Here is a 355,634-nt window from a genome sequence, read left to right as displayed (position 1 = left end):
GCGAAGCCTTCGTCGAAGGCGGTCAGGGTGTGGCCGTTGTTGCTCAGAAAATAGTCGAGCGACTCGCCCTGTGAGGTCAGCGAGGGCAGGCCATTGGTCGACCAGCTGAAGCCGCCGGGGCCGTCGTTGCCGAAGTCATAGCCCAGCGAACCGGTCACGCTGGTGGCCTCGCCGGGCACGTCGCCATCGCCGCCGGCGATGCCGCCGGGCAGGCCGTCTTCATCCACGGTGGCGGTGGGCGACTTGGTGGTCGGGTCGCCGTCGGTTTCCGGGGTGGTGGGCACGTCGCCGCCGTCCTCGACCTTGACCTTGAGCTTGCCGGTGACCGGGTCGCCATCGCCGTCGGTGACGGTGTAGGTGATCAGGGCATTGCCCGAGAAGTTCGGGTGGGGGGTGAAGGTCACCGTGCCATTGGGCTGGGTGGTGACCGTACCGACGTTGGATCCGCCCTGGACGCTGGCGTTGGTCAGGCTGCCGCCATCGGCGCCGAGCTGGTCGTTGTCGAGCACGTCGACGGTGACCGGGGTATCGCTATCGGTGGTGGCGAAGTCGGAGGCGGCGACCGGGGTGTCATCGTCGACCCGCATGTTGAGCTTGCCGTCGGCGCTGTCGCCATCGCTGTCGGTGATGGTGTAGCCGACGCTAAAGCGGATGTCGTCTTCGGTCGTGGGGTCTGAGTGGTCCAGCGGCTGGAACAAGGTCACCCGGTAGGCGCCGCTGGCCTGATTGGTCAGCTTAACGGAGAACACCGGGGCGAAGCCTTCGTCGAAGGCGGTCAGGGTGTGGCCGTTGTTGCTCAGAAAATAGTCGAGCGACTCGCCCTGTGAGGTCAGCGAGGGCAGGCCATTGGTCGACCAGCTGAAGCCGCCGGGGCCGTCGTCGCCGAAGTCATAGCCCAGCGAACCGGTCACGCTGGTGGCCTCGCCGGGCACATCGCCGTCGCCGCCGGCGATGCCGCCGGGCAGGCCATCTTCATCCACGGTGGCGGTGGGTGACTTGGTGGTCGGGTCGCCGTCGGTTTCCGGGGTGGTGGGCACGTCGCCGCCGTCCTCGACCTTGACCTTGAGCTTGCCGGTGACCGGGTCGCCATCGCCGTCGGTGACGGTGTAGGTGATCACGGCATTGCCCGAGAAGTTCGGGTGGGGGGTAAAGGTCACCGTGCCATTGGGCTGGGTGGTGACCGTACCGACGTTGGATCCGCCCTGGACGCTGGCGTTGGTCAGGCTGCCGCCATCGGCGCCGAGCTGGTCGTTGTCGAGCACGTCGACGGTGACCGGGGTATCGCTATCGGTGGTGGCGAAGTCGGAGGCGGCGACCGGGGTGTCATCGTCGATCACCACATTGAGCTTGCCGTCGGCGCTGTCGCCGTCGCTGTCGGTGATGGTGTAGCCGACGCTGAAGCGGATGTCGTCTTCGGTCGTGGGGTCTGAGTGGTCGAGCGGCTGGGCAATGGCCACCTTGTAGGTGCCTTTGGCGACGTCGGTCAACTGGATCGACAGCACCCGGTCGCCGTCGTCGTTGAACCCGACGATCGAGCGTCCGTTGCCGCTCAGGCTGTAGCTGATGTCCTGGCCCTTGGAGGTCAGCGCCGGCAGGCCGTCGGTGGACCAGCGAAAGGCGTTACTGGCTGCCGGGCCATCGTCGCCGAAGTCATAGCCGATCGTCCCGCTGACGGACGTGGCCTGGCCGGGCACGTCGCCGTTGCCGCCGGCGATGCCGCCGGGCAGTCCGTCTTCGTCGACGGTCGCTGTGGGCGCCACGGTAGCGGGATCGCCGTCGGTTTCCGGCGTGGTCGGGACGCCATCGCCGCCGTCGACGATGGGAATGCACACGTTGCTGTGGACCGTATCACCATCGCCATCGGTGGTAACGATGTCGAAGATCAGCTTGGGGTCTTGACTCGTGTCGAGGTCGTCATCGACGTTGAATGACCAAGTGCCGTTGTCCCTGACGATGAGAGTGCCAAGGCCGGTGTCGATGGGGGTGTTCAGAGGATACTGATTCGTGTTCCCGGGCAAGGAGACCACGGTGCTGGCCACACCATCGGCGCCGCCATCAACCGACCAGCTGCCGCTAATGCTGTCGCCGTCCTGGATGCTGGTCGGGAAAATGACGCTACTCTCCGGGGTGTCGTCGTCGACGACCACTACCATGCGGGCTTGCGCTTCGCCGCCTTGGCTGTCGGCAATGGCGTAGTCGAAGGAAAACACAAGATCATCTTCGGTGCCCGAGATAGGGTGATCCAGAGGCTTGGACAGCGTGATCTTGTAGCTTCCACTGGCGACGTCGGTCAGCACCAGGGTCAACACCGTGTCGCCGTTACCGGTAGTGCCAATCGCGGTACGTCCATCGTTGCTCAGGGTAAAGGTGACATCCTCGCCTGCTGAGGTCAGGGAAGGAGCGTCATCAAGCTTCCAGGTGAAGGCCCCACTGCTGGCGGGCCCATTATTGCCGAAGCTGTAGCCGAGATTCCCCGTGGCCGTGACCGCCGTGCCGGGTGCATCGCCATTGCCACCGGGGATGCCGCCAGGCAGGCCATCTTCATCAAGCTTCACCGTCGCAGTGACGGTACAGTTGCAGTCGTTGGCCAGCGTCGCCAGTACCGCTGCGTTGAGGTCGATGCCTTTCGTCATGTTCATTTCCTGCGCCTTTTTTTTAATGGTGTTGTTGAAGAGGTGTGTCGAAGTCGGTTGGTCGGTGTGAGGTGTTGATAAACCAACGATGCAGACATAAAACTATGCAATAAACGTCAGGCAATGAACTGTACTCAGGGACACTTCGTTTAGATTTTTTCAGGGTTCCGTTGAGCAGAAAATACAAGATATCTGCGCTGTATTTTTAGCCTTTGTCGTCATGTCTGATGGCGAAGTTCTTCATGTTTATCTAGTGGCGTGGGAATGTTGTCTTCAAGACAATGATTTGATTTGTTTTTGTTTTTTTTATTAATGATAAGGGGTGAGGTGTTGTGGTTTTATTGATAAAGAGTCCGGCTCTTTATTGGCACATGTTGTAAGATATTCATGTCGTCAAAAGGTCGTTGTTTGGGTAGATTTTTCGATCAGGGAGATGGAGCGAAGGTTGGCAGGGCAGATACGACAGACAGTACTGATAGTGGAGGCAGCACAAACAGCACAAACAGCACAAACAGCACAAACAGGGCTGAAACGACAGGAAGAACGGGTACGGCACGCCGCACAGACAGGGCCGATAGACCAAGCAGTACTGGAGCGCTACGGTGGGAGAGATAGTGGCGTTGTGTTCAGTGGCCGTTGTCGGTCACCCGAGGCCCCGAAGAGTGCACCTCCTGAACGCAGAGACGGCACCGGGAAGACAACCCCGGTGCCGCCGCGACTCTCTATCTGCTATCTATCTGCTACGTTCTGATGGGGGCCGGCCCTCTGACGGCTGCGCGGTCAATGGAGCCGCCCCCTTCCAAGGTTACTCCACGTCGAGCTGACCGTTGTTGATCAGGTTGTTGATGAAGTCCTCGCCGTTGCCGCCGAGATCCACCCCCGTCAGGGTGATGGTCTGGTCGGCATTGGCCCCATCGGCACTGATGCCTCCGCTGGACTTGACCGCGAGCACCACGTCGTTGCCTTCCTGGCTGGCGACCAGGTAGTCGGACACATCGGCCTCGGTGGCGCCATCGAGCAGGTCCGACAGGTCGAGCTTATCGGCGTTGGCATCGACGCCGACCTCGCCAAGAGTGAAGTCACGGATGGTGTCTGCGGCGGGTTGGTCGGACGCCCCCCCGTCGCCAGCAGACCAGGCGAAGGTGTCGCTGCCCGCATTACCCCACATCAGGTCATCGCCGGCACCGCCGTCGATCAGATCCAACCCTCCGCCTGCGATGATGACGTCGTCGCCCTGTCCTCCTCTTAAGGTATCATCGCCGCCGTCTTCGCTGGTCGTCTCCATCAGTGACTCATAGTTCTCACGAAGATACTCAAGCACCTGCTCATCGCTGGGAGCGACGCCATCGCCATGGTCGGCGGACCACTTGAGGAACTCAAAGAGCCCCTCATAGCCAAGCCCATCGTGATCGCCCGCCGCAAAGGTCTGGCCGCTATCCCCGTTGGTCCAGGTGAGGTCGTCGGTGTTGATGGCATCGCCGAAGATGATGTCGTCTCCGGCGCCGCCACTCAGCGTATCGTTACCCAACTCGCTTTCGCGAATACTCTCGGTAGTGCCATTCGCCAAGGCGATGGCGAGGTCTTCCACGTTGTTGACGATCGAGGCGTCACCGACGGCAGAGGTCCAGACGCGACCGTCCTCGAGGGTGATGGTGCGGTCGTTGTCGACCGTGTCCGTGTTATCGAAGATATCGAGGTAGTCCTTGCGTACCAGGTCTGCGGCAGTTTGTGGATTGGGCAACTGCTCGCCGATGCCTAGCACATGAACATCCGAGTACTCGAGTAGCTCAAGGTACTTGCCGTGGGCTTGGGACAGCGCGGTGATGTTACCGGGCGTGCCGACAATGTTCTGGCCCCTCGAGTTGGTGTACGTCGTGGGCAGGCCATCGGTGAGGAACATCGTGAAGCTGTCGAAGTCGTTGGCGGCGGCCATCGACTTCTGCCACGACAGAGCACTGGTCAAGGCCGCTTCGTAGTTTGTCCCGCCACCTCTTCTTGCGCGGCTCACGAAGCTCTGCAGGTCTGCAAGGTTGGACTCGGACAGGTCGTTGACGGAGGTGACTCCGGTGACTCCGGTGGTGAACCGCACAATCTGAATATTGATGGTGCCATTGTGGGTGGACAGGGTCTCCAGGTAGTTGTTGATGCCCTCGATCTGCAAGCGGAACCGGCTATAGTTGTCGGTACCCGACGGTTTACCCATGCTCGACGATTCGTCCATGATGATGGTGATGTTGTAGTCTTCACGAGAATTCACCAGGCCCGTTTGATCACCGACATCGCCGATCAGCACGTCGCCGCCTGCACCTGTTTCCTTGGTGTTGTCGACGTTGCCGCCAACATACAGCTGGTCGTCGCCGGGCAGCGTCAAGTCCAGAGAGCCTGTGGCAAGGTCTCCGTCGCCATCGGTGCCTTCGAGCTCATAGCTCAAGGTCACTTCGCTTGCGCTTCCGCCAACGCGGTAGCCGAAGTCACCGAGACTGAACGGGACTTCACTGGCGCCGGTCACTTGAACCGCTTCGAACGGCGTGTCGCTGACGAGCTCGTAGTTCCAGCCGTCGCGCAGACCGGACAGGATCACGCCGTCATCTGTCACCTCGAACTCGACTCGGTCCGTCACATCGACGCCGAACTTGTCCTGCACCACGAAGTTGCTGGCATCCAGCTTGAGCAGGGCGCCGCTGGAGTCATGGGGGTTGCCGCCGCTCAGTCCGCTATCAGGCGCGTACTCGACAGCGGCGACCTTGATGCTTGTCGCGCTGCCAGGCGTGGTCAAGCTCACCACCTGCTGGAACTGAGTCACCGCCTGGTGATCTGACCACACCGGGGTGTTGCTGCTGACGGACACCTGTTTGATGAAGTCGAAACGCAGGCGTTCATCGGTGGTGATGCCGCCATCGGTAACGCTCAGCGCATCGCCCGACTTGGACGGCGTCCCGCTGCCGCTGGAAGACACCAGGACGTCTGCGCTGGTGGCGCCTGTTGCACGGTTGTAGAAGATGAAGTCGCCGTCGGCGATGGGCGTTCCCGTGGCCGCGTTCTGGCTGACGGCCGTGCCGCTGGCGATGTCTCCGTTGGTTTCGATGCTGTAGCTGTTGCCGTCATCGGCAAGCGTCAGGGTGAAGGCGACGTCACCGCCGGCGGTCGTCGCGGTAATGACCTTGCCATCGGCACTGACGTCCTGGGTCAGCGCCTGGCCATCGAGCATCAGCGGATTGCCGTTGGCATCGAGTGCGGGTTCGCCATCGGCAGCGTCGGTGAAGATCACGTCCCCGACGCCGTCGGCGCCGGCATGATCGACGAAGCCGGTGGAGCCTTCGGCGCCGTCTTCCAGGGTCAGCGGCTCGGCGGCAAAGGCTGTCGGGCGGTCATCGTCGACGACTACCGTCAGCTTGCCGTCGGCCTGGTCGCCATCGCCATCGCGCACGCTATACCCGACGCTCAAGGTGATGTCGTCTTCGCTGGTCGGGTCGGAGTGATCCAGCGGTTGCAGCAGGGTCACCGCATAGGCGCCGGTTGCCAGGTTGGTCAGAGCGACCGTGAACACGGTGTTGTCGTCGCCATCGAGGCCACTGAGCGTCAGGCCGTCGGCGCTGACGCTGTAGCTGATCGGCTGGCCGCCGCTGGTCAGCTCCGGTAACCCGGTGGTGGTCCAGCTGAAGGCGTTGCTGCCCGCGGGGCCGTCATCGCCGTAGGCGTAACCCAGGGTGCCGGTGGCGGTGACCGCATCGCCGGCGACATCGCCGATGCCACCCGAGATACCGCCGGGCAGGCCATCCTCGTCGAGGGTCGCGGTGGGGGATTGGGTGTCGGGATTGCCATCCGTCTCGGGGGTGGTTGGCACACTGTCGTCGCCAACGCTGACGGTCAGGGTGCCGTTGAGCGGGTCGCCATCGCCATCCACGCCGGTGTAGTCGATGACCGCGTTGCCCTCGAACCCGGGGGTGGGGGTGAAGGTGAGCGTACTGTCGGGATTCAGCGTGACGGTGCCGACGCTATTACCGCCTTGAACGCTGGCGTCGTCGAGGTTGCCGCCGTCGGCACCGAAGGCATCGTTCTCCAGGACGTCGACGGTGATCGGCGTGTCCTCTGGCGTCACCACGCTGTCATTGCCGGCCACGGGGGTATCGTCGTCGATGACGATATTGAGCTTACCGGCGGCACTATCGCCATCGCTGTCGGTGACGGTATAGCCGACGGCGAAGGCAATATCGTCTTCGCTGGTCGGGTCGGAGTGATCCAGCGGCTGGGCCAGCACGACCTTGTAGGCACCGGTGGCCTGGTCGGTCAGTTGAACGGAGATCACGCGGTCGAAACTGCTATCGAGGCCGAGCAGCGTCTTGCCATTGTTGCTGACCGTGTAGGTGATCGGGCTGCCATTGGCGGTGAGGCTCGGCAGGCCGGAGGTGTCCCAGGCAAAGGCGCCGGTGGTGGCCGGACCGTCGTCGCCGAAGTCGTAGCCGAGGCTGCCGGTGACCATGACGGCTTCGCCAGGAACATCGCCGTTGCCGCCGGCGACGCCGCCGGGAAGGCCGTCTTCATCGACGATGGCCGTCGGCGCTTGGGTGGACGGATCATCGTCGGTCTCGGGGGTGGTCGGGACGTCGCCGCCTTCCTCCACCGCGACGCTGAGCGTGCCGTCGACCGGGTCACCGTCGCCGTCGGTGGCGGTGTAGTCGATCACCGCATCGCCAGAAAAGTCCGGGTTCGGCGTGAAGGTCAGTGAGCCATCGGGGGCGGTGGTGACTGTCCCCACGCTCGGTCCACCTTGCACGGTGGCGCCGGTCAGGCTGCCACCATCGGCACCGAGCTTGTCGTTGCCGAGGACGTCTACGGTGATCGGTGTGTCGCTGTCGGTGGAAGCGCTGTCATCGTTCGCCACCGGAGTGTCATCATCGATGACGACATTGAGCACGCCGCTGGCGGTGTCGCCATCGCTATCGGTGACGGTGTAGCCGACGCTGAAGGCGATGTCGTCCTCGATGTCGGCGCGGGCGTGATCCAGCGGCTTCATCAGGGTGACCTTGTAGGCACCGGTGTCGGGGTTGGTGAGCTGAATGGCGATGACGCGGTCACCGTTTCCATCGGTACCGATGAGCGAGCGGCCGTTGCCATTCAAGGTCCAGGTGACGGGGCTGCCGCCGCTGGTCAGGTCCGGCAGGTCATCGGTGGTCCAACGGACGGGATCAACAGCGGCGGGGCCGTCATCGCCGAAGTCGTAGCCCAGGGTGCCCTTGGCCACGATCGGCTCGCCGGCCACGTCGGCGATGCCGCCGGCAATACCACCGGGCAGGCCGTCTTCATCGACCACGGCCTTGGCCGGATTGGTCGCCGGGTCGCCATCGGTCTCGGGGGTCGTCGGACCGCTGTCGCCTTCCACCGTGACGGTGAGCTTGCCGTCGACGGGGTCGCCGTCACCATCGGTGGCGGTGTAGTCGATCACCGCATCGCCAGAGAAGTCCGGATTCGGGGTGAAGGTCAGGGTGCCGTCGGGGTTGACCTTGACGGTTCCCACATCTGTCCCATCCTGGACGGTGGCGTTGGTCAGCTTGCCGCCATCGGCGCCGAGCTGGTCGTTTTCGAGCACGTCGACCGTGATCGGTGAACCGGATTCGCCGGAGGCGACGTCATCGGAGGCCACCGGCGTGTCGTCGTCGATGATGATGTTCAGCTTGCCACTCGCGGTATCGCCGTCGCTATCGGTGACGGTGTAGCCGACGCTGAAGGCGATGTCGTCCTCGATGTCGGCGCGAGCATGATCCAGCGGCTTGAGCAGCGTGACCTTGTAGGCACCGGTGTCGAGGTTGGTCAGCTGAATGGCGATGACGCGTTCACCGTTGGCGTCGAAGCCATTCAACGAACGCCCGTTGCCGTTCAGCGTCCAGGTGACTTGACTGCCACCGCTGGTGAGGTCGGGCAGGCCATCGGTGGTCCAGCGTACCGAGTCGCTGGCCGCTGGGCCATCCTCGCCAAAGGCGTAGCCCAGGGTTCCGATGGCGACGGTCGGCTCGCCGGCAACGTCGGCGATACCGCCAGCAACGCCGCCGGGCAGGCCGTCTTCATCGACCACGGCCCTGGCCGGGTTGGTCGCGGGGTCGCCGTCTGTTTCCGGGGTCGTCGGCACGCTATCGCCGCCTTCGACGGTCACGGTCAGTTGACCTTCAACCGGATCGCCGTCGCCATCGGTCACGGTGTAGTCGATCACCGCGTCGCCGGAAAAGTCCGGGTCCGGGGTGAAGGTCAGGGTGCCGTCGGGGTTGACCTTGACGGTACCCACATCGGCCCCATCCTGGACGGTGGCGTTGGTCAGCTTGCCACCATCGGCGCCGAGCTGGTCGTTGGTCAGCACATCGACGGTGACCGGTGAGTCACTGTCGGTGGTGGCGGTGTCGGCGGCCGACACCGGGGTGTCGTCATCGACCACCACATTGAGCCTGCCTGCCGCCGAATCACCATCGCCGTCGGTGATGGTGTAGCGCACGCTGAAGGCGATATCGTCTTCACTGGTGGCATCGGCGTGATCCAGCGGCTGGGCCAGCACAACTTTGTAGGCACCGGTGGCGACGTTGGTCAGCTGTACCGACAGGACCCGGTCGCCGTTGCTGTCGAAACCGACCAGTGAGCGTCCATTGCCGCTCAGCGAGTAGGTGATGGCGTCGCCGCGGGAGGTCAGCGTCGGCAGGCCTTCGGTCGACCAGGAGAAGCCGCCCTGACCGTCGTCGCCGAAGTCGTAGCCCAGGGTGCCCGTGGCCACCACGCTCTCGCCGGGCACGTCATCGACCCCGCCGGCGATGCCGCCAGGCAGGCCGTCTTCATCGACCACGGCGGTGGCTGCCTTGGTGTTGGGGTCGCCGTCGGTTTCCGGAGTGGTCGGGACGCTATCGCCGCCTTCCACGGTGACGGTCAAGTGGCCATCGACGGTGTCGCCGTCGCCGTCGGTGACGGTGTAGTCGATCGAGGCGTTGCCCGAGAAGTCAGGATTGGGCACGAAGGTCAGGGTACCGTCGGGGTTGACCGTGACGGTCCCGACGCCGGGCCCACCCTGCACGCTGGCATCGGTCAGATCGCCACCGTCGGCCCCGAGCTTGTCGTTGTCGAGAACGTCCACGGTGACCGGGGTATCGCTATCGGTGGTGGCGGCATCGTCCACGACCACCGGCATATCGTCGTCGATCACGACATTGAGATTGCCCTGCGCCGTGTCCCCATCGCTGTCGGTGACGGTATAGCCGACGCTGAACGTAATGTCGTCTTCGCTGTTCGGATCGGCGTGATCCAGCGGCTTGAGCAGTGTGACCTTGTAGGCACCGGTGTCGAGGTTGGTCAGCTGGATGGCGATGACTCGTTCGCCGTTGGCGTCGAAGCCGTTCAATGAGCGGCCATTGCCGTTCAGCGTCCAGGTGACCTGACTGCCGCCGCTGGTGAGGTCGGGCAGGCCTTCGGTGCTCCAGCGTACCGAGTCGCTGGCCGCTGGGCCATCCTCGCCAAAGTCGTAGCCGAGAATGCCGGCGGCAGCCACGTGCTCGCCAGCCACGTCATCGACGCCCCCGGCGATACCACCCGGCAGGCCGTCTTCATCGACGATGGCGGTCGCCGCGCTGGTCGCGGGGTCGCCGTCGGTCTCCGGAGTGGTGGGGATGCCATCGGTACCGTCGACGATGGGAATACAGGCGAAGCAATCCGCGGTATCGCCATCGCCATCGGTGGTGGTGATGTTGAAGATCAGCTTCGGATCCTGGCTCAGGTCCAGGCCGTCCTCGGCGGTAAAGGTCCAGGTGCCATCGTCCTTGACGACCAGGGTGCCCAGGCCGGTGTCGATGGGCGTATTAAGGGCGTACTGGGTCGAATCATCGGGCAGGGTGACGGCGGTGTTGGCGATGCCATCGGCGCCACCTTCCACCGACCAGGTGCCGGTAATGCTATCGCCTTGCTCGACGCTGGAGGGCGCATCGACGCTGATGGTTGGAGTGTCGTCGTCCACATCGACCACCATGCGTGCCCGGGCCTGGTCGCCGTCGCTGTCGGTGATGGTGTAGTCGAAGGAGAAGATCAGGTTGTCTTCGGTGCCGGAAATCGGGTGGTCCAGGGGCTTGGACAGGGTCAGCTTGTAGTCGCCGTTGGCGACATCGGTTACTGCCAGGGTCAGTACCGTGGCGCCGTCATCGGTGCTGCCGACGAGCGTCTGGCCGTTGCTGCTGAGGGCGAAGCTGATGTCTTCGCCGCCTGATGTCAGGGTCGGTAGCCCGTTCAAGTTCCAGGCAAAGGCGCCACTGACAGCGGGACCATTGGCGCCGAAGCTGTAGCCGAGGTTGCCGGTCGCCATGATAGCCATGCCAGGTGCATCGCCTTTTCCTCCTGGGATCCCGTCGGGAAGACCGTCTTCATCCAGGTTGGCGACTGCGGTGATGGTGCAGTTACAGTCATCGGCCAGCGTTGAGGCCAGGAGGGTCGCGTCGAAATTGGAGTCAGGAGTCGTGTTCATTGCATACGCCTTGAGAAGAGGGAAATGACGAACAAGCAAATGCGCAATGGGTAACCTATGCAATGAGCCCTGTTCCCAATACTGTACTCCGGGACAGGTTAGGGGTGTCTGGGGTTTTGGTGTCTGGAATGGCACATGTCTATGGGAAAAGTATTCCGGTTTTAGCGGAGATTTCGGCGAGGGTGGTGTCGTGGTTCGTGGCTTTTTTTATGCTTTTTAATGGCTCATTTTTGTTCTTTTTGGTGTTCAGGTGGGTGTTGTTTTTCCGCGCGCAAGATGGCTGGCATCTGTAAGGGGGGTGAGGGTATTGTCGTCATTATGCTTAGTCGATACGAGGTGGTAGAGCAGCATACGACGACGGACCGTCAGCGCTGAGCCTGATGCTAAGCTACGGCGAGGATGGTGCCATTTCGATGGTTTTCGAGGAAGTTAGTCGGGGGGGGTATGGCAAGGGCAGCCGTTCGTGCACATTCAGTGCAAGGCGTGTGATTTTTTGGGCGCTGCGGAAACACTCGCTGGGGGAAATCGCCACGATGCGCAACGGCAGGGCCTCGAGGAAAGAGACCCCGGAAGACGGCGAGGATCAAAAATTTTCCATGGTCTCGCGGTAGCCTATGAAATCATCGCGCCGGCTTCTCACGCGTGCACGGGCGTTCATGTCACCCTCGCGGTTGGCGATGTCTTCGGCGACGTCGAGTTGACGAATGGCACGATCGATATCGCCGGTGAGCTGCATCTGCTCGGCGCGAGCCAGGTGCCCCCAGGCTTCATGTCCGCTGCGTCCAGCGGCTTCGGCCAGCAGGCCAAAGACGCTCGGGTCCTCCGGGCGGCGCTCGGCCAGATCCGAGAGTTCGCGAAAAGCCCTTCCCGGGTCGCGCTGCAACAGGGCTTCGCCAAGCATCTGCGCGGTAGGGGCGTAGCCGGGCATCAGCCTGAGCTGGGACTGGGCCCGGGCAATGGCATCGTCGACGCGACCGCCATCGAGGGCAACCTTGACGGCGCTGGCCGGGAGCATGGCCACATCGGGGTACTGGCGACTCAGCGCGTCGAGGCTGGTCAAGGCGGCTTCAATACGTCCGCTGCGGGCATCGAGCAGCGCCTGGAGGTAGCGTTGGGCGTCTTGCGGGGCATCGTCCTGACGCATGATGGTCAGGGCTTGACTCGGATCCCGCCCGTGGATGGCGAGCAGCGCACGGGAGCGGATTAGGTGATACTGCAGATCTTCCTCGCGGGGCTGATTGACATGGGTCTGATTGACCCGGGACTGCGTATCGCTGATACGCGACTCGGTGATCGGGTGGGTCAGCAGAAACTCTGGCGGCGTGCCGCCCTGCAGGCTCATCAGGCGCTGCATGGCGCGAAACATATCGACCATCGCCTGGGGGACATAGCCGGCGTTGGCCATGGCCCGCAAGCCGACGCGATCCGCTTCCTCTTCGTAGCGCCGCGAGTAGCGCAGTTGATCCTGAATCAACGCGGCCTGGCTGCCCGCGAGGGCTGCAATGCCGGCGTCGCCGGCGCCGCCAGCGGCGAGTATCAGCCCCGCCAGCATGGTCGCCATGGCGGGGATTTGCGTCTGCTCCATGCGGGCCTGGGCGCGGGCATAATGACGTTGGGACAGGTGCCCCAGCTCGTGGGCCACCACCGACGCCACCTCGGCCTCATCGTCGGCAAACGCGAACAGCCCGGCATTCACCCCGATGACGCCGCCGGGAACGGCGAAAGCGTTGAGGGAACGGTTGTCGACCAGCGTGACCGCCGTGTTGATGCCGCCCAGATCGCTGTAAGGTACCAGCCGGCCGACGAGGGTTTCCACGTAGTGCTGGGCGATGGGGTCGCGCCACTCCGGGACGTGGGCACGGAACTGGCGTAGCCAGGCGCGGCCCAGGCGCGACTCTTCTCCGCTGATGGCGTTGCTGCCGGTGGAGACCAGGGTCGGCAGCTTGAAGCGGTCTGGCGAATCATCGAGGTACTGGGCTTCGGCGAGGCCAGGAGTGGTGACACTCAGAGCCACGGCCAGGAAGCCTGCGGTAACGGGCAGCAAGGGGCGTTGACGCATCTTGGTCCTCGTGGACGGCGAAGGGTCGAGGTGCCTTTCTGGGACATTGCTTCGACCACAAAAGTGCCTTTAAATCGCAAGGGCTTGCCCGAATGGGCAGGGGTCGGCGGGCCTGAGCTCGCCGCGCCAGTAATCGCATTCTCTCGGGAGAGATCATGGCAGTGCAACCTGACGATAGACTAGATGCCCGCGGACTACCCTGTCCGCTGCCCCTGCTCAAGGCCAAGCAGTCGCTATCGCGGCTGGCCGCCGGGCAGGTGCTGGAAGTCAGGGCGACCGATGCGGGTTCCTGGCGCGACTTCGAAACCTTTACGGCGCAGAGTGAGCATGTGCTCGAGGCACGTGAGGTACGCGACGACATCTACTACTACTGGATTCGCAAGGCGGGGAAGAGCCGCTCATGAGTCTACGTACGGTGGTACGCGGCTGGATTGACCACTACTTCTCCGATGAGGAGGCGGTACTGCTGCTGGTGTTGCTGGTCGTTGGCTTCGCGGTGGTGATCTGGCTTGGCAAGATGCTTGCGCCGTTCTTGACCGCCCTGGTGATCGCCTTTCTGCTGCAGGGCGGCGTGAATGCCCTGACGCGTCGCAAGGTGCCCCACTTGATCGCGGTATTGACGGTGTTTCTCGCCTTCGTGGGCATCTTGCTGGCACTGGCCTTGATCCTGCTGCCGCTGATCTGGAACCAGCTGGCGAGCCTGATTCAGGAGACGCCGCGAATGTTCGCCAGCGGCCAGCGCATGCTTGATGAACTGCAGATGACTTACCCCAAACTGATCACGCCGGATCTGGTTCAGGACTGGATCAGCGTGCTCAGCCGAGAGGCGACCCAGATCAGCCAGCGCGCCTTGACCCTGTCCCTGGCGTCGCTTGGCAATGTGCTGGCGCTGATCGTGTATCTGGTGCTGGTCCCGATCCTGGTGTTCTTCATGCTCAAGGATCGCGATCGGCTCGTCGGATTTCTGGTCTCGCTACTGCCGGCCAGGCGCGATCTGATGACCCGGGTGTGGATAGAAATGGATCTGCAGATCGCCAACTATGTCCGCGGCAAGGCGACCGAGATCGTCATCGTCGGCACGGTGACCTTCTTCACCTTCGCCTTCTTCGGTCTGCCGTATTCGGCGCTGCTTGCCGTGCTGGTCGGTTTCTCGGTGCTGGTGCCCTATATCGGCGCAGCGGTGGCCACCCTGCCCGTCGCGGCGGTGGCTGGCTTTCATTTCGGGCTGGGGGACGACTTCCTTTACGTGCTGGTGGCCTACGGGGTGATCCAGGCGCTCGACGGCAACGTGCTGGTGCCGGTGCTGTTCTCGGAGGCGGTGAATCTGCATCCGGTATCGATCATTCTGGCGGTGCTGTTCTTCGGCGGAATCTGGGGGTTCTGGGGCATCTTCTTCGCCATCCCGCTGGCGACCTTGCTCAAGGCGTTGGTGTACGCCTGGCCGCGAGGAATCAAGCACAAGCAGCGCAGCATGGCGAAGCTGCCCGCCAACGGGTGAGCCCCTCGGTCGCGGCGGTCGCGTCCTGTGCCGGGGGCGGTCGCCTCGCCGCCGCGCGCCAGACGCGAACGCCCCCTGGGTGCATCCGGGACTAGACGTCTTGCTGGAGGCGCTCGGCCGCCGCCAGCACCTCCTCCACGTGGCCCTTGACCTTCACCTTGCGCCACTCCTGGGCGAGCTTGCCGTCGGCATCGATCAAGAAGGTGCTGCGTTCGATGCCGAGATGCTCCTTGCCGTAGAGCTTCTTCAACTTGATCACGCCAAACAACTGGCACACGGATTCGTCCTTGTCCGAGATCAGGGCGAAATTGAAGTCCTGCTTGGCCTTGAAGTTTTCCTGGGCGCGGAGACCGTCGCGAGAGACGCCTAGAATCACCGTATTGGCCGCATCGAAGGCGGGCTTGTTGTCACGAAAGTCCCCGCCTTCGGTGGTGCAGCCTGGCGTGCTGGCCTTGGGATAGAAGTAGATCACCACCTGCTGGCCGCGTAGCTCGGACAGCGTGATCGGCGTATCGCCGGTGGCAGGGGCGGTGAAATCCGGGGCGGTGTCGCCGATGGCCAGGACCATAACGTCTCTCCATTGATGTCGATGAAAGGCGTCGATTACACGGAATGCGTGGCGACATGTAAAGACGTGGCTGTACAGGTTATGGCCGCCTGAGTACCATTTGCCCTTTGGTCTCGGTCGCGAAAGGTGGCGGCTGGGCAGCCATGCTGGACACGTCAGCGCGCGGGCCGCCGATCTCGCCGCACCTGTGGGGACAACCGAGAGGAATAACGAGGATGATCACGGGCAGTATCGTCGCGCTGGCGACACCGATGAAGGCCAATGGTGATATCGACTGGGAAGCGCTGCGTCGACTGGTCAACTTTCATCTGGACAACGGGACCGATGGCATCGTGGCCGCCGGCACTACCGGTGAACCGACCACCATGACGTTTGCCGAGCACTTCGATGTGATTCGCAGCGTGGTGGAGGAGGTCAACGGTCGTATCCCGGTGATTGCCGGCACGGGCTCCAACAATACGACGGAAGCCGTCGAACTGACTCGCTACGCCAAGGAAGTGGGCGCAGACTATTGCTTGACCGTGGCTCCTTACTACAACAAGCCGACCCAGGAAGGCTTGTACCAGCACTTCAAGGCCGTCGCCACCACCAGTGACCTGCCGGTGATTCTCTACAACGTGCCGGGACGCACCTGCTCGGATATCTACAATGAGACGGTGCTGCGTCTGGCCGAGGTGGATAACATCATCGGTCTGAAGGATGCGACCGGCAATCTGGAGCGCGCCGAGGATCTGATTCAGCGCCTCAAGGGCAGCGACTTCATGCTCTATTCCGGCGATGACGCCACCGCTTGCGACTTCATGCTGATGGGCGGGCATGGTGATATCTCTGTCACTGCCAACGTCGCGCCCAAGGCCATGCACGAGTTGTGCGCGGCGGCGGTGGCCGGTGAGCAGGAAAAGGCGCACCAGATCAATACGCGGCTACTGCCGCTTCACACCAACCTGGGCATCGAGTCTAATCCGATCCCGGTGAAGTGGGCGTTGAATCGCATGGGTATCATCGACACCGGCATCCGTCTGCCGCTGACCTGGTTGTCGGAGAAGTACCACTCCACCATCAGTGAGGCTCTGCAGCTGGCCGGCCTGATCGAGGACTGAGTCCAGGCCCGTCGAAAACGATGTCTGGTGCCGGCGGGGTCGCTGACGCCGTCCTGGAACTATCAATCAAGCAAGGTGGAAGCATGAATTCTGCGCTGAAAGCACTGCCGCTGGTGGCGATCTCCGCTCTGGCTCTGGCAGGCTGCGCCCGGGAAGGGCACTACCACGACCGCAACGTGGACTATGTCGATGCCCGTCAGGCGCCGCCGCTCTCGCTTCCCGACAGCCGCGACCCGAGCCGCTATCGTGATGTCATGCCGGTGCCCCGGAGCAGCGGCGAATTCTACGCACGTCAGGATGGCTTCGAGGCACCGCTGCCCGAGACGTTGTCCGCCAGCACCGCCGTGGCGGCTGGCGACGTGGCCATTCGGGAAACGGGCAGCGACCGCTGGCTCGTGGTCGGCGCGGCACCGGCCGTGGTGTGGCCGGAGTTGGAGCGCTTCGCCGAACAGCGTGGGCTGGAAGTCACCCAGCGAGACAGTGCCCAGGGCCTGCTCTCCACCACCGATGGCAGCCTCTCGCTGCGTCAGGGGCTGCGTCCGGGGACCACTGAGGTCCGCTGCGAAAGCGGCGGGCAGCTCAACCTGCTGTGCCTGAACTCGTTGCAGCGCCATTTCGAAGCGCGTAGCGCTTCGGCCAGCATTGCCTCGGCGTCGGCCCAGCAGCAGCCGAGCAGCGAGGCGGTGAGCTACGAGCAGCAAGGCGATAACTGGGTCATGGTGTTACCGGCCGATATCGACCGCACATCGGCGGAATTGAGCTTCCAGCTCGAGAACAACTTCGCCATGGACGACCGCCGTGAGCTGGTCAGTGCCGATCCGGCCAATGGCAGCTTCGTGATCGACTACATCACCGAGAGCGAGCGCACTCGTGGCTTTATCGATTCGCTGACATCCATGGACCTGATGGAGTCGATGCAGCGTATCGAACTGCGCCTGTCGCCCCAGGGCCAGGGAACGGTAATGGCAGCGCGTAGCCTGGATGACGAGCCGCTGTCGCCGGACGATCAGCGTGAGCTGCTTGAGCGCATGGCGGGTTTGCTGCTCTGATGGATCGAGCGGCATCGGGCTCGGTGGATCGAGCGGCATCGGGCTCGGTGGATCGAGCGGCATCGGGCTCGGTGGATCGAGCGGCATCGGGCTCGGTGGATCGAGCGGCATCGGGCTCGGTAGATCGAGCGGCACCGGGCTCGGTAGATCGAGCAGCATCCGCACCCACCACGGGCTTGAGCTTCGCGTCACTGGGCAGTGGGAGCAAGGGCAATGCCACCGTGGTGTGCGACGGCGATACCCGAGTGCTGGTCGACTGCGGGTTCGGCCTGAAAGAGGCAGAGCGCCGTCTGGCCCGCCTGGGGCTGCACCCGCGCCAGCTCGATGCCGTCGTGGTGACCCATGAACATGGCGACCATGTCCGTGGGGTGGGGCCTTTGGCGCGTCGTTATCAGTTGCCGGTGTACCTCACGCCTGGCACCTGGTTGTCCGGCAGGCTCGGGCGCCTACCTCTGCGGCACTGGATAACGCCGCAGTCATGCTTTGCCGTGAAAGGGTTGACCATCGAGCCGGTCACGGTGCCTCACGATGCCCGTGAGCCGGTGCAGTTTCTGATTGCCAGCGGCGCGCGGCGACTGGGACTGTTGACCGATCTTGGCCATCCCAGCGAGCACGTCCGTCGGGCCTTCCGTGGTTGCGATGCCCTGGTGCTGGAGTGCAACCATGATGTCCAGATGCTGGCGGACGGGCCCTACCCGCCGAGTCTAAAGCGCCGCGTGGGCGGAAACTGGGGGCACTTGGCCAACGGTCAGGCGGCGGAACTTCTCGGGGCCCTGGGTCTTGAGCGTCTGCAGCGTATTGTTTGCTCCCACCTGTCCGAGCATAACAATCGCCCCGAGCTTGCCCTGGCGGCATTGATGCCGTTGCTCGACGGCGATGATACCCGTCTCGCCGTGGCGGCTCAGGATGATGGCCTGGGCTGGCAAGCTATCCATTGATCTTTTAACTGCTCCTCCTACTGTCTGTGGAGACTCCCATGGAAAAGCGTCAAGAACTCTATGCCGGCAAGGCCAAATCGGTTTTTGCCACCGACGATCCTGATCGTCTGATTCTGCACTTTCGTGATGACACCAGCGCTTTCGACGGCGAGCGAATGGAGTCGCTGGCACGCAAGGGCATGGTCAATAACCGCTTCAACGCCTTCATCATGGGCAAGCTGGAAGACGCCGGGATTCCTACCCACGTCGAGCAGCTGCTATCGGACACCGAGTGCGTGGTGAAGAAGCTCGACATGATTCCGGTCGAGTGTGTGGTGCGAAACATCGCCGCCGGCGGGCTGGTCAAGCGCCTCGGTGTCGAGGAAGGACAGGCGCTGTCGCCGCCCACGTTCGAACTGTTCCTGAAAAACGACAAGCTGCACGACCCGATGATCAACGAATCCCTGGCCGAGACCTTCGGTTGGGCGACACCGGAGCAGCTCGCCGAAATGAAGGCTCTGACCTTCAAGGTCAACGAGGTGCTCAAGACGCTGTTCGCCGACGGGGGCATGCTGCTGGTGGACTACAAGCTCGAGTTCGGGGTCTTCCAGGGCAAGATCGTCCTCGGCGACGAATTCTCGCCGGATGGCTGCCGTCTGTGGGATGCCAAGACGCGTGAAAAGCTCGACAAGGACCGTTTCCGCCAAGGCCTCGGCGGGGTGATCGAGGCCTACGAAGAGGTCGGCCGTCGTATCGGTGTCGATTTCGCCTGACGGTCGCCGTCGTGAGCTAACGTCGTTATGCCTTGCATCGCCCCGAATCGTGGCTGGATTCGGGGCGATGTCGTTGGGTAGCGGCGCGGGCGTCGGCACCGAGTGAGTCCGGCGGGAGACGACGAACGTGGGCGGTGGGCTGGGGCGTTCGCCGTCGGTGCGCCCCTTCAGCGCAGCCTCGAGGGGGGCATGGGGTCGAGAGCATCGACGATAAAGCGTGGGGTGCCCGGGTCGTTGAGACGACGAAAGCGGACGTTGACGTCGCGCAGCAAGACGCCGTAGTGGCGGTCATCGTGCTGCACGCTGCCACGATAGGCCGGACGCGGGTCCTGGGCCAGCACCTGAGTGATCAAGCGCCTGAGGCTATCGCCGTCGTGGCGGGCGGCCAGGGCCGCCTCGACGTCGGCGGTAAAGTCCACCCGGCAGGTGCTCGGCGCGTCGGGGGCGAAGCCGGTGCGTGCCTCGGGGCGAGCCTCGGCCCATGGCAGGTAGGGCTTGATGTCCACCACCGGGGTGCCATCGACAAGATCCGCGCCGCGCAAGATCAGCGTGACGCCCGCTCGGGTATCCACGCCCACCAACTCGACCAGCGACTGCCCCAGGCGGTTGGGGCGGTGAGTGCTACGGCTGGCGAATACCCCTATTCGAGCATTCCCACCCAGACGTGGCGGCCTGACCAACGCTTTCCAGCGCGGCGGACTAAGGTGAAAGATGAAGGTCAGCCACAGGTGGCTGAAGCCTTCCAGCCCCCTTACCGCCATCGGGTCGGCAAATGCAGGTGCGAGCACCAGGCGTGCCCTGGCCTCGTCGGCAAGCCCAGGTTGGCGCGGCACCCCGAACTTGTCGGGAAAGTCGCTGGCGATGGTGCCAATCGGGGTGAGGGTATAGGTCGCGTCGGCGGTAGGCTGATTCATGGGGCTCGTGACGGGCTGTCCTGATTGGCGGTGGAGGATGTCGGTCGTGCAGGTCGGACGTGAAGGGCGACCTCGCACGGGCGGTTTCGGCGTCGCACGGCGCTGCGAAGGCAGATCAATCGGCCCCGCGCCATGTGGCCGACGCCGTGGCCGGCGCTGCTGCCGCGAGAATACATGGGGAGTACGGCGATGGCACCCATCAAGCTTGCTCCGGTTATCTTGCGCTCCCGTGTCAACGGCTGGGCGGGATGGTTGGCGAAAGCCCTTCGACTGGGTAGGCTTGGGCGTTCGCGCCTGCCCGGCGCCACCCAATGGCCCGAGGCTTGCTCAGGGCCGGAACGCTCCAGGAGCCCTGGGAGCGGTTCCAGGCCACAGCGTTCGTTGGGGCCAGCACAGCGCAGCGTTTGCTCACTTACGGATTTCTCCATGCCTGACCGTCCAATGTCCGACAGCTTTATGTCCGCAGATCCCATGTCCATAGATCCCATGTCCACCAACGCCGAGTCGCAACACTCCCGGCCTGGGCGCTCGATGAGCTTTCACGCCAATCTGAGCGGCGGGGCCGACGCCGCCGATGGCGACGTGGAGGGTAACGTGGACCGAGGCGTGGCGGACGTGGAGAACGTCGCCGCTGGCGACGTGAGGGAGGGGGCGGAGGCCTCTCCGAGGCGTCATCGCCCCCGGGTGTTCTATCGCTCGGTGATGGCGAAGGATGCGGCGGATCAAGCCGAGGTCTTCCACCATGCGGTAATGCAGGGTGCCAGCAGGCACTACAGCCTCGAGCAGCGTCGCGCCTGGGCCTCGGCACTACCCCGCGAGGCCAGTGCCTGGTCGGCGCGCCAAGCGCTCTATACCACCCTGGTGGCCGATTGTGACGGACATTGCGTGGGTTTCGTCGAGCTCGACCTGGAGCGAGCCCGTATCGTCACGCTGTATGTCTGGCCTTCGCTGGCCGGACGTGGCATCGGCGGCAGGCTATTGGCTCTCGCCGAGCAACGCCTGGTCGAGGGTGGCGCCCGGCGGATGATTATCGAGGCGAGCCTGATGCTCGCCGAACGCCTGTCGGACAAGGGGTGGGAGTCCCATGGCGAAGAATGGGTCGAGCGCAACGGCGAGCGCCTGCCACGCCACTGCATGAGCAAGACCCTCCGCTCCCCTCCGGCGTGCTGACCTTGCTGCCCGACGTCTGGCCTGACGTTTGGTTATGCCGCTCCGCGGGGGCTGGACTATCCGTTCGGCATCATCCGCATCGACAGGTCGATGGCCTTGACGTCCTTGGTCAGAGCGCCGCTGGAGATGCAGTCGACGCCGGTCTCGGCGATCGCCTTGAGCGTCGAGTCATCGACATTGCCCGAGGCCTCGACGATCGCGCGGCCCGCCACACGGGATACTGCCTCGCGCATTTCCGCGAGGGAGAAATTGTCCAGCATGATGACGTCGGCGCCGGCAGCCAACGCCTGCTCGAGTTCGTCGAAGGTCTCGACCTCGACCTCGACGGTCAGGTCCTTGGCGATGCTGCGGGCTTCCTTGACGGCCGCAGCGATACCACCACAGGCTGAAATGTGGTTTTCCTTGATGAGGAAGGCGTCGTAGAGCCCGATACGGTGGTTGGTGCCGCCACCGCATGAGACGGCATACTTCTGCGCCACACGCAGTCCCGGCAGCGTCTTGCGGGTGTCCAGCAGCTTGACGCCAGTACCCTCGAGAAGGTCGACATAGTGACGCGTGCGGGTCGCGGTCGCCGACAGCGTCTGGAGCAGATTGAGTGCCGCACGCTCGCCGGTAAGCAGGCTGCGCGCCGGGCCTTCGAGCTCGAGAAAGGGCTGATCGGGAGGGAGACGGTCACCGTCGGCGGCATGCCAGGTCAGGGCCACGCGCGGATCCAGGCGGCGAAACAGTTCATCGACCCAGGCGACGCCGCATAACACGGCCGGTTCGCGGCTGATGACGCGGGCGCGGGCCTGATGCTTCTCGGGGATGAGCTGGGCGGTGATGTCGACCGGGCCGATATCTTCGGCCAGCAGGCGAGCGGCGCAATTGCGAATGTCTTCGGCGAGGGCGTCCTGAAAATGCATGGCAGTCTCTGTCCTACGGGGCGTTGAGGCGACATTATAGGCATTCCACACCCGCCACGTCAGTGGGGCACACGACCGACGGCGTCATGCGAGCGGAATCATCCACGCCGCGGGCCGAGGAGGGCAGTACATGCAGTGTCGACAAGGATGGTTGGATGGCGCCCGACGGGTGCCATCGCCGAATGCCAATGACCGGCCGGAGCGGGAGGTTTCGGCGGTGGTCCTGCATTCCATCAGCCTGCCGCCGGGCGTCTTTGGCGGCGACCATATCGAACAGCTGTTCACTAACCGGCTCAACCCGGATGAACACCCGTACTTCGCGACCATCGCCGGCCTGCGGGTCTCGGCCCACCTGTTGATTCGGCGCGATGGCGAGTGCGTCCAATTCGTTGGCTGCAATGAACGCGCCTGGCATGCGGGACGCTCGTGCTGGTTCGATGGCCGCGTGGAGCGCCGTGAGCTGAATGATTTCGCGGTGGGTATCGAGCTTGAGGGCGATGAGGTAACGGCCTATCGCCTGGCGCAGTATCGGACCCTGGCGCGGGTGCTGCGCGCGCTGTTTGCCGCTTACCCGACGATTACCCCGGATAGGGTAACTAGCCACGCGCGTATCGCGCCGCTGCGCAAGGCGGATCCCGGGCCATCGTTTGACTGGGCCTACATGCGTCAATATTTGACACAGCTCGTGGCCGAGCCGGCAAACAGCGATTCGGCATACCCAAAGTGAGGCAGTGCGGGTCAAACGGTAGTTTGTTTACAAGTGGCTGTCTTTAGGCGGGTTCGAGGTGTGAGCCTGTCGCTAACCCATTGTGTTGCAGTGCAATAAGGTGTTATTGAAAAATATTTCCACTTCTGCTTGAATTGGCACTGCTGGGCGATTGCGGTATCTTCAGCGTCATCTGAGCGCTTACAGACGCAAGAAAAATAGTAAACTTACTACATGCCTGACGCCGCCAGCGGTCTGGCCCCGTGCCCGGTTCCGCTCGCTCATTGGCCTCGATTGCGGGGCAATGGAACCCCCATCGTCATTCGGAGAGACGTTCTATGAGTCTTGGTTCAAGAGAAGATCTCGATCCGGTCGAAACCCAGGAATGGTTGGATTCCCTGGAATCGGTCCTGGATCGTGAGGGCGAGGATCGTGCCCGGTACCTGATGACGCGGCTCGCCGACCGCTACCGCCAGGATGGCATGCAGGTGCCCTTCTCGGTCACGACCCCGCATCGCAACACCATCCCGGTGCACTGTGAAGCACCGATGCCTGGTGACCTGTTCATGGAGCGGCGGATCCGCTCGCTGATTCGTTACAACGCCATCGCCCAGGTGATTCGCAACAATCGGGCGAATCCCGGTCTCGGTGGCCACATTGCCAGCTTCATGTCATCGGCCACGCTGTATGACGTCGGCTTCAACCACTTCTTCCGTGCGCCCAACGGCGACTTCGAAGGCGATCTGGTCTACATCCAGGGCCACGTGGCGCCGGGGATCTATTCCCGCGCCTACCTGGAAGGCCGTCTGACCGAAGATCAGATGGACAAGTATCGCCAGGAAGTGGATGGGGACGGCCTGTCGTCTTACCCGCACCCCTGGCTGATGCCGGATTTCTGGCAGTTCCCCACGGTGTCCATGGGCCTGGGGCCGATCCAGGCGATCTATCAGGCGCATGTCATGAAGTACCTGCATTCACGCGAGCTGCATGACATGCAGGATCGCAAGATCTGGTGCTTCATGGGTGATGGTGAGTGTGATGAGCCGGAATCTCTCGGTGCCATTCACCTGGCCAGCCGCGAGAAGCTCGATAACCTGATCTTCGTCATCAACTGCAACCTGCAGCGCCTCGACGGTCCGGTACGCGGTAACTCGCGGATCATCGACGAGCTGGAAGGCGTGTTCCGCGGCGCCGGCTGGGACGTCCTCAAGGTCGTCTGGGGACGCCACTGGGATCCGTTGTTCGAGAGAGACAAGAAGGGCGTCCTGCAAAAACGCATGGACGAGGCGGTCGACGGCGATTACCAGAACTACAAGGCCAATGGCGGCGCGTACACCAAGGAGCACTTCTTCGGCAAGTACCCCGAGACCGCCAAGATGGTCGAGGACATGTCCGATGAGGACGTGTGGAAGCTCAACCGCGGTGGCCACGACCCGTTCAAGGTCTACGCGGCCTATCACGAGGCGACCAACAAGGCCAACGGTCGTCCCACGGTCATCTTGGCGCACACCGTCAAGGGCTATGGCATGGGCGGCGGTGACGGTGAGGCTGCCAACGAGGCCCACCAGGTCAAGACCCTCGAGTACGAAGCGCTCAAGCGTTTCCGCGATCGTTTCGGCATTCCGCTGTCCGACGAGCAACTCAAGGAAGTGCCGTACTACAAGCCGGCCGATGATTCGCCGGAAATGAAGTACATGCACCTCCAGCGCGAGCGCCTGGGTGGTTACCTGCCGAGTCGTCGCTCGGACTTCGACGCCCTCGAGATTCCGTCGCTGGAGGACAAGACCTTCGCCTCCCAGACGGTTGGCTCGAAGGGGCGTGAAGTGTCCACGACCATGGCCTTCGTGCGTATTCTCAACGGCCTGGTCAAGGACAAGAAGCTCGGCAAGTACGTGGTGCCGATCATCCCCGACGAAGCGCGCACCTTCGGCATGGAGGGCATGTTCCGCCAGCTCGGCATCTATACCTCCGGCGGGCAGAAGTACGAGCCTGTCGACAAGGGTCAGATCATGTTCTACCGCGAGGATCAGAAGGGTCAGATCCTCGAGGAAGGCATCACCGAGGCCGGGGCGATGTCGGCCTGGATGGCCGCGGCGACCTCGTACTCGAACAACAACACCACGCTGCTGCCGTTTTACATCTACTACTCGATGTTTGGCTTCCAGCGTGTCGGTGACCTGGCTTGGGCGGCAGGCGATCTGCAGGCGCGTGGCTTCATGGTCGGCGGCACCGCCGGGCGGACCACGCTTAACGGCGAGGGGCTTCAGCACCAGGACGGCCACAGCCTGCTGCAGGCGGCGATGATCCCCAACTGCCGTACCTATGACCCGACCTACGCCCATGAGGTGGCGGTCATCGTCCAGGACGGCCTGAAGCGGATGTTCGCCGACAAGGAGAACTGCTTCTACTACCTGACGGTGATGAACGAGAACTACGAGCATCCGGCTCTCGATGACATCCCCGCCGATGACATCATCAAGGGCATGTACCTGCTGCGCGAGACCAAGGGCAAGAAGAAGGGCCACGTCCAGCTGCTCGGGTCTGGCACCATTCTGCGCGAGGTCGAGGCGGCCGCCGCGATGCTGGCCGACGAATGGGGCGTGGGCAGCGATATCTGGAGCGTTACCAGCTTCAACGAGCTGCGCCGCGAGGCGCTGACGTTGGATCGCGAGGCCTTCATCAACCCAGAGGCCAAGCCCGAGAAGCCGCACGTGACCAAGTGTCTGGACGGCCGCAAGGGGCCGGCGATCGCCTCCACCGACTACATGAAGTTGTACGCCGACCAGGTTCGTGCCTGGGTGCCGACGGACTACCATGTGTTGGGGACCGACGGCTATGGCCGCTCGGATACCCGCGAGAAGCTGCGTTCGTTCTTCGAGGTCGATCGCTACTTCGTTACCGTGGCCGCGCTGAAGGCGCTGGCCGATCGCGACGAGCTGGACCGCAAGGTCGTGGCCGAGGCCCTCAAGAAGTACGGCATCGACCCGTCCAAGCCGAATCCGCTTGAGGTGTGAGGCGCCGACCGATTGATCCGGTGGCATGGCGGGCCCTCCGGGCCCGCCCCCGTCAAGAGTTTGAAGGAGCGCGACCTTGAGTAGCGAAATCATCAAAGTGCCCGACATCGGTGGCGATACCGATGTGGAAATCATCGAGATCGGCGTGGCGGTCGGCGACGTTATCGAGCCGGAAGACACCCTGATCACCCTGGAATCCGACAAGGCCAGCATGGACGTACCGGCGCCCAAGGGCGGCAAGGTCGTCAAGGTGCTGGTCAAGGAAGGCGATACCGTTTCCGAAGGCGATGACATCGTCGAGCTGGAAGTCGAAGGCGGTGGCGATGCCGGCGACGACGCCGAGGCTGACGACGCCGAGGCCAGTAAGGACGATGAGCCGTCCAAGCAAGAGCAGGCGTCGGCATCCGAGGACAAGGCCCCGGCCAAGCCCAAGGCTTCCGGCGGTGGCAGCAAGACCGTCGAGATCAAGGTGCCGGACCTCGGTGGCTCCAGCGATGTCGAGATCATCGAGGTGCCGGTGTCCGAAGGCGACGAGGTCGCCGAAGAAGACACTCTGATTACCCTCGAATCCGATAAGGCGTCCATGGACGTGCCGAGTCCGCACGCCGGCAAGCTGGTCAGCCTGACGGTCAAGGAGGGCGATACCGTCTCCGAAGGCGATGTGATCGGCACCATGGAAGTCGCTGGTGAAGGCGGCGATGACAGCGACGCGGACGATGGCGCTGACGCCGAACAGGCCTCGCCTGCCCCCGAGCCGTCTGCTGATAGCGATGACAGTGGTGACGACGAGGGCGACGACGAGGCCGCCGCCGGTGGGCGCGAGGAAATCCGGGTGCCGGACATTTCCGGCTCCACCGATGTGCCGATCATCGAGATGGCGGTGGCCGTCGGTGATGAGGTCGACGTCGAGGATGCGCTGATCACCCTGGAATCCGACAAGGCATCCATGGACGTGCCGAGTCCGTTCAAGGGCAAGATCGTGGAGCTCTCCGTGAAGGAAGGCGACACCGTGTCCGAGGGCGACCTGATCGGTTACATCGAGGTTGCTGGTGCGGCCCCGAAGAAGAAGGCACCGAAGCAGGACGCTCCCAAGCAGGACGCGTCCAAGCAGGACGCTCCCAAGCAGCAGGCCAGCAAGCAGGAGTCGGCGAGCCCGGCGCCGCAAGCCGCGGCGGCCGAACCGCGTGATGCCAAGAACGTCCATGCCGGGCCCGCGGTACGCATGCTGGCACGTGAGCTGGGCGTGGATCTGGGGCTTGTGGCGCCGACCGGTCCCAAGGATCGGGTGCTGAAAGACGACGTGCACAGCTACGTCAAGCAAGTGATGTCGGGTCAGGCCAAGTCAGCCAAAGGGGCGGCCGCGCCGGCTGCGGGTGGTTCCGGTATTCCGCCGATTCCCGATCAGGACTTCACCCAGTTCGGCGAAGTGGAAGAGAAGCCGATGGGGCGCCTGATGAAGATGGGCGCCAACAACCTGCATCGCAGCTGGGTCAATATTCCCCATGTGACTCAGTTCGATGAGGCCGATATCACCGAGCTCGAGGCCTTCCGTAAGTCAATGAAGGCCGAGGCCGAGGCCCAGGGCGCCAAGTTGACGCCGCTGCCCTTCATGATCAAGGCCTGTGCCTTTGCGTTGCGCCAATACCCGCAGTTCAACGTTAGCCTGAAAGCCGATGGCGAGACGATCGTGCACAAGAAGTACGTGCACATCGGCGTAGCGGTAGACACGCCCGACGGCTTGATGGTCCCGGTGATTCGCGATGCCGACAAGAAGTCGCTGATCGACCTGGCCAAGGAGTCCGTGGAGTTGGCCAAGAAGGCCCAGACCAAGAAGCTCAAGCGCGACGAGATGACCGGTGGCTGTTTCACCATCTCGAGCCTGGGGTCGATTGGTGGTACCGCCTTCACGCCTATCGTCAATCCGCCGGAAGTCGCTATCCTTGGTGTGTCCAAGGCGACGATGAAGCCGGTGTGGGATGGCGCGGCCTTCCAGCCGCGGTTGATGATGCCGCTGTGCTTGTCCTACGACCACCGTGCGGTCAACGGGGCAGATGCGGCGCGCTTCACCGCCCTGCTGGGACAGTTGCTGACCGACATTCGTCGTCTGCTGCTGTAACGCCGAGCTCGCTGGATGAACGAACGGCGCCGCAAGGCGCCGTTCGTTTTTTTATCGGCAGCCGGCGATATCGCTCGGCGTTGTGCCTGGGCAAGCGAATCATGACGCGGACGTGTCAGCGTGACCAAAGTGCTATTTCCGCATCAACATTTTGATAGCAGTATGGTTTGCATCCTATTCTCCGGCGTTTCGTCGCTCCGCTTGGTTGTGTCGCCATCGCGGCCCGGGTATCGTTCGCCAATTCCGTTTTCCCCGTGAACCCTTTTCTCATCTTCAAGGAGCCACTTCGATGCGTTTGATCCTGTTGGGTGCCCCCGGCGCCGGCAAGGGCACTCAGGCCCAGTTCATCTGTAAGCGCTATGACATCCCGCAGATTTCCACCGGCGACATGCTGCGCACCGCGGTAAAAGAGGGCAGCGAGCTGGGACTTAAGGTCAAGGAAATCATGAACACGGGGGGGCTGGTGTCCGATGACATCATCATCGCACTGGTCAAGGAACGTATCGCTCAGCCGGATTGCGCCAACGGCTTCTTGTTCGATGGCTTTCCGCGCACCATCCCCCAGGCCGATGCCATGAAGGAAGGCGGGGTCAAGATCGACCACGTGCTAGAGATCGCCGTGGCCGACGAGGAAATCGTCAACCGCCTGGCGGGGCGCCGCGTGCACCCGGCCTCCGGTCGCGTCTATCACGTCGACCACAATCCGCCCAAGGAAGAGGGCAAGGACGATGTGACCGGCGAGGCCCTGATCCAACGGGAGGACGATCTCGAGAACACGGTGCGCAATCGCTTGTCGGTCTACCATGAGCAGACCGAGCCGCTGGTCGGCTACTATCAGGAGTGGGCCAGTCAGGATCCGCAGAAGGCGCCGAGCTACCATCGTGTCGAAGGTATCGGCAGCGTCGATGCGATCACCACCCAGGTGAAAAAGGCGCTGGAAGGCTAAGGCTTTACTGTTCGACGGAGTGCTCGGATCCGACGCTTGAGCCTGTCACGCTAGGCCTGCCAGGTTAAGCCCGTCACGCTAGGCCCGTTAAGGTAGGCCCGTCGCGCTAAGCCCGTCACGCTAGGCCCGTCACGCTAAGCCCGTCACGCTAAGCCCGTTAAGGTAAGCCCGTCGCGCTGGGCCACGCCACGCCCAAGCACCCACTGCTCGGGAGCCGGCAGCGTGCCTGCAGGCGCCGCTGTTAGTCCGTCAAGGAAAGGCCTGTCTGATGCTGTCGGTGGGCCTGATGACGTATCCCAAGGCGCTGCGTTCCAGTTTGTCGTTGACGGCCCGCCCACGGCGGGCCGTCGGCGTATTATACTGCGCGCACATTTTGCAAAGGCGTGTCCATCATGTCCCTTCTTCTGGCTCTGGATGCCTCCTCGAGCGCCTGTTCCGCCGCCCTGCTGAACCGTCAACCCGGTCGCGACGACGCCATCGTCGCGCGTTTCGCTCAGACCCCGCGTGAGCACACCCGGCGCCTGTTGCCGATGGTCGATGAGGTGCTGGCTGAGGCCGGCGTCTCGCCAGCGCAGCTGGACGCCGTGGCCTTCGGCCGTGGGCCGGGCTCGTTCACCGGCCTGCGCATCGCCGCCGGCGTCGCCCAGGGGCTGGCTTATGGCCTGGACCGGCCGTTGATCGGGGTCTCGACCCTCGAGGCGCTTGCCCTTGGGGGGCACCTGCGCTACCGCTATCGATACCTGCTCACCGCCCTGGATGCACGCATGGGGGAAATCTACGCGGGGGCCTGGCGCATCGAGAACGGCTGGCCGGTCGCGCTGATGTCCGAAGCGGTGCTAGCCCCGGAGCGGCTGGTATTGCCCCGTGAACACGAGGATCACGACTGGGTCGGGTTGGGCTCCGGCTGGTCGCTGTGGGACGCCATGCCGGCCCAGATCCAGGCCAGCCTCGGTCAGTGCGTCGAGGACGTCGATCCCGAGGCCGCCGATATGGTCAGGCTTGCGGCCAACGCCTTCGATCGCGGCGAGGCCCAGGCCCCCCAGGACGCGCAGCCGGTCTACCTGCGTGATCAAGTGGCGTGGAAGAAGGCGCGATGAGCGTTGCCGTCGCCCCTGATTTGGTGGAACTGGTGGAGCGCTTCGGCCTCGACGACGACCCCAGGGCGCCGCTTGCCCTGAGACGCGATGCCGACGGCCGCCTGGTACTCGGCGGTGATCAACGTGACTACGGTAAACCGCTGTGGGTGGATTTCGTCGCCGGCCGTGCGCGACATCGGCGGCGCTTCGGCGGCGGACGTGGCCAGCTGGTGGCCAGGGCCTGCGGCCTGGCCAAGGGCATCACGCCGTCCATCGTCGATGCCACGGCGGGGCTGGGGCGAGACGCCTTCGTGCTGGCAAGCTTAGGGGCGTCGGTGTTGTTGATCGAACGGGTAGGGGCGATCGCCGCGCTGTTGGAAGATGGCTTGCTGCGGGCATCGCAGGATCAAGACGTGGCGGAGGTCGCCGAGCGCATGGTGCTGAGCCATGGCGATAGTGCGCGGGAGTTGGCGCGGTTGATACACGGCGCCGGTGCGGTGCCGCAGGTCGTCCATCTGGATCCGATGTTCCCCCATCGCGACAAGTCGGCCCTGGTCAAGAAGGAAATGCGCGTCTTTCGCGAATTGGCCGGTGATGACGACGACGCCCCGCGACTGTTGGAAGCGGCCCTGGACGTGGCCAGTCACCGGGTGGTCGTCAAGCGGCCACGCAAGGCGCCACCCATCGCCGGCCCCGAGCCCCGCCACCGGCTCGAAGAGAAGACCAGTCGCTACGACATCTACGTTCACCGTAGGCTGACGGCTGACGGCTGAGCCGCCGCCACGCCTGCTGGGCGTTATCTCTCGCCAGAGAGAGGCGTGGGTTCGGGCCTATGCACGGGTATCGGCGTGGCGAGTGAGCATGGCCAGGCGCTGGCGCAGGGAGGGATCGAGCAGCCGTGACACTCGCCTCGCCGACTGGCGCAGGTGGTCATCGAAGGCCAGGACGTCGCCTTGCTGCCATACCCAACCTTCGGCGATCAGGCTATCCACCAGGGTCTCGAACAGCCGGCCATCGAAGAATTCCGGTGCCTCTCTGCCGGTCAGTAGCGCTAACCTCTCGGCCAGTCCCTTGGCTCGTGCACACAGCGATTCTCGCCCGAGGCTACCGGGTTCGGCACCGAGCAGCACATCCACCAGCAAGTAGTTGCGTTCAAGCGATGGCTGAATGATCTGGCCCAACAGGCGCAGGCGCTCTTCGGCCATCAGGCATTCTCTGGGCTGCCAGCCGCCGTTCGATGCTTCCAGCAGGTCGGCGGCGTCGAGTGCGTCCAGAATGCGTGCCAGGTCTTCGCGCAGATTCGTTGGCCTGGCAAGCGACAGCTCCCTGGCCAGGGTCGGCCAGAGTGGTGCGAGCTGCTCGTGGAGGCTATCGAGGTCGCGTTCGCGGGTCTGACGAAAGGCGAAGGCGACCAGCGCCGGCAGGGCGAACACGTGCAGGACGTTGTTGCGGTACCAGCCGAGCAGGGCGGCCTGGGTGCTGTCGGCCAGCACGATGTCCCCCAGTGCCTGGGGACGCCGCTGGATCATCTCCAGTTCGATCACCCGTTCGATCCAGCCCTGGGGGGAGCCTTGTGGGCGGGTGGGGTGCGGTCCCTCGGAGGATACGGAATCCGCGAGGCGAACCAGCAGGGCAAGCTGGGCCTTTAGGGTATCCTCCTCGAGTGCCCGGTGGGGGGTGGCGAGCAGCGCCAGAGCGACCAGGTTGACCGGGTTGAGCGCGGCGACCGCATTGATGCGTGAGGCCAACACATCGCCGAGTTGCGGCACCAGTGGCTTGAGCCAGGCATGTCCGGTATCGCCATTGTCATCGGATCTCGCCTGCCAATCGGGATGGTGGGCGTCGAGGAATTCAGCCACCGGCAAGGGCTCACCGAAGTTGAGCGACACGCGTCCGAAGGGATCGCGCAGCCGACCCAGCACCTTGACCAGGCCCAGCGGCGTCTCCTTGCGCTTGCGTCCGCCCTCCAGCTCGCGTTGGTAGCTCGCGTTCTCGAGGATCCGCTCGTAGCCGATATAGACCGGGACGAAGACCATGGGCTGGGTACCGGAGCGCTGCAGGCGCAGGAATGAGCGTAGCGTCATCGCCAGCATCCCCGGACGCGCCGGCAGCATTCGTCCGCTGCGCGAACGGCCGCCCTCGATGAAGTACTCCATCGGGTAGCCGCCGGCCAGCAGGCGGTGCAGGTATTCGTTGAACACCGCGCCATAGAGGCGGTTGTCGCGAAAGCTGCGGCGCAGGAAGAACGCGCCTCCTCGACGCAGCAAGGGCCCGATCACGGGCATGTCGAGATTGCGCCCGGCGGCGATGTGCGGGGGCATCAGGCCATCCCGATAGAGCACGTAGGACAGCAGCAGGTAGTCGATATGGCTGCGGTGGCAGGGGACGTACACCAGGGTGTGATCGCCCGCCAGGGCCTTGATGCGATCGAGCCCGGTGACGTCGACGCCGTCATAGAGGCGATTCCACAGGCGTTTCAGGGCACCGGCCAGAAATCGCTGCACCGGATAGGTCATGTTCGAGGCGATTTCATTGCCGTAGCGGCGTGCGCGCTGTTGCAGGCGATGGTCGCTGCGCCCCGCGGACCCGGCAGAGGCGCCACGGATATCGTGAATGACCCGGCGCACCTCGGGGCTTGCCACCACGCCTCGAATCAGGGTGCTGCGATGGGACAGGTCGGGACCCAACACCCGGGTGCGGACACGCCGAAAATGCACCCGCAGCAGGCGCGCCATCTTGCGATTGGTCAGCGCCGAGTCACGCCCGTCGATGAGCTCTGAAAGCCGCAGGGGCGCCCCCATGTGGAGCTCCACATCGCGGCCGTTGACCAGTACCGACAGCGCGCGGCGCAGGCGACCGGTGAGCTGCCAGCTATCCGCCGACAATAAGTGCCACAGGCCGAAGTCCTTGCCCGGAGCGCGCCCCCAGAACACACTGACGGGCACCAGCTGGACTTCTTCGCCGGCCGCGATCAGGTCGGTGAAGGGGGCGACCGGTAGTGGCCGCCCGGGCCACCAGCGAAAGCGACGAGCGGGTAGTGATAGGCAGCGGCGGGTGCCCTGCTCGCGCCCTTCGGCGCTCGGTAACGAGTGATGGCGGGTGTAGTTTTCCAGCAACAGGGCATCCGACAGCGCCGGGCGTGGCAGCACGTACAGGGTCGGTAGCCGAGGATCGAGGCCGAGGGCGTCGGGGGCGGGTTCGGCCAGGCGAACCTCGGTCCAGGCGGCAATCAGTCGCCGCAGAGGGGCGCGCAGTAGGCCTAGCATGGCGATGGGTCATCCTTGATGGCATGGGCGGTGGTGGCGCCGCTGGCAGTGATGGCGCAACGCGCGAGTGCCGCCAGTATACCGTTCGCTGGCGCTCAGGCCAGGCCGGCGCCGCTGGGGCGGCAGGCGCGACGCCGGGCTGCGGCATGGAGAGCCGGTGGCAGCAAGAGAACCGTAACGAGACAGGAGTCGAGTGATGTCCACGCCCTGGCGAGAGGGAAACCGGATCGTATTGCTGGCCGAATCGGAGCGCTTTCTGCCGGCCTTGTTCGAGGCGGTAGACGCGGCCCGGGAGAGCGTGCTTATCGAGCTCTACCTGATGGAGTCCGGCACGCTCGCCACGCGCATGATCGACACCATGGAGGCGGCGGTGGCGAGGGGCGTGAAGGTCTATCTCCTGCTCGATGGTTTCGGCTCCATGGGCCTGTCCAGCGGTGATAGTCAGCGCCTGATCGACGCCGGCGTGTGGCTGAGGCGCTTTAATCCGCTTGGTTGGCATTCCTTGGCGCGTAACGTCAGTCGCGATCATCGCAAGCTCGTGGTGGTCGACCGACGCGTCGCCTTTACCGGTGGTTTCGGCGCTGTGGACGAGTTTCTCGAGGCCTGGTTCGAGGTGGCGGTGCGGGTCGAAGGCCCCGTTGTCGGCGACTGGATCTCGCTCTTCGAGCGTGTCTGGGACTCGCCCTTGACGCGGGGTGCCCGCGACGCGCTCCCCCTGACGCCAGGAGGTGGCGCGGGGGATAGGGAGCGCCCGGAGCCGGCGGCAGGGGCCGAGCGCGACGATGGCTCGGCGCTGGTGCAGGGTCAGGTACAGGGTCAGGTGCAGAGGCCGGTGCGGGGTCGTGTGATCTGGGGCCGCGGATATCGGTTTCAGGCGATCCGCCACTCCTTGCAGCAGCGCGTCAGTCGTGCCGAACAACGCCTGTGGCTGTGCACGCCTTACTTTGTGCCGACGCTGGCCCTGCGCTGGCGCTTGCAGCGAGCCGCCCGGCGCGGCATCGATGTGCGTCTGCTGCTGCCGGGGCGCGATCACGATCATCCCGGGATTCGCTACGCCGGTCAGCGCTTCTATGGACGCCTGCTCGCCGCCGGAGTGCGCATCTACGAATTTCAGCCGAGCTTCATCCATGCCAAGTTCGTGCTGGCCGACGACTGGGTCAGCCTCGGCTCGTGCAACTTCGACCACTGGAGCCTGCAGTGGAACCTGGAAGCGAACCAGGAAGTCGAGGATGCTGCCTTCGCCGCCGAGGTCCGTGAACTGTTCGAGCGCAACTTCGCCCTCAGCGCCGAGATCACGCATCGGCACTGGCTCGCGCGCCCCTGGTGGAAGCGCGCTCGGGCTTGGCTGTTCGGCACCCTCAATGGTTGGATGACGCGCCTGCGCTAGTCGCGACGTTCGGCGCTCTCCCACAATAATGGCTGGATGGTGCGCCTGCGCTAGTCGTGACGTTCGGCGCTCTCCCACAATAATGGCTGGATGACGCGCCTGCGCTAGTCGTGACGTTCGGCGCTCTCCCACAATAATGGCTGGATGACGCGCCTGCGCTAGTCGTGACGTTCGGCGCTCTCCCACAATAATGGCTGGATGACGCGTCTGCGCTAGTCGTGACGTTCGGCGCTCTCCCACAATAATGGCTGGATGACGCGCCTGCGTTAGTCGTGACGTTCGGCGCTCTCCCACAATAATGGCTGGATGACGTGCCTGCGCTAGTCGTGACGTTCGGCGCTCTCCCACAATAATGGCTGGATGACGTGCCTGCGCTAGTCGTGACGTTCGGCGCTCTCCCACAATAATGGCTGGATGACGCGCCTGCGCTAGTCGGGGCGTGCGTCGTCAGCGCTTGGGTTTCTTGCTCGCTCCCTTGGCGCCGCTCTTGCCGCCTCGCCCGGCCGGACGCTTGGGGCGGGGCTTGGGCTTGGCGGTGTCGGGCGGCACCCGGTAGTGCAGGTACAAGTCGAGGACCAGCTCGGGCAGTTGCGCGACGAGGCCCTCGAGCCGCGCGGTGTCACCGGCCAGCTCATGCATGTCCGGCTCATCGGCGAACAGGCCGGAGAGCGCCATGAACGGTAGCAGCAGGGTCGCGGCGGTTTCCTCGTCGCCTTCGAACCAGGCCGGTTCGTCGAGGAAGACCCCTTCCATGAAGCCGGCACACCAGTCGCCGATCGGCGTCTCTTCGGGCGCCAGGCCGTCCAGGGTCGGCTCGAAGGGCAGCTCGGGAAGCCCTCCGCCTTCAAGGCAGGTGATGGCGTTGGATTTCAGCCGCTCGAGCAGGCCGAGGACCGTTTCGCGTTCGTTGTCGTCGGCAAACTGCGGCGTACCCTGAAACAGCTCGGCGATCCACGCCGTGGCCGGGACATCGCCTGGGGCGACCGCCAAGGCCACCAGAAACCCGTGGGCCCCGATCAGGTCGAGGGCGTCAGGCCCTGAGCGTTCGTCATCGAGGTAGTCGTCCAGCTGGTCCAGGGCGTCGTCTTCGAGCAGGGGATGTGGCAGCGGTGTTTCGGCGTCGGACATGGGAGTCTCGCTTGGCAACAATAGAGTGGCGAAAACGGGGTGTCGACGCGGCACAACAAAAGGTTCGCCGGGTCGGGCAGCAGCCCTTTACCGCATCGACATCAGACGGCATTCTACCATCCCGATTCGCCTGACTGCCCGGTTCGACATGTCTTCCAGGATACTTTTGCCCGTGCTGCCACCCGCCGATCCCGAGGCCTTGGCCGAGCTGGATGACCAAGAGCTGCGCTTAAGCGTGCGTCAACGCGCTGACCAGGCCCTGGCGCTCTGTCGTACCGTCCATCCGGATCTTCCGTCACCGGAGATTTGGTTCGATCTGCGCGGCAAGGGGGCGGGCCAGGCTCATTTCGGGCGGGGTGGGCTACGCTTCAATCCACAGCTGCTCAGCGAGAACCGCCAGGCATTCATCGACGAAGTCGTGCCCCACGAGATGGCCCACTGGCTGGTCTGGCATCTGCAAGATGGCCCCTCGGCCCGCCCCCACGGCCATGAGTGGCGCACGGTGATGCGTCGCTTATTCGGCCTGGCGCCGAGCGTGACCCATCGTTTCGACACCGCGCGGGCGAGTCCGGCGCCACATCTCTATCGCTGCGAGTGCCGAGAGCATGGGTTTTCTGCCCGTCGCCATGCCAATGCCCAGGCCGGGCGTGAGTATCGCTGTCGTGCCTGCCATGCCAGTCTTCGCCACGTGGGGTCGGCGTGAGCGCTTGTTTTTTGCGAAAAATTCAACCTAACCTATTGTAATTAATGGTTAATTTGCTCATACCAATGTCTAAGGGGAAGGTCGGCGCGGCATCTGTATGCTGGACTGCAGCGCAATGGTGCCGGTCGGGCGAGTTCAGGCGGCTGGCTCACACACTTCGACGGGGTATCCCCAAGGACAGAGGCAAGCATGAGCGATCATCAGCACGTATTCCCGGTTTCTGACGAGTTCGCCAAGACGGCTTGGGCCGACAAGGCCACCTACCAGCGTCTGTACCAGCAGTCGGTGGACGATCCCCAGGGTTTCTGGAAGGAGCAGGCCAAGCGCCTCGACTGGATCAAGGCCCCGAGCACCATCAAGAACACATCCTTCGCCAGCGATAACGTCGATATCCGCTGGTTCGAGGATGGCACGCTGAACGTCAGTGCCAACTGCCTGGACCGCCATCTGGAGCAGCGTGGTGACCAGCCGGCGATCATCTGGGAGGGCGACGATCCCAACACCGCCAAGACCCTGACCTACCGTGAGCTGCATGCAGAGACCTGCCGGCTAGCCAACGCCCTGAAGTCACTCGGTGTCGGCAAGGGCGACACCGTCACCCTGTACATGCCCATGATTCCCGAGGCCGCCATGGCGATGCTGGCCTGTGCCCGTATCGGCGCGGTGCACTCGGTGGTGTTCGGCGGGTTTTCCCCGGATGCACTGGCCCAGCGCGTCAAGGATGCCGCGACCAAGGTCATCATCACCGCCGATGAGTCGGTTCGCGGTGGCAAGCAGGTGCCGCTGAAGGACAACGTCGATGCCGCGCTGAGCCGTGATGGTACCGATGTGGCCGAGACCGTGCTGGTGGTCAAGCGCACCGGCGGCGATATCGACTGGAAGGAAGGCCGTGATGTCTGGTACCACGATGCCGTCAGCGGTCAGGACAGCGATTGCCCGGCCGAGGAGATGGGGGCCGAGGACCCGCTGTTCATCCTCTATACCTCCGGCTCCACCGGCACGCCCAAGGGCCTGGAGCACACCACCGGCGGCTACCTGATGCACGCCAGCCTCACCCACCAATACGTGTTCGATTACCAGGACGGTGAAGTCTACTGGTGCACCGCGGACGTCGGCTGGGTGACGGGCCATAGCTATATCGTCTATGGGCCCCTGGCCAACGGCGCCACCACCTTGATGTTCGAGGGCGTGCCGAGCTATCCGACCCATGGCCGCATGGGCGAGATCGTCGACAAGCACAACGTCAATATTCTCTACACGGCGCCGACCGCGGTGCGCGCTCTGATGGCTCACGGTGATAACGTCATGGAGTCCAGCAAGCGTGATAGCCTGCGCCTGCTGGGGTCGGTGGGGGAGCCGATCAATCCCGAGGCCTGGGAATGGTTCTATCGGGTTATCGGTAACAGCAAGTGTCCGATCGTCGACACCTGGTGGCAGACCGAGACGGGGGGCATCATGATTTCGCCGCTGGCCGGCGCCATCGATCTCAAGCCCGGATCGGCGACGCTGCCGTTCTTCGGTGTGCAGCCGGCCCTGGTCGATAACGAAGGCAATCTGCTCGAAGGTGCCGCCGACGGCAACCTGGTCATACTCGACGCCTGGCCCGGGCAGGCTCGTTCGATCTGGAACAACCACGAGCGCTTCGTCCAGACCTATTTTTCGACCTACGAGGGCATGTACTTCACCGGTGACGGCTGCCGTCGCGATGACGATGGCTATTACTGGATCACCGGCCGCGTCGACGATGTGCTCAACGTGTCGGGTCACCGCATGGGCACCGCCGAGATCGAATCGTCGCTGGTCGCGCATCAGGCAGTCGCCGAAGCGGCGGTGGTCGGGTATCCCCACGACATCAAGGGCCAGGGCATCTATATCTACGTGACCCTGAACGACGAGTCCGAACCCACCGATGAGCTGAAAAAGGAGCTCACCCAATGGGTACGCAAGGACATCGGCCCGATCGCATCACCCGATGTGATCCAGTGGGCGCCTAGCCTGCCCAAGACTCGCTCCGGCAAAATCATGCGCCGCATCCTGCGCAAGATTGCCGCCAATGAGTGCGATGGTCTCGGGGATACCAGTACCCTGGCCGATCCGTCGGTGGTCGAGGACCTGATCGAGCACCGCGCGAACCGCGGATAACCACGCCCTGTGCGGCAATTCCGACGCCGGCCCGAGGGCCGGCGTCGTCGTTTACGCAAGTCGTTGACGGCATGCGGTTGACCGGCCTTGGGAAAGCTACCGACCATGGGGTAACATGCTGGTCAAACTAGCGTCTCGCGTTGCGGCGGCCGGCCTGAATCGCTGCATCGGAATCCGGAGGAGAATCCATGGCCTTTGCCCAGAAATTCATCGTTGCCGATGATCATCCGTTGTTCCGTGCCGCCCTGACGCAGGCGCTGCGCCAGCTCGCGCCCCAGGCCGAGATCGTGGAATCCGACACCATGGAGGCCACCACCGAAGTGGTCACCCGTCATCCCGATGCGGACCTGATCCTGCTGGACCTTCATATGCCAGGGGCTCACGGTTTTTCTGGCCTGATCCAGCTTCGCGGCCAGACACCGGATATTCCGGTGGCCGTGGTGTCAGGCAGCGACGAGGTCCACGTGGTGCGGCGTGCCATCGACTACGGTGCCTCGGGCTTCATTCCCAAGTCATCGTCGCTGGCGCTGATCGCCGAAGCGGTGGGAGAGATCCTCGATGGCGAGGTGTGGCTGCCCGAGGAGATGGCGGACGCGCTTGGCGAGGCCGACGAGGACGAAGCGAAGTTCGCCCAGGCGATCGCCTCGCTCACTCCACAGCAGTTCCGCGTGCTCAACATGCTCACCGAGGGGCTGCTCAACAAGCAGATCGCCTACGAGTTGAACGTCTCCGAGGCCACCATCAAGGCCCATGTCACGGCGATTCTGCGCAAGCTCGGCGTGCACTCACGCACCCAGGCGGTCATCGCCGCGCAGAAGCTGGAAGTCGAGCCGCCCAAGGTCGAATCCTGAGCCTGAGCCTGAGTCGAGCTTCGGCTCGGCATTGAGGCGCGCCTCGGCATCCTGACGGGGCGGATCAGTGAGCGCTTTTTGACACCTCGCCGTTGGCGGGGTGTCGTCGTATCGGGCGAGCCGTCAGCGGTCGAGGATCTTCAGCGGTCCGTTGGATTTCAGCGTACCCAGTGCCACCTGGGTGGCGATGTCGCGGAGGCCTGGCAGCGAGCTGACTTCCCGTGAGAGAAAGTCTGACAGACACGCGAGGCTTGCCACCATCACCTTGAGGATGAAGTCATGATCGCCGGTCACCGAGTGGCAGTCGATGACCTCCTCGGCGGCCAACAGCGGTGCCACGGCGCCAAGTGGATCATCCATCCGCGTCTTGTCCATGGACAGGAAGACGAAGGCGGTGACGTCCAGTGACAGTGCCCGCGGGGCCAGGCGCAGATCATAGCCAAGAATGATGCCGTCTCGCTCGAGCCTGGCGATGCGCCTTGAACACTGGCTCGTTGATAGGTGAAGCCGCTCCGACAGTTGCCCCAGGGTGAGCCGGGCGTTGCGTTGCAGAAGCGTCAGGATCTTCATGTCATGGGCGTCGAGTGCAAGCATTTCCCGTTAAGTTGCCTTTTGTCGCGGTTTTGTTGTGTAACCATCCGCTCCGGCGATAAAGATCGCAAGCCCTTTTCATCCCGCGAGTCGTAGACTGAGACGCACAGCCCACGTCTGGAGACCGCCATGAGCGATGCCGCTTCCGCCGCTATCCCGCCGACCCTGAGCCGAGTGCGCCAGTGGGATCGCGACGACCCCTTGGGCGGTTTCAAGTCGCGCTTCGCACTGCCCGAAGAGGTGCTCTATCTGGATGGCAACTCGCTGGGGGCTCAGCCCATCGCCGCTCGCGAAGCGGTGGCGAAGGTCATGGATCAGTGGCGCGATGAACTGATCCAGGCCTGGAATCAGGGCTGGTTCGATGCGCCCGAGCGTCTCGGTGACCTGTTGGCCCCACTGATCGGGGCAAGACGTGGTGAGGTGCTCGTTAGCGATAACATCACGCTGAATCTGTACAAGCTGCTCGGCGAGGTGACCGCGGTGGCCAAGCCCGGGCAAGCGGTGTTGAGCGAAGGCGGCAACTTTCCCACCGATGGCTACATCGCTCAAGGGTTCTGTCGGTTTGCCGGGCTTGCGCATCGCTGGTGGCCCGAGGGCGAGGCGCTGGAGCAGCATCTGGAGGGCGTGAGTGTGGTCGTGCTGAGCCACGTCAACTATCGCACCGGGGCGGTGCGCGACATGGCCGATGTGACCCGCCGGGTTCATGCCGCGGGGGCCGAGGTGGTCTGGGACCTGGCGCATAGCGCCGGGGCGCTGCCGGTCGCGCTCAATGCCTGTGGGGTACGCTACGCCGTGGGGTGCACCTACAAGTATCTCAACGGTGGGCCGGGCGCTCCTGGTTTCGTGTACGTGGCCAGCGAGCGTCACGATAGCGCGGTCTGGCAGCCTCTGAGCGGCTGGCATGGGCACGCCGTGCCGTTTGCTTTCGATGACGACTATCGCCCGGCCGATGACATTCGACGCTTTCGCACCGGCACCCACTCGGCCGTGATCTACGCCGCTCTGGAGGCGTCGCTTACGCTGTGGCAGGCGGTGGATATGGCCAAGGTCAGGGCCAAGAGCCTGGCCTTGTCGGGCCTTTTCCAAGCGACTATTGCCGAGCATCTCAACGACTACGCTATCGTTGACATCACGCCGGCCGCCGCTTGCCGTGGCAGCCAGGTGGCGTTGATCGACGCAGAGCATGGCTATGCCATCGTTCAGGCGCTGATCGCCCGTGGGGTCATCGGCGACTATCGCGAACCGGGGCTGATGCGATTTGGCTTCACGCCGCTGTACCTGAGCCACGAGGACGTCTGGCGGGCGGGCCAAGCCTTCTGCGAGGTACTCGATAGCGGTGAGTACCTCGACCCACGCTTCGCCGCGCGCGGGAGCGTCACGTGATCGCTTGCCCGGTGACGTGCTCGGCGAACGGCTCGATGGGCGCTGCTGTGGTCGCGGTGCGTCGATGACGCCGCTCGACAGGGCCTGGTCGCCGAGTCAGTTCGCTCGCGCCCCCGAGACCACGCTGGCGGACCAACAGCGGCGGGGCAGGGCGCTGTGCCGGGAGCGGGCGCCACTGTCTCGGGCGCCACTGTCTCGGGCGTTAGCCCAGGTCGCGGATTCGGGATTCGATCTGTTTGTGCCTGAGGGCGACGGGCCCTGGCCGGTGGTGGCGTTCATCCATGGCGGCTACTGGCAACACCTCGATCGGTCGGCGGTGCACTTCATGGCACCTCCTTTCCTTGAGCGCGGCATCGCCTTCGCTTCGCTCGGCTACGGGCTGGCGCCGACCTCGACCCTGGCGGCGATGGAAGACCACTGCATTGCCTCGCTGGAGGTGCTTTCTCGTGAGGCGCCGGCGTTGGGGCTGGGGGCCTTGGCGCTCGGGGGGCACAGCGCCGGCGCGCAGCTCGCCTGTCGAGTGGCCATGCGGGCTGCCAAGGCGCCAGTCGGGCGACTCTCGATCGAGGAGTTGCACCTGGTCAGTGGAGTCTTCGATCTGAGGCCGCTCATTTCGACCTACGTCAACGATGCCCTGGGGCTCGATGAGGACGCGGCGAGGGCGGCATCGCCGCTGTTATCGCCACTCGGCGGTTTGCCGCCGGTGTTTCTCAGTGTGGCCGAGGAGGACCCGCCTGGGTTTCACGCCCAGGCCGAGGCTTTTTGCCGTGCCCTGGAAGCCCAGGGCGTGGCGGTATCGCTTGCGCGACGCCCCGACTGTGATCACTTCACCATTCTCGACCACCCAAGCCTCTTCTGCTGGCCCCGAAGCCGGTTTGCGATCCCGCGCTCGACGCGGCAGATCGACCACGACTGACCGCGGTGCAGGGCATGTTCATGACGCACGCTGCTGGCGACGACCGGGGGCTTGCGACCTCGTCGAGACCGGTCACGCTGGTGCGCGAGGCGGCGTCAGGTCTCAGGTCTCAGGTTTCAGGTTTCAGGTCTCAGGTCTCAGGTCTCAGGTTTCAGGTCGAGGCTACCGAGGAAGGTCCTGCGCCGTCGGACGGCAGCGTCAGGCTGTCGCCGGTTCCCATCAGAAAGTCGCGGTTGGCCTCGAGCGCCTCGCGCAGGAAGTCCCACAGCAGGCGCACCCGGGCGAGCTGGCGCTGCTCGCGACGGGCGGTGATCCAGAATTGGCGGACCACCTCGACCTCGCTGGCCAGGATCGGCTCTAGCTGCGGATTGTTCGCGGTCATGAAGCAGGGCAGCACGGCGAGTCCGGCGCCGCTTTGGGCGGCGCTCAATTGGGTCGAGACGCTGGTGCTGCGCAGCGCGAAATGAGGGCTGCCATGATTCGGATCGTCGCCGCTGAGCAGCGGGTCGAGATAGTTGAGCTGGTCACTGAAGATGAGATCGTCGACGTACCCGACCAGGCGGTGGCGGCTAAGCTCGGCCAGCTGCGTCGGGATGCCGTGTCGGACCCGGTAGCGCTGGCTGGCGTAGAGTCTCAGGCGGTAGTCGCACAGTTTCGAGGTCACCACGCCGGGACTGCGGGGGCGCTCCACGGTGATCGCGAGATCCGCCTCATGGCGGCTCAGGTTGACGACCCGGGGCAGGGCGAGCAGGTCCAGCGTTACGCCCGGATGACGCTGGCAGAAGTCGGCGAGCAGTGGCGCGATCACCCAGGTACCGAAGCCCTCGGTCACGCCGAGGCGAATCTGGCCGTCGATCTGCAGGTTCTTGTCGGCCAGGCTCTCGCTGGCCTCCACGGCGTGGCGCGCCATCTCCTCGGCGTGGGCCTTGAGCTGAGCGCCGGCCTGGGTAAGGCGATACCCCTGGGGGCCACGCTCGAATAACTGGGTATTGAGCGTCTGCTCGAAGCGTCGGGTGCGTCGCGACAGCGTCGAGTGGTCCAGGCCCAGCCGGCGGGCGGCATCGATGAGCCGCGTATGGCGTGCCACCTCGAGAAAAATCTGTATGTCCTGCCAGTCCAGCACCGGGCCTCCTCGTGCGCGCCACTGATGTGCAAAAATGCACGGCCAATGTGCCACCCTACGAGTTGTTTCGCCATCCCCTCTATGGCTAGACTCGATCCAACGCGCCTTCGTGTCAAAATGCACAATAGGGCCCCTCGCCCCCCCATCGTGGATGTGCCAAGCCGGCCTTGGACCACGACAGCCCTCGGGGCACCTCCCGACGCGGTGATGAACGGTGCGAAGGTCAACTGCACGACGGCCAGCATCACGACCCTACACCAGGTCCCTATAACGACAACGATTCAGGAGTACGCCCATGTCTGTTCGCGAAATCCCCATGATCATCGATGGCCAGGCCGTTCCCTCGCAGAGCAGCGAGTGGCGCGACGTGGTCAATCCCGCCACCCAGGAGGTCGTCGCCCGGGTGCCCTTCTGTACCCTCGATGAAGTCGACCGCGCGGTGGCCAGCGCCAAGACGGCCTTCGCCACCTGGCGCAAGGTCCCCTTGGCCAAGCGCATGCGCATCATGCTCAAGCTGCAGGCGCTGATCCGTGACAATACCGCCGAGATCGCCGCGTTGATCACCGAAGAGCACGGCAAGACCCTGCCGGACGCCGAAGGTGAAGTCGGACGTGGGCTGGAAGTCGTCGAGCATGCCTGCTCGATCACCTCACTGCAGCTCGGTGAGCTGGCCGAGAATGCCGCCAATGAAGTCGACGTCTACACCCTGAATCAGCCGCTGGGGGTCGGGGCCGGGATCACCGCCTTCAACTTCCCGATCATGCTGCCGTGCTTCATGTTCCCGATGGCCATCGCCACCGGAAATACCTTCGTGCTCAAGCCGTCCGAGCAGGACCCGAGTTCGACCATGCGCCTGGTCGAGCTGGCGCTGGAGGCGGGGGTGCCGGCTGGCGTTCTCAACGTCGTCCATGGCGGTCCGGATGTGGCCAATCATATCTGCGACCATCCCGACATCAAGGCCATGTCATTTATCGGCTCGACCCACGTCGGGACCCAGCTCTATCGCCGTGCCAGCGAAGCCGGCAAGCGTGCCCAGGCGATGATGGGGGCCAAGAACCACTGCGTGGTCATGCCGGATGCCAACCGTAGCCAGGCCATCAACAACCTGCTCGGTTCCGCCTTCGGTGCCGCCGGCCAGCGCTGCATGGCCAACTCCGTGGTGGTCCTGGTGGGGGAGGCGCGTGAGTGGCTGGAGGATATCGCCGAGGGCGCACGCAACATGAAGGTCGGCCCTGGCACCCAGCGCGACGCCGATCTTGGTCCTCTGGTATCGCCGGCGGCCAAGGCGCGTGTCGAGGAGCTGATCGCCACCGGCGAGCAGGAAGGCGCTCGACTGATGGTCGATGGCCGTGGCTGCCAGGTGGACGGCTATCCGGACGGTAACTTCGTCGGACCGACGCTGTTTGCCGACGTCAAGGCCGACATGGCCATCTATCGCGAGGAAATCTTCGGGCCGGTGCTATGCGTCGTCGGCGTGGAGACACTCGATGAGGCGATCGCCTTCATCAACGCCAACCCCAACGGCAATGGCACCTCGATCTTCACCAACTCCGGCTGGGTGGCACGGCGCTTCGAGAGTGATATCGACGTCGGCCAGGTCGGTATCAACGTGCCGATTCCTGTGCCGGTCGCCTACTTCAGCTTCACCGGCTCGCGGGCGTCCAAACTCGGTGATCTGGGACCCAACGGCAAGCAGGCCATCAGCTTCTGGACCCAGACCAAGACCGTCACCGCGCGCTGGTTCGAGCCGGAGAACGTCTCGAGCGGCATCAACAGCACCATCGCGCTGGGCTGACCGCTTCCCGCGATAACGTTGCCGCACTCAGCACAACGCCTCGCCCATTGGGCGAGGCGTTGTCGTTGGTACCGCACTGGGTGAGGTGGTCGTCAGGGATCTCGCCGATACACCGGGTTTCCGGCGATCCAGGTCGATAGCACCTGGGTGTCCGGTAGCGCGGCGGGGTCGTCTCGGACCACGTCGTGGTCCACCACGATGAAGTCGGCCCACTGTCCGGGCAACAGCGCACCGAGGCTCTCTTCCTGGTGGGCGGCGTAGGCGGCATCGACGGTGAAGCTACGCAGTGCCTCGGCCATGGTCAGCTTTTGACCAGGCAGCCAGCCGCCTGCTGGTTCGTCGTCACGGTCCTGACGGGTGACGGCGGCATGCAGGCCGAAGAACGGATTGGCCGGCTCCACCGGAAAGTCAGACCCCGAGGCGATGCGTGAGCCGCTATCGAGGAAGTAGCGCCAGGCATAGGCGCCCGCGAGTCGCTCGTCACCGATGCGATCGCCGGCCATGTTCTTGTCACTGGTGGCGTGGGTCGGCTGCATGGAGGGAATCACGCCGAGTTTGGCAAAGCGGGGAATGTCATCGACGCTGACGACCTGAGCGTGCTCGATGCGGTGGCGCATGTCGCGGCTGTCCGGAGCCTCCTCGAGGGATGCCGCGTAGATGTCCAGGGCAATGCGATTGGCGCGATCGCCGATCGCGTGCATGTTGGCCTGAAAGCCCTGGTCCCGGGTTCGCCTGACGAGGTCGGTGAGTTCCTCCTGGGACTGAATCATCAGGCCGCTGGAGTCGGGGCGGTCGTCGTAGGGGGCCAGAAGCGCGGCGCCACGGCTGCCGAGCGCGCCATCGGCATAGATCTTGACGCTGCGAATGTCGAGCCAGTCCGATGGATCATCGACGATGCCCTCTGCCAGCAAGGCGTCGAAGTCGGGGTCGCTCGACGAGATCATCGGGTACAGGCGCAAACCGAGGGTCCCTTGTTCTGCGCGGCGGCCAAAGTACTCCAGTTCGGCACGGCTCGAGCCGGCGATATGCACCTGGGTCAGGCCGAGTGCCTGGGTGTGGGCCACGGCGGCATCGTAGGCTTTTTCCATCTCTTCCGGGCTGCGGGCCGGGATCTGCTCGCTGATCAGAGACTCGGCGTTGTCGATGAAGACCCCGGTGGGGTTGCCGTCGGCGTCACGCAGGATCTCGCCGCCATCTGGCGCCTCGGTATCGGCATCGATGCCGGCGATCTCCATGGCCCTGGAATTGACCCAGATGGCGTGGCCGTCGACCCGGGACAGGACCACCGGACGGTCGGCGATGACGGCATCGAGCTCGGCGCTGGTGGGGAAGGCCTGGCCATCCCAAAGCACCTGGTTCCAGCCGCGGCCGCGGATCCAGGGCAGGCTGGGGTTGTCGGCCGCAAAGGCGGCGACCGTCTCGGCGCTGGCCTGGGCCGAGGCGAGGTCACGCAGATCGACTTCCAGCAGGCCGTAGCCGAGTCCCATCAGGTGGGTGTGGGCGTCGATGAGCCCGGGTAACAGCGTCTTGCCGCCGACGTCCAGCGTACGCTCGGCGTCGGCGTGGCGCTGAGCCAGGTCGGCTCCGCCGCGTTCGACCACCTTGCCATCCTCGATGTACAGGCTCTGAAAGCTGGTCAACTGGCGATGCTCACTGAAGGCGTAGCCGTTGGCGCCGGTCACCAGCAGCGAGTCGCCCACGGCCAGGCCGGGGGCGATCAGCAGTCCCGCGAGAATGGCGGGCGAATAAAGGTGAACGCGCTTGCTGTCCGCCTGGGGGGGGCGGGCGTGACGCTTGAGCATGTTGGAACGGGGGAGCTGGAGAGACTCGACTGACCGCCGAGGTAGGATAGTCCGTGCCATGAGTGCCTTCCTTGTCGCGGACGCCGCCGTTGGCGGCGTCTGTGCGATGAATAGACTAGGGCGGAATCATCATGATTACGTTAACGTAAAGGTCATATGATGACAGGGAGATGTTCCCTGGGTGCACTATAGTCATCCCTCTGCCCACCTGCCTGGAGCCTTGCCATGAGCACTATGCTGAGTCGCTTTCCTTTTCCCGACACCCTGGACGAGTTGCCGGAGGACCTGCGGGCCAGAATCCTGGCGGTGCAGGAGAAGGCCGGCTTCGTCCCCAATGTATTTTTGATGCTGGCCCACCGACCCGCGGAGTTTCGAGCCTTCTTCGACTATCACGATGCGCTGATGGAGCGGGAATCGGATACCCTGACCAAGGCCGAAAAAGAGATGATCGTGGTGGCCACCAGCGCGCGCAATCACTGTCTCTACTGCGTCGTCGCCCACGGTGCCCTGGTGCGCATCTACGCCAAGGACCCCTTGCTCGCCGACCAGGTGGCCATCAATCACCGTACCGCTCCCCTCAGCGAGCGACATCGGGTGATGCTCGACTTCGCGCTCTACTGCGCCATCGACGTGGGTGAGTTGACTGCGGCCTGGGAGGGGCGTCTGACGGAGGCCGGCTTCAGTCGTGACGATATCTGGGATATCGGTGCCATCTGCGCCTTCTTCGGCCTGTCCAATCGGCTGGTGACGCTGACCGCGACGCCACCGAATCCGGAGTTCTACTTGATGGGGCGTGTGCCGCGGGAAAGCTGACTGGCGGCGCTTTCCCCGGGGGACGTCGGCGATGAGGCTTACTTCTTGGAGGTGTCGCTCGTTTCTCGGGTGACAGCGGTCAAACGGGCGGCGCCGGTCGGGTCGGGTTTTTCTGCCGCCGGGGGTGAGCCCGAGGCATGATGGTCGGTGCCGGGGTGTACATCGGCGGGGGGCGTCGCCAAGGCACCGGACTCGCGCTGTTTACGGTCTTCCTTGTTGCGATACATCATGGTGTCGGCTGCCCGGAGTAGCGCTTCTTCGTCGAGGTACTCTCGCTCGCCGGTCTCGGCGACGCCCACGCTGATCGAGAAATCCGGATAGCGGGTCTGGAAGGCAAGCTCCACCTTGGATCCGATCATGCGGGCGCTCTTGACGTCGCAGTCGGGCAGAATGCAGCAGAACTCATCGCCGCCGAGGCGACAGCAGATATCGCTGTTGCGTACCGTCTCCTGCATCACTTCGCCGAAGGTGACCAGAATCTCGTCGCCCTTGTGGTGGCCGAAGGTATCGTTGATGGTCTTGAAGTTGTCGATATCACAGTAGATCAGGCTCAGCAGCGAGTGGCGGCGCTCGGCCATGCGAATCTCTCTGTTCAGCGCCTGGCTCATCCCGCGCTTGTTGAACAGACCGGTCAGGGGGTCCTTCTCGGCGTAGGTCGCAAGTTCCTTGGTCTTCTCTTCGAGGTTGCGGGCATAGAGCTCCATCCGCCGCTTGGCGCTGTGCACCTCGTTGAGCAGGGTGTCGATGTAAGTGTCGAACACCAAGGTGATATCGAAGTACATGAGCTTGTCGAGGCTGCTCTTGACGTCGTTGCTCTTGACGTCGTTGCTCTTGACGTCGTTGATGGTTTTGTTATGGCCGAGATTCTCGTCGATGACGCGAAACAGAATCGTCTTGAGGGTGCACATCGCCGACAGGAACAGCTTAGGCTCCACGCCGATGCGCTTGTGGACCAGGCCAATACGCAGACGACTATTGACGTATTCGGTGTCGTAGTAGCCGGTGAAGAGGTCGAGCACGTACTGGCGTTGGGCGGAGCGCAGCCGCTGCAGCGTTTCCGAATCGCCGATCAGCAGGCTGATTTCGTCGATTTCCGTCTGACGCTCGTAAAATTCCTCGACGATGATTTCGATATGCTCATTGATGATGGGTTTGAGCGCCGCGAGATCCGCGAGGTCAGCGTCACCGAGGTTGAGAAATTCCTTGCGACGCTTGATCTCGACCTCGCTGATATGCATTTGTTCCAGCAGGGATTTATCGATGGGTCTCATGGCGCTTCTCACAGTCAAATGGGGATGGCGCTCAGCCGACCATCACTGGCATGATGTGCCCCGGTTGTTCTGGATCAAGAATCGGGATGATTTTTCTTGATCATTACGTATATCGTGGTTCTGTGGTATTTGCACGACTGGGTAGTGCCGTAACAAGCTGTCCGCCCACGGACATTCCACGCTAAGACGATATTTAGTGCATTGATACGCAGTGTAACTCGATATTAACAATTTGTTACCTGTCGCCAGGGGAGTCCTCATTGGACTGAGAAAGCGCGTTGCTGACCCTGGAACCTGATCCGGTTGATACCGGCGGAGGAAGAGCGACCATGTCGACGATCACGATCGCCGCGATTGCCGCGGCGCTAGCCTGCTTCACCCTGCTGGGCCTCAAGGCTCGTCGCCGGGACGAGCGTCTCGATGACTATGTCACCGCGCGGAACTCCCAGTCGGGAATGGCGCTGGGGCTGTCCTTTCTTGCTTCGGGCATGGGCGCGTGGATCCTCTTCGCCCCGCCCGAGATCGGCGCCTTCGTCGGCCCCTTGGCGGTGGCAGGCTACGCCCTCGGCTCGGCGTTACCGTTTATCGTGCTGGGGTTGTTCGGGCCCGCCATCCGGCGCCGCCTGCCCGAGGGGCGCAGCATCGGTGAGTTCGCTCAGCACTGCCACGGCAGCCTGGTCCAGCGGGCGGTGGCGTTGGTGTCGGTACTTTACATGGGCTGCTTTCTGGCCGCCGAGTTGACCGCCATCGGCGCGATTACCGGCCTGTTGTCCGGTGGCTCGGGTCAGTGGGTGATCCTTGCCGTCGCGGTCACTACCCTCGTCTATACCGCCGCCGGCGGCCTGCGCGCGAGTCTTGCCACGGACCGCTGGCAGGCGTGGCTGTTGATGGCCTTGCTGGTGCTGGTGGCTGGGGTCACGTTGAGCCGGCTGCCGAGCCTGCCGCCGTTGTCCGCCTTGCCGTCGCTGCCGACAGGCGACGCGCTATCCGTGGCGCTGACTCTGATCATTGCGGTGACCGCAGCCAACCTGTTTCACCAGGGCTACTGGCAGCGGGTCTGGGCCGCCAGAGACGACACGGCCCTGGTGCGCGGGGCCTGGCTTGGGGGTGGCTTGACCGTGATCGTCGTGGCCGTGGTCGGCGGCCTCGGCATGCTCGCGGCGGCCAGCGGTGTGGCCTTGGGGCAGCCGCCGATTCCGTTCTTTGCACTGCTTGCCGATGCGCCAGCCTGGCTCGCGCTACCGGCCCTGGTACTGGCGGTCACGCTGGTGGCCTCGAGTGTCGATACCCTGCAGAACGCCTTGGCGTCGCTGGCAAGTGCCGCAGGAGGAGGGCGCCAGCGCTCCCTGAGAGAAGCCCGCTGGATCACCGTGGTCTTGATGGTCCCGGTCGTGCTCATCGCCCTGCAGGGGCTGTCAGTGCTGCGCTTGTTCTTGATCGCTGATCTGCTCTGCGCGGCCATCGTGGTGCCGGTGATGCTCGGCCTGTGGTCTAGAATGCGCCCCTTGGCCGCCATTGGTGGTGGCGTCGCGGGGTTGATCGCGACCCTGGTGCCCGGCTGGCTCGCCGGCGGCAGCCTTCAGGCGGGTCTGCTGGCCGCCAGTTTCCCCAACGGTGTACCGACTCTGGCGCCGTTTCTCTGGGCGCTGGTGATTTCCTCCCTGGTCAGTGTTGCGCTGGCGCTTGTCGCAGGAGGCCCTCGTCAGCTCGCCTGACCTTGCTGGCACCGTGGCGTGGACCCGCCTCGTTCGCTGGCGGCCGCGGGGCGGTCGTGTTGCAGCCGGGGCTTGAACCACGGCGGCGGAAACCGCCTGCTTCACCGTCACAACGCGACGGCGAAGCAGGCGGTGCAGCAGGTAGCCGATAGAGGTCACTGAATGACCGACTTGAGCAGGTTCTGCAGGCCGGTGTTCTGGTCCGGCAAGGCGAAGGCGGCGGCCGGGGGCGTGACGCTGGACAGCGATGAGACCTGGAAGCGATCGGAAAAGCGCAGGATACCGAGGCCACGCTCCTTGATCAGCGCCGCGACGGGGTCACGATTGCCGGTCAGCGTCTGCTGATAGCGATCGAAGACCGTCATGAGCTCCCGGGCCCGCGGATCCTCGGTGAGGACCAGCCGGTCCTGGCGCGCCTCGCCGTCCTGGTTGACCCAGTCCAGCACGTACACATCGCCTTCCACGCCGGCCACGGTTTCGTGCTCGCCGCTGGCGGTCAGCGAGTTCACGCTGCGTGCCTGGTAGCTGGCCAGGCCCGTGGCGCCCTGGCCGCCGAGCTGGCCGGCGATGGACTGAACATCGCGAATGCCGAGAACCACGGTCTGGCCGCTGATGTTGGTGATCACGTAGCCCTTGCCATCGCGCATCAGCAAGTAGCCCTTGGCGGCGTGGCGAGGGAAGTCGACCCGCAGCTGGTCGCCTGCCCAGCGCGCCTGAACCGCACTGTCTGCGGCGCCCTCGCCATCTACTAGGGTCGCCTGGCCATCGGCCAGTACGGGCAGGGCAAGTGCCATCAGCATGGCGGCGGTGAAGTAGCGCATGACAGACTCCTTGTTGTCGAAAACTTTTTAATGTCGAAAATCGTTCGCTGTCGAGAGCCGTCAGCTGCCGACAGCCGAGGCAACGACGGTTGTGACGTCGGGGTAAACGTCCTGCCGTCGATGGGGACCGGCGACAGGTTCCAGCATTGGATTCCAGGATCGGCGAGTCGTTCTAAAAGTGAGGTCGAATGCGGGAGATTGTACTGTGAAGGGGGCTCGGCGGCGGGGGGAAGGGCTCCAGGCGCCTTCTTCCAGCGCTGTCTTCTCTTCAGGCGCTGTCTTCAGGCGCATTCCGTACACCCCAGGCGCTTGGGAGCGATGGCGCCAGGCTGTCTGGGGGTGCCTCGTCGGGAGGCAGCGTCGGTGTGGACGCCCCAGGCGAAAACATGCGGTGCCCAAAACCGCTGAAGGCGCTCGGCCGTGAGCGCCTTCAACAGCTTGAGTCGCGAAACCGAGGCAATCGGTTCACGCTTATCTATACCTATACCTATACCTATCCCTATCCCTATGACAGTGATAGCTGACCATCGTCGATGATGCGACGGATGGCCTGGAGTTCATCGCAGGTAAAGTGTTCCAGACGGCCCGACAAGAGGTCACTGATCTTCTGCATCGGAAGTCCCGCGCGGCGCGCGATATCTCGACTGCCGAGATCGGAGACGGCGATAAGCCGCGTGACGATGCGCATCAGGCGAGTGCGCTGTTCCAGGTCCCTGACATCGAGGTCAGGGCATCGTCGAGGAGGCGGTTCCGAGGCGTCTGCTCGCGAGGCGGAAGGTGCGTTACTCATGGGGCTCCATTGGGCATTGGCGATGACTACAGGATGCAACCTTTTGCGGCGTTTCGCCAGTCCGAAATAGGCACTTTCTTACCCCACTTTCGTCGTCTCACGATGAGCCGCGGTAGAGCCCGCTGGGGAGCCAGTGCCCAGGGCATGGGGGCAGCGTCGGATCCGCCGGACGAGCGGAAAGCATGGACGCGATGCCCCATTCGAATGATAGTTTGACGAAGGACCTATAAGGACAACATCAAAGGAAGGATGGCTATGCAACATGACGCATCGCAAGGCGCGCAACTGAGCCGTGTGCTGGCGCGCAAGGACGTACTGGCGCTGGCTTTCGGCGCCATGATCGGTTGGGGCTGGATCGTACTGACCGGGGGCTGGATCACCGCGGCGGGAAGCCTCGGGGCGATCATCGCGTTTCTGCTCGGCGGCCTGATCATCGTGCTGGTCGGTCTGACCTATGCAGAGCTTGCCTCGGCGATGCCTCAGGTCGGCGGTGAGCACGTCTACAGCTATCGAGCCATGGGGCACTTCGCCTCTTTTCTGTGTACCTGGGCGATCATCCTGGGGTATCTCAGTGTGGTGGCCTTCGAGGCGGTGGCGCTACCCACGGTGATCGAGCATTTGTTTCCTTCCTACGCGGTAGGGCACCTGTGGACGCTGGCTGGCTGGGACGTCAAGGCCACCTGGGTGGCGGTCGGCATGGCCGGGTCGGTCGCGATGATGGCGATCAACTACGTCGGTGTGCGCACCGCGGCGCTGGTTCAGAAGGTGGTCACCTTGCTGATCCTGGTGGTCGGCGTGATGTTTATCACCGGGGCCTTGTTCGAGGGCCAGGTGGCGACGATGACGCCGCTGTTCGAGACCGCTAACGGCGTGGCGGGGGGCATCATGCTGGTGCTGATCATGGTGCCCTTCATGTTCGTTGGCTTCGATGTCATTCCCCAGGCCGCGGAGGAAATCAATCTGCCGTTTCGGGAAATCGGCCGCGTGCTGATGATCTCCGTGATCCTGGCGGTGTTCTGGTATGCCTTCATCATCCTTGGCACCGCATTGATGCTCCCGCCTGAGTCACTGGCCGACCGCTCACTGGCGGTACCGGACGCCATGCAGGCAGTGTTTCAAGCGCCCTGGGCGGGCAAACTGATGGTGCTGGCCGGCATCGCCGGCATTCTGACCAGCTGGAACGCCTTCTACGTCGGCGGCTCCCGGGCCATCTATGCGTTGGCCCACTGCGGCATGCTGCCGGCCTTCCTGGCCAGGCTCCATCCGCGCTACCGCACCCCGACCAACGCCATCCTACTGATGGGAATCTTGTCGAGCCTCGCCCCTCTGTTGGGGCGCCAGGCCATGGTCTGGCTGGTGGTGGCCGGGGGGCTCGGCATCGTCATCGCCTATTTGTTTGTGTCGCTCTCGTTTCTCATCCTGCGGCGCAAGGAGCCGCAGCTGGAGCGTCCCTTCCGGGTGCGACACCCGCGCCTGGTGGGCGGGCTGGCGGTCGCTCTGTCGCTCGGGCTGGTAGGCCTCTATCTGCCGGGCAGCCCCTCGGCCCTGTCGGCCATCGAGTGGGCGCTGTTTGCCGGCTGGATGGGCCTGGGCTTGGCGCTCTACGGCTGGTCACGGCTGCGCTACGGTACTGAATTCAGCGCGCGGCAGATGCGCCGGGAAATGACCGCTCAGACCGGGCAGAAAGACGGGTGAGCGGACGCTCGCCAGCGCGGCGTTATCCGCCCGGTCGCCGCGAGGGCGGCGGATAAGACCGAAGGGGGACGGGAGACACGAGCCCGGCCAGGGACATCGCCTGGCTGGGCATTTTGTTGACGAAAATAATAAATGTAGATATTTTTAAATAACGTCAAAAATAACCATCCCTTCCCCTGGAGTTCGTCATGACCGCCGTCGCCTCGTCTGTTGAATCCGCCGCAGCGTCTTCGTCATCAGGTGCCATCGCTACCCCCACCCCCTTGGGTTTTACCCTTGCGCCGTCCGCCGTTTCATCGAGGATGCTGAACCTGCGGGTGGATGCGGCAGTGGTGACGGCGTTTCTGGAAGCCACTGAGCACTGGCCGGTGCAGGCCCTGGAATACAAGTCGATGCTGCGCTTTCGCGTCGCCGCCATTCTGGACGAGCTGTGCGCCAATACCCTGCGCCCCCACCTGGTGGCGACGCTGCTGGACCGTGCCCACGGGGCAATGCAGGTGGTCCCCGAGGGCCTTGATCGGGTCGAGCAGGCCGATGCCATGGTCAAGTTTGCGACCGCCGTGGCTCACCTGGTGGGGCGCTCCAACTTCGATGCCATGAGCGGCCAGTACTACGCTCGCTTCGTGGTCGAGAACGTGGATGCGTCCGACAGTTACCTGCGCCAACCCCACCGGGTCATGGAGCTGCATAACGACGGGACCTTCGTCGAACAGGTGACCGACTACGTACTGATGATGAAGCTCGATGAGCGGAACATGGTCGGCGGCGACTCTCGGCTACTGCACCTGGACGATTGGGAAGACTTGGAGCGGTTCAGCCACCACCCGCTGGCCTTCGCCGAGATGCGCTGGTCGGCGCCAGCGAGCAAGAAGGTGACGGCCGATGTCTATCACCCGGTCTTCGACGTCGACCGCAATGGTCGGCCGGTGATGTCCTATATCGATCAGTTCGTGCAGCCTGGCGATCTCGAGCAGGGGCAGTGGCTCTGCCAACTGTCGGACTCCCTGGAAGGTAGCGAAGGTGTCCTGTCTGTCCCCAATCCCGTCGGTAGTTTCCTGCTGCTCAACAACCACTTCTGGTTGCACGGCCGTGATCGCTTCGCGTCCCACCCGAAGCTGCGGCGCGAGCTGATGCGCCAGCGTGGCGTGTTTACCGGTGGAGCGACCTTGCGCCGGTGAGCCGCGTGCCGCGACGGCTTTTGGTCGGCGAGGCGAGCGTTCGCCAGGCGACGGGGGTAGGCTAGACGCCGACAGCGAGTACGATGACTCCACTACCACTGCGTGGTGGAAGCGTTCAAGAACGACAACGAGACGGCGAATGTACGATTTCATCATCATCGGCGGCGGCATCCTGGGCATGTCCACCGCCATGCAGCTAAAGCGTTCCTACCCCGACCACCGCATGTTGCTGCTGGAGAAGGAAGACGGCCCCGCCCGTCATCAGTCTGGCCACAATAGCGGCGTGATTCATGCCGGTGTCTATTACACCCCGGGAAGCCTCAAGGCTCGCTTCTGCCTGGAAGGCAACCTCGCCACCAAGCGCTTCTGCGACGAACACGGCATCGCCTACGACAGCTGTGGCAAGTTGCTGGTGGCCACCAACGACACCGAAATGTCGCGCATGAAGGCACTGTGGGAGCGCACCGAGGCCAACGGCTTGGAGCGCGAGTGGCTCGGCGCCGAGGCACTGGCCGAGCGCGAGCCGAACATCACCGGGGTTGGCGCGATTTTCGTGCCGGCGAGTGGCATCGTCGACTATGCCAAGGTCACCCAGGCCATGGCCGAGGAGTTCGAGCGTCTGGGTGGTGTCATCCAGTATGGGCAGGAGGTCCGGGCGCTGGACGAGCGGCGTCAGGAGGTGGTGGTGACGACTCGCTCCCAGACCTTCAACAGCCGCTTTCTGGTGACCTGCTCGGGGCTGATGGCAGACCGCGTGGTGCGTATGCTGGGCCAGGACCCGGGGTTTACCATCTGTCCGTTTCGTGGCGAATATTTCCGCCTGCCGAGCCAGCACAACGCTATTGTCAATCACCTGATCTACCCGATTCCCGACCCGGCGATGCCCTTTCTCGGAGTCCACCTGACTCGGATGATCGACGGCAGTGTCACGGTAGGCCCCAATGCCGTGCTGGCACTGGCGCGAGAAGGCTATCGCCGGCGCGACATCTCGGCGATGGACCTGGCGGGCATGATCACCCACCCGGGTATTCTCAAGGTTCTCTGGCGCCATCTACGGCCGGGCATGCGCGAGATGAAGAACTCGTTGTCGCGGCGTGGCTACCTGGAGGAGGTGCGCAAGTACTGTCCTGGGCTGACGCTTGACGATCTCGAGCCCTATCCCGCCGGCGTGCGCGCCCAGGCGGTGTCCCGCGATGGCAAGCTGGTCGATGACTTCCTGTTCGTCAACACGCCCCGCACCATCAACGTGGGCAATGCGCCTTCGCCGGCCGCAACCTCGGCGATACCCATCGGGGCTCATATCGTGGACAAGGTCAAGGCACAGGTCGGCGCCTGTGCCGACCTGTGAAGCGTGGCGCGACACCCAGCGCTTGGCAGTGGCTAAGACTTTGGGAGAATTGCAGATAAAACAAAGAAATGTCGAGAATGTGCGGACCGTCGAATGGATGGTCTTGGCAATCGACATGGCCTGCTGCTAGGTTGCCGAGGGTGCACGTCGCGCACCCGAACAATTTCACAACAAGTTCCCACGAGGAACGGAGGACGGTCATGCGAGCTCTCAAGTACGCCCTGGCAGCATCTTTGCTGATGTCGGCCCAGGCCGCAGTTGCCCAGCAGCAGCTATCGGTCGCCACCGGCGGTACCGGCGGCACCTACTATCCCTACGGCGGTGGCCTGGCCGAGCTGATCAAGAAACACGTCGAAGGCTTTGACGCGGTGGCCGAAGTCACCGGCGCCTCGGTGGAAAACATGGGGCTCGTGTGGCGGGGGGATTCTGATCTGGCGCTGGCGCTGGCGGACACCGTCTACCAGGGGTATACCGGCACCGGTGACTTCGAGGGCCGCAAGCTCGAGAACATCCGCGCGATCGCCTCGATCTACCCCAATGCCGTTCAGATCGTGACGATGGCCGATTCCGACATCGATTCCCTCGATGACCTGGCCGGCAAGACCGTGTCTGTGGGCGCCCCGGGCAGTGGTACCGAGCTCAACGCCCGCGCCATTCTCGAAGCCAACGGCATCAGCTACGATGACTTCGACCCGCGGCGTTTGAATTTCAACGAAACAGCCGATGCGCTGCGTGACGGTGATATCGACGCTGGGTTCTGGAGCGTCGGACCGCCGACCAGTTCGATTCTCAATTTGGCCACCACCAGCGACGTGCGCCTGATCGGCCTGAGCGATGAGGAAATGGCCAAGGCCCGCGAGGCCGAGCCGGTGTTTGCGCCCTACGAGTTGCGTGCGGGCCTGTATGAGGGCATGGACGACGCGGTACAGACCGTGGGGGTGCCTAACGTGCTGATCGCCAGCAGCGAGATGGACGAGGACACCGCCTACGAAATCACCAAGGCATTGTTCGAGCACACCGATGAGTTGATCGCCATTCACCCGGCCGCCAACGACACCACGGTGGAATTCTCGACCGATTCCACGCCGATTGCCTTCCATCCGGGCGCCCTGCGCTACTACGAGGAAGTCGGCGCCGAGATCCAGGACCAGCAGCGTCCCTGATGGGGGCTGTCAAGCCTGGTAGCGTGACAGCAGGGCGGGCCCTTGGGCCCGCCCTGCTCGTGCTCGTGCTCGCGGGGCTGGGACTGGCGGCTCCGGCCTACGCCGAGATCGATTGTCTCGCCACGCCGAGGCTCGAAGTGCGCAGCGAAGCGGGCCAACCCCTGGTGACCGTGCCGATGCCGGAAGGGGCCGGTTGGTGTCTGGCCTGGAACCATTCCGTCGAGGGCTTCGAAGTGCTCGACTGCTATCGCAACGTCAGCGGCCGCATGGTGCTCGAGCGCAGCCACCTGCCGGACTTCGCCGCCGGGCTCGACCATGTGCTCGGACGCGGGCGCCAGACGTCCGACGGTCACGGAGGCTACTGGATCGAGGATATCGACGAGGCGGTGCCGGGCAATCGCTATCGGCTGCGGGTCGGCGCCAAGCGGGTCGACCATCGCCTGGTCAGCCGCGGCGATCCTGCACTCGAGAGCCTGGTGCGTTCGGCAAGGGCCTGCACCGGCGCCGGGTTTGAGGCCCTGCCCCAGGCACGCACACCGATCAGCCTGAGTGACCTGGCCGCCAATCGTGCGGTCAGCGTTGGACTCTACGTGCCGTGATCCCGGCTCGGGTCTGAGCCAGGCGCTAAGCTTTCAGCCACGCCTGCCTGACCAGGTCGTAACTCTCCATTCCGTCCGGCGCCGCGCCGGACATGCCCTGAGATAAGCACAATGAGCGAAACGGCAAACTCCCCTGTGATACCCGGCAGCCAGGCGAACCATTCTCGCCAGGTGCTGTGGTTGATCACCCTGGTGGCGGTGGCACTGTCACTCTTCCAGCTCTACTCCGCTGGCATCCAGCCGCTGGGGCTGTTCTACCAGCGCAGCATTCACTTGGCATTGATCATGATGCTGGCCTTTTTGATGTTTCCGTTGTGTGGTGCGAAGCACGACCGTGGGCCGATCAGCGGCCTCGTTGATCTGGTGTTCTTCGCCGGTGCGGTCGTGACCGGCGGCTATCTGGTCCTGTATCTGGATGAGATCATCAATCGCGCCGGGTTCTGGAGTCAGACCGATATCTGGGTCGGTATCATTGCCACCATCACGGTGCTGGAAGCGAGCCGCAGGGCGGTGGGGCTTGGCATGACCATCATTGGGCTCGTGGCGATTCTCTATGCCTTCGCCGGGCCACGGGGCGAGCTGCCCTGGCTCGGACAGTTCCTGCCCGGGATCCTCGAACACCGCGGTTATAATCTCGACCGCCTGGTGGGCCAGTTGTACCTGGGCCAAGAGGGCATCTTCGGCCTGCCGATGGGTGTCGCCGCCACCTACATCTTCATCTTCGTGCTGTTCGGGGCCTTTCTCGAGATCACCGGTGCCGGCAAGTTCTTCATCGACATGGCCTACGCCGCGACCGGGCGCCAGCGCGGCGGGCCGGCCAAGGCCGCCGTCATCGCCTCGGCAGGCATGGGGTCGATCTCCGGCAGCGCCATCGCCAACGTGGTCACCACCGGCGCCTTCACCATTCCATTGATGAAGAAGCTCGGCTACAAGCCGCACCAGGCCGGTGGCATCGAGGCCGCTGCCTCTACCGGTGGCCAGATCATGCCACCCTTGATGGGCGCTGGTGCCTTTTTGATCGCCGAATACACCCGAGTGCCGTATCTCGATGTGGTCAAGGTCAGCATCCTGCCGGCGTTCATGTACTTTTCGACGGTCTATCTCTTCGTTCACATCATCGCGCTCAAGGAAGGCATGCAGGGCATGGCCAAGAGCGAGTTGCCGCAGATGAGCGACGTGCTCAAGCATGGCTGGCACTTCCTGCTGCCGCTGGCGGTACTGGTGTGGCTGTTGATGATGAACATGTCGCCGATGCGGGTGGGGTATTACGCCATCGTCTGCATGCTGCTGGTGGCCGTGGCGCGATTCGCGGTGTGGTTCTTCTTCGTGGCGCCGGGGCAGGGGCAGCCGGTCACTGGGCAGACGCTGCGAACCGCCGTGCACAACGGTTTCCTCAAGCTGATCGAAGGCCTGGAACTCGGTGCCCGCAATGCCGTGGCGGTAACCATGGCCTGCGCCGTGGCCGGTATCATCGTCGGCGTGGTCGGCCTGACCGGGCTCGGCCTCAAGTTCTCGGCCATGATGCTGGCGTTCTCCGGCGGCAACCTGCTGCTGGCGCTGGTCCTGGTGCTGTTGGCGAGCCTGGTGCTCGGCATGGGCTTGCCGGTGACCGCCAGCTACATCGTGTTGATCGTGCTGGTGGGGCCGGCGCTGGCCAATGAATTTGGCGTACCGCTGCTGATCGCCCACCTGGTGGTGTTCTGGTACTCCCAGGACTCCAACGTGACGCCGCCGATAGCGCTGGCCGGCTTCGCCGGGGCCGCCATTGCCGGGGCCAAACCCATGGAAACCAGCTTCCAGTCGTGGAAGTTCGCCAAGGGCTTGTACTTGATTCCGCTGTTCATGGTCTACAACCCGGAGATCATCATCGGGGGGCCGGTGCATATTCTGATCTGGAAAGGCTTCACCGGACTGCTGGCGCTCGGGGCCTTCGCGGCGGCCCTGGAAGGCTATCTGTTCACCCGCATGCCGCATTGGCAGCGCGTCCTGTTGTTGCCCGCCATCGTCGGCGTCTTCCTGCCATCGTTGACCTATGACGTGGCCGGCGCCGCGGTGATGCTGGCGGTCATCGCCGCTAACTGGTGGACAGCGCGCCGCCAGGCCGAGTTGGCCTGAGTCCAAGGCGCCCGACCCAGCGCTATCCGCACCACCGAGTAGAACACAAGGGCCCCATGCTCGCATGGGGCCCTTTTGCGTGAGCGCAGGATGTGAGAACGAGAGGCGCCAAGGACAGGCTGCCCACTTCGCAACATTGCTGCATCGCACTACTCATCGTCGAGCAGATGGAGGTTGGGGTGAGGAAATTATCGTGAGAAATCGTCGTTTTGTGGCGTAAGCGGGTGGCGATACGAGAACGATGCATTTTTCCGCGCCGAGTGTTGAACCCCGCTGTGGCGGTCGCCATGCGGCGACATCGACGTGTTCTTGGCCGACGGAGCCGTTTTGTCCTGCTCTCGGTGTGTCTGCTGGTGGCGACGGTTTTCGGGCAATATCAGTAAATCACGAAGTGCAGCCTAGCCTTGCGCTGACACAGGGCCGTGGTACGGCGTCGGTGGACGCCTGAGAGGTGGCGTTGCCGTCCAAGGTGATCATCTGCGACAGCTGACTTGGACGCGCTGGGTAACATCACTCGTGCCTCGCCTTTTTTGCCACGTAGGCCAGGACCCAAGGAGCAAGACAAGGTCGGTGGCGGTAGCGTTCCGACCGACGGCAAAGGAAGCCGAACATGGCAGAGTCACCGTGGCTGAACACCCTCCTGGCCTCGTTCGAGGTCTCGCTGACCCAGGACGAACGCCTGCTCAAGCTCGATCTGGAGGCAGGTCGGGGAGCGGAACTGATTCCCCACCGCCTGGTGGGGGAGGAGCGCATCTCCCGGCCCTTCGCCTACACCCTCGACTGCATCTCTCAGCGTGGTGATATCGAGCTCAAGACGCTGATGGCCCAGCCGGCTGAATTGTCCATTCGCCAGGCCAGTGGCCAATACCGGCGGCTATCCGGGCTGGTCGAATCGGCCGCGCTTCTCGGTGAAGATGGCGGCGTCCATTATTACCAATTGGTGCTCGTGCCCTGGATCGCGATGCTCAAGCTCGGCCGCGACAGCCGCATCTTCCAGGACAAGAGCGCCGTCGAGGTGCTCGAGGCCGTATTCGAGCAGCAGGCCGCTTCCCTGGGCCCGAGTCAGTGCCAGTGGCGCTTCGATCTGCGCCGTGACTATCCGCCGCGCAGCTACTGCGTGCAGTATCGCGAAAGCGACTATCACTTTATTAGCCGGCTTTGTGAGCAAGAAGGCATCTGGTGGTACACCGAACACGCCGGTAGCCGCCAGGGCGGTGAAGAGCGCGACGTGGTTAGCAAAGAGCGCGGCATAGTTGGCGAAGAGAACGGCGAAGAAAACGGCGCGGCTGGCGAAGGGCGCGGTGACTTTATAGGCCACCGCATCGTCTTCACCGACGACCCACAGAGCTGCCAGGCGGTCACGCCCCAGAGAATTCGCTTTCACCGCCAGGATTCAACCGAAACCGAGGACGCCATCACCCAGTGGGGCGGGCGGCGCGAGCAGCAGCCGACCCGGGTTAGCCTGGGTACCTTCGACTACAAGCAGCCCCGGCTTGAAAAGCGCAGCCTGCAGGACACCGTTCGCGACCAGGGCAACCTGCCCGAGCAGGAAGTCTACGACACCCCCGGCGAGTACTACTTCGACGATCACTTTCGCGGCGAGCGCCTGACGCTTAATCGCCTGGAGGCGCTGGAATCCAAGGCCAAGCGCTTTCATGGCGCCGGCGGCGCCCGCCAGCTCGAAGTGGGGCGCTGGTTCGAGCTCAGCCAGCACGCTCGCCACGACGGTGGCGTCGCCAGCGAGCGCGAATTTCTTGTTCTGGGGCTAACCATTCACGCCGAAAACGCCCTGCCGGTATCGGCTCATCTCAATACCTTGCCGGGTAGCCTGCAGACGTCGCTCGATAACGCCCGCCGCGCCCATGGCCTGGATCTCTCTATTGAGGGCCACAGCCAACACCACGATGACTACCAGCGCGCCGGCACCGGCCACTATTTGGTCGACTTCGACACACAGCGCCTGAGCCAGCCCTACCGCAGTACCCTGGATCACCCGCGCCCGGTGGTGGGCGGCCCCCAGACCGCCATCGTGGTCGGCCCAGAGGGCGAAGAGATCCACACCGATCATCTCAACCGGGTCAAGGTGCAGTTTCACTGGGATCGGCTGGGGAACCGTGATGCCCAGTCGAGCTGCTGGCTGCGCGTCAGCGAGCCCAATGCCGGTGCCAGCTGGGGGGGCGTCTTCGTCCCGCGGGTCGGCCAGGAGGTGTTGATCACCTACCTGGAAGGCGACCCCGATCGGCCCTTGATCACCGGACGCGTCTACAACGGCGATCAGCGCCCCCAGTGGCACTCCAACGGCCTGCTGTCGGGCATCAAGACCAAGACCTATCGCGGCGGCAAGTACAACGAACTGGTGTTCGATGATGCCACCGACCAGGAGCGGGTGCGGCTCAACTCCGAGCACGCCAAGAGCCAGCTGAACCTTGGCTATCTGATTCACCAGAACGGCAATACCCGGGGCGCCTTTCGCGGCACCGGCTTCGAGCTGCGCACCGACGCCTACGGCGCCATTCGCGCCAACCAAGGGCTACTGCTGACCAGTTGGGGCCAGGTCGGCGCCGGCGGCGAGCAGCTAGCGCTGTCGCCGGCCTTCAGCGAGCTCGACAGCGCCTGGCAACTGGCGGATTCACTCAGCGACAGCGCCACCGAGCACAACGCCGCGGCGCTTGAGGCGCGCGGCGGCATCAAACAGGCCAGCGAGGACGCCAAGGCAACCTACGGTGACACCAGTGGAGGAGATCTCGGCGGCAATGCCGACCAGGCCACCGCTCAAGGGGCCAGCCAAGCGGGTCGCGGCGAGGCCGGGCGGCTCAAGCGCCCTTGGTTGCACCTGGCGTCCCCGGCGGGTATCGCCCTGAGCACCCCGCAGTCGACCCATCTGGCCCAGGACAAGTCCCTGAGTATCACCAGCGGTGAGGACATTAACCTGGCCACCGGCAGAAGCCTGATCGCGATCATGGGCCAGAAGCTCTCGCTGTTCGTCCAGCGCGCCGGCATCAAGCTATTCGCCGCCCAAGGCAAGGTCGAGATCCAGGCCCAGAGCGACGCCATGGAGCTGACCGCCGAGAAGGATCTGACAATCACCTCAACGGAACACAGCGTGCGCATCGATGCCAAGGACGAGATCCTGCTGACCAGCGGTGGCGGCTATATCCGCCTGAAAGGCGGCAATATCGAGATCCATGGCCCCGGCAAGATCGACATCAAGGGCGCGCTGCACAGCTTTGCGGGACCAGCGAGCCAGAGCGCGGATCTGCCCGATCTACCCGATTTCACCGACGTCATCTGCGAGCGCAGCAACGAGCAGGGTTCGGCGGGCGGCGACGGCCTCGTGGAGGGGTAGGACATGCACGAGAGCCAGCACGAGAACCTGCACAAGAGTCAGCACGAGAGCCTGAAGAACCACCTTCATCGCGATACGGGCCCTCACCACGAGTCGCCCGATCGCCTCGATACCAGCATCCGCCGGATGATCGAGGCGATTCAGACCCTGGACGCCGAGGACGGCGGGCGCCTGTATCGGCTGGTGGACCCCGCCGACAGCACAGATTGGGGGCTACCCGAGGCCGCTAGAAAGCACTGTGGGTTGATCAAGCACCCCTTCCTGGCCCATGGCCCCGAGCGGCGCCTCTACCTGCAGCCGCTCAGCCTCGCGAAGGAGGCGCTGTACGAGGGGCTTGCCAGTGAGATCAAGCGAGAAGTCGAACGCACTCCTGTCTCGCGCCGCGACGCGGTGCCCTTCTGCGGCTGGGTGTACAGCCGGGCCCCACTGGAGCACATCACCGCGCACCTCTACCAACAACGCGTCATTCGAACCGCCCGCCGCAAGCCCGCGCTGTTGCGTTATCAAGATCCCCGGGTATTCGAGCGCCTGACCGAGATTCTCTTGCCCGGCCAACTCAACCAGCTGCTCGGCCCGCTGGAAGGCTGGTGGTACATCGACCACCGCCGCCACATCACGGGCTGCGTGATGCCACCCCCCACCCATCTGCTGCCGTACACCCTCCTGAGTTCGTCCCAGCGCCAGGCGGTCATGCGTATCGGTAGGGGGAACGCCTGCATGGATCACTGGCGTCACCTTCAACGCGACGACCTCTGGGAGGTCTCGCCTACACAGATCGATGAGCGTCTGATGGAGGCGGAGCGGTACGGGCTGGTCGATGAGACGGACCAGATCGTCTTCGTCGTTCAGTCCCTGCTGATTCCTGGCTTTGATCGGCACCCGACCATACAGCGTCTGCTACCAAGTGGTGGCGAGCCCGAGCCTTTTTCCCAAGCGATCAAGCGGCTGAATGCCCGCGATTGGCACATGATTCAACACGACCTGGAGCACCGCTGACGATGAGAGAAGGTATGGAGAACGTTGCCGCTGCCATCGAAGCGCGGCAAGCACAAGCCGCAGCGTCCGGCAAACCCACTCGCTGCCCGGTCTGCGAGCGCAAGGGCTTGCCGATTCTGCCGGTGCGCTACGCCGTGTGCAAAAGGCTACGGAGCAACGTCGATATCCCTGAGCTGCCGGCCGGCAGGGTCAGCGATTTTACCGACATTACCCTGGACAAGGCGCTGGAGAATGGCGCCGAGGTCGCCAAGCAGACCAACGATAGCCTGATCGCACATATACATGGCGCCCAGGGTGGCAAGGTCACCAAGTACATCCTGCGTCAGCTGCGACCCGGCTACTTCTATGTCTTCGATGAAGGGAATGCGCCTTACTACTGGTACGCCTATGTGGTAACCACCGATGGCATGTTCTATCAGTATTCGGTGACACAAGGGCCTCCCGATCCGGAAAATGCTAAATTCGACTGCTTCCACAAACCCGAGGATGAAAAACGCTCCAAAGCGCTCAGCGGCTCCATCGTGACGTTGCCGACAATCGACAAGGGGTCGGTGTTCTATTACGCCTACGCAGAGCATCCCTGGTCACGAGAGCATCTTTCAATGATTCGCGACACGCCGGCATGGCGTGACGCCAACATGCAAAAATTCGAGGTATCGGCGGGAGGCAGCATTACTGGCCAGCCACATACCTTCGGTATCGATGAACTCACGCTGGTCGCCGAGTATAACGGTGACTCCGTACAGCGCTCGGATTTCTTCTGGCCGGCGGGTGGCGAACGGCGCTTATTCAGCCCCGAGGAGATGATCGAGAACATGCGCGACAGGTTGTCGCTGGCCCCATCCTGGCTACAGGGCCAGGAACTGATTCTGGCGGTCAACGACGAGGCCGGAATCATCGATGAGCTAAACGCTTACCGAATGGAACCGGTTTTCGACTTTAAAACGTTTCTAAACAGCAATAACAACCAGCGAAAATTGGTGTTTATGCAAACGCTGGAAGCGTTTCGGGAGAATTTCAGGAGAGCGCAGACAAAGGAAATCAATGAAGAATATGACGAGATTCGGGAGTTATTGGAGGGGCAGGAAGAGCGAGAAAGAGAAGAAATCGAAGAGTTAAAAAGGCGGCGGGAGGTGTCGAAAAATGAAGGTGAGATAAGAGAGCTTGACTACGAGATACAACGACGCACACGTAATCTCGAAAAACTCCGTGAAGATCTTGCTTGGGAGCAAGAGGATGACTTGGATGACGTCAATGTATTGATTGAAAAACGCGAAAAGCAAATTGTCGACTATTACGACGAAAACCAATACGAACTAGAGGATTTTAAACGACTTTACTACCAACAGGTTGAGTTGTCCGAATGGCTCGTTCACGCCTTTGACGCCGACTACGCCTTTTGGATCCGAGATCATCTCAAACCGCTGATGGACCGCTGCAGCGGTAATGAATTTCCCGCAGGGCTGGGGATCTCGGGTATCGTCACCTCGCTTCTCAGCGGTGGTATCCTCTCACCATCGTCATTTACTGCATGGAAATCACTGTCCCGGTCGCTTTCCTCCTCTGAGTCGGCTCTGACTCGGGCACTGTTCGCCAACCAAACCGAGTGGGCGACCTCGGCGACCAGTGACGTCACGAGTCTCGGTCCGAGTGAATTCGTCTCTCCCGAAACGCTGCAACAGTGGATCACGCGCTATAGCGAGACATTGGCTGCATATGATGAATCACAGCGTAGCGAACTGGAAAAACAGTGGCAGACGACGCTCCCAGCGTTGATCAATCAGGTGGGCAATGCCATCGCCGCCATCGCGATGCAAGAGTCGCCGTTCGATACGTCTGTGCTTACCATCTTTCAGCGGATGGCCCAGATACTGTATAGCTCAGATCCAGATGTCCGAGCCGGTCAGTTACCGCCGCTACGCATGGTACTGGTAGAGTGCAACGTCGACGCCCTTCAACGCTGGCTGACACAGCTCTCAAAAGACAATCAGGCCCTGCAGACACCACGGCCAAGGACCCCCATCATTGATAATGTGATGTACTTCCCTGATGAGCAAGGCGGAAATATCGCGGTGGAGCGAGGGGAAGATAGCGGCGCCTACGATATCGCTTTATCGTTACCGGTTGTGAATATCGACCTCTCGCGTATCGACGAAGTTGATCGAGAAAAAGTAGAAAAGTGGCAAAGCGACAATGCCTGGGGAAGCCTTGGTACGGCCAAGTCCGCAATCGGGTTTGTTACGATGAGGGAGGTATCCAGGGTTGAGTTGGTAGGTCATACGGGAAAGTCTGTAGTATCCGCGATTTCGATTGTCGAATCGGTCAAGACAATTCTGGAAAAAGGCATATTCGCCTCGGGCGACAGGGATAACGTCGATGATGCCAAGGTCCTTGCGGCTCTCGGGTCCCTCGTCAAATCCGGCGTGGAATTTAGAAATGCCATCAAGAAGATTCGTAACCATCCAGGCGGGTCATCGGCGGCTGCGCCAAGTTTCTGGTCGGTGCGGCCAGAAAAACTCAGGCTGCTCAACGTCATTGGCGCCGGAGGTGACGTGCTGTCGATTTACGACGGCTTCAAAAAGCTCAGCGAAGCCGCGCACGATAGCCGGTCAGGTTTGTCCCCTGAAATGGCCGCCATGCGCCGTCTTCAAGGTGGCCTTTCAATCACCAGCGGGGGGCTAGGCCTTGCCGGTCTGTTTATTGCCGGTGGGCCGTTGGCGGCGGCATCACTAGGGGTCGCCCTCATTGTGATTGCCCTGGCGTACCTGTTCGTGGAACTGGTAGCAAAAGCCGTCTATATGTGGATAGACCGCAGCCTGCTGGGTAACCACAGAGGGCAGGTTGAGCCGTTCAGAAGCGCAGAAGAAGAAACGGCGTCCCTGGATCTGGTATTCAAGGGGCTGACCGTGGATATTCAGTGGGAGAATGTGCATATATATGAAGGATGGGATGGAGAACTGGCGGCGAAAAAACCAACATCCGACCCCTATAGTGGCATAGTGCTCGCTAATGGGAAGAGGTTTTTCGTTAATATTTCTGTGCCGGACTTGAAAAACATGAGGATGTCGGTGGAATCCACAACAGGCAACGGGGCCTATTCAGATCGTTTGTTTAACTATGTTTATGAGAAAAAACGTGCCGAAGAAGATTTTTCGCTAAAAGAAACGAAAGGTGAATCATTGGGAAGTGATGCTGAAAAATGTCTACTGAAAGATGGGTTTTGGACGATTTCATTTTCCAGGTTTTATCCTGATGATATGCTCAGTAGGAATTTTAGTACTTTTGTAAAATTCTTCCCTGATAATGCTGGTAGGCGCTCTCCTCATTCCATGGGATATTTTTTATGTCAACTCGATTAAAGTGTGTTTTTTTTGTTTTTGCTGGCGCTGTTTTTTCGACGCTTCTCTATTTTCTGACATTAGAAGAGAAGCGAGGGCTGGGAGGGAGTGAAGTTGTTGAGATGGTTGGAAATGAAGTCGTGTGCGAGAAAGATCCTGAAAGATACTCCTTGGCGTTAGTTGATGCATTGGAAACAAAAACACCTTCAGAAATATTTCGGTTGTCCGAAAAAGGTGATGGGTGTAGCAACTATCTAGCCGGTTTGTTGAGCTATGGGCAGCTTAATGACGTGCCGATTGAATACAGTCCAAATGATGTAGTAAGGTATATGGAAGAGGCTTGGGGGGAAGGTGTAATTGATGCTGGCTTTAGGTTGTTTGAAATTTACTATTTTGGCCGTTCCGTTGAAGAAAATAAAGATAAAGCGCTTGTTTATTTGATGCTGTCTGGCGAGATGGGTTTTATACTGTCTCAAAGAACCTTGGGCACTGCGTACAGTGGTAGGGGGAAGTACGATATATTGGATGTCGACTTACCCAAGGCGAGGGAATGGTTTGAAAGATCTGCTAGTCAAGGAGATATTATTTCAGCTATCAACTTGGGGGGGATGTATCACCAAGGTGACGGTGGGGAGAAGAATGATCAGAAAGCACTTTACTGGATTTTGAAATCTAGAGAGCTTCCTTACGGAAATGAATTTTTAGCGTTCCGAGGATTGGCACGCTTCTATGAAAAAGGCATCGGCACCGATATAGACCTCATCCAAGCCTACAAGTACTACGACCTTCTCTCACCCGGTAGCGCTCCTGACAAGGCCCGTCTTGAAGAACAGATGACTCCAGAGCAGATTCAGGAAGCGATCCGCCTTTCCCGTCAGTGGCAGGAAGAACACAACACCTTTGTTCCCAGCTACTACGGCCTTGAATACCAGGAGGATGGGACCTTTCAGTGATGCGCTGACGTTACCCATTCGGTGGGGGAGGCGAAGCTACTAGGATCGGTAAACGAGTGCCGTTTGGTACTGCCGAGCCGTGTCGGCTGAACGGGTACGAAAAAATCCGGTACCGAATGGGAGATACCGGATGTTCCAGCCGCCACCTTGGGTTAGCAGGTCTTAACCCAAGGTGCTGAAAGCGTACCGGGCCTTATGCTGTCGGTTGGCCATGCGCCGTCGGTAGTTCCGCGCGTTACTGCGCTGTGCTTCCCTGCGCTGTGCTTCCCTGCGCTGCGTTGTCCTGCTCGGCGTTGACGGTGGTGTCGCTGGTGACGTTGGCGCCGGCTGTGTCGCTGTCGCCGCCGGCCTGACTCGGTTCCTGGGTCTCCGCCGCTTCTTCGCTTACCGCGTCTGGGGTCGCCTGGGCCGCCTGCTCTTCGGCGGCGGTAGGCTCATCGCCGCTGGACAGCAGATTTTCCTGGGTTTCCTGCATGCTTTCGCCGCTGGCGGCCCCCTGGGCACCGACCGGCTGCAGTACGACATTGACGGGTGGCTGGTCGGCATCCGGACCGACGTCGATCATGCTCGCTTCGGTGGAGGTCCACGTGAGCTTGCCTTCGGCGTCGTGGATAGTGGCACGCACGCTGTGCATGTGACGTGGATCGACGTCATTGCTGGCGTAGCTGAGGGTGAAGTCCAGCGGTGCCTGTTCGCCGACGGCGATGGCCTTCTCGGCGATCAGCTTGGCCGGTGCATCGGCCAGGGCCACGTCGAGCAGGCTGACGGTGACCTCGGCGTTCTCGGGCAGTGACTGTCCGCTCTCGGCAAAGCTCAGGGTGCCGGAAACGCTGATCTCCTGGGCGCTACTTTGGCTGCCGGTCTGCCCGCTGCTGCTCTCGGCTGCTTCGGCCTGGCTCTGGTTGGCATTGGTGCCGGTGTCATTGGTGTCGTCGCAGGCGGCAAGCAACAGGCCGGAACTCAAGGCAGCGATCGCTATCATGGCGCGTTTCATCGGGGACATTCTCCATAAGTCAGCTGAGCGGGATCATTGGGTCTCGTCGGTCGAGGTCGACCTGCCCGCCGAGGTGGAAATCTCGTCGCTTTGAGCCAAGCCTTAAGGGCTCGGTGAGCTAGCGTCGAATCCACCATCCGGCGTTATTCTAGCAAGCGCTCAGCACGGCATTTCGCAGCGAAGGTGGAGCCTGTTGTCTCCATCCGGCGACGTGGCTGGCCTCGGGTGAGGTAGACGATCCCTGGCTCTGCTAGACTATGCGCCTTCCAAAATGTTCCCTTGCCGCGACTATTGGTCGCGGTGGAGTCATCCCCGTTTCGAGGAGTTGCAGATGTCGTCACCCAGCCCGTCGCCCCGTGTGGGAGTGATCATGGGGTCCAAGTCCGACTGGCCGGTCATGGAGCATGCCGTGGCCATGCTCGAACGACTGGGCGTGTCCTATGAGACCAAGGTGGTGTCGGCCCATCGCACGCCGGACCTGTTGTTCGACTACGCCAAGTCGGCCGCCGAGCGCGGCCTGCAGGTGATCATCGCCGGCGCCGGCGGCGCCGCTCATCTGCCCGGCATGGTGGCCTCCCAGACCCCGCTTCCGGTGCTTGGTGTGCCGGTGGAATCGAAGTCGTTGAAGGGCCTCGATTCGCTGCTCTCCATCGTTCAGATGCCCGGTGGCATCGCCGTGGGAACCCTCGCCATCGGCAAGGCCGGTGCCACCAATGCCGGGCTGATGGCGGCCCAGATCGTCGGCCTTGGCGATAGCGATGTGCGTGCCGCTGTCGAAGGCTTTCGCGCCGAGCAGACCCAGACCGTGCTCGACAACCCCGATCCCCGTCAGGCCTGACGCCTAGCCAGAGGAGCTATTCGGATGAACATAGGTGTTCTCGGCGCCGGCCAACTCGGTCGCATGCTGGCGTTGGCGGGCTATCCGCTGGCCAACCGCTTCACCTTCCTCGATACCACCGGACACCCCAGTGCCGGTATCGGCGATGTGATGATCGATACCGACCACAAGCACCTGGAGGCCTTTCTCGCCAAGGTTGACCTTGTGACCTACGAGTTCGAGCACCTGCCGGTGCCGCTGGTCCAGGCCATCGAGGCAGAAAAGCCGGTCTATCCCTCCAGTGAGGCGATTCGAGTGTGTCAGAATCGCGCCGAAGAGAAGGCGCTGTTCGATCGCCTCGGCATTCCGACCCCGGCGTATCGCCTGGTGGACAGCGCCGAGGCGTTGGAGGCGGCGGCCAGGGAGCTCGGTTGCCCGGTCGTCGCCAAGTCGGTCACCGAAGGCTATGACGGCAAGGGCCAGGCGGTGCTGCGCGATCCTGGCGATGCCGGTGACGCCTGGCGATCGATCTCCCACCCTCGATTGATCGTTGAGGCCTTCGTCGACTTCGTACGCGAAGTGTCGATTATCGCCGTGCGCGGACGTGATGGCGACGTCGTGTTCTATCCCATGGCCGAGAATGTTCACGTCGATGGCATCCTGCGCTATTCCCTGGCGCCGATGCCGGATCTCGACACCGCGGTGCAGGACACCGCCGATGGCTACATTCGCGCCCTGCTCGATGAGCTTGATTATGTGGGCGTGCTGACGCTGGAGCTGTTTCAGGGCGCCGACGGTAGCCTGTTGGCCAACGAGATGGCGCCGCGGGTGCACAATTCCGGCCACTGGACCATGGATGGAGCCGTCACCAGCCAGTTCGAGAATCACCTGCGTGCGATTCAGGGCCTGCCGCTTGGCGATACCGGCGCCCGGGCGCCGACCTGCATGGTCAACGTCATCGGCCGAGAAGGCGATAACGCTGCCATTCTCAAGCTCGAGGACGCCCACCTGCATCGCTACGACAAGAGCGAAAGGGCGGGGCGCAAGTTGGCTCACATCAATCTGATCGCGCCGACCCATGAGGCCCTGCTCGACAAGGTACGGGCCTGCGCGGCCCTGGTGCCGGATGCGCCGGAGCCGCGTTTTAGCTTCGAGTGATGCGTCAAGGGCGCGCCCGAGCGGCTTGGTGGCCCCGAGCGGCTTGGTGGGCCCGAGCGGCTTGGTGAAAGAGCGTCGCCAGGCCGGGCTCGGATCCTAGGCTCTGAGCCGAACCCGTACCAGGACGTGACAAAAACGGCAGCCCTCGGGCTGCCGTTTTACGTGCCGTTTTGCGTGCCGATTTGCGTACCGTTTTGCGTAGTACGGCCTGGTGCCGGTGGGCCTCCTCGATCCAGCGCCGGGCTTGTGGGTTATCCCATCACCCAGATGCTGGCCAAACCGCCGCCGCCCAGCAGCAGAACAAACAGGATCAGTGCCAGCAGGAAGGGCTTGACGCCGAGGGCCTTGAGGCGCTCCAGACGGGTGTTCACCCCGAGCGCCGCCATGGCCATGGTCAGCGCCAGTTGACCGGCCAGCACCAGGCTCTGATGCAGGGGGGCGGGCAGGCTGACCAGGCTGTTGACCCCGACCATGACGATAAAGCCCACGGCGAACCACGGAATGACCAGCTTGGCCTTGGCGTTGCTGCTGTCGGGGGCGGCGTGATGCTTGAGCCACCATTGGCCGACGATCAGCAAGAAGGGCACCAGCAGCATGACGCGGACCAGCTTGACGATGACCGCGTTGGCCAGGGCGTCTGGGCCGACCGCATCACCGGCGGCCACCACCTGGGCGACTTCGTGTACGGTGGCGCCGATATAGACACCGAACAGCCCCTCGTCCATGCCGAGCCATGGATACATCAACGGATAGATCAGCATCGATAGCGAACCGAACAGCACAACGGTGGCCACCGCCATGGAGGCTGCTGCGGGCCGTGAACGAATCGTCGATTCGGTGGCGAGTACCGCGGCGGCGCCACAGATGGCGCTGCCGGCACTGGTTAGTAGGGTGGTCTCGCGGTCCATACCGAGGACTCGTGTGCCGATCAGGTAGCCGCTGATCAGCACCGCGGTGATGATCACGGTGTCCAGCACCAGCACCTTGGGGCCGAGACCGACAACCTGAGCGAAGGTCAACGACAGGCCAAACAGCACGATACCGCCGCGCAGTAGCCAGCGGGTCGCGAAGGCAAGGCCCGGCTGTGCCCTGTCATGGTGGCGACCGAGCGGCAGGTTGCCGACCACGATGCCGAGCAGCAGGGCGAAGACCAGCGGGCTGACGCCGCTGTCACTGATGCCGGGCAGCCGTGCAAGGCCCTGTCCTGCCAGGGTGAGGGCGGCGCATAGGATGAGTCCCTGCCACATGATCGGTGTCCTCCTGCGAGATAGTGAGGACAGTCTAGGGTCCCATATGCCAAATTATTATCAGCAAATAACGAATCCACTATTCGGTAGAACCGATATGCACCCTCACATCACCCTGCGTCAGCTCGAGGTCTTCGTCGCCGTGGCGCGGCTCGGTAGCGTCAGCGCGGCCGCACGCCACTTGAGCCTGTCCCAGTCCGCCACCAGTCAGGCGCTGTCCGATCTCGAACGCCAGCTCGGCGTCACCCTGTTCGAGCGGCCTGGGCGCAGACTGACGCTGAACGACATGGGGCATCGCCTGCTGCCCCGAGCCGAGCGCTTACAGGAAGACGTGGCCGAACTGGTGGCCGCCGCCGAGGAACCCGATGAGGGCCTGCGCGGCAGCCTGGCGATTTCCGCCAGTGCGACCATCGGCACCTATCTGCTGCCGCCATTGGCGGGTGAATTTGGCGGCGAGCATCCGGGCGTCGATCTGCGCCTGCGGCTGCGCAATACCGGTGAGGTGATCGCCGACGTTCAACGCTTCAATGCCGACCTCGGATTGATCGAGGGGCGCTGCCACGAGCCTGGCCTTGCCAGCGAATCCTGGTGTGACGACCGCATGGAGATCGTCTGCGCCCCCGGTCATGCGTTGGCCGGACAGGGCCACCTAGGGGACGATGACCTGGCACGGGAACACTGGATCCTGCGCGAACCGGGGTCCGGTTCCCGGGAGGTACTGGAGGCCGCCGTGCTGCCGCGGTTGCCGCGCCTGCGTGTGCGCATGGAGCTCGGCCAGCACGAAGCGATCAAGCAGGCGGTGGGCGCCGGCCTTGGCCTTGGCTGCCTGTCGCGGCTGAGTGTTCAGGGGGAGCTGGCCCGGGGAGAGCTGGTGGCGTTGCGCCACGATCTTCCCCTGACCCGCCACTTCTCGCTGGTGTGGCATCCCGACCGCTACAGAAGTCCGCTGTGGCAGGCGTTCAAGGTGTTTCTGGTCGAGAGTCGCGAGCGCTTTCAGCCGCCACCCGAGCCGCGTGGCGGCGACGTCGGGGAGGCGCAGGGCCCCCGATCCGAACGGTAGGCCCGGGCCGAGCGGGGAGTGCGGACCGTGGCAGCGCGCGGGCGTATCGTTTAGCGCAGCGCGGCCTGGCCGGTGGCCAGCAGGATTGCGGCGATCACGGCGAAGTGGGCCGGATACCAGGCCAGCCACATTCGGCGGGGCATCGTGATGGGACTAGGTGGCATCAGCCGGCAGGCACCGGCCGCCAGCAGCAGCACGACCAGGGTCGTGGCCACGGTGACCGACTTGGCCATATCGGAGCTGTTCATCAGGCCGGCGATCAACAGGATCGGCAAGCAGGCGCTGACCGCCTCGAGGCGTGCCATGAAGGCATCGCCACTGCGATGGAGCTGGCCGATGGCAAGCATGAAAAACGGCACCAGCAACAGGCCCTCGTGACCATACTCGACCCAGAAGCCGGCCACGTACCAGGCCGCGGCGATAGCCAAGGTCTCCAGCGCCAACCGGGCCTGGCCGAGCGCGCCTGATTCCATGCGGGTGGTCAGCCGGTCGAGCCAGGCGCCGGCCATCAGGCCCAGGCCCAGGGTGAAACAGATATTGAGCTGGAAGATCGCCTCGCGAGGCATCAGGTGATAGGGCAGTTGAGCGACCAGGCCGATGACCATGACACGGCGGGCGTAGCGCAGTGGGTCGCGGGTATTGAACAGGCCATGCCAGGCGACCATGCCGGCGAACAGCGGGAAGGCGATGCGACCGACGGAGGAGTCGACCCAGCCCATGCCCCAGGCGTCCGTGGCAAGATAGCGAGCGACATGGTCGAGCGTCATGGTGATGAGCGCGAGCCATTGGCCCCAGCTCGTCCAGGCGGACGAAGGGCGGGCGGGCCGTGAGGCGGCGGCGCTTGCTTGGGTCATGGAGGGTTCCCTGTCAGATCGACCAACTGGGTAGACTGAATTGGCACACACAAGTTCCGACGGGTCCCCTAAACGGCCCAAAAGGCGCCGCAAGCTGCAATCAGCGCCTGGTCCCGTAGCGATGCCCGACCCCACCACAATGACACCGCGGGAGGCGCGATGATGCGCAATGGTTTCGGCTTCGATCTGCGCAGCATGGAAATTTTCGTCGAGACCCTGGAGCGAGGAAGTCAAAGCGCCGCGGCCGACCATCTCGGCCTGACCCAGTCGTCGGTGTCCCACTGCCTGGCGACCCTGGAGGAGGGGCTTGGCCTGTCGCTATTCGAGCGCCGTTCGCGGCCGCTGGAGCCGACCAGCGCCGGACGTTTCTTCTATGACCGTGCACGACGCCTGCTGTCGGAGGCCCGCGATACCCGCCGTGAACTGATCTCCGGCGCCTTCGGCCAACTGCATCAGATGCGCCTGGCGCTGGTGGATTCACTGGCCACGGCGGTGGGACGGCCGCTGATCGAGGTCATCCGGCGCCATACTCGCGACTACACCCTGACCACTGGCCTTTCGCACATGCATGGCCACTCGCTGCTGACCCGCCATGTGGATGTGATCATCTCCGATGACCCCCTGGAAGACTACGATGGCCTCGAGCGCCACGCGATCCTGCGCGAGCCCTTCGTGCTGGTGTTGCCGGCAAGCTGGCAGGGCCCGGCCAACAACCTGCGCTGGCTGTCGCGCCAGCTCGACTTCGTGCGTTACGTCCCGCAGTCGCTGATCGGCCAGACCATCGAAAGACACCTGCGGCTTGAGGACATCGAGCTGCCGGCGAGACTGCATCTGGACAATACCTATGCGCTGCTGCGCGCAGTGAGCGACGGTGTCGGCTTTACCGTCACCACACCCTTGTGCCTGCACCAGGCAGGCCTCTCGCGACTGGCGCTCAGGGTGGAGCCGCTTCCGATGGCCGAGCTCGAGCGGGTGCTGACCCTGGTCGCCCGCCGCGACGAGCTGGGAGGGCTGCCGGCGCAGCTGGCGCGTGATGCCCGGCGCCTGCTCGGCGGTGACTTCCTGGGCGATATTCGCGCCCACCAGCCGTGGCTTGAGAATCATCTGATTCTATCGGCGCGCTGAGGTCCTCGGCAGTGCCGCGCTGTGTCGCGTCGGCATGGTGCAAGCGGCGCCAGGGAGTCCCCCAGCTCGGTGCAGTATCGAAAAAATCGATAGTCGTCTGGGCGTTGAATTCGATGCAACTGGCGTATCGACGCTTCCTGATCCAAGACTCAGGAGTCGTCATTCTTGCGTCAAGGGGCACCCATGCCGGGACCGATACGCCTGTACGTTCGCTACGTCGATCGCTTCAACCGCCGCGTCGGCCGCATCGTCATGTACCTGATCTTCGTGATGATCGGGGTATTGCTGTATGCCTCGCTGTCCAGAGCGGTGTTCGACCGGCCGCTGATCTGGGGCGTCGAGGTCTCGCAGTTTCTGATGGTGGCGTACTTTTTACTCGGAGGCGCCTACTCCATGCAGCTTGGCGATCACGTGCGCATGGACTTGTTCTACTGCCGCTGGTCGCCGCGTACCCAGGCTCTCGCGGATGTGCTGACCATGTTGCTGCTGCTGGTATTTCTGGGTGCACTGCTGGCCGGGGGAATCTCCAGTACCGGCTACGCGATACGCTACGGCGAGACCAACTATTCGTCCTGGGCGCCGCCCCTGGCGCCGATCAAGGCGATCATGACCTTCGGCATCCTGCTGATGCTGCTGCAGAGCATCTCGACCCTGTTCAAGGACATCGCGATCCTGCGTGGCAAGCCGCTGGTCGATGACACCCCGGCGGACGAGCCGCCGCCTGACGACCTGCCGCCCGGTCCCCCCGGCGCCAAGGCTCCAGGCCCCGATGCCGCAGGCTCGGCGCAGCTACCACCGAAAGCGCCCGGCTCGCGCCCGGGAAGCGGTGGGGGGGCGGCCTCATGAGCTACGAGATGATCGCCCTGACCATGTTCTCGTCGATGATGCTGCTGTTGCTGACCGGGCAGCGAGTATTCGGCGTGATCGGCTTCGTCGGCGCCGCTGCCGCGCTCGCGCTGTGGGGCGATGGCGGCATCGAGATGCCGTTCAGCGCCACCATCCAGCTGATGAACTGGTATCCGCTATTGACCCTGCCGCTGTTCATCTTCATGGGCTATATGCTGTCCGAGTCGGGCATCGCCTCCGAGCTCTACGAGATGTTTCACGTCTGGATGGGCGGGCTCAAGGGCGGCCTTGCCGTCGGCACCATCGGCCTGATGGTGGTGGTCTCGGCGATGAATGGGCTGAGCGTGGCCGGCATGGCGATCGGCGCCACCATCGCCCTGCCTGAGCTTTTACGCCGCGGCTACGACAAGGTCATGGTCACCGGTGTCATCCAGGCCGGCAGCTCGCTGGGCATCCTGGTGCCGCCGAGCGTGGTGCTGGTGCTGTACGGCATGATCGCCCGTCAGCCGGTCAGCCAGCTGTGGCTGGCGGGCGCCATTCCCGGGCTGATACTGGCCGCCATGTTTGTCGCCTACATCGTCATCCGCTGCCGCTTGCAGCCGGAGCTAGGCCCGACTCTGCCGCCGGAGGAGCGTAACGTTACCCTGGCCCAGAAGCTCAAGCTCGCCCGCGCCGGCATCATGCCGCTGGCGATCTTCTTCTTCATGACCGGGCTCTTCGTCATGGGCGTCACCAGCCTGGTCGAAAGCGCCGCGGTCGGGGCCCTGTCGGCGACTGTCGCCGCGGCGGCGAAGCGTCGCCTGACGCTTGCCGTGATCGAGACCACGGTGCGTAAGTCGCTCGGCATTACCTGCATGTTCATGTGGATCATCCTCGCGGCGCTGTGCTTCGGCGCGGTGTTCGACGGGCTCGGCGCGGTGCGGGCCATCGAGTCGGTGTTTCTCGATGAGATGGGGCTTACTCCCTGGCAGATCCTGGTCATGATGCAGCTGTCTTACATCCTGCTCGGCATGTTCCTCGATGACACCGCCATGCTGGTGATCGTGGCGCCGCTCTACGTGCCGCTGGTCATTACCCTGGGCTTCGACCCGATCTGGTACGGGGTGCTCTACACCATCACCGTGCAGATCGCCTACATGACCCCGCCGTTTGGCTACAACCTGTTCCTGATGCGCGCCATGGCTCCCCCGGAAGTGAGCCTCGGCGACATCTATAAAAGCGTCTGGCCGTTCGTCGCCATCATGCTGGTCGGACTGGCGCTGATCACCGTCTTCCCGCAGCTAGCGCTGTGGCTGCCCGAACTCTTCAGGGACTACTGACACGCTATTCAGGGACTACCGATTCATCCGTTCAGGGACGCGAAACCAGCAAGCACTACAACCACAACAAGCCACCACGTGCAGGAGAGACCCATGACCAACCGTCGTGATTTCCTAAAAAAGGCCGGGGTAGCCACCGCCGCTTCGGTCGGTGCCGCGTCGCTGTCGGCGCCCTATGTCCATGCCCAGTCGAAGACGCCAATTCGTTGGCGACTCCAGACCTACGCCGGCCCCGCCCTGGCCGAGCACGTCATCAAGCCTTCCATCGACGCCTTCAACAAGGCCGCCAATGGTGAAATGGAAATCGAACTCTATTTCTCCGATCAACTGGTGCCCACCGGCGAGCTATTTCGCGCCATGCAGCGGGGCACCATCGATGCGGTTCAGAGCGACGACGACTCGATCAATGCCCCGGTCGACGTCTCGGTGTTCGGCGGCTACTTCCCGTTTGCCTCGCGCTATAGCCTCGATGTGCCGACGCTGTTCAATCATTACGGGCTCAAGGAAATCTGGGAAGAGGCCTACGGCGAGATCGACGGCGTCACCTGGCTCGGCTCCGGTTCGTGGGATCCGTGCAACTTCGTCACCCGGGAGCCGATCCGCAGCATCGAGGACCTGAAGGGCAAGCGTGTCTTCACCTTTCCCACCGCCGGGCGCTTTCTCAGCCGCTTCGGCGTGGTGCCGGTGACGTTGCCCTGGGAAGACATCGAAGTCGCCATGCAGACCCGTGAACTCGACGGCATCGCCTGGGCCGGCATCACCGAGGCCTACACCGTAGGCTGGGCCGATGTGTCGAGCTATTACCTGACCAACAATATTTCCGGCGCCTGGGCCGGCTCCTACTTCGCCAACAGCGAGCGCTGGAACGAGCTTCCCGAGCATTTGAAGACGTTGTTCAAGATGTGCATGGACAGCTCTCACTACCATCGCCAGCACTGGTACTGGTGGGGCGAGGCGCACTACCGCACCAAGGGCGGCAAGCTTGAGCTGACCTCCATCCCCGAGGCCGAGTGGCAGACCATCGAGGACGAAGCGCTGTCGTTCTGGGACGAGATCGCCGAGCAGAGCGAGCGCAATGCCCGAGTCGTGCAGATCCTCAAGGACTACCGGACCACCATGCAGAACGCCGGCCCTCCGTACCGTTATTCGTAAGCTGATGTAAGCCACCCCCGGGCCCGTTTCGTCATGGTGGGGCCAGGGGGCGCAAGGCGGGCTAGCGACAACGGGCCGATGGGCGTGGGCCACCGCCGGCCGGTCGGCGGTGGCCGAAGAACAGGGAGACAAGTCTTCATGAGTCGAACCGATCCGCGCAAGGTGCGCAGCGCCGAGGATGCCCGGCGCATCGTCGAGGAGCGTGGCCTCACCCACATCAAGGTCGGATTGTTCGACCTCGACGGGGTGATGGTCGGCAAGTACATGCACCGCGACAAGTTTCTGGCCGCTCTCGACGGCGGCTTCGCCTTCTGTGACGTGGTGCTCGGCTGGGACAGCAAGGACGAGCTCTACGACAACACTCGCTTCACCGGCTGGCACAGCGGCTACCCCGACGCCACGCTACGGCTGTTGCCCGACAGCTGCCGCGAGGTGCCGTTCGAGGGCGACATGCTGCTGTTCATGGCCGAGTTCACCGAGCGGGCCGAGGCTATTTGCCCGCGCGGCCTGTTGCGCCGGGTACTCGAGCGTGCCGATGCCATGGGCTTCGCGGTCAGGGGCGCGCTGGAATATGAATTCTTCATGTTTCAGGAAACGCCGGAGTCGGTGCGCGAGAAGGGCTTTCGCAACCTGCGCCCGTTGACGCCTGACATGATGGGCTACTCGATGCTCAGAAGCTCGGTCCACGCCGAGCTGTACCACGAGCTTCTCGGCCTGTCCGAGGCCATGGACTTCCCGATCGAGGGGCTTCATACCGAGACCGGCCCAGGCGTGCTCGAGGCGGCGCTCGGCGTTGACGGGGCGCTCGCCGCCGGCGACAAGGCGGCGCTGTTCAAGACCTTCACCAAGGTTTGGGCCCAGCGCCGCGGCCTGATGGCCACCTTCATGGCCAAGTGGTCGCCGGACTATCCTGGCCAAAGCGGCCATATTCACCTGTCGCTCACTCACCGCGACAGTGGCGATTCGGCATTCTTCGACGCCGAGGCGGCTCACGGCATGAGCGCCCTCCAGCGCCACTTCGTCGCCGGTCAGCAGCGTCTGATGCCCGAACTGCTGGCCATGTTTGCGCCGACGGTCAATAGCTACACCCGTCTGATACCAGGGTTCTGGGCGCCGACCGATGCCACCTGGGGGGTAGAGAATCGCACCACAGCACTGCGCGTGATACCCGGCAGTGCCAAGTCTCAGCGCGTCGAGTATCGCCTCGGCAGCGCCGATGCCAACCCTTATCTTGCCCTGGCCGCCGCCATCGGGGCCGGCCTGCACGGCATCGAGCAGGGCTGGGAGCCGGACGAGGCGGTCACCGGCAATGCCTACGAGCTCGACCACCCGATCCACCAGGCCCTGCCGCGCACCCTGTGGGAGGCCGCTCAGCGGCTCAAGGCATCGAGCCCGGCCCGGGAGCTGTTCGGCGATGATTTCGTCGAGCACTTCGCCGCCACCCGTGAATGGGAGGAGCGTCAGTTTCGGCGCCATATTACCGATTGGGAGCTGGATCGGTACTTCGAGATCATCTAGCCGCCCAGGCAATGAAGCAGGCGTCTCGCCTGCCAGGCCAAACCAAGCCAAACCAAGCACAGTGATGAGTGACGAGAGGACAAGATGGCGACGCAGACAACGATATCGCCGGTGGACGGCTCGGTCTACGTACGGCGCGAACTGGCGGACCAGGAGCAGATCGAGGGGGCCCTGGAGCGTGCCACAGAAGCCCAGAGGCGATGGCGAGACACCCCGGTCGCCGAGCGCGCACGCTATTGCGCCGCCATGGTCGATGCCTTCGTCGCCCGTCGCGACGACCTGGCCCATGAGCTGACCTGGCAGATGGGACGACCGATCGCCCAGGCCGGCGGCGAAATAGGCGGCTTCGAGGAGCGCGCCCGGGGCATGATCGGCATGGCCGAGGAGGCCCTGGCGCCGATCCGGCTCGCCGACAAGCCTGGATTCACCCGCTACATCAGCCGCGAGCCGCTTGGCGTATCGCTGATCGTGGCGCCCTGGAACTTCCCCTTTATGACCGCGGTGAACGCCGTGGTGCCGGCGATTCTGGCCGGCAATGTGGTGATTCTGAAACACTCGGCCCAGACGCCGCTGTGTGCCGAACGGATCTTCGAGGCGTTCATGTCGGCGGGGCTGCCCGAGGGCGTCTTTCAGTTCCTGCACCTGAGCCATGACGCTACCGAAGCGCTGATCCGCGACCCCCGCATCAATCACGTCTCGTTTACCGGGTCGGTGGCCGGCGGCGAGATGGTCGAGCGCAACGCAAGGGGGCGCTTCATCGCCACGGCGCTGGAGCTTGGCGGCAAGGACCCGGCCTATATTCGTGCCGATGTGGACCTGGACGCGGCGGTCGCCGGGGTGATGGACGGGGCCTTCTTCAATTCCGGTCAGAGCTGCTGTGGCATCGAGCGCATCTACGTCAGTCGCGAGATATTCACGCCCTTCGTCGAGCGCGCGGTGGCCTGGCTCAAGCAGTTGACGCTCGGCGATCCGAGCGATCCGCGCACCACCCTGGGGCCCGTGGTAAAGCCCGCGGCCGCCGACTTCGTGCGTGGCCAGGTGGAAGATGCCGTGGCCGCCGGGGCCAAGGCCTGGATCGATCCCGGCGACTACCCGCTGTCGGTTCCGGGCAGCGCCTATCTGGCGCCGCAGCTGCTGACCGATGTCGATCACAGCATGCGGGTGATGAGCGAGGAGAGCTTCGGCCCGGTGGTGGGCGTGATGGCGGTGGATGGCGATGACGAGGCGGTGGCGCTGATGAACGATAGCGCCTTCGGCCTGACGGCGGCGATCTTTACCCGCGACCTGGCCGTGGGCGAGGCCCTGGCCCAGCGCCTCGAGGCCGGTACCGTCTTCACCAACCGCTGTGACTACCTGGACCCGGAGCTGGCTTGGACCGGGGTCAAGCAATCCGGGCGTGGCTGCTCGCTGTCGCGACTCGGCTTCGACACCCTGACGCGGCCCAAGTCTTTCCACCTGAAACATGCCTGAGGTGCCCATGAGCGACATGATCCGCTACACCACCGGCTGGAACTATCCGGCCTCGATCCTGACCGGCGTCGGGCGCATCGGCGAATTGCCGGCGGCCTGTCGTGAGCTCGGCATGCGCTCGCCGCTGCTGGTCACCGATCCAGGCCTTGCCGCCTTGCCGATGGTCGGTGAGGCGCTTGAGCACTGTCGCGCCGAGGGACTGAGCGCAGAGGTGTTCAGCCGTATCAAGGGCAATCCCACCGGGGCCAACGTGATCGAGGGCGTGGATGCCTTCCGCCAGGGCGGCCATGACGGCGTCATCGCCTTCGGTGGCGGCTCGGGGCTCGATGCCGCCAAGGCCATCGCGCTGATGGCCAACCAGCGCGAGAGCCTGTCGTTGTGGTCCCTCGAGGATAGCGGCGACAACTGGAAGAACGCCGATGCCGAGGCCATCGTGCCGGTGGTGGCGGTGCCCACCACCGCCGGCACCGGCTCCGAGGTCGGTCGCGCCTCGGTGATCACCGACGAGAGCGCCCAGGTCAAACGCATCATCTTCCATCCTGGCATGGTGCCGGCCCGGGTGATCCTCGATCCGGAGTTGACCACGGGCTTGCCGCCGGCGGTCACCGCCGCCACCGGCATGGATGCGTTGTCGCACTGCCTGGAGGCCTGGTGCGCGCCGGGCTATCACCCCATGGCTGAGGGTATCGCCGTCGAGGGCATGCGCCGGGTGCGTGACTACCTGCCCAGGGCCTACGCCCACGGTGACGATCTCGAGGCACGCCTCAATATGTTGGTCGCCTCGAGCATGGGGGCCACCGCCTTTCAGCGCGGACTGGGCGCCATGCACGCCCTGGCCCATCCACTTGGTGCCTTGTATGACGCCCATCACGGCACGCTCAATGCGGTGCTGATGCCCTATGTGCTCAAGGCCAATGAGCGCGCCATCGGCGAGCCCATGGTGCGCTTGGCGCGCTATCTGGACCTGCGCCAACCCGGCACCAGCGCGGTGATCGACTGGGTGCTGGAAATGCGCGAACGCCTGGCGATCCCCAAGAATCTGGCGAGCCTCGGCATCGACGAGGCCCAGGCCGAGAAGGTCGGGCAGATGGCCGTGGCCGATCCATCCTCCGCCGGCAACCCCATCGAGTTCGACGCCGAGGGCTATCGTCGGATCTTTCTCGCCGCACTGCACGGGCAAATGTAGCTCGGGCCGGCGGGGAGGTGCGCATGACGCGAATGACTGCGCGCCAGACGCAAGCACGAGGCCGGGGTCAGAACGCAAGCCCTGAGGCCAGGGGCAGAGGGTCGCAAGGCATCAACCGAGAGCGGCAGCGCGACCCGTGCGCAGCCGCCGTCGTTACCCGGGAGGGACGAGAGATGCTCATAGGCTTGCTTCAGTGTGACGATGTCGCGCCACAGCTGCAGCTGGATCACGGCAACTACCCGGCGATGTTCGCCGCCCTGCTCGGCGGGGCCGCGACGGAGCAGGGTGAGACGCTTCAATGGCAGGTATGGCGCTGCCTTGATGGCGACATTCCCGACGATCTTGAGGCGGTGGATGCGTGGCTCACTACCGGTTCGAAGTTCGGCGTCAACGATGGACTGGATTGGGTGGTGGCTCTCGAGGAGTTCGTTCGCGAGCTGTATGCCGCCGGTAAGCCCCTGGTCGGCATCTGTTTCGGTCACCAGCTGATCGGCAAGGCGCTCGGTGGCGAGGTGATCAAGAGTCCCAAGGGCTGGGGCGTCGGGCTCTCGTTTAACCAGATCACGAGTAGGGAGGCCTGGATGGAGCCTTGGCAGGACGAGCTCGACCTGCTGGTCAGCCACCAGGACCAGGTGGTGTCGCTGCCCCCGGGCGGCTGTGCGCTCGGAGGCAGCGGCTTCTGTTCGCACTACCTGATGCGGGTTGGCGGGTGTTTTCTTGGCGTCCAGGGGCACCCTGAATTCAGCCGGGAGTACTCGCGCGACCTGATGCGCCTGCGCCGAGAAATGGTCGGTGACGCGCGGGTCCGCGAAGGCACGGCGACATTGACCGCCAAGGTCGATGACAACCTGATGGCCCACTGGATGCTCAACTTCATGCGCCAGGCGATGGCGGCGCGAGTCCGCTAGCGTTTACCCTGGCCTTGATTCGGTGGCTCTCCTGGCCCACCGACGAGCCAGGAGCCAAGACGGTGAGCGAGGCCAAGAGCATCATGGTGGTGGGGGCGAGCGGCCTGGTGGGCGGTGAAGTGCTCAGGCAGGCGCTGATGGACGATCGCGTGGGTCGGATAGTGGCGCCGGTGCGGCGTGAGCTCGGGCGGCTCTCCGAGGCGCCCAATGCCCAGCACAAGCTCGAGACGCCGCGAGTGGATTTCGACAACTTGGCCGACGCCGCCCTCTGGTGGCAGGTCGACGCGGTGATCTGCACCCTGGGCACGACGCGCAAGGCTGCCGGGACCAAGGCCGCCTTTCGCCGCGTGGATCACGACTACCCGCTGGCGGTGGCCGACATCGCACGGCGCCACGGCGTCACCACGTACGTCTTGAACTCTGCCATGGGGGCGGACGCCTCCTCGCGCTGGTTCTACAACCGCGTGAAGGGCGACCTTGAAACCGCGCTGGCCGAGCGTGGCTTCACCTCCCTGACCCTGGTTCGTCCTGGCCTCATCGGTGGCAAGCGCGAGCAGAGCCGACCGCTGGAAGCGGCCGCGGGCGCGGTGCTCGGCGCTCTTGGTCCGATACTGCCCAGACACCTGCGTGTCTGCCCGGCGCCCAATATCGCCCAGGCCCTGCTGATGGCGGCGCTCGATGCGGCGCCGGGGCAGCACCGGGTGGGTGCCGAGCGACTGAGCTGAGGGCGGGACCTGCACCAGGGCGTGATGGGGCGGGCGCCAGGCGGGTGGCCGGCCGTGCCGCCTAATCGGCTCCCCTATCGCGCCCTTTGCCGTCGTGCCTGGCTCGTCAGGGGGGCCGAATGGCGTCGCTATTCGACTGACCTACGCTCGCAATACCCGCAAGCCGTTGGCGACCACCAGAAGGCTGGCGCCAAGATCGGCAAACACCGCCATCCACAGGGTGGCCTGACCGCCAAGGGCGAGCGTCAGAAACACGACCTTGATGCCGATGGCGAGCGCGATGTTCTGGATCAACAGTTGGCGGGTGCGGCGGGCCAGGGTGACGAAGCGCGGCAGCTTGGACAGCTTGCCGTCCATCAGCGCCACGTCGGCGGTCTCGATGGCGACATCGCTACCGGCGGCGCCCATGGCGATGCCGATATCGGCTCGCGCCAGTGCGGGCGCATCGTTGATACCATCGCCGACCATGGCGGTGATGCCGTGGCGAGACAGCTCATCGAGCCGGGCCAGCTTGTCTTCGGGGAGCAGGTCACCCCGGGCATCATCGATGCCGGCTTCCCGGCCGATGGCGCTCGCCGCCGCCTGGCCATCGCCACTGAGCATGCTGACGCGGATGCCAAGGTGTTTCAGCTGTGCGATGGCCGCGATGCTGTCGGGCTTCAAGGTATCGCGAACGCGGAAGGTCGCCAGCAGGGTGGCGTCCTGGCCGAGCCACACTTCTCCGGCGCTATCTGCGCCACTATCGGCGCCACTATCGGTGTCGCCGTCTGTGCCGTCCGTGTTCTGGCGGGCGGCATCGGCAAGCGCCTGGGCGCTGACTCCCATGGTGTCAGCCAGGCGACGATTGCCGAGCCACAGGGTGGTGCCTTCGTGGTCGGCGACCATGCCTTGGCCGGCGCGCTCTTCGACGTTGGACAGAACCGCGTCATCGGCCGCGAAAGACGATGGTGCTGTGTTGCCCTCTGCGCTGCTCTCTGCGCTGCTCTCTGCGCTGCTCTCGGTGCTGTTCTCTGCGCTGCTCTCGGTGCTGTTCTCGGTACTGTTATCTGCGGTGAGGCCGGCATGTACCGCCTTGGCGACGGGGTGGTTGGAGCGTCCGGCGAGGGCCTGGGCTAGCGCCCGAGTCCGGGCGGCGGCGGTGTCGGTAGCGACATCGATCGGGTGGCCGACGTGGGCGGCGAGTGCTTGCCAGCGCACAAGCTGCGGGCGGCCTTGGGTCAGGGTGCCGGTCTTGTCGAGCGCCACCGACGCGAGCTTGTGCCCCTGTTCGAGATAGGCGCCGCCCTTGATCAGAATGCCTTGGCGGGCGGCGGCGGCGAGGCCGCTGACCACGGTGACCGGGGTCGAGATGACCAGGGCACAGGGGCAGGCGATGACCAGCAGTACCAGGGCACGATAGACGCCCTCGGTCCAGGCCCCGAGTCCCAGCAGAGGCCACAGCACGGCGACGCCCAGCGCCAGGGCGAATACCGCCGGCGTATAGATCGCGGCGAAGCGATCGATGATGCGCTGGGTCGGGGCGCGGCTGGCCTGGGCCTGCTCCACGGCGTGGATGATACGGGCCAGGGTGGTGTCGTTGGCAGCCTTGGTCGCGCAATAGTCGAACTCGCCGGCCAGGTTGATGGTGCCGGCGAACACCGTCTCGCCGATGTCGCGGTCCCGCGGCAGGCTCTCGCCGGTGATCGCCGACTCATCGAGGCTCGGCTGGCCGCGCAGGATATCGCCGTCCAGCGCGATACGCTCGCCGGCACGCACGCGCAGCACGCTGCCGACCGTGACGGCTTCGGCCGCGATTTCCTGCCATTCGCCGTCTGGCTGCTGGACGCGGGCCTTGGCCGGCGCCAGATCCATCAGGCCGCGGATGGCATTGCGCGCGCGGTCGAGTGATCGCGCCTCGATGTGCTCGGCCAGGGTAAACAGCACCACGACCATGGCGGCTTCGGCCCAGTGGCCGATCAGCAAGGCGCCGGTCACGGCCACGCTCATCAAGGCATTGATGTTCAGGATGCGCTGGGACAGCGCGATCATGCCCTTCTTCCAGGTCGGAATCCCGACCAGGACGATGGCGACCAGCGCCATCACCGCCCCTAGCCAGGCGCCGGCGCTCCACGTCGTCCAGCCGACGATTTCGGCGCCGAGGGCCAGGACGCCGGCGATGGCGAGGCGTGCCCACGGCGGCTGCGGGACGCTGGCGGGCGGCGTGGACGCGGTGCTGGCGGTCTCGGTGTCATCCACCGCCCGGGGCGTCATGCCACTGCGGCGGATGCGCTTCATCAGTGCGTCGCGGTCGGCGTCGCGGTGGTGCACGATCAGGCGGCGCTGCATCAGGTCAAAGGACAGCGCCTCGACACCGGGAGCGCCGTCGAGGGTCTTGCGCAGCACGCGTTCTTCGGTGGGGCAGCACATCTCATCGATGACCAGCACCAGCTCTGCGGTGCCGGACGCCGCGCTGCGCTCGGCGGCGTGGCGGGTCGTGCTGCTGCAGCAGGTTGGCTCAGGAGCGGGAGGCGCATCGTCTGTCGCGGAGCCACAGCAGCCGGAGGCGCGGGGCTGGCCTGTTTCCGGTCCGGAAGCGGAATCCCGGCCACCGGCATCGCCGGGTTGACTCGTCCCCGGTCCGGAAGCGGAATCCCGGCCACCGGCATCGCCGGGTTGACTCGTCCCCGGTCCGGAAACGGAATCCCGGCCATCGGCATCGCCGGGTTGACTCGTCCCCGGTCCGGAAACGGAATCCCGGCCATCGGCATCGTGAGGCTGGCTCGTTCTCGCGCTGGTGCTGGAGGCGGAGCCGCAGCAGTCGGCGGCGCGAGGGGTAGACGATGGAAGGCTAGAAGCGCAGCAGCCACCGTCATCTGAAGTGCGCGTCTGGTGGTCAGGGACGGCGGCACTGCAGCTGCCCCCCGAGCGGGGCGTCGACGCCGGGGCGGCGGGCTTGCTCGCCAGCGTAGTGCAGCAGGCTGTATCGTTCATTGCGGCCTTGTCTCGGCGGGAATCAGCCATCCTGGAACTCCGGTAGGGTATCTGGGTCTGATCTAACACCCTGTATCCACTATAGGGTCAAGCATCAAGAAAGATGGCACCGTCCTGGGCGACCGAGCACGAGCACGAGCACGAAGACGAGAAGGCACAATGCTGATGACGAGGACCGTCGCATGAAGATTGGAGAACTGGCCAGGCGCAGCGGCTGCAAGGTCGAGACGCTGCGCTTCTACGAGCGTGAGGGCCTGCTGCCGGAGCCGGCCCGCAGTGAAGGTAACTATCGGCTCTATTCCCAGGCCCACGCCGAGCGTCTCGGTTTCATTCGTCATTGTCGTGCGCTGGACATGACCCTCGATGAAATTCGAGCGCTGCTTGCCTGCCACGACGACCCGAGCCAGCCCTGCGATCAGGCCGATGGCCTGATCGACGCGCATCTTGGACACGTGGCCGAGCGCATCGCCCAACTAGAGCGACTGAAGACCGAGCTTGAGAGCCTGCGGGAGCGCTGCGGGGGGCATCGCACCGCCGCCGAGTGCGGCATTCTCAATGAGCTCTCGCAGCCGCTGGAGGGGGCATCGTCGAATACCGAGGCCCATGTGCCGGGCACCCACTCGCTGCGATGACGAGGATCGGCACAGCCTGCGCCGGCGGCGCAGCACGGCGGCAGGGGCTTGGCGTCGTTAGAGGCTTGGCCTCGCTGGCGCCGAACCAATAGCCGAGGCACGAAGAACACGGGGCCCGACGTTGTCGGGCCCCGTGACGGTGGTGGAGCTAACGCCCCTCGGGTGGGATCTACGGCCTATGGCTCGCCGCCGCTTTAGGCTTCTGCCTTGCTGCGTGGCAGCACCCAGTCGTTGCGCGGGAAGTGGCAGGTATAGCCGTTGGGCAGCCGCTCCAGGTAGTCCTGGTGCTCGGGCTCGGCCTCCCAGAAGTCACCCACCGGTTCGACCTCGGTGACCACCTTGCCCGGCCATAGGCCCGAGGCGTTGACGTCTTCGATGGTGCGCAGAGCCTCTGCCTTTTGCGCGTCGTCGACGTAGTAGATCGCCGAGCGGTAGGACATGCCGCGATCATTGCCCTGACGGTTCGCGGTGGTCGGATCGTGGATCTGGAAGAAGTATTCCAGAATCTTGCGGTAGCTGATCGTATCGGCATCGAAGAGGATCTCGATGCCCTCTGCATGGGTGCCGTGGTGGCGATAGGTGGCATTCTCCACGTCGCCGCCGGTGTAACCGACACGGGTGCCTTCCACCCCAGGCAGCTTGCGGATCAGGTCCTGCATGCCCCAGAAGCAGCCACCGGCCAGGACCGCACGTTGAGTCGCCATCGTTACACCTCCTCTACTTGATCGAGATAGTCACCATACCCTTCGGCCTCCATTTCGTCGCGGTGGACAAACCGCAGCGAGGCCGAATTGATGCAGTAGCGCAGCCCGCCTTGATCCGGCGGTCCATCGGGGAAGACGTGGCCAAGGTGGCTGTCGCCGTGGCTCGAGCGTACCTCGGTGCGGATCATGCCATGGGAGCCGTCGCGCAGTTCGTTGACGTTGGCTGTCTCGATGGGCTTGGTAAAGCTTGGCCATCCACAGCCGGACTCGAACTTGGCCGATGACGCAAATAGCGGCTCTCCCGAGACAATATCGACATAGATGCCCGGCTCGTGGTTATGCAGATACTCGCCGGTCCCTGGACGTTCGGTGCCGCTCTCCTGAGTGACGCGGAATTGCTCAGGCGTCAGGCGGGCGATGGCGTCGGACGATTTCGTGTAGCTGGTCATGGCGTCTCCTCGCTGGCGACTTGGTGTTGGCGACCTTAGAAACGGGGCGGCAGCCACTCTTGGCGTGTCGTCTGGCGTGTCTCCTGATGGGGCACTTGGCTTGCCGTTGCCGTTGCTCCGGTAACAGGAGTGAGTCGTCGTTTCGACTGAATCCTTACACGACTAACGATCTCGTCGTAGGACACTAACGATCTCATCGTATGACTCAGGGGGCATCCGCAGACTCGGTGTTCGGTGGCGGGCCGGCATTCCCCTAGGCATCTGACGGACCGTCGAGTCTAACGACGTGAAGGCCACACTGTCTGCATCCCCTTTCCTTCTGGTAACAGGCGTTGAGTCACGGCCAGAAACGAATGCTTACACGCCGACCGGTCATTAGGATGATCGCGATGGTCTCGGCACAGCCAAGGTAGCGCATTTCCCTATTCGGAGCTGCGCCGGTGGATCTGACGCCCGAGCGACCAGACCTGATCGATCGCCCAACCCGTCTCGCCGAGCACCACCAGGTCGGCATCCTGGCCGACTGCGAGCCGTCCCTTGGCGGCGAGCCCCAGGGCATCGGCGGCGTGGGTGCTGGCGAGTGGCACGGCATGCTCCAAGGCGATGCCGTGGTCGTTTACGCACTCGCCGAGAGCCTCGAAAAGGCTGGCCAGTCGCCCGGGGGCAAGGCCCAGAAAGCGGCCCTCCTTATCGAAGTGGGGCAGGGAGGCATTGGCGTCGGATGACATGCTCAGGCGGGTCGGGTCGACGCGGGCATGCAGCGCTCGCGCCATGGCTTCCGATGCCGGCACTTCGCCAGCGGCCAGCAATTCTGGCGTGGTGCTGGTGGTGACGTCGATGCGTCCGCCTTCACGGGCGAAGCGCAGGCCGTCCTCGAACAGCCGCGTGGTGCGATTGATGTGGGTCGGCAGGAACTGAGCCAGGGGTAGCGCGGTGGTGCGGGCGACCTCGCGCAGGATCTCGAGGCCGCCGGGGGCGTCGCCGGTGTGAATGAAGACGATGCCGGACTTGCCGGCGATCATGCCGGCGGTGCGCGCCTCCGAGGCCAGGCGGGCGAGTTCCTGGACCGTCGGCTGAGAGCCACGGTGATCGCTGATGGCGATCTCGCCGACACCGATGAACTCCACGATGTGGACGATATCCGAGCCGACGGATCCGGTCAGCGTCACCGCGGGTAGCTGGTAGGAGCCGGTATAGGCGAGGCAGGTCAGACCGCCAGCGGCAAGTTCCCGCGCCTTGCCGAGCAGGTTGGCGGGGGTTCGTGTCAGGGCGTCGGTGCCGAGGGCGCCGACCAGGGTCGTGACGCCGGAGCCGACGGCGTCGGCGAGCGTCAGCTCCGGCGTGCGAGTGCCGAAGCCCCCTTCACCGCCGCCACCGGTCATATGCACCAGGGGGTCGACCAGGCCGGGAATGACCCGCCGTCCGCCCAGGTCCACGGTCGTAAGCCCGGGCCAGGCCATCGGCAACGGGTCGTCGGGTCCAAGAATCGCCGCGATCCGGGTATCGGCAATTAGCAGGTGACGCAGGCCCATGGGCTCCGGGGCGAACAGGGTCGCGTTCTTCAGCAGTGTCAGCATGCAGGCGTCCTCGAAAGTCGCCGCCGACACCGGGCCGGCGGCGTAGAAACGATGGGGCAATCGACTCAGAGCTTCACGTCGTAGCTGAAGTAGCGATTCATGATCTCATCGTAGCTGCCATCGGCCTTGAGCTCGGCGAGGGCCTGGTTGAACCGCTCGGCGAGTTCCCGGTCGCGCTTTCTCATGGCCACGCCGACGCCCTGGCCGAAGTAGGCCTGGGGCTCCTTGATGAAGTCGCTGATGCGCTCGAAGTCGCTGTCGTCGGTGTCGATGTCGATCATGGCCTCGGCGATGGGATAGTCCATGAAGGTCAGGTCGAGACGACCGGCACGCAGGTCGGCAACCACGTCATCGGCACTGCCGTAGCGGCGAACCTCGAGCACATCGCCATACAGGTCGGTCACGTAGCGGTCCTGCAGCGTGGCGCTCTGTACGCCTACGGTAAGGCCATCGAGGCTGGCCTTGTCGGTGATGTCGATGTGATTCCCGCGTGGGGTGATCCAGGCACTCGGCGTGGTGTAGTAAGGCTCGGAGAACAGGACTTGGCGAGAGCGTTCCTCGGTGATCGCCATGGACGACATGATGGCGTCAAACTTGCGTGCCTGCAGGGCGGGAATCATGCCATCCCAGGGCTGTTCGACCCAGGTGCACTCGATCTCCAGGTGGGCGCATACGGCGTTGCCCAGATCGACTTCGAAGCCGGTCAGGGTGCCATCGGGCAGCTTGTACTCGAACGGCTCGTAGGGGACGTCGACGGCGAGGCGAAGCGGTTCGTCGGCCTGGACGGAAAATGCCAGCGTGGCGACGAGAGGGAAGACGAAGAGGGTTAGCGGTGGCTGGCGCATGGGGGACTCCTGTTGATGGGTCTATCGATATGAGACTCGCGGCGGGGCTTGGGGCGGCCAAGGGAAGCACGACGAGCCGATGGGGCCTAGGCAAAACAACGGCGGCTTGGGGCAACTTGCCGGGCAGGGAACACGAGCGGTGGGGAGCGTGATCGCGTGCCGGTGCGCAAGCTGGCGGACGACGCCATTCCGACGCCATTCCGACGCCATTCCGACGCCATTCCGACGCCATTACGACGCGATAGCATTCGCTCGTGGAGTGGCGGTCGCGTGTCTGGCTGGGGCTATTCGTCGAACCATTCGCTCAGGGCGAAGCCGTCGAGCCGGGGAGGCGAGGCGATTGGTTGGGCGCAGGAGGGGGAGCGTGGCCATGCGGCCATGAGCCGCGAGGGCCAGGCGGGATGCTCGAGACGCTCGAGACGCCGCCGGCGGGGAGACCGCCGACGGCTGACTCGCTTGGTTGTCCCGCGCTGAGGCGCGGGACAACCGGTGCTACGGTTATGCAGGCGGAAGCGGTGCAAGACGATGATCACTCACCGAAGTAGGTGGTGTGGATCTCGTCGTAGGTGCCGTTTTCCTTGAGCGCAACCAAGGCTTCGTTGAAGGCATTGGCCAGGTCTTCGTCGCGCTGACGGAAGGCGATGCCGAAGCCATCACCGAAGTACTTCTTGGGCTCGCTGATCTTGTCGCCTACGACCTTGTAGTCGCCGGCGTCACTGTCGAGCAGGGTAGACTTGCCGACCGGGAAGTCGAGAAAGCCGATGTCGACGCGACCGGAGTCCATGTCGAGGACCAGGTCGTCGGCGGTGGAGTAGCGGTTCACATCGGCCACATCGCCGTACATGTCGGTGACGTAGTTGTCCTGCAGGGTGCCGCGCTGCACGCCGATGGTCTTGCCTTCGAGGGACTCGGTGTCGGGGTTGCCCATTTCCAGGTCGGCGGGAGCGAACCAGGCCGAGGGCGGGGTGAAGTAGGGCTCGGAGAACAGCACCTGCTCACGGCGTTCGTCGTTGATGGTCATGGAAGACATGATGGCGTCGTACTTGCGCGCCATGAGCCCCGGGATGATGCCGTCCCAGCCCTGCACTACCCATTCGCACTGAATGCCAATTTCTGCACAAAGAGCATTGCCGAGGTCGATATCGAAACCGGTCAACTCGCCCTCGGGAGTGCGAAACTCCATGGGCTCGTAGGGCACGTCGACGCCGATACGAATGTCGCGAACTTCCGCCTGGGCGGTGGAGGCCATCACGGCGGCACCGATCAGGCCGATGGAGAACATGCTGCGCAGTGTCATATGGGTAGACCCCTTGTTGTTGATTGAGCGTCTTGTGGACGCAACCCATCCACGATAGCGAATGGTCTGGCCGTCATGAAGAGGGGAAACGGAAAATAAAACGCTAGTTCCCAACGTTCGTTTGACGGTGAGTCCTGGATCACCCGCTCGCGGGCTTCAGGTGGGCCAGCAGGCGCTTCTCCAGGTAGCGAAACAAAAACAGGATCGCGAAGGTCAGGCACAGGTAGATGCCGGCGACGAACAAAAAGGCGTCGAAGGGGGCATAGAAGCGTGCGTAGACGAAACGTGCCGCCCCGGTCAGGTCCATGATCGTCACCACGCTGGCGATGGCACTGGCGTGAAGCATGAAGATGACCTCGTTGCCGTAGGCCGGCAAGGCGCGACGAAAGGCGCTCGGCAGCACGATGCGACGCATCATCAGCGAGTAGCGCATGCCGTAGGCCCTGGCCGCTTCGATCTCGCCGCGCCCGGTCGCCTTGATCGCGCCGTGGAAGATCTCGGTAGTATAGGCGGCGGTGTTCAGGGTGAAGGCCACCAGAGCGGGGAAGAACGGTTTCTCGAGCAGTACCCACAGCCAGGTGTCCTGAATGCCTTCGACGAAGACCACGCCGTAGTAGATCAGGTAGAGCTGCACCAGCAGCGGCGTGCCGCGAAACACGTAGGTGAAGAAGAAGATGGGCATCTTGATCCAGCGTCGCTTGGAGCCTCGGCCGATGGACAGCGGCACGGCGAAGATCAGGCCGATGATCAGCGACAGGAACACCAGTTGGACGGTGGTGGTCAGGCCCTGGCCATAGTAGGACAGGGTGTCGAGGGTGAAGATGCTGTTGTCGGCGAGCTGGGTCTCGAGCCAGGTGAGCAACGCTTCCATCAGTCATGCCCTCCGAAGCCGACGTCGTAGCGCTTTTGCAGGCGCGAGAAGAACCACTCCGAGACGCTGGCGATGAGCAGGTAGATGATCGCGACGATGATCATGAAGGTGAACGGCTCTCGGGTGGCCTTGGAGGCCTCGGCGGCGACGCGCACCATGTCCGAAAGCCCGATGACCGAGACCAGGGCCGTGGTCTTCAGCAGTACCATCCAGTTGTTCGACAGCCCCGGCAGGGCGTGGCGCATCATCTGCGGGAAGCGAATGCGGCGGAATACCAGCGCGTGGTTCATGCCGTAGGCGCGGCCGGCCTCGATCTGGCCGCTGTCCACGGCCAGGAAGGCGCCGCGGAAGGTCTCGCCCATGTAGGCACCGAAGATCAGGCCGATGGTCAGCACCCCGGCGATGAACTCGTTGACGTTGATGAAGATATCGATACCGAACTGGTCATAGAGCCAGTCGGTGAACATGTTGATGCCGATCTGACCGCCGAAGAACAGCAGCATCATCAGTACCAGGTCCGGCACGCCACGAATGATCGTGGTGTACAGGGTGCCAAGACGGTGGGGCAGCCAGTGGCGTGACATCTTGGCGCTGGCGGTGATCAGGCCGAGGATCACCGCCAATATCAGCGATAGTACCGCCAGTTCGATGGTGACCAGCGCGCCTTCCAGCAGCCGCGGGCCATAGCCTTGCAGGTCGATCATGGAGTCCTCCTCGGGTGCCGCTTAGTGCTTGGGCGCCAGGAATTGCTTGAGTCGCTCGGAACGTGGGTTGCCGAGTACTTCGTCGGGAGAACCGGCTTCTTCCACCTGGCCCTGGTGGAGATAGATCACCTGGGTGGAGACATCCCGGGCGAAGGCCATCTCGTGGGTCACCACGATCATGGTGCGGCCTTCCTCGGCCAGGTCGCGCATGACCTTGAGGACATCGCCGACCAGCTCCGGATCCAGCGCCGAGGTCGGCTCGTCGAACAGCATCACCTCGGGATCCATGGCCAGCGCTCGGGCGATGGCGCCACGCTGCTGCTGGCCGCCGGAGAGCTGGGCCGGGTAGTAGTCGGCGCGTTCGGCCAGGCCGACTCGATCGAGCAGGGCCTCGGCGTGGGCGATGGCCTCTTTCTTGGACTTGCCGAGGACGTGGACGGGCGCCTCGATGACATTCTCGAGCAAGGTCATGTGGGCCCACAGGTTGAAGCTCTGGAACACCATGGACAGCTTGGCGCGCATCTTGACGACCTGGTTCCAGTCCGCCGGCTCGCGCCCATGCTTGGTTTGCTTGAAGCGAATCGGCTCGCCGTGAACGATCAGCTCGCCCTCGTTGGGTTGCTCGAGCAGGTTCATGCAGCGCAGGAAGGTGCTCTTGCCAGAGCCGGAGGCGCCGATCAGGGTAATGACGTCTCCCTTGTGGGCCTGCAGAGACAGGCCCTTGAGCACTTCGGTGTCGCCGAAGCGCTTGGTGATATTGCGCACTTCCAGCGGAATCGGTGTATCAGCCATGAATCGGGCTCCAGATCAGGTCGGCGCTTCCGGGGGTAGGGGGAGGCCGTTTGGCGCGGGCTGGCGCGAAAAGGGGGGGATTCTAACAGGCTTGGGAAAGCACAACAGGCGCCGTCTTGGCGAGGAGCTTTATACCTTCGTCTAACAAAGTGCGATAGTTATTCATGGTGTTTTCTCCAACCTGTTGTTTTTACGTTCTTTCGGTGGATGGTTGACGAAGCGTCAATGGGCGTCGTCGGGCGCGAGCCGAGCTGGGCGCACCAACAGGGCGGCGCGAGCACCCAACTCTACCTGGGCGTTGGGAAAGACCACGCGCAGTGGTGTGTCGCCGACGCGGGTATCACCGCCGACGGCGTCTGTGGCGACCAGCTCTCCCGGGGCAAACTCGGTGAAGTTGGGGGTATCGTCGGGGAAGCACAGACTGAAGTCGTCGCTGTGCCGGAAGACTTCCACCGCGACGCGAAACCCTGCCATCGCGCTGATAGCGCCGTGTTCGGGGCGGCATCCTTGCATCAGCGCATCGAGCAACGCGCCCATGGGCGCCAGGGGAGCCAGATCATTGTGGCCGAAGGGCAGTGCCTTGCCGAGCTCCAGTGTAAACGCCTGGGCGCCGTGGTAGTGCTTGCTGTAGTGGGAGAACGTCCAGCTGTGCTGATGCTGTTGCAGCGCCGCCTGGATGCCGGCCCCGGCCATCCACGCCCATTGCTCGCTGTCGGTGGCGGTCTCGGCGAAGGGGTCGACGACGAAGCGGGCGAACTGACTGTCACGAATCGCCGTGTGCAGGTCGTAGTGCAGGCGCGGCAGCGCGGCGTCGCCTCGGTGGTTGTCCGCGTGTTCGGCGTAGAATGCGTCGACCGCCGCCATCAGTTCCCTGGCGCGGTCGGGCTCCGCTCCTTGCGCGTCGAGGTCGCGACGAAACAGCCGATTCAGGTTGGTGGTCACGAAGCGGCTGCCGCGGCGAATCGCCTCCAGGTTGCCGAGAACCACCAACACCGGCGCGCCGAGGTGAATGAGTCCGGCTTCGAGCCTCGCAAGGCTCTCTCCGAGCAGCTCGACCGGTGCGGTCTCGTTGCCGTGAATGGCGACGGAGAGCACGCAGGCCCTGGCGTCCTCGGCGACCCGGTCAGGCACCAGGGTCAGCACGCCCGGGGCATCCATACGATAGCGGCCACCCGCAAGCCGACCTTCACTGGCGGCAGATGGCGTGCCGGCCTCGAGGCTCTGGGTCAGCCAGTCAGCAAGCATGCCGGCCCCCGCTGTCGGGGGAACGTCGGGTGGCAGCAAGGGGCACGGCGGCCGGCTGTGCCGCGCGGGCAAGGAGAGTTGTCATCGAGTCGCCTGTGTTGTCGTGCCCCGGCCGTGTCTGGCCGGCGACTATTGTGGCGGGTGCGCCGCTCGACGGGGAGCTCGTCGGGCGGCACGGGAGTCTGGAAGCCACCTTCCCGGCCTCGATCGGTGCAGGCAAGTCGTCGGGTCGGCTAGGTGAAAAACCCCGGTGCGAGAATGAAAAGTCGTCGGCCATGGCGCCGCCGACGGAACGCCAGGAGGATGACTATCACTCCCGTGTGTTTGACGGCACGAGGGCGCCTCGCCGTTGGCCTGCTGAAGGACGCTGATAACCACCTTGGTCGGCCCGGGCATGGGCAAGGCGCCCGGGTTCCCGGGCGCCTCGATCGCGGTGGCCTTCAGGCACCCCGGGTGCCGGTATAGAGGGTGTAGATCGACTGGCTGGCCGTCATCAGCAGTCGGTTGCGATCATCGCCGACGAAGCACACGTTAGCGCAGACTTCGGGGAGCAGAATACGCCCGATCAGGGTGCCGTCCGGGGCGAAGACACTGACGCCGTCGACGCCTTCACCGCCAGACGTGCCGACCCACAAGTTGCCGTCCACATCGACGGTCATGCCGTCGTAGCCTTCGCTGTCGCTTTCGACCAGGCGCTGCATGGCATCGAGGCGCTTGCCCCCGTCGGCCAGGGTGAAGCGGGTAATGGTGGCGGGCTGGTCGGGATGATGAGACGGGGCGGTATCGGTCACATAGAGGCTCTTGCCATCCGGCGCCAGGGCGATGCCGTTGGGTTTGAACAGTTCCGTGGTCAGTACCAGAGGCTCCTGCATGCCGTCTTCCCAGTAGTAGACGGCGGTGTCGAGTTCCAGCTCGCGGCGATGTCCTTCGTAGTCGACGTGGGCGCCGTAGCCGGGGTCGGTAAAGATGATGCCGCCGCTGTCGAGGGCCACCAGGTCATTGGGGGCGTTAAGGCGCTTGCCGTTGTACTGGTCGACCAGCACGCTGAGGCTGCCATCCCACTCGTAGCGCACGACACGCGCCGGGGAGTGCTCGCAGGCGACCAGGCGCCCCTGGGCGTCGAAGGTGTTGCCGTTGGAGTGGCCGACTTCGTGGCGTAGCACGCTGACCTGCCCGCTGGCCTCATCCCAGCGCATCTGACGGGCGCGGGGAATGTCGCTGAACACCGCATAGCGTCCGATGGCATTCCAGGCCGGACCTTCGAGCCACAGGCCACCGCTCCACTGGCGCTCCAGCGGGGAATTGAACAGCACGTAACGGTCGAAGCGCTCGTCCAGCGAATGCCAGGCGGTGTCTGGATAGCGAGATGGCGGAGCGCCCGACAGGCCTCCGGCCAGCAGGGAAGGGGCCGTGACCGCGGCGCCGAGGGCGGCCGAGGCGGCGAGAAATTGACGTCGTCCAAGTGTCATGAGCGAATCCTTTGCTGAGAATGGACCGGGTGTGGCCGGTACCACTCCCCAGCATATGTAGGATTCACGTGTCCGTATGTTATACATTCTATCTAGTCGGGCCGGGGCTGGCGGTGCTGGCCTTCGCTGCTCTGGTCTTGGCTATTCTTGGCGTTAGGGCTCTTGGCGTTAGGGCTCTTGGAGATAGCGCTCGCAGGCCTCGCCCTGTTCGACCTCGATGAGGTTGGCGGTCGGGTAGTCGAGCGCGGTGAGGCGTTCGACCAGCGACCGGTAGGTCGCCGAATCGAGCCTGGGGGTGCGTGCAAGGATCCACAGATAGTCACGATCCGGCCCGGTGACCAAGGACCATTGGCCGTCGTCATCGAGGGCTAGAATGTTGTAGCTTGAATAGAAGGGACCGAAGAAGCTGACTTTCAGCCGGCCGACGTTGGGCTCCTCGAGCAGGTAGGCCTTGCCCTCGGCGGTGTCTGGTTTGCCTTCGGCTAGATTGACCCCGCGGTTGATGACCCGGAGGCCGCCGTCCTCGCGCGCCGAATAGTCGGCCGTGACACAGTCGAGGCCCTCTTCGAAACTGTGATCGAAGCGGGCGATCTCATACCAGCGGCCGAGGTAGTCCGGCGCCGAGAAGTCGGTGATGGCCCGGGTCCCCTCGGGAATGCCGGTGCAGGCGCTGAGGGCGAGTGGCGATGCCAGGGCGGTGACCAGGGCGAGTCCGCGCAGGGACGCAACCATGTGAACTCCTGAAGTCGTGAAGGGATGAGATATTCTATACAAAATATATACGTAAATTATACGCCGAGGCGAGAACGAGGGGACATCCGTCGCAAAGTCTCGGCGTCATCGCCGCGACGACAAGGAACGCCATGAGCGAGAGCGCAGCGGGAAACGGGGCGAGTATCGCCGTCAGCCATCACTATGGCGGGCGTCAGGACGAGCCGTTACGTTTACGCCTGAGGGCGGCCTATCGGGCGGCGGGGCGTGATCCCGACGACCTTGGGCCTGCGGAGATGGCGGGTATCGATCAACTGCACTTAGGGGGGCGACGCGCAAGCCTGGCACTGATGGCGATGGGCGGCATCGCCCCGGGGGATAAGGTTCTCGATGTCGGCTGCGGTACCGGCGGGGCCAGTCGCCTGCTGGCCGCAGAACTCGGCTGTTCGGTGGCTGGGGTGGACATCACCGCCAACTTCATCGCCGTGGCGCGCTGGTTGAGTGATGCCTGTGGCCTCGGTGGAGTGACGCACTTTGCCTGTGCCGATGCCGCGCGCCTGCCGCTGGCGGACGGAAGCGTCGACGTCGTCTGGTGCCAGCACGCCCTGCTCAACATGCCCGAGCCCGAGCGGGTGATGGCGCAGTGGCATCGGGTGCTGGTGCCGGGCGGCAAGTTGCTGCTGCATGAAGTGGTCAGCGGCGGCAATCCAGCCCCGCTGGCGCTACCGGTGCCCTGGGCGAGTGGCGAATCCCACAGTCACCTGGCCAGCCTGGACAGGCTCAATGAACGGCTGGCGGCGGCGGGCTTCCGCGCTCAACAGCAACACGACGTCAGCGCCGAGGCCCTGGCCTGGCGCGCCCATCACGGTCGCCGCGAAGGCGACGACCCGGTGGCCCGGGCGGCCGCTTCGACCGGTTCTGGCGCAGGCTTGCCGGGGCCGGAGGCGATCTTCGGCGAGGCCTTCAAGACCATGGGCCGCCACCTCAAGGCCAATCTCGCCGATGACCGCGTCAGGGTGATTCAGGGGCTGTGGCGGCGCTGATGGCCGGCCTGGACCGATGATGCCAGGCCGGCGGGTCGCCTAGCCCTGGGCGATGCGATCGGCGACCGTCTTGCCGATCTTGTAACAACCACTCTTGCCTACCGCCTACCGCCTACCGCCTACCGCCTACCGCCTACCGCCTACCGCCTACCGCCTACCGCCTACCGCCTACCGCCTACCGCCTACCGCTCATACTTAATTCCTCTTCCATCGTTGCTTGACGCCTTCGAGCCGATGTCCAGGCCGAACGTTCCTCGACCGGCCAGTGCTTGTGATCCATCCCGACGTGGGGCTCGTCGTGCCCTTTAATCCCTGTAAATGGTCGCCGAGGCGTGCGCCAACAAGCGGCTCGCGTGGCGCTGTTGCAATCATGTGTCTTGTTAATATATTTTATACAATCTACGTTTTGGTGGGGGTATCTGAATCTGGGCATGCCGGCCCACCACAACGTTGGAGCATGACGCATCTGGCGATGGGCGCTGGATTTACCGATGGAGTCAACACAATGAACAACAAGAACCTGAGCGCAGCAGCGATCGGAAGCCTGGTCATGGGACTGGCAGTGCCCGCCCTGGCGGCGGACGTCGAGTGGAAGGTGCCGACCTCGGTACCGGCTGGCTCTCCCTTTTACGAGAACTTCCTCGAACGGTTCGCCGACAACGCCGACACCCTTAGCCAGGGGCGAGTGGAGATCAAGCCCTTTGGCGCGGGGGTGATCGTACCAGCGTTGCAGGTGTACGAGGCGGTGCTGGAAGGCACCGTGGAAGCGGGGCACTCCACGCCAAGCTACCTGGTGAACCAGAAACCCATCAACGCCATCTTTGCCGGCTTCCCCGGGGGCATGGGCCCCGAGGCGTACATCAACTGGATCTATGAAGGGGGCGGTCAACAAGCCTTGCAGGAGCTGCGGGCCGGCGAGGGGCTGCACTCATTGATCGTCGGTATTGGCTCTACCGAGGTGTTCGCCCACGCCAATGTCAGGATCGATGGAGCGGAGGATCTCGAGGGCCTGAAGTATCGGACGTCGGGCCCCTGGGCGGAGGTGATGCGTGAGTATTACGGTGCGGTGCCGACCGTAGTGCCGCCTGGAGACACCTACACGCTGCTTCAGCGCAAGGGGGTCGATGCGGTGGAGTGGGCCACCCCATCAAGCAACCAGCCCGAAGGATTCCACGAAGCCGCAAAGTACATCGTGGTGCCCGGCGTGCATCAGCCCACCTTCCTGTGGGAGGTCGTCGTCACCGAGGACACCTGGGCGGCCGTTCCGGACGACCTTAAGCCTCTGATCGAGGCCGCGGCCAAGCTCACGACCTATGAGGGTCTGAGTCAGTTCTATCACCAGGACATGCTGGCCATGGAGGCTTTCCGTTCGGGGCCCAATGAAGTGGTGAGCCTGGCCCCCGACTTTGTCGAGGATCTGGCCCGAAGCGGCCGGGCATGGATGGAGGCTACGGCCGAGGAGTCGGGCGACCCCGCGATGCAGGAACTGCTGGAAGACTACCGTGCCTACCAGCAGCGCTGGAGCGAGCAGAACGACTACCTGATTCGCGATTGATCCCTCAACCGTCCGTCCCAACCGACCCCGGAGGAACGTCACCCTGCACCCTGGGGTGACGCCTATTCATGAATACACTGATGCTCCTTATCGACAGGGCCTCGACGCTGCTGGCGTGGGGCAGTCGCCTGGCGCTTGTCGCCCTGACCGGCGCCATGCTCTACGAAGTCATCGCACGCTACGCCTTCAATGCCTCGACGATCTGGGCCTTCGATCTGTCCTATATGGCCACGGGGGCCGCTTTTGTTCTCGGCATCGCCTGGACCGCCAAGGTGGATGGTCATGTCAGGGTTGACGCCTTCAGCCAGCTGCTGCCGCCGCGTCTGATCCAGCGGCTGCATGGCGCCGTCAATCTGTTGTTGATGGTGCCGGTGGTTGGGCTGATGGCTCATCACGGATGGCTGCGCACCTTGCGGGCCTGGCACACCAACGAGGTGGAAATGGTCAGCGTCTGGGCGCCCAGGATGTGGCCACTCTACTCACTCATCGCGATCGGGCTTTCCCTCTTCGCCTGCCAGCTCGCGGTGGATGGGTTGCGACAGCTATGCGGAATGCGTGCTACCCAGGAGAACCGCTGATGGATGCCCTTATTGCCAGCCTGATGTTTCCCGGGCTATTCCTGCTGATCTTTCTGGGCATTCCCATTGCGTATTCGTTGACGCTGATCTCGGTCGCCGCGGGCTGGTATGCCTTCGGACCGCTGATCTTCCAGCAGCTTTACGGCAGTGTCTACAGCGCCGCCACTCACTATGTGCTGTCTTCGATTCCGCTCTTTGTGTTGATGGGAGGAATCCTCGAGAAGTCTGGAATCGCACGACAACTGTTCGATGCGATTCAGCTATGGATCGGTCGACTCCCTGGTGGACTGGCGCTGACGACGATCGCCATGGCGGCCATCTTCGCCGCCGCGTCGGGGGTGGTCGGGGCCGTCGAGATCATGATCGGGCTAATGGCGATTCCCGCGATGCGCGCCTACGGTTATCGCAATAGTCTGATGAGCGGAACCATCTGTGCTGGCGGCTCCCTAGGCACGATCATTCCGCCGACCGTGATCGTGGTGGTCTATGCCGCCCTTGCTCAGCTATCCATCGGCGAACTCTTTGCCGCTATCATCCTGCCTGGCGGATTGATGGTCTCGCTGTTTGCCCTCTACATCCTGATACGCTGTGCCCTGCGCCCCCAGGATGGACCACCCGCCGTGGAGGCGACGCCTTTGCCGCTGGGCCAGAAACTGGCGATCACCGCCAAGGCCCTGGTGCCCCCTCTGCTGTTGATGTTTGCGGTGCTGGGTTCGCTGTTGATGGGCATCGCATCACCGACAGAGGCGGCGGCGGTCGGCGTGGGTGGGGCCTTGCTGCTGGCGTTGATGAACGGTGGCATCACTGTCAAGGCGTTGGCGGAATCGCTGTCCCTGACAGTGCGTATCACCTCCATGATCCTGCTGATCGTGGCGGGTGGCACCATGTTCACCGGCATCTTCGCGGTCAATGGTGGCGGCGAGATGGTCGCGGGTATCGCCGAGCAGCTTGGCGGCCCTACCGGTGTCGTGCTGTTCTTCCTCGGCGTCACTTTCCTGCTCGGGTTCGTGCTCGACTGGACTTCCATCGTGCTGATCTGTGTCCCGATCTTCACGCCTGTGATCAAGCAACTGGGCATCGACCCGGTGTGGTTTGCCACCCTGGTGCTGGTGACCATCCAAACCAGCTACCTCACGCCTCCGATGGCGTCGTCGATCTTCTACCTGAAGTCCATCGCCCCGTCTGACATCACCTACGCTCAGATGTGTCGAGGGGTGCTGCCCTTCATTGCCATCCAGCTGGTGACGCTGCTGGCTGTGGCGCTGGTGCCGGCGCTGGCGACATGGCTGCCGGAACAGGTCGTGGGGTTCTAATGGCCGGCCTGGACCGATGATGCCAGGCCGGCGGGTCGCCTAGCCCTGGGCGATGCGGTCGGCGACCGTCTTGCCGAGGCTCGCGGTGGAGCCCTGGCCGCCGACATCCGGCGTCAGCACGTTGGCGTCACCGTCGCTGAGCACCGACTCGATGGCGGCGAGGATGGCATCGCCGGCGTCCTTGTGGCCGAGGTGCTCGAGCATCATGGCCCCGGACCAGATCTGACCGATAGGGTTGGCGATGCCCTTGCCGGCGATGTCCGGAGCGCTGCCGTGGACCGGCTCGAACAGGCTCGGAAAGGTGCCTTCCGGGTTGATGTTGGCCGACGGGGCGACGCCGATGGTGCCGGTGCAGGCCGGGCCAAGGTCCGAGAGGATGTCGCCGAACAGGTTGCTGGCGACGACCACATCGAACCAGTCGGGGTGCATGACGAAGTTGGCGGTCAGGATGTCGATGTGGAACTTGTCGACGTCGACATCGGGATACCGCTCGGCCATGGCCGCCACGCGCTTGTCCCACCACGGCATGGTGATGGCGATGCCGTTGGACTTGGTCGCCGACGTCAGCTTCTTGCGCGGGCGCGTCTGCGCCAGGTCGAAGGCGTACTTCAGTATCCGATCGACGCCATGACGCGTCATGACGGTTTCCTGAATCACCACCTCACGCTCGGTACCCTCGAACATGGTGCCGCCGACGCTTGAGTACTCTCCCTCGGTATTCTCGCGTACGACGTAGAAGTCGATGTCGCCGGGCACTCGGCCGGCCAGCGGACTCTTGATGCCGGGCAACAGGCGGCACGGGCGCAGGTTCACGTACTGGTCGAATTCGCGGCGGAACTTGAGCAGCGACCCCCACAGCGAGATATGGTCCGGCACCTTCTCCGGCCAGCCGATGGCTCCATAGAAGATCGCATCGAAGCCGACCAGAGTCTGGTACCAATCATCCGGCAGCATCTGACCGTGTTCCAGATAGTAGTCGCAGCAGGCGAAATCGAAAGTCGTGAGCTCAAGCTCGATGCCGAAGCGCTTGGCGGCGGCCTCGAGGGCACGAACGCCTTCGGGCATGACTTCGGTGCCGATGCCGTCACCGGCGAGAACGGCGATGCGATGGGCCATGGGGAAACCTCCTGGGTGATGGACTCCCGTCCAGTCTAGTGGTTAACGCCAGGAGGATAATCAGGATATGATTCAATTCATTATTGAATTTGAGTAAAGAATGATGGCGTCTCTCGATGATCTGGCCTTCTTTCGTCAACTGGCCCGAGCCGGCAATCTGACGACCACCGCCCGGGAGCTGGGGCTCTCACTGTCGGCGGTGAGCAAGCGCCTCAAGCAGCTCGAGGCTCGGCTAGGCGTGGAGTTGGCTACCCGAACCACGCGTCGTCTAAGCCTGACCGCGGAAGGGGAGCGTTATCTGGCACGAGGCAGCGCCCTGCTGGATGAGCTCGATGAGCTGGAGGAGAGCCTTGGCAGGGACCGCGAGGCGCTGGCGGGGCCGCTTCGTATCAACGCCACCTTCGGCTTCGGGCGACGCCATATCGCACCGCTGCTGTCGACGTTCTGCACCCAGCACCCGGGCATAGAAGCGACGCTGGAGCTGTCGAATTTCCCGGCCCCGCTGGCCGAAGGCGTCGATCTGGGCATCCGGGTCGGCGACCCCCCGGACTCCCGTCTGGTGGCCCGACGCCTGCTGGTCAGCCGGCGCATCCCGTGTGCGGCCCCCGCCTATCTGGAGCGCCACCCGGCGCCACGGGTGCCTCAGGATCTGGCGCGCCATCGCTGCCTGGTGCTGCGCGAAAATGACAGCGACTTCACCCAGTGGCGCTTCGTTGCCCGCCACGCGGGCCAGACGCAGGCGGTCAAGGTCGCCGGCCCCATGAGCAGCAACGACGGGGAGGTGGTCAAGCGCCTGGCGCTCGATGGTCACGGCGTGCTGCTGCGTTCGTGGTGGGATGTGCACGAGGAGATCGGCGACGGAAAGCTGGTGGCCCTGCTCGATGGCTGGCATGGCGTCCGCGCCGACTTCCATGCGGTGTATCCTCAGCGTCGCCATGTGCCGGCCAGGTTGCGGGCCTTCGTCGATGCGCTGGTCGCGCAACTGGCCGAGCGGGTGCCGGCGCTGCCCGAGTAGGCCGTTGACACAGTGGCCGAACGCCTGGAGTGGGCGGTTGGCGCGGGGATCGCTCTGGTTCATCGGCGTTTGCTTGAGGGGCGGTGAACTCTTGGCTCTTGTGGGTATCGAAGGGCCGTCTACCGAGGTTTCAAGGGTGGGTAGAGCCGACCGGTGCAGGCGCCGTGGTGTAGGCAGGTAGTTCCTGCGCCCGTGGAGGTGGCCTGATGCGCAGGTAGCAGGGTGTGAGACCCAAGAGCCGGGGTGAGAGACTCAAGTGCCGGGGTGTGAGACCCAGATGCCGGCGTGTATGATCGTGCCGCGCGGCCAAGGCCTCTGCCGCGATGTGGCGGTGCTTTGTCGCCTCTCGGGGCAGTGCGGTGCCCTTGGCGCGGCCCTTACTCGTAGACCTTCGCGTAGACCTTTGTGTGGACCGGCGCGTGGATCTAGGCGCGCCACTGTCGCGTCAGTCGCTGGCGATGGGGGGCCGGCGCCCGCCTGACTCAGGCCCTCTATACTGAAACACAGGTCAAGGCGGTGTATGCAAGGCTGGGGGGCGGCCCAGGACGACGTCCACGTATCGGCGGGGCTTGATCGTACTGCGTGTGCTTCGCTCGATACCCATTTTACCGCCCACCTTACCCGCTCAGGAGGCCGTTCCCACCGTGAATGTGCTGATGTTCACCAACACCTACCTGCCCATCGTCGGCGGGGTGAGCGAGTCGGTGCAGCGCCTCAAGTGTCAGCTGCAGCGCGCTGGGCACCGGGTCCTGGTGGTGGCGCCGCGCCTCGAAGGCCAGCCCGAGCACGAAGCGGATGTGGTCAGGGTGGTGGCCTTGCAGCAATTCAATGGCAGCGACTTCTCGCTGCCGGTGCCCATGCCTGGTCAACTGTATGACGCCATCGAGGCCTTCGAGCCCGATATCGTCCACTCCCACCACCCCTTTCTGCTCGGCGATACCGCGGCGCGGGCCGCGGAGACCTACGGACTGCCACTGATTTTCACCCACCACACGTTGTATGAGCACTACACCCACTACGTGCCCGGTGACTCTTCGCGCATGCAGCGGTTTGCGGTGGCCTTGGCCACCCAATACACCTGGCTGTGCGATGAGGTCATCGCGCCGAGCGAGAGCATTCGCGACCTGTTGGTCAGCCGGGCGGCGAACCCTGACATCAATGTGGTGCCGAGCGGCGTGGATATGCAGCGCTTCCGTCAGGGGGATCCCGAGCACTGGCGCCGAACGCTGCAGATTCCGGCCGAGGCCACGGTGTTTGGCCACGTCGGGCGCCTGGCCCGGGAGAAGAACCTCGAGTTTCTTGCCGCGGCGGTGTGTGGCGCCCTGCTGAGCCATCCCCGGGCCTGGTGGCTGGTGGTGGGGGAGGGTGATGCCAGGAGCGCCATGGCGGAGACCGCCGAGCGGTTCGCGGTGTCGGACCGCGTCGTGTTTACCGGACGCCTGCAGGGGCAGGCATTGATCGACGCCTACCACGCCATGGATGTCTTCGCCTTTGCCTCCCATAGTGAAACCCAGGGCATGGTGATCGCCGAGGCCATGGCGACCGGGCTGCCGGTGGTCGCGCTCGACGCCGCTGGGGTGCGTGAGGTCGTCGACGATGGGCGCAATGGACGGCTCTTGTCACAGGCGAATAGCGATGCCTTCGCCGCAGCGCTGGGGGAGTGCGCGGATCCCGATCGGCGAGCCGCCTTCAAGCGCGAAGCGCTGATCACCGCGGCGAGCTATGACGAGGCGCGCTGCGCCCAGCGCTGTCTCAGGGTGTATCGCCTTGCCATCGCCCGCGGCGGCCCTTTCACCCATGCCGATGATGGCGGTTGGGAGCGAGTCCGCAGTCGTCTCGGCGCCGAATGGCACATGCTGCGCCATCGCGGTCGGCTGCTGCGCCACCTGGTCCAGGGTGAATGGCGCGAGGAGCGGCCTTCCTGGTGGCCTGGCGGGGACAGTGAGCGCGAGCCAAAACTGCCGACCAAATAATGGCGGTATCATCCATTTGGGTGATCTCTTTGGCTTGTTTTCTTGCTACTCAGAAATGGAAAAAGCCATTCTTTTGGTTGCTGCGCTTACTGGTGTTCAGTGGGTTAGGTGTCTCTTATCCGAAATGTACTGGTGATAATGACCTTAAGCTCTATAAATCACCCCCTATGGTGGATCACTGCGGTGATGAACGAGTGATGTGCTGATACCTCATTTAGGCGAGTGGGGGTTTGGAAAGTTCTATGTGAAAGTAGCGATGAGAGACGAATGCCTGTGTAAATGCCCTAGCAAACCGGCTTAGTTGGGCGCAGTCAGGAGGTGTAGTGGTGACTCACACTGAATCCGCTGATAGCGTTGGCTCCACCGACGGCGCCGTTGGTTTGACGATCGAATTGCCTGTTGAGTTTGTCGGTGACCTGTCCCGAGCCGAGTCGCTTAGCGATGTTCTGGACGTTGTGACGAAGTGGTTGTGGAGCGTCTTCAAGGCGGATCGTGTGTCCATTTTACTGGCTGAGTCCGACGCTTACCTGAGGATGATTGTCGTGCAGGGCACGGAGGTGGCATCTCTGGATACGCTGGTTCCCATAGAAGGGACCATGGTGGGGCAGGTATATCGGCGGCGTGAGTCGGTCTACGCTTCTTGTCTGGGGCAGTGCGAAGGCCTGGACTGTCACGTTCTCAAGCGCGAGGGGATGAACTGTTGCTTGAGCGTACCACTGCTGAGTGACATCCATTGCTGCGGGACCATGAATGCCGCCAGCGCCACCAGAGATGCCTTCGGCGACGCTGATCGACAGCGCTTTCAAGCCTTGGCCCTCTGGGTGGCAGCCAGCGTGCGTATCCATCATCAGATCGAAAAGATGGTTGTGTTGTCGGAAACTGACCCGCTGACCGGTGTTTTTAATCGCCGAGCCTTTTCTACACGTCTCGCATCCCTGGCCAATGTCCAAGAATATCGCAACATTTGTTTTGGCATCGCGATGGTGGATCTTGATCACTTCAAGGTCATCAACGACACCTATGGCCACGAGATCGGTGACAGGGTGTTGGTGGAGGTCAGTCGCGTTCTGACGGGATGTGGTCGCAAGTCTGATCTGGTGGCGCGGATGGGGGGCGAAGAGTTCTGTGTCGTGATGGCGGATACCGACGAAGCAGGCATGTTGGCGATGCTGAGGCGATTTTCCGCGGCGCTGGAAAACTTGGACGTCGAGTATGATGGCCAGCGTATCGTGGTGACGGCCAGCATCGGCGCCATCCTGATCGAAGGCGATAATCATGATCTGGAATTCATGATCGGCCAGGCCGACGAGGCCATGTACCGTGCCAAGGGCGCCGGGCGAAACTGCATCGAATTCGCCCATATTTGTGATTGAGCGTGTGGCAGTGCGGATACTGCTATCTCGGTTTGTCGCTAGCTGTTGCAGCCTGTTGGCACTTGTCCACCAAGGGTGGGAGAGTGTGTGGGAGAGGATTGGTGAGTCCGTTTTAGGGGACCCTAGGGTCGCTGTGTCTTGTTGTGATCCGCCCAGCGCTTCAAGCCGATCAGCAGGCCGACACCGACCAGCAGCCCTACGACGGCGTACAGGAGCTCGGTGTGGCTGTCGGCGGTGAGCAGCTGTCCGAGTTGGCTGCCGAGCAGCGTGACCCCGGCGAGCCCTGGCACGATGCCCAGCGTCGAGCCGATCATGTAATCGCGAAACGGCAGGTGAAAAGCTCCGGCCATCATGTTGGTCAGGGTGAAGGGCGCCAGCGGCAGCAGATTGACCAAGGTCATGGTGCGCACGCCGCGGCCGCACAAGTATCGCGATAGCCCGTGCAGGCGTTGACCACCGTAACGCAACAGGGCATCACGGCCGATTTTCCGGCCCACCCACCAGGTCAACATAGAGGCGCCAAGGGTTCCGGCCAGGGCATAGCCGAAGCCCCACCAGGGACCGAAGATCAGCCCGGTTACGGCCACCAGCAGGCTCAGCGGAAACATCACCAGCGAGAGTCCCGCGTAGACGGCGATCACCACCACGATGGCCCAGGGCGTATCGCGCCAGCCGACGCTGCCCCGGGCGACTTGCATCAAGGTGTCCACGGTCACGATGTCGTGCATCGCCAGCCATTGCCAGGTCAGACCGAAGCCCGTCAGCACCAGCAGCGCAATCAACGGCAGCAGCCAGCGACGCGTCATGGTTTCTCTCCGTCCGCTCCCGAGGCGTCGCCTGGGGCAAGGCTCTCCTCACCGGCGTCCTGGGCGCACCTGTCGGCGTGGCCTGGCCAGCGTCCGGGGTGCTGGCGGAAGTAGCGCGTCAGTAGCGCGTAGAGCCCAGGGTAGGCAGAGGCCAGGCGGCCGGGCGCGCTGAAGAAGGTTTCGCAGCAGACGGCGAAACACTCCCCTGGGTGGGTGGCGGCGTAGTCATCGATAGGCGGCGCTTGGCCGGCCGCCAGGCGCTGGTGAAGGTCGTTGTACACGGCCATGAACTCGCGGTACCAGTCGTGTGGCGACATGTCCGCGGGCAGCGGTGGAAAGCCATCGGCATCGAGGGAGTTGCCCATATCGAGCTTGTGGGCGAACTCGTGGATCACGACATTGAAGCCGTCGCAGCCGCCGCTTTGCATCAGCTCAGGGTAGGCCAGGATGACGGGGCCCTGGTGGGAGGTCTCGCCGGCGCGTTCGTCGGCGAAGGCATGCACCACGCCGGCCTCATCGACTTCTTCGACGTCGCGGCGAAAGGCGTCGGGCAGGATCACGATCTCGTGGACATTGGCCAGCGCATCGAGGTGATCGCGGTCACTCCAGCCAAGGGTCAGGAGACAGGCCTGGGCCGCGATGGCGAGGCGCTCGGGGCCGTCGAACAGGTCTCCGGCAAGCTCTGGATGCAGGCTCAGGCGTTTGTCATGCACGAACTGCCAGGCCCGCCTGCCCAGGCGCTCGGCCTGGTCGGCCGGCAGCGCTGCCAGCAGTGGCAGGCGTGAGCACGCCTCACGCCAGTCTGGCTCGGGAAAGGGGTGGCGGGCCTTGAAACGCTCGGCGCGCCACCTGCGCCAACGTGACAGCATCGTTCAGCTATCGTCGTTGTCGCGGGCGCCGGACTTCCACGACCAGTCACGCAAGCGCAGATCGAACAGGTCCTTGCGCCGGTCCTTGAGGTTGGTCACCGAGCCTTCATTGCGCACCACGGTCAGGCGTGACAGGTCCAGGTCCGAGAACATGACCATTTCGGTATTGGGCGTGGTCTCGGCCATGACGGCGTCATGGGGGAAGGCAAAGTCAGACGGTGAGAAGACCGAGGATTGAGCGTACTGAATGTCGAGGTTCTCGATCGAGGGTACGTTGCCGACGCTACCGCACAGGATGACATAGCATTCGTTTTCGATGGCCCGGGCCTGGGCGCAGTGTCGAACGCGCAGGTAGCCGTTCTTGGTGTCTGTCCAGAACGGCACGAACAGCAAGTCCATGTTCTGGTCGGCGAGTAGGCGGCCGAGTTCGGGGAACTCGACGTCATAGCAGATCAGGATGCCGATGCGTCCGGCGTCGGTTTCAAACACGCACAGATCATCGCCGCCTTCGATCACCCAGTCGCGACGCTCCTGTGGAGTGATGTGCAGTTTGGCCTGGCGCTCGACGCTGCCGTCGCGGTGGCACAGGTAGGCGACGTTGTAGAGACGCCCGTCCTCGCACTCCTCGATCATCGAACCGGCGATGATGTTGATGTTGTACGCCACCGCCATGCGCGACATCTCGGACTTGAAGCGTTCGGTGAAGCCGGCAAGAAAGCGGATCGCGGCCATCTGATCCTGCTGGGCGGCACGATCTTGCAAGCCCATCAGTGGCGCATTGAACAGCTCCGGGAAGACCGCGAAGTCACTCTGGTAATCCGACAGCGCATCGACGAAGTACTCGACCTGTTGCAGCACCGCTTCCACCGAGGCGAACTCACGCATTTGCCACTGTACGGCACCGACCCGCACCTGGGTCGGGCGGCTCTCGAGCATGCGCTCCGCCGGCTCGAAGAGAATATTGTTCCATTCGAGCAAGGTGGCGTAGCCCTGGGACTTCTCGTCTTCCGGCAGGTACTTGCGCAGCAGGCGCTTGACCTGGAAGTCATTGGCCAACTGGAAGGACAGAATCGGATCGTGGAGCTCGCGGCGGGCGACCTTCTCGATATAGTCGCTCGGCGACATCTCGTCGGAGACGCGGTGGTACTCCGGAATCCGGCCGCCGGCCAGGATCGCCTTCAGATTGAGCTGACGGCAGACCTCCTTGCGCGCCTCGTACAGACGGCGGCCGAGGCGATAACCGCGATAGGCAGGGTCGATCAGGACGTCGATTCCGTACATGGTATCGCCATTGGCGGCGTTCTGGATCGTCTCGCGCTTGCCGATCAGGTCATCGTAGCGATGGGGGTTGGAGAACTCGTCGTAGTCGACCAGGGCGGTCAGGGCGACACCGATCACCTGGCCGTCATCCTCGATGACGATCTGGCCATCGGGAAATTCGGTGACCAGCTTGTCGATGGTGAGCTTCGGCCAGGCGCCGCCGATGTCGTGATAGACCTGATCCATCAGCCGCTTGAGCTGGGGATAGTCGTCAGACGTCAGGTTGCGAAGATTAAGCTGAAGATCATCGAGGGACATGTCGCGTCTTCCTCCAATTGGGGACCGGGTAGTCTAGCACGAAGCTCGAGTCAAGGCCGAGCCGGCACAGTCCGTTTCGGCGGTGATGCAAAGTGGGGCCGGGGCGTCGCCATCAGACGCGAAGAACCCCGGCGTCGGCCGGGGTTCTTCGGTGGGACGCTTGGGAAGGCTTACTCGGTAGCGTTGCCTGAATCGACGCCGCCATCCTCGACGATGGGGTCGTCATCGAGACGGGCATCGGCCTTGGTGCTGGCATCGGCAACGTTGTTCGTGTCGGCGTCGGAGTCGACGCCGCTGTCGGTAACGATGTCGCCTTCGGCGAGGGCACCACCGTTGTCCGGAGCCTCGGAGACATCGTTGGCGCTATCGACACCGCTCTGTTGGGGCATTTCCTCTTCACCGTGGTGAGCGGCGAGGGCCAGGTTGGTGCCCAGCGCCAGGGCGCTGGCCAGGACGAGCAGAGACAGGGATTTCTTCATGATTCACTCCTTGGCGGCTTCGTTCGGGGCGAAGGGTCCTCGAGAGGGGGCTGGTGGTGGCTCAGCGGTGGCCCCCATGGCCTCTCTCGTTACGCAGCCGGCACGCTGGTGGATGCAGGCGACGCCACTGGATAGTGCAATCCGGCCCGATGTGGCGTCAGGATACGCCGCCGGATGCCGCGACGTTACGCAAAAAAACCCCGCTGTTTCGGGGTCTTGGGATGCCCCATTCAAGGGGCCTGGAGCCGGGGCCTGAGTCCGCTGTACGCGGCAGCGAGGAGGCGGTGCCAGCCTCCTCGCGTGCCCACCGGATTATTCGGTCTTGTCGGTCTCGTTGGCGGAATCGACGCCGCTGTCCTCGGCAACGTCGCCTTGCGGCTGTGCCTCGTCGCCAGCGTGGTCGTCGGCCTCCTCGGCGCTGTTGGCGGAATCCACGCCACCGTCCTTGACGATGGTTTCATCGCTCGTTTCGGCGTGGCTTTCCTGCTTCTCGGAGGCATCGTTGGCGGAGTCCACACCGCCGTTCTGAGACATCTCTTCTTCCTGAGTAGCGGCCAGGGCCATGGTCGAGAACAGAGCCATGGCGCTCATCAGTGCTGCGGCCTTGACGATATGTTTCATAGTGGAACCTCTCGTCGAGTGGATTGCCGTGGAGCGCTGGGGTATTTGTCCCTCAGTGCTTATACCGAAGTTATACAAGCAGTGCCGTATTTGCAAACCCGGGAGGGGCGCGCAGCTTAGTCTGCTTAGGGTCATCCGGCGACAGCGCTGGCCCTTCGCGCCCGGTGTCGGTCTCGGCCGTGTCGCTCCCGGCCGTGCCGCGGCCGCGGCCTGACGGAGTCAGCGACCGACCGGTCGCGGCGGATATCAACGGGCTCGCAGCGGGCGTGTGACCAGTTGCCCCATCAGCACACCGGCCAGCACCAGAGCGCCGCCGCTCAGGTGGTAGAGCGAGAGACGTTCGCCGAGCCAGGCCATGGCGATGATCGCGCTGAACAATGGCATCAGGTTGATGAAGATGCTGGCTCGGCTGGCACCGATCCGGCCAATGGCCAGCATCCAGAAGTAGGTGGTGATGATGGAGGCGGGGATGCCGGCATAGAGGATCAGCCCGACGTTGTCGGCGCCGACCGGCGTCATCGGTCCCAGCAGGTAGCCTGGCAGTAGTAGCGCCGTGGCGAAGACCGCTTGGACATACAACATGACCCACGGCGACAGTGCCATGGGCCAGCGCTTGAGCATGACGCCGTAGAGCGCATAGCAGGTCGCCGCCACCACCATCAAGGCATCGCCCGGGGAGACCTCGAGCTCGGCCAGCGCAGCGATGTTCCCCCGGCTCAGCAGCCACAGTACGCCAGTCAGCGCGATCACGCCCCCCACGACGCCACCGAGCGTCGGCGGCTCGCGCAGCACCAGGGCGCTGAGCAGGATGGTCAATAGCGGCACCATGGCGGCCAGAATGCCCATGTTGGTGGCGCTGGTCGTGGCGGCGGCGACGTAGGCGAGGCCTTGCCACAGGGCCATGCCGAGCAACCCCAGTAACGCCAGCCGGGGCCACTGGCGATAGACGCTCTCGCGCTGGCGCCACGCCAGCGGCAGCACGAAAGGCGTCAGCACGATTACCGCCAACAACCAGCGCAAGAAGGCGATGCTGGTCGGGGCGATGGCGTCCACCGCCAGCTGGTTGATGGTCATGTTGCCCGACCAGATAAGCACCGCACAGAGCGGCGCCAGGTAGGCGATGGCGGTCATGGCACGGGCCTTGCGGGACACGGAGAAGCGAGCAGGTGCTGGATGAACATGGCGTCTTCCTTGAACGGCGGGACCAACGGACACAACAAAGATGTCGGCGAGGTGGCGTGGCAAGCGCTGCCGCCAGGCGACGCCAGAACGCCGACACCCCGCACAAGGCGGGGTGTCAGGGTACGCGATTGCGCGACGTCGGTCAGGCGTTGGGGGGCACGACTTCACCGGTGTCGGCCTGCTGGGCCATGCCTGGCAGGGTCTCGAGCTGATCCTGTTGGCTGGTCAGGAACTTCAGGTGACGCTGGTACTCGTTGAGCACGTCGTGGAGCACCTCCTGGCGCGTGTAGCCGTTCAGGTCCTGGCCGATGCCTCCCTCGCTCAAGTGCACATCCAGGCGTAGGTAGTAGTCGTCGTCGGCCGGCAGAAAGCTCGGGGGACGCATGCGCAGCGGCCGCACCCCGTAGACGAACTCCGGGGCACCGGGAAACGTCACGCGAAGCGTGGGACAGGCCTCGTCCATGCCCTCGGGATGTTCGTGATCGAGGCGAGCCTCATGACCACGGGCGCGCATCTCGGTGACAAACTCGTCGAGGGCCGGGCGGATGGCATGGCGTAGTGTCGCCTCCGCACCGCTTCTGGTCGAGGCATCGAGGGTGCGCTCGAGGCGCTCGCGCCAGTCGCCCTTGGCGACCTGACTGGCGGCGATCATCTGGCGAGCCTCGGCCTTGTTGCCTTCGCTTCGCAGCGAACGCAGCAGGCTGAACATGGTCAGGAAGATCACCACCGAGAACGGCAAGGCGGTGATCACTACGGCGCTTTGCAGGGTGCGCAGGCCGCCGCTCATCAACAGGGCCAGGGTGATCAGGCCGATGATGGCGGACCAGAAGATGCGCAAGGGGATCGGGGCATCGTGGTTCACATCGCGCAATTGATAGGTGAAGTTGGACAGGACGAGGGCCCCTGAGTCGGCGGAGGTGACGAAGAACACGATACTCAGCAGCGTGACCAGGGTGGCCGTCAGGTTGACCCAGGGCAATTGCTCCAGAAAGGTGTAGATGGTCGCCTGGGGAGTGTTCAAGGCCTGCTCGCCAAGCTCGGTGAGACCGGCATCGACCATGCCGATGCCGCTGTTGCCGAACACGGACATCATGATCATGACGAATATCAGCGGGATGAACAGTGCCCCCGCGACAAACTCACGAATGGTACGCCCGCGAGAGATGCGCGCCAGAAACAACCCGACGAAGGGGGCCCAGGCGATCCACCAGCCCCAGAAGAACACCGTCCAGGCGCTGAACCAGCCGCCGGTGCCCTCGCTGTAGGCGTAGGTGTGAAAGCTCATGCCGATCAACTGCACCGTATAGTCGCCGATGTTCTGCACCAACTGGTTGAGTCCGAGCAGGGTCTCGCCCTCGAACAGCACGAACAGGATCAGGGCCGCGACCAGGTAGAGGTTGAACTCGGACAGCAGACGAATGCCGCGGTCGACGCCACTGACCACCGACAGGGTCGCCATGACCACCACCAGGATGATCAGCCCGGCCTGGGCCGCAGTGCTTTCGGGGATGCCGAACAGATACGTCAGGCCGTAGTTCATCTGAATCACGCCAATGCCCAGTGCCGTGGCGATGCCAAACACGGTGGCCAGCACCGCGGCGATGTCCACGGCGTTACCGATGGGGCCATAGATGCGCTGGCCAAGCAGCGGATAGAGCGTCGAGCGAATCGCCAGCGGCAGGCGATGGCGATAGCTGAAGTAGGCCAGGGCCATGCCCATCAGGACGTAGAGTCCCCAGCCGGAGATGCCCCAATGGAAGAAGGTCTGGACCACCGCATGCCGGCGAGCGACATCGGTACTGCCTTCGCCGACGGGGGGTTGCAGGTAGTGAGTCAGGGGCTCGGAGACGACGAAGAACAGGATGGCGCCGCCGAGCCCAGCCGCGAACAGCATGGCCGACCAGGACAACAGCGAGAACTCGGGACGAGAGTGGTCGGGGCCGAGGCGGATGCGGCCATAGCGTGACAGGCCGATGGCGATGACGAACACCAGATAGGCGACCACGGCGAGCATGTAGTACCAGCCGAAGGTGTCGCCGATCCAGGTGAGCCCGGCATTGAAGAAGGCGGTGGCGTGGTCGGTGAACACCATGGCGTAGATCAGAAACACCAGAATGCCGGCCACGGAACCATGGAAGACGGCCGGGTTGAGGCGATTTCCTGGCGCAGTGCTGGGGGATGTCGGGGGCGATGAATCGCTCATGATCGTGAACCTCGGCGCAGGGGCGTTGAAGGGGTTCGGGACAGGGCAAGGGACGGCAGACGCGAAGCGGCGCGGCCTAGTCCGCCGGGTCGACCTGTGGAAAACGAGCACGGCGTTCCAGATCGTCCAGATCGACGGTGTTACGCATGTATTGGGTGCTGGCATCGACGAAGGGCTGGTGATCCCAGGGCGTGACCTCTCCACGGCTCAAGGCGCGGGCGATCAGGCGTCGGCGGCGCTGGCTCTCGAGCACTTCGCCGTGCAGGGCGGAAAGGTCCCAGCGCTCGGTGACGTCGTCGCGAAAGCGCGTGAGGATCTCGGCATAGTCATCTCGCCCGGCCAGGTTGACAAGCTCCTGGGGGTCGCTCTCGAGATCGAAGAGCTGATCGGGGTCTGCCGGCGAGTGAACAAACTTGAGCCGGCCGCGACGGATCATCACCAAGGGCGCAATGGCGCCCTCGGCGAGGTATTCGCCGATGACCTCGTCATGCCCTCGCTGGCCGGTGAGGTGGGGCAGCAGGCTGTGACCGTCGATGGGCACCGGAAAGTCGGGCGGGCCATTCGGGTGGGTGAGGTCGACGAAGGTGGGCAACAGGTCCAGCGTCGATACCGCCTCGCGGACGCGGTGCGGTGAGAAGTGCTTGGGGGCATGAACGATCATCGGCACCCGGGCCGAGTCCTCGAACCAGCTCATCTTGTACCACAGCCCGCGCTCGCCGAGCATGTCGCCGTGATCGCCGGAGAACACCACGATGGTGTCATCGGCCAGCCCGCATTGCTCGAGGGTGTCGAGCACGGCGCCGAGCTGATCATCGACGTAGCTGATGGCGCCGTAATAGGCATGGCGGGCGTTGCGAATCTGCTCGTCGGTGAGCGTGTCCTCGTCCAGCTGATAGACCCGTCGCAGGCGCTCGGAATGGGCATCTGCCGGGACCTGAGTGTAGCTCAGGCTCGGCATGTCGATGGCGTCGTGATCGTAGCGATCCCAGTACCGGTGGGGAATGGTATAGGGGTCATGGGGATGGGTAAGTGACACCGTCAGGCAGAAGGGGCGGCTGTCTGTGCCTCGCGCGTAGTCGTACAGGAAGCGCTGCGCCTTGAAGGTGACTTCATCATCGAAGTCGAGCTGATTCGACCGCACGCAGGGGCCAGCCTGGGCCACCGACGCCATGTTGTGGTAGTAGCTCGGGCGCTCGTCGGGGTGGTCCCAGTCCACGTACCAGCCGTAGTCGGCGGGATAGATGTCGCTGGTCAGGCGTTGCTCGAACCCATGCAACTGATCCGGGCCACAGAAGTGCATCTTGCCCGATAGCGCGGTGACATAGCCTGCATCGCGCAGATAGTGGGCGAAGGTCGGCGTGTCTGCCGGCAGGTCCGAGGCGTTGTCGAAGCCCCCCGTGCGCGACGGCAGGCGTCCGGTCATCAGCGCGAAGCGTGACGGGGCGCACAGCGGACTGTTGCAGTAGGCCGAGTCGAAAACGACGCCTTCTTGGGCCAGGCGGGAAAGGTGCGGCGTCTGGACCAGTGGGTGGCCGTGAAAGGGCAGGCGTGAGGCGGCCATCTGGTCGGCCATCAGAAACAGGATATGGGGTCTTTTCGTCATCGGGTTCTCCCGGCCGACGGCGGTCGGCGCATTGTTGTTGGATAGCCAGCGGTCTGCTGAAGCCGGCGTACTGGATCGCTGGGCGAGAAAAGACGTATTCTGTTGACTTATTACGAGGCCTGTAAACCGGGTGATTTTTAATGCTATGTATAAGGTGATCTAATGTCGCTGATGCGCATGAGGCCGTCGCCGAATAGCCTCGTGGTGTTCGAGTCGGCGGCGCGTCACCGGAGTTTCACCGCCGCCGCCCGGGAGCTGCGCTCGACCCAGTCCGCGGTCAGCCAGCAGATCAAGGCGCTGGAGGAACATCTCGGTGTCGCGCTGTTCGAGCGGATCTACCGGGGCGTGTGCCTGACCGAGGCAGGGACGCTGCTGATGGGTGGCGTCGAAGAAGGGTTCGCCAGCATCGAGCGTGCGCTGGACCGGGTGCGACAGCATCGCGGCCATCCGCGTCTGACGCTGATGACGGACTTCTCCCTGGCGGCCTACTGGCTGTTGCCTCGGTTGACCCGCTTTCGTGCCCTGCACCCGGATATCGATGTCCAGCTGTTGACCAATCAAGGCGATATCGGCTGGCGCGATACCGAGGCCGATGTGGCGATCGTGTTTAGTGCAGACCCCGTGGCGCGCGACCATCCACGCCTGATCGAAGAGCGCGTGTGTCCGGTGTGCAGTCCAGGGTTTCTGGCCGGGTTCGGTGACGTGGGCGATCTGGCGCGCCTGCGCCAGGCGCCTCTGCTGGCACTGAGCGATGAGCGCGGCCAGCGTTGGCTCGATTGGTCGTCGTTGTTTCATCACTTCAGCGACGCCCGACTCGAGCCAACGCCGGCGTTGACCTTCGACAACTACACGCTGTTGATTCAGGCCGCCATCGCGGGGGAGGGGATCGCGCTTGGCTGGCGGGGACTGGTCGATGAGATGGTCGAGCGTGGGCTCCTGGTGACCCTCGACGATTTCGCGGTGCAGACGCCCCACGGTTATGATCTGGTGGATACCCACCGCGCGCGCCCGAGCCTGGTCAAGCAGCGTTTCCTCGACTGGATCCTGACCCAGGGGTGAGCCGACGCCGGTCGGTCAGTTGTCACAGGAGACGGCCATGCCCTACGAACTCGACTCAAGACTGGTCATTGGCCTTGCGTCCAGCGCGCTATTCGACCTGGAGGTGTCCGACCGGGTCTATCGGGACCAGGGCGAAAAGGCCTATCGCGAGTACCAACGCGAGCACGAGGATCTGGCGCTGGCCCCCGGCGTCGCCTTCGCGTTCATTCGCAAGCTATTGTCGCTCAATGACCTGAATCCCGACGACCCTCTCGTCGAGGTGGTGCTGCTGTCGCGTAACGATCCGGACACGGGGCTCAGGGTGATGCGCTCCATCGAACATCACGGGCTCGGTATCACCCGGGCCATCTTCTTGCAGGGGCGCTATCCGCATCGCTTCATCCCGGCGTTCAACATCAGCCTGTTCTTGTCCGCCAACCAGGAGGATGTTGATCGCGCCATTGCCGCCGGTTATCCCGCGGGGCGGGTGATGCCGGCTGGGGCCCTGTTGGCCGATGAGCGCGAGGAGCTGCATATCGCCTTCGACTTCGATGGTGTTCTGGCCAGCGTTGCCTCGGAGACGATCTTCCAGGACCAGGGCCTGACGGCCTTTCACGAACACGAGCGGCGCCACGCCGAGGAGCCTTCGGCGCCGGGGCTGCTGGCGGAGCTGGCGCGTTGCCTGGCGCGGATCCAGCAGCGCGAGCTCGCCGAGCAGGATGCCAGCGCTGGCGACTACCAGCCGCGCCTGCGGGTCTCCATCGTGACGGCGCGCAATGCCCCGGCCCATGAGCGGGTGATTCACACCCTGCGCGATTGGGGGATGACGGTGAACGAGGCCTATTTTCTTGGCGGTATCGCCAAGCATCACGTACTTGGCATCATTCGCCCGGACATCTTCTTCGACGATCAGTCGTCACACCTGGCCGATACCAGCGACATCCTGCCGTCGGTACACGTCCCGGTCGGGCGCTTGAATGTTCCCATGGCGCCGAGCCACGAGGTCGGGTCCACCCAGCGGTCGTCCACTCAAGGCCCGCCGGCGACGGCCCGTGAGCGATCGTCGGACCCCGACGACCCCGACGACCCGACCTAGTCGGGCGCTGTCGTCCGGCGAGGCCGGTGGCGGACGCGCTAGCGCATCCTGGCTCGTCTTCCCGTGGTTTACCCTCGGCGCCGGGCCATGCCTTTGATCATCGGGAAAACAAGACGCCCTTGCCGCGCGAGCGGCAAGGGCGTCTTCGTTTCGCCAGCGCGGGGGTCTCCGCGTTAGCTCAGAGGATGGCGGCACCGGCTTTCGCGACCTGGATATCCTGGTCGGGCTTGACGCCGGAGATGCCGACACTGCCGGCGACCTGGCCGTCGATGATCAGCGGAACACCGCCAGACATCAGGCCTTCCATGGGCGCCGACAGGAAGGCACTGCGGCCGCCGTTGATCATGTCCTCGAAGACCTGGGTCTCCTTGCGACCGATGGCCGCCGAGCGAGCCTTGGCCGCGGCGACGTCGGCGCTGAAGGGGGCCGCGCCGTCGAGACGACGCAGGCCGAGCAGGTAGCCGCCATCATCGGCGACGGCGATGGTCACGGCGAAGCCGTTGGCATCGGCCTCCTTCTGGCAAGCGTCGAGAACGGCAGCGACCTGGGACTGGTCGAGATAGGGCTTGCTGGGCATGTCAAGAACCTCTTGGGTCAGGGATGAGTGTTATTTTGGAAAATATTTTCGTAAGCGGATTCATTGTAGATCAGCTCGGCCGGTATGCGTCCAGCACCATCGTGGATTTTACCGCACCGGCAGGGGGCGATGGCCTGGATCGCGGTCTTCTCGATGGCGTGGGGCAGCGCCTGATTGACGGACTAGATCAATGCGTCATCGACGATCTCGATCCAATGGCGTACCGCGGTCCGGTTGGCACCCGCCAGGTGGGTCTGACAGCCGATGTTCGCCGTGACCACGACGTCCGGGTTACCCGCTTCCAGGGCATCCATCTTGTTGTCGCGTAGCTGCTTTGACAGCGCCGGCTGGGTCACCGAGTAGGTCCCGGCGGAGCCACAGCACAAGTGAGCGTCCTGCACGGGTGTCAGGGCAAAGCCGAGATTTTCGAGCACCTTTTCCACCGTCCCGTTGAGCTTCTGAGCGTGCTGCAGCGTGCAGGGGCAATGGAAGGCCAGGCGTTTGTCCGCCTTGACGGCAATGGTCTCCAGGGGCTCGTCGGCCAGCACCTCGACCAGGTCGCGAGTGGCGGCGCTGACGCGCTTGGCCTTGTCGGCGTAGTCCGGATCATCGGCCAGGATGTCGACGTACTCCTTGACGAAGGCGCCACAGCCACTGGCGGTCTGGATGATGGCTTCGCAGCCGGCGTCCAGATGCACTAGCCAGGCATCGATGTTGCGCCTGGCTCGTTCTCTGCCTGCCTCCAATGCGTTGAGGTGATAGTCGATGGCGCCACAGCAGCCCACTGCCGGTGCCGGCGTCAGGCCGATACCGAGGCGCGCCAGCACCCGGGCGGTGGCGGCGTTGGTGTTGGGCGATAGCGCCGGCTGCACGCAGCCTTCGAGGATCAGCATCTGGCGGGCCTGCTGGTGGCCCTCGGGCCGGTGGCCGGCGTCGACTGGCTTGGCCGGCATCTTGTCCTTGAGTGCGCCGGGCGCCAGGGGCCGGAAGGTCTGGCCGAGCGCCAGCAGCGTCTTGAACCTGGCCGGGTCCACCAGGGCCTTGCGCAGGCCCAGGCGCAGGGCCTTGTCGGGCAACGAGCGGGGGACTCGGCGCTCGATCTCGGCGCGACCAATATCGAGAAGTTTGTGGTACTCGACGCCGGACGGGCAGGTCGTCTCGCAGTTGCGGCAGGTCAGGCAGCGGTCCAGGTGCAGCCGTGTTTCCTCGGTAATGCGGTCGTCATCGTCGCGACTCTCGAGCAGCTCCTTCATCAGGTAGATGCGCCCGCGGGGGCCATCGCGTTCGTCGCCGAGAAGCTGGTAGGTAGGACAGGTGGCGTTGCAGAAGCCGCAATGCACGCAGCTGCGCAGCACGCGGTCAGCCTCGCGGATGTGGGGTTTCTGGAGATCTTGTTCGCTGAAGTGCGTCTGCATGGGGTGTTTCCGCTAGTCGGGGGCGGTGGCCCGAATCCGGTGGCGCCAGGGGCGCAGCGCTCGGGCTCTTGTTGTCGAACCGGGTGGCCTCGACCCGCGGGGAGGCGCAGTGGACAAGGCTCGACGCTGTCGATGGTGCTTGGCGCTACAGATCGGCGTAGAGCCTTCCCGGATTGAAGATGCCGTTGGGGTCCAGGCGTGCCTTGAGCTCGCGGTGATACTTGGCGAGCACCGGTTCGAGAGGCGTAAACGGCTCGCCGATGCCGGGTGTCAGGCAGGTGGCGTGGCCTCCGGCTCGGGCGCAGGACTCGCGCAGCCGCTCGCCATCGATCTCGCTCTTCAGCCAGCGCTGGCTGCCGGCCCAGTCGTGCAGGACATCGTTTTCGGCGCTGCCGGGCAGTTCGAGGGGCGGCGTATTGGTCGGCAGCGACAGGCGCCAGAGTGGGCGCGGATCGTCGCTGAAGAACGTCAGACGCAGTTCACGCAGGTCGGTCCAGAAGCCAGCGTCAAGCTCGTCACCACCGATCGACTGGCGGGTCGCCGTCACCGAACTCGGTCCTCCTTCGAGACGCAGGTGCAGCCCACCATCGAGCCAGGCCGCGGCGGTGATCGGCAGTGGCTTGCGGCCCCATTCGGCGAGGCGCGTCATGGCATCCTGGCGGGTCGTCTCCAGGCGCAGGCTGGCCTGGGAGCCGGGCTTTGGCAGTACCTTGAGCGATACCTCGGTGATGAGACCGAGGGTGCCCTGGGCAGCCACCATCAGCCGCGACAGATCGTAGCCGGCGACATTCTTCATCACTTCGCCGCCGAAGCGTTGCTCCTGGCCGCGGTGGTCCAGCACACGCATGCCGAGGACGAAGTCGCGCACTGCGCCGACCCAGGGGCGACGCGGGCCGGACAGGCCGGTGGCGATCATGCCACCGACCGTGGCCCGGGGGCCGAAGTGAGGGGGTTCGAAGGGCAACATCTGGCCCTGGGCGTCGAGGAGTGCCTCGAGCTCCGCGAGTGGGGTTCCGGTGCGCACCGAAACGATCAGCTCGACCGGGTCGTAGCTGGTGATGCCGCGGTGCTCGCTGACGTCAAGGGTTTCGCCCTGGACCTTGCGACCGTAAAACGTCTTGCTGGACCCGCCCTCGATGCGCAGCGGGGTGCCGGCGGCGTTCGCCGCGGCGATGCGGGTGGCGAGTGACGCCAGAGCATCGTGGCTGTGGATGGCGGTGGTATCGACCATGGGCATTCGTTCAGACCTCAGAAGCGTGGCAGTTCCGGGTGCGGCAGCTCGTTGTTGTGCACATGCATGGCGCCGAACTCGGCGCAGCGGGCGAGCGTGGGGATGTTCTTCCCCGGATTGAGCAGACCGTCGGGATCGAAGGCGGCCTTCACGGCGTGGAAGGCGCTGATCTCCACGCTGCCAAACTGGGCGCACATCTGGTTGATCTTCTCGCGGCCGACGCCGTGTTCGCCGGTGATCGAGCCGCCGGCCTCGACGCATAGCTCGAGGATCTTGCCGCCCAGCGCTTCTGCCGTCTCGAGCTCGCCTTCACGGTTGGCATCGAACAGGATCAGCGGATGCATATTGCCGTCACCGGCGTGAAAGACGTTGGCGACGCGCAGTCCGTAGTGCTCGGACAGGTCGCTGATGCCCTTGAGCACACGCGGCAGCTCACGGCGCGGGATGGTCCCGTCCATGCAGTAGTAGTCCGGCGACATGCGTCCGACGGCAGGGAAGGCGTTCTTGCGGCCGGCCCAGAACATGGCGCGCTCGGTTTCGTCACGGGCGAGCCGGATATCGGTGGCACCGGCGGTCTCGAGGACCCCGCGCACCGTGGCGATATCGTCATCGACGTCGGCCTCGACGCCGTCGAGTTCGCACAGCAGGATCGCTTCGGCCTCGACCGGGTAACCGGCATGAATGAAGTCCTCGGCGGCGCGGATCGCCAGGTTATCCATCATTTCCAGGCCACCGGGGATGATGCCGGCGGCGATGATATCGCCAACGGCGGCGCCGGCCTTCTCGACGTCGTCGAAGCTGGCCATCAACACCTTGGCGGTCTCGGGCTTTGGCAGCAGCTTGACGGTGACTTCGGTCACCACGCCGAGCATGCCTTCGGACCCGGTGAACAGCGCCAACAGGTCGAAGCCGGGACTATCGAAGGCCTCCGAGCCTAGCGTCATGCGCTCGCCCTCGATGGTCATCACCTCCACCTTAAGGACGTTGTGCACCGTCAGGCCGTACTTGAGGCAGTGCACGCCGCCGGCGTTCTCGGCGACGTTGCCGCCGATGGAGCAGGCGATCTGGGACGAGGGGTCCGGGGCATAGTAGAGCCCATAGGGCGAGACCGCTTCGGAGATCGCCAGGTTGCGCACCCCGGGCTGGACACGGGCGATGCGCGCGTCGGCATCGATGTCGAGGATGCGGTTGAAGCGGGACATTACCAGCAGGACGCCCTGTTCCAGCGGCAGGGCACCGCCGGAAAGACCGGTACCGGCACCGCGGGTGACCACGGGAACCTTTAACTCGCGGCAGCGTTTGAGGATTGCCTCGACCTGTTCGAGGGTCTGCGGCAGAGCCACCAGCATGGGCACGACGCGGTAGGCCGCGAGCCCGTCACATTCGAACGGGCGCAGGTCCTCCTCGCGATGCAGCAGGGTCAGCTCCGGCACGGCCCGGGTCAGGTCGGCGAGTACCTCGGCCTTGTCGCGGTGGGGCAAGGCGCCGTCCAGGCGTTCGTCGTAGAGGATGTTCATGGCTCTTCCTCGGCCTTCTAGTCTCGGCGTCGCGGTGTGCGACGTTGTCGGTGGAGCGTTGTTCTTGGCTCCGGTCTTGGCACCGGTCTTGTCGCCGGTCTCGTCATCGCCGATGTCGACCTCGAGCTGCTGTCCTCGAATTGCTGTCGACGCAGCGTCGGTGGCCACCTTCAGCGGGCAGTTACCGATCTGGTCGGCGTCGCGGTCTTTGCACCACGACATCGTCGGCGATTTTTCAGGCGTTCAATCTGTGACTTATTGACGTGCCTGTCCAGTCTTTGGTTTGCTGGTCTGACCAGTTATTTGTGTCGCGACACCTGGCCCGGTATCCCGGTACTCATGGCGTCGTTCCGTGCTACGCATCCGTTGGCGGATCACGGTGGTGGCGACGCTTGTCGCGACGGTTGTCGCGATAGTTGTCGCGATAGTTGTCGAGATGGGGGCTGAGCGAGATGGGGGCTGAGCGAGATTGGGGTTGAGATAGCCCCGCTCAAGGCGTCCCGGCTGGCCCCAACGCGTCTCGGCTTCGGGGCTCGGCTTGGACACTCGTACGCTCTGCCCGGGGTTCTGCTCGGGTGCTAGTGCGCTCTGCTCGGGGCCTTACAGAGTTTTACTCTAGTTCCCGGCGACGTTTGCTGCTCATGGAGAACCTCCCTATGCGCGATACAGAAGAACCCTTGAGACCTGCCAGCACGCCGGACGCCATCGCCGCACGGCTCGAGACGCTGATCCTCGATGGGGTCTTTCGTCCCGGTCAGTTGCTGCCGTCGGAGCGGCGCCTGTGCGAGCGGCTTGGCGTGGCACGTTCTTCGTTGCGTGAGGCGCTGGGGTCGCTGCGCAGCAAAGGCATCATCGTCACCCGACAGGGGCGCGGCTCCGAGGTGGCCCCGCTGGTCGAGGCTCCCCACGCCACGCCGTTGATGCACCTGTTTCGTGAGCACCCGCGCACCCTTTATGACCTGCTGGAAGTTCGGGCCTTGCTGGAGGGCGAGTCGGCGCACCTGGCCGCGAGTCGCGGGACCGCTTCGGATCGCGTGCTGATCACCCGCCGCTACCGCGAAATGGCCGATTACGTGGAGCACGCCGAGCAGATCGATGTCGAGCGCCTGGCGCGTCACGATCATGCCTTTCACCTGGCGGTGTGCCAGGCATCGCATAATCCGGTGCTGATGCACACCTTGCAGAGCCTGACCGACCTGCTGCTGAGTTCGGTGTTTGCCTCGGTCAAGCACCTCTACCATCGGCCCGACGCCCGGGACATGATCAATCGCCAGCACGCGCGATTGCACCGAGCGGTGGTGGAAGGCAAGCCGCAGTTGGCGCGCAAGGTCGCCCTGGAGCACCTGTCGACCATCGGCGCGATGCTGCGCGAGATTGACGCAGAGGGTGAGCGTCTCGAGCGCGCGGCCATGCGCCTGGAAGACTGGTGAGTCAGTGTGTCGTCACGCGGCCATGCGTCTGGACGACGGGTGAGTCAGTGTGTCGTCACGCGGCGATGCGCCTGGAAGACGGGTGAGTCAGTGTGTCGTCACGCGGCCATGCGTCTGGAAGACGGGTGAGTCAGTGTGTCGTCACGCGGCCATGCGTCTGGAAAACGGGTGAGTCAGTGTGTAGTCACGCGGCCATGCGTCTGGAAGACGGGTGAGTCAGGGTGTCGTCACGCGGCCATGCGCCTGGAAGACCGGTGAGTCGGTGTGTCGTCACGCGGCCATGCGGCGTGACTGGAGGAGCTGGCCGCCAAACGTCAACGACGAGCCGGCACCGGGAAACGTGGTCAGGGCAACAGGCAGGCGATCGAGCGTGGCGTCTCGATGGGGGAAGGCAAGAGGCCAGGGGCTTTCGCCCCTGGCCTCTTGGATTGGCGCTTTCACCAAGTTGCGTGATCAGGCGCGTGATTCCAGTGACGTAAGGCCAGGCGTGCTGCCGGTGAGCCGTTCCGGATACTCGGGCTCGTCGACGCCGAAGATGCCTCCGCTCAAACGGCGCACCCGCTTCATGAACAAGGCGATACACAGCACGGTGCCGAGCGCCGCCACCACGTAGCTGAGCTGCAGCGACAGGCCAAAGCCGATCGGCGCGTAGGCCAGGTAGGTGAAGGTCGCCATGGTCATGAACACGGCCGGAATCGAGGTGATCACGTGCGGCTTGCGTGAGAGCACGAGGTACATGGTTGCGACCCACAGGGCGATGACCGCGGTGGTCTGGTTGGCCCAGGAAAAATAGCGCCACAGCAGCGTGAAGTCGATCTTGGTCAGGGCGAAGGAGGCGACGAACAGCGGTGCGGCTATCCAAATCCGCCGCATCAGCGGACGCTGATCGACCTTGATGTAATCGGCGATGATCATGCGGGCACTGCGGAAGGCGGTATCACCCGAGGTGATTGGCAACACAATGACACCGAGCACCGCCAGGGTGCCACCGATGGCGCCCAGCATGGCGGTGGAGACCTCGCTGACCACGGCGGCCGGGCCGCCGGCGGCCAGCACGTCAGACAGGCTGTTGTCGCCGTGGAACATGCTCATCGCTGCGGCGGCCCAGATCATGGCGATGACGCCTTCGGCGATCATCATGCCGTAGAAGATCTTGCGCCCGTTGCCTTCGTTCTCCGTCGTGCGTGAGATGATCGGCGTCTGGGTGGCGTGAAACCCCGACAGGGCACCGCAGGAAATGGTCAGGAACAGCAGCGGGAAGATGGGAGCGCCTTCCGGATGCATGTTCTCGAACGACAGCTCTGGAATGGGGGCGCCGGTCACGACCAGGCCGATGCCGATACCCGCCGCGCTGATCAATAGCAAGGCGCCGAAATAGGGATAGATACGGCCGATGATCTTGTCGATGGGCAGCAGGGTCGCCAACAGGTAATAGGCGAAGATGGCGAGGATGATCGGTATCACCGGCAGGCTGGTCATGTTGGCCAGCAGCGCCGCGGGGGAGGTCACGAACACGGTGCCGACCAGCAGCAGCAGCAGGATGGCGAAGCCGTTGACCACGTGCTTCATCGTCTTGCCGAGAAACTTCCCGGCGAGCTGGGGCAGGTGGGCGCCATGGTTGCGAATCGAGATCATGCCGGTCAGGTAGTCGTGTACGGCGCCGGCGAAGATGCAGCCGATCACGATCCAGACGAAGGCCACCGGACCATAGAGCGCGCCGAGAATGGGCCCGAAAATAGGTCCGACACCGGCAATGTTCAACAATTGAATCAGCGAGTTGCGCGTGGTGTTCATCGGCAGATAGTCGATGTCGTCGCGCAGGGTGAAGGCCGGGGTCTGGCGTTTGCGGTTGGCGACGAAAACCCGTTCGACGAACTTGCCGTAGGTGAAGTACCCGACGATAAGCACAACGATGGAAAGAATGAACGTCAGCACTGTGACCTCCTTGTGGGCGGCTGGATCATTAGTGCAGCAGCAGTCAGGTGGCGCCCCAGGCGCGGGGACGACAGCGACCGACTGCGAGGTGGCAGGGGAGTTTTCCTCACGCCGTGGCGTGCCGAGGAGGCCAGGTTGGAGGAACCGGGCAAGCGGACGCCCCACGTACTGCGGGTGCGTTTTTCCCATATAGCAGGGAGGAACTCAAGCTGTCGTTAGTCGGAAGCGAACGCTAGGGCACGGAATTGGGAGTAGAGGGCACGGAATTGGGAGAGAGGGCACGGAATTGGGAGAGAGGGCACGGAATTGGGAGAGAGGGCACGGAATTGGGAGTAGAGGGCACGGAATTGGGAGTAGAGGGCACGGAACTGGGAGAGAGGGCACGGTATTGGGAGAGAGGGCACGGTATTGGGAGAGAGGGCACGGTATTGGGAGAGAGGGCACGGTATTGGGCGAGAGACACCGAGCAGGGAAGGGGGCCCCACCACCGCGGCGCCAAAGCCCTGGCCTCTTGCCTGGGGTGACCCCGAGAGTTGGGGGAGATGGCGTGAGACACGAGGCCGTGGCGGGGCGTCGTCATCGGTGGTGATCGATGCTGCCGGGCGTCTGCCCGGCAGCTCAGGAGCCCGAGGCGGTGGCGACGTCCTCGTCGATGATGCCGGAAACGGCGGCCACCTCGAGCTTGTGACTCAGGTGCGCGCGCAGAATGTCGCCCAAGCGCTTGCCATCGCGGGCATCGATGGCCTCGAGCATGGCCTCGTGATCGGCCACCGCCTTGGCCCAGTTGGCCTGGCCCATCTCGACACTGTAGCGGACGCGCTTCACTCGCTGGCTAAGGTTGTTGTACATCTCGATCAGCACCTCGTTGTCGGAGGCGGCGAGAATGCGTTCGTGGATCTGCTGGTTGACCTCGAAGTAGGGCGTGAGCTCCTTGCGCTGATAGTGCTGAAGCATGCGCGTGTGAAGGGCTCGAATCTCGGCCACGTCCTTGTCGCTGATGTTCTGACAGGCGAGTTCTCCGGACAGTCCTTCGAGAGCGCCCATCACGTCGTAGGTGTTCTTTACCCCGAGGCGAGTGAGGCGGACCACTCGTGAGCCCCGGTTGGGCAGGTTCTCGACCAGGCCTTCCGAGGTCAGCACCTTGAGCGCTTCGCGTAGCGGCGTGCGCGACACGCCAAAGCGTTCACACAGCGCCTTCTCGGCGATCTTTTCTCCTGGTAGCAGACTGCCCTGCTCGATCAGGTCCCGGACCCTGTCGGCCACTTCCAGGTACAGGCTGCGCGGCTGAATCTTTTCCATGTCAGGCTTCCTGAAATCATCATGATGCGCCACGTCACCGAGCCCGCCAGGGCCCCGTAGTCGACGGCTCAACCTTGCCCCAAGTCGCGGGGACGAACAAGTTGCGTCTTGACGTCTTCGGTTAGAAGGTATTATGAATTCATAATTATAGCAATCGGGCAGACCGCCTGATTGCCACGCTGCCGAGATCCTCCTCACTCGCGATCCGTCGGTCGTGGAGGTTGCCGGATACCCGCTCGACGCTTGAGTGTCGGTGCCGGGAAAACCTCGATTCACAGGCCCGCTGCGGTGATTCGGCAGAGGAGCCTGCAACGCTCATCATCACCTTTGCCACCAAGGAGCCACTCATGGCCGCTAATGTCTTTCTTGCCCAGTTCCTGATCACCCGTCAGCAGGCCAGAACCATGCTCGATGCCACCTTCGCCACCGCCCGCGAGCGAGACATGGCGCCGCTTACCGCGGTGGTACTCGATGGCGGAGGTCATCCCATTATCGTGGAACGTGAGGATGGCTGCAGCCCTTTGCGCTCGGCGGTGGCCACTGGCAAGGCCTATGCGGCACTTGGCATCGGTGTCTCCAGCGGCACCACCGGCGAGCGCAACGCCGAGCGTCCCGCCTTTCTGGCCGCGGTGGCCGATGCCGCCCAGGGCCGCTTCATTCCCGTGGCAGGGGGGGTGCTCATTCTCGATGACGAGCGGCGTGTCATTGGAGCGCTAGGGGTCAGCGGTGCCTCGTCTCAGGAGGACCAGGATGCCGCGATGGCCGGCATCGAGGCCGCAGGCTTCGCGGCGGGACTGCGTCCTTGAGCGCTTCCTGGGAATCGCCCTTGCCGAGAACTCTCGACAGCGCTCCGTGAGCGACCTTGGGTCTTCGCCAAGCCCTATCCTGGGACGCTCCAGCCATATGCACGCCAGGCGAGCTTTCGGGCTCGCTTTTTTGATGCGTCCGGCGTCGTACCCGGTGGAGTTTTGGCATGACGTTGGCGCCTGTAATGCCGGAGTCGAGGCATCAAATTTTCAGTAGGATTTTGAAAATAAAGAAATTTTATCGCGACGATGCGTGTGCTTGAACGACAAAAGTATAATACCTAATTTTGAATTATGTATCCATATTTCAAGACGACCGGATCGACGAGGCTTGGGCAGCGGTGAGTCATGACGCTGACAACCTCCGTGCCGTCCGCCTAGTCGCCACGTCGAGGCCTCGGGCGACCCGTGAGATAGATGCCCCGTCGGGGCAAGGGTGGCCAGGATCAGCGCCACCGATCGACGAGCGGTCTGGAGGGGGTAACGGGCCCAGTCGCCAGTCGCCAGCCGGATGGCGGCCGGAAAGAAGCCCGGTGCCGAGTCGTTCGACCAGGATCTACCACGAGCAACAACAACAATGTTGGAGAGAAGGTTATGAAACTGCTGAAGACCGTACTGGCCGTATCCGCACTCGCCATGGGCATCGGTAGCGCCCAGGCAGATGAGGTGCAGATCAAGTTCGGCCACGTGGGTGGCCCGGGCTCGCTGTTCGAGAAGACCGCCAACGAATTCGCTCGACTCGCCAATGAGCGGCTGGAAGGCGAGGCCGAGGTGGTGACCTATGGCTCTAGCCAGCTGGGCTCCGACGAGCAGATGCTCAACAAGCTCAAGCTCGGGACTCTCGATCTGGCGCTGCCGTCCTCGGTGATGAGCAGTGTGGCGCCGGAGTTCTCGCTATTCGAAATGCCCTACCTGATCGAGGACCGCGAACACCTGGTGCGGGTGCGCGACGAGGTGCTGCGTGACGTGCTCTATCGCGCCGCCGAGAACAAGAACTATCGCATCATCGGCATCTGGGAGAACGGCTTCCGCCAGATCACCAACAACGAGCATCCGATCGTGGTGCCTGACGACCTGGATGGCATCAAGCTGCGCACCCCCAATGGCGTGTGGCGGGTAGAAATGTTCAAGAGCTACGGCGCCTCGCCGGCCCCGATGGCCCTGTCCGAGGCCTTCGTTGCTCTGCAGACCGGGGCGATGGATGGCCAGGAAAACCCGCTGGTGCAGATCTATTCCCAGCGCTTCCAGGAAGTGCAGGACTATCTGTCGCTCTCTAATCACGTCTACACCCCGGCCTATGTGCTGGCGGGGGCCAGCTGGAATCGCCTGCCCGAGCACGTCCGTGAGGTGCTGACCGACACCGCCGAGGAAGTCGAGGCCTTTGCCCTGGCACAAGGCGCCGAGCTTGATGCCAGCCTGGTCGCCACTTTTGAGGAGGAGGGCATGGAGGTCAACGAGGTGGACACCGCAGCCTTCGTCGAGGGCTCACGTGGCATCTACGAGAAGTTCGCCGCCGAGGTCGAGGGAGGTGAGGAGCTGCTGTCCCGCGTCGATGCGCTGCGCGAGTAACGCTTACGTCAGTCACTCCTCAACAGCGGTCCTCGGCCGGCAATCGTCGGCCGGGGGCGGCTACCACCTCAGGGAGGTGCTTTCCGTGTCGCTCAACGCCTTTTCCTCGGCTTACCAGAAGTGTCTGGAGGTCATTGTCTTTCTCAATGTGCTGGCGCTGACCCTGGTGGTCACCGTGGGGTTCGTGTCACGCCTGGCCGGTTCGCCGTTCAGTTGGTACGACGAAGTGGCCTCCATCGGCCTGGCCTGGTTGACCTATTACGGGGCCGCGCTGGCCGCGCTCAAGGGTGCGCACATCGCCTGTCCCAGCGTTATCAACATGGTTCCGCCCAAGATTCGCCTGCCCATCGCGCTGCTCGCCGAGGCCATCACGATCGGCTTCTTCGTGCTGCTCGGCATCACCGGCTATCAGGTGGTGCAGATCCTCGAAGGCTCGACCCTGGTCAGCCTGCCGAGCGTCTCGGTGCAGCTGTCGCAGTCGGTGATTCCGATCGGTGCGGCGCTGTTCATTCTGGCCCAGCTGCTGCGTTTGCCTGAAGTGATCAAGAGCGCCAAAGGCGCTGGCTTCATTGATCACGAGTTGGAAGAGGCCGGCATCGTGGCCGATGACGTACGCACAGACGACGCCCCGACACCCCATCGGGCCGGCTAGCCAGGAGACGCTTCATGATCATTGCATCCATGTTCTTCGGTCTTATCGGGCTGATTCTGATCAACGTGCCCGTGGCCATTGCCCTTGGCCTCGTCGGCGCCTTGGCCACGGTGGCGAGTTACGGCACGCTCGCCCTGCCCAATGTGGGCATGGTGATGTTCGACGGCGCTACCAAGTTTCCGTTGATCGCCATTCCGCTGTTCATCCTGGCCGGCGCCATCATGAACGCATCGAGCATCTCGCGCCGCTTGATCGATCTGGCCTCTGCCATGGTCGGCTTCATCAAGGGCGGGCTCGCCATGGTCACCATCGGCGCCTCGATCTTCTTCGCCGAAATCTCTGGCTCGGCGGTGGCGGGCGTCTCGGCCATCGGCAGCATCCTGATTCCGGCCATGCGCAAGAAGGGCTACTCGAAGGAGTTCGCCGCGGCCATCTCTTCCTCGGCGGCGAGTCTCGCGATCATTCTGCCGCCGTCCATCCCGATGATCCTCTATGCCGTCATGTCGGGTGAGTCGGTGGTCAAGATGTTCGTCGCCGGCATCTTCCCGGGGCTGCTCGGCGCCTTCGGCCTGGCCTGCATGTGCTATTACCTGGCGCGCCGCCATAACCTGCCGGCCGAGGAAAGCTTCCAGGTATCGCGGCTGTGGAAGGCCTTCAAGGGCGCGATCTGGGCACTGCTGATCCCGGTCATCATCCTCGGTGGCATCTTCGGCGGCATCGTTACCGCTACCGAAGGCGCGGCACTGGCGGTGGTGGTGGCGATCTTCATCAGCGCGGTCGTCTATCGCGAATTCAGCCTGAAGATCTTCTACAAGGCCTGCCTCGATGCCGGGGTACAGACCGCGGTGGTGATGTTACTGGTGGCAAGCTCGGCGGTGGTGGGGCTCTACCTCACCGAGACGCAGATCCCCCAGCAGCTGGCCAACTCGATCGCCGCGATGACCGACAACAAGTACGTGGTGCTGGCGCTGCTCAACGTGATCTTCCTGGTGCTGGGGATCTTCCTGCACTCGGCCGCCGCGATCATCTTGGTGGTGCCCATCGTGCTGCCGCTGATCACCGCCGTCGGCATCGATCCCCTGCACTTCGGCCTGATCGTCACGCTGAACCTGGCCATCGGCCAACAGACCCCGCCGGTGGCGAGCGTACTGATCGCGTCCTGCTCCATCGCCAAGTCCGATATCTGGGCCACATCGCGCACCAACCTGTGGTTCCTGGCGGTGCTGTTCGTGATCCTGATCATCAATACCTATGTGCCGGCCGTCGCGCTTGCCCTGGTGAACCTGATCTACGGCGCCTGAGCGCCGTGAGCCTGAGGAGAGAGTCATGACCCAGTCAGATCCCGGCGCGGTGCATCTGAGCAAGCAGGCAGGCGTCGCCTGGCTGACCTTCGATCGCACGGCCAGCCGTAACGCCATGACCTGGGAGATGTACGACCAGCTCGAGGCGCACTGCGAGGCCCTGGAGCAGGACCCCGAGGTGGTAGCGGTCGTGATGCGCGGTGCCGGTGGTGAGGCGTTTGTGGCCGGCACCGACATCAAGCAGTTCGCGCGCTTTGAAAGCGGCGACGATGCCATCGATTACGAACGCCGCATCGATCGCGTGGTAGGCCGGGTGGAGCGCCTTCCCAAGCCGACCTTCGCCTTGCTTGAGGGCTTCTGCGTCGGCGGTGGGGCCGCCATCGCCCTGGCCTGCGATTTTCGCATCGCCACGCCGTCGCTGAAGTTCGGTATCCCCATCGCCAAGACCCTCGGCAACTGCCTGTCGGTGACCAATGTCGCGCGCCTCGTGGATTACGCGGGGCCGGCGAGGGCCAAGCAGGTGCTGATGGCTGGCGAGCTGGTGCGCGCCGATGAGGCACTGGCCACGGGGCTGGTCGGTGAACTGGTGGAGGCCGACGCCATCGAGGCGCGGGTCGCCGAGCAGGCCGCCGCCTTTCGTGAGCGGGCGCCGCTCACCGTGCGGGCCGCCAAGGAAGTCATCCAGCGGGTGCTCGACGAGCGCCGTCCGGCGAGCGACGCCAGCGATGACTGGATCGCCGCCTGCTACACCAGCGACGACTTCAAGGCTGCGGTCGACAAGTTCGTCAACAAGACGCCCTTTAGCTGGCGCGGACACTGAACGCGGATCAGGCACGTCGGTGGTCGATCAGCGGCCGCCGACACGCCAGGAGAACACGACGATGCTGCCATTAGAAGGAATCAAGGTACTGGATGTCTCGCAGATCATGGCGGGGCCCTATTGCACCATGGTGCTCGGCGACATGGGCGCCGAGGTGATCAAGGTCGAGAAGGCCAACGGTGGCGATGACAGCCGCCAGATGGGCCCCTACGTCAACGACGAGTCGACCTGTTTCGCCCAGATAAACCGCAACAAGAAGAGCATCTCGCTCAATCTCAAGCACGAAAAGGGCCGCGAGATCTTCTATCGACTGGCCCGCGAGGCCGACGTCATCGTCGAGAACTATCGCCCCGGGGTGACCCAGTCGCTTGCCATCGACTACCCGAGCATCAAGGCGATCAATCCGGGGATCATCTACTGCTCGATTTCGGGCTATGGCCAGACCGGTCCTTCGCGTCACAAGGGGGGCTTCGATCTGGTCGCCCAGGGCATGAGCGGACTGATGTCGATGACCGGGGAGAAGGGGCGGCGTCCGCTCAAGACCGGCGTCGCCGTCTACGACATCGGCGCCGGCATCACCGCCATCTACTCGATCCTGGCGGCCTACATCCATCGCCAGAACAGCGGTGAAGGCCAGCATCTGGACATCGCCATCGCCGAATGTGGGTTGCCCTGGTTCACCTGGGAGGCGGCGGCCTACTTCTCCGAGGGCCGCGTGCCCGAGGCCACTGGCTGGCGCCACCGCGTCTCGGCACCGTACCAGGCGATGAAGGTGCGCGACGGTTTCATGATGCTCGGCTGCGCCAATCAACGCACCTGGGAGCGCTTCTGCCAGGACGTGATCGCACGGCCTGAATTGATGGAAGACGAGCGTTTTCGCACCAACCTGGATCGCGGACGCAACGTCGAGGAACTCGAGGTCGTGCTCGAGGAGATTCTCGTCGGCGGCGACCGCGAACATTGGCTGGCGCTGTGCGATGAGGCGGGCGTTCCGGCGGGGCCGATCAATGACTTCGCCCAGGCCATGGACGATGAGCACTATCTGGCCAGGGGCATGGTCCAGGAGCTCGACCATCCCTCCATGGGGGCGATGAAGACGCTCGGCTTCCCGACCAAGTTTTCCGCCACGCCGCTTGAGATTCGTCGCCCGGCGCCGTTGTTTGCCCAGCACACCGATGAGGTGCTGGAAGGCTTCGGGCTCGGGGAAGGTGAGCGCGAGACGCTGCGCCGCGAGGGCGTGATCCGCTGAGCGGATCTTGACCGTATTTTCTACTATTCCCGCTTCGACGCCGCCCCAAACCGCCTGGCTGGGTGTGTCGCGGCGCCCCTTGAGGACTCGATATGCTGAATCTCGATTTTCACCCCACCGGCCGTCATTTCCTGCAGATTCCCGGCCCCTCGCCGGTGCCGGATCGCATCCTGCGCGCCATGAGCCTGCCCACCATCGACCACCGAGGCCCGGAGTTCGGGGCCCTGGGGCGAGAACTTTTGTCCAAGATCCAGCGGGTGTTCAAGACCGCTGCCCCCGTGATCATCTATCCGGCCTCCGGGACTGGTGCCTGGGAGGCGGCGCTGGCCAATACGCTGTCGCCGGGCGATGGCGTGCTGATGTTCGAGACCGGACACTTCGCCACCCTATGGCACAAGATGGCACTCAGGCTCGGCGTTAAGCCCGAGTTCATCGGCCTGCCAGGCGATGAGGGTTGGCGTCAGGGGGTGCAGGCGGACATGATCGAGGCGCGCCTGAAGGAAGACACCGAGCATCGCCTGAAGGCGGTGTGCGTGGTACACAACGAGACCTCCACCGGGGTGACCAGTGATATTGCCGCGGTGCGCCGGGCCATCGATGCGGCGGGGCATCCGGCATTGTTGATGGTGGATACCATCTCGGGGCTTGCCAGTGCCGATTATCGCCACGATGACTGGGGCGTGGACGTGACCATTTCCGGCTCCCAGAAGGGCCTGATGCTACCGCCTGGCATCAGCTTCAATGCGCTGTCCGACAAGGCCATTGCCGTCAGTCGCGAGGCGTGCTTGCCGAAGAGCTTTTGGGCCTGGGACGAGATTCTCGCTGCCAATACCAACGGCTACTGGCCCTATACCCCCAACACCAATCTGCTCTATGGCCTCAATGAAGCGTTGGACATGCTGCTCGAGGAAGGACTCGACAACGTCTTCGCCCGCCATCAGCGCTGGGCGGCCGGGGTACGCGCGGCCGTTGACGCCTGGGGGCTCGAGATCCAATGCCAGGATCCTGCCGTCTACTCGCCGGTGCTCACCGGGGTGGTGCTGCCCGATGGCGTCGATGCCGACGCCGTGCGCGAATTGATTTACCAGCGCTTCGATCTATCGCTGGGTATGGGCCTTGGCAAGGCCAAGGGGCGCATGTTTCGCATCGGACACCTCGGTGACTGCAACGACCTGACCCTGATGGCGACGCTGGCCGGCTGCGAGATGGGCCTCGAGCTTTGCGGGGTGTCGCTGAAGGCCAGCGGCGTCAAGGCCGCCATGGACTACTTCGCCGCTCATCCCCCCGCGCACCTGACTCGGTTGGCCGATGCCTGAACCGGCGTTGGCGTGCCTGTTCACGCCGCCGTTTCATACAGCCGCTTCACGCAGCCCCCGCGCATTGCTGATGCGCGGTCGTGGCGTCGATCGAGGATCTGGACTGTGACTGACACTGAGAGGAGTGGGCGATGACCTCCCTGACTCAACCTGGCCGGGACGCCCGTGTGCGACCGGTGACCGAACTGGCGACGCGGCTGCGTCGAGAACTCGAGGGCGAGGTGCTGTTCGATGAGGCCTCTCGCGGTCGTTACGCAACCGATGCCTCGATCTATCAGGTCACGCCGGTCGGTGTGGTGATTCCGCGCCATCAGGACGACCTGGCCCTGGCGCTGGATATTGCCCGCGACCAGGGGGTCGCGGTGCTGCCACGGGGCGGCGGCACCAGCCAGTGTGGCCAGACCGTGGGCGAGGCACTGGTCATCGACACCAGCCGTCATCTGAATGCCGTCGTCGAGTTCGACAAACAGGCCCGTACCGTGGTGGTGGAGCCCGGCATCGTGCTCGACCACCTGAATGCCTGGCTCAAGCCCCATGGGCTCTGGTACCCGGTGGATGTCTCGACCAGTGCCCAGTGCACTCTGGGGGGCATGGCCGGCAACAATTCCTGCGGTTCGCGCTCTATTGCCTACGGCAACATGGTGCATAACGTTGCCGCCATCGATGCGCTGCTGGCCGATGGCCGCGAGGCTCGCTTTGGTCGCATGGACGAGTTGACCACTGCCTCGCCGCTGTTCGAGCTGGCCGGCCGTGTGCGAGCCATTGCCGAGCGCGAGAACTCGCGTATTCGCGAGCACTTTCCCAAGGTCCTCAGGCGGGTGGCGGGCTATAACCTTGATCTCTTCGACTGTCAGAACCCACAGCCTTACGAGGCCGATGGCGTCGCCAATCTGGCCCACCTGCTGGTCGGCTCCGAGGGCTCGCTGGCGCTCACCCGGCGCCTGACCCTGAAGCTTTCCCCGCTGCCCGAGCACAAGGTGCTAGGGGTGGTGAACTTTCCCACTTTTTATCAGGCCATGGACCTGACCCAGCACATCGTAGCCTTGTCGCCCACGGCCGTGGAGCTTGTCGACCACACCATGATCGCCTTGTCGCTGGAAAACCCAGCGTTCGCCCCGGTCATCAAGAAGGCGCTGATCGGCAAGCCCGAAGCGGTGCTGCTGGTGGAGTTCGCCGGTCACGATCGTGACGCCTTGCTTAAGGACCTGGCTCGTCTCAACCAGTTGCTGGGAGATCTGGGGTTGCCCGACGCCGTGGTCGACATGCCCGACGCCAAGGCCCAGAAGGCGCTATGGGACGTACGCAAGGCCGGGCTCAATATCATGATGAGCATGAAGGGCGACGGTAAGCCGGTGTCCTTTATCGAGGACTGCGCGGTACCGCTCGAGCACTTGGCCGAGTACACCGACAAGTTGACCCAGATGTTCCATCACCATGGCACCGAGGGCACCTGGTATGCCCACGCCAGCGTCGGCACCCTGCACGTGCGACCTATCCTCGATATGCGGCGTGGGGGCGCCACCAAGATGCGGGCCATCGCCGAGGAGGCCGCAGCCCTGGTGCGTGAGTACAAGGGCGCCTATTCCGGCGAGCATGGCGACGGCATCTGTCGTGGCGAGTGGGTGGCCTGGCAGTTCGGGAGTGAACTCAATGATGCCTTCCGCGAGATCAAGGGACTCTTCGACCCGACGAATCTGATGAACCCGGGCAAGATCGTCGATACGCCGAAGATGGATGACGATCGGCTGTTCCGGTTCTCCAGCGACTACCAGCGTATTGCTCTGACGCCGGTACTCGACTGGTCGCCCTGGAACGTCGAGCGCGATCCCTTGAGCGGCGATCAGAGTCCCCCCGGTAGCGGCAGCGACGTGACCGGGGGCCTCGCCAGCGCGGTGGAGATGTGCAACAACAACGGCCATTGCCGCAAGTTTGATGCCGGCACCATGTGCCCGAGCTACCGCATCAGCGGCGATGAGAAGCACCTGACCCGGGGGCGGGCCAACACATTGCGCCTGGTACTTTCCGGGCAATTGGGCAGCGATGGCCTGGCCAGCGACGAGGTCAAGGAGACACTGGACCTTTGCGTCTCGTGCAAGGGCTGCAAGCGTGATTGCCCCACCGGCGTCGATATGGCGCGTATCAAGATCGAGGCCCGGGCGGCCCGTGTCGAGCGTGATGGCATCGCGCTGCGCGAGCGGCTGATCGCCGACATGCCGCGCATGGCCCCGGTATTGAAGCGTCTGGCGCCGCTGACCCGGACACTGGAGCGTGCGCCCTGGTTGGCGGGGCGGGTCAAGCGGGCGCTGGGCCTCGCCGAGGCCAGGTCGCTGCCTGTGTTCGGGGGCGACTATACCGCCTCGCAGCCGAGCCGCCTGTCCGCCGAGCACCGCGAGAACGCCGCTGACACCGGAGAGTTGGGCGAGGTGGTGCTGTTCGTCGATACCTTCAACAACTACATGGAGGCCGATAACGCCGAGGCGGCTCATCGAGTGCTGACCGCGGCGGGCTATCGCGTGGTGCTGTCACGGCCAGCGGGCGAGCGTCCCCTGTGTTGCGGTCGTACCTATCTCGCCGCAGGCCAGGTAGCGCGGGCCAAGGACGAGGCCCGCCGGACGCTTGATGCGCTGTTGCCCTATGTGGAGCGAGGCGCTGCCGTGGTCGGACTCGAGCCCTCGTGTCTATTGACCCTGCGCGATGAATTTCTGGGCTACGGTTTCGGCGAGTCCGCCACGCGACTGGCCGAGGCGAGCCTGCTGTTCGAGGAGTTCCTGGTGCGCGAGCACGATGCCGGACGCCTGAGGTTGCCCTTGAAGGCGTTGCCCCATTCACGAGCGTTGCTTCACGGTCATTGCCACCAGAAAGCCTTCGATGCGTTGACTCCGGTCCAGCGTGTGTTGGCGTGGATCCCTGATCTTGCGCTCGAGACGATTACCTCGTCGTGCTGTGGCATGGCCGGCAGCTTTGGCTATGAGCGAGAACACTTCGAGGCCTCCATGCAGATGGCAGAGCTTGCGCTGCTGCCCTCGGTTCGTGAGGCCGGTGACGCCCTGATCGTGGCCGATGGCACCAGCTGTCGCCACCAGATCAGGGATGGCGCCTCGCGGGAGGCGCAGCATGTGGCCCGTGTGCTGGCCGACGCCCTGGATACGTAACCTCCTCGCAAGCTGTTTGCCGAGCAGGACTGGCGCTGTGAAAGCCAAGGGTGGCCGTTGGGCACAAGCTGTGGTGGGATAATCCGAGACGTTGATTGGATCGACGTCCAAGGGTGGGGATACCTCGGCATGATGTCCCCATCGTCAGGAAGTCCGGTCGTTGGACGCCGGACGCTGGAGCGGGATAGTGGAAGAGGACTCAGCACATGATCGATTTGCGCAGCGACACCGTCACCCGTCCCACAGAGGCCATGCGCGAGGCCATGGCGATTGCTCCGGTGGGCGATGATGTCTGGGGCGATGACCCGAGCGTTGAGCGCTTCGAGGCCGAACTGGCGGACCGCGCCGGCTTCAGTGCGGCGGCGTTCTTTCCTTCGGGCACCCAGAGCAATCTCACCGCCATGCTGACCCACTGTGGTCGTGGCGACGAGGTGATCCTCGGGCAACGCAGCCACATGTATCGCGACGAGGGTGGCGGCGCCGCGGTGCTTGGCGCCATCCAGCCCCAGCCTCTTGAACAGGATGAGTTCGGACGCATGGCGGTGGAGGATATCGCCGCCGCCATCAAGGGCGATGACATTCATCACGCGCGCACTCGCCTGATCGCGCTGGAGAACACCTTCCAGGGACGCGTGCTGCCGGCGGACTATGTCGAGACGGTGACCGGCCTTGCCGCCGAGCGCGGTCTGGCCTGCCATTTGGATGGGGCACGGCTATTCAATGCCTCGGTGGCCTCGGGGCGCTCCCTGGCCGAGTTGTGCGCGGGGTTCGATTCGGCGTCGTTGTGCTTCTCGAAGGGGTTGGGCGCGCCGGTCGGCTCGTTGCTGGTGGGCGGCGATCGCTTCATCGAACGTGCCAGGCGTTGGCGCAAGACCCTCGGTGGTGGCATGCGTCAGTCCGGCATCCTCGCGGCAGGGTGTCGTCACGCCTTCCATCACCATGTCGAGCGTCTCGCCGATGATCATCGCCATGCCCGGCAGTTGGCCCAGTGGCTGGGCCAGGTCCCGAGCCTGCAGGTCGCCGGGCAGGCGACCAATATGGTGTTTCTCGATGTTCCTGCTCCGCACTGTGGACCGCTGGAGGCGCACCTGGCCGAGCGTGACATCCTGGTGGCGGTGCGGCCTCGCACACGAATGGTGACCCATCTGGATGTGGATGAAGACGCCGTGCGCCGAGTGGCCAGCGAGATCGCGAGCTACTTTCGATGTGTCGAACAGGCATAGCAAGGTCGACCGATCCCTCACAGCGCGCAGCGTGGACTGGGCGTGGCGAATTTGGTTAGGCAACTTTGCGTTTCAGCGTCCACGCTATAGGCAGGTGCCGAGTGCATCTTTGGGTCTGTATCGAGCTGGTCGAGTTTCGGCATCGACTCGGCGGATAACAAGGAACTCGAATTTTCAGGAGCGCGTCATGGCGATCTTCCGTCTGGGCAACCATTCGCCCCATATTCATCGTAGTGTCTTCGTCGCCGAGAGCGCCGAGGTTATCGGTCAGGTCAAGGTGCATGAAGATGCCAGCATCTGGTATCAGGCGGTGCTGCGTGGCGATACGGAATCTCTCTGTATCGGTGAAGGCAGCAATGTTCAGGATGGTGCGGTGTTGCATGCCGATCCCGGGTACCCGCTCCGTGTCGGGGCCGGTGTCACCGTCGGGCACCAGGCCATGCTCCACGGCTGCACGGTGGGGGATGGAACCCTGGTCGGCATTCAGGCGGTGATCCTCAACGGCGCCGTCATCGGCAAGAACTGCCTGGTAGGAGCGGGAGCCTTGGTCAAGGAAAACGCCGAATTCCCGGACAATAGCCTGATCATCGGCTCGCCGGCCAAGGTGATTCGACAGCTCGATGACAAGGCGATTGCCGGGCTCAAGGCAAATGCCGAGGGCTACGTCGATAAGGCCCGCCTGCACAAGACTAGACTCGCCAAGATCGGCTAGTCGGCGAGTTCTTGGCCTGCAGGAGAATAGCCTGCGAGAGAACAGCCAGGAGAGAACAGCCAGGAGAGAACAGCCAGGAGAGAACAGCCAGGAGAGAAAACGGCCGGCTGCATTATCGAGGGCGGCGAGACGATAGCGAGAAGGTGGCAAGCGTCCCGTCAGGCGTCACCAACGAAGGACATGGGTAAAATGCACAGAGGGCAGCATCCACGGATGCCGCCCTCTGTGCTTGTCAGTCGTAAACCCCCTGGCCGCGATACTCCTGACGGCAGCAGCTCCTGCCTTCGTCCGAGCCAGGCCGGCGCTTGGCCAAGAGCCATCGGCGGGGTCTTGACCAAGAGCCATCAGCGGGGTCTTGGCCAAGAGCCATCAGCGGGGTCTTAGCCAAGAGCCATCAGCGGGTCCGAGATGCCCACTACCTGCATCGCCACCAGGCCGATCAGGCCCGCCGCGATCACGTAGTAGAGCGTCGGCAGAATGGTCTTGCGGATGGTGATGCCCTCGCGACCCAGCAGGCCAACGGTTGCCGATGCTGCGACCACGTTGTGGATCGCGATCATGTTGCCGGCAGCGGCGCCGACGGCCTGGAGAGCGACCATCAGGGCCGTCGACACGCCGAGCTGTTGGGCGACGTTGAACTGGAAGTCCGACAGCATCAGGTTGGACACGGTATTGGAACCGGCGATGAAGGCCCCCAAGGCACCGACTGCGGGCGCGAACAGCGGGTAGATATCGCCGACGCCGTCGGCGACGAAGGTCGCCATTGCCACCGGCATGGACGCCAGGTCGGCGCCGTTGACGCCAGAGTTGATCAAGATGCGCACCATGGGAATGGTGAAGATCAGCACGAAGCCGGCGCCGAGCAGGGTGCGGGTGGACTCGCCGAAGGCGGCAGCCAGTTGAGCACCCTTCATGCGGTGCAGGACGGCGGTGATCAGCACCACCATCAGCAGGATGCCTCCGGGCAGGTACAACGGCTGCAGGCTGCCGGAAATACCGGCCTCGCCGAGAATGTCGGTGAAGCCCACACTGACCGACGTCAGGGCATTCTTGAACGGCTCGACGGTGCGTGACAACACCAGCAGCACGGCCAGCAGCACGTAGGGCAACCAGCCCATGAAGGTCGAGATAGAGGTGCGCCCGACGACGTCATCGACATTGATGCTGAGCTTGCCGATCCAGTGGTCGGGCCACTGTGCGGCAGCCGGGAAGTCCCAGCTTTGCTGGGGAATAAGGAAACCGCGACGGGCCGCGGGTACGACGATGGCCAGGCCCACCATGGCGCCGATCATCGATGGGAACTCCGGACCGAGGAAGACGCCGGCCAAGGCGTAGGGGACGACGAAGCAGATACCGGCGAACAGGGCGAACGGGGCGATCGCCAGGCCTTCCTTCCAGGAGCGGTTGGCGCCGAAGAAGCGCACCATGACCATCACCATGAGCAGCGGCATGACCACGCCGACCACTGCGTGGACCAGCGCGACTTCTCCGGCGATCAGGCGGAAGTATTCCATCCAGGTGGAACCGCCGGCTTCGAGTGTTTCGGTAATGCCGACGCGGTCCACGCCGCCGGCCACACCGACCACGATGGGCGTACCCACGGCGCCGAAGGATACCGGCGTGGATTGGATCATCATGCCCACCACGACAGCGGCCAGGGCCGGGAAGCCGAGTGCCACCATCAAGGGTGCGGCCACCGCGGCCGGGGTGCCGAAGCCGGAGGCGCCTTCGATGAAACAGCCGAACAGCCAAGCGACGATGATCGCCTGTACCCGGCGATCCGGACTGATGCCGGAGAAACCGTTGCGAATGGCCGTGATACCCCCAGAGTGCTTGAGCGTATTGAGCAGCAAAATCGCACCGAAGATGATCCACAGGATGGCCACGGTAAGGATCAGCCCCTGAAGGGTCGAGGCGATGACCCGGGTAAAGGTCATGTCCCAGGCGATCAGGGCGATCAGGGCGGTGACCACGAAGACGATCGGCATCGCCACCTTGGCTGCCATACGCAGCCCAATAAGTAGCACACCGGCCAGTATCAGGGGGACAAACGCCACCAGGGCGAGGGTCGTATCGTTCATCAGTCGAGGCTCTCTTGTTGTGTCTGGCTTGTCGTTTCTGACGTGTTGTCGAGGTTGGCGTCGGAGGCGTTGGTGGTGGTCCGAGCCAGCCCCACGCGATTGACGACGGTCGCCACCATAAGTCGAGTCGTGCATAGGCGCCATATCTGGGTTATTGGTCAGACCAATAAGAAATGCCCTGGCACTCTCGAAGAAGAGAGGCGACTGTTCGTAAAAACAATGGTTTGAGAAACCTCTAACCACCAGGGTGAACACGCGTTCGAGATAATTCATTAGACTAATGGACAGTTATGCGGTCGTTTGCTCGCTTATGGAAAACCATTGGCGGGGGCAAGCTTGGCTGGCACTATCGAGACTTGGCTTCGTCCCAACGTCCATCCCGAATAACGAGGAGATTGGCATGTCCCGAGTGTTGTATGACCTCTGTGGTATCGATGAGCGGCTGCGGTTCTCTCCCTTCTGCTGGCGCGCCAGGCTGGCCCTGGCCCACAAGGGGCTCGATGTCGAGACGCGTCCGTGGCACTTCATTGACAAGGAAGTGCTTGAATTTGCGGACTACGACAAGGTTCCTGTTCTGGTGGACGGTAGCGAGGTGATCACCGATAGCTATCAGATCATGGCTTACCTGGATCGCGCCTATCCTGATGCACCGGCGCTGCTTGGGGATGCCATGGCAGAGTCGCGCGCGCGGTTCTTCAAGCACTACGCCGAGCGGGCCGTGGCCCCGGCTATTCTGCGCACTATCGTCATGGATCTGCTTAACGCCATCCATCCCAAGGATCGCGACTATTTCCGCGAGACCCGGGAAAAGCGCTTCGGGCGTACCTTCGAGGAGTTTCATTCGCCGGCCAAGGGCCTGGCGCAGCTGGATGCTGCCCTGGAGCCGTTGCGCGGTCAGCTCACGGAGACGGACTTCATCGATGGTGATGCGCCTGCCGCGGCCGACTACCTGCTGTTTGGCAATTTCATGTGGGCACGCTGTGTGTCGACCGCCGATCTCGTTTCCAATGCCGACCCGGTCTATGCCTGGATCGAACGCATGTTGGACCAGCATGACGGCCTTGGGCGAAACGCCATGCGGATCACCGACATCGAAGGCGCCTATCGCTGAGTGACGGTCAGACGCGGCGTACCAAGACCACGCCGGCGAGGCGGCTCGCGGCGTGGTCCTTTGCGTTGCGTTATCGCGCCGGTGTGCGCTGGTGCTCAAGGGTTGGCTGGTGCCGCGGAGAAACAGTCTCCCCGGCTGGTCGTTGCAGCCGCCGATGGCGGGTCACTACCGTCGCTGAAGGCCGGTCATTACCATCGCTGAAGGCCGGTCACTACCGTCGCTGAAGGCTGGTCACTACCGTCGCTGAAGGCTGGTCACTACCATCGCTGAAGGCTGGTCACTACCATCGCTGAAGGCTGGTCACTACAACCGCTGAAGGCTGGTCACTACAACCGCTGAAGGCTCTTCCTCAGCATCTGGCGTCTCCTCACCCACTGGCGGCAACGTCGATAGCGATTGAACAGGAGGTTCTCCATGATCGATCTGTACTACTGGACCACGCCCAATGGCCACAAGATCACGCTGTTTCTGGAGGAAGCGGGGCTCAGGTACCGGCTTCATCCGGTCGACATCGGCAAGGGCGAGCAGTTTGCGCCGACCTTTCTCGATATCGCGCCGAACAACCGCATCCCGGCCATCGTCGATAACGCGCCGCGTGAAGAACGAGAGCCACTGGCGCTGTTCGAGTCCGGCGCGATTCTCGAATACCTGGCCGACAAGACCGGCAGGTACCTGCCGAAGAGTGGACGAGCGCGCTACGTGACCCTGCAGTGGCTCTACTGGCAGATGGGTGGGCTCGGCCCCATGGCCGGACAGAACCATCATTTCGGCACCCATGCCGAGGAAAAGATTCCGTACGCCATCGAACGCTACGTCAAGGAAACGGCCAGACTCTATGGCGTACTCGATCGCCAGCTGGCTGACAGTCCGTTTGTGGCAGGCGACGAATACAGCATTGCTGACATGGCGATCTACCCCTGGATCGCCTCCCACGCGAAGCAGCGCCAGAATCTCGACGACTTTTCCCACGTCAAGCGCTGGGCGGCGTCGCTGGCACAGCGAGAATCGGTCAAGCGAGCCTACGCGTTGGTCGAGGAGGTCAACCCGGCCAAGGGCGAGGAGAGGAGCGAAGACGCGCGTTAAGCGCCATTCGGCAAGCGCTGACGACAGAGGGGGCACGCGTGTCGACTCACGACTCCGGCGATGGGTGACGCCCATGGCCGGGTCGTACGACGAGAGCCGCTCCCGCATCCTGAGCCACGCTATGCACTGCCGCCATCATGGTGGCACCGCCTCTTCGAAAGTTCGTTGCCTGTTGCCTGTTGCCTGTTGCCCGTTGCCTGTTGCTCGTGCCATGGCGTGAGGCGATAACTCATCGCTCGTGACGTGTGTGATAAAGACCGCCGGCTCTCCCATCTCCCGGTTGAGCATGGCTGACGGTCGTTGGGCAGCGTGAGAGGAGGGGTTGGTTAGCGCGGCATACTCTCGGCGATTCCTCGGGGCCAAGTGTTAGCGGATTCGCCATATTATGCTCAAACGACTATTTTTTCCGCTTTTACGCAGTGCCCGAGTAGAGGTATGCCTGATGCGGCTAGGGGGCTGGCCGATTCCGCCGCGATGATATGCACTGAGATAGACATACGGTGGTGCGCCATCATTCTGTGGCACCGGCAGTGCCTGTACAGCGCCTGCCCCGATAGTTACCGGCGTTTCGCGCGGAAGCCGTGACTTTGGCATAGCGGAGTCATCGTCACCGGCGAGGTCCGTAAGCCGAGTCGACGTGATGGCTTTTAAGCACATTAAAGAACCGTATATGTCTTATAGCATGTTGCGACGCACAATTGTGCCGTCTAGTCTTTTCTGTGCCAGCGCGCCGCGCTAGGCGAATCTAGGGAGTAAGCGTTCATGAATACTAATACCACGCTGCCGTCAATGGACAAGATGCTGCCGTCAATGGACAAGATGCTCGATCCACTGCGGGAAGGCAGTCTACTGACACTCGAGTTCTCGCAGAAGTTGCTGGAAGCTCGCTTCAAGACCTTTGATATCGCCTTGAATACAGGGATGGCCCAGGCCCGGGCCTGGTGCGAGGTCTGCGACGCCGAGTCGTTTCACGCCGCCGGGGAGTCTCAGCAGAAGACGCTGTCGACGATGAGTGAGCGGCTCAAGGAGGAAGGGGAAACACTGCTGGCGCTCAGCAAGGAATACAATGAGAAGTGCCAAACCTTGGCAAAAGACGCTTTTGGTCCTGACAAGGAGTAGAACGCCAGATCCCGTTGGAGCTCATGGGCTAACACCTACCAGATGGCTCCTGCGGCGATGATCAAACGCCCGCTAGCCTATGGTTTCTGGCGTTGCGGCCCCAAGGGGGCATTAGCTGTTACACAAGTACGGTCAAGAGAATGATATTTGTGTGTTGCGTACGGCGCCGATGAGAGTGTCGGTGAGTGTCGCATTACGTTGGGAATTCTGCACGGCCAGTCATTGCGACTGGCCGTTTTGGCTTGTGTGCTGAATTAACTGGCGCGGTCTTCCAGACGAAACCGTGCGATGCGGATGATCTGAATCACCGCTTCACGGCGTTCCTGCTCGGGCGTGTTGTTCAGGCGTGTTTCGAACGCCGCCAGAATCGTATGCCGGTTGCCACCTTTGACCGCCATGATGAAGGGAAAGCGGAAGCGTTCCTGATACGCATCGTTAAGGCGGGTGAAGCGCTCCAACTCTTCCGGCGTGCACTGATCTAATCCGGCACCGGCCTGTTCACGGGTGGAGTCATCGGTTAGCTCGCCGGCGGCAGCGGCTTTCCCGGCGAGGTCCGGGTGGGCGCAGATGACTTGTAGCTGGCGCTCGGGATCCGCCTCCTCGAGCACCTGTCCCATGTGGTCGGCGAGAACATTGGGATCGTCGTGGGCGCCAGTCAGCCCGCGATCAAAAGCGAGTTCGGCCACCCAGGGAGAGTGCTCGAAGACGTCGCCATAGGTGGAGACGAAGGTCGACTTGTCCATCATGCTGGGGCGAGCGTTCAGAGTCGGTGTACTCATGGTGATCTCCGCGAAACGACAGTAGGGAAGATGGGTTGAGCTAACTGTATACAAAAAAGTAGTTGAAATGTACCCTTCTTTGGCTCAATGATGTTCTATATACCGACGATGCTACAACGCATGGCGCGCATGGCTAGCATAGTGCTTCTTGCCTGACGCTTCGGCCGGAGAGCCGGGGAGGTCACGCGTCGCCTGTTGGTATTCGTTCAACAAGGCGTTGTATATCAAGACGTTGTACATCAAGACCGTAGACGAGGAAGGAGGGCGACATGGGCCGCTTGACCACACACGTACTGGACACTTCTCTGGGCCGTCCCGGCCAGGGCATACGTATTGAGATATTTCGCATCGACGGCAACGACCGCGTGGCCCTCGGCGAGGTGGTCACCAATGATGATGGGCGCTGCGACAGGCCCATTCTGGAAGGTGAGGCCCTGACTCGCGGCGAGTACGAATTGCTGTTTCACGCCGGGGACTATCTGAGAGCCCAGGGTGTCCTCGCCGAGGAGCCGCGCTTTCTCGACCGAATTCCACTGCGCTTCGGTGTGGCCGATGTCGACCAGCACTATCACGTGCCGCTGCTGCTGTCGCCTTACAGCTACTCGACCTACCGCGGTAGCTGACGGCGTGTGCATCGCGGCTCGGGCCGGGGTTCATGAGCCGGGCATTGCACCAGGCTCCCCGGCCGGAGACGCCTTGGCACCCACCAGATTGCCGAATCACAATAACAGCCTTGAATCGGGATACCGTCATGTCCTCCTACCTTATTGATGTCAGCAACTTCCTGCTGCGTTGGCTGCACGTCATTGCGGCCATCGCCTGGATCGGCGAATCGATCTATTTCGTGATGCTGGATAACGGCTTAAAGAAACCCAAGGCCGAGGAAGACCGCCAGAAAGGCGTCTTCGGCGAGATGTGGGCCGTTCACGGCGGCGGTTTCTATCACAATCAGAAGTACGCGACCGCCCCGGACAAGCTACCGGACGATCTGCACTGGTCGTTCTGGAAGGCCTACACCACCTGGCTGTCCGGTTTCGCGCTGTTCATCATCCTGTACATGGCCAATCCGAGTTTCTACCTGGTCAATCCGAACAGCCCCTGGGAGTGGGCGGCGAACCTCAGCGGCTGGCAGGCCAATGTGGTGGCCCTGCTCTTCCTGCTTGGCGGCTGGGTGGTCTATAACGAGATGTGCAAGCGCCTGAGCCCGAACATGGAACGCGATGGCCTCTTGAGCGTCGGCGTCGCCGTGATGATGGTGCTGGTGGCCTATCTCAGCGTGCATATCTTCTCCGGACGCGCAGCCTTCCTGTTGACCGGGGCGGTGATGGCCACCGCCATGTCGGCCAACGTGTTCTTCTGGATCATCCCCGGCCAGCGGCGCATGGTGAAGGCGATGAAGGCCGGCGAAACGCCGAATCCGCTCGACGGCAAACGTGGCAAGCAGCGTTCGGTGCACAACACCTACTTTACCCTGCCGGTGGTGTTGCTGATGATCAGCAACCACTATTCGTTTGCCTATACCAACGACTGGGCCTGGGTGATCATGACGCTGCTGATCTTCGCCGGCGCCGTGATTCGCCAGTACTTCGTGCTGATGCATTCGGGGCAGCACAAGCCAGCGTACCCGGTGGCCGGCGTGGTGCTGATCCTGGCGGCCTTCGCGGTCGGCTCACCGGCGTTGGCTCCGGCGACATCCAGTGCCCCGGCACAGGCGGGTGGCGATACCGCCTCGCAGGAAAGCGGCACCTTGGCATCTGACGCGGTCCCGGCCTCTCCCTTGGCTCAGGTTCATGCCATCATGCAGACGCGCTGCGTGCAGTGCCATGCGGCTCAGCCTGCCCACGCGGGTTTCAGTGCACCGCCTGCCGGGGTCGTGCTCGAGACCGAGGCTCAGGTTGAACAGCAACAGGCGAGCATTCAGCAGGTGGTCGCGAGCGGCTATATGCCACTCGGCAACCTGACTCAGATGACCGACGACGAACGCGCAACTATCGCCACCTGGGGGAATTGATGCACTCAGGGTAACCGCTGCCGAGTCCTGGGCGCTCGCGTCATGCGCTGGTGGTAAGGCGTTGCCGCCAGGGCGTGAGCGTGTCGCTGGCGTTGACCCTGCCTTGGCCACCCATGTACCGGCCCCGGCCCCGATAGGGGCCGGGGCCGTTGTCGTGCTTCTTGTGCTGTTACGTATACAATGAGACCGATCGCACTATGACAGGAGAGCGTCGATGAATGAACGAGCGAAGGCGGCGGCGCCGAAGGCAATGTCACCTGGGCCTCGACAGGGCAAGAATGGCGACGGCGCCGAGCGCCACGAAGCCATTCATCGTTCTATCAGTGACGCCATCATCGAGCATCGCCTCAAGCCCGGCGCCAGGTTGCGGGAAGACGCCCTTGCCGAGGTGTTCGGGGTTAGCCGCACCGGTATCCGCAAGATCCTTCAGCGTCTCGCCCTCGAACAGCTGGTGACCCTTACACCACGTCGGGGGGCCAGCGTCACTCGCCCTACCGCCGATGAAGCCAAGGATGTCTTCGATGCCCGGCAGATGGTCGAGTGCGGGCTGATGGCTGAGATCGTTCGGCGCATCTCGTCGGGCGACGTTGCCACGTTACGCGACATGGCTCGGCGAGAGCGCGATGCGCTACGTGGTGGCGAGCAGAGCGTCGCGATCCGATTGTCGGCAGATTTTCATACCTATCTGGCCAGGATTTCCGGCAACCAGACCCTGGCCGACTTCGTTGAGCGCCTGTGCTCGCGTTCCTCGCTGATCCTCGCGGTCTACGGCAACGCCGGCAACCTGGGCTGCGAGTCTCATGATCATCAGGATCTGATCGGTTACCTGGAAGATGGCAAGGGGGAGCGTGCTGCGGCCTTCATGAGTCGTCACCTGAAGGCCATCGAAGCCTCGCTGTCGATTATCGAGGAAGACGCCGAGGCCCCGGATCTGTTCCAGATATTCTCGCGCTGATGCCGAAGGTCGCTCCCGTCGCGCGTCCGGTGTGGGTATCGCAACCGGCATCCTGCCTAACGTCATGCTGGAGGTCGTTGCAGTGGCACCCAGGAGGGGCGTAACGCACCGCTGGCGCTGTCAAGAGAACGATAGGGCCTGCCCCGTGCCTGACACGCGGGTGATGGTGGGTCGGGGTGAGGGGCGACTCCGTTGGATGCGTCACACTATTTTTTCGGATTCCGTCCTGTCCGGGTGTCGTCGATCGGAACCGAGCGGTTCTTTGGCGTGCAGGGCGGGCGGGTGCTGCTCAGCGAAATCCTGCGGATCTGGCGGCCGGCACTGGGGCTTGCGGGTCTTGCCGTTGCCTGCAGGCACCTTCTGCGGTCGAGCCGGGCGCGCTAACATGCCTTGCCGCCATGACGCTTGATGAGGCGAAGACAGGGGATTGTGATGGCATTTTCCGATCACGAAAGGCAGGCGCTGTTGGCGCTGAAGGGCGTAGGACCAACGGTGATCCAGCGCTTCGAAGAGGTGGGGGTCGAGACGTTTGCGGACCTCGCCGAGTACGAGGCCGCGGAGCTGGCTGAGCGAGTTGCTTCGATGCTTCGCACGAGCTGCTGGAAGAACAGCCCCCAGGCCCTGGGGGCCGTAAAGGCGGCCATCGAACGAGCGCGCCTCGGTCTCTAGCGGGTGTCGGTTCAATGAGGTTGGCTCCCCGCCAGTGCCAGCGGCGGCTGTTTCCCCTTTGTCCTTCACCCAGCCCTCAATCTGCCTCCAATCCGCTCTAGACCCGCTCTTAATCCACTCTTAATCCACCCTCAGTGTGAAGCGGATCGGTCTCTCCTGGAGGGCGCCGCCTCATCGTCTGAGACGGCGTCTCGCGTGCCTCTCTTGAACGGGCCTCCTAGACAGGCCTCCTGGACGGGCCCCCTAGACCGGCACATCATCGCGGCTCGAGGTCGTCGACGCCTGGGCATCGAGGCCGAGAAAGCCGCCGGATTGACGCCGCCACAGGCTAGCGTAGATGCCGTCTTCGGCTAGTAGCTCGTCGTGGCTGCCGATCTCGACGATGCGTCCCTGGTCCATGACCACCAGACGGTCGAGCATGGCGATGGTCGACAGGCGGTGGGCGATGGCGATCACCGTCTTGCCTTCCATCAGCGAGAAGAGCTGTTCCTGAATGGCCGCCTCGACCTCGGAATCCAGCGCCGAGGTGGCTTCATCGAGCACCAGAATCGGCGCGTCCTTGAGCAGGACCCGCGCGATGGCGATGCGTTGGCGCTGGCCTCCCGAGAGCTTGACGCCGCGTTCACCGACGTGGGCATCGTAGCCGGTCCGCCCGCTGGGATCGTGAGCCCCTTGAATAAAGGCATCGGCGTGGGCACGACGCGCCGCCTCGACGATTTCCTCGTCGCTGGCGTCCGGTCGACCGTAGCCGATGTTGTCGCGGATCGAGCGATGCAGCAACGAGGTATCCTGGGTCACCAGGCCGATCTGCTGGCGCAGGGACTGCTGGGTGACGCCGGCGATATCCTGACCGTCGATCAGGATGCGTCCGCTCTCCAGGTCATAGAACCGTAGCAGCAGGTTGACCAGCGTCGACTTGCCGGCGCCGGAGCGCCCGACCAGGCCGATGCGCTCACCGGGGCGAATGGTCAGTGATAGATCGTCGATGACCGCGCTGGGCGGCGTGGCGATGCCCGGCACCTGGCCGTAGTTGAAGCGAATGTGATCGAGGCGAATCTCGCTATGGCGGGTCACCAGGTCGGTGGCGTCAGGGGCGTCGGTAATGGCCTTGGGCTGCGCGAGGGTGTTGATGCCGTCCTGTACCGTACCGATGTTCTCGAACAGGCCGGCCACTTCCCACAGAATCCAGTCCGACATGCCGCGAATACGCATGACAAGACCGATGGCGACCGCAATAGCGCCCAGTGAAATCAGCGCCTGGTGCCAGGCGAGGATGGCGATGGCGCCGACCGAGACGAGCAGCAACGAGTTGAGTATCTGCAGGCTCACCGTCAGCTGGGTGACCAGCCGCATCTGACGGTAGACCGTCTGCATGAAGCCGTCCATGGCGTTGCGCGCGTAGTCGTGCTCGCGGCGGGTGTGGGCGAACAGCTTGATGGTCTGGATATTGGTGTAGCTGTCGACCACGCGCCCGGTCATCTGGGCCCGGGCGTCGGCCTGGGCCTTGGAGATGCCGCGAAGCCGCGGCACGAAGTGGATCAGCAGGCCGATGTAGCCGGCCAGCCACACCACCAAGGGGGCCATCAGCCACGGGTCTGCCTGTCCCATCAGGATCATGGCGCCGGTGAAATAGACCAGGATGTAGACGAACACATCCATCAGCTTCATTACCGTCTCGCGAATGGCCAGCGACGTCTGCATGACCTTCTGAGATACCCGTCCGGCGAACTCATCCTGGAAGAATGGCAGGCTCTGATCGAGCAGGTAGCGATGGGACAGCCAGCGCACGATCATCGGGTAATTGCCGAAGATGCTCTGATGCGTGATCAGCGAACTCGCCAGCACCAGCAAGGGGAATACCACGACGATGAGCACGGCCATGGCGGCGAGCTCCCAGCCGTATTCGGACAGGAAGGTGTCCCGAGAGGCGTTGCCGAGCCAGTCGACCAGATCCCCCATGTAGGCGAAGAACACCACCTCGGTGATGGACACCAGGGCGGTCAGCAACGACATCACCATCAACAGTGGCAGCATCGGCCGCGAATAGTGGTAGAGAAACGCCAGCAGATCGTTGGGCGGCGTGGTCGGCTCGCCGTCCGGGTAGGGATTGATCAACGACTCGAAGAAACGAAACATATAAGGTTGCCTTGCGCGATAGTGATGTCAGGAACCGTTCGGTATTGCCGTGGACGGCGGTGCGAAGACTACCGTAAGACCTCAATATAACTTGAGGTCAAGGCCAGAAGGGTACTCGATCTGGCTGACGCTGAAGGATGCTAGCGCAGGGCCTTACCGGCACCGGTGAGGTCGTCGCCTCGACCTTCGCCTCGACCTTCGCCAGGGCCGCAGGGCGTCCGTCACCATCTTCCTCGGCTTGCCTGATAAGTGCCAGAGGTCTATACCTGAAGCAATATTGAGGTTGGGTGGGGCCTGGGGACGAAATGGGTGCGGGAGCGGTGGAAAACGGAGGCGCATCGGTGAGCAAGACAGGCGGAAAGCGACAACGGCTCAGCGTAGGCGAGGTCGCTGCCCGTAGTGGCGTGGCCGTGTCCACGCTGCATTTCTACGAAGCCAAGGGGCTGATCTCGAGTGAACGCAATGCTGGCAATCAGCGGCGTTACTCTCGAGATGTGCTGCGCCGGGTTGCCATCATCAAGGTGGCGCAGCGCACCGGTATGCCGCTTTCGTCGATTCGCCGGGCCTTGCTGACCCTGCCCGAGGGACAGCGGGCCACGGCGGCGGACTGGGGCCGGTTGTCGGCGCACTGGCGTGACGAACTCGATGCGCGCATTGCGGGACTCGTTCAGTTGCGTGACCAGCTCGATCACTGCATCGGTTGTGGCTGCCTGTCGCTGGGCGACTGCCCTCTGCGTAACCCCGAGGACGCGCTTGGCGAGCAGGGGCCGGGCGCTCAGTTGCTGGAGCACTGACGGCCCCCTGGCGTTGCGACGTGCGGTAGACGACAACGGCGCCACGATCATCGCGGCGCCGCTGTCGTTGTCGTTGTCTTTGTCGTTGTCGTTGTCGTTGTCGTTGTCGTTGTCGTTATCGCTGTGTCGCTCGCGAGTGGCGCAAGCTTCAAGCCGTCGCGGCGGTAGCGGTCTGTCCGCGCATCAGCACAAGATAGATCACGCCGCCGAGCGCTGCGCCCATCATCCAGCCGAAACCGGCCAGGTCGGCCATGGCCGGCACCACCACCGTGCCCAGCGAGAACATGGCGGCCAGGGCGAAGGCGGCCAGGGCCCTCAGGTTCCAGCCGTTGGTGTAGGTGTAGGCGTCACCTTCCGCGGCCGAGAACAGCGCCTGGACATCGAGCTTGCCGCCCTTCACCACGTAGTAGTCGGCGACGATGATGCCGTAGAAGGGCGCGACGATGGCGCCGACGGCGTTGACGAACCCGGGCACACCGATCTGGCTGATCAGCGAGACCCACAGCGCGCCCACGACGAAGGCCACGCAGGCGGTGATCAGGCCACCGGTACGGAAGCTGATATGGCGCGGGAACAGGTTGGCCAGGTCATAGGCCGGCGGAATGAAGTTGGCCACCAGGTTGATGCCCACGGTGGCGGCGAAGAAGGTCAGCGCCGCAAGCAAGGTCAGCGGCAGGGCGTCGACCCGTTCGACGATATCGGTGGGGTTGGTCAGTGCCTCGCCGAACAGCACCATGGTGCCGGCGGTGATGATCAAGGCGATGAACGAGAAGAAGGCGACGTTCAGGGGCAGGCCGAGCAGATTGCCCAGCTTCATCTGGCGCTCGGTCTTCACGAAGCGGGTGAAGTCACCGAAGTTGATCACCACCGCGGCGAAGTAGGCCACCATGGTACCGACGATGGCCGCAAAGGCGCCGATGCCGCCGCGGCCTTCGCCCTCGGAAGAAAAGATGCTGCCGACCGCGGGCAGCAGTTGGTCGCCGGCCTGCCACCAGATGATCGCCATCAGTGCCACCATGACCACGTAGACCAACGGTCCCGCCCAGTTGAGGAAGTGCTTGATGCGCTCGATGCCGGCCCAGAAGATCGCCAGCTGGAACACCCATACCAGCACGAACGCCAGCCACGCCACCGGCGACAGGCCGAGAATCCCGGCGCCACCATCGGTACCGATCAGCGCGGTAATCATCAGGGTCACGGCGGTGGAGGCGAAGTACGTCTGCACGCCGTACCAGAAGATGCCGACGATGGCGCGCAGCAGTGCCGGCAGGTTGGAGCCGCGCACCCCCATGCTGGCGCGAACCATCACCGGAAAGGGAATGCCGTAGCGCACGCTCGGGCTACCGGTCAGATTGACCAGGAACATCACGATCACTCCGGACAGGATGATCGCGGCCATCACCGCCCAGCCGTTCAAGTTGTAGGACAGAAACATCGAGGCGGCCAAGGTGTAGCCGAACAGGCTCTGGATATCGTTGGACCAGACGTTGAAGATCTCGAACGCCCCCCAGGTGCGTTTGGCATGGGGGAGTGGGGCGAGATCCTTGTTGTACAGCGAGGGGTCGACCCGGGATGGGTCGAGGGCCAGTTCATCCTGGTGCATGGGGAATCCTGTTGTTGTTGGTCGTCAAAACGGGCGACTCGGAAGACGGTCGGGCCGTACCGGCGGCCTGACCGATGGATCACTCGGTGAAGCGACGGCAGCCCTGCCAGTAGCGCATCAAGAGCAGATAGGTGAGGCCAGCAGGGATGAGGCTGGCGTACCAGGACACCGTCGAGACGCTGAACGCCGCCACCACGCCGACTACGGTGGCGATCAACGCCGCCGGATTGACGCCGCGATAGGGGCCGTTCTCGTCATACAGCTTGGCCAGGTCCAGGGTGCGTCGACGCACCAGGTAGTAGTCCACCACCAGCACGGCAAAGATCGGGCCGAGGAATGCCGAGTAGGTCTGGACGAAGACCTGCAGGCCGGCCGCCGACTCGTCCTTGACCAACTCCCAGGGGAAGGTGGCGAAGGCCAGCAGGCCGACGATGATGGACGCCTTGCGATAGCCGAGCTTGAAGGTGTCCATCAGTACGTAGGTCGGCGGCACCACGTTGTTGAGGACGTTGGTGGTGACCTGGGCGAAGGCGATGAACAACAGCGTCGTCATCAGCAGCGGTGTGTTGTCCACCGCGTTGGCGAAGACCTTGATCGGGTCGGCAACACCAGTGGCCTCGGACACCATGTAGCCGATCAGGCCCATGAACAGGGTGCAGGGCAGAATCGACATGGCGTAGATGGTGGTCAGCAGGCCTGGGCCGGTACCTTCCTTGTGTTCACGAGAGTAGTCGCTGACATTGAGCATCATCGTCGAGTAGATGCCGAGAAACAGCATGGTGGCTCCCCAGAACGGCATGCCCCAGGAGCCTTCCATGGTCAGCAGGTTGGCCGAGAGCACATCGCCGTAGCGCACCACTGTGCTGTAGAACATGTATACCAGCGAGGCCAGGATGAAGGCGCTGCCGATGTTCTCGAGCCACTTGATGCCCTGAAAGCCCAGTACCGACAGGGCGATCTGCAAGAACTGAAAACCGATGAAGAACACGATCAGGTTGTCATAGCCAAACAGGGTGGCCGACACCAGATTGAGGGCACCCGCCCCGATCCAGCTTTGAAAGCCGTACCAGACAATGGCGGGCACGGCGCGTATCAAACCGGGCAGGCGAGTGCCCTGGAAGCCGAACGCCGAGCGCGCCTGCACCATGAAGGGGATGCCATACTTGTAGCCGGCGGCGCCGTTGACGGCGAGCGCGATACCGATGACGAAACAGCCGATGGCGATGGCTACGGTGGCCTGGATCAGGTTCAGGGTACCGACGACGCTCGAGCCCATGGTGAAGGTGCCGATGGAGACGCAGCCGCCGAACCAAGCGAGCAAGTAGGAGGTGCGACCCATGATGCGGGTCGACTGGGGGGCCAGGGATTCATCGCCCGCGTTCTTGGTCGCCGCCGCAATGGCGGCGTCGCTGGGCGGGGCGGAAGCCGGGTCTGGTCGAGTGGTGGAGGTTGTCATGATAAGCCTCTCGTAGCTTGTGCTTGTTGTTATGTCCGGGGGCAGCCATTGCCATCTGGCTGCGGTGCGGTCTGGGTGTCTTGCGTGTGAATCGCTGCCCGATGCCGTCGTCCAGGATGCTGTGGGTGCTGGCTGGGCACGTCTCGTTTGTCGCCTCTGGTGGTCTTGCGGTGGCCTTGATGACGCTCAGCGCTGACTGAGGTCTCGTCCGGACAGGTGGGCGAAATCGCCGGTGAAGGCCTTGGGTCGCGGGAAGGCCAGGTCGCCTACCTTGCAAGTAGCAAGTTTCAGGCCAACCAGCGCCTCGGCGAGCTTTACCGCCGCCGTGACGCCTTCGACCACGGGCAGTCCGACCTCACGGCTGATCGTCTCGGTCAGATTGGCCATGCCGCCGCAGCCGAGCACGATGGCGCCGACGCCATCTTCATCTCGGGCGCGCCGGCTTTCTTCGATGATCTTGGTCAGGGCACTGTCACTGTCTTCCTCCAGGTCCAGCACCGGAATCTCGGCGGCTCGTACCCGTCGGCAGTGGTGGCGGAAGCCATACTGGTCGAGCAGGTGTTCGGCAATGATGACCGTGCGCCCGAGGGTCGTGACCACCGAGAAACGTGTCGCGATCAGGGTCGCCATATGGAAGGCGGCTTCGGCGATGCCGATGACCGGCGCCCGCGTCGCTTCGCGGGCCGCCAGCAGGCCCGGGTCGCCAAAGCAGGCAATGATGTAGGCGTCGACCGGAGCCTCACTCGGCGCCTCTCGATCCAGGCGCATGACTTCCTCAACGACGCCGACGGCGCTGATCGCCTCGTCGAAGTGGCCTTCGATGGAGACCGGGCCGCTGGCGGGCTGTGACGCCGTGATGGTCGTGCCATTGGCGGCGATGGCCTTGCCGGCCTCGCCAATGGTCGCGGTCATGCCCGACGTGGTATTGGGGTTGATCAGATGGATGCGCATAGGAGATGGAGCCTTGTGGACGATGACGTATTCGTTTGTACACAAAATAGCCCTCCTTGAAATGCCCTGCAAGGCATCAGGTAACGTTGCGGAAAGAGTGTATTTTATTTTTTAAAAACAACCGCTTGAATGATATGCATATGAAGGGAAGACGTGTCTTTTTATACTGTGTTCTGTTGTTGTTGTTCATTTTTCCGTGGTGTAGTGGCGATTTTTTGATGATTTTTGTATACAGTTATGGTGGCTGTCGTCTCTAGCCGCCCGCCGGTGGTCGCGGTGTCTCGGTCTTGGGTCGCAAAGGCGGCGTTTGCAGCGGCCGAGCGGGGTGGTCAGATACGGTTGCCGTCTGGCACCGGTGCCGTACGACAAAGCGCTCGGTCGACGACGTGAGGCGCTTATAGTGAGGCGCTTAAGTGAGACGCTTAAGTGAGGCGTCAGCCAGCGCGGCGCTGGCGCCACACGCAGAGACGTCGCGATTCGTTCGATAGCGTGACGAGAGCCTTGAACTCTATTTGGGTACAGTTTAATTTGTCTTTGTATACATAAAGTTCATGGCTCAGCTGCGTGCCAGCCGAACGCCTATGATGACCAGTCGGCGGGTGGTGAACGGGCGACCATTGGGCTAGGTGAACTCACGCACGGCACCGATCGGTGAAAGCCCCCGAAAGCCGTATCCGCCGAGCCTCTGCGGCACGACAGCAACCCCAGCGATGGACGCGTCGAGTTGGCTGCTTGCACCCGGTGGCAACGCATAAGCCGTATCGCCGGTCGAATTGTATCGATGTCGTGGATCGATACCCTGGCCTGGAGAGTTCCCTGTCCCCCAGTCTGGACAGTCTCTAGCCAAGGTCGCGTGAGGCCCACGAGCGCACCGTTTGCCAGGTCATCGCCGGTACGCGACCGATAACAACAGCACGCCAGCGCACCTGTCCCACGGCGGGGCGCCGGTCCAGGAGTCCTTTATTATGAGCATGTCTTCGTCATCTCGAGATTCACGCCAGGGTTCACCGCACTATCCTCGCGACCTGGTCGGCTATGGTGCCAAGCCGCCCCACGCCAACTGGCCGGGCAAGGCCAAGATTGCCGTACAGTTCGTGCTGAACTATGAGGAAGGCGGTGAGAACAATGTGCTGCATGGTGATTCGGGGTCCGAGCAGTTTCTGTCAGAGATCATCGGTGCGGACAGCTATCCGGATCGCCATCTGAGCATGGAGTCGATCTACGAGTACGGGTCACGGGCGGGTGTCTGGCGCGTGCTGAGAGAGTTCGAACGACGCGGTCTCCCGCTGACGGTATTTGGCGTCGCCATGGCGCTTGAGCGCCACCCCGAAGTGGCCCATGCCTTCAAGGAGCTGGGCCACGAGATCGCCTGCCACGGCTATCGCTGGATTCACTATCAGCAGATGCCGGAGAAGATCGAGCGTGAGCACATGCGTCGGGCCCTCGAGATCTTCGATACGCTCTACGGCGAGAAGCCGCTTGGCTGGTACACCGGGCGTGACAGCCCCAATACCCGGCGCCTGGTGCTCGACGAGGGCAGCTTCCTGTACGACAGCGACTACTATGGCGATGACCTGCCGTTCTGGACCTGTGAGACAGACAGTGACGGCCAGCACAAGCCGCATCTGGTGGTGCCGTACACCCTCGATACCAATGACATGCGCTTCGCCGCTCCCCAGGGCTTCAACACCGCCGACCACTTCTTTACCTACCTGCGTGATGCCTTCGACGTGCTCTACGCCGAAGGCGAAGACTCGCCGAAGATGCTCTCGGTGGGATTGCACTGCCGCCTGATCGGTCGCCCTGGGCGCTTCCGTGCCCTGCAGCGCTTCCTTGATCATATCGAGTCCCATGATCGCGTCTGGGTCACCCGCCGAGTCGATATCGCCAGGCACTGGGCCGAGCACTTCCCCGCGCCGACGCCCGCGCCGCTGGGGTGATGATTTCTCCCGCTCAGCCCCGCCCCTTGAACAACCTGGGTCGTTGAACAAGGGGCGGCTGCGGTCAGACGATCTTCAAGGACACTTCTCATGCTGGAACTCATTGCACAACCGCTGACCAAAGAAGCCTTCGCGCCCTTCGGTGAGGTCATCGACTCGCGTACCTCGGACCATTTCCCGATCAATGCCGGGCGCACCCAGCGCCATCACGATCTGGCTCGGGTCGAGACGCTCGGCGACAACGCCCGCACTCTGATCAGCATCTTCGTCAGTCAGCCGATCGAACTGCCTCTGACGCTTTCCTTCCTCGAGCGCCACCCGCTGGGAAGCCAGGCCTTCATGCCGCTTCATGAAGAGCGCTTCGTGGTGGTCGTCGCTCCGGCGGGCGAGAGCTTCGATCCGCGCCAGGTCCGCGCCTTCGTCACCGACGGCCACCAGGGCGTCAACTATCACGCCGGGACCTGGCACGCGATTCAGTCGGTGCTCGAGCGCGAGGGCGAGTTCCTGGTGGTCGATCGCGGTGGCGACGGCGACAACTGTGAGGAACATCCTCTCGATGTTCGTGTCACCCTGGCGTGATGCCGTCAGCGTGATGCCAGCAATCATCATCATGAGGGCGCCTTGACGCGACGACACCGGGCGCGGCACTCACGAGCAACACCGTGCAGGAGCCAGAGCCTCGTCGTTTACGAGCATCGTGTCACGTGATCACTGCGCAACAGACAAAGGGTCAGCACCATGAATACCAGCCAGCCGCCACGTAGCTATTACGCGCCCCATGGGGGCCACCCCGACCAGAAGGTCATGACCACCGACCGGGCCATGTTTACCGAAGCCTTCGCGGTGATTCCCAAGGGGGTGTACCGCGATATCGTTACCAGCAAGCTGCCGCATTGGACCAACACCCGCCTGTGGGTGCTGTCGCGGCCCTTGTCCGGCTTCGCCGAGACGTTTTCCCAGTACATCATGGAAGTGGGGCCAGGCGGGGGCAGTGAGCGTCCGGAGCCCAACCCCGATGCCGAAGGGGTGCTGTTCGTGGTCGAGGGCGAGCTCGAGCTTGCGCTGGCCGGCCAGACCCATACCCTGACCCCGGGAGGCTACGCCTTCATTCCGCCGGGCAGCGACTGGCAGTTGCATAATCGAGGCGGCGAAGCGGTGCGCTTCCACTGGATTCGCAAGGCCTATGAGCGGGTCGATGGCATCGATCTGCCCGAGCCGATTGTCACCAACGAGAATGACGTCGCCCCGACGGTGATGCCGGACTGCAACGAGGTGTGGGCCACGACTCGCTTCGTTGATCCCGACGACATGCGCCACGATATGCATGTGACCGTGGTGACCTTCCAGCCTGGCGGTGTGATTCCCTTCGACGAGACACATGTCATGGAGCACGGTCTCTATGTGCTCGAGGGCAAGGCGGTCTACCACCTCAATCAGCAGTGGGTCGAGGTCGAGGCTGGCGACTACATGTGGCTTCGTGCCTTCTGCCCCCAGGCGTGCTACGCCGGCGGGCCGGGACCGTTCCGCTACCTGCTGTACAAGGACGTCAATCGGCACATGAAGCTGCCGACACTGAGCTGACGCGCCTTCCCGGCGAGTGCTAGGCTCCATGCAACCCCGTGCCACCCCAATGCCACCCCCGTGCCGAGACCTCGGCACGGGGGTGTTGTCGTTCAGGCCCGGGAAGGCGCGGCTCAGCGGCGCTGGTTCGGCGCGCTGATGGCGGTGCCGGTCGCCATGACGTGGTCGGTGACCAGGCGTAGTGCCAGGTGTGCAACGTAATGAGCAAGAAGCCGTGGCATTTCGATATGATGCTAGCGGTCGTGGCGTTGATCACCGCCTGGCCGGCACTGGTGCTGTGGCTGCCCACGTCATGGCAATGATAATGACAATTTCCAGAGGCTATTCATGCAATCCTTCGACACCCTGATCAAGAACGGCACCCTGATCACCGCGGCGGACCGCTTTCGTGCCGATATCGGTATTCGCGACGGGCGCATCGTTGCCTTGGGCGAGGGACTGGGCGATCTTCATGACGATTCACCTGACAACGCTCAGGTCGTGGCCAAGGAAGTCATCGATGCCACGGGCCTATGGGTGATGCCCGGCGGGATCGACGCCCACTGCCATCTCGATCAGCCGCTCGGCGACGGGGCGGTCATGGCCGATGGGTTCGTGACCGGCACGCGCTCCGCGGCGGCCGGCGGCACCACGACGGTGATTCCCTTCGCCGCCCAGTTCAAGGGCCAGAGCCTGCGTGCGGCGGTGGATGACTATCACCGGCGTAGCGATGGCCAGGCGATGATCGACTATGCCTTCCACATGATCGTCACCGATCCGACCGAGGCGGTGCTACGCGATGAACTGCCGGCGCTGATCGAGGAGGGCTACAGCTCGTTCAAGATCTACCTGACCTACGACGACCTGAAGCTCAATGATCGCGAGGTGCTCAAGGTCTTGGCCCTGGCCCGTCGGGAAGGCGCCATGGTGATGGTTCACGCCGAGAACGCCGATTGCATCGCTTACCTGACCGAGCTCCTCGAGTCACAAGGGCGAACGGCGCCGCACTATCATGCCGAGGCGCACTCGGCGATCGCCGAGCGCGAGGCGACCCACCGGGCCATCTCCCTGGCCGAGTTGATCGACGTGCCGCTGTTGATCGTGCACGTCTCGGGGCCCGAGGCCATCGAGCAGATCCGCTGGGCCCAGGGCCGTGGTCTACGCGTCTATGGCGAGACCTGTCCTCAATACCTGATGCTGACCGCCGCGGATCTGGAGGCCGACGGCTTCGAGGGAGCCAAGTGCCTGTGCAGTCCGCCACCTCGTAACAAGGCTGCCCAGGAAGCGGTGTGGCAAGCCTTGGAGAATGGTGTCTTCCAGGTCTTTTCCTCGGATCACGCCCCCTTTCGCTTCGACGACGACAAGGGCAAGAAGCTCCACGGCGAATCGGCAAGCTTCGCTCATGTTCCCAACGGGATTCCCGGTCTCGAGACGCGCCTGGCCATCCTGTTCTCCGAGGGTGTCATCAAGCAGCGTATCGATGCGACGCGCTTCGTGGCGTTGACGGCGACCAACCCGGCCAAGATCTATGGGCTCTACCCGCGCAAGGGCACTATCGCCATCGGCAGCGACGCTGACCTGACGCTGTGGGACCCCGAGGCTCGGGTCACGGTGCGTAACGCCGATCTTCATCATGGCGTGGATTACACCCCCTATGAGGGACTCGAACTGAGTGGACGAGTGGCGCTGACCTTGTGCCGTGGTCGCGTGGTGTCCCGTGATGGCCGCCCCACAGGGCGCCCAGGCGATGGCTTGTTCTTGCGCTGTGACAGGCCGACGCCGGCGCGGCCCCGTGGGGAATCCAAGGGATTCTGAGGCACCGAGGACATCCACCACAGCCAAACGGCGCTTCGCCGAGAGCATCTGCCGGGAGCCACAAGGCTCAATATATGTCCGTCGACCCGCTCGAAAGACCGCGCCGTCGGCGGGTGCTCCCTTCGTCTGTCGGGCAGGCAGCTTGGCCAGTCTGCCCAGGGGCTACCGCCCTCGGCCGAGCACTCATTCCGGCGGCGTCGGGGCCTGCTGTTCCTGGCGCAACAGCGCTTCAAGCTCGGCAGATTCCATAGGTCGGTGCAGGAAGTAGCCCTGCATCAAGTCCACGCCGATGTTCTGTAGAAACTGCATCTTCTGCTCGTCGTCGACGCCCTCGATGATGACTTGCATTTCGAGAGTTCGGCACAGGTTGTGGATAGACTCGACAACATGAGCCTGGCGTGGGTCGGTAACGCGCTTGATCAGCGATTTGTCCAGTTTGACGTAGTCCACCGTCAGTTGGCTCAGGTAGCTGAATGACGAGTAGCCACTGCCAAAGTCATCGAGCGCGAACTGAACGTCCATGCCTTGAAACATTTCGATATCGGCCACGGTTCCAGCGATATTTCTTAGCAGAGATTGCTCCGTAATTTCTACGCCAATAGAGTTGACTGGGCAGTCGTTTAATGCGTTATAGAAGCACTTTCTAACGCTCGGGCTAGAGAAAAAAAGTGGCGTCGTGTTGATGAAGAGTCGCTTGGAAAACCCAAGATCTTCCCAATGATTTATAGCGATCGATGCGTTACGAATGACCCAGCACTCGATGCCTTCCATGACGCTCGAGTGGTGGCGCAAGATGTTGAGGAATCGAGGGCGGTGGAGGATGCCATTCTTATCGCGAAATCTTAGCAGCGCTTCAACGTGTTTGATGCGCATTGTTCGCACGTCCATTATCGGCTGGAAGACCAGGTGAAGATGCCCCTCCTTTAGCCATCTAAGCGTTCTGTCAGCCTGCTTGATACGACTCCACCGATTGGTACTTTCTTCCGTCAACACGATGTCCAGCGCGTTGTCGCTGAATGCCGATTCTGGGTCGTTTGTCAGCGGGAATTCCGGACGATTATTCTCCGTGGATCGTTCGCGACGAACGTATCTACGCCAGGCCACGGTGTATATTGATACTCCGCATACGAGACAAATAAGCTGTAGTAGCATGGAAGGTATGTTGAGCCCGCCGAAGGCGATGTAACTACTGGCAAAGACAGGCAATGCCCAGTGTACGCTATTGGGCTGAGGCTCTACCCAGCCCATCGACATGGCTGTATAAGCGATGGTTGCGTTGACCGTAGGGACAGCGATAAACGCCCATGCCATCCGTGGGTTGAAGACCAGGGGAATGCCAAAGACCAGAGTTTCACTGATGTTGAAAAGCGTCAGGGGGGCCGAAATTTTGGCCAACGACTTATACTCGCGGCGAGAGTTCACCACGAGCATGACCAACATGAGACAGAATACCGAGCCCGCTCCTCCGGGTGTGGCATACAGGGTGAAGAACTCCGGCGAGGGCAGGTTTAAAATATCGCTCTTGCCTTGAAGGTACTCGTATACGCCGAGCATCGTCGCATATCCGTGTATCGAGAACAGCGACAGGACCTGAAGAAACATCACGAAAAGAATGACTTCTACATTATAAGGGATTCGGTTGATCAGCGCCTCGTAGATGCCAGGGGCGTAGTGGCGCGAGAACTCTTCGAATAGAAGCCGGACGACAATGGCGCAGATGACGGCAGCCACTCCGGGGATCACATAGCGCAGGTTGAGGGTGATCATCTGGCTCATTACCACTCGCTGCGGGCCGCTCAGCGAGCGCTCTCGGCTGAATATCTTGAAGGCGTAGTGGGTCAGGACGATGGCAGGAAAAATGGCGATCGTAGAATCTTGTCCCCGGAAGTGTGGGCCGGGCAAGCTCATCAGTTGGGACCAGCCACACAGGATCCAGAACACCAGCAATGAGATCAGCATGATCGCCGGTGCACGTATGCGATCGTGGCTGTTCAAATGCCAGGTCAGCGACAGCAGGATGACTTCGGGAAATAGCTCCAGAATAAAGGCGGCAAGGTGATCGACGTAGGAGGTGATCTGGTTGTTGATTCCGGCGAAGTCGCATACGTTATCGATAACGGTAACGATGGCCATGACGATCACGTAGGGCAGGATCGAAAGATAGCCATTACGGATCGCAAGCAACGTGCGATGCGCTGCCAGGTTCGAAAAGCCTTCACCGATACCGTGGAGATCCGTTTGCGCCCGGCGCATATACCGCCCCGTCACAGTCGAGGGAGCCCTCTGAAGCCCGGGGGTCTATCTCGGCCGGTCACAGGGGTTGGGGAATTGTTGTGTTTTCAGTGCTGACTCACGATGAGCCTGTTACGGGTCAAGGTAGGCATAAACACTGCTGCTTCGCCCGTAACTCTGTAGAACTCTGCTGATTCTTTAATGATTCTGGACCGAAAGGGCCGATTTAGGCGAATCGCCTCATCAGAAACTACCGTTCAGGCACAGAATCTCCGCATGACGGCGGCGTCTTGGAGATGCTGGCGCGGTGGCGCCTCTCATCGGCTGAGGCACAGCAGCGGCGGTGGCGCTAATCCCGCGTGATAACCGCTGGCCTGTTCAGTGGCTCCCCGGAACGTCCGGCGTGGCATCGTGTATTGAAGCCGTGAATTAGGGTGAAGCCCACCGCCAGCGTCGCCTCGCGTCGGCAAGGTGGCCCGTCGGTGCCGCTGTTCAAGGCCGGTCTCGGTGACACCAGCCACGTCTTTCTCCTGTCGTTTTCCTGCGCTAGCCAACCCCGCGCCTGACGAATTCACCGCTGGCCGAGGGGTAAGGGCGTGGCGCTCCGCAGTGGGCTGTCGCGGCGACCAGGGCCCCGTTTCCACAGGGAGGTGTCCGGCAAGGCGCCAGGGCCTCGGTACCGTTGTGGCTAGGTTCCGAAGGGGCAGCGTCCAGGGCAGGGTATCGGTGCGCATTCAGGTCATTGTGGCCTATCGGCGTAGCTCGTTCGCCGATAACGCCAGCGGAGGCGCGACAGGGGGCGGTATTCGCCATGAGGATGTGAAGCCGGCAAATAATGCGCCTCCTGAATATCTAATTATCATTTTATTATCAATGGGTTATAGGAATCTTCCTGCGACGATGAAAAGTTTTGTGGAATTTTTTTCCATAAATCCTGGCGTCGTCGCGGCGTGGCTGCTACAAATAATGAAAATGTTTTTCACGAAAGATGCCTGTATGACAGTGTAGGCTTCTTATTGTATACAATAATTAGACTAGGAAGGAGACGCATCATGGCTCGCATGTCCGCTGCCGACGCTGCCATTCACGTGCTTCGCAAGGAAGGTATCGACGTTGCCTTCGGGCTGCCCGGCGCTGCTATCAACCCGTTCTATGCCGCGATGCGGCGTGTGGGCGGAATCGATCATGTACTGGCGCGTCACGTCGAGGGTGCCTCCCACATGGCGGAAGGCTATACCCGCACCAAGGCGGGCAATATCGGTGTCTGCATCGGGACTTCTGGCCCGGCCGGGACCGATATGATCACCGGCCTGTACTCGGCCTCGGCGGATTCCATTCCGATCTTGTGTATCACCGGTCAGGCGCCGAGCAACAAGCTGCACAAGGAAGACTTCCAGGCGGTGGACATCCAGGCCATCGCCGGGCCGGTGACCAAGTGGGCGATTACCGTGCTGGAAGCCGCCCAGGTGCCGCGCGCCTTCCAGCAGGCCTTTCAGTTGATGCGTTCGTCGCGGCCGGGGCCGGTGCTGATCGACCTGCCGATCGATGTGCAGATGACCGAGATCGAGTTCGACCCGGACACCTATGAGCCGTTACCGGCCTACAAGCCCTCCGCGAGTCGTGCCCAGATCGAGAAGGCGCTGGCGATGCTTAACGCCTCCGAGCGTCCGCTGCTGGTGGCCGGTGGTGGCATCATCAACGCCGACGCTGCGGATCTGCTGCAAGATTTTGCCGAATTGACCGGGGTGCCGGTGATTCCGACCCTGATGGGGTGGGGCACGGTGCCGGACGACCACCCCCTCATGGCGGGCATGGTTGGGCTGCAGACCTCGCATCGGTACGGCAATGCGACCATGCTCGAGTCCGACTTCGTGATGGGCATTGGTAACCGGTGGGCCAACCGCCACACAGGTACGCTCGAGACCTATACCGAGGGACGCACCTTCGTCCATGTCGATATCGAGCCGACCCAGATTGGACGCATCTTCGGCCCGGACTACGGCATCGTCTCGGATGCCAAGGCGGCGCTTGAGCTGTTCATCGAGGTCGCCCGCGAGTGGCAGTCCGAGGGACGGTTGAAAGATCGCTCTGCCTGGGCGGAATCCTGCCAGGAGCGCAAGCGTACCCTGCTGCGCAAGACCCACTTCGACGATGTGCCGGTCAAGCCGCAGCGCGTCTATGAAGAGATGAACAAGGTGTTCGGGCGTGACACTCGCTATGTCAGCACCATCGGCCTTTCGCAGATCGCCGGTGCCCAGTTTCTCCACGTCTACAAGCCGCGCCATTGGATCAACTGTGGCCAGGCAGGTCCGCTCGGCTGGACCATCCCGGCGGCGCTGGGGGTATGTCGTGCCGATCCCGAAGCCAATGTGGTGGCGCTGTCCGGTGACTACGACTTCCAGTTCATGCTCGAGGAACTCGCGGTCGGCGCCCAGTTCAATCTGCCGTATATCCACGTGCTGGTGAACAACGCCTACCTGGGGCTGATCCGTCAGGCGCAGCGCGGTTTCGATATGGACTACTGCGTGCAGTTGGCGTTCGAGAATATCAACTGCAAGGAGATCAACGGCTACGGTGTCGACCATGTGTCGGTGGCCGAAGGTCTCGGCTGCAAGGCATTGCGTGTCACTCGCCCCGAAGACATTGCGCCGGCATTGAGGCGCGCCCAGGAGCTGAAGCAGGAGTTTCGTGTGCCGGTGGTGGTCGAAGTGATCCTCGAGCGCGTGACCAATATCTCGATGGGCACCGATCTTGGCGGGATCAACGAGTTCGAGGCCCTGGCCGAGAACCTCGAGGATGCACCGAGCTCCATCGCAGCGTTGCGGTGAATATTGCAACGGCAACGGCGTCGGGTGTTGCCAGTGACAAGGCCCCTGGCGCCTGTCGTGGGGCAACCCCCGACATTGTCTGAACCGGCGCGGCCGGACCGCGCCCCCGCTTGGCCAACCAGTGGTGGGGACCATTGGGTGGCAAGTTCGACCGGCAGATCTGGCGCAACGACGAGCCAGAGACAGAGCGGTGAGGTATGACCGAGGCATTGGCCTCGGATGCTCTCATCCCACCGCGACTGCCATGCCTTTACTAAAATGACAGGGAGACCCGAGATGACGAAGTTCGCCGCCAACCTCAGCATGCTGTTCACCGAGCTGGACTTCCTCGATCGCTTCGAGGCCGCCGCCAAGGCCGGTTTCGATGGCGTCGAGTACCTTTTTCCTTACGACTTCCCGGCCGCCGACATCAAGGCGCGGCTGGATGCCAATGGTCTGACCCAGGTGTTGCACAACCTGCCGGCGGGGGACTGGGGGGCCGGGGAACGTGGCATTGCCTGCCACCCGGATCGCGTCGAGGAGTTTCGTGCCGGCGTTGATACGGCTATCGAATACGCCACCGCCCTGAGCTGCCGTCAGGTCAACTGCCTGGCCGGTATCGTGCCCCCGGGGGTCAGCCACGAGCAGGCCCACCAGACCCTGGTCGCGAATCTGCGCTACGCCGCTGAGCGAATGCAGGCGGCGGGCATTCTGCTGATCGCGGAGCCGATCAATACCCGTGATATTCCGGGCTTCTTCCTGAACCGCACCGAGCAGGCATTGGCACTGTTCGATGAGGTCGGTAGCGACAACCTGAAGCTGCAGTACGACATCTATCACATGCAGATCATGGAAGGTGACTTGGCCCCTACACTGGAAAAGCACCTGTCGCGCATCGCCCACGTGCAGTTGGCCGATAACCCCGGCCGACATGAGCCGGGCACCGGCGAGATCAACTATCCCTTCCTGTTCGACCACCTCGAGCGCCTGGGATATGGCGGTTGGATCGGCTGTGAGTACAAGCCGGCGGCTTCCACCGAGGAAGGCCTCGGTTGGCTGGATCAGGCCCGCAGTCGCTGAACGACCGACCCGCACTCACTGCCGTGATGGCGTCAATGGCCAGAGCCGATGCCGAAGGCATGAGGGCGTGACACCCACAACGCGAACATAGTGATGTTGGCGGCCTCACGGCACTCGCCGGGCCACCAGCGAATGACAGGAGAGACATGATGAGCAAGATCGGATTTATCGGACTCGGGATCATGGGGCGCCCGATGGCAGGGCACCTGCTGGACGCCGGCCACGAACTGACCGCCGTCAAGCGCGGCACTCTGGATGCGACTCTCGCCGACAAGGGCATGCGGGAGGCGGCCTCTCCCAAGGCGGTGGCCGAGGCGAGTGAGGTCATCATCACCATGGTGCCGGACACGCCGGACGTCGAAGCCGTGCTGTTCGGCGAGGATGGCGTTATCGAAGGCCTCGCGCCGGGCACCCTGGTGATCGACATGAGCTCGATTGCGCCGCTCCAGACGCAGGACTTCGCCAAGCGAGTGTCTGACGCTGGCGGTGAGTATGTCGATGCACCGGTCTCTGGCGGCGAAGGCGGGGCGATCAATGCCGCGCTGACGATCATGGTTGGCGCCACCGACGAGGGCTTCAAGCGCGCCTTGCCACTGCTCGAGGTGATGGGCAAGACCATTACCCATATCGGGGGTCACGGTGCTGGCCAGACCTGCAAGGTGGCCAACCAGATCGTGGTGGCGCTGACCATCGAGGCGGTTGCCGAGGGGCTGTTGTTCGCGTCCAAGGCCGGGGCCGATGTGGCCAAGGTGCGTGAATCGCTGCTCGGCGGTCTCGCCCAGTCGAAGATTCTCGACGTGCATGGCGAGCGCATGATCAACCGTACCTTCGATCCGGGGTTCCGTATTCGCTTGCACCAGAAGGATCTCAACCTGGCCCTCGAGGGCGCGCGGGGCCTCAAGCTCGCCCTGCCCGGGACCGCCAATGCTCAGCAACTGTTCCAGGCCTGTGCAGCGCAAGGCGGCGAAGACTGGGATCATGCCGGCATCCTGAGAGCACTGGAATCGCTCGCCGACCACGAGGTCGGCAGCCGCTGAGTCCTTTCCATCGCGATCGCTCGCGGTCGCGATGGAGGACGAGGGAGGTGACTGCTCCCTGAATGGCAGGCGTCGGGTCGTCGTCTGCCAGGATCGTCACGGCGATCGTTGCTTGCCGGTCGGGCACATTCCCCCCTGTTTCCGCCGCCGACCGGCAAGCTTTTTTCGTCTCATCTGGCGCTGGAGGCGTCGTTGCTCGCCTGGGGCAAGGCGGCTCTTCGATGCTCGGCCCAGGAAAGGGCGGTGAGTCGGCGGCACCTAGGTGGCAGCAAGGTCAGCCTTCAGGGGTATCGGTCTTGCCTGTTTGTTGCGCTACCCTGTGTCCCAAGAGCCCAGAACGGTGGATCAATGCCAGCGCGCGAATGGCGACCAGCGTGTTTTTTGTAGTTAAATTACAGGATGGCCAGCTTTGCTGTTTCGATCGCCCCTTCATGGGACGGTCGTTTTTTGCTGTCCGAGTTTTGTGGGCTTCCCTTGAAATGAGTAAAAACATTTGAATATCAAATGTTTTTACCGCCTTGCGTAGTGAGTTTTTGCTGCAGGCAAGGCATCGCCCGGACCAAAGTTGACGTTTCATGTCTTGGGTCCGAGGGTGTAGTATGTAGTTAAATTACAGGAGCGATGTGCCGATCAGGAAATCCTGGGCGTCACGTCGGTTCGTTTTCGCTTGCTCCACTTCGTCACCAGCCGAGGATCGTATGAGCCAACTTCCGCTTTCCCCCGTCCGTCGTACCAAGATCGTTGCCACCCTGGGGCCCGCCAGCGACCGCGAAGGGGTGCTTGAGGAAATGCTCGCCGCCGGTGTCGATGTGGTGCGCTTGAACTTTTCCCACGGCAGTGCCGATGACCATCGTCGGCGACTCGAGCAAGTGCGCGAGATCGCCGACCGCCTGGGACGCAGTGTCGCCGCGCTGGGTGATCTGCAGGGCCCGAAGATCCGGATTGCGCGTTTCGCCGACGGTGCGGTCGTGCTGAAGGAAGGGACGTCCTTCGTGATCGATATCTCGTTGGACAAGGAAGCCGGCGACGAGACCCAGGTCGGCTGCGACTATCAAGAGCTCGCCGACGATGTGGTCGCCGGCGACCGTCTGCTGCTCGACGATGGCCGTCTGGTGCTGGACGTGAGCCGAGTCGAGGGCAGCAAGATCCATACCTCCGTGGTGGTCGGTGGCAAGTTGTCCAACAACAAGGGCATCAACAAGCAGGGCGGTGGCCTGTCGGCGCCGGCGCTGACCGACAAGGACAAGGACGACCTGAAGACCGCCATCGATATCGGCGTCGACTACCTGGCGGTGTCCTTCCCGCGCTCGGCGGCGGACATGCAGGAGGCGCGCGCATTGCTCGGCGAAGCGGGCAAGGAAATCGGCCTGGTGGCCAAGCTCGAGCGCGCCGAGGCGGTGGCCACCGACGAGACTCTTGACGGCATCATCGAGGCCAGTGAAGCGGTTATGGTGGCTCGCGGTGATCTCGGCGTCGAGATCGGTGATGAAAAGCTGATCGGCACCCAGAAGCGCATCATCAAACATGCTCGCAGCCACAACCGTGCCGTGATCACTGCGACCCAGATGATGGAGTCGATGATCGAGTCTCCGTTGCCGACTCGTGCCGAGGTATTCGATGTGGCCAACGCCGTGCTCGATGCCACCGACGCGGTGATGCTGTCTGCCGAGACCGCCGCTGGCGACTTCCCGGTGGAGACCGTCGAAGCCATGAATCGGGTCTGCCTGGGTGCCGAGCGTGAGCGCATCGCCCAGGAATCCGGCCACCGCATCCATGAAGGCTTCGAGCGCATCGATGAGACCATCGCCCTGTCGGCCATGTACGCGGCGAACCACCTTTCCGGGGTGGCGGCTATTGCCTGCATGACCTCCACCGGGTACACGCCGTTGATTGCGTCGCGCATTCGGTCCGGGCTTCCCATCGTCGGTCTGGCGCACAACCCCATCGCCCAGCGTCGCATGGCGCTGTACCGTGGGGTGATCTCGTTGCCCTTCGACACCAGCGAGATGTCCGCCTCGGAGCTCAACGACCGCGCCGTCGAGCGCCTGGTGGCTCACGGTGTCGCCAGGTCCGGCGATCACGTCATCCTGACCCGCGGCGACCACATGAATGCCCATGGCGGGACCAATACCCTGAAGATTCTCGACGTCACCGACAGCCATCAGGCCTGATCGACCGTTGAGCATCGGCGTCGCGTCGGGGCCGATATCCCGTGCTGGCATCGCTGAGCGAGGCGAGCCGACACCGCCGCGATGATGGTTGGTCGTGGCATCGGCCGCGATACCCGTTCCCGCCCGGCCGCTTCCGCGGCCGGGCGGGGTCGTGTGTAGGGCCTGGCTGCGGTGAATCGGGGGCAGTGAACGGCGCGGAGGGCTCCGTCACACGATCGGCCGGTGACATCGCGTCCCCCAGAGGCTGTATACAGCCGGGGTCCTGGATGTGGTGCAATAGCCCAAAACATGCGAAGGTCATGAACCAATAACGTCACGAGTGAGTGAAGATGAGCAATGCCTGGCACGAAGAGGTGCTGGCCCAGGTCAAGGCCGGTGCACGGATCAGCGATGGCGACATCGTCAGGCAGGTGCGTCGTGCCGTGCTGATGCAACGGCTGCCACCCGGCACTCGCTTGCCGGAGGTGACCCTTGGCGATGTGTTCGGCGTCAGCCGGTCGGTGGTGCGCAAGGCGCTGACCCGGCTCGCGTCCGAACATGTCGTGGATCAGCGACCCAATCAGGTGGCCCGGGTGCGCGCGCCGGATACCGACGAGACCCTCGAGACCTTCGCGGCGCGACGCTTGGTGGAAGGGGAGGTGGCGGCGTTGACGGCGGGACGCCTCGGCGCCGGCACCCTGGTGCAGTTGGAGGACCGTGTCGGTCGCGAGCGGGAGGCCTTTCTTGCCAGCGACGAGGCGTCGCGTATCGAGCATTCGCTGGCCATTCACCACCTGCTCGCCGAACACTCGCCGAACCGCGTCCTCGGCGCCATGCTCACCGACCTGATCCTGCGTACGTCGATCGTCATCGCTCTGTACAAGCGTCCGTCGCTTGGAAGTTGCTACCTGGAAGGCGACCATACCGCCTTGCTCGAACACTTGTCTCGAGGGGATGGCGAGGCTGCCCGCCGGGCCGTCGAGCGCCACCTGGATAGCCTCAAGGGATTGCTCGACCTGGGGGCGAGGGAAGGTAGCATCGACCTCAAGGCGATTCTCGGTGCCGGCTGAGGCGGGCGACTGACGGGCCTGGTCGCGTCGGATTTGGCGCCACTGTCGGCCCATGGCGTCGACTTCTGGCGCGGGACCGGCCGCCGAGCCGTTCGCTGACGGGCCCGAGCGCTCGTCTCGGTCGCCACCATAACAGGGAAATATCATGCATCAACTGCTGTCCCGCCTTGGCCCCTGTGTCACTGCCTGGGTCTTCGCACTGGGCTTGACGGCGGCGCTGCCGGCCCAGGCCGGCGCCCAGACACCCGCCATCGCCGCGGCCTCGTCGCTGCAGTTTGCCTTGCCGGTATTGATCGAGCGATTCGAAGCCGACACCGGACGCCGCCTGCGGGTGACCTATGGCGCGTCGGGTAATCTCCAGCGTCAGATCCAGCAAGGGGCACCTTTCGAGCTCTTTCTGTCCGCCGATGAGGCCCGCGCGCGGGACCTGGAATCCTCAGGCCTTACCCAGGGCGAGGGCCGAGACTATGCGATCGGGCGATTGGTGTGGCTGCAGGCCAAGGGCTTGCCCTTGGCCGATGACGCCCGGCCCCTTGACGGCGTTCGCGAGGCCATCGCCGCTTTCGAGGCGGGCGAAGGCAAGCCACGTATCGCCCTGGCCAATCCGCTGCACGCGCCCTACGGGGTGGCCGCCAAGGAAGCCCTGACCCGGGCCGACCTGTGGACGGCCAGCGAGCCACTGAGAGTGCTCGGAGAGAACGTTGCCCAGGCGGCGCAGTTTGCGCTGGCCAGCGAGTCTCGTGGTGGTTTCGCCGCGTATTCCCTGGTGGCGGCCCCGACCCTTGCCGAGCGCGCCGATTACCGTCTGATTCCGGCACAATGGCATGCGCCGATCAATCAGCGCATGGTGCTGTTGAAGGGCGCCAGCGAGACGTCGACGGCGTTCTTCGACTGGCTGATGGGCGACGAGGCCGGAGAGGTGCTCGAACGCTTCGGTTTTTCCCGTCCTGACGTGGAGTGAGGACCCTGCATGGATTGGGCCGCCCTGTCGGTATCTCTGAGACTCGCCGTGCTGACCAGCCTGATGCTGTTGCCTTTCGGCTTGTGGCTGGGACGGCGCCTGGCGCTGTCGCGCTCCCGCCTGCGTGCACCCTGTGAGGCTCTGGTCGCGCTACCACTGGTCATGCCCCCCACGGTGCTGGGGTTCTACCTGATGATGGCGTTCTCCGGCGAAGCCCCGTTCGGCAGCCTGTGGGCGAGCGTGACCGGCACCAGCCTCAATTTTTCCTTTTCGGGCATTCTGCTGGCGTCGCTGGTGGTCAATGTGCCATTCGCGGTGCAGCCGATTCAGCGCGCCTTCGAGGGAATTCCCGCCCACCTGAGAGAAGCGGCTTGGTGCTCGGGACTCTCGGCCTGGCAGACGCTGTGGCGCATCGAGTTGCCACTGGCGCTGCCTGGCGTGGTCTCGGCGCTGGCGCTGACGTTTGCGCATACCCTGGGTGAGTTCGGTGTGATCCTGATGGTGGGGGGCGCCATCGACGGTGAGACCCGGACCCTCGCCATCTCCATCTACGACCATGTTCAGGCGTTCGATGAGTCTGCCGCCGGTGTGATGTCGGCGATGCTGCTGGTGCTGTCCTTCGTGACCATCGGTCTGGTTTACGGGCTGACGGGGCGTCGACGTGGTTGAGTCCAGCGGGGAAGCCGTCGAGTCCGGGGCGCGGGACGCCGGCTTGTGCGTCAGCCTGCATCAGCCGGGGCCTATCCCGCTGGCGGCAGACTTCACCTGCGCGCCGGGGGAACTGTTGGCCCTGGTGGGGCCCTCGGGGAGTGGCAAGACCACGCTATTGCGAGCCATTGCCGGGCTCTACGCACCGCGATATGGCCGAGTCGAATGTGCCGGTGAGGTATGGTTTGACCACGCAGGTAGTATCAATCTGACGCCGCAGCGCCGCCGCGTCGGGCTGGTGTTCCAGGACTATGCGTTGTTTCCTCACTTCAATGCCGAGGCCAACATCGCGGTGGCCCTGGGCCACCTGCCTGCCCACGAGCGCCGCGATCAAGCGCGTCTCTGGCTGTCTCGGGTGCGTCTCGAGGGCCTCGAGCAGCGCCTGCCGCGCGAGCTTTCCGGCGGCCAGCGACAGCGCGTCGCCTTGGCTCGAGCCCTGGCCCGTGAACCGCGGGTTCTGCTGCTCGATGAGCCCTTCTCGGCGGTCGATCAGGTCACTCGGCGGCGTCTGCAGCGGGAGCTGGCGACGCTACGCGAACGGCTCAATATCCCCATCGTGCTGGTCACCCATGATCTGACCGAGGCGAGCGCCCTGGCGGATCGCATGTGCGTGCTGCACGGGGGCAGGGCGTTACAGCAGGATACGCCGGAAGCGATGTTCCGCTATCCCGAGAGCCCCGAGGTCGCGAGGCTGCTGGATCGCCCCAACGTTTTCACCGGGGTGGTGCGGGATACCGAAGCCGGGCGCCGCCTGGAGTGGGGGGAGTGGCGTCTGGAGGTCGACCGGGGAATCGACGATGTGGCGCCCGGCGCCACCGTCACGTGGTACCTTCCCGAGTCTGATATCGTACTGCACCGTCGCGGGCGCCCCTCGCGAGGCCTGCGGGAGAATCTGGTGAGTGCCCGCGTCGACGAACTGGTGGTCCTCGGCGGTATCAGCACAGTGACCCTGGTCTTCGCCCACGATCGCCAGCCGATGCGCTTCGATATTGCCACCCACGCATCGCGTCGAAACGGGCTGGCGCAAGGCGAGTGGGTCGATGTTTCGCTACTCTCATCGGGTATCCACGTGATGGACACGGACGCCCCGTCAATTCCTGTTCTTGAGGACCTGTCATGAATCTTAGTCGCCGACGTTTCGCCCAGGCACTTGCGCTGTCCCCCGCCCTGTCATTGCTCTTGCTGTCGCCCGTGGGGGCGCTGATGGGCGCACTCCCGCGTGCCGCACAAGCAGCCGATAGCGACGCGGCAGGCGCCGCAGTCAAGGTGCCGCTGGCGATCCACGGAGCCCAGGGCCCGACTCGGCTACAGGTAGAAATCGCCGACGAAGCAGAAGAACGCAATCGGGGGTTGATGGGACGAGACTATCTGCCGCCCAATGAGGGCATGCTGTTTCTGTACGCTGGCGCAGTGCGCAATGGCTTCTGGATGCGCAATACCCTGATCCCGCTGGATATTGCCTTTCTCGACGACGACGGACGCATTCTCGAGATCCAGCGTATGGAGCCCTGCCCGCCGGCGGCCAGCGAGTGTCCGACGACCCAGCCGGCGGCGGCATACCGCGCCGCACTCGAGGTCAACGCCGGCACCTTCGAGGCGCTTGGCATTCGCCAGGGAGACTGTGTGACCTGGGAAGGCAGTACCGGGACCTGCGGCTGACGGCCAGCGCTCGTTGAGTGCCCAGGCATGGAGGCGTGGTGATCGCTATCAGGCCGCCGGCGGCCGGCGAGGGCGAAAGCGGATCACGATCAGGGCGACGCCGGCGACGACCAGCGCGCCACCGCCGAGCTTGTGTGGGCCGAGGCTATCGCCGAGCAACACTACCCCCAGGACCACCGCGAGCACCGGCACCAGCAGGGTCATGGGCACGAGGCGGTTGACGTCGTGGCGCCGTAACAGCCCGAACCACAGGCCGTAGGCCACGATCGATGACATCACCGCGGTGTAGCCGACGGCGCCCCAGCCGGCAATGCCGGCGTGGCTCATGGCCTGCCATTGGTGGTCTTCCAACAGCCAGGAGCCGAGGGCGACCTGGGGGGTGGCGAAGAGTGCCATCCATCCGGCCAGTGCCATCGGGGCGATCTTCGGGCCGCGCTTGATCAGCAGCTGGGAGATCGCCCAGCCCAGGGCGCTGGCCAGCAGCAAGGCCGTTGGCAGCGGTGCCGGAAGCGTCGGGCCGCCGGCGAGCACCGCCACGCCGGAAAACGACAGGAGCAGGCCGATCAGGCGCTTCGCGCCGAGGCGCTCCTTGAGGAATATCACCGCCAGCAGGGTCGCAAAAGGCGTCCCCATCTGTACCAGAAGGGCGCCGGTGCCGGCCTCGGCCTGCTCTAGGCCGATGATCAACAGGGCGAAATGCAGGCTACCGAAGGTGACCGACAGCAGGGCCAGAAACGGCAGCTGATGGCGCGACACCGGATAGAAGGGCACCAGCAGAACCGCGACCAGGGCGAAGCGCAGGGTGGTCAGTAGCATCGGTGGCATTTCGATCACCCCGACCTTGATGACGATGATGTTCAGCGCCCAGATGAGAATGACGGCGAGGCCGAGCAGCAGATCGCGAAGTGGCAAGACTCTTCCTTGATCGATGAGAAAACGAGTCGCCAGCATAGCAAAACGCCGGCCCGTCAGTGGGCCGGCGTTGGCTATCGATGCGTTTTTTGGCTCGGCGGCGTCAGAAGGTCCAGCGCACGATCGCCTGGGGTAGGGACTCGTCGGTGCCGTCGAGGCCGAACTTGTTGTGCCAGTACTGGTATTCCAGGCCGAGGGCGATGTGGTCATTTGCGTGCCACATCAACTGTGGCTGGGTCAGCAACTGCTCTTCGAGATCGCCTTCCTCGGTGGTGTAGTCGAGAAAGCCCTCGAAGCTGAACTTGGCGTCGCCGATCGTGAAGGGACTGTTCCATGCCAGCGTTAGCTGCTCGGAAGTACCGTCGGCGGCGTCACTGTCGTCGTCGCGGTACATGGTGAACACCTTGAAGAAGGCGAAGCCTGGAACCTCGATGTCGTAGCCGAGCCCGACCATGTGGGTCGTCTTGCGGACGGCCGAATTGCGGTCGAAGTCGAGTTGGCCGGACAGGTAGAGGTTGGTGACCGGGCCAAACGACAGGTCCCGACCGAGGACTTTGCCGATGTTGCCCCTCAGGTTCCATTCGGCGTGGGTGCTGCCATAGTCCTGCTCGTCTTCCGTATCGCGATCGACATTGGTGAAATCGGCGAAGAAGTAGCTATCGCCGTAGGTCCAGCCACTGGCATTGGCAATGGTGAAGATGGCATGGCGTTGGTTGTCGATGCCGAAGCCGGCATCGGCTCGATCCTCGTAGTCCCAACCGTAGAGTGCTTCGACCTTGGTGGTGCTGTAGAGCGCGGCCGAGGCGCCTTGGCTGATCAGCAGGACCGAGGTGGCGGTCAGGGTGGCAAGGGGAATGGATTTCATCGAGGTCTCCAGATGTTGTTGTGGTTATGCGACCAACGCCGGAGCGAAGGGCTGGTGCAAGGGGGAGACTGCTTTCATGGAAATGATTTCCGTTATTTTTGTATGCATTAATTTGGCGTGTTGGTGACTATTCGTCAACCTATATGTATACAGTTTTCGCGTAAATCAGTAGCTGAAACACCAATTCGGTGGCGCACACTGGCTTACCCTTGTGGTCAATCCGCCTTTGCAGGCATATTGAGTGACGGATTCAATAGCGCCCTACCCGCCAGCGTTGCCTCACGGCAAGGTGACGCCATTGGTGTCTACGTTCAGACGCAACGACCCAACTCGACCCCGCTGAAGTGGGGCATCAACGCCAAGGACATGTCATGCAGCTCACTCGTTTCTCCTCACGCGCACCGGCGCGACTCGCTCTGACGTTTGCCAGTGTGGTGCTGATCGGCGCCTCGTTTGGCGCCCAGGCCCGCGAACTGTCGGTGTCTACCGTGTTGTCCGACGCCTTTCCCTGGGGCCAGGCGGCTCAGAAGTGGGCCGACCTAGTGGAGGAACGCTCGGGCGGTGATCTGACGCTGCGGGTCTATCCCAACTCCCAGCTGGTCAACGGCGATCAGACCCGCGAGTTCTCCGCCATGCGTTCCGGCCTGATCGATCTGGCGGTGGGGTCGACCATCAACTGGTCGCCCCAGGTACCCGAGCTCAACCTGTTTTCGCTGCCCTTCTTGATGCCGGATGAAGACGCGGTCGACGCCGTGACCGGTGGCGAAGCCGGTCGGCTGATTTTCGAGGCCATCGAGTCCCGCGGCGTGGTCCCGCTGGCGTGGGGCGAGAACGGTTTCCGTCAGATCTCCAACTCCCAGGGCGTGATCGACGAGCCCGCCGACCTCGAAGGGCTCAAGATTCGCGTGGTGGGGTCTCCATTGTTCCAGGACACCTTCACCGCCCTCGGCGCGAACCCGACCCAGATGAGCTGGGCCGACGCTAAGCCGGCGCTGACCACCGGCGCCGTGGACGGGCAGGAGAATCCGTTGTCGGTGTTCGACGTGGCGCGTATCGACCAGGTGGGTCAGGCCTATGTCACGCAATGGAACTACATGAACGACCCGTTGATCTTCGCTGCCAACCAGCAGGTCTGGGGAACGCTGTCTGAGCAGGAGCAGACGCTGCTTCGGGAAACGGCTCTCGAGGCTGGCGCCTGGGAAATCAGCATGACCCGGGAGCAGGAGAGTGAACGCCAGGCTGCCATCGAGGAACGCGGTGTTACCGTCACCGATCTCAGCGAAGAGCAGCATCAGGCCTTCGTCGAGGCCACCGAGAGCGTGCAGGAGAAATGGGTGCCACGCATCGGCGAAGACATCGTCGAGGCGGCACGCAACGCCATCGAGGCGCTGTAAGCGCCAAGGCACGATATGTGATCCTTTTCCGTCGGCCCCACCAAGGGCCGACGGTGTCCGTTTCCCCTGCCCGACATCGTCTTCATGAAACGTCCCGACGCAAGACTCGAGCGTGTGCTCGCGACCCTCGCCATCCTGATCATTGGCTTGATCAGCCTGACCAACGTGGTGGTGCGTTACATCACCGGGGGCTCCTTCGCCTTTACCGAGGAATTCTCGGTATTCCTGCTGGTGGTGCTGACCTTTGCCGGTGCGTCCGTGGCGCTGCGCGGTGATCGCCATATCCGGATTGGGTTACTCGAGCGCGCCTTGCCCGAGGGGGCCAAGCGTGTCCTGATCCTGGTGCAAGGCCTGGCGGGCGTCATCGTGCTCGGCCTGATCACTTGGTTCGGTGCCCAGATGACCTGGCAGGAATACCAGTGGCAGTCGTTGTCGCCGGGGCTGGGCCTGCCTCAGTGGTGGTACCTGGTATGGCTGCCTGTGCTGTCTGGCCTGATGCTGCTGCGCCAGGCCCAGGTCACCCTCGACCGTTTGCGTGGAGGGCTCCGCAATGACGCCTGATATCTGGATGCTGCTGGCCTTTCTGGGGCTGCTCATCGCCGGTGTGCCGGTGGCGTTTTCCCTCGGCCTGGCCGGTGCCGTCGGCATCGTCACGGGATTGTCACCGGCCATGCTGGCGACGCTTGGGACCAATACCTATAACAGCATCGCCAAGTATCCGCTGATCGCCATTCCGTTGTTTATCCTGACCGGCTTGATCTTCGAGCGGGCCGGCGTCGCGGCCAGGCTGGTGCGCTTCGCTCAAGCGCTGATCGGCCCACGGCATGGTGGCTTGGCGCTGGTGGCGGTGCTGGTGTGCATGATCATGGGCGGCATGAGCGGCTCCGGCCCCGCCGATGCCGCCGCGGTGGCCATGGTGATGTTGCCGAGCATGACCAAGGCCGGCTATCCGCGGCCGTTTTCCGCGACCCTGATCGCCGCGTCGGCGTCCACCGCGATCCTGATTCCGCCGTCGGTGGCGCTGATTCTGTATTCCATCGTGGTGCCCGGAGTCGACCTGCGCGCGCTCTTTGCCGCCGGCCTGTTCCCTGGAATGCTCGCCGGATTCTCGCTTTTGGCACCGGCGCTGCTGCTATCGCGTCGCTACGGCTGGGAGTCACCGGACGAGGTCGAGCGTCCGGACATCGGCGCGAGCTTCCGCCAGGCGTTGCCGGCGCTTTTCGCGCCGGTGCTGATTCTTGGGGGGCTGCGCAGCGGGCTTTTCACCCCCACCGAAGCGGCCGTGGTGGCCGTGGCCTACGGGGTGGTGGTGGGCCTGTTTGTGACCCGCGAGCTGTCGCTGAAGGATCTGTGGGCGCTGCTCGGTGAAGCGGCGGTGATTTCCGGCGTCGTGATGCTGATCATCGCCCTGGCCGGTATCTTCGCCTGGTCCGGTACCATGCTGGGGACCTTCCGTCACCTGGCCGAGTGGGTTATCGGGCTTTCCGATAACGGCACGCTGTTGCTGGTGTTGATCATGCTGGCGGTACTCGCCGCCGGGATGGTGCTGGATGCCATCTCGATCTACCTGATCATGATGCCGATCCTGATTCCGGTGATGCAGCATTTCGAGTGGAACCCGGTGTGGTTCGGCATCCTGCTGGCGATGAACATTGCCATCGGTCAGTTCACGCCCCCGGTCGCGGTGAATCTGATGGTCACCACCGAAGTCGCCAAGGTGCGTCTGGAGCAGACCGTAGGCTGGGCGCTGGTCTTTGTCGTGGCCATGGCCTCGGCCCTGGGGCTGGTCGCGGTGTTCCCGGAAATTGCGCTGTGGTTACCGCGAGTCCTTGGCTATAACGTTTGATCATCAGATGTGTTCGATGACGACGCGCCGCTTGGCAAGAGCACGAGGCGCCACCGGGAGGTGGCGCCTTGTGCGTTCGGGCAACGCACAACCAGGCCAGGAGGCGTCTTTTCTGCGGACCCACCGCGGGGCCGTGCTGACGGCCACCTGGCCCAGCGGCCGCTCACTCGGTGGTGAGTGCCTCCAGCCAGCGCTGATGGACCTCGAGGCTGGCTTCGTCGAACAGCACGAAGCGGACGAGCCGAATGCCGGGGCATTCGGGCAGGGTCGTCAGCACCGTGGACAGCGCAACCTCGGCGGCGTCCTTGAGTGGATAGCCGAAGATGCCGGTCGAGATCGCCGGAAAGGCGATCCGCCAGAGGCCATGTTCGGCGGCAAGCATCAGCGCCTGGCGATAACAGCGGGCGAGCAGTTCGGGGGCAGGCTCATCGCGGCCGTAGACCGGCCCGAGACAGTGAATGACATGGGCGTTGGGCAAGTCGAAGCCCGGGGTGATCACCGCCTGGCCGGGGCGAATTGGCGCCAGGGGGCGGCCGGCTTCGGCCAGCTGCGGCCCCGCCCTGCGGTGCAGCGCGCCGGCCACGCCGCCGCCGCTTCTCAGCTCGGCATTGGCCGCGTTGACGACGACATCGATGTCCTCTTGCGCGGAAATATCGCCCTCGAGACATTCGATCAGCGGGTATTCAAGAGGCATGGTTCGGGCTCCGAGGGGCTTGCGGTGCAAGCGCGAGGCAGGAATGCGCAGGATGGAGTAGGCCGGTCTCGTGGGTCAAGCCGGGGCCGGGACATCCTCTGAGGGGCGAGGACATCCGCTGGATGCCTTTCCGAGGGCAGGGGTGCGTTGTGGGAGGGCGAGGCGGACTAGGCGCTGCGCAGACAAGGCGCCAGGGCCGTCGTTGCAGGGAGAGCGAGTCGATATCGGCGCGTCTATCCTGAGACAATGGCTGGCGCAATCTGTCGGCAATGCGGTCCAGGTGTTGGCGCTGGTCGTCGCGACGGCGGGGCGGGGGAATCACCATCTGGCAGGCCAGTCAGTGCATGGTGGTCCTCGCGCCGCGCCAGTGCGCACCTTGGTCAGGGCCACTGCCGCGAGACGTGGCCGGCGCGAGGATCATCTGCACCACGACCTGGGCTCGTGAGGTGCTACGCTAGAACCGGACGCTGGCGGCGCCGTGCACCGCTTTGACGTCGAGCAAAGACGCTAGTGATAGAAAAAAATTAACGCCCACTAAACGTTACGTGCGACTAGACTCTGCGAATTAACGGAACGCTTTGGGATCATTCAAGGTTAATTTCCGCTAAAGTAGCACCTATGGATTGGGTCAGGCACCGCACAGATGCCGCCCGATCCGCATAATGTCGGTAACGTCCATAATGCCAAAAGAGGTATGACCATGAAGCGCCATGCTTTCTCCACCGCCGCTTTTTCCGGCGCCATCCTTGGAGCCGCGATGTTCGCGTCTCCGGCCATGGCCCAGGATGAGGAACAGTTCATTACCATCGGCACCGGTGGTCAGACCGGCGTCTACTATGTGGTCGGACAGTCCGTCTGCCGTCTGGTCAATCGCAACTCCGACGACACCGGTATTCGCTGCAACGCTCCGTCTACCGGCGGTTCCGTGGCTAACGTCAATGGCATCCGCAGCGGCGAGTTGACCATGGGCGTGGCGCAGTCCGACGTCCAGTATCAGGCCTATAACGGCACCGGCAATTTCGAAGGCGATGCCTACGAAGACCTGCGTGCGGTGTTTAAGATCCACGGCGAGCCGCTGACCATTCTGGCCCGCGCCGATGCCGGTATCGAGACCCTCGATGACCTGGCCGGCAAGCGCGTCAACATCGGCAACCCGGGCTCTGGCCAGCGCAACACCATGGAAGTGGTGATGGACGCCAAGGGCTGGACCCAGGATACCTTCTCGCTGGCCTCCGAGCTTGATGCCGCCGAGATGGCGTCGGCCCTGTCTGACAATAACATTGACGCCATGGCGTACGTGGTGGGTCACCCGAACGGTGCCATTCAGGAAGCCACGACTACTGTCGATGCACGCCTCGTGCCGCTGAACGATGATGACGTCAAGGGCTTGGTCGAAGAGTACCCCTATTACTCCATGTCGGTGATTCCCGGCGGCCTGTACAAGGGCAATGACGAAGACATCGAGACCTTCGGTGTGGCCGCGACCTTCGTGACCACCGCCGAAGCCGACGACGAGCTGGTTTACCAGACCGTCAAGGCGGTGTTCGATAACTTCGACCGTTTCAAGCGCCTGCACCCGGCGTTCGAGAACCTCGACCCGCAGGATATGGTGTCCAACGGCCTGTCCGCGCCACTGCATGAAGGCGCCGCGCGTTACTATCGTGAGCAAGGCTGGATCGAGTAACGCGTCTCCGTCACCGACGGCACCTCGGTGAACACTGCGCGGTCTCCCGTTGGGCGGCCGCGCAGTGCGTTTAGCACAGCCAAGGTTGTGCTGATGCGAGCGCCGTCATTCTTTCTCCTCTAGAGCAGGGCACGCTTATGACTGAGGAAAACAAGAGGGCCGAAGGATCCACGGTGGATCTCGAGGACATGGTCGCGTCCAGCGACTCGGGGTCTCGTAACCCTCTCGGCACGCCGGGCAAGTTGCTGGTCAGCATCGCGGCCGTGTGGTCGCTCTTTCAGCTGTGGATAGCGTCCCCGCTCCCGTATGCGTTGGGGTTTGGTGTCTTCAATGCCACCGAGGCCCGGCCCATCCACCTGGCGTTTGCGCTGTTTCTGGCCTACATGGCGTACCCGGCCACCAAGCGCTCCCCCCGTGACCGCATTCCGATCCAGGATTGGATACTGGCGTTCGTCGCCTCGGCGACAGCGGCCTATGGGTTCTTCTTCTATGAGCAGCTCGCCCAGCGCCCCGGGGCCCCGATCCTTCAGGATGTGGTCGTTGGCGTGATCGGCCTGTTGCTGCTGCTCGAAGCGACTCGCCGAGCGCTCGGCCCGCCGCTGACCATCATCGCTTCCATCTTCATCGTCTACTCGCTGGCCGGCCCCTGGATGCCCGGTATCCTCGCCCACCGCGGGGTCAGCCTGTACGGGTTGATCAACCACCAGTGGCTGACGTCCCAAGGCGTTTTCGGTATCGCACTGGGTGTCTCGACGGCCTTCGTCTTTCTATTTGTGTTGTTTGGTGCCTTGCTCGACAAGGCCGGTGCCGGCAACTATTTCATCAAGGTAGCGTTCTCGCTGCTGGGGCACTACAAGGGCGGACCGGCCAAGGCCGCCGTCGTGGCCTCCGGCATGACCGGCCTGATTTCCGGTTCGTCGATCGCCAATACCGTGACCACCGGTACCTTCACCATCCCGATGATGAAACGTGTCGGTTTCTCGGCGGAGAAGGCCGGGGCCGTGGAGGTATCGTCTTCCGTCAACGGACAGATCATGCCCCCGGTGATGGGGGCCGCCGCCTTCCTGATGGTGGAATACGTCGGCATCTCCTACGTCGACGTCATCAAGCACGCCTTCCTGCCGGCGCTGATCTCCTATATCGCGTTGATCTATATCGTTCACCTCGAGGCGCTCAAGGCCGACATGCAGGGGCTGGAAAGCACCAATCCGCCCAAGACGCTGACGCGCAAGGTCATCGGCTTCCTGGGTGGCCTGCTGTTGATGATGATCGTGGCGATGGGCGTCTATTACGGGCTCGGCTGGCTCAAGCCAGTGCTCGGTGACGGTGCCCCCTGGATCATTTCCGCGCTGCTGGCGGTGATCTATGTGGTATTGCTCAAGATTGCCTCGGGCTATCCCGAGCTCGAGCTCGACGACCCCAATGAGCCGATCTTCTCGTTGCCCCAGACGCGTCCCACCGTGATGGTTGGCTTGCAGTACATTCTACCGGTTGTCGTCCTGATCTGGTGTCTGATGGTCGAGCGTCTGTCACCGGGGCTCTCGGCGTTCTGGGCGACGGTGTTCATGATCTTCATCATGCTCACGCAGCGTCCCATCACGGCGCTGTTCCGAGGCAATAGCGACCTGGCCGCCGATCTTCGTGAAGGGGTGATGGATCTGTGGTCGGGCCTGGTCACGGGGGCTCGCAACATGATCGGGATCGGTATCGCGACCGCCACCGCCGGTATCATCGTCGGCGCCGTCTCCCAGACGGGCGTGGGCCTGGTGCTCGCCGATGTGGTCGAGATCCTGTCCATGGGCAACCTGATGTTGATCCTGTTGTTCACGGCGATTCTCAGTCTGATTCTCGGCATGGGCCTACCGACCACCGCGAACTACATCGTGGTATCGGCGCTGCTGGCGCCGGTCATCGTCCAGTTGGGCGAGCAGAACGGGCTGCTGGTGCCGTTGATCGCGGTCCACCTGTTCGTGTTCTATTTCGGCATCATGGCCGACGTCACGCCCCCGGTAGGCCTGGCTTCATTTGCTGCGGCGGCCTTGTCGGGCGGGGATCCGATTCGTACCGGCTTCCAGGCGTTCTACTACAGCCTGCGCACGGCGGCGCTGCCTTTCTTGTTCATCTTCAACACCGACCTGTTGTTGATCGATGTCGCTCCGCTGCAAGGGGTGCTGATCTTTGTCGTGGCGACCATCGCGATGCTGATCTTTGCCGCGGCGACCCAGGGCTATCTGATCACGCGCAACCGCTGGTATGAGAGCATCCTGCTGTTGCTGGTGGCCTTCACCCTGTTCCGCCCGGGGTTCTGGATGGACATGATCCATGACCCCTATCGCGAGATTCCGCCGGCGCAGTTTGTCGAGGCGCTGGGTAACGTCGACAAGGCCAGCACGCTACGTCTGCAGATCAGCGGTGTCGATGCGATCGGCGAGCCGTTGACGACTTACATGACGTTGCCGGTGCCGGAGGGCACGACGGGAGAGGAGCGCCTGGAGAACCTGGGGCTTGAGCTGATCGTCGAGGATGAGCGTGCGATCGTGGACATGGTCACCTATGGCAGTCAGGCGTCGGATCTGGGCTTCGACTTCGACCAGGAGATCATCGAGGTACTGGCGCCGGTGGATCGTTGGCCGAAAGAGCTGATGTGGTTCCCTGGGTTGCTGGTGTTTGGTCTGGTGGTGCTGATGCAGCGCCGTCGGCGTGCTCATGAACCCAGCCGCGCTGCGGCCTGAGGAGGTATGCCATGTACGACAAGATTTTGCTGCCGGTGGATCTCAATGAGGAAGCATCATGGAGCAAGGCGCTGCCAGTGGCGCTGTCGTTGTGTCGCACCTTCGACGCTTCGCTGCATATCGTCACCGTGATGCCGGACTATCGCATGCCCATGGTGGGGTCGTTCTTTCCCAAGGACTTCGCCGAAAAGGCCCACCAGGCCGTCACCGAGGCGCAGCGCACCTTCATCGCCGACAAGGTGCCAAGCGATGTGAAAGCGCAGGCCGTGATTACCGACGGCTCGCCCTGGGAGGCGATTCTCAAGGCGGGCAAGAAGGTCGGCGTCGATCTGATCGTGATGGCGTCCCACAACAAGAAGCGCTTCGCTGACTACGTGATCGGACCCAACGCCGAGCACATCGTGCATCACAGCAAGATCTCGGTAATGATCGTGCGCTAGGGGGCATTGCACCTGGCACCTCCATCGCCCCTGGCGCGCTTGCGCCAGGGGCGATTTCGTGAGCGCAACGGTTTCGTCATAGAACGCTCGCTCGCGGCGAGATCACGCGGGGTCGTCTACAGTGGACTTAAGAGTCAATCGGCGCCTACGAGCGCAATGACGCGGTTGTTCACGGTGCCGTGACTCCCCTGACCGGCACGCGGTATGCGCCGGGTGACAAGGTGGACGCGGGGGTGAAGCGATGAATGTAGACAGTGCTCCTCATGGAAGTTCGTCGCAGGGCGGCGGCGGCGGTGACAGCAGGCGCGAGGTCAGTCAAGGCAATGCCGGCGCTGGCCGGGGCAGCGGGGCGGAGGGCGGCAAACTCGTCGATATCACTATTCAATCCGTTGGCATGGAGCGCCCCAGAGCCTGGTTGACGGCAGGGATTCGCGATTTCCGTGAGGCCCCTGCGGTCAGCCTGGCCTACGGCATGTTCTGGGTTGGCCTGAGCATCGCGGTGACCGTCGGAGCCTTCATCCTCGGGCTGTGGCACTGGCTGTTGCCCATGGTGGCGGGCTTCATGTTCATCGGTCCGCTGGTGGCGGTAGGGTCCTACGGGATCAGTCGCGCACTCGAACGAGGCCGCTCGCCGACCCTCGGCGACGCCTTCTTTGCCTGGCGTGGCCATGTTGGGCAACTGGCGATGATGGGGGTCATGATGATGATCTTTTTCCTCGCCTGGATTCGCCTGGCAACGCTGCTGTTTGCGCTGTTCTTCGGGCTGCAGTCGCCGGATCCCGCCACCGTCTATGCGTCATTGCTGACCACACCCGAAGGGCTCGGGATGCTGGCCGTAGGGCTGGCGGCGGGGTGCGTGCTGGCCTTTGGCGCCTTCGCCATCAGCGTGGTTGCGATTCCTACCCTGATGGACCAGGACCTGACCTTCATGGAAGGGATCGAAGCCAGCGTGCGTTCGGTGGCGCGCAATTTCAGGCCGATGCTGATCTGGGCGGCCATCCTGACCGGCAGTGTGCTGGTCGGAATGATGACCTTCTATATTGGCCTCGCCCTGATTCTTCCGGTACTGGGCCACGCGAGCTGGCATGCCTATGAAGATCTGGTGGTGTGTGAACCGGTCGATCGCTTGAGCTGAGACCGGAGGGATCCTACACCGTCACCGACACCGTCCGGGGGGCGTGGTGAGCAAGGGGGTGGCCGGTTTACCGGTGTGGCGCTCGTAGGTTGGACCAGGTGCTCGCGCAAGTCCTGATCAAGCACAAGGTGCCGGCGAGATGGCTCGCCGGCGCCTTGTTGCGTCTGGGCCGGATCCCGCATCGGTGTGACATTTCATAAGTTGTTACTTATGTGGTGGGCCGGGTTGTGCTAGGCTCCTGCCGTTATTTCAAGGACGCTGTTTCAAGGACCCTGTTTCAAGGACTTGTATCCGGTCTTTTGCAGGCCCGCGCTGGCGCCACCTCGTCATGGCCAGGTGCCTCTTGGCACGGCCAAGAGACGCTGCCGCGCCGCGCGTCTTAGCCCTGGCGGGCCAGCGGCCACCCTGCGGTCGATCTCGTGTCTGGAACCGTTCGGTGCTGGGCGTGTTGCCACGACAGGGCGCTATTCGGCGCTGTCCCGTTAAAGACTCCCGACAAAGCAAAGCCAGTGCGCTGTCTGTCCTGAACTCGATAGACGAATCGCGTAACCTATGGACTCGGACAACGATAGGAGCGCGCATGCGCGGCAAAGCAATGATCTTGGGGGCTGTGGCGCTGGCACTGGTGGTCGCCGGGCAGAAAGCGTTCGCGACGTCGTTGCCGCCGCTTACCGGCCCCGTGATGCTCAAGATCAGCGGTAACATTCAGCACCCCAACATGGGCAACGAGCTGTGGCTGGATCGTGACATGTTGCGCGCGCTTCCCGGGCGGGTCATCGTTACCGATACGCCATGGCATCGCGGTACCAGCCGCTTCGAAGGGCCATTGCTGCGTAGCATACTGGAGGCCGCCGGGGTCGAGTCAGACCAGGTTCGGATTCATGCCTTGAACGATTTTTCCGCCGACATTCCGCTGTCGGACCTGCTCGAGTACGATGTGATCCTGGCCATGCGCCGAAACGGTCACGAGATGGCGGTCCGCGATTTCGGTCCGCTGTTCGTGCTGTATCCCTTCGATGACCACCCGGAACTGATGAACGAAACCACGCGCTTTCGTTCTGTGTGGCAGGTGGATGCCATCTATGTGCCCTGAGGCCGGAAGGTGCGGCGATCCGAGGCGTACCTGCGCCGGCCGTAAAACGTCGTTTGAGAGGGCAGCAAGGTGAGGTCCTATCCCTGGCGGCTCAAGCTCAGTGCCGTGGCCGCGCTGGCCTTCTTCGCCGCGGCCATGGTGGTGATCGGCCTGGTGGTGTGGCGCCATGATAGCTTGGCCCAGAGCGTGGGGGAGGATGCCACCTGGCATGCCTACAAGCTGGATCGGGACACGGTACAGCTGCGCAATCAGCTGGTCGTCGGCGCTCGGGATCGCGAGGCGCTGGAAGCCTTTCGCCTCGGTTTCGAGCTGCTTTATAGCCGGTTGACGCTGTTTCGCAACAGCGACATTACCGAGCTGCTTGCCGAAACCCCGGTTGCGCAACGCCAGATCGAGGAGATCGAGGTCCTGCTGCGTGAGCTCGATCGGCGTATCTCGGGACTCGCCGAGCTCGATACAAGCGCGGTACGCGCCCTGGAACTGGACCTTCTGGCACTCAGTGGGCCCACCGAGCGCTTGATCATCGCCATCAACGAGCATGTCGCCGAAGTCACGACCGATGAGCGTTATCGCTTGCAGCGGATGTATGTGTTGTTGCTGCTGTTGATCGTTGGCATGAGCCTGGCCGGCGGCGTCATGCTGACGGTGCTGCTGCGTGAGGCGAGAGACAACGAGGCGTCGCGCAAGGCGCTTGAGACGCTGAGTGGAGAACTCGAGGTCAGCGCCCGGCGGGCGCATTCGGCGAGTCAGGCCAAGTCGGATTTTCTGGCCACCGTCAGCCACGAGATTCGCACGCCGCTCAATGGCGTCATCGGCATGAGTGAACTGCTGCGCGAGCAACCGTTGCCCGACCGAGCTCGTCACTACTCCGATACCATTCACGACAGTGCCCGCAAGCTTACCGGCCTGATCGACGATATTCTGGATTTTTCCAAGATCGAGGCGGGGCGCATGGAGCTGGAGGTTCAGCCGGTCGCGCTGCAAACGCTGGTCGACGATGCCATGACGCTGTTCACCCCTCGGGCCGACGCGCGCGGGGTCAGGCTGGTCGGCTATCTCGACCCACAGCTACCGGCGTGGGTCATGAGCGATCCAGGACGCTTGCGCCAGGTGTTGCTGAACCTGCTCAACAACGCCATCAAGTTCACCGAGCAAGGGGTGGTACGACTGTCCGTGCGGCTTGGCACTAACGATCGCCTGCTGTTCGAGGTCGTCGACAGCGGCCAGGGCATCACGCCGTCTCAGCAGGCTCAGCTGTTCGAGCCCTTTCGCCAGGGCGATGCATCCACGGCCAGGCGCTTCGGCGGTACCGGCTTGGGGCTTGCCATCTGCAAGCGCCTGGTCGAGGCCATGGGAGGGCGTATCGGCGTCGAGAGCGAGGTCGGCCTTGGCAGTCGCTTCTGGTTCGAGCTTGGCGTCGAGCAGGCCTGTGTCGAGGCGTCGCAGGGCGATGACGCCGGGGCGCCGCCGCTGCATCCCAAGCGTCTGGCAGAGGCCGAGCTGCTGGTGGTCGAGGACAACCTGGTCAATCAGGAAGTGGCCATGGCCATGCTCGAGCGAATCGGCTGTCAGGCGACCTTGGCCGCCTCCGGCGACGAGGCCTTGTCATTGTGCGAGAGACGCCGCTTCGATCTGGTGCTGATGGACATTCAGATGCCAGACCTCGATGGCCGCGAGGTGACGCGGCGCCTGCGGGCTCAGGGGGGCTGGCGTGCCGAGGTGCCTGTGCTGGCGATGACGGCGGGCGGGGGGAGCCATGATCAGGGCGACTGCGTGGAGGCGGGGATGAACGGCTATCTGACCAAACCGCTGTTGATGCGCACCCTGATGGTTGCTCTGCAGCGACACCTCGTCGGCGAGCCAACGCAGCCGCTGCCGGGCCAGGACGCTTCATCGGAGTCGAATTCGCCGCTGTTGCACTACGACACGCTGACGGCGCTGCGCGATACGCTGGGCGTCAAGCGTACGCAGATGCTGGTGGACCTGTATCGCGAGCAGGTGCTGGCGCGGGTGCCGGACATGGAAGTGGCGTTGAAGCGCCGCCAGGGTGACGAACTGGAACGACTCGCTCATCAGTTGAAGGGCGAATCCGCCGGAGTCGGTGCCGGCAGTGCGGCGGCGGCGGCCGCGGAGCTGGAGGCGTCCGCCCGTGAGCGTCGCTTTGACGACGCCAGGCAGTCCCTTGGGCAACTGCGTCTGACGCTGGAAAAGACGCGCATTGCCTTCGACCGGTTCTTTACCGATGACGATACCGTGGTCGACACCAATGCCCTGTGAGGCTCGATAACGCCGTTGTCTCGCGGCCGCTGCCTGGCCACACCGTTGTTTCCCTGGTTCAGCGCTGTGGCTCGGGCACACCGGGCAAGCGCCAGCGCGGCCGCCGTGGCACGGTGACCTGGCCGAGGCGATAGTCTCCCTTGACCGCGGCCAGGGCCAATGTCAGTGCCTGGCGTGCGATGGCTTCGTGATCCTGCACCGCCGAGTTCACCGGAAGCGGCAGGAAGTCGAGCAGACGGTTATCACCGAAACTCGCCATGGCCAGGTGCGCAGGCAGGCCACCGCGGGCGAGCAGTTCGTCCAGCACGCCTTCCAGCAGCGTGTAGGATGCCGTGATCAGGGCATCGGGCAGCGGCTGCCGGGTCAGGTAGTCCGCCAGTAGCCTGGCGCCTTCCTCGCGATCATAGCGTTCACCACTCAACACCTCGCAGTACTCGTCGAGTCCGGCGCCGGCGATGGCCGCGCGAAAGCCGGCTCGGCGCTCCGCCGTGATCGACAGATGCGGCACCGCATCGATCCAGACTACGCGTTTGATCGTCGACGTCAGCAGTGAGGTCGTCAGGCGCTCGGCGGACTCCTTGTCGTTGCTGACGACGCTGGCGTAGCGCTCCGCCGGCAGGCCCCTGTCCACGGCGATGACCGGCAGGCCGTCGGCCATCAACTCGGCGTAGAAGGGGTCGTCCTGGGGCAGGCAGGTCGCCGTGATCAAGGCCTCACAGCGCTGGGCGCGAAGGGCCAGGGCAAGATCCCGTTCGCTGTCCGGCTGGTCGTCGGAGCCGACGATCAGTAGCTGATAGCCCTGGTCTCTGGCGCCGCGCTCCAGATGCTTGGCCAGCCGCGCGTAGCTCGAGTTTTCCAGGTCCGGCACGATCAGCCCAAGGATACGGCTGGTGCCCCGACGCAGCGCTGCGGCCTGGGCATCGACCCGGTAGCCATGCGCCTTGACCACCGCCATGACTCGCTCGACGGTGTCTTGGCGAATACGCCTTTCCCGCGCCTTGCCGTTGACGATGTAGCTGGCGGTGGTGCGGGACACGCCGGCAAGGCGGGCAATATCGGCAAGGGTCATGACGCGTTGCGTCTCGCCGGGGGGCGGTGTGGCCATGGGGCATCCTGTTGTTGGGTGGAGTCGGGGCACCGGTTCCTGGGGTGCCGTGTGGCCACCGCCAGGCCCGCTGCCGGCGGCGACATGGGTGGCGCCAGAAGGCTGCGTAACGCGGGCGCAGGGCCCGCGCAGGCGTCCGTCCGACGCCTGGGGGCTATTCTACCCGGTTGGCGTCCAGCCGCACCCTGCCAAAGTCGTAGCAGGTTCGCCTTGCCAACGTAACTGAATCGTACCAGCATTGGAAACCTATCAAGTGACACGATTCAGCTTTCCCGAATGAAGAGCCGATTGCGTGTTGCGGATCCGCCACCGGGTGCCCGTCCGCCTCGGTCCCTGGTGGTTGTCATAGGGCGTCGCGAACAGGGCGTCGCGAACAGGGCGTCGCGAACAGGACGTCGCAAATAGAGCGTCGTGAATAGGGCGTCGTGAATAGGGCGTCGTGGTGAATAGAGCGTCGCGAACAGGGCGTCGTCGCGAATAGGACGTCGCGAACAGGGCGTCGTGGTGAATAGGGCGTCGCGAATTAGGGTGTTGTGAATTAGGGCGTCGTGAAAAGGCCCCCAGGAGACCATTGCATGTTAACGCTCAGCTCGCAGGACATCCGGCTCGACTGCCGGGCAGAGTCCTGGCAGGACGCATTGGCTGCCGCCTTCGAGGCCCTCAAAGGAGACGGCCTGGTAGACGACGGGTACCGTCAGGGCCTGCACGACCGTGAAGCCCAATCCTCGACCTGGCTTGGCAATGGCATTGCCATTCCCCACGGCACGCCCGATAGTCGCGATGCGGTGCGGCAAACTGGCGTTCGCGTATTGCAGTTTCCCCAGGGGGTCGAGTGGCACGACGGCAATCGGGTCTACGTACTGGTCACCATCGCCGCCCAGAACGATGAGCATCTCGACATTCTGAGAAGCCTGACCCACGTGCTGGATCAAGACGGCGTCGCCGAGCGCCTGGCCGCGGCGGACACCGAGCAGGGCGTGGCCGAGTTGCTGTCGCAGAAGGTGGTGAGCGCCCGGCTCGACAGTGAGACCCTGTGCCTGAGGCATCCCGGTGACGACGTGATCGATCTTGGTCTGGGTGGCGCCCAGCGCCTGCGCCGCCTGGGGCTGGTCACGCCGGCCTTTCTCGCCGAACTCGTCGAGCAGTCGCCGACGCCGGTGGGCGCCGGGGTATGGCTGTACTCTTCCCAACGTGGCGTGACGGCGCCGGCCCTGGCCGTGGCGACGCCGGCCAAGGCCCTGGTGCATGGCGGCAAGCCCGTCTCGGCAGTGTTGTGCCTGGCAACCCAGGGCGAGGCCAGTCGGCCGCTGCTGGACGCGGTCATGGCGCTGGTCGATAGCTTCGACGATGGCTTCGACGATGGCATTGAGAAAGGCTCCGGGCATGGCGTTGAGAAGCGCTCCGGGCATAGCGCTGGCGGCGTGATGCCCGCCGATCTTGATGCCGATGATCTTTTGGCGCGCTTGGCCGGCGAGTCCGGTGCGGCGGTTAACCGTCGCGTGCGTGTGCTCAACGCGCATGGTCTCCACGCCCGTCCGGCCAAGGTGCTGGTGCAGAAGGCTCGCGAAACAGGGCTTGCGGTGCGCATGCGCCTGGCCGAAGGCGGCGGTCAGCCGGTGTCGGCGGCGTCGCTGACCAAGGTCATCGGGCTTGGCGCTCGGCGCGGGCAGGAGCTGGTGCTGTCGGCTCGTGGCGAAGGCGCCAGCGAGGCACTCGAGCAGCTCTGCGAGGGGTTCCGCGATGGCCTCGGAGAGCAGGTCACTCCGTTCGAGCAGAGCCGTGACCCCCGGGGCCGTGCCCCCACGTCTGGCGCGGAACAAGCCAAGCCCGAGGCGCCCCGTGCGGACACTCCTCTCACCGCAGTCCCGGCATCACCCGGGTTTGCGGCGGCACCGGCCTACGTGCTGCGTGTCCCGGACTTTACGTACGCCGAGCAGGCACAGCATCCCGATCAGGAGCGTCGGCGCCTGAGCGCGGCCATCGCCGAGGGCGTGGCCCAACTCAAGGCCCTGGTCACGGGCACCGTGGGTGGCGAGGTCGCAGCGATCCTGTCCATGCACGAAGAGATGCTCGACGACCCCGAGCTGGAGCAGGCGGCGGTCGAAGGCATCGAGGAAGGGGCGACCGCCGAGGCGGCCTGGTGGCGCGCCATCGATGCCGCGGCCAAGGCCCAGGAGCGCCTCGCCGATCGTGTGCTGGCCGAGCGGGCCGCCGACCTGCGCGACGTGGGACGTCGAGTGCTGGGCGTATTGTGCCGAGTCAGCCTGCCCGAGCCCCCGGCCGAGCCGTACCTGCTGGTGACGGATGATCTCGGCCCTTCCGACGTGGCGCGCCTGGATACCGCACGGGTGCGCGGCATCCTCACGGCCCGGGGGGGCGCTACCGCCCACAGCGCCATTCTGGCCCGGGCGCTAGGCATTCCCGCCGTGGTGGGCGCCGGAGCCGGTGTCCTGGCCATTGGCGACGGTGCTGACCTGCTGTTGGACGGGGAAAGCGGACGCCTGGTGGTAGCGCCGAGTCGTGAGCGTCGCGAGCGCTTTCTCCAGCGTAAGCACCGCCACGAGGCATTGGCGGCCAAGGCCTGGGAGGCGCGTTTCGAGCCGGCGACTACCCGAGACGGTACGCGGGTGGAAGTGGCGGCGAATCTCGGCAATACCGCCCACGCCAAGGACGCCGTCGCCCGGGGCGCCGAAGGCGTCGGCCTGCTGCGCACCGAGTTCTTGTTCATGGCCCATGCCGATATGCCCGATGTGACGACGCAGGCGGCGCAGTATCGCGAGGCCCTGGATGCCCTCGACGGGCGCCCGCTGGTGGCTCGCACCCTCGACGTGGGCGGCGACAAGCCGTTGGCCTATTGGCCCCTGCCCCAGGAAGACAACCCGTTCCTGGGTCTGCGCGGCATTCGTCTGGCGTTGACCCGTCCCCAGGTGTTGCATGATCAGTTCATGGCCCTGGTGATGGCCGCCGAGGGGCGACCGCTTCGCATCATGCTGCCGATGGTCAAGGACATCGGCGAGTTCCGCGCCGCCCGGCGCATTCTTGACGAGGTGCTCGAGACCCTTGGCCTCACGCCTGATCGCCAGGCGCTACAGCTTGGCGTCATGATCGAGATTCCCTCGAGCGCGTTGCTGGCGCCGACGCTGGCCGCCGACGTCGACTTCTTCTCCATCGGGACCAACGATCTGACCCAGTACACCCTGGCCATCGACCGCGGCCACCCTGAGCTTTCGGCGCAGTCCGACGGCCTGCACCCGGCGGTGTTGAGACTGATCGAGATGACGGTGGTGGCGGCCCACGCCCACGGCAAATGGGTCGGTGTGTGCGGAGAGCTTGCCAGCGATCGCCTGGCGGTGCCGGTGCTGGTGGGGCTCGGCGTCGATGAACTGTCGGTCAGCGCCCGGCAGGTGCCCATGGTCAAGGCTTGCCTGCGCGAGGTGACGCTGACCGAGGCCCGCGCTCAGGCGCATCTGGCGCTGGCACAGGCCACCGCCGAAGACGTCCGCAACGCGCTGGAGGTGAACTGATGGCTCGGGTGCTGACGCTGTCCATCAACCCGGCGCTGGATCTGTCGGTGGGCCTGACGCGGTTGGCGCTCGGCGCGGTCAATCGTGCCGATGGCGTTGAGCTCACCGCCGCCGGCAAGGGGGTCAACATGGCGCGGGTACTGGCCGCCCTCGGCCACGACGTCTGCGTCACCGGCTTTCTGGGGAGCGACAACGACGCCCCCTTCGTCGGCGCCTTTGCGGCCATGGGGGTGGAAGATGCCTGCCTTCGCCTGGCCGGATCCACTCGCATCAATACCAAGCTCAGCGAGCGCGATGGGCGCGTCACCGACATCAACGCGCCGGGACTCGCCGTGACCGACGGCGACTGGACGCGTCTGGTCGGCGTGCTCGACGAGCGCATCGACGATGCCACCAGACGGCCCGAGGCGGTAGCCATTGCCGGCAGCCTGGCGCCGGGAGTCAGCCCCCAGGCGCTGGGCCGCCTCGTGGCCTCGCTGCGCGAGCGGGATGTGGCGGTCTGGGTCGATACCAGTGGCGACGCCCTGGCGGCGGCCATCGAGGCCGGGGCCAGCGCCGCCAAGCCCAACGTCGCCGAACTCGCCGAGTGGGCCGGTCGCTCGCTCGACAGCCCGGCGGCCGAACGCCGGGCAGCGCTTGACCTCTACGGCGCTGGCGTCGGCGAGACGCTGGTGTCCGCGGGGGACCAGGGGGTCACCTGGATCAGCCATCGTGGCGTCTGGCAGGCGCTACCGCCGCGGGTCGACGTGGTCAGCACGGTGTGCGCCGGCGATACCCTGTTTGCCGCCATGCTGCATGGCGTGCTTGAGGGCCTGGCCCCCGACGTGGCCCTGCGCTTTGCCACCGCCCTCTCCGCCGAGGCGGTACGTCATGTGGGCGTGGGCGACAGCCGCGCCGATGACTTTTCAACGCTTGTTCAAGACACCAGGGTTCGCCGTCTCAACGACGTCGAGGCCGGGGGAGTATTCGCATGAACGTGATCCTGATCAGCACCTGCCCCAATGGAACGGCCACGAGCTACCTGGCCGCCAAGAGGCTGATTCCTGCCGCCGAGCGCCTGGGGTGGGCGGTGACCCTGGAATTGCACTCGACGCTTGAGCGGCTCACCCCCGCAAGCCCCGCTGCCATCGCCGATGCCCACCTGATCGTGGTGGTGGGGGAGGTGGTGCCGGATGGCCATCGCTTCAGCGGCAAGCGGCTGTATCGTGGCGCAGCGAGCGATGCCGTGCCGGCCCCAGCCACCTTTCTAGAACGGGCGCACCGCGATGCCTCGACCTATGCCCCCCTCAACGATGGGAGGCCGACCTCCACCGGGGAGGCCGTTGGCTCTGTTGCCACGGGCCCTCTGCGCATTGTTGCCGTCACCGCCTGCCCGACAGGCGTCGCCCACACCTTCATGGCGGCGGAGGCCCTGGCCGCGGCGGGCCGTAGCCTTGGCCACCAGATTCGTGTCGAGACCCAAGGCTCGGTCGGGGCCCAGGATCAGCTGAGCGAAGGCGAAATCGACGACGCCGATCTGGTCATTCTGGCCTGTGATATCGAGGTCGATCCGACCCGTTTCGCCGGCAAGCGTATCTATCGGACCTCCACCGGCCAGGCGCTGAAGAAGTCGCGCCAAACCATCGAGTTGGCCCAGGCCGAGGCCTGCGTCGAGAGCGACGAGCAAGCCCAGGGCGGTGCCGGCAAGGGCGAGTCCGCCACGAGCTTCAAGGAAAAAGGGGTCTACAAGCACCTGCTGACCGGGGTGTCCTTCATGCTGCCGATGGTGGTGGCGGGGGGGCTTCTGATCGCGCTGTCGTTCGTCTTCGGTATCGAGGCGTTCAAGGAAGAGGGCTCCTTCCCGGCCGCGCTGATGCAGATCGGCGGCGGCACCGCCTTCGCCCTCATGGTGCCTGTGCTGGCGGGCTATATCGCCTACTCCATCGCCGACCGCCCGGGGATCGCTCCGGGCATGATCGGCGGCATGCTGGCCTCCAATATTGGCGCTGGCTTCATCGGCGGTATCCTGGCGGGTTTTCTGGCCGGCTACGTCGCCAAGGCCGTGATCCGCTACGTCAAGTTGCCGTCGAGCGTCGAGTCGCTCAAGCCGATCCTGATCATTCCCCTGGTGGCGAGCCTGGTGACGGGGCTGGTGATGATCTACGTGGTCGGCGAGCCCGTCGCCGGCGTGTTGTCGACCCTGACCGCCTTTCTCGAGGGCATGGGGTCCACCAATGCCGTGCTGCTCGGGATCCTGCTCGGCTGCATGATGTGCTTCGATCTTGGTGGCCCGGTCAACAAGGCGGCCTACACCTTCGGCGTCGGTCTGCTGGCATCCGAAACCTACGCGCCAATGGCCGCGATCATGGCGGCGGGCATGGTTCCCGCCATTGGCATGGGCATCGCTACCTTCGTGGCCGGGGGCAAGTTCGCCGCCCCCGAGCGGGAGGCGGGCAAGGCGTCCTTCGTGCTGGGGCTGTGTTTTATCAGCGAGGGGGCCATTCCCTTTGCGGCCAAGGATCCACTGCGCGTGATTCCGGCCTGCATGGTCGGCGGTGCCATTACCGGGGCGATCTCGATGCTGGTGGGGGCCAAGCTGATGGCCCCCCATGGTGGCGTCTTCGTGCTGTTGATTCCCAATGCCATCACGCCGGTGCTGTGGTATCTGGTCGCCATCGTCGTGGGGTCACTGGTGACGGGCCTTGGCTATGCGGCGCTCAAGCGCGGCGAGCCGAGCGAGGTCGCCGTTGGGCAGGGGACTTGAGGGTGCTTTTTATAAGCCCGGCCGCGGGGGCTGTTGATAAGCCCAGCCGCGGGGGCGCGATGGCAACCCGTTCCCGGGAGGCGTCATTACGCGCTGCACCATCATAGTGCCTACACTGTGTGTGAGCTCGCCCCCGTGGGCGAACCCTTCGGCCCGACGCCTTCGTCGGGCCGTTTTTTTTATGCCTTCTGGTGTGGGTATAGAGAATAGTTTGGTTATCTATAAAGATGATCGAATAATGCGCTGATATTGGGGTCTGTTCTGGCATAATGGCGCGTCTTTTGCAGCGCAGTATAGATTGCGCTGTGATGCTGGCCAGGCGATGACGCTTCCCGACACCCCGGGGTCTGTGCTGGCAGCATCCTTTTTCAGGGCCTTATCCGGCCCGCCCGGCGATGGCCTTACCCAGGTCGTCGCGTTGATCAGGAGATTCACCATGGTCCCCGAACCCGTCACCTTGATGGTGGCGCGCCGCGTGGCTCGCGGCCGCTATCGTGACTTTCTGGTGTGGCTCGACGAAGGTCGAGCGCTGGCCGCCGACTTTCCCGGCTACCTCGGGTCCGGCATTCTGGCCCCGCCCCCCGGCGATGACGAGTATCAGATCATCTTTCGCTTCAGCGATGCCCAGACGCTCGAACGCTGGGAAAGCTCGGCGTCACGTCGTGCCTGGCTTGAGCGTGGACAAGGCCTGTTCGAGGCGCCATTGCTGCGCCGCGCCACGGGGCTTGATAGCTGGTTCTCGGCGCCGGGTCCGCGCACGCCCCCGCGCTGGAAGCAGGCCATCGCCATTTGGCTCGCCTTCTTCCCGGTCTCGCTGGTCTTTCAATGGCTGTTTGGCGATGCCCTGGCGCCACTGCCGCTGGTGCCTCGGGTGCTGGTGGGCACCTTGATGCTGACCCCGGTGATGGTGTTCCTGTTCATTCCCCTGTCGACCCGACTGCTGGCGCCCTGGCTCCAGGCCGCGCCGGGCAAGCGGATGCGCCTGATGCCGGGCAAGGTGCGCTCGACCTGAGGACTGGCCCCGGCTGAGTGCTGGCTCCGGCTGAGGGCTCGCTCGGCGCCTAACGCCTTGGTCGCGTTGTGGTTACCGCGAAGATGCTCCTAGACTGGCGACAGTCAACAGGGGAGGGGACCGGCATGGCGCTAACCACAGACCAGGGCCGTACGGCGACCAGCGCCGAGGCAGCGATCGACCCACAGGAGCGGCTGGCGCAGGAAGTCCCCCGCTGGAAAGGCGCTCATGGCGTGCGCACGGCGGTCTCCGACCTGCGCGATCCGGTTGCCGCCGCTGGCGAGCTGTATTCCGCTTTGGCCCACGAGGCGCTTGGCTTCGTGTTGTTCTTTGTCAGCGCCGAGTACCCCCTCGATCCGCTGGGCTGGGCCCTGGAGGATGCCTTCGGCGATGTCGGCCTGGCGGGCTGCACCACCGCCGGTGAGATCACGCCGGATGGCTATGCTCGCGGCTGTATCGTCGCCATCGGCTTCGATCGTCGCGTCTTCGGCGTCGCCGCCTGCCTGATCGAAGACCTCGAGCAGGTCACGCTGACCAAGGCCCAGCGCCAGGTCGAGCACCTGCTGACGAGTGCCCGGCGTCGCCTCGCCGACTATGCTCCCCTTGATGTTCAAGCCGCCGATCGCGCCGACGCCCCCTTCGCCCTGACCCTGCTCGATGGCCTCTCGGCCAGTGAAGAACAGGTGCTGACCATCCTCGATGCCGCCCTCGGGGGGATTCCGAGCTTCGGCGGATCCGCCGGTGATGACAATCGCCTGGCCCATACGCATGTCTTTGCCGATGGCCGCTTTCACACCGCGGCCGCGGCAGTGGTACTGATCACCACGCGTCAGCCGTTCGAGGTGTTTTCGACTCACCACCTGGTCGAGCGTCACGAGAAGCTCGTCGTCACCGAGGCCGACGCCGCCAGCCGGCGGGTGCTCGAACTCAATGCCGCACCGGCGGTCGACGAATACGCTAGCCTCGTCGGCCTGCGCCCCGATGAGCTAAACGAAGGCGTCTTCGCGCGGCACCCGTTGGCCGTGAAGCTGGGCGATGCCTACTATGTTCGCTCCATCCAGCGCGTCAACGACGATGGCAGCCTGAGCTTCTACTGTGCCGTGGAGACCGGGATTGTGCTGACCGCGATGCAGCCCACGCCGATGCTGGCGGCCCTGGACGAGACCCTCGAAGGCCTCGAACGGCGCCTCGGCGGGCCGCTTTTGGTGATCGGCTGCGACTGTTTTCTGCGCCGTCTTGAGCTTGAGGCCGATGGTGGCATCGAGGCCGCGTCGCGGCGCCTGGCCCGAGCCGGGGTGATCGGCTTCAATACTTACGGCGAGCAGCACCACGGCATGCATATCAATCAGACGTTCACGGGGGTGGCGATTGGATCTCTGGCGTGAGGACGCCGACTGTGAGCCGCAGACACCGCTGGAGCACGAACTCTTCGGTGAGAATCGCCGCCTGCGCCGCGTGTGTCAGGCGCTGATGGAGCGAGTCGAGTCGGCGGGCATGGGCGGCGCACCCTATGGGGCCTTCGAGCATGCGGTGCTGCTCGCCGAGCAGGTCCGTGAGCGCACCGATACGCTGCATCGCACCCTCGAGGAGCTCGGGGAGGCCAATCGGCGACTGGAGGAAGCGCGACAAGAGGCCGAAGCCGCCAACCTGTCCAAGACCCGGTTTCTGGCCGCGGTCAGCCATGACCTGTTGCAACCCCTGAACGCGGCGCGACTCTTTACCAGCGCGCTGGAAGACCAGCCGCTGCCGGCAGCGTCACAGGTGCAGGTGGGGCACATCGGACGTTCCCTGCATGACGTGGAGGCCCTGATCGGCACCCTGGTGGACATCTCGCGGCTGGATGCCGGCGTCCTGACGCCCGATGTTGCCGTGTTCCCGGTGGCGGAACTGCTCGATGTGCTGACCGAAGAATATCGCCAGGTCGCGCGGGCCAGGGGGCTGGAGCTGCACTACGTCGGCAGTTCGGCCCTGGTGACGTCGGATCTGGCGCTGCTGGCGCGGGTGGTGCGCAACTTCCTGACCAACGCCATGCGCTACACCGAGAGCGGTCGGGTCTTGCTCGGCTGCCGACGCCGTGCCGATGGACTCGAGATTCAAGTCGGCGACACCGGGCCCGGGATTCCCGAGGCGAGGCGTGAAGAGATCTTTCTCGAGTTCCGGCGCGGCAGCAGCGCCAGCGGCGAAGACCGCGGACTGGGGCTGGGGCTTGCCATCGTCGAGCGTATCACCGGCCTGCTCGACCATCCGCTGAGCCTTTCAAGCGTGCCCGGACGCGGGGCCATGTTCTCTGTTCGCATTCCCTACGGCGCCAGCCGTGACATGCCGCGAACGGTGTCGGCACAAGCGCCGCTAGAAGGCGAGGAGCGCCTCGCCGGGGCGCGTGTCGGGGTGCTCGACAACGACCAGGCGATTCTCGATGGCATGACCGCCATGCTGAGCGGGTGGGGGTGCGAGGTGGTGGTGGCGGCGCGGGAAGCCGAGATCGCCGGGCGCCTCGAGCCCGACCGCCTCGATGTGCTGATGGTGGACTATCATCTGGATCCGGAAGACGACGATGGCCTGGCACTGGCCGAGCGCCTCGAACAGGAGTACCCGAACCTCAGGATCATGCTGATCACGGCCAATCATGACGCGACGATCAAGCAGCGCTGCCGAGAAAGAGGCTACGCTTGCTTGTTCAAACCGGTGAAGCCACTACGCCTTCGCATGTCGCTGATCCACCTGCTGAAAAGCTGAAGGGGCAGAAGGCGCCTCGGTGAACCGGCCACGGCGGGGTTGGCTGAATCGACCCGTTCTGGCGTCGCTGTCAGGGTCCCGTTTTGCCTGTCGTGGTACTCGACAGTCTAGCGTTGCCCCCTTCCTTGCGTCTGGCCGTGGCTTCCGGTTCGTCCCTTAGTTCTTTCGCCGGGAAAGGCTTGCGGCCAGGGCGGCCTCGTCGGCGGCGAGAATCGCCTGTACCCGGCTCTGGACGCCGAGCTTTCGCAAAATGGCCGAGACGTGGGTCTTGACCGTGGTCTCGGCGATCGCCAGCTCGCGGGCGATGACCTTGTTGGACGCGCCTCGAATCAGCAGCGTCAGCACTTCCATCTGCTTGTCGGTGAGGGCCTCGAGGCGGGCCGTAACGCCCGGGTTCTGCGCGTCTGATGGCGGCTCCTGGGCGGGCTGGGCGAGCGACGGTCGGCGCAGGATATCGGCCGGCAGGTAGACCTGTCCGCCAAGGATCTGGTTCAGCGCCGCCAGCAGGGCCGGACGCGGCGTCGACTTGGGCAGGTAGCCCACCGCGCCGAGCTCAAGGGCATCCAAGATCGTTCGCCGATCGCTTTCTGCCGACAGGATCGCCACCGGCACTTCCGGAAAGCGCTCGCGCAGGCGCTTGAGCCCCTCCAGCCCCGCCACGTCCGGCAGGTTCAGGTCGAGCAAGGCCAGGTCCACCTCATCGCAGACCGCAAGCGAGGCCAGCAGCGCCGCGAAGCAGTCGGCTTCGCGCACCTCGGAACCGGGAAGGCCAGATTGAATGACGGCAGTGATGGCATCGCGAAACAGCGGGTGGTCATCGGCCACCACCAGGGTGTACATGAGGGGACTCCTTGTCGGCTCGCCTCGTCAAAGGCGTCATCCGTTGGCTGTCCCTCCTACCGAAGGAGGAGGGCGACTCCTGCCACGGCAGTATGTCGCAAGCGCGGGTCCTGACCAAGACTGAGGTACGCATTGCCATAATGATAATCACGCGACACCTAGTCAGGAGACACGCCATGATCTACGCAAACCCCGGCCAGCAAGGCGCCGTGGTCGCCTTCGACAAGCGCTACGGTAATTACATCGGTGGCGAATTCGTGCCGCCGGTCAAGGGCCAGTACTTCGACAATGTTAGCCCGGTCAACGGCGAGGTGTTCTGCGAGATTCCCCGCTCCAGTGCCGAGGATATCGACAAGGCGCTGGACGCGGCCCACGCCGCGGCACCGGCCTGGGGCAAGACCTCCGCCGCCGAGCGCTCCAATGTCCTGCTCAAGATCGCCGATCGCATCGAAGCCAACCTCGACGTCCTGGCGGTGGCCGAGACCTGGGACAATGGCAAGGCCATCCGCGAGACCCTGAACGCCGATATCCCGCTGGCGGTCGATCATTTCCGTTACTTCGCCGGCTGCATTCGCGCCCAGGAAGGCACCGCTGCCGATATCGACGCCAATACCGTGGCCTATCACTTCCACGAGCCGCTCGGCGTCGTCGGTCAGATCATTCCGTGGAATTTTCCGCTGCTGATGGCGACCTGGAAGCTGGCGCCGGCACTGGCCGCAGGCAACTGCGTGGTGCTCAAACCCGCCGAGCAGACCCCGGCCTCCATCCTCAAGCTGATGGAGATCATCGGTGACTTGCTGCCGGCGGGGGTCGTCAACGTGGTCAATGGCTACGGCGCCGAAGCCGGCGAGGCGCTCGCCACCAGCAAGCGCATCGCCAAGATTGCCTTTACCGGCTCCACCCCGGTGGGCTCGCACATCCTGAAGTGCGCCGCCGACAACATCATTCCCTCCACCGTGGAGCTTGGTGGCAAGTCGCCGAACATCTATTTCGCCGACATCATGAACGCCGAGCCCGAGTTCATCGACAAGGCCGCCGAGGGCCTGGTGCTGGCCTTCTTCAATCAGGGCGAAGTGTGTACCTGCCCGTCTCGAGCGCTGATCCAGGAGAGCATGTACGACGCCTTCATGGCCAAGGTCATGGAGCGGGTCACCACGATCAAGCGCGGCAACCCGCTGGACACCGATGTCCAGGTTGGCGCCCAGGCGTCCAAGGAACAGTTCGACAAGATCATGTCCTACATGGCGATCGCTCGGGAGGAAGGCGCCGAGTTTCTGACCGGCGGCAAGCAGGCTGCCCTCGACGCGTCGCTCAACAGCGGCTACTACATCGAGCCGACGCTGTTGAAAGGCAACAACAGCATGCGCGTGTTCCAGGAAGAGATCTTCGGCCCGGTGGTGGCGGTGACCACCTTCAAGGATGAAAAAGAGGCACTGGCGATCGCCAACGACACCGAATTTGGCCTCGGTGCCGGCGTCTGGAGCCGAGATATCAACGTGGCCTTCCGCATGGGTCGCGGTATCCAGGCCGGTCGTGTCTGGACCAACTGCTATCACCAGTACCCCGCCCACGCCGCCTTCGGCGGCTACAAGAAGTCCGGTGTCGGCCGCGAGACCCACAAGGTGGCCCTCGAGCACTACCAGCAGACCAAGAATCTGCTGGTCAGCTACGACATCAACCCGATGGGGTTCTTCTAACCCCAGCCTGACCTACCGCCGCCGATCCCCCGGCGGCGGTCTTTCCCCCAGCAAGTTAACGTCTGTATAGACAAGGAAAATCTCATGGATAAGACCATGAAGGCTGCTGTCGTGCGTAAGTTTGGTGATCCTCTGGCCATCGAGGAGGTCGAGGTGCCGCGTCCTGGGCGCGGTGAGATCCTGGTCAAGGTGGCCGCGTCGGGGGTCTGTCATACCGATCTGCACGCCGCCCACGGCGACTGGCCGGTCAAGCCAGAGCCGCCGTTTATTCCCGGCCACGAAGGCGTTGGCCACGTGGCCGCGGTGGGCGACGGCGTCGAGCACGTCAAGGAAGGCGACCGCGTCGGGGTACCCTGGCTGTACAGCGCCTGCGGTCACTGCGAACACTGCCTGGGGGGCTGGGAGACCCTGTGCGAATCCCAGCAGAACACCGGCTACTCGGTCAACGGCGGCTTCGCTCAGTACACCCTGGCCGACGCCGGCTTCGTTGGCCGCTTGCCGGATAACATCGGCTTCGTCGAGATCGCCCCGATCCTGTGTGCCGGCGTCACGGTGTACAAGGGTCTGAAGATGACCGACACCCGCCCAGGCCAGTGGGTGGTTGTTTCCGGTATCGGGGGCCTTGGTCACATGGCCGTGCAGTACGCCAAGGCCATGGGCCTCAATGTTGCCGCGGTGGACGTGGACGACAGCAAGCTTGAACTGGCCAAGCGTCTGGGGGCCAGCGTCGTGGTCAACGCCCGCAAGGAAGATCCCGTGGCGGCGATCAAGCGAGACATCGGCGGCGCCCATGGCGCCCTCGTGACCGCGGTATCGCCCAAGGCGTTCGAGCAGGCTCAGGGCATGGTACGCCGGGGCGGCACCATCGCCTTGAATGGCCTGCCGCCGGGCGACTTCCCGCTGCCGATCTTCGACACAGTGCTCAACGGTATCACCGTGCGCGGCTCCATCGTCGGCACCCGCCAGGACCTCCAGGAGGCCCTCGACTTCGCCGGCGAAGGCAAGGTCAAGGCCACGGTCTCCACCGACAAACTCGAGAACATCAACGAGATCTTCGGGCGCATGATCGAGGGCAAGATCGATGGGCGTGTGGTGCTCGACATGAGCTAGTGAGCCGGCTCGGGACGGTGAGCCCCACCGGCTTCTGCGTCAGTGTCCAGGTCGCGGGGGAAGCAAGGGGAGTGCCGTTTCAGGTGGTATCGGCGTGGGCTCGGCGCTAGCGAGCGTTGGCCCCGCCAAGGCGCTCAAGCGGCGACACCTCGGTGTCGCCGCTTCTTGCTGTTGCGGAGGCGACACATTTCTCTGCACCAGGCAACCATCGCCGTTGGTGAGAACGGTAGCGTAAGAAATTACCTGATTTTAATGTAAGAAATTAGCTAAATAGAATATAGCAAATATCGTCGATCGGCGAACGGCGCCACAATGGTCAGCCCCGGCGTGACGGGCCTTATTGCGCGAGAACGCCAATGGTAGCAGGGGGCAAAAAGGGCGGCTTCCTGGTCAGTCCGCAAAGGAAATTTTCCGGCGGTGTGGCAGAATCAGCGGCGGGAAATGGCCCGAGTCCGGTCGCGATGTCACGGCTTGGCTGGGGTTTATCTGGCGGGGTTGTCTAGGGGGGCTGGCGGCGGTGCGCAGCTTGCGCGGCGGGTCCTGTGCTGTCTGGCCCGCGCATACCATTCGTACCCCACCTTAGGCTCGCTAGGGTCGCTCGCTAAGGCAGGACTTAGGGATCAAGACAAGGTCGGCGGCGATAGCGTACCGACCGACGGCAAAGGAAGCCGAACATGGCAGAGTCACAGTGGCTGAACACCCTCCTGGCCTCGTTCGAGGTCTCGCTGACCCAGGATGAGCGCCTGCTCAAGCTCGATCTGGAGGCAGGTCGGGGAGCGGCGTTGATCCCCCATCGCCTGGTGGGTGAAGAGCGCGTCTCTCGGCCCTTCGCCTATACCCTCGATTGCATCGGCCAGCGCGGCGACATCGAGCTCAAGAGCCTGATGGCCCAGCCCGCCGAGCTCTCGATTCGCCAGGCCAATGGCCAGTACCGGCAACTGTCTGGACTGGTCGAATCGGCCGCGCTTCTCGGTGAAGATGGCGGCGTCCATTATTATCAATTGACGCTCGTGCCCTGGATCGCGATGCTCAAGCTCGGCCGCGACAGCCGCATCTTCCAGGACAAGAGCGCCGTCGAGGTGCTTGAGGCCGTATTCGAGCAGCAGGCCGCTTCCCTGGGCCCGAGTCAGTGCCAGTGGCGCTTCGATCTGCGCCGCGACTACCCGGCGCGCAGCTACTGCGTGCAGTACCGCGAAAGCGACTATCACTTTATTAGCCGGCTCTGTGAGCAAGAGGGCATCTGGTGGTACGCCGAGCATGCCGGTAGCCACCGGAACGATGGCGAGGGTCGCAACGTAGCGAGCGAAGAAAGCGGCGCGGCTGGCGAAGGGCGCGGTGACTTTATAGGCCACCGCATCGTCTTCACCGACGACCCACAGACCTGCCAGCCGGTCACGCCCCAGAGAATCCGCTTTCACCGCCAGGATGCCACCGAAACCGAGGACGCCATCACCCAGTGGGGCGGGCGCCGCGAGCAGCAGCCGACCCGGGTTAGCCTCGCGACCTTCGACTACAAGCAGCCTCGGCTTGAGAAGCACAGCCTGCAGGACACAGTTGGCGACCAGGGCAACCTGCCCGAGCAGGACGTCTACGACACCCCCGGCGAGTACTATTTCGACGATCACTTTCGCGGCGAACGCCTGACCCTTAACCGCCTGGAGGCGCTGGAATCCAAGGCCAAGCGCTTTCATGGCGCCGGCGGCGCCCGCCAACTCGAGGTGGGGCGCTGGTTCGAGCTCAGCCAGCACGCCCGCCACGACGGTGGCGGCAGTGACGAGCGCGAATTCCTGGTGTTGGGCCTGACCATTCATGCCGAGAATGCTCTGCCGGTCTCGGCTCATCTCAATACCCTGCCGGGCAGTCTGCAGACGCCGCTCGATAACGCCCGCCGTGCCCATGGGTTAGAAGACGATAGCCTCCACCACGATGACTACCAGCGCGCCGGCACCGGTCATTACTTGGTCGACTTCGAGACCCAGCGCCTGAGCCAGCCCTACCGCAGTACCCTCGACCACCCGCGCCCGACCGTCGGCGGCCCCCAGACCGCCATCGTGGTCGGCCCGGAGGGCGAAGAGATCCACACCGATCATCTCAATCGGGTCAAGGTGCAGTTTCACTGGGATCGTCTGGGGAACCGTGATGCCCAGTCGAGCTGCTGGCTGCGCGTCTGTGAGCCTAATGCGGGCCAAGGCTGGGGCGGGGTATTCGTGCCGCGGATCGGCCAGGAATGCACCATCAGTTTTCTCGAGGGCGACCCCGATCGGCCCTTGATCACCGGACGCGTCTACAACGGTGACCAGAGGCCCCAGTGGCACTCCAACGGCCTACTGTCCGGCTTCAAGACCAAGACCTATCGCGGTGGCAAGTACAACGAGCTGGTGTTCGATGATGCCACCGACCAGGAGCGGATGCGGCTCAATTCCGAGCACGCCAAGAGCCAGTTGAACCTGGGCTACCTGATTCACCAGAACGGCAACACCCGCGGCGCCTTTCGCGGTACCGGCTTCGAGCTGCGCTCGGATGCCTACGGCGCTATTCGCGCCAACGACGGTCTGCTGCTGACCAGTTGGGGCCAGATCGGTGCCGGCGGCGAGCAACTCGACCTCACCCCGGCCTACCAACAACTGCAAAGCGCCTGGCAACTGGCGGATTCGCTCAGCGACAGCGCCACAAGCCATAACGCCGCGGGCCTCGACAGTCGCGGCAATCTCAAGCGGGCCAGCGACGACGCCCAGGGCCGCTATGGCACCCAGGCAGGCGGTCCGGGCAATCAAGATCAGTCCACCGCCCAGGGCGCGAGCCAGGCCGGGCGCGGCGAGGCCGCCAGCCTCAACGCCCCCTGGCTGCACGTAGCGTCCCCGGCGGGCATCGCCCTGAGCACCCCGCAGGCGACCCACCTGGCCCAGGGCAGGTCCTTAAGCGTGACCAGCGGCGAGGACATCAACCTGGCCACCGGCAAGAGCCTGGTCGCCGCGATTTCCGAGACGCTCTCGCTGTTCGTTCAGCGCGCCGGCATCAAGCTGTTCGCGGCCAAGGGCAAGGTCGAGGTTCAGGCCCAGAGCGACAACCTGGAGCTGACCGCCGAGAAGGATCTGACAATCACGGCGACGGAAGGCAGCATCCATATCGAGGCTGCTGCCGGCATCCTGCTCAACAGCGGCGGTGGCTGCATCCGCATCAAGGACGGCAACGTCGACATCCACGGCCCCGGCAAGATCGACATCAAGGGCGCGCAGCACAGCTTTGGCGGGCCGACGAGCATCGACCAACTGCTCAACCCGTTACCCGAGCCTGAAGGCGTCTACGCCGAGTTCTTCACGCTCAGAGACAAGCAGACCAACGCGCCGCTCAAGTACGCCAAGTATCGGATCGAAACCGCCGAAGGGCAGGTCATTGAAGGGCGCAGCGACAGGGACGGGCGCACGCAGAAGATATTTACCCGCCAGCGTGAGCGGTTGAGCGTGCGAGTGCTGGATCGGTTGGACGACGCAGATGACATCATTTAACGACAACAGGGACAAGTGACATGACGGATGGTGTCGGCCAGACCACTCTTGCGCCTAGAGGGCCCGACGTGCACGTCGGAGAGTCTCCACTGCTGTTCTACGCCGTGGGCAGGGACAAACTCATTGCAGTACCAAGGGAAAGCGCTGGGGTCTGCATGGAAGAGTTCCGTTTGATGGAAACGGTCGTGGAAAACTATTTGCAGGCGGTCGAGGAGCTCGCACAGCACCAGAGCAACTACGCCGCCCTGATGTCGTCTGACCGTACGCTTGGCCAACCGTATCTAAGAGCGAAGGAGTCACTGGAAAGAGACATTCGGTCATTACAACATCGGGTCGAAAACACCAACCTGGAGCTCAAGAGCACCATCGAGCCCCTGACCGATTTCAGCAGTCAGACCAACAAGGTGATGGAGCTGATCCCCATTCGAAGGGGAGGCTCAAGGACAGAGCATTTCCGCCTGGCTTACGCACGTTCACACATTCTCAGCGTCGTGTCCGAGGAGATCCCGCTCCCCGATGGCGGTGCCCAGGGTGCTCCTGGGGGAAGCGTACTGACCAATGGGAGGGTCGACTGGGACAAACTCCATCGACAGATGACGAATGTTCGGGGCGAAGCCAAGATAAAGATCGACTTCCCGTGGTTTGATGATTGGCTGAAGGCGGAAAAGGAGTCAGTCGACTTATTCAAGTGGTCAGCGGAAATCAACAGGAATCTGGAAGCGAAGCATGCCGTCGTAGTGGGCGAGGAGCACGACCCCGATAGTTACAAAGTTGAGCTTTCCGCTGAGGCTCAGTTGATGCGCTGGACCTACGGCGCGAGTGGCCTGAGCGGAGAATTCAATCCATTTGAAGGAAAGGCGACGGTAAAGGCCGATGGCAAGGCCGAACTGGTACTGGCAGAAGCCAAGGGTGCCATCGACTACTACACGCCAGCGGGTGGCCTGATGCTGGCCTGCGAACTGCCAGGGCAAGACCAGATATTCGACCTTGGCATGGTGAGGTCCCACGCCTTTCTTGCCGTTGCCGGCGGAGTAGGAGCAAGCGTCGCTGCTGAACTTAACCTGAACGTAGAAATGAAATCCGGCAGGCTAAGCGCCAATGGAATCGAAGGCGGGCTCGTTCAATTTGGCCTTCCCGGAGAGCAACGAGCCATCATTCGCCAGAACAGTGACGGCGCAACGGACAGCACCGAAGCGAAAATAGGAATGGCAGCCTTTGCTGGCGGTGAAGCCGAAGTCACCGTGGGAGTACAGCTGGAGTGGAAGAGCCCCGAAGCAGGCCATAAGTTTAAGCCATTTGCCAAGACTGCGCCGGGAGGGGCTGCTGTTGCAGGTATCGGCATGGGTGCAGAATTTTCTGTCAGCTACCGGAACGGAAAGTTCCGAATCGCTGCGAAAGTAGGCCTCTGTTTTGGCTTAGGGGCAAAAGGAAAGATTGATTTTGAAGTTGATGCCGGGTTGGTGATGGAGTTTGCCAAGTGGGTGTATTACCAGTTGAAGAATATAAATTATAAGAGGCTTTTTTTTATTGATGCGGAGGCGTATGTTGCTTTGTCAAACATAGTCCTTCTTTCAATTGGCTATGGGGAGGAGATGGAGGAGTTTATGTATGATGGTGTTGGTGCTATTTCTGCGACGACAGAGAAAATGTGGACGTCGTTAGTAAGTTCGTATGATGACGCTGAAATTCGCAGCGAGTTAGCCGAGAGAATTAATGAAATCCCGAATTTGCTAGCCATCACATCCCCCGATTCAAAAGGAGGGATTGTTTACTGGCTGATGCAAGTTAACTATTTCGATAGATTTCATCCCGGAAATCGAGATTGGGGAGTGCTTTTTGACGACTTTACTTTATTTGGAAGAATGGTGGAGAGGAAAGAGGCAATTATGGTTGTGTTTTCCCTTGTCCAGTCTAAAGGTGAGTATGATAACGTTATGCAGAGAGTTACTGTTAGTGTCGGATCTAAGATAGAACCTGAAGAGGGTGAACGTCGCGTTTTGGAGTTTTTAGCGTTAGGCGAAGTGGGAGGGAATGTTCTGTCTAGCAACTATCCTGAGAGGCTTCGGGAATTGCGTGATAATCTAAAGCCCGTAGCTTCTGTAGGGAGCGAGGTCGTGAGAAATGGTACTCGAGGTTACTTTAATCAAAGCTCCGTCAATGAGGAGTTTTATAGGCCTTGCGAAAATCCGACCGAATGCGTTGTTTGACGTATTTCATGTGAGGTTTATGTTTTTCTAATATTGTTTTTTTAATTTGAGGCCTGTTTTTTAATTCGTGGCGCAGCGGAAAGTACTGTCATATGAAGGTTCCTTTGTAAGTGCCGGATTAGGTTGAGTAATAGACAGGTTAGGGTAAGCTATTCTTCTATTGATTGTAAGTTTTGCACGCCCTGTTTCCCCAAATGAGGATCCCCGGCGAACTTTAAATTCTCCAGCGTCAGGGCCCTTAGGGTTTTTCTTTGGAGAGTGGTTGTAGTAGTTTTCATCATACCAGTCACTTACCCATTCAAAGCCATTAGTTCCCATTTGGTACGTTCCAAGCGGATTGGATGGGTATAGTGCAATAGTGTGCGGCGATATTATTTCGTTGGCAGGCGTGCTTTCCCTGACTTCGTCCAGCGTGGGGAAGTTTCGGCCTCGCTCCAATAACCCATCATTCGTTGCAAATGGGTAGAAGCCACCTCGCGAGCGAGCGGCATATTCCCATTGAGCTTCTGTCGGTAGGGCGAAAGAAACTCCCGTCTGCTCGGCTAGCCATTGGCAATAATCACGCGCCTGATACCAATCTACCCCTGCGGGGACATCTGGTGCGCGATACTTCCCATCGAAGCCTTCGGTATTGATTTTTTCCCTCCCCGTTGCCTCCGAATAAATATCATAATCCGCATAAGAGACTTGATGCGCTGCGATGGAATAGCTGTCGAGCGTCACCGTATGCAAAGGTTTGTTGTCGGTGTCGGTGGTATAGGGTAGCCCTTCGGCCTTCGGGTCGATAGGACCGAAATCTCCCATCTCGAAGCTACCGCCCTCGACAAAGACCATATTGTCCATGGTCTTCTGGATCAGCGCCTCGACGGCTTGCTGGTTGGCCGGCTCATTTACATCCGGCGCCTGGTTGGACTCGCTATCATCGCACGCCGTCAGGGCCAATGCCACAACGCTGACTATGCCGGCAGAGCTTCTAGACATCACCGTGGTTCTCCATTCCATTGGATCGCTCATCTAGCTTGATATTACCACATGATAGTGGTCAGGAAACCATTTCCCTGATCCTCTTTTTGTGAGTCGACATGTCGAGAACTCGCTTTAGGGTGTTGGCAAACCGTGGTGATCTTGTCTGGTGGGTGGTTGTGCTTTAGGGAGGTCTCAAGTTTCGGTAGATGATGGTGTGATCCCCCCTTGGTTCCTGCACACCATACGCAGTGAACACGTTAGATCTATGGTGCAAGTGGACTGGATGGGGAGGTGGATTGATTTAATGGAAAGGCGGAGATGAAGGCCGATAACAAGGTCAGTAGACGTAAAAAATCTGTTTCGACTGGTTGTTAGGAAATGCGTAAATACCTCGATGGCAGGGTGATAGAAAAGTCATCAGTTGGAATATCGGTTGTTAATGATTATGCGTTTTCATGATGTTTCCAATGCGAAAGGAGTAGTCGCTATAATCGGCCTTGTGAAAACCAAACTCAGTGCATTGTTTTTGGCGGTGAGTTTGGTCAAGCGTGAAGTTTCTCTAAGATTCAGGTCTCGGGAGTAGTGATACATCGAAATGTATGGCTTCGCCTCGCCCCGTTTTCTAACTCTCCTGAGGGGGATGATATAGATGCATCTGGAAAAGATTGTCTCCGGTTGATAACTAACTTTGCTCTGCCGGTTTCGCCAAAAGATGACCCCCTTTTCACTTTCATCTCACCTGACTCTGGACCTGTTGGGTTACGTTCCGGTGACGATGAGTAATAATCCTCAGCATACCAATCACTGACCCACTCGAAGCCATTTAGTCCCATCTGGTAAACCCCGGCTGGGTTGGGAGGATACACTCCAATGGTGGAAGGTGAAAAAAGATCTCCCGCTGGGGTACTCTCTTTTATTTCCTCTCTGGTTGGGTAGTTTCTCCCTCTCTCGATTAAGCCATTATCGGTGGCAAACGGAAAAAACTGCCCTCGTGAGCGCGCTGCATATTCCCACTGTGCCTCCGTTGGCAGGGAAAATGGCAGCCCAGATTGATCCGCCAGCCACTGGCAGTAGTCGCGTGCCTGATACCAGTCGACTCCCGCAGGGACATTGGGAGCTCGATAGTCTTTCTCAATGCCGGCAGTATTGATCCTTTCTTGACCTGTTGCCTCCGAATAAACGTCATAATCCGCGTAGGAAACTTGATAGGCTGCGATGGAATAGCTATCCAGGTTTACCGTATGCAAAGGTTTGTTGTCGGTGTCGGTGGTATAGGGTAGCCCTTCGGCCTTCGGGTCGATAGGACCAAAATCGCCCATCTCGAAGCTACCGCCCTCGACAAAGACCATATTGTCCATGGTCTTCTGGATCAGCGCCTCGACGGCTTGCTGGTTGGCCGGCTCATTTACATCCGGCGCCTGGCTGGACTCGCTATCATCGCAAGCCGTCAGGGCCAATGCCACAACGCTGACTATGCCGGCAGAACTTCTAGACATTATCGTGGTTCTCCGTTCCATGGATCGCTCATCTAGCTTGATGTTACCACGAGGTAGTGGTCGGGAACCTATTCCCTTGACCCTCTGTGAGTCGATATGTCGAGAACTCTCTTTAGGGTGTTGGCAAACCGTGGTGATCTTGTCTGGTGGGTGGTTGTGCTTTAGGGAGGTTACAAGTTTTTCTGATCAATTTCTTGAGTTTGCTGAGGTTTCTGAAGAGGGGAGTCAAGGTTCACAGCACAACGCGACGTATGATTCATGTAGGGACCGTTCATTATTTCTCCGTTTGGAAGGACCGCCGAGGCGTCTGGAAGAGAACTCCTTCTATTGACAACGAGCTTTGCTCGTGCACGCTCCCCATAAGATGCTCCTCGTTCCACCCGTTCCTCACCAGATGGAGGGCCTTTTGGGTTGTGCTCAGGAGAATTCTGATAATAGTTATCGTCATACCAGTCGCTGACCCATTCGAAACCATTAAGCCCCATTTGATACACCCCAAGTGGGTTGGGAGGATATAGGCCTATCGTATGTGGTGACGATATGCGATTGGCAGGCGTGCTTTCCCTGACTTCGTCCAGTGTGGGAAAATTCCGTCCTTGTTCCAACAAACCATCATTCGTTGCAAATGGGTAGAAGCCACCTCGCGAGCGAGCGGCATATTCCCATTGAGCTTCTGTCGGTAGGGCGAAAGGAAATCCTGTCTGCTTGGCTAGCCATTGGCAATAATCACGCGCCTGATACCAATCTACACCTGCGGGGACATCTGGTGCGCGATACTTCCCATCGAAGCCTTCGGTATTGATTTTTTCTCTCCCCGTTGCCTCCGAATAAACATCGTAATCCGCATAAGAGACTTGATAGGCTGCGATGGAATAGCTGTCGAGCGTTACCGTATGCAAAGGTTTGTTGTCGGTGTCGGTGGTATAGGGTAGCCCTTCGGCCTTCGGGTCGATAGGGCCGAAATCGCCCATCTCGAAGCTACCGCCCTCGACAAAGACCATATTGTCCATGGTCTTCTGGATCAACGCCTCGACGGCTTGCTGGTTGGCCGGCTCATTTACATCCGGCGCCTGGCTGGACTCGCTATCATCGCAAGCCGTCAGGGCCAATGCCACAACGCTGACTATGCCGGCAGAACTTCTAGACATCACCGTGGTTCTCCATTCCATGGATCGCTCATCTAGCTTGATGTTATCACGAGGCAGTTGAAGGGGATCGGATGTTCAATTGGCGAAAGAGCGCTGTCCATTGATTGCTGCCAGGAGCCTTCTTCGTCAGTTCGTCTGAGGGTGTTCAACTCTCTGGTTCAGCCTGGACATCAAGCTGCATAAGCAAGCGATGTCGGTACCCAACGTGCTTGCCGGGATCTAGGCCGCTCCTGCCCCCGGATACGGCCCTGGCAGAGCGCTTTGGGGGCGGCAATATGACCACCCGCTGGTGGCGACGTCGAGACGACGTATATGATCGCCCTTACATGCCTACACCGGTATTATAAGTTCGTAAAGGGGGACACTTTTCTTGGGTAAATTTTACTGACGTTGACATTGCATTATCAATATGGCCCCGGTCAAGGCACCAAGAGGTGTTGGCAGATAACGAGAAGTGCTTTATTGATCGCTCTACATCGGGTAGCGAACGCAAGCTAACAGGGAAGAAACTCTGCCACAAAACCTGGGAATAGCCTCATATGGAATGCCGATTCATCCGCCCGGGGCAGCCCTAGGCCAACAGGATGATCGAGCGTTTCAACGGCCGCATCAGCGATGTGATGGCGACTCGGCGGTATAAATCCATGGAGGGGTCTGAGCAAATGTTCAAGTGCTACTGTTGGCTCTGCGATCACGGCATCCAGCAAAAATCACTACACCGTCAGCCACCGATTGCGGCGATGAAAAACTGAAAAAAGATACCTTGAAATTCTTCTCCGACGAGTCAGTAATGATACATGACTAACCACTTAACCACTTAGATAGGATCTTTCATCTGTAAGGCGCATCTTGCAGTACTTGTCCGATAAGAACCTTGATATTCCTCTCCTCTTGGATTCGTGTGAATGAGATTTGGGTTGGATTTTCTCCGGTTGATAACGAGCATCGCTCTACCACCTTCAGAAAAAGGAGCTCCTCGCTCTACTTTATGCTCACCACTGACAGGGCCAGTTGGGTTTTCTTCAGGTGAAATGCTATAGTAATTTTCATCATACCAGTCACTGACCCACTCGAGACCATTTAGCCCCATCTGATACACCCCGAGGGAATTGGATGGATAAAGCCCTATGGTGTGAGGGCCTGTCTGTCCGGAAGGTGTACTGGATTTTATCTCCTCTCGCGTAGGAAAATTTTCGCCTGGCTTCATATAGCTTCCATCTTCCGTGCCAAAGGGATAAAACTGCCCTCGTGAGCGCGCTGCATATTCCCACTGTGCCTCCGTTGGCAGGGAAAATGGCAGCCCAGATTGATCCGCCAGCCACTGGCAGTAGTCACGTGCCTGATACCAGTCGACTCCCGCAGGGACATTGGGAGCTCGATAGTCTTTCTCAATGCCGGAAATATTGATCCTTTCTTGGCCTGTTGCCTCCGAATAAACATCGTAATCCGCATAGGAAACTTGATAGGCTGCGATGGAATAGCTGTCGAGCGTTACCGTATGCAGATACTTATTGTCCATGTGTGGGCTGTAAGGTAGCCCTTCAGCCTTCGGGTCGATAGGGCCGAAATCGCCCATCTCGAAGCTACCGCCCTCGACAAAGACCATATTGTCCATGGTCTTCTGGATCAACGCCTCGACGGCTTGCTGGTTGGCCGGTTCATTTACATCCGGCGCCTGGCTGGACTCGCTATCATCGCAAGCCGTCAGGGCCAATGCCACAACGCTGACTATGCCGGCAGAACTTCTAGACATTATCGTGGTTCTCCATTCCATGGATCGCTCATCTAGCTGGATGTTATCACGAGGCAGTTGAAGGGGATCGGATGTTCAATTGGCGAAAGGGGACTATCTGTGGATTGTTGCCAGAAGCCTTTTTCGTCAGTTCGTCCGAGGGTGTGCAACACTCTGGTTCAGCCTGGACATCAAGCTGCATTAGCAAATGACGTCGGTACCCAACGTGCTTGCCGAGATCCAGGCCGCTCCTGCCCCCGGATACGGCACTGGCGGAGCGCTTTGGGGGCATCGATATGGCCATTCGCCGGTGGCGACACCAAGACTCCGTATATGAGCGTGCTCACAGGCGTCATAACCTCCTGGCCACCCTCGACAGGGAGTAGCAAAAGTGCTGCCTTGCACCGGATGCTAAAAAGACGTCGGGGCTGCCGACGCTTGCTGAAAAGGCACGCCAGGACCAAGAGGACAACGAGCAGGCTGCCAAGGCTTTTTGGGACTACGAACCAGGCGGCCTGCACATCGACATCAAGTACCTTCCGCAGATGTCCGATGAGACCCAACGTCGAGATGCGGTACGAGGTCAGCTATCAGTACATGAACCTGGATCGTGAGGATCTTGGCAATGCCGCTTCCGGCGGTTATACCCGCTTCGCCATCGCACCGACGTTCAAACCGATGGTGGGTGGGTTCGGCAAGCGTCCCGAGATTCGCTGCTTTGTCGCTTGCAGCGACTGGGACGACGAGTTGAATGACGATAGCGCCGGCGATGACTTCGGCAGCGATGGTTTCACGGGCTCCGAGTGGGGCTTCGGGGTTCAGACCGAGATATGGTTCTACGTGTGCGGGCTGGGAGTTGCGTTGTTGAAGCAGGATGCCCTAGTCGCTGGCGAAGACGCTGAGGTTCAGTGGATGGCTCTCGCCTAGCCATATCACTCCCTGGGTGTGGTCGAAGAGGTCGTCGTCCGTGCCGAGATGGACGAAGACATCGAGGTCGCCACGGTTCATGGCCAGCCATGGCACGATGTCGGCGAAGGTCTCGGGAGAGAAGGACAGCTGACAACTCCACATCGGGTGAGGCCCTACCGGTCGCTCGTGAAAGCGGCCGACGCGAACGTCGAAGCGCTTGGCGCAGGCGCCGGCCAGGGCTTCGGCCTTGGCTAGCCCCTCGGTATCGCCGTAGTACAGGTGGGCGTGGTAGTAGCGGATGTCATCGCTTGACCGCAACGGGGTGCGTGGGGATGAGGGAGCCATCGGGCGTTTTCTCCAGGGCAGACTGTCATGAGGCCGACTGTCATGAGACCGACTGTCATGAGACCGACTGTCATGAGACCGACTGTCATGAAGAGTGCCTCGTTGGCTTGGCCTGCTGCAATACGGGGCGCGAAAAAAGCGGCGACCCTCGGGCCGCCGCTTTCAGTCGAGAGACCTCTCCGCACCGGCGGTGCCGGGTACTCAGCCTTGGGTGGCACCTTCGGGCGGCTCGCCGATGGAGCCCGGCATGGCGTGGGTCACGCTGCCGTCTGCTCGAGTCACGGCGAGAAACTGCAGGTGGCGCTCGTATTCGCCGAGTACGTCGTCGATCACCTGACCTCGGCTGTAGCCGTTGAGGTTCTGGCCGAGGCTGCCTTCGGCGAGGTGCACGTCCAGGCGCAGGTAGTAGTCGTCGTCCACTGGCAGAAAGCTTGGCGTGCGCATGCGATGCGGGCGTACCTGATAGACGAAGCTCGGCATTTCGTTGAAGTCCACCTGCAGGGTCAGGCGTGGCAGCGGCTCGCCTTCGACCTGCGCTTCGCTGAGGCTCGCACTCTGGCCCCGCTGGGTAAGCTCCAGGACGAACTGCTTCAGGCCGGGACGCAGGGCGTGCTCGATGGTTGCGCCGGCGCCTGCACGGTTGGAGGTGTCGAGGGCACGGTCGAGCCGCTCGCGCCAGTTGCCACCTTCGCCGCTGGCGGCGACCAGCTTGCGGGCGTCGGCCTTGTCCGTCTCCATGCGCAGGGCCCGGGTGAGCCCGACCATGATGGCGAACATCACCAGCGAGAAGGGCAGGGCGGTGATCACCACGGCGCTTTGCAGGGCATCGAGGCCGTTGGCCATCAGCAGGGCGATGGTGATCAGTCCGATCACCGCGGCCCAGAAGATGCGCAGGCGAATCGGTGCGTCGTGGTTCACGTCGCGCAGGATCGAGGTGAAGTTAGCCAGCACCAGGGCGCCGGAGTCCGCCGAGGTGACGAAGAACACCACACCGAGCAGGGTGACAACCGAGGCGGTGATATCGATGTACGGGTACTGTTCGAGGAAGGTGTAGATTGTGGACTGCGGCGTGTTCAGCGCCTGTTCGCCGAGCACGGCGAGTCCGTCGTTGGCGACCATGTCGATGCCGGCGTTACCGAAGATCGACATCCAGGCCATCATGAAGCCGAGCGGAATCAAGAGCGCGCCCATGGCGAACTGACGGATGGTGCGGCCGCGCGAAATACGCGCCAGGAACAGGCCGACGAAGGGGGTCCAGGCGATCCACCAGCCCCAGAAGAAGATCGTCCACCAGCCCTTCCACTGCTGGGCATCATCGCCGGCGAAGGCGTAGGTATCGAAGCTTTTGGACACGAAGCCAGAGAAGTAATCGCCGATGTTCAACACCAGGGCGTTGAGCAGGTTGAGCGTGTGCCCTTCGAACAGCACGAACAGCAGCAGGCCGGCTGCCAGCAGCATGTTGAACTCCGACAGCCGGCGGATGCCCTTCTCGACACCGGTGACCACCGAGACGGTGGCGAGGATCACGACGATGACGATCAGAACGATCTGGGTCGCCAGGCTCTCGGGGATGTCGAACATGAAGTTGAGACCGTAGTTCAACTGGATGACGCCGATGCCGAGGCTGGTGGCGATGCCGAACACGGTGGAAATGACCGCCGTGATGTCCACGGCGTTGCCGATCGGCCCATAGATGCGCTTGCCGAGCAGCGGATAAAGCGCGCTGCGAATCGCCAGGGGCAGGCGATGGCGATAGCTGAAGTAGGCCAGAGCCATGCCCATCAGCACGTACATGCCCCAGCCGGTCAGGCCCCAATGGAGGAACGTCTGGGGCACGGCCTGACGCAGGGCCGCGGCGCTTTCCGGCGCCATATCCGGTGGCGCCAGGTAGTGCGAGAGTGGCTCGGCGACACAGAAGAACAGCAGGTCGATGCCGATGCCCGCGGCGAAGAGCATCGAGGCCCAGGATAACAACGAGAACTCTGGCCGCGAGTGGTCGGGCCCAAGGCGAATGTTGCCCACGCGCGAGAAGCTGATCGCCAGCACAAAGACCAGATAGGCGACCGCGGCGAGCATGTAGTACCAGCCGAAGGTGTCGTTGACCCAGGCCAGGCCGGCGTCGAACAAGGCGCCAGCCTGCTTGGTGAAGGTCATGGTGGCAATCAGAAAGATCGCGATGCCGATGACCGAACCGTGAAACACGGCCGGATTGAGGCGATCGCGGGATGATGGCGCATCTTCGCTATGTGACATGCACGAGCTCCCGTGTGGTTGAAGTGAGAACGCGAGTCGCCGAATCACCACCTGGCTTGGCGAGGCATGAAGGCGCCGGGGCTGACCCGAAGGGCCAGCGGCTCATGCCCTGCGAAGCGCAAGCAGGGAGTCTGGTGTCACCGGTGCGCGCTCCTGGCGCTGCCTGTCGAGTTCCTTTACACACAGCCTTATTTTAATTGTCTGAATGATTAAAATAAGGCTGGTGGACGTTGCCCGGTGGTCGTTCCGATACCGGGCGGGCGATTGCGGTGCGGCGCATCTCGTCGTGCTCCACGCGAATCACCGTGGTGATCCTCGTGCTGTCTCGTCAGGGTGATGAGACAGAATTTTATTGATTGAACGTTCAATAAAATACAGTTCTGAGGCGAGGGGTTCAACCCCGAATTCCGGCGATGGACGTATGCCGTGTCGTGTGCGGGGCGAGTGCAGGGCTGAGTGAAGGGGCGAGTACGGGTCGAGTGCGGGTCGAGTGCGGGTCGAGTGAAGCGTCGAGTGCAGGGCTGAGTGAAGGGCTGAGTGAAGGGGCGAGTGAGGGGCGAGCCGATGGTGTCGAGAGTGGCGTGGACCGAGGTGCGTTGTCGCCGCGGCAGCTGTGGCGGTCCGGCCGAGATCGCTGATATCGGGTCCCGCCTGGCACCCGCCCGACGCAGATCGGGCATGCGAGGCATCGTGGGTGAACGTAGAAAGGTGCGGGCACCTGCGCCAAGCCGCAGGCGGTCGTTCGCCAGGCGTGGCGGGGAAGGTGGGGGATGCCCGCGTTCTCGATGGCGAAGGGCATGACAAGGAGGCAGCCTTGCCTTGATACAACCGCAAACGCCACCCCCGCGAGCGAGGGTGGCGTCTTGACCATGGCGCCCAATACGGGGCTTCTGGCTAGCCGTTTGCCGAACAGGCGTCAGGCAAGGTGGCGAAGGGTTAGCCCTTGGCCGACGGTTCGGCCTGGTGTTCTCCGCCGTCGCGATGGTCGCCACCGTGATGGCCACCGCGTCCTTCATGGTCACCGTGGCCCGCATGACCGCGAGGCATCATGGTGTGCTTGAGCTCCTGGATCTGCTCTTCGCTGAGGATTTCGGCGAGCTGGGCGTGGTGGCTCTCGCGCAGCTCTTCCCAGGCCTGGCGGCGCTGCTCGCGGTTCTCGAAGTCTTCGGAGCGCAGCGACTGGATGCTGGCGTGGAGCGACTCGCGGGTCTGCATCAGCTGCTCACGGTCGGCGTCGGACAGCTGCCATTCGTCCATCAGGGCCGTCGTACGCTCGTCGCGCAGCTCCTGGCCGGCCTGCTTGAGGGCCGCCATGCCGTCCTCGCCGAGGATCGCCTGGCGCTCACTGCGGTACTCGGCGTTGAGTTCCTGCAGGGCGTCACGGTGCTCGATGCCGGTCTGCTTCAGCGCTTCGCGGGTGTCGGCGTCGATGCCGGCACGGTCGAACAGCTCACCGCGCATTTCATGAGGCCCGCCGTCGTGGCGCGGTCCCGCGTCGTGGTCGGCGGCCTTCTCGCCGGCGAGGGCGCCCATGGAAACGGGCAGTAGCGCGGCGGACAGCACGGCAGGGATCAGAGCCTTGCGAGTGAAGAGGTGCTTCATGGTGTGTCTCCTTCAGCGTTGCGCTTTGGTGTTATATGGGCCGGTTGGCCCTGGGTTGACGCTTGCTACTGTCCTCCTCGGTCGTGCAAGTGCGATGCAGCGAATGTGCAGAGACAAGGCAAGTGACGGTGTCGTCGGCACGGCTGAAATTTCGTTCAATATCGGGCGGCGACGCTACGCCATCATGGCGTCTTCTTGTGACGGAGCTGTCGCCATGACCATGTCGTTGTCCTTGTTGCTGTCCATGTCGGCCTTTGCCGTGGCGGCGTCGATCTCGCCGGGCCCGGTTAACCTGCTGGTGCTGTCGACGGCCATGCGGGTGGGCTGGCGCCGATCCTTGCCCCTGGTGCTGGGGGCGAGTGCCGGCTTCACCGTGCTGTTGTGGCTGATCGGGCTCGGCATGATCGAGTTGTGGGAGCGGGTGCCGCTGCTGCGCCAGGTCGTTCGTCTGGGCGGTGTGGCCTTCCTCGTCTGGTTGGCCTGGCGCCTGGCGTGCAGCGATGGCGAGCTCGATATCGAAACGTCAAGCGAACCCGCCGGTGCCGGTACCGGGGCCTTGATGCAGTGGTTGAACCCCAAGGCCTGGCTGGCATCGGCGGCGGGGATGGGAGCCTTCGTGGCCGACGGTAACCTGGTGCTGGTGACCGCGTTTGCCCTGCTGTGGGGCAGTCTGTGTGCGCTGTCGATCGGCCTGTGGGCGCTGGCAGGAAGCCGTTTGAGTCAGTGGGTCTCGTCGCCGCGGCGGATGCAAGGCATGAACCGTGCTCTGGCAGGACTATTGGCCCTGAGTGCCGGGATTCTGCTGCTGGGGTAGCCCTGGCCTTGCCGGCGCCTCGCTGAAGGCGGCAGGGGATGGCGGGGGGCTTGAGTGGTTGGGCGGCGGCGCTAGCGTCGACCGAGATAGTGCCCCGGGGTCGTCGCCAGCAATCGCTTGAAGGTACGCTGCAGGTGGGCCTGGTCGGCGAAGCCGCAGGCCTGGGCGACGCCGGCGATGGGCTCGCCGTCACGCAGCCGGCGGCGGGCATGGCGCACGCGCAGGTCGATCAGGGCGGCGTGGGGGGTCAACCCATGATGCTGGCGGAAGGCCGCAATCAGGCTCGTGGCGCTGCATTCGGCCGCCGAGCAGAGCTCGCTGAGGCGCAGGTCGCTGGCCCACTTTTCTTCAAGCAGCTCCAGGGCGCGGGCAAGCCGCGTCGGAGCCGTCTGCGAGTGAGGCCGTGTGCGAAGTGATCGGGTCAGGTGCTCGGCGAGAAGCTCGGCCTGGCTGTCGCGCTCCAGCCGTGAGCCGTCGTCGTCGGCAAGCGCATGGCTCATGGCCATGATGGCTTGGTGCAGGCGCGGGTTGCGGCTGGTCAGTGCCGAGAACATCGGCACGTCCTGATAAGCAGCGCCAGCCGCGGGCGGGCAACGTTCGGCCAGCCACTGGCTGTCCACGTAGAGCATATGATATCCCCAGGGCCTGCCCTGCTGGGCATTGCAGGCGTGGCGGTCCTCGGGGTTGATCACCACGATGTCGCCGCGGCTCACCTCGCGGGCCTTGCCCCGGTTCCAGTAGTGCGAACGACCGGAGGTAATGGCGCCGAAGGAGTGGCAGTCGTGGCTATGGGGGGCGTGGCTCAAGGCGTTGCCATCGGCTACCAGGCGCGCTTCGATGAATGGCAGCGCCGGGTCACGTAGAAAGCGGGATGAGACCGAGGCGGTCATGGCAACTCCGTTACGATCAGGGCCCGGGCGTCGCCTAGGCCAGTCGCCGGGACGCTCTTCCAGGGGCTATTCCTCAGGTGCTTCCTCAGGGACTTCCTCGGCCGGCTCCTCAGGCTATTCCTCAGGCTGGTACTTGTAGCCTACACCATACACCGAGCGAATGATTTCGCGCTCGGGCCAGGTGTCGGCGATCTTCTTGCGCAGCTTCTTGATGTGGCTGTCGACGGTGCGCTCAGAGACGATGCGGTGATCGCGATACATGTGGTCCATTAGCTGTTCGCGGGCGAAGATGCGCCCGGGGGAATGCATCATCACCTTGAGCAATTGAAACTCCACCGCGGTCAGACCCAGGTCCTGGCCGTCGGCCAGTGCACGCCAGCCGCTCTCGTCGAGGACCAGGTCGTGGGATGGCGCCACCTCGGTGTCCAGGGCCTGGCTGCGGCGCAGCACCGCCTTGACCCGGGCCACCACTTCCCGCGGGCTGAAGGGCTTGCAGATATAGTCATCGGCGCCGAGCTCCAGGCCCAGCAGACGGTCGACTTCCTCGACCCTGGCCGTCAGCATCACCACCGCGATACGCGGCCAGCGCTGGCGGATCTCACGGCACAGGGTGAGTCCGTCGGTGCCCGGCAGCATCAGGTCCAGCAGCACCAGGCTGGGGCGCTCTTCGGCCTCGAGTAGCCACGGCATCACTTGGTCGCCATGGTCGATGTGGTGGCTTTCGTAGCCGCTGCCCTTGAGATAGTCCGCCACCAGGCGGGCGATCTTGGGTTCGTCTTCGACGATCAGGATGCGGTCGTCGAGGCCAGCCGTGTCGGTCATTGGTCATCCTCGTGCTGCAGGTGGTTGGGCAGTGCCGGAAAGCTCAGGCTCCAGCATAACCCGCCAAGCTCGGAAGGGGAGGGGGACATCTGGGCGTCGTGGGCGCGCGCCAGCGCCATGGCGATGGGTAGCCCCAGGCCGCTGCCACCGCTGGCGCGGTTGCGCGAGCCCTCGACGCGATAGAGGCGTTCGGTGAGACGCGGCAGTTCGCTCTCGGGAACCCCCGGGGCGGTGTCTTCCCAGGTCAGCACCCACAGGTCGCCCTGGCGTCTCAGGCTCACGCGCAGGTGGCCGGGCTGTTGGGTATAGGCGCAGGTATTGTCGAGCAGGTTATTCCAGAGCTGGCGCAGCCGCTGCAGGTCGCCGCGGATCCAGGCCGGGCCCTCGATATGGGACTCGAGCACGAGCCCGTTGTCGTCGAGCCAGCCTCGGGCCTCTTCCAGGCGCGGCGCCAGGCTGTCGGCCAGGTCGGTGGGGGCGAGCTGGACCTCCAGGGCCCCGGCATCGCTTTGCGATAGCAGGCGAAGATCGGCCACCAGGCGCTCGAGTTGGCCAACCTCCTGGGCCAGCGAGTAGAGATTGTCCTGATCGAGGGCGCGGATGCCGTCCTGCATGGCTTCGATCTCGCCGCGCAGCACCGCCAGCGGCGTGCGCAGCTCATGGGCGATGTCCGATACCCAGCGTGAGCGCGCTTCGCGGCTGGCCTCCAGGGTCTCGGCAAGCACGTTGAAGTCGTGGGACAGGCTCGACAGCTCGTCGCGGCCGCGCTCGGGCAGGCGGATGCTGTAGTCGCCTTCGGTGAGGCGTCGAGTCGCCAGTGTCATGCCGCGGGCTCGGCGCCCCAGCCACCATGACAGGGCGCCGGCCAGCAGCAGTGAGGTCAGGGCCAGGGCGATGACGATGATGGTGAGGTTGCGGCGCTGCTGGGACAGGAACAGCCGGTCCATGCGTGCCATCAGTTGCTCGGGGGGGCGATAGCCCAGGGTGCCGACCCGGCGCCCATCGCTGAGTACCGGCAGCCAGCGCAGGTCGGCGGCGCCATCGTCGTTGGTGTTGGGCGGCAGGCCGATGACCGGCAGGCCGTTCTCGTCGTGCAGCACGAAATCGCGGGGGTCGCCAAGATTGCCCTCGACACTGGCCGGAGGCAGGCTGTCGGCGGGCCATAGCTGGCGCCGCACCAGGTGGTGCCAGGCGCGTGGGGACTGGCGCAGCCACTGCCAGTTCTGGCGCCGCGCCCAGGCCTCGCCAAGGCCCTCGGCCAGGGTCTCGGCACGGCGGGTCTGGGCGTGGTCCAGGTACTCGATGAAGCCTTGATCGAGACTGCGCGAAATCGCCACGAACACGATGCCCGCGATGGCAACATTGACCACCAGGATAATGGCGAAGAGCTTGAGGCCGAGCCGGGAGAAGGCTGGGCGAAGCAGGCGTTTCGCGGACATGTGGGACTTCCTCGCACAGACGGATGACGCCGGATGGCGACGCAGCCCCTAGCATGCCACCGTGAGGCGCCGGAAAGCCGCAATAATGATGCAACCTTTGTGCAGCTGGACAGGGGGCGGATGGGGGAGGCAGTCGCGTCTATCCGAGAGCCGCGGTGGCCCCGAGGCCGATCTCAGGGGCAGCTTTCGCCGATCATCAGCGTGGTGGCGAGGCGGCTCGCGGTGGGCTCGTCCAGGCCCAGGATCATGCGTGCGGCCATGCGCCCCTTCTCGCTGCTGTTCTGACGCACCGTGGTCAGGCGAGGGGCGCGATACTGGCCCTCCTCGATGCCATCGAAGCCGGTCAGGCGCAGATCCTCGGGAACCCGTATGCCGCGCTGTTCGGCCAGGGTCAGGGCGGTCAGGGCGATACGGTCAGACATGCACAGCAGCAGGTCCGGACGCTCATCGTCGGGCAGGTCGAGAATCGCTTCGATGACCGGCGCGCACACGGAATGGATGTTCTCCTCGATGTTCCACAACGGCACCTGATCGCGCGGGATGCCGTGCTGATCGATGGCCCGGTAGAAGCCATCAAGGCGCGAGCGGGTAATGGTGCGCTCGGCGCTGAGCCACTCCTGCTGGTCGGTCAGCGGACCGTTGTGGGGCGTGGCCGTGAGCCGCAGGCACAGGATACCGATGCGTTTTGGGCGCTGGGCCAGGGCGTGATCGGCGATCGCATAACAGGCCGGTTCATTGTCGATATGCACCGTGGGGCGGCCTTCGACATGAAAGTCTACCGCCACCAATGGGCTTTGAGGCGGCAAGTCGCTGAGCAGATGATCGCTCGGCATCAGGCCGTAGACGATGAAGCCATCGGCCATGCTGGCCGACCCCGGATGGTGGTCGGAGCCGGGCTGGCGTCCCGACAGCAACAGCAGGGTGTGGCCGTGGGCGTCGAGTACCTCGGCGACGCCGGACAATAGCTCGCTGGAGACGGCGTCATTCAGGCTGTAGGTCAGGGTTTCGGCCAGCACCACCGCGATGATCCGCGAGCGCCCGGTACGCAGGCTGCGGGCACGGGCATCGGGGCCCTGGTAGCCAAGGCGCTTGGCTTCGCTGAGGATGTGGCTGCGCAGGGTGCTCGACAGCTGGTCGGGCCGATTGAAGGCATTGGACACGCTGGCGGTGGAGACGCCGAGCTCATGAGCCAGGTCCTTGAGCGTGATGCGCCGATGGTGTGATGGCACGGCAGGAATCCGGGTCGGTGAAGAGTCGAGGCCAGCATAATCGCCCACCGGCGCGCTGTCAGCCAGCGCGGGATTCGTTGCGGGCGGCCCGTCGTCGCGAGCGTTGTCGGGGCCACCGCGCATGCGCTGCCGGGGCTCTGTCTCATCCGCCGTTCCTTGGCTACAGCGACAGCAGAAACAGGATCAGCGGTGGCGACAGCAGCGACAGCAGAAAGCCACTGACGACGGCGATGGGCACGCAGGCCACGCCGCCGTGCTGCTGGATGACGGGCAGGGTGAAATCCATCGATGTGGCGCCTCCGTAGCCGATGGCCAGCGGCGCATAGCGGCGGATCACCAGCGGAATCAGAATGAAGGCCAGCAGCTCGCGGGTCAGGTCATTGAAGAAGGCGACGCCACCGAGCAACGGGCCGAGCTGATCGCCGATCAAGATCCCGGACAGCGAATACCAGCCGAAGCCAGAGGCCATGGCCAGGCCTTCGTTCCAGCTCAGATCCAACAGTGGGGCGGCGACAAGCCCGCCAATCAGCGAGCTTGCGGCCAGGGTCACGGCGATGAACAGGCCGTGGCGGTTGAGCAGGATCTGCTTTAACGGCATGCCGGAGTTGCGTAGCTGGCAGCCGATCAGCGCTAGCAGCACGTAGAGCACCCACTCGGCCAAGGTCTCGGCCATGGCGAAGGGCGCCGGGCCGAAGGCCGCTCCCAGCGCGACGCCGAGCAGGATGCCGCCAATGACCACGGCGACGAGCGACAGTGAGCCGGCCATGGCCGCGAGCTTGCTGGTCGGCGCGCCGGCGACGACTCGGGCCTCGCCCAGATCGAGGCCGAGCCGGCGCGATAGCCACCACAGCGCCGCCAGGTTGAAGGCCGAGATCACGCCAAACAGCGTCAGCGCCTGGCCGCCCATGCGCGACAGTTGGCCAACCAGGTCGTCGAGGCCGGCCAGGCTCACACCCATGGCCAGCAGAATCACGTAGATCGAGGCGCTGACGCCGCGGTTGATGGCGACCATCACGGCGTCGCGGCGGACGGGCACCAGGTAGCCGAGCACCAGGGGCAGAAGAACGATCAACAGACCGCTGAACATAGAGCGAGCATCCTTTCTCGAGTAACGAAAGAGGCCGCCAAGGCGGCGGCCAAAAGGAGAATACTCTATGCAAATTCATTATCCCGGGAAAGTCGACCAAGGTGGGGCGCCGGCCACGGGCACAGTAGGGTTCCTTCAGTTGGCGTCGGTTGCGCCCTCAGTTGGCGTCGGTTGCGCTCTCAGTTGGCGTCGGTTGCGCCCTCGGTATCCAGCGCCATCAGGCTCAATTCGCTGATGCGCTCGCCGCGCTTGTCGTAGCTCAGTCCGAGCAACAGGCCTGGTAGCCGCGGGTGAAAGCTCATGATCATGCGGCGATCTTCCTTGCCGGGCTCCGTGAGTTCGATGGTCGGGGCCGGGACAGTTTTGTCGTCGACCTCGATCGGCACGGCAGCGAGGCGTCGCCAGACAAGCGTTTCGGTCTCGCCTTTGTGATCAAGGTAAGAAAACCGGCAGTCGCTCTGGCAGGCGCCTTCCTGCACCTGTTGAGCGAGCGCAACGAGCGCCGTCTGGCGGTCCGGCAGGCGAGTCAACTCATCGCGTGCAAGCGAGTAGCGCTTGCCCATGCCGAACAGGGTGTAGCCGCTGGAATAGCTCAGCGAGCGCAAGCGGTCGCCATCGTCGGCGAAGCGGGCGGTCTCCTGGCCTTCGGCGATGGCGACCCGGGCACGCATGTCACTGAGCCAGTGGTCGCCTTCTCGGTACAGGTGATGACGGATGGTCGCGTCGGGCCAGCCATCCACGCTCAGGTGGTAGCGGGCATCAAAGGCCTGGGGGGCGCCGGCCTGTGCCTTTGCCGGCATCCAGGTGGCGGCGAGAAGCACCAGGCTGACGAGCAAGCCGGTGAGAGAGAGGCGAGACAGGGCGCGGTGGGCGTTCGGCATGGCGGCGTCCGTGATTGGCGTGGCGAAAACTGCGCGGGTGCATGGAGTGGGAGGGCGTCGCGACGCGAAGGTTCCCTCGGCTGGCGAGGCCCGCTCTCAGCGGGTACGCTGCAGGACGTACGCGGCCTCCCTGGCGTCGAGGCTGCAACGCGAAGGTGGGCCGAGCGGCTCGCCGCGAAAATGCTAGTTCATCATCTCTATGTCGAGGAGTGCATCATGGCTAGATTGCTGTTGATCGTGGGAGACTTTGTCGAAGACTACGAGGTGATGGTGCCGTTCCAGGCGCTGCAAGCCATGGGGCACCGTGTCGATGCGGTATGCCCCGACAAGGAGGAAGGGGGCACGGTAAAGACCGCCATTCACGACTTCGAGGGTGACCAGACCTATACCGAAAAGCCTGGGCACCTGTTTGCCCTCAACCAGACCTTTGCCGATATCACCCTCGATGACTACGACGCCCTGGTGATTCCCGGTGGCCGGGCGCCGGAGTATCTGCGTCTGGATGAGCGGGTGCTGGAGGTGGTGCGGCACTTCGTCGATACCGAGAAGCCGGTGGCAGCCGTGTGCCACGGGGCTCAGCTGCTGGCCGCAGCGGTACCGCTGTCGGGGCATCGCATCTCGGCCTATCCCGCCTGCGCCCCGGAAGTGCGTCTGGCCGGCGGTGAGTTCGTCGATATCGACGTCACCGACGCGATCACCTGTGGCAAGTTCGTGACTGCGCCCGCCTGGCCCGCTCACCCCGAGTGGCTGCGTCAACTCAACGAACTGCTCTAGCACTAGCCCCGCAACGGATCTGGCCCCGCCGCCTTCTCGAGGTGGGGAAGGGGCCAGGTCCGGTCAGGGGTTGACGCCACTAGACGACTGGTCTAGTGTGCGACCCATGACTATCAAGACTCCCACCCGCGACCTGTTGATTCGGGTCGGCATGGACATCATCTCCGAGTACGGCTACAACGCCACGGGCATCAATTCGGTGCTCAAGAGCGCTGGAGTGCCGAAGGGGTCTTTTTACCATTACTTCGCGAGCAAGGAGGCTTTCGGGTTAGCGGTAATCGAGGCCTTCGCCGAAGAGTATGATGCGCGCCTGGAATCGATGCTCGTGCATTCCAGCAGCCCCCCTCTCGAGCGCCTCCAGGGCTACTTTGCCTTGGTACGGTCAGACATGGCGCTGTGCGATCACACCAAGGGGTGTCTCGTCGGCAACCTGGGCCAGGAAATGTCGGCTCAGAGTGATCAGTTGCGTGATGCCCTCGACCGTATCCTGAGGCGTTGGGAGGGGTATTTCGCCGACTGCATTCGCGAAGGCCAGTCGATCGGCAGCATTCGTGATGACATCACCCCCGAGGCGCTGGCGAGCTTCACCCTGGCGGGTTGGCAAGGCGCAGTATTGCGCGCCAAGACGGTCAAGACCTGTGAGCCGATGCACGGCTTTGAGCACACCTTGCTGCAGTGCATAGCGGCCTGCGCAGATCACTGACCCGATACGACCGAACGGATTCGACAGCGGACCCGTGGCGTCAGGCGCGAAGCTGGTACCGTCGGGTCAGCGCACGATTTTCGCCATCACCCGGCGTCTGGCAACACAGCGCAAGGCGGAAAAAGCTAAGTCATGAAAGGTTGAAAGGCCAGGTCACGAAGAGGTCATTTGCCTATGATCTAGTAGACTGGTCTATGAACTACCGTGTTGCCGTGATTACACCGCCGTGTCACCACGGCGTCAACGTCGGACAGAGGCGAGACGCCGAGGCTCCGCCGGGACGCCATGCAGTGACGGCTCACGCAGAGCGATGCCAACCGGCGTCGATGGCCTCGAGCGCGAGCCGCGCCGACGGCAGCGACATCTCAGCATGAAGGAGTAGTGAAATGAGCAGCGAGAAAGACCCATTGTTCACCCCGCAGGCGTTCGGCGATATCACCTTGCCGCACCGAGTGCTGATGTCCCCGCTGACTCGCTCGCGCGCGGCCCAGCCAGGCGATGTGCCCCAGGACATCAACGTCGAGTACTACCGCCAGCGGGCCGGTGCCGGGCTGATCTTGAGCGAGGCGACCCAGATCTCTCCCCAGGGCAAGGGCTATGCCTTCACTCCCGGCATCCATAGCGCCGAGCAGATCGCGGGCTGGCGCAAGGTCACCGATGCGGTGCACGACGCGGGTGGGCGGATGCATGCTCAACTATGGCACGTGGGGCGGATTTCCCACCCCGAACTGCAGCCTGGCGGCGCCGATCCGGTCGCGCCTTCGGCGATCAAGCCCGAGGGCGCCAAGACCTTCATTAGTGCCGAATCCGGGATGGTCGAGATCCCGACGCCCAGGGCGCTTGAGACCCATGAGATCCCGGGAATCATCGCCCAGTATCGTGCGGCAGCCGTCAACGCTCGCGAAGCCGGTTTCGATGGCGTTGAAGTGCACGCCGCCAACGGCTACCTGCTAGATCAGTTTCTCAAGTCCGACAGTAATGCGCGCACCGATGCCTATGGCGGTTGCCTGGAAAACCGCCTGCGCCTGACCCTGGAAGTGGTTCAGGCCGTGGTCGATGTGTGGGGTGGGGGCCGCGTCGGTGTGCGCATCAGCCCGACGGGCAGCTTCAATGATGTTCACGACCAACACCCCGAGGAGACCTTCTCGGCGTTGGCCAAGGGGCTCGATGATATCGCCATCGCCTATCTCGAGGTGGTCGAGGACTCGTTCCAGGGCAACCACGAGAACGGTCGTCCAGAGTCGATCATCAGCGCCATCCGGGCCAATTTCTCCGGCGTCTATATCGCCAATGGCGCCTACAGCGCCGACGAGGCCCGGGAGCGCATCGCGGCCGGAAAGACCGATCTTGTGACCTTCGGTCGACCCTTTATCGCCAACCCGGACCTGCCCGAGCGCTTGCGCCGGGGCGCGCCGCTGAACGAGCCTGATTACGACACCTTCTACGGTGGCGACGAGGCGGGCTACCTCGACTATCCGTTCCTCGACGAGGGCAGGTAAGGCGACGCCGCCGGTCTGGGCGAGAGCCCAGACGCCCTCGCATCACGACGACACCCGCGAAGTCTCACAGGAGATGATTCATGAGCATGCAAGACGTCACAAGCAATGGCATTCAAGACAAGGTTGTCATCATCACCGGGGCCAGCAGTGGGCTCGGCGAGGCCACCGCACGGCGCTTGGCCAAGCGCGGCGCGAAGCTGGTGCTGGGGGCGCGCCGCGAAGAGCGTCTGAAGGAACTCGCCGAGAGCCTGCGTGGCGAAGGCGCTCAGGTCGTCTATCGGTCCACCGATGTGACCGAACGCGCCCAGGTGGAAGCCCTGGCCAAGCTCGCCAAGGACGAGTTCGGCCGCATCGATGTGCTGGTCAACAACGCCGGCCTGATGCCGCTGTCGCCGCTGGACAAGCTCAAGGTCGACGAGTGGGAGCAGATGGTCGACGTCAACATCAAGGGCGTGATGTACGGCATCGCCGCGGTGCTGCCGACCATGCGCGAGCAGCACGATGGCCACGTGATCAACCTGTCTTCCGTGGCCGGCCACGTGGTGTTTCCCGCCGCCGCCGTCTACTCCGCGACCAAGTATGCGGTCAAGGCGCTCACGGAAGGATTGCGCCAGGAGTCCGGTGGTGAGATTCGCGCCACCAACATCTCGCCGGGGGCCGTCAATACCGAGCTGACCCGGACCATCAGCGATGAGCAGACCGCCGAGGGGGTCAATGAGCTCTATACCCTGGCCATCGACGCCGATGCCGTGGCGCGGGCCATCGCCTTCGCCATCGAGCAACCGGGCGATGTGGACGTCAACGAGTTGATTCTGCGTCCGACCAAGCAAGAGCTGTAAGGTCGACGCGGGTGGCGCCACTGACTGGACGCAGCGAGTCCGTTCGTGGCGCCAGGTCGGCGTCGGGCTGGGGCTTTGGCTGGTGTTCCTCTAGCCTGGGGAAAGGGTCTTTCGCCTCGATGATGCCGGGTTTGGCCCGGCGCCAGGCATAGGCGTGACAGTGTTCTTTTTCGGAGAAGGATGATCATGAGCGACGACAATCAGTACCAGCCGCCCAAGGTATGGCAGTGGCAAAGCGAAAGTGGCGGCCAGTTCGCCAGCATCAATCGCCCCATCGCCGGGCCGACCCACGCCAAGACACTGCCGGTCGGCAAGCACCCCCTGCAGCTCTACTCCTTGGCGACCCCTAATGGGGTCAAGGTCAACATTCTGCTGGAGGAGCTGCTGGCCGCGGGCCATGCGGGTGCCGAATACGATGCCTGGCTGATCAAGATCGGTGACGGGGACCAGTTCGGCAGTGGCTTCGTCGAGATCAACCCCAACTCGAAGATTCCGGCACTCATGGATTACAGCACCGAGACGCCGACCCGGCTCTTCGAGTCGGGATCGATTCTGCTGTACCTGGCCGAGAAGTTCGGCGCCTTTCTCCCCAAGGATCTGAAGGGCCGCACCGAAACGCTCAACTGGCTGTTCTGGCAGATGGGCGCCGCGCCTTACCTGGGTGGTGGTTTCGGCCATTTCTATGCTTACGCGCCGGAGAAGTGGGAATACCCGATCGATCGCTTTGCCATGGAAACCAAGCGTCAGCTCGATGTGCTCGATCGCGCCCTGGCCGAGACCACCTACATCGCCGGCGACGACTACACCATCGCCGACATCGCGATCTACGCCTGGTACGGAGCACTGGCCGAAGGGCGTCTGTACGACGCTGGCGAGTTTCTCTCCGTGCACGAGTACAAGAACGTGCAGCGTTGGGCGGCGAGTATCGCCGAGCGTCCTGCGGTTCAGCGCGGTCGCATGGTCAACCGGACCTTCGGTGAACCCGCGGAGCAGCTTCACGAGCGTCACGACGCCAGCGACTTCGAAACGCGCACCCAGGACAAGCTCGGCGAGGTCTAGGGGCTTTCGTCCGGGGGACGTCGTCTTCGTTCGTCGTACACGCCTCGCCCGCTGGCTAAGCGGCGGGGCGTCCGAGCCACTCGGCGATCCCGAGGCATCAAGAAAGGGCACATCGCCAGCGATGTGCCCTTTCTTGATGTTGGCAGCACCGGCCCTCGTGGTAGGCGACATTTCACGATGGCCGGCTGCCCACCTGGCCGTTTGCTGGCCAGGACTGATCAGTCAGGACGGATCGGTCAGGGCTGGTCGGTGAGGGGCGCCGAGGGTGTGCCGGCAACGCCTGGGTCAGTAGCCGGCGTAGCGGTCGATGGTCTCGATGGCCTCGCCCGCCGCCATGGCCCTGAGGCTGTCGGCGACCTGATCGAGGGCATCCTTGAGCGGCGTCGGCCCGGCCATGTGGGGGGTGATCAGGACCCTGGGGTGGCGCCATAGCGGGCTGTCCTCGGCCAGGGGCTCGGCCGGGAAGGCATCCAGCAGGGCGCCGCGCAGGTGGCCTTCGGTATCGCCTTCGCCGAGTGCCGCGAGCAGGGCGGCCTCGTCGATCAGGGTGCCGCGGCCCGGGTTGATCAGGCTGGCACCGGCGGGTAGGCGGGCCAGGCTATCGGCGTTGATGATATGGCGCGTGTCCGGGGTGTCAGGCAACAGCAGCACCAGGCTACGGACGTGACTGAGCAGGGCGTTGAGGCCCTCGTCGCCGTGGTGGCAGGTAATGCCATCGAGGTGCTTGGGCGAGCGGCTCCAGCCATGCACCGCGAAGCCGTCGGCGGCGATGCTGGCGGCGACCTTGGCACCGATGGCGCCGAGTCCCAGTACCCCCACCGGCCAGTCGGCCTTGTCGATCACCGCGTGCTCGCGCCAGGTGGCCGTGCGCTGCTGGCGGGCGTAGCGGTCGAAATCGCGCTGAAAGTGCAGCACCCCATAGCGCACGTAGTCGGCGATCAAGTCGGCCATGCCGGCATCGCGCAGCTTGACGATGGGCACATCGGCGGGAAGCGCGGGGTTGGCCAGCAAGGCGTCGACGCCGGCACCGAGGTTGACGATGCCCTTCACGTTGGTGCAGTCGCGCAGCAAGGCCTCATCGGGCTTCCAGGCGGCCAGGTAGTCGACGCCTGCGCGCAGGGCCGGATCGTCTTGGCTGGTCACGATCTCGGCATCGGGAAGGCGCTCCGCCAGGGCGTCACGCCAGGTTGCCGCGTCGTCGATATGAACCAGAATGCGCATGGGAACTCCGTTGTCGAAGAATCAGGGGCCGGCGGCGGCGCGACATGACAGGGGGTGGCATTCGGCCAGCCACGTCGGCCGCGACCGCGTTAATCAGTAGACAATCTGCATCATCGGCGGCGGAGAGTCATCCAGCAGCCTGGCGAGACGCCTGAGGCCATCCTCCAGGCGCTGAATATCGGCTTCTGCCCCGAGGCTTACGCGAATGCGGCGGGGGGCCGGCGTCTGCTCGACCATGAACGGTGTCGCGGTGGTGATCGCCAGGCCTTCCTGTTCGGCCAATTGCTGCAGCTCCTCGGCTCGCCAGCTCCCGGGAAGCGCCAGCCACAGGTGCAGGCTGGTGGGGCGAGAGGTGCGGCCGTGTTCGAGCAGCAGCCGGGCGGCCAGTTGCTGGCGCTCGGCGAGCAACTCACGCTGGGTCGCGGCCATCTCTTCCACGGTCCCCTCCGCGATCCACCGGTCGGCGATCTCGAAGATCAACGGGGTCGCCATCCAGCTGGTGGCCCGAAGGCGTGGCAGGGTGTGATGCAACTGCCCCCTGGGCACGCTCAGGTAGCCCGCCCGTAGGCCCGGTACGGTCGACTTGGTCAGGCTGGTGACGTGAAACCCGAGATGCGGTACGCGTGCGCTCAAGGGGGTGAGACCCGGCGGCTCGAGCAAGGCATGGACATCATCCTCGATCAGCCATACGCCGTGGCGTTCCAGCACTGCCGCGACCTGGTCGCGGCGCGCCGCATCCATGGTGGCACCGGTCGGGTTGAGTTGGGTCGGCGTCAGGCACACGGCGCGGGGCTTGAACCGGTGGCAGGCCGCATCCAGGGCATCGGGCAGTATGCCCTGACCATCGATGGCGACGCCGCGCAGTTGAAAGCCCAGCGTCCGCGACAGTGCGATCAGGCCGTGGTCGGTCAGCGCTTCGGTCAGCACCAGGTCGCCGTGTTGGACGACGCTGGAAATGGCCAGCATCAGGCCGTGGGCGGTGCCATTGCACAAGACGCGATCATCGGTCTCGCCCGGCATGCCGAGCCGCGTGGCCAGCCAATGGCTGGCGTGCTCACGCTGATGCGGTAGCCCGGCGATGGGGCGGCAGGCGGTGATGACGTCGGGGCTGGCCGTCTCGGCCAATTGCGCCAGGGTCTGGCGGAAACGCAGGTGGTGCGCAGGTGGGCACACCGGGTGAGCGATGGACAGATCGATCAAAGGGCTCTCGGGGCGCGATTCCTGAGCGTGGAGATAGGCAGATTCGCGCGCATCGTCGAGGGCATTGATCCAGGTGCCGCTGCCGATGCGGGCCTGAACCAGGCCCATTTTTTCCGCCTGGGCATAGGCTCGCGATACCGTTTGAACACTGACGCCCATGTGCTCTGCCAGCTGTCGATGCGGAGGCAGGCGGGTGCCCGGCGTCAGTTCACCGGAGCGGATGGCTCTCGATAATGCTCGCGCAATGGCCAGGTACTTGGGGCCGCTGTCGTCAAGGTAGGGATTCAGGTCAATTGTCATGAGTCAATAAAGCCTTTGACCGGGAGCTTGGTCGCAGTGCTAGTATCAGCACGACGACATTGATCAGCCATTGTCATGACAGTCTGGCACAGAAATCATGACAATTGACCCTGGGAACGCTACAGGGGATGCAATGTCGCTTCAAGGCGCCCCGGATTCTGTCCAGGATCCGGATTTCGGTGATGACATTGTGTGGCGAGTGGTTTCATGATCCAGGTTTCCCTGCCGTTCACTCGTGAGGAATACGCCCAGCGCCTGTGGAAGGTGCGTGCCCAGATGGCGGTGCGCGGCATTGATGTGCTGATCGTCAGCGATCCCTCCAATATGGCCTGGCTGACCGGTTACGATGGTTGGTCGTTCTATGTTCACCAGTGCGTGCTGCTGGGTCTTGAGGGCGAGCCGGTCTGGTATGGCCGTCGTCAGGATAGCAATGGCGCACTGCGTACCTGCTGGATGAATCCCGACAACATCACCTACTACCCCGATTACTACGTCCAGAACCCGGACATGCACCCGATGGAGTATCTGGCCCAGTCGATCATGCCCGATCGTGCCTGGTGCGAAGGGGTGGTGGGAATGGAGATGGACAACTATTACTTCTCCGCCAAGGCCTACCAGAGCCTGATCAAGGAGATGCCCCATGCGCGTTTCCAGGACGCCAACTCCCTGGTCAACTGGTGCCGGGCGATCAAGTCGCCGCAGGAAATCGAGTACATGCGGGTCGCGGCGCGAATCGTCGAGGGGATGCATTCGCGGATTCTCGAGGTGATCGAGCCGGGGTTGCCCAAGTCCAAGCTGGTGTCCGAGATCTATCGTGTCGGCATCGAGGGCTGGACCGACGAGTCGGGCAAGGTGTACGGCGGCGATTACCCGGCTATCGTGCCGCTGCTGCCCACGGGCAGCGATGCCGCCGCGCCGCACCTGACCTGGGACGACACGCCGTTTCGCCGCGGCGAAGGCACCTTCTTCGAGATCGCCGGCTGCTACAAGCGCTATCACTGCCCACTGTCGCGCACGGTGTTCCTGGGCACGCCGCCCAGGGACTTCGTGCGCGGTGAGTCGGCGCTGCTCGAAGGCATCGAGAACGGCCTGGCGGTGGCCAAACCGGGCAATCGCACGGCGGATATCGCCCTGGCGCTCGGCGCCGCGATGGACAAGTATGGCTTCGACCGTGGCGGCGCCCGCTGTGGCTACCCCATCGGCATCAGCTATCCGCCGGATTGGGGCGAGCGCACCATGAGCCTGCGTCCGTCAGACGAGACCATTCTCGAACCCGGCATGACCTTTCACTTCATGCCCGGCATGTGGATGGATGACTGGGGTCTCGAGATCACCGAGAGTATTCTGATTACCGAGACCGGTGCCGAACCCCTGGCCAACTTCCCGCGTCAGCTGTTCGTGAAGTAATCGCTCCGGTGTTTGACGGCGAGGCCGCAACGCCTGAAGACGCCGTCTCGATTGGCGCGGCTCGCCGCCACGCGCGGTGTGCCCCCGGCCGGAAGGTCCAGCGAGGCCCGAGGGCGGCATGCGCTCCGCGCGCGGTCGCCCGCCGACTCGCGTGGCGGGCCCCACCCGGTTGCCGACCGCATGTTGATCCAGCACGCTCGGTTCGCCTTGAGCAGATGCGACCGCTGGTCGTCGTTACTAGCCCCACGCGCCGCCACCATGACAAGGCGCGACCGTTTCCAAGGAGGCATCATGAGCAAGCGCAAGAGCCCCATCTCGGCCACCGTCGACTTCGAGGCCCAGGGCGTCCAGCACGGCTTCTTGAAGCTGCCTATCTCCAATGACGAGTCGGCCTGGGGCGCGGTGATGATTCCGATCACCATCGTCGCCAATGGCGACGGCCCCACGGCGCTGCTGACCGGGGGCAACCACGGCGACGAGTACGAGGGCATCACCGCGCTGCAGAAACTGTCCTGCTCGCTCAAGCCCGAGGATGTTCACGGCCGAGTGATCATCGTGCCGATGATGAACACTCCGGCGGCCCAGGTCGGTCGGCGCACCTCGCCCATGGATGGCGGTAACCTTAATCGCAGCTTTCCCGGCAACCCCGACGGCAGCGTGACCGAGAAGATCGCCGACTACTTCACTCGGGAGCTGGTGCCGATGGTCGACGTGGTGCTCGACCTGCATTCCGGTGGGCGTACCCTCGACATCATTCCCTTCGGCGCCTCCCATGTGCTCGATAATGCCGACCAGCAGCGCCAGGCGCTCGAAGGAGCCAAGGCTTTCGGTGCCCCCTACGCGATGATCATGTTCGAGCTCGACGCTGCGGCGCTGTTCGATACCGCGGTGGAGAGCCAGGGCAAGATCTTCGTGGCGACCGAACTCGGTGGCGGCGGCACTTCTACACCGGAGAGCCTGGCGATCACCGAGCGTGGTATCGATAACTTCCTGATCCATTACGGCCTCAAGGATGGCGAGGTCGCCATGCCGGCCGAGCAGGTCTATCTGGATATGCCGGACGCCAGCTGTTACGTCCAGAGCGAGCATACCGGCCTGCTTGAACTGACGTTTGCCCTTGGTGATGGGGTCAAGCGCGGTGACGTCATCGCCCGGGTCTATGACATGACCCGCAGCGGCGCAGAGCCCATCGAGTATCGCGCCGAGCGTGACGGCGTGCTGGCCGCGCGACGCTTCCCGGCCCAGGTTAATATGGGCGATACCATCGCCGTGATTGCCGAGGTCGTCGACGCCCTCGGCTGATCGCGAGGGCACCCTTGCTTTGGTTGTCGCCCGCCGATCGTGCGTCGGGCGGCACTTCGTCCCTTGAACCGAGTCGCGCATGAAGCTCGATCGTTATGATCTGAAAATACTCGCCATCCTGTCCCGGGATGGGCGGATCACCAAGTCCAAGCTCGCCGAGGCGATCAACTTGTCGGTGAGCCCTTGCTGGGAGCGGGTCCGTCGCCTGGAAAAGGCCGGCATCATCGAGGGCTATGGCGCTCGGATCGACACCGGTGTGCTGGTGCGGCGAACCCCCGTGTGGGTGCAAATCGAACTGAAGCAGCATAACGCCGAGAGCTTTCAGCGCTTCGAGGCGCTGGTGCATGCGACCGACGCGGTGACCGAGTGTGTCGCCGTCGGTGGCGGGGTCGATTATCTGATTCGGGTCGAGACGGACACCATCGACGCCTATCAGCGCCTGATCGATGCCTGGTTGACGTCGGATATCGGTATCGAAAGGTACTTTACCTATATCGTCACCAAGACCGTCAAGAGCCCGCGTGCTGGGTTCGAAATCGACGACCTGACGCCGTCAGGGTAGCGCTAGATCGCGCTCTCGATCCGGCGCCAATATTGTGCATTGCTGCCGAATGTCAGTGCCGTGATCCCGGCGCCCATCGACCGAGGTTGCGCTGTCGTGTGCTGCGGAACTTTGCACCATAGCGCGCCGGGATCATCGCCGCAGAAAAAACCGCATTTCCCTTCTTCGCCACGAAAAAAACCGCATTTCTTCGGCGTGGCTTCGAAAACTCCTGTGATGGCAACTCCCTTACCATGAGCACATCCCATGGCGCTGGCCATGGACACCAAATTTTGCCGCTTGGTCGTTGATGCCTAAGCGGCAGGTCAGTGGAGATGTCGCCATGAAACTCAACGATCCGCGCCTGTTCCGTCAGTACGCCTATGTCGGCGGCAAGTGGACCCACGGCAGTGAAGGCCGCGAAGAGGCGGTGATCGATCCCGCCACCGGTGAGGCGATTGGGCATATTCCGCTACTCGAGGCAGACCAGATCCGGGCCAGCGTGGACGTTGCCGACGAGGCCTTCGGCAACTGGCGGGCCCTGCGCGCCGACGAGCGCTGCGAGCGCCTGCTGGCCTGGTATGACCTGATCCAGCAGAACCGCGAAGACCTGGCGACCATCATGACCTTGGAGCAGGGCAAGCCGCTGCCGGATTCTCGCGGTGAAGTCGAATACGGCGCGAGCTTCGTGCGCTGGTTTGCCGAGGAAGGCAAGCGCACCTATGGCGAGACCATTCCGAGCCATATTCCCAACGCCGCCCTCGGCACGCTCAAGGAACCGGTGGGCATCGCCGTGCTGATCACGCCCTGGAACTTCCCGCTGGCGATGATCACGCGCAAGGCCGCGGCGGCGCTGGCGGCGGGGTGTCCGGTGATCGTCAAGCCGGCCAACGAGACGCCGTTCTCCGCGCTGGCCTTGGCGGAGCTGGCCGAGCGCGCCGGCATTCCGGCCGGCATCTTCAACGTGGTACTGGGCGATCCTGCCGAGACCTCGAAGATCCTGTGCGACGAGGAGCGCGTCAAGGCGGTCTCCTTTACTGGCTCCACCCGGGTCGGTCGGATTCTGCTCGAGCAGTCCGCGGCCACGGTGAAGCGCGTCTCGCTGGAGCTCGGCGGCAATGCGCCGTTCATCATCGGGCCGGACATGGATCCGCGTGAGGCGGCGCTGGCGGCGGTGGCCGCCAAGTTCCAGACCGCGGGCCAGGACTGCCTGGCGGCCAACCGCATCCTGGTGCACGAGTCGATCCACGATGCGTTCGTTCAGCACTTCGCCGAGCGCATGGCGGCATTGACCGTGGGCAATGGCATGGAAAGCGAAGTGGATCTTGGCCCCCTGATTCACCGCCGCGCGGTGGACAATGCCCTGTCCACGGTGGACGACGCCATCTCCAAGGGCGCGACCCTGGTGGCCGGCGATCAGACCGAGGCGCCCGGCGAGAACTTCTTCATGCCGGTGCTGCTGACCGGCGTGACGCAGAACATGAAGGTGTGGCGTCAGGAGTGCTTCGCTCCGGTGGCCGGGGTGACGGCCTATGCCGATGACGACGAAGTGATTGGCCTGGCCAACGACACCGAATATGGCCTGGCGGCCTATGTCTATACCCACGACATTCGCCGCATCTGGAAGCTGCTGCGGGCGCTGGAGTTCGGCATGGTCTCGGTCAATTCGGTGAAGATGACCGGGCCTCCGGTCCCCTTCGGCGGCGTCAAGCAGTCCGGGCTCGGACGCGAAGGCGGCGCCACCGGCATCGACGAGTACCTGGAAACCAAGTACTACTGCCTCGGCGCACTCGGTTCGGTGTCGGGCAGCTAGACCCACAGCGGTATGCGTTCGCGGCAAGCGGTAGGTGGCAAGCAGGGGTCGGGGCAGGGAGCCTCTTCGCGATCCCTGCTGTGGCGATGGTGCCCTGAGCGCTGCGCTATTGGCACCGCGCACCGCTTGCAGCGATCAGCGTACCGCGTTGATACGTGACTTCCCGCGCCAGATGAGCGCGGATGACCAAGGAAAAAAGGATAGCGATATGAGCACCCATCAGGAACTGATCGAACGCGACCGCAAGGTAACCTTCCACGCCTCTACCCACCTGCGTGATTTCGCCAATGGCGATGCGCCGGGTCGGGTCATCACCGGCGGCAAGGGTATCCATATCGTCGACAAGGACGGCCGCGAATTCATCGACGGTTTCGCGGGCCTGTACTGCGTCAATATCGGCTATGGACGCACCGAGGTGGCCGAGGCCATCTACCAGCAGGCGCTGGAAATGTCCTACTACCACACCTACGTGGGGCACTCTAACGAGCCGCAGATTGCGCTGTCCGAGAAGATTCTCGAGCTCGCCGGCCCCGGCATGTCCAAGGTCTACTACGGCATGTCCGGCAGCGATGCCAACGAGACCCAGCTGAAGCTGGTGCGCTATTACAACAACGTGCTGGGGCGTCCGCAGAAGAAGAAGGTCATCTCGCGCCAGCGCGGCTACCACGGTTCAGGCCTCGCCACCGGCTCCCTGACCGGGCTCAAGGCGTTCCACGACCAGTTCGACCTGCCTATGGCCGGCATCCTGCACACCGAGGCGCCGTACTACTACCACCGCGCCGCCGAGCAGGAAGGCATGAGCGAGCGTGAGTTCTCCGCCTTCTGTGCCACCAAGCTCGAGGAAATGATCCTCGCCGAGGGGCCGGACACCATCGCCGCCTTCATCGGCGAGCCGGTGCTCGGCACCGGTGGTATCGTGCCGCCGCCGGAAGGCTACTGGGAAGCCATCCAGGCCGTCCTGGCGAAGTACGACGTGCTGCTGATCGCCGATGAGGTGGTGTGTGGCTTCGGGCGTATCGGTAGCGCCTTCGGTAGCCACCACTACGCCATCAAGCCAGACCTGGTCACCGTGGCCAAGGGCCTGACCAGCGCCTACCAGCCGCTGTCTGGCGTGATCGTGGGTGACCGCGTATGGAAGGTGCTGGAGCAGGGCACCGGCGAGCTGGGGCCCATCGGCCACGGCTGGACCTATTCCGGGCATGCCCTGGGCTGCGCTGCCGGCCTTGCCAACCTGGCGATCATCGAGCGCGAAGGCCTGACCCAGAACGCGGCCGAGACCGGCGCCTACCTTCAGCAGAAGATGCAGGCCACCTTCGGCGATCATCCGATCGTCGGTCAGGCGCGCGGTGTGGGCATGCTGGCGTCACTGGAGTTTTCCGTTGACCCCGAGTCGCGCAAGCACTTCGATCCGAGCCTCAAGGTCGGTGCGCGCATGTCCGCCGCGGCCCTGGACGAGAATCTGATCGCCCGTGCCATGCCCCAGGGTGACATTCTCGGCTTCGCTCCGCCCTTGACCACCACCCGCGCCGAAGTGGACGAGATCATCGCCCGGGCCGAGCGTGCGGTGAACAAGGTCACCGACCAGCTGGTGCGTGAAGGCGTGCTGCAGACCGCCTGAGTGGTGTGACGCAACGGCCTGAGAGCGGGCGCCATGGCATGCCATGGCGCCCGCTTGCGTGATACGTCCTGGGCGTCAGTCGATGGCGCTGCCGACACGAGGAGCTGACAATGAACGAGTTGCCGATGACGCCTACCCACGGTGTGACGCTGGGCGAGATCTATCGCGCCCGTCGGCGTATCGACGGCCAGGTCGCGCGTACGCCGCTGGTCAGGTCGCGGGCACTGAGCGAGCGTTTTGACGCCGAGATCTGGCTCAAGCTCGAGACCCAGCAGCCCACGGGCGCCTTCAAGCTGCGTGGCGCCACCAACATGATCGCCGCGCTGATCGAGCGCCACGGTCGCGAGGCGCTGGCCAAGGGGGTGACGACCGCCTCGACCGGCAATCATGGCCGGGCCGTGGCGTACGCCGCCGCGCAGCTCGGCGTGGCCGCGGTGATCTGCCTGTCGCGCCTGGTGCCGGACAACAAGGTCGCCGCCATCGAGGCGTTGGGAGCCACGGTGAAGCGCGTCGGCGCGAGCCAGGATGAGGCCTTCGATGAGGTCGCACGGCTGGTGGCCGAGGAGGGCATGACGCTGATTCCGCCCTTCGATGATGCGCTGATCGCCAGCGGTCAGGGCACCATTGGCCTTGAGCTACTCGAGGATCTACCGGATCTCGACCAGGTGATCGTTGGTCTCTCCGGCGGGGGGCTGCTCGGCGGGATTGGCGCGGCGCTCAAGGGCGTTCGGCCCGAGGTCAAGGTCACCGGCGTCAGCCTGTCGGCAGGTGCCGCGATGCACGAGAGCCTGATGGCGGGCCGACCCGTGGCGGTGGAGGAAGTCGAGAGCCTGGGCGATTCTCTCGGCGGCGGCATCGGCCTGGATAACCACTGCACGTTCGCGTTGGTGGGTGAGGTGATGGATGCCCATGTGCAGGTATCCGAGACGGCCATTGCCCACGCCATGGTCGACCTGCTCGAGCACGAAAAGATGCTGGTCGAAGGCGCCGCCGCTGTCGGGCTAGCCGCCCTCGCCGAGCATCGGCTGGACGTGAGCGGCCAGCGCGTGGTGTTGATCGTGTCGGGCAACGGGGTTTCCCTGGACAGCCTCGATCGGGCTCGGCGTCTGGCAGGGCGCTAGGTCGTCTCGGGGCTTGCAACAGCCCCTTGTTTTCCGCCACGGCCAGGCGCCGTGGCGACAGGAGTGTAACGATGCAGCTATTTCAACGTGATCAGATCGCCCGGGCGGTGGCCATCGATCGGCAGGCCCTCGCGGCGGTCGAGGCAGGCTTTGCGGCCCTGGGCCGGGGTCAGGTGGTGCAGCCGCCGATCCTGTCCATGGCCATCGAGGAGTCCAACGGCGAAGTCGACGTCAAGACCGCCCATATTCGTGGCAACGAGCGCTTCGCGATCAAGGTCAGCCCCGGCTTCTTCGACAACCCCAAGCTCGGCTTGCCGAGCCTTAACGGCCTGATGATGGTGTTCTCGGCCAAGACCGGCCTGGTCGATGCGGTGCTCTTCGACGAGGGTTACCTGACCATGGTGCGCACCGCCCTGGCCGGCGCCATCGCCGCCAAGCACCTGTCGCGCAACGACAGTCGGCGGGTGGCGGTACTCGGCGCCGGCGAGCAGGCCGAGAAGCAGATCGAGGCGCTGCGCCTGGTGCGTGATATCGCCGTGGTGGATGTCTGGGCTCGGCGTCGCGATGCCGCCGAGGCCTATGCCGATACGCTGCGCCAGCGTGGCCTTGAGGTGAATGTCCATGGCAGCGTCGGCGACGCCTGCCGCAATGCCGACATCATCGTCACGACCACGCCCTCCCAGGCGCCGATCCTCAAGGCATCCGATCTGCCCGATGGCGTGCACGTCACCGCCATGGGCTCCGACAGCCCCGACAAGCGTGAGCTCGACGACAGCGTGCTGACCCGTGCCGATGCCTTCGTCTGCGATACCCGCGCCCAGAGCGAGACCAACGGCGAGCTCAAGGCATGGCATGGCGCCGAAGTGCCGTTCAAGGTTCACGAGCTTGGCGGCGTCATTGCCCGGGGCGAGCGCCTTCGCCTGTCGCCTGCGACCATCACCGTGTGTGACCTGACCGGCACCGGTGTGCAGGACACCGCCATCGCCGGTTTCGCCCTGTCGCGCCTCGGGGAAGAATCCCGGGACGAACCTTGACGCGCCGCCAGCGGGCCGGTGACTTTGCGTGAAGGCGGGGGAAGGCGGATGATATCGGCACACTTCGTAACAACGGATAGCGAATGCCATCCCCGCTTTCATCGTCCAGGGCGACGGCGCCCTGGCACCAGGCCCTGGCCGTGGTGGCCCGAGCCGGCTACCTGGCCAAGGGCATCGTCTATCTGCTGATCGGCGTGCTGGCGGCCCTCGGTGCAGCGGGGCTCGGCGGCGACAACGTCGGCACTCGCGAAGCCCTGTCGCACCTGGCGGAACAGCCATTTGGTTCGGTCATGCTGATCGTGCTCATCGCGGGGTTGTTTGCCTATGCGCTGTGGCGGTTCCTCCAGGCGCTGGTGGATGTCGAGGGGCTTGGCTGGGGCATCAAGGGGCTGGCCACCCGATTGGCCTTTCTGATCAGCGGCGGTGTCTACGCGAGCCTTGGGCTGTACGGTATCGACCTGCTGCGCCACGTGGCCGGGTCGGCGGAGACCACCCGTGACCGCACCGCGGCCTTGATGGCGCATCCCGGCGGCGAGGCCATGGTGGCGGCGCTCGGCGCGATCTTCGTTGGGGTCGGTCTGCGCCAGATGTGGCGGGTGGCCCAGCGCACCTACCTCAAGCACTGGCGTCGCGGCGATATGAGTGACACCCAGCAGGACCTGGCCTCCTGGCTGACTCGGTGGGGCCTCGGCGCCCGGGGGCTGGTGTTCGTGATGATCGGGTCCTTCCTCGGTCTTGCCGCCTGGCAAGTCGACCCCGATCAGGCCCAGGGGCTCGGTGGTGCCCTGGACGTATTGGCCGCACAGCCCTTCGGGCCCTGGCTGTTGGCCGCGGTGGCGCTAGGGCTTGCCAATTACGGGACCTACTGCCTGATCAATGCACGCTTTCGCCGGGTCAGGCCGACCTCTTGAGGCGCGGGGCGTGCCTCGGCGACCGGAGTGTCGGCTCCCGTATCCGCCGACTGGCGGCGACTGGTGTCGACGCCTCGGGCTAGCGCCGTCCGCGCACCACCAGGGCGACGCCGGCGATGGCCACTAGCATCCCCGCCAGTGACACAGGCGGCAGGCCTTCATCGAACAGCCACCAGGCTTCCAGAGCGGTGACCGGGGGCACCAGATAGAACAGGCTCGCCACCCGGGACGCCTCGCCCCGCTTGATCAGCGCCATCAGCAGCAAAATGGCGGCGATCGACAGCACCAGCACCAGCCAAGCCAGTGTCAGGACAAAGGTCGGTGTCCAGCTCACGTCGCGCTGTTCGAATACCAGGGCGCCGGCGCCGAGCAGGGCCAGGGCCCCAAGGTACTGGACCACGGTGCCACCGAGCAGTGGCATGCCGGTGCAGTAGCGCTTTTGATACAGCGTGCCCACAGAGATGCCGACCAGCGCCACTAGTACCGCGCCCAGCGCCGGCCAGCCGAATCCATCGAAGGCCAATGCACCGGGATCAAGCTTGCCGCCAAGCACCAGCCCGACACCGACCAGCCCAAGCACCAACCCGACCCATTGCCACCGGGTGAGACGCTCGCCGAGCAGGGGCCCCGCCAGGCCCGCCGTGACCAGGGGCTGTAGCCCCACCAGTAGCGACGCCAACCCGGCCGGCATGCCCAGCGCGATGGCGTAGAACACGCCACCGAGATACGCCCCGTGAACCAGGCACCCGGACACCGCAATATGGCCCCAAAGACGAGGGCCGCGGGGCCATGCCTTGCCCAGCAACATGACCAGGGGCACCAGCACGATCAGGGTCAGCACGAAGCGGATGCCGAGGAAGGTGAAGGGTTCGGCGAAGGGCAGGCCGAACTTGGCACCGATGAAGCCGGTACTCCACAGCAGCACGAACAACAATGGCATGGCCGCGAGGGCGAGAGAGCGGTGACGTTCCAATGTCATGCAGCGTTCCTGTGTGGGGGGCGGCGGGGCGGCGCGTGAACCTCGCTCCATGATCCCGAGGCGCGGGGCATTTTGCCACGCCTGGACGTCGTGCTTTGGTCGTAGGAGCGTGACCAAAGGGAGATTGGTCTGACCACGAAAAGTCCCGATACTGTGGGGCTCTGTGATGGATTGGATGTTGGTCAGACCAATATTCAGGATGGTCTGCGTTGAAACGCTACGTTGGCCGGTCATCGCCTATTCGCTAGCTTTCAGGGGGACAGGGCGGCTCGTTACACGAGTGGCCCGTTCGCCGCAGGAAGCGGCCCCGCGCGCGTGGCGGGTTAAGACGGCCAGGGAATGACAACAATAAAACCTTACCGTCCTCGCTCAGGCGAGGCATCGCGTTCAGTAGGAGTCCTCGTCATGCCACTCGATCCCACCTCACAACCCCCGACCGACGCCGGGGAAACCGTCATGGACAGCATGAAGACCCCCGACCGTCGTCGCTTTCTCAAGGCCGCCGCGGTCGGTGGCGCCGCCGCGGTAGCCGCGCCCTGGGTCGGCAACGTGCAGGCCCAGGAAGGCATCCGCATTCGCATGCAGTCTTCCTGGCAACCAGGCACCACCGGTTACCGGATTTTTGAGCAGTGGGCCGCGGGCGTCGCGGAGGCCACCGGCGGCGAGGTGAGCATCGAACCTTTTCCGGCAGGGGCGGTGGCAGGTGCCTTCGAGGTCGCCGATGCGGTGCGCAATGGCGTGCTCGATGGTCAGAACTGGTTCACCGTCTATTGGCCCGGCAAGATGCCCGCCGGCGTGTTTCTCACCGCCTACCCGATGGGCCTTTCCATGCCCCACCAGTGGGACATGATGTTCGGGGCCTATGGGGGCTTTGACATCGCCAAGGATCTGTATCGCAAGCAGGGTCAGGAACTGCTCGGCTACGTGCACCATGACTTGAACCTGATTCACTCCAAGGTCCCGCTGAGGAGTTTCGACGACTTCAATGGCGTCAAGATCCGCATGCCCGGCGGCATCGTCGCCGAGACCTTCGCCAAGATCGGCGCGCGCACCACGCTGCTCCCGGGCTCCGAGGTCTACCCGGCGCTGGAGAAGGGCACCATCGACGCCGCCGACTATACCGGCGCCGCGGTCAACTTCGAGCTGGGGTTCTGGCAGGTCACCGATTACATCATCATGGGGCCGCCGTCGACGCCCTGCCTGCATCAGGCCGTCGACCTTATGGACATCTCGGTCAACCGCCGCGTGTTCGAGCGCATGTCGACCCAGACCCAGGACCTGATGCACGACCTGGTCGCCGCCTACTCGCGCGAGCACTACGCCGCGATTCAGAAGGCCAACGCCGAGGCCTGGCCGAAGTACGCCGAGAAGGGCGTCGAGATCATCCACCTCTCCGAGGACGACGCCGATCGTTTCCGCGATGCGGCTATCCCGTTGTGGTTCGAATGGGCCAACAAGGACCCCGATGCGACCCGCCTGTTCCGCGCTCACCTGAAGACCATGCTCGACCCTGCCGTGGCGCTGATCACCGAAGAAGACATCAAGGACTTCGAGCTCAACGCCTGAACCGTCTGCCGGCCGCTGGCGCGGTCGGCGTCTATATTCTTCTGTGAACGTCGTGGCCATCGCGCCAGGCCGGCGGGATAGCCGGTGGCTGGTGCGATCGCTGGCAAGGTGTGTCAATGAATCTACAGATCGATTTTGTGCTCCCGCACTGGCTCTACTGGTCGGTGCTGATGCTGTTGCCGCTAGTGGTCATGGCCTTCGTCGAGCGCAGCTTTCGCCGTGGCGAGACCGTCAGTGGCAGCGACACCGGCGAAGTACCGAGGGACGATGTCGGCGGCGACGCAGGGTACCGGGCCCCCGGCAATGGGTTTACCGCGGTCATCGATCGCGTCTCCGGGTTCGCCGGTCGCTACGTCGCCTATTGGTCGCTGATCGCCCCCTTCGTCTTTACCTACGAGGTGGTGCTGCGTTACGCCTTCAACTCGCCGACCAACTGGGCCCACGAGTCCATGACCCTGATGTTCGGCATGCAGTACCTGCTGGCCGGGGCATACGCCCTGCGCGAAGGCGGCCATGTGCGGGTCGATATTCTCTACCAGCGGGCCAGGCCGCTGAACCGCGCCGCGCTGGATCTGGTCACTTCGATCTTCTTCTTTATCTTCACCCTGGCGCTGCTCGCTACCGGGTGGCGCTTCTTCTCCCAGTCGGTCAGCGATGTCTGGTGGTTCGGCGACAGCTACGCCAACGAGGTGTCGTTCACCGAGTGGGCGGTACAGTACTTTCCGGTCAAGTTCATGCTGTTCGTCGGTGCGCTGCTGCTGCTTGCCCAGGGCATCGCCCAGCTGATACGTGACTTCCAGAGCTATGGCCACCATCGCCAGGTCCATGAGGGCAGCCGCGCCTTCGCCTCGGTACTGGTGGGGCTGGCGCTGCTGCTCGGCGCTTATACCCTCTACGAGATCGTCAATATCTCGCTGACCGATTACGACAGCCTGGCGATGAGCGTCGAGCACAGCCTGGCGTCGGTGGGCATCGGCGCCCTGACGCTGTTGATGTTCGGCACCCTGATGGTCGTGCTGGTGGCCGGGTTGCCGCTGGCCTTCGTCACCGGTGGTCTCGGCGTGGTCTTTCTCTACCTGGTAGGCGATCAGCACATGCTCAACCTGATGCCGTCGCGCATCTTCCCGATGATGACCAACTACCAGCTATCGGCGATTCCGTTGTTCATCTTCATGGCCGCGGTGCTGGAAAAGGCGGGCATCATCGAGGAGCTGTTCGACGTCGTCTACAAGTGGATGGGGGGTCTCAAGGCGGGGCTTGCCATCGCCACCATCATCGCCTCGACGCTGCTTGCGGCCATGGTCGGGGTGATCGGGGCCGCGGTGGTGACGATGGGCCTGATCGCGCTGCCGGCGATGCTCAAGCGCAACTACAGTCCAGAGATCGCCCTGGGCTCGATCATGGCCGGCGGTACCCTCGGTATCCTGATTCCGCCGTCGATCCTCGCCATCATCTACGGCGTCATCGCCCAGCAGTCGGTGGGGGAGCTGTATCTCGGCTCCTTGATTCCGGGGCTGTTGCTGGCGGGTATGTACGCTTTCTATGTGTGGATGCGTGGCACCTTAAATCCCAAGGTAGCACCGCCGATGCCGGTCGAGGACCGCGTCTCGACCGGCGAGAAGTTGCGTCTTCTGCGCAATATGCTGGCCCCCATCGCGCTGGTGATTCTGGTGCTCGGGATCATCTTCACCGGGGTCGCGACGCCGGTGGAGGCCGCCGGCATCGGCACCTTCGGTGCCCTGTTGGTGGCGGCCCTGCATCGCCGCCTGACCTGGCCCAATCTTCACGCCGCCTGCATGACGACGCTGGTCGCCACCGCCATGGTGATGTGGATCATCTTCGGTGCCAGCATCTTCGTCGGTTTCTACATCCTGCAGGGCGGGCAGACCTTCGTGCAGGAGCTGATCGCCGGCGCCGGCCTCAGTCCCTACGCGGTGTTGGCACTGATGATGGTGCTGCTGGTGGCACTGGGCATGTTCCTCGACTGGGTCGGCATTCTGCTGCTGGCGGTGCCGATCTTCGTGCCGCTGATCCAGGGCCTGGACTTCAGCGGGGTGTTCGGACTGCCCGGCGTGGATCCCGGCGACGTGTCGCTGTGGTTCGGGGTCATCTACCTGGTCAACATGCAGATGTCGTTTCTCAGCCCGCCGTTTGGCTACGCGCTATTCTATATCAAGGGCGTGTGTCCTCCGCATATCACCATGGCCCAGATCTTCCGCTCGTCGTTCCCGTTCCTCGGCATCCAGGCGCTGGGCCTATTGCTGGTGATCCTGTTCCCGGCGCTGGTGACCTGGTTACCCAACCTGGCCTACGGGTAGAGCGGGCACGGATCCGCTCGGAGGGACGCCGACAGTCGCCAGGCGCCAGAGAGTGTCGCAAAATGGAGGCTCCCCGCTTGCATTCTGTAACATCACAGCGGGGAACCCTCAGCGAACGCCGTCGTCTCAAGGGGGCGAGCGATTGACGAAACCATTACGAATCCCTTGGAGGACTTCATGCAACGATTCACCGCACTGATCTCTGCTGCACTGCTTTCCGCCGGTCTGATGAGCGCCACCGCCCACGCCCAGAGCAGCGACACGCAAGCGGCGGCCGGCACCAGCGCCGCGCCGACGGCCGATGCCGGCGCCGGAGCCGCCGTCCAGGCGCAGGACTTCAGCGACGGTCAGCTGCAGAAGTTTGCCGATGCGTCCAAGGAAATCGCCGCGATTTCCCAGGACTTCACCAGCCAGCTGCAGGAAGCCGAGGGTCAGGAAGCCCAGCAGGAGATCCGCGTCGAAGCCAACCAGAAGATGGTCGAGGCCGTCCAGCAGAGTGGTCTGGAAGTCGATACCTTCAACGCCATCGGCCAGGCCATCCAGCAGGACCCGGACATGATGAAGCGTGTGCAAGAAATGGCGCAGTCCTAAGTCGTCTGCCCGAGTCGGCCACCGCGGGCCGCGTGCCCGCGGTGGCTGGCGGCGGTGCCACAAGCAAAACGCCCTTCGACAGCGCTGTCGAAGGGCGTTTTGCTTGTGGTGAGTGTCATCGCCTCCTCGCCAATGTCTGCGTTACGCGTTGGTTGCCATGACGGCGGTGAAACGCTACCGGTCGCAGATGCGCTTTACAGCCCAGGCCGTCGCCCCCAGACTTTGGCCAAGGGGCGCCTGCGCCCAGCGCCTGGACTCGCCAAGGAGGCTCCATGGAAGCGGAAATTCTCGAAATCAGCCAGCACCTGGGGCGTTTTCCCCCCTTCGATACGCTGTCGGAGGCGCTGCTCGATGAGGTCGCGGGCAGTGTGCAGGTCAGCTATTTCAAGGCCGGCAGCCAGATTCTCGAACTCGACGCCCTGCAGCAGGAGTTCTGTTACATCCGGAGCGGGGCGGTGGAGGTCACCCGGCGCAACGGCGAGCTCTATAACCTGCTCGGCGAGGGCGACATCTTCGGCCACTTCAGCCTGATGCGAAACCATCGCGTGCGTTTCCCGGCCAAGGCCATGGAAGACGCGCTGATCTACTTCATTCCCGAGTCGATGTTTCACCAGCTGTGCGAGGCCGACGAGCACTTCTCCGATTTCGTCGAGGTGGATCGACCGCGCATCGAGAGCTCGTTCGAGAGCAACAAGAAGAACAACGACATGATGATGACCCGGGTGCGTAAGCTCTTGACGCGCTATCCGGTGATGGTAGAGGCCCGTACCACCATCCAGCAGGCGGCGATCCAGATCGGCGAATCCCAGGCCTCGGCGGTACTGGTGCTCGACGAGCCCGAGGGCAACCCGCGCTACTCGTTCAAGGATAGCGAAGGCCGCGCCTGGCAGGTCATCGGCATTCTGACCGACAGTGACTTTCGCACCAAGGTGGTCGCCGAAGGGCTATCGCCGACGACGCCGGTCGGCGACGTCGTGCGTCACCGCCTGATCGCCATTCAGTCCGACGAGTCGGTCTATGAGGCGATGCTGTGCATGCTGCGCAACAATATCCATCACCTGCCGGTCATGCACCGTCGCTCGCCGGTGGGCATCGTGCATCTGTCGGATATCATCCGCCACGAGACCCAAAGCAGCCTGTTTCTGGTCAGCAATATCTTCCATCAACCCACCGCGGAGTGTCTGGCCAAGCTCGCGCCGGACGTCAAGGCGGCCTTCGCGCGCATGACCCACGACGGTGCCGACTCGCAGATGATTGGCAAGGCGCTGTCGACCATCGGGCGAAGCTTCACTCGTCGCCTGCTGGAGCTCGCCGAAGAAGAACTCGGCCCGCCCCCGGTGCCTTACTGTTTTATGGCGCTGGGCTCCATGGCGCGCAACGAGCAGAGCATCGTCACCGACCAGGATAACGCCCTGGTGCTGTCCGATGATGTCGATCCCGTGCTGCATGATGAGTACTTCCAGCTCCTGGCCAAGCGGGTCAGCGATGGCCTGGCGGCCTGCGGGTATACGTATTGCAAGGGCGACATCATGGCCACCAACGGCAAGTGGCGTCAGCCGCTTGGAGTGTGGAAGGGCTATTTTACCGAGTGGATCGAAAGGCCGTCGCCGGAGGGGCTGCTGCATAGCTCGATCTTCTTCGATCTGGACCCGGTGTTTGGGGAAAATGCACTGGTCGAGGAGTTGCAGGACCTGGTGGCCCACAAGGCCTCCCAACACAAGCGGTTTCTCGGTGCGATGGCGCGCAATGCCTTGAACCGGACGCCGCCGCTGGGGTTCTTTCGTACCTTCGTGATGGAGAAGGACGGCAAGCACAACAACTCGATCAACCTGAAGCGTCGCGGTACCGCGCCGATGGTCGATCTTATCCGCATCCATGCATTGGCCTGTGGCTCGCGTGCCCAGAACAGCTTCGATCGGCTCGACGATATCGATCGCACCCAGCTGCTGGCGCCGGGGGTCAGCGACAAGCTGCGCTATGCCCTGGAGCTGTTGTCGATGTCGAGAATTCGCCATCAGGTGATCGACCTGGAGCACGAGCATGAGCCCGACAACAATATCGAGCCGGAGAACGTGTCCAGCACCGAACGGCACAACTTGAAGGATGCCTTCCAGGCGTTGAGCAACGCCCAGAAGTTTCTGAAGTTTCGCTATCCCATGACGTCGAGGTAGCGCCATGCCGCTGATTCGCCCCAAGACTCGTTCGGCGCCGGACTGGCACGATTATCTGGTCTCGCGCCGGGCCGCCAGCGGCGAGCGAGCGCTGATCGATTTCTTCGCCGGCGCCGACCTGTCGCCGATCCTGCCGATCCAGGATGCACCGTTGATGGCGCTTGACCTCGAGACGACCGGGCTCGACCCGAAGCGCGACGAGATCGTCTCCATTGGCCTCGTGCCGTTCTCGCTATCGCGCATTCGAGTGCCCGAACGGCGCTACTGGGTCGTGCGTCCCCACCGTACCCTGAACGCCACATCGGTCACCTTTCACCACATCACCCACGCCGATATTCAAGGCGCGCCGCGTATCGAAGAGGTGTTGCCGGACGTCTTCGCGGCCATGGCCGGGTCACTGCTGGTGGTCCACTATCGTCACATCGAGCGTGCCTTCCTCAACGCCGCTACACGCAGCGCCTGGGGCGAGTCGGTGAGCTTCCCCGTGATCGACACCATGTCGTTGGAGGCGCGTATCCATCGCCAGTCGTGGATGGCACGCTTCAAGCGCTGGACCGGACGTCCGCCGGCCTCCATTCGCCTGCATGACAGTCGTGTGCGCTATGGTTTGCCGCACTACCACGGTCATCATGCGCTGACCGACGCACTGGCGACCGCCGAGCTGCTGCAGGCCCAGGTCGCCGGCAACTATGGCCCTGAAACCCCCATCGGCATGCTATGGAGCTAGGTTTGCGCTTAGCGCACGGCCACGGCTTGTGTCGCGAGGGGGGGCGGGCGCGACGCCGGTGCTAGTGGCGCTGCGAGCCGAGGTGGCGCCACACTCACTAGCAGGTACTCGTCGCCGCGGTACGCCTGGCGATAGAGCAGCCGTGCGTAAGGTGTCAGCGACTGGTCCTTGGGTTTTTCCACGACCACGCCAAGCGGATGAGCGCGCAGCCAGGGGCCGACCTCGGCGTCGTGGTCGAGGGAGGCGATGTTCTCGGTGAGCCGGCCGAGAAAGTGAAATTGATCGGCATACTCGCCGATGTAGGCTACCGGCACCCCTTGGGATTGGTAGGCGCCAATGCGCTGCGCCATGGGCGTGAGGTTGTAGTTGGCGTTGAGCATGGGGCCTGCCGCGACCAGCAGGGTGGTCAGGGTCAGCGGCCAGGCAAGCGTCTGCAGGCGCTTGTCAGGCTGTCTCCATGAGGCCACGGCGAGGGCAAGGGGAATCACCGCCAGCAGGCGATAGCCTGGCGCGATGTCGAGGCCATCGGCGAAGCGGAAAACAAGGTCCGGCAGCATCAGCGTGAGCAGCGCACAGGCCGCAAGAAACAGGCTCTGCGCCGTTGAACGTCTCGGTTCTAGCCGCGACAGACGCGCCGCCAGCCACAGCGCAACGAAGGGCAGAATGGGCATCAGGTAGTGCACCTGCTTGCCGCTGACCAGGCTCAGCAGGACGATCGCGGGCAGGCTGCCGATCAAGGCGAAGCGCTCCAGCGGTGATGCCTGAATCGGTCCGCGCCAGATGCGCAGAAGCGGCCAGGGAAACACCACCAGCGGCAGCAGCGGCAGGTACCAGTACCATGGGCGCGCATGGTCGAAGGCATTGCTGACGCGGCCGGCGACCTGATGCCACAGAATGGCATTGGCGTACTCTTCGCCCCCGGCCAGCGCCGCCGGCAGGGCCCAGGCCAGGCCGATCATGCCACCGAGGGTCAGCATGGCGAGGATAGCGAGCGGATAGCGGACGAGCGCCGGCGTCTCGCTGGGCTTCCAGTAGCGCACGCCCAGCGCCAGTGGCAGCCAATAGAGCAGTACCACCGGCCCCTTGGCCAGAAGGCCAAGCCCCAGGCCGAGTCCGGCGAGAGCCACCATCGTGAGCCGAGCCCTGCGCACGTAACCGACCAGGCCCAGCACGCCGACCAGCAGGCAGGTCGTCAGCAGAATGTCGAACATGCTCAAGGCCAGAAATAGCGTCCATAGCGATAGGCTGAGCAGCACCGCCGGCGCCCAGCGACCCTCACGGCGCTGGGCGGGAAAGCCGACGCGCACGATGGCGTCGAGCAGGGCGAAGCTCGTCAGACCCAACAGTGGAAGGGTCAGGCGCGATACGCCGTCTGATGGGCCAAACAGCGACCAGGCGGTATTGATCAGCCAGAACAGCAGCGGTGGCTTGTGGGCGTAGGCCTCGCCGTTGAGCATCGGCACCAGAAACTGCTGGTGCTGCCACATCTCCCAGGCAACGGACAGGTAGCGAGTCTCGTCGATGGGCATCAGCGGCAGGGTCTCGACGCGCAGCACCAGCAGGGCGGCGGCGATGGCGATCACGCCGGCAAGGGGGAGGGGGCGTTGGGTCATGGGCGTCTCTCGATGGCGAGAGGGCACCATGCCAGATCGGGCTTAGCGGGGCCTTAGCGTACACTTAGCACAGTCTTACAGCAGGTCCTGCACAGTCTTCTCAAAGATCCTGTACCGGCCTGGCGAGGGGGCGCGAGAGTTCAGCGAAGTTCGCCGCTCCCAGGAGCCAGCAACAACAACGGCGGCCCGAAGGCCGCCGTTGCGTCATCAGGCGAGCCGTGCTCGCCGGAGCGTTGCCAGCGATGTTACACCGACTTGGGCTCGCTCATCAGGCCCTTGATGACGGCATAGCACGCCACCAGCAGGACGATGGTGAAGGGCAGGCCGGTGGACACCGAGGCCGCCTGAAGCGCGGTCAAGCCGCCGCCCAGCAGCAGTGCGATAGCGATGGCCCCCTCGATGATCGCCCAGAAGATGCGCTGGGGCGTCGGCGCATCGACCTTGCCGCCGGCGGTGATCGAGTCGATGACCAGAGACCCGGAGTCCGACGAGGTCACGAAGAACACGATCACCAGCACGATACCGATGAAGGAGGTGATCGAAGCCAGAGGCAACTCGCCGAGCATGGCGAACAGCTTGAGTTCCAGAGCGGCGTCCTGCACGCCGGTGAAGCCGTCGCTGATAAACTGGTCGATGGCGGTGCCGCCGAAGGCGGTCATCCACAGCACGGAGACCAGGGTCGGCACCAGCAGCACGGCGGTGAGGAACTCACGCACGGTGCGGCCACGGCTGACGCGGGCGATGAACATGCCGACGAACGGTGACCAGGAGATCCACCAGGCCCAGTAGAAGGCGGTCCAGCCCTGGCTGAAGTTGGCGTCTTCACGGCCGAACGGGTTGGACAGCGCCGGCAGATTGGTCAGGTAGCTGCCGAGGTTCGAGAAGAAGCCGGTGGCGATGGCCAGCGTCGGACCGACGATGATCACGAAGAACAGCAGCAGGAAGGCCAGCACCATGTTGATCTGGGAGATGCGCTGAACGCCCTTGTCGACGCCGAGCAGGATCGAACACAGCGCGATGGCGGTGATACCGACGATCAGCAACACCATGGTGGTATCGGTGTTGGGCGTGCCGAATAGCTCACTCATGCCGGCCGCCGCCTGAGAGGCGCCGAGACCGAGCGAGGTCGCCAGGCCAAACAGGGTAGCGAAGACCGCCAGGATATCGATCACGTGGCCCGGCCAGCCCCAGATGCGCTCGCCCAGGATCGGATAGAACACCGAACGCATGGTCAGCGGCAGGCCCTTGTTGAACGAGAAGATCGCCAATGACAGGCCGACGATGGCATAGGCGGCCCAGGGGTGCAGGCCCCAGTGGAAAATGGTCGCGGCCATGCCCAGCGAAACGGCACCTTGCTCGTCCCCGACAGCGCCGCCGAGGGGGGCCCAGTCGGTGCGGATCCCGTTCTCGCCCATCGTGGTCCCGCCCAGGGCGGTGGAGAAGTGCGTCATCGGCTCGGACACGCCATAGAACATCAGGCCGATGCCCATGCCCGCGGCGAACAGCATGGCGAACCAGCCGGCGTAGCTATAGTCCGGCTTGGCGTTGGCGCCGCCGATGCGGACCTTGCCGAGAGGCGTGACGATAAGCGCCAGGCTCACCAGCACGAAGACATTGCCACCGAGCAGAAACACCCAGGTCAGGTTGCTGGTCAACCAGCCGCGAATGCCATTGAACAGCGGTTCGATGTCATTCTGCAGGGCTAGGGTAAGGACCACGAACACCAGAATCAGCAGCGACGAGATGGTGAACACCTTGCCGTGCAGATCGACGTCCAAGCCGAAGGTCTTGGTCACGATATTGTCCTGACCGATCACGTAATCCGTATCGATCAGGTTGCTGGGCCCGTCCGGGGCCGGCACTCCCTCAGACGCGGGCGGCGTCTTCGAGGGGTCATTGGGCTCGTTTGTTCCCATGGGCGATCTCCCTTGCGTTGGCGAGTCTTGAATGGCGTTGTCGAGCTCCCGGGCGGAACTCGCAACGGTGAAACCTTCGCTCGTGGCGCAATGCACTCGGTGCTTCGCCGGTTTTGGCATGAACCAGTCATCAGTGTGGTCGGCTTGACCGAGCTTGCCAGTTTCCGCGTCAACGCCTGACCCATAGGCGCCGGCAGGGTTGGCTGGGCGGAGGCTGACAACGCTGGAGCAATGGCGACGTGGAGCATGACCGGACGACACTGGCGATGCAGGGAGCGCGGCAGCAGAGGCCTACGACGAACGATTTTTTATTGGACAAGAATTATACACAGTTTTAGCTAACGTTCCGAGGGCTCGCGGACGCTGGAGGCGCGACACCGCCTGCGCAGTATCGCCGATGATCGCGTCCCGGGGTGGTCTCAGAGCGCTAGGAACATGATCAGAAACGTCAAAGAGGGCGCCCGCGGGCGCCCCCTCTGCAACAGGTCTTCGACTGGCCTGGGCCGGCGGCCCGAGCTTGCGTCGTCACGCCTCAGGCTGGCATTGGCCTGGGGCGCGGGCACTGAACGGTGGAGCCAGACCTTGTTCTCAGGACTCGGGGAGCCACTCGCTGACCACGTCCTGATTCTCCTCGACCCACTGCTTGGCGTTTTCGTACGGGTCGCTGTCTTCCTCCTGGTTCATCAGCATCACCTCACCCATCATTTCCGGGTTCCAGTTGAAGTTGTCCAGGATGGCGTAGGCTTCGGGCATGTCTTCTTCGAGGCCCTGGCGCACGATGGTGTGGATCTGCTCGGCACCGCCGTAGACGTTCTGCGGGTCGTCGAGATACTTGAGATCCCAGCGCGAGAACATCCAGTGCGGGGTCCAGGCGGTTACCACGACTTCTTCGTCGCGGTCCATGGCGCTGCCGAGGGCGGCGGTCATGGTGGCGCCGCTGCCGGTACGCAGGTCGAGGTCGAGATCATAGGCGTCGACCACGTTTTCCGTCAGGCGCATGAGGCCGGCGCCGGGATCGATGCCGATGATCTCGCCGTTGAAGTCGTCCTGGTACTCGTTCAGGTCGGCGATGCTGCTGGCTTCGGAATCGGCCGGAACGGCCAGGCCCAACTTGGTGCCGTCCAGGTTGACGCCGGTATCCACCACCTGGTCCTTGAGGCGCGCATAGTAATCTTCATGGGTGGTCGGCAGCCAGCCCGCCAGCAGGGCATCGGTATCACCGGTGGCGACCGACTGCCACATGGCGGCGGCAGACAGGGCGGAGGTCTCGACCTCGTAGCCGGCTTGTTCGAGCACGGCCTGCATGACGTTAGTGGACGCCACGGTGCTCGACCACTCGACGTAGGCCAGGTGCACGGTGCCCTTGTCCTGGGCTTGAGCGCCGGTGGCGGCGAAGGCACCGGCGACGGCCAGAGCCAGGCCAGTGATGCGGACACTCGGTTTCAAATGCTGTGACATGCTGCAATTCTCCTTGCGATGAACGTATTTAGCGTGCAGGAGGCGAATGTGGGATGCAAACACCTCCTTGGGACCAACGCTTGACCTGCGTTGGCAATCAGCGCTTGCGTTGCTTGCGCAGAGACTGGGTCAGGCGATCGAGCAGCATCGCCAGGATGACTACGGCGATACCGGCTTCGAAGCCGTCACCCGGGCGCAGACGCTGGATGGCGCGCCACACTTCACTACCCAGGCCGTCGGCACCGATCATGGCGGCGATCACCACCATCGACAGTGCCAGCATGATGGTCTGGTTGATGCCGGCCATCACCGTCGGCAGAGACAGCGGGAGCTGAACCTTGAACAGCTTCTGGCTGCGCGTCGCACCGTAGGCGTCGGCGGCCTCGATCAACTCGACCGGCACCTGGCGAATGCCCAGGGTGGTGAAGCGGATCGCCGGCGGCATCGAGAAGATCACCGTGGCGAAGATCGCCGAGACCGACCCGATACCGAAGAACGGGATCGCCGGAATCAGGTAGACGAAGGCCGGCATCGTCTGCATGAAGTCCAGAATCGGCATGATCAGGCGGTAGAGCCGGTCGGACAGCGCCGCGGCGATACCGACGGGCAGCGCGATGACCACCGCGACCAGAGTGGCGATCACCACCAGGGTCAGGGTCTCGATCATCGGGTCCCACAGGCCGAGGTTCCAGATCAGGGCGAGGCCCGCCACGGCGCCGATGGCCAGGCGCGGGCTCGCGATCTTCCAGCACAGTGCGGCGATGATCGCCAACAGCGCCCAGTCGGGCAGCCACATCAGGGCGTCGTTGAGGCCGTCGATGCCGGTCTGGGTCACCTTGGAGATGCCGCGGGTGACGGAGGAGTACTCGGTGGTCAACCAGGTCAGGCCGGTTTCGATCCAGTCACCGAGAGGGATGCGGGGAATGTCGATCGCCATCAGTGATCTCCTGCCTGTGCCAGTTCATCGAGGACCGCGCCCTTGACCACCACGCCGAGAAGACGGCGTTCGTCGTCGACCACGGCGATGGGGAAGCTCTTCTCGCTGAACAGGGCGAAGAGGTTGTGCAGCGGCTCGTCCGGCCCCACGGTGCGGAAGTCCTGGGTCATGGAGGACTCGATGCTGTCGTGGCCAGCCTGGATGGCGGCATTGGCGGCGTCGACCTCCAACAGGCCCTTGAGCTTGCGATCGCGACTGGTGACGTAGATCGAGTCCAGTGCGTTTTCTTTCATCTTGCGCAGTGCCGTCCGCGGGCCGTCGTCTTCGCGCGCGGTGGCGCGAACCGGTCGCATGGCGCTTTCGGCGGTCAGCACCCGCGACATGTCAACGCCTTCGACGAAGCGTTCGACGTAGTCGTCGGCGGGCTTGGTCAGGATCTCTTCGGGGGTGCCGATCTGCACCACTTCACCGTCCTTGAGCAGGATGATGCGATCGCCGATGTTGAGCGCCTCGTCGAGATCGTGGGTGATGAACACCGTGGTCTTCTTCATGCGGTGCTGCAATTCGAGCAGCTCCTGTTGCATGTCCTTGCGGATCAGCGGGTCCAGCGCCGAGAAGGCTTCGTCCATCAGCAGCACGGTGGAGTCGTTGGCCAGGGCACGGGCGAGGCCCACACGCTGCTGCATGCCGCCGGACAGCTGGTTGGGGTAGGCGTCTTCCCAGCCTCCGAGGCCCACCTGGTGCAGGGCATCACGGGCGGTCTTGGTTCGTTCCGCGCTGTCGACACCACGAATCTCCAGGCCGAACTCGGCATTCTGCTGCACGGTGCGGTGGGGAAACAGGGCGAAGTTCTGGAACACCATCGAGAAATGGCGACGGCGACATTCCAGCAGCGCCTTGTCGCCGAGCTGCGGAATGTCCTCGCCGTCGATCACGATCTCGCCCTCGGTGGGCTCGATCAGCCGGTTGAGGCAGCGGATCAGGGTCGACTTGCCGGAGCCCGACAGGCCCATGATGACCAGCAGTTCGCCCTCGTGGACGTCGAAGTCGATGTTGGAGAGGCCCAGGGTCTGGCCGGTCTTTTCCAGGATCTCGGGGCGCTTCATGCCCTCGTCGCGAAGCTTTAGCGCCTTCTTCGGCGAATCGCCGAAGACCTTGCTCAGGCCGCGAACCTTGATCTTGACGGATCGGTTCTCGCTCATGGGGAGGTTTGCCTTGATGGATGACGGAATGTGATCGTCACGCCGGCCGAACGATGAAGGTCGACGTCAGGGCAGAGCCGTGGCGTCGGCGTTCGTCTTCCGGAGCGTGGGTGTGCGCCTTGGTCGATGACGTCTTCGTGCGACCGCGTTGGTCGCCAAAGGATGACAGGTTTGACCGTTGACGCGCTGAAAGGACCAATACCCTAACGGTCTTTGAACCATCATTCAAATTCGGTATGGCCCCTGGCCGCGGAACATGGGTGGCCCCGATGAGGCGGGGCGATGCCGGCGGCGGCCACCCAGGCTCATGCCGGTTCGGCATGAGCAGCGAGTCGTGATGGGGGCGCTGGCCGCGGCAGAGCGCCGCCCGGCACCGTTATCGGCCCTCGTCTCGTCGCGAAGTGTCGCGTTCAGCAGACGCAGTGAAAGCGCTTGTCGACCGTGACATCGCGCTGCCAGCGGCCCGTTGACGACCGCGACCGGCGCGCGATTGGTGGCAGCGGGCCTCAGGCTGTCGCGGCGGGCCTCAGGCTATCGAGACGAGCGCGGCAAGTGCTGGCCTCAGTCGTTGACGGCGGGGCTCAGGCGCAGTAGACGACCAGGGTCATCATCGGTGAGCAGGTAAATGGCACCGTCGGGGCCTTGGCGCACGTCGCGCAGGCGCCCGGCCTCGCCATTGAGCACGACTTCACGCTCGACCAGGGTGTCGCCATCGAGTCTGAGGCGCACCAAGCGCTCGCCCCGCAACCCCCCGGCCAGCAAGTCGCCGTTCCAGGCAGGCAGCAGCTCGCTTTGCACCACGACCAGGCCCGACGGCGCGAAGCGGCCCTCGAAGACGTGCACCGGGTCTTGCATGCCGGGGGCCGATTCCTTGCCTATCGGCAGGTTGGTGACGTAGTCGCGGCCAAGTGTCACCTCGGGCCAGCCATAGTTCTCGCCGGGGAGGAGTCGGTTGAGCTCGTCGCCGGTACGTGGCCCGTGCTCGGTGGACCACAGGGTGCCATCGGCCGCCACGGCAAGCCCCTGCGGATTGCGATGGCCCATGGAATAGAGCGCGGGATCGGCCTCGGGGCGATCGGGAAACGCCGGCTGGCCCTCCGGGTCACTGACCGGCTCGCCGAGCTCGGTGAGGTGCAGCAGGCTGCCGGCGTGATCGCCGGGATCCTGGGCGCGGGACTTGTCGACGCCGCGGTCGCCGATGGACAGCACCAAGGTAGCGTCGGGTAGCCAGGCGATGCGGCCACCATAGTGGCGCCCGGGCCGGGAGAAGCGGTTCTGGGTGAACAGAAGCTCGGTGTCGCCCAGGTGGTTGCCGTCGAACCACACCCGCGAAAGGGCCGTGGCGTCGCCTTCTCGATCGTCATCATCCGGCGCCGGTCGTGCCCAGCTGAAATACAGCCAGTCGTGCTCGCCATCGCCGTAGTCGGGGTGCAGGGCGAGATCGAAAAGCCCGCCCTGGCCGCGGGCCGAGACCTCGGGCATGCCCTCTAGCCGCGTCACCTGGCCGTTGTCGATCAGCGCCAGGCTTCCACCGCGCTCACTGACCAGGGCCCGTCCATCGGGGAGAAAGGCCAGGGACCAGGGGAAGGCCAAGCCAGTGGCCACGACGTCCAGGCGCAACGGGTAGTGCAGGGTAGGACGCTGCTCGACGAGCGCCTCATCGGCCAGTGCCGTTGCCGGCATCATCGCCGTGGCCAGTACGGCGGCCAGGCTCAGGGCCACGGCACGGCTGGCCTGTCGGCGCGGGAAGCACGGTGATATCCGCAATGACCAGGGCAGAGATGGGGCTCGGCTGCGCGACATGGGAATGCTCCGGTGAGTCCGTGGGCGAATGGCGGTGCCTATCGCCGTCGCCTTCAGCCTACATCAGAATCGCCAGCAATATCGGCAGGTAGATCAGCGACAGCAAGGTCGAGCAGAACACCAGGCTTGCCACATAGGCCGGTTCGCGCTGGGCCTTCTGGGCGAACAGATAGTTGAAGACCGCCACCGGCATGCTCATCTGCAGTACCAGAATCGCCAGTGCCGCCGGCGGCAGAGCCAGCCAGGTCCCGATGCCCCAGGCGGTCAGCGCCGCCAGGGGAATCCGCAACAGGCTGAAGCCGATGCCCGAGCGCAGGTTCTTGACCTGGATGCTGGCCAGGGACACGCCGAGGGTGATCAGCATCAATGGCACGGTGAAGCCCGAGATCAGATCGACGCTGTTGTCGAGCCACAGGGGCAGCTCGGTGTCGGTGAGCAGCAGCGCCATGGAGATCACGATGGCGTAGACCGTCGGCGTCTTGACCAGGGACTTCAGCGGATTGCCACGCGAGGCGAGCATGGTGCCGAGGGTGAACTGGAACAGCGAGACGGTCACCATCACCGTGATGCCGAAGGCGAAGCCGGACTCGCCGAAGGCGTACAGCACCACCGGCAGGCCCATGTTGCCGGTATTCGGGTACATGGTCGGGGCCAGCAGCACGCGCCAGTCGCGGCGCAGCAGCTTGGCGAGGACGAAGGCCAGCGCTCCCATGCTGATCAGCACCAAGGCGGTGGCCAACATGGTGCGACCGAAACTCGAGGCATCGATGTCTGCACCGGAAAGGGACGCCAGTACCAGCGCCGGCGTGCCGATGTTGAACACCAGCTTGGTGACGAAGGCCACCGGGTAGTCGAGGCCCCGGCGAATCCAGGTGAAACCGAGGGTGGCACCCGCGATCACCGGCGCCATCACGGCGAAGAGTTCGGCAAACATGAGCAAGGGTTCTCCAAACAGATGAAACCGCCCTGGCCTAACCCCCAGGAGCCGTCGTTGATGAGCCATGGGCGCGCCGGCGTGGGCGCACTTCGTGACCTAGTGAAAAGCAATTCCCGGGCCAACGGATGCCAGCGATGGTGCGAGCGCAGGGGGCTGGCCATACGCGGCAGCCTCACCGAGTCGGCCCGGCGGCGTCACCGAGCCGGGCCGTCGGCTCGAGCAACCGTTGTCGGTGCCTCGTGGCGTGCTTCGCCGTCGTTGCCTCCGCCGAGAGCCGCCCGGGAGCGTTCGGCCTGGCGCGTCAGCGACAGCGTCAGTCGTTCGATCAGGCCCGCCGTCAGGCGTCGCTGGTGGAGCGTCAAGTGGTCCAACTCGTCCAGCACGTGCAGCAGGGCCTGGCCTTGCTGCTTGGCAGCACTCGGCAGCTCGCCGCGAGCGCTAGCCGCGTAGTCGTCGGCGAGGCCGCGGTGCAACGCTCGGTGGGCGTCGGCAATGCGTTGGTCCGCATGCCCCTCCAGGCGTCGCCTCAGGTGCAGGCTGGCGTAGCCCAGATCGAGCCCGGTAAGCCCCAGGGTGAACAGGTAGCGCTGGTCGTCGGGCAGCAAGTCGTCGTGGCCGGCAAGCTGCAGCAGGCGATCGGCCATGCGTCCGCTGAAGCGCGCCTCGGCCTCCGAGGGTGGTCGGTCGAGCAGTCCCTTCAGGTCGTGCACCGTGGCACCGACCAGGCGCCGTTTGCGTATTCCCGACGAGAACCCCGGGATCATGCGAAAGGCCATGACCACAACCGCCAGCCCAATCATCACCGCGATGGCGCGGTTGATAAAGCTGTCGAAGGAAAAGTCCATGCCGTTGCCGGGCATGGTCAGCAGGATATTGCCGATCGTGAAGGCCAGGCAGTAGCCCATCAGCTTCGGGTTCGCCGCCCCCAGCAGGCCGAGAAATAGCGGGGGCATGAACAGCAGGGCGAGCATGGCGAACCCGCTGGCCTGGGACAGCAGCACGTGGCCGAAGAGGAAGGCGCTGGGAATGGCGGCGACCATGCCCTTGGCGAACATCATGGCGACGGTGGCCGGGTTGTCGCGGCTGGCGAAGAAGGCGGAAAACAGCGTGCCGAGCAGCATGGCGACCTGACCATTGTCCCAGCTGGTCAGGACCCAGAATGTCGCCAGGACGGCGAACACGATGCCGGCACGCAGGGCATTGAGCCCCGCGGCCAGGTGGTCTCGGTGCCAGGCCAGCTTGGCGGCTCGCAGGCGCTTGTCGCGGGGGGTGTGGATGGCTTCACGGGCATCGAGGATGACCAGCGCATGGCCAAGCGCCTCACGCAGGCCCAGCGTGACACGATCACGCAGGACGTCATCATGTCCGCTGGGCGTGGGCGTGGGCGTGGGCGTGGGCGTGGGCGTGGGCGTGGGCGTGGGCGTCGCGCCGTCGGCGTCTCGCTCAGCCTCCCGCGCATCCTGTTCCAGGCAGGTGAGCGCTCGGTGGCGCAGCGCCTGAAGGCGCGCCCTGGCCTGGGGCACGCCGCTGCTGTGGGCCGACTCGCGCAGGCCTGCGGCGATGTCGGTGGCCAGCTCGCGGGTGCGCTGGGGGAGCCCGTCGCCATGGAAGCGCAGTAGCTGTTGCAGTGCATGCAGAATCGCCATCAGGCGCAGCGTGCGCCTCGTCAGCACGTGACTGGCGCGGATCCGGGCGTTGCCCTCGGGGCCCTCGTAGCGAGCCGCCTGGCTATCGGTCTCGAGCTGGGTGAGGGGGCCGAGGCTCGCGATCAAGGTGCGCTGCAATTCGGTAATGTCGTCGCTGTTCTCGAGCCGCTTGGCGCCGTGCAGAAAGGCCTGGTTGACCACGTTGTCGGCCAGGTCCGCCAGGTGATCGCGAACCTTGATCGGCCACAGCAAGGAACTGACCAGGGTGGCACAGAGGGCGCCAAGGGAAAGCTCCGAGAGCCGCGCCACGGCAATACCGAACATGCCCCCAGGCGAGCTTGCGGTGATGATCACGATCAACATCGCCGTCACCGCCGCCATGATGCAGCCGTAGGACGCATTGTTGCGCGTCAGCGATGCGGCATAGGTACACAGCATGATCCACAGCGTCAGGCTGGTGAGCGCCGGGATCGGGGCCTGGACGAAGGCGGTCATGATCGCGATACCGACCAGGCAGCCGATGGCGGTGCCGGTGATCTGGCTGAGTCCCTTCTCGAACACCATGCCGCTCATCGGGCGGATCTGCAGAAACGCCGCCGAGATCAACGCCCAGTAGGGGCGGTCGAGGTCGCACCAGAGCGCGATGTAAAGCGCCAGCAGCATCGCCAGGGTCGCCTTGATGGCGAACTTGACGGCGCTGGCGGGCGGCGTCAGATAGGCCTGCCACCAGGTCGACATCACGGTTTACTCCGCCGCAGGCTCGACGCGCACGGTAGCGGTCATGCCGGCGCTCAGGGTGATCGACTCGGGACGCTCATCGAGGGCGATGCGGACAGGGATGCGCTGGGCCAGCCGCACCCAGCTGAAGGTCGGCTGGACCTGAGGCAACAGCTGGTTGTTGGGGGTGGTGTTGTCGTTGGCGATGCCGCGACCGATGCTTTCGACATGGCCTTCCAGGGTGATATCGCCGCTCATCAGGATCACCGTGGCGCGGTCGCCTTCGGTAAACGCCGGGCGCTTGGTTTCCTCGAAGTACGCCGTGACATAGAAGGAGTCATCGCGCACCAGGGCCATGACGGCGGTTCCCCGGTTGACGTAATTGCCTTCGGCGAGCTGCAGGTTGAGGACATGCCCCGAGACCGGCGCGCTGACCTCGGTGCGCTCCAGGTCCAGGCGGGCGCTGGCCGCATCGCTTCTGGCCTGGTCGAGGGAGGCCGACGCGACCTGGCTGTTGATAGTGGCCGACTCGAGGTTTTCGGCGCTGATCGCCTGGCGACTCAGCCGCGAGCGCCGCGAGGCCTCGTCCTGGCGCAGCGCGAGCTCGGCCTCGCGTTGGGCGACCACGGCGCTGGCCTTGTTCAGCGCCGCCGTGTAGCGGGCATCATCGATGCGAAACAGCGTATCGCCGGCCTCAACGCGTTGATTATCCGCGACGGGCAGTGTCACCACCCGGCCCGAGACGTCGGGGGCGATGGTGATGATGTCGGCCCCCACTCGGGCATCTCGGGTCCAGGGGCTATAGAGGTAGTAATGCCATAGCCAGAAGCCGGCAGCGATGGCGGCGGCGACCACCACCAGGGTGATCAGCAGACGAAGAGCGGTGCGCATTCAGGTGATTCCCGTAGCGTTGGCGCCGAACCAGGCGACGGCGGCGGTGCAGAGGACGAACAAGGAGGCATCGAGCCAGGCCTCGAACCACAGGCGCGAGGAGCCGACCAGGCGGTGCAGCAGGCTGCGCAGGATCAGGGCGCCCAGCGCCCCGAGGACGGCATACAGCAGTAACGGGCTGAAATAGATGCCGCCGAGCGCATATTCCTTGAGCGCCATGGCTTTCCTCCGCCGGGTCCGTGGGGGCGAGTCGCGACAGCGTGATCAACGACGTCCGTCGATTAAGGTTAGCAAATTACCGGTTTCAGCGGCAGGGGGCTTGTCGGTCGGGCGCGGGAGCGCCGCGGTGCAGGCGTCGTCGCGGCCAGCCAGAGACAACAGTGACGAGGTCGAAGGGGGCCGGCGCGGGCGCTCGTTGCGGGACGATGCCGGTGTCAGCCGGCTCGGCGGACCTCGTCCGTACTCCGCCAGCTCTCCGGGACCGAGCCACGCAGGTGATCAAGCAATGTCGCGAGCTTGCGTGGCTGACGGCCGAAGCCGTAGACCAGGGTGATCGGCAACGGCTTGGGAGCCCAGTCGATCAGGCAGCGCTTCAGCTCGCCGGGGTGGGCGCGTTCGCGGGCCGCCGCGAGCCAGCAGGGCAGCACTCCGAGGCCCTGGGCGCGGGTGATGGCATCGATATGCAACGTCGACTGGTCGACCCGAAAGCGTGACGGCGGTGGCTGAAAGTGCACCGTGGCACCCTGGGCGTGGTGCAGCGTGAGCCCGCCGTTGGTCTCGCCGATCAGGTCGATCCAGGCGTGGCGGGACAGCGCCTCCGGACTGTCTGGCGCGCCGTGCCGCGCGAGGTAGTCGGGATGCGCATAGATGCCGCGCTCGAGCTGGCCGAGCGGTTCCTGGCGCAGGCCGCCGTCGAGCATGTCGCCAAGCCACACGCCAACGCCCTGAAAATCGGGGTCCCGTGGGGGCGCTTCCCGGGTACGCAGGGTCAGGCTGACCGCCGGATACTGCTCGAGGAATTGCTCCATGCTGCGTCCCAGCCAGCTGCGGGTCAGCGCGCGGTGGGCTTCTACCACCACCTGGCCGCTGACCTCCTCGCGCAGGGAATCCAGATGGCGTTGGCCGCGCTGCGCCAGATCGAGGATCTGGCGGCTGACCTGGTAGTACATTTCGCCGGCCTCGGTAGGCAGCAACTGATTCGCCTGACGCTTCATCAGCGGCTGACCGAGGCGTGACTCCAGCTGGCTGATGCGGCGGCTCAGGGTCGACTTGGCGAGCCCGAGCTCGGCGGCGCTCTGGGTCAGGCTGCCGGATTCCATCACGCTGGCGAAGGCGAGGAGTTCGTCGAGGTCGGGCATGGGGCTCTCCGGAACGTGGTAGTGGCTCGTGACTGCCGGGTGCCTGCAGGACTGGCTGCGGGTCGTGCTCCCGCGGCCTCCGGGGCGCAGCGCCGAGCTTCGCCCGCCATCTTGAAGGCGCTGGGGTGCCACCTCGAAGGCGCTGGGATGCCATCTCGAAGGCGTTGGGGTGCCATCTCGAAGGCGCTGGGGAGCCTTCTCGCGCCGGCGACGGGTCTTGTCGGCGTAGCCGTGGTGCTCGGTGAGAGCCGTTGTGTGGCGGCGAGAGGCACGCGGGCATCGGGGCGTAGTGTGACACAACCGCAACGGTATTTGAAAATCATTGGCATTTGGTGGTCGGCATCGTTGCGTAACACGCAACGGGGTGTCGCGGGAAAAATGTGCAGGATTCATGCAAGAATCTAAATGAGAAAGATTGATATTTAACATTTGTCTCGCTCATGGCACGCCACCGCGGCGGCTCCGCCAGGACCCCCGTACCAGCGCCTTGCCCCGACGCTCGTTTGCCGCCAGACAGGCTTTTCCGTATGGACAGCCAGGCGGCCCGTTTCAGGAGTTGTATCGCACCATGCCTTGCTTCGACGCTCGTCAGGCGCTCCCGCGCCGTCCTTCCCTGCCGCCGCTGACCCAGGCCTGTCGCCGCCGTGCGGGGCTGGCCAAGATTGCCTGGAGCGGAGTCGCCCTGGCGGGGACCGCCATCTGCACACCGGCCTGGTCCGCCGAGGCGCTGGACCTGGACGATGTGGTGGTGACCGCCGCCGGCTTCGACCAGAGCCAGAAGGATGCGCCGGCCTCGATCAGCGTCATCACCCGCGAGGACATGGAGAAGCGCTATTACCGCGATGTCACCGATGCCCTGCGTGACGTGCCCGGCGTCATCGTCACCGGCGGTGGGGCGGGGGACCAGGGGTACGATATCAGCATTCGCGGCATGCCATCCCAGTACACCCTGATCCTGGTCGACGGCCGCCCCCAGGGCACCCGAGAGTCACGCCCCAACGGCAGCGCCGGGTTCGAACAGGACTGGCTGCCGCCACTGCAGGCGATCGAGCGCATCGAGGTGGTGCGAGGGCCCATGTCGACGCTGTACGGCTCAGATGCCATCGGCGGCGTGATCAACGTCATCACGCGCAAGGTGGCGGCGGAGTGGAGCGGCAACCTGCAGCTCGATAGCGTCCTGCAAGAAGACAGCGACTCCGGCGACAGCCGCCAGGCCAACTTCTACGTGGCCGGACCCCTGTCCGAGGATCTGCTGGGGTTGCAGGTCTACGGCCGCGCCTCCCAGCGTGACGAGGACGATATCGTCTATGGCTTCGAAGACAAGAGCGTTCAGAGCCTGACCGCCAAGCTGACCCTGACGCCAGGCAGCGACCATGACATCGCCCTCGAGGCCGGTCGCACCGAGCAGGATCGCGAATCGCTGATGGGGCATTCGGCGCCCTCGGACGGCTGTCGTGGCGGTTGTTCCGACAGCTTCGATGAATACACCCATGAGCACTTTGCCCTAACCCATACCGGACGCTGGGGCATCGGTACCAGCGAGACCTTTGTCCAGCGTGAGGTCGCCGACAACAAGAGCCGAGAGATCGAGATCACCAATACCACCGCCAAGTCGAGCCTGGTGATGCCGCTCGGCGCGCACATGGTGACCGTCGGCGCGAGCTTCGAAGACGAGGAGCTCGATGACCAGACCACCAACCAGATTTCCGATCGCACCAACGTGCGCAACAGCCAGTGGGCGCTGTTCGCCGAGGACGAGTGGATGCTGACCCAGGATTGGTCGCTCACCGGTGGCGTGCGCCTGGACGATGACGAGAACTACGGCAGCCAGGTCAGCCCACGGCTGTACAGTGTCTGGCACATGGCCTCCGAATGGACGCTCAAGGGCGGTGTCTCGACCGGCTATCGCGCCCCCAACCTGCGTGAGATCACCCCCGACTGGGGGCAGACGAGCCGGGGCGGCGATGTCTACGGAAACCCGGACCTCGAGCCCGAGACGTCGCTGAACAAGGAGCTGGCGTTGCTGTACAACGCCGCCAACGGCCTCTCCGCCAGTGCCACGCTGTTCCACAACGACTTCGACGACAAGATCACTCGCGTGGCCTGCCCCGCCAGCGTCTGCCCCGATGGCCCCAACCAGTTCGGCTCCGATCCGACCACCCGGATCAATGTCGATGAGGCGGTGACCCAGGGCGTCGAGCTGTCACTGGCCACGCCGATCGGCGAGTCCCTCGAGCTTGGCACCAGCTACACCTACACCGACTCCGAGCAGAAGAGCGGCGAGTACAAGGGCGAGCCACTGACTCAGCTGCCCAAGCATCAGGTCTCGGCCACCCTGGACTGGGCGGTCAGTGACCGCCTGGCTCAGTGGACGCGCGTGACCTACCGCGGCGAGGAAAGCCAGCCCAATACCGGGCCTTCGCAGAGCGCCATCGTGGCCCCGTCCTACACCTTCGTCGATGCCGGCGTCGGCTACCGATTGACCGAGGCGGCCAAGATCAACATCGGCATCTACAACCTGTTCGACGAAGCCATCACCTACGACGAGTACGGTTACGTCGAGGACGGTCGGCGCCTATGGCTTGGCCTTAACGTCGACTTCTAGGCCAGGCCGTAATCCCGACATACAAGGCTGCGCCGCGCCGAACGCTTCGTTCGACGTGGCGCACGCACGAAGGGGTGAAAATGATAGTGAGAGTGATTAACATCTCCGTCACCCCGAGCCCACTTCCATCATCCGTGCAGGCTCGCCCGGATGTTGAACAGGATACCGACCATCATGCCCGTATCTCGTGTCTTTGCCCGCGCCCCGAGGGGCCGAACTCCTTCGCGCCGGTGGCTTCCGCTGGCCGGGATCTGCCTGCTGGGTTCCCTGCTGAGCGTTCAGGCCCAGGCTCGCACCCTGGTAACCGGCTTCGGTGACGTCGAGATCGACGGCGAGCCGAGTCGCGTGGTGACGCTGTATGAAGGTGCCCTGGATGCGGCGCTCGCGGCCGGCGTGACGCCGCTCGGCGGCGTGGCGACCCGCGGCGGCCAGGACGTGGCCCGGTACCTTCAGGCCAGCGTACCGGACCTTGAGATCGTCGGCCTCGCCGGCGAAGTCAACGTCGAGGCGGTGGTGGGGCTCGCGCCGGACCTGATCCTCGCCTCACCGTCGCTGTCAGACGCCACCTATGCCTTGTTGTCTCAGCTGGCGCCGACGGTGGTGCCGACCACCGAGGGCTTGGCGCCCGAGGCCTGGAAGCAGGAAGCGCTGCTGTTCGGCGAGGCCCTGGGCCGCCGCGATCGTGTCGCCGAGGCGATCGGCGCCGTCGAGACCCGCGCCGAGTCGATCCGCGCCGCCGCGCAGCAAGCGCGGGGCGATCGTGTCCACCTGGTGCGCTGGATGCCCCAGGGGCCGCTGGTGATGTCGACCCAGCTATTTTCCACCGGGCTGCTGTCGGCGGCGGGCCTTAAGGTGACCGACGAGGGGCTGGTGCCGGGGGGGCGACCCCACAGCGACCCGCTGAGCCTCGAGGCGTTGAGCCAGATCGACGGCGACTGGCTGTTTCTCGCCACCTTGAATGACGATGGTGAGCAGGCGCTGGCCGCCGCCGAGCAGACGCCGGCCTTCCGCCGTCTGTCCGTGGTCGAGGACGACCGGGTAATGGCGGTGGATGGACAGCTGTGGACCAGTGCCAATGGACCGCTGGCCGCCCAGGCCGTGCTCGACGATATCGAGGCGGCCCTGGCCGGCGATAGCGCTCCGTGACAGCGTGGATCGGTGGGGCGAGGGCGCGGTTCTCGGGGCCACTCGGCCAAGGGCAGTGCCTGCTGACGCTGGTCGCCTGCGTGGGGCTCGTCATGCTGGCGAGCCTTGTCGTGGGGGCTGGCGAGGTGGGCGTGATGCGCTCGCTGGCGGCCCTCGTCGGCGGCAATGATGCGGATGCCCGCTTCGTGGTCTGGCAGTTGCGCTTGCCTCGCACCCTGGTAGGCCTCGTGGTCGGTGCGTCGCTGGCGGTGGCCGGAGCGCTGCTGCAGGTCATCTCGCGCAACCCCCTGGCCGAACCGGGCCTCCTGGGCGTCAGTGCCGGGAGCGCTTTCGCCGTGGCGGTGATGCTGTCGCTCGGGGCAACGGTGCTGGAGCTGCGTATCGGCGTCGCCCAGCTGGGGGCATTGCTCGGCTGCGCCTGCGTGCTCGGGGTGACGCGGGTGCGGGGCCTGGGCAACGACCCGATACGCCTGGTGCTGGCCGGCGCCGCCTTTTCCAGCCTGCTGGCGGCGCTGACTTCGCTGCTGTTGCTGATCGATCGGCGCGCCGCCGACGAAATCCGCTTCTGGGTCGTCGGTAGCCTCGCCGGGCGTCGCCTGGACGATCTGCTGGCGGTGATGCCAAGCGTTGCCCTGGCAGGCCTGGTGCTGGTGATGGTGGCGCGGCCCATGGCCAGCCTGGCGCTGGGCGAACGGGCAAGCGCCGGCCTCGGTCATCATCCCGGCCGATTGCGTCTGCTGGCGGTGATCATCGTCGCGCTGCTGGTCGGTGGCGCCACCGCCATCGCCGGGCCGATCGCCTTCGTGGGGCTGGTGGTGCCATTCATGGCGCGAGCCATCGGCGGACCGGAACTCCGCCGGACCCTGCTGCTGTGCCTGCCGCTCGGGCCCTTGCTGGTGCTGTCGGCCGATGTGATCTCGAGACGCCTGGTGGCGCCTTCCGAGCTTCCGTTAGGTGTGCTGACGGCGCTGGTGGGGGCACCGGTGCTGATCATGGTGGTGCGGGCGCGTCGCCTGCCCAGCCTGTGAACCCGGCGGGTGGTCGGGCTCATCACCTGGGGCGAGGGTCACGGTGTCACCAAGAAACCCTGAGATTGCCGATGGACAAGTCATCATGAAAGTCACTGCTTCCCGCGCTGAGGCCGACATCCCAGGTCCATGCCAGGCCAGTGCCGCTGCGCCGCCTACGGGCATGTGGCTGATTGCCCGCGGGCGCCTGAGCCTGTTGATCCATCGCCGCGGCCTGATCGCCGGCGCCGGGCTCGCGCTGGCCCTGGCGCTCGCCAGCCTGGCCTATCTGAGCCTCGGTAACATCAGGCTGTCGCCGGGCGCGGTGTGGGGAGCCATGACCGGGCAGGGCGCGCCGATGGAGGCCTTCGTGGTCGGTCAACTCCGCCTGCCCCGTCTGGTGGCGGCGCTCTTTACCGGTGCCGCCTTCGCCTTGGCCGGGTGCCTGATGCAGACACTCGCCCGCAATCGCCTGGCGACGCCGGGGATCATCGGCATCGACAACGGCGCCACGGCCTTCGCCGTGGCCTCGGTGGTGGGCATGGGAATCAGCCTGGCGCCCTCGGCCATGGCTCTGGCCGGTGGCGCAACGGCGGCCGCCCTGACGTTCGGGCTCTCGCTGGGTGGCGGGGCCCGGGGCTATCGCTTCATCGTCGCCGGTATCGGCGTCGGCGCGGTGTTCGCCGCGGTGACGCAACTGGTGCTGGCGCGGGCCGCCATCGATGTTGCCAATGCCGCCTATCCCTGGACGGTCGGCACCCTCAATAGCCGACCCGCCGGGGCGACCACCATGCTGGTCGTGGCCTTGGCGCTGGGCCTTCCCCTGGCGCTTGGCCTGGCCCGCAGCCTCACCCTGATGCGCTTTTCCGACGCCGTGGCGAGCGGGCTTGGCGTAGCCCTCAAGCGGCGCCGGGCCCAGGTGCTGGCGACCTCGGTGGTGATGACGGCGCTGGCCGTCGCCGTCGCCGGCCCGGTGGGCATGGTCGGCCTGATCGGTCCCGAAATCGCCCGTCACTTGTGCGGGTCGCGTCGGGTGCCATTGGTGGCCTCCGCCCTCGCCGGCGCGCTGGTAATGGTGCTGTCCGACCTCGTCGGGCGCCTGGTGATGGCCCCCATAGAGCTGCCGGTGGGCATCGTCACCGCAGTAGTGGGCGGGCCTTGGCTGATCTGGATACTGATTCAACCGCAACGCTCGACGCCTCGCTGAGACGACCGAGCGCCGACAAGGACAGGCAATGACCGTTATCGATGGCGTGCACCATTCTCGCACCCGGCGCCGAGCGCAGGACGACCCGGCGCCGCTTGCCACCTGCGGCCTGGGCCTTAGCCACGGACGCTACCCGGTGATCGAGGGGCTCGATCTGGCGCTGCCGCAGGGCCGCCTGACGGCCATCGTCGGCCCCAACGGCTGTGGCAAGTCGACGCTGCTGGCCGGGCTTTCACGCCTGCATGCCCCCGTCGGTGGCCAGGTGCTGCTGTCGGGGCAGGATATTCAGCGTCTACCGGCCAGGCAGCTGGCCCAGCGTATCGCGCTCTTGCCCCAGGAGGCGTCGGCGCCTGAGGGCCTGACGGTCAGCGACCTGATCCGCTTCGGGCGCCAGCCGCACCAGGCCTGGTGGCGCCAATGGAGCGAGGAAGACCAGCGTGTGGTGTCCAGGGCGCTGGCGTCTGCCGGCCTCGAGGCACTCGCCGAGCGCGCGCTGGACACTCTCTCCGGGGGCCAGCGCCAGCGCGCCTGGATCGCCATGACCATCGCCCAGCGCACCCCGATCATCCTGCTCGATGAGCCCACCTCGGCGCTGGACCTTGGCCACCAGCTCGAAGTCTTCGAGCTTCTCAAGCGCCTGGTGGCCCACGGACGAACCGTGGTCATGGTCCTGCATGACCTGACCAGCGCCTGTCGCTATGCCGACCATCTGGTGGCAATGCGGGGCGGCACGGTGATCGCCGAGGGTTGCCCCAGCCAGGTCGTGACTCCGGCGCTGGTGCGTCGTCTGTACGATGTCGATTGCACGCTGGTGCATGACCCGGTGACGGGCATGCCGCTGCTGGCGGGAGTGACCCGAGCGGCCCCCTGAGCGCGGTCAGCCGGGGGGTCTATGTCGAGGGGCCTATGTCGAGGGGCCTATGTCGAGGGGCCTATGTCGAGGGGCGTATGCCGAGGGGCCCCCTGAGCGCGGTCAGCCGAGGGGGCTATGTCGAGGGGCTATGTCGAGGGGCGTATGTCGAGGGGCCTATGTTCGAGGGGCCTATGTTCGAGGGGGCTATGTCGAGGGGCGTATGCCGAGCGTTCGAAGGAGCCGCGGGCGCACAACGCGCCGGCGAGCGCCACGCACCAAGGGGCTCGATGAGTGGTCGGAAGGGTCGCAGAACGCGGTGACTGGCCGACAACGCAAGATGCCCGGCCAGTGGCCGGGCATCTTGGGTACTGCGGCGAGCGGGACGAAACCGTCTGAGCAGGCTAGCGCCGCTCGGGGCGCTGGCCTAGTGGCGGTTGCCCCGTCGGGGCGACTCAGTTCACCGCATCTTCGGTGTTTTTGGCGGTCTCATCGGTGGCTTCTTCGGCGCTGTCACCGGCATTCTCGATGGCTTGACCCGCAGAGGTCAGGGCACCAGCGGTGGCCGCCTTGGTGCTCTCCCAGGCGCTTTCGGCCCCTTCCTTGGTGTCCATCCAGGCGTTCTGGACGTTGGACTTGGTCTGGTTCCACCAGGTGTCGGTGTACTCCGGTTGCTGGGTAATTTCCTCGTTGGTCATGTCGACGTGAACGCTGTACTCGATGTTCTCGATGCTATCGCCGTTCTCTGTCTGCACGGTGAAGTTGGCGGCATCGACGACGTACTGCTTCTCGCCCAAGTCGAGCAGGTTGCCGGTATCGACGACGATGGCGCGTACCGTCATGTCATTGTCGAGCAGGACGTCTTCCACCTCGCCGATATCTTCGTTCCCGGAGGCGCTCGAGTAGACGTCGGCATCGAGCAGCTCATCGGCGGAATACAGGCCTTGGGTCTCCGCAAGGGCGCCGGTGCTCATGGCCAGACCACCTGCGAAAAGGGTGCCTGCGATTGCGGTCATCATCGGTGTCTTGCGGTTCATTCCTGCGCTCCTTTCCGATCGTGATGATCGGCTTACGTGAGGAAAGTGACGTTTTCCGTCGTGTCGCTATCTAGTGTGGGGGCGGTAGAAAATTGTTCAAGCCTTTTACGTAACAAAATGTAGGTACAAGAAAAGTGCACGCCAGGGTAAGCGTTTGATTACCGGGCGACAGCCCGCGCCAGTCAAGGAAGGCAGGCACTTTCATGTGTTTGAAACACGAAATGCGGGTTGACCGGGTTTTGCCCTGCTTGTCGCCATGTAGCGACACCTTGCCGGGTGGGAAACCGCGGACAATGCCTGGCCTGGGGAGTGAAAATCGGCGCCGGATCGCCCGTTTCTCGGTGCGCTCTCGCGGCGCTGTGATCGAACTGCGCTGTGATCGAACTGCCCGGGAACCAGGATTCCTGGGCCCGATCCCTGGTGCAAGGCTCGGGCGACTCTTGTCCTTCGGTAGGCCGCTCACCGGGTGGAGGCGCGAGGCGTACACGGAGGGGAGGGGGAAAGCGAGACGGGCGGCAGGGCGCGAAGCTCCGGGAGCGCGGCCGGGCCTAACGGCGGGCCAGTCGGCGTGGGGTGGCAATACTTGTACAGACGTTTGTCGCCGGTGGTGGGCGCTCCAGCGCCCGGGAACACTGGCGCCTGGGGGATCTGGCCGATGGCGCGGGGTGCCGTCCCATGGCTGGATGTCGCGTCGTGGGACGCTGGCCCCGGGAGAGGGCCTTGGCAGTGGGCATCGACGACTTTGCCCCGCCGGGCCGGCTGGGCCACAATACGCCGCCGTCGAGCCGCGCCATTGGGCGCCGCTCGGACCTGTGTTCACTTCCAACCGCTTGGGTATCGCTGTGGATCTTCTGCGCGTCGTCTATCGTCACTATCGCTGGCCCTTCGTGGGGGTGATGCTGCTGAGCGTGGTCAGTGCCGCGCTTGGCATCGGCGCCATTGCCTTCATCAACCAGCGCTTGATCGAGAACGTGGGAAATCCCGGCCATGTGCTGCCGATGTTCCTGGGCGTGATCGTCTTGCTGCTGGTGGTGACGCTGAGCGCTCAGTTGGCGCTGACCACCCTGGGTCACCACTTTGTCTACGGACTGCGTGGGCGGTTGGTGAAGCAGATACTCGATACCGACATCGAGCGCCTGGAGCGCCTTGGCAGCGCCGAACTGCTGGCCAGTCTGTCCAGCGATATCCGCAATATCACCATCGCCTTCGTGCGTCTGCCGGAGCTCGTTCAGGGCATCGTGCTGACGCTGGGCTCCGCGGCCTACCTGGCGTGGCTGTCGCCGGGGCTGCTCGGGATCACCGCGGCCTGGGTCGGCGTGACCATTGCCGGTGGCTCCTGGCTGGTGGCGCGAGTCTACCGTCACCTCGCCCAGGTGCGAGAGACCGAGGACAGGCTCTATGCCGATTTCGAGGCGGTGATCCACGGGCGCAAGGAACTGGCGCTCAACCGAGCGCGTGCCCGCAAGCTGTATGAGGATGCCTACGACGGCGATGCGCGGACCTATCGCCATCACATCATTCGTGCCGACACCTTTCATCTGAGTGCGCTGAACTGGTCCAATATCATGATGCTCGGCGCCATCGGCGTGGTCTTCTACCTCGCCAACGGCCTCGGCTGGGCGAGTACCGAGGTGGCCGCGACCTACTCGCTGACCCTGCTGTTCCTGCGCACGCCACTGATTTCGGCCGTTGGCGCACTGCCGACGCTGCTGAGTGCTCAGGTGGCCTTCGATAAACTCCACGGCCTGGCGCTGGTCGAGCACCGCGAGGGCTTTGCCGGCAGCGAGGCCGGCGACGATGCCTGGCAGACCCTGACACTCGATGGCGTCAGCTTTCGTTACGCCGCGAGCGAAGCCCGCGAAGGCTTTGCCGTTGGCCCTATCGATCTGACCTTAAGGCGTGGCGAGTTGGCCTTCCTGATCGGTGGCAACGGCAGCGGTAAGTCGACCCTGGCGAAGCTCTTGACCGGGCTGTACCGCCCCCAGGGGGGGGCGATTCGCCTCGATGGCCGCGTGATCGGCGACGGCGAGTGGGAAGCCTTTCGTCAACGTTTTTCGGCCGTGTTCACCGACTTTCACCCCTTCGACAGACTCGTTGGCCCCGATGGTGAGGCCGCCGACCCGGTCCTGGTCGAGGCCTGGCTTGAGCACCTGGCCATGCGTGAGAAGCTTCACTTCGACGGCCAGCGGGTGACCAACCCGGCGCTGTCCCAGGGCCAGCGCAAACGCCTGGCGCTGCTGATGGCGGTGGCCGAAGAGCGTGACATCCTGCTGCTCGACGAATGGGCCGCCGATCAGGACCCGCAGTTTCGCCGGGTCTTCTATCGCGACCTGCTGCCGCTGCTCAAGGACATGGGCAAGACGGTGTTCGCGATCAGCCACGACGATCACTACTTCCACCACGCCGATCGCCTGTATGAGATGCGCGCAGGACACCTGAGCGAGTTGACCGGGGCCAGTCGCGAGCGGGTCAGCCGAGACGCCGTAGCGCGCCTGGACGAAGACCTGTGAGTGGGTTTCTCGTTGGCGTCGAGGCGGGCGAGGAAGGTGACAAAGGAGAGCTGGCGGCCTTGGCGCAAAGTGCATAGCGAAGGAAAAAAGTGCACAGCTAAAGAAAAAGTCCTGTGCCCTTTGAAGCAAACCTGACGTGACGCAAGGGCGAGCGTTTGAAAAACGTAAAAACGACTCGATCCTGATTGCACCTATAAATGCAAACGATTAGCATGCCGTCAAATGATCAACATTTGGCCCGGCAAACTGGCCATGATCTCCTCCCGCTGCCACGTCGAGGCCTTTGTCGATGCAAGCTCCCCCGTTGTTTCCCAGGCTATCCCCCATGACCGTGGCGATTCGCCGTGGCCTGGGGCTAACATTGTCGTTCTCCTTGCTCGGCCTGACGCCTCTGGCGCTGGCGCAGTCCGATGACGTCGCCGACGTCGATGCCGACACCATGGTCGTGACCGGCACCGCGCTCAAGGTCGAGGCGCCGATACTCGAGACGCCACGCTCCACGTCCCAAGTGTCTCGCGAAGAGCTCGACAATCGCCAGGTCAACAAGTACGACGAGGTGTTCCGCTATCGCAGCGGCGTGCTGTCCCAGCCCTTCGGGCAGGACAACAAGGCCGACTGGTTCTACATCCGCGGCTTCAACGCCGAGGACTCCACCTACCAGGATGGGTTGCGTCAGTTCCGCGAGGGCGGCTACTTCTGGTGGAGCACCGAGCCCTTTGGCCTCGACAGCGTCGAACTGCTCAAGGGCCCGGCGTCCATTCTGTACGGGGAGGCGCCTCCCGGCGGTGTGATCAACGCTGTCAGCAAGCGGCCTACCGCAGAGCGCCAGGGCCTGATCGAGTTGCAGTCTGGCAGTAATGACCACGAGCAGGTCGGCATCGATGTGTCTGGCCCGGTGGACGGCCGCGATGACGTGCGCTATCGCATGGTCGGGTTGTTCCGCGAAGGCGACGGCACCATCGAGGACACCGACAACCAGCGCGTCTACCTGGCGCCGAGCCTGGCGCTGGACCTGTCGGACGACACCAGCATCACCTTCCTGGCCAGCTACCTGAAAGACCAGGGGACACCGACCAACGGCTTCAAGCTGCCCTATGGCACCGTCGACAACACGCCGTTTGGCAAGCTCGATCCCGAGGACAACCTGGGCGAGCCCGGCTACGAGCGTCAGGAACATGAGCAGTGGGCGCTGGGCTACGAGTTGAGCCATCGCGTCAACGACACCTGGGACCTGGAGCAGAACCTTCGCTATAGCCACCTGGATCTGCTCGAGCGTGATGTCTATGTGTCGTTTCTGCTCGATGATCGCAACGCTCAGCGTGGCCTGACCTACCGTGATGGCGACTATGACGCCATTACCGTGGATAACCGAGCGATCGGCCGTTGGTACACCGACCGCCTCGAGAATACCCTGCTGCTTGGCTTCGACTATCAAGACCTGGATATCGACTACGACAACTACGACGATTTTGCCTTCGGTAGTCCCTTCGATATCTTCGATCCCGAGTACGGCAATTTCACCCCGTCATCGCGCAACGGCAGCGACCATGAGGAAGGGAAGGAGCAGCTCGGCTTCTACGCCCAGAACCAGCTTCGGGTGGATGATCGCTGGATTTTCCTCGCCGGCATGCGTCACGACAGCGTCGACGTGACCAATCGCATCGACGGCCAGGACAACGGCGGCGGCAGCGAGGACGAGATGAGTTTCTCCGGCGGCGTCATGTACCTGGGCGACTACGGCATCTCGCCGTACCTGAGTTACAGCGAGTCGTTCTCGCCCCAGATCGGCACCGACCCGGATGGCAACGCCTATCAGCCGAGCGAGGGGGAGCAGTGGGAACTGGGCGTCAAGTACGCACCGAACTGGCTCGACGGCTACGTGACCGCCTCGGTGTTCGACCTCGAGGAATCCGACACCCTCTACGTCAGCGGCCAGTCGTCGAATCGACAGGGCGGCAAGCGCGAATCCCAGGGCTTCGAGATCGAGGGCGTGGGCTACGTCACCGATGACCTCAAGGTCACCGCGGCCTACACCTATACCGACGTGCGCGTCGATATCAGCCGGGACCAGGACGATATCCGCGCCGGCCTCATTCCCCGCAACCAGGCGTCACTGTGGGTCGACTACGCCGCTCCTGGCGTGCTGCATGGTCTCAATATCGGCACCGGCGTGCGCTACGTGGGTGAATCGGTGGATAGCCCACAATACTCGGACACCCAGGTCGACTCCTACACCCTGTGGGATGCCAAGGTCAGCTACGACTTTACGCCGCAGTGGACCGCCCAGGTCAACGTCAACAACCTGACCGACGAAGAGTACGTCAGCGGCTGCGAGTACTGGTGTTATTACGGAGAAGAACGTAGCGTGGTCGGCAGCCTGAAGTACCGGTTCTAGAGTCGGCAGCCTGAAGTCCCGGTTCTAGGATCGGCGACCAAGGGCACAACGCCCGGCCATTTGAACTCTCCCCAACCATTGAACGGTTGGTTCTCTGCTCCGGCGGCCATGGCCTGAGCCTCGTATTGCACGGGGCTCAGGCCTTTTAGTTTCCGTCCTGGCTGCTGTGGGCGAGCGCGTCGTGGCTTGGGGCTGCAGCGCCGGCGGTATCAGCGATTGCCCCCGGCGGCCGGTGCGGCAGCCGGCGATACGCCTTCGATGCCGGCTTGCTTGAGCCTTGCGTGGTCGGCCACGTCGCCGAAGCGCTCGAGCAGCACCTTGAGCTTGGGGGCGATATAGCGCTCGCAGAAGGGCCGTTCGGGGCGGGTGTAGAAGTAGTCATGGTACTCGGCCTTGGAGGGCTTGAACGCGGCGAACGGCAGCACGCGGGTCACCAGGGGCGCATCAAACTCCTGACCTAGCTGCTCCAGCAGCACTTTGACCTCGTTGGCCTGAATGTCATCGAAGGTGTAGACCGCCGAGCGGTAGTTATCGCGACGCGAGTGGTTGGCCGTCGAGCGGTGGGTGTGCAGGTGTATTTCCAGCACCACGGCCAGCGGCAGTCGCGCGGGGTCGAAGTGGACGATGACGGCTTCACTGAAGCGTTCATCGCCCGGCTCTGCGGGGGTCGCGGCAACGAAGCCCTGCTCGACGTGGGCGACGCCAGTGAGCGACTGGAACACCGCCTCCATGCACCAGTAACAGCTTCCCCCGAGGGCGATGCGGGGAAAGGCAGCGGCCGGGCAGCGGTCGATATCGTCCAGGCGATGATCAGCGCGATCGGTCATGGGCTACTCCAGGGTCGCAGGATGGTCGGGGAGGCGTTGTGCTTAGAGCGCCAGAACCCCGTCGACCTTACACAAGACCGCGCCGGCGTCGCCACCGAAGCCCTGGCGGCGGCTAGAGCTTGCGTAGGCCCCACATGAAGTAGCTGCCGCCGATCAGTGAGGCGACCAGACCCGCCGGAATTTCCTCGGGAAACAATAGCTGACGCCCGAGCCAGTCCGCCGTGACCATCAACAAGGCGCCGAGCAGGGCGGCCCCCGCCATATGACTGCGCGCCCGGGAGAAGCCGAGCATCCGCGCCATGTGCGGTGCCAGCAGGCCGACGAAGGACAGCGGGCCAACAATCAGCGTGGCGCCGGCGGTGAGTAGTGCCACCAGGGCGAGCAGCGCGAACCTGGCGCCTTCCACCTGGATGCCGAGCGCCCGGGCGGTGGCCGCGCCTAGCGGCAGGATATCCAGCCAGCGTCCCAGCGGTTGGGTCGCCAGGGCGAACAGCAAGGCGGCGGCGAGCACCACCAGCGCCGAGGTGGGATCGACGTAGTAGGTGGAACCGGACAGCCATGCCACCACCTGCTGGCCACGCGGGTCGCCACCGGCGAGCACGATGGAGCGCACGGCATCGAACAGAGCGGTGATGGCGACGCCACATAGCAGCAAGCGCTCGGGCTGAAAGCCGCTGGCGTGATTGAGTGCGACCAGTACGCCGAGGGTCACCAGCGCGCCCAGGGTCCCGGCGCCCACCAGCATCAGGTTGCTCGGCCCCTGGACCAGAAACAGCGTGATGATCAGGGCGATGGCGGCGCCGCCGCTGATGCCGAGCAGCTCAGGGCTCGCCATGGGGTTGGCGGTGACGCGCTGAATCAGGGTGCCGGCAACCGCCAGCAGGACACCGCTGCCGGCCGCCGCCAGGATGCGCGGCCAGCGCCACTCGAGTACCGCCGGGTCGAGCGCCAGGCCCCAGCCCTCGACGCCCTGGCCTACGGTCAGGCCGACGACGGCGACACCGGCGATCAGTACCGCCAAGATGAGCATCAATCGTCCCGGCGTCGGGTGGCGATGGGATTCGGCGCGGCTGGCGCTGGGCGGGCGGCGAGCGGTCAGGCGCAGGCGCGGAATCAGCCACAGCAGCAGCGGCGCGCCGAGGGCCGCGGTGGTGGCGCCGGTGGGAATCAAGGTCGGCAACTTGCCGGAAAAGCCCTGCAGCAGCAGGTCGGTGGTGGCGAGCAGCAGGGCGCCGAGAAGGATCGAACCAAGCAGCCTCGCCTTGAGTCGCCGGGCACCGGCCAGGCGCATGATGTTGGGCGCCGCCAAGCCGATGAAACCGATGATGCCGACGACGCTGACCACGCAGCCGGTGATGAACACCGCCAAGCCAAGCCCGCCCAGACGAAGCCACTTGAGGGAGACGCCGAGGCTCTTGGCGCTGGCGTCGTCGAGCTCCAACAGCGCCAGCGGTCGGATCAGCCAGACCGCGGCGAGCCCGGCGATCGCCAGTCGCGGTGCCAGATAGGCCACCGAGTCCCAGCCGTTCTGGGCCAGGGACCCGGCGCCCCATACCAGCAGGCCCTTCAGTTCTTCCTGGTGGAAGAGCAGCAGCACCATGGCAAGGGCGCCGACGTAGAGATTGACCACCAGGCCGCCGAGTACCACCACGCCCGGTGACAGGCCGCGGCGCCAGCCGAGGCTGAAGACCAGGGCCATGGCGATGGCGCCGCCGCCGAGTGCCACCCATTCGCGGCCGGCCACCAGCAGGCCTGGGGCCAGCAGCGTCGCGGTCATCAGTGCCAGGTTGGCGCCGCTGGCTACCCCCAGGGTTGTCGGTGACGCCAGCGGATTGCGCAGTACCTGCTGCATCAGCACGCCGGCCAACCCCAGGGCGCCTCCGGCGAGCAGCGCCATGGACAGGCGCGGCCACCAGCTATAGTGCAATACCAGCCCAGCGGTGCCGCTGGCGGGTGCCAGCAGGCTCTGGGCCGCGGTGGCTAGGCCCCCGAGAGGTGCGAGCGACACCATCAACCCCACGAGGAAGACCGCCAACAGCAGGCCGCCGGTCACCATCGGCGTGGTCAGCGCCGGCCGCATGCGCCGTTCAATGGCTGTCATGGTCGGTCTCCGTGGTGACGTGCGCTGACGCGCCATCGGTGCTCAGTGCGGTTGCCAGAAACCCGGCGAAGCGTGTCGCCGACGGCAGGCTGCCGAAACTCCAGATTGGTGGCAGGGTGATGACGTCGCCTCGGTCCACGCTGCCGATGTGTTGCCACAGGCCGCTGGTCGTCAGGGCCTCGGCCACGCCCGCCGGGTAAGGCTCGACGACCACCAGGCGCGCCTCGTCGAGGCTGACCAGGCGTTCGAGCCCGGCGAGGCTGAAGCCCCAGGCGTTGGTTGGCTGCTGCCAGGCGTTTGCCAGGCCAAGCCGACTCATCACCGCATCGAACAGGCTGTTGGCGCCAAATACGCGCACATGACGGGCATCCATGAACTGCACGACCAACAGTGGTCGGGTAGCCGTTGGCAGCCGAGCGGCCAGGGCGTCGATGTGGTTGCCTGCCTCTTCGATCAGCCGTTCGGCGGCCGCTTGTCGCTGGCTGAGCTCACCGAGCTTGCGCGTCAGCGACTCGAGTTCCGGCCACACCGCTTCTCCTGGGGTGTACATCGAGAACGTCTGGACCGGCGCGATGGCCGAGAGGCGCGGGGCCAGGTTGGCGAACATCGGCGAGATCACGATGTGATCCGGCGCCAGGCTTGCCAGTAGCTCGAGGTTGGGCTGGGAGCGCAGCCCCATGTCGATCACCGACTCGGGGGCGGGGTGGCCGACCCAACTGGCATAATCGCCGGTCTGGGCCAGGGCCACCGGCGGTGCACCCAGCGCGATCAAGGTTTCGGCCAAGGTCCAGTCGAGACTGGCAATGCGTGGTCCCGCCAGGGCTGGAGGCGCGCTCACCGTCAGTGCCAGAAGCAGGGGCACCGCCAGCGCCCCTGGCGTGGCCAGGACCGTGCCGACAAGCGTGGCAAGACGCCCCGTTGCGCAGCGGCGTGTCGACCTGGGCACCATGGCCTGCAGCAACGAACGGGCGAAACGCAGCGTGCAGCGCAAAGAGGGTGGCGAGACTGTCATCGAATGAGGGGCACCGAGTAGGGACATGACGGCGAGGGGAGGCCGGGCGAGACGTGGCGGTGCGGCCGCTGAATGCACCTTGGTCCGCTCACGTTCGGTCTGGCTGCCAGGGCAGGGCGGCGTGTTCAGTGCACCAGGGCAACGGCGTGTTCTCCGCTGGGGTGAGGCATGACCTGCATCGGGATGCCGTAGATGTCCTCCAGCAGTTCGCTGCGCATCAGTTGTGCGGGCGCGCCTTCGGCGATGACCCGGCCGGTGTGCAGGGCGACCAGATGATCGCAGTAGCGCGACGCCATGTTGATGTCGTGCAACACGATGACAACCCCGAGCCCCAGCTCTCGCGATAGGGTCCTGACCAGCGACATGACCTCGACCTGGTGGGCGATATCGAGTGCCGCCAGAGGCTCATCGAGCAGCAGCAGGCGGCTGCCCTGGGCCAGCAGCATGGCCAGCCATACCCGCGTGCGCTCGCCACCGGAGAGCGTGTCCACCAGCCGGTCGGCGAACGCTTCGGTGTGGGTCAACGCCATGGCTCGGGTGACGTGCTCCACGTCGTCGCGGCGCGATCGGCCAAGCAATCCCTTCCACGGGTAGCGACCGAAGGCGATCAGCTCGCGGCAGGTCAGGTTCTCGGCGCTGGGCAGGTGCTGGGGCAGATAGGCCACCTCCCGGGCGAAGGCGCGACGGCCCCAGGCGGATAGCTCGCGACCATCGAAGTGCACGGCACCGCTGGTCGCCGCCTGCTGCTGCGCCAGCAGCTTGAGCAGGGTCGACTTGCCCGAGCCATTGTGGCCGATCAGACCATGAACACGACCGGCCTCGAAGGTCAGCGTCGTGGGGTGCAACAGGCGTCTGCCCTGGACCTCGAAGGTCGCGGCCTGAACGTCGAACATCGTGTTCTCCGCGTCATCTCACCTCGCGTTGGCTTGCGAGGGAAGGGACGTCATGAAGGAGGAATGGTGAAGAGGATAGGAATGGTTATCAATTTGAGTCCTAATGTCAATGAGCGGAGCCGCGCTCACCGCTGGCGCGTGGCTTGCCCCGAAGGCGTCAGGGATGCCAGAGTATGGGCACGAGAACTGCTGTAGCGAGAATGGTTTGTCTTTTCTATAGTATCACTCCCGGTATTCGGTAAGCCGGCTTACGAGAGCCAGCAGACAGGCCCTCGCCCGGCTATTCATCCAATGGAAAGGAGGTATCACCATGGCACATACACTGCCCGAACTGCCCTACGCTTACGACGCACTGGAGCCCTCCATCGATGCGCTGACCATGGAGATCCACTATTCCCGTCACCATCAGACCTACGTCAATAATCTGAACGGCGCGCTCGAAGGCACTGGCCTCGAAGACCTGCCGGTCGACGAGCTGGTGGCCAACCTCGAGCGTCTGCCCGAAGACAAGCGTCAGCCGGTCATCAACAACGGTGGCGGCCATGCCAACCACTCGCTGTTCTGGACCGTGATGTCGCCCAACGGTGGCGGCAACCCGAAGGGCAAGGTCGGTGAGGCCATCGAGAAGGAACTGGGCGGCTTCGACGCCTTCAAGGATGCCTTCACCAAGGCCGCTCTCGGTCGCTTCGGCTCGGGTTGGGCCTGGCTCTCGGTGACCGCCGACGGCGCCCTGGTGGTGGAAAACACCCTGAACCAGGATAACCCGCTGATGCACGGTAACACCCCGGTGCTGGGCCTGGACGTGTGGGAGCACGCCTACTACCTGAAGTACCAGAACAAGCGCCCCGACTACATCGCGGCGTTCTTCAACGTGGTTGACTGGGACGAAGTCGAGCGTCGCTACCAGGCTGCGACTGCCTGATAGGGTTCGACCAGGCGCCGGCAATGCCCGGCGCTGCGTGACGCCAATCGCCGCGGCCCCGAGGGGTTGCGGCGATTTTTTGTGCTCTAGGCGGCGGTCTGGCCGAGGGCTGTGTGGAACCGCCGGGGGGATCGAGAGATTCCCGCAAGCCGGCGTTCGTGGTTTCGTCTCAGGGAGAGGGTCATGTCCAACACTCGCAGCGTCCAGGCACTCGGGCGCCTGCTGCGCTACGCTCGCGGCTATCGTCGTCGGATCGCCGCCGCCACCGTGTGTTCGATCATCAACAAGCTGTTCGATATCGCCCCTGAAATTCTCATCGGGGTGGCGATCGATGTGGTGGTCAACCAGGAAGAGAGCTTCGTCGCCGCCCTCGGTTTTACGTCGGCCAAGGAGCAGATCATCGTCCTCGGGGTGCTGACGTTTTTCATCTGGGCTGGCGAGTCGATCTTCGAGTACCTGTACCAGATTCTGTGGCGCAACCTGGCCCAGCGCCTGCAGGCGGACCTGCGTCAGGACGCCTACGAGCACGTCCAACGCCTGGACATGGGCTTCTTCGAGTCCCGGCATTCAGGCGCGTTGGTCGCCACCATGAACGACGACGTCAATCAGCTCGAGCGCTTCCTCGACGGTGGCGCCAACAGCATGATCCAGGTCGGCGTGTCGGTGGTCGCGGTGGGGGCCGTGTTTGTCGTGCTGTCGCCGTTGATCGCGGTGCTGGCGTTCACCCCCATTCCGCTGATCCTGTGGGGGGCCTTCGTCTTCCAGCGCAAGGCCGGGCCACTCTACGCCGAGGTCCGCGAGCGGGTCGGTGCGCTGTCCAGCCGGCTGTCCAATAACATCGGCGGTATCGCCACCATCAAGAGCTTCACCGCGGAGAATCGCGAGGCGGAGCGCCTGCGTGCCGACAGCGAGGCCTACGTCGAAGCCAATCGACGTGCCATACGCGTGAGTTCGGCGTTTATCCCGGTGATTCGCATGGCGATTCTGACCGGCTTTCTGGCTACCTTCACCGTCGGCGGCATGATGGCCCTGCGCGGTGACTTGAACGTCGGGGCCTACGGCGTGCTGGTGTTCCTCACCCAGCGCCTGCTGTGGCCGCTGACCGGCCTCGCCCAGGTCATCGACCTGTTCGAGCGTGCCATGGCCAGTACTCGCCGCATTCTGGATCTGATCGAAACCCCCATTCGCGTGCGTGACGATGGCGATCGGCCGCTGCCGCAGCCGGTGCGTGGCGACGTCAGCTTCGAGGCCGTCGACTTTCACTATCCGGCGAGTGGCCAGGGCGTCGATGCGGTCGACATTCGGGTCGGGGCCGGCGAAACGCTGGCGCTGGTCGGCGCCACGGGGTCCGGCAAGTCGACCTTGATCAAGCTGTTGCTGCGCTTTCACGATGCCGATGGCGGCGCTGTGCGTCTCGACGGCATTCCGGTGACCGAACTGCGCCAGCACGAGTTGCGTGGGGCGATTGGCCTGGTCAGCCAGGACGTCTACCTGTTCGAGGGCAGCATACGCGACAACATCGCCTACGCCCGCCCAGAGGCCAGCGACGAAGAGGTCATCGCGGCCGCTCGTACGGCCGAGGCCTGGGACTTTATCGAGCGCCTGCCAGGCGGACTCGCGACCGCGGTAGGCGAGCGCGGGGTCAAGCTCTCTGGCGGCCAGCGTCAGCGCCTGTCGCTGGCCCGGGCGCTGCTCAAGGACCCGCCCGTGCTGGTGCTGGATGAAGCCACCAGCGCCGTGGATAACGAGACCGAGGCCGCCATTCAGCGCTCTCTTAAGCGCATCGGCGGTGAGCGTACCGTGATCATGATCGCCCATCGACTCTCGACCATCGTCCACGCCGACCAGATCGTGGTGATGGAGCAGGGCAAGGTCGTGGAGCGCGGCACCCACACCGACCTGCTGGCTGCCGATGGGCGTTACGCTGCCCAATGGCGAGTGCAGACGGGGGCGGCGTCGGTTGCGGTTGCGGACGCGTTCTGAGCCACGGGGGCCGGCGGGCGCAAGCGGAAGGACGCACCACGCCTTGCGCCTTTCAAGCGCAGCGCTTGCGCCTTTCAACCGGAACGAGAGCCCTCAGCGAAACGGGAACGAGAGCCCTCAGCGAAACGGGAACGAGAGCCCTCAGCGGAACGAGAGCCCTCAGCGAAACAAGAGCCCTCGGCGCAACGAGAGCCCGCTGCCTCAACCCGAGCCCCTGTCCCGCCCGAGCCCCTGTCCCGCCCGAGCCCCTTCGCTCGGGTGGGGCAGGGGCGCTTGGTTCCGCTGTCGTCCAGAGGGTCGGTGGCCGGTCCGGTGAGTGTGCCGGTCTTTCCGCTTTGTGCCTCGCCAGGCATCTAGCCGACGACTAGGATTAAGTCATCTTCCTTAATCTCTCCCGGGCGGCGATATGACACGCCCATCGGCCACGGCATTACTGTTTCTGCTTGGCGTTCTGGCACTAGGTGTCACCGCGCCCGCCGCCAAGGGTGACCTGCGCATCCTGCATTTTGATGTGGGCATGGGCGATGCGGCTCTGATCTTCGATACCGACTCGCGCAGGAGCCTGCTCATCGACGCCGGCAATCGGGGCTATGGCCGGCGTGTCGTGGCGCCGGCCCTTCAGGCCCTCGGTATCGAGCGCTTGAGTTACTTTCTGGCGAGTCACTACGACGCCGATCATATCGGCGGCTTCGATGAGCTCGTCGAGGCCGGTATCGGCGTTGATGTTGTGCTGGAGCGAGAGGGCGAGTTGCGCCCCGACGTACGGACCCCTACCGGGCGCCTTTCGCAATATGGCGAGTACCTGAAAGCCGCCGAGGCGGCAGGTGCGGTGCCGGCCAGCCTTGCTCCAGGCTGTGGCACCGACAAGGCCATTGACCTTGGCCAGCGCACCCTGGTCGAGGTGGTGGCCTCGGGTGGCGGATATCTGGTGAGCGAGCAGGGGGGCTGCACGATTCGCCGCCATGCTATCGGCGACGACGAGGAAAACGCCTTGAGCGTGGCTCTGGTCGTCACCCACGGTGCCTTTCGGTACTTCACCGGTGGCGATCTCACCGGCGGCGGGCAGCGCACACCGCCGATGGAAAGCCTGGTGGCGCCCTGGGTGGGCGATATCGATGTGCTGCGTCTCAACCACCATGGCTCGACCACCAGCACCAGTGAGGTCTTCATTCGGGCGCTGCGCCCGGAAGTGGCGATTCTCTCGGTGGGCGACGGCGGCGTGAATCTGCGTTATCGCTTACCGCGTCAGGTGACGCTGGACCGGCTGGCGGCGCTGCTACCCGCACCGCTGCTGTTTCAGACCCATCGTGGCGAAGGCGGGCTCTACACCGGGGCCTACATCGAGAATCGCCATATCGCCATCCACACCGATGGCGTGAGTTACACCATCAATGGCCTGATCTGCCTCGTGGATGAGCGCATCACGATGGCGGGGGGAGGAAACTGCCAATGAGCCGCACAACCGATGGCAGCCACAGCGAACGCCCAGGCGAGGGCTCACGCAAGGAAGCGGGCAAGGAGGCCGACAAGGAAACCGGAAAGGCCCAGGCGGATACCCGCCGGGGCACCGGTGCCGAGGGCGCAGGCAAGGACCCCGAGCAGGGCATTGGCCGGGACGCCTTGGCCGACTGTGATCGCACCGCCCGAGAGTTGATTGCCGAAGTAGGGCTATTGGTGTCCTACGGTCTGCAACAAGGTGATCTGCCGGATGAACTGGATATCGCGCGTCTGCATGGCATCAAGGCCAAGCTCGACGACTGTGATGCGAAGCCGCTGACGTCAGCCGAGTTCGCGGCTATCGTTGCCGACTACAAACGCCTGACGCGGCGTTACCCCGAGGTGTCGCCGCGCACGCTGGCCGCAACCCAGCCGGATGCCCACGGTCGCATGCGCAAGAACGAGACGGCCGAGTATCTGCGCTGTCTCTGGTACTGGACCCTGGGGCTGGTGCTGTTTGCGGTGAGCACCAACGTTGCCATGCACGCCGTCGAAGTCAACCTGCCTCACCCGGGCCAAGGTTTCGGTTACGACGATGCGGTCTATGACCTGTGGTACCAGGCGCTGCGCTATATCGAGCCGTTTCTGTACGGTGCACTGGGCGCCTTTGCCTACGTCTTGCGCGTCACCGCCGAGAAGCTGTTCAAGCGCGAGTTTGATCCGACTCGCATCGGCGAGCACGTCAATCGCATCGTACTTGGCACCCTAGCCGGCGGCTCGATCATCCTGTTCATCACCCAGATCCCCAACGAAGATACCAGCACCGTCCAACTCAGCGCCGCCGCGCTGGGCTTCCTGTCGGGCTACAGCGTCGACTTTCTGTTCAACACCCTCGACCGTATCATCAACGCGGTGCTGCCGCGGGTGAGCCTTAGTTCAAGCAAACGCAGCGTGCAGCGCACCCGAGATGAGGATCTGATCAAGGAGTGTCGTTCCTTGCTCGAGACGGCTTCAGACGAGGAGTCCCGTGCACGCCTGAAGCTGATGATCGAGGCGTTGGAGGCTCGCTGACGGGACCAGGAAAACGATGGTGATGTCGGCCGCACTCCTGTCGATCAGGCTCAACTGTTCATCGCCTGAGGCAGGTAGGTGGCGATGCCCGGGAACATGCTCATCAGCACGATGGCGACGATCATCAGCAAGAAGAACGGGATCGTGGCTCGGGTGATCGACATGATGTCCTTTCCGGTCAGGCCTTGGATCACGAACAGGTTGAAGCCCACCGGCGGGGTGATCTGCGACATCTCCACCACGATCACCAGATAGATGCCGAACCAGATCAGGTCGAACCCGGCGCTCTCGATCACCGGCATGATGATCGAGGTCACCAGCAGGATCAGCGAGATGCCGTCGAGAAAGCAGCCCAGCACCAGCAGAAACAGGGTCAGTACCACCAGCAGCATGGCCGGTGACAGGCCCATGGCGCCGATGCTCTCGGCCAGGTTCATCGGCAACTGGGTGAAGCTCATGGCCGAGGACAGAAACGACGCGCCGGCGATGATGAAGGCGATCATGCATGAGGTGCGCACCGCGGCGAACAGTGAATCGCGGAAGATCGTGCCGTCGAAGTGGCCGTTGGCCCGGGCGATGATCATCGACAGCACCACGCCGCTGGCGGCGGCTTCGGTGGGGGAGGCAAGGCCGCCATAAATGCTCCCGAGGATGCCGCCGATCAGTGCCAGCAGCGGTAGCAGCTGCAGGCTGCCGCGCAGCTTCTTGCCTAGCGGAATGCGGGCCTCGTTCTGGCCGCAGCGCCCCTGGCGATTGCCGATGAGCAGCGACCATCCCATCACATAGGCCATGAACAGGCCGAGCAGCAGAATGCCGGGGCCGACGCCGGCGATGAACAGCCGCGAGATCGACTGCTCGGTGACCACGCCGTAGACGATCATCATGATCGACGGCGGAATCAGCAGACCCAGCGTCGAGGCGCTGGCCAGGGTGCCGATGGCGAGCTTCTCGTCATAGCCGCGGCTTTCGAGTTCCGGCAGGGTCATCTTGCCGACGGTGGCGCAGGTGGCGGCCGACGAGCCGCACACCGCGGCGAACAGCCCGCTGCCGATGATGTTGGAATGCAAGAGCCGTCCGGGAATGCGGCCAAGCCACGGCGCCAGGGCCTGGAACATGTTGTTGGCGAGGCCGGAGCGGAACAGGATCTCGCCCATCCACACGAACATCGGCAGCGCGGTCAGGTCCCAACCGTAGCTGGCGCCCCAGAAATCCGAGGCCAGAATCGGCCCGGGGCCGAGCGGGGCGAACAGGCTTAACGCAATCCAACCGGTGCCGAGCAGGGCAAAGGCGATCCACACGCCGCTGCCGAGCAGCAGGGCAAGCGAAAAGAGCGTGACGAGGCTGATGGTAAGCAAGACATTCTCTCCCTGGTCGAGGTGCACCGGAGCCGCTGTCGGCGGCTACTGGGCGGCGTCCCCTTCCTCGTCGGGCGCCTGGTAGCTTGCCGGCGCGGTGAAGGCAACACGGGCGGTATGAATGATCGCTTCGGCCAACGCCAGAAACATCATCGACATGCCGATCAAGAGCGCCAGTTGGGGAATCCACAGCGGAACGGCTAACAGGCCGGACGACACGTCGTTGTAGGTCAGGCTTTCCTGCATCAACACCCACAGTTCGCGGCACAGCACCAGGTTCAGCGCACTCGCCACCAGCAGGCAGAACAGCTCACTGAAGACTCGTACCGCCGACGGCAGGCGCTGAATGATCAGCGCCATGCGGATATGGGCGTGGTGGACGAAGGTGTAGGCGGTGCCAAGAAAGGTCGCACCGACCAGCAGGTAGGCGGCGATTTCCGACAGCCCGGTGACCTCGAGGCCCAGGCGGGAAGACCCGACCAGCACCAGTAAGGCATCGAGACAACGAAAAAGCACCTGCAAGGTGACCAGGCCACAGATGGCGACCATGGAAGCCGCGGCTCCCCAGCCGCCGAGGCGATACAGCCACATCAAGCGAAAGGTCATGGCGACACTCCCGAGTCAGGCGGTGGTGCGCCCGGAGCCAAGGGGCCCCGGGCGGGCAAGCCCAGGCTTACTGGCCGTCGCGGTAGTCCTGAATCAGGGCCTTGGCCGCATCGCTGGCGCGGCTTTCCCAATCGGCGTAGAGCGTGTCGCCGGCGGCCTGCAGGGCCTCTGCGACTGCCTCGTTGGGCGTAGAGATGCTGATGCCGTTCTCGGTGAGCGCCTGGGACGACGCCCCGGCGTCGGCCTTGCTGGCCTCCCAGCCGCGCTGTTCGGCTTCGCTGGCGGCATCGAGCACGGCCTGCTGGGTGCCCTCGTCGAGACGCTCGAAGGCCTTCTGGTTGACGAAGATGATGTTCTTCGGCAGCCACAGGTTGGCGTCGCTGTAGTTCGAGACATAGTCCCAGGCGGCCATGGACTCACCGGTGGAGACCGAGGTGATCATGGCGTCGACCCGGCCGGTGGAGAAGGCGGTGGGAATATCGGATTCTTCGGTCTCGGTGGGAATGCCGCCGAGGTTCTCGGTCAGGCGCTGGGTGTTGATGTTCGGCGCCCGCACCCTGAGCCCTTCGAACTGGGCGGGATCGTTGAGTTCGAAATCGGTGTAGATGCCCTGGGCAGGCCAAGGCACGGCGTACAGGGGCAGCATGCCTTGTTCGGCGAAGAGCTCGGTGATCATCGGCTTGGTGGCCTGCCACAGCTGCTTGGCGTCGTCGTAGCTGCCGGCGACGCCGGGCAGGGTATCGAGCTCGAAGATCGGCGATTCGTTGGACAACACCGACAGGAAGATCTCGCCGGCCTCGACGGTGCCGCGCCGCACCGACGGCTTGATCTCGCCGTGGGCGATCAAGGAACCACCGGAGTGCACGGTGATGTTGAGCTCGCCATCGGTTGCCTCGCGAACGTCGGCGGCGAACTGCTTGGTGTTCTGGGTGTGGAAGCTGGCATCCCCGTAGGGGGTGGCCATGTTCCAGTCGGCGGCCTGGGCGCTGCCGGCGAGGGCGGCGAGGGTGACGGCGAGAACCAGAGGAGAGCGCTTGAACGTCATGGGAAGCATCCTTTTGTCGTTGTCGTTGTCGTTGTCGTTGTTCATGGGTTGGCGGCTCGTGCGCCCGGCCGTGGGCCGATACGGCTGTCAGCGTCATTGTTGGCTATGAGCGTTGGTCATGACGGCGTTGAAGGTCAAGCCCAGGCGGGCCGTTGGCGCGCCTGGGGGATGGCCGCTGCGATGCACGAGGCCGGGGGCGGCCGGCCGCATTCACGCCTTCTTGAACAGCTGACTCTCGCGATCCTTGAAGGCCTTGAACTCGAGGGCATTGCCGGAGGGATCCTTGAAGAACATGGTGGCCTGCTCGCCAGGCTCGCCCTTGAAGCGGATGTAGGGCTCGATCTCGAACGCCACGTTGTGGGACTTGAGCTTCTCGGCAAGCGCTTGCCAGGCGGGCATTTCCAGCACCACGCCAAAATGCGGTACGGGCACGCCGTGGCCATCCACCGGGTTCTTGTGGGCGGAGGCGGCGGCGTCCTTGAGCCCGGCATTGAGGTGGCAGACGAACTGGTGGCCATAGAGGTCGAAATCGACCCAGGATTCTGACGAACGGCCCTCCGGGCAGCCGAGGAATTCGCCATAGAAGCGGCGCGCCTCGTCGATGTCGCGGACCTGGATGGCGAGGTGGAAGGGATCGCTGACGGCCATGATAGGCTCCGGAAGAAGATGGCTCGGCACCTTGGCAGGTAACCCTGTCGCAGGCGATGAGCGCGGTGAATGTTAGGGGTGCCTGGTGATTCTTGGGCTTCTCTGCCTGCGGCGTCAATGTCAGCGCCAAAATTGCCTGCCGGGTCATGCCACTGCCATGGCGTGTCTTGTGGACATCATCGCGGTTTCCGATTGGACGCCGAGCGTGCCGGGGGGATAGATTTTGCTGACGGGGTCCGCGTACCCCCTCTCTGCACTCGATAACCGACAACTGACAACAGCAAAGGAGGGACCCCATGCCGATTCCGCTGCTCAATTGTGACGTAGGCGAGAGCTATGGTGCCTGGAAAATGGGACGCGATGCGGATGTCATGGCCCACATCGACTGCGCCAACATTGCCTGCGGGTTCCACGCCGGTGATCCCGATGTCATGCGTCGCACGGTGGGCTATGCCGTCGCCAACGGCGTGAGCATCGGCGCGCATCCTGCCTACCCGGACCTGGTGGGGTTTGGGCGGCGCTCCCTGGCGGTATCGGCGCAGGAGGCCGAGAACCTGTTGCTGTATCAGATCGGTGCGCTCGATGGCATCTGCCGCGTCGAGGGCACCAGGGTGAGCTACGTGAAGCCCCACGGCGCGCTCTACAACGACATGGCCAAGGACATGGCCTTGCTCGAGGCGACCATGACGGCGGTCAAGGCCTATGACCCAGCGCTACCGCTGCTGGTGATGGCCACCGCCGATACTGCGGCGGTGAGGGCGCTGGCCGAGCAGCATGGCGTGACCCTGTGGTTCGAGGTGTTTGCCGACCGTGCCTACGACGCGGCGGGGCGGTTGGTATCGCGTCGCGAGCCCGGGGCCGTGCATGACGATGAGGCCACAATCGTGGCCCAGTCGATGACCCTCGCTCGGGGCGAGGCCTTGATCGCCAACGATGGCACCCGGCTGGTCCTGCCGGCCGATACCCTGTGCGTGCACGGGGATAACGAAAGCTCGGTGGCCGCGGTGCGCGCCATTCGTCAGGCGTTCGATGAACTGGAGGGCGCATGACGCCACGCCTGGAGACCGTCGCCTTCGATAGCCTGATCGTGAGCTTGTTCGATGAGATCGACGAAGCGCACATGCCCTGGGTGCTGGCCGCCGACCGGGCGCTGCGCGAGGCGCTGGGGGACGATCTTCTCGAGCTGGTGCCGTCCTATACCACGCTGCTCGCGCAGGTCGACGTGACGCGGCTCGACCTGTTCGAGACCCGCGCACGGATTCTCGCGGCGCTGAAGGGGCTCGAGCCGCTGGCGGCGGGCGCCGGTACCCTGCACGAGATTCCGGTGTGGTATGACCCGAGCGTCGGGCCGGAGCTTGCGCCCATCGCCGAGCGCCTGAAGACTTCGGTGGAGGATGTCGTCGCGCGCCACTCGGCGCGAGACTACAGCGTCTTCGCCCTGGGTTTCGCACCCGGCTATGGGTTCATGGGGCTGGTGGAGCAGGCCCTTGCCACGCCGCGGCTCAAGACGCCGCGCCAGAAGGTCGCCGCGGGCTCGGTGGGTATTGCCGATCGTCAGACCGCGATCTATCCGGCGCTGTCCCCTGGCGGCTGGAACCTTGTCGGGCGCACCGCCGTGCAACTGTTCGATCGCGAGCGCGAGGGCTACACCCTGTTTCAGCCCGGTGACAAGGTGCGCTTCGTGGCAATCGAGCGCGCGGCCTTTATCGATCAGGGAGGCGATACCCGCCCCCAGGGCGAGGTGTCGCCCGCCGACCAGGAGGGCAAGGCATGAGCCTGCGAGTTCAGCAGACAGGCCCGATGGCATTGGTGGTCGACGGCGGCCGCGTGGGCGTGCGTCATCTCGGCGTGACCCAGGGCGGCGCCATGGACTGGGTGTCGCTGGGCTGGGCCAATTGGCTGCTGGGCAATGCCCATGACGCCGCCGGGATCGAGATCCTGGTGGGCGGGCTTGAGCTTGCCGCCGAGGCCGATATGACCCTGGCGCTTGGCGGTGCCGATCTTGGCGCGACCCTCGATGGGCAGGTCGTGGCGCCCGATACGCGCTTTGCCATCAGGCGCGGCCAGCGGCTCGCCTTCCACCGCCCCCAGGCCGGGTTGAGGGCCTACCTGGCGGTGCCCGGCGGGATCGCCGCGACGCCGCTGATGGGCAGTGTATCGAGCACCTTGCGTGAGGGCCTCGGGGGGCTAGATGGCTTCGGCAAGGCACTCGTCAAGGGCGATGTGATCAAGGCCGCGGCCTCGCAAGCCGGTGAGGCGCCGAGGGCCGCGGTCCCAGCACGGCTACCCGACACCGCCCAGCCGGTGACCCTTAAGGTCGTGATCGGCGCTCAGGTCGCGGCCTTCGATGGCCGCAGCCTTTACCGCGCCTTTCACGACACCTGGACGGTCGATCAGCGCGCCGATCGCATGGGCATTCGTCTGACCGGCCCGGAGCTTGACTGCGAACTGAAGGGGATCGTCTCGGAGGGTATTCCGCTTGGCGCCGTGCAGGTCCCGCCGGATGGCCAGCCGATCATCCTGATGAACGATCGCCAGACCATCGGTGGCTATCCGCGTCTCGGGGCGCTATCGCCACTGGCCTGCGCGGGCCTGGCGCAGTGCCTTCCGGGCACCGAGGTGCGCCTGGTGCCGACCACCCCGGAACGGGCGCGACGCGCGCTGTGTGACCGCCTGGCCGGCTGGCGCCGCTAGTCAGGCTTTTGTCTGGCGTTAGCGTTGGCCGGGCGAGAGCGCGGTCGACGGCGGGTGCGCGGATACCGGGCCTGAACGAGAAGGGTCGGGACGACAAGGGATGCACGAAAACGGCGAGCCTTACGGCTCAAGCAGGAACCGGCGTAGCTGTCTCTCCTCGCGCATGATGTGAACGATCAGCACGACATCGTCTTCGTACCGATAGAACAGGCGACACGGCGTGACATAAAGCTCTTGATAGAGCGAGCCGGGTAACTCTGCCGGGACGTGACCAGAGTGGGGGAATCGCTGAAGCCGCTCGACGGCCGAGATCACCTGCTTCACCAGGCGTGATGCCGCCTCCGGATTGTCCATGGCAATGTAGTCGGCAATCTCCCCCAGGTCATCCAGGGCCGGGTCGGCCCAGATTATTTCAGCCATTTTTGCAGCCGTTTCCTGGCCGCTTCATGCGCTGTGTGGTTGCCCTCAAGGAATGCCCTTTCCCCCTTGGATAGCCCTTCGAGCAGGGCTAGTCTGCGCTGCATGAACTCATAGTCTTGAACATCGACAAGGTACGCCGATGGCTGGCCGTGCTCGGTGATCAGCACTGGCTCCTTGGTGCGGTGTAAATCCGCCAGAATCTTGGTGGCTTGGCGTTTCAGGGTGGTGACTAGCTCGACTCTCATCGTGGGATCCTCGACCGGAGTGACATAATAGTATCACTGTCGGTGACGGGGCAGGGAGTGCTGTGTGACCGCCTGGCCGGCTGGCGCCGCTAGTCAGGCGTTAGCCGTGATGATTGGCGGTGAAGCGAAAGCCCCCGGCAGGGTGACCTGCCGGGGGCTCAAGGGTGGCTCGCGATCCGCCGGTGAGTCGGCCTAGAACCGATAGCTCAGGGTCGCGTTGACGCTGCGTTCGGCGCCGAAGTAGCAGAACTCGAGCGAGTTGCACGACGCCACGTAGTCCTTGTCCAGCAGGTTGCTGACGTTGAGGCGCGCGGACACGCCTTGTAGGCCTACTTGGCTGAAGTCGTAGCCCAGGGTCGCATCGAGCAGGGTGTAGTCCGGCACCTGCTCGGTGTTGGCGCGATCGGCCTGGATATCGGCGTGGTAGCGCACCCCGAGGCCGGTGTTCAGCCCGGCAAGCGGTCCTTGCCTGACGTCGTAGTAGCCCCAGACAGAGGCGATGTGTTTCGGCGCGTAGATGGCGCTGTTGCCTTCGTTGTCATCATCACTCTCGGCGTAGGTGATGTCGGTATAGGCGTAGCCGGCCTGCAGGCGCAGTTCCTCGGTCAGCTGGGTGCGAGCCTCGAGCTCGACGCCCTGGGATTCGATCTCGCCGACGGCGCGGTAGGGGTCGGTGGGCTGCTCCTTGGTGGCGACGTTTTCCTGGTTGATGTGAAACAGCGCGATGGAGTACTGATCCTGGGTGCCGTTGGGCTGGAACTTGAGCCCGGTCTCGATCTGTTCGCCTTCCATCGGTTCGAGCAGGTCGCCTGACGCGTCGACGAAACTGGTCGGTGTGAACGAGGTGGAGTAACTCACGTAGGGCGAGACGCCGTTGTCGAAGGCGTAAAGCAGGCCCGCACGGCCGCTGAACTGGGTGTCGTCCAGATCGCTTTCGGTGTCGGTATCGCGGTTCTCGTTCTCGATGTCGACCCAGTCGTAGCGGCCGCCCAGTGCCAGGTGCCAGCGATCCCAGCTCAACTGATCCTGCAGATAGACGCCGGTCTGCTCGAGCTTGTGTTGCTCGCGGGTGGTGACGGCGATGTCGCCGAGGGGGCCGGCACCGTAGCTTGGCTGGAAGGCGTCGATGGCGGGGAAGGCGCCGGAGGTCCAGACCACGTCGTTATCGCGGGTCTGGTAGTCGAGCCCGGTGAGGACGCGGTGCTCGAAGGCGCCGGTTGAGAAGCTCGCCTCGAGCTGGTTGTCGACGGTCCAGGCCTTGAGCGATTCATCGCCACCGGAGTAGTAACGGTTGAGCTCGGTGTCGCTGGCCCAGCCGAACGCATAGACCTGGTTGAGCTCTACGTCGGATTCCAGGTAGCGCACCTTCTGGCGCGCGCTGAGGCTATCGCTGAAGCGGTGCTCGAGGTCATAGCCGACCAGGATCTGATCACGCTCGAACGTGTCGTAGTCGTCTTCGCCTTCGAAGAAATCATTGTCGATATGACGGCCGAAACGACTGTCCACGGTGCCTTCGTACGGGAGGCCTGCGTGATAGCCGCCCTCTGGCTCCTTGGACAGGTAGGCCGACAGATTCAGGGTGGTGGCATCGGTGATGTCCCAGGTCAGCGACGGCGCGATGGCGTAGCTTTCTTCCTCGACCGGGCCGAACTGGGTGTCTGCGCCCTGGGCGACGCCGGTGATACGAAAGGCCGCCCGTTGGGCGTCGTCGACGCTGCCGGTGACATCGAAGGCGGCGCGTTGCTGGTCGTTGTTGCCGAATCCGAGCTGGACCTCTCCGCTGGGGGTATCCGTGAACTCGGGGCGCTTGCTGGTCAGGGCAACCAGGCCGCCGGGAGAGGCGCGGCCGTAGAGTACCGATGCCGGTCCCTTGACCACCTCGATGGACTCGAGCATGTAGGGATCGATGCTCAGAGAGCTGTAGGAGTTGGTGTCCCCCATCAGCTTTAGCCCATCGAGAAAGGTGTTGCTCAGGCTGCCGTCGGAAAAGCCACGCAGGACGATGTAGTCATAGCGGTTGGAGGCGCCGACCTGGTTGGTATAGACGCCGGGCGTGTAGTCCAGGGCACGCTGGACGGTCTGTGCGCCGCGCTGCTCGATGTCTTCGGCGGTGACCGTGGAGGTCGCCTGGGGGGTCTCGATGAATGGCGTCTCGGTCTTGGTCGCCGCCTGGCCGGTCACGGTCATGGGGGCGAGCATTGATGTGTCCGCGGCGGCGTTGCTGGTAGCCGTGGCCGGGGCCGAGTCAAGTGGCGTGTCTTGCGCCAGCGCCGCCGAAAAGACGCCAGTGGCTAGCAGGGCGGGCCCGATCTTCAGGGCGAAGGGCAGTCGTGGGGAGAGCAGTGGGCGAAAGCACATGGGGTTCACTTACCAGTCGGGGGGCCTCCCGCCTTGTGTTCGACGGGTTGAGGCCGAGGATGAATTTTCTTGGTAATGCGAATTATTACATTTTGAGAGTCGTTTTCGACTATGCGCGCTGACACAAGCGCTATGCGAGATGACAGTTTGCTGGGGGGCGTGAGTCGTGAATCGTGAGTCGCGCCGGGGGCGGTGGCCCCGGGACGATGGCGAGCGACACCGCCTCGCTACGCACCGGATCACTTCGTGGTGCGGCCGGTTCGGCTCAAGGGACGGCTGAAAGGACGGCTCAACGGACGACGCAAAGGGCGTGCGACCACAGGCGTCAGATCACGGCGCTGGGCGACATGCCGAAGCGACGCCGGAAGGCTGTGGAGAAGTTGCTGGCGTGGTTGTAGCCGCTCACGTGGGCGGCCTGCTGCACGCTATGGCCCTGTTCCAGCAACTGATAGGCGAGTTGCAGGCGGCGTTCGCGCAGGTAATCAAACAGCGACAGGCCGAAGCAGCGTTGGAACTTGGCGCGCAGGCTGGTGGGGCTCATCGAGGCCTGATGGGCCAGCCCCGCCAGGGTGTGGGTCTCGGCGGGGGCATCGTGCAGCCGGCGTCGGACGCGCTCGAGGCGCTCGCGCTCGCCCGGCGAAATGCCCGAGCGGCGCTTGCGATCGCTGTGCGGCAGGCCGTGGCACAGCAGCTGCAGGCAGATGGCCTCCAGCAGCAGGCAGCGCTGGCCGGCGGAGGGCTGTGGCGCGGCGATCTGCTCGAGCATCGGTGCCACATAGCCTGGCAATGACCACAGGTGCAGGTGCGGGCGGTCGGCCTCCAGCAGGGAGCCGACCGCCGTCTGCTCGCCCAATGCCGCGATGGCGTCATCTTCCAGCGCCAGGTTGAGCGTTCTGAGCCGCTGGCCGGCGGCCTGATGAACGCGCAACGGAAACTGCTCGGCCAGGCGCACGCTCATGGCATTGCCTGCATTGAGGCGATGGCGTCGTGAGCCGACGCCGATCTCGATGGAACCCTCGAGCACGACGCAGATAAATAGCGGGGCGGCCAGGCGCGAACAGGAGTCGTAGGACTCCAGCACGTCGACGTCGGAAAAGGTCATCAGCCACCCGGGACGGGGCGTTTCCTCCACGACGCGACCGCTCAGGATAGGGCGTGACGGACCTTGGTCGGTGCGGCGGTCGCCAACGGCGTCGTCGCCGAAGCGATAGAGGATGCCGTGGCGTTCGCCGAAGCTGTCCAGGTCGCCTGCGCAGATATGGAGCCGATGCGAGCGCTGGGCGGCCGCCCCGAACTGCCCGAGGGCGTCCTCGCTGTCCTTGATGTCGGGGCGAGACAGCGGGTCGTTCATCCCGCCACAGACGCTGAGGTAGCGGCCACACCCTCGGTGCCAGGCGCTTGCGGAGCGCTCTGACGCGGGGCTTCGTGTCGGGCCTCACGCTGGGTTTTGCGCCGGGCTTCGTGCCGGGCCTCGCTCCGAGCTTCGTGCCGAGCCACGCCCGCGCCGAGCGCCTGCGGGCCGTCGGCGTTGGCCGTCGTTTTCCTGGTGTTGGCTCGCTTGGCCTTAGTTGTCTTGGCCTTGGCTTTGGCTTCCTTGGCCTTGTCCTCGGGCCCCATCGATGTCTTGCCGGCTCGGGGTGCGCAGCCTTCCAGCGGACAATTGCCGCAATAGGCGAACTCGGGCAGGCGATAGCGCAGGCAGCATAGGCGCCGGGTACGGTGGTGCTCGCCGGCGTCATCGACCAGATAGCGCACCGGCATGAACAGCGGGTTGCGTCGTCCATCCGGATAGACGCGGTGATCGACCAGGCGCAAGGCCTCGTCGGCCAGGCCCGGCAAGGCCATGGGGTGCTGCTCGGCGACGCGGGAGAAGTGCTCGAAGTAGTTGCCGAAGTTGCTCCAGAACACCTTGGGTGAGGCGCCCGAGACGCAGGCCAGCGTCTGAACCAATGGCGCCACGTGGCCCTGCAGAAGCTGCTCGAAACGGGTGAAGGCATCGAGAGAGCCCAGCGGTCTGCCCTCGTGGGGCAGGGCAAGCTGAGTGGTGCGGCCTTCCGCGTTGGTGATGATCGCCATCTCGTCCAGTGCCAGCGGCAGGTCCCGTTCCAAGAGCAGGTTGGCCGCCAGTGCCGGCGCCGCCACGCTGGCGAAGTGCCACTTCGACCACAGTGAGGCGATGGCCTTGAGGTCATCGCCTTGGTACTGGGTGGCGAAGCGAGCCAGCAGGGCATCGAGTACGGGCGCGTCCAGCAATGCCTCGCCGCGAATGGCATCCCGCGGAAACACCTCGCCAATGAAGGGGGGCGTGAGGTGCTCGAGGGGACCGCAGTAGAGGCGAGAGAGCGCAGGCGTCATGGCACATCCTGAGAGGGGCGGGTGACCACCAGGCGATGCTGGTGAGACCGTCATCGGTCATTCAGCATACATAAAATGCGAATCATTATCAAACGTAGTGAGTGGGTAGTCGCCGCTGCAAGGCGCGGTCACTGTGCAGGGTCGTGTAGACACTCTATAGGCAATTGATTAATATAATCGTTCTCATTTACATGTTAAGCCACCCTACCATTACGCCATGCCATACGGGACGATAACTTCAATGAAATGCCATGTACTCTGGCCGCTGGTGCCCCTGGCGGCGCTGGTCTCTTCGCAGGCCCATGCCGCACCAGCCCAAGGCGCTAGCGCTCAAGGTGCGCAAGGGGAGAGTCCTGAGGTCATGGTAGTGACCGCGACGCGGACCGGGACGGCGAAGGAAGATTCCCCGCAGACCGTGCGCATCATCACCCAGGAAGAAATTGCTCAGCAGCGTCAACTGACGTCCGACTCCTCGCAGATTCTGAGCAACCTGCTGCCGTCCTATTCACCGAGTCGCCAGAAGATGAGCGGCAGCGGCGAGACGCTGCGTGGCCGTACTCCCCTGATCTTGATCGATGGGATTCCGCAGTCAAACCCGCTGCGGCCGACCGGGCGCGAAGCCCATACCATCGACTTTGCCATGGTCGAGCAGATCGAGATCATCCAGGGCGCCAATGCCACCAATGGCGTGGGCGCCGCCGGTGGGGTGATCAACATCATCACCAAGCGCCCCGAGCCTGGTTCGTTCAACCAGCACCTGGAAGTGCAGCTGACCACGCCGACCAGCGAGTTTGGCAGCGAGACCAACGCCTACAAGACCAACTACGGGTTCAGCGGCAACACCGACAGCATTGATTACCTGTTCTCCTTGGGCTACGAGGATCAGGGCCTGTACCTCGATGGCGATGGTGACCCGGTGGGGGTCGATAACACCCAGGGCGACCTGATGGATTCGCGCAGCTACGACCTGCTCGGCAAGCTGGCCTATTGGATCGATGATGATCAGCGTCTGCAGTTCAGCCTCAATCACTACGATATCGAGGGCAACAACGACTATGTCAGCGTCACAGGTGATCGCGACAACGGCGTGCCGACCACCAGCGTACGGGGCACGCCAGAAGGCGATGCGCCCTATAACGAGGTGTGGACGACGGGGCTGAGCTACGACAACTACGATCTGGCCGGCATGCACCTGAGCGCCCTGGCCTTCTATCAGGATTACGAGTCGCTGTTCGGCGCCACCGATTCGGGTAACTTCCAGGACGCCGCGATTGCCCCGGTCGGTACCCTCTATGATCAGACCCTGGCCGACACCTCCAAGTACGGCACCAAGTTCTCGCTGACCAAGGATGATCTGTGGGACCAGCGGCTGAAGCTGACTGCCGGCTTCGATACCCTGGTCGACGAGACCGAGCAGTATCTGTACTCGACCGACCGCACCTATGTGCCGCCGGTCGAGTACACCGACCTGTCGCCCTTCGTTCAGGCAGAGCTTAAGCCGATCGACTCGCTGACCCTCTCTGCCGGCGTGCGCTATGAATATGCCAAGTTGGATATCGACAGCTACCAGACGGTGGCGGCGCGCAACAGTGTCGATGTCGAAGGCGGCTCCCCGAGCTTCGATGAAACGCTCTACAACGTCGGCGCGGTGTGGTCTCCGATCCGTGACTGGAGCTTGTTTGCCAACTACTCGGAGGGCTTCTCGATCCCCGATGTTGGCCGTGCCCTGCGCGGCATCGAGGAGCCGGGGCAGTCGGTGGATGACTTCGAGAACCTGAGCCCGATCGTGACCGACAACATCGAGACCGGGGTGCGCTTCGAAGGCGAGCGCCTGGCGGCGGAGCTGAGCTACTACGAGTCGTCGTCCGACTTCGGCAGTCGCGTTACCCGCAGCGGCGATGCCTTCGTCATGCAGCGCCAGGAGACCGAGATCAAGGGCGTCGAGGCATCGATGGACTATCGGTTTACCGATGCCCACTCGGCCAAGCTGGCCTATTCGCACATGACCGGGCGCTACGACAGCAACGACAATGGCTCGTTGGATGCCAAGCTCGATGGGCTCAATGTGGCGCCGGACCGTCTGATCGCCAGCTGGTCGGCGCGGTGGTCGAACGAGATTACCTCCTTCGTCCAGGCCAACTACGCCTTCGACGAGAGCTTCGACGATGCCGACAAGGAGTTCGATGGCTACCTGCTGGTGGACGCCGCCATGGGCTACCGGCTGCCGGTGGGACAGGTCAACGTAGGGATCTCCAACCTGCTGGATGAGCAGTACATCACCTACTACTCGCAGAGCGCGCTGGTGAACAACGACCGCTACTTCGCCGGCCGCGGCCGTACCCTGACCCTGGGCTACAGTCTGGACTTCTAAGCGCACGGCCAAGCCAGATCGCAGCGATTCGCCGACAGCCGATGGGACCACCCGAGAGACCGGGTGTGTTGCATCGGCTGTCGGCGTTGGTGCTGGGTGCTGTCCTCTGGTCGACGCTGGCAGCGAGCCGATTGGCTATCGGCTACCGGCTACCGGCCATCACTGTCAGCTGCGTGACTTATGCAGCAGGTAGACGAAGAAGGGCGCGCCGATGCCCGAGACGAAGATGCCCGCAGGCAGGTCCTTGGGCAGGAAGGCGACGCGGCCGAGCAGGTCGGCGTAGAGCACGATCAGGCCACCGACCAGGGCCGCGATCGGTACCTGTCGCGCGAAGCCCCGGCCCACCAAGCGCGTGGCGATATGGGGCGCGATCAGGCCGACGAAGCTCAGCCCCCCGGCGAAGGCCACCGCCGAGCCGGCGAGCGCGACGCTCGAGGCCACCAGCATCAGGCGGCTGCGGGCTATGTTGACGCCAAGGCCCTGGGCAACGCCGTCGCCGAGCGCCAGGGCGTCCATATGGCGGGCTAGGATAAAACACAGTGGCAGGCACAGGGCCAGGCTCGGCAGCATGCCGAGCACGTCCTGCCACTGGGCGGCGTAGATGCTGCCGGTCAGCCACACGTAGGCGTGCATGGCGGCGGCATCGTCGCTGATCACGATCAACAGGGTGGTGACCGCGCCCATGGCCGCCGACAGGCCGATGCCGACCAGCACCAGGCGAGCGGGTGTCACGCCTTTCTTCCAGGCCAGGCTGAACACCAGCACGGCGGCCAGCAGGGCCCCGGCCATGGCCGCGAGCGGAAGCCACAGGATGTTTACGCTGGCGCTGAAAAGGGCCAGAAACACCACCGCCGCCATGGCCGCACCGCTGGTGATGCCGATCACATCCGGCGAAGCCAGCGGGTTGCGCACGATGCCTTGAAGGATGGCCCCGGCCACTGCCAGCGCCGCACCGACCAGCACCGCCAGAACGATGCGCGGCAGGCGCAGCTCCCAGACGATGAACGTAATGTCGCTGGCCGCGGGGTAAAAAAGCGCCCTGGCCACGGCGGCGGGGCTCGTCGGAAAGCTGCCGAGCGACAGCGATACCGCCATGCTGGCCGCCAGCATAAGGCTCAGTATCAGTGCCACGACCCACGTGCGCGTGAGCGGGAGCATTCGGACCAGCGCTCGCTGTGCGAGGGGGCGGAGGGGCATCTCGGCGGTCATGCGCGCCCCTTGCTGTGATGGCCGGCCTCGCGCCTGGCGATGTAGATGAAAAATGGCGTGCCGATCAGCGCGGTCATGACCCCGACGGGCACGTCCTGGGGCGGCATCAGAAAGCGCGCCGCCACGTCGGCAGTCAGCAGCAGGCACGCACCGAGCAGGGCACAGCCGGGCAGCATCCAGCGATGATCGAGCCCGAACAGGCCGCGCGCCATGTGCGGCACGATCAGGCCGACGAAACCGATCATGCCGGCGATCGCCACCGAGCTTCCTGCCAGCAGAATGACCGCGAGCCCGAGCAGCGCCTTGATCGTGGTCACGTTGATGCCGAGGCCCTTGACCATGTCCTCACCGAGCAGCAGCGCATTGGCATGACGGGCCAGGACCGCGCATAGCACGATGGCGACCAAGAAGAGCGGCAACAGCGGCGTCACCAGGGCAAGATCGCGCCCGGCAACGGAACCCGCCAGCCAGAACAGCACGCTCTCGAAGCCCTCCTGGTCGACGATCAAGAGGCCCTGGCTGAACGACACGAACAGCGCCGTGACCGCCACCCCCGCCAACACCACGCGCAGGGGGGAGACTTCGCCGTGCCTGCCACGGCTAAGCAGGATCACCAGCACCGCGGCGACGAAGGCGCCCAGCAGCGCCGGCCAGACGTATTCGGCCGGCGAGGTAAGCGGCAGCAGCGAGACCGCCACGACCACGAAGAACATGGCGCCGGCGTTGATGCCGAGAATGCCCGGGGAGGCCAGCGGGTTGCGGGTCATGGTCTGCATCAGAGCTCCCGCGATGGCAAGGCTAGCGCCGACCAGGGCGGCCACGACGGCGCGCGGCAGGCGCTCGGTGAGCAGGATGATGTGAGTCACCTGGCTCGGGTCATAGTGCAGCAGGGCGCTGGACAGGGTGGCAGGAGACATCGGCGTGGTGCCAAGGGCAATGCTGGTCACAAAGGCCAGCAGGGTAAGGCCAAGTCCCAGGATCAGGCCGACAGACTTTGCGCGTCGCGTTGTCAGCATGTGACGTCTCTCCCGCGGGGACTGTCGGCGCGAGTGCAGCTACTAGCAGTGTCGGCGGGCACCGTCGTCGGTACGGCGGCTCCCGCCGGGACCTTTAGCACCTCGTGCGCTGCCGGTACAAGCGGGGCCAAGTCGTAGTGGGCATAGAGGTCATCAAGCATGGCGTTGGCCGCCATGATGCCGCCGCCCATGATCCAGTTCACCGCATCGACCTGGTAGACCCTGCCCCGCTCGACGGCATCGAGCCGCTGCCACAACGGGTGTGAGGACCAGTGCTGATAGTTGGCGACGATGGCAGGGTCGTCCGGGTCCAGCAGCACGAAGATCACATCGGCATTCATCACCGGAATGTTCTCCTCGCTGGTGAGCTTGATCCCCCAGCCGTCATCATCGACGGCATCCGGCTGCGCAAAGCCGATTTCGGTCAGAATCGAGCCGGCGAAGCCGGTGTTGTAGATGCGCACGTGATCGCTCTTGAAACGCACCACCGCGGCCTTCTGCGGCCATTCATCCTTGAGCGATGAGCCGAGTGATGAGGCGAGCTTGGTGCGCAGGTCGGCGATGCGCAGGTCCCAGGCATCGAGCAGGTCCCGGGCGCGTCGCTCGCGTCCCGTGGCCTCGGCCAGCAGCGCAAGCGTCGCCTTGAAGTCGAAGACGTTGTCGCTGACCAGCGTCGGCGCGATCTGCTCCAGCAACGGTCGCACCCGCTGGTGGCGAAAGCGCGTGGCCACGATCAGATCCGGGTCCAGCCAGGCGATCTTTTCCAGGTTGGGCTGGGTCTCCAGGCCGACGTGTTCGACACCGCCAAGGGCGTCGCGCAGATAGCGATACATCGGTCGCTCGAGCCAGGAATCGACCACACCAACGGGCTCGATGCCGAGCGCCACGGCGCTGTCGGTGGCCCCCTGGTAAAGGGTGACGACGCGCTGGGGGGGCGCGCCTATCCGGGTATCGCCGAAGGCATGCTCGATAACGGCGTCGCTATCTGCCTGAGCGAGGGGGCCGACGAGCGCCAGGGTGGCGATGACGAGGGCCGCGAGCCGGCGAGCATAAAACATCGCGTTGGCGTCGAGACGCGGTCGGGAAAACAGTGGGGTCATGGGCGTCGTGGTGAGCAGTGGTAAGGGGCTGGGCGCCGACTCACGACCCGGTCGCCAGCGGCGTGGAGAGCGTCGCCGATCTCGCTGCAGGGGGGCGTCGCCGGTGCATGATCCAGACCGCGATAGCGACGCCACCGCCGGGTGACAGGCCGGGCAAGCCCGGTGAATCGATCGAGAGTCCTTGCACAGAGCGGCGCCGTCGTTACCCAGGCAAGCGCAGCAGCCGTCAGGCTTTCGGGGCGAAATCTTGACAGGTTGTAAAGCTGAATACAACGCATTATCAAATGAGCATTGGATGGCCCGGCGCGAGGGAGCGCACCGTCTGCACGCTAATCACGAGGTGCTCGCTGGGCGTTTGCTAGGCGCTCGTTAGGCTCTTGTAAAGTGCCCGCGAGGCGCTCTGTCAAGGGCTCTTGGAGCGCCCCTTAAGGCGTCGTGAGCCCTGCTCGGTGAGGCTTGTACGCACAAGCCCCACCAAGGCCGGCGGCAGTGGTGGGGCAGGAAGGTCCTCAACCGCGAAGAGCCTCGGTCTTGCCTTGGGTCAGTTGATGGGGCTCCTGTCAGAAGTCCATCGCCCAGGCCAGGGTGTAGGTGCGGCCACGGCCCTGATAGTCGTACAGATACTCCGGGCCGTAGTAGGGCGAGTAGAACATTGCGGCGCGCTGGCCCCAGACTGTGGAGTATTCCTCGTCCAGCAGGTTGTCGATGCCAAGGCTCAGGGTGCCGACGTCGATGTCCTGCGACAGGGCCAGGTCGAAGGTAGTGTAGCCATCGATCTGACGATCGTTGTCGTCTTCCAGGTTGTGGGCATGGCTCGCCTGGAGGCGGGCACTTCGGCCATTGTCGAAGTCGCTGTAGCCGACGAAGGCGGTGGCCGACGACAGCGATGCGTAGCGAGCGTCGCGCTTGGCCCAGTCACCGTCCTCGTCTTCCTGCTCGGAGCGCACCACGTGCAGGGTCGCACCGACGTCGATCCCGTTGTCGAAGTAGCGGGTCACCGCCGCCTCGAGGCCATAGTCGCGCTTCTTCTCATCCACCACGCTGACGCTCAGATCCTCGGCATTCTCCACCGCCTTGTCCGACCAGGCGTAGTAGAGCGCGGCCTGGGTCATCCAGTTGGCGCCGTTGTAGCGCCAGCCGAGCTCGACCTGGTCGGTCTCGATGGCGTCCAGCGGATTGTTGGCGACGCTGATGTCCGGGCTCTTGCCGTAGTACTTGGCCGGGTCCGGCAACTCGAAGCCCTGGCTGAACTGCAGCCAGTTCTGGTGCCCATTGCCCCAGTCGTAGAGGGCACTGGCGTTGACCAGCGTGGCGTCGTAGTCGTTTTCACCGCCGGGCACATTCTGAAAGTCCTCGACTTCCACGTCCATGTGCTGCTCGCGGATACCGGCGGCCAGCGTCAGGCCATCGGTCAGGCGCCAGTCGGCCTGGGCGAAGGCGGCGTAGCCATCGACCTCGTAGCTTGGATAGCGTGGGCCGACACGGCTCTGCTGCTGGACCAGTCCGCCAGTGGCGTTGCTGGTGGGAATGTCGAAATACATCTGGTCGGCATCGAAAGTCTCGCGATCGACGTCCAGGCCATAGGTCAGCGAGACACGCTCGCCGAGTTCGGCATCGAACAGCGCCTTGATGCCGCTCAGGTCGGTGTCCTGCTTGGAGGCGCGGAACTCGACGCCACGAGCGGTGGCGTAGGGAAAAGCGTGAAAGCTCGCCTCCTCTTCGCGGTGATAGGCCTGCAGATAGAAGTTCTGGCCGAGCAGGTTGGCGTGGTGGTACTGCAGGTTGACCATGGTGCGGTCGGTCTCGGGCTCACGATCCGACGAATAGCCGTCGCGGATCTCGGCATCGTTGAGATTCGGCGCCGAGGCATCGAGGTTGGGGAAGTAGACGTCGCGGTCTCCCTCGAAGCCGGAGCGATACAGCTGCGCGCCAAGCGTCAGTGTCTGCTCGGTGGTCAGGGCGATATCGAGGCTGCCCATGATGTCGATGCTGCGGTTGTCCTGCAGGTCGGTCTGGGCGATGTCGGGGAAGATCTCGTCGCCGCGGCCATCGTACTGGCGACCATTGTCTTCATAGGCCACCGCCAGGCGCCCCTGAACCCGCTCGGTCCCGCCGCTGACGGCCTGGGCCAGGCGGTAGTCGACGTCATCGGAATCGTTGAAGCCGGTGGTGATGCCCGCCTGGGTCGAGAAGTGTCGGCCCGGGCCATCGCCCTTCTTGGTGATGATATTGATGATGCCGCCGGTGGCGCCGCCGCCGTACAGGCTGCTGGCGCCGGACAGCACCTCGACGCGCTCGACGTTGAACGGATCGATGGCATCGAACTGGCGCGACAGGCCGCGGGAGCTGTTCAGCGAGACGCCGTCGATCAGCACCTGGGCACTGCGCCCGCGCATGTTCTGGCCGTAGTTGGTGCGGCCCTGGGGCGCCAGGTCCAGCCCCGGCACCAAGCGCCCGAGAGCGGTCTTGAGATCCGCCCCGGTGTTGATCTGGGTCTGCAGCTGTTCACCATCGACCACCCACACCGCCCCTGGGATCTCGCTGATGGCCTTGGGCGTACGTGAGCCTACCACCACCATGGTGTCCTGTGCCTGCGAGCCGATCTCGGGTCGGCTAGCGGCCGGTCCGGCGGGCGGCGTTGCACGCGGTTCGCCGGATCTCGACGTGGTAGAGGACGTCGCCGCCGCGGGTGAATCGGTTTCCGGGGTCGTCGTCTGTGCCTGGGCCAGGCCAGGGGCCGAAGCGGCCAGCAGCAGCAGGCCAGCGGTGGTGCTTGTCTTCATGGTTCGCCTTGAACATCGATCGTAGGAGGGGTCATTTTTTTTCTTCGCCACCGTGCAAGACCTGAGCGTCGTGCCGAGAAACGCCGACGCATACTCACCGGAAAGGGCGAATCAGCACAGGTTGGTGGAAGGTCAGTCTAGCGAATAGTGAAATCAATAAGAAGTATTCGTATTAAAATTAAGATATAGGCCGATAAGGTCAGCGATGCGAGAGGGTAGCTAGGCCTGCGGGCAGGCCGATAGCTTAGGGAGAGAGCGTAAGGAGAGAACGTAAGGAGAGAACGTAAGGAGAGAGCGTTGCGAGAGGCGGGGGGTCCTCCGATGTGAGGCAGCGCCGGAAGGGTTGGCGTCCTGGCGCATCGCCGCGTCGAAAGGGTGGCTGTGCAAATAGGGTGCAGCGACTCGTCGATATCGGTCCTGGGGTGTAGGGTTGAATCAACACACTTAACGCGCAGGAGTCCGCCATGGCGAGCGTCCGTATCCTCACGCAGGGCACCATCCACTGCTTCCCTCCGGGGCTCAAGGACGACGACGGCAAGACCGTCAACGCTGAGATCTCCGCCGTGGCCTATGACGGCGAACGCCTGCTGATGGCCAGCGACAAGCCGATTCCCGGCGCCGACCGCTCGGCGGTATTCGCCCTGCCGCTGGACGCCAACGGCCCCGACGATACCCGCCTTCAGTACCTGACCACGAGCCGTATCAAGGACGCGGTGAAGTATGAAGACTTCGCCCTGACCACCGATGGCCGGCACATGATCGCCACCACCGGCTTCGATCGTATCGACGATCAGACCCACGAACTGAATGCCTACAACCACTTGCTGATCTGGCCTCTGGGCGAACCCGAGAAGGTGCAGGTGGTGGACCCCGACCCCCGCGATGGCGTCGAAGGTTCGCTGGAATTCCGGCGCAAGATGGACGCCGCCGTCGGCAAGCCCTATTACAAGATCGAAGGCCTGGCGGCAGTCCCCAGCAGCAAGGGCGACGGTCTGCTGTTGTTCGGCATCCGCGAACAGGGCCAGGCCCACGACGACTTCGAGTACGTTCGCCGCGTCATCGGCGCCCACTTCATCATCAACGACGCCGACAACCTCGAATTCGTCGACCAACTCCACGATGTGTTCAGCTTCGACCCCGGCGAGCATGGGGGCGTGAAGCACGAGTGTGGCCTGTCGAGCCTGGAGTACGACCCGTACCACGCCAGAATCTACCTGCTGACGAGCTTCGAGACAGAGCACGATGGCAAGGAAACCATCGGTGGCTACCTGTGGGTCATGTCCCTCGAGGACTTCCACGAAGGCCGTACCCCGACCCTGGTGACGCAGGAGAACGGCGACGTCCTGGAGTTTGAACACAAGGCCGAAGGCCTCGCGGTGCTCGACCGCGAGCGACTGTTCGTCGCCTACGACAACGACCGCAACTTCGAGCTCGGCAGCGTCGACGAGCGCGACGAACGCCGTGCCTGCGAAGCGCCGTACACCATCCTCGGCCTGGTGTAATAGCGCGACCGGATCACTGGCAGCATGGGGCAGCGAGGCCCAGCGACGTGGCCTCAGCGCGCGCAGGCCTGATCCAGCGCATCTGGAAAAAAACAAGCCGCTGGCCTCCGCCAGCGGCTTTGGTTATCATGTCGCCCGCATTGATAAGGGCCTATAGCTCAGTTGGTTAGAGCAGGGGACTCATAATCCCTTGGTCGCTGGTTCGAGTCCAGCTGGGCCCACCATTCAAATCAGTGGTTTAGGGTGTTATGAGCCGCTGTCTTCAATGCTTGGTTGCGGTTTGGTTGCTGATCTTTGGTAACCGCGCTATCACTGAATCCCACCTCGCCGGGTCCGCATGTGCGTAGCGGCTGGTGACTGTCAGTGACGAGTGGCCGAGAAGATCCCGGATGCTCGTCAGTGCTTCTCCCTTGCTGGCCAACAGCGAAGCGTAGCAGTGCCGAAGATCGTGGAAGCGAATGTCCGGCCTACCGATCGCTTCCCTTGCACGCTCAAAAGCTCCGCGGACTCGTTCCGCTGTTGTATCGAACGGCAGGTTGGTCACCAGAGCCAATCCCTCGTCAGTCAGTGGTACTACTCGCGGCTTTCCGCTTTTCGTCTGTTCCGGCTTCAAGACGATCCGCCCGTTGTAGACGTTGCTCTTGGCCAGTCCAAGCAGTTCGCCTCGACGCATGCCAGTGAGCATGGCCAGTAATATCACACGGCGTTCCTCCTGGTAGCGGGTTGGAACTGCCTCGAGCAATTCGGCCAGTTCAACTTCGCTCAGATATACATGCCGTTCGTTTCTGGGAGACGGCTTGCGCAGCTTCCCGTCCAGCGGCATGTCGATCCAGTCCCATTCGCGGTAGGATAACGAGAGCACCCGTTTGACAACCTGAGTCCGGTTGTTGATCGTCGATTGCGCCAGGCCCTGTTCCCGCAGGGCCTTTTGCATCTTGCGAGCAGCATCCAGAAGTTCCTGGCCAATTGCCACGCCGGGTGCGTGTTCATCCATCCAGCCTGCTACGCAGAGAATGTGGTGCTTTTGAGAGCGAACATCGTATTCGCTGACCATCCTCTGCAGTCCTTCCGCGAATGTACGGTGAGGCTTTCGCCCCATGACTCCATTGAACTGATCTTCCTGCTGTTGAGCTTCAGCCCTCAGTGCGTACTGCCTTGCTTCTCCCTCTGTGCGAAAAGTTCGCTGAGTGCGGCGACCGTTGATCGTTTCGCGGACGACCCACGTGCCGCGATCCTCCCGTTTGGAGACCGAGAATCCCATTGACGTTCCTCGTTGAGTTGAGGACCGCGCCTGCACCGGGCAGCGTATCCTTCAACTGCATCCTTATCAAAGCGAACCGCGCTGCCGAGTTGCACAAAGCCAATTCTGTGCTTGTTCGCGTAGACCCAGCTCAGGCTCATCGCCAGCTCTTTGGCGACTTCTTCTGGTGTGAGCAGTCCCATCGTCAGTCCCCCGTGTATCTGCGGCCACCTGGGCCACGTCCAGGCCCTGACCGCCATTCTTGTTCATCCTGCATCCAGTCAGTGCCAGCGGCGTCACGGTACTTGCCGATCGCTTGCTGGATTTCTGGTACAGCAGTGAGACGGTGCAAGCGCTGAAGCTCCGTTTGCTGGCGCCTGATAATGCCGTTGGCGATGTCCGCTAGTTCCCATCGGTCGGTGGGCGTCTCACCGTCGGCCTTGACCTTGCCCAGTCCGAAGCAGGCACCGCATGGCTTGTTGGTATTGCCCTTGATCTGGTCAGTTCCCGAGCCCAGACAGAGCGGGCAATCGTCGTTGGCGATAGAGCGCCAGTTGTTACGCCAGTCGTCGGCGGTGGTCAGGCTCTGAAGACCTTTGTCGAGATCGCGGTACATGATCAGCGTGTGTCCTTCCAGCGTGCCACCGCCGGCATGTTCACCCATCAGGGTGTAGCGGCCACCGTGCTCTTGGTGCGTATGAGAGGGGCGGTCAGTCACGTTCACTCCCAAGTGCTTTTTCGAGTTTCTCGACCATCACCAGTCCCAGGCTGGCGGGCAGGTTGTCACTGGCCCACACCCGTGCCGCCCTGGCGTCCTCACGCAGCCGCCATAGCTGCCGCTCCAGCACCCGTTCCCGCTCGCTCTTTCCATCGGAGTCCAGCTCGCCCTCTGGTATCCGTGATTGTTCGACAGACCTGCTCATGGCCGTCTCTCCTGTACTCGCATGGATCGGCGAAATTCCCGGGCGACCAGGCTGTAAGCCGCCAAGATCACCAGACCTAGAATGCTGGCCGCTATCACGCTACGGCCTCCTGCTGGCGCTTGGCCCGCTGGCGGGCCCAGTAGAGTCGCGATGCCGCGGCACGCTTCTTGGCAGCATTACGCTTGGCCTCCCGGTGAATTTCAGGCATCCGTTTCAAGCGCTTCAGCACGGACTCACGGCACACGGTCTTTCCCATGGCGGCCAGGCGCTGGACCACCTGGGGCACAGCCATACCTTCCACCTCGACGCAGTCGGTGATGATCCTGTCTATCTCTGGCCAGTCTTTTCTGGCGTGGGGGAGGGGACGGCTGGTATCAGTCACTTCCAGGTAGTTGCAGGCGCTTCTTGCCTGATCTCGTGTCTTCCCCATGCGTTGCCCGATTTCCCGGTAGGTGAACCCAGCGTTGTAGAGCTTCTCGGCTAGGTCATATTCTTCCCGAGCCCACTTGCTCCAGTTGCGTGCCATGATTAAGCCGTCCTCAGCAGGTCATCGACATGGCTGGCGCCGTATTGCCGGGCCTCACCTCCCATCCAGTCGACGATGCGGCCGACGCTCTCGCCCAGGGCCTGGGCCATCAGCAGGAAGTCGGTCTCGTGTCGAACGACAGCGTCATCGCCGTCTTCGGTCTGACTTGCTTCATCGATGAGAGCGTCATCGAAACGGATCGACTTGATGGCCAAGTCATCGTGAAGCACGAAGGTCACCCGCCCCTTGATGCCGATGGCGAGCTTGCTGGCCTGGCGGCCACTCTCGAGCAGGTGCTGCATGTCGTCGCTGTCCAGATCCACCTGACGGCCGCGCACAATTCCGTCATCGCCTTTTGCCTTGAGTTCGACTTGATCGCCAATCTGCATGTCAGCCGGCCGACTGGCTGGATCGCTCAGCCAGGTGGTCATGGCGCGAATCGGAAGACTCTGAGTGGCCAGTGGCGTTACCTTGAGGTTGCCCAGCGACTCGCGTAGCAGGTCCAGCGCTTCTTCTGCGCGCTTGCGGCTCGAGGTGGCTACACCAATGAGGTTGCGACCAATGTCCCACCAGACATCGACTCGCTGCGTCCGGACGAAAGCCCGCGGCAAGAGCTCTTCGTAGACCTGCTCCTTGATTGCTTGTTTTTCCTGACGACGCAGCTTGCGCGCCTCGGACGTCTCAATTGCCTCGACGCGCTCTTCAACCTCCTCACGCACGACAGAGGCGGGAAGGATCCTCTCTTGTCGCAGCACGCTCAGCAGGCGATGACCTTGGAGCTCGTTCATCAGAATGCTGCTGCCACGACCTGCCGGCGGCACCCAGCCGACTCGACGGGCCTCGCTGCCACCCAAGGGGCGAGACGCCTGCTCGCTCAGGGCTCGTTCTACCAGCGCCCCTTCGATGTTCTCCATGTCATGAAGCCGGTATGAGTGAAGGTTTCGAATCCACATGTCCGCTGTCCTTTCTTTGAGGGGGGAATCAGTTGGTGGCGAGCTGGCGCGGGCTAGCTTCGGCCAAACCTGCAGACCGGATACCAGCGCACTGCTGATCGGCGATGCCCTGGTAGTCGGGATGCCCGGTGCGATCGACGGCGGGAATCCCGCGCGCGGTCTCGGCGCGCCAGATGCTGACTTCGCTGCAATACTGGCCGTGGACAGCGCGTTCCAGCGCTACGTCCTGTTGCTGAACCACGCTGTAGGCGAGCACCAATAAGGCCGCGGCAGGCAGGGCCATGAAGGTCATCACGACCTGCTTTGCGGCGCGGTGGTTGTCACAGTGGGTGGTGTTCATGTCTGTCACTCAGTGGCGGCTGGTGGAGATGTCCGGATCAGACTTCAGTTGCTGGATGGCTGGTCCAGGTAGTGCCGAAGTGTTCGGGTGATCCTGTAGAGGTCCTCAAGGGCGGTGCTGTGCTGTTGCTGTTCACTGCTGGCCCTGGGGAGCGCGGCGGCCATGTTCCGGAAGATTCCCCAGGGCAGCTGGCTGGCGCCTTCCATGGGTTGAGCGGCACTGACCAGTAGGGTGTGGCCATCAATGGTGAGCGTGGTGCCGACGCGGTACCGGCCCTGCAGGTTGATCGCGTACGCCAGCTCCTGGACCTCCATGAGCCGGTTGACCAGCTGCCCACTGACGCCCGATGTGCTGAACACCGTGTACGGAGAGTTCATGCCGATTCCTCTAGGTAGAGGCAGATGTTGCCGTTGTCGTGCAGGCAGCCGAGCATTCCCGCCAGCCAGGCGATGGCGTCTTGCTGGGTCCGGTGTAGCTCACAGGCTAAGATCGTGACCAGCTCACCGGACATCGGGGAAAACCAGGCGGGCCGGTAGCCAGCCTGGGCGCTGCCGGTAATGGCTTCCCGGGCGATCAGTTGGGTGTCAGGGTCTGACACACCATGGCGCTGGGCATGGGTCCGCCAGGCTGCTGCAAGTTGCCGTACGGGATACTCGAAGGTGGTGGCATCGTGCTGGATCATGCGAAGAGGCTCCCCAGGTCACGGCGCGCCACCCTGCTGGTGGACGTAATTTGCTGGCGCGTTCGCATGGGCTGGCGCACTCGGGCCGTCGAGTGGTTGAGGTCGGCGACTAGCAGTGCGATGACCAAGGGCGCGATCCAGCCCCGGCGCATTCCTTTGACGATGGCGTCAGCGGTGCGGGAGGCGTGGAGGCGGTAGTAAAGCGCTTCGGCGGTGCTCTTGACCGTGGCGGGGCTGATGCCACGGTGCCGAGCAATCTCTTTTTGCGTCATGCCACTGGCCAGGCCGGCCAGCACCATCACTTGCTTGGCTGTCGGCAGGTCGGAGCCGCGCTTGCCCACGCGGCAGCGGAAGCCTGCGAACTCGATATGCTGTGGTGTCTGCTCCATGTGATGCCCCTCATGCGATGCAAGTCGATGAGAGAACAATACGAAAACGTATTGATTCAGTCAATGCGTTTTCGTATAAATTTTCAGCAGGCACAAAAAAACCCGCCGCTAGGACGGGTCGCAATGATGGAATGATCTGAGTTAAGAAACGGCTTCAACGGCTTGCCTCTGCGCCATGGCTTGGGATTCCCGATATTCCCAGGCTTCGGCTGCCATGGTCCAGTGAACCTCGTGCCCCTCTTCTTCGATAGCCTCGCGTACCTCGACCAGCGGCACGTTGAAAAACTCCTTGCGGGCGTTGATGCGGTTGACCTGGTGCTCGGCAAATTGGCGGTGTAGCTCCCTCTCCAAGGCCGGTGCGTCCTCCGCATAGATCATGGCATGCACGTCGAAAGAGAAAGGCACGCTGGCGTCACCGAGCTCCTTGACGCGATCGAGTGGCTCGAGGCGTCGGGTCATACCGATCTTGAACACGTTCTCACCGAAGGAACCGATGTTCGAAATGATATAGACGTGGCCGCTCTTGGTCTGCTGGGCCATGGAGAGCGCTCGCTGACCACGTGACTCGGCCTCCTCTAGCTGTTGTTCGAGCTCGGCCAGGCGTACCTGGTACTGCGCGCGCTCTTCTTCGCTGGCGCTTTCAACTTGTTTGCGGGCTTCCTCCATGGCCTTGGCCAGCATGCGTTCTTCCTTTTCGGCCTGCTTAATGGCCTTCTCCATGTCGCGCTGGGCCTTTTCTTCCTCGCGGATCTGCTCGCGGATTGCTCGCTGCTCTTCCTGCTCCTGCTTGCGAAGTTCCATCGCGGCAACCGCCCATTTCAGTTCTTCCAGCCGGGCTTGCAAGTAAAGGTCGGTTATACGTGCGTTCTTGAATGGCTTGCCGTTGTGATCAACTAGACTTTTTGCGTCTAGAATTGCCTGTCGCAGCTTGCCGTAATTGTCGTGCTTCACTTTGGAGAGAAGAGAGTCGACTTTTCCGTTGAAAGCGTCGACAGCGAAGTGGATAGCGTAGGTGCGTCGAATGACTTCTTTATAGTCGCAGTCGCCGGCGCGACCATTCTTTGCCATATCTCGACAGTGCTTTCGCGCTTGCTTGAGCTTCTCACCTGCTTCCTTGTGGGAGAAGTCTTCTGCAAGGTCATCCAGTAGGCTGGCATTGGGCACAATGTAATCGTCGTGGTAGCCCTCGATGACGTTGCGCATGGCCTTGGCCGTCTTCTCGTACAGCTTGGCGTCCTCCACTGCCTTCAGTGCGTTTCCTGCGGTCGCTTCGGCTTGACGGCGTGCATCGGCGACGATCCTCGCGGCATCAGAATCGGCCTTCGTGAGGATGGCGGCGGCCTGGTCGCTGGCTTCTTGGCGCTTGGCTTTGCCTTCCCTGATATATTCACGCTTGTTCTGCTCGCCTTCGGATGCAAGCGTTTCAGCGAGCTGATTGGCTCTCTGCTCGACTTCCTCAGCCTTTTGTCTTGTCTTGCGCGCCTCGACCTCGGCTTGCGAGACCAGAAATTTGGCTTTCTCGCTGGCATCGTGTACTTCTTCGTACTGCCATAAATGCGCGACGGACTGACGAATCTGTTCAGTCTCACGGGCTAGGCGTTTGGCCTTGCGCTGGAGGGCTAGGGCGGTCAGCCAGCCTGACAGTATCAGCGCCAGAGTAATGAGGAGGACGATAGCTCCCTCGGACATGTTCTTCTCCCTTGGTTTCCTGCGTGTGAAACAAAGGTAAGTTTGGCATAGGTCGTTGCCGAGGTTCTGTAGGAGATATCTTACAAAAAACCCGCCACAAGGGCGGGTTGGATAGGGTAGGAAAAAGGGTTAGGCGCGAGCTATGCCGGCATCTATTGCTTTTTGAACCTCGTTTTGTTTGCGAATGTGGCTAGTGTCGAGGTTGACGAATTGACCAAGAAGGCGCTGTCCAAATGGGATGGCCAATAGTTCACCGCGAGCTTCTTCGCTATCTCCCAGCATGGCCAAGGTGGCGTCATTGTGAGACTGCATTTCGACAATTGATAGTTCTGGGGGTTCGTCCATTTCGATGGCGGTTCTCTCCAAGTAGAGCTCTTGACTCATTCCCTCGGCTTGAAAGCGACTTTGGAAGGCTATCCAGCGCTTGCGCAGTTCCAGGTGCTGTGCTTCCTTGGTAGCGGTGCCCACTACTAGGTCCACCGCAGAGAAGAAAGCCACGATGGCGGCCATGATACTGGCAACGAAAGAGCTATCGGCGAGCAGGAATGACATGGCTGAAGATGAGCCCAGAAACACCCCGACGAAGCCTGTGGCCTTGTGCCACTGGGAGAACAGGGCCGCACGCCGGGTGTGGTAGCGAATGTTGCGCAGCAGGTAGTGCTTGAAAGCGAAGGCTTCATCTTCGTCTTCGTCATTGTCCCTACTGGCCAGGCTTAACAGTTCCTGGTCGTCGTTTGGGGGCGGGGCGGCTTTCGGCGATGTTGGTATCGCTTCGCTCTCCTCGCCAGTCATTTTTGTTGAATCCGTCATACACCGGTTGCCTCTCGTTCCCGCGATCTAAAGGGGGTTTGCTCGGTTTGCGGTCTTTGCGATCGATCATGTCATTTGCTCCTATTGTAGTCGGTGGCTAAGGCCCAGAGAACATCCCAGTCTTACAGCCGCGTTTTGGCCTCAACGGCGACGCCAAGAATCCGGCAGTTGCCGTTGATGGGGATCAGTGGGTAGGCCGGATTGAGGGCCTTGAGAAAGCGCTGCCCACCGTCCTCGATCAGCTTCTTGAAGGTTGCCTCGTTGTTGTCTGAGAGGAGGGCAGCCACCAGCTTGCCAGGTACGGCGTCGATGCCCGAATCGAAAAGCACCAGGGTGCCCTCGGGGATGCTGGGGGTGCTACCTGGTGGGGCCGTCATCGAGTCCCCCTTCACTTCGAGCCAGAAAGCCTTCCCCTGGGCGCGGTAGTCGGAAGCTTCCTCATGCGGCTCGGCGCCGGGTTCGTAGGGTGTGACGCACTCGGTCCAGGCGCCAGCCTGTACACGGCTGATGACTGGATACCGGTGATAGCGGATGGGGTGTGGGGCAGTTTGAACGTTGCTATGCCCCCTGACCGTGTCACCGACTTGGCCAGCCGCCTCAAGCGCATCCCCGGGCTTCGGGCTTGAATCGTAAGCCTGGCCAACGGCCGACCCGTAGGTCAGCTGAACAATCGAGATACCGAGGGCGTTAGCGAGCTTTTCTAGGTTGCCAGTCCGAGGAGACTTACTCTCGCCCGTGATGATCCTGTGGATGGTCGGCTGAGGGACGCCCGACTGTCGCGCCAACTCGTTCTCACTCCATCCTCTACCGGCGAGCGCTTGTGCGAGCCGATCAGCGACGGTTTTTCCTTCTGGCATCTCATTGCCTATCGGGTTGAGGGGGGAGGACTACCTGGGCGCTGTGCCCAATATTCCATTATTCGAATTCGTATTGTTGCGGAAACGAGCTTGCCGACGCCAATACGTTTATGTATCCTTTCTTTCAATACGTTTTTGTATTGGATGGACACATGCACCAGTTCACTGCGAGCGACATGGTTCGCGACCTCGTCAGTACAGGGCTCACTCAGCAGCAGATTGCCGAGAGAGCTCAGGTATCCCAGGCAACTATCGCTCGAGTCCACAGCGGTGCGGATACGCGGTACGAGACAGGAAAGCGAATTGCGGAGCTCCATCGCCATGTCTGCCCTAGCCGATATCGCACCTCCAAGCCTACCACCCATTCGTCGGCGTCAACGACCGCTTGAGCGGGGTGGAAATTCATACAGGTAATGAGAGGGGGTAAGATGGGTATCAAATGGGTATTACGCGATGGCCTTGACGAGCTTTTCCCAGCGGCTGAGAGGCAGAGTGAAGTCTCCACGACCACGCTCAATGACGGAGTCATTGTAAGCGGGACGTCGAAGGCTCTCGATATGGGGTGTATCCAACATGGTGATCTTGCTTACCCGCCCGTCGAGAGAGTCCAGCCCGATAGCGTCGGATTTTCGCAAAGCTTTCTGAAATTGTTTTTTAGAATCAAAGCACTGGATGGATTTTTTTCCAGGGGAAACAACGAAATCCAACACTGTGCTAGCGGAGACTACCAAACCGCTAATACCAGTCACCAAAGGCGACGATGTCAGGAAGCCGATGAATGCTGCGCTGCCACCAAACAAACTGAGGAAGCTGAACAAGCCAGCCATGCGCTGATAGAAACGTTGCTGGAGAGCCATGTATCGAATCCAGTACATGACGTCGCCCTTGGCTTCGTACAGCGATCGTTCATCTGTTCGCACCAGGATATCGCTCGTCGAAGCATTCATGGCAAATTCCTAATGCTCCCGGGTTTGTGCAGATTCTGGGGGGCCTGGAGTCCTTGTTGGTGGGGAATCGCTTGGCTGTGGAATAGGCTTTCTCGGGTTGGGTTCGCGAACGTTTCGCAAGGAGGTGCATCTCTTCAGCATGTGTCTGTTCATCAGGCCTCTCCTAGAAGTGGTGGGAACTCTCACCTTGTAACTCGAAGTTTAGTCTGCGTCGTGATCGATTACCTGATCGAATTTTCCTGGGGGGCTGTATGAGCCTCGCTGCCATGCATTGGGCCAGGCAGTCCATGAAGACCCTGCCGGCCAACATCAAGACGCCGTCACGCTTGGCTCTCATGCTGCTGGCGGACTATGCGGACGAAAACCACGTCTGCTGGCCGTCGATTGCCAACATGGCGGCTGAGATGGGCTGTTCCACACGCAGCGTTCAGCGAGCGATCGACGTGCTCGAGCAGCGGGGGCTCTTGGCCGTCGAACAACGCCTTGCCGCGAACGGTCGTCAGCAATCCAATCGGTATCGCCTGGCGGTCGGGGGAGGGTGCCAATCTGTCACCCCTACTACTTCTTCCAATTCGGGGGAGGGTGACAACCTGACACCCCCCGAGGGTGACAAATTGGCAGAGGGGGGTGACACCGGTGTCAGGGGGAGGGTGACACCCGTGTCACCCCTTGAATCTACCACTAAGACTCTACCCCCTTACCCCTCTGGTGCGCGCAAACCCGATTCTTCAGCCACGCCAGCCCCGAATGCTGGCGCCGGCGAATGGACCGGAAACGTCTGCGACCTGGACGACGATGGCCGGCCGCTGGAACAGGCGCCGGAATCTCGCCAACGCCCGATGACCTACGACTGGCAACCCGATGCCGAACAGCTGGCCGTGGCCTGCCTGCGTCGTGGTCTGCCGTCCACGCTCCAGCCGGACGCCGCGACCCTGGCCGACTTCACCGCCCACTTCGCCGAGAAGCCCTTTGAGCGCCGGACCCAGCAAGGCTGGCACGAGCGGTTGGCCAAGTGGCTCGCCGAGAACCGTCACCGTCAACCGCACATCACTGCCGCTCAGGGAGGACCTCACCATGCACAGCGCCCAGCAGCTCGCCACGGACTCGATCGCCAAGCTGAACGCGAGGCAGTCCGTGAACAACTCGCCAACCCGAATGACACCAGCTGGGCAGACGGCTGGTGGCCGGAAGACACCGCCGAGAGACCAGACTCTGGCGTTGGTGAATCAGGTATTCACCCGGTTGGAGGCGATTTTTCCGAGGACGTGGGCGAGCGCCTTCCCGAGTGCAGATCTGCTGAATCTGGCGCGCCGAGAGCTGGCGCTGGAAATGGCGAGATGGCCAGTGCTGCCGGGGTGCCAGGTGGTCGAGCGAGCGATGAGCGATCTGAAGGGGCAGGGGAGTACCTGGCCGCCGACGATCCCGGTGCTAGTGAACCTGCTGGCGCCAACGCCGGAGGACTTCGGTATGCCGGCGACTGGTGAGGCGTGGCGCGAAGTGCTGGCCCACGCCCATGCACCGAGCACTCATCGCTGGACGCACGCCGCCGTGCGCATGGCCGGGCAGATGACTGGTTGGTGGGACCTGACCCACACCACCGCAGCCAGCGCTTGGCCCAAGTTGGAGAAGCGCTTCGCCAAGCACTACGCAGCCTTGGTCAACCGAGTGATGGCCGGTGAGGACCTGACGCCGTGTCAGTTGCTCGAGCACGACGGTAGTCGGACATGCGCAGAGCTCGCCGAGCGCAAGGGGCGGGAGCACGCCCAGCAACTCGCCGCAGACGCAGGTTTGCCCTACCGCATGAATGGTGACCAGGGGCTTCGGTCGCTGCGTGCCGCACTGAAAGGAGTTTGATGCATGAGCAACGTGATTCCGTTCGAGTTCGACCAGCAGCCGGTTCGCGTCATCCATGGCGATGACGGCGAAACGCTGTTCCTGGCCCACGATGTGGCAAGGGCGCTCGGCTACGCCAAGCCCCGCAACGCCGTAGCGCGCCACTGCAAGGGAGCCCTGAAACGGGGCGCCCTTACCGATGGCGGCGAGCAGACCATGACCGTCATTCGTGAGCCGGACGTCTATCGCCTGATCGTGAAGAGTCAGTTACCCAGTGCCGAGCGCTTCGAGGCCTGGGTGTTCGAGGAGGTACTACCGGCGATCCGCCAGACCGGCGCCTATCAGGTGGCCGCGCCAACATCGGCGCCCAAGGATGAGCGGCTGACCGACATCGCCCGCGCCTCTGCCATTGCTGGTGCGCTGGATGCCGCGGCTCGTGCCTTTGGCTTTGACGACAACATGCGGCTGCTGTCGGTCAACCAGGCGGTGCAGAAGCGAACAGGCGTCAACCTGCTTGGTGAGCTGGGCGCCACGCACCTGGTGAGCCCGATCAACGAGCGCTACCTGACCCCCACAGAGTTGGGACTGCCGTTCGACATGAGCGCCAAGGCGGTGAACCTGCTGCTGCGGGATCTCGGCTACCAGCGCCAGCAGGTGGATGGCCGTGGCCGAAAGTACTGGGTCATGACCGAGGCAGGTAGGCAGGCCGGTGGCCGGATGATGGATACCGGCAAGCGTCATGGAGACGGCACGCCTGTGCAGCAGCTTAAGTGGCCGGAGAGTGTGGGCCATGCCCTTCAGGAGGAAGCGGCATGAAGATGACCGCCACAGATGAGAAGGCACTGGACGCCCTGGTCAGCCAACATGCCGAAAGCCGCGCCCCCGTGCAGACGATGATCGTACAGGCGGCTTGCAACGCGAGAGCTTCCACCGACCGGGATCGGGTGAGGGCGGCGTTGAGTCGATTGAAGGGTGCCAGCTACGTGGTTCGTACTACTGGTGACCGCTGGGTGCCCACCCAGAGCGGTATCGCACGGGCGACGGGCATCGAGGTGGTGGCGGATGAGGCAAGCGCCGAAGGGCAGCAGGTGGCTGAACAGGTTGCCGCGGTATCCGCTGATGCCCAGGACTCGGACGGTCCACAGGGCGACAGCACCGATTCCTCGGAGGTGGTAACCATCAGCGCTGTCTGCGCGGATCGTGGGTTCGTGAAGGTTGATGTGCCCGCCAGTACGCGTGGCATCCGGCTGAGTGATGAATGTCGAGCTGGGGCTGTTGGCACTCCACCAGCCTCTGAACCAACACCCCATGAGTCTGAACGCCCGCTGGCGGTCAATGGGATCCAGAGCGGGGGGCGAGCATCGAACGATGCCCATGGCGAGTCGAGCGAGGCCGTCACCGCACAGAGCATTCTGTCCCGTGCTGGCGCTCACATGCGTGATCGAGCCGCCACCTACGACAAGCCCCAGGGCGAGCGCTCCATAGGCGCCACCGTAGGCGCCTTCGAAGCAATCACCGGGCTGTCCCTGACCGAAGAGCAGGGCTGGTTGTTCATGGCGCTGCTGAAGGCCGTGCGAAGCCAACAAGGCGGCTATCGCGCCGACAGTTACGAGGATGGTGCCGCCTACTTTGCACTGGCGGGTGAGGCCGCTGGGAGGGATCGCCAATGACGGACCAGGTGAAGGGCGGCCTTCAGTCACGGCGAGCGGCCATGCTGTGCCAAAACCCACGTTTTGGTCTGTACCTGGATCAGCGCCGGCGACTGCGTTACCGGCTGTTGCTAGCCGACCTGCCGGACGGTACTCACAGCGAGCAGGACGCCATCGACTTCATCCGTGAGAGCTGCGGCGTGGCCAGCCGCGCCGAGATCGACCATGACGCCACGGCCAGCGTGATGCTGGAACGAATCATCACCGATTACCAGCGCTGGGAGCGCCAGCAGAGGGTAGCGCGATGACGGTCGCGAGCAAGCCCACGGGGGCCGGCCGAACGGGCAGCGGTGGTCGGAAAGCTCGACGGCCCTCCGTGGATTGGGAAGGCCAGGAGCAGGCGGTACTAATCCGCTGGCTCTATGGCGAGAAGATGCGCGGCTCTGCCGTGGGCGAGCTGTACGACGCCATCTACCACGTCCCCAACGGTGGCGCCCGTCACAAGAAAACCGCGTCGGACCTCAAGCGCCAAGGGGTGAAAGCCGGTGTCAGCGACCTGCCTGTCAGGCAGGCCCGCGGCGGTTGGCATGGCCTCTACCTCGAATTTAAGGCAACCCCGCCACGACATGCGTCGCTGGCGCAGAGCCAACGCGACTGGCTTGAGTCGTCGGAAGGCGAGGGCTACTGCGCGGTGCTGGCGCGAGGCTTCGAAGAGGCCAAGGCGGTGCTGAGGGAATACGCAAGCTGGCCCCGCACCCAGGTAGAGGGGCCGCGTCGCGAACTGGTCAACGGCACGGAATGGAGGCGCTGATGCAGACCCAACTGCCGCGAAGCGTGCAGGAAATCGCCGACGTCATCGGACGTCAGCGCGCCCTGTATCTCGTCGGACAACTGCCCAGGACGTACCGGCGCCAGTGGCGGTGCGACCTGTACGTGCCGCAGAAGCTGAAACCGGATCATCGACTGGTTGAGCTGCTGGGGTGGGAGGACGCCAACAAGATGGTCAAGGAGTTCGGCGGGCTGATACTGCAACCGGCTCGTTGTGACTGCGTCGCCCGAGAGTTCAAGTATCGCGCCGTGCGGCAGATGCGGGCGAAGGGAATGAGCGCAAAGGACATATCGGAGCTGACCGGCATTCCATCGCGCACGGTCAGGCACATTCTAGCGGCAACGTCACCCGAGGCGGGTGGGGATACGGGGTGTCAGTCTGCAGCTGACATACCGATAAGTCCTGACACGCAGGGGCAGCGTATCCGCCAAGGAACATCGCATGCCAACACCCATTAGACGGCCTTCGAGACCTATGGCTGAAGCGAATGAGCGCCTGGCACGAGTCGAGACGCATCTATCTCACCTGTCAGAGCAGCAGGACAAGATGTCCGACACCATCGATGCCATCAAGGAATCCAACTTGAGGCTCGCGACAGCCGTAGAGAAGTTTCCCGCCCTGCTGAACGATGTGCTCGCCATTCAGCGGGAATCTGTTGGTCAGGACAAGCGGATCACGCAGCTGGAGCACTGCATCGAGGCCCAGTCGAAGCAGTGGCTTGACCAGACGAAGGTCAATCGACGGGTGGAACAGACCACCTTTCGCATGAACCTGGTCTGGTCGGCGATTGCGGCTCTCTCGGTGGCAGTGATCAGCGCATTGGTGCGGGCCTACATGAACGGCTCGTTCTCATGACGTGGAGGACCGAAGTCGTGACCGAAGTTCATTCCCCCTTCCGCCTGAGCAATCGCAGCCTGAAACGGCTGCAGGGCGTCAACGCGGATCTGGTGATGGTGGTGCGTCGCGCCATCGACATCACCGAGGTCGATTTCGGCGTGACCGAGGGCCTGCGCAGCAAGGAGCGCCAGAAGCGCCTGGTAGCCGCTGGCGCCAGCACCACCATGCGCAGCCGGCACCTGACCGGGCACGCCGTCGATCTGGCGGCCTATCTCGACGGCGACGTGAGCTGGGACTGGCCGCTCTACTACAAGATCGCCGACGCCATGAAAGCCGCCGCCAAGGAGCTGGGCGTACCGATCGAGTGGGGCGGTGACTGGAAGACCTTCAAGGATGGCCCTCACTTCCAACTGCCCTGGGGGAGCTACCCGGCATGACGATCACGACCTGGCGTCGCAACTTCCGGCTGTGGTCGACCCAGCTGTTTGCGGTGATGACCGCGCTCGGCGTCCTCCAGTGGGGGCCGGATGTGGTCGCCAGCCTGACGGCCAGCCTGCCGCTGTGGAAGCCAGTACTGCCCCAGTGGGCCTTTGCCATGACACAGACTGTGCTGGGCCTATCCGGTGTCGTCCTTCGCAACATCAAGCAGCGAGGCGGGGACACATCGTGATCAACGTGCCGCGCCTTGCACTGGTCGGCCTGCTCGCCATCTCAGTGGTGGCGGGCTGTGTGTGGGCTGCACACACCATTACCCGACAGGCCGAGACCATCGGCAATCAGCGGCAACGACTGGCAGCCGCAGATGCGCAGCTCGCCGAGCTTGAGCATGCTGCGGCTGAGGCGGAGAAGGCCCGGCGAGTCGAGGTGACCGCACTCGATAGCGCCTTGGCACAGTATCGCGCCGAGGCAGGCAGGGCGCAGGTGCATGCTAGCCAGTTGCGCCGAGAGCTGGCCACCGAGAGAGGGCGCAATGACGCATTCGATACCTGCATGGGCATGCCTGTGCCTGACGCTATCCTTGACCGGCTGCGCTTCTGATTCCCCACAGCGGGTGGTCATCACCCAGCGAGAGCCGGTCTTGCCCCCCGAGCAATACCTGGTGCCGTGTGAGATCGATGTGGGGGAGGGCACGGTGGCCGAAGTGCTGACCGGGCTTCGGGCCGGCATCGACTGTGAGCGCGCCGACAAGGCCGCTGTTCGTGCCTGGGCCGCCTCGTTCAGTGAACCCTATGGCGAGTCCTCTGAGGCTGCTGTCGGTGGCTCTGCGGCCGCCCAGTGAGGCGTCCAGCGCCGACAGAAAAAATGGGTCCTCCCTGGCACCGGGGCCATGCGGGGGCACCAGTCTCGCGGAAGCTTGCGTGAGCGAGAATTTTCAGTCGCGGTTAATTGTTGTTTTTTGGGAGTGGCATGGCGTTCAAGGGAAAGGGGCGCGAGGTCAACCGCGAAGAGCTCGCCGAGACCTTTGGCGTATCGCTCAATACCATCTCCAGCTGGGTCCGCAATGGCTGCCCCTTCGACCAGAAGGGGCGCCAGGGCAAGCCTTGGAAGTTCAACACCCGGGACGTCAGTGAGTGGCTGCGCGACCAGGCGCGAATGGAGGCCGCCGGCGAAGCGCCCCTCGATGAGTACGATCTGAAACTACGGAAGCTGGCAGCGGAGACCGCCCAGGCGGAGCTCGAGCTGGCGGCGGCGCGAAAGCAGGTGGCACCCATCGAGGAATTCGAGCGTGCCCGGGCTCTGGAAAACGCCACAGTACGCGCCAACGTCATGAACGTCCCCAGTCGAGTGGTCAGCCAACTGATCGGTGAGACCGACGAAGGGCGCTTCAAGCAGATACTGGCGGCCGAGCTCATCCAGGCGCTTGAAGCTGCTGCGGATGCCGATATCGAGCTTGGGGAAGGCGACGACGATGACAGCGCCGATTGAGGCCTCCACACAGTTCAGCAATGCCGTGGGCGTGCTTCGCGCCCTCAAGCGAGCCGCGCGGCACCTGGTACCCCCGGCTCCGCTGAAGCCCAGCGAATGGGCCGAGAAGAATGTTCGCATCCCCGCCGGCAACGCCGTCCCCGGTCCTATCCGTTTCGATAACGCCCCCTACCAGCGCGAACCCATGGATATGGCGGTCCATCCTGGTTGTTACCGCATCTCGCTGATGTGGGGGGCTCAGGTGGGCAAGACTCAGCTGGCACTATGTGTGCAGGGGTACAGCATCGCCCATGAGCCGCGCAGCCAGATGATGATGCAGCCGAGCCAGGGCGACCTGACCACCTGGCTGGAAACCAAGTTCAACCCGATGGTCGATGCCAATCCGGTGCTTCAGCGGCTGTTGCCCAAGCCGCGAAGCCACGAGGGGGTCAACAACCAGCGAATGAAGTCCTACCCCGGCGGCTTCATGATGTTCGCCTGGGCGGGGTCCACCAAGACGATGCGGGGGCGCTCCGCGCCGCTCATCGTGGCCGATGAGGTGGACGGCTACAGCGGTACGGACGAGGGTGATGAGGTCGAGCTGCTGTGGCAGCGGGCCGCGACCTTCGGCGATCAGCGGCTGTTGCTGGAGATCAGCACACCCACCATCAAAGGAGACAGCCGCATCGAGGCGGCCTTCGATCAGGGCGATCAGCGGCACTTCTACGTCGCCTGTCCTCACTGTGACCAACACCAGCGTTTGCGCTGGTCACACGTCCATTGGGACAAGGATGAAGAAGGCCACCATCTGCCGGAGAGCGCCCGCTATATCTGCGATGGGTGCGGTGCGCTATGGAATGACGGCGAGCGCATCGCGGCTATTCGCAGCGCTGAGCGAGTTGGCGCTGGCTGGAAGGCCAGCAAGCCCTTCCGTGGGCATGCCAGTTACCACCTCAACGAGCTGTACAGCTGTTTCCGCCGCTTGCGAGACATCGTTCAGTCCTTTCTGGACAAGAAGGCCAAGGGCGATCTGCAGTCGTTCATCAACGTCAGCCTGGCCGAGACCTACGAGGAGCAGGGTGAGCAGCACAAGGCAAGTGATCTGCTGGCGCGGGTCGAGACGTTTCCGGCACCCGTGCCGATGGGCGGTCTCTACCTGACGGCTGGCGTCGACATGCAGCAGGACCGCCTCGAGGTCGAGACGGTGGCCTGGGGCCTCGGCCAGGAATCTTGGTCCGTCGACTACAAGGTGTTGTGGGGTGATCCGCTGCGTGATGAGGTCTGGCAGGATCTGGACGACTACCTGGCGGAGACCTGGCTGCACGAATCTGGCGCCCAGATGGCGATTGGTGCGTCCTGTCTCGATACCGGCGGCAACAAGGGCTACACCCAGCGAGCCTATGAGTACGTGCGTCGTCGCTCAGGGCGGCGTCTGTTCGCGATCAAAGGGGTTCCGGGCTGGGATCGTCCGGTGGTGATGGCGCCCTCACGCAAGCGCACCGGCAGGAATCAGCGGCGCGTCGACCTGTTCAGCGTCGGCGTGGACGAGGGCAAGCTGACGGTGATGCGGCGGCTGGCGCTGGCCGAGCCTGGCCCTGGCTTCTGTCACTTCCCCAAGGAGCGCGACGAAGAGTGGTATCACCAGCTTACCGCCGAGAAGCTGGTGACCAAGTACGTCAAGGGCGTACCCAAGCGTGAATGGCACCAGACCCGGCCACGTAACGAGGCCCTGGACTGCCGCGTTTACGCCTACGCCGCGCTGCTGATCGCCTCGCCGAACCTGAGCAAGCTGGCCAAGCGCATGGAGAGGGCGCTGGAGAACCTGGCCACCTCATCACGGGAGCGAGCGGGCCCGCCGACCAAGGAGCAGGAGAGCACGCCCGAGACATCAGATGAGACCTCTACCAGCGAAAGTGACGGTGAGGATGGCCCGCAGCCCCGCCGCATCCGCAAGCATTCGCGAGGATCACGAAGCCGGCAGCGCCGCGGCGGTAGTTGGGCGACGAAGTGGTGACAAAACGTTCAGGGTACTGATTGCGTACCGAAAAGCGGTGGTTGGGCATTGCTTCAAATAGTGCTCTTCCAATTTGTCCGAAAATCAAGATCTCGCAGCATTTGGTAGACGTTGCAGCACCTTGCACCTACCGCAGAGCATACATCGGGTACGTGGCGATTTTGCCTTTTTCGACTGGGTTTCGATACTTCGTTTGTGACTACGATCCTGTTCTTAGGGTCAGCTAAAGCATAAGCGACAAGAAATGGATCCATTGCAATTCTATCTAGTTCGACTTCATTGAGGTCGGGAGCATATCCTTCATTAATAACTCTTCCCAGCAGATCTGGGTTGAACTCCTCATCGAGTATTAGGAGTTTTTTTCTCGATCTGTCTTTTGCCCAATTTACATGCTCGGCGTCGTTTCCACCTTTAATTTCTTCATGGATCTCTTTGGGTATCGCTATAGACCCATTCTTTGCATGGAACTCAAGCCAATCCCAAAATTCTGGAACCTTGGAAACTGGATAGTAAAAGTTGTGGGCTGTGATTATGATGTTAGCATCAAGTAAATAAATTTTTTTTCGATCCTCTTGCATCACAGTCCCACCATTTTTGCTACGTTCCCTGGATTCACACCGAGAATTCTTCCCGCTCGCGTCTCAGTAAGTATGCCTTCGTGGATGCCTTTGCTTACAAGATTGACCAAGGCATTTCCTGCCCTATGCTTCTTAGTGTTGTAGAAGTCGCCACCTGATGACTTTTGTTGTTTTTGCTTGTTTTCTTGTTTCGTGGCAAGCCATTGCTCCCGCAGCTGAATGTTGACGTTTTCCCACTCTTCTTTTGAGATGAAGTTTTTTCTAAAAAACCGGTAAGCGATGAGTGAAGTGCTAAGGTTGAGGCTTCTAGCCTCGTTTCTTAGAAAGTTGAAGTATGTTTCTTCACTTTGAGATGCTCTCTCATAGAGAGCATTAGTCTCGTCATCACTAAGCAGGATTCTGCTAGCCACGTCATTACAAAATTGCTCAACCTTGTGTGTGTTTGTTTGAGCACTTATGCCTGATTTTCCAACCCAAAGGTGAACGGCTTCGTGGAGAAGAGTAAAACTCCACGCGGGCTTTGCATCATTCTGATTAATGACTATGAAGGGTGCTACTTTATCGGCAAGTGCGAATCCTCGAAATTCTTTTACACTAATTGTTGAATGGTGACTTCCGAGGTCGCCTATCAATAGAACATATATGCCGGATTCTTCTGCTTTATCCCTCAGATAGCCAAAAGCATTATGCGCATCTCGCTCTCTTCTGTAAGAATCGGTGTCGATTTCTAGGGCGTTCTTTATGTGCTCTGCAGCTTCGTCTATATCTTCCTCAAAATCACCCTTTCCGATAAGATCAATATCTTGGTCTTCTTCACTGTCAACAAGCGTTTCTTTGACAAGGGTTTGCCGAATATAAATATCTCTTATCAGCGCCCTTATGTCCCCTTCATTGGAGCCCTCTTCGCCAGGGAGGCGACGAAAGTCCTCTCCCATTTCAGCATTCTTAGGAGGTTTGGAAAGGAAGAATGCTACGAATGGCCTCCTATAGAGTTGGGCCATTTTCTTGATCTGAGGTAGAGAAGGTGTTCGCTCGCCTGATTCAAAAGCAGCCAACTGCTCATCCGCTGGGGTACGTTGGCTTCCCAGTCCTAGTCCGCGCGCTGCTTGTTCCAAGCTAAGACCAGCAGTCTCTCTTGCCCAAACGAGAACGGCTGGTGTTGCCTTTGCCATGTTGCATCCCCTAGACGCCCATCCGTGTTGTGGTGGGGCATTTCAAGTTTCAGTTCAGTATAACGCGCCTGAGGCAGCGGCAACCACACCCGAGGGATTTCATTGCGTTGGAGTAGAGACTGGGCCCATACCCCGACGCTTTGAAATGGTGACCGTGTGCCTGTCTCCCTGCCTGAACAGATCACCGCTGGCACGACGCTTGACCTCAATCTGACGCTGACTGCGTATCCCGCGCCCACCTGGGCGCTCACCGTGCTGCTGCGCGGACCGTTCTCTCATGATCTGGTCGCCACGCCTAACGGCAACGGCCATCGCCTGTCTTTTGATGCCGCCATCACCGCCACCTGGTCAGCCGGGCGCTACTGGTACAGCGTGCGCGTCACCGACGGGGTCAACGTGTTAGAGGTCGACGCCGGTGAGCTGACCATCAGGCCGGACCTGGCGGCGGTGGCTGATGGCGCTGACCTTCGCAGTCACGCACGCAAAACGCTGGAGGCCATCGAGGCGGTCATCGAGAAGCGGGCGACCAAGGATCAGGAGCGCTACCGCATCAACAACCGGGAGCTCTATCGCACGCCGTTAGCCGATCTGTTGGCGCTGCGCGATCGCTACCGGCGCGAGGTGCGCAACGAAGAGCGCGCCCGCCGTGGCGAATCTCTGCTGGGCCGCAATGTCCTGGTGAGGTTCCCGAATCGTGCTTGATTTCCTGAAGCCGAAAGCGGCGACTGCCGACCGCCAGCCCGAACCGGTTGCCGCACTGGAGCCCAAACCGGTGCCAACGCCGGCTGCCAGGCGCAAACGCTTGTTCTGGCGACCCATCCAGGCGGGACGGTCACTGTTGAATGCCGCCAGGCCCGACCGCCTGACGCAGGACTGGCCAACGACCCCGGTGCCCGCCGACGAGATCATCAGCCGCTATCAGCGGGTAGTGGTGGCCCGCAGCCGTCATGCCTGCGTCAACAACGACTACGTGAAGCACTACCTGCGCCGAGCTCGCCAGAACATCGTCGGGCCGGCGGGCATTCAGCTGCAGGCCCAAGCCAAGGACCCGGACGGCTCCCTGGACTCTCGCGCCAATGACGCCATCGAGACCGGCTGGCGCGATTGGTCGAAACGCCGCAACTGCGACGTGACCGGTAAGCAGTCGCTGGCTGAGATCGAGCGCGCCGCCGTCAGCGGCGCGGTGCGGGATGGCGAGTTCATGATTCGCATCGTCACCGATCGCGATGCCGGGCCCTGGGGCTTCGCTCTGCAGGTGCTCGACCCCCACCGCTGCCCGGTGGATCACGATGTGGAGCGTCTGGGCAACGGGCATTTCGTCCGCCACGGCATCGAGTTCAATCGCTTTGGCCGGCCGATGGCCTTCCACTTCCAGACCCTGGACGCCAGCGAGAAGGATTACAGCATCGGTGGACGCAGTTTCGTGCGCATTCCGGCTGACGACATCATTCACGGCTACCGCTCGGAGATGGTCGGCCAGAAACGTGGGCTGCCCTGGACGGTGACCGCTCTGCTTAGGGCGCAGCACCTGGCAGGCTTTGAGGAGGCGGCCATCGTCAACGCCCGTACCGCAGCGTCCAAGGGTGGATTCTTCCAGTGGCGAGAGGACGCCAGCGCCCCGGACTACGAGGAAGAGCGCGACGAGCCGTTCTACATGGACGCCGAGCCGGGGTCTTTCCAGGAGCTGCCCTACGGGCTCGAGTTCAAGAGCTGGGAACCGCAGTTCCCGTCCGGTGACTATCTGCCTTTCACCAAGCAGCAGCTACGCGGCATGGCCGCGGGCCTTGGCATCACCTATCACGATCTCGCCAACGATCTGGAAGGCGTCAACTTCAGCAGCGTTCGCTCGGGAACCCTGGCCGAGCGGGAAGGCTGGAAGGAGGACCAGGCGTGGCTGATCGAGCAACTCATGCAGCCCCTGTTCGAGCGCTGGTTGCCGTTCGCTCTACTCAAGGGCCTGAAGATTCCGGGTACCAACGGCACCCTGCGTCCGGACCGGCTGGACAAGTACAGCGACGTGATCTGGCAGGGACGGCGCTGGGACTGGGTCGACCCGGACAAGGACAGCAAGGCCGCCGATCGCGACCTGAAGAACACCCTCAAGGCACCCAGCCAGATCATGCGTGAGCGGGGGGATGACCCGCGCCAGGTGTGGCGACAGTTCGCCGACGACATTCAGGCGATGCGAGATGAGGGAATCCCGGAGGCCATCATCCAGGCGGCGATCAGTGGCGCCGCCGCCCCGGCGACGCCAGCAGCAGGAGAGAACAGCGATGAAGGACAGTAAGCCGCCAGAGACGCGCCCACTCAAGCCGGCCGCTTCACCCCGGGTGCTCCCGGAGAAGGCCACTCCCGCCCAGAAGGCGAAGCACCTGTGCAATCGGCTGCTGACACGCAGCGTGACACCCGAACAGATCATGAAGGACGGCCCGGTGACCCGGGTCGCTGAGGTGGCCGAGGTCAGGGCCATCGACGAGGACAAGCGTACCGTCGAGCTCGCGTTCTCCAGCGAAGCCGAGGTCGAGCGGTTTTTCGGTATCGAGGTGCTGTCGCATGACCAAGGGGCCATGCGAACCGAGCGCCTGGAGAATGGCGCCGCACTGCTGATCAACCATGACTGGGATGATCAAGTGGGCGTCGTGGAGTCTGTCAGCATCGGAGCGGACCGCCGGGGGCGGGCTATCGTGCGCTTTGGCAAGGGCGCATGGGCTTCCGAGGTGTGGCAGGACGTGGTCGACGACATCCGTCGGCATGTCAGCGTGGGCTACACCATCCACAGGGTGGAGGTGGAAGAACGCAAGGGCATGCCCGACATGGTGCGCGTGACCGACTGGGAGCCGCACGAGATCAGCATTGTCTCCGTCCCCGCTGACGTCACCGTCGGGGTAGGCAGATCTGTGGGGAAAACGGCGGCAACTACACCCGAGGCCGAGGGCCAGACATCCAGCGAGACTGGGGACCATGGCGCTCGATCCCGCACCCTATCCGATCAACGAGGCACGGATTCCATGAAAGAGAAAATTCTGCGCGATGCCAGTGGCAACCTGGTGCGTGCAAAGGTCGATGACGAAGGCAACATCGTTGAAGTGCTCGAAATGCTCGAGCGTGCCGGTGAAGCCGAAAACAGCGCCCGTTCGGCGGGAGCCCAAGCCGAGCAGAAGCGCGTCAAGGCGCTGATGGACATGGGCCGCCAGTACGGCGAAACCGATCTGGCCATGCAGCATGTGTCCGAGGGCAAGTCGCCGGAAGAGTTGCAGCGCGCGCTACTGGAGAAGTTGAGCCAGGACCGTGGTCAGCAGCGTGGCCTTCAGCACGGAGCTGGCGGCGGTGGCCAGCAACGCACGCCGTCGCTGGGCAACCAGGGAGAAGCGGCACCCCAGTCCGCACAGCTAGGCTTGTCGGACACCGAAGTACGCCGTTACTCGATGATGAATGTCATCCGCGCCTTGGCCAACCCCAACGACCGCCGCGCCCAGGACGCTGCGGCCTTCGAGATGGAGCTGTCCCAAGAGGCAGAACGCCAGTACGGGCGCACCGCGCAAGGCGTGCTGATTCCCCACGATGTGCTGGCGCGGGCCTTCAATGCCGGTGGGGCCGCCGATACCCCGGTCGGGGCACAGACCGGCCAGAATCTGGTGGATACCCAGTACATGGCGGGTTCGTTCATCGACATGCTGCGGAACCGCACCGTGCTGATGCGTCTGGCGACCACCATGACCGGGCTGGTCGGCAACGTCGAGGTACCGAAGCAGACAGGCGGTGCGTCTGCCTACTGGGTAGGCGAGCACGATGATGTTGGAGAGGGGACCCCAGGCATCGGCCAGATCGGTCTGACGCCGAACACCGTGGGCGCCTTCACCGACATCACCCGCCGGCTGATGATGCAATCCACCCCTGACGCTGAAGCCATCGTGCGTCGCGACCTGGCCGCCGCGCTGGCGCTGGCCATCGACCTGGCTGGCTTCTATGGGACCGGTGTGAATCAGCCGACGGGCATTGCCAATGTCAACGGCATTAACGCCGTGGACTTTGCGGGCGCCGCGTCCGGTGGTGGCAGTGCGCTGCCGACCTACGCCGAAGCCGTCCAGATGGAGTCCGAGATCTCCGCTGACAACGCTGACGTCAATGCCATGGCCTACGTGATGGCATCGGGCATGCGCGGCCATTTCAAGACCTCGCAGAAGTTCGATGGCACCAACGGCGCGCCGATCTGGGAGCCCGGCAATACCGTCAACGGCTATCGTGCCGAGGTGACCAACCAGGTGCTGGCGGGAGATCTGTTCTTCGGCAACTTCGCCGATCTGATCATCGGCATGTGGGGCGGTCTGGACCTGAAGGTCGACCCCTACACGCTGAGCAAGTCCGGCGGCACCCGGGTCGTGGCGCTGCAGGATGTCGATACGGCGCTGCGCCGCGTCGAATCGTTTTGCCTGGGCCGTGACGCCAGCTGATCCGCAACCCTAACCGACAGCGGCCCCCTCGATGAGGGGGCTGAACTTAAAGGAAGAGTCCCATGGTGAAGACAGTCGATCTGATCGTGACCAGTGCCATCATGTTCGAGGGTGAGATGGCGCGCAAAGACGATGTGCTCGAAGGGGTGCCTGAGCGGGAAGCCGCCGACTACCTGCGCCGAGGCAAGGCCAAGCTGGCGCCCAACCAGGACCGCCATGACAGCGAGAGCCAGCGCGACCAGCTGGAAGCCCTCAAGGTCGGTGAGCTCAAGGCCGAGGCCGCAGACCTCAATATCGAGGGCCATGCCTCCATGAGCAAGGCGCAGCTGGTCGATGCCATTCTCGCCGTCGCCGTCGATGGTGACGACGACTGATGCCGGCACCGGGCTGGGAGGACCTCGGCGACTTCCTCGATGAAGAGGAGTTCGCCATCGCGGCGGTCATTGAGCTGGCGGACGGCCAGGTGCTGCCGCCGATCAGTGCCATCTTCGATGACCCCTACCTGAATGCCCAGCTGGGCGAGTACCAGATGGACATTCGCCAGCCACGCCTATTGTGCCGTGAATCCGACGTGCTTGCGGTTCGCCGCGGTGCCTACGCCACGGTGAACGGCCGCCGCTATGACGTGCTGACGGCACCGGAGCCCGATGGCACCGGCATGGCTACCGTCATGTTGGGAGAGGATGCCGGCGATGTTGCATTTTGACCTGGAGCCGATCGGCTTCGAGCGCCTGCAGCATGAGCTTGGCGCCTCTGATCGTCAGGTACGCCTCGCCTTCAATCGGGCCCTGAATCGTACCGTCAGCCGTCTGCGCATGCTGTCCAGCAAGGGACTGCAAAGTGAGCTGGGATTGCGACGGGCGGCGGCCATGCGCCGGCGCCTGAAGTCTATCCGTGTGCGTGGGGCCGGCGGGATGACCGAAGCCCGTCTGTGGTACGGGCTCAACGATCTACCGGTCTCCGAATTCAAGGGGCGCGCCCGCAGAACGGCCCAGGGTGCCAGCTTCCAGGGTGGGCCTGTGCGCGGCGACTTTCCCGGTGCCTTCGTGGCCAAACCCGGTGGTGCCGGCCGCCGCACCATTTTCAGTCGCGTCAAGGCTGCCCGCTTGCCGATTTCCGAGGAGACCCTGGCCATCAAGGACAAGGCCGACACCTTTGTGGAAGACCAGGTGTTCGATCAGCTCGAGGACATCCTGTGGCGAGAGTTTCGGCGTGATCTTGAGGCGCGCACCCTGTACTCGGTGGGAGGCTGAGCATGGATCTGGATCCGCAGTGTGATCTCGATGCACTCCATCAGGGCATCGTCGACGCCATCAAGGCCCAGTTTCCCCAACTGGTGACGGTGGAGGACTATCGCGAGGAGAACGATCGCGTGCGTTTGAGAATCCCCGCTTGCCTGATCGAGTTGAGCGAGATGACCCCGTCCGAGGACGATGATGCCGGTACCGATCAACTGCCAGTGCATCTGCGCTTCGAGGCACGCTTGATCCTCGGATTTCGGGAGCGCAAGGCCAAGCGTGCCATTCGTACGCTGGCCGGTACCTTTGCCGCCTGGGTCCACATGAACCAGTTCGAGCGCCCGGTAGAGCCCGCCCAGGTCATGGGGGTCTACCCGGACGACTTCGACCCGGCGCTCGACCAGTTCGAAGTGTGGCGGGTGGAGTGGCAGCACCTGGCGTTCCTCGGCGAATCCGCGTGGAACGGAGTGGATTTCCTGCCGCAGACCGTAATGGTGGGCGTGTCTCCGGACATCGGTACCGAGCACGAGGAGGACTACCAGGACATCACCGACAGCCCGCAGGTGACCCCATGAATGAGGCCTGGCAGTTGAGTGACCTCCGCCGGCGGCTGGCCAATATCGTCCGTCCTGGTGTCATTGACCAGTTGGATACCGGCAATGCCCGTGTTCGCGTGCGAGCAGGAGAGGTGCTGACGGGCTGGCTGCCATGGATGACCACGCGAGCGATGAATGACCGCAGTTGGTGGGCGCCGGAACCCGGCGAGCAGGTCATCGTACTGTCGCCCTCTGGCGAGTTGACCAATGGCTATGTGCTGCCGGCGGTGTTCCAGCAGGAAGCACCGCCGCCAGCCAGCGGTAAGACCATCCACGCGGTGGAGTATGCCGATGGCACCCGGGTACGCCATGATCGAGCTGCCTCCGCCTACAGCGTCGAGGTGCCAGCAGGGGGCCGCATCACGCTCAAGGTCGGCGGCTCGTCCCTGGTCATCGATGACAGCGGCATCCGCCTGTCGGCGCCGCGCATCGACCTGAACTGAAGGCAGCAACGGAGACGACCATGCCGGCCATCACGCGTAAGGGCGATACCTGTACCGGCCACGGCAGCTTTCCTCCTCGGCCCAGCACCACCGGTAGTGGCAGTGTCTTCATCAACGGCATCCCGGTGCATCGCCAGGGTGATGCCTGGGCGGTCCACTGCAACAGTCAGCCGGTATGCCATGGCGGCAGCCTGGCCAGTGGCTCCAGTAGCGTTTACGCCGATGGCAAGCAGATCGGGCGGATCGGTGACCCGGTCAATTGCGGATCCAGCGTTGCCACCGGGAGTCCCGACGTCTTCGCCGGCGGCTGACGCGCCCCGCACCCGGCAACCACACCCGAGGAAGTCCCCCCCAGCCCCCTCCATCATCGCAGTCATCACCACGATCAGGCTGCCATGAACGGAACCAGCGCACACACGGGCAAAACCCTGTCCGGCCTCGACCATCTGCGGCAATCCATCCGCGACATCCTGACCACGCCGATCGGCACCAGGGTGATGCGTCGTGACTACGGTTCGCGACTATTCGAGCTGATTGATAACCCCATGACCCGAGCCACCCTGGTCGACATCTACGCGGCCACGGCGGAAGCCCTGATGGCATGGGAGCCACGCTTGCGTGTGGATAGCGTCACCGCCACCTCGGCGCAGCCTGGCCATATCGTTCTCGAGATCGTGGGCGAATATCTGCCCGATGGCCGACCGGTCACCATTGAAGGCATAGAGGTCACCTGATGCAGCGTTCCTTCAACACTGTCGATCTCTCCCGGCTGCCAGCACCAAACGTCGTCGAGGTTCTGGATTTCGAGGACATCCTGGCCGAGCGAAAGGCCGCATTGCTGGACCTGATCGAAGACGGGCAGCGCGCCGAGGTGGAGGCCACCCTGGCGCTCGAGAGTGAGCCGCTGACCAAGTTGCTCCAGGAAAACGCTTACCGCGAGATGATCTGGCGACAGCGAGTCAACGAGGCGGCGAAGGCCGTGATGCTCGCCTACGCCAAATACGCTGATCTTGATCAGATCGCCGCCAACTTCGAGGTGGAGCGCCTGGTGGTCAGCCCCGGTGATCCGAATGCCACGCCGCCCGTGGCCACCGTGCTGGAGAGCGACGATCAACTGCGTCTGCGCGCCCAGCGGGCCTACGAGGGACTCAGCGTCGCCGGGCCCCGCGGCGCCTACGAGTTTCACGCCCTCAGCGCCGATGGTCGGGTGATGGATGCCAGGGCCACCAGCCCGAGCCCGGCGGTGGCCATCGTCACCCTGCTATCGTCCGAAGGAGATGGTACCGCCAGTCAGGAACTGATCGACCTGGTCGACGCGGCACTCTCCGCCGAGGACATCCGCCCGGTGGGCGATCGCCTCACGGTGCAGTCGGCCACCATCGTCGCCTACAGCGTCGATGCCACCCTCTACGTCTACCCCGGCCCCGAGCAGGAGCCCATCCTGGCCGCCGCCGAGGCCGCCCTTGCCCGATACATCGGCGAACAGCGCCGCCTAGGCCGCGACATTCGGCGCTCCGCGCTGCACGCGGCACTGCACGTCGAAGGCGTACAGCGGGTGGAGCTGACGACCCCGGCGAGCGACGTGGTGCTCGACGTCACCGAGGCCGCTCACTGCACCGGGACCAGCGTGATCATCGGGGGCAGCGATGAGTAGCGCCGAGCGCATCCGCCACCTGCTGCCCTCCAACGGCACCGCCCTGGAGCGTGCTGCCGCCGAGGCACTGGCCAAGATCCAGCGCGTGCCGGTGCCCCTGCGAGATCTGTGGCGCCCCGCGACCTGCCCGGCCCATCTTCTGCCCTACCTGGCCTGGGCCTTCAGCGTCGACCGCTGGGACCCCACCTGGACGGTGGCCACCAAGCGCGGCGTCATCGCCCAGGCGTTCTACGTCCACCGCAAGAAGGGGACCATCTCCGCGCTGCGCCGCGTCGTGGAGCCGCTGGGCTACCTGCTCGAGGTCGTGGAGTGGTGGGAGACCAGCCCCGAGGGAATCCCCGGCACCTTCGCCCTGCGTATCGGCGTGCTCGATACCGGCATCACCGATGGCATGTACCAGGAACTCGAGCGGCTGATCGACGACGCCAAGCCGCTGACTCGTCACGTCACCGGGCTCGATATTGCCGGCGAGACCCGCGGTATCACCTACATCGGCGCTGCCACCTACGACGGCGACCTCACCGAGGTCTATCCCTTCGCCCCCGGTGATATCGAGACCACCAGCCCCTTTTTCATCGGCGCCGGCGTCCACACCATCGACAGCGCCACCGTCTTCCCATTCTGAGGCCGAACATCAGGAGCCCGACCCATGCCCCAGTTCTACACCCTGCTCACCGATACCGGTCAGGCCAAGATCGCCAACGCCGTGGCCCTCGGCACCCAAATCGAGATTACCCAGATGGCCGTCGGGGACGGTGGCGGCAACCCCATCACTCCGGATTCAAGCGCCACCACCCTGGTCAATGAGGTGCGCCGAGCGCCCATCAACGCCGTCCAGACCGACGAAGACAACCCCACCTGGATCACCGTCGAGCAGGTGCTACCGCCCGACGTCGGCGGCTGGACCATTCGCGAAGTCGGCGTGTTCGACGCCGCCGGCGACCTGATCGCCATCGGCAACCTGCCGGAGACCTACAAGCCGGTGCTGGCCGAAGGTTCGAGCCGCACCCAAACCATCCGCGTGGTGATGGAAGTCAGCGACACCGCAGCGGTGACCCTGAAAGTGGATCCCAGTGTGGTGCTCGCGACGCGCGAGTACGTTGATCAGCAGAGACTGGCCCATGAGCAGAGTCGGAATCATCCGGCAGCGACGGAGGTCCAGCAAGGCATGATTAAGAATGCCACCAGTGTGCAAGCAAAAGCGGGCGATGATAACTCGCGGGCGATGACGCCGACGCGCGTGCATGAAGCAATGAGATTTTTCGGCCTCGGTTTGCTCTATGAAAGCACCAGCAGGTTGTCGGATCTAAATAGCGAAATTCGCAGTGGCTTTTACGTGACAGATCCTGGGGCCGCGAATGCGCCTCCCAGCTATGACACTGCCACTACCGGAAGGCTGATTCATAACAACTGGGATGGCACTTCCAATTATGCGCACCAAATATTGATGTCTGCCCAGGCTGGTAATCCGTCTATCCACTATCGCAGAAAAGTGGATGGTGTTTGGTTTTCGTGGACCGAAATTGTTACTGAACAATACATGAAGGGTTCTAGGAATAACCTTACCGGGTATGGGTTTCAAATATTTCCCGGTGGGTTGATTTTTCAATGGGGAAAAAAGCCCGCGGGCAGCGCGTCGAGAAGTGCAAATTTCCCAATACAGTTTCCAAATGGAGTGATAAATGTAGTTCCGTTCGATGACGGATGGATTGAGCCGTCCGCAGGGGCAAAGTGGGGGGCTACAAACAAAACAGCTTCTGGTTTTACTATGCATACAGACCAAGTTTCAGAGGGAGGAGCTTACTATGCTTGGGGGTACTAATTTTTTCTATAATCCTGTGAGCGATTGCTTTCTTCCTTCTAGCCTTCGGCACGCCTACGAACAGGCAGGATCGTGGCCAGAAAGCGCTATTCCTGTGACTGATGAGGAATGGAAAGAGTACGGCGAAAGTGAGCCTCCGGAAGGGATGAGAAGGGGGCATGACGAAAACGGGCGGCCGATATGGGCACCTATCCCACTGCCGCCGCTCGACAACCTCGCTGTACAAGCCCTATCCCGCATCAACTCGGGCTACCAGGCCCAAATGGGCCAGATCCTCAACGACTATCCCCAGGCGGAAACCCTCACGTTCGACAAACAGGAGCGTGAGGCACGTCAGTGGCAATCGGACAACAGCATAGCCACGCCCTACATCGACGCCATGCTGGTCGAGCGCCCTCTGAACAAGGCCGAATTGGTCGGGCGCATCCTGGCCAAGGCCGATGCCTTCACCTTGGCCAGCGGCATGGCCACCGGCAAACGTCAGCGCCTCGAGGATGAAGTGAAGGCTGCCCTGGAAGCCAAGGGCCGCGAGGCTCTTGAAGCAATCACTTGGACGTCTCTGTCTTGACTTAGGAAAAAGTTATGTGGCTAACGGGCAGCACTTTTCTCTTCGCGAGAGTGCTGCGCTTGCCCTATCCTTTCCCATAACCCTGCAGGAATATTTTGACCTTGGTAGTTGCATGGAAAGTTGAGTTTTTTTGATATAATGGTTGCTGCATCGCCATAAGATTCCGAGGATTTTGCATATGCGAGTGCGCATGCCATCGCCACATCAAAATCTCTAGTTTGGTCGCGTATGTGAGGTTCTAAATCTTTTGCATCTTCAATGCAGTTGGCTGTGAATTCTGCAAGATTGTAGATTTTGTGAAGATATTCTTTCCAAAAGTAATCGAAGAACAAGTCTTTTCCAATAGACCTTGGGTATGTGATGCTTCCTTCGCAAAAGAAATCGTGGAGAGGCATTTTTCGAGGAAAGTACTGAGTAGTATAGGCTGGGTATTTTTCTTTCATCACATCGAAGACTATCGAGTGTGTCTCCATGTTTCGAGCATTAATGATTTTCGGTAGTATCTTTTCTACCCTGCTATATGCTTCAATTTTAGTTTGATGCTTGTCTTGCAAGTTTGACTGTTTTTTTTGTAGGAGTATCATGTTGTCTTGTTGCTCTATTAGCTCGCTCTGTTGGTTGAGTGTTTTTATTAGTGCAGCAAGTGTTGCAAATACAATTGCCACTCCAACAGTTCCGGAAATGTAGGTTGAAAAATGGGCCCAGTTGGCTGTTTCTCTCGACCACTCGCTTTCGTGAAAGCGTAACGTATAAGCCCCTAAGGATATTAACGTTGGGGGTAGAACAAGCATGATCCAAAATTTGTATTGGAGTACTTTTTCTCTCATTTTGTACCTTCGAATGATCTGAGCCAGTTTTGCTATCCGATCACGAGAGACTATCCTGCGGCAACCCCACCCGAGGCGATACATAGCCTCCACTGCGATCCTCAAGCCTGACGTCAGCATTTCACCCTGATCAGGCTTGAGGATCGCAGCATGTCCGAGAAATTCTTGCACGGCCCCGAGGTCGTTGAAATCGACTCTGGTCCGCGCCCCATCCAGACCGTCCGGTCGAGCATCATCGGCATTGTGGGTACTGCGCCTGACTCGGCGCCGGCCACTCCCGCGACGCTGACGACTGGCAACGCCACCTTCGACACCGCCATCACTTTCACCGCAGTCAGTGCGGGCTTGGCTGGCAATAACATCAGCATTGCCTTCACCAATCCGGATTCCGCTTCAGCCTCGCTGTCGGTCAGTGTGACGGGCACGGCCATTGTGGTGAACCTCGCAACCGATGCTACCGGCGCCCTAACCAGTACCGCCAGCGACGTGGTAACCGCCATCAATGGCAGTGCCGAGGCGGCGGCCCTAGTGACCGCGGCGAGCGCTGTGGGCAGTGACGGTAGTGGCGTGGTGCTGGCGCTCAAGCGCACTTTGCTGACTGGCGGCGCCGCCGAGCCGTTCCCGCTGAACGTCCCGAGCCTGGTGGCAGGAAGCCGTGCCGAGGCGGCAGCCCTGGGCTCCAGGGGAACCTTGCCCCAGGCACTGGAAGGCATCTTCGATCAGGCCGGGGCCGTGGTCATCGTCGTCCGGGTGGAAGAGGGCGCCGATGAAGATGCCACCATGGCCAATATCATTGGCGGAGTGAACGCGACCACGGGGCAGTTTGAGGGGCTTCACGCCCTGGCTGGCGCCAAGTCCGTGGTGGGTTTTCAGCCTCGCATTCTGTGTACGCCAGGCTTTTCCCACCAGCGGCCCGAGGGCTTCGCCAATCCGGTAGTGGCCGAGGCGCTGGGGATCGCCGAACGTCTGCGGGCGGTGTTCATCGCCGACGGCCCCAACACCACCGACGACGCGGCTCAGGCGTATGCCGCCGACTGGGGCAGTCCCCGGGTCTACATGGTGGACCCCTGGGTCATGGTCAGCATCGACGGTGAGATCGTCAGTGAACCCCCCAGCGCCCGCGTAGCTGGCCTGATCGCCAAAATCGACAACGACCGCGGTTTCTGGTGGTCGCCTTCGAACAATGTGATCAACGGCATCATCGGTACCGCTCGGCCCGTCGACTTCACCCTGGGTGATGCCAACAGTCGCGCCAACCTGCTCAACGAGCGAGGCATTGCCACCGTCATCAACCAGGACGGCTATCGCCTGTGGGGCAACCGAACCCTGACGGACGACACCAAGTGGATCTTCCTATCGGTGCGGCGCACGGCCGACATCATCAACGACAGCATCCTGCGCGCCCACCTGTGGGCCGTGGACCGCAACATCACCAAGACCTATGTCGAGGACGTGGAAGAGGGCGTCAACGACTACATCGCCCGCCTGAAGGCCTTGGGGGCGGTGCTGGGGGGGCGTTGCTGGGCAGATCCTGATCTGAACACGCCGGCCAATGTCCAGCTCGGCAAGGTCTACTTCAACTTCGACTTCACGCCCCCGTATCCGGCGGAGCACATCACGTTCCGTTCGCTGCTGGTCAACGACTACATCGAAGAGGTGTTCGAGTAATGGCTTCTCCGCGCAACGTACTTCGCAACTGCACCATCAACGTGGATGGTCGCGGCTACGCCGGGCAGGTCGAGGAGCTGATGCTGCCGGTGCTTGAGGCGACCGTCGAGGACTTCCGTGGCGGCGGCATGGATGGCCCGATTGGGATACAGATGGGGATGGAGAAGCTCACCTCTTCTTTCTCGCTGATCTCCTTTGATCGGGACGTGCTGGCGCTGTTCGGGATGGTGGAAAGCTCGACCATCCCGCTGACCGTCCGTGGGCATCTGCAGTCGTTCAACAACGACACCCAGCGGGCGGTGGCCCGCCTTCGTGGGCAGATCCGCAAGATGGACCCCGGCACCTGGAAGCCAGGCCAGAAGCCGACACTGAGCATCGAGCTTGACCTGGTGCGCTACAGCCTGGCCGTTGGCGGAGAGACGGTGCATAACATCGACGTCGAGAACTCCATCCGGATAGTGAACGGCTTCGACCAGCTCGAGGAGATGCGCAACTCCCTCGGCATCTGACGCGGCATCTTGGCTCCGAATGGGGCCGTTACCCTCTACTCAGCTCTACCTCTCTTTCCAACATGGTGCGATATGGCCAAGAAAACCGACGTGTATTCCGAGACTACCGACATCAGCCTGTCCAAGGGCATCGATATCGATGGCGCCAGGGTTCAGACCATCACCATGCGTGAGCCGACCGTGGCCGATCAGTTGGCCGTCGACGGCATCAAGGGCAACGCCCTGCGCGAGATCACCTTCTTCGCGAATCTGTGTGACCTCACGCCGGAAGACATCAAGCAGCTCCCGCTCCGTGACTATCGGAAGCTGGCGGAAGCCTTCGGGGGGTTTACCGAATAGCGCCCGTCGACGTCCGGCGTGGCGTCCTGGCGCTGGCCTCCTATACCGGCTGGGGGGAAGGGGAAATTCTGAACATGCCGTCGTCCCGCTTCTGTTGGTGGATAGACGGATTGCCGAAGCGAGACCAGGATGGCTAATCAGAAGCTCAACGCGACAATCCAGATCGGCGGCACCGTCCAGCGATCCTTCACCAGTGCCATCGGCCGTACCAAGGGCAAACTGGGCGAACTGGGCACGGCCATCGCCCAGGCAGAGAACCGCCAGCGGACCCTGGCGCGCTCAATCAGCACCTTCGGACGTGAAGGGCGCAATGTCGACGGCATGCGCCGGCGATACACCGAACTCGGTGACGAGATCGACCGCCTGCGGGTGAAGCAGCAACGCTTGTCACGGATGAAGACATCGCGCGATGCCAACCTCGAGCGCAGAGGCGAGCTGGGTGGCCACTTGTTTGGCGTGGCCGTCGCAGGTGCCGCCATGGGTGCACCTATTCGCGCCGCGATGAACTTCGAGGCGGCGATGAGTCGCGTTGGCGCCGTCTCTCGCGCCAATGATGAACAACTGGCACGGCTCACATCAACTGCCCGCGGGCTGGGGGCCACTACCGAGTGGTCGGCCAGCCAGGCCGCTGAGGGTATGCAGTTTCTGTCGATGGCGGGCTTCAGCGTCGACGAGACGGTTTCCGCCATGCCGGGCATGCTCAACCTGGCCAGCGCCGCTGGCGCCGACCTTGGCCGAACCGCCGACATCACGTCCAACATCCTGCGACAGTTCGGCATGGAGGCCGATGAAACGGGTCGCCTGGGGGACGTTCTCACCAATGCCTTTACGACCTCCAATACCACCCTGGAATCCTTGGGCCTGACGATGAGCTACGTCGGCCCGGTAGCCGCCGCCGCTGGTGCAGACATAGAACAGGTGGCGGCCATGGCCGGCAAGCTCGGTGACGCGGGCATCCAGGGCGAGAAGGCCGGTACTGCCTTGCGAGCGATGTTCTCCCGCCTGCAGGATCCGCCAAAGGAGGCTGGCGCGATCCTTCAGGGCCTGGGCGTTTCGATCGAGAACGCCAACGGCGATATGCGCGACATGTCGGACATCCTCGCCGATATGGACACCGCCATGGCGGGGATGGGAAGTGTTGCCCGTAGCGAGATCCTGTCGACGGTGTTCGGCCTGGAGTCGCTGAGCGCTGCTCATGTGCTGATGGCCGATGCGGCCAGCGGCGCCTTGGACGAGTACGAGGACTCCCTGCATAAGGCGGGGACCTCCGCCGAGGTTGCGGCCAAGCAGAACGACAATGCCCGGGGCATGGTCAAGCAGCTGGGCTCGGCCCTCGAATCGCTGGCCATCTCTGTCGGTAACATCCTGCTGCCCGCCTTCACCGACAGCGGCAACGCCCTGGCTGGGATGATCCGCTCGGTGGATACGCTGATCCAGGAGTATCCGCTGCTGGCGAAGGCAGTTGTCGGAGGTACTGGTGCAGTGGTCAGCGCCACGGCAGCGGCTGTGGTGGGCGGCTACGCCTATACCTTCCTCAAGGGCGGCCTGCTGCGAACCAAGGAGGCCTATTACGCCGTGGGTGATGCGGCGAAGTGGGCGGTGGGCAAGATCCGGGCGGTGTCACTGGCCTCATTGCTGAACCCTGTGGGCCTTGCCATTGCAGCCATCGGTGTTGCGGTCGCTGGCGCCGCTATCTTGATTCATCGCTATTGGGCCCCCCTGACGGCGTTCTTCAGCGAGCTGTGGTCGAGCATCGAGTATTCGACGCGGCCCGCCCAGCGCGCCTTCGATCGAGTCAAGGAGGCCATGGCGCCGATCGGCAATGCCATCGGCGGTGTGATCGAGTGGGTGGAACGTATGGTCAGTCCCACCACCCACGCGGGAGATACCTTCGTCGCCTTCGCTGATGCGGGTGAGACGGCTGGCCGGGTGATTGGCTGGGCCATCAATCTGGCCGCTTGGCAGATCGAGACTGCCGTGGACGTGATCAAGTTCGCATTGCGTTGGAACCCCATCGCCATCGTGACTCGCAACTGGGAGCCCATCCGGGATTTCTTCACCGAACTCGGGGAGGACATGAAGGCGGCCATCGGCGATGCCGTCGCCTGGATAGGTGAGAGGTTCGAGTCGATTCAGAACAAGTGGAATGCTTTCAAGGATTTCCTGGGGGTGGGGGAGTCGGCGGTGGCTTCCCGGGAGCTCAGCCATTCACTGGCCAGCACGGAAGCACCAAGCACGGCGAGCGGAGTCAACGACCTGCCGTTGCCGCCGGATGGCTTTGGTACCGCCTCCATGGTGATTCCTGACATGGCACCGCGTGGCGGCTCCACCACCCGGGAGCTCGGCCACTCCCTGGCTAGTACGGAGGCGCCGAGTACGGCGAGCGGAGTCAACGACTTGCCGTTGCCGCCGGATGGCCTGGGTACCGCTTCCATGGTGATTCCTGACGTGGCACCGCGTGGCGGCTCCACCACCAGCGTTCGCACTCAGGACACCTACGAGATCAACGTTCACCAGCAACCAGGTGAAGACAGCGTCGACTTTGCCGACCGTGTTGCCGACCGCATTCAGCAGAAGCAGCAGCAGAGCCTGCGTGGAGCGCTCCATGATCACTGACGTCATGATGAGACTTGGGCCCTACGTATTCAGCGTATCGACGGCGGCCTACCAGACACTCAGCCGCACGACAGAATACCGGTGGGGAGTACAGGAGCGGATCGGCCAGCGCGAAGCACTGCAGTTCGTTGGCCCTGGGAAGGATGTCATCTCGCTGCCCGGGGTGATCTACCCGAAGTACCGTGGCGGATTCGGTCAGCTCAACGAGATGCGATCACTTGCCGCGACAGGCCAGCCACTGCTGATGGTCGCCGGCACAGGGCGGCTGTTGGGGCGCTGGTGCATCGAGAGCATCACCGAGACCCAATCGGTGTTCCTCGGTGCCGGCCTGCCGAGAAAACAGGCATTCACCCTCAAGCTGAGGAAGTACGACGATGGCGCAAGTCTACAGCTCCCGAGACGGTGACACCGTGGACCTAGTGGTCTGGCGCTACTACGGACGCCAGGACGCGCGGCTGACGGAGCAGGTGCTGGAAGCGAACCGGCACCTGGCGGACACCGGCCCACTGCTGCCGGCGGGGATCCGCATCATCCTGCCCGATGTGGAGCACGTTGCCGAAGTGAGGGCAGGGGTCAGCCTATGGAACTGAACGTCCGCCCCTCCTACCGCATCGAGGCCAACGAGCAGGACATCACCGACATGATCGCTGATCGGTTGGTGAGCATGAATATCATCGACGCCACTGGACTGAAGTCAGATAGCGTGGATATCACCCTGGCCAATCACGACTCCCTGAACCCCTTGAAGCTGCCGCCGGTTGGCGCCGAACTGCGTGTGTCGATCGGCTATGACGGCGTGGTGGTCGACAAGGGCCTATTCGTGGTGGACGAGCTCAACCTGGCGGGACCGCCTGATCGACTTACCATCGTGGCCAGGGCTACGCCTCAGTCGGTCAGTGAATCGGGGGAGGGCTCCACTCGGGAAGCGTTGCAGACGCAGAAGACCCGCCCCTGGGAGAGCGGTACGACGCTCGGCGGCATGGTGTCGCTGATCGCCGAAGAGCACGGCCTTGAAGCAGCCGTCGCGGCCAGCCTGGGGGCGGTCGTGCTGCCACACATCGACCAGGTCAGCGAATCCGACATCAACCTGCTGACCCGGATAGCCAGGGATTATGACGCCATCGCCAAGCCTGCGGGCGGCAAGTTGCTGCTGGCGCGCAGGGGAGAGTCGATAACCGCGGGCGGTGGGCAGGCGTTGCCGATCATCGAGCTGGCGCCCGCCGAGGTGACGCAGTGGACCGTGACCCTGGCACAGCGGGTGATCGTGGGAAGCGTCGAGGCCACTTGGTGGAACCAGACTCTGGCGAGGGAAGAGACCGTCACCCTGGGTGAGGGGAAGCCACTGTGATCTTACCCAGCAATCGTGGACACCGATCTAAGCGATCATTCGAACCTCGAAGGCCTCAGGGCTGATCATCCCAATCGCACTGTGTCGGCGCTGCCGGTTGTAGTCGACCTCGATATACTCGAAT

295 protein-coding genes, 1 tRNA gene, 4 pseudogenes and 1 riboswitch are annotated in these 355,634 nt (G+C 63.5%); of the genes and pseudogenes, 180 read left to right on the top strand and 120 right to left on the bottom strand.

The genetic code is table 11. The features are described 5' to 3' along the window. From ACUN9Y_RS09095 to ACUN9Y_RS09085, 3 genes are all read right to left on the bottom strand, one after another. Positions 1 to 2,633 (bottom strand): Ig-like domain-containing protein (locus tag ACUN9Y_RS09095; RefSeq protein WP_445460374.1); only part of this gene is annotated, 2,633 nt, incomplete at its 3' end. Positions 2,634 to 3,438: 805 nt separating this feature from the next. Next, complete coding sequence (locus ACUN9Y_RS09090) at positions 3,439 to 11,115, bottom strand: T1SS-143 repeat domain-containing protein (RefSeq protein ID WP_445460373.1); 7,677 nt, start codon at positions 11,113 to 11,115, stop codon at positions 3,439 to 3,441. Positions 11,116 to 11,698: 583 nt separating this feature from the next. Beyond that, positions 11,699 to 13,174 (bottom strand): M48 family metalloprotease, encoded by a 1,476-nt coding sequence (locus ACUN9Y_RS09085; protein ID WP_445460372.1) that lies wholly within the window; start codon positions 13,172 to 13,174, stop codon positions 11,699 to 11,701. A gap of 155 nt (positions 13,175 to 13,329) precedes the next feature. Here ACUN9Y_RS09085 and ACUN9Y_RS09080 point away from each other — a divergent pair, with 155 nt between their 5' ends. After that, positions 13,330 to 13,578, top strand: a complete 249-nt coding sequence (locus tag ACUN9Y_RS09080) for a sulfurtransferase TusA family protein (protein ID WP_445460371.1) — start codon at positions 13,330 to 13,332, stop codon at positions 13,576 to 13,578. Then, the gene (locus tag ACUN9Y_RS09075) at positions 13,575 to 14,672 is read left to right on the top strand and encodes an AI-2E family transporter (RefSeq protein WP_445460370.1); all 1,098 of its coding nucleotides are present in this window, start codon (positions 13,575 to 13,577) and stop codon (positions 14,670 to 14,672) included. The genes ACUN9Y_RS09080 and ACUN9Y_RS09075 overlap by 4 nt, the downstream gene beginning before the upstream one ends. Positions 14,673 to 14,763: 91 nt before the next feature. Here the strand turns inward: ACUN9Y_RS09075 and bcp are convergent, their stop codons facing one another. Beyond that, positions 14,764 to 15,240, bottom strand: a complete 477-nt coding sequence (gene bcp / locus ACUN9Y_RS09070) for a thioredoxin-dependent thiol peroxidase (protein ID WP_445460369.1) — start codon at positions 15,238 to 15,240, stop codon at positions 14,764 to 14,766. Between the two features lie 215 nt (positions 15,241 to 15,455). On the opposite strand from bcp, the gene dapA reads away from it, so the two are divergent. From dapA to purC, 4 genes are all read left to right on the top strand, one after another. Beyond that, positions 15,456 to 16,340, top strand: a complete 885-nt coding sequence (dapA, locus tag ACUN9Y_RS09065) for a 4-hydroxy-tetrahydrodipicolinate synthase (RefSeq protein WP_445460368.1) — start codon at positions 15,456 to 15,458, stop codon at positions 16,338 to 16,340. Positions 16,341 to 16,423: 83 nt separating this feature from the next. Beyond that, complete coding sequence (locus ACUN9Y_RS09060) at positions 16,424 to 17,389, top strand: lipoprotein-34 (RefSeq protein WP_445460367.1); 966 nt, start codon at positions 16,424 to 16,426, stop codon at positions 17,387 to 17,389. A gap of 176 nt (positions 17,390 to 17,565) precedes the next feature. Continuing rightward, positions 17,566 to 18,327: an MBL fold metallo-hydrolase gene (locus ACUN9Y_RS09055; RefSeq protein ID WP_445460387.1), complete on the top strand. Its 762-nt coding sequence runs from the start codon at positions 17,566 to 17,568 to the stop codon at positions 18,325 to 18,327. A gap of 38 nt (positions 18,328 to 18,365) precedes the next feature. Continuing rightward, on the top strand, positions 18,366 to 19,079 hold the full coding sequence (gene purC / locus ACUN9Y_RS09050) for a phosphoribosylaminoimidazolesuccinocarboxamide synthase (RefSeq protein WP_445460366.1): 714 nt from the start codon (positions 18,366 to 18,368) through the stop codon (positions 19,077 to 19,079). A 167-nt stretch (positions 19,080 to 19,246) separates the two neighbouring features. Here the strand turns inward: purC and tsaA are convergent, their stop codons facing one another. Further along, a complete protein-coding gene (gene tsaA, locus ACUN9Y_RS09045; RefSeq protein WP_445460365.1) occupies positions 19,247 to 19,993 on the bottom strand; it encodes a tRNA (N6-threonylcarbamoyladenosine(37)-N6)-methyltransferase TrmO in 747 nt (248 codons plus the stop codon). Between the two features lie 471 nt (positions 19,994 to 20,464). On the opposite strand from tsaA, the gene ACUN9Y_RS09040 reads away from it, so the two are divergent. Beyond that, complete coding sequence (locus tag ACUN9Y_RS09040) at positions 20,465 to 21,163, top strand: GNAT family N-acetyltransferase (protein ID WP_445460364.1); 699 nt, start codon at positions 20,465 to 20,467, stop codon at positions 21,161 to 21,163. A 56-nt stretch (positions 21,164 to 21,219) separates the two neighbouring features. On the opposite strand, the gene nadC is transcribed toward ACUN9Y_RS09040, so the two are convergent. Next, positions 21,220 to 22,068, bottom strand: a complete 849-nt coding sequence (gene nadC / locus ACUN9Y_RS09035) for a carboxylating nicotinate-nucleotide diphosphorylase (RefSeq protein WP_445460363.1) — start codon at positions 22,066 to 22,068, stop codon at positions 21,220 to 21,222. Between the two features lie 130 nt (positions 22,069 to 22,198). Between nadC and ampD the strand changes: the two genes are divergently transcribed. The 6 genes from ampD to ACUN9Y_RS09005 all read left to right on the top strand — a co-directional run bounded on the left by ampD (position 22,199) and on the right by ACUN9Y_RS09005 (position 30,699). Continuing rightward, the gene (gene ampD, locus ACUN9Y_RS09030) at positions 22,199 to 22,795 is read left to right on the top strand and encodes a 1,6-anhydro-N-acetylmuramyl-L-alanine amidase AmpD (RefSeq protein WP_445460362.1); all 597 of its coding nucleotides are present in this window, start codon (positions 22,199 to 22,201) and stop codon (positions 22,793 to 22,795) included. A gap of 317 nt (positions 22,796 to 23,112) precedes the next feature. Continuing rightward, complete coding sequence (gene aceE, locus ACUN9Y_RS09025; RefSeq protein ID WP_445460361.1) at positions 23,113 to 25,788, top strand: pyruvate dehydrogenase (acetyl-transferring), homodimeric type; 2,676 nt, start codon at positions 23,113 to 23,115, stop codon at positions 25,786 to 25,788. Positions 25,789 to 25,864: 76 nt separating this feature from the next. After that, the gene (gene aceF, locus ACUN9Y_RS09020; protein WP_445460360.1) at positions 25,865 to 27,904 is read left to right on the top strand and encodes a pyruvate dehydrogenase complex dihydrolipoyllysine-residue acetyltransferase; all 2,040 of its coding nucleotides are present in this window, start codon (positions 25,865 to 25,867) and stop codon (positions 27,902 to 27,904) included. A gap of 289 nt (positions 27,905 to 28,193) precedes the next feature. Beyond that, positions 28,194 to 28,850: an adenylate kinase gene (gene adk, locus ACUN9Y_RS09015; RefSeq protein WP_445460359.1), complete on the top strand. Its 657-nt coding sequence runs from the start codon at positions 28,194 to 28,196 to the stop codon at positions 28,848 to 28,850. 392 nt (positions 28,851 to 29,242) lie between these two features. Then, a complete protein-coding gene (tsaB, locus tag ACUN9Y_RS09010; RefSeq protein WP_445460358.1) occupies positions 29,243 to 29,947 on the top strand; it encodes a tRNA (adenosine(37)-N6)-threonylcarbamoyltransferase complex dimerization subunit type 1 TsaB in 705 nt (234 codons plus the stop codon). After that, on the top strand, positions 29,944 to 30,699 hold the full coding sequence (locus tag ACUN9Y_RS09005) for a class I SAM-dependent methyltransferase (RefSeq protein WP_445460357.1): 756 nt from the start codon (positions 29,944 to 29,946) through the stop codon (positions 30,697 to 30,699). The genes tsaB and ACUN9Y_RS09005 overlap by 4 nt, the downstream gene beginning before the upstream one ends. A 57-nt stretch (positions 30,700 to 30,756) precedes the next feature. Here ACUN9Y_RS09005 and plsB read toward each other — a convergent pair whose 3' ends face one another. Beyond that, positions 30,757 to 33,192, bottom strand: a complete 2,436-nt coding sequence (gene plsB / locus ACUN9Y_RS09000; protein WP_445460356.1) for a glycerol-3-phosphate 1-O-acyltransferase PlsB — start codon at positions 33,190 to 33,192, stop codon at positions 30,757 to 30,759. 196 nt (positions 33,193 to 33,388) lie between these two features. On the opposite strand from plsB, the gene ACUN9Y_RS08995 reads away from it, so the two are divergent. Beyond that, the gene (locus ACUN9Y_RS08995; RefSeq protein WP_445460355.1) at positions 33,389 to 34,579 is read left to right on the top strand and encodes a phospholipase D-like domain-containing protein; all 1,191 of its coding nucleotides are present in this window, start codon (positions 33,389 to 33,391) and stop codon (positions 34,577 to 34,579) included. Positions 34,580 to 35,026: 447 nt separating this feature from the next. On the opposite strand, the gene ACUN9Y_RS08990 is transcribed toward ACUN9Y_RS08995, so the two are convergent. Further along, a complete protein-coding gene (locus tag ACUN9Y_RS08990) occupies positions 35,027 to 35,707 on the bottom strand; it encodes a YecA/YgfB family protein (protein ID WP_445460354.1) in 681 nt (226 codons plus the stop codon). Between the two features lie 160 nt (positions 35,708 to 35,867). Here ACUN9Y_RS08990 and ACUN9Y_RS08985 point away from each other — a divergent pair, with 160 nt between their 5' ends. The 3 genes from ACUN9Y_RS08985 to ACUN9Y_RS08975 all read left to right on the top strand — a co-directional run bounded on the left by ACUN9Y_RS08985 (position 35,868) and on the right by ACUN9Y_RS08975 (position 39,403). After that, positions 35,868 to 36,410: a SprT family zinc-dependent metalloprotease gene (locus ACUN9Y_RS08985; protein ID WP_445460386.1), complete on the top strand. Its 543-nt coding sequence runs from the start codon at positions 35,868 to 35,870 to the stop codon at positions 36,408 to 36,410. 189 nt (positions 36,411 to 36,599) lie between these two features. Continuing rightward, positions 36,600 to 38,552: an acetate--CoA ligase gene (gene acs, locus ACUN9Y_RS08980; RefSeq protein ID WP_445460353.1), complete on the top strand. Its 1,953-nt coding sequence runs from the start codon at positions 36,600 to 36,602 to the stop codon at positions 38,550 to 38,552. A 188-nt stretch (positions 38,553 to 38,740) separates the two neighbouring features. Further along, on the top strand, positions 38,741 to 39,403 hold the full coding sequence (locus ACUN9Y_RS08975; protein ID WP_445460352.1) for a LuxR C-terminal-related transcriptional regulator: 663 nt from the start codon (positions 38,741 to 38,743) through the stop codon (positions 39,401 to 39,403). Between the two features lie 123 nt (positions 39,404 to 39,526). On the opposite strand, the gene ACUN9Y_RS08970 is transcribed toward ACUN9Y_RS08975, so the two are convergent. Then, on the bottom strand, positions 39,527 to 39,997 hold the full coding sequence (locus ACUN9Y_RS08970; protein WP_445460351.1) for an Lrp/AsnC family transcriptional regulator: 471 nt from the start codon (positions 39,995 to 39,997) through the stop codon (positions 39,527 to 39,529). A gap of 126 nt (positions 39,998 to 40,123) precedes the next feature. On the opposite strand from ACUN9Y_RS08970, the gene kynU reads away from it, so the two are divergent. Continuing rightward, on the top strand, positions 40,124 to 41,377 hold the full coding sequence (kynU, locus tag ACUN9Y_RS08965) for a kynureninase (protein WP_445460350.1): 1,254 nt from the start codon (positions 40,124 to 40,126) through the stop codon (positions 41,375 to 41,377). 4 nt (positions 41,378 to 41,381) lie between these two features. After that, positions 41,382 to 42,293 (top strand): alpha/beta hydrolase, encoded by a 912-nt coding sequence (locus ACUN9Y_RS08960; RefSeq protein ID WP_445460349.1) that lies wholly within the window; start codon positions 41,382 to 41,384, stop codon positions 42,291 to 42,293. Positions 42,294 to 42,444: 151 nt separating this feature from the next. Here ACUN9Y_RS08960 and ACUN9Y_RS08955 read toward each other — a convergent pair whose 3' ends face one another. Beyond that, complete coding sequence (locus ACUN9Y_RS08955) at positions 42,445 to 43,416, bottom strand: LysR family transcriptional regulator (RefSeq protein WP_445460348.1); 972 nt, start codon at positions 43,414 to 43,416, stop codon at positions 42,445 to 42,447. Positions 43,417 to 43,711: 295 nt separating this feature from the next. Here ACUN9Y_RS08955 and ACUN9Y_RS08950 point away from each other — a divergent pair, with 295 nt between their 5' ends. Continuing rightward, complete coding sequence (locus tag ACUN9Y_RS08950; protein WP_445460347.1) at positions 43,712 to 45,211, top strand: CoA-acylating methylmalonate-semialdehyde dehydrogenase; 1,500 nt, start codon at positions 43,712 to 43,714, stop codon at positions 45,209 to 45,211. A 92-nt stretch (positions 45,212 to 45,303) separates the two neighbouring features. On the opposite strand, the gene ACUN9Y_RS08945 is transcribed toward ACUN9Y_RS08950, so the two are convergent. Beyond that, positions 45,304 to 47,073: an amidohydrolase gene (locus ACUN9Y_RS08945; protein WP_445460346.1), complete on the bottom strand. Its 1,770-nt coding sequence runs from the start codon at positions 47,071 to 47,073 to the stop codon at positions 45,304 to 45,306. A 165-nt stretch (positions 47,074 to 47,238) separates the two neighbouring features. Here ACUN9Y_RS08945 and ACUN9Y_RS08940 point away from each other — a divergent pair, with 165 nt between their 5' ends. Beyond that, positions 47,239 to 47,826, top strand: coding sequence for a peroxidase-related enzyme (locus ACUN9Y_RS08940; RefSeq protein WP_445460345.1), 588 nt, complete (start codon positions 47,239 to 47,241; stop codon positions 47,824 to 47,826). Positions 47,827 to 47,864: 38 nt separating this feature from the next. Here the strand turns inward: ACUN9Y_RS08940 and ACUN9Y_RS08935 are convergent, their stop codons facing one another. Next, positions 47,865 to 49,097: a GGDEF domain-containing protein gene (locus ACUN9Y_RS08935; RefSeq protein ID WP_445460344.1), complete on the bottom strand. Its 1,233-nt coding sequence runs from the start codon at positions 49,095 to 49,097 to the stop codon at positions 47,865 to 47,867. A gap of 237 nt (positions 49,098 to 49,334) precedes the next feature. Then, positions 49,335 to 49,436, top strand: a riboswitch (TPP riboswitch). On the opposite strand from ACUN9Y_RS08935, the gene ACUN9Y_RS08930 reads away from it, so the two are divergent. Continuing rightward, positions 49,427 to 50,812: a sodium:solute symporter family transporter gene (locus ACUN9Y_RS08930; RefSeq protein ID WP_445460343.1), complete on the top strand. Its 1,386-nt coding sequence runs from the start codon at positions 49,427 to 49,429 to the stop codon at positions 50,810 to 50,812. (Overlaps the previous riboswitch by 10 nt.) Positions 50,813 to 50,967: 155 nt before the next feature. Here ACUN9Y_RS08930 and ACUN9Y_RS08925 read toward each other — a convergent pair whose 3' ends face one another. Both ACUN9Y_RS08925 and ACUN9Y_RS08920 read right to left on the bottom strand, forming a co-directional pair. Beyond that, complete coding sequence (locus ACUN9Y_RS08925; protein ID WP_445460342.1) at positions 50,968 to 51,633, bottom strand: hypothetical protein; 666 nt, start codon at positions 51,631 to 51,633, stop codon at positions 50,968 to 50,970. 505 nt (positions 51,634 to 52,138) lie between these two features. Beyond that, positions 52,139 to 52,423, bottom strand: coding sequence for an XRE family transcriptional regulator (locus ACUN9Y_RS08920; RefSeq protein WP_445460341.1), 285 nt, complete (start codon positions 52,421 to 52,423; stop codon positions 52,139 to 52,141). A 255-nt stretch (positions 52,424 to 52,678) separates the two neighbouring features. Between ACUN9Y_RS08920 and ACUN9Y_RS08915 the strand changes: the two genes are divergently transcribed. From ACUN9Y_RS08915 to ACUN9Y_RS08870, 10 genes are all read left to right on the top strand, one after another. Then, positions 52,679 to 54,118: an APC family permease gene (locus ACUN9Y_RS08915; protein ID WP_445460340.1), complete on the top strand. Its 1,440-nt coding sequence runs from the start codon at positions 52,679 to 52,681 to the stop codon at positions 54,116 to 54,118. Positions 54,119 to 54,306: 188 nt separating this feature from the next. After that, positions 54,307 to 55,296 (top strand): glutarate dioxygenase GlaH, encoded by a 990-nt coding sequence (gene glaH / locus ACUN9Y_RS08910; protein WP_445460339.1) that lies wholly within the window; start codon positions 54,307 to 54,309, stop codon positions 55,294 to 55,296. 139 nt (positions 55,297 to 55,435) lie between these two features. After that, entirely contained in the window at positions 55,436 to 56,644 is a 1,209-nt protein-coding gene (lhgO, locus tag ACUN9Y_RS08905; protein WP_445460338.1) for an L-2-hydroxyglutarate oxidase, read from the top strand. A 200-nt stretch (positions 56,645 to 56,844) separates the two neighbouring features. Beyond that, positions 56,845 to 57,807 (top strand): TAXI family TRAP transporter solute-binding subunit, encoded by a 963-nt coding sequence (locus ACUN9Y_RS08900; RefSeq protein ID WP_445460337.1) that lies wholly within the window; start codon positions 56,845 to 56,847, stop codon positions 57,805 to 57,807. Continuing rightward, the gene (locus ACUN9Y_RS08895) at positions 57,807 to 58,406 is read left to right on the top strand and encodes a DUF1850 domain-containing protein (protein WP_445460336.1); all 600 of its coding nucleotides are present in this window, start codon (positions 57,807 to 57,809) and stop codon (positions 58,404 to 58,406) included. The genes ACUN9Y_RS08900 and ACUN9Y_RS08895 overlap by 1 nt, the downstream gene beginning before the upstream one ends. 111 nt (positions 58,407 to 58,517) lie before the next feature. After that, the gene (locus ACUN9Y_RS08890) at positions 58,518 to 60,521 is read left to right on the top strand and encodes a TRAP transporter permease (RefSeq protein WP_445460335.1); all 2,004 of its coding nucleotides are present in this window, start codon (positions 58,518 to 58,520) and stop codon (positions 60,519 to 60,521) included. Between the two features lie 610 nt (positions 60,522 to 61,131). Further along, positions 61,132 to 63,867: a type VI secretion system Vgr family protein gene (locus ACUN9Y_RS08885; protein WP_445460334.1), complete on the top strand. Its 2,736-nt coding sequence runs from the start codon at positions 61,132 to 61,134 to the stop codon at positions 63,865 to 63,867. A 3-nt stretch (positions 63,868 to 63,870) separates the two neighbouring features. Then, positions 63,871 to 64,863, top strand: a complete 993-nt coding sequence (locus ACUN9Y_RS08880; protein ID WP_445460333.1) for a DUF4123 domain-containing protein — start codon at positions 63,871 to 63,873, stop codon at positions 64,861 to 64,863. Between the two features lie 14 nt (positions 64,864 to 64,877). Then, positions 64,878 to 68,222: a T6SS effector BTH_I2691 family protein gene (locus ACUN9Y_RS08875; RefSeq protein WP_445460332.1), complete on the top strand. Its 3,345-nt coding sequence runs from the start codon at positions 64,878 to 64,880 to the stop codon at positions 68,220 to 68,222. Further along, positions 68,207 to 69,154 carry a tetratricopeptide repeat protein gene (locus ACUN9Y_RS08870; protein WP_445460331.1) on the top strand — a complete coding sequence of 316 codons (948 nt, stop codon included), beginning with the start codon at positions 68,207 to 68,209 and terminating at the stop codon, positions 69,152 to 69,154. The genes ACUN9Y_RS08875 and ACUN9Y_RS08870 overlap by 16 nt, the downstream gene beginning before the upstream one ends. 235 nt (positions 69,155 to 69,389) lie before the next feature. Here ACUN9Y_RS08870 and ACUN9Y_RS08865 read toward each other — a convergent pair whose 3' ends face one another. Next, on the bottom strand, positions 69,390 to 70,136 hold the full coding sequence (locus tag ACUN9Y_RS08865; protein WP_445460330.1) for a YbaY family lipoprotein: 747 nt from the start codon (positions 70,134 to 70,136) through the stop codon (positions 69,390 to 69,392). Between the two features lie 343 nt (positions 70,137 to 70,479). Between ACUN9Y_RS08865 and purE the strand changes: the two genes are divergently transcribed. Next, positions 70,480 to 70,986: a 5-(carboxyamino)imidazole ribonucleotide mutase gene (gene purE / locus ACUN9Y_RS08860; protein WP_445460329.1), complete on the top strand. Its 507-nt coding sequence runs from the start codon at positions 70,480 to 70,482 to the stop codon at positions 70,984 to 70,986. Between the two features lie 24 nt (positions 70,987 to 71,010). After that, positions 71,011 to 72,123: a 5-(carboxyamino)imidazole ribonucleotide synthase gene (locus ACUN9Y_RS08855; RefSeq protein ID WP_445460328.1), complete on the top strand. Its 1,113-nt coding sequence runs from the start codon at positions 71,011 to 71,013 to the stop codon at positions 72,121 to 72,123. A 251-nt stretch (positions 72,124 to 72,374) separates the two neighbouring features. Here the strand turns inward: ACUN9Y_RS08855 and ACUN9Y_RS08850 are convergent, their stop codons facing one another. Then, positions 72,375 to 73,370: a YeiH family protein gene (locus ACUN9Y_RS08850; protein ID WP_445460327.1), complete on the bottom strand. Its 996-nt coding sequence runs from the start codon at positions 73,368 to 73,370 to the stop codon at positions 72,375 to 72,377. 97 nt (positions 73,371 to 73,467) lie between these two features. On the opposite strand from ACUN9Y_RS08850, the gene ACUN9Y_RS08845 reads away from it, so the two are divergent. Beyond that, on the top strand, positions 73,468 to 74,430 hold the full coding sequence (locus ACUN9Y_RS08845) for a LysR substrate-binding domain-containing protein (protein WP_445460326.1): 963 nt from the start codon (positions 73,468 to 73,470) through the stop codon (positions 74,428 to 74,430). Positions 74,431 to 74,480: 50 nt separating this feature from the next. Here the strand turns inward: ACUN9Y_RS08845 and ACUN9Y_RS08840 are convergent, their stop codons facing one another. Next, positions 74,481 to 75,284, bottom strand: a complete 804-nt coding sequence (locus ACUN9Y_RS08840; RefSeq protein ID WP_445460325.1) for a TraX family protein — start codon at positions 75,282 to 75,284, stop codon at positions 74,481 to 74,483. Positions 75,285 to 75,443: 159 nt separating this feature from the next. On the opposite strand from ACUN9Y_RS08840, the gene ACUN9Y_RS08835 reads away from it, so the two are divergent. The 9 genes from ACUN9Y_RS08835 (at position 75,444) to ACUN9Y_RS08795 (ending at position 85,533) form a co-directional block, all read left to right on the top strand. Next, a complete protein-coding gene (locus ACUN9Y_RS08835) occupies positions 75,444 to 76,409 on the top strand; it encodes a LysR family transcriptional regulator (RefSeq protein WP_445460324.1) in 966 nt (321 codons plus the stop codon). A gap of 183 nt (positions 76,410 to 76,592) precedes the next feature. Further along, entirely contained in the window at positions 76,593 to 77,255 is a 663-nt protein-coding gene (locus ACUN9Y_RS08830) for a TRAP transporter small permease subunit (RefSeq protein ID WP_445460323.1), read from the top strand. Continuing rightward, positions 77,252 to 78,574 (top strand): TRAP transporter large permease, encoded by a 1,323-nt coding sequence (locus ACUN9Y_RS08825; RefSeq protein ID WP_445460322.1) that lies wholly within the window; start codon positions 77,252 to 77,254, stop codon positions 78,572 to 78,574. Before ACUN9Y_RS08830 ends, ACUN9Y_RS08825 begins: the two co-directional genes overlap by 4 nt. Before the next feature lie 93 nt (positions 78,575 to 78,667). Continuing rightward, positions 78,668 to 79,726 (top strand): twin-arginine translocation signal domain-containing protein, encoded by a 1,059-nt coding sequence (locus tag ACUN9Y_RS08820; RefSeq protein WP_445460321.1) that lies wholly within the window; start codon positions 78,668 to 78,670, stop codon positions 79,724 to 79,726. A 138-nt stretch (positions 79,727 to 79,864) separates the two neighbouring features. After that, positions 79,865 to 81,244, top strand: a complete 1,380-nt coding sequence (locus tag ACUN9Y_RS08815) for a glutamine synthetase family protein (RefSeq protein WP_445460320.1) — start codon at positions 79,865 to 79,867, stop codon at positions 81,242 to 81,244. Positions 81,245 to 81,328: 84 nt separating this feature from the next. Continuing rightward, the gene (locus ACUN9Y_RS08810) at positions 81,329 to 82,714 is read left to right on the top strand and encodes an aldehyde dehydrogenase family protein (RefSeq protein ID WP_445460319.1); all 1,386 of its coding nucleotides are present in this window, start codon (positions 81,329 to 81,331) and stop codon (positions 82,712 to 82,714) included. Between the two features lie 7 nt (positions 82,715 to 82,721). Then, a complete protein-coding gene (locus ACUN9Y_RS08805) occupies positions 82,722 to 83,900 on the top strand; it encodes an iron-containing alcohol dehydrogenase (protein ID WP_445460318.1) in 1,179 nt (392 codons plus the stop codon). Between the two features lie 173 nt (positions 83,901 to 84,073). Beyond that, complete coding sequence (locus ACUN9Y_RS08800) at positions 84,074 to 84,808, top strand: glutamine amidotransferase-related protein (protein WP_445460317.1); 735 nt, start codon at positions 84,074 to 84,076, stop codon at positions 84,806 to 84,808. Positions 84,809 to 84,870: 62 nt separating this feature from the next. Further along, positions 84,871 to 85,533, top strand: a complete 663-nt coding sequence (locus ACUN9Y_RS08795) for an NAD(P)H-binding protein (RefSeq protein WP_445460316.1) — start codon at positions 84,871 to 84,873, stop codon at positions 85,531 to 85,533. Between the two features lie 141 nt (positions 85,534 to 85,674). On the opposite strand, the gene ACUN9Y_RS08790 is transcribed toward ACUN9Y_RS08795, so the two are convergent. Beyond that, on the bottom strand, positions 85,675 to 88,533 hold the full coding sequence (locus tag ACUN9Y_RS08790; protein ID WP_445460315.1) for a heavy metal translocating P-type ATPase: 2,859 nt from the start codon (positions 88,531 to 88,533) through the stop codon (positions 85,675 to 85,677). 152 nt (positions 88,534 to 88,685) lie between these two features. Here ACUN9Y_RS08790 and cadR point away from each other — a divergent pair, with 152 nt between their 5' ends. Next, complete coding sequence (gene cadR / locus ACUN9Y_RS08785) at positions 88,686 to 89,135, top strand: Cd(II)/Pb(II)-responsive transcriptional regulator (RefSeq protein WP_445460314.1); 450 nt, start codon at positions 88,686 to 88,688, stop codon at positions 89,133 to 89,135. 194 nt (positions 89,136 to 89,329) lie between these two features. Here the strand turns inward: cadR and msrA are convergent, their stop codons facing one another. The 11 genes from msrA to ACUN9Y_RS08730 all read right to left on the bottom strand — a co-directional run bounded on the left by msrA (position 89,330) and on the right by ACUN9Y_RS08730 (position 99,820). Further along, entirely contained in the window at positions 89,330 to 89,839 is a 510-nt protein-coding gene (gene msrA, locus ACUN9Y_RS08780) for a peptide-methionine (S)-S-oxide reductase MsrA (RefSeq protein WP_445460313.1), read from the bottom strand. 2 nt (positions 89,840 to 89,841) lie between these two features. Next, the gene (gene msrB / locus ACUN9Y_RS08775) at positions 89,842 to 90,288 is read right to left on the bottom strand and encodes a peptide-methionine (R)-S-oxide reductase MsrB (protein WP_445460312.1); all 447 of its coding nucleotides are present in this window, start codon (positions 90,286 to 90,288) and stop codon (positions 89,842 to 89,844) included. 422 nt (positions 90,289 to 90,710) lie between these two features. Continuing rightward, positions 90,711 to 91,865, bottom strand: coding sequence for a beta-aspartyl-peptidase (iadA, locus tag ACUN9Y_RS08770; protein ID WP_445460311.1), 1,155 nt, complete (start codon positions 91,863 to 91,865; stop codon positions 90,711 to 90,713). Positions 91,866 to 91,930: 65 nt separating this feature from the next. Next, entirely contained in the window at positions 91,931 to 92,710 is a 780-nt protein-coding gene (locus tag ACUN9Y_RS08765; protein ID WP_445460310.1) for a transporter substrate-binding domain-containing protein, read from the bottom strand. A 529-nt stretch (positions 92,711 to 93,239) separates the two neighbouring features. After that, entirely contained in the window at positions 93,240 to 94,007 is a 768-nt protein-coding gene (locus ACUN9Y_RS08760; RefSeq protein ID WP_445460309.1) for a transporter substrate-binding domain-containing protein, read from the bottom strand. Between the two features lie 139 nt (positions 94,008 to 94,146). Continuing rightward, positions 94,147 to 94,878 (bottom strand): ABC transporter permease, encoded by a 732-nt coding sequence (locus ACUN9Y_RS08755; protein WP_445460308.1) that lies wholly within the window; start codon positions 94,876 to 94,878, stop codon positions 94,147 to 94,149. Next, entirely contained in the window at positions 94,878 to 95,582 is a 705-nt protein-coding gene (locus tag ACUN9Y_RS08750) for an ABC transporter permease (protein WP_445460307.1), read from the bottom strand. The genes ACUN9Y_RS08755 and ACUN9Y_RS08750 overlap by 1 nt, the downstream gene beginning before the upstream one ends. 21 nt (positions 95,583 to 95,603) lie before the next feature. Further along, positions 95,604 to 96,374, bottom strand: a complete 771-nt coding sequence (locus ACUN9Y_RS08745; protein WP_445460306.1) for an ABC transporter ATP-binding protein — start codon at positions 96,372 to 96,374, stop codon at positions 95,604 to 95,606. 222 nt (positions 96,375 to 96,596) lie between these two features. After that, positions 96,597 to 97,619, bottom strand: a complete 1,023-nt coding sequence (locus tag ACUN9Y_RS08740) for a succinylglutamate desuccinylase (RefSeq protein ID WP_445460305.1) — start codon at positions 97,617 to 97,619, stop codon at positions 96,597 to 96,599. A gap of 440 nt (positions 97,620 to 98,059) precedes the next feature. Then, on the bottom strand, positions 98,060 to 99,088 hold the full coding sequence (locus ACUN9Y_RS08735; protein WP_445460304.1) for an SMP-30/gluconolactonase/LRE family protein: 1,029 nt from the start codon (positions 99,086 to 99,088) through the stop codon (positions 98,060 to 98,062). A gap of 168 nt (positions 99,089 to 99,256) precedes the next feature. Then, positions 99,257 to 99,820 (bottom strand): lipocalin family protein, encoded by a 564-nt coding sequence (locus tag ACUN9Y_RS08730; RefSeq protein WP_445460303.1) that lies wholly within the window; start codon positions 99,818 to 99,820, stop codon positions 99,257 to 99,259. Between the two features lie 131 nt (positions 99,821 to 99,951). On the opposite strand from ACUN9Y_RS08730, the gene ACUN9Y_RS08725 reads away from it, so the two are divergent. The 4 genes from ACUN9Y_RS08725 to ACUN9Y_RS08710 all read left to right on the top strand — a co-directional run bounded on the left by ACUN9Y_RS08725 (position 99,952) and on the right by ACUN9Y_RS08710 (position 104,288). Beyond that, positions 99,952 to 100,842: a class I SAM-dependent methyltransferase gene (locus ACUN9Y_RS08725; protein ID WP_445460302.1), complete on the top strand. Its 891-nt coding sequence runs from the start codon at positions 99,952 to 99,954 to the stop codon at positions 100,840 to 100,842. Positions 100,843 to 101,347: 505 nt separating this feature from the next. Beyond that, positions 101,348 to 102,397 carry a TRAP transporter substrate-binding protein DctP gene (dctP, locus tag ACUN9Y_RS08720; protein ID WP_445460301.1) on the top strand — a complete coding sequence of 350 codons (1,050 nt, stop codon included), beginning with the start codon at positions 101,348 to 101,350 and terminating at the stop codon, positions 102,395 to 102,397. 68 nt (positions 102,398 to 102,465) lie between these two features. Then, positions 102,466 to 102,975: a TRAP transporter small permease subunit gene (locus ACUN9Y_RS08715; protein WP_445460300.1), complete on the top strand. Its 510-nt coding sequence runs from the start codon at positions 102,466 to 102,468 to the stop codon at positions 102,973 to 102,975. After that, positions 102,975 to 104,288 carry a TRAP transporter large permease gene (locus ACUN9Y_RS08710; RefSeq protein ID WP_445460299.1) on the top strand — a complete coding sequence of 438 codons (1,314 nt, stop codon included), beginning with the start codon at positions 102,975 to 102,977 and terminating at the stop codon, positions 104,286 to 104,288. The genes ACUN9Y_RS08715 and ACUN9Y_RS08710 overlap by 1 nt, the downstream gene beginning before the upstream one ends. Before the next feature lie 39 nt (positions 104,289 to 104,327). Here ACUN9Y_RS08710 and ACUN9Y_RS08705 read toward each other — a convergent pair whose 3' ends face one another. After that, complete coding sequence (locus ACUN9Y_RS08705) at positions 104,328 to 105,404, bottom strand: tartrate dehydrogenase (protein ID WP_445460298.1); 1,077 nt, start codon at positions 105,402 to 105,404, stop codon at positions 104,328 to 104,330. Positions 105,405 to 105,507: 103 nt separating this feature from the next. Between ACUN9Y_RS08705 and ACUN9Y_RS08700 the strand changes: the two genes are divergently transcribed. From ACUN9Y_RS08700 to ACUN9Y_RS08690, 3 genes are all read left to right on the top strand, one after another. Beyond that, positions 105,508 to 106,419 carry a LysR family transcriptional regulator gene (locus tag ACUN9Y_RS08700; RefSeq protein ID WP_445460385.1) on the top strand — a complete coding sequence of 304 codons (912 nt, stop codon included), beginning with the start codon at positions 105,508 to 105,510 and terminating at the stop codon, positions 106,417 to 106,419. 644 nt (positions 106,420 to 107,063) lie between these two features. After that, a complete protein-coding gene (locus ACUN9Y_RS08695; protein ID WP_445460297.1) occupies positions 107,064 to 108,392 on the top strand; it encodes a glycosyltransferase in 1,329 nt (442 codons plus the stop codon). 326 nt (positions 108,393 to 108,718) lie between these two features. Further along, on the top strand, positions 108,719 to 109,765 hold the full coding sequence (locus ACUN9Y_RS08690) for a sensor domain-containing diguanylate cyclase (protein ID WP_445460296.1): 1,047 nt from the start codon (positions 108,719 to 108,721) through the stop codon (positions 109,763 to 109,765). A gap of 122 nt (positions 109,766 to 109,887) precedes the next feature. Here ACUN9Y_RS08690 and ACUN9Y_RS08685 read toward each other — a convergent pair whose 3' ends face one another. The 8 genes from ACUN9Y_RS08685 to betC all read right to left on the bottom strand — a co-directional run bounded on the left by ACUN9Y_RS08685 (position 109,888) and on the right by betC (position 119,106). Further along, on the bottom strand, positions 109,888 to 110,571 hold the full coding sequence (locus ACUN9Y_RS08685; protein WP_445460295.1) for a TVP38/TMEM64 family protein: 684 nt from the start codon (positions 110,569 to 110,571) through the stop codon (positions 109,888 to 109,890). Beyond that, the gene (locus tag ACUN9Y_RS08680) at positions 110,568 to 111,440 is read right to left on the bottom strand and encodes a M90 family metallopeptidase (protein WP_445460294.1); all 873 of its coding nucleotides are present in this window, start codon (positions 111,438 to 111,440) and stop codon (positions 110,568 to 110,570) included. Before ACUN9Y_RS08680 ends, ACUN9Y_RS08685 begins: the two co-directional genes overlap by 4 nt. A gap of 3 nt (positions 111,441 to 111,443) precedes the next feature. Then, on the bottom strand, positions 111,444 to 113,018 hold the full coding sequence (locus ACUN9Y_RS08675; protein ID WP_445460293.1) for a GNAT family N-acetyltransferase: 1,575 nt from the start codon (positions 113,016 to 113,018) through the stop codon (positions 111,444 to 111,446). 170 nt (positions 113,019 to 113,188) lie between these two features. After that, on the bottom strand, positions 113,189 to 113,497 hold the full coding sequence (locus tag ACUN9Y_RS08670) for a hypothetical protein (protein WP_445460292.1): 309 nt from the start codon (positions 113,495 to 113,497) through the stop codon (positions 113,189 to 113,191). Between the two features lie 312 nt (positions 113,498 to 113,809). Further along, positions 113,810 to 114,118 carry a hypothetical protein gene (locus ACUN9Y_RS08665; RefSeq protein WP_445460291.1) on the bottom strand — a complete coding sequence of 103 codons (309 nt, stop codon included), beginning with the start codon at positions 114,116 to 114,118 and terminating at the stop codon, positions 113,810 to 113,812. Between the two features lie 246 nt (positions 114,119 to 114,364). Further along, positions 114,365 to 115,249, bottom strand: coding sequence for a DMT family transporter (locus ACUN9Y_RS08660; RefSeq protein WP_445460290.1), 885 nt, complete (start codon positions 115,247 to 115,249; stop codon positions 114,365 to 114,367). Between the two features lie 193 nt (positions 115,250 to 115,442). Further along, the gene (gene betT, locus ACUN9Y_RS08655; RefSeq protein WP_445460289.1) at positions 115,443 to 117,503 is read right to left on the bottom strand and encodes a choline BCCT transporter BetT; all 2,061 of its coding nucleotides are present in this window, start codon (positions 117,501 to 117,503) and stop codon (positions 115,443 to 115,445) included. Between the two features lie 76 nt (positions 117,504 to 117,579). Beyond that, positions 117,580 to 119,106, bottom strand: a complete 1,527-nt coding sequence (gene betC / locus ACUN9Y_RS08650; RefSeq protein ID WP_445460288.1) for a choline-sulfatase — start codon at positions 119,104 to 119,106, stop codon at positions 117,580 to 117,582. 162 nt (positions 119,107 to 119,268) lie between these two features. On the opposite strand from betC, the gene ACUN9Y_RS08645 reads away from it, so the two are divergent. Both ACUN9Y_RS08645 and ACUN9Y_RS08640 read left to right on the top strand, forming a co-directional pair. Then, a complete protein-coding gene (locus tag ACUN9Y_RS08645) occupies positions 119,269 to 120,165 on the top strand; it encodes a LysR substrate-binding domain-containing protein (protein WP_445460287.1) in 897 nt (298 codons plus the stop codon). Between the two features lie 37 nt (positions 120,166 to 120,202). Continuing rightward, a complete protein-coding gene (locus ACUN9Y_RS08640) occupies positions 120,203 to 121,240 on the top strand; it encodes a 5'-nucleotidase (RefSeq protein WP_445460286.1) in 1,038 nt (345 codons plus the stop codon). Between the two features lie 178 nt (positions 121,241 to 121,418). Here ACUN9Y_RS08640 and ACUN9Y_RS08635 read toward each other — a convergent pair whose 3' ends face one another. The 4 genes from ACUN9Y_RS08635 to glcD all read right to left on the bottom strand — a co-directional run bounded on the left by ACUN9Y_RS08635 (position 121,419) and on the right by glcD (position 125,980). Continuing rightward, positions 121,419 to 121,817, bottom strand: a complete 399-nt coding sequence (locus ACUN9Y_RS08635; protein WP_445460285.1) for a heme-binding protein — start codon at positions 121,815 to 121,817, stop codon at positions 121,419 to 121,421. Positions 121,818 to 121,999: 182 nt separating this feature from the next. Beyond that, positions 122,000 to 123,232 (bottom strand): glycolate oxidase subunit GlcF, encoded by a 1,233-nt coding sequence (gene glcF / locus ACUN9Y_RS08630; RefSeq protein WP_445460284.1) that lies wholly within the window; start codon positions 123,230 to 123,232, stop codon positions 122,000 to 122,002. A gap of 145 nt (positions 123,233 to 123,377) precedes the next feature. Continuing rightward, positions 123,378 to 124,463: a glycolate oxidase subunit GlcE gene (gene glcE / locus ACUN9Y_RS08625; protein WP_445460283.1), complete on the bottom strand. Its 1,086-nt coding sequence runs from the start codon at positions 124,461 to 124,463 to the stop codon at positions 123,378 to 123,380. A gap of 17 nt (positions 124,464 to 124,480) precedes the next feature. After that, positions 124,481 to 125,980, bottom strand: coding sequence for a glycolate oxidase subunit GlcD (glcD, locus tag ACUN9Y_RS08620; protein WP_445460384.1), 1,500 nt, complete (start codon positions 125,978 to 125,980; stop codon positions 124,481 to 124,483). A gap of 656 nt (positions 125,981 to 126,636) precedes the next feature. On the opposite strand from glcD, the gene glcC reads away from it, so the two are divergent. Beyond that, entirely contained in the window at positions 126,637 to 127,410 is a 774-nt protein-coding gene (gene glcC / locus ACUN9Y_RS08615; protein WP_445460282.1) for a transcriptional regulator GlcC, read from the top strand. 453 nt (positions 127,411 to 127,863) lie between these two features. Here the strand turns inward: glcC and ACUN9Y_RS08610 are convergent, their stop codons facing one another. Further along, complete coding sequence (locus tag ACUN9Y_RS08610) at positions 127,864 to 129,345, bottom strand: carbon starvation CstA family protein (protein ID WP_445460281.1); 1,482 nt, start codon at positions 129,343 to 129,345, stop codon at positions 127,864 to 127,866. Positions 129,346 to 129,963: 618 nt separating this feature from the next. Continuing rightward, on the bottom strand, positions 129,964 to 130,644 hold the full coding sequence (locus tag ACUN9Y_RS08605; protein WP_445460280.1) for a GntR family transcriptional regulator: 681 nt from the start codon (positions 130,642 to 130,644) through the stop codon (positions 129,964 to 129,966). A 347-nt stretch (positions 130,645 to 130,991) separates the two neighbouring features. Here ACUN9Y_RS08605 and ACUN9Y_RS08600 point away from each other — a divergent pair, with 347 nt between their 5' ends. The 10 genes from ACUN9Y_RS08600 to ACUN9Y_RS08555 all read left to right on the top strand — a co-directional run bounded on the left by ACUN9Y_RS08600 (position 130,992) and on the right by ACUN9Y_RS08555 (position 143,444). After that, on the top strand, positions 130,992 to 131,450 hold the full coding sequence (locus ACUN9Y_RS08600) for a GlcG/HbpS family heme-binding protein (protein ID WP_445460279.1): 459 nt from the start codon (positions 130,992 to 130,994) through the stop codon (positions 131,448 to 131,450). Between the two features lie 594 nt (positions 131,451 to 132,044). After that, positions 132,045 to 133,019 carry a TRAP transporter substrate-binding protein gene (locus tag ACUN9Y_RS08595; protein WP_445460278.1) on the top strand — a complete coding sequence of 325 codons (975 nt, stop codon included), beginning with the start codon at positions 132,045 to 132,047 and terminating at the stop codon, positions 133,017 to 133,019. A gap of 85 nt (positions 133,020 to 133,104) precedes the next feature. Beyond that, positions 133,105 to 133,671, top strand: a complete 567-nt coding sequence (locus ACUN9Y_RS08590) for a TRAP transporter small permease (protein WP_445460277.1) — start codon at positions 133,105 to 133,107, stop codon at positions 133,669 to 133,671. A 14-nt stretch (positions 133,672 to 133,685) separates the two neighbouring features. Then, entirely contained in the window at positions 133,686 to 134,972 is a 1,287-nt protein-coding gene (locus ACUN9Y_RS08585; protein ID WP_445460276.1) for a TRAP transporter large permease, read from the top strand. 25 nt (positions 134,973 to 134,997) lie between these two features. After that, positions 134,998 to 135,792 (top strand): enoyl-CoA hydratase/isomerase family protein, encoded by a 795-nt coding sequence (locus tag ACUN9Y_RS08580; RefSeq protein WP_445460275.1) that lies wholly within the window; start codon positions 134,998 to 135,000, stop codon positions 135,790 to 135,792. A gap of 61 nt (positions 135,793 to 135,853) precedes the next feature. After that, a complete protein-coding gene (locus ACUN9Y_RS08575) occupies positions 135,854 to 137,041 on the top strand; it encodes a CaiB/BaiF CoA transferase family protein (protein WP_445460274.1) in 1,188 nt (395 codons plus the stop codon). A gap of 92 nt (positions 137,042 to 137,133) precedes the next feature. Then, positions 137,134 to 138,357, top strand: a complete 1,224-nt coding sequence (locus tag ACUN9Y_RS08570; protein ID WP_445460273.1) for a pyridoxal-phosphate-dependent aminotransferase family protein — start codon at positions 137,134 to 137,136, stop codon at positions 138,355 to 138,357. 131 nt (positions 138,358 to 138,488) lie between these two features. Beyond that, complete coding sequence (locus ACUN9Y_RS08565; protein ID WP_445460272.1) at positions 138,489 to 141,509, top strand: FAD-binding and (Fe-S)-binding domain-containing protein; 3,021 nt, start codon at positions 138,489 to 138,491, stop codon at positions 141,507 to 141,509. 206 nt (positions 141,510 to 141,715) lie between these two features. Continuing rightward, positions 141,716 to 142,732: a low-specificity L-threonine aldolase gene (gene ltaE, locus ACUN9Y_RS08560; protein ID WP_445460271.1), complete on the top strand. Its 1,017-nt coding sequence runs from the start codon at positions 141,716 to 141,718 to the stop codon at positions 142,730 to 142,732. A 187-nt stretch (positions 142,733 to 142,919) separates the two neighbouring features. Further along, positions 142,920 to 143,444, top strand: a complete 525-nt coding sequence (locus tag ACUN9Y_RS08555) for a gamma carbonic anhydrase family protein (RefSeq protein ID WP_445460270.1) — start codon at positions 142,920 to 142,922, stop codon at positions 143,442 to 143,444. A gap of 380 nt (positions 143,445 to 143,824) precedes the next feature. On the opposite strand, the gene ACUN9Y_RS08550 is transcribed toward ACUN9Y_RS08555, so the two are convergent. Then, entirely contained in the window at positions 143,825 to 145,525 is a 1,701-nt protein-coding gene (locus ACUN9Y_RS08550) for an L-lactate permease (RefSeq protein WP_445460269.1), read from the bottom strand. A 400-nt stretch (positions 145,526 to 145,925) separates the two neighbouring features. Between ACUN9Y_RS08550 and ACUN9Y_RS08545 the strand changes: the two genes are divergently transcribed. The 3 genes from ACUN9Y_RS08545 to ACUN9Y_RS08535 all read left to right on the top strand — a co-directional run bounded on the left by ACUN9Y_RS08545 (position 145,926) and on the right by ACUN9Y_RS08535 (position 148,838). Further along, the gene (locus ACUN9Y_RS08545) at positions 145,926 to 146,636 is read left to right on the top strand and encodes a glutathione S-transferase N-terminal domain-containing protein (protein ID WP_445460268.1); all 711 of its coding nucleotides are present in this window, start codon (positions 145,926 to 145,928) and stop codon (positions 146,634 to 146,636) included. Between the two features lie 414 nt (positions 146,637 to 147,050). Next, positions 147,051 to 147,719: a glutathione binding-like protein gene (locus tag ACUN9Y_RS08540; RefSeq protein WP_445460267.1), complete on the top strand. Its 669-nt coding sequence runs from the start codon at positions 147,051 to 147,053 to the stop codon at positions 147,717 to 147,719. Positions 147,720 to 148,481: 762 nt separating this feature from the next. Beyond that, positions 148,482 to 148,838: a hypothetical protein gene (locus ACUN9Y_RS08535; RefSeq protein ID WP_445460266.1), complete on the top strand. Its 357-nt coding sequence runs from the start codon at positions 148,482 to 148,484 to the stop codon at positions 148,836 to 148,838. A gap of 254 nt (positions 148,839 to 149,092) precedes the next feature. Here ACUN9Y_RS08535 and uraD read toward each other — a convergent pair whose 3' ends face one another. Then, positions 149,093 to 149,617 carry a 2-oxo-4-hydroxy-4-carboxy-5-ureidoimidazoline decarboxylase gene (uraD, locus tag ACUN9Y_RS08530; RefSeq protein ID WP_445460265.1) on the bottom strand — a complete coding sequence of 175 codons (525 nt, stop codon included), beginning with the start codon at positions 149,615 to 149,617 and terminating at the stop codon, positions 149,093 to 149,095. Positions 149,618 to 149,886: 269 nt separating this feature from the next. Between uraD and uraH the strand changes: the two genes are divergently transcribed. From uraH to ACUN9Y_RS08510, 4 genes are all read left to right on the top strand, one after another. Continuing rightward, complete coding sequence (gene uraH / locus ACUN9Y_RS08525; protein WP_445460264.1) at positions 149,887 to 150,240, top strand: hydroxyisourate hydrolase; 354 nt, start codon at positions 149,887 to 149,889, stop codon at positions 150,238 to 150,240. 128 nt (positions 150,241 to 150,368) lie between these two features. Then, on the top strand, positions 150,369 to 151,628 hold the full coding sequence (locus ACUN9Y_RS08520) for a urate hydroxylase PuuD (protein WP_445460263.1): 1,260 nt from the start codon (positions 150,369 to 150,371) through the stop codon (positions 151,626 to 151,628). Between the two features lie 214 nt (positions 151,629 to 151,842). Beyond that, positions 151,843 to 152,583, top strand: coding sequence for a GntR family transcriptional regulator (locus ACUN9Y_RS08515; RefSeq protein WP_445460262.1), 741 nt, complete (start codon positions 151,843 to 151,845; stop codon positions 152,581 to 152,583). 432 nt (positions 152,584 to 153,015) lie between these two features. After that, positions 153,016 to 153,252: a helix-hairpin-helix domain-containing protein gene (locus ACUN9Y_RS08510; protein ID WP_445460261.1), complete on the top strand. Its 237-nt coding sequence runs from the start codon at positions 153,016 to 153,018 to the stop codon at positions 153,250 to 153,252. A gap of 243 nt (positions 153,253 to 153,495) precedes the next feature. Here the strand turns inward: ACUN9Y_RS08510 and ACUN9Y_RS08505 are convergent, their stop codons facing one another. Further along, the gene (locus ACUN9Y_RS08505) at positions 153,496 to 155,388 is read right to left on the bottom strand and encodes an ABC transporter ATP-binding protein (RefSeq protein ID WP_445460260.1); all 1,893 of its coding nucleotides are present in this window, start codon (positions 155,386 to 155,388) and stop codon (positions 153,496 to 153,498) included. 305 nt (positions 155,389 to 155,693) lie between these two features. On the opposite strand from ACUN9Y_RS08505, the gene soxR reads away from it, so the two are divergent. Continuing rightward, complete coding sequence (gene soxR / locus ACUN9Y_RS08500) at positions 155,694 to 156,182, top strand: redox-sensitive transcriptional activator SoxR (protein ID WP_445460259.1); 489 nt, start codon at positions 155,694 to 155,696, stop codon at positions 156,180 to 156,182. Between the two features lie 148 nt (positions 156,183 to 156,330). Here soxR and ACUN9Y_RS08495 read toward each other — a convergent pair whose 3' ends face one another. The 3 genes from ACUN9Y_RS08495 to ACUN9Y_RS08485 form a co-directional block, all read right to left on the bottom strand. Further along, the gene (locus ACUN9Y_RS08495) at positions 156,331 to 157,785 is read right to left on the bottom strand and encodes an NCS1 family nucleobase:cation symporter-1 (protein ID WP_445460258.1); all 1,455 of its coding nucleotides are present in this window, start codon (positions 157,783 to 157,785) and stop codon (positions 156,331 to 156,333) included. Positions 157,786 to 157,864: 79 nt separating this feature from the next. Then, complete coding sequence (locus tag ACUN9Y_RS08490; RefSeq protein WP_445460257.1) at positions 157,865 to 159,241, bottom strand: NCS1 family transporter; 1,377 nt, start codon at positions 159,239 to 159,241, stop codon at positions 157,865 to 157,867. A gap of 186 nt (positions 159,242 to 159,427) precedes the next feature. After that, a complete protein-coding gene (locus tag ACUN9Y_RS08485; RefSeq protein ID WP_445460256.1) occupies positions 159,428 to 160,192 on the bottom strand; it encodes an aspartate/glutamate racemase family protein in 765 nt (254 codons plus the stop codon). 965 nt (positions 160,193 to 161,157) lie between these two features. On the opposite strand from ACUN9Y_RS08485, the gene puuE reads away from it, so the two are divergent. The 4 genes from puuE to hydA all read left to right on the top strand — a co-directional run bounded on the left by puuE (position 161,158) and on the right by hydA (position 165,507). Then, positions 161,158 to 162,132, top strand: a complete 975-nt coding sequence (gene puuE, locus ACUN9Y_RS08480; RefSeq protein WP_445460255.1) for an allantoinase PuuE — start codon at positions 161,158 to 161,160, stop codon at positions 162,130 to 162,132. A gap of 90 nt (positions 162,133 to 162,222) precedes the next feature. After that, positions 162,223 to 162,711 (top strand): ureidoglycolate lyase, encoded by a 489-nt coding sequence (locus tag ACUN9Y_RS08475; RefSeq protein WP_445460254.1) that lies wholly within the window; start codon positions 162,223 to 162,225, stop codon positions 162,709 to 162,711. Positions 162,712 to 162,870: 159 nt separating this feature from the next. After that, the gene (locus ACUN9Y_RS08470) at positions 162,871 to 163,713 is read left to right on the top strand and encodes a bifunctional allantoicase/(S)-ureidoglycine aminohydrolase (protein ID WP_445460253.1); all 843 of its coding nucleotides are present in this window, start codon (positions 162,871 to 162,873) and stop codon (positions 163,711 to 163,713) included. Between the two features lie 327 nt (positions 163,714 to 164,040). Beyond that, positions 164,041 to 165,507 carry a dihydropyrimidinase gene (gene hydA / locus ACUN9Y_RS08465; RefSeq protein ID WP_445460252.1) on the top strand — a complete coding sequence of 489 codons (1,467 nt, stop codon included), beginning with the start codon at positions 164,041 to 164,043 and terminating at the stop codon, positions 165,505 to 165,507. A 183-nt stretch (positions 165,508 to 165,690) separates the two neighbouring features. Here hydA and ACUN9Y_RS08460 read toward each other — a convergent pair whose 3' ends face one another. Beyond that, positions 165,691 to 167,760 (bottom strand): EAL domain-containing protein, encoded by a 2,070-nt coding sequence (locus ACUN9Y_RS08460; protein WP_445460251.1) that lies wholly within the window; start codon positions 167,758 to 167,760, stop codon positions 165,691 to 165,693. Positions 167,761 to 168,465: 705 nt separating this feature from the next. Here ACUN9Y_RS08460 and ACUN9Y_RS08455 point away from each other — a divergent pair. The 4 genes from ACUN9Y_RS08455 (at position 168,466) to ACUN9Y_RS08440 (ending at position 172,663) form a co-directional block, all read left to right on the top strand. After that, entirely contained in the window at positions 168,466 to 168,747 is a 282-nt protein-coding gene (locus ACUN9Y_RS08455; protein ID WP_445460250.1) for a hypothetical protein, read from the top strand. Positions 168,748 to 168,791: 44 nt separating this feature from the next. Further along, complete coding sequence (gene gcl, locus ACUN9Y_RS08450; RefSeq protein ID WP_445460249.1) at positions 168,792 to 170,567, top strand: glyoxylate carboligase; 1,776 nt, start codon at positions 168,792 to 168,794, stop codon at positions 170,565 to 170,567. Positions 170,568 to 170,843: 276 nt separating this feature from the next. Then, positions 170,844 to 171,626 (top strand): hydroxypyruvate isomerase, encoded by a 783-nt coding sequence (gene hyi, locus ACUN9Y_RS08445; protein ID WP_445460248.1) that lies wholly within the window; start codon positions 170,844 to 170,846, stop codon positions 171,624 to 171,626. 149 nt (positions 171,627 to 171,775) lie between these two features. Then, positions 171,776 to 172,663, top strand: coding sequence for a 2-hydroxy-3-oxopropionate reductase (locus tag ACUN9Y_RS08440; protein ID WP_445460247.1), 888 nt, complete (start codon positions 171,776 to 171,778; stop codon positions 172,661 to 172,663). A gap of 274 nt (positions 172,664 to 172,937) precedes the next feature. Here ACUN9Y_RS08440 and ACUN9Y_RS08435 read toward each other — a convergent pair whose 3' ends face one another. Beyond that, a complete protein-coding gene (locus tag ACUN9Y_RS08435) occupies positions 172,938 to 173,240 on the bottom strand; it encodes a hypothetical protein (RefSeq protein WP_445460246.1) in 303 nt (100 codons plus the stop codon). A 121-nt stretch (positions 173,241 to 173,361) separates the two neighbouring features. On the opposite strand from ACUN9Y_RS08435, the gene pyk reads away from it, so the two are divergent. From pyk to ACUN9Y_RS08405, 6 genes are all read left to right on the top strand, one after another. After that, positions 173,362 to 174,834 carry a pyruvate kinase gene (gene pyk, locus ACUN9Y_RS08430; protein ID WP_445460245.1) on the top strand — a complete coding sequence of 491 codons (1,473 nt, stop codon included), beginning with the start codon at positions 173,362 to 173,364 and terminating at the stop codon, positions 174,832 to 174,834. 329 nt (positions 174,835 to 175,163) lie between these two features. Beyond that, positions 175,164 to 175,883, top strand: a complete 720-nt coding sequence (locus ACUN9Y_RS08425) for a GntR family transcriptional regulator (protein WP_445460244.1) — start codon at positions 175,164 to 175,166, stop codon at positions 175,881 to 175,883. A gap of 145 nt (positions 175,884 to 176,028) precedes the next feature. Then, positions 176,029 to 176,844: a molybdate ABC transporter substrate-binding protein gene (gene modA, locus ACUN9Y_RS08420; RefSeq protein ID WP_445460243.1), complete on the top strand. Its 816-nt coding sequence runs from the start codon at positions 176,029 to 176,031 to the stop codon at positions 176,842 to 176,844. A 9-nt stretch (positions 176,845 to 176,853) separates the two neighbouring features. Further along, the gene (modB, locus tag ACUN9Y_RS08415; protein ID WP_445460242.1) at positions 176,854 to 177,513 is read left to right on the top strand and encodes a molybdate ABC transporter permease subunit; all 660 of its coding nucleotides are present in this window, start codon (positions 176,854 to 176,856) and stop codon (positions 177,511 to 177,513) included. Further along, entirely contained in the window at positions 177,506 to 178,672 is a 1,167-nt protein-coding gene (locus tag ACUN9Y_RS08410) for an ABC transporter ATP-binding protein (RefSeq protein WP_445460241.1), read from the top strand. Before modB ends, ACUN9Y_RS08410 begins: the two co-directional genes overlap by 8 nt. Further along, positions 178,669 to 179,211, top strand: a complete 543-nt coding sequence (locus ACUN9Y_RS08405; protein ID WP_445460240.1) for a DUF192 domain-containing protein — start codon at positions 178,669 to 178,671, stop codon at positions 179,209 to 179,211. The genes ACUN9Y_RS08410 and ACUN9Y_RS08405 overlap by 4 nt, the downstream gene beginning before the upstream one ends. Before the next feature lie 48 nt (positions 179,212 to 179,259). On the opposite strand, the gene ACUN9Y_RS08400 is transcribed toward ACUN9Y_RS08405, so the two are convergent. Together ACUN9Y_RS08400 and ACUN9Y_RS08395 are read right to left on the bottom strand one after the other, a co-directional pair. Next, positions 179,260 to 180,123, bottom strand: coding sequence for a DMT family transporter (locus ACUN9Y_RS08400; protein WP_445460239.1), 864 nt, complete (start codon positions 180,121 to 180,123; stop codon positions 179,260 to 179,262). Positions 180,124 to 180,226: 103 nt separating this feature from the next. Continuing rightward, complete coding sequence (locus ACUN9Y_RS08395) at positions 180,227 to 180,988, bottom strand: outer membrane protein OmpK (RefSeq protein ID WP_445460238.1); 762 nt, start codon at positions 180,986 to 180,988, stop codon at positions 180,227 to 180,229. 371 nt (positions 180,989 to 181,359) lie between these two features. Here ACUN9Y_RS08395 and ACUN9Y_RS08390 point away from each other — a divergent pair, with 371 nt between their 5' ends. The 3 genes from ACUN9Y_RS08390 to ACUN9Y_RS08380 all read left to right on the top strand — a co-directional run bounded on the left by ACUN9Y_RS08390 (position 181,360) and on the right by ACUN9Y_RS08380 (position 184,228). Beyond that, positions 181,360 to 182,382, top strand: coding sequence for a DctP family TRAP transporter solute-binding subunit (locus ACUN9Y_RS08390; RefSeq protein ID WP_445460237.1), 1,023 nt, complete (start codon positions 181,360 to 181,362; stop codon positions 182,380 to 182,382). Positions 182,383 to 182,466: 84 nt separating this feature from the next. Further along, positions 182,467 to 182,943: a TRAP transporter small permease gene (locus ACUN9Y_RS08385; RefSeq protein ID WP_445460236.1), complete on the top strand. Its 477-nt coding sequence runs from the start codon at positions 182,467 to 182,469 to the stop codon at positions 182,941 to 182,943. Further along, positions 182,933 to 184,228: a TRAP transporter large permease gene (locus ACUN9Y_RS08380; RefSeq protein ID WP_445460235.1), complete on the top strand. Its 1,296-nt coding sequence runs from the start codon at positions 182,933 to 182,935 to the stop codon at positions 184,226 to 184,228. Before ACUN9Y_RS08385 ends, ACUN9Y_RS08380 begins: the two co-directional genes overlap by 11 nt. Before the next feature lie 163 nt (positions 184,229 to 184,391). On the opposite strand, the gene ACUN9Y_RS08375 is transcribed toward ACUN9Y_RS08380, so the two are convergent. Beyond that, a complete protein-coding gene (locus ACUN9Y_RS08375; RefSeq protein ID WP_445460234.1) occupies positions 184,392 to 184,922 on the bottom strand; it encodes a macro domain-containing protein in 531 nt (176 codons plus the stop codon). A gap of 700 nt (positions 184,923 to 185,622) precedes the next feature. Between ACUN9Y_RS08375 and ACUN9Y_RS08370 the strand changes: the two genes are divergently transcribed. The 6 genes from ACUN9Y_RS08370 (at position 185,623) to ACUN9Y_RS08345 (ending at position 194,283) form a co-directional block, all read left to right on the top strand. After that, positions 185,623 to 186,606: a TAXI family TRAP transporter solute-binding subunit gene (locus tag ACUN9Y_RS08370; protein WP_445460233.1), complete on the top strand. Its 984-nt coding sequence runs from the start codon at positions 185,623 to 185,625 to the stop codon at positions 186,604 to 186,606. A gap of 137 nt (positions 186,607 to 186,743) precedes the next feature. Then, a complete protein-coding gene (locus ACUN9Y_RS08365) occupies positions 186,744 to 189,338 on the top strand; it encodes a TRAP transporter permease (protein ID WP_445460232.1) in 2,595 nt (864 codons plus the stop codon). 11 nt (positions 189,339 to 189,349) lie between these two features. Further along, positions 189,350 to 189,778, top strand: coding sequence for a universal stress protein (locus tag ACUN9Y_RS08360; RefSeq protein ID WP_445460231.1), 429 nt, complete (start codon positions 189,350 to 189,352; stop codon positions 189,776 to 189,778). 394 nt (positions 189,779 to 190,172) lie between these two features. Further along, a complete protein-coding gene (locus tag ACUN9Y_RS08355) occupies positions 190,173 to 190,913 on the top strand; it encodes a DUF2189 domain-containing protein (RefSeq protein WP_445460383.1) in 741 nt (246 codons plus the stop codon). Positions 190,914 to 191,493: 580 nt separating this feature from the next. Further along, positions 191,494 to 192,006, top strand: a complete 513-nt coding sequence (locus ACUN9Y_RS08350) for a molybdopterin-dependent oxidoreductase (protein WP_445460230.1) — start codon at positions 191,494 to 191,496, stop codon at positions 192,004 to 192,006. 69 nt (positions 192,007 to 192,075) lie between these two features. Further along, a complete protein-coding gene (locus ACUN9Y_RS08345; RefSeq protein WP_445460229.1) occupies positions 192,076 to 194,283 on the top strand; it encodes an ATP-binding protein in 2,208 nt (735 codons plus the stop codon). 58 nt (positions 194,284 to 194,341) lie between these two features. Here the strand turns inward: ACUN9Y_RS08345 and cra are convergent, their stop codons facing one another. Next, positions 194,342 to 195,352 carry a catabolite repressor/activator gene (gene cra, locus ACUN9Y_RS08340; RefSeq protein ID WP_445460382.1) on the bottom strand — a complete coding sequence of 337 codons (1,011 nt, stop codon included), beginning with the start codon at positions 195,350 to 195,352 and terminating at the stop codon, positions 194,342 to 194,344. Between the two features lie 611 nt (positions 195,353 to 195,963). Between cra and ptsP the strand changes: the two genes are divergently transcribed. From ptsP to ACUN9Y_RS08310, 6 genes are all read left to right on the top strand, one after another. Then, positions 195,964 to 198,912, top strand: a complete 2,949-nt coding sequence (ptsP, locus tag ACUN9Y_RS08335; RefSeq protein ID WP_445460228.1) for a phosphoenolpyruvate--protein phosphotransferase — start codon at positions 195,964 to 195,966, stop codon at positions 198,910 to 198,912. Then, entirely contained in the window at positions 198,912 to 199,886 is a 975-nt protein-coding gene (locus tag ACUN9Y_RS08330) for a 1-phosphofructokinase family hexose kinase (protein ID WP_445460227.1), read from the top strand. The genes ptsP and ACUN9Y_RS08330 overlap by 1 nt, the downstream gene beginning before the upstream one ends. Then, entirely contained in the window at positions 199,883 to 201,655 is a 1,773-nt protein-coding gene (locus ACUN9Y_RS08325) for a fructose-specific PTS transporter subunit EIIC (RefSeq protein ID WP_445460226.1), read from the top strand. Before ACUN9Y_RS08330 ends, ACUN9Y_RS08325 begins: the two co-directional genes overlap by 4 nt. 436 nt (positions 201,656 to 202,091) lie before the next feature. Beyond that, positions 202,092 to 202,667 carry an antibiotic biosynthesis monooxygenase gene (locus ACUN9Y_RS08320; protein WP_445460225.1) on the top strand — a complete coding sequence of 192 codons (576 nt, stop codon included), beginning with the start codon at positions 202,092 to 202,094 and terminating at the stop codon, positions 202,665 to 202,667. 125 nt (positions 202,668 to 202,792) lie between these two features. Further along, the gene (gene nosP / locus ACUN9Y_RS08315; RefSeq protein ID WP_445460224.1) at positions 202,793 to 204,052 is read left to right on the top strand and encodes a nitric oxide-sensing protein NosP; all 1,260 of its coding nucleotides are present in this window, start codon (positions 202,793 to 202,795) and stop codon (positions 204,050 to 204,052) included. After that, entirely contained in the window at positions 204,036 to 205,403 is a 1,368-nt protein-coding gene (locus tag ACUN9Y_RS08310; protein ID WP_445460223.1) for an ATP-binding response regulator, read from the top strand. The genes nosP and ACUN9Y_RS08310 overlap by 17 nt, the downstream gene beginning before the upstream one ends. A gap of 156 nt (positions 205,404 to 205,559) precedes the next feature. Here the strand turns inward: ACUN9Y_RS08310 and ACUN9Y_RS08305 are convergent, their stop codons facing one another. After that, positions 205,560 to 206,243: a response regulator gene (locus ACUN9Y_RS08305; RefSeq protein WP_445460222.1), complete on the bottom strand. Its 684-nt coding sequence runs from the start codon at positions 206,241 to 206,243 to the stop codon at positions 205,560 to 205,562. Between the two features lie 176 nt (positions 206,244 to 206,419). Between ACUN9Y_RS08305 and exaC the strand changes: the two genes are divergently transcribed. The 4 genes from exaC (at position 206,420) to ACUN9Y_RS08285 (ending at position 214,763) form a co-directional block, all read left to right on the top strand. Next, positions 206,420 to 207,940 (top strand): acetaldehyde dehydrogenase ExaC, encoded by a 1,521-nt coding sequence (gene exaC / locus ACUN9Y_RS08300; protein ID WP_445460221.1) that lies wholly within the window; start codon positions 206,420 to 206,422, stop codon positions 207,938 to 207,940. Positions 207,941 to 208,024: 84 nt separating this feature from the next. Continuing rightward, positions 208,025 to 209,050: an alcohol dehydrogenase AdhP gene (adhP, locus tag ACUN9Y_RS08295; protein WP_445460220.1), complete on the top strand. Its 1,026-nt coding sequence runs from the start codon at positions 208,025 to 208,027 to the stop codon at positions 209,048 to 209,050. Between the two features lie 674 nt (positions 209,051 to 209,724). Further along, positions 209,725 to 212,556, top strand: coding sequence for a type VI secretion system Vgr family protein (locus tag ACUN9Y_RS08290; RefSeq protein ID WP_445460219.1), 2,832 nt, complete (start codon positions 209,725 to 209,727; stop codon positions 212,554 to 212,556). 155 nt (positions 212,557 to 212,711) lie between these two features. After that, a complete protein-coding gene (locus ACUN9Y_RS08285; protein WP_445460218.1) occupies positions 212,712 to 214,763 on the top strand; it encodes a hypothetical protein in 2,052 nt (683 codons plus the stop codon). A gap of 60 nt (positions 214,764 to 214,823) precedes the next feature. On the opposite strand, the gene ACUN9Y_RS08280 is transcribed toward ACUN9Y_RS08285, so the two are convergent. From ACUN9Y_RS08280 to ACUN9Y_RS08270, 3 genes are all read right to left on the bottom strand, one after another. Further along, on the bottom strand, positions 214,824 to 215,765 hold the full coding sequence (locus ACUN9Y_RS08280) for a formylglycine-generating enzyme family protein (RefSeq protein WP_445460217.1): 942 nt from the start codon (positions 215,763 to 215,765) through the stop codon (positions 214,824 to 214,826). Positions 215,766 to 216,295: 530 nt separating this feature from the next. Then, positions 216,296 to 217,225, bottom strand: a complete 930-nt coding sequence (locus ACUN9Y_RS08275) for a formylglycine-generating enzyme family protein (protein ID WP_445460216.1) — start codon at positions 217,223 to 217,225, stop codon at positions 216,296 to 216,298. Between the two features lie 170 nt (positions 217,226 to 217,395). Next, on the bottom strand, positions 217,396 to 218,394 hold the full coding sequence (locus ACUN9Y_RS08270) for a formylglycine-generating enzyme family protein (RefSeq protein ID WP_445460215.1): 999 nt from the start codon (positions 218,392 to 218,394) through the stop codon (positions 217,396 to 217,398). A 563-nt stretch (positions 218,395 to 218,957) separates the two neighbouring features. Here ACUN9Y_RS08270 and ACUN9Y_RS08265 point away from each other — a divergent pair. After that, positions 218,958 to 219,125, top strand: coding sequence for a hypothetical protein (locus ACUN9Y_RS08265; RefSeq protein ID WP_445460214.1), 168 nt, complete (start codon positions 218,958 to 218,960; stop codon positions 219,123 to 219,125). Positions 219,126 to 219,190: 65 nt separating this feature from the next. Here the strand turns inward: ACUN9Y_RS08265 and ACUN9Y_RS08260 are convergent, their stop codons facing one another. Further along, positions 219,191 to 220,126 carry a formylglycine-generating enzyme family protein gene (locus ACUN9Y_RS08260; RefSeq protein WP_445460213.1) on the bottom strand — a complete coding sequence of 312 codons (936 nt, stop codon included), beginning with the start codon at positions 220,124 to 220,126 and terminating at the stop codon, positions 219,191 to 219,193. Between the two features lie 187 nt (positions 220,127 to 220,313). On the opposite strand from ACUN9Y_RS08260, the pseudogene ACUN9Y_RS08255 reads away from it, so the two are divergent. Both ACUN9Y_RS08255 and ACUN9Y_RS08250 read left to right on the top strand, forming a co-directional pair. Next, a pseudogene (locus ACUN9Y_RS08255) lies at positions 220,314 to 220,674 on the top strand (IS481 family transposase); the annotation flags it as partial. Further along, positions 220,658 to 221,032 (top strand): carbohydrate porin, encoded by a 375-nt coding sequence (locus ACUN9Y_RS08250; RefSeq protein ID WP_445460212.1) that lies wholly within the window; start codon positions 220,658 to 220,660, stop codon positions 221,030 to 221,032. The pseudogene ACUN9Y_RS08255 and the gene ACUN9Y_RS08250, both read left to right, overlap by 17 nt. Here the strand turns inward: ACUN9Y_RS08250 and ACUN9Y_RS08245 are convergent. The 3 genes from ACUN9Y_RS08245 to ACUN9Y_RS08235 form a co-directional block, all read right to left on the bottom strand. After that, positions 220,985 to 221,359 carry a DOPA 4,5-dioxygenase family protein gene (locus ACUN9Y_RS08245; RefSeq protein WP_445460211.1) on the bottom strand — a complete coding sequence of 125 codons (375 nt, stop codon included), beginning with the start codon at positions 221,357 to 221,359 and terminating at the stop codon, positions 220,985 to 220,987. The two genes, ACUN9Y_RS08250 and ACUN9Y_RS08245, sit on opposite strands and share 48 nt — an antisense overlap. Positions 221,360 to 221,560: 201 nt before the next feature. After that, entirely contained in the window at positions 221,561 to 223,612 is a 2,052-nt protein-coding gene (gene betT / locus ACUN9Y_RS08240) for a choline BCCT transporter BetT (protein ID WP_445460210.1), read from the bottom strand. 936 nt (positions 223,613 to 224,548) lie between these two features. Further along, a complete protein-coding gene (locus ACUN9Y_RS08235) occupies positions 224,549 to 225,214 on the bottom strand; it encodes a hypothetical protein (RefSeq protein ID WP_445460209.1) in 666 nt (221 codons plus the stop codon). 214 nt (positions 225,215 to 225,428) lie between these two features. Here ACUN9Y_RS08235 and ACUN9Y_RS08230 point away from each other — a divergent pair, with 214 nt between their 5' ends. Beyond that, a complete protein-coding gene (locus tag ACUN9Y_RS08230; protein ID WP_445460208.1) occupies positions 225,429 to 226,028 on the top strand; it encodes a LysE family translocator in 600 nt (199 codons plus the stop codon). Between the two features lie 71 nt (positions 226,029 to 226,099). On the opposite strand, the gene ACUN9Y_RS08225 is transcribed toward ACUN9Y_RS08230, so the two are convergent. The 6 genes from ACUN9Y_RS08225 to ACUN9Y_RS08200 all read right to left on the bottom strand — a co-directional run bounded on the left by ACUN9Y_RS08225 (position 226,100) and on the right by ACUN9Y_RS08200 (position 232,376). Then, complete coding sequence (locus tag ACUN9Y_RS08225) at positions 226,100 to 226,918, bottom strand: AraC family transcriptional regulator (RefSeq protein ID WP_445460207.1); 819 nt, start codon at positions 226,916 to 226,918, stop codon at positions 226,100 to 226,102. Positions 226,919 to 227,032: 114 nt separating this feature from the next. Continuing rightward, positions 227,033 to 227,740 (bottom strand): response regulator, encoded by a 708-nt coding sequence (locus ACUN9Y_RS08220; RefSeq protein ID WP_445460206.1) that lies wholly within the window; start codon positions 227,738 to 227,740, stop codon positions 227,033 to 227,035. Beyond that, a complete protein-coding gene (locus ACUN9Y_RS08215) occupies positions 227,737 to 229,179 on the bottom strand; it encodes an ATP-binding protein (protein ID WP_445460205.1) in 1,443 nt (480 codons plus the stop codon). The genes ACUN9Y_RS08220 and ACUN9Y_RS08215 overlap by 4 nt, the downstream gene beginning before the upstream one ends. A 173-nt stretch (positions 229,180 to 229,352) precedes the next feature. Beyond that, the gene (locus ACUN9Y_RS08210; protein ID WP_445460204.1) at positions 229,353 to 230,408 is read right to left on the bottom strand and encodes a LacI family DNA-binding transcriptional regulator; all 1,056 of its coding nucleotides are present in this window, start codon (positions 230,406 to 230,408) and stop codon (positions 229,353 to 229,355) included. A gap of 160 nt (positions 230,409 to 230,568) precedes the next feature. Next, positions 230,569 to 231,495 (bottom strand): lysine exporter LysO family protein, encoded by a 927-nt coding sequence (locus ACUN9Y_RS08205; RefSeq protein WP_445460203.1) that lies wholly within the window; start codon positions 231,493 to 231,495, stop codon positions 230,569 to 230,571. Positions 231,496 to 231,674: 179 nt separating this feature from the next. After that, the gene (locus tag ACUN9Y_RS08200) at positions 231,675 to 232,376 is read right to left on the bottom strand and encodes a hypothetical protein (RefSeq protein WP_445460202.1); all 702 of its coding nucleotides are present in this window, start codon (positions 232,374 to 232,376) and stop codon (positions 231,675 to 231,677) included. 216 nt (positions 232,377 to 232,592) lie between these two features. Between ACUN9Y_RS08200 and ACUN9Y_RS08195 the strand changes: the two genes are divergently transcribed. From ACUN9Y_RS08195 to yghU, 5 genes are all read left to right on the top strand, one after another. Next, the gene (locus tag ACUN9Y_RS08195) at positions 232,593 to 233,150 is read left to right on the top strand and encodes a DJ-1/PfpI family protein (protein ID WP_445460201.1); all 558 of its coding nucleotides are present in this window, start codon (positions 232,593 to 232,595) and stop codon (positions 233,148 to 233,150) included. A 106-nt stretch (positions 233,151 to 233,256) separates the two neighbouring features. Further along, positions 233,257 to 233,853: a TetR family transcriptional regulator C-terminal domain-containing protein gene (locus ACUN9Y_RS08190; RefSeq protein ID WP_445460200.1), complete on the top strand. Its 597-nt coding sequence runs from the start codon at positions 233,257 to 233,259 to the stop codon at positions 233,851 to 233,853. A 386-nt stretch (positions 233,854 to 234,239) separates the two neighbouring features. Then, positions 234,240 to 235,352 (top strand): alkene reductase, encoded by a 1,113-nt coding sequence (locus ACUN9Y_RS08185; RefSeq protein WP_445460199.1) that lies wholly within the window; start codon positions 234,240 to 234,242, stop codon positions 235,350 to 235,352. Between the two features lie 80 nt (positions 235,353 to 235,432). Further along, positions 235,433 to 236,191 carry an SDR family oxidoreductase gene (locus ACUN9Y_RS08180; RefSeq protein WP_445460198.1) on the top strand — a complete coding sequence of 253 codons (759 nt, stop codon included), beginning with the start codon at positions 235,433 to 235,435 and terminating at the stop codon, positions 236,189 to 236,191. A gap of 186 nt (positions 236,192 to 236,377) precedes the next feature. Beyond that, the gene (gene yghU / locus ACUN9Y_RS08175) at positions 236,378 to 237,250 is read left to right on the top strand and encodes a glutathione-dependent disulfide-bond oxidoreductase (protein WP_445460197.1); all 873 of its coding nucleotides are present in this window, start codon (positions 236,378 to 236,380) and stop codon (positions 237,248 to 237,250) included. A gap of 285 nt (positions 237,251 to 237,535) precedes the next feature. On the opposite strand, the gene ACUN9Y_RS08170 is transcribed toward yghU, so the two are convergent. Together ACUN9Y_RS08170 and ehuR are read right to left on the bottom strand one after the other, a co-directional pair. Further along, complete coding sequence (locus ACUN9Y_RS08170; RefSeq protein ID WP_445460196.1) at positions 237,536 to 238,471, bottom strand: 2-hydroxyacid dehydrogenase; 936 nt, start codon at positions 238,469 to 238,471, stop codon at positions 237,536 to 237,538. Positions 238,472 to 238,564: 93 nt separating this feature from the next. Further along, positions 238,565 to 239,971 (bottom strand): MocR-like ectoine utilization transcription factor EhuR, encoded by a 1,407-nt coding sequence (gene ehuR / locus ACUN9Y_RS08165; protein ID WP_445460195.1) that lies wholly within the window; start codon positions 239,969 to 239,971, stop codon positions 238,565 to 238,567. Positions 239,972 to 240,178: 207 nt separating this feature from the next. Here ehuR and doeA point away from each other — a divergent pair, with 207 nt between their 5' ends. The 8 genes from doeA (at position 240,179) to ACUN9Y_RS08125 (ending at position 249,718) form a co-directional block, all read left to right on the top strand. Beyond that, positions 240,179 to 241,378: an ectoine hydrolase DoeA gene (gene doeA / locus ACUN9Y_RS08160; protein ID WP_445460194.1), complete on the top strand. Its 1,200-nt coding sequence runs from the start codon at positions 240,179 to 240,181 to the stop codon at positions 241,376 to 241,378. A gap of 291 nt (positions 241,379 to 241,669) precedes the next feature. Then, on the top strand, positions 241,670 to 242,680 hold the full coding sequence (gene doeB, locus ACUN9Y_RS08155) for a N(2)-acetyl-L-2,4-diaminobutanoate deacetylase DoeB (RefSeq protein WP_445460193.1): 1,011 nt from the start codon (positions 241,670 to 241,672) through the stop codon (positions 242,678 to 242,680). Positions 242,681 to 242,759: 79 nt separating this feature from the next. After that, positions 242,760 to 243,242 (top strand): Lrp/AsnC family transcriptional regulator, encoded by a 483-nt coding sequence (locus tag ACUN9Y_RS08150; protein ID WP_445460192.1) that lies wholly within the window; start codon positions 242,760 to 242,762, stop codon positions 243,240 to 243,242. 322 nt (positions 243,243 to 243,564) lie between these two features. Then, complete coding sequence (locus tag ACUN9Y_RS08145; RefSeq protein ID WP_445460191.1) at positions 243,565 to 245,034, top strand: NAD-dependent succinate-semialdehyde dehydrogenase; 1,470 nt, start codon at positions 243,565 to 243,567, stop codon at positions 245,032 to 245,034. Positions 245,035 to 245,242: 208 nt separating this feature from the next. After that, positions 245,243 to 246,652 carry an aspartate aminotransferase family protein gene (locus tag ACUN9Y_RS08140; protein WP_445460190.1) on the top strand — a complete coding sequence of 470 codons (1,410 nt, stop codon included), beginning with the start codon at positions 245,243 to 245,245 and terminating at the stop codon, positions 246,650 to 246,652. A 110-nt stretch (positions 246,653 to 246,762) separates the two neighbouring features. Then, positions 246,763 to 247,773, top strand: a complete 1,011-nt coding sequence (gene eutB, locus ACUN9Y_RS08135; protein WP_445460189.1) for a hydroxyectoine utilization dehydratase EutB — start codon at positions 246,763 to 246,765, stop codon at positions 247,771 to 247,773. Between the two features lie 71 nt (positions 247,774 to 247,844). Then, on the top strand, positions 247,845 to 248,807 hold the full coding sequence (locus tag ACUN9Y_RS08130; RefSeq protein ID WP_445460188.1) for a cyclodeaminase: 963 nt from the start codon (positions 247,845 to 247,847) through the stop codon (positions 248,805 to 248,807). Between the two features lie 83 nt (positions 248,808 to 248,890). Beyond that, a complete protein-coding gene (locus tag ACUN9Y_RS08125; protein ID WP_445460187.1) occupies positions 248,891 to 249,718 on the top strand; it encodes a DUF1206 domain-containing protein in 828 nt (275 codons plus the stop codon). 79 nt (positions 249,719 to 249,797) lie between these two features. Here the strand turns inward: ACUN9Y_RS08125 and ACUN9Y_RS08120 are convergent, their stop codons facing one another. Further along, positions 249,798 to 250,697, bottom strand: coding sequence for a DMT family transporter (locus ACUN9Y_RS08120; protein WP_445460186.1), 900 nt, complete (start codon positions 250,695 to 250,697; stop codon positions 249,798 to 249,800). A 405-nt stretch (positions 250,698 to 251,102) separates the two neighbouring features. On the opposite strand from ACUN9Y_RS08120, the gene dctP (ACUN9Y_RS08115) reads away from it, so the two are divergent. The 5 genes from dctP (ACUN9Y_RS08115) (at position 251,103) to ACUN9Y_RS08095 (ending at position 258,070) form a co-directional block, all read left to right on the top strand. Next, positions 251,103 to 252,263: a TRAP transporter substrate-binding protein DctP gene (gene dctP / locus ACUN9Y_RS08115; protein WP_445460185.1), complete on the top strand. Its 1,161-nt coding sequence runs from the start codon at positions 251,103 to 251,105 to the stop codon at positions 252,261 to 252,263. Positions 252,264 to 252,379: 116 nt separating this feature from the next. Beyond that, on the top strand, positions 252,380 to 254,581 hold the full coding sequence (locus tag ACUN9Y_RS08110) for a TRAP transporter large permease subunit (protein WP_445460184.1): 2,202 nt from the start codon (positions 252,380 to 252,382) through the stop codon (positions 254,579 to 254,581). A 177-nt stretch (positions 254,582 to 254,758) separates the two neighbouring features. Next, entirely contained in the window at positions 254,759 to 255,172 is a 414-nt protein-coding gene (locus ACUN9Y_RS08105; RefSeq protein WP_445460183.1) for a DUF4168 domain-containing protein, read from the top strand. Positions 255,173 to 255,444: 272 nt separating this feature from the next. After that, a complete protein-coding gene (locus tag ACUN9Y_RS08100) occupies positions 255,445 to 257,343 on the top strand; it encodes a DUF294 nucleotidyltransferase-like domain-containing protein (protein ID WP_445460182.1) in 1,899 nt (632 codons plus the stop codon). Between the two features lie 4 nt (positions 257,344 to 257,347). After that, the gene (locus tag ACUN9Y_RS08095; RefSeq protein ID WP_445460181.1) at positions 257,348 to 258,070 is read left to right on the top strand and encodes a 3'-5' exonuclease; all 723 of its coding nucleotides are present in this window, start codon (positions 257,348 to 257,350) and stop codon (positions 258,068 to 258,070) included. Between the two features lie 8 nt (positions 258,071 to 258,078). Here the strand turns inward: ACUN9Y_RS08095 and ACUN9Y_RS08090 are convergent, their stop codons facing one another. The 11 genes from ACUN9Y_RS08090 to ACUN9Y_RS08040 form a co-directional block, all read right to left on the bottom strand. After that, on the bottom strand, positions 258,079 to 259,683 hold the full coding sequence (locus tag ACUN9Y_RS08090) for an ArnT family glycosyltransferase (RefSeq protein WP_445460180.1): 1,605 nt from the start codon (positions 259,681 to 259,683) through the stop codon (positions 258,079 to 258,081). A 245-nt stretch (positions 259,684 to 259,928) separates the two neighbouring features. After that, positions 259,929 to 261,599 carry a BCCT family transporter gene (locus ACUN9Y_RS08085; RefSeq protein WP_445460179.1) on the bottom strand — a complete coding sequence of 557 codons (1,671 nt, stop codon included), beginning with the start codon at positions 261,597 to 261,599 and terminating at the stop codon, positions 259,929 to 259,931. A 588-nt stretch (positions 261,600 to 262,187) separates the two neighbouring features. Then, positions 262,188 to 263,057, bottom strand: a complete 870-nt coding sequence (locus ACUN9Y_RS08080; RefSeq protein WP_445460178.1) for a glycine betaine ABC transporter substrate-binding protein — start codon at positions 263,055 to 263,057, stop codon at positions 262,188 to 262,190. Between the two features lie 97 nt (positions 263,058 to 263,154). Then, positions 263,155 to 263,988 (bottom strand): ABC transporter permease, encoded by an 834-nt coding sequence (locus ACUN9Y_RS08075; protein WP_445460381.1) that lies wholly within the window; start codon positions 263,986 to 263,988, stop codon positions 263,155 to 263,157. Positions 263,989 to 263,993: 5 nt separating this feature from the next. Then, a complete protein-coding gene (locus ACUN9Y_RS08070; RefSeq protein WP_445460177.1) occupies positions 263,994 to 265,196 on the bottom strand; it encodes a quaternary amine ABC transporter ATP-binding protein in 1,203 nt (400 codons plus the stop codon). Between the two features lie 561 nt (positions 265,197 to 265,757). Further along, entirely contained in the window at positions 265,758 to 266,999 is a 1,242-nt protein-coding gene (locus ACUN9Y_RS08065; RefSeq protein WP_445460176.1) for a PQQ-dependent sugar dehydrogenase, read from the bottom strand. Positions 267,000 to 267,057: 58 nt separating this feature from the next. Then, positions 267,058 to 267,933: an AEC family transporter gene (locus ACUN9Y_RS08060; protein ID WP_445460175.1), complete on the bottom strand. Its 876-nt coding sequence runs from the start codon at positions 267,931 to 267,933 to the stop codon at positions 267,058 to 267,060. Positions 267,934 to 268,130: 197 nt separating this feature from the next. Continuing rightward, a complete protein-coding gene (locus ACUN9Y_RS08055) occupies positions 268,131 to 270,320 on the bottom strand; it encodes an FUSC family protein (RefSeq protein WP_445460380.1) in 2,190 nt (729 codons plus the stop codon). Positions 270,321 to 270,326: 6 nt separating this feature from the next. Beyond that, entirely contained in the window at positions 270,327 to 271,190 is an 864-nt protein-coding gene (locus ACUN9Y_RS08050) for an efflux RND transporter periplasmic adaptor subunit (protein ID WP_445460174.1), read from the bottom strand. Beyond that, positions 271,191 to 271,409, bottom strand: coding sequence for a DUF1656 domain-containing protein (locus ACUN9Y_RS08045; RefSeq protein WP_445460173.1), 219 nt, complete (start codon positions 271,407 to 271,409; stop codon positions 271,191 to 271,193). A gap of 215 nt (positions 271,410 to 271,624) precedes the next feature. Beyond that, a complete protein-coding gene (locus ACUN9Y_RS08040; protein ID WP_445460172.1) occupies positions 271,625 to 272,548 on the bottom strand; it encodes a LysR family transcriptional regulator in 924 nt (307 codons plus the stop codon). 568 nt (positions 272,549 to 273,116) lie between these two features. On the opposite strand from ACUN9Y_RS08040, the gene ACUN9Y_RS08035 reads away from it, so the two are divergent. From ACUN9Y_RS08035 to ACUN9Y_RS08015, 5 genes are all read left to right on the top strand, one after another. After that, positions 273,117 to 275,153, top strand: a complete 2,037-nt coding sequence (locus ACUN9Y_RS08035) for a ligand-gated channel protein (protein WP_445460171.1) — start codon at positions 273,117 to 273,119, stop codon at positions 275,151 to 275,153. 174 nt (positions 275,154 to 275,327) lie between these two features. Continuing rightward, positions 275,328 to 276,299, top strand: a complete 972-nt coding sequence (locus ACUN9Y_RS08030) for an ABC transporter substrate-binding protein (RefSeq protein WP_445460170.1) — start codon at positions 275,328 to 275,330, stop codon at positions 276,297 to 276,299. Between the two features lie 92 nt (positions 276,300 to 276,391). Next, positions 276,392 to 277,327, top strand: coding sequence for a FecCD family ABC transporter permease (locus ACUN9Y_RS08025; protein WP_445460379.1), 936 nt, complete (start codon positions 276,392 to 276,394; stop codon positions 277,325 to 277,327). 85 nt (positions 277,328 to 277,412) lie between these two features. After that, the gene (locus tag ACUN9Y_RS08020) at positions 277,413 to 278,513 is read left to right on the top strand and encodes a FecCD family ABC transporter permease (protein ID WP_445460169.1); all 1,101 of its coding nucleotides are present in this window, start codon (positions 277,413 to 277,415) and stop codon (positions 278,511 to 278,513) included. A 28-nt stretch (positions 278,514 to 278,541) separates the two neighbouring features. Beyond that, positions 278,542 to 279,384 (top strand): ABC transporter ATP-binding protein, encoded by an 843-nt coding sequence (locus tag ACUN9Y_RS08015; protein WP_445460168.1) that lies wholly within the window; start codon positions 278,542 to 278,544, stop codon positions 279,382 to 279,384. Positions 279,385 to 279,818: 434 nt separating this feature from the next. Here ACUN9Y_RS08015 and ACUN9Y_RS08010 read toward each other — a convergent pair whose 3' ends face one another. After that, entirely contained in the window at positions 279,819 to 280,400 is a 582-nt protein-coding gene (locus ACUN9Y_RS08010) for a PRC-barrel domain-containing protein (protein ID WP_445460167.1), read from the bottom strand. A gap of 842 nt (positions 280,401 to 281,242) precedes the next feature. Here ACUN9Y_RS08010 and ACUN9Y_RS08005 point away from each other — a divergent pair. Both ACUN9Y_RS08005 and ACUN9Y_RS08000 read left to right on the top strand, forming a co-directional pair. Continuing rightward, positions 281,243 to 282,910 (top strand): multidrug ABC transporter permease/ATP-binding protein, encoded by a 1,668-nt coding sequence (locus ACUN9Y_RS08005; RefSeq protein WP_445460166.1) that lies wholly within the window; start codon positions 281,243 to 281,245, stop codon positions 282,908 to 282,910. 289 nt (positions 282,911 to 283,199) lie between these two features. Next, a complete protein-coding gene (locus ACUN9Y_RS08000; RefSeq protein ID WP_445460165.1) occupies positions 283,200 to 285,305 on the top strand; it encodes a TonB-dependent siderophore receptor in 2,106 nt (701 codons plus the stop codon). 209 nt (positions 285,306 to 285,514) lie between these two features. Here ACUN9Y_RS08000 and ACUN9Y_RS07995 read toward each other — a convergent pair whose 3' ends face one another. The 4 genes and pseudogenes from ACUN9Y_RS07995 to ACUN9Y_RS07980 form a co-directional block, all read right to left on the bottom strand. After that, positions 285,515 to 286,132 carry a peptide-methionine (S)-S-oxide reductase gene (locus ACUN9Y_RS07995; protein WP_445460164.1) on the bottom strand — a complete coding sequence of 206 codons (618 nt, stop codon included), beginning with the start codon at positions 286,130 to 286,132 and terminating at the stop codon, positions 285,515 to 285,517. Positions 286,133 to 286,244: 112 nt separating this feature from the next. After that, on the bottom strand, positions 286,245 to 288,233 hold the full coding sequence (gene fhuB / locus ACUN9Y_RS07990) for a Fe(3+)-hydroxamate ABC transporter permease FhuB (RefSeq protein WP_445460163.1): 1,989 nt from the start codon (positions 288,231 to 288,233) through the stop codon (positions 286,245 to 286,247). Continuing rightward, entirely contained in the window at positions 288,220 to 289,245 is a 1,026-nt protein-coding gene (locus ACUN9Y_RS07985; protein WP_445460162.1) for an ABC transporter substrate-binding protein, read from the bottom strand. The genes fhuB and ACUN9Y_RS07985 overlap by 14 nt, the downstream gene beginning before the upstream one ends. 386 nt (positions 289,246 to 289,631) lie before the next feature. Then, positions 289,632 to 290,138: pseudogene (locus ACUN9Y_RS07980) on the bottom strand (ATP-binding cassette domain-containing protein); the annotation flags it as partial. Positions 290,139 to 290,448: 310 nt separating this feature from the next. On the opposite strand from ACUN9Y_RS07980, the gene ACUN9Y_RS07975 reads away from it, so the two are divergent. From ACUN9Y_RS07975 to ACUN9Y_RS07960, 4 genes are all read left to right on the top strand, one after another. Continuing rightward, complete coding sequence (locus tag ACUN9Y_RS07975) at positions 290,449 to 291,060, top strand: superoxide dismutase (protein WP_445460161.1); 612 nt, start codon at positions 290,449 to 290,451, stop codon at positions 291,058 to 291,060. A 183-nt stretch (positions 291,061 to 291,243) separates the two neighbouring features. Continuing rightward, complete coding sequence (locus ACUN9Y_RS07970) at positions 291,244 to 293,043, top strand: ABC transporter ATP-binding protein (protein WP_445460160.1); 1,800 nt, start codon at positions 291,244 to 291,246, stop codon at positions 293,041 to 293,043. Positions 293,044 to 293,449: 406 nt separating this feature from the next. After that, positions 293,450 to 294,496 (top strand): ComEC/Rec2 family competence protein, encoded by a 1,047-nt coding sequence (locus tag ACUN9Y_RS07965; RefSeq protein ID WP_445460159.1) that lies wholly within the window; start codon positions 293,450 to 293,452, stop codon positions 294,494 to 294,496. Further along, positions 294,493 to 295,551, top strand: a complete 1,059-nt coding sequence (locus ACUN9Y_RS07960; protein ID WP_445460158.1) for a hypothetical protein — start codon at positions 294,493 to 294,495, stop codon at positions 295,549 to 295,551. The genes ACUN9Y_RS07965 and ACUN9Y_RS07960 overlap by 4 nt, the downstream gene beginning before the upstream one ends. A gap of 50 nt (positions 295,552 to 295,601) precedes the next feature. Here the strand turns inward: ACUN9Y_RS07960 and ACUN9Y_RS07955 are convergent, their stop codons facing one another. The 4 genes from ACUN9Y_RS07955 to ACUN9Y_RS07940 all read right to left on the bottom strand — a co-directional run bounded on the left by ACUN9Y_RS07955 (position 295,602) and on the right by ACUN9Y_RS07940 (position 299,205). Further along, positions 295,602 to 296,906 (bottom strand): TRAP transporter large permease, encoded by a 1,305-nt coding sequence (locus ACUN9Y_RS07955; RefSeq protein ID WP_445460157.1) that lies wholly within the window; start codon positions 296,904 to 296,906, stop codon positions 295,602 to 295,604. Between the two features lie 45 nt (positions 296,907 to 296,951). Then, positions 296,952 to 297,512 (bottom strand): TRAP transporter small permease, encoded by a 561-nt coding sequence (locus ACUN9Y_RS07950; RefSeq protein WP_445460156.1) that lies wholly within the window; start codon positions 297,510 to 297,512, stop codon positions 296,952 to 296,954. 67 nt (positions 297,513 to 297,579) lie between these two features. Continuing rightward, positions 297,580 to 298,557 (bottom strand): TRAP transporter substrate-binding protein, encoded by a 978-nt coding sequence (locus ACUN9Y_RS07945; RefSeq protein ID WP_445460378.1) that lies wholly within the window; start codon positions 298,555 to 298,557, stop codon positions 297,580 to 297,582. Between the two features lie 210 nt (positions 298,558 to 298,767). Then, positions 298,768 to 299,205, bottom strand: coding sequence for a VOC family protein (locus ACUN9Y_RS07940; RefSeq protein ID WP_445460155.1), 438 nt, complete (start codon positions 299,203 to 299,205; stop codon positions 298,768 to 298,770). Positions 299,206 to 299,501: 296 nt separating this feature from the next. On the opposite strand from ACUN9Y_RS07940, the gene ACUN9Y_RS07935 reads away from it, so the two are divergent. From ACUN9Y_RS07935 to ACUN9Y_RS07925, 3 genes are read left to right on the top strand one after another with little or no spacing between them, the layout of a single operon-like run. Next, positions 299,502 to 300,254, top strand: coding sequence for a 5-oxoprolinase subunit PxpA (locus ACUN9Y_RS07935; protein WP_445460154.1), 753 nt, complete (start codon positions 299,502 to 299,504; stop codon positions 300,252 to 300,254). Then, the gene (pxpB, locus tag ACUN9Y_RS07930) at positions 300,251 to 300,979 is read left to right on the top strand and encodes a 5-oxoprolinase subunit PxpB (protein ID WP_445460153.1); all 729 of its coding nucleotides are present in this window, start codon (positions 300,251 to 300,253) and stop codon (positions 300,977 to 300,979) included. Before ACUN9Y_RS07935 ends, pxpB begins: the two co-directional genes overlap by 4 nt. After that, positions 300,976 to 301,899 (top strand): 5-oxoprolinase subunit C family protein, encoded by a 924-nt coding sequence (locus tag ACUN9Y_RS07925; RefSeq protein WP_445460152.1) that lies wholly within the window; start codon positions 300,976 to 300,978, stop codon positions 301,897 to 301,899. Before pxpB ends, ACUN9Y_RS07925 begins: the two co-directional genes overlap by 4 nt. Before the next feature lie 120 nt (positions 301,900 to 302,019). Here the strand turns inward: ACUN9Y_RS07925 and ACUN9Y_RS07920 are convergent, their stop codons facing one another. The 5 genes from ACUN9Y_RS07920 to fhuF form a co-directional block, all read right to left on the bottom strand. Next, positions 302,020 to 302,319 (bottom strand): type II toxin-antitoxin system RelE/ParE family toxin, encoded by a 300-nt coding sequence (locus ACUN9Y_RS07920; protein ID WP_445460151.1) that lies wholly within the window; start codon positions 302,317 to 302,319, stop codon positions 302,020 to 302,022. Then, the gene (locus tag ACUN9Y_RS07915) at positions 302,307 to 302,564 is read right to left on the bottom strand and encodes a type II toxin-antitoxin system Phd/YefM family antitoxin (RefSeq protein WP_445460150.1); all 258 of its coding nucleotides are present in this window, start codon (positions 302,562 to 302,564) and stop codon (positions 302,307 to 302,309) included. Before ACUN9Y_RS07915 ends, ACUN9Y_RS07920 begins: the two co-directional genes overlap by 13 nt. A 192-nt stretch (positions 302,565 to 302,756) precedes the next feature. Continuing rightward, complete coding sequence (locus ACUN9Y_RS07910; protein ID WP_445460377.1) at positions 302,757 to 304,751, bottom strand: TonB-dependent siderophore receptor; 1,995 nt, start codon at positions 304,749 to 304,751, stop codon at positions 302,757 to 302,759. Between the two features lie 496 nt (positions 304,752 to 305,247). Then, positions 305,248 to 306,273 carry a helix-turn-helix transcriptional regulator gene (locus ACUN9Y_RS07905; protein WP_445460149.1) on the bottom strand — a complete coding sequence of 342 codons (1,026 nt, stop codon included), beginning with the start codon at positions 306,271 to 306,273 and terminating at the stop codon, positions 305,248 to 305,250. After that, positions 306,270 to 307,277, bottom strand: coding sequence for a siderophore-iron reductase FhuF (gene fhuF, locus ACUN9Y_RS07900; protein WP_445460148.1), 1,008 nt, complete (start codon positions 307,275 to 307,277; stop codon positions 306,270 to 306,272). Before fhuF ends, ACUN9Y_RS07905 begins: the two co-directional genes overlap by 4 nt. Before the next feature lie 361 nt (positions 307,278 to 307,638). Between fhuF and ACUN9Y_RS07895 the strand changes: the two genes are divergently transcribed. After that, positions 307,639 to 309,648, top strand: a complete 2,010-nt coding sequence (locus ACUN9Y_RS07895) for a TonB-dependent receptor (protein WP_445460147.1) — start codon at positions 307,639 to 307,641, stop codon at positions 309,646 to 309,648. Positions 309,649 to 309,813: 165 nt separating this feature from the next. Here ACUN9Y_RS07895 and ACUN9Y_RS07890 read toward each other — a convergent pair whose 3' ends face one another. From ACUN9Y_RS07890 to ACUN9Y_RS07875, 4 genes are all read right to left on the bottom strand, one after another. Then, on the bottom strand, positions 309,814 to 310,806 hold the full coding sequence (locus ACUN9Y_RS07890; RefSeq protein WP_445460376.1) for a FecCD family ABC transporter permease: 993 nt from the start codon (positions 310,804 to 310,806) through the stop codon (positions 309,814 to 309,816). Positions 310,807 to 310,853: 47 nt separating this feature from the next. Further along, positions 310,854 to 311,873 carry a FecCD family ABC transporter permease gene (locus ACUN9Y_RS07885; protein WP_445460146.1) on the bottom strand — a complete coding sequence of 340 codons (1,020 nt, stop codon included), beginning with the start codon at positions 311,871 to 311,873 and terminating at the stop codon, positions 310,854 to 310,856. Continuing rightward, positions 311,867 to 312,973: an ABC transporter substrate-binding protein gene (locus ACUN9Y_RS07880; protein WP_445460145.1), complete on the bottom strand. Its 1,107-nt coding sequence runs from the start codon at positions 312,971 to 312,973 to the stop codon at positions 311,867 to 311,869. Before ACUN9Y_RS07880 ends, ACUN9Y_RS07885 begins: the two co-directional genes overlap by 7 nt. Positions 312,974 to 313,533: 560 nt before the next feature. Then, a complete protein-coding gene (locus tag ACUN9Y_RS07875) occupies positions 313,534 to 315,756 on the bottom strand; it encodes a TonB-dependent siderophore receptor (RefSeq protein ID WP_445460144.1) in 2,223 nt (740 codons plus the stop codon). Positions 315,757 to 316,220: 464 nt separating this feature from the next. Between ACUN9Y_RS07875 and ACUN9Y_RS07870 the strand changes: the two genes are divergently transcribed. Both ACUN9Y_RS07870 and ACUN9Y_RS07865 read left to right on the top strand, forming a co-directional pair. Next, positions 316,221 to 317,258, top strand: coding sequence for a hypothetical protein (locus ACUN9Y_RS07870; protein ID WP_445460143.1), 1,038 nt, complete (start codon positions 316,221 to 316,223; stop codon positions 317,256 to 317,258). 147 nt (positions 317,259 to 317,405) lie between these two features. Next, a tRNA-Ile gene (locus ACUN9Y_RS07865) sits at positions 317,406 to 317,482 on the top strand. Positions 317,483 to 317,520: 38 nt separating this feature from the next. Here ACUN9Y_RS07865 and ACUN9Y_RS07860 read toward each other — a convergent pair. The 14 genes and pseudogenes from ACUN9Y_RS07860 to ACUN9Y_RS07795 form a co-directional block, all read right to left on the bottom strand. Further along, complete coding sequence (locus ACUN9Y_RS07860) at positions 317,521 to 318,519, bottom strand: tyrosine-type recombinase/integrase (protein ID WP_445460142.1); 999 nt, start codon at positions 318,517 to 318,519, stop codon at positions 317,521 to 317,523. A gap of 44 nt (positions 318,520 to 318,563) precedes the next feature. Next, positions 318,564 to 318,701: pseudogene (locus tag ACUN9Y_RS07855) on the bottom strand (helix-turn-helix domain-containing protein); the annotation flags it as partial. A gap of 2 nt (positions 318,702 to 318,703) precedes the next feature. Beyond that, the gene (locus tag ACUN9Y_RS07850; RefSeq protein WP_445460141.1) at positions 318,704 to 319,216 is read right to left on the bottom strand and encodes a hypothetical protein; all 513 of its coding nucleotides are present in this window, start codon (positions 319,214 to 319,216) and stop codon (positions 318,704 to 318,706) included. Beyond that, a complete protein-coding gene (locus ACUN9Y_RS07845; protein WP_445460140.1) occupies positions 319,209 to 319,421 on the bottom strand; it encodes a hypothetical protein in 213 nt (70 codons plus the stop codon). Before ACUN9Y_RS07845 ends, ACUN9Y_RS07850 begins: the two co-directional genes overlap by 8 nt. Positions 319,422 to 319,515: 94 nt before the next feature. After that, positions 319,516 to 319,947 carry a hypothetical protein gene (locus ACUN9Y_RS07840; RefSeq protein WP_445460139.1) on the bottom strand — a complete coding sequence of 144 codons (432 nt, stop codon included), beginning with the start codon at positions 319,945 to 319,947 and terminating at the stop codon, positions 319,516 to 319,518. Between the two features lie 2 nt (positions 319,948 to 319,949). Then, positions 319,950 to 320,900, bottom strand: coding sequence for a recombination-associated protein RdgC (locus ACUN9Y_RS07835; protein WP_445460138.1), 951 nt, complete (start codon positions 320,898 to 320,900; stop codon positions 319,950 to 319,952). A 28-nt stretch (positions 320,901 to 320,928) separates the two neighbouring features. Continuing rightward, a complete protein-coding gene (locus ACUN9Y_RS07830; protein ID WP_445460137.1) occupies positions 320,929 to 321,240 on the bottom strand; it encodes a hypothetical protein in 312 nt (103 codons plus the stop codon). A 44-nt stretch (positions 321,241 to 321,284) separates the two neighbouring features. Beyond that, positions 321,285 to 321,617, bottom strand: a complete 333-nt coding sequence (locus ACUN9Y_RS07825; protein WP_445460136.1) for a hypothetical protein — start codon at positions 321,615 to 321,617, stop codon at positions 321,285 to 321,287. Continuing rightward, on the bottom strand, positions 321,614 to 321,922 hold the full coding sequence (locus tag ACUN9Y_RS07820) for a hypothetical protein (protein ID WP_445460135.1): 309 nt from the start codon (positions 321,920 to 321,922) through the stop codon (positions 321,614 to 321,616). Before ACUN9Y_RS07820 ends, ACUN9Y_RS07825 begins: the two co-directional genes overlap by 4 nt. After that, complete coding sequence (locus ACUN9Y_RS07815; protein ID WP_445460134.1) at positions 321,919 to 322,311, bottom strand: response regulator transcription factor; 393 nt, start codon at positions 322,309 to 322,311, stop codon at positions 321,919 to 321,921. Before ACUN9Y_RS07815 ends, ACUN9Y_RS07820 begins: the two co-directional genes overlap by 4 nt. A gap of 141 nt (positions 322,312 to 322,452) precedes the next feature. After that, on the bottom strand, positions 322,453 to 324,000 hold the full coding sequence (locus ACUN9Y_RS07810; RefSeq protein ID WP_445460133.1) for a DUF4041 domain-containing protein: 1,548 nt from the start codon (positions 323,998 to 324,000) through the stop codon (positions 322,453 to 322,455). 129 nt (positions 324,001 to 324,129) lie between these two features. After that, entirely contained in the window at positions 324,130 to 324,810 is a 681-nt protein-coding gene (locus tag ACUN9Y_RS07805; RefSeq protein ID WP_445460132.1) for a hypothetical protein, read from the bottom strand. A 122-nt stretch (positions 324,811 to 324,932) separates the two neighbouring features. Then, the gene (locus ACUN9Y_RS07800) at positions 324,933 to 325,667 is read right to left on the bottom strand and encodes a helix-turn-helix domain-containing protein (protein WP_445460131.1); all 735 of its coding nucleotides are present in this window, start codon (positions 325,665 to 325,667) and stop codon (positions 324,933 to 324,935) included. A gap of 446 nt (positions 325,668 to 326,113) precedes the next feature. After that, positions 326,114 to 326,614: a hypothetical protein gene (locus ACUN9Y_RS07795; protein ID WP_445460130.1), complete on the bottom strand. Its 501-nt coding sequence runs from the start codon at positions 326,612 to 326,614 to the stop codon at positions 326,114 to 326,116. A gap of 251 nt (positions 326,615 to 326,865) precedes the next feature. On the opposite strand from ACUN9Y_RS07795, the pseudogene ACUN9Y_RS07790 reads away from it, so the two are divergent. The 14 genes and pseudogenes from ACUN9Y_RS07790 to ACUN9Y_RS07725 form a co-directional block, all read left to right on the top strand. Beyond that, positions 326,866 to 327,645: pseudogene (locus tag ACUN9Y_RS07790) on the top strand (helix-turn-helix domain-containing protein); the annotation flags it as partial. Between the two features lie 43 nt (positions 327,646 to 327,688). Then, positions 327,689 to 328,468, top strand: coding sequence for a replication protein P (locus ACUN9Y_RS07785; RefSeq protein WP_445460129.1), 780 nt, complete (start codon positions 327,689 to 327,691; stop codon positions 328,466 to 328,468). Positions 328,469 to 328,471: 3 nt separating this feature from the next. Continuing rightward, positions 328,472 to 329,263: a BRO-N domain-containing protein gene (locus ACUN9Y_RS07780; RefSeq protein WP_445460128.1), complete on the top strand. Its 792-nt coding sequence runs from the start codon at positions 328,472 to 328,474 to the stop codon at positions 329,261 to 329,263. Continuing rightward, positions 329,260 to 330,117 (top strand): DUF6378 domain-containing protein, encoded by an 858-nt coding sequence (locus tag ACUN9Y_RS07775; protein ID WP_445460127.1) that lies wholly within the window; start codon positions 329,260 to 329,262, stop codon positions 330,115 to 330,117. Before ACUN9Y_RS07780 ends, ACUN9Y_RS07775 begins: the two co-directional genes overlap by 4 nt. Continuing rightward, positions 330,114 to 330,404, top strand: coding sequence for a hypothetical protein (locus ACUN9Y_RS07770; protein ID WP_445460126.1), 291 nt, complete (start codon positions 330,114 to 330,116; stop codon positions 330,402 to 330,404). The genes ACUN9Y_RS07775 and ACUN9Y_RS07770 overlap by 4 nt, the downstream gene beginning before the upstream one ends. A 68-nt stretch (positions 330,405 to 330,472) precedes the next feature. Beyond that, positions 330,473 to 330,907 carry a VRR-NUC domain-containing protein gene (locus ACUN9Y_RS07765; RefSeq protein WP_445460125.1) on the top strand — a complete coding sequence of 145 codons (435 nt, stop codon included), beginning with the start codon at positions 330,473 to 330,475 and terminating at the stop codon, positions 330,905 to 330,907. Next, positions 330,907 to 331,383, top strand: coding sequence for a hypothetical protein (locus tag ACUN9Y_RS07760; RefSeq protein WP_445460124.1), 477 nt, complete (start codon positions 330,907 to 330,909; stop codon positions 331,381 to 331,383). The genes ACUN9Y_RS07765 and ACUN9Y_RS07760 overlap by 1 nt, the downstream gene beginning before the upstream one ends. A gap of 88 nt (positions 331,384 to 331,471) precedes the next feature. Further along, the gene (locus ACUN9Y_RS07755; protein WP_445460123.1) at positions 331,472 to 331,780 is read left to right on the top strand and encodes a hypothetical protein; all 309 of its coding nucleotides are present in this window, start codon (positions 331,472 to 331,474) and stop codon (positions 331,778 to 331,780) included. A 17-nt stretch (positions 331,781 to 331,797) separates the two neighbouring features. Further along, a complete protein-coding gene (locus ACUN9Y_RS07750) occupies positions 331,798 to 332,199 on the top strand; it encodes a M15 family metallopeptidase (protein ID WP_445460122.1) in 402 nt (133 codons plus the stop codon). Beyond that, positions 332,196 to 332,432 (top strand): DUF7940 domain-containing protein, encoded by a 237-nt coding sequence (locus ACUN9Y_RS07745; protein ID WP_445460121.1) that lies wholly within the window; start codon positions 332,196 to 332,198, stop codon positions 332,430 to 332,432. The genes ACUN9Y_RS07750 and ACUN9Y_RS07745 overlap by 4 nt, the downstream gene beginning before the upstream one ends. Then, on the top strand, positions 332,429 to 332,800 hold the full coding sequence (locus tag ACUN9Y_RS07740) for a hypothetical protein (protein ID WP_445460388.1): 372 nt from the start codon (positions 332,429 to 332,431) through the stop codon (positions 332,798 to 332,800). The genes ACUN9Y_RS07745 and ACUN9Y_RS07740 overlap by 4 nt, the downstream gene beginning before the upstream one ends. Then, complete coding sequence (lysC, locus tag ACUN9Y_RS07735) at positions 332,688 to 333,041, top strand: Rz1-like lysis system protein LysC (protein WP_445460120.1); 354 nt, start codon at positions 332,688 to 332,690, stop codon at positions 333,039 to 333,041. Before ACUN9Y_RS07740 ends, lysC begins: the two co-directional genes overlap by 113 nt. Positions 333,042 to 333,169: 128 nt before the next feature. Beyond that, a complete protein-coding gene (locus tag ACUN9Y_RS07730; RefSeq protein WP_445460119.1) occupies positions 333,170 to 333,688 on the top strand; it encodes a helix-turn-helix domain-containing protein in 519 nt (172 codons plus the stop codon). After that, entirely contained in the window at positions 333,672 to 335,681 is a 2,010-nt protein-coding gene (locus ACUN9Y_RS07725) for a phage terminase large subunit family protein (RefSeq protein ID WP_445460118.1), read from the top strand. The genes ACUN9Y_RS07730 and ACUN9Y_RS07725 overlap by 17 nt, the downstream gene beginning before the upstream one ends. 53 nt (positions 335,682 to 335,734) lie before the next feature. Here the strand turns inward: ACUN9Y_RS07725 and ACUN9Y_RS07720 are convergent, their stop codons facing one another. Together ACUN9Y_RS07720 and ACUN9Y_RS07715 are read right to left on the bottom strand one after the other, a co-directional pair. Further along, positions 335,735 to 336,259 (bottom strand): DUF4411 family protein, encoded by a 525-nt coding sequence (locus ACUN9Y_RS07720; RefSeq protein WP_445460117.1) that lies wholly within the window; start codon positions 336,257 to 336,259, stop codon positions 335,735 to 335,737. Further along, complete coding sequence (locus ACUN9Y_RS07715) at positions 336,259 to 337,431, bottom strand: ImmA/IrrE family metallo-endopeptidase (protein ID WP_445460116.1); 1,173 nt, start codon at positions 337,429 to 337,431, stop codon at positions 336,259 to 336,261. Before ACUN9Y_RS07715 ends, ACUN9Y_RS07720 begins: the two co-directional genes overlap by 1 nt. Before the next feature lie 156 nt (positions 337,432 to 337,587). On the opposite strand from ACUN9Y_RS07715, the gene ACUN9Y_RS07710 reads away from it, so the two are divergent. The 14 genes from ACUN9Y_RS07710 (at position 337,588) to ACUN9Y_RS07645 (ending at position 348,203) form a co-directional block, all read left to right on the top strand. Next, entirely contained in the window at positions 337,588 to 338,133 is a 546-nt protein-coding gene (locus tag ACUN9Y_RS07710; protein WP_445460115.1) for a hypothetical protein, read from the top strand. After that, positions 338,126 to 339,718, top strand: a complete 1,593-nt coding sequence (locus ACUN9Y_RS07705) for a phage portal protein (protein ID WP_445460114.1) — start codon at positions 338,126 to 338,128, stop codon at positions 339,716 to 339,718. Before ACUN9Y_RS07710 ends, ACUN9Y_RS07705 begins: the two co-directional genes overlap by 8 nt. Continuing rightward, positions 339,705 to 341,882, top strand: coding sequence for a phage major capsid protein (locus ACUN9Y_RS07700; RefSeq protein WP_445460113.1), 2,178 nt, complete (start codon positions 339,705 to 339,707; stop codon positions 341,880 to 341,882). Before ACUN9Y_RS07705 ends, ACUN9Y_RS07700 begins: the two co-directional genes overlap by 14 nt. Before the next feature lie 62 nt (positions 341,883 to 341,944). After that, positions 341,945 to 342,256, top strand: a complete 312-nt coding sequence (locus ACUN9Y_RS07695) for a Rho termination factor N-terminal domain-containing protein (protein WP_445460112.1) — start codon at positions 341,945 to 341,947, stop codon at positions 342,254 to 342,256. Beyond that, a complete protein-coding gene (locus tag ACUN9Y_RS07690) occupies positions 342,256 to 342,588 on the top strand; it encodes a head-tail joining protein (RefSeq protein WP_445460111.1) in 333 nt (110 codons plus the stop codon). The genes ACUN9Y_RS07695 and ACUN9Y_RS07690 overlap by 1 nt, the downstream gene beginning before the upstream one ends. Continuing rightward, positions 342,575 to 343,135, top strand: a complete 561-nt coding sequence (locus ACUN9Y_RS07685) for a hypothetical protein (RefSeq protein WP_445460110.1) — start codon at positions 342,575 to 342,577, stop codon at positions 343,133 to 343,135. Before ACUN9Y_RS07690 ends, ACUN9Y_RS07685 begins: the two co-directional genes overlap by 14 nt. Before the next feature lie 2 nt (positions 343,136 to 343,137). Further along, complete coding sequence (locus tag ACUN9Y_RS07680; RefSeq protein ID WP_445460109.1) at positions 343,138 to 343,695, top strand: hypothetical protein; 558 nt, start codon at positions 343,138 to 343,140, stop codon at positions 343,693 to 343,695. After that, on the top strand, positions 343,692 to 344,159 hold the full coding sequence (locus ACUN9Y_RS07675; protein ID WP_445460108.1) for a phage baseplate assembly protein V: 468 nt from the start codon (positions 343,692 to 343,694) through the stop codon (positions 344,157 to 344,159). Before ACUN9Y_RS07680 ends, ACUN9Y_RS07675 begins: the two co-directional genes overlap by 4 nt. Before the next feature lie 20 nt (positions 344,160 to 344,179). Continuing rightward, complete coding sequence (locus tag ACUN9Y_RS07670; protein ID WP_445460107.1) at positions 344,180 to 344,470, top strand: PAAR domain-containing protein; 291 nt, start codon at positions 344,180 to 344,182, stop codon at positions 344,468 to 344,470. Between the two features lie 84 nt (positions 344,471 to 344,554). Beyond that, on the top strand, positions 344,555 to 344,893 hold the full coding sequence (locus ACUN9Y_RS07665) for a GPW/gp25 family protein (RefSeq protein ID WP_445460106.1): 339 nt from the start codon (positions 344,555 to 344,557) through the stop codon (positions 344,891 to 344,893). Further along, positions 344,893 to 345,813 carry a baseplate assembly protein gene (locus ACUN9Y_RS07660; protein WP_445460105.1) on the top strand — a complete coding sequence of 307 codons (921 nt, stop codon included), beginning with the start codon at positions 344,893 to 344,895 and terminating at the stop codon, positions 345,811 to 345,813. The genes ACUN9Y_RS07665 and ACUN9Y_RS07660 overlap by 1 nt, the downstream gene beginning before the upstream one ends. After that, entirely contained in the window at positions 345,806 to 346,438 is a 633-nt protein-coding gene (locus tag ACUN9Y_RS07655; RefSeq protein ID WP_445460104.1) for a phage tail protein I, read from the top strand. Before ACUN9Y_RS07660 ends, ACUN9Y_RS07655 begins: the two co-directional genes overlap by 8 nt. Before the next feature lie 24 nt (positions 346,439 to 346,462). Next, a complete protein-coding gene (locus ACUN9Y_RS07650; protein ID WP_445460103.1) occupies positions 346,463 to 347,635 on the top strand; it encodes a phage tail protein in 1,173 nt (390 codons plus the stop codon). Beyond that, a complete protein-coding gene (locus tag ACUN9Y_RS07645; RefSeq protein WP_445460102.1) occupies positions 347,619 to 348,203 on the top strand; it encodes a hypothetical protein in 585 nt (194 codons plus the stop codon). Before ACUN9Y_RS07650 ends, ACUN9Y_RS07645 begins: the two co-directional genes overlap by 17 nt. A gap of 20 nt (positions 348,204 to 348,223) precedes the next feature. Here the strand turns inward: ACUN9Y_RS07645 and ACUN9Y_RS07640 are convergent, their stop codons facing one another. Next, on the bottom strand, positions 348,224 to 349,201 hold the full coding sequence (locus ACUN9Y_RS07640; RefSeq protein ID WP_445460101.1) for a hypothetical protein: 978 nt from the start codon (positions 349,199 to 349,201) through the stop codon (positions 348,224 to 348,226). On the opposite strand from ACUN9Y_RS07640, the gene ACUN9Y_RS07635 reads away from it, so the two are divergent. The 7 genes from ACUN9Y_RS07635 to ACUN9Y_RS07605 all read left to right on the top strand — a co-directional run bounded on the left by ACUN9Y_RS07635 (position 349,181) and on the right by ACUN9Y_RS07605 (position 355,510). Beyond that, positions 349,181 to 350,698, top strand: a complete 1,518-nt coding sequence (locus ACUN9Y_RS07635; protein WP_445460100.1) for a phage tail sheath subtilisin-like domain-containing protein — start codon at positions 349,181 to 349,183, stop codon at positions 350,696 to 350,698. The genes ACUN9Y_RS07640 and ACUN9Y_RS07635 overlap by 21 nt on opposite strands. Continuing rightward, positions 350,698 to 351,207 carry a phage major tail tube protein gene (locus ACUN9Y_RS07630; RefSeq protein ID WP_445460099.1) on the top strand — a complete coding sequence of 170 codons (510 nt, stop codon included), beginning with the start codon at positions 350,698 to 350,700 and terminating at the stop codon, positions 351,205 to 351,207. Before ACUN9Y_RS07635 ends, ACUN9Y_RS07630 begins: the two co-directional genes overlap by 1 nt. A gap of 90 nt (positions 351,208 to 351,297) precedes the next feature. Beyond that, positions 351,298 to 351,546 (top strand): phage tail assembly protein, encoded by a 249-nt coding sequence (locus ACUN9Y_RS07625; protein WP_445460098.1) that lies wholly within the window; start codon positions 351,298 to 351,300, stop codon positions 351,544 to 351,546. A gap of 129 nt (positions 351,547 to 351,675) precedes the next feature. After that, complete coding sequence (locus ACUN9Y_RS07620; protein WP_445460097.1) at positions 351,676 to 354,162, top strand: phage tail tape measure protein; 2,487 nt, start codon at positions 351,676 to 351,678, stop codon at positions 354,160 to 354,162. Then, complete coding sequence (locus tag ACUN9Y_RS07615) at positions 354,152 to 354,568, top strand: phage tail protein (RefSeq protein WP_445460096.1); 417 nt, start codon at positions 354,152 to 354,154, stop codon at positions 354,566 to 354,568. Before ACUN9Y_RS07620 ends, ACUN9Y_RS07615 begins: the two co-directional genes overlap by 11 nt. Then, on the top strand, positions 354,537 to 354,752 hold the full coding sequence (locus ACUN9Y_RS07610; RefSeq protein WP_445460095.1) for a tail protein X: 216 nt from the start codon (positions 354,537 to 354,539) through the stop codon (positions 354,750 to 354,752). Before ACUN9Y_RS07615 ends, ACUN9Y_RS07610 begins: the two co-directional genes overlap by 32 nt. Beyond that, a complete protein-coding gene (locus ACUN9Y_RS07605; protein WP_445460094.1) occupies positions 354,743 to 355,510 on the top strand; it encodes a hypothetical protein in 768 nt (255 codons plus the stop codon). Before ACUN9Y_RS07610 ends, ACUN9Y_RS07605 begins: the two co-directional genes overlap by 10 nt. Positions 355,511 to 355,537: 27 nt before the next feature. On the opposite strand, the gene ACUN9Y_RS07600 is transcribed toward ACUN9Y_RS07605, so the two are convergent. Next, positions 355,538 to 355,634, bottom strand: a 97-nt coding sequence (locus ACUN9Y_RS07600; protein ID WP_445460375.1) for an IS3 family transposase, incomplete at its 5' end; no start/stop codon positions are given.

Source organism: Halomonas sp. V046 (assembly GCF_052645355.1).
The sequence above is the reverse complement of the archived record's forward strand: the minus strand, read 5'-3'. Positions and strand labels throughout refer to the sequence as shown.

Coding starts and splice junctions, on each gene's coding strand:
- ACUN9Y_RS09090 (WP_445460373.1), bottom strand. CDS start 11,115: ATGAACACGACTCCTGACTCCAATTTCGACGCGACCCTCCTGGCCTCA.
- ACUN9Y_RS09085 (WP_445460372.1), bottom strand. CDS start 13,174: ATGCGTCAACGCCCCTTGCTGCCCGTTACCGCAGGCTTCCTGGCCGTG.
- ACUN9Y_RS09080 (WP_445460371.1), top strand. CDS start 13,330: ATGGCAGTGCAACCTGACGATAGACTAGATGCCCGCGGACTACCCTGT.
- ACUN9Y_RS09075 (WP_445460370.1), top strand. CDS start 13,575: ATGAGTCTACGTACGGTGGTACGCGGCTGGATTGACCACTACTTCTCC.
- bcp (WP_445460369.1), bottom strand. CDS start 15,240: ATGGTCCTGGCCATCGGCGACACCGCCCCGGATTTCACCGCCCCTGCC.
- dapA (WP_445460368.1), top strand. CDS start 15,456: ATGATCACGGGCAGTATCGTCGCGCTGGCGACACCGATGAAGGCCAAT.
- ACUN9Y_RS09060 (WP_445460367.1), top strand. CDS start 16,424: ATGAATTCTGCGCTGAAAGCACTGCCGCTGGTGGCGATCTCCGCTCTG.
- purC (WP_445460366.1), top strand. CDS start 18,366: ATGGAAAAGCGTCAAGAACTCTATGCCGGCAAGGCCAAATCGGTTTTT.
- tsaA (WP_445460365.1), bottom strand. CDS start 19,993: ATGAATCAGCCTACCGCCGACGCGACCTATACCCTCACCCCGATTGGC.
- ACUN9Y_RS09040 (WP_445460364.1), top strand. CDS start 20,465: ATGTCCATAGATCCCATGTCCACCAACGCCGAGTCGCAACACTCCCGG.
- nadC (WP_445460363.1), bottom strand. CDS start 22,068: ATGCATTTTCAGGACGCCCTCGCCGAAGACATTCGCAATTGCGCCGCT.
- ampD (WP_445460362.1), top strand. CDS start 22,199: ATGCAGTGTCGACAAGGATGGTTGGATGGCGCCCGACGGGTGCCATCG.
- aceE (WP_445460361.1), top strand. CDS start 23,113: ATGAGTCTTGGTTCAAGAGAAGATCTCGATCCGGTCGAAACCCAGGAA.
- adk (WP_445460359.1), top strand. CDS start 28,194: ATGCGTTTGATCCTGTTGGGTGCCCCCGGCGCCGGCAAGGGCACTCAG.
- tsaB (WP_445460358.1), top strand. CDS start 29,243: ATGTCCCTTCTTCTGGCTCTGGATGCCTCCTCGAGCGCCTGTTCCGCC.
- ACUN9Y_RS09005 (WP_445460357.1), top strand. CDS start 29,944: ATGAGCGTTGCCGTCGCCCCTGATTTGGTGGAACTGGTGGAGCGCTTC.
- plsB (WP_445460356.1), bottom strand. CDS start 33,192: ATGCTAGGCCTACTGCGCGCCCCTCTGCGGCGACTGATTGCCGCCTGG.
- ACUN9Y_RS08995 (WP_445460355.1), top strand. CDS start 33,389: ATGTCCACGCCCTGGCGAGAGGGAAACCGGATCGTATTGCTGGCCGAA.
- ACUN9Y_RS08990 (WP_445460354.1), bottom strand. CDS start 35,707: ATGTCCGACGCCGAAACACCGCTGCCACATCCCCTGCTCGAAGACGAC.
- acs (WP_445460353.1), top strand. CDS start 36,600: ATGAGCGATCATCAGCACGTATTCCCGGTTTCTGACGAGTTCGCCAAG.
- ACUN9Y_RS08975 (WP_445460352.1), top strand. CDS start 38,741: ATGGCCTTTGCCCAGAAATTCATCGTTGCCGATGATCATCCGTTGTTC.
- ACUN9Y_RS08970 (WP_445460351.1), bottom strand. CDS start 39,997: ATGCTTGCACTCGACGCCCATGACATGAAGATCCTGACGCTTCTGCAA.
- kynU (WP_445460350.1), top strand. CDS start 40,124: ATGAGCGATGCCGCTTCCGCCGCTATCCCGCCGACCCTGAGCCGAGTG.
- ACUN9Y_RS08950 (WP_445460347.1), top strand. CDS start 43,712: ATGTCTGTTCGCGAAATCCCCATGATCATCGATGGCCAGGCCGTTCCC.
- ACUN9Y_RS08945 (WP_445460346.1), bottom strand. CDS start 47,073: ATGGCACGGACTATCCTACCTCGGCGGTCAGTCGAGTCTCTCCAGCTC.
- ACUN9Y_RS08940 (WP_445460345.1), top strand. CDS start 47,239: ATGAGCACTATGCTGAGTCGCTTTCCTTTTCCCGACACCCTGGACGAG.
- ACUN9Y_RS08935 (WP_445460344.1), bottom strand. CDS start 49,097: ATGAGACCCATCGATAAATCCCTGCTGGAACAAATGCATATCAGCGAG.
- ACUN9Y_RS08930 (WP_445460343.1), top strand. CDS start 49,427: ATGTCGACGATCACGATCGCCGCGATTGCCGCGGCGCTAGCCTGCTTC.
- ACUN9Y_RS08925 (WP_445460342.1), bottom strand. CDS start 51,633: ATGCGCTACTTCACCGCCGCCATGCTGATGGCACTTGCCCTGCCCGTA.
- ACUN9Y_RS08920 (WP_445460341.1), bottom strand. CDS start 52,423: ATGAGTAACGCACCTTCCGCCTCGCGAGCAGACGCCTCGGAACCGCCT.
- ACUN9Y_RS08915 (WP_445460340.1), top strand. CDS start 52,679: ATGCAACATGACGCATCGCAAGGCGCGCAACTGAGCCGTGTGCTGGCG.
- glaH (WP_445460339.1), top strand. CDS start 54,307: ATGACCGCCGTCGCCTCGTCTGTTGAATCCGCCGCAGCGTCTTCGTCA.
- lhgO (WP_445460338.1), top strand. CDS start 55,436: ATGTACGATTTCATCATCATCGGCGGCGGCATCCTGGGCATGTCCACC.
- ACUN9Y_RS08900 (WP_445460337.1), top strand. CDS start 56,845: ATGCGAGCTCTCAAGTACGCCCTGGCAGCATCTTTGCTGATGTCGGCC.
- ACUN9Y_RS08895 (WP_445460336.1), top strand. CDS start 57,807: ATGGGGGCTGTCAAGCCTGGTAGCGTGACAGCAGGGCGGGCCCTTGGG.
- ACUN9Y_RS08890 (WP_445460335.1), top strand. CDS start 58,518: ATGAGCGAAACGGCAAACTCCCCTGTGATACCCGGCAGCCAGGCGAAC.
- ACUN9Y_RS08885 (WP_445460334.1), top strand. CDS start 61,132: ATGGCAGAGTCACCGTGGCTGAACACCCTCCTGGCCTCGTTCGAGGTC.
- ACUN9Y_RS08880 (WP_445460333.1), top strand. CDS start 63,871: ATGCACGAGAGCCAGCACGAGAACCTGCACAAGAGTCAGCACGAGAGC.
- ACUN9Y_RS08875 (WP_445460332.1), top strand. CDS start 64,878: ATGGAGAACGTTGCCGCTGCCATCGAAGCGCGGCAAGCACAAGCCGCA.
- ACUN9Y_RS08870 (WP_445460331.1), top strand. CDS start 68,207: ATGTCAACTCGATTAAAGTGTGTTTTTTTTGTTTTTGCTGGCGCTGTT.
- ACUN9Y_RS08865 (WP_445460330.1), bottom strand. CDS start 70,136: ATGATAGCGATCGCTGCCTTGAGTTCCGGCCTGTTGCTTGCCGCCTGC.
- purE (WP_445460329.1), top strand. CDS start 70,480: ATGTCGTCACCCAGCCCGTCGCCCCGTGTGGGAGTGATCATGGGGTCC.
- ACUN9Y_RS08855 (WP_445460328.1), top strand. CDS start 71,011: ATGAACATAGGTGTTCTCGGCGCCGGCCAACTCGGTCGCATGCTGGCG.
- ACUN9Y_RS08850 (WP_445460327.1), bottom strand. CDS start 73,370: ATGTGGCAGGGACTCATCCTATGCGCCGCCCTCACCCTGGCAGGACAG.
- ACUN9Y_RS08845 (WP_445460326.1), top strand. CDS start 73,468: ATGCACCCTCACATCACCCTGCGTCAGCTCGAGGTCTTCGTCGCCGTG.
- ACUN9Y_RS08840 (WP_445460325.1), bottom strand. CDS start 75,284: ATGACCCAAGCAAGCGCCGCCGCCTCACGGCCCGCCCGCCCTTCGTCC.
- ACUN9Y_RS08835 (WP_445460324.1), top strand. CDS start 75,444: ATGATGCGCAATGGTTTCGGCTTCGATCTGCGCAGCATGGAAATTTTC.
- ACUN9Y_RS08830 (WP_445460323.1), top strand. CDS start 76,593: ATGCCGGGACCGATACGCCTGTACGTTCGCTACGTCGATCGCTTCAAC.
- ACUN9Y_RS08825 (WP_445460322.1), top strand. CDS start 77,252: ATGAGCTACGAGATGATCGCCCTGACCATGTTCTCGTCGATGATGCTG.
- ACUN9Y_RS08820 (WP_445460321.1), top strand. CDS start 78,668: ATGACCAACCGTCGTGATTTCCTAAAAAAGGCCGGGGTAGCCACCGCC.
- ACUN9Y_RS08815 (WP_445460320.1), top strand. CDS start 79,865: ATGAGTCGAACCGATCCGCGCAAGGTGCGCAGCGCCGAGGATGCCCGG.
- ACUN9Y_RS08810 (WP_445460319.1), top strand. CDS start 81,329: ATGGCGACGCAGACAACGATATCGCCGGTGGACGGCTCGGTCTACGTA.
- ACUN9Y_RS08805 (WP_445460318.1), top strand. CDS start 82,722: ATGAGCGACATGATCCGCTACACCACCGGCTGGAACTATCCGGCCTCG.
- ACUN9Y_RS08800 (WP_445460317.1), top strand. CDS start 84,074: ATGCTCATAGGCTTGCTTCAGTGTGACGATGTCGCGCCACAGCTGCAG.
- ACUN9Y_RS08790 (WP_445460315.1), bottom strand. CDS start 88,533: ATGGCTGATTCCCGCCGAGACAAGGCCGCAATGAACGATACAGCCTGC.
- cadR (WP_445460314.1), top strand. CDS start 88,686: ATGAAGATTGGAGAACTGGCCAGGCGCAGCGGCTGCAAGGTCGAGACG.
- msrA (WP_445460313.1), bottom strand. CDS start 89,839: ATGGCGACTCAACGTGCGGTCCTGGCCGGTGGCTGCTTCTGGGGCATG.
- msrB (WP_445460312.1), bottom strand. CDS start 90,288: ATGACCAGCTACACGAAATCGTCCGACGCCATCGCCCGCCTGACGCCT.
- iadA (WP_445460311.1), bottom strand. CDS start 91,865: ATGCTGACACTGCTGAAGAACGCGACCCTGTTCGCCCCGGAGCCCATG.
- ACUN9Y_RS08765 (WP_445460310.1), bottom strand. CDS start 92,710: ATGCGCCAGCCACCGCTAACCCTCTTCGTCTTCCCTCTCGTCGCCACG.
- ACUN9Y_RS08760 (WP_445460309.1), bottom strand. CDS start 94,007: ATGACACTGCGCAGCATGTTCTCCATCGGCCTGATCGGTGCCGCCGTG.
- ACUN9Y_RS08755 (WP_445460308.1), bottom strand. CDS start 94,878: ATGGAAGCGTTGCTCACCTGGCTCGAGACCCAGCTCGCCGACAACAGC.
- ACUN9Y_RS08750 (WP_445460307.1), bottom strand. CDS start 95,582: ATGATCGACCTGCAAGGCTATGGCCCGCGGCTGCTGGAAGGCGCGCTG.
- ACUN9Y_RS08745 (WP_445460306.1), bottom strand. CDS start 96,374: ATGGCTGATACACCGATTCCGCTGGAAGTGCGCAATATCACCAAGCGC.
- ACUN9Y_RS08740 (WP_445460305.1), bottom strand. CDS start 97,619: ATGCTTGCTGACTGGCTGACCCAGAGCCTCGAGGCCGGCACGCCATCT.
- ACUN9Y_RS08735 (WP_445460304.1), bottom strand. CDS start 99,088: ATGACACTTGGACGACGTCAATTTCTCGCCGCCTCGGCCGCCCTCGGC.
- ACUN9Y_RS08730 (WP_445460303.1), bottom strand. CDS start 99,820: ATGGTTGCGTCCCTGCGCGGACTCGCCCTGGTCACCGCCCTGGCATCG.
- ACUN9Y_RS08725 (WP_445460302.1), top strand. CDS start 99,952: ATGAGCGAGAGCGCAGCGGGAAACGGGGCGAGTATCGCCGTCAGCCAT.
- dctP (WP_445460301.1), top strand. CDS start 101,348: ATGAACAACAAGAACCTGAGCGCAGCAGCGATCGGAAGCCTGGTCATG.
- ACUN9Y_RS08715 (WP_445460300.1), top strand. CDS start 102,466: ATGAATACACTGATGCTCCTTATCGACAGGGCCTCGACGCTGCTGGCG.
- ACUN9Y_RS08710 (WP_445460299.1), top strand. CDS start 102,975: ATGGATGCCCTTATTGCCAGCCTGATGTTTCCCGGGCTATTCCTGCTG.
- ACUN9Y_RS08705 (WP_445460298.1), bottom strand. CDS start 105,404: ATGGCCCATCGCATCGCCGTTCTCGCCGGTGACGGCATCGGCACCGAA.
- ACUN9Y_RS08700 (WP_445460385.1), top strand. CDS start 105,508: ATGGCGTCTCTCGATGATCTGGCCTTCTTTCGTCAACTGGCCCGAGCC.
- ACUN9Y_RS08685 (WP_445460295.1), bottom strand. CDS start 110,571: ATGACGCGTCGCTGGCTGCTGCCGTTGATTGCGCTGCTGGTGCTGACG.
- ACUN9Y_RS08680 (WP_445460294.1), bottom strand. CDS start 111,440: ATGCTGTCACGTTGGCGCAGGTGGCGCGCCGAGCGTTTCAAGGCCCGC.
- ACUN9Y_RS08675 (WP_445460293.1), bottom strand. CDS start 113,018: ATGTCCCTCGATGATCTTCAGCTTAATCTTCGCAACCTGACGTCTGAC.
- ACUN9Y_RS08670 (WP_445460292.1), bottom strand. CDS start 113,497: ATGAAGAAATCCCTGTCTCTGCTCGTCCTGGCCAGCGCCCTGGCGCTG.
- ACUN9Y_RS08665 (WP_445460291.1), bottom strand. CDS start 114,118: ATGAAACATATCGTCAAGGCCGCAGCACTGATGAGCGCCATGGCTCTG.
- ACUN9Y_RS08660 (WP_445460290.1), bottom strand. CDS start 115,249: ATGACCGCCATCGCCTACCTGGCGCCGCTCTGTGCGGTGCTTATCTGG.
- betT (WP_445460289.1), bottom strand. CDS start 117,503: ATGAGCGATTCATCGCCCCCGACATCCCCCAGCACTGCGCCAGGAAAT.
- betC (WP_445460288.1), bottom strand. CDS start 119,106: ATGACGAAAAGACCCCATATCCTGTTTCTGATGGCCGACCAGATGGCC.
- ACUN9Y_RS08645 (WP_445460287.1), top strand. CDS start 119,269: ATGTCGCTGATGCGCATGAGGCCGTCGCCGAATAGCCTCGTGGTGTTC.
- ACUN9Y_RS08640 (WP_445460286.1), top strand. CDS start 120,203: ATGCCCTACGAACTCGACTCAAGACTGGTCATTGGCCTTGCGTCCAGC.
- ACUN9Y_RS08635 (WP_445460285.1), bottom strand. CDS start 121,817: ATGCCCAGCAAGCCCTATCTCGACCAGTCCCAGGTCGCTGCCGTTCTC.
- glcF (WP_445460284.1), bottom strand. CDS start 123,232: ATGCAGACGCACTTCAGCGAACAAGATCTCCAGAAACCCCACATCCGC.
- glcE (WP_445460283.1), bottom strand. CDS start 124,463: ATGGTCGATACCACCGCCATCCACAGCCACGATGCTCTGGCGTCACTC.
- glcD (WP_445460384.1), bottom strand. CDS start 125,980: ATGAACATCCTCTACGACGAACGCCTGGACGGCGCCTTGCCCCACCGC.
- glcC (WP_445460282.1), top strand. CDS start 126,637: ATGCGCGATACAGAAGAACCCTTGAGACCTGCCAGCACGCCGGACGCC.
- ACUN9Y_RS08605 (WP_445460280.1), bottom strand. CDS start 130,644: ATGGAAAAGATTCAGCCGCGCAGCCTGTACCTGGAAGTGGCCGACAGG.
- ACUN9Y_RS08600 (WP_445460279.1), top strand. CDS start 130,992: ATGGCCGCTAATGTCTTTCTTGCCCAGTTCCTGATCACCCGTCAGCAG.
- ACUN9Y_RS08595 (WP_445460278.1), top strand. CDS start 132,045: ATGAAACTGCTGAAGACCGTACTGGCCGTATCCGCACTCGCCATGGGC.
- ACUN9Y_RS08585 (WP_445460276.1), top strand. CDS start 133,686: ATGATCATTGCATCCATGTTCTTCGGTCTTATCGGGCTGATTCTGATC.
- ACUN9Y_RS08580 (WP_445460275.1), top strand. CDS start 134,998: ATGACCCAGTCAGATCCCGGCGCGGTGCATCTGAGCAAGCAGGCAGGC.
- ACUN9Y_RS08575 (WP_445460274.1), top strand. CDS start 135,854: ATGCTGCCATTAGAAGGAATCAAGGTACTGGATGTCTCGCAGATCATG.
- ACUN9Y_RS08570 (WP_445460273.1), top strand. CDS start 137,134: ATGCTGAATCTCGATTTTCACCCCACCGGCCGTCATTTCCTGCAGATT.
- ACUN9Y_RS08565 (WP_445460272.1), top strand. CDS start 138,489: ATGACCTCCCTGACTCAACCTGGCCGGGACGCCCGTGTGCGACCGGTG.
- ltaE (WP_445460271.1), top strand. CDS start 141,716: ATGATCGATTTGCGCAGCGACACCGTCACCCGTCCCACAGAGGCCATG.
- ACUN9Y_RS08555 (WP_445460270.1), top strand. CDS start 142,920: ATGGCGATCTTCCGTCTGGGCAACCATTCGCCCCATATTCATCGTAGT.
- ACUN9Y_RS08550 (WP_445460269.1), bottom strand. CDS start 145,525: ATGAACGATACGACCCTCGCCCTGGTGGCGTTTGTCCCCCTGATACTG.
- ACUN9Y_RS08545 (WP_445460268.1), top strand. CDS start 145,926: ATGTCCCGAGTGTTGTATGACCTCTGTGGTATCGATGAGCGGCTGCGG.
- ACUN9Y_RS08540 (WP_445460267.1), top strand. CDS start 147,051: ATGATCGATCTGTACTACTGGACCACGCCCAATGGCCACAAGATCACG.
- ACUN9Y_RS08535 (WP_445460266.1), top strand. CDS start 148,482: ATGAATACTAATACCACGCTGCCGTCAATGGACAAGATGCTGCCGTCA.
- uraD (WP_445460265.1), bottom strand. CDS start 149,617: ATGAGTACACCGACTCTGAACGCTCGCCCCAGCATGATGGACAAGTCG.
- uraH (WP_445460264.1), top strand. CDS start 149,887: ATGGGCCGCTTGACCACACACGTACTGGACACTTCTCTGGGCCGTCCC.
- ACUN9Y_RS08520 (WP_445460263.1), top strand. CDS start 150,369: ATGTCCTCCTACCTTATTGATGTCAGCAACTTCCTGCTGCGTTGGCTG.
- ACUN9Y_RS08515 (WP_445460262.1), top strand. CDS start 151,843: ATGAATGAACGAGCGAAGGCGGCGGCGCCGAAGGCAATGTCACCTGGG.
- ACUN9Y_RS08510 (WP_445460261.1), top strand. CDS start 153,016: ATGGCATTTTCCGATCACGAAAGGCAGGCGCTGTTGGCGCTGAAGGGC.
- ACUN9Y_RS08505 (WP_445460260.1), bottom strand. CDS start 155,388: ATGTTTCGTTTCTTCGAGTCGTTGATCAATCCCTACCCGGACGGCGAG.
- soxR (WP_445460259.1), top strand. CDS start 155,694: ATGGGTGCGGGAGCGGTGGAAAACGGAGGCGCATCGGTGAGCAAGACA.
- ACUN9Y_RS08495 (WP_445460258.1), bottom strand. CDS start 157,785: ATGCACCAGGATGAACTGGCCCTCGACCCATCCCGGGTCGACCCCTCG.
- ACUN9Y_RS08490 (WP_445460257.1), bottom strand. CDS start 159,241: ATGACAACCTCCACCACTCGACCAGACCCGGCTTCCGCCCCGCCCAGC.
- ACUN9Y_RS08485 (WP_445460256.1), bottom strand. CDS start 160,192: ATGCGCATCCATCTGATCAACCCCAATACCACGTCGGGCATGACCGCG.
- puuE (WP_445460255.1), top strand. CDS start 161,158: ATGAGCATGTCTTCGTCATCTCGAGATTCACGCCAGGGTTCACCGCAC.
- ACUN9Y_RS08475 (WP_445460254.1), top strand. CDS start 162,223: ATGCTGGAACTCATTGCACAACCGCTGACCAAAGAAGCCTTCGCGCCC.
- ACUN9Y_RS08470 (WP_445460253.1), top strand. CDS start 162,871: ATGAATACCAGCCAGCCGCCACGTAGCTATTACGCGCCCCATGGGGGC.
- hydA (WP_445460252.1), top strand. CDS start 164,041: ATGCAATCCTTCGACACCCTGATCAAGAACGGCACCCTGATCACCGCG.
- ACUN9Y_RS08460 (WP_445460251.1), bottom strand. CDS start 167,760: ATGCGCCGGGCGCAAACGGATCTCCACGGTATCGGTGAAGGCTTTTCG.
- gcl (WP_445460249.1), top strand. CDS start 168,792: ATGGCTCGCATGTCCGCTGCCGACGCTGCCATTCACGTGCTTCGCAAG.
- hyi (WP_445460248.1), top strand. CDS start 170,844: ATGACGAAGTTCGCCGCCAACCTCAGCATGCTGTTCACCGAGCTGGAC.
- ACUN9Y_RS08440 (WP_445460247.1), top strand. CDS start 171,776: ATGAGCAAGATCGGATTTATCGGACTCGGGATCATGGGGCGCCCGATG.
- ACUN9Y_RS08435 (WP_445460246.1), bottom strand. CDS start 173,240: ATGAAACGTCAACTTTGGTCCGGGCGATGCCTTGCCTGCAGCAAAAAC.
- pyk (WP_445460245.1), top strand. CDS start 173,362: ATGAGCCAACTTCCGCTTTCCCCCGTCCGTCGTACCAAGATCGTTGCC.
- ACUN9Y_RS08425 (WP_445460244.1), top strand. CDS start 175,164: ATGAGCAATGCCTGGCACGAAGAGGTGCTGGCCCAGGTCAAGGCCGGT.
- modA (WP_445460243.1), top strand. CDS start 176,029: ATGCATCAACTGCTGTCCCGCCTTGGCCCCTGTGTCACTGCCTGGGTC.
- modB (WP_445460242.1), top strand. CDS start 176,854: ATGGATTGGGCCGCCCTGTCGGTATCTCTGAGACTCGCCGTGCTGACC.
- ACUN9Y_RS08405 (WP_445460240.1), top strand. CDS start 178,669: ATGAATCTTAGTCGCCGACGTTTCGCCCAGGCACTTGCGCTGTCCCCC.
- ACUN9Y_RS08395 (WP_445460238.1), bottom strand. CDS start 180,988: ATGAAATCCATTCCCCTTGCCACCCTGACCGCCACCTCGGTCCTGCTG.
- ACUN9Y_RS08390 (WP_445460237.1), top strand. CDS start 181,360: ATGCAGCTCACTCGTTTCTCCTCACGCGCACCGGCGCGACTCGCTCTG.
- ACUN9Y_RS08385 (WP_445460236.1), top strand. CDS start 182,467: ATGAAACGTCCCGACGCAAGACTCGAGCGTGTGCTCGCGACCCTCGCC.
- ACUN9Y_RS08380 (WP_445460235.1), top strand. CDS start 182,933: ATGACGCCTGATATCTGGATGCTGCTGGCCTTTCTGGGGCTGCTCATC.
- ACUN9Y_RS08375 (WP_445460234.1), bottom strand. CDS start 184,922: ATGCCTCTTGAATACCCGCTGATCGAATGTCTCGAGGGCGATATTTCC.
- ACUN9Y_RS08370 (WP_445460233.1), top strand. CDS start 185,623: ATGAAGCGCCATGCTTTCTCCACCGCCGCTTTTTCCGGCGCCATCCTT.
- ACUN9Y_RS08365 (WP_445460232.1), top strand. CDS start 186,744: ATGACTGAGGAAAACAAGAGGGCCGAAGGATCCACGGTGGATCTCGAG.
- ACUN9Y_RS08360 (WP_445460231.1), top strand. CDS start 189,350: ATGTACGACAAGATTTTGCTGCCGGTGGATCTCAATGAGGAAGCATCA.
- ACUN9Y_RS08355 (WP_445460383.1), top strand. CDS start 190,173: ATGGAGCGCCCCAGAGCCTGGTTGACGGCAGGGATTCGCGATTTCCGT.
- ACUN9Y_RS08350 (WP_445460230.1), top strand. CDS start 191,494: ATGCGCGGCAAAGCAATGATCTTGGGGGCTGTGGCGCTGGCACTGGTG.
- cra (WP_445460382.1), bottom strand. CDS start 195,352: ATGACCCTTGCCGATATTGCCCGCCTTGCCGGCGTGTCCCGCACCACC.
- ptsP (WP_445460228.1), top strand. CDS start 195,964: ATGTTAACGCTCAGCTCGCAGGACATCCGGCTCGACTGCCGGGCAGAG.
- ACUN9Y_RS08330 (WP_445460227.1), top strand. CDS start 198,912: ATGGCTCGGGTGCTGACGCTGTCCATCAACCCGGCGCTGGATCTGTCG.
- ACUN9Y_RS08325 (WP_445460226.1), top strand. CDS start 199,883: ATGAACGTGATCCTGATCAGCACCTGCCCCAATGGAACGGCCACGAGC.
- ACUN9Y_RS08320 (WP_445460225.1), top strand. CDS start 202,092: ATGGTCCCCGAACCCGTCACCTTGATGGTGGCGCGCCGCGTGGCTCGC.
- nosP (WP_445460224.1), top strand. CDS start 202,793: ATGGCGCTAACCACAGACCAGGGCCGTACGGCGACCAGCGCCGAGGCA.
- ACUN9Y_RS08305 (WP_445460222.1), bottom strand. CDS start 206,243: ATGTACACCCTGGTGGTGGCCGATGACCACCCGCTGTTTCGCGATGCC.
- exaC (WP_445460221.1), top strand. CDS start 206,420: ATGATCTACGCAAACCCCGGCCAGCAAGGCGCCGTGGTCGCCTTCGAC.
- adhP (WP_445460220.1), top strand. CDS start 208,025: ATGGATAAGACCATGAAGGCTGCTGTCGTGCGTAAGTTTGGTGATCCT.
- ACUN9Y_RS08290 (WP_445460219.1), top strand. CDS start 209,725: ATGGCAGAGTCACAGTGGCTGAACACCCTCCTGGCCTCGTTCGAGGTC.
- ACUN9Y_RS08285 (WP_445460218.1), top strand. CDS start 212,712: ATGGAAGAGTTCCGTTTGATGGAAACGGTCGTGGAAAACTATTTGCAG.
- ACUN9Y_RS08280 (WP_445460217.1), bottom strand. CDS start 215,765: ATGGAATGGAGAACCACGGTGATGTCTAGAAGCTCTGCCGGCATAGTC.
- ACUN9Y_RS08275 (WP_445460216.1), bottom strand. CDS start 217,225: ATGTCTAGAAGTTCTGCCGGCATAGTCAGCGTTGTGGCATTGGCCCTG.
- ACUN9Y_RS08270 (WP_445460215.1), bottom strand. CDS start 218,394: ATGGAATGGAGAACCACGGTGATGTCTAGAAGTTCTGCCGGCATAGTC.
- ACUN9Y_RS08265 (WP_445460214.1), top strand. CDS start 218,958: ATGATCGAGCGTTTCAACGGCCGCATCAGCGATGTGATGGCGACTCGG.
- ACUN9Y_RS08260 (WP_445460213.1), bottom strand. CDS start 220,126: ATGTCTAGAAGTTCTGCCGGCATAGTCAGCGTTGTGGCATTGGCCCTG.
- ACUN9Y_RS08250 (WP_445460212.1), top strand. CDS start 220,658: ATGAGACCCAACGTCGAGATGCGGTACGAGGTCAGCTATCAGTACATG.
- ACUN9Y_RS08245 (WP_445460211.1), bottom strand. CDS start 221,359: ATGGCTCCCTCATCCCCACGCACCCCGTTGCGGTCAAGCGATGACATC.
- betT (WP_445460210.1), bottom strand. CDS start 223,612: ATGTCACATAGCGAAGATGCGCCATCATCCCGCGATCGCCTCAATCCG.
- ACUN9Y_RS08235 (WP_445460209.1), bottom strand. CDS start 225,214: ATGAAGCACCTCTTCACTCGCAAGGCTCTGATCCCTGCCGTGCTGTCC.
- ACUN9Y_RS08230 (WP_445460208.1), top strand. CDS start 225,429: ATGACCATGTCGTTGTCCTTGTTGCTGTCCATGTCGGCCTTTGCCGTG.
- ACUN9Y_RS08225 (WP_445460207.1), bottom strand. CDS start 226,918: ATGACCGCCTCGGTCTCATCCCGCTTTCTACGTGACCCGGCGCTGCCA.
- ACUN9Y_RS08220 (WP_445460206.1), bottom strand. CDS start 227,740: ATGACCGACACGGCTGGCCTCGACGACCGCATCCTGATCGTCGAAGAC.
- ACUN9Y_RS08215 (WP_445460205.1), bottom strand. CDS start 229,179: ATGTCCGCGAAACGCCTGCTTCGCCCAGCCTTCTCCCGGCTCGGCCTC.
- ACUN9Y_RS08205 (WP_445460203.1), bottom strand. CDS start 231,495: ATGTTCAGCGGTCTGTTGATCGTTCTTCTGCCCCTGGTGCTCGGCTAC.
- ACUN9Y_RS08200 (WP_445460202.1), bottom strand. CDS start 232,376: ATGCCGAACGCCCACCGCGCCCTGTCTCGCCTCTCTCTCACCGGCTTG.
- ACUN9Y_RS08195 (WP_445460201.1), top strand. CDS start 232,593: ATGGCTAGATTGCTGTTGATCGTGGGAGACTTTGTCGAAGACTACGAG.
- ACUN9Y_RS08190 (WP_445460200.1), top strand. CDS start 233,257: ATGACTATCAAGACTCCCACCCGCGACCTGTTGATTCGGGTCGGCATG.
- ACUN9Y_RS08185 (WP_445460199.1), top strand. CDS start 234,240: ATGAGCAGCGAGAAAGACCCATTGTTCACCCCGCAGGCGTTCGGCGAT.
- ACUN9Y_RS08180 (WP_445460198.1), top strand. CDS start 235,433: ATGAGCATGCAAGACGTCACAAGCAATGGCATTCAAGACAAGGTTGTC.
- yghU (WP_445460197.1), top strand. CDS start 236,378: ATGAGCGACGACAATCAGTACCAGCCGCCCAAGGTATGGCAGTGGCAA.
- ACUN9Y_RS08170 (WP_445460196.1), bottom strand. CDS start 238,471: ATGCGCATTCTGGTTCATATCGACGACGCGGCAACCTGGCGTGACGCC.
- ehuR (WP_445460195.1), bottom strand. CDS start 239,971: ATGACAATTGACCTGAATCCCTACCTTGACGACAGCGGCCCCAAGTAC.
- doeA (WP_445460194.1), top strand. CDS start 240,179: ATGATCCAGGTTTCCCTGCCGTTCACTCGTGAGGAATACGCCCAGCGC.
- doeB (WP_445460193.1), top strand. CDS start 241,670: ATGAGCAAGCGCAAGAGCCCCATCTCGGCCACCGTCGACTTCGAGGCC.
- ACUN9Y_RS08150 (WP_445460192.1), top strand. CDS start 242,760: ATGAAGCTCGATCGTTATGATCTGAAAATACTCGCCATCCTGTCCCGG.
- ACUN9Y_RS08145 (WP_445460191.1), top strand. CDS start 243,565: ATGAAACTCAACGATCCGCGCCTGTTCCGTCAGTACGCCTATGTCGGC.
- ACUN9Y_RS08140 (WP_445460190.1), top strand. CDS start 245,243: ATGAGCACCCATCAGGAACTGATCGAACGCGACCGCAAGGTAACCTTC.
- eutB (WP_445460189.1), top strand. CDS start 246,763: ATGAACGAGTTGCCGATGACGCCTACCCACGGTGTGACGCTGGGCGAG.
- ACUN9Y_RS08130 (WP_445460188.1), top strand. CDS start 247,845: ATGCAGCTATTTCAACGTGATCAGATCGCCCGGGCGGTGGCCATCGAT.
- ACUN9Y_RS08125 (WP_445460187.1), top strand. CDS start 248,891: ATGCCATCCCCGCTTTCATCGTCCAGGGCGACGGCGCCCTGGCACCAG.
- ACUN9Y_RS08120 (WP_445460186.1), bottom strand. CDS start 250,697: ATGACATTGGAACGTCACCGCTCTCTCGCCCTCGCGGCCATGCCATTG.
- dctP (WP_445460185.1), top strand. CDS start 251,103: ATGCCACTCGATCCCACCTCACAACCCCCGACCGACGCCGGGGAAACC.
- ACUN9Y_RS08110 (WP_445460184.1), top strand. CDS start 252,380: ATGAATCTACAGATCGATTTTGTGCTCCCGCACTGGCTCTACTGGTCG.
- ACUN9Y_RS08105 (WP_445460183.1), top strand. CDS start 254,759: ATGCAACGATTCACCGCACTGATCTCTGCTGCACTGCTTTCCGCCGGT.
- ACUN9Y_RS08100 (WP_445460182.1), top strand. CDS start 255,445: ATGGAAGCGGAAATTCTCGAAATCAGCCAGCACCTGGGGCGTTTTCCC.
- ACUN9Y_RS08095 (WP_445460181.1), top strand. CDS start 257,348: ATGCCGCTGATTCGCCCCAAGACTCGTTCGGCGCCGGACTGGCACGAT.
- ACUN9Y_RS08090 (WP_445460180.1), bottom strand. CDS start 259,683: ATGACCCAACGCCCCCTCCCCCTTGCCGGCGTGATCGCCATCGCCGCC.
- ACUN9Y_RS08085 (WP_445460179.1), bottom strand. CDS start 261,599: ATGGGAACAAACGAGCCCAATGACCCCTCGAAGACGCCGCCCGCGTCT.
- ACUN9Y_RS08080 (WP_445460178.1), bottom strand. CDS start 263,057: ATGTCACAGCATTTGAAACCGAGTGTCCGCATCACTGGCCTGGCTCTG.
- ACUN9Y_RS08070 (WP_445460177.1), bottom strand. CDS start 265,196: ATGAGCGAGAACCGATCCGTCAAGATCAAGGTTCGCGGCCTGAGCAAG.
- ACUN9Y_RS08065 (WP_445460176.1), bottom strand. CDS start 266,999: ATGTCGCGCAGCCGAGCCCCATCTCTGCCCTGGTCATTGCGGATATCA.
- ACUN9Y_RS08060 (WP_445460175.1), bottom strand. CDS start 267,933: ATGTTTGCCGAACTCTTCGCCGTGATGGCGCCGGTGATCGCGGGTGCC.
- ACUN9Y_RS08055 (WP_445460380.1), bottom strand. CDS start 270,320: ATGTCGACCTGGTGGCAGGCCTATCTGACGCCGCCCGCCAGCGCCGTC.
- ACUN9Y_RS08050 (WP_445460174.1), bottom strand. CDS start 271,190: ATGCGCACCGCTCTTCGTCTGCTGATCACCCTGGTGGTGGTCGCCGCC.
- ACUN9Y_RS08045 (WP_445460173.1), bottom strand. CDS start 271,409: ATGGCGCTCAAGGAATATGCGCTCGGCGGCATCTATTTCAGCCCGTTA.
- ACUN9Y_RS08040 (WP_445460172.1), bottom strand. CDS start 272,548: ATGCCCGACCTCGACGAACTCCTCGCCTTCGCCAGCGTGATGGAATCC.
- ACUN9Y_RS08035 (WP_445460171.1), top strand. CDS start 273,117: ATGCCTTGCTTCGACGCTCGTCAGGCGCTCCCGCGCCGTCCTTCCCTG.
- ACUN9Y_RS08030 (WP_445460170.1), top strand. CDS start 275,328: ATGCCCGTATCTCGTGTCTTTGCCCGCGCCCCGAGGGGCCGAACTCCT.
- ACUN9Y_RS08025 (WP_445460379.1), top strand. CDS start 276,392: ATGCTGGCGAGCCTTGTCGTGGGGGCTGGCGAGGTGGGCGTGATGCGC.
- ACUN9Y_RS08020 (WP_445460169.1), top strand. CDS start 277,413: ATGAAAGTCACTGCTTCCCGCGCTGAGGCCGACATCCCAGGTCCATGC.
- ACUN9Y_RS08015 (WP_445460168.1), top strand. CDS start 278,542: ATGACCGTTATCGATGGCGTGCACCATTCTCGCACCCGGCGCCGAGCG.
- ACUN9Y_RS08010 (WP_445460167.1), bottom strand. CDS start 280,400: ATGAACCGCAAGACACCGATGATGACCGCAATCGCAGGCACCCTTTTC.
- ACUN9Y_RS08000 (WP_445460165.1), top strand. CDS start 283,200: ATGCAAGCTCCCCCGTTGTTTCCCAGGCTATCCCCCATGACCGTGGCG.
- ACUN9Y_RS07995 (WP_445460164.1), bottom strand. CDS start 286,132: ATGACCGATCGCGCTGATCATCGCCTGGACGATATCGACCGCTGCCCG.
- fhuB (WP_445460163.1), bottom strand. CDS start 288,233: ATGACAGCCATTGAACGGCGCATGCGGCCGGCGCTGACCACGCCGATG.
- ACUN9Y_RS07985 (WP_445460162.1), bottom strand. CDS start 289,245: ATGACAGTCTCGCCACCCTCTTTGCGCTGCACGCTGCGTTTCGCCCGT.
- ACUN9Y_RS07975 (WP_445460161.1), top strand. CDS start 290,449: ATGGCACATACACTGCCCGAACTGCCCTACGCTTACGACGCACTGGAG.
- ACUN9Y_RS07970 (WP_445460160.1), top strand. CDS start 291,244: ATGTCCAACACTCGCAGCGTCCAGGCACTCGGGCGCCTGCTGCGCTAC.
- ACUN9Y_RS07965 (WP_445460159.1), top strand. CDS start 293,450: ATGACACGCCCATCGGCCACGGCATTACTGTTTCTGCTTGGCGTTCTG.
- ACUN9Y_RS07960 (WP_445460158.1), top strand. CDS start 294,493: ATGAGCCGCACAACCGATGGCAGCCACAGCGAACGCCCAGGCGAGGGC.
- ACUN9Y_RS07950 (WP_445460156.1), bottom strand. CDS start 297,512: ATGACCTTTCGCTTGATGTGGCTGTATCGCCTCGGCGGCTGGGGAGCC.
- ACUN9Y_RS07945 (WP_445460378.1), bottom strand. CDS start 298,557: ATGACGTTCAAGCGCTCTCCTCTGGTTCTCGCCGTCACCCTCGCCGCC.
- ACUN9Y_RS07940 (WP_445460155.1), bottom strand. CDS start 299,205: ATGGCCGTCAGCGATCCCTTCCACCTCGCCATCCAGGTCCGCGACATC.
- ACUN9Y_RS07935 (WP_445460154.1), top strand. CDS start 299,502: ATGCCGATTCCGCTGCTCAATTGTGACGTAGGCGAGAGCTATGGTGCC.
- pxpB (WP_445460153.1), top strand. CDS start 300,251: ATGACGCCACGCCTGGAGACCGTCGCCTTCGATAGCCTGATCGTGAGC.
- ACUN9Y_RS07925 (WP_445460152.1), top strand. CDS start 300,976: ATGAGCCTGCGAGTTCAGCAGACAGGCCCGATGGCATTGGTGGTCGAC.
- ACUN9Y_RS07920 (WP_445460151.1), bottom strand. CDS start 302,319: ATGGCTGAAATAATCTGGGCCGACCCGGCCCTGGATGACCTGGGGGAG.
- ACUN9Y_RS07915 (WP_445460150.1), bottom strand. CDS start 302,564: ATGAGAGTCGAGCTAGTCACCACCCTGAAACGCCAAGCCACCAAGATT.
- ACUN9Y_RS07910 (WP_445460377.1), bottom strand. CDS start 304,751: ATGACCGTGACCGGCCAGGCGGCGACCAAGACCGAGACGCCATTCATC.
- ACUN9Y_RS07905 (WP_445460149.1), bottom strand. CDS start 306,273: ATGAACGACCCGCTGTCTCGCCCCGACATCAAGGACAGCGAGGACGCC.
- fhuF (WP_445460148.1), bottom strand. CDS start 307,277: ATGACGCCTGCGCTCTCTCGCCTCTACTGCGGTCCCCTCGAGCACCTC.
- ACUN9Y_RS07895 (WP_445460147.1), top strand. CDS start 307,639: ATGGTAGTGACCGCGACGCGGACCGGGACGGCGAAGGAAGATTCCCCG.
- ACUN9Y_RS07890 (WP_445460376.1), bottom strand. CDS start 310,806: ATGCTCCCGCTCACGCGCACGTGGGTCGTGGCACTGATACTGAGCCTT.
- ACUN9Y_RS07885 (WP_445460146.1), bottom strand. CDS start 311,873: ATGCTGACAACGCGACGCGCAAAGTCTGTCGGCCTGATCCTGGGACTT.
- ACUN9Y_RS07880 (WP_445460145.1), bottom strand. CDS start 312,973: ATGACCCCACTGTTTTCCCGACCGCGTCTCGACGCCAACGCGATGTTT.
- ACUN9Y_RS07875 (WP_445460144.1), bottom strand. CDS start 315,756: ATGAAGACAAGCACCACCGCTGGCCTGCTGCTGCTGGCCGCTTCGGCC.
- ACUN9Y_RS07870 (WP_445460143.1), top strand. CDS start 316,221: ATGGCGAGCGTCCGTATCCTCACGCAGGGCACCATCCACTGCTTCCCT.
- ACUN9Y_RS07860 (WP_445460142.1), bottom strand. CDS start 318,519: ATGGGATTCTCGGTCTCCAAACGGGAGGATCGCGGCACGTGGGTCGTC.
- ACUN9Y_RS07845 (WP_445460140.1), bottom strand. CDS start 319,421: ATGAGCAGGTCTGTCGAACAATCACGGATACCAGAGGGCGAGCTGGAC.
- ACUN9Y_RS07840 (WP_445460139.1), bottom strand. CDS start 319,947: ATGGCACGCAACTGGAGCAAGTGGGCTCGGGAAGAATATGACCTAGCC.
- ACUN9Y_RS07835 (WP_445460138.1), bottom strand. CDS start 320,900: ATGTGGATTCGAAACCTTCACTCATACCGGCTTCATGACATGGAGAAC.
- ACUN9Y_RS07830 (WP_445460137.1), bottom strand. CDS start 321,240: ATGAACACCACCCACTGTGACAACCACCGCGCCGCAAAGCAGGTCGTG.
- ACUN9Y_RS07825 (WP_445460136.1), bottom strand. CDS start 321,617: ATGAACTCTCCGTACACGGTGTTCAGCACATCGGGCGTCAGTGGGCAG.
- ACUN9Y_RS07820 (WP_445460135.1), bottom strand. CDS start 321,922: ATGATCCAGCACGATGCCACCACCTTCGAGTATCCCGTACGGCAACTT.
- ACUN9Y_RS07815 (WP_445460134.1), bottom strand. CDS start 322,311: ATGGAGCAGACACCACAGCATATCGAGTTCGCAGGCTTCCGCTGCCGC.
- ACUN9Y_RS07810 (WP_445460133.1), bottom strand. CDS start 324,000: ATGTCCGAGGGAGCTATCGTCCTCCTCATTACTCTGGCGCTGATACTG.
- ACUN9Y_RS07805 (WP_445460132.1), bottom strand. CDS start 324,810: ATGACGGATTCAACAAAAATGACTGGCGAGGAGAGCGAAGCGATACCA.
- ACUN9Y_RS07800 (WP_445460131.1), bottom strand. CDS start 325,667: ATGCCAGAAGGAAAAACCGTCGCTGATCGGCTCGCACAAGCGCTCGCC.
- ACUN9Y_RS07795 (WP_445460130.1), bottom strand. CDS start 326,614: ATGAATGCTTCGACGAGCGATATCCTGGTGCGAACAGATGAACGATCG.
- ACUN9Y_RS07785 (WP_445460129.1), top strand. CDS start 327,689: ATGCACAGCGCCCAGCAGCTCGCCACGGACTCGATCGCCAAGCTGAAC.
- ACUN9Y_RS07780 (WP_445460128.1), top strand. CDS start 328,472: ATGAGCAACGTGATTCCGTTCGAGTTCGACCAGCAGCCGGTTCGCGTC.
- ACUN9Y_RS07775 (WP_445460127.1), top strand. CDS start 329,260: ATGAAGATGACCGCCACAGATGAGAAGGCACTGGACGCCCTGGTCAGC.
- ACUN9Y_RS07770 (WP_445460126.1), top strand. CDS start 330,114: ATGACGGACCAGGTGAAGGGCGGCCTTCAGTCACGGCGAGCGGCCATG.
- ACUN9Y_RS07760 (WP_445460124.1), top strand. CDS start 330,907: ATGCAGACCCAACTGCCGCGAAGCGTGCAGGAAATCGCCGACGTCATC.
- ACUN9Y_RS07755 (WP_445460123.1), top strand. CDS start 331,472: ATGTCCGACACCATCGATGCCATCAAGGAATCCAACTTGAGGCTCGCG.
- ACUN9Y_RS07745 (WP_445460121.1), top strand. CDS start 332,196: ATGACGATCACGACCTGGCGTCGCAACTTCCGGCTGTGGTCGACCCAG.
- lysC (WP_445460120.1), top strand. CDS start 332,688: ATGCTAGCCAGTTGCGCCGAGAGCTGGCCACCGAGAGAGGGCGCAATG.
- ACUN9Y_RS07730 (WP_445460119.1), top strand. CDS start 333,170: ATGGCGTTCAAGGGAAAGGGGCGCGAGGTCAACCGCGAAGAGCTCGCC.
- ACUN9Y_RS07725 (WP_445460118.1), top strand. CDS start 333,672: ATGACAGCGCCGATTGAGGCCTCCACACAGTTCAGCAATGCCGTGGGC.
- ACUN9Y_RS07720 (WP_445460117.1), bottom strand. CDS start 336,259: ATGCAAGAGGATCGAAAAAAAATTTATTTACTTGATGCTAACATCATA.
- ACUN9Y_RS07715 (WP_445460116.1), bottom strand. CDS start 337,431: ATGGCAAAGGCAACACCAGCCGTTCTCGTTTGGGCAAGAGAGACTGCT.
- ACUN9Y_RS07700 (WP_445460113.1), top strand. CDS start 339,705: ATGAAGGACAGTAAGCCGCCAGAGACGCGCCCACTCAAGCCGGCCGCT.
- ACUN9Y_RS07695 (WP_445460112.1), top strand. CDS start 341,945: ATGGTGAAGACAGTCGATCTGATCGTGACCAGTGCCATCATGTTCGAG.
- ACUN9Y_RS07690 (WP_445460111.1), top strand. CDS start 342,256: ATGCCGGCACCGGGCTGGGAGGACCTCGGCGACTTCCTCGATGAAGAG.
- ACUN9Y_RS07685 (WP_445460110.1), top strand. CDS start 342,575: ATGTTGCATTTTGACCTGGAGCCGATCGGCTTCGAGCGCCTGCAGCAT.
- ACUN9Y_RS07680 (WP_445460109.1), top strand. CDS start 343,138: ATGGATCTGGATCCGCAGTGTGATCTCGATGCACTCCATCAGGGCATC.
- ACUN9Y_RS07675 (WP_445460108.1), top strand. CDS start 343,692: ATGAATGAGGCCTGGCAGTTGAGTGACCTCCGCCGGCGGCTGGCCAAT.
- ACUN9Y_RS07670 (WP_445460107.1), top strand. CDS start 344,180: ATGCCGGCCATCACGCGTAAGGGCGATACCTGTACCGGCCACGGCAGC.
- ACUN9Y_RS07665 (WP_445460106.1), top strand. CDS start 344,555: ATGAACGGAACCAGCGCACACACGGGCAAAACCCTGTCCGGCCTCGAC.
- ACUN9Y_RS07660 (WP_445460105.1), top strand. CDS start 344,893: ATGCAGCGTTCCTTCAACACTGTCGATCTCTCCCGGCTGCCAGCACCA.
- ACUN9Y_RS07655 (WP_445460104.1), top strand. CDS start 345,806: ATGAGTAGCGCCGAGCGCATCCGCCACCTGCTGCCCTCCAACGGCACC.
- ACUN9Y_RS07650 (WP_445460103.1), top strand. CDS start 346,463: ATGCCCCAGTTCTACACCCTGCTCACCGATACCGGTCAGGCCAAGATC.
- ACUN9Y_RS07645 (WP_445460102.1), top strand. CDS start 347,619: ATGCTTGGGGGTACTAATTTTTTCTATAATCCTGTGAGCGATTGCTTT.
- ACUN9Y_RS07635 (WP_445460100.1), top strand. CDS start 349,181: ATGTCCGAGAAATTCTTGCACGGCCCCGAGGTCGTTGAAATCGACTCT.
- ACUN9Y_RS07630 (WP_445460099.1), top strand. CDS start 350,698: ATGGCTTCTCCGCGCAACGTACTTCGCAACTGCACCATCAACGTGGAT.
- ACUN9Y_RS07620 (WP_445460097.1), top strand. CDS start 351,676: ATGGCTAATCAGAAGCTCAACGCGACAATCCAGATCGGCGGCACCGTC.
- ACUN9Y_RS07615 (WP_445460096.1), top strand. CDS start 354,152: ATGATCACTGACGTCATGATGAGACTTGGGCCCTACGTATTCAGCGTA.
- ACUN9Y_RS07610 (WP_445460095.1), top strand. CDS start 354,537: ATGGCGCAAGTCTACAGCTCCCGAGACGGTGACACCGTGGACCTAGTG.
- ACUN9Y_RS07605 (WP_445460094.1), top strand. CDS start 354,743: ATGGAACTGAACGTCCGCCCCTCCTACCGCATCGAGGCCAACGAGCAG.